The following is a 461,373-nucleotide window of genomic DNA, read 5'->3' as shown; positions in this document are numbered from 1 at the left end:
TCTTCTAATAGGAATATCTTTTCGATAACCGCTCCTTTTTCTAAACCATTAACGGCAAAATAGTTGTATTTAACTCCGCGTTCTTCATCAACTTCTTCTTTAATGTCTTTTTTATCTAAAGTGATGATTTTACCACTTTTTAAAATAACACGCGCTTCGTTTTTAACTACGTTTTCTTTTACACTAAAAGGCAAGTAGATTTTGTTGTTTTTCTCAATTGCATCGTCTGAATTGATGAAAATTTTATCGTGAAGCAAATAGTATTGCTTTGGTCCGTTTTTATCGGAAACAATTTCAACTTTAATATTACGGCTTACAATTACTTCGTTTTCATTTTTAAATTCTTCTGGAGCCACAAATGCTTTTGGCTTTTGTTCCCATTTGTAATCTTTAAAGCTATAATCTTGAGCAATAATTGTATTTACATTGCACAAGAATAAAACAAGAATGCTTTTCGCTATTAGTTTTCTCATTTGTATGGATTATTTTTCAGTTAAAATTAGAGTTTCGCTATAGTTGTTTTTCATTTTTTTGATGCTGTCATCCCATAATTGGAAATCGCTTGGTTCAATAACCAGTTTTTTTACTTCAAAAGTATATTTCACTGTTATTTTATTGTTTTCTTGTGTATAAACAGTTCCTACTTTTAATAAGTCGTTATCCAATGAGAAATTTTTAGGAATATACTTTACTGAATAGTTTTCAGGAATTTCATATTCGTATTGCGAATTGAAGAAAGAAACGATTTCAAAATCATAACCTGTTACACGGTCTTTTTGAATTGGATTCTTTTCAAATATTTTATGTAAGAAAGGATTCAAATAAACTTCTTTGTCTACTTTGATTAAATAGTTGTCCAATTCGAAATCATAATTAACATTATAAGGTAAATCGCGATTACCGATATTTTCTTCTGTATACGAATTAAGATTGAACTTGTTGTTTCCTTTTAAAACCAAACTTTTAATCATTTCGAAACGAGTTTTACCTGAAGCATCACCAATTTGCATTAATGTCATACTTCTGTTGAAACCATGAAATTCCATTCTACCGTTTCCGAATAATTTTCCGTCTTTAATTTTGATTTTTACAATATCATCAACTTGATTTTTTGTTGCAGCAACAACAGGAATTTTCACAATTTTGAATTCGGTTCCATTATTTACCAAGGCTTCTTTTCCTTGAATGAAAGATGTTGGTAAACCATATCGTGTTTCTCTATCTGTTGCATCTAAAAAAATATATTCGTCTCCTTTTTTATATGAGGCAATCATGTGATTGTCTACTGCTGGAGTTGCTAATTCTGTGTATGAATACGGAATTTCTCTTGTACCAATCCAACATAAGTTAACATCTTTAATATTAGCATAATTTGCCATTGAAACAATGATGTTGGCCATGTCTTTACAATCACCAAATTTTCTTTCAAAAACCAAATCGGCTTCTCTTGGAATAAAACCTTCGTAACCGTTTTCAAAAGCTACATATTTGATGTTGTCTTTAACCCAATAGAAAATACTTTTAACTTTTTCTTCGTCAGTAGCTTTATCTTTTGTAATATCTTGTGTAATCTTTTTTAAATCGACACATTCTTTTTTATTAAGATTATTTACAAATCCTTGATAATATTTGTGCAGCATTTCTACATCATCTAAAACCACGGTTTTTTTATCATTTATAGTGTAATCTTTTACATAAATATCGATATGCGGAGCCGAATGTAATATTCCAGGACCGTTTGCTTCATATTTAAAAGCTTTAACATCTTTTAATGTCCAAGTGTAAACGATTTTACCTTTAATTTCTTTTTTATTGAATTTAATAGCGTTATTTGGGTCATTAAAAATTTTGTAACCAATGTTGATGTTTTTGTCTGTTTTAACTTCAAATGTTGCATTTTTTATAGGAAACCCACCAATGAACATGTATTTATGAAGTAAGAAAGGATCTAGAAATTCTCTTTTGTAATTGTATACTTTTTTTGCTCCTTTTTCTAAATGAGGAAATATAAGTTGACGTTCTTTAATATCATCAAAGAATACCGAACTACTGCGCGAGTTTTTTTCGGCAGTTTGCGTAACTTTTATTTTCTTTTCTTTTCCGTTGTTGTTAATTACCGAAAAAGCATCGTATTCTAACAATTTTACCAATTCAGAATAGGTGAAGGTTTCTTCGTTGTTATGAATTCCATTTTCGGAAAGAATCATCGATTCAAAAGAAGTGTTTTGAACAATCTTTAACTTTTTATTTTCGATAGAAATATCGTAGCCTTGATAGTCTAAAATTACTACTTCATTAAAATCAGGATATTCTGTTTTATAATCCTGAAAAGTTTTTTGCGCATGCATACTTGTAACTGCTGCAAGTATACATGCGAAACTGATTTTATTTAATAACTTCAACCAATTCATCTGAATCGTATTTTTTGGTTACACTTAAAACTCCATTGTTATAGATTAACAAATCGCCATGAAGTTCGTCGTTTTTATAATTTGCTGTAATCCATGGTTTTCCATCTTCTTTGAAATACGAATGTACTCCTTCGAAGTCACCATTTTTTAAATTTTCTTTTTTGTAAACTTTTCCGTTTGCATAATATTCAACTCGTTCACCGTCGAATAATCCGTTTTTATAATTTGCTTCATATTCCACTTTTCCTTCTGCATTATTAATAACCATTTTTCCTTCTAAGTTACCTTTTACAAATTTTACTTTCATAGCAACTTTTCCGTTTGGATAAGTAGATGTAATATCAGCACTTTCATTAACAGCTTTCACTTTTTCAGAGAAACCTCCAGTTTTGTTTAAAGTAGCATAGCTAATTAACTCGTTTCCTTCAAAATCAACTTTTAAAATTGGTTCTCCTTTTTGATTGAAATAAATGTATTCGCCTTCTGTTAAACCATCCATTTCAGTGTATTCAAACATTTTTGCTTTGTTGTGGTAGTAACGAATTGTTTTTCCGTTTTCTACACCAAATTGATACTCGCTAGTAATTCTTAAATTTCCAGCCATATCGTATTGCGTGTCTGTTCCGTTGATTAATCCACAATAATAAGTTCTTTCAAACATTAATGTTCCTAGTGGACTATGATATTTGTAATTTTTATTAAGTCTACCATTTACATATTGATACTCTGCAATTTTGTTGCCAAACTTATCTTTAGAATTAAATTTTCCGTTATAATCTCCGTTTACTAATTCAAATTCTTGAGTTGTAGCACCATGGTTTAAGCTTAAATTTACAAGTCCGGTTTTGTTTTTGAAGTCAATTTCAAATTCTTTCTTTCCGTCTTTATCAAAACTTTCAGTAAAAAGAAGTTCGCCATCTTCAAACTTAGAAACTTGTGATACTTTTCCTGATTGTCTGAAAGTTGTTTTGATATTATTGATTTCGCCATCTACTAAGAAACCATCACCACGAACTGTTCCATCAGGATAATAAGAGATATATGGACCATTTTGAGAACCATTAGTATAATACGATGTTTCACTTAAAATGCCATTATTATAAATTTCATAAACACCATTTAAGGCATCGTTTTTATAATGCGAAATACTTCTTAATAAACCTTTATTGTTATAAGAATAAGCCATACCTGTTTGTTCACCATTCAAATAACTTTCTTTAATTTTTAAATTTCCATTAGTAAAATAATAATTCCATTCACCCGATTTTTTACCTTTTTCGAAGAAACCTGTAACTTGTTTGTCATTATTAAGTCCAGAAATTTGAAATGCTTTTTTAGTTAAGTTAACTTCAACAGGTTTTGGATTTGAAGCTGAAAATTGTAAACCTGATTTTAACTCGCCTCCTTTGTATTTTTCTTCAAAATATTTTTTTCCTCTTGGATTGAAATAAGAATACGTTTCTAAATCTTCATTAGCATTATAAATTAATTCAGTTGATTTTGCACCTGTAAAATAGTAATTTATAGTTTTAGTAATCTTACCATTAGTATAGAAACTTTCATATTCTAATTTATCATTAGTGTAGTATTTTTTATAAGTTCCTTGTGTTTTTCCATTGATGAATTCTCCTTCAGCTTTTACTTTTTTACCATCAAAATACTGCATGTATTTTCCATCAATTTCACCATTTTTATAAGTAGTGTTTACAGTTACATCACCAATTTCGTTGTATATAGTATACGGGCCATTTAATTTTCCATTTGCATAAGTAATAGCACTACTTTTAGTTCCATTTGAATAATAGCAAGTTAAAACACCATCACGTTCACCATTAGTAAAGTTTAATTCACAATTTTTACCTCCATTTATGTGATAAGAAGTACTCATGCCGTGAAGCACATCATCTTTGTAGTTTTCAATAACATTGATATTTCCATTGCTATAATATTCTTTCTTTTCACCGTGTAATTTTCCTGCAACGTAATTTTTTTCTAATTCTAAGTTACCTTTAGCATCAAAATACTTTTGCAAACCATCTAATTCATCGTTTTTAAGATTCAATTCTCCTTCGATGTTTCCGTGTTCACCTAAAAGTTTAAATTTACCTTCTTTTTTGTTGTTTACAATTGGCCCAACGATAAAAGGTTTTCCATCACTCAAATAAATAACAACTTCTTGTTTTTTACCAAAGTGCTCCATAGTTCTTTTTGCATATTGATTCCAAAAATCAACCATGTAGTATTTTTCATAGAAGGTTGTGATTGTTTTTTTATGCTTTGTAATCTCTTTACCTAGTTTTTCTTCTAAACCAAGTAACATATAATAACTAAATCCTTCAAATTGTTTTTTCTCTACAACATCTTTAATCCAAGGTAAGTAAGTAGTTTCAAAAAAACCATTACCCATTTTGTGCTCTAAGCTATATTCCATAACCGCTTGCATTTGACGCATGATAACATCGTCAATTTCAGTTTTTAGTTTGTAGGCTTTTCTTAATGGAAGTTGATTTCTTAAAATAGTTTCTAATTCTTCATAATTATCTCCACTTGTACTAAAAACTACTTTGCCTTTAGTTAGATAATTTTCACCAAACTTTTTGTTTAATTTCAAAACCGCTTCTTCAGCAAATTTTCCAGATGGAGCAATAGCTAAATAACTTAATAATGCTAAACTTCCTTCTACAATATTTCCGTTTTCTAATGCAATTGATCCTAAAAAGTAATGACCTGAAGCTAAGTTAGGATTGATTGTAATTGCTTTTTTAAGAATATCGGCACTTTTTTGAAGGTCTTCTTTTCTTAAATATAAAAGCGCTTGATTGTATAAAAAGTTTGAAGAATTACTTAAGTATTTTTCACCTTCGTTGAATATTTGTTCTGCTTTATCATAATCTTTTGTATCGCTGTAATAAGTTCCATACAACGTAAATAAAGAAGGTTGTTCTTTCATTTTACCTTCTTTATATAAAGTTTCATAATGCTTTAAAAGCTCTTCTTTTTTGTCATCAGCATATAATGACAAAGCAATTTCATGCTGCGCTACTAAATATTTAGGGTCTGATTTTGCAATTTTTTTGAATTCCTTAATTGCTTCACTGTATTGCCCATTTTCATAATGGCCAAATCCAGTTTTAATAATAGAATCAGTTGAGTAAGCTAATGTGTAATCTTTTTTTGTTTGTGAAAAAGCATTGGTACAACCAATAACTAGTAGTGTTAAGAGAAGTTTTTTCATGAAAAATTAAATTTACCAAATATAAATTTTATTTCTCATTTTGTCTATATTTTCTTAAGAAATCACTGCTTTTTTAACAGTTGAAAAATTAGAATTCTAAGATTTTATCATAATGTTTGTGGTGATTTTTAAATTCGGTTACTCCTTCATTAAAAGTCAGGTATTTAGCACCATTTTTTTTATTTTCTTTACTAATTAAGTACATGTAATGAAAATGACGAGTAAGTTCTTTCCAACCAAACAATAAGCTATGTTTTGGATCATACATATGCGTTGGTTCACTAATAGCACCGTTTATTTCAACAATTTGAAGGTTTTTTCCTTTGGCTAAATCTGAAAAGGAGTTGTACATAATATCCATTCTGCCGAAATAAAATCCATCAATTTTATCGCAAATGGTATTAAAACTAGCAATCATTTCAGGAGTAATTTCATGACTAGCATCAACAAATTTAGTTCCTCTGCAGTGGTTTCCATACGGAACAAGATTTATTGTTTCTCCAAGCTTTAAAACTTCATTTAGTTTCTCTTTGTATTCGAGTTCCAATGTTTCTAATTGAAATAAATATCTTTTGTCTTTGTGAAGTAATTCTCGAATGGTGTTTTTTCCATTTCCTTTAATTATCATGAATTCTTTCGATACAATACCTGTTATTTTTCCATCTTCATTAGGGAGTTTTACATAAAAAAGCCCGATTTCATTTTCGTACGGAATCAAATCTTGAATTAAAATATCAAATTTTGCTTTTTCAAGATATCTTTTTAATTCTTCGATATCGTGAATTTTTTTTACGGCTGTTCCTCGTAAACCAATGTCGGGTTTAGCAATAAAAGGAAATTCAATTCTGGTATCGTTAATTTTTTGAACTATTGCTTCAAAGTCTTCATTTGGAGTAACTAAAATGGTTTTTGGATAATATTCTTGAGGAATTAAATCGTAAATTTCTTTTTTAGATTCCATAAAGAAACCACCATTTTTAATCGTTGGGTTAGAAGCGTTAAAATAGAAAAAGGAACGCGTTCGAAAAGCATAGTATAAATACTGAAAATATACAGGTAAATAGACAACCTGATATGGCCAATATTCCCAATGAATTAGTTTATGAATGAAAAGTTTGAATTTTATCATTTATTTTAATCTAGTAAATCTAAATAATTCATTTTGATTGAATTATCGTAAAATTGACATTGTGTTATGCTTATTGTTTTTAAAAGATTATCTCTATTTATTTGCAAACCAAACTCCTTATTTTTAGCTTCTGTAAATTGATGAAAATGTAAAATTTCATCAGGAGATGGATTTGCTTTATTCACCATAAAACTATGAAACCAATTTTCTCTTTGTAATCGTATTTCTTTTGAATATAGAGTAGAAGAGGACCAAATGTGTGGTTTTTCAGCATCAAAAACTTGCTGTGTTTTTTCAACTTCATTCCATTGTAATTGAATCAAATTGTTGTTTTCAAAACATACTATTGTAAAAGGCTCAATATCGGTTAAATCGATAGTGTTCCAATGGTCTAAAGTAGTATCGGAAATCATCAATTCTAAAACAATTAAACCACGACTTTTTCTGTAATTGTTTTTTGAAATGTGTTTTTCTTGAGCGCCATTGAGAAGTACTATGATTTTATTCAAATCATGAGCAATCCAAGTTCCGCCAGCATTTGGATCTTTAGGGAAAGTGATTTTTTTTCCTTCAATTGTATATTCTTGCGGAGGAATAGCTCTTTTTCGGGTAGTTTTTTCATCTCTGTTAGAAGTTATAATACAACCTTCAGACGTGGGAATATAAGTTACTGTGCACATTGTTTTCGATATTCGATTGTTGAAGGTGCTATCCCAAATGAATTTGATGTTTTTATATGTTGCAAGCCATGTAAAGCAACTTTTATTAATGCTTGATGATGAATGCTATGTTCAATGTTATAAACCAATTCTCTGTAATAATTTGTTTGGATTTCTTCTTTTGGACCAAAACAGTTTTGTTCTAATAACAAGGTTTTGTTTGGTTTGTCAATTAGATTCAAATATTTTTCTAGAGCTGTTATTGCTTCATTTTTATTGGTTTGAAGAAGAATATCTCTATTTCTATTGTCGTAATTTATTAATCCATAATCGTAATTGTCTAACAAGCATCCAAACAATTCGATGATATGGCGAATGTGTTCTCCAATAGTAGCGTTGCTTAAAATAGAATTTTGAAAAGTATACTCTTCGTGAGAAAGTTGACGAAGCAATTCGATATTTTCTTTTAAATTATTTTGTACCGAAATTATAAGCATCTAAACAATTTTTTTACTAAATAATTAATTTTCTCACGCTCTTGATAAAGAACTATTAAACAAAATAGAGCTGTTGTGCACGCTAATATAAATAAAAATCCTTTATCATTGTTTGTTTCAATTCCCAATATAAATAAATGAGAAGCAATTGCACCAACCATAGTTCCAAAGCCAATAAAGGCACCATAAAAACTTTTTTTTGGAATTATTAATAATATGGCTGCCACAAGTTCGATAATTCCAGTGCCAATTCTGCCAATAGGTTCAATGCCTAATTTTGAAAATATAGCAACACTTTCAGGTGCAGCTGAAAATTTAAAAAATAAGGTTTGAAATAATATTATTGCTGGCACGATTCTGATAAACCAAAACAATAAGCGTTTCATGATTATTTTTCTTCAGGAATAAATTTTATTGAAACCGAATTCATACAATAGCGTTGTCCTGTTGTTTCTTTTGGGCCATCGTCAAAAATATGACCAAGATGACCATCACATTTAGAACATAAAACTTCAGTACGAACCATTCCATAACTTAAATCTTGTTTAAAAACAACAGAACCTTTTATTGCTTTGTCAAATGAAGGCCAACCACAATGCGAGTCGAATTTTGTATCCGAGCTAAAAAGTTCATTGCCACAAGCAGCACAAACGTATTTTCCTTTTTCAAAATGGTCCCAATATTCGCCTGTAAAAGCTCTTTCAGTTCCTTTGTTTCTTAAAACTTCGTATTGCTCAGGAGTAAGTTCTGCTTTCCATTCAGCATCTGTTTTTTTAGATTTTGAGTCCATAGGTTTGTTTTCTTTAGATTGCGATTGACAAGATTGAAAAGCAATTACGATTAATAATAAAAATAATTTCCTCATAGCTAACATTTTTTATCAAAATTAAATTTTAGGTTTCAAATAAAATGTTAACTAATTAACAAATATTTGAATTAGGTGTTTATCTCCAAATCTTTAATATAATCTTCATTTTCATAGAAAAAACGCTCAAAAGCATCCATTTTCTCATAGAAAAAGTCGAAAATTTCAGGCCAAGTATTTTTGTTGTTGATGCTAATTCCTGTTTTCTCAACCCAAATTCTACTGATAACTTTTCCTGTTTCTAAATAAAAATTTCTTTCAAAAATAGCATCGTCAATATAGTCTTCGTAAAGAATGGTTTTCAACGATTCTACTTTCTCATAATATATCTTACGTTTTTCTTCGTCTTTTGGTTCTATATCTAATAAAACTTGTGCTTTTTTATTGTCTACATGAAATTTAAAAGTTACGTCCTTAATTTTTGTATTGTATAACAGCCATTTACGTGGATACTCATTTGCAAATGCTATCCAAAAATCTTTTTTTATTTGTAACGCTTCTTCTTTACTAAACATATTATTAATTTAGAATTCTAGTTTGTTTGAAAAAAATAGCTACCTTTAAGGTTGCAAAATTCAAACTTTATGCTTTTTAATGATTTTATAAAATATATTCCAAAGATAGAAAAAGAAACCCTTCTTTCTACGGATGCGCATGCAAAAATGGCACCTTTAGAACGTATTTCTTATTTAAAAGAGGAAAATTATTTAGATAAAAATCCCAGAAAAGCAGCCGTTTTAATGCTTTTTTATCCTAAAAACGAAGTCACGCATTTGGCTTTGATAGTAAGAAACTCTTATCCAGGAGTTCACTCGTCTCAAATTGGATTCCCTGGCGGCAAAGTAGAAGAGTATGATGCCAATTTAGAAGAAACGGCTCTCAGGGAAACACACGAAGAAGTTGGGATTCATCCAGATAAAATACAAATTATTAAACCGTTTAGCGAGATTTATATTCCACCAAGTAATTTTTTAGTTGCGCCTTTTATGGGAATTTCCAATGAAGAATTGAATTTCATTCCAGATTTAGACGAAGTAAAAAGAGTTTTGGAATTTTCAATAGCAGATTTCTTAGATGATAAGACTATTACAAAAGTTAAAATGTCGACTTCGTATGCGACTGATATTGAAGTACCTGCATTTATGGTGGATAAATATGTGGTTTGGGGAGCTACTGCTATGATGATGAGCGAGTTAAAAGAAACCATAAAAAGTGTTTTAAATGGTTGCAAACTTTAACAAGTTTGAATTTATAGTTAATAAGTTGATTTTAAGTTTTTTTTCTTTCTAAAGTCACCTATTTTACTACTTTTGCGTTCTTGTTTTGTAAAAAAAATGAAAATTATGGGATTATTTAAAAGAAATCCTTTCGGACATATATTGTTTTTAAAAAAATGGTTAATTAGAATCGCTGGAACGTTAACACACAAGCGTTATAGAGGTTTTAATCGCTTGCATATTGATGGATCTGAAATCATAAGAAGTTTGCCAGATACCAATGTTTTATTTATTTCCAATCATCAAACGTATTTTGCAGATGTAGTTGCTATGTTTCATGTTTTCAATGCCGCACTTAAGGGTAGAGAAGATAATATCAAGAATGTTGGTTATTTGTGGAATCCGAAATTGAACTTGTATTACGTTGCAGCAAAAGAAACCATGCAAGAAGGTTTATTGCCTAGAATTTTAGCTTATGCGGGAGCTATCACTGTAGAAAGAACTTGGCGAGCAAAAGGAAAGGATGTAACAGAGAAAAAAGAAGTTAATCCAAACGATACAGAAAACATTAAAATTGCTTTAGAAGACGGTTGGGTTATTACTTTTCCTCAAGGAACCACTCGTTCTTTTAAACCTGTAAGAAAAGGAACAGCACATATTATTTTACAACATAGACCTATTGTAGTTCCAATTGTTATTGATGGTTTTAGACGTTCTTTTGATAGAAAAGGATTGTTTATTAAAAAGAAAGGAATTCTTCAAAGCATGGAAATTAAACCACCATTAGAAATTGATTATGATACGGAAACGGTGGAAAGTTTGGTGGAAAAAATCGAATTTGCTATAGAACAGCATCCTTCTTTATTAAAGGTAATTCCAGCAGAAGTGCTTGAGGAACAAGCCAAATTAGATATTGAAAGAAAATGGAGATATTAAATAAAAAAAAGAGGCAAGTGCCTCTTTTTTTATTTAACTGCTTCTACTTTGAAACCTTTTTTTCTAAGAAGTTTTATAACGCCTTCTTCGCCTGCTAAATGACCAGCGCCAACGCCAAAGAATGTTGGTTTTTGCATCATAACTTCAGTCATTTTAGAAATCCAATTTTTGTTACGATTATTTAGTAAAACATCTTGATTTTCAGAAGTAATTTTATTGTCTGAATTGTCCATCATTTTAAGCATGCCTTCGATGTCTTTGTTTTGATAGATTGCCATCATCTTTTGCATTTCTTCTTTATCTTTTGTTAAGTCACCTTTTGCTGTTTTAAGCAATTCTTCAGCTTGAGTTTGATACGGAATATTATCAAAAACTTTCATTTGGTCTTCAACGCTTTCTAAGCCAAAAACTTCCTCGTTTTGTTCTTTGGTAATTTTCATTAACTCTGTTTCAACAGATTGAAAAGAACAATCAATCATTTTTGGATAAAGCATAGTTGTAATGATGAAAGGTTTAAAACTATCAAACATTTTTGCCGACATGTTTATGTTTTTTTTCAAAAATTCGTCAACAATTTTAAAATCTTCAGCACTTAATAAAGTAGACAGTTTAACACCATCTTTCATCATCATGTGTTTCATCATTTGCATTTGCATCGATTTGTCATCCATATCAAGTTCTAAAAACAATTGTTCTGTTGCTTTTAGTGCTTTTAATGTGTTTTCATCTAATGTTGCATCACAAGTAATGTGAATGGTACCATATAAATAAGAATCTTGTTTTAATCCGTTACCTGAAATTTTCCACAATAAACTTTTTTCTAATTCTTGAGAAAATGATAAACCTGTTAATAAGGTTAAAAGTGAAATGAAAATTTTTTTCATTAGTAGTCAATTTTTTTAAGTTCGTCGTAATTTTTTTGAAGGCGTCTCATTAGAATTCCATATAAAACGCGGTAGAACAACCAAATAAGTCCAACAAAGACAGCAATAATAACAGCGTATATCATAAACATAATGCAATAGAAAATGTTTGTGTCTACATTTTGAGACATTTTTTCTACCATTTTAGTGATGTTTGGGTCGTACATGAACTGAAAAATAAAAACCAAAATGAAAGAAAAAACAGTCATGGCTAAATTGTACCAAACGTAATATTTAACTGTTTTTCTGGTTTTTAAAATACTATGCATCAATTGTTTTACTGTATCTGTAGCATTTATTGCTTTGTAGTTTTTGTAAAATAAATAGATGAAGAAGAATATTACGCCATAATTAATTACGGATATAATTGGCATTGCAGTATCTAAATGATACATTTTTAATGTTTTGAAATATTCTTCATCAGCAGTAAAAAGAGAAATGGATGTCCATAAAACAAGTTCAAGAACACTAATAACTGCAATCCACTTCACAATGGAAGAAGATCCTTTGTGTAGCATGCTGTAAATCTCTTTTTCACCTATTTGTTGGAACGAACTTTCTTGTTTTTTCCAATCTTTTTTTAATAAATCTAATTCATCCATAAGTTACGGATTTAATATTTTTTTTAATTTCCCTTTTACACGATTCATTTTTACTCGTGCATTAACCTCACTTATCCCTAACGTTTCTGAAATTTCCGTATAATCTTTATCTTCTAAATACAAGAAAACCAATGCTTTTTCAATGTCGTTTAATTCACTAATAGCACTATATAAAAGCTTTAGTTTTTCTTCTTCTTCAAAATTGTATTCGTCTTGAGTTACTTTATGAAAAGTACTGTCAAACTCAATCGTATCTAGCGATTTTTTCTTTTTTCGATATAATGTAATAGCGGTGTTTAACCCAACGCGGTAAGCCCAAGTAGTAAATTTAGAATCACCTCTAAAATTTGGGAATGCTTTCCATAATTGTATGGTAATTTCTTGGAACAAATCGTTATGCGAATCTGAATCAGTAGTATATAATCGACAAATTTTGTGGATTATATTCTGATTTTCTTTTAGTTGCTTAACAAAAAGTGCTTCCGATTCTGATTTCATATTGTATAAGTAGTTAAACAAATCAATTTGTTACAAGTTTAGTAAAAATCAATAACAGTTCTACAACAAATTCCAAAACCTCTTTTTACTCTTTTAAATGATTAAAATTTGTTGATTATTGGAATTGAACTTGAACTCGAAATTTCTTATCTTTGATACACTAGAAAAATAACAATGAACATACCTCGTAGTAGTTTCCCAAGAATCGTTATCATTGGTGGCGGTTTTGCCGGAATATCATTAGCAAAAAAACTTCGCAATAAAAAAGTACAAGTTGTATTATTAGATAAACACAATTATCACAATTTTCAACCTTTAATGTATCAAGTAGCAACTGGCGGTTTAGAACCCGATTCTATTGCTTATCCTATAAGGAAAATAGTCCAAGAATATAAAGATTTTTATTTTAGGTTGGCTGAAGTTCGTGAAATTGATGCCGAAAACAATACCATTTATGCTGATATTGGCCAATTGAAATACGATTATTTGGTAATTGCAACCGGTTCAAAAACCAATTATTTTGGCAATAAAGAAATTGAGCGAAATAGTATGGCTATGAAAACCATTCCTCAATCGTTAAACATTCGTAGTTTAATATTAGAGAATTTTGAACAAGCTTTATTGACGAATGATATTGACGAACGTCATAGTTTAATGAATTTTGTGATTGTAGGTGCCGGACCAACAGGAGTGGAGCTTGCAGGTGCTTTAGCAGAAATGAAAAAAGCCATTTTGCCAAAAGATTATCCAGATTTAGATGTTCGAAAAATGGAAATTAACGTTATTCAGAGCGGTGATAGAGTTTTAGATGCAATGAGTGAAAATGCTTCAGAAAAAGCAGAAAAATTCCTTTTAAATCTTGGTGTTAGTGTTTGGAAAAATGTTCGTGTTACCGGTTACGATGGAAAAACGGTTACTACAAATTCCGATTTAACTTTTGATGCCGCTACTGTTATTTGGACAGCTGGTGTACAAGGAGCAATGCCTCACGGATTAAAATCAGATAGTTTTATTGCTCGTGTTAATCGAATAAAAGTTAATTCATACAATCAAGTTGAAGGTTATAACAACATTTTTGCAATAGGCGATATTGCAGTAATGATGACAGAAGAATATCCTCAAGGACATCCTATGATGGCGCAGCCTGCTATGCAACAAGGACGATTATTGGCTGAAAATTTAATCAAAATCATCAATAAAAAAGAGCCAAAAGCTTTTGAGTACAAAGACAAAGGCTCAATGGCGACCATTGGAAGAAATAAAGCCGTTGTCGATTTACCAAAATTCAAATTTAGTGGTGTTTTTGCTTGGTTTGTTTGGATGTTTGTGCACTTGTTTTCTTTAATCGGATTTAAGAGTAAAGCAGTTGTGTTCTTAAACTGGGTGTATAATTATATTCGTTTCGATAGGGAAGCGCGTTTGATTATGCGTCCGTATAAAAAGAGAAATCAAGTAAGTTTTACGAGTGATGAAGTATAGTTTAGTGTTCAATCACAGTCACAGTGTTCAGTGGTTTATTAATATTTAATTTTTGATATGAAAAATATTATTTTATTATTTATTATTTCATTTTTTGTAGGTTGTACTGAAAAAGAGGAAACTCAAGAAGAAATACTTAATCGAGAAATAAAATCACTTTTTAAATTTGAAGATAATGATGGAGAAGTAATTTTGATTTCAAAACCAGCCGAAATTTATGAACATTGTTTAGAGGGTTTGAAAAATGATACTTTAAATTTTAATAGTTTTGAAATTCAACAAATTTTAGGACAAATTAAAAAGCCTGTTATATCTGATTGGTCTGTTTTTAATTTTGAAAATGTAAAAATTTTAGATCATAAGGTTTGGGTTGACATTTTTAAAGGAAATTTAGAAAATGGTTGGAAAGTTTTTCAAAAAAAATATGGAAGTCGTTACTTAGCGATTTCGTCTCCTATCTTTTTAAAAAATTATAGTTATTGTTTAGTTTTTTCACACTCACATTGCGGAAGTAATTGTGGAGGAGGAAGTTTTATTTTATATAAAAGGATCAATGGTAAATGGGAAATAAGTAAGCAGTATTGTAACTTTATGAGTTAAATTAAATTTTCTCATACCCAATCGCCAATCCCACAAACTTACTATAACCTTCCATGCCATCTTTTTGTTGGTTGGCTTTTAGGAAATTATCGTAGAAATATTCAAAAAAAGTATTGATAGGTGTTTGATATTGCTTCCAAAAGATTTTGTTTTCTTCAAAGTTTTTCAAAACTCCTTTGTTGATTTTTGCTACATAAGGTTCTGAACTTCCTTCTTTGATATTTTCTAGATTATTCAACGCATAGCGCAGTGCAAAACTGTATGCCGAATATTGAAAATATAAATCGTCGTTTTTAGCAGCAGTTACAAAACCAATAAAGTTGCATTCACTTTCGCTACCAATTCCCGTTTGATGCGCCATTTCGTGACAAGTCGTTAACGGTGAAGTATATTTTGGTTTTAAATGATTCACTTGCGCTTCATTGGTAAACGGATTCAAATAACCACCAAATCCCATATAACTCAATGGATAACTCCATAATGACGATTTAATGCTTTTTACTTCGTAACGGAATTCTTTTAAATCGTTTGGGAGTTTTTCATAACCTTTCAAGGCTAAATCATAGATTTTTTCTTCGGTATACGGAATTACAACGGCTAATGAATCGTTTTTCGCAATTTTTAGTTGCAATTCGTTGGTTTTAATAATCATTTTTTCAGTAAAAGCTTGTAATTGCTCTACCGAATATTCTTTTTCAATTTGTAATTTTTGGTGTAACGGAATTCGGTAATAGTTCATTCCCCAAAGAACATGAAAGAAAAAATAAAACACAGAAACCCAACTCAATATCGCCAATCCGTTATTTTTCCATTCTTTAAAAAAGCCAATATGGTGTTTCCAAATCCATCTTATCAAAAATAGGATAAGAATAAAATAAACAACATCACCAAATGAGAAAGGTAACCAACCTAAGGCTTTTCTAGATATGAAAGCCAATTTTGGATAAAAACCTCTGCTGTACCAGTTTTCTACAACATCAGGAAACAAACCAATAGTTTTTACAACTATGATTTGCACAATTAAAAAGATGGGTAAAAAATGCTTTCTCTTCACGGAATTTATTAAAACGTAAATATAATCACAAATCAATTTGTAAAGCAATTAAACTTTGTAACTTTGTTGTTCAAATAAAAAACCGCAAACAAATATAATGAGTCAAGAAATTAGAAATCTAGAGCCAAAACCGCTTTGGAATAAATTTGCCGATTTAAACGCAGTTCCGCGTCCGTCTAAAAAAGAAGATCGTGTAATTGAATTCATGAAAAACTTTGGAAAAAGTTTAGGATTGGAAACGTTTGAAGATGAAATTAGAAATGTAATCATTCGCAAACCAGCAACACCAGGAATGGAAAATCGTAAAACAGTTGTTTTACAGGGACATTTAGATATGGTGCATCAAAAAAATAACGATACAAATTTTGATTTCGACACACAAGGAATCGATATGTATGTAGATGGTGACTGGGTTCGTGCAAAAGGAACAACACTTGGAGCCGATAATGGGTTAGGAGTTGCTATGATTATGGCAATTTTAGAATCTACAACCATACAACATCCTACTATTGAAGCTTTGTTTACGATTGATGAAGAAACTGGAATGACAGGTGCTTTAAACTTAAAAGGAGGTGTTTTACAAGGTGAAATCTTGTTGAACATGGATACAGAAGAAGACGATGAAATTGATATCGGTTGTGCTGGTGGAGTAGATGTAACGGCAACAAGAAGCTATAATGAAGAAGAAACTCCAGAAGGTTCTGTAGGATATACCATTACCGTAAAAGGTTTACAAGGAGGTCACTCTGGAATGGATATTCACAAAGGATTAGGAAATGCAAACAAAATTATGAACCGTTTATTATTTGACGGATTTGAAAATTTTGGATTGCAAATTGCTGAAATTTCAGGTGGAAGTTTACGTAATGCTATTCCTCGTGAAAGTGTTGCTAAAATAATTATTGCAGCTATTTATGACGAAGCTTTTGTTTTTGATATGCAAGAAGTTATCAATGAAATTAAAGCAGAATTCAAAACAATGGAGCCAAATTTAACAATCGAAATTGTTAAGAATGATACAGTTCCTGCGAAAGTAATGGATTTAGGTGTTCAAGAAGGTTTGTTACGAGCAATTTATGCTGCACACAATGGTGTTTATAGAATGTCGGCAGATATGGCTGATTTGGTTGAAACATCAAATAACATTGCAAGAGTTATTGTAAAAGAAGGCGAAATTTCGATTCAGAATTTAACGCGTTCTTCTGTAGAAAGTTCAAAATTTGATTTAGCAAATGCTTTGCGTTCGGCTTACGAATTGTTTGGTTGCGAAGTTGAATTTTCGGGAAGTTACCCAGGTTGGACACCAAATGTAAATTCGGAAATCTTAGATGTATTAACTTCTATTTACGAAAAACAAAACGGCGAGAAACCAAAAGTAGTAGCGTGTCATGCTGGATTAGAATGTGGGATTTTAGGAACTAATTATCCAAATATGGACATGATTTCTTTCGGTCCAACAATTCACGGAGCACACAGCCCCGATGAAAGAGCATCGATTAAATCATCTCAGAAATTCTGGAATTTTGTAATTGAAATTTTAGATAATATTCCGGTTAAGAAATAAGAGAATAGAACATAGAATAAAGATAAAATCCCGAGTTAGATCGGGATTTTTTATTTCTATTGTTCTGAAATTTCTTTTAATTTATCCAATGCTATCGGATAAGTATTATTGAAGTAGTCCAAATATTCGTCAACGCTATCCATTTCTACAGTTACAGTAGTAATACCGTTGTTTTCTTGAAAGCTGTAATTTTCGTGTCCACCAGCCCATTTTTCAACTTGTTCGCCTGTAGTTATTTCAGTATCACCATCTAAAAAGCCATAATGGCGAATGGAAACAAATTCAGCAGGTTGGTGTGCCACAATTTCCGAAATCATGCCGCCTTTTTTACCGTTTTCATCTGTTCCTACAAAAAGGATTTTACTTCCATTGTCCCAACTGCCTTCGTAAGTAGAAGTAGGGTTGAAAGCTGCTGTCCAATATTCGTAAGAAGCTTTGTTTTTTAAGCCAAGCATCGTTTCGTACACTTTTTGTGCCGAAGCGTTTATTTCTTTTTTAAACTGTATTTTTTTCATTGGTTGAGAGTTAGTTATTGTTATTTATAATATATAACTATAGTGATTTTTAATATATTTCAAATATAAGAAAATAGATAGTGTTTTACTAAAATAAAAAAGGCTCACATTCGTGAACCTTTCTATAATTAACTCAGTATAAATAAAACTAAAATTGGGAAAACTATACCCGCGAGAGCAAGTTTCCATCCTCGGCGTTTAAAAGTGTGTTTGCCATGAGTAACCATTAATGTTCCTGTGATGGCTATAAGTATTAATGAAATTCCAAAAATGTCAGAGTAATAAATCCACCAGTTGGATGTGTTTTTGTGTAACTTCATAGTTTGGCTAATGAAAGGCGTTTTGTTGAAAGCTACAATTTCACCTTTTCCACTTTTCATATCGATTTCTACATCGTGTTTTTCAAATGAAATTTTGAATGTTCCTTTTTTAACATTATGTCTACGCATTTTATCTTCGATACCCAATTGTTTTCCAAGGTTTTCAGCGTATTCTTCAGTGATGTCTTTTTCTTCTGGAAGTTGTACCTGAATGTTTTTTGTTTCAACAGTGTATTTTTCAGGATGCCAATTTTCTCTGTGATTCATTAAAATACCAGAAAAAGCAAATGAAATGATTAATCCTACATAGAAATAGCCGAAATCGCGGTGAATATCTCTAACTAATTTTTGTTGTTTCATGAGTTTAAGAACTAAATAAAATTAAAATTTATATTTCAAAGAAGTCATAATTTGTCTTGGTGCAATTGGATTAATACTGTAATTCTCATGCATTGTATAATTTAACTCGTTTGTAATATTTGATAATTTGCAAAGTAATGAAAATTCTCTCCAACTATATCCTAAAGAAACGTCAATTGTTGTATAACCGTTTACTGGAATTTCTCTATCCCAAACGTTGTTAGGATAAGCTGGGTTTACTTGGTTGTTCCATCCTCCAAGACGATCTCCAATGTAGTTTCCAATAGCTCCCACAGATAGGTTCTTTAAAACACCTGATTGTACTGTATAAAAGAAACTTAAGTTAGCTGTGTTTTGTGGTGTTCTTACTAAACGATCTCCTTCGATAAAACTTCCTGTTGCTCCTGTTGTTTTTGTATAACGCATATCGTTATAGCTATACCCTGCAATAATGTTTAAACCGTCAATTGGTCTGTACGTTACATCTAACTCAACACCTTTACTTGTAGTTTCACCGCTTAAAGCTTTCACATTTGTGTTGGTATTGATATTACCATTTGCATCAAATTCGGCAGTTTGAGCCAAGTTGCTGTTTACAATTTGGTATACCGTTACGTTAGTAGTTAATTGTCCTTTGAAGAATTCGTTTTTAATACCTCCTTCAATTTGGTCAATAATAGATGGTTTAATTGCATTGTTGTAAATATCAACACCTGTATTTGGTGTAAATGAATTTGAATAACTAGAGAATAAAGTAATAGTTTTTGTAGGTTGGTATATTAAACCCACTTTTGGAGAAAAAGCTCTGTCATTACGAATAGTTCCTTCTGTTTCTGTACCACCAGCATGTGTTACAGGTTTTGCTTCTTGGTATGAGTAACGAACTCCTAATAGTGCTTTGAATTTTTCGCTAAAAGAAATTAAATCTTGAGCATAAACTCCCAAACGAGTAGTTTCTGTTTTTACAATTCTGGTAACTTCAGATGGCATAATTGGTCCGTCTAATGACGAATTGTATAAGTTTGGGTCAAAAATATTAACACTATCATAAGTGGTAACAGTATTACCAGTTGCAGGATCATAGAATCTAAATGTGTAAGCGTCAGCATACGAAACTTCAGTATCGATTCCAGTAAATAATTGGTGTTTAATTTTACCAGTATTAAAGTTACCTTGTAAACTTATTTGATTAGCTAAAATTTTCTCAACTGCTTTTTGTCTTCCGTAAGGACGATTCCAATCGCCATTGGCAGCTGGTTGAATACGTTCTGTTCCAATAGATTCTCTGTTGTAATCTTGGAAAGAAGAATTGAAATTCAATTTCCAATTTGAGTTAAATTCGTGATTCACTAAAACTGAAGCTGTTGCTTGTTTTGTATTTCCGTTTGACCATTTTGCTCCTAAGTAAGCGTTTCTTGGTACATCAGCAATTTCTTTTCCTATGGAACCAGTACCAAAATCAGGTGTCCAATCGTCACTTAAGTAATCTCCTTGTACTGTAATTTCTGTTTTATCAGTAACTTTAAATAAGAAAGAAGGATTTACATAGTAACGATTTTTAGTTACATAATCTCTAAAGCTTTCAGAATTTTCATAAGAACCATTAAAACGGTAAGCAATAGATTTATTAAAAGTACCATAAATATCAGCTGATGGTTTGTAGAAATTATAACTTCCTACTTGCATCGTAATTTCGCCACCAGTTCTAAAATCTGGAGTTTTTGTTACCATATTCATAATTCCACCTGGAGCAACATTTCCGTATAATAAAGCAGAACTCCCTTTTAAAATTTCTACTTTGTCTAAAGAAGATACTTCAGGAATAGAACCACCATTAAAACGGAATCCATTTTTAAACATATTGTTTGCAGACATATCGTAACCTCTTGACCAAAATGATTCTTGAGCGCCACCACGAGCTGAACCAACATATACGCCATTTGCATTTTTAACTACATCGCTTAATCGAATAGATTGTTGTTGTTGGATAACTTCGCTATTGATTACTTGAATAGCTTGTGGTAAATCTTTTTCTTTAATTCCAGCTCTGTTAACAGAAGATTTTCCTTTGTCATTTTTAACTTCGATTACTACTTCTTTTAATGTTTTTACAGAATCATTTAATGTGAAATAGTTTTCGCTAACGTCGTTTAAGTTTTCTTGAGATACTGCCTGTAGTGACGACAGTAATACTATGGCTTTAAAAATGTTTTTAGACATCTTATTTAGATTTAATTAAAATAATGACGCAAAAGTAATGTCTAAAATTGAATTCACAAAGTTTATTTAGATTTATTTTAAATAAATTTTATAACGAATTGAATTTCAAAATGAATCATAAAAAAAAGAATCACCGAAGTGATTCTAATAGTTGTTAATTCCAATTGATATTGTTTTTGAAATCGTAGTAGGTTAGCGATTCTTCACTTTCATTGGTATTCATGAGAAATAATAATTCATTTAATTCAAACCGATTGATGAGAATGATGAGGTTGTTTTGTAAAGTAGGAATGGGAATCTTCTTTTGATAAATAGAATGTTTGTATTCTTTTTCCCAATAATCAACATCAATTTGCTTTAGATATCTTTTAAAAGCATCTAGTTCTTCTTTTGTAAGACTAAAATTCAAATTGTTGAATGTCAATTGATAATTGCCGCATCCTTTCAACAGAACAAGCATCCCGTTTTGAGTTTGTTTTAAAATAGAATAATTACAACACATGATTTACTTTTTATTTCGTTTTCCCCACCAAATTAAAAAACCAGTAACAGGTAATGAAGCACAAACCAAACTCACTACAAAAGCAATAATTTTTGTCCAAATGCCAAAAATGGCTCCAATATGTGTGTCGTAGTTTGCGGCTACGGCTTTTTCACCTAAATTTTTATCTTTATGAGAATGTTGGTGTAATAATTCCCCTGAATTTTCATCAAAAATTAAACTGTGATTTACATGATACGAATAGGAGAGTTGTTTTACAAAAACATCATAGTTAGGATGTTCGTGATCATCTAAATGCTCGTAACCAAAATCCAAACTGTATTGAAAAGCATCTGGATATAGCTCTTCTACTTTTTTACCTATTTTGTCCAAAGTATGCTCGTTTCTCATTTCAATTGGAGCTTTTGTTTTGATATGTGAAAAATCGGGATAAGTTGTACTTCCTCCAGAAAATACGACATATAAAATTGCCTGAATAAAGTAGAAAGCATAAAAAAGTCCAGTAAAAGCAACTACAAAAGCTACAGAAGCAACATAGAAACCCAAAATATTGTGTAAATCATAATTTTTGCGTTTCCAACTTTTTACGTTTTTCCAATTGAATGAAAAGCGTTGTTTTCTTGCGTTTTTGTTTTTTGGCCACCATAAAATAATTCCAGAAACCAGCATGAAAAGAAAAATTAATGTTGGAATTCCGCATACATACGTTCCCCATTCCGTTTTTAGCATAAAACTGTAGTGAATAGATTTTATGATGTTAAAAAAATCAGCAGTTTCATCATAAACGCCTTTTATTTCTCCTGTAAACGGATTTATGTAAACCGATTTGTAAATGACGTATTCTTCGAAAAAGTTCCATCCTTCCGGATTTCTTTCGTAATAATAAAAAATATAACTTCTACTTTTATCTATAGGAATGGTTGCCCAATGAATCTGGTATTTTTCATTGGTGAAAGCATCTACTTTTTGTTCTAGAACTTTTAAAGGAAGTGGCTTTTTTGTTGCTATATCCGATTCGTTATGATATATGGCATCTTTTCTAAGATAATTTGTAATCTCTTCTTGAAAAACATAAATTGCTCCTGTAATCGAGATTATAAAAACAATCAAGCCCGTTGATAGTCCTAACCAGAGATGTAATTTTCGAATTCCTTTTTTGAAACCTAATTTTTTCATGTGATAATGATAAACTCCCCACCGAAATGAGGAGCTTGCTTAAATTAACTGAAACTAAACTAAAATTTATATGTTACTCCTGCAGTAATGCTTCTTAAGCGCTGAGGTGTTATAGTTGACCAACCTGAATAGTATTTTTCGTTTAAAAGGTTGTTTAATTTTAATGTCACATTAAATGTATTGTTGTCATACGATAAAGCTGAATTTAAAACCGTGTAATCAGGTAAGGCGAAAGTTCCTGTGTTGGCTCTGTTCCAAGTTTTGTATTCGCTAGCGTAGTTGCCACCAAAACCAATTCCGAAACCTTTTAATTGTCCTTCTGTTACCGTATAATTTGCCCAAAAATTCACTAACGTTTCTGGACCAGCTTCTTCTGGGCGTAAGCCTAAATATCCGTCGCCAGGAGATTCTTTTGTAACTTCTGCATCATTATGACTGATACCTGCAATAACGTTTAATCCTTTGATTGGATTGGCTACGATACTTACTTCAACACCTTTGCTTTCTACTTCACCACCTTGAATGGAGTTGTTGATGTTGTTTGGGTCAGTAATTACGCGGTCTTTCACTCGAATGTCATAATAACTCACCGAGGCTGAAATAATATCTTTATACAAACTTGTTTTTAGACCTACTTCTAGCTGATTTGCTTGTTCTGGATCAAATTCTTTAGTTCTTGGATTGCTTCCGTCGATATCAGCAACTGTTGTTGGAGCTACATTTTGGAAACCATTCATATAATTACCAAAAAGAGAAACTTTATTTTCAACAATTTGATATACCGCACCAAATTTTGGAGATAAAGCAACTTGTCCTTTTGTTTCTTCGCTATCATATTGCGAAGTTTTTCCGTCAAAATAATCCAAACGTAAACTTGCCATTACTGATAATTTATTGGTAACATTTAATACATCAGAAACGTAAGCACTCATGATTTCTTGATTGGCTTCTGTATTTCCGGCAAAACTTCCAGTTAATAGAGCGTCAGTTCCTGCTTGTGTTAGAACTCCGGTATCGGTTCCATTCACTAAAGAAACAGTTCCATTCGCAACCCGACCCGTTCCTCCATTCAATAATCTTGAATTGTAATAATCCAATCCAGCTACCATGCGATTTCTCATATTTCCGATTTTGAAATCTCCAATGAAATTTTGTTGGATGTCAGTAGTGTAGAACGTTCCATCTGCTTTTGAAATAAATCTTGTGAATTCGTCGCCATTGGCAGAATCCCATAAATAGTGATAATATCCGTTTGTTTTTGTTGTACTTTTAGATAAAACCGTTTGTGAAGTCCAATTGTTCGATAATTTATACAACGCTTGCATTTGCATGTTGAACGAATTGTTGTTCATAGTCAAATCATTCGATGTAAAAGATCTCTTGTAGTTTCTATCAAATAATTCCATTGAGTCAAATGAAAGAGGAGCATAACGACTCAAGAAAATCATGCTTTGTTTTGCCGATGTATTTTTGTAAAATTCAGTATTTACTAAGAAAGTTAATTTGTCGTTTACCTCATATTTTAATGAAGGCGCTAAAAAGAATGCATTTGAAAATCCAGCATCTTGAAACGATTCTTCTGTGGTGTAAGCCGAATTAATTCGAACCGCAGCTTTTTCATTCAGAGGAAGATTAACATCTGCAGTAACGCGATTGCTTCCATAGGTTCCGTTGTTGTAACTGATTTCACCACCAAATTGTTGATGCGGTTTTTTAGTTACGACGTTGATTAATCCACCATACGAAATCACACTACTTCCAAACAACGTTCCTGAAGGACCTTTAATCACTTCGATGTTGTCGATGTTGATTGGATCGATAGTTGTGTTGGTTAAGGATGGTAAACCGTTTGTCATGGTTGGTTGAACTGAAAAACCTCGCATTGAGTAATATTCGGCACCATCGCCATTACGACCTGTAGATTCCCAAAGACGCGTTACACCAGTTGCGTTTTTAAGCGCGTCGTTTAAGTTGGTAACCACCTGTTCTTTTAAAAGATTGGCCGGAATAGAATTGTACACTTGTGGATTTTCAATATCCTTTAAAGGCATTTTAGAAACGGTGGTACTGCTTTCTTTTTTGTACTTGTTTTCTCTTGTGCCTTCAACAGTAACTTCTTTTAAAACTTTAGTTGAATCCGCTTTTTCTTGACTAAAACTTAGTAGCGAAGACAATAAAAGCGTTGATAATACTATTTTATTCATTTTATTTAGATTTAATTAAAATAACAATGCAAAAATATTGAGTCAAAACCAAAATACAAAATTTATTTAGACTTAATTTAAATAAAATTTTTAAATGATTGATTTTCAATTGTAAAACTTTTAAAGACAGAAACTTTTATACTTTCAACTAAAATTGTAACTTTGCACTCCAAAATAAATAACAGCCATGTTAGATAGATTACAATATGTAAAACAACGTTTTGACGAAGTATCAGATTTGATTATTCAACCTGATGTAATTGCCGATCAAAAGCGTTATGTACAATTAAATAAAGAATACAAAGACTTAAAAGAGCTAGTTGAAAAACGCGATGAGTATATCAACTTAGTTGGAAATATCAATGAAGCGAAGGAAATCATTGCTGATGGTTCGGATGCCGAAATGGTTGAAATGGCTAAAATGCAATTAGACGAAGCTAAAGAACGTTTACCACAATTGGAAGAAGAAATCAAATTTATGTTGATTCCTAAAGACCCAGAAGACGCGAAAAACGTTATGGTAGAAATCCGTGCAGGTACTGGAGGTGATGAAGCTTCTATTTTTGCAGGTGATTTATACCGTATGTATACAAAATATTGCGATAGTAAAGGTTGGAGAACTTCTGTTGTAGATGTTAGTGAAGGAACTTCTGGTGGATTTAAAGAGGTTATTTTTGAAGTAACTGGTGAAGATGTTTACGGAACTTTGAAATTTGAAGCGGGTGTTCACCGTGTACAACGTGTTCCTCAAACTGAAACTCAAGGTCGTGTTCACACTTCGGCTGCAACAGTAATGGTTTTGCCAGAAGCAGAGGAATTTGATGTTCAAATTGATATGAATGATGTTCGTATCGACTTTTTCTGTTCGTCAGGACCTGGTGGACAATCGGTAAATACAACGAAATCGGCTGTTCGTATGACGCATATTCCTACTGGATTAGTAGCGCAATGTCAGGATGAGAAATCACAACATAAAAATAAAGACAAAGCGTTAACTGTTTTACGTTCTCGTTTATACGAAATGGAATTGGCTAAAAAGCAAGAAGAAGATGCTAAGAAGCGTAATTCTCAAGTAAGTTCTGGAGACCGTTCTGCTAAAATTCGTACTTATAACTATGCACAAGGAAGAATTACAGACCACAGAATTGGTTTAAGTATTTACGATTTAGATGGTTTTATGAATGGAAATCTTCATAAAATGATTGAGGAGTTACAATTAGTAGCAAACACTGAAAAATTAAAAGAAAGCGAAGTTTTTTAATATAAGAGCCTCTTTATTGAGGCTTTTTTTATATCCAAAATCAAAAATATTTCGCAAATTTGCGACAAACAACAACACCATGACTACTGAACAACTTATTTCCCAAATCCAAACTAAAAAATCATTTCTTTGTATTGGTTTGGATGTCGATTTAAATAAAATTCCCGAACATTTATTACAAACCGAAGATCCAATTTTTGAGTTTAATAAGGCAATTATCGATGCTACTCACGATTTGTGTGTGTCGTATAAACCCAATACTGCTTTTTATGAAGCTTATGGAATAAAAGGTTGGCAATCGTTAGAAAAAACAATCAATTACATTAACGAGAAATATCCAGAAATCTTCACTATTGCCGATGCAAAACGTGGGGATATTGGTAACACTTCTTCAATGTACGCTCGTGCCTTTTTCAATGATTTGGATTTCGATTCGGTAACTGTTGCGCCTTATATGGGAAAAGATTCAGTTGAACCTTTCTTAGCTTTTGAAGACAAACACACGATTATGTTGGCTTTAACTTCTAATGGAGGTGCTTTTGATTTTCAAACCAAAGATGTAGCAGGTAAGGAATTATACAAAGTGGTTTTAGAAACTTCTAAAACTTGGAAAAATGCACATAATTTAATGTATGTAGTTGGTGCAACTAAAGCAGAATACTTTACCGAAATTCGAAAAATAGTTCCTGATAGTTTCTTGTTAGTTCCTGGAGTAGGAGCTCAAGGCGGAAGTTTAGCTGAGGTTTGTAAATATGGAATGAGCAAAAATGTTGGTTTGTTAATCAATTCTTCGAGAGGAATTATTTACGCTTCAAATGGTGTTGATTTCGCTGAAAAGGCTAGGGAAGAAGCATTGAAGTTGCAACAAGAAATGGCAACAATTTTAGGATAATTTAGAGTCTTCAATAATGCAGCTTACAGATCAATTAGGAACCCAACATACATTTGAAACTTCGCCATTGCGTATCGTTTCATTAGTGCCTTCGCAAACCGAATTGCTTTACGATTTGGGTTTAGAAGATAACATTGTTGGTATTACTAAATTCTGTGTGCATCCGCTTCATTTTAAAGCTTCTAAAACAATAATTGGAGGTACTAAAAATGTAAAGTTTGACAAGATACAAGCATTACAACCTGATATTATTATTTGCAATAAGGAAGAAAATACAAAAGAAATTGTGGAAGATTTAGCTCAAATTTGTCCAGTTTGGGTAACCGATATTTTGACGATTGAAGATAATTTACAAATGATTCAAGACTTTGGTCAGTTGTTTAACAAACGTACCGAAGCACAAAAATGGATTGATAAAATTAATTTTGCACATCAAGATTTTAAGCAATTTATCAAAGATAAACCTATAAAGAAAGTAGCTTATTTTATTTGGTCAAATCCACACATGGTAGCAGGAAACGATACGTTTATCAGCGAATTGCTACAACTTAATCGCTTTGAAAATATTTATGAAAATAAAGAAGGTCGCTATCCAGAAGTTGAATTAAAAAAAATCCGACTAGAAGGCGACCCTGATTATGTATTTTTATCTTCTGAACCCTTTCCGTTTAAAGACGAACATGCTTTTGAAATAGGGCGTTTTACTCATCACGCGAAAACTGTTTTTGTTGATGGCGAAATGTTTTCTTGGTATGGCAGTCGATTATTAAAAGCGTTTGAGTATTTTAAAATATTGCATTCTAAGATATAGTTTAGAATAAATCAATGTGTTTTTTTAATTTATTTGTTTCATTATTTTACATCCTAATTCAATCCAACTTTTAGTTTCTTTTTGAGGAAAAACCACTTCTCCATTATAGCCTTCTCCTTTTATTCCAATTCGACATTTTTCAGGAATATTTTTTCCAAATTCTTTTTCCGCAACTTGGAATAAGTCAACTCGATAATCGTTTAACAAATGAAATACTGCAGATAAAACTATTCCACGTGGGTCTTCATTTTCATCTGCTAAATATTTAATCAGAGCATGTTCTTCAAAAAGAGACCTTTTGTAAGTTACTCCGTCAAATTCATCATCATCTAGTTCCTCATCTTCAATATCTGTTGGCATTTTAGGGATTTTATATAATTCTGAAAGTTTCTCAAATGCTATTTCCGCCTTTTCAGTCAAGGTTTTGTCTATTGATTCGATTTCAACGATTAGGTCATTGAGTTTTTTGTCTGTATTTATCCAATGCTCAAGTGGGTTCTGTTTCATAAGTTTGCCAACGTTTATATAAGCAATAAAGTAACCCATATAATCCTATATTTATATGTTTATGTGCTACAATTAGTAATATCAAATATAAAAATAATAGTACATCCTAACAACAAAAAAATCCTCAATTTCTTGAGGATTCTATTTACTTTTTATTCTTGCCAGAGTTAAACTTAAAACGTTCTACTGGACTTTCTGGTTTTTGTTTTTTTGTTGAGGGTGTTCCTTGTCCAAAAGGTTTTTTATCGGTTGTCCCTTTTGGTTTAAAAGGTTTCTTATCGCCTTCTTTAGAAGCTTGTTTTTTGTTGTCTTTGCTTAAAGGCATTTTGCTTTTGGCAATTTGGTTTAAAACTTCTTTCGGGTCTTTTGGATCTTCTTTAGTGCCTCGCAAATGAATAACCAATCCGTTTAAGAAATTACGCAACAACTGATCGCCACAATCCATATAATTAGGATGGTTTTCATTTCTAAAAACATTTGCCAATTCTCCTTTAGAAACTCTAAAGTCAACCAAGTTTAATATTTCAATAATTTGGTCGTCACGTAATTGTAAGGCTACACGTAACTTTTTAAATATATCGTTGTTATTCATTTTGTTTACAGTTTATGGTTTTGGTTCTTAGTTGATATGTAATAAATAATCAGCAATAAACACAAACCAGTTTAGAAGAGCCAAAGGTACGCTTTTCCAAATTCTTTCGCCCATAAATTTTCATTATGTTTTCCGCCAGTTACAACAACTTTTTTGGTCAAATGCATACAAGTACATCTTTTTTCGTTTACCAAATGTGTCATTTTATCCATATCGCTTACCATAGTTTCGCTTTCGCTATCACCACACATAAAGTAAAGTTTGGTTTTTAGTTTTTTAGCGTTTTCTGTTAAGGAATACATTTCTTCGTTGAACCAAAAAGAAGGAGAGAAAACCATTGCTTTTCCAAAGATTTCAGGATATTTTAAAATTGCATAATACGAAACCAATCCGCCTAAAGAACTTCCGCCAATAGCGGTATTCATTTTGTTGGTTTTGGTTCGGTAATTCGAATCGATATATGGTTTTAATTGGTTAACTATAAAATCCAAATAAGCGTTGGCATTTCCGCCACCATACTCTTTGTTAGGAAAAGGAGTGAGTTCGTCTAATCGTTTTTCATTACCATGTTCAATTCCTACAACAATAATTTCGGCTTTTAAACTATCTAAAGTTTCATCAATTCGCCATTCGCCTGCATAAGAAGTTTTGGCATCAAATAGGTTTTGAGCATCGTGCATGTAAAGCACTGGATATTTCTTTTCGGAGGTTTCGTAATTGTGTGGCAAATACATCCAAATTTTCTTAGAAGTCTTTAATTGTGGGGCTTCAATCGTAAAAGTACTTACTTTTCCTTGCGACGATCCACAGTAGTATGTTAATAAAAAAAAGACCAAAAAGCGTAAATACTGGTTTTTCATTTTTATATTTGAATAGATGTATGATATAAAATTACTATTTTGATGGACAGTTACCAAGAAAAAATAAGTTTATTACAGGAAATGATTGCTTTTGCCTTAATTGATGGCGAATTGCACGATAGGGAGTACGATTTTTTAGAAATGGTTGCTATGGAATTGGAAATCGAGAAAGATACTTTTCATCAATTGTTTAAATCGAGAGGTTCTGTTACTGTAATAAAAGATGAGTTTCACCGTATTTGCCAATTTTATCGTTTGGCTTTAATAATGCATTGCGATGGTGTTTTACACGAAGCAGAGCAAATTAAAATCAATGAAATTGGAATTAATATGGGATTGAATCCGTATGCAATGAAACGCGTATTGCATTTAATGAAAAATTCCCCAGATCGAATGGTCGATGGAGAAGTTTTATTGTCGGTATTTACAGAACAACATAATTAAAAAAGAGGGTGATTAAGTAATCACCCTCTTTTTTTTAGTTATAAGTAATGCTAAAATTACCTTGTGAAATTGTCATGGTTTGAGAATTACCATTTGCAGTAAAATTAAAAGTTCCTACAATAGTATTTCCGTTATGAGAGGTAATGTTTATAGTACCTCCAGTTGTTGTGTACGTTATATTGGAATTATTATTAAATCCAGCGTCATAATTATTTCCATCAATTGCGTGTGAACCTACAGTTGCATTTTTAGGAATCATAATAGAATAAATACCATAATCTGCTCCTGGGTTTGTATTGTTTCCGTAAACTACAATTTTGTTTGCTTCATCAACTTGTTGAATTATTAAAAATAAATTATCACTACTATCAGCATCCATATTGAAAACTGTTCCGCTATTTAATTTTAAAGACATATTTCCGTTAGAATATAATTGCTGACTAACTATTGAAATATTGTTAAAAGTACCATTTGTAACAGACATAGGTGTTGGTGAGTCAAAACCAATTAATGTTCCACTAAACGTTCCTGAAATAGTTCCATTGTCACTATTGTATGAACTAATTGTAAAGGTAAATGTTCCATCAGTTTCATCAGAAGAATATAAATCAGTCATGGAAGTGTAGCTCAAACTTCCAGTTGCGTCATATCCATTAAAAGTATATGTTCCAGGAGCTAAATTTTGTAAAGGGATATTAATGGCTAACGTAGAAGAATTTGAAGTAGTACCTAAAATTTGAAGTATACTACCATTAATTCCACTAAAATTTGCAGATTGTATAGCACCAATTGCAATATTTGATCTCCAATTTTGACCATCAATTGTAGCGGTAATAGAACCTGTTAGTGAATCATTAGATTCAGAATCATCAGAACATGATTGTAAAAGTACAAAACATGCGATAAGAGAAAGAATTTTTTTCATATTTGATTTGATTAATTTCTCAAAAATAAAATATTAAAACTTATCTGACAAGTTTTTAACTTTATGTCAATTTCTTATCTTTTTATGTTAAAAAAAATCCCTAGACAATTCATCTAGGGAAGTTTTTGTATTTGTATAACCCGTTGGCGTTGGGTGTAATTGTTTTTTAATTTAATTTTTCGTCTTTTCGAGTGATTTTCGATAGAAAATTGTATCGAGAAATAGAAAAATTGATTTCAAAAACGATTCTCGATACATTTTTTGTTACATTTTATTACACAAAAAACACTCGAATTGACGTTTTTGATAATTACACCACAATTAATTATTTAGGCATTTCGTCAAAATTTACCATCCAATTGATACCAAATTTATCAGTAAACATTCCGAAATAAGCGCCCCAGAATGTTTTTTCCATTGCCATAATTACGTTTCCACCCGCTGAAAGTCCGTTGAACAATTTATCTGCTTCTTCTTTGCTATCCGCATTAATAGAAACTGAAAAGTTATTCCCGAAAGTTACATCGCCACTAAAAGATGTACTATCACTTGCCATTAGAACAGTTTCTTTACTAATTGGTAAACTTACGTGCATAATACGATTGCCTTCTTCTTCACTTGGAGGAGGACAATTTTCATCTGCAGGCATATCTTTGAATTTACCGATGTAGCTAAACTCGCCACCAAAAACCGATTTGTAAAAATTAAAAGCCTCTTCGGTATTACCGTTAAACGTTAAATATACATTTACTGCTGCCATGTTTTTATAGTTTTAAGATTGATTACTAAATGTACGTAATTTTTATTAAAAATTAAGAGCCAAATTGATCTTCATTTGCTTTAATATAGTCTACTATTAAAGTTACAATATCTTCTTCCGTTTCGTTTTCAAAGAATAATTCGTCTAAGTCTTCCCAACCCGAAAGAATGTTTTCATCTGCTTTTGCAATAAAAGCACTTCTTATTTCAGCATCTGGAGAATATTTATTTGCTGGAAATAATTCTAAAGCTTTAGAAATTAATTTTGCTGTTTTCACAGCTTTGATTTCGTTATACGAAGTGATGATTTCTTCTACAAAATCACCTGCATCTGAATTGAAGAAAAATTGAAAACCACCTTCGCCCATAGCACCTTCAAAAAGATCTACAAAAACAAAAACTTTTTCTTCATCAGTTAGTGTAGAAAAGTCTTCGGTTTCTTCTTTTTTTTGCCAAATGATTTCACCAATTGCTTCAATAATTTGGATTTCGTCTTCAAGTTTTAAAATGTTTGCAATATTGCTCATGGTATTTTTATTAATGTTATTTCTGTCATTCTGAACTTGATTAACTTCGTTTAATCTAAAGATTTCAGAATCTAATTTTCATTTGATTGAGAAGTTGAAACAAGTTCAGCTTGACAAAGAGTTTATTATAGTTTGTCTTGTAATACTTTTATCTCGTCTCTTAGTTTAGCTGCTTGCATAAAATCGAGTTCTTTTGCTGCTTTTTCCATCATTTTGCGTAAGTCTCGAATTTTCTTTTCAATTTCAGGTTTTGATAAGTACAAACTTTCAGGTTCAGCTGCTTTTAAAGCTTCTTTTTCAAAATATCCTGTTGAAACCGAATTTCCGCTCAATGCACTTCCTAAACTTTTATTTAAAGCCTTTGGTTGTAAGTTGTTTTCTGTATTGTAGCGTATTTGTTTTTCTCTTCTGTAATTGGTTTCATCTATTGTTTTTTGCATCGATGCCGTAATTTTATCAGCATACATAATCGCTTTTCCATTTACGTTACGAGCAGCACGACCTACAGTTTGTGTTAACGAACGATGGCTTCTTAAAAAACCTTCTTTGTCTGCATCTAAAATAGCTACTAGCGATACTTCGGGTAAATCCAACCCTTCACGAAGTAAGTTAACACCAATTAAAACATCAAAAATTCCTTTACGTAAATCTTGCATGATTTCAACTCGCTCTAAAGTGTCTACATCAGAATGAATATAACGACAACGAATAGCCACTTTTGTTAAGTATTTTGCCAATTCTTCCGCCATACGTTTGGTTAAAGTAGTAACCAAAACACGTTCGTCAGCTTCACATCTAAGTTGAATCTCTTCGATTAAATCGTCAATTTGATTAGCGCTAGGACGAATTTCAATGATTGGATCTAATAATCCAGTTGGACGAATTACTTGTTCTACATAAATTCCTTCCGATTTTTGCAATTCGTAATCGGCAGGAGTTGCAGAAACATAAATAACTTGATTTTGTAAGGCTTCAAACTCCTCAAATTTTAACGGGCGATTGTCCATAGCAGCAGGCAATCGGAAACCATATTCTACTAAGTTCTCTTTTCGACTTCTATCTCCTCCATACATGGCGTGAACCTGTGATATAGTAACGTGACTTTCGTCAACAACCATTAAAAAATCATCTGGAAAATAATCCAATAAACAGAAAGGTCGTGTTCCAGGTTCTCTTCCGTCAAGGTAACGAGAATAATTTTCAATTCCAGAACAATAGCCTAATTCTCGAATCATTTCTAAGTCAAAATTAGTTCTTTCTTCTAGTCTTTTTGCTTCTAAATGTTTTCCGATTTCTTTGAAATAATCCACTTGTTTTACCAAATCTTGTTGGATTGCCCAAATGGCATTTTGCAATACATCTGGAGAAGTAACAAACATATTGGCTGGATAAATTGTCAGTTTTTCATAACGTTCAATAACCTGAGCTGTTCTTGAGTCAAATGCTTCTATTTCTTCGATTTCATCTCCAAAAAAGTGAATTCGGAAAGGTTCGTCTCCATAACTAGGATAAATTTCTACAATATCACCTTTAATTCTGAAATTTCCAGCGGCAAATTCTGCTTCGGTTCTCGAATATAAACTTTGCACCAATTGATGTAATAATTTAGTTCTCGAAATTTGTTGTCCAATTTCTAAATTGATTACGTTTTTTTGAAATTCCACTGGATTTCCGATACCGTACAGACATGAAACAGATGAAATTACAATAATATCTCTTCTTCCTGATAGTAAGGCCGAAGTAGTGCTTAATCGAAGTTTTTCAAGTTCATCATTAATCGATAAATCTTTTTCTATGTAAGTTCCTGTTACAGGAATAAACGCTTCGGGTTGGTAATAATCGTAGTATGATACAAAGTATTGCACCGAATTATTAGGGAAAAACTGTTTAAACTCAGAATACAACTGTGCGGCTAATGTTTTATTGTGCGCCAAAATCAAGGTTGGACGTTGCACTTCTTGCACAACATTAGCTACTGTAAATGTTTTTCCAGATCCTGTAACTCCTAAAAGTGTTTGATACTTTTCACCATTTAAAATACCTTTTGAAAGTTTTTCAATAGCTTGAGGTTGGTCGCCAGTAGGTTTGTAATCGGAAATAACTTGGAGTTTCATTTAATAGACATGTTGTAAAATATGATTACAAAGTTACAAAGTTAATCCCAACATTCCATTAATAATAAATCTCCTTGCTCGTGCGTGATTGTCACTATTCCATCTTTGGTAACATGATTGCTACTTCCTGTTTTGTATCCAATTGTTAAGGAATGGTTGGATAATGGATAAAAAAGATTAGAAGAATGAATTCCGGTAACTTCTCCTATTGGAATGAGTGAAATAGGAGTGTTTTTAGTATACCATTTTTCAAAAGTGTTGGGTAATAAAAATATTTTAGAATGATCGTCAAGTAATACGATTTTCAATTTATTTCTGAATTTAACGATACTTGTAATGTTAGTAATTGTATGATCAGCACGTTTGCCAGTCGCCCAAATTACATTTACCGCTTTATGACCTTTTTCGATGAGGTAATCAAATGCTTTTTCTAAATCAGTTTTATTTTGGTCAGGAGCGTAAACAATTTCTAAAGGATATTGTTTTTCTAAATAATATTCTGGGTCAAATCCACGATCAAAATCACCAAGTAACACATCTACTTTGATTCCTAATTTTAAAACTCTTTCAATAGCAGAGTCTAATACAATTACTAATGGTGACCATTCGAGTAATTGACCTAATAATTCTTCGCTACATTCAGCACCGTTAGCAATTATTAATGCAGGTTCTTGATCATCTCTAACTATATGATGTGAAGACATTTTCTAAATTTAAAGCAGTAAAGATATCGTTTAAAAACAGGAACTGCAATACCTTTTAAAAATCTAAATCGGTAATAAATTACTGAACCAAATATTCAACAGTAGACACTTCGCCAAGTGCAAAATAACCCAAAGGATAATTTGGATTATTTGTAGTATTGCTAATATTTCCTCTTACTGTAGCTGGTGGCGTTGCAAATGGATTTCCAGAACCACTACCAGCAATAGTAATTAATTTATTCATATAATTATAATAACCTTTAGAAACACCTTGAACGCTCAAATCTAAAGTAATTCCAGGTTCGGTTTCGGTACTTCCATAAAATCCAAACATAACATTTCCTTGAAAAAACTCATCGCTAATAACTCCAAATTCTGGGATTTGTTTGTTAGGGTTTTTAACTTGTAGTAAATAGTAGTTTTCCTCTGCACCATTATCTTGATAAAAATATTTAACCTGAATTTGATCGTCACCACCAAAACCTGTTACCGTTTCTTGTTCTACATTAATAATATCCGGAGTAGCATACAAAACGTCTGTTGCAGTATATAATTCTCCTTCATAAAGAACTTCTAAATGATAAGTTTCTCCAATAACAGGTTGAAAGTTATCACAAGCATAATCTTCTGTATTAGGCACTTGAACGAAATTAAAAACAACATTAGCACTATTTGTTATGGTAACTACGGCATCATTTGCTGGTAAAACATCATTGGTATAAAAATCATTTGTTAAACTAAGTTTAATAGTCTGATTTTCTCCGGTTGTTCCTTTTTGCCATTTAATTACAGCTTCGATAACCAATTTTGGTTCCGAATTGTTTAAATTTACATCAACAACTTCTTCACAACTTATTGTAAATAATGATGTCACAAATAGTAATATGTATATAGAAAGGTTTTTCATGATTTTAAAATTTAAAATTATACGACACTGAAGGGACAATACCAAAAATGGATAGTTTTACCGCTTCATTTGTTCCGGTTTCATCATTTTGTCTAAATGTAATTGAAGCCGCATTGTATCTACTGTAAAGGTTGTAAATACCAAAAACCCATTCGGCTTTGAATTTTTTATTTTCGTATTTTTTTGGTGTTAAAGTTGCCGAAATATCCAATCTGTGATAAGCAGGGAGTCTGTCTCTATTTCTCGAATTGTAACTTGGAACGGTTACGCCTTGAAAAACATATTTTCCTGATGGAAATGTAACAGGTTGTCCAGATTGTAAGATGAAATTAGCGCCAAAACTCCATTTTTTACTTAATTTGTAATTTCCTGTTATGGCCAAATTATGGGTTTTATCATAAGCAGAGCGATACCAATCACCATTATTGATGCCTACTTCAGTAGCTGTTCTACCAGGAGTTTGTTGTTCTGATCGTGATAAAGTATAGGCAATCCATCCGTTTAATCTTCCTTCATTTTTACGAATCATCATTTCTAAACCATAAGAACGCATTCTACCATTAAGAATTACTTGTTCAATAGCTTCGTTTGCAATTAAATCAGCGCCATCAATATAATCGATTCTGTTTTTTACTTTTTTGTAATACGTTTCTAGTTCTAAAGTATAATCTCCGTCTTTAAAGTTTTTGAAATAGCCTACTGCAATTTGATCAGCAATTTGAGGTTTAATGTAATTATCGCTTGGTGTCCAAACGTCTAATGGAGTAGGTGAGGCTGTATTTGAAACCAATTGCATGTATTGAACCATTCGATTGTAACCTGCTTTTATTGATTGATCTTTATTCAATTCGTATGAGATTGTAAATCGTGGTTCAAAATTCGAATAGTCTGCTATTTTATCATTTGAACCAAAATATTTGGTACTTGAAGGTGTCGCTTTTTCGTAAATTTTTAAATCTTCATCATATAAAACAGGTTGGTTATTGTCGTAATAATTTATTGTAGATGCACCAACTCTGTAAAACGAACTGAATCGTAATCCATACATGACTGACAACTTTTTAGATAGATTTTGTTCAACTTCAGCATAAAGAGCATTTTCAAAAGCGTATTTTTTATCTAATTGACGGTAATTGATTGAAGAGTTTTCGTCTAAAGGTTCAATAGTTCCTGGATTAATATCAAACTTGGTGATATTGGCTCCAAAATTAAACTTGATTTTATCCGATAAATAGTATTTAAAATCGTATTTCAGGTTATAATTTTGAATGGTTGATTTCCAGTTAAATCCTATGAAATCTAATTCAAGTCCGTAGAAGTAATTACTGTAAATTAAGGATAAGTTAGAAAATAATTTATCAGAAAATAAATGGTTCCATCTCATGTTTAAAGTAGTGTTGCCATAAGTGTTTCGGAACGATTCATTCAAATTGAATATATCTCTACCAAAATACCCTGACAAATACAAGTTATTGTTCTTATTGAGTTTGTAATTCAATTTTGTATTCAAATCATAAAAGTAAGCCGAATTTTCATTGTCGGTCAGTTTTAAAAATAAATGGGCATAAGAACCACGACCAGAAATTAAGAACGAACCTTTGTCTTTTACAATTGGTCCTTCAGCTAATAAACGACTTGAAATTAATCCTATTCCACCATTCATACTGAATTTATTGCTATTTCCGTCTTTCTGATAAACATCTAAAACAGAAGCTGCTCTACCACCAAATCGAGAAGGAATTCCACCTTTGTATAATTTTAAATCTTTAATTGCATCGGCATTAAAAACGGAGAACAAACCAAAAACATGTGAAGTATTGTACAAAGTTGCTTCGTCTAAAAGCACTAAGTTTTGATCGGCACCACCACCACGAACATTAAAACCAGATTGTCCTTCACCAGCATTTGTTACTCCAGGTAAAAGTAAAAGCGATTTGATAATGTCAACTTCACCTAATAAAACAGGCATTTGTTTAATAGTGTTAATTGAAAGTTTGTTAACACTCATTTCAGGTTTTTTAATATTTGTTTTATCGGTGTTCTCCGTTATGACAACTTCTTTAAGTTCTTGATTGCTTTCTTTAAGCCTAATATTCTTATTAGTGTTTTGAAGAATTTCGAGTTCTTCTGAAATGGTTTCAAATCCCAAATAACTTATTTGAATTGTATGATTTCCTTTAGGTAGTGTAATAGAATAAAATCCGTATTCGTTAGTATAAGCTCCAATGTTTAAATCACTTATATAAACTGAAACACCAATTAAAGTTTCATTGTTGTTTGCGTCAGAAATTACCCCGCTAAGCGTTACTTTTTCTTGTCCAAAACCAAGAATTGAGAATAAGAGTAAAAACAAGAAGAGTTTTAGACGATGCTTCATTTCGGTATGGATTTTGTACTACAAATTTCACAAAAAAAAAGTGCAATAATTTAAAACAAATGTTAATTTGTAATCAAAAATCAATTATTGTTTTAATTTTACCAACTAGAATTCAGTACAAATGAAAACAAGATTATTCATATTCGTATTTTTCTTTCAATTTGCGTCGGTTTTGGCTCAGAAAGATTCTCCTTTTAAAACGACTAAGTTAAAGTTGAATTGGGACGAGCCCGCAAAAGTGGATACTGAAGCTAATACTGTAACTTTGAAATACAAAAGTATTTTTGATAAAGATGATAGCTACTTAAAGCGATATTCTATTTTGAATCAGAAAAAAGGGGAAGAAAGTGTTTTGGTTCAAAAAAATGAATTTAAAAATCCAGGCGAAGAAATAAAAAGAAAATTAAATAATCAGGATAAAGAAGTTAAAGCGGAATATCGTTCAAATCAATTTTTAGGAGAATTTAAGGTTAAAACTAAATATTTAAAAGTTGTCTGTAGAGATCACGAATATCCAGACGGAGATAGAGTAACCTTGTATAATAATGATAGAGAAGTTGTCTATAATATTTTGTTGGAAGCAGCTCCAAAAGAATACTATATAGATTTAGGAGACGGATTTAATAGATTGGATTTCGTTGCGCTAAATCAAGGAACTTCAGGACCTAATACTGCAGCTTTTAGTGTGTTTGATGATTCAGGGAAGTTGATAACTTCTAATGAATGGAATCTAACAACAGGGGTAAAAGCTTCAATAGTTATAATAAACGAAAAACAGCCGGAAAAAAAGAGTGAATAAAAAAAGCGACCTAATTTTAGGTCGCTTTTTTTATAAAATATTTAGCTTAGTTTAATTTAGCTAAGATAGTATTTAATGTGTTACTTGGTCGCATTGCTTTGTCTGTTAATTCAAAACTTGGATGATAGTAACCTTTTATTTCTTGCGCTTTTCCTTGAGCAGCGATTAATTCAATATCAATTTTAGATACGTTAGCAATCATCTCTTCTGCAATAGGGCTAAATTTAGCTTTTAATTCAGCGTCTTTAGTTTGATTTGCTAATGCTTCAGCCCAATACAATGCTAAGTAAAAATGCGAACCTCTATTGTCGATTCCACCTACTTTTCTTGCTGGCGATTTGTCTTCTGCTAAGAATTTTGCATTTGCTTCATCTAATGTATCTGCTAAAACTTGTGCTTTAGTATTGTTTAGAGTTTGCGCTAAATGCTCTAAAGATGCTTGTAATGCTAAGAATTCACCTAATGAATCCCAACGTAAGTAGCCTTCTTCTACAAATTGTTCAACGTGTTTTGGAGCAGATCCACCTGCACCAGTTTCAAACAAGCCACCACCATTCATTAATGGAACTATTGATAACATTTTTGCAGACGTTCCTAATTCTAAAATAGGGAATAAGTCTGTTAAGTAATCACGTAATACATTTCCAGAAACAGAAATCACATCTTTACCTGTGCGGATAATTCGTAAAGTTTCTTTCATCGCATCTTTAACATCCATAATACGAATGTCTAAACCTGCAGTATCGTAATCTTTTAGGTATTTTTCAACTTTTTTGATTATTTCTCTATCATGCGCTCTATCTTTATCTAACCAGAAAATAGCTGGGGTATCAGATAATCTTGCTCTATTTACAGCTAATTTTACCCAATCTTGGATAGGAGCATCTTTTGTTTGACACATTCTGAAAATGTCTCCTGCTTCAACTTTTTGAGATAATAAAACATTTCCATTTTCATCTTCTACGTTTACAACTCCATTTTCTTTTAATTGGAATGTTTTATCGTGAGAGCCATATTCTTCTGCTTTTTGAGCCATTAATCCAACGTTTGGAACAGAACCAATAGTTTTTGGGTCTAATGCTCCATTTTGTTTCATTTCATCAATACAAGCTGAGTAAAAACCAGCGTAAGAACGATCTGGAATAATAGCAATTGTGTCTTCTTCTTTTCCTTCAGCATTCCACATTTTACCTCCGCTACGTGCTAAAGCTGCCATCGAAGCATCAACAATAATATCTGAAGAAACATGGAAGTTGGTAATTCCTTTGTCTGAATTTACCATGGCAACACGTGGGCCGTTAGCTAATGCATTAGAAATAGCTTGTTTAATTTCAGCTTCCTGTGCATTTCCAGTAATTTTATTGTATAAATCTTGTAATCCGTTATTTGGATTAATATCTAATGATTTGAATAAATCAGCATATTTATTGTAAACATCAGCGAAGAAAGTTTCAACAATAGCACCAAAGATAATTGGATCAGAAACTTTCATCATTGTTGCTTTCAAGTGGGCTGAAAGCATTACGTTTTTAGCTTTAGCATCAGCAATTGTAGCTGCTGCAAATTGCTTTAAAGCGTTTAAGTTCATAACAGAACTATCAATAACTTCTCCAGCTTTTAAATTAGCGAAATCTTTTAAAACTGAAGTTGTTCCGTTATCTGAATTGAAAACGATTCGGAATTTTCCGTCTTTTTCAACAGTTGTAGAGTTTTCAGTTCCGTAGAAATCACCTGAATTCATGTGAGCTACTTCTGTTTTGCTATCTGCAGCCCAAGTTCCCATTCTGTGAGGATTTGCTTTTGCGTAGTTTTTAACTGCCTTTGGCGCTCTACGATCAGAGTTTCCTTCACGTAATACTGGATTTACTGCTGAACCTAAAACTTTAGCATATTTTGCTTTGATTTCTTTTTCAGTATCGTTTTGAGGTTCTTCAGGATAACTAGGGATATTAAATCCTTGTGATTGTAATTCAGCAATTGCTTCTTTTAATTGAATTACTGAAGCCGAAATGTTTGGTAATTTAATAATGTTAGCTTCTGGAGTATTTGCTAATTGACCTAATTCTGTAAGTGCATCACCAACTTTTTGGTCTTCATTTAAAAATTCAGGAAAATTTGCTAATATTCTTCCAGCTAGTGAAATATCTCTAGTTTCAATTTCAATATTTGCTGGTTTTGTAAAAGCCTTTACAATAGGTAAAAACGAGTGAGTTGCCAACATTGGCGCCTCATCCGTAATCGTATACATTATTTTGGATTGATTGGACATGAAAGTTATTTGTTATATGTTGTATATGTTTTAATAAATCTGCCAAATATAGGAAATTACTAAGAAATAATTAGGTGATTTTACTTAAAAATCGAATAAAATTCAATAAAAAAAGCCACAACATAGTTGCGGCTTTTTTTATGAATAAAAGAAGAATTAGTTTTTGTATCTTCTTTCTTTGATTTTAGCTTTTTTACCAGTAAGATCTCTGAAGTAGTAGATACGAGCTCTACGAACTTTACCTCTTTGGTTAACTTCAACTTTTTGTAAAGCTGGCATGTTAACTGGGAAGATACGCTCTACACCAACAGAACCAGACATTTTACGAATTGTGAAAGTTTCAGTTGCTCCAGCACCTCTTCTTTGGATTACAACTCCTTTGAAGAACTGAGTTCTAGTTTTTTCACCCTCTTTAATTTCATAGTACACAGTGATTGTATCACCAGCACCAAACTCAGGGAAATCTTTTTTTGTAACAAATTCGTTATTAACGAAATCAACTAAATTTGACATAGTCTTAGTATTATAAAAGTTTGATTTAAAGCAACATACACGTCTATCGCCAGAGGTTGGTTCAAAGTGGGTGCAAAATTAAGTTATTTTATTTAAAATCCAAAACTTTTGTACTCATTTTTAATTGTAAAGTACTGTATTTCGGAATGAATTTAAAAATGTTTCTATAAAAGTGGTTATTATTGTATCTATTTTCGAAGTTTTTTGAACTTTAAAAGGATTAATTTCTGGATGTTTTTTCAGAAAATCAGGATTGATAACACTATATCCCATTTTCCATTCTGAAAAGTTTCTCTTCTTAATGGTCTCATTTGAAATCAGTATTATGTTTCTATGTCTTGAGTCGGTTAGGATTTTACTATAAGTGTTTTCAATTGCTTCTTTTTTCCCTTCTAAAATTTGCATGAAATTACCATCTGAATAAAGCAGTAATCCTGTTATACCACTTTTTTGATTATTAACTCTTGAAACATTTAATAGCTCATTGATTTCTTCGTCAGAAAAAATTTTTACTCCTGAGCTTAAATATATTATGCGTTGCATCTTGGTAGAAATTAGTACCTTAAATTTACAAAAAAAATAAAACTAAAAAAATTAGTCTTCTAATAAATCGGGTCTTCTATTTTTGGTATGCTCATAAGCCATGTCCTCACGCCATTTTTCAATTTTTCCAAAATTACCACTCAATAGTACTTCAGGAACTTTCAATCCTTTATATTCAGCAGGACGAGTATAAATAGGAGGAGATAATAAATTATCTTGGAAACTATCTGTTAATGCTGAAGTTTCATCACTCAAAACTCCTGGAATTAACCTAATAATAGCATCGCAGAAAACAATTGCTCCAATTTCTCCACCACTCAATACATAATCACCAATCGAAATTTCTCGTGTTATGTGCATGTCGCGTACACGTTGATCAACACCTTTGTAATGGCCACACAAAATCATTATATTTTCATACATCGAAATTGAGTTCGCCATTTTTTGATTAAGGGTTTCACCATCTGGCGTCATGTATATAATTTCGTCGTAAGTTCTTTCACTTTTTAGTTTCGAAATACAATCGTCTATGGGTTGCACCATCATTACCATACCAGCACCTCCACCAAATTGATAATCATCCACACTTCTTTGTTTATTGGTAGTGTAATCTCTTAAATTGTGAAAATGTACTTCTACCAATTCTTTTTGAATAGCACGTTTCATTATTGAAGCCTCAAATGGACTTCGCATTAATTCTGGTAAAACGGTAATAATATCAATTCGCATGTTGCAAAGATAGGAGTTTATTTTTTAGTTGCCGAAAGCGAATATACCATTGGAATTTTGTTTTCCAAATGCTTGATTCGGAATTTTTTTTCCGAACCTTCGGAATCAAATTCTTCGGTTTGATTGAAACAATTGTAAGGAGAATAATCAAATTCGTTAAAACAATTAATAGCCAATTCATTTGAAATCAAAGCGTTTAAGACTTCTGAAATCGGATGATTCCAAGTAATGGTTGTGGTTTGAAGTGAAGCTTCTTTATCGGCATAAGTTCCCGATTCGTCTTCTAAAATAGGTTCGACATTGAAATAATTATAGAAAACCTCTTTAAAATTATTGTCAAACATCCAAACTACAGGATGGAATTCGGCAAAGACAAATTTTCCATCAGGTTTTAAGAAATGCGAAATTATTTTTCCCCATTTGTCTAAATCGGGAAACCAACCAATTGTGCCATAACTTGTGAAAACAATATCGAATTTTTCGTCTAAATGATTCGGCAAATCATAAATATCGCAACAAATGAAAGTTGCATCTAAATTCAAATTATTGTTGATTTCTCTAGCTTTTTCAATGGCTTTGTCAGACAAATCAATTCCGGTAGCTTTGGCGCCCATTCTAGCTAAAGTCATGGTGTCTTGACCGAAATGACATTGTAAGTGCAACACTTTTTTGTCTGAAACATCTCCAAGTAAATCCAATTCAATCGAATTTAATGTTGATTTTCCTTTCAGAAAACCTTCCATGTCATAGAAATCAGAGTTTATATGAATCTCTACTTTGTTATTCCAAGTCTGTTTGTTGATATTAAGGTAATCATTAGCTTCCATTCGAATCGATATTTGTTTATCAAAACTACCAATTAATTTTGTAATTTTGCACTTTCAAATTTAAAAACAAAAGCATGGAAAACGGAATATACGCTAAATTCAATACTTCAAGAGGTACTATTTTAGTAAAATTAACGCACGATTTAACACCAGGAACGGTTGGGAATTTCGTAGGATTAGCAGAAGGTCAATTAGAAAATTCAGCACGTCCAATGGGAAAACCATATTACGACGGATTAAAATTTCACCGTGTAATTCCTGATTTTATGATACAAGGTGGTTGTCCTCAAGGGCAAGGAACAGGTGGTCCTGGTTACAACTTTGATGATGAGTTTCACCCAACTTTACGTCACGATGGACCTGGAGTTTTATCGATGGCAAACGCTGGACCTGGAACAAATGGTTCTCAATTCTTCATTACACATATTGAAACGGCTTGGTTAGACGGAAAACACACAGTTTTTGGTCACGTTGTCGAAGGACAAGATGTGGTAGATGCAATTGCTCAAGGGGATACGATTGATACGTTAGAAATTGTAAGAGTAGGAGAAGAAGCTCAAAAATGGAATGCTATCGAAGCTTTCAGAACATTTGAAGGTTCAAGAGAAAAAAGAATTGCAGAGCAAAAAAAAATGGCAGAGGAAGCTTTGGAAAAATTAGCTGCTGGTTTTCAAAAGACTGAAAGTGGTTTACGTTACCAAATCATCCAAAAAGGAACTGGTAAACAAGCTGAAAACGGTAAAAAAGTATCAGTTCATTATCAAGGAGCATTAGAAAATGGACAAGTTTTTGATTCTTCCTACAAAAGAAAACAACCAATTGACTTCACTTTAGGTGTTGGACAAGTTATCGAAGGTTGGGACGAAGGTATTGCTTTATTGAAAGTGGGAGACAAAGCTCGTTTTGTAATTCCATCTTATTTAGGATACGGTTCTAGAGGTGCTGGAGGGGTTATTCCACCAGATGCAACTTTAGTATTTGATGTAGAATTAATGGATGTTAAATAATTAAGTCCAAAGTAAAAAGCTAAAAGTAAAAAGTATATTTAAAAGAAATCCTGAGACTTAGTCTTGGGATTTTTTCTTTGGTATCATTTTTGTATTTTTACCCATAATTCCAAGCTATGAAAACCAAAATATTATTTTTCTTTCTTCTTCTTTCTCTGATCTCATTCGGGCAAGTGCCGCATTGTGGGTTTGATTTTACTTCGTATTTGGTTGTAAAAGCCCATGAAGAAGGAAAAACAGATAATATTCCCGATTTAAAAATCACGTTGGTTAACGAAAAAGGAGAAGAAGTCATCAATGAGAATAATAAATACAGTTGGAAATACGGTAATCAAGCTTTGGTTTTTACTCGAAATCATTTAATAAGCAAACCAAACGAACCCGAAAAATGGTTTTTTCCTTATGCTGGAGATACCTACTTACTTTCAGTAACCAATACCTTTCCTGCAGAAGAATTCTATATTAAAATTCAAGATACAAAAGGGAAATACAATGAGCAATTAGTCCAATTGCAAGTTTTTAATATGTATATTTTGTGTTCGAGTGAAAACGAACGCCAAGCCAGAACTTTCGGACCAAGAAGTAATAATCCAATTGAAGTGATTTTAGTTAGAAAGTAGTTTTTTCTGACCACTAAATACTTTTTTACTTCCACTTAATATTACAACCAATACTAGGTTTCTGCTCTGGATTAATTAATCTATTCATAACCACACCATCAATTGCACTTCGTAAATCGGAACCACTTAATGGAATGCCGTTGGCTGGTCGGCTGTCATCTAATTGTCCGCGGTAAACTAGTTTGTTTTGATTGTCAAAAAGATAAAAATCAGGCGTACAAGCCGCATCGTAAGCTTTGGCTACTTCTTGAGTTTCATCATATAAATATGGGAATTCAAATCCGTTTTCAAAGGCAAATTCGGTCATTAATTCGGGTGCATCTTGTGGATATTTTACAACATCATTACTTGAAATCGCCACAAATCCAATGCCTTGCACACGATAATCATTCACCACACGAATTACTTCTTCCATCACATGATGCACAAACGGACAATGATTGCAAATAAACATCACTACTGTTCCTTTTTCACCTTTACAATCAGAAAAAGTTTTAAAATCAGTAGCATTAGTATCTTTCAAATTGAAATCTGGAGCAATAGTGCCTAGTGGTAACATGTTAGAAGGAGTTTGAGCCATTTGAAATTAGAATTTAGAATTTTGAATATGCTTAATTGTATTTTGGAACACAGATGACACAGATTTGAGAAATTTAAACAGATTTTTTTAATTTTTTAATTTCTTCAATAAATGTTCCTAAATAAATTTTTTAAAATTGCACTCGGTAATTATACGTACCTAATCTTTTATTGTTACAAAATGCGTCAATACTTTTTTTTAGAAAGGCATTTTCTTACTTTTGCACTACAACACAACATACTATGTACAAAATCTTCATTCGTCCGTTACTTTTCTGTTTTGATCCAGAAAAAGTGCATTATTTTACTTTTTCATTGATTCGTTTTCTGAATAAAATTCCAGGTTTTTCAAGTTTGTTTCAAGCGCTTTATGAAGTTAAAGATGCTCGTTTAGAAAGAGAAGTTTTCGGAATTAAATTCAAAAATCCGGTTGGATTAGCGGCAGGATTTGATAAAGATGCAAAGTTATATCAAGAGTTATCAAATTTTGGTTTCGGATTTATTGAAATTGGAACATTAACTCCTGTAGGGCAAGAAGGAAATCCAAAAAAACGTTTGTTTCGTTTAAAAGAAGACAATGCCATTATAAACCGAATGGGTTTTAATAATGGTGGTGTAAAAGAAGCGGTAGAACGCTTGAAAAGGAATAAAGGCGTTTTAATTGGTGGAAACATTGGAAAAAATAAAGTCACGCCAAACGAAGAAGCAGTAAAGGATTACGAAATCTGTTTTGAAGCCTTATTTCCGTTCGTAGATTATTTTGTAGTGAATGTGAGTTCGCCAAATACACCCAATCTTCGCGAATTGCAAGATAAAAAACCTTTGACCGAGTTATTGCAAACGCTTCAAGATAAGAACAACTCAAAACCAAAACAAAAACCAATTTTAATAAAAATCGCTCCCGATTTAACCGATGAGCAACTTTTAGACATCATTGATATCGTAAACGAAACTAAAATTGCAGGTGTAATTGCTACCAATACAACAATTTCTCGCGAGGGTTTACAATCGGAAAACAAATCAGAAATGGGTGGTTTATCTGGTAAACCATTAACGAAACGCTCTACAGAAGTGATTCGTTTTCTTTCAGAAAAAAGTAATAAGTCGTTCCCAATCATTGGAGTAGGAGGAATTCACACAGCGGAAGATGCGATTGAAAAACTGAATGCTGGTGCAAGTTTAGTACAATTGTACACAGGATTTATTTACGAAGGTCCGGCTTTAGTGAAGGCAATTAATAAAAAGATTTTGGAAAACAGCTAAAATTTCTATCTTTGAAGCTATGAACGAAATCAAAATTATCGAGTGTCCGCGCGATGCCATGCAAGGTATCAAACCGTTTATTCCTACTGAAAAAAAGGTAAAATACATCCAATCGTTATTGCGTGTAGGCTTTGATACTATTGATTTTGGAAGTTTTGTTTCGCCAAAAGCGATTCCGCAAATGCAAGATACGGTTGAGGTTTTGGCTCAATTGGATTTGTCTGCTACCAACAGCAAATTATTAGCGATTATTGCCAATACACAAGGTGCACAAAATGCTTCTGTTCATAAAGAAATTCAATATTTAGGTTTTCCTTTTTCGATTTCGGAGAACTTTCAAATGCGAAATACGCACAAAACGATTGCTGAAAGTTTGGTGACACTTCAAGAGATTTTAGAAATCGCTGATAAATCGAATAAGGAAGTGGTTACCTATATTTCAATGGGGTTTGGAAATCCGTATGGAGATCCATGGAATGTTGAAATTGTTGGCGAATGGACAGAAAAATTGGCGAATATGGGTGTGAAAATCCTTTCGCTTTCGGATACCGTTGGAAGTTCCACTCCAGAAGTAATTGATTACTTATTTTCTAATTTGATTCCGAAATATCCAAACATCGAATTTGGTGCGCATCTTCATACTACGCCAGACAAATGGTTTGAAAAAATTGATGCGGCTTACAATGCAGGTTGTCGTCGTTATGATGGCGCCATTCAAGGTTTTGGCGGTTGTCCTATGGCAAAAGACGATTTAACAGGAAACATGCCTACGGAGAAATTATTATCGTATTTCACTACCAAAAGAGAAAATACGAATACGAGTCCAATGAGTTTTGAAAGTGCTTATAATGAAGCGACTAAGTTATTTGGTGAATTTCATTAATCAGTTTTTCTTCGTTTAAACGCTTTGTAAATTTCGACCCAAAGTACTGAAATTGTTCCTACTAATACACATAATCCTATTTGGGAACCACTTACCATTTCAAATAAGAAAAAGTTGGAAAATGCAGGAATAAACAGTATTAATCCAGTTAATAATATAGTGATTCCTATAATCAATCCTACCAAATTATTTTTGTACTGAATCGTTTTGAAAATCGAATAATAAAACGAACGATTGGCTAACGTTAATACAATGTTAGAAGTAATTAAAGTTAAAAATATCAACGTTCTAGTTCCATTTTCCGACATTTGCGCTCCAATCGCATATTGATAAATAAATAACAATCCTAATGTAATTACTAATCCTTGAATGATGCTAATGAGTACTTCTTTTAGCTTAAAGAAAGTTGTGCTTAGTGGTCTTGGTTTTTGTAGCATTAAATTGTCTTCCATAGGTTCATTTTCATAAATAATGGAGCAAGTTGGTCCCATAATAATTTCTAAGAAAATAATATGAACGGGTGTGAAAATATTGGGATACATCCAACCTAACGCTAATGGAATAAACACGATTAAAATAATGGGAATATGAATCGAAATTATGTATTGAATCGCTTTTTTTAGGTTGATATAGATTTTTCTACCCATAGCAATCGCATCGGTCATTCTTTCGAAATTATCGTCAACTAGAATTAAATTCGCAGCTTGTTTCGCAATTTCGGTACCTTTTTTACCCATGGCAATTCCGATGTGTGCCGATTTTAAAGCAGGTCCGTCATTTACACCATCGCCTGTCATCGCTACGATTTGATTATTGGCTTTTAAAGCTTTGATGATTCTTAGTTTTGCTTCTGGAAACATTCTGGTGAAAATAGCCGTTTCCATTACTTTCTCTTTCAAAGTGGCTTCATCCATAGCCATTAATTCATCGCCATTCAATACTTTATCGGCGTTTTTAAACCCAACTTGTCTTGCAATAGTTGAAGTGGTTTCAGCATTATCGCCTGTTACTATTTTTACTTGAATTCCTGCTTTGTAAAATGTTTCAAAAACCGCTTGAATGTTATGCTTTGGTGGATCGTAAAACGCTACTAATCCTTTGAAATGAAATTTTAATTCTTGTTGGGTTACTGGATAATCTGTTCCTTCAAAGTCGGATACGCCAACGCCTAAAACTCGGAATCCTTTTTGCATTATGGCTTTCATCGCCTCTAAAATCTGATTTTTTTCTATTTCAGTTAAATGACTGACTGTGATTAAAGCTTCAGGAGCACCTTTAGCGGCGATGATTTTTTTACCCGATTCGTTTTCGAAAACGTGCGTCATCATCGGTGGTTTTCCACTTAACGGATATTCGTGAACCATTTTAAAATGAGGTCGTTCGTCTTCGCTTTCAAAATTAGAATATGCTTCGTGAATCGCAATTTCCATCGCATCAAACGGAATAGGTTCGCTCGACCACATGGCATAATTTATGATTTCTTCGGCTTCAGGATTTGGTTTTTGTGTAGTTGCTACTATCGAATTGGATTTAAAAAGGTACAATTCGGCTAAACTCATTCTGTTTTCGGTAATTGTTCCGGTTTTATCAGTGCAAATTACGGTTGCACTTCCAAGAGTTTCAACGGTTTTGGTTTGTTTAGTAATGATTCCCATTTTCATCAAACGCCAAGCACCAAGAGCCATAAAAGTGGTGAAGGCTACCGGAATTTCCTCTGGAATAACGCTCATGGCTAAGGTTAGCGCTTTCAATAAACTGTCTAAAACCAATCTTGAATTATAGTAATTTATCGCCCAAACAATGGCAAATATGACCAAACCTATAATCGACATTTTGGTGACGAAATTCCCAATTTGAATTTGTAGAGGCGTTTTTTCTTCTTCAATCGCATTCAAACTCGAACCAATTTTTCCTAATTGCGTTTTATTTCCAATTGCGGTTACTTCGCAAATAGCAAGTCCAGAAGCTACAATAGTACCTTGGAAAACTTGTTTATTTTCGGATTCATTCGATTTGAACACGGCTAAAGATTCACCCGTTAAAATAGATTCGTTGACCGAAAAATCGTTGGATGAAAGAATAATTCCGTCTGCGGGAATGAAAGCGCCTTCTTCCAATTGAACACAATCGCCAATTACAATTTCTTCGGTTGGAATTTCAATTAGTTGACTCTTTCTAATGACTTTACATTGTGGTTGGGTTAGTTTTTTTAAGGCTTCAATCGCATTACGACTTCTAGATTCTTGAAAAACCGAAATAGCCATTACAAACACAATTGCAAAAGTCATAAAAATACCATCACCATAATCTCCTGTTATGAAATAAATACTCGTAGCGGTAAAAAGTAAAAGAAACATTGGTTCCTTAACGATATCTAAAATGGAGTTCAGAAAATGGTTTTTTTTCTGATGTTCGATAGAGTTGGTGCCGAATTTTTTTGCGGATTCTATTACTTCTGAATCGGTTAGGCCTGTACTTGTTTTTTTAGAATCGCTCATTGTAGATGAAAAATTATTATGCAAGTTACATAATTTATTCTTAAAAGAAATAGATTATTAGCCTAAGTTTTACTATATTTGCACGCAATTTAACAACAACTACAAATTGCACCATGAAAGCACACACAACTAAAATCGTTGGCGAAGGTCTTACTTACGACGATGTTTTGCTTATTCCAAATTATTCAGAAATTTTACCACGCGAAGTTAGTATTCAATCGAAGTTTTCGAGAAATATTACGTTGAATGTTCCTATCGTTTCCGCAGCAATGGATACGGTTACCGAAAGTTCTATGGCAATTGCTATGGCACAAGAAGGTGGAATTGGCGTTTTACACAAAAACATGACGATTGAGCAACAAGCAGCAAAAGTAAAGAAGGTAAAACGTGCAGAAAGCGGTATGATTATCGATCCAGTAACGTTACCTTTAACTGCAAATGTTGGTGATGCGAAAATGGCAATGAAAGAATTTAGCATTGGCGGAATTCCAGTTGTAGATGATAACGGAATTTTAAAAGGTATTGTTACCAATAGAGATTTACGTTTCGAAAAAGTAAATTCACGCTCGATTTTAGAAGTAATGACTTCTGAAAATTTAGTAACGGCTGCTCAAGGAACCACTTTACATGAAGCAGAAGATATTCTTCAAGAAAATAAAATTGAAAAATTACCTGTAGTTGATAACAATAATAAATTAGTTGGCTTAATTACATTTAGAGATATTACGAAATTAACCCAAAAACCAATTGCTAATAAAGATAAATTTGGTCGTTTACGTGTAGCTGCTGCTTTAGGAGTTACGGCAGACGCGGTTGAAAGAGCTACAGCATTAGTAAACGCTGGAGTTGACGCGGTAATTATTGATACTGCTCACGGACATACAAAAGGAGTAGTAGATGTATTAAAAGCAGTAAAAGCTAAATTCCCAGAATTAGATGTAGTAGTAGGTAACATTGCAACACCAGAAGCTGCGTTATATTTAGCTCAAAATGGAGCTGATGCAGTGAAAGTTGGAATTGGTCCAGGTTCTATTTGTACAACGAGAGTTGTTGCAGGTGTTGGATTTCCGCAATTTTCAGCAGTTTTAGAAGTGGCTACGGCTTTAAGAGGTTCAGGAGTTCCAGTTATTGCCGATGGTGGAATTCGTTACACAGGAGACATTCCAAAAGCGATTGCTGCGGGTGCTGATTGTGTGATGTTAGGTTCACTTTTAGCAGGAACAAAAGAATCACCAGGTGAAACAATTATTTTTGAAGGAAGAAAATTCAAATCATACCGTGGAATGGGTTCTGTTGAGGCCATGCAAGAAGGTTCAAAAGACCGTTATTTCCAAGATGTAGAAGATGATGTGAAGAAATTAGTTCCAGAAGGAATTGTAGGTCGTGTGCCATACAAAGGAGAATTAAACGAAAGCATGCAACAATTCATAGGTGGTTTAAGAGCTGGAATGGGTTATTGTGGTGCAAAAGACATTCCAACCTTACAAGAGACAGGACGTTTCATTAGAATCACGGCAAGTGGTATTGGTGAAAGTCACCCACACAATGTAACTATTACGAAAGAAGCTCCAAATTATTCGAGATAGTTTTAGTGTTCAGTGATCAGTCACAGTGTTCAGTTATAAGCAACGTTTGTTATTCCGTTGTAATTTTATAATGTATTAGTTAATGAGTTTTAAATTTAATATTCAAGAAACCATTGAAAAAGAACTTTCTTATGGTTTTTATAGTGTTTATATTCTAGGCGGTCATCATATTGATGCTAATCCAGATTTTTATATTCAAATTATTAATATTGAGACTAATAAAGAAGTGGATTTAAAAGAGAAAAGTTTAAAATTGCGAGATTTTAAATTTGGAAAAAAAGCAGTTAAATTCTACTCATTTGAAATTAAGAAACATGGTAAGTTTAAAATTTCTGTTCATAATTATTATGATATTATTGTTAAAGATTCAATGTTGGAAGTTTTTCCATTTCCTTTTTTATCAATGTCAAGATTTTTATTTTCAAAAGTCTTAGGAAGAAGTAGAGAAAAATTGACTTTAAATGATATTGAAATAGCAATAGTTTAAATTTTGACAAAATATTTTACAAACCTGACAGGTTTCAAAAAACCTGTCAGGTTTTTTTGTACTTAAAAATGAACACGAATTTCACTAATTTACACCAATTAATTCGTGCTAATTCGTGAATTTTGTGTTTAATTACTTAGCTCCAAACAATTGAACGGCATAAATTTTCTTGTTTTCCCAATCGATGCTAAAACCGATTTCAGTGTAAAAATATTGATGGTCTAAAATATTTTTCAAATGATTGGGTGATTTCTTCCAAAGATTGAACATTTTTAAGGCTAAAGTATCTAAGTCGGCTTCAGAGTAAATTTGGTCTTTAATTCCTGTGAATAACAGATTTTCACCAACTAAAACAAACGAATTTCCGCCATAGAAATAGACACGGTCTTTTGGACTTTGCTTTTTAGCATCCGTTTCTTCGTGAGATAAAGTTTGGGCTTTTGCGATGTATTTGGAATGGTCGTCAGCTGCTTTTTTTAAATGAGCATCCAAACCAAGTACTTTTCTGTCGTTATTGGAACGTTCTTCGTTTACCAATTGATATACTTTTGTTTTCAGTTTTTCTAAATCAATTTTGTTTTGATTTTGACTGAAACTGAATGTAGATACGAATATTAAAAATAGGGTGATTTGGGTTTTCATTTTGTATGTTTTTCAATACTTTATATAACTTAAAAAGAGATTAAAAAGTATTTTATCCTTTCAAAAACTCATTAATCTTTTTTCGATCACCAGCAATCCACAAAATATCATCAGATTCTAAAATCCAATGCGATTCTGGGTTTAAGATACGTTTTCCGTTGCGTTCGATGCCTACGATTATGCCGTGTGTTTTTTCCCTAATCTGCGATTCTCGAATACTTTTTCCTATACAAACTCGGTTTTTTAATTCTAATTGTTGTAAAATAATATCTTCTTTTTCTTCGTCTTCGGGATCATCAATTTCATGTTTGTCCAAATACAGTTTGAAGAGTTTTACTTGTTCATCTGTTCCAATTACGTTGATTTCATCTCCAGGAAATAATCGTTCAGAACGAATAGGAATATTAATTGTAACATCGCCTCTTTTAATCGAAGCAATATTAATTCCGAATTGTTCTCTGATTTTTAGCTCTTCTAATGTTTTTCCTGCCAAATTAGATGCTGTTGCAATTTCAAAATCTGCCATGTGACCATCCCAAGGAGATAATACATTTTGGCGTTTGTTAGCTTGTTTTGTTAATTCTCTATCATTGAAATTCCTTAAAAAATGACTTTCAATTTTATTATAACGAGCATGTAGTCTTTTTGGAAAAAGAATATAGGCAATAATTCCAATTATCAAGGCAATTAAGGCGATAACTGGAGAGAAAAATTCATTCAATACAAATCCCATATAGAAAAGAGAAAGCGCAATTCTAAAGAAAACTAGTACGATAATCGGACCTTGGTATTTTCTGACTTGCATTAATTCTTGCACTTGTTCTACGGCCACTCTTCTAAGCGATAAAGCCCATAAAAATGGAGATAAAATTACAACCGTAATTAATGCTGCAATGGCATTTCCAAAACGTGAATCTTCAACCAAAGGCAGAATATATTTGGATGAAAGTAGAATAATCGCCACAATAATAATCGAGTGAATGATTACCTGAGTTAAATACGCTTTTAATACAATTTGCCAAGTACTAACCGATTTAATAGCTTCGGTATTGGCACTGTAGCGTTCGATTTTTTTAACCCAACGTCTTGGTAATTTTTTTTCTAAATACAATGAAAATGGTGTTGAAAATTTCACCATGAAAGGCGTTGTAAAGGTGGTGATGGCTGAAACTGCTACTACAATTGGATATAAGAAATCGCTTGTTACATTTAACGTCATTCCTAATGTAGCGATGATGAATGAAAACTCTCCAATTTGCGATAAACTCATTCCCGTTTGTATGGATTGTTTCAACGGTTGTCCCGAAAATAATGCGCCAATGGTAGCACTTAATGATTGTCCTAAGATAACCACTAAAGTTAAAATGGCTACAGGAAATCCGTATTTCATTAACATTTCAGGATCAATCAACATTCCGACCGAAACGAAGAAAACCGCACCAAATAAATCTTTTACGGGTTTTACCAAATGTTCAATGTGTTCCGCTTGTGTGGTTTCGGCAATAATAGAACCCATGATAAAAGCACCAAGAGCAGGAGAGAAGCCTACGTTTGCAGCGAATAAAACCATGAGTAAACATAATGCCAATGAAACAATTAGCAACATTTCATCGGTTAATAAGTGCTTAGCTTTTTTAAGGAATGTTGGGATAAAGAAAATTCCTGCTACAAACCAAATCGTCAAAAAGAAAACTAGTTTTAATACTGATTGTAACAATTCAGTTCCCGAAAATTGCTGACTTACGGCTACAGTAGATAACAATACCATCATTAAAATGGCTAAAATATCTTGTACAATTAAGGCGCCAATTACATTTCCAGCAAATTTTTGTGCTTTAACACCTAGTTCGTCAAAGGTTTTTAAAATAATAGTAGTGGATGAAATCGATAAAATTACACCTAAAAATAAGCTGTTCATTTTTCCCCAATCCATAAGTTGACCGACAAAATATCCAATTGCCACCATACTTATAATTTGGGTTAAGGCTGTGATAGAAGCCGTTCCGCCTACTTTCATCAGTTTTTTAAAGCTGAATTCGAGACCTAAACTAAATAAGAGGAAAATAACGCCTATTTCTGCCCAAACTTTTACACTGTTCATATCTTGAACCGTTGGGAAGAAATCTGATTCGCTACCAGCTAGAAAACCGGCTACTAAATATCCAAGAACTAAAGGTTGTTTTAATAATCTGAAAATAAGAACTGCAATAGCAGCCGTAACTAAAATTAAACCAAGATCGCTTATTAAATCTGGTATGTGAAGAGTAGTAGCAGTTAAGTGTATTGGCATATAATTGATTTTTGACTAAAAATAGTTAAAATCAATTTCTTATCAAAACAGTTCTAATTTAGGAAGCGTTTTTTATCTTTTTTTTAACGAATTCAGGTCGTTCAATGTGTAGAATTGCATTTGATTATTTCGTACATATTGGCAAATGAATTCTAAAGTTTTCATCTCTACTTCGTAATTAGCAGTAGCTTTATTCACAGGTTTGTGAGCGTAAAAAATAACCACTTTGTTGTTTCTTTTCGCGTAATTTAAAACTTTGGTGATGTATTTGATACTAAAGTGTTTGTATCTAGTGTCAATTCCAATTCCGTTTAAAATAGGTTTACCATTGTAAAAATTAGAATTGTTTCGCACTTTTTTATAACCACCAGCAGTTGCTCTAATGATTTTGAAATGTTTTTTTAATTCGGAATCAAGTGTTTGTGTTTTTGCTCCAAAAGGATAAGCAAATGAATTCAAAGTGATTCCTTGGTGTTGAAAAGCCTGAATTAAAGGCGTGATTTCGGTTTCAATGTATTTCTTTTTGCCGTATTTTTTAGAAAAATCTTTAGCATTTATGTGGTTGTAACCATGCCCAGCAATTTCATGACCTTTTAATTGGAAGTTTTTTAAAGTCCCAAAATCGTTTTTAGTAATTTGAGGAACATTACTCACACAAAAGGTTGCTTTCCATTTGTATTTTGCTAATTGCATATCTGCATCATTCCATTCTTTTATAAAACAATCGTCAAACGTAATAACAACACCAGCGTTGGTTTTTTGTTGTTGTATTGATTTTACTGAGTTACAAGAAAAGAAAAAACCTATCAGTAAACTAATTAGAAAAAGTTTTAAAATGATAGGTTTTTGCATATTTGAAATTTATATACCTAAATAGTTACTTGGTGTAATTTGCATTAATTCAGTTCTTACTTCTTCAGAAACGTTTAAAGTACCAATAAAATTGTGAATCGCTTCTTTATTAATTACAGTATTTGTTCTTGTTAAGTCTTTTAAAGCTTCATATGGATTTGGATAAGCTTCTCTTCTTAGAATCGTTTGAATCGCTTCTGCAACAACTGCCCAGTTTTTCTCTAAATCTTCTGCGAATTTATCTTCGTTTAGTAATAATTTGTTTAATCCTTTTAAAGTTGCTTCAAAAGCAATTAAAGTGTGTCCCATTGGCACACCAATATTACGTAAAACAGTACTGTCTGTTAAATCACGTTGTAAACGAGAAATAGGTAGTTTAGCCGATATATGTTCGAAAATAGCATTAGCAATTCCTAAGTTTCCTTCCGAATTTTCAAAATCAATTGGATTTACTTTGTGAGGCATTGCTGAAGAACCAATTTCTCCTGCTTTGATTTTTTGTTTGAAATAATCCATTGAAACATATGTCCAAATGTCTCTATCTAAATCAATTAATATCGTATTGATACGTTTTAAAGCATCGAAAAATGCTGCAAAATGATCGTAATGTTCAATTTGAGTTGTAGGGAAAGAATGGTGTAAACCTAAACTGTTTTCAACAAAATCAGTTCCAAATTTTTTCCAATCCGTATTCGGATACGCTACTTTGTGAGCATTGTAATTTCCAGTAGCACCACCAAATTTAGCTGCAAAAGGAACATTGAATAACAAACGCATTTGTTCTTCTAAACGTTCTACGAACACTAAAATTTCTTTTCCTAAACGGGTAGGAGAGGCCGGTTGTCCGTGAGTTCTGGCTAACATTGGAACGTTTTGCCATTCCATTGCTAGTTCTTTTAATTTAGCAATAACACTTACTAAGCTTGGTAAATATACATTTTCAAAAGCTTCTTTTGTAGAAAGCGGAATTGCAGTATTGTTGATATCTTGAGAAGTCAAACCAAAATGGATGAACTCTTTATATTCTTGTAATCCTAAACCATCAAACTTTGATTTGATGAAATATTCCACAGCTTTAACATCGTGGTTGGTTGTTTTTTCAGTTTCTTTAATCCAAAGCGCATCTTCAGTAGAGAAGTTTTTATAGATTGCTCTTAATGAATCATAAATCGATTTGTCAATTTTAGCTAATTGTGGTACATCAGCTTCGCGCAAAGCAATAAAATATTCAACCTCAATTAATACACGGTATTTAATTAGGGCTTCTTCTGAAAAATAAGGAGATAATGAAATAGTTTTGCTTCTATAACGACCATCAATTGGCGAAATAGCATTTAATTCTGTTAATTGCATTTTGTTGTGTGTTGTTTAAAGAAGTGCAAATTTAGTAATTAGTGATTAGTAATCAGTAATTAGTTGGGAGTTTTTTTATTCCAAAGACAAAAGTTCTGCTTTAATAATTTTCATTCCTTCAACTGCGGTTAATGGCAACACTTTCAACTCATTTGGTAAATCGTAAATGGTTGCCGGATTTGGATCAATATAATAAACAGGAACACTTTCATCTACATAATTCATTAATCCAGCCGCGGGATATACTTGTAATGATGTTCCGATAATGATAAAAATATCGGCAGTTTCAACTATATCAATTGCGTTTTCAATCATAGGAACGTCTTCTCCAAACCAAACAATATGTGGTCTTAATTGGTTGCCTTCTAAGTCAAAATCGCCTAAGTTTAAATCGTGTTTCCAATCGATAACAAAGTTTTCATCGACAACACTTCGTACTTTTAGCAATTCACCATGAAGATGGATTACTTTATTACTTCCAGCTCTTTCGTGTAAATCGTCTACGTTTTGAGTTATGATATGCATATCAAAAGCATTCTCTAATTCGGCTAATATTTCATGCGCTTTATTTGGCCTTACCGTTTGTAATTGCGCACGTCTTTTGTTGTAGAAGTCCAAAACCAATTCAGCATTATTTTTCCAGCCAATAGGCGAGGCTACTTCCATAATATCATGACCTTCCCATAAACCATCAGCATCTCTGAAGGTTTTAATGCCACTTTCAGCACTAATTCCGGCTCCAGTTAATACTACAATTTTTTTCATTTTCTAATTCTTTCGCAATTTTAAAATCAAATGCGTCTAAAAAAGACGCATTTTGAGTATTATACTTTTCCTAAAGTGTAGAGTTGTTCTAATGTTGGACTAGCACTTCCACCAGCTGGTTCAAGAGTAATTCCAAACGCTTGAGGTGCTTCTGCATTTTCAACTTTTATTACTTTTGTTGTGCTTGTGGCATAAGTATCTAATAAACCAATGCTTGTAGGAGTTAATACAGGTTCTAGTTTTAATGCCCAAACCTGATAAACCATTCCTTTAGGGGGCGTTGGTAAACCAGAAGCATCAATATAAACAGCCTTAGTAGCTTTGTTATAATAAGCTTTTGCAAATGCTTTTGGAGCTACTTGTTGTCCTGTTAATGCTACTGCAACATTGCTTGTATCTCTTAAAATAGCTAAAACTTCGTCTGATTCTTTTTTCTTCAATTCTAAATCTACTACTGATTCTTGTAAAAGATTTTTCTCAGTTGAAACATTATTCAATATTTCATTCGTTTGATTTAATTTATAAAATTGAAGACCAAAACCTATAACTAAAATTGCAGCTGCTGCCCAACCAGTATATTGCGCCCAGTTTGATTTAGATTTCATAGTTACAACTTTGTGTTTTCCTAATAATTCGGTTCGAATTTTTTCGTAATTCGTTGCCGATAAATGAGGAGCTACACTATGTGATAAATTGATTACCGCTAATTCAATTGCTTTGATTTCTTCTCTTACATCAGAGTGCTGTTCAGCCATTTGATTTACTTCCGCAATTTCTTCATCGGAAAGTTTTCCAAATACATACAGTTCTAAAATCCCAGATTCTATATATTCTCTACTATTCATTGATCATTAATCTTAATTCATTCATACAATTTCTATTCTGCGTTTTAACCGTTCCTAATGGGATTTCAAGTTCATCTGACGCTTCTTGCTGAGTGTATCCTTTAAAAAATAAAAGATCTATTAATTGGATACATTTTGGCTTTAATTTTTTTATAAACTCTTTAATTCCTATAGCATCTATTTTGTTGATTGTTTTTGAGTTATCATCAAGTATATGTACGAAATTATCGGTTGATAAGTTTTTTTGATTGTTGTTAAAGTTTTTAGAACGCAATTTATCAATAGATGTGTTACGAGCAATGTTTAACATCCAAGTGTACAATCTTCCTTTAGAAGTGTTGTAAGTGTCTATGTTTTTCCAAATTTTAACAAAAACTTCTTGAAGCACATCTTCAGCTTCTTCTTTGTCTTTAATTAAATTGAAAATAATTCCATATAAACTTTTGGAATAGTTGTCATAGAGTAGTGTAAACGACCTATCATCTTTTTTTAAGAGTAGGGGTAGAAGTTCTTCTTGTGTCATGCAATTTTATTTTTGTCTAAAATAATAAAAAAAGTAGTATTATTTTTGCTGAATGGAAAATAAAGATCAAGACTTACTAAAATATTTAGAAGGATTTATTACAGAAAGCCGAAAAGAGGGTTTTTTACGTGTATTAAAAAATAGAACAAAACATTTTACTGTAGCTATCGAAGATGTTTATCAATTGCACAATACAAGCGCGGTTATGAGAAGTTGTGAAGTTTTTGGAATACAGGAATTAAACGTTATCGAACAAAAATTTGGTAAACGAATTGATAAAGAAATTGCACTTGGTGCTGAAAAATGGGTTGATATTAATCGTTTTTCAACAATACAGGATTGTATAACAAACTTAAAAAGTAAAGGTTATCAAATTATTGCCACAACACCACATAACGATTCATGTATGTTACATGAGTTTGATATTACAAAACCTTCTGCTTTGTTTTTTGGAACCGAAAAATTAGGATTGTCAGAAGAAGTAATGCAACAAGCGGATGGCTTTTTAAAAATTCCAATGGTAGGTTATACAGAAAGTTTGAATATTTCAGTTTCTGCGGCAATTATCATTCAAGATGTTACAAACCGTTTGCGTCAATCAAATATCAATTGGCAATTAACTCCAGAAGAAGTTTTAGAAAAACGTTTGGATTGGACTCGAAAGTCGATAAAAGATATTGAGTTTATTGAGAAAAAATTCGCAGAAATTAAGTCGAATACGGAAAGCTGATTACCTGTTTTTCCTTAATATTTTGTAATCTTCATAGCAAGCACTTATCGCATCCATAATTTGTAAATCGTTTGCGGTTTGGATGAAATATTCTGAATAATTACAGTTTTGAAGAATTAATGGAATATCGTCTTTGCTTATTTCAAGTAAAGCAGCTAGTGTTTCTCTATCAAATTTTGTTGCTAAAAGATTTCTAACGGTATCGTCTTTTTTCATTTCTTTTAGCTTTTTCATTTCTTTAGGTCGCTTTCCAAATACATTATATAAGAAATCAGCTGGATTTGAAATGGAACCTAAAACTTTAGCAATAGCTCCTGGTTTGTATTCGCCTCCTTCATAACCCGCTTTTAATCCCGAAATGCTGTAACGATAACCATCATCGGCAACAGGAATTAATTTGGTGTCAACTTCAACATAACCTGTAAGGTTGTATTTTGCAACTACTACTTCATCAAGAACATAAGCTTTTTCGCTTAAGTAAATTTTGGTAGGATTTTGTTTTATCCAGTCGTTTGTTACTTTAACTTTAATAGTTTCGTAACCTAAATAAGAAAATAATAAAGTGTCGTTTACCTTGGCATCAATTTCAAATGTTCCGCTAGGAGAAGTAACTGTTCCTTTTACGCGTGAAGCATTAATAACGTGAACATTGCTCATTGGAAGCTTTGTTTCGTTTTGAATAACAGTACCTTTAATGTTTGTCACAAGCGTATCGTTTTGTGAAAAACAAAAATTTGAAACTAGTACAAAAAGAAAAACTACAAAATATCTCATTCCTTAATTATTGATTCAAAAATACGAATCTCAAGGTGATATTTTGTAGTTTTTTATAAATTTATAAGAAAATTAACGAAAATTGTTAGCTTCTTCTTGGTCTTCTTGGTCTTGAAGCATCTCCAGAACTTTCTGTTCTTCTAGAAGATCTGTCAGAACTACCTTCTCTTCTTGGAGCTGAGCTACTTCTTTCGCCTCTAAAACCACCTTCTCTTCTTGGAGCAGAACTGTTTCTTTCACCTCTAAAGCCGCCTTCTCTTCTTGGTGCACCGCTTCTTTCACCTCTAAAACCGCCTTCTCTTCTTCCACCACCAGAATTTCTTCCATTATGATCGCGTCTAGAACTGCTTCCTCCGTCGTTTTTAGAGATTTCAACGTTGATTCTTCTTCCGTTTAAATCAAAACCATTTAAAGTTTCCATTACTTTTTCAGTATGTTCACCATCGGTATTGAAGAAAGAGAAACCTTCTTTAACATCTACTTTAAATACGTCATCACGACCTAATTCTAAAGTTTCTTTTAGGAAGTCTTTTAATTGCATCCAATCGAAATCGTCTCTTGCACCAATATTAATGAAATAACGAACTGGATCTCCAGCTCTAATTTCTCTTGGTTCAGAACTTCTTTCACTTCTTTCAGAAGCAATATCACGTTTCTTTTTGTAGTAGTTTAAGAATCTATTAAATTCTACAGAAACCATTCTTTTAATCAATTCTTCTTTAGATAAATCTTGGAAAACTTCATAAATAGCTGGTAAGTAGTTGTCAATTTCGTGATCAACTTCTGTATCGTGAATTTTATTAGCTAAATGTAATAACTGAATTTCGCAGATTTCAATTCCAGAAGGAATTGTTTTTTCTTCGAATTTTTGTTTGATGATACGTTCAATAGAGTGGATTTTTCTTAATTCACTTTTTGTAACGATTACAATAGAAGTTCCTAATTTTCCAGCTCTACCTGTTCTTCCTGAACGGTGGTTGTATGTTTCAATTTCGTCTGGTAATTGATAGTTTACTACGTGAGTAACATTATCAACATCAATTCCACGAGCAGCAACGTCTGTTGCAACCAACATTTGAATTTGACGCCCTCTGAATGATTTCATTACACCATCACGTTGTGCTTGCGATAAGTCACCGTGTAATGCTGCTGCGTTATACCCGTCTTCGATTAATTTTTCGGCAACCGCTTGTGTATCACGTTTTGTTCTACAAAAAACAACTGAAAAAATATCTGGATTAGCATCTGCTAAACGTTTTAATGCTTCATAACGGTCTCTAGCGTTTACTACGTAATATTCGTGAGAAACTGTAGCAGAACCTGAATTTTTATGTCCAACCGTAATTTCTTCTGGGTTCGACATGAATTGTTTTGCAATACGCGCAACTTCTTGTGGCATAGTTGCAGAGAATAACCAAGTGTTTTTTTCGTCTGGTGTGTCCGATAAGATGGAACAAATGTCTTCGTAGAATCCCATGTTTAACATTTCATCTGCCTCATCTAAGACACAGAAATCAATGTTTTTAATGTTTACAAGACCTCTGTTAATCATGTCTTGCATTCTACCAGGTGTAGCTACAATAATTTGAGCTCCACGTTTTACTTCTCTAGCTTGTTCTGTAATGCTTGCACCACCATAAACAGCCACAGTGTGTAACCCTTTTATGTACTTTGAATAAAGTTTAATTTCGTTGGTGATTTGTAAGCATAACTCACGTGTTGGCGATAAAATTAATGCTTGCGTGTTTCTGTTTTCAGCATCAATTTTTTGAATTAAAGGAAAACCAAAAGCTGCGGTTTTTCCTGTTCCTGTTTGCGCTAAGGCTACTAAGTCTGTGTTTTGTTCCAATAGTACTGGAATCGCTTTTTCTTGGACTTCTGACGGATTCTCAAATCCTAGATCTTTAATCGCCAGCAGTAGCGACTCATTCAATCCTAATTGTTCAAATTTATTCATAAAATATTTTAAATTGGGTGCAAAGGTACGCTTAAAAAACTAGATTAGCTAATTTGTTATTAACTGATTTTCAATTTGTTATATTTTAATGGTTTTAAATGTCTTTTATAAAAATGAAACGCGATAAAAAATTGGTTATAAAAAACTGAAAAATGAAGTACTTTTGTAAGAAATGATATAAGATGTTTGAATTGTTAGATATTATCGGAACTTTAGTATTTGCTATTTCGGGTGCATTGACTGCTATTTACAAGAAATTAGATTTATTTGGTGTGTATTGTATTGCTTTTGTAACGGCTTTAGGAGGCGGAACAGTTCGCGATGTCATGATAGGAAGAACGCCAGTAGGATGGATGTTAGATATCGATTATGTTTACATTATTACCCTTGGATTTTTTCTTTCAGTTGTTTTCAATCGCTATTTAGAGCGTTTGCGTATCTCGATGTTCTTATTTGATACGATTGGATTAGGGGTTTTTACCTTAATAGGTTTAGAAAAAGGTTTGGAATTTGGTTTGAGTCCAGTGATTTGTGTAATCTTAGGAACTATTACGGCTACTTTTGGTGGAGTAATTCGCGATATTTTGTGTAATGAAATTCCGGTTTTATTCCGAAAGGAAATTTATGCTACGCTTTGTATTGCAGGTGGAATTTTGTTTTTTCTTTTGCAAGATTTACAAATACAAAGCGATATTATTTCATTAATAGTCGCGGTTTTTATTATTACATTCCGATTAATTGCTTTTAAATACAACTGGAGTTTGCCTATAGGTTCTGTTTTTGCAAAAAAAGAATAAGTTCTTTAACTGCAATTCCTCTGTGACTAATAGTTGATTTTTCTTCCATTGTCAATTCAGCAAAGGTTTTTTCATATCCATCTGCTACAAAAATTGGGTCATAGCCAAAACCGTTAGTTCCAATTTTTTCTTCAATGATTTTTCCATTGATGATTCCGGTAAATAAGTTTTGCTTCCCGTTAAGGTTTAAAGCAATAACGGTTTTAAAATTAGCTTTTCGATTCGATTTATCTTTTAATTCATCTAAAAGTTTATCCATATTATCGTTGGCATCTTTTTGTTCGCCTGCATAACGAGCAGAATACACTCCAGGAGCACCATTTAAAGCATAAACTTCTAAACCAGTGTCATCTGCAAAACAATTGTAACCATATTTCTCGGTAACGTAATTTGCTTTTAAAATAGCATTTCCTTCAATGGTATCAGCGGTTTCTGGAATATCTTCTGTACATCCAATTTCTTCTAAACTAAGAATTTGAATAGAATTTGAAACTAAAGCCTGAATTTCCTGAATTTTATTTTTGTTGTTGGATGCGAATACGAGTTTCATGAAAAATGATTTAAAAAAACAAAGATACGAAATGTATAAAAAGCAAAAAGTCGAGGTGGAGCCCCCGACTTTTAAGGTAAACGTGTAACCACATTTCTGTGTCGTTCGGTGCAAAGGTAATTGCATTTATTGATTTACCAAGCTTTTTTGAATTTTTATTTTATCAGTGAATTTTTTTAGGCTTAAAATTTATAATAAAAACTTTTTTCTTTATACTTTTGCTTCGTTTTTAACACCTATTATATATCATGGTAAAAGATTTATTCGAAAGAATTCAAAACAATAAAGGTCCGTTAGGAAAATGGGCTTCACAAGCAGAAGGATATTATGTATTTCCTAAATTAGAAGGTGAATTAGGTCCAAGAATGATGTTCCATGGAAAGAAAATCTTAAACTGGAGTATCAACGATTATTTAGGTTTAGCAAATCATCCAGAAGTGAGAAAAGCTGACGAAGAAGCAGCAAAACAATATGGAGCAGCTTACCCAATGGGTGCTCGTATGATGAGTGGTCATACAAATTATCACGAACAATTAGAAAAAGAATTGGCTGCTTTTGTAATGAAAGAATCAGCTTATTTATTAAATTTTGGTTACCAAGGAATGGTGTCTATTATTGATGCTTTAGTAACTAAAAACGATATCATTGTATACGATGTAGATTCTCATGCTTGTATTATTGATGGTGTACGTTTACACATGGGAAAACGTTTCACTTACAAGCATAATGATTTAGAAAGTATGGAGAAAAACCTGCAACGTGCTACTAAAATGGCTACGGAAACAGGAGGTGGAATCTTATTCATTACTGAAGGTGTTTTCGGAATGCGAGGTCAACAAGGTAAATTGAAAGAAATTGTAGCAATGAAAGAAAAATACAATTTCCGTTTGTTAGTTGACGATGCTCATGGTTTTGGTACATTAGGTAAAACAGGTGCTGGAGCAGGAGAAGAGCAAGGCTGTCAAGACGGAATCGATGTGTATTTCTCAACTTTTGCTAAATCAATGGCAAATATTGGAGCATTCGTTGCTGCTGATAAAGACATTATCGATTATTTAAAATATAATTTACGTTCGCAAATGTTTGCTAAAGCGTTGCCAATGATTCAAACTATTGGTTCGTTAAAACGTTTAGAGCTTTTACGTAATTCTTCTGAAATTAAAGATAAATTATGGGAGAATGTAAATGCGTTACAAAATGGATTGAAAGATAGAGGTTTCAACATTGGTGATACCAATACTTGTATTACTCCTGTTTACTTAGAAGGTTCAATTCCAGAAGCAATGGTTATGGTAAACGATTTACGTGAAAATTATGGAATTTTCTTATCGATTGTTGTTTATCCAGTAATTCCTAAAGGTATTATTTTATTGAGAATGATTCCTACAGCTTCTCATACAATGGAAGATATTAGTGAAACTTTAGCTGCTTTTGAAGCTATCCGTGAAAAATTAGTAAACGGAACTTATGCAAAAATTGCAGAAGCAAATGTTCAAAATGTAGAATAAACTTTTTAGTTTAAGATATAAAAAAAGGGATTCAATTTGAATCCCTTTTTGTTTTATAATAATTCCTTTTTATAGGTTCTTCTTCGTTTGTTTATTTTCGAATTAAAGTGCTTCCATAAGTTGTGAATAGCATGATTTTCTTCTAACTCTGGTGTTCTGATACAAGTTTCAATGCCTTTTGCTTCACAAACTTTATAATATTCTTCAAAAACAATTGCCGTTACACCTTTGCTTTGATATTCAGGCGTTACGCCAATTAAGTAAAAAACAACTTCTTTTGAATGTTTACGCGCTTGTAACAAATGATAAAATCCAAAAGGAAAAAGTTTACCATTCGCTTTTTTTAAAGCCTGAGCAAAACCTGGCATTACAATAGCAAAAGCAATCATGTTGTCGTTTTTGTCAACGATGAATTTGATAAACTCAGGGTTGATAAATCCAATATATTTCTTTTTAAAATAAGCTTTTTGAATATCGTTTATTGGAACAAAAGATTGCAGTTTTGAATATGTTTCATTGAACAAATCAAACATTTTGTCCACATAAGGCATTATGTCTTTTGTTTTAGTGAAGTTCAAACAACGCAATTCGTAACGTTTCTTAATCAGCTCGCTAGCCTTCTGAAAAGGCTCAGGATTAATCCCATTGAAAGAAAAGTCGCTTTCTATGTATTCTTTCTCTTTTATATAGCCAAGCTGTTCTAAATGCGTAATGTAATAAGGTTGACTGTACCAAGTAATCATATTGCCTAATTGATCAAAACCTTCGCTTAATATCCCAACTTTATCAAGATTTGAGAAACCCATTGGACCTTCAATATGGTCCATGTTGTGTTTTCTACCTAATTCTTCAACTTTATTTAACAACGCTTTTGTTACTTCAATATCATCAATTGCATCAAACCATCCAAAACGAGTTTTTCTTTTATGTAAGATGTTAACTTCGTCCCAATTGATAATGGCTGCTACTTTACCAACAATTTTACCGTCTTTGTATGCTAAATAAAAATGTGCTTCTGCAGTTAAAAGTGCAGGATTTTTTGTTTTGTCAAAGGTTTCTAATTCTTCCGCTATAATTGGCGGAATCCAGTTCGGATTGTTTTTGTATAATTCGAAAGAAAACATAACGTAATCTTTCATTTCTTTTTTTGTGAGTGCTTCCTTAATTGTTATCATTTTATTCTACTGCATCTTTTCTTTTCTTAGCTTCTTTTTCAGCTTTTTTCTTCACTTTTTTATCGGTTTTGCTTTCAGTTCCCGGTTTTGCCATTTGAACTTCTTGGTATTGATCTGCAAAACGCCAAGAAAAACCAATTCCGGCATTAAAAAGGCCAGGTGTGTTTTTTAAGTTTTTTCCAATAGAAGCATCTACTTGCATGTTTTTGTCAAACAAAAATGCTGCTCCTAATCTTAAAACACCATCGCTATAATAGTCGCCCATATAACCTTGATTTTCAATAAATCCCGACCATTGTGCATTGAATCCTCTTGTTAAAGTTAAAATGTAATTGATTGATGCAAAATCAGTTCCTATTTTATCATAAGTTAAATTAGTAACTAAAACCCATCTTCCACCAAAGTGATTTTGAGCAATTGCAGTTACTTTAGGGCTAAAGCTTGGTTCTTCAATATTTGCAGGAGCATAATTAAATGGAGTTTCGCCTACGCTGAAGTTAGCACCTGCATACATAGCAAAAGCAGGAATAAATTGTCTCCATTTGAATTTTTTGTTTGCTTTCCAGCTGTATATATTTACTTTTTCCTCGTAGTTTTTAAAAGGATCGTAGATTAAATATTTTGCTCCAAGAGTCAATTGTTTAAATCCACTTCTACTTTCTTCAAAAGCTCCAGAAGTAAGTTTGTCATTCTGATACTGGATTTCTCCAATTACTTCTAATTCTTCTTTCCAAACACCATAGCGTAAAACCAATTCACCAATAAAACCTTTTGCTTCATAGTTTAATAAGTTGTGGTCTTCTGAAACATAGGTTACTCCAGTTTCAGCTTGTATGATTTTTTTTCCAACAGCATATGCCATCATCGATTTTCCAGGGCGATTTGAATTAATTTCATCTGTAAATTGTGCAAATGAAACTTGAGACATAATGCCAAAAATTAGAACAGAAAGTGTTTGAATTGATTTCATAAAAAATGATTTATGTCCAAAAATAGTTATTTTATCATAATTTTATGAAACAATTTTGAAGTTTTACCAACCAATATCTGTATTTTTGAATTTTAAAATGTTTATCAATGGAAATGGCTTCTTTTTCAGGTTTTTTAAGAACCTTAGGAATTATAGTTTTATTTTATTACTTGTTTAAGTTTGCAGTGCGATTATTTGCACCAATTTTGGTTCAAAAGGCTGTAAACAAGATGCAAGATAAAATGCAAGAACAATACAGACAACAACAAGATCAACAATACAATGCTTCTCAAGCTACGAAAGCAACTCCGAAACCAAAGAAAGAAGTAGGAGAATACATCGATTATGAAGAAGTAAAATAATTTTTTGTTTATCAACTTACTTAAAAGGATATTGTAACAATATCCTTTTTTTAATTACTTTAGCACCTTATATTCATCATTTACTACATATGAAAAATATCAAAGCATTATATCCTCATTTATTAGTTTTAGTAGGATTTGTTTTAGTTTCCCTAATTTACTTTTACCCAGTATTACAAGGTAATAAAATTTTCCAATCGGATATTGTTCAATATACCGGAATGGCAAAAGAACAAATAGAATTTAGAAAAGAAACAGGTGAGGAGCCATATTGGACAAATAGTGCTTTTGGAGGAATGCCTACTTATCAGTTAGGGGCAAAATATCCAAACGATGTAATTGGTATGTTAGATGATGCTTTACGTTTTTTACCTCGTCCGGCGGATTATTTATTCCTTTATTTTTTAGGGTTTTATGTGTTATTGATGGTGTTGAAAGTAGATCCATTAAAAGCTTTTTTTGGAGCTTTAGCCTTCGGATTTTCAACCTATTTAATTATAATTTTAGGTGTAGGTCATAATGCTAAAGCACACGCTATTGCCTATATGCCTATGGTAGTTGCGGGAGTTTTATTGGTTTTTCAAAGAAAATATATTATTGGAGGTTTGCTAACTATGGTAGCAGCTGCATTGGAAATCAATGCAAATCACTTCCAAATGACTTATTATTTATTATTGTTGTTAGCCATTATTGCAGTTTACTATATTGTTATTGCAGCTAAGAATAAAGAATTTAAAGAATTAGGTAAAATAGTAGGTGTTTTTGCAATTGCTGGAGTTTTAGCACTTGGAGCTAATGCTACTAATTTAATGGCAACTTCAGAATATGCAAGCCACAGTATTCGTGGTAAAAGTGAATTGACTTTTAATGCGGATGGTTCAAAAAATACTGAGGATTCTTCAATGAAGTATGAATATATTACTGAGTATAGTTATGGTGTTGCAGAAAGTTTTAATCTTATAGCACCGAGACTTTTTGGTGGTGGAAATGGAGAAGAATTAGATGAAAAATCAGCTTTATATGAATTTCTATTAAATTACGGTGCTACACCTTCTGAAGCATTGCAAACAGTTCAATATTATGGAAAAACATATTGGGGTGAACAACCTATTGTAGAAGCGCCAGCCTATATTGGAGCTATTGTGTTTTTCTTGGCCGTTTTAGGATTATATCACGACAAACGTAAAGTAAAATATTTATTCTTAGCAGGAGCTATTCTTTCTTTATTGCTTTCTTGGGGTAAAAATTTCGATGCTTTAACTCGATTTTTTGTTGATTTTGTCCCTTTATACGATAAGTTTCGTGCGGTTTCTTCTATTCAGGTTGTATTAGAATTGTGTTTCCCAGTTTTAGCAATTATGGGACTTCAATCGTTTTTTACCTCAGAAAAAGAAGCGCAATGGACAAGTTTATGGAAAGCAGCTGCTACAAGTTTAGGATTGGTAGTTGTATTATTTTTAGCAAAAGGATTCTTTAATTTTTCGGCTCCAATTGACCAACAATTAATGCAAATGTTTGGCGAAAGTCAAGATAAATCTTTTGGAATCAGTTTTATAAACGCTTTAAAAGAAGATAGAATGAATTTCTATACTAGCGATTTAATGCGTTCAGGCTTATTCATGTTAGCTGCAGCAGTTATTTTATGGTTATATATCCAAAACAAATTGGCTCAAACTACTGCAATTGTTTTAGTAGGATTCTTTATGGTTTCGGACTTGTTTATGGTTGACAAACGTTATTTGAATAACAATCCAAGCCAATTTAGAAGTGCTCGCGAAGTAGATATGCCTTTTGAAGCAACCGAAGCTGATATGCAAATTTTAAAAGACACATCGAATTATAGAGTTTACGAAATTCAAGGAAGATTACAAGGAAGAACATCTTATTTCCACAAAGCTGTTGGAGGTTATAGTGCGGTTCGTCCAAGAAGAGTAGATCAGTTATTTGAATATAATGTTGAAAAAAACATTTCTCAATTGGCCAATTCAATAGATTCAGAAACCTTTAGTTTTACAAAAAGTAATCCTGTTTTGGATATGTTAAACGTAAAATATGTTCTAGTTCCTGGAAGAGATGGTGATATTCCAGTTATCAATCCTTTCGCAAATGGAAGTGCATGGTTTGTAGAAAAAATTAAGTTTGTGAATTCAGCCGATGAAGAAATGAAAGCTTTGGATAATTTAGATTCGAAGAAGGTTGCTGTTGTAAACTCGGTTATAAATGATTTTAAAGGAGCAGAAAACATTGCAAAAGATTCTACATCAACTATTCAACTAATTTCTTACAAACCAAACCATTTGAAATATGTTTCAAACAATTCTAAAAATGGGTTCGCAGTTTTCTCAGAAATGTATTACAAGAATGGTTGGAAAGCTACAATAGACGGGAAAGAATCGGAAATTTTAAATGTTAATTACGTTTTAAGAGGATTACAAATTCCAGCAGGAAAACACACTATTGAATTCAAATTTGAACCTGAAGTTGTAAAAATAGGAAGTACGATTGCATTAATCAGTTCTATCGGAATGTTATTATTGATAGGAGCTGGCGTATATTTTGAAAACAAGAAAAAACAATCTGTAGCATAATTGTAAGCTGAAACCAACCAAAAAAATACTCATTATTTCGTATTACTGGCCACCAGCAGGAGGTCCGGGTGTGCAACGTTGGTTGAAATTTGTCAAATATTTACCCGATTTTAATATTGAGCCTCATGTTTATATACCTGAAAATCCAACTTATCCTTTAATTGATGAGAAATTATTAAGTGAAGTTTCAGATAAAGCGATAATTGTTAAAAAGAAGATTTTTGAACCTTATGGTTTGGCTTCGGTTTTTTCGAAAAATAAGACTAAAAAAATCAGTTCAGGAATTATTCCAAATAAAAAAAAGCAATCGTTTGTTGAAAAAGCAATGCTTTGGATTCGTGGTAACGTTTTTATTCCAGATGCAAGAGTATTTTGGGTAAAACCTTCGGTTAAGTTTCTGAAAAAATATCTTCAAGAACATCAAATCGATACTATCATTACAACAGGTCCGCCACATAGTTTGCATTTGATAGGTTTACAATTGAAAAAAGAATTGAATATTACTTGGTTGGCCGATTTTCGTGATCCTTGGACAACTATTGGCTATCACAAACAGTTAAAATTAAGTTCGTGGGCGGCAAATAAACATAAAATGTTAGAAAAAGAAGTTATGAACACTTGTGATCAGCTTCTTGTAACGTCTCCAACTACAAAAGTCGAATTTGAAGCCATTACTTCAAAACCAATTGAAGTGATTACGAATGGTTATGATGTAGAAAAAGTAATTAAAAAGCCTTTGGACGAAAAATTTACTTTGGCACACATTGGTTCGTTTTTATCAGCTCGAAATCCAAGAATTTTATGGAAAGCTTTAAAGGAATTAGCCAAAGAAAATCCAGAATTCAAGAAGCATTTTCAATTAAAATTGATAGGAGCGGTTAGTGCTGATGTGTTTCAAACGATAAAAGAATTCAAACTGGATAAATATGTTAATCATTTGGGTTATTTGCCACATGATGAAGCGATAATCGAGCAAAGAAGTTCACAGATTTTGTTGCTAATTGAAATTGACTCTGAAGAAACCAAGTGTATTATTCCTGGAAAATTATTCGAATATATGGTTTCGGAACGACCAATCATCGCTATCGGACCAGAACATGCCGATTTTGCTAAAATCATTAAGGAAACCAATACAGGAACTTTCTTTAAATATGACGAATTAGAAGCTTTAAAAACACAAATTCTAACTTGTTTCGAGCAATTTCAGCAAAATAATTTAAAAGTACATCCTGTTGGTTTACAACAATACAGCAGAAAATCATTGACAGAGAAATTAGCCAAATTGCTAATCACTAATCACTAATTACTATTCACTCAAAATATGGGAATTGTCATTAAACAATCGATTAAAAACACCATCATTACCTATATTGGGTTCGGAATTGGTGCGATTAACACATTGTTTATGTATGCTCAATTTCTTGGTGATACATTTTATGGTTTAGTTGGGTTTATTTTATCAGCCGCTAATATTATGATGCCATTAATGGCGTTTGGAGTTCATAATACGTTGGTAAAATTCTATAACGAATACGAAACCGAGGAAAAAAAATCGCAATTTCTAACGTTTGTATTGGTTTTGCCTTTGCTGATAATTCTTCCGATAAGTTTAATGGGCTTTTTTGGTTATCATCAAATAGCGAGTTTATTATCTCAAAAAAATCAAATTGTATATGATTATGTGTGGCAAATTCCTGTAATAGGGCTTTGTATGGGTTATTTTGAGATTTTCTATGCTTGGGTAAAAGTACATATGCAATCGGTTTATGGAAGTTTTGTAAAAGAAGTGCTGTTGCGTGTTTTAATTTCGATTTTCCTATTCGCTGTTTATTTCGATTATATTTCACCAAAGCAATTTGTTTTCGCATTGATGGGAATTTACTTTGCAACACTAGTTGTGATGTTTATTTATGCAATGCGAGTAAAAAAACCGAGCTTTAATTTAGTTTTTCCAGATAATATCAAAGCGATTTTTACTTATTGTTTTTTCATTATTTTATCAGGTAGTGTGGCTACTTTATTATTGGATGTAGATAAATTCATGCTTAACTTTTATATCGACATCAATAATATTGCTTTTTATTCTGTCGCTATCTTTATTGCGACAGTTATTGCAGTTCCAAGTCGCGCAATGCATCAAATAACATATCCAATTACTGCAAAATTGATGAGCGAAAAGAAACACGATGAGCTAAATGAATTGTATAAAAAATCGTCAATTACGCTTCAGGTTATTGGTGGTTTAATTTTGATTGGAATTTTAGTTAATATCAACCAATTATATACTGTAATGCCAGCTGGTTATAGCGATGGAGTAGCAGTTGTTTTCTTAATTGGGGTTTCAAAATATTTCGATTTGATTTTAGGAAATAATAATTCCATAATTTTTAATTCAAAGTACTACAGAGCAGTTTTATTTTTAGGGTTGTTCTTGGTTTTTTTAACTGTTTCGTTAAATATGATCTTCATTCCGCTTTACGGCTTAAATGGAGCAGCGATAGCAACTTTAATTTCAATTACGCTATATAGTTTAGCTAAATTGCTTTTTGTAGTGCTTAAAATGGATTTATTTCCGTTTACAAAGAATACAATTACGGCTTTGGGAGTTACATTGTTGAGCTTTGTTGTATTCTATTATTGGGATTTTTCATTTCATCCTTTCGTGAATATTATCTTGAAATCTATTTTAGTAACTATTTTCTACTTGGGATTAAGCTATTATTTGAAAATCTCTTCAGATATTAATTTTGTGATGAATTCGGTTTTGAAAAAAAATTTCAAGAAATAAACAGTTGTTTTTTTAGATTAATACAATAAAAAATCCTGCTTCATCTTCCCAGAATCCGCAGGATTTAAAAAACAAACTAACCAACCAATTTTTATTTATCTTTTTTTACTTCTAAAGTTTCTCTTTTGATTTCTTTTACGTCATCATCAGTCATTTTAGCTTTAGAACCATCTTTTCTATAGTAGTAATAGTCATCGTCGTTTCCATAATCATCATCATAGTCATCATCTCCGTAACCATAACCTCCATTTCCACCAGAATAATGAGCTCCTCTTGGGTTGTAAGTGTAACCGCTGTTAGAATAGTTGATAAAGCCATAAACGTCTACAATTCGTCCTCTTCTGTCGTAAACAATTCTCATGTTTCCAACTCTTGTTACAGCAAAGCTGTTATAGCTCATGTATATAGTTCCAATTCTTTTAACTCTACCAAAAGCATCGTAGTTGATGTAAACATTTTCAACTCGTCTTACTCTACCATAGTTATCGTGTTCTACTCTAACACCTCTTTCAGAAGTTCCATAATAACCACCTCTTGTTCCAGGAGCTCCACTTGTTCTATTTGGAGTATATCTTGGCCCTGAAGGTCTAGTATTGAAATCAAATTCTCCATTTGGAAACAACATAAACTCAATTCCTCTTTCTCTAAAGATGATAGGTTCTGCATCTCTATAATCGATGTAATAACCTCTTCTGTCTCTGTTGTCAGAAAAAACAGGGTTTTCTGACGCATAAGCCATACTTCCTACCAGTATGAAGCTGGCTACTACTAAAAGTGTAATTTTTTTCATGATACAACAATTTAAAAGTTTGGCAACTTCATTTTAAAACTCGTTTCTAAAACGGTTGCTTGATTAGGTATTTTCAATTGCTGTGCCAAACTCTAAAAAAAGGTTGTAAACGATTTGTTAATGAGTTGTTATTAAATAAAAAAAGAACGCTAACTTATTGATAGCGTTCTTTTTATAAATGTATTTATTTTGTTGATTTATCTACTTCCGTATCTTCTCATCATTTCTTGTTGCATTTGTTCAATACCTTCCATTCCTAATGTAGAGAATAAGAAAATTACATAGATTAAATAGATAACCCCTAATACAATTCCAATAATGTTTAAAATTTTACCAATCTTTAAATTATTGTAATTGGTATATAAGTTTGGGTTTTCGGCATATAATTTAGCGTCTTTATTGGCTAATACTAATCCTACGATTCCTAGAATAATACTGATTATTCCATAACAACAACAAGTTAAAATTGAAAAGATTCCTAAAATAAGGACTGCCGTAGTATTAGGTAATTTTTGATTTTCCATAGAGTATAAAGTTTTAATTGGTTACAGTGTTGAAATAAATTTTTATGAAATAGGCGATAAGAATTACAGCGCCATTTAAAATTGCACTTGCAATAACAAGCTTGCTGTAATTTCTTTTTTTATCGATTAGATGTAAGCCTAAAAGAACAAAAAATAGAGCCAAGGTATAAATAGCAGGAAACATTTTGAACGCTTCATAAAATTCTCCTTCGAGTAAAAAAGCAATTGCTCTTTGTGTTCCACAACCTGGACATTCAACTCCAAAAAGTTGTTTGTTCATACATGGCAACATGTGTTCTTCCATAGTGCTTTTTTAAGTTTAATTTTTGCATCACAAGTTTACAAAAAAAAGTTCAAAAACAAATACTAATTTTAAAAACACTACTTTTGAAAACTTTATTTAAAGAAAAAATTATGAAACAATTTTTATACATTTTGTTGTTTGCCGCAGTCGGAATTTTAGGCATGATTGAGCAATCAAAACCAGCTCCAAATCGATTTATTATGATAGGAGCAATGGCCGTTTTTATGTTCGGATTATTTCAATTAATGAAAAAAATTCCATCTAAAAATGATGGAGAAAATGAAGAAGAAGATGATGCAGAAATTTGAAATAGGAGATAAGGTTGCAGTTTTAGATGAGGATATTTCAGGAGTGGTAATTAAGGTCGAAAATGATAAAATTTCAGTGGAAACCACTGATAATTTTGTGATGACATTTTTTGTCAACGAATTAATTAAAATAAACAATTCCAATGAGTTAAGTTGTTTTTTTTCAACTCAAAGTTTAGGTTCTGTTTTAAAAGACAAAGAAGAGCCAAAAAAACGCAATTTTGTCAAAGAAAAGCGTTCTAGAAAAGACGAATTTGTTCTTGAGGTTGATTTACACATCGAAAAATTAGTACCTTCAAAACGAGGAATGAGCAACTATGATATTCTAACATTGCAAATGGAAACTGCAAAACGTCAACTCGATTTTGCTATCAAAAATCGAATGCCAAAAGTGGTGTTTATTCATGGTGTTGGTGAAGGTGTTTTGAAAGCAGAATTAGACTTTATGTTGGGTCGATATGATAACATTTCTTTCCAAGATGCGAGCTATCAAAAATATGGTTTAGGTGCAACTGAAGTTTATATAAAACAAAATCCAAAGTAGATTTTAAGTTGAAAATTTGGACTAAATTTTACATGCTTATTTGATCATAAAAACAAAAAAAAAGGACTGCTAAATGAGCAGTCCTTTTTAAATTTTTAATGTCGTATTTTATAAATCGGTTTCGTGATTTCCGAAAAGATATTCGGTAAAACTAAACGAATTTGATGGACCTGAAAAATTCACATTTACAAATTTGATATTATGTGTGTAACCTATCACAGTTGTTCCATCAGTATCGTAAAGTGCATCTGTAATAATTTCAATTGTTCCTCCAGTAGCATTCCATTCTTGTTCTACAACTGGAGTAGCTGGTGGAACTAAATCACAAATATTGTCATCTGTTATGTTTCCAGAATAAATTCTATAAATAATTTGATTTGATGCGCTAACATTTACAATTCTTGGACTTCCATCAGGTGTTTCCACATTTGCAAAACTTGAAGCAGGAATGTTTAAAAGCAATAGTTCTTTTCCATTAATTTTGAAAACCAAATCATTTGTAGGACATTCTTGAACATCAACAGTATCAAAATTAAACGATTCTAATGTAATATCTCCATCATCACAAGCTTGTAAAAAAAATACAGAAGCTGCTAAAACTAATAGTTTTTTCATTTATTGATCAAATTTAAGCAACAAAAATAAAGGTTTTAATTTATTAATTTGCTAAAGTTTGTTAATTTCAATACGAATTGATTTTAAGATTTCTAAAATAAAATGATTTGTATCTTTGCTAAATGAAATGAGCACTTCCATTTTTTTTGATTTCTCACTATTTTATATGTGTGAATTCCATTTGTCCTAAAAAAACAATTAAAAGCCTCAAATGAAAAAAGTATATTTAGATAACGCCGCAACAACTGCTGTTCATCCAGAAGTCATTACTGCTATGATGAATGTTTTACAAAATGATTTTGGAAATCCTTCTTCAACGCATAGTTTTGGTAGAAGTGCAAAAACGTTATTAGAATCTTCTCGTAAATCAATTGCTAAATTGATAAATGCACAAGCATCTGAAGTTATTTTTACGTCAAGCGCTACAGAAGCAACGAATTGGATTCTAACAAGCGCTGTTAAAGATTTAGGAATTAAACGCATTATAACAACTAAAATTGAACATCACGCCACTTTGTATACAGTTGAGCATTTGGCTAAAGAATATGGAATTCAAGTTGAATATATTGCTGTTTTGCCTAATGGAAATATCGATTATCATGATTTAGCGGCTAAATTGCATTCTGAAGTTTCAACAATGGTTTCATTAATTCATGTAAATAACGAAATAGGGACGATTTTAGACATTAAACGTGTTTCAGAGTTGTGTAAGTATGCAAAAGCAATTTTCCATTGTGATACGGTACAATCTGTAGGAAAAACAAATTTAGACGTTGTAGATTTAGGAATTGACTTTTTAGTAGCGAGTGCTCATAAATTTCATGGACCAAAAGGAGTAGGGTTTGCATACATTAAAAAGAATTCGATGCTGCAACCGATGATTTTTGGTGGCGAGCAAGAAAAAGGGATGCGCGCCGGAACCGAAGCCGTACATCAAGTCGTAGGAATGGCAAAAGCTTTAGAATTAGCTTACGCGAATTTAGAAAGAGATACACAATATATTTCTAATTTAAAGAATTATTGCTTTTCAGAATTAAAAAAGATATTTCCTGAAGTAAAAATAAACGGAGAAGACACGTTTTATAATCTTTTGAATGTACAATTACCATTATCAGAAGAAAAGACGTCGATGTTATTATTTACTTTGGATATGAAAGGAATTGCCGTTTCTCGCGGAAGTGCTTGCCAAAGCGGAAGTGTAAAACCTTCTCATGTTTTGGCTGAGTTTTTATCACCTGAGGAAGCTAAAAAACCAAGTTTACGAATTTCATTCAGCCATTTTAATACGAAAGAAGATATTGATTTGTTGGTGGAAGCTTTGAAAACAGCATAAATAAAACTTTTGTCATGCTGAACTTGTTTCAGCATCTCAAAAATATAAGAAAAGATCCTGAAACAAGTTCAGGATGACAAGAATTAATATAAAAAAACACGAATTACATAAACATGCAATTCGTGTTTTTTTTAACTTATTTAAGAAACTACAATTTTCCCATATTTTGAGCCAATGTTTCAATGAATTTAGTGATTGGTCCTTTAATCATCATGGCCATCATTGGATTAAAATCGCCTTCAAAAGCCAATTGAACTTCAGTGTTGTCAGTGTCAATTGCGTTTAAATTTCCAGTTAATGTGAAAGGTAATTTGCTAGATGCAGCTCCTAAAACTACTTGCGAGTTTGGAGTTCCACCTTTTTTAACCAATTTAATTTCTGGCATTCCTTTTAAACCAAATTCAAAGCAATTTTCATCAATTACTTCAAACTTTGCAATGTTTTCAGGCATTAATTTCTCGAAATTCTTCACGTCATTTAAAGCGTTGAATAAATATTCAGCCGATTTTGCTACTTTTACTTTTGGACTTTCTAAGTTCATATTTTTTTGTTTATTATTGATCGTTTCTTGTTTAAACTTCTACGTTCCATTCTGCTGGATTGGCATTCCAAGCGCTTAATGTTTCTAATTCGTTTTCTGAAACATATTGTTTATCTACTGCTTTTTGTAATAAATTTTCATAATTACTTAGCGTGAAAACATCCAAATTAGCTGCTTCAAAACGCTCTTTTGAAACTGGAAAGCCATACGTAAAAATTGCTGCCATTCCTTTTACATTAGCACCTTCGTTGCGTAAAGCTTCAACAGCTAATAAGCTACTTCCACCCGTTGAAATTAAATCTTCAACGACTACAACATTTTGTCCCTTTTGTAAAAAACCTTCAACTTGATTTTGTCTACCGTGTTTTTTTGGTTCTGGTCTAACATATACAAATGGAAGTCCCATTGCTTCTGCAACAAGTATACCAATTCCAATTGCTCCGGTAGCAACGCCTGCAATAACATCTGGTTTACCAAATTTTTCCTCTATATGTTTCGCAAATTCATCACGAACATAATTTCTAACCGCTGGAAATGAAAGGATTATGCGGTTATCACAATAAATCGGAGACTTCCAGCCTGAAGCCCATGTAAAAGGATTTTTAGAATTTAATTTAATTGCGTTTATTTGTAAAAGCAATTCGGCTGTTTGTTGAGCTGTGTTGTTATTAAAAATCATATTGCAAATGTATAAAGTTTTTGTGAACGATAAGCCACTTTTTTTAACAAATCAGGTTCAAAAAGAAACTGATTTTAAACTTTTTTTGTTGGAAAGTGTTGATATTAAAAAGCTGATTGTAAAAATATTTCAGAATAAAATTCAGAAAGCATTTTTATATCATCCAGATGAAAAGCTAATAATGAAGACGCTTAGAGCAAAACTTCCGGTTGAAAAAGCGGGAGGAGGATTGGTTTTTAATAAGAATGGTGATGTACTTTTTATTTTCAGAAATGGAAAATGGGATTTACCAAAAGGCGGAACCGAAAAAAATGAAACTATAGAAGAAACAGCTATTCGAGAAGTTGAAGAAGAAACAGGAGTAAACGGATTAGTTATTACCGAAAAATTGCAAAGAACGTATCATATTTTCAAAAGAAACGGTCGTTATAAGCTAAAAATTACCCAATGGTTTGAAATGCGAACTAAATTTGAAGGTATTCCACAAGGACAACTTGACGAAGGAATAGAGTGCGTAGAATGGGTGAAACCGAAGGATATTAAGTTTTTATTAGAGAACTCTTATGAGAATATTAAACTGTTGTTTGAGAACGAATTAATCCATAATAGTTTTTAAGTAAAATTTAAGATGTGTAATTCAAATGTTTTTATACATTTGTACCGAAATGAAGAAAGATCTGTTTAAATATTTTTACTTTATAATATTTAGTATTATTGGAAATATTGCTTTTGCAAATTCCAACGATTTTTCACACACTGATTTTTCTACATCTGAAAACAGTTCTATTTTATCTGAAAACAGTTCTATTTTTCAACAAGATTATGATTTCCCTCTGTTTTATAAAAAATCAGAGAATAATTTTGAAATCAATCAAGGGAAAATTGAAGTTATCGAGTATGAATTAGAAGAAGAAAAAGGTACGTATTCAAAGTACACTACTAATTTTGATTTTTTCACAAATTTCTTCGATACTAAAGTTTCAGTAAATAATTCACAATTTATTCAAAATAGACTTGCGCCTTGCAAGTACATCGAATATTTATCTACACTTACACCACTCAATATTTACTATTGCGTTTACAGGATTTGATTTAAAATTTATTTTCAGGTTGTTACAGAATTTCAATAAATGATATTCTGTGTTTTTTACAATTCATTACAAAATAAATATTAATTCAAATTATTAAAATAAAATGGCTAAAAGAATTTTTATGCTTTTAAGCTTAGGTAGTATCTTATTATTATCTAGTTGTGGACACAAAGAAGAAGTAAAGGAAGAGGAAGCAAAATTTTTAGTTTCAAATCCGCTTGAAAAAGATACAATTGTTGATCGAAAATATGTTGCCCAAATTCACTCAATTCGTCATATCGAATTAAGAGCTTTAGAAAGAGGTTATTTACAAAACATTTTTGTAGACGAAGGACAATTTGTTGCAAAGGGTCAAAAAATGTTTAGAATTATGCCAAATGTTTATGAGGCAGAATTAGCTAAATCAAAAGCAGAAGCAGAATCTGCACTTATAGAATATCAAAATACAAAAACTTTAGCAGAAAAAAATGTCGTTTCTAAAAACGAATTGGCTTTAGCTAAAGCTAGATTATCAAAAGCAAATGCCGAAGTTAGTTTGGCACAAACTCATTTAGGTTTTACAGATATTAGAGCTCCTTTCTCAGGAATTATGAATCATTTAGAGGCTAGAGAAGGTAGTTTGTTAGATGAAGGAGATTTATTAACTACACTTTCTGACAACAGTAAAATGTGGGTTTATTTTAATGTTCCAGAGGCTGAATACTTGAACTATGTTACTAAGAAGTCAAAAGGAGAAATGATTAAAGTAAACTTAGAAATGGCTAATGGTGCTGTTTTTAACCAAGAAGGAGTTGTTGAAACTATCGAAGGTGAATTTAATAATGAAACAGGAAATATTGCTTTTAGAGCAACATTTAACAATCCAAACAAAATTTTAAGACACGGTGAAACAGGTAATATTATTGTTAGAAATGACTATAAAAAAGCATTGTTAATACCACAAAAAGCAACTTTTGAAGTTTTAGATAAAAAGTTTGTTTTTGTTATCGATAAAAATAATACAGTTGTTCAAAGAGAAATAACAGTTTCTGAGGAAGAAATTCCATACTTGTTTATTGTTAAAAGCGGACTTACCGTAGGTGATAAGATTCTTTTAGATGGATTACGAAAAGTGAAGAATGGTCAAAAAATTCATGTCGACTATCAAACACCTAATAAAGTGTTTTCTTCATTACATCTTTATGCTGAATAATCTCTAAAAAAGAACTATCATGTTTAAGAATTTTATCAAACGACCTGTTATGGCGATCGTTGTATCGCTCATAATAATATTTTTAGGGTTATTGTCAATTAAAACATTGCCAATTTCTCAATTCCCTGAAATTGCACCTCCAAGGGTTTTAATTACATTAGCTTATCCAGGAGCAAGTGCCGAAGTATTAGAAAAATCGTCATTAATTCCATTAGAAAGAGCAATTAATGGTGTACCAGGAATGCGTTATATTGTTTCTGATGCAACTAGTGCCGGTGAAGCTACAATCCAAATTTTATTTGATTTAGGAACAGATCCTAATGAAGCGGTTGTTAACGTTAAAAACCGTGTAGACAAAGTAATCAATACTTTACCAGAACTTGTTCAGCTTGAAGGGGTTATTGTACAAGTTGTACAGCCTAGTATGTTGATGTACATCAACTTATATAGTGAAGATAAGCATGCTGACGAGAAGTTTTTGTATAACTATGCCAATGTTAATATTATTCCTGAAATCCAACGTATTAAAGGGATTTCTACTGCTCAAATCTTAGGTAACCGTAATTACGCAATGCGTATTTGGTTAAATCCTGATAGAATGCGTGCTTATAATGTTTCTACTGACGAAGTTATGAAAGCGATGGCTGAGCAAAGTCTTATTGGTAGACCAGGACGTTTAGGTCAGGCTACCGGTATAAAAGCGCAGTCATTAGAATATGTATTGGTATACAAAGGAAGGTTTAATAAACCAGAAGAATATGAGAATATAATTGTTAGAGCTAATGCTGAAGGGGAAATTATCAAGATTAAGGATATTGGAAAAGTTCAATTTGGAAGTGAATTTTTCGATATTTACTCTAACAAAGACGGACACCCTTCTGCGGCTATTCAATTAAAACAAGTATACGGTAGTAACGCATCTGAAGTAATTGAAGGTGTTAAACACAAATTAGAAGAATTAAAAGGAGCTTTCCCTCCTGGAATGAAATACGAGGTTAGTTATGACGTTTCGAGCTTCTTAGACGCTTCTATTGAAAAGGTAATCCATACTTTAGGTGAAGCCTTTGTATTAGTAGCAATCGTAGTATTTATTTTCTTGGGAGATTGGCGTTCAACGCTTATTCCAATTATTGCTGTACCAATTTCATTAATTGGAGCCTTTATCTTTATGAAGATGTTTGGGTTAACCATCAACTTAATTACATTATTTGCCTTAGTACTTGCAATTGGGGTCGTAGTAGATGATGCGATAGTCGTCGTCGAGGCCGTCCACCTCAAGATGGAGGAAGACCATATTGGACCATTTAAAGCTGTACAAAGAGTATTGGGAGAAATTGGTGGAGCCGTTGTAGCGATTACGTTATTAATGACTTCCGTATTTATTCCAGTAGCCTTTATGTCGGGACCTGTTGGGGTATTTTATCGACAGTTTGCTATTACAATGGCCTCGTCTATTGTACTTTCAGGAGTTGTTGCACTTACTTTAACTCCGGTTTTATGTGCAATGATTCTTAAAAATAACCATGGTAAACCTAGAAAGAAAACACCTATTAACATGTTTATTGATGCATTTAATAGAATGTTTGAAAAACTAACAGGAAAATATACTAACATTCTGACTAAGATTGTTGATAGAAGACTTGTAACATTTTTAGCATTAGGAGGATTTGCCGTTTCTACAATTTTTGTGAGTGAGACATTACCTTCAGGGTTTATTCCAGGTGAAGATCAAGGTATGATTTATGCCATTATTCAAACACCTCCAGGTTCAACTTTAGAAACTACCAATGCGGTTTCAAGAAAATTACAATCTATCGCTGAGCATGTAGAAGGTGTACAATCGGTTTCTTCGTTAGCGGGTTATGAAATTCTTACGGAAGGTAGGGGTTCTAATGCTGGTACATGTATCATCAACTTAAAACCATGGTCTGAAAGAAAGAATTCGGTTCATGAAGTTATTGAAGAATTAGAAAAAGAAACTAAAGACTTTGGTGCTGTAATTGAATATTTTGAACCACCAGCGGTTCCAGGATATGGTGCAGCAGGAGGATTATCTTTCCGTTTATTAGATAAAACGAATAGTGGCGATTATTATTCATTTGATAAAATCAATAAACAATTCATGGATGATTTAGGAAAACGTAAAGAGTTAACAGGATTGTTTACTTTTTATGCTGCAAATTATCCTCAATACGAAATTATTATTGATAACCAAAAAGCAATGCAAAAAGGGGTTTCTATTGGAACAGCAATGGAAAACTTAAATATCTTAATTGGTAGTACATTTGAGCAAGGTTTTATTCGTTTTAATAATTATTTCAGGGTATATACTCAGGCAGATCCTTCATTCAGAAGAAATCCAAATGATTTGTTACAATACTATGTAAAAAACGATAAAGGAGAAATGGTTCCGTATTCTGCATTTATGACTTTGAAAAAACGTCAAGGACCAAATGAGATTACACGTTATAATTTATACAATTCGGCAACAATTAGAGCCGTTCCTGCAAAAGGATATACAACAGGAGAATCAATCAAAGTAATTAATGAAGTAGCCAAACAAACACTTCCAAATGGATATGATGTAGCTTGGGAAGGATTAACTTTTGATGAGGCTCAAAGAGGAAATGAAGCAATTCTTATTTTCGGAATCGTATTAATCTTCGTTTACTTTGTATTATCGGCTCAGTATGAGAGTTTTATTTTACCATTTGCGGTTGTTCTTTCTTTACCTGCCGGAATTTTTGGAACATTCTTCTTGTTAAAACTATTTGGTTTAGCAAATGATATTTATGCACAAGTAGGATTAGTAATGCTTGTAGGATTACTCGGTAAGAATGCCGTTTTAATTGTTGAGTTTGCTGTCCAGAAAACCCAACAAGGAATGTCAATTTTTGATGCAGCAATTGAAGGAGCAAAAGTTCGTTTTAGACCAATCTTAATGACATCATTCGCATTTATTGCCGGATTAATTCCATTAGTAAAAGCAACAGGTGCTGGTGCAATTGGAAACAGAACTATTGGTACAGCTGCGCTTGGAGGAATGTTATTCGGAACCATTTTCGGGGTTTTATTAATTCCTGGGTTGTACTACATTTTTGCCAAATTAGCTGAAGGAAGAAAAATGATTAAAAACGAAGACTTTACTCCGTTAACAGAAGATTACCACTATATTGATTCTGATAAAGATAAACATGAAAAGAAATAATTTATTAAAAGCAGTAGTATTAGGATGTTCCATCCTAATACTACATTCTTGTGGAATTCCAAAAGTAGCTACACAAGAAAGTAATATTACTTTGCCAACTAATTATTCGGAAAAAGTAACACAAAGTGATAATTCTGGAAAAGTAAGCTGGAAAGATTTTTTTGAAGATAAATATTTACAAAGCTTAATCGATTCTACATTAGTTAATAATAAAGAGTTGAATATTTTGATGCAAAAAGTAAATATGGCTCAAAATGAAATTCAAGCTAGAAAAGGGGAGTATTTACCAAGCGTAGGTTTAGGAGCTGGTGCCGATTTAGATAAAGTTGGTAAGTTTACTAGAAATGGTTCAGTTGAAGAAAATTTAAACATCAGAGAAGATGAAAAATTTCCTGAGCCATTAACAAACTACAAATTTGGTTTATACAGTACTTGGGAATTAGACGTTTGGAAAAAACTTCGTAATTCTAAAAAAGCTGCTGTAATGGAATATATGGCTTCTCAAGAAGGGAAGAACTATTTAGTTACTAATTTAGTTGCAGAGGTTGCTAACTCATATTACGAATTGATTGCTTTAGATGCGCAATTGAAAAACTTAGAGCAAAATATTGAAATTCAAAAAAATGCTTTAGAAATCGTAAAATTATTAAAAGAGTCAGCAAGAACAACACTTTTAGCAGTTAAACGTTTTGAAGCTGAAGTTCAAAAAAACCAAAGTGAAATTTACAATCTAAAACAGGAAATTGTTGAAGTAGAAAATAAAATCAACTTTTTAGTGGGTAGAACTCCACAACCAGTTTTAAGAGATGCAAGCAATTTCATGGCTACAACTCCAAAATTTGTAAATGTAGGTTTACCTTCAGATTTATTGGAAAACAGACCTGATATCAAACAAGCACAATTAGAATTGGAAGCTGCTAAATTGAATATTAAAGTTGCTAAAGCTAATTTTTATCCGCAGTTTGGATTAAAAGCAGGAATAGGTTACGAAGCATTTAATCCTAAGTATTTATTAAATTCTCCAGAATCGTTGTTGTATTCTATTGTTGGAGATGCAATTATGCCATTAGTAAATAGAAATGCTATTAAAGCAACGTATAAAACAGCTTCAGCTAAACAAATTCAGGCTGTTTATGAATACGAACAAACAATTTTAAGAGCTTATACAGAAGTTATTAATCAAATGTCTAAGATTGAAAATTTAGAGAATTCATTTAACTTGAAAAACAACCAAGTTGAAGCTTTAAATCAGTCTATCGATATTGCAAATCAATTATTTCAATCAGCAAGAGCAGATTACATTGAAGTTTTACTTACTCAGCGCGATGCTTTGGAAGCAAAAACAGATTTAATCGAAACTCGTAAAAACCAAATGCTTACTGTAATTAATTTATACAAAGCGCTTGGTGGTGGATGGAATTAATGGGTTTATTTGTAATGTAATTGTGAAAGAAAAGTCATCCGAAAGGGTGACTTTTTTATTGCGTTTCAATTTGTAAAATTTATTTACTATTTTTAATACAAGTTTTTCCATAATCAGATTTCCAATTCAATGAAAAAAGATATTACTTTAGTTCTTTCAGGTGGTGGTGCAAGAGGAATTGCTCATATTGGAGTTATTGAAGAATTATTGAAATTAAACGTAAATATTGCTTCAATTTCCGGAACTTCTATGGGTGCTTTAATTGGCGGAATTTACGCTGTGGGAAAACTAGAAGAATTCAAGCAATGGATGTTAAAAGTAAATAGAACTAAAATTTTTAAATTAATAGATTTTAGTTTTTCAACTCAAGGATTGGTTAAAGGAGAACGCGTTTTTAATGAAATTAGGGAATTTATTACCGATGTTAATATTGAAGATTTACCAATAAAATATACGGCAACCGCTTTTGATATTGCCAATGGGAGAGAAGTAGTGTTTGATAAAGGAAGCTTGTTTAATGCTATAAGAGCTTCTATTTCTATTCCAACGATTTTTACACCACTAACTATAGGAGATTCTGTTTTTATTGATGGCGGAGTTGTAAATAATATTCCAATAAACACGGCAAAACGAGTTGAAAATGATATTGTAATAGCGGTTAATGTAAATGCTGGAGTTACCGATGATATTGTGTATTATTCCGAATTAGAACAACTAGCAAAACAAAATCTAAAAGCAAGTAAATCTATTTACAGAATTAATAAGAACATCAATTACTTCTTTTTGGTCAACAATAGTTTAGTAACGATGACCAATCATATTTCTAATCTAATTCTAGAAAAAAATCCGCCCGATGTTTTAGTTGAAATACCACGAAATGTAGCCGGAATTTTTGAATTCTATAATACCAAAGCTATTATAAACTCTGGTAAAGAATATTTTGCAAATTCGATTCCTGAAATTGAATTAAAGATTTAATTGACTCTTAATTTAAAATAAGATTCAATTTCATCCAGATTTTTTAAATCTACAATTTTTTCTGTAACAGGATAATTATCAACAAGAAGTAAATCGTATTTTATACCAATTCTATTAAGAGTATTTACAATTTCTGTGTTTAATTTTGAAGTTCTATTGTATGAAACAAACCAAATGTTTTCAACAATATTGTCTTTGTGCTCTATGAAAATAGTATCACCTAAACATCCATAAGCAATTGTGTTTTGGTCTTTAATTTCTTCAGGATTTTCACAAGCTCCAAAATAAATTATTTTTTTATATTTATTAATTCCAATTCCTTTTAAAAATTCTGTAATTTCACTAAACTTAATCTTTAAAGTTTCGGTTTTAATTTTTGCGTAACTCGATAATGCTTTGCTTTTATCAATATTATTATCTAATAAATATTTATAATTAGTTGCAGGAATAATTTCAATCATTAAATATTCTTCTTCCCATAACAAAGTTTCTTCTTCATCATAAGTTTCATCTTCAATAATATTGATACTTATTGGTTTAAAATTATTGCATTTGCTTTTGTTTACCGATTTAATTTCTTTTTTGGAATCATAAATAATGTAAACAAAAGCAAATGCAATAATTATAAATAAAAATAAATATGAATACATGACTTTTTTTGAAAGTTTAGATGATATCAAGTTGTTGTTTGAATAGAAGAAAGTGGCTTAGGAATCAACACGAATTTCTCGAATTTGCACGAATCTAATTAGTGATAATTAGTGAAATTCGTGTTTAAAATTACCTAATTCTATAAACCGGATACTGCAAATGCGCTTTCTCGTAATAAGGCGATTGTTTGTACACCCAATCCAATTGTGCTGCACCATTTTCAGCGAAAGCTTTGTCGTTTTGCTTCTTTTGTTCTAATTCGGATTTGATTTTTGGGTTTTTATCCAAGAATTCTTTCGCTAAATCTTCAAAAACATAACTCGAAAAATATTCTTTTTGTTGTAAAATAGGATCAAAGAAGTTCCAATTGAAATAACTGTCCACTGCTTCTGGTTCTAAAGTTTCTACTAAATATTTCACGCCTGGTTGATTCGTGTAAAACATATAATCACCCATGAAAAATTTCACTTTTTGAGTCGATTTCACAACTTTCGTATTGTAATGTCCATAATGTCCTTCGTATGGTGATTTTGATGTTTGATAACTTTCAATTTTATACGATTCTACTTCAATAATCGTGTCTTTTTGTAAACGATGCGCATTGATGTTGTTCAATTTCAAAATATCCAACACTTGCCATTGCGATTGTGGAATAATATATGCTTTTGGAATGCTTACAAATTTCGTAGGTTTATAATTCCCATAAAACGGAATTTTCTTGGTAAACGGTTTACTTTTATCATAATACAAACGATCTTTTCCAGAAATATAACTTGGTTTGTAACCGCCTTGATAGCCTTTAAAATCAATGTAAGATACTTTTGTAGAATCAATTGCCCAATCGATTGGATATTGCATTCCAGCTTTGTATTCATTTAAAGCATCTTTTCGTAATTGCTTGATTTTTTTCCAATTGGCATCAGCAAAACCAATTGTGCTTACCATAAATTCGTAAGTCACTTTTACGCGTTCTTTGTATGCTTTTAACATGTGCGTTTCAGGTACAAATCCTAAAGTGTGAAACAAAGTCGTATATCCTGTAGCATATCTCGGTGTATCGGTAAATTGTTCAAAACCTTTATCTGGCGTAGTGCTGTGCACATTCACGTACGGAACCACATCGATTTTCTTTTTATTCATATCTTTTACTACCGAAGGATACAATTCGTTGATAAAATAGTTGCCTAATGTATTTCCTAAACGTTCGTGTTGGGTGGCAATACAAGTAAATGTGTATTGATAATCGGCACCATTTGAAACGTGATTGTCTAAGAAAATATCTGGATTCAATTCGGTAAACAACTTTTGAAAACTTCTCGAATTTTTAGTATCCGATTTAATGAAGTCGCGATTCAAATCGTAATTTCTACTGTTTCCTCTAAAACCATATTCTTCTGGTCCGTTTTGATTGGCTCTTGAATGCGAATTTCGATTCAACATTCCACCAACACTATAAACCGGAATAGCAGCAATAAAGGTGTTTTTAGCCGTTTTGATTTTTCCCATTGCTAAATCTCGCATCAACATCATCGTAGCGTCAATACCATCAGGTTCACCCGCATGAATACCGTTATTGATTAAAATTACAGCTTTATTTTTGGTAAAATATTCGTCAAAATCAAATTTGCCTTCACTTGAAAAAAGCACTAAGAATAATGGTTTTCCGCTATCGGTTGTGCCTTTGTGAATCATTTGTATGTTGGTAAAACTTTCGTCTAATTTTTCATAAAAGGCAATACATTCTTCATAAGTGGTAGTTTGATTGCCATTGCCTCGTTCAAAAGGTGTGATTAAATTGTTCTGAGCAAATATTGAAATTGAGATAAAAAGTAAGCTTATTTGTAAAAAACGCATAGTTGTTGTGTATTTGATTTTCAAAAATAAAGAATCTTTTTGGAGTTCAATTCACTTAATCACTTTTTAACTTCGATTGGTTATCTTTGTTATATGAATTTAGAGAATTGTCCTTTGTGTAAAAGTGAAGTGAAAATCTTCTGCGAAAAACCGAAGCATTTATTTTATAAATGTAATGTTTGTGAAGGTATTTTTCGCCCAGCGTTTACTTATTTATCTCCAGAAGAAGAAAAAGCGCATTATGAATTGCATAATAATGATGTAAACGATGTGCGTTATCAAAACTTTGTTTCGCCAATTGTAAATGCAATTTTACAAGATTTTACTCCAAATAATACAGGGTTGGATTTTGGCTCAGGAACCGGACCAGTGGTTTCTAAAATGCTAAGAGATAAGGGGTTCCAAATAGAAAATTACGACTTGTATTTTGAAAATAATCCGGAACTGCTAACAAGAAAGTACGATTATATTTCGTGTTGCGAAGTAATGGAACATTTTAAGCAACCTTTACAAGAGTTTCAATTGTTGCATTCGATGTTGTTACCAAACGGGAAATTGTATTGTAAAACCGAAGTTTTCAAAAACCAAAAGCTTTTTGAAGATTGGTATTACAAAGACGATTTTACACATGTCTTTATTTACCAAGAAACTACATTGCAATGGATAAAATCAAAATTTAATTTTTCGAATTTAATTGTAAAAGAAAAATTGATTGTTTTTGAGAAGTAAATGTATTTCTGTCAAGCTGAACTGGTTTCAGCTTCTCAATGCATAAATCCTGAAACAAGTTCAGGATAACAATTAAATACTGATATTACACTTTTTCAACAGCAACTTTATACAATGGATCTTCCATAATATTAACATCAATTATAGCCTCAGCATTTTTTAAAAGTTCAACACAATCGGCACTTAAGTGTCTTAAATGTACTTTTTTGCCTAATGCAGCATAACGTTCGGTAATTTTATTAACCGCATCAATAGCGCTCATATCGGAGATTCTGCTTTCAGTAAAGTCAATTATAATTTCGTTTGGATCGTTATTTATATCAAATTTTTCAGCAAAAGCAGTTGTAGAGCCAAAAAATAAAGGTCCATATAATTCATAGTGTTTAACTCCATTTTCATCAATATATTTTCGAGCGCGAATACGTTTTGCACTTTCCCAAGCAAAAACTAAAGCCGAAATAATAACTCCAATTAAAACAGCTAAGGCTAAATTGTGCATAAAAATGGTAATTAAGGTTACCACAACCATTACAAAAATATCTGATTTTGGCATTTTGGTAAACGCTTTAAAACTTGCCCATTCAAAAGTTCCAATGGCAACCATAATCATAACGCCTGTTAATGCTGCTAGTGGAACCAATTCGATAATTGGCGCACCAACTAAAATGATGATTAAGATTGTTAATGCGGCTACAATTCCAGATAAACGAGCACGCGAACCAGCAGATAGATTCACTAATGTTTGTGCAATCATTGGACAACCTCCCATTCCAAAGAAAAAACCGTTAGCAATATTAGCTGTTCCTTGCGCTAAACATTCGCGATTACTATTTCCTTTACTAGCTGTAATTTCATCAACTAAATTCAGAGTTAGTAAACCTTCGGTTAATCCTACAGCGGCCATAATGGCTCCATATGGTAAAATAATTAGAAAGGTTTCCCAAGTAATTGGAATTTCAGGAATATGAAATGGAGGTAAAGAACCACTAATAGAAGCAATATCGGCCACTTGTTTTGTTTCGATATTAAAACCAATTACTAATGCAAAAACAACAATAATAGCAACTAATGAAGCCGGAATTGCCTTTGTGATTTTAGGAAAAATTAAAATAATTGCTATTGTTAAAGCTACTAAAGCTGCCATAGTGAACAAAGGTGTTCCTGAAAGCCATTCAGAAGTTCCGTTGGTAACTTGTTTGAATTGTTCAAATTGCGACATGAAAATAACAACCGCAAGTCCGTTTACGAAACCATACATTACAGGATTGGGAACCAAACGAATAAATTTACCCAATTTAAACAATCCTACTAAGATTTGAATGACTCCGGCTAAAGCTATGGCTCCAAAAACATATTCCAAACCATGCGATTGCATTAAAGCGATAAGAACAACGACTGTTGCACCAGCACCACCAGAAATCAAGCCTGGGCGACCTCCAAAAATAGCGGTAATCAATCCCATTATAAAAGCACCGTATAAACCAACAAGAGGAGGGAAGCCTGCTAAAATTGCAAAAGACAACGATTCAGGAATCATGGTCATAGCAACCGTTAATCCTGCTAATATTTCGATTTTATAATCTACTTTTTGTTTAAAATCGAAGAGATTAAGTACTTTTTGCATGTAAATTATGGCTTTTATAGAAATTATGATGCAAAAGTACGTATTTCAAAATAAAGTATTTTTTACTTCTTATTTAAAACAGAATCTGGGACTAATGGCGAAATATCTCCGCCATTTCGTAATACATCACGAACAATACTTGATGAAATAAACGAAGTTCGAGCAGCAGTTAATAAGAAAACCGTTTCAATTTTCGACATCACACGATTGGTATGTGCAATGGCTTTTTCAAACTCAAAGTCAGCCGGATTTCTAAGTCCACGTAAGATAAAATCAGCCTTTTCTTTTTTGCACAAATCGATAGTTAAACCACTATAAGTAATTACTTTAACCTTTGGTTCGTCTTTAAAAGCTTCTTCGATAAAACGTTTACGCTCTTCAAGAGTAAACATGTATTTTTTTTCGGCATTAACACCAATGGCTACTACTACTTCATCAAACAAAGAAACGCCTCTTTTTATTATATCGTAATGTCCATTTGTTATTGGGTCAAATGAACCTGGAAATATTGCTTTTCTCATAGTTATTTATTTAAAGCCAATTCAATAGCGTTTTCAAACAATTCTGGTAATGAAATTCCTGCTTCGCGAGCTTGTTGTGGTAAAATACTTTCGGTAGTTAAACCGGGAATCGTATTCATCTCTAACATATGAGGTTCGTTGTTTACGATAATGAATTCACTACGCGAAAACCCTTTCATTTTCAACACTTCGTAAGCTCTTTTAGCAACTGTTTCAATTTTTACTTTTAATTCTTCCGAAATTCTCGCTGGCGTAATTTCTTTCGATTTTCCTAAATATTTTGCCTCGTAATCAAAAAAATCATTTTCAGACACGATTTCAGTAATAGGTAAAACGGTAACATTTCCTTTATAATTGATGACACCTACAGAAACTTCTGTTCCGTTAAGGAAACTCTCAATGATAATTTCGTCATCTTCTTTATAAGCGTTTTCAATAGCTGGAAGGAATTCTTCTTTCGTTTTTACTTTCGAAATTCCGAAACTCGAACCTGATTTGTTTGGTTTTACAAAACAAGGCAATCCTACTTTTTCTAAAATTGCCTCAACATTGATTTCGTCGCCAAGATTAAGGTAAAAAGAAGTCGCCGTTTTAATTCCATAAGGTTTTAAAACCGATAACATATCACGTTTATTGAATGTTAACGATGCTTGATAATAATCGCAAGACGTTTGAGGAATATTCAATAATTCGAAATAAGCTTGCATTAATCCGTCTTCACCAGGAGTTCCGTGAATAGCATTGAAAACTACGTCAAAATTAATTTTATTACCATTTACGGTAACCGAAAAATCGTTTTTATCAATAGGAAATTCAGCGTCTTTTTCATCTACATATACCCATTTTTCTTTAAAAATATGAATACGATATGGATTGAATTTATCGCGATTAATATTATTAAATACGACATTTCCACTTGTTAATGAAATTTTGTATTCGCTGGAGTAACCTCCCATGATAATGGCAACGTTTTTCATTGTATATTTCAAATTGTGATACACAAAATTACATTAAATATTCAGATTTTAAGTTCTTTTATTGTTTTCTGTAAGAAATAATTTTCTAAATAACTCGTTTTAAAAGAAAGAAGAAATGAAAATGAATTGCATCATAATTTCTTTATGATTTTTATATCTTTGTCAAAATATCATTTTGTATGAGTTTATTTAAGTATTTAACAAGCCGAACTTTTTTTATTCAAGTTTTTATAGCCATTTCTATTGTGGTGGTTTTCACTTTTTTAGTAATTCAATTTCTAGATTTTAGAACCAATCATGGTCAAGAAATTAAAGTGCCAGATTTGGCTAAAATGAAATTAGAAACTGCTGAAGAAAAGTTAAATGAGCTTGATTTAGAAGTTTTTTTATTAGATACAGTTGAGTTTAATGCTGATTTTCCTCCTTTTACTATCTTGGAACAAGATCCAAAAGCGGGAAGTTTGGTAAAAGATGGACGTAAAGTATATGTGAAATTGAATGCAGGAGAGTTTACCGATATTACAATCCCTGAATTTAAGGATAAAACGTTCCGTCAAATTTCGGCAACTATTAAATCGCTAACATTAAAAGAAGGAAAAATTACTTATAAACCGCATATTGCAAAAGATATTGTATTGCAAATCTATCAAAATGGTAAACGTTTAAGAGCAGGAGATAAGGTAAAGAAAAGTTCTACTTTAGATTTTGTTTTAGGTGATGGTAAAGAGGTTTTCAACGAAGAAACATTTAGTTCTGAAGAACCAGCAGATACTTTACCGCCAACAGAAGAAGTAAAACCAGAAGAATTTAAAGAAGATAATGGCGGATTATAATGTAGGAAATGAACTCGAAGACGAGTTATACGAACATCATCGTTTTGAAGCAAGTAAAGGGCAATCAGCCTTACGAGTGGATAAATTTTTGATGAACATGATTGAAAATACCACACGAAATAAGATTCAACAAGCAGCAGAGCAAGGTTCGATTTTAGTTAATGATGTTCCAGTTAAATCGAATTACAAAGTAAAAGCAGGAGATGTAGTGCGATTGGTTTTAGCGCATCCTACTTATGAGCAGTTGCTTACACCTGAAAATATTCCTTTAGATATTGTTTATGAAGACGATCAATTGTTGGTTATAAATAAACCAGCAGGAATGGTTGTGCATCCCGGACATGGGAATTATTCAGGAACTTTGGTAAATGCCTTGGCTTATCATTTTGAGAATTTACCAATGAACAGTTCAGAACGACCTGGATTGGTTCACAGAATTGATAAAGATACAACTGGATTGTTAGTTGTTGCGAAAACAGAATTAGCAATGGCTTATTTGACTAAACAATTTGCAGAAAAAACTTCTGAACGTGAATATATTGCTTTGGTTTGGGGAAATATCGAAGAAGATGAAGGTACGATTGAAGGAAACATTGGAAGACACGATTCAAATCGTATGCAAATGGCAGTTCATGAAGATGAAGAAAAAGGAAAACCAGCTGTAACGCACTATAAAGTTTTAGAACGATTTGGTTATGTTACTTTAGTATCTTGTCAATTAGAAACTGGAAGAACACATCAGATTCGTGTACATATGAAACATATTGGTCACACTCTTTTTAACGATGAACGATATGGTGGAAATGCTATTTTAAAAGGAACTACTTTTACCAAATACAAGCAATTTGTAGACAATTGTTTTAAAGTGTTGCCAAGACAAGCGTTACATGCAAAAACATTAGGTTTTGAACATCCTATAACAAAGGAATTTTTGCGATTCGATTCTGAAATTCCTCAAGATTTACAGGAATGTATCGAGAAATGGAGAGTGTATTCAAAAGCACAAACATATACGGAAGAATAATAAAAAAGCCCTTTTTAAAAGGGCTTTTTTATTAATGCATAGCTTCGCTTAAATCAACTTTGTTTTTACCTTTTTTGATAAATAAGATAAAAGGTATACAAATTAGGAACAGTACTCCTAAATACATGAATACATCCATATAAGATAAAACCGTACTTTGTTTGGTTACTGATAAATTAATTAATTGATGTGCTTTATCTAAGGCTTCATTTGGACTAAAACCTTTAGTAATGAAACTTTGTTGTAAACCATGAATACGTTGTTGTACCATTGCATTTGCTCCATCAATATTTTTAATCAGATTTACACGGTGATCTTGCGATAATCTTGAAATAAAAGTTGTAATGATGGCAATACCAAATGAACCTCCTAATTGTCGCATCATTCCAGTAAATGCCGCTCCTTCACCAATCGATTTTCCTGATAAAGTAGAAAGTGAAAGCGTTGTAATGGGTACGAATAATAATCCTAAACCAAATCCACGAACAATCAGTGGCCAAAACATATGTTCAGTTCCTGTATCTGGTGTCATAATGTTATGCATCCAAAAAGTAAAGACAAAGAACATCAAGAAACCTCCTGCAACTAAATAGGGTTGAGGTACACCTTTCTGAATTAATTTACCAATTATTGGCATCATAAAAGCTGTCATCAATGAACTTGGTATCAATAATAAACCAGCATCTGTAGCAGTCCAACCTAAAACAGATTGTGTATATATTGGAATAATAAAAGTTGAACCGTATAACCCAAATCCGAGGACAAAACTCAAAATGGTTCCGACTCTCAAATTGTTATCTTTCAAAACCCTTAAATTCACTATGGGATATTCGTAGACGAGCTGTCTCCAGATGAAGAAAAACAAGCCGACAAAACTCATAATACTCACAATCACAATTGTACTATCATTAAACCAATCGTCTTGTTGTCCGTGTTCTAAAACAAATTGCAGCGATCCAATAAATGTTGCCAGTGTAATAATTCCCCACCAATCAACTTGATTGCTTTTTAATTTATCTCCATATTTTGGACTTCTTACATATGTTAAAGTCAATAATGTAGCAATAATTCCAATCGGTACGTTGATGTAAAAGATATAAGGCCAAGAGTAATTATCTACTAAATAACCTCCAAGTGGCGGACCTAATGTTGGTCCAACAATTACACCCATACCGTAAATAGCTTGCGCCATTCCTCTTTTTTCCACCGGATAACTTTCAGTAATAATCGTTTGAGAAGTTACCAAAAGCGCTCCACCACCTAAACCTTGAATGAATCGGAAAAGAACAAGCTCCCAAATTCCGGTTGCATTTCCACATAAAAAGGAAGAAAAGGTAAAGATGATAATAGAAGCTGCAAAGTAATTTCGTCTACCAAATTGTTGCGATAACCAACTAGTCATTGGAATTACAATTACGTTAGCAATTGCATAAGCCGTAATTACCCAAGCTACATCGGTTAAAGTAGCTCCTAAACTTCCACGCATGTCGTTTAAAGCTACGTTAACAATGGTAGTATCTACAATTTCCAATAAAGCACACAACACAGCAGTAATAGTAATAATTACCCTATCTATACCATATAGTACTAAATCGTCATTTTGTAATGTTCCTGATGCGCTCATAAATTATTTTAAGTGTACGTCTACATCTACGTTCATTCCGGCACGAAGTAAACTTACTTTTTCTTTATCGTTAGTGTTCTTTAAACTGATTTTAACAGGTAATCTTTGTATTGTTTTTACGAAGTTACCAGTTGCATTATCTGGAGGTAAAAGCGAAAAACGAGAACCTGTAGCAGGAGAGAATGATGTAATTTCGCCTACAAAAGTATAATCGGGATAAGCATCCACTTTAATTTCTACTTCTTGACCTAAGCGCATTTTGTTTAATTGTGTTTCTTTAAAATTAGCCACAACCCAAACGTCGCTTGAATTAATAATATAAAATAAAGATTGTCCTGCTTGCACCATTTGTCCTGGTTGTAAATCAATTGTCGAAACTTGTCCGTCAACAGCAGCTGTTACAACAGTATAACCTAAATTTAATTTAGCCGCATCTAACTGTGCTTGAGCTCTTTTAATGTTTGCTTCAGCTACAGTTGTTTGTTTATTAGCCACAGATGTTTTAGTTACCGAAACATTTTTTTGATAATCAGCAGCCGCTTTTTGTTGTTGTAAAGCTTTTAATTCGTTTTCTGCAACTTGTTTCGCAGCTAAAGCTTGTTCATATTGTTGCTTTGTAATTGATTTATTTGCATATAATTTCTCAAATCTTTCAAAATCGTTTTGTGCTCTCCATAATTTCACTTTAGCATTTTCAATTGAACTATAAGCAGTTTTAGCATTTGCATCGTAAACAGAAACGTTTGCATTTGCGCTACCAACATCGGCTTTTGAAACTTCAAAACTTCCTTGAGCCGCTACTAATGCTGCTTGCGCTTCTTCCACTTTTACTAAATAGTCGATATTGTCAATTGTAAATAAAGTGTCACCTTTTTTTACATTTTGATTATCTGTAACATAGATTTTTTTGATATATCCCGAAACTCTTGGGATAATTGGAGCCATATTTTGTTCTATTTGCGCATCATCTGTAGTTTCATGTGCTTGAGAATGAAAATATTTATATCCTCCATAAACAACTCCTAATACTACTAAAACAATTAGGATAATTGTAAATTTTTTATTTGTTTCTTTTTTCTTTTCCATTTTAGTTGATAGTTTTTATTAGCGTTCCTTTTGCGTATTGTAATTCGTAATATTTTTGAAGAATATCAGCTTGTGATACCGTTTCATTGATTGAAGCTTGAATTTGTTCTACATTAGCTTCTAATAAATCGTTTGTACTTGATAGCCCGTTATCATACTTATCTTTTACAATTCTGTAATTTTCATCAGATTGTTCGGCTGCTTTTTGGTACACATTAAATTGTTTTTGAGCTAATAAGTAATTTTCTTCAGCATTTTTTACTTCTTCATTGATTTGTTTCTCAAGAATTGAAGTAGAAAATTTTACTTCTTCAGATTTACTTTTAGCGATTTTAACTTCAGCGTTGTTTTTAAAAATTCCACTTAAATCGTATGAAACGCCAACACCAAAATTCATAGCATTTGTTACCGTAAGAAAGTTGTGAATATCTGCAGCAACATAACCGCCAATTAAATTAACTGAAGGAAAATAGTTTCCTTGTGCAATTTTTATTTGGTTTTTACTTGCCTCAAATTGATGATTCAAAGCGCTTAAATCAGATCTTTCAATAGATGAATTTGAAGTTTGTACTACATTTAATAGTTCTATATCTTCTTTTACAATATCGAACGAAGTGTTTTCGTCTAAATTTAAAATTGAAGCCAATTTATAGTTTAAAACATTAATGTCTTTTTTGCTTTTTTCGATAGAAAGTTCAATGTTTGATGCTTGTAATTGTGCTTTTAGTAAATCGTTATGCGCAAGTAAACCATTGTCTTCCAAATTTTTAAAATCGGTAACTCGTTGTTGCGCACTTTTTAAATTATCATTTAAAATAGTTAAGGTTTGTTGCGTTTTATAAATATTAAAATACAACGCAATGGCATAGTTAGCTAGATTTTCTTTTGTTTGGTTTTCTTGAGCAATCTCAGCTTGTAAAAGATTTTCGTGAGCTTTTATATTTTGATTAATCTTTAAACCATTAAAAAGTGGAATTGAAGCATTGGCATTTCCTAATAATATTTGGTTTATGTTTCCAAAAGACTCACCCGAACCGCCTCCTTGAAATAAAACTGGTGACGATATATTAGGTTGAGAAATTCTTTGATATTGACCTGATAATGTAAGATTTGGATACTGTTTGTTTTTTGCCTGAATTACTTCTGCTTCAGCTGTTTGTTTTTTCAAAATGGCTAAATTTGCCTGATTACTTTTGGTTGTAGCCAATTCTACTACTTCTTTCAAGCTCAATTTTTTTGGCTCTTGTGAAAAGACAAACAAAGAACTCATGAGTAATCCCAAAAGGATTGTTGTTTTCTTTTTCATATTAATTATTTTAAAATTAATGAGTTAATTGTTTTTTTTATAAAATCAGTAAAGGTTGTTTTTATGTAGTTTTCAAAGTCATCATCATTTTTTAAACCTAGAATTTCACTGTAAAAATGCTGATTTATATTCATTTGTGTAAGTGTACCAATGATAACTGGTGGAATTAATTCTACTTGAATATCATCTTTAAAAATGCCTAAATCTTGACCTTCTTTTATAATTTGGGCTAAAATTCGGATGTTATCAATCTTAATTTGTTTGAATGATTCTAAGTCAAATTCACGTTTGTTGTTACTTATTTCGTGATGAATAATTTGATAAATCGTTTTATTTTGATGAATTCTTGAAATGTAAAATTCGATAAGACGATTAATCTTTTCTAGTGGATGAATTTCTTCAGTTGTTAAACTGTTTAATAACAATTTTAATGCAGATATTCTATAGTATACAATTGCTTCTAAAAGTTTTTCTTTAGAACCAAAATAATAGGATATCATAGCTATATTAATATCTGCTGCTTTCGCAATATCTCTAATAGAAGTACCATCAAATCCTTTTTCAGCAAATAGCTTCTCCGATTTGTCTATAATATGTATTTGTTTTTCGCTTAATATCATAATATGAAATTTACTGCACAAAATTAAACATTTGTTTAAATTAAACATTTGTTTAAAAATGATATTAACGTAATTTTAACAAAAAAGACCTCTGATGAGGTCTTATAAGATTAGTATAATTGTATATTTTTTTTTAATTAAATGGATTCGACCATTTTGTATTGGTGTAAACATCAGTTCCAGATAATGTTTTTAGAAAGGCAATAACTGCATTAACTTCAGTAGCTGTTAAGTTCAATTGTTGTCCAATTCCTCCTGAAGTTAATCTAGGGTCTAAGTTGTTATTTCCAGGGGCGATATTTATGGTTCCATAATGTCCAATTGCCGCTTGTAAAGTAGTTATAACACCTGTGTGCATCATAGGTCCATTTGTAGTTCCATCAGTTTTAACTAAATCACGAAGTGATGGAGCTCTTGTATTACCAGTATCAATTCCAGTTCCAGCAATAGTTCCTATTATGCCATTGTTTAATGTGTTTGGGTCAATATCAAATTCTGGTGCTCTATGACAACCACCACAACCTAAACCGCCACTTGTTCTAACGCCGCTTGTATTAAATACTGGTGGAGTCAAGAACAAATTTTTTCCTTGGTTTTCTTCAGCAGTAAAATTTGAAAAAGGTTGTCCATCATTTGTAGCTAAAGCTCTTCCAGTATCGTACTTTGAATCAAAAGATTAAATACTTCTTATGAATTGCGCTAATGCATTTTGAATTTTTACTTCAGTAATTTCTTCAGTTCCATAAACAAATTTGAAAAGTTCTTTATAGTATCCAATTGCACTTAATCTTGTAATTTAATCATTAAATGATAAATCACCATTTTCACCACTAAAGCCCATTTCTCCATGATCTTTAATTGGCATGGTGGTTTGAGTTTCTAGGTTTAAAGCTCGTTCGTTCCAAAAGAATTTAGTTTCTGTTGCAAATCTTGAATTAATCAAACGCATAGAATGCCTGCATGTTGTGCCGTTAACTCCTGTGCTAGCAACATTTGAATCACTAAAAGCAAACTCTTGTTTGTGGCAACTTGCACAAGAAATAGTATTGTTTGAAGAATGATTTTTGTCATAAAACAAAACGCGTCCCTAAGTAGCTTCAGCATCTGTAATTGTGTTTCCTAACGAATTATCTTTAATAATATAGGCTTGAGTGGACTGATTTGCATAGTTTGCTAAATTTTCTAGATCTACAGACGAACCAAATTTGGCTTCTACAAAAGGGTATTGAGGAATCGCTTCATAATTATCATCAGAATTATTACTACAAGATGTTAATCCACAAATAGTCAAAAGACTAATAATGATTTGGTTTTTCATAGGAGTTAGTTTTAGGTTAGTAATTGTAAGACAACATTTAATAAAAAAGTTTAATTATGAGCCTGCTTTTTTTATACTTTAAAATATTCCTATATTTGAACTTTAATTATAAACAAACTAACACGAATATTAACCATGAAATTATTAGAAGGAAAAGTTGCCATTATTACAGGTGCAAGCCGTGGAATTGGTAGCGGAATTGCAAAAGTTTTTGCAGAGCAAGGTGCTAATGTTGCGTTTACATATAGTTCATCTGTTGAATCTGCAATGGCGTTAGAAAATGAATTAAATGCTTTAGGAATTAAAGCAAAAGGATATAAATCAAATGCTGCAGATTTTAATGAAGCGCAAAAATTAGTTGATGATGTTGTGGCTGAATTTGGTACAGTTGACGTGTTAATCAACAATGCCGGAATCACTAAAGATAATTTGTTGATGCGTATGTCAGAAGAAGATTTTGATAATGTATTGGCAATTAACTTAAAATCAGTTTTTAACATGACTAAAGCAGTGCAAAAAATCATGTTGAAAAATCGTAAAGGATCAATTGTAAATATGAGTAGTGTAGTAGGAGTAAAAGGAAATGCTGGTCAAGCAAATTACGCAGCTTCTAAAGCAGGTATGAACGGATTTACAAAATCTATTGCGTTAGAGTTAGGTTCAAGAAACATTCGTTGCAATGCTATTGCTCCTGGTTTTATTGAAACTGAAATGACTGCTAAATTAAACGAAGAAGTAGTTAAAGGATGGAGAGAATCTATTCCATTAAAAAGAGGTGGTACTCCAGAAGATGTAGCTAATGTTTGTGTTTTCTTAGCATCAGACATGAGTGCTTACGTTACGGGTCAGGTTCTTAATGTTGATGGAGGAATGCTTACTTAATAGTTATACTTAATAATGACAATAAACACAATTTTACTACTTATATTATCAGTAACTGTTGCTGTTGGATTGTCGTTTTACCAATATTTATATAAAGTCAAAAATCAATCAAAATTGTATTGGTTTTTGGCTTTTTTACGTTTTATATCGTTGTTTTCTATCTTTTTATTACTGATTAACCCAATTATCAGTAGAAAAACAACCGAAATTAAGAAAACACCATTACCAATTGTCGTTGATAATTCGAAGTCGATTTCTGAATTAAGAGCAACAGAAGATGCTTCATCATTATATAAAAAGATTGCAGAGAATAATGCAATTAATGAAAAATATGATGTGCAATTGTTTTCATTCGATAACGAATTCAATAGTTTACAATCTCTTGATTTTAAAGGAAAGCAATCTCATATTGATGGAGTTGCCAAAAACTTAAAACAATTATATAGAAATGTAAATTATCCGATAGTTTTATTTACAGATGGAAATCAAACTATGGGAAATGATTATGTGTTTAGTTTTCAAGAAAACACAAATGTATTACCAGTTGTTTTAGGTGATACGACTACTGTTTTTGATTTGAAGATTAACCAAATCAACGTAAATAAATATGCTTTTTTAAAGAATAAATTTCCGGTTGAAGTATTTTTACAATACAATGGGGATGAGTCGATTTCAACCACTTTTGCTATTCAAAATGGAAATCAAACCATTCATAAACAAGTAGTTAATTTCTCGAAAGATAAAAAAGCACAATCGGTTTCTGTATTGTTAAATGCCGATAAAGTTGGAATTGCAAAGTTTAAAGCCACGATTTCTTCTAATATCAAAGAGAAAAATCAGATTAATAATACTAAGAATTTTGCTGTTGAAGTTATTGATCAACGAAGTGAAGTTGCATTAATTTCAGCAATTAATCATCCCGATTTAGGTGCTTTAAAAAGAAGTATTGAGCAAAATCAACAACGCAAAGTAACCATTCTTAAACCAACTGAAGTTAAGTCTTTACAGAATTACAATGTTTTAATTTTTTATCAGCCAAATACTACTTTTAAACCAATTTTTGATCAAAATAAAGTCGCTCAAGTCAATACATTTTTGATTACAGGAACAGCAACAGATTTTGGTTTTCTAAATCAAATTCAAGACGATTTCTTGTTTAAATTATCTGCTCAAAAAGAAGATTATTTGGCTACTTATGAATCAGGTTTTAATTTGTTTGCCCAATCCAGTATTGGTTTTGAAAATTTTCCACCTTTAGAAAATAATTTTGGAACTATTGCAGTAAAAGGTAAAGTTAACACCTTACTTTCCGCTAGAATTAGGAATGTGCAACTTCAAAATCCTTTACTAACATTTACAGAAAATGGTAGTAAAAGAAGTGCTTATTTGTTTGGAGAAAACATTTGGAAATGGCGATTAGAAAATCATTTGTCAAAGAAATCTTTTGAAGACTTTGATTTGTTTACAGATAAGATTGTTCAGTTTTTGGTTTCAAATGCTTCAAAAAAGAATTTGAATGTTACTTACGAAAGTTTTTATAACGCTGGTGAAAGCATAGAAATAACAGCAGAATATTTCAATAAAAACTATGAGTTTGATGAAAAAGCCCAACTAACTATTCAAGTTGTAAATTCGAAAACCAACGCATCAAAAAAATACGATTTATTGAAATCGAATAATTCCTATAAAGTAAACTTAGATGGATTAGAAGCTGGTTTATATACTTTTAAAGTTTCTGAAATACAATCCAATACTAGTTTTTCAGGAACTTTTGAAGTTTTAGATTTTGAAATTGAAAAACAATTTGTAAATCCAGACAAAAGCCGATTAGAACAATTGGCTGCTAATACAAATGGAACGGTTTATTACCCAAATCAAATAGAGAAATTGATTCAAAATTTGATTGAAAATGAAAACTATATTCCAACACAAAAAGAAACCATCAAAAAATCACCACTTATCGATTGGATTTGGCTTCTAATCATTGCTGTTCTTTCATTAGCAACAGAATGGTTTGTTAGAAAGTATAACGGTTTGTTATAATTTAATTGTCATTGTTCTTTTAAAAACAGCATCTTTTTCTAATAAATTAATGCCTTCTTTTTTAGAAAGTTCTCCATTATGATTCACGTTATCTGCTAAACCACACCAAGGTTCAATGCACAAATAAGGAGCGTTTGGTTTTGTCCAAATTCCTAAATAAGGGAAACCTTCAAATTGAACTGATAGAACTTCTTGTCCGTTTTTCAGCAAGGTTAATTCGTCAGAGTTTAAATGTTTAAATACCAAAGCATCTTTTTCAAAAAGCAAATAATCTAATGAAATGGCATTGTTTTCTGAATTGATTTCTTTGAAAGTGTTGTTAAATTGTTCGTTTTCTAATTCGTACGAGATGAATTTATCGTCTTTATTAAAACGTAAAGAATAGTCTGAAAAGTTATTTTCTATTGTAAAAGCAGGATGTGCTCCAATTGAAAAAGGCATTGTTTCATTTGATTTATTTACAATCGAATAATTCATTTTTAAGGAATTTCCTTCTAATACATATTCTAATTGCAATTGAAAATCAAATGGGTAGTTTTTTAAAGTTTCCGAATTGCTTTCTAATTGAAAAAGCACCGAATTTTCGGTTTGGTTTACAATCTGAAAATCATAATTTCTAGCAAATCCATGTCGAGGTAATTCAAAAGTTGTATTGTTTACCGAATAGGAATCATTTTTTAATCGACCTACAATTGGAAATAAAATAGGTGATGTTTTGTTCCAATAGGTTTCATCAACTGTCCAAATGTAATTTTTATTGTCTTTTTCTAAACGAATTAATTCGGCACCAATTGAATTAATTGAAGCTGATATTTTTGAATTTGAAATTGTGATTATCATTTTTTAAAATTACGTTTTAATAAACTGTAAATTACAGTATCCGTAAACTCGTTGTTGTAATAAAAATTCTCTTTAAAATGCGCTTCTTTTTCAAATCCATTTTTTTGTAAAACGCGTTCCGAAGCAACATGTCTTGAATCGATAACGGCTTCAATAGAGTGGAAATTAAGAGTGTTAAAAGCAAAATTTAATAGTGTTTTTACCGCTTCGGTAACATATCCTTTTCCATTGTGTTCAGCAACTATCATGTAACCCAACTCAGTTCTATAATGCTCAGGTTGTGTTTGATAAAATCCCATTATTCCGATGCATTTATCAGAACCTTTTTCTGTTACAGCCCAATTGATATCCGTATTTTCATCAATTTTGTCATTTATCATTTTGATATAGGCTAATGCTTCTTCAGTATTGGTGATTAAAGGTCTTGGAATAAACTGCATATTTTCTTTGCTTCCTCTAAGAGCAATAACTTCATTAGCATCTGAATCTGTTAGTTTTCTGAATCGTAATCGTTCTGATTCCAGTATAGGGAAAGGCGAGTAGTTTAGTTCTAGCATTATTTTTTTATTTGAATTTTGTTATTGAGCTTGAATATGCTCTTGAATAGCTTTGTCATGTAATTTACTTAGAAACACAATCATACAAATTGCTCCAATGGTTGCATAGAGCATGTCAGATTGTGTATCCCAAATATAGCCTTGAGTTCCTAAAAAAGCATCGCCACCTTCACCTGTACATAATGAAACTCCCCATTCTAACCATTCATAAGCGGCACTAATAGCCAAACAAATAGATACAATTATGAAATTAAAGAAACTCTTATTTGCAATTACATTTTTACGAATGAACAATTCTCTCACAATTATTGCTGGTACAAAGCCTTGAGCGAAATGACCAACTTTATCGTAATTATTTCTGCTTTGCTCAAATGCTTCTTTTATCCATTCAAAAAGTGGAACTTCGGCATACGTGTAATGCCCACCCCAAAAGAGTATAAAACAATGAATTAATATGAAAAAGTAAGTGAAATTAGTAAATCTAAAACGTTTATGAGTGAAAGCCAAGATTGTAAAACCAATTATTGCAGGTAAAACTTCTAAAAACCAAGTGAAATATTCTTTTGGATTAATTCCGGAAATTACTAAACCTAAAAAGAATAGAATAGTGTAAAGTTGTAGTTTTTTCATTTAGTTAAGTTGCTTTTTTTAAGCCTAAAAGTTTAATATGTTTTTGAAGTAATTAGAATAGTTAACCAAATTTAATCAAATTATTCGTTGAAATCTAAATCTTTGTTATGAGTTTCTGCAATTGTTAGAGTAGAGTAGATGCCTAAGCCAAATGCAAATAAACCAACTATGGCTGCCGCAACGATAACTCCGTTATTAATTTTTAAGCTATCGAAAGCTAAAAGCATAACTGGTAGTAAACCTCTTACCATGTTAGGGATTGTTGTTGTAGCTGTACTTCTTATGTTGGTTCCAAATTGTTCTGCTCCAACAGTCACAAACATAGCCCAGTAGCCAGTTCCTAAGCCAAGCCAAGCACAATAGAAATAATACATGTTTTCAGATTTTGCTCCTTTAAATAATAACAAACAAACTCCAACAATAGTAAAAAGCATCATGTAAAAAATTGCTTTTTTTCGAGAAGCTAACCAATGTGAAATAAAACCACTAGCAAAATCACCAATTGAGATTCCAATATAAGCCCACATTATTGCTTTTCCAGGTTGAATACTTGAAATTCCCATAACTGGCGCAAACTGATTGGCCATTACAGCTAAAATTCCAATACAATACCACGTAGGCAAACCAATTGCAATGCATTTTGTGTATTTTACAAAACGATTCCAATTGGTAAAAAATGAAAAGAAGTTTCCTTTTTTAATTGATGTATCATCTTTAATATCATTGTAAATCCCAGACTCAGCAACGCTAATTCTTAAAACTAATAGCATTAATCCTAAAGCTCCACCAATATAATAGGCAATTGTCCAATCTCCGGCTAATTCTACGGTTAGTTGCGCTACAACTGCTCCAAGCAGTCCAAATCCTGCAACAATAGAGGTTCCAATAGCACGCAATTGTTTTGGTAAAGATTCAGAAACTAAAGTTATTCCAGCGCCTAATTCGCCTGCCAAACCAACTCCAGCAATAAAGCGTAACCAAGCATAAAGCATCGTTTTGTCTTCAAATGGAAAATTTGGTAAAAATCCACAAGCAATATTGGCTAATGAATAAACTAAAATAGAACCAAAAAGCACAGAAAGTCTTCCTTTTTTGTCACCCAGAATTCCCCATAAAATACCTCCTAGAAGTAATCCTACCATTTGAAAGTTTAAAATTAAAGTTCCTGCAGTATCGACATCTAAATTTAAATCTTTTAAACTAGGAACGCGCACAATTCCGAAAAGTAATAAATCATAAATATCAACAAAATAGCCTAGTGCGGCTACAATAACTGGAAATGATAATAAGTGTTTTAGTTTTTCTTGAAAAGTAAAATCTGACATGGTAGTTTTTTGGTTAGTTTTTGGTAAAAATAATTATTATCAGGTAATATTTGATTTTGTTTAAAAATTTAATCCGAAAATAGATGAAATGTAATTAACGAATCTTTTGAGTTTTGTTTTAAAAATATGATGTATTTCAAAATTTGAATTACTAAATTTGAAAAAAAAGCACATGAAAAAGTTTAATTTAATTCTAGTTATATTATTTATTCAGATTGGTTTTTCTCAAACTGATTCAAGAATTTATGATATAATTAATTCAGTTTCAACAAAAAGAATTGAAAGTGATATAAAAACGCTAGCCAATTTTGGAACGAGAAATACTTTTAGCGATACCATCTCAAATAAAAGAGGTATTGGAGCTGCTAGAAGATGGATTAAATCGGAATTTGAAAAGGTTTCAAAAGAATGTTCCAATTGCTTAGAAGTTTTTTATCAAAAAGACTTTGTTACTACAAATGACGGAGAAAGAGTTCCAAAAGACACTTGGATTGTTAATGTTGTAGCAGTTCAAAGAGGTTTAAAAAACAGCAATCGTTACGTTATTATGACGGGTGATATTGATAGTAGAAACTCTGATCCAATAGATTTCACAAAAGATGCTCCTGGTGCAAACGATAATGCTTCTGGAATGGCAGGAACAATTGAAGCAGCAAGGGTTTTATCAAAGTATAAATTTGATTACAATATTGTTTACTTGGGATTATCAGGTGAGGAGCAAGGTCTGTTTGGAGGTAAAGGTTTTGCGGAATATGCAAAAAAAAATAATTGGGACATAATCGGGGTTTTAAATAACGATATGATTGGAAATATCGAAGGAGTTGATGGTGTAATTGATAATAGAACTTTTCGAATATTTTCTGAGCCAACTCCAATTACAGAAACCGATAAAGAGAAAAGTAATAGACGATTTTATGGTGGAGAAGTCGATGGAATTTCAAGACAGTTAGCACGATATATTCATAAATTGACAACTACTTATATGCCTGAATTGAATCCGATGATGGTGTATAGATTGGATCGTTTTGGTAGAGGAGGGCATCACAGACCTTTCAATGATTTAGGTTTTTCCGGAGTGCGAATCATGGAAGCACATGAAAATTATAATCGTCAGCATCAAGATTTGAGAACTGAAAACGGAATTAAATATGGCGATGTAATTGAAGGCGTTAATTTTGAATATGCTAATAAATTAACAGCTGTTAACGCAATTACTTTGGCTAGTTTGGCTTGGGCAACTCCTGAGCCTAAAAATGTTAGAATAGGAGGGATTGTGCAACCAAATACGAAATTAAAATGGGATAAAGTTTCCGACGAAAATTGTATTGGATATAAGATATATTGGCGATTAACAACTTCTCCTCAATGGGAATTTAGTCGTTTTGTAGGTGATGTTGATACTTTTGAACTACAAGGAATTGTTATTGATAATTATTATTTTGGAGTAGCCTCGGTTTCAAAATCAGGTGCAGAAAGTGTTGTGGTATTTCCTAATGATATTATTCGAACTACTTTTAAAAGAAACTAGTTAAATAAAGAAACACCGATTCATGATTAAATCGGTGTTTCCCAAACTAAAACAAACTTAACCCATTATTTACCCATGGATCAGGGGTATTGCGTTTTTGAATTTATTTTGCTAGCTCAGTTTGATTTCTAAAAACCAATTGTCCGTCAAAACTATCCAAAAGTATAATACTATCTGTAGTGACTTTTCCAGCTAAAATTTCTTTAGAAAGCTGATTCAAAACTTCGCGTTGAATAACTCTTTTTACTGGTCTTGCCCCATATTGAGGATCAAATCCTTTTTTAGCCAAATAATCAATTGCTTCAGGCGTAGCATCCATGACAATTTGTTGATTTTCTAGCATTTTTATAATTCCTTTTAATTGTAAGCCTACTATTTCTTTGATGTTGGTATCTGTAAGCGGAGTGAACATTACAATTTCGTCAATACGATTTATAAATTCAGGACGAACAGTTTGTTTCAATAAGCCTAAAACTTCTGTTTTTGCTGCTTCTGTTGCAGCCTCGATTCCTCCTTTTAAATTCTCAAATTTTTCCTGAATAATGTGACTTCCAATATTCGAGGTCATAATGATAATTGTATTTTTAAAATCAGCAACACGACCTTTATTATCAGTTAATCTACCTTCATCTAAAACTTGTAATAAAATATTAAAAGTATCTGGATGTGCTTTTTCAATTTCGTCTAACAGTACTACCGAATAAGGTTTTCTTCTCACCGCTTCTGTTAATTGACCACCTTCATCATAACCGACATACCCAGGAGGCGCTCCAACCAATCGGCTTACCGAATGACGCTCTTGGTATTCACTCATATCAATACGAGTCATGGCATTATCATCGTCAAATAAATATTCGGCTAATGCTTTTGCTAGTTCTGTTTTACCAACACCTGTTGTTCCTAAAAATAAGAACGATCCAATTGGTTTTTTCATGTCTTGTAAACCAGCACGACTTCTTCTTACGGCATCACTAACAGCTTCAATAGCTTCTTCTTGACCTACAACTCTTCTGTGTAATTCTTCTTCTAAGCGAAGTAATTTTTCTCTCTCGCCTTGAAGCATTTTCATTACCGGAATTCTAGTCCATTTGGCAACAACTTCAGCAATATCTTCACGGGTTACTTCTTCTTTTATTAATGAAGTTCCCGCTTGATTTTCTGCCAATTGTTTTTGCAAACTATCCAAGCGTTCTTGAGCTTCTTTGATTTTTCCATAACGAATTTCCGCTACTTTTCCATAATCACCATTTCGTTCTGCTTGTTCTGCTTCTATTTTGAAATCTTCAATTTCTTGTTTTACATTTTGAATGTTATCAACCACATCTTTCTCCGATTTCCATTTAGTGAAAATTTCGTTTCTATCTTCCTTTAGATTTGCCAAATCCAATCCTAAAGATTTTAACTTTGTTTCATCATTCTCTCTCTTGATAGCTTCAATTTCGATTTCCAATTGCATTATTTTTCTATCCAAAACGTCTAATTCTTCTGGTTTTGAATTGATTTCCATTCGTAATTTAGAAGCAGCTTCGTCCATTAAATCAATTGCTTTATCTGGAAGAAAACGATTGGTAATATAGCGTTGCGATAGTTCAACAGCAGCTATAATTGCATCGTCTTTGATACGAACTTTATGATGTGTTTCGTATTTTTCTTTAATACCACGTAAAATTGAAACTGCACTTTCTGTATCTGGTTCGTCTACCATTACTTTTTGGAAACGTCTTTCTAAAGCTTTGTCCTTTTCGAAATATTTTTGATACTCATCTAAAGTTGTTGCACCAATTGCTCTTAGTTCTCCACGTGCTAAAGCAGGTTTTAAAATGTTAGCAGCATCCATAGCGCCTTCGCCACCACCAGCTCCTACAAGCGTGTGAATTTCGTCAATGAAAAGTACGATATCACCTTCAGCAGAAGTAACTTCTTTTACTACAGCTTTTAATCGTTCTTCAAATTCCCCTTTATATTTTGCACCTGCAATCAAAGCTCCCATATCAAGCGAGTAAACCACTTTATCTTTTAGATTTTCAGGCACGTCACCATCTACGATTCTATGCGCTAAACCCTCTGCAATAGCGGTTTTACCAACTCCAGGTTCACCAACAAGCATTGGATTATTTTTAGTTCTACGCGTTAAAATTTGTAAAACTCTACGAATTTCTTCATCACGACCAATTACGGGATCTAATTTTCCGTTTTTAGCTAAATCATTAAGGTTTTTAGCGTATTTGTTTAACGAATTATATGTTTCTTCAGCTGAAGCAGATGTTACTCTTTCTCCTTTTCTGATTTCAGCAATAGCTGCTTCCAAACCTTTTTCTGTAACGCCTTGATCTTTTAAAATTTGAGAAACTTTACTTTTCGATTTGAAAATGGCTAATATTAAATGTTCGATAGAAACATATTCATCGTTCATTTTTTTAGCAATAATTTCTGCTTCGTTAACGGTTGTACCTGCTTCTCTAGAAAACATGATATCACCACCAGAAACTTTTGGAAAACTTTGAATTGTGCTTTCTAGGACTTTTTTGAAAAGATCTACATTAACGTTTAGTTTTTTTAGGATAAAAGGAGTTACGTTTTCATCGACTTCCAATATTCCTTTAAAGATATGTTCGTTTTCGAGCTGTTGTTGCCCGAAACTTTGTGCAATTTGCTGTGCTTGTTGCAAAGCTTCTTGCGATTTGATTGTAAATTTATTGATATTCATTTTTTAAATAATTCTATAGTTTGTTGTTCTCAAGCAGAATCATTCAATATATGTTCCAATGTTTAAAATGTGTCAAAATGGCTTGTTTTAAGTGTTTGTTTGATAAAAAACAAGTCATAATGTCTTAAATCAGTGTTTTTGAATTAAAAATCTCATATAAAGTTACAAAAAAAGGCAGTATATATCATACTGCCTTAAGTTAATAATGTTATAAAATTACCTTCTAAACTTATTATTGGTAATAATACCTTTTAGTTTCGCTTTTAAATCTTCTCCAGTATCATACACCATTTGCTCATTACTTGGAAAAGGAACAGCTCTACGATCAAAATATTGGTAATATGTTTCTTCACAAGCACGTTTATCACCATTGTAATTTGCGTAGATATAGTCAAAAATAAATTCGCTAGTTACAGGAAAAGCATCAATTAACTGGTTAGTTCTAAAATCAATGTAATCTACTTTTGCAGTAACTTGGCACGATTTTAACTGTGTAAATTCATAAATACTAACAGTAATCGTTTTCATATTATCTACTTTAATAGGATTTCCTAAACTGTCTTTGACCACATTTCCGTTAGCATCAAGTAATGTTTTAGTTCCGTCTTTAATTTGTTTTTCTTTGATAAATTGTTTCTCTTTTACTTGCTCCGGAGAAATATTAATTTGTCTAAAGTTTACAATCATTCCAAAATCATAATTGATGTTTTTTTGTTTATTGTTATGATAAACAGTCCATTTATCGTTAATTCCATAAGTGCTAAAATCTAACAAATCGTCTTGTAAACGTTTTGGAATAACCATATTGGTTTCGTTTTTAGTATAAACATGAACAAAATCAGTTCCTTTAAACTGAGCTTCATCCATTAACGCACGAACATCTCTATAATTAGGATTCAATTTGTCTAGATAAGCTAAATCATCATAAGCTTGTCTAAAATCTATTTTATTTTTTGAACTCAATAATTTTTTAGCATTTGAATATAAAAATCCAGAAAGATTATTTTTACTACTAATCAATTCGTCAGAATAGTCATCCATAGGAAAAATAGCATTTCTACCTTCCTTAATTAATTGTAAAGGTAAAATAGGTTTAATTCTTTCCTGACGATTGTGTAATTGTGTGTAAAGATTGAATATTCTTTCGTAGTTTGAAGGATTATTTTCTTTTATTAATAAGTTTAAAGATTCTAAATCGCGTTGCTTTGCCTTAGCAAAAGCTTCTTCTAGCAAGTAAACGTAATCTTGGTTTCCTTTTGAGTTTTTATTGGTTCTTAAACCTTCTAAAGCTCTATTTATAGCACCATCATAATCGCCATTACTAAGCATTGATTGAGTTTGCTTCACACCGCAAGAAACAATTAATAACGATAAAAATAATAAAGTAATTTTTCTCATAAAATTTGAAATTTAGGCAAATATAGAATTTTTTTGGAGCTATTTAATTGGATAGTTCTCTTTTTTGGAGCTCTATCTTGCTGTCCATTCTATCTTTTTTTTTAGAGCAAAAACAAAAAGGATGCCATTTCCATCAAGGCTATAAAAACAAATCTCCGAAAGGTGAATTTTGGAGTTTTTTATTTTTAAAAATAAGTTGATTATAATTTTAAATCGACTACTGGTAAAAGTTTACTCGAAACCTCTCCAAAACCAATTCTTAGATTGTCTTTTTGACAAAATCCTCTAATAATTACAGTATCGTTGTCGTTGATGAATTTACGTTCTGAACCATCTTTCATTTTCAATGGTTTTTGTCCGCCCCAAGTTAACTCTAACATCGAACCGAAAGAATCTTCTGTTGGTCCAGAAATTGTTCCACTTCCCATCATATCGCCAGAATTTACTCTACAGCCATTAATAGTATGGTGAGCCAATTGTTGTGCCATTGACCAATACATATACTTAAAGTTCGAACGTGAAACTACAGTTTCTTCTGAATTTTCAGGTTTAATTAAAACTTCTAGATTGATATCAAATGCCTTTTCACCTTTTTGTTGTAAATAAGGCAATGGCTCTGGTGATTGCTCAGGACCTTTTACTCTAAATGGCTCTAAAGCATCCATAGTTACAATCCATGGAGAAATTGATGAAGCAAAGTTTTTCGCTAAGAAAGGTCCAAGTGGTACATATTCCCATTTTTGGATATCACGCGCGCTCCAATCGTTAAATAAAACCATTCCAAAGATGTGTTCTTCTGCTTCTTCTACTGGAATTGGTTCTCCCATTAAATTTGCATCGGTAGTAATGAAGGCGGTTTCTAATTCAAAATCCACTAATCTTGATGGTCCAAAAACTGGAGTTGTTTCTCCGTTTGGTAAGGTTTGTCCATAAGGTCTGTGTACCGGAATTCCTGAAGGAACAATTGTAGAACTTCTTCCGTGATAACCTACAGGAATGTGTAACCAGTTTGGTAATAATGCATTTTCTGGGTCACGGAACATTTTTCCTACGTTGGTAGCATGTTCTTTTGAACTGTAAAAATCGGTGTAATCTCCAATCTGAACAGGTAAAAGCATCTCAATGTCTTCTACTTTAAAAATAATAACTTCTCTATGAGATTTGTTATCTCTTAATTTGGGATTAGTTTCATCAAAAAGTTCAGCTAAGCGATTTCGTACTAAACGCCATGTTTTTTTTCCGTCAGAAATAAAATCATTCAATGTGTCTTGCATGAACATGTCGTCTGTTAAATCGATACCCTCAAAATAACCTAATTGTTGTAAAGCACCCATATCGATGGCGCAATTTCCAATTCTTGTTCCAATAGTGATGACATCTTCTTTAGTGATGAAAACACCAAAAGGGATATTTTGGATAGGAAAGTCGCTGTTTTCAGGAACATTTATCCATGATTTTCTTTTTGGGTCATTGGCAATATTTGGCATATTTATATTGTTAGTTTGTTGTTGAAAAATTATGAATCAAATATAAAATTATCTAGCAATGTAACAAACCTTTTTCGTAATTTTGACCTAATTTTAACGAATATTTATTGCAATGCAACGCGACGAACAAATTTTTGACCTAATTCTTGACGAACAAGATAGACAAATTCACGGAATTGAATTAATTGCTTCTGAAAACTTTGTTAGCGACCAAGTAATGGAAGCGGCAGGTTCATGTTTAACCAACAAATACGCTGAAGGATATCCTGGTAAAAGATATTACGGAGGATGTGAAGTAGTAGATATTGTAGAACAAATTGCAATTGACAGAGCAAAAGCTTTATTTGGAGCTGAATATGTAAACGTTCAACCTCACTCGGGTTCTCAGGCGAATACAGCCGTTTTTGCAGCTTGTTTAAAACCTGGCGATACTATTTTAGGATTTGATTTATCACATGGTGGTCATTTAACACATGGTTCTCCAGTTAACTTTTCAGGGAAATTATACAATCCAGTATTTTATGGGGTAGAAGAGGAGACAGGTGTTTTAAACTATGATAAAATCCAAGAAATAGCAACAGCAAACAAACCAAAAATGATTATCGCAGGAGCTTCAGCTTATTCTCGTGATATGGATTTTAAACGTTTCAGAGAAATTGCTGATAGCGTTGGTGCTTTATTATTAGCGGATATTTCGCACCCAGCAGGATTAATTGCTAAAGGTTTATTGAATGACCCAATTCCACATTGTCATATTGTAACTACAACTACTCACAAGACATTAAGAGGTCCAAGAGGAGGTATGATTATGATGGGGAAAGATTTCGAAAATCCTTGGGGATTAACTACTCCAAAAGGAGAAATCAGAATGATGTCGCATGTTTTAGATATGTCGGTTTTTCCAGGAAATCAAGGTGGACCTTTGATGCATATTATTGCTGCTAAAGCGGTGGCGTTTGGAGAATGTTTGACGGATGAGTTTTTCCGTTATGCGATGCAGGTGAAGAAAAATGCACAGGCAATGGCAGAAGCATTTAACAGAAGAGGATACAAATTAATTTCTGGTGGTACTGATAATCACATGATGTTAATCGATTTAAGAAATAAAGGAATTTCAGGTAAAGATGCAGAAAATGCATTGGTAAAAGCTGAAATTACTGTAAATAAAAACATGGTGCCGTTTGATGATAAATCACCATTTGTTACTTCGGGTATTCGTGTGGGAACTCCAGCTATCACAACACGTGGTTTAGTGGAAGAAGATATGGAGACTGTTGTAGCTTTAATTGATAAAGTTTTAATGAATCATACTGATGAAGCTGTTTTAGAACAAGTTGCGGAAGAAGTTAATGATTTAATGAGCGAAAGAGCAATGTTTGTTTTTTAATTGAAAGAAGATTAAATAACTTAAATATTAAATAAAAAATCCGAGCATTGCTCGGATTTTTTATTTTAACATCATAATTCGTAATTTTCTTATTCGTAATTATTTACCGTCTCTATCAACTTTTATTCTTTCAGGACGATTTGCTAATTCCCAAGCCAAGGCAAAAGCCAATTGTGCTCTTTTTGCTAAAGCGTCATATTCAATTTTGTCTGGAGTATCTGTTGCTTTGTGATAATCTTCATGTACACCATTAAAGAAGAATATAGATGGAATTCCTTTTTTAGCAAAATTATAATGGTCTGAACGGAAATAAATTCTTTCAGGATCATTTCTATCGTTGTATTTGTAGTCAAAATCTAACTTAGTGTATTTTGCATTAACTTCTTCATTAATTGTATGAAGTTCGCTACTTAATCTATCAGAACCGATTACGTATACATAATTATTAGTATTTGGATGTAATGTATCGCGTCTACCAATCATATCAATGTTAATATCTGCAATTGTATTTGCTATTGGAAACAATGGATTTTCTGAGTAATATCTAGATCCGTGTAATCCGTGTTCTTCACCAGTAACGTGTAAAAATAAGATAGAGCGTTTTGGTCCATTTCCATTTTTCTGAGCTTCTTTAAATGCTTGTGCAATTTCTAATAAAGCAACAGTTCCTGAACCGTCATCATCGGCACCATTGAATATTTCTCCATTTTTCATTCCCACGTGGTCATAATGCGCAGAAATTACTAAAATTTCATCTGGTTTTTCAGAACCTTTGATGAAAGCCCAAATGTTTTCTGAATCATTCAATTTAGGAGCAAAACCTCTTTTCATGAATTCAGAAGGGACTTTTTGATAGAAATCTGTAGCTCCAGGAGGGAAGCTGATTCCCATTTTTTTGTATTCATTAATCAAATATTCACCCGCTTTTTTTTGTCCAGGTTCTCCTGTGTTTCTACCTTGCATTTCATCCCCAGCAACAATATGTAAGTGTTTGCTTAGTTCGTCTGCACTAATAGTATTAATGTATGTGCCTGCATCTGCATTTTTATTTTGAGTAGTTTGAGCAGAAGAACAACTCGCTAATAAAAGTGTCAAAATAGCACCTGAAAACAATATTCTCTTCATAGTTTTAGGTTAGGTTATATTAATAGTTTAAACAAATATAATAGTTAGTAGCTAAAAATGTTTTTTTATTACGGATTTTTAACATTAAAAAAAATCCCAAATCCATTAAGCTGGAATTTGGGATTTCTAAATTAAAACTTTAAACGATTATTTCACTTCTTCAGTTGGAGTAATATCGTTAGAATTAGTAACATCTTTAGGTACATCTTCTCCTTTTAAATACGTTGGTAAATTTAAACCAGCCATATTAAATAAATCATTTAAAGGAGGAACTGTTTTCATCATACCTGATACAAAATTTGCTGTTGAACCATTACCATCTGTATTGTTTCCTGAATCCCAAACAGTAATTTTATCAATTTTGATATTCTTAACAGCTTCAACTTGAGTTTTAACCAATTCAGGTAATTTTTCAATTAACAATAATTGGAAAGCTTTTGTTGGATCACCACCAGCTGCACCTACAACTTCACGGTAACCTTCCGCTTGTTTGGTTAAGATTTCATACAAACCTTTTGCTTCAGCTTCCATTTTTGCAAAAATAGCATCAGCTTCCCCTTTTGCCTGAACACGAATTCTTTCCGCTTCTGCTTGTGCATCGATAACTGCTTTTTGTTTCGCAATTTCTGCTGGAATTACAATGTTTGCATTTTGTGTAGAACGCTCTCTTTCAGCACGAGCGGCTTCTGCTTTTTGTTCAGCTTGATACGCTTCTTCTAATGCTTTTGCTTGTTGTACTTTTTCAGAAGCTAACGCAATACGTAATGCTTCTGCTTCTTTTTCACGTCTTGCAGCTTCCGATTGAGCAATGGCAATTTTTGCCTCATTTTCTCCTTGAATTGCAATCGCGTTTGCTTCAGAAGTTGCTACACGAGTATCTCTTTGTGCTTCAGCTTTACCAATGCTTTCATCTCTAAAAGCTGCCGCAATACTTACTTCTCTGTCTTTGTTTGTTACTGCGATTTTAACATCACGATCTCTGTGCGTTTCTGCAATTTGAACGTCTTTTTCACGATCAGCAACTGCTTTTCCAGTTTCCCCGATTTTCTCTTGCTCAGCAACCGAAATTTTAGCTTCGTTAATTGCTTTTGCAGCGGCTTCTTTTCCTAAAGCTTCAATATAACCCGATTCATCTTTGATATCGGTAACGTTAACGTTGATTAATTTTAATCCTATTTTCTTTAATTCTGAATCAACGTTTTTAGAAATGTTATCCAAAAATTTATCTCTATCCGAGTTAATTTCTTCAATTGTCATGGTTGCGATAACCAAACGCAATTGTCCAAATAAGATATCTTTTGCCAACTCTTGAATTTGTTCTGGATGCAAACCTAACAAACGCTCAGCTGCTGTATTCATGCTGTCTGTTTCAGTTGAAATCGCAATTGTAAAACGACAAGGAACATCAACACGAATATTTTGACGAGAAAGTGCATTGGTTAAATTAGCTTCAATAGAAATTGGTTTTAAATCTAAAAATGAATAATCCTGGATTACAGGCCAAATAAAGGCACCACCTCCGTGAACACATTTTGCCGATGTGCCACCAGTTTTACCATAAATTACTAAAATTTTGTCGGAAGGACATCTTTTGTAACGCGAAATTAAGGTCACAAAAGTTACGAATAGCACAAAAGCGGCTACAACAATAATAATGATTTGTGTCATATAAATAAAGGATTAGATTTTTTCTACGATAACTAAGTTGTGGTCAACCGCAACTACTTTTACAGCAATTCCAGAAGCTAATTTTTCAGGAGAATTAGTAATAGCATCTAATTCATGAAATGAACCATTTACACTTATTTGGATTTTTCCTTTTCCAGATTTAGCTTCAGGAATGGTCAAATATACTTCACCCGTTTTGTTGATAGTGTTTTCAATTTTGAAACTATTATCTTCTGAAAGTTTTAATATTTGCTTGATTAAGAAAAAGAAAACCCCAACAAATAAAACCCCAACAATTACAGATATACCAATAAGAACAGTTTTATTTTCGATAGATTCATAAAATGAAATTCCTGTCCAGCTAAAACCCAGCAAAAAATTAATTAAGTTACGTAATGTAAATAATTCAAATGGGGTATCACCATCACCATCATGAGAATCAGCATCTGTTTCAGAACCACTTAAACCTATAAAAGTAGAAATAGTTTGCAATAGAAAAAAGATACTTACAGGCAATGCAATGTACCAGAAAGCCTTTAGTAATGGCTCATAATTTTCGAGAAAGTTCATAGTTATCAGTTTGTTTTCTAATTATACGATTAGTTTTACAAAAAGTTACAATTTACAAAAAAATACTGCTAACTAACTTTAAAATCACTTTATTTTATTGATAAATTCTTTGATGTTGGAAACTGGATTATTCTTTAAAAACGAGATAAAAGCACTGCCAATAATTGCACCTTTTTGAAATTCAATTGCTTGATTGAAGGTGGTTTTGTCTTTAATTCCAAATCCAACTATTTGCTGATTTTTTAGTTTTAAATCGGAAATTCTTTTGAAATAATTGATTTGTTCTTCACCAAAACCTGATTTACTTCCCGTTACAGCTGCCGAACTCACCATATAAATAAAACTATCCGAAATAGCGTCAATTTGTTTTATACGTACGTTTGAAGTTTGAGGTGTAATCAAGAAAATATTTTTCAAGTTGTATTTTTCAAAAAGGGCTTTGTATTCGGTTTCATAAACATGTAAAGGTAAATCAGGTATTATTAATCCATCAATTCCAACTTCAGCACATTTTTGACAGAATTTCTCCATTCCAAATTGCATCAACGGATTGAAGTAACCCATTATGATTAAAGGAATTTCTACGGTTTTACGAATGTCTTTCAATTGTTCTAATAGTAATGAAGTTGTCATTCCGTTTTCAATTGCAATTGTCGAACTTTCTTGAATGGTTGGTCCATCTGCTAAAGGATCTGAAAAAGGCAAACCAATTTCAATCATATCAACACCGTTTTTCTCTAATTCTTGAATAATGGAAACGGTGTCGTTTATTTTTGGAAATCCTGCTGTGAAATAAATGGAAAGCAGTTTTTTATCTTCTTGTATTTTTTGATTAATTCTGTTCATATTATTTGTTTTTGACTAATCACTTTTCACTAATTACTATTCAATAAATTTAAAATAATCAATATAGGTATTCAAATCTTTATCGCCTCTTCCTGATAAGTTAATAACAACAATATCTGAAGGTTGAAATTGTTTTTTGTCTAAAACCGCAAAAGCGTGAGCCGTTTCAATAGCAGGAATAATACCTTCTGTTTTAGAAAGATTCAATCCAGCTTGCATGGCATCCGAATCAGTTATGGCAATAAATTCAGCACGTTTTACATCATGTAAATGCGCGTGCAGTGGACCAACTCCGGGATAATCTAAACCTGCTGAAATTGAATAAGGTTCAGTGATTTGGCCATCTTCGGTTTGCATCAATAAAGTTTTACTTCCGTGAATAATTCCAATTTTCCCTAATACAGATGTTGCAGCACTTTCTCCTGAATCTACGCCATGTCCAGCCGCTTCTACAGCGATTAATTTTACCGATTCTTCGTCTAAAAATTCGTAGAAAGCTCCAGCAGCATTACTTCCTCCACCAACACAAGCAATTACATAGTCAGGAGTTTCTTTGCCTTCTTGTGTCAGAAGTTGGGTTTTAATTTCTTTTGAAATCACACTTTGAAAACGTGCCACCATATCAGGATATGGATGTGGTCCAACAACTGAGCCAATGATGTAAAAAGTATCAATTGGGTTATTAATCCAATCTCTAATTGCTTCATTGGTAGCATCTTTCAAGGTTTTCGAACCCGAAGTCGCAGCACGAACTTCAGCGCCAAGCATTTTCATTCGTGCTACATTTGGTGCTTGACGTTTAATATCAATTTCTCCCATATAAACAATGCATTCAAGCCCCATTAAGGCACAAACCGTTGCAGTGGCCACGCCGTGTTGACCTGCGCCAGTTTCGGCAATAATTCTTTTTTTACCAAGACGTTTTGCAACTAAAATTTGCCCAATAGTGTTATTGACTTTGTGAGCTCCAGTATGGCACAAATCTTCTCGTTTTAAGTAGATTTTTGTATTGTATTTTTCAGACAAACGTTTTGCAAAATACAAAGATGTTGGGCGTCCAATATATTGTTTCAATAAATCGTTAAACTCTTCTTGAAAAGAAGGTTCGACCATTATTTTAAGATAATTCTCTTTTAATTCTTCTACATTCGGATATAACATTTCTGGAATAAAAGCACCTCCAAATTTTCCGTAAAATCCGTTTTCATCAACATTATATTTCGTTTTCATAAAGTAATTTTTTAAATTTTTTCAGTTTAATTTCACTTTTTAAACCTGGTTTTGTTTCAAATCGACTATTGACATCTATAGCAATACAATTTTTTGCAACATCGGTTTTGAAAAATTTTTTAATAGCATCTATTTCCGTTTTTCCAATTCCACCACTTAAGAAAAAAGGCTTGTAGAATGGATATTGTTCTAAAATTTTCCAATCGAACATAATGCCATTTCCTCCAGGTAATTTTCCTTTAGTATCAAAAAGAAAATAATCTATAAATGGAACATATTCTTTTAGATTATTGAAGTTAAAATCGTTGTTTACAGAGAAAACTTTAATAACTTTTACATCCAATCTTTTTACCATTTTACAAAAATTAACCGTTTCATTTCCATGAAGTTGTACGGTTTGAAGTTGGTATTGTTTTATTTTAGTACTAATTTCATTAATGGAAGCATCTACAAACACACCCACTTTATTTATTGTTTCAGGAATTTCAGGAATTGCATCTAATTCCATTTTTCGCTTTGACTTTTCCCAAAAGATAAATCCCATATAATCTGGATTTAAATCTGAAATTTTCTCAATATTATCGGAATATTTCATGCCACAAATCTTTAGTTGTATTCTTTTCATAATAGTAGTTCTTTGATAAAATTTTGTGCTGCTAATCCTGGATTATTAGTCTTCATAAAATGTTCTCCCATTAAAAATCCTTGATAACCAAATTGTTGCAATTCTTTAACGGCATCAACTGAACTAATACCACTTTCGGACACTTTTACAAATTCATCTGGTATTTTTGATGCCAATTGTTTGCTGTAATCTAAACTGACTTCAAATGTTTTTAAGTTTCTATTGTTAACGCCAATCATATCTAAACTTGGCATTATAGCGCTCTCAAGTTCTTCTAAATTGTGTACTTCTAGCAAAACTTCTAAACCTAAACTTTGAGCAAATTCCGATAGTTGTTTGATTTCGGATTGTGTTAAAACTGCTGCAATTAATAAGATAACATCAGCGCCATTAGCTTTTGCTTCTAAAATTTGATATTCGTCGATGATGAATTCTTTTCTAAGAAGTGGAATATTAACAGAAGCTTTTGTTAATAATAAATCATCCAAACTACCGCCAAAGTATTTAGTATCGGTTAAAACTGAAATTCCTGAAACACCAGCATTTTGATAACCCAAAACAACATCTTCTACATTATGTTTATTATTGATTTCCGCTTTAGAAGGCGAACGTCTTTTATGTTCGGCAATAATTCCTACAGCACTATTTTTTAATAGTTTGTTAAGAGAATACGTTCTGGAATTAAATAAAGCTGAAGCTTCAAGTTGTGCTACAGAAATAATACTTTTCTTCACTAGCACTTCTCTTTTTTTGTCGACGATAATTTTATCTAAAATGTTCATGATTAATTACTTATTTCGATTAATTTTTTTAATTTTTCAAATGCTTTTCCGCTAGCTAAACTTTCTTGTGCTTTAAAAAGAGCGTCTTCATAACTTGATTTTTCTACAGTTTGAATGGCTATGGCTGCATTTGCACAAACTACATTGTTTTGAGGTTTTGTTCCTTTCCCAGAAATGACATCGTAGAAAATTTTAGCCGATTCATCAACAGTTGTTCCTCCTTTGATAGTTTCTAATTTACATTCTGGAAGTTTGAAATCGATTGGTTTTAAGATTTGTTCGGATGTATTAGAAATAATTTTTACTTCATCCGTTAATGAAACTTCATCAAAACCGCTTAATCCATGTAAAATAGAGTAGTTGGTTGTTGTGTTTTGGTATAAATAAGCATACATTCGAGCCAATTCTAAACTGAAAACACCCACCATCTGATTTTTTGGAAAAGATGGATTTACCATTGGTCCCAACATATTAAAAAACGTTTTCACACCTAATTCTTTTCGAATCGGACCTACATTTTTCATAGCAGGGTGGAAGAGTGGTGCGTGCAAAATAGCAATATTTGTTTCTTCGATGGATTTAATTAGGAAATCGGAATTGTTAGTAAATTTCACACCCATTTTTTCCATCACATTACTTGAACCAGAAATGGAGGAAACACCATAATTTCCGTGTTTTGCGACTTTAATTCCTGCTCCAGCTACGATAAATGAGGCAAGAGTAGAAATATTGAAAGTATCTTTTCCATCGCCGCCTGTTCCACACAAATCGATGGTATTGTAAGCGGAAAAATCAACCGGAATACACAATTCTAACAAAGCTTCACGGAAACCCGCTAATTCTTCAATGGTAATGCTTCGCATCATGTAAACCGTCATAAATGCTGCAATTTGACTTGGATTGTAACTTCCAGAAGAAATATTGACCAAAACATCTTTGGCTTCCTCTTTGGTTAGGATTTCGTGTTGAATTAATCTGTTTAATATATTTTTCATTTCAGTAATTTTAATATTGGATATAAGTTGGGCTGTACTTCATTGATTTTGTATTAGTGAAGTAGGAAATTAAGCGTGTATGTTGTTGCTAATTAATGGCTAAGCCAATTTTCTAAGATTTTTTTTCCGTAAGGCGTTAAGACACTTTCTGGATGATATTGAACGCCTCGAATATCAAAATGTGCATGTTTCATCGACATGATTTGACCGTTTTCATCAGTAGAAGTAACGATTAAATCGGTAGGAAGGTTTTCGTTGGCAACTACCCAAGAATGGTAACGTCCGACTTCGAATTCATTTGGTAAATCATTGAAAATAAAGTCGTCATTAGTTTTTTTGACTTTAGTAGCAACACCGTGATAGACTTTATCTAAATTGGTTAGAGTACCACCAAAAACTTCTCCGATAGCTTGTAAACCTAGGCAAACTCCGAAAATACTTTTGCTTGAAGCATATTTTTTGATAACCTCTTTCAATAAACCCGCTTCATCAGGAATTCCAGGACCTGGCGAAAGTAGAATTTTATCGAATTTTTCTAATTCATTTAACTCAAATTCATCGTTTCTAAAAACGGTTATATTCGCATTCAAATCCTCTAAATAGTGGACTAAATTGTATGTAAAACTATCGTAATTGTCTATAACTGCTATTTTCATTTCTTTAATTTTTTTTCAATTTCAAGGGCAAATTCAAGTTCAAAATTCAAGTTCTTTTTTTTGGAACACAGATTTAAGAAATTATATAAATCTAAAAAAGACTTTACTACGCTCGACTTGACAATTTGCACTTGATTTTTGTTCTTGAACTTGTTCTTGAATTTTTATATGTTTTCTGCTAAATCTAAAGCTTTTTGTAAAGCGCCTAACTTGTTGTACACTTCTTGCATTTCGTTTTCTTCGGAGGAACTTTCTACAATTCCAGCTCCAGCTTGAAAATGTAAGGTATGATTTTTACTCAAAAAAGAACGAATCATAATAGCATGATTGAAATTACCTTCAAAATCTAATACTCCTATGGCGCCACCGTAGAAACTTCGATTGGTTTTTTCGATGTTTTCAATCAATTGTATGGCTTTTACTTTTGGCGCTCCTGTTAATGTTCCTGCTGGGAAAGTCTTCGCAACTAATTCCATAAAAGTATGATTTTCTTTTAATTTTCCCGATACTTTTGAAACCAAATGAATCACGTGAGAGAAAAACTGGACTTCTTTGTATTTTTCTACTTTTACTTCGTGGCAACTTCGACTTAAATCGTTTCTTGCTAAATCGACCAACATGACATGTTCGCTGTTTTCTTTGGTATCTTCGCCTAATTTTTTGGCTAATTCGGCATCTTGTTCGTCGTTTCCGGTGCGTTTGAACGTGCCTGCGATAGGATGAATTTCGGCATAATTGTTTTTGATTACTAATTGTGCTTCAGGTGATGAACCGAATATTTTGAAATTTCCGTAGTCGAAATAAAACAGATACTGTGAAGGATTGATGCTTCTTAAAGCTCTATAAACATTGAACTCATCACCTTTAAAACCTTGTGAAAATCTTCTAGATAACACCAATTGGAAAACATCACCACGTAAACAATGTTTCTTGGCTAACGAAACGTAGTTTTTGAATTCATCATCGGTTAAGTTTGAAGTTCCGTTTCCTGATTTTTGAAATGAAAAGGAAGCAAAATTTTTCGATTGTAATAATTGTTCAATTTCAGCGATATTATTGCTTCTATCAAAACTATGACAAAATAAATACGCTTCGTTTTTGAAATGATTAATCGCGATGATATTTTGATAAACAGCATAGAATAGTTCTGGAATTTCGTTTTCTGTTGATTTTTTAGCAATCGAAACTTTCTCAAAATACTGAATGGCATCGTAAGCTAAATAACCGAATAATCCTTGTGTTATGAATTTAAAATCTGACTTTTCTGTTTCAAATTGATTTGAAAAGTTTTCGATTTCTTTAACAACATTAACATCAGCATCAATTGGAATTATTTCTGAAAATCCATCTGGATAATTCATTTCAATTTTTTGATTTTCAACTTTTATGGAAGCAATCGGATTGAAACAGATGTACGAAAAACTGTTGTCATTTGCATGATAATCAGAACTCTCCAAAAGAATACTATTTGGAAATTTATCGCGAATTTTCAGGTAAACACTCACTGGCGTAATGGTGTCGGCAAGAATTTGTTTGTAATTGGTATGTAATTTATATTTTTTCATAATTATGTGATTTTTGACAATAAAAAAAGGCTTGTCGTGATTGACAAGCCTTTTCTATGTATTTGGTATTAAATTATACTATAGCAGGTTTCGCTCACGACGTTTGACGTAAGTTAGACCACCACCAAGTATTGTTTAAAATTGAAATCATGTTCTTAATTGTATGTTGCAAATATTTCTAATTAATTTTCGAATAAACAAATTTTTTAATATAAACTTGGATATTTTGTTGGATTTGCCTCATTCATAATCGCATATACTTTCTCAAAAATGTCTTCTGTTGAAGGCTTTGAGAAGTAATCTCCATCGGTTCCATAAGCAGGTCTGTGTGCTTTTGATGTTAGGGTTTGAGGTGCGCTATCTAAATGTTGGTAGGCTTTTTGATTTTCTACAATTTCTTGTAAAATATAAGCACTTGCTCCACCAGGAACGTCTTCATCAATTACTAATAAACGATTTGTTTTTGCTACCGATTTCACAATATCGTGATTGATATCGAAAGGTAAAAGCGATTGAATATCGATGATTTCAGCACTAATTCCAACTGATTCTAACTCATTTGCTGCTTGTTCTACCAAACGTAATGTAGAACCGTAAGAAACTAATGTAATATCAGTTCCAGTTTTAATCGTTTCAACTACTCCGATAGGTGTTTTGAATTCGCCTAAATTAGTTGGCATTTTCTCTTTTAAACGGTAACCGTTCAAACATTCTACAACCAATGCAGGTTCGTCTGTTTCTAATAAAGTGTTATAAAAACCAGCGGCTTTGGTCATGTTTCTTGGAACTAAAACGTGAATTCCTCTGATTGCATTGATAATCATTCCCATTGGTGAACCTGAATGCCAAACACCTTCTAAACGGTGACCACGAGTTCTGATAATTAATGGTGCTTTTTGACGACCGGCAGTTCTATATTGTAATGTCGCTAAATCGTCACTCATGATTTGGATAGCGTACAACAAATAATCTAAATATTGAATTTCTGCAATTGGACGTAATCCTCTCATTGCCATTCCAATTCCTTGACCTAAAATTGTAGCTTCACGAATTCCGACATCGGCAACACGTAATTCTCCATATTTTTCTTGCATTCCTTCCAAACCTTGGTTAACATCACCAATATTTCCTGAATCTTCACCAAAAATTAAGGTTTCAGGATATTTTGAAAAGATAGCATCAAAGTTATCTCTTAACACCAAACGAGCATCTACGTCTTCAGCAGTTGCGTCATAGGTTGGAGCTACTTCTTTTGATTTTAAAACGGTTTTATCCGATTGCGAAAATAAGTGCGAACTGAATTTTGGTTGGATTTTCTCCGTATAATTTTCAATCCAAGTAGCTAAAGTAGCACGAGAATTTTCTTTGATAATCATACGCAAAACTTTACGAGCTGCAACTAAAATATCTTTACGAATTGGTTCTTTTATTGACGCAACATCGTTAGCAATTTTCTCGATGAATACTTTGTTTTCACTTTGTGAAGCGATGGTATTTAACAAACCAACCAACTCTTGTTGCTCAGCTTTAATTGGAGCTGTAAAGTTTATCCAAGCTGTTTTTTTACCTTCTAAAACGTCTTTTTTAGCTTGGCTATCAATCTCATCTAATTCTTCAGAAGTAGCGATATTGTTTTCAATTAACCAAGTTTTCATTTTAGCTACACAGTCGAATTCTGCTTCCCAAGCCAAACGTTCTGCATTTTTGTAACGTTCGTGACTTCCAGAAGTTGAGTGACCTTGCGGTTGCGTTAATTCGCTTACGTGCACTAAAACAGGAACGTGTTCTTCACGCGCAATTTGCGATGCTTTTTGATAGGTTTCTACTAAAGCTGGGTAATCCCAACCTTTAACACGTAAGATTTCGTAACCGTTATTTTCTTCATCACGTTGGAAACCTTTTAAAATTTCTGAGATGTTTTCTTTAGTTGTTTGATGACGTGCGTGAACTGAAATTCCGTATTCGTCGTCCCAAACGCTCATTACCATTGGTACTTGTAAAACACCAGCAGCATTGATGGTTTCGAAGAATAAACCTTCAGAAGTAGAAGCATTTCCGATAGTTCCCCAAGCCACTTCGTTTCCGTTTTCAGAGAAGTTGGTTTGGTTGATTCCTGAAACATTTCTGTATATTTTTGAAGCCTGAGCTAATCCTAACAAACGCGGCATTTGCCCAGCAGTAGGAGAGATATCAGAACTCGAATTTTTTTGTTGTGTTAAGTTTTTCCAGTTACCATTTTCGTCTAACGAATGCGTAGCAAAGTGACCACCCATTTGACGACCAGCACTCATTGGATCAAAATTGATATCGGTATGACCATACAATCCAGCAAAGAATTGCTCAATATTCATAGCGCCAATTGCCATCATGAAAGTTTGATCACGATAGTAACCAGAACGAAAATCTCCGTTTTGGAAAGCTTTAGCAAGTGCTAATTGAGGCACTTCTTTTCCATCACCAAAAATTCCAAATTTAGCTTTACCAGTTAAAACTTCTTTTCTTCCTAGAAGACTACATTCTCTACTGATTCTGGCGATTTTATAATCGTTAATCACTTCTTTTTTGAAATCTTCAAAAGAAACTACTTCCGATGTTGTTGCTGTTTTCATAAGCCGAGTATACGAAATTGATAATTCAACAAATTTAATTAAAACGACTTATAAAACAATAGGAGGCATGATATTTTTTTAATTATTATTAAATTATCAATAGTTTTAATTTGAAAAACGCAATGAATTCATTTAAAAATAACTTTTTGTTGATGAATTGTTAATTAAATAGATAAAAATCTATTAAAACCATTTTCTAGTAAAAAGTGAAATTAATGTTTTAGGAGTTAGTGTAACTACAAAACGTACTTTTTCACCATAATTATTTGAGTTTAATTCAAATCCGTTTGAAGAGTAAACTGGTAAGAAAAGCTCAAAATAATCCGGTACAAGGTTCAAGTGAAGTCCTGAATCATAAACAAATTTAGCGCTATGGTATTTGTTTTTAAACATACCTACATCTCCATAAATTTGAATCCAATTCCAAATGTTTAATGTCCCATTTAATGTTGTCATCCATTGATTTGCATATCGAGTGTCAAATTTTGATTTTAAACCACCTTCTGCATAAACATATTGTTGACTGTAAATTCCTGTTGTTTCACTTCTTCCTAATAAATCATAATCAAACATATAATCGTTTGGTCTGTCTAAGCCAAAACTAAAGAAATCAGAATTTGTAGAATTATACATAAAAGCTCCAGCAAAAAATCTAAAACCTATTTGACGATTGTTTTTAAATAATTTTCTGTAATGAATTTCAGTTGCTACTTTTCCAAATGAATTAGCAATTTGTAAATCGTTTAATAAAGAATAATGCTTGGTTCCTTCTGATTGATAATTACCATATTTAAGATTAAAAACATTGTAATTTTCAGTATTAGAATCAATAGTAAATTCTGATTTATCACGATTAACATAAACTTGTCTTAGTTGTATGAATTCGTTTTTGTTTTTTCTTAAATTTTCATCTCTAAATCTAAATTGAATACTTGGTACTAGATTTGTATAGAAAGCATCAGTTGTGTAATGGAAACGATGACCTGTTAACATATATCTAATGTTATATAAATTTCCCTTTTCTCTAACATTATCATCGACAATTGCGGAAAATTTACCAACTATTTTACCAGTATTACTTGAAAACATTGGAGTAGCACTTAAAGAAAAAGGTTTATTAAGTATCGATCTATTATTAATTCGCATTCCTAATGCAATTCCGTCATAAATATTAAATTCTACTTCAGGAACATAAAATATTTGATTGTAATATGGTTCTTCTAAATCTTTGAAAAAGATAAATTTAAATGGACGATTGTTGAAGAAAAAACCTTTCAATGATTTCCAATTGTTTCTCAAATTATATTCTGGAACTTCATTATAATAATTAAGGGTTAATTTATCGGCGGCTAATCTTGGAATTACAAAAGTAGAATCGGTTTTAATATTAGTAATCCATATTTTATTAATCACCTGATTGTCTTTTAGTTGGTATAATGATATAGGAACGTTTGTATGTGTTTTATTTTTAATGTTTACCGTAATTGAATCTTCGGTTTTGGTTACTTTTCCAAATTTATAATCAATTAAATCACGTGTTTCTATTACAGTTCTAAAAAACCAATTGATGTCTTTTGGACTATTCTTCAGCATAACGGTTTCAAATTGACGCGAATTTGTTCCTAAATATTGATTTTCTTGAATGTATTCTTTAATTGTATTGTGAACAATTTCGTTTCCAAGATAACTATCAAGATATTTAAAACTCAATCCCGCTCTGTATTTACTTGCAATTTGCTCGTTAAATTTTATCAGTTTGTTTTTTGGCTCATTTAATGGTTGATCAAGATTTTTTCTTGCCATCAACATGTATAAATAATTATATTGTTGATTAAAATCAAGATTGATAAAATGATAGGATTTTAAAATTTTTAAGTTAGCAACATTTCCAGTCATTTTTAAATCTGGAAAATATTCGTCGGCATATTGCATCATTAAGAACACTTGAATTCCATCATAAATCCAATAATCTTTTCTTTGATTTAAGTTTAAATTCTCCTTTAAATAATTGTTTAAATAGGTTTTTAGAAATTTTAGTTCAAACATTAATTCGTTTGAAAAAGGACTTAAAAAACTAGGAAGTTGGTTTAAACCATAAAAAGGCTGACGAGCATAATCTTCTTGAGTAATTAAAATTTTAGTAGCTAAAGGCAACCCAAGTTTTGAAGCAGTAAAACGACTAACTCTATCAAAAATAATGGCTTTATCAATGTCTTTTACTCTATTATCTTCTAAACCACAACTTACTTCAATAATTTCATTTTTGTAAGTTTGATAAGTGTTTGTTGGTTGAACAACAATTGCAACGTCGCTCTTATTTTTAGAGTTTAATACTATTTTTTTAGAATCAGTTAGTTCCGTTGTGCTTATTTCCGAAAGATTACTTGATAGACTGTAATTTGTAGGAAGTTCAAATTCGATTTCGAAATCCGAAAAAGCATTTGGGATATCGTCTAAATTTTCATTGCTCTGCAAAACAAACTGTTTGTGTTCGTATCGAGATGGATTTAAAAACCAGTTTTTAAGCAAAATTCTACCATTACTTTCGTAGCCATATCTTGTAAATTTCGCATCAGGTATTTTGACTAAGTAAATTAAAGTATATGTGTCTTTTGAAAATGGTAATATAGGTTTGTTTAGTTGAAGTTTTACTAAATCAACTTTACCATTAGGTCTATTCCATTCAATAATTTGAGAATTTTCATCAACGATTGTTTTAATATCTGTAAATCCTCTTTCTTTTTCACTTGCCAAATGAAATGTTCTAACAAATTCATCAGAATATTTTTTTGCTAAAGCTGAAGATTTTGATGAAAAAGCATTGTTCCAATCGTTAAGAATAATGTGTTTAATTGTATCTTTAGTTGAGTTGTTAAATGTAAGAACTTGTTTAACCAAAAGCGTTTTTTCCTCTGTATTAATTCGTACAGTCATTTTTGATGCGTGCTGCGAATAAATCAGAAAAGGGAAAATAAAAACTATTATTTTTAAAACTAGCTTCAAATTAAAAAGGGCTTTTATAAGTTAGATGACAAATAAACTAAAAAGTTGCTTAATCAGATGCAAAATATAAAAATACTCGTACAATTGCATTAATATTAGCTTAAAATTAATTTAGAATATACTATAATGTTGTTAATCTTACATTTATATTCGTACTTTTGATAAAATTAGTTTTTATGCCCCCAAAATTACTCACCCTATTATTCCTTTTTTTTGGAATTACAATACAATCTCAAATTGTTATAAATGAGATCGACACAGATACACCAGGAACAGATCAGCTTGAGTTTGTAGAACTGAAATCTGCAACACCTAATTTTCCATTAGATGGATATGTTTTGGTTTTTTTCAATGAAACTAATAGTCTAAGTTATTATACAATTGATTTAGATGGATTTGAAACCGATTTTAATGGTATTTTTCATTTAGGTAACAATCAAGTTGTTCCAGCACCTTTGAAAATTTTTCCAAACGCAACAGTTCAAAATGGTCCTGATGTTATAGCTCTTTATTTAGGAAGTGATACTGATTTTCCTTTAAATACCTTAGCTACCAATAATAATGTTGTTGACGCAATTGCCTATAGAACTCAAAATGCTCAACTAAATCCCACTAATTTAATGGGTATTTTTAATCTGACTGTTTGTATAAATGAAAATGTAAATAGCTTGGTTACTTCTCAATCGATTCAAAGAAAGAATGATGGAACATATGAAGTAAAAGCTCCAACTCCTGGAATGAATAATGATGGAAGTGGTATTGTTCCAAATTATATAACAGTCACTACATCACAACCAGTTTTATCTGAAGGGAATAGTTTTAATTTTATTTTTACAACAAGTCAGCCCGTTCAAAATGAAACACTAATAATGAATTTTACTCTGAATAATGGTAATTTTAATATGGCAGATTTTTCTGGTGGATTAACAGTGACAATTCCAGTAGGGCAAACAACAACTCAAGCAGGAATAATTATAACGGATGATGGTTTAGATGAAGGTGATGAAGAAATGAAATTTGTTCTACAGTCATTACCAGTAGGGTATGTGGCTTATAATAACAATACAATTTATAGAGTTTACGATGCCAATTTTACAACAGATCCATGGGGGACACCTTTAAATCCTACATATAATGTCGTTACACCAACAACACCTGTAGGTTATTATGATTCATTAGAAGGTTTGTCAGGAAATGCATTAAAACAAGAATTGCAAAACATAATTGCAAATCCTGCTGTTGTAAGATTGCATAGTTATGCCGATATATGGGAAATTTTAAGAACTTCAGATAGAAATCCGTTGAATAATAACCAAGTTTGGTGTATGTATGTTGAAACTCCAATGGATAAACTTGATCAGCAAAATTCAAGTAGTATTGTTGGAAAATGGAATAGAGAACACATTTTTTGTCAATCTAGAGGAGGTTTTGAGGTAGCTCAGGGTGATACTGCTGATGGAATAAATGTTTGGAATTCTACAGGACCTCTTACAACTACTGATGGTGTTTCAGATGCACATCATATTAGAGCCGAAAATGGCCAGGAAAATTCGTCAAGAAATAATAAAAATTACGGAACTGTTACTACTTCAACTGTTTATTCTGGACCAGCAGGAACGCAAGGTTCATGGAGAGGTGATGTAGCTAGAGCTTTATTTTATATGGCTGTTCGATTTGAAAGTTTGAGTATTCAGAATGGTGATCCAAGTGAATGTAATGGTGCTTGTAACGGTGATGGAACAAACCCATCATACCAAATAGGTGATTTAGCTACTTTGTTAAATTGGCATACAGCTGATCCTCGTGACGATTTTGAGATGAATAGAAATAATTATATCTTCACTTGGCAAATGAATCGTAATCCTTTTATTGATCATCCTAGTTTAGCAAGTTATATTTACGGAGCAAATTTTGGACAACCATGGTCGTCTACTTTATCCTCTCAAACTCCAATAGCTAATAAAGTAGCTGTTTATCCAAATCCTGCATCAGATTATTTAATGGTTTCTGGATTAAATGGAACTTCTAAAGCTGAAATTTATACGGTTACGGGTCAATTGGTTCAAAATCAAGAATTTGAAAACGATGTTCGAATTTTCTTAGATCTTCCTAGCGGCATTTATTTAGTAAAGGTTACTAATGGTTTAGAAACAACTACTAAAAAAATCATTGTTAAATAGGGCGCTTTTTTCCTAAAAAATGTTAAAACAAGTTAAATTACTAACTTAAAAATTTTGTTTGGCAACATTATTGTTTAATTTAGGATTATAATTGTTAAAATTAAAAATTATGAAAACGATTCAGAATAAGACTGCGACGATTTTTGGAGTATTAATTTTAGTGTTTATGTTGGTAGTTCCAACAGATGTTTTTTCTCAAGGTCCACCACCATGGGCTCCAGCACACGGATATAGAGCTAAAACAAGACATATTTACTTTCCTGACCAAAATATGTACTATGACATTCAAAAAGGTGTTTATATTTATTTTAATAATGGTAAATGGGCTGTAAGTGTAAAAGTACCTTCAGTATTTGTAGGTATTAATCTTGGAAGAAGTACACAAATAGAATTGGATTTTTATGGCGATAGTCCGCAACGTTACAACTATTCGCATAAAACAAAATATAAAGCTAAAAAGCACAAATCTAAATATTACCAAAAAGCAAAAAATCATGGTAATAATGGAAAAGCCAAAGGTCACGGAAAAGGCCATGGTAAATAAATTTAATAAAAAAAGCCAGGATAAACATCCTGGCTTTTTTTATTAAATTCCTGCTATTACTTTCAGTTCACTAACAAAACGTTCAGCTAATACATCGGCTTCAGATTGTGTTGGAGCTTCAGTATATATTCTGATAATTGGCTCTGTATTTGATTTTCTTAAATGTACCCATTCTGTAGGAAAATCAATTTTAACACCATCAATAGTTGATATGTTTTCCGATTTGTATTTATTAGTTAGCGTAGCTAAAACATTGTCTACATCAATTTGAGGCGTTAATTCAATTTTATTTTTACTCATAAAATATTGAGGATAACCAGCTCTAATTTCAGCAACTGTTTTGTCTTGATTTGCCAAATACGTTAAAAATAAAGCAACACCCACCATACTATCTCTTCCGTAGTGCGATTCAGGATAAATAATTCCTCCGTTTCCTTCACCACCAATAATAGCATTGGTTTTCTTCATCAATTCCACAACATTTACTTCACCTACGGCACTTGCTTGATATGATCCACCATGTTTTTCAGTTATATCGCGTAATGCTCTTGAAGATGACATATTAGAAACAGTATTTCCTGGTGTTTTGCTCAAAACATAATCTGCAATTGCAACCAAAGTATATTCTTCACCAAACATTTCTCCGTCATTTGATATAAAAGCCAAACGATCAACATCTGGGTCAACTACAATTCCAAAATCAGCTTTTTCTTCAACAACTAGTTTGCAAATATCACCTAAGTGTTCTTTTAAAGGTTCTGGGTTATGAGGAAAGTGTCCGTTTGGTTCACAATACAATTTTACAACTTCAACACCCATTTGTTCTAGTAAATTTGGAATAATTACACCACCAGATGAATTTACACCATCTACTACAACTTTAAATTTTTTAGTTTTTACTAAATCAGCATCCACTAAAGGTAATTCTAAAACTTCATCAATATGAATATCCATATAAGCGTTGTTCTCGGTAACTTCTCCTAATGAATCAACATCAGCAAAGTCAAAGGCTTCTGATTCGGCGATTTCTAAAATTTTAGCACCATCAGCACCATTTAAAAATTCACCTTTTTCATTTAATAACTTAAGCGCGTTCCATTGTTTTGGATTGTGCGATGCTGTTAAAATAATACCACCATCTGCTTTTTCTAAAGGAACAGCAATTTCAACTGTTGGAGTAGTTGATAAATCCAAATCAATTACGTCAATTCCTAATCCAATTAAAGTGTTCACTACTAGATTGTGAATCATCGGTCCCGAAATACGAGCATCACGACCAATAACCACTTTTAATTTTTCTTTAGAACTATTTTGTTTTAAAAAGGTTCCATATGCGGAGGCAAATTTTACAGCGTCAACTGGAGTTAAGTTATCTCCAACTTTTCCGCCAATGGTTCCTCTAATTCCAGATATCGATTTTATTAATGTCATTTCTATTTAAAAATTTAGATGTTGAATGGTTAAAAATTTGTTTTAACCTAATACAAATATAAAAAGTTCAACTTTGCTATTCTATAAAACTTGTAAAGATTTTTATATATTTACGGAAACATCTAGTACAACTTAATGAATTTTCTCGCGCATATTTATTTATCTGGTGATGATGATTTTGTCAAAATTGGCAATTTCATGGCAGATAGTATACGAGGTACTCAGTACTTAGAATATCCAAACGACATTCAAAAAGGCGTTTTACTGCATCGTCATATAGATAGTTTTACCGATTCGCATCCTATTTATCGTAAAAGTAAACACCGTTTGCATGAAAAATACGGTCATTATTCTGGAGTAATTATGGACATTGCTTATGATCATTTTTTAGCTAAAAACTGGAAACGATATTCAGATATTCCGCTAGAATTGTATGCAGATGATTTTTATAAATTGGCTCAAAAACACTATGATATTTTAACCGATAGAGTAAAAGGGATGTTGCCTTATATGATTGGTCGAAATTGGTTGGTAAGCTATGCTACTATTGCAGGATTAGAAATGATTTTATTCCAAATGGATTACAGAACCAAACATCGTGTACACATGCAAGAGGCAATAACTGAAATCCAAGAGTTTTATGAAGACTTTGAGTCGGAATTCTTTCTTTTTTTCGATGAATTAATGCTTTCGTGCGAACTTAAATTAAATGATTTAAATGAAATTTTGTAACGATTTAGAAATAGAATTACGAAAAAACGCTAATGCTGAACAGGCAATTCCGATGGAAAATTACATGAAAAATAATTTTACTTATTTAGGAATTAAAACAGACGCTAGAAGAGCAATTTTTAAATCAAATTATGAGCAAAATAAAGCCGAAATAAAAGTTGATTTTAGAAACATTGCTTGGGAATTGTTCCAGATGAAAGAACGCGAATTTCATCAATGTGCTATAGATTTATTGGTAAAAGAATGGAAAAAGAATTACGTTTTACAAGATATTACTTTCATTGAGCAATTGATTGTTACCAATTCTTGGTGGGATTCCGTTGATGTTATTGCAAAATATTTGCTTGGAGGTTATTTAGCGCAGTTTCCATCTGAAATTTTAAAAGTGGTAGAGCGTTTTTCAAATTCGGATAATATGTGGTTGAATCGAAGTGCTATTTTGTTTCAATTGAGTTATAAAGAAAAAACTGATTTTGAATTGTTAAAATCGGAATGTGAAAAGCACAAAGAATCTAAGGAATTTTTTATTCAAAAAGCAATTGGTTGGGCTTTACGCGATTATAGCAGATTCAATCCAAATGGTGTAAAAGAATACGTAAATTCGACCAATTTAAAACCATTAAGTAGAAGGGAAGCCTTACGTTTACTATAAAATTGTTTTATTTTTTGCTCTAAAAGATTTACCTTCGTAAAATACTTTAAAACAATGCCTAGAAATAAATCTTTTTCAATAAAAACGTTTTTACATAGAACCTTCAGACGTTTAGAACGGTTTATTTTTCTTTTAAAATCGCTTTTAACACCAAGGCAATTTATCTATGCTTCTTGTGTATTAGTTGGGATTTCTTCTGCATTAGCCGTAATTATATTAAAAACGTTTGCACACTGGGTTTTTAAATCGTCTCAAAAATTAGATGATTTTTTGCATTTGCCTTTTAGTAACAGTACACTTCCTATAATCGGAATTATTATTACGGTTATAATTGTAAAAAAAGTATTGGATGGTTCTATCGAAAAAGGAACAGCCCAAATCATGTATGCTGTTGCTAAAAAAAGAGGAATTATGCCTCGCAAGCAAATGTTTGCCCAAATCATCACAAGTTCCTTTACTGTAGGTATGGGAGGTAGTGCCGGACTTGAATCACCAATTACCATTACCGGAGCAGCATTTGGTTCTAATTATGCTCAAAATTACCGTTTAAGTTATAAAGACAGAACCTTACTTTTAGCTTGTGGTGTAGCCGCTGGTATTGCTGCAGCCTTTAACGCGCCAATTGCTGGAGTATTATTTGCCATCGAAGTAATATTAGCCGAAATCAGTATTACAGCTTTTATTCCTATCATGATTAGTGCTGCTACTGGAGCATTAATTTCAACAATTGTATTAAATGAAGACATTTTGTTTTCGTTTAAGAAGGTGCAATTTTTCGATTATCATAATTTAGTCTATTATATTTTATTGGGAATTTTAAGCGGTTTTGTATCCATAAATTATGCACGAACATTTCGTAAAATAGAACATTATTTTGCAGGTTTAAAATTCAATGTTATCAATAAAGCTTTGTTCGGAGCAAGTATTTTAGGAGTTCTAATTTTCTTGTTTCCATCGTTATTTGGTGAGGGATATGAAAGTATTAAAATCCTTGCCGATAACAACGCAGTTCAATTAGTTCAAAATACTGTTTTTGAACGTTTTGAAAACAATTCTTGGGTTTTGTTGTTTTTTGTCGGAGCAACGATGTTGATTAAGGTTTATGCAACAAGTTTAACGCTTGGAGCAGGAGGAAACGGTGGTAACTTTGCTCCGTCATTATTTGTGGGTTCTTACTTAGGTTTTTGCGTTTCGTATTTTATTAATTTAACCGGATTAGCAAAATTATCAGTTGGGAATTTTACCTTAGTTGGAATGGCTGGAATTCTTAGTGGATTGTTTCATGCGCCATTAACGGCAATTTTCCTTATTGCTGAGATTACCGGAGGTTATAATCTGATGGTACCTTTAATGATTGTGTCATCGGTTAGTTTTGCTATTTCAAAACGATTTGAACCGTATTCGTTCGATATTAAAAATTTAGCGGATAAAGGAGAAGTTTTTACAGACAATCGCGATACCAATATTTTGAATTCTATTGATGTTGCAAAACTGATTCAAACCGATTTTAAAGCCGTTTCGATAAGTAAGAATTTAGAAGAACTTGTTGAGAAAATCCAACAGTCTGATGCCGATATTTTCCCTGTTTTGGATGAAAACAATAAATTATTAGGAATTATTTTGTTAGATGAAATCCGACCTATTGTATTTTCGTCTTTTAAAATAAAATATACGTCTACCGATGAGGTGATGCAATATCCAAAGGAAATTATCTTTTACGACGAAACCTTAGAAACCATCATGGAAAAATTCGATACTTCGGGTTGTAAAGTATTACCAGTTTTAAAAGATGGAATTTTCCTTGGATTTATCCACAAACAGTTGGTTTTAGAAAAATACAGAATGCGATTAAAATCGATGATTATCGAATAAATTAATAGAAATTATGTCTACTATACATCTTCAAGATTTCAAATTTTCAATGCCTTTAAACATTCGTTGGAATGATTTAGACCCATTAAATCACGTAAATAATGTGTACTATTTTGAATATTTTCAAGTTGGACGCGGTTATTATATGCCAACTGCTTGTCCAAAATGGGATTGGACAAAACACATGTTTGTAATTGCGCACATTGAATGCGATTATTTTAAAGAATTAAAATTGTTGGCAAATAAACCAAGTATCAAAATTAGAACGGCTTCGTTAGGTGCCAAGAGTTTTGAAATAGAATATCTAATTACCAGTTTCGATAAAGAAAATAACGAAGTTATACATGCTAAAGGAAAAAGTGTTCAGGTTTTAATTGACACAACAGTAGGGAAATCTATTGAAATTCCAGATTGGATGCGCGAAGCGATTACGAAATACGAACCTGCTTTGTAAATCAATTTTAAATTTAAACTCATTAGTTATTCTTCGTTCAAAATAGTATCTTTGCGTTTTGCCAAAAATTATGCAACACACAACAGAAGAAACTATCGAAATTATTGGTGCTAGAGCCCATAATCTTAAAAATATAGATGTATCTATTCCTCGCGAAAAACTGGTGGTTATTACTGGTTTATCGGGTTCGGGAAAGTCGTCTTTAGCTTTCGATACTATTTATGCAGAAGGTCAAAGAAGGTACATTGAAACTTTTTCGGCTTATGCACGTCAGTTTTTGGGCGGTTTAGAGCGTCCAGATGTTGATAAAATAGACGGTTTGTCTCCTGTAATTGCAATTGAACAAAAAACGACAAGTAAATCACCACGTTCCACTGTTGGTACAATTACTGAAATCTACGATTTTTTACGTTTGTTATACGCTAGAGGTGCCGATGCTTTTAGTTACAATACTGGCGAGAAAATGGTTTCGTATTCCGATGAGCAAATTAAAGCGTTAATTCTAGAAGATTTCAACGGAAAACGCATCAATATTTTGGCTCCAGTTGTTCGTTCTCGTAAAGGACATTATCGCGAATTATTTGAACAAATTGCCAAACAAGGATTTTTAAAAGTTCGTGTCAATGGTCAAATCCGCGATTTAGAATACGGAATGAAAGTGGATCGATACAAAACACACGACATCGAAATTGTTATTGATAGAATGGCAATTGATACAGATGAAGATACCGATAAACGATTAACAGAAAGCATCAAAACCGCTATGTATCATGGTGAAGATGTTATGATGGTAATCGAGCAAGAAAGTCAAGAAGTTCGTTTTTACAGTCGTAATTTAATGTGTCCTTCATCTGGAATTTCATACCCAAATCCAGAACCAAATAATTTCTCATTCAATTCACCTAAAGGTGCTTGTCCGTGTTGTAACGGATTGGGAACGGTGAATGAAATTAACTTGCGAAAAATAATTCCTAATCCTAAGTTATCAATAAAAAATGGTGGTTTTGCGCCATTAGGAGAATTCAAAAGTTCTTGGATTTTTAAGCAATTGGAAATTATTGCTCAAAAATTTGAGTTTAAGATTACCGATGCAATAGAAGATATTCCACAAGAAGCCTTAGACATGATTTTGCATGGCGGAAACGAGAAGTTTTCTGTTGTTTCTAAAGTAATGGGAATTACTAAAGATTATAAAATTGATTTTGAAGGAATTTCGAATTTCATCAAAAATCAGTACGATAATTCCGATTCGGCAAGTATCAAACGTTGGGCAAAAGAATTCATGGACGAAAACGAATGTCCAGAATGTAATGGAACGCGTTTAAGAAAAGAATCGTTGTACTTTAAACTAAATGGTAAAAACATTGGCGAATTAGTGCAAATGGATGTAGCCGAACTTTCAGAATGGTTTTCTGATTTGCCAAATCATTTATCGGAAAAACAACAAGTTATTGCTGTTGAGGTTATGAAAGAAATCACGGCAAGATTGCAATTTCTTTTAGATGTTGGATTGAATTATTTGTCATTAAATCGTAGTTCAAAATCGCTTTCAGGTGGTGAAGCACAACGTATTCGTTTGGCAACACAAATAGGTTCGCAATTAGTTGGAGTTTTGTACATTTTAGATGAGCCAAGTATTGGATTGCATCAACGTGACAACGAGCGATTAATTAAATCGTTAGAAAGTTTACGTGATATCGGAAATTCGGTAATCGTTGTAGAGCACGATAAAGATATGATTGAACGTGCTGATTATGTGATTGATATTGGACCAAAAGCGGGTCGTTTTGGCGGACAAATTATCAGCAAAGGAACACCAAAAGAATTATTGAAAGAAAATACCATTACCGCACAATACATGAATGGTAAAATGAGTATAGAAGTTCCAAAATCACGTCGTGAAGGGAATGGGAAATCATTAAAGCTTTCTGGTGCAACTGGAAATAATTTAAAAAATGTTTCGATTGAAATACCTTTAGGTAAATTAGTTTGCGTAACCGGTGTTTCGGGTAGTGGAAAATCAACGTTGATTAACGAAACATTATATCCAATTTTAAATACGCATTTTTTCAATGCTGTTAAAAAACCACAACCTTACAAAAAAATTGAAGGATTAGAACATATCGATAAAGTAATAGACATCGATCAAAGTCCGATTGGAAGAACTCCACGTTCCAATCCGGCAACATATACCGATGTTTTTTCGGAAATTAGAAGTTTGTATACGCAAACTCCTGAAGCGATGATTCGTGGTTACAAACCAGGAAGATTTAGTTTCAATGTAAAAGGAGGTCGTTGTGAAACTTGTGAAGGTTCTGGAGTACGCACAATTGAAATGAGTTTTTTACCTGATGTTTATGTGGAATGTGAAACCTGTATGGGAAAACGTTTTAACAGAGAAACATTGGAAATTCGTTACAAAGGAAAATCAATTTCTGATGTATTGAATATGACGGTTGATGAAGCAGTTGATTTCTTCGAAAATATTCCAAAAATCTACAGAAAAATCAAAACGATTCAAGATGTTGGATTGGGCTATATCACATTAGGTCAGCAAAGTACAACACTTTCCGGAGGAGAAGCACAACGTATTAAATTGTCAACTGAATTATCTAAAAAAGATACAGGAAATACGTTTTACATTTTAGACGAACCTACAACTGGATTGCATTTTGAAGACATTCGCGTTTTAATGGATGTAATAAATGTGTTGGTTGACAAAGGAAATACGGTTTTAATTATCGAGCATAATTTAGATGTTGTAAAACTTGCCGATTATGTAATCGACATTGGTTACGAAGGTGGAAAAGGTGGAGGAGAAGTGGTTGCAAAAGGAACTCCAGAAGAAATTGTAAAAAATAAGAAGAGTTATACTGCTCAGTTTTTGAAAAAAGAATTATCTTAGCAATCTAATTACTTCACACAACAACACTGCTAAACTTTATTATTAACTTTAATGATTTGTTTATTAACAAATTGACTAAAATTATTATGGCAGCAGATCAATACGAAAACGAAGATCACAGAATTCAGGAAAAATTCAAGCAAAAGACTTGGAATGAAATAAGAACTAATGATTCATGGGCAATTTTTAAAATCATGTCAGAATTCGTAAATGGTTACGAATCAATGGGAAGAATTGGTCCTTGTGTATCTATTTTTGGTTCAGCAAGAACAAAACCAGAAGACAAATACTATTTATTAGCTGAAAAAATTGCTTTCAAAATCAGTAAAGCAGGATACGGCGTTATAACAGGTGGTGGTCCTGGTATCATGGAAGCAGGAAATAAAGGAGCACATTATGGTGGCGGTACATCAGTAGGTTTAAACATCGAATTGCCTTTTGAGCAACACTTTAATCCGTACATCGATAAGGATAAAAACTTAAATTTTGATTACTTTTTCGTGAGAAAAGTAATGTTTGTAAAATATTCACAAGGTTTCGTGGTAATGCCAGGAGGTTTTGGAACTTTAGACGAATTATTTGAAGCGATAACATTAATTCAGACTAAGAAAATTGGAAAATTCCCAATTATTTTAGTAGGAACAGAATTCTGGTCCGGTTTATTAGATTGGATTAAAAATGTCATGATTGACAAAATGAAAAATGCCAGTCCAGATGATATGAACTTAATCAAAGTGGTTGATACAGAAGATGAGGTGTTAGAAGCATTAGATAACTTCTATAAAAAATACAATTTATCTCCCAATTTCTAAAAAAGCAAAAGTCCTTCAAATCGAAGGACTTTTTTTATTTTGAAAGGAATTCTTTGATTTTGTTTATCACAGCTTCATCGCCTAAAATTTTACGATGCCCTAAACCTTCTGTAATAATCAATTCTGAACCTTGAAGGTGTTCGTGAATATGATAAGCCGCTTTAACTGATACATCATCATCTTCTTTATCATGCATAATTAAAACAGGAATATTGATTGTTTTTGCAGCTTTGTAAGCCGAATAATCATCCATTTTTCCTGCAAATCTTTTCTCAAAATGATCTCTCAATTTGATTCCGTATTCTGGTTTTAATTGTAGTTTCTTTATAAAATCATCAATAATATCTTGTATAATATCACCAGCTCCAATAGTAACTGCTCTTTTAACATTCAGATTTTGCTTTATAGCATTCAAAACCGACATACCACCAAGAGAATGTCCAATCGCATATTCAAACGAACCATATTGTTTTTCCAACTCTAAAATCGAAGCGATAAACTCGGTCATTATCGAATAATTTCCTTTTGATTTTCCATGAGCAGGCGCATCAAAACTTATGGTCATGTAGTCCATTTTCAATAACTCATCTGCAATTTTAACCAATTGTGTTCCTCTTCCAGACCAACCATGAACTAAAAGTACTTTTTTATCGCTTTTGCCATATTCATATACAACAATTTCTTTGTTTATTGCAGGAACCATAATACTTTTTTGAACACTTTCGCGTTCCATATGTAATTCACGCTTTGGTAATTTATGCTTTATGGGAGTAGTAAAAAGTTTAGCAGCAAACTTAGTAGTTAATGCTGGAGAAACTGCTTGTAAAAACTTAGCAGTTAACAAAATAGCTTTAGGGATTTCAATTACCTGAGCTTGTTTTTGTTTCTTTTTAGACATTTTATAAAATTTTGCGCAAGTTACAACTTATGTAGATTTTGTTTTCAAATTCATTTATAAAATAAAGTTAAAACTAATGATTTAGAATGGTATAAAATTTGGTGTCTTTTTCTATAATTAAAACTATAAATTGTATTTTTGTTAAAATTTAAACTTATGAATTATAAATCTAAAATTATCGCCGTAGCAGTTCTAGCAATTGTGGCATCTTGTGCAAAAAATCCTTTTACAGGAAAAAGTACTTTGGCTTTAGTGCCTAATAGCGAAATTTTACCTTCTGCTTTTCAACAATATAATCAGTTTTTATCTGAAAATAAAGTAATTACGGGTACAAGCGATGCAAAAAGAGTAGAGACAGTTGGATCTAAAATCAAAGTTGCCGCTGAACGCTGGTTAAATGCTAACGGATATGCTAATTATTTAGAAGGATATGCTTGGGAATATAAATTAGTAGATAGCAAAGAAGTAAATGCTTGGTGTATGCCTGGAGGAAAAATCGTTTTTTATACGGGTATTATGCCAATTTGTAAAGACGATGCTGGAATGGCTACGGTAATGGGACACGAAGTGGCTCACGCTTTAGCGAATCATGGTCAGCAACGTATGAGCGCTGGAGTTTTACAACAAGCGGGTGCTGCTGGTGTTGCAGTTGCAACTGGAAGTAAATCGCAAGAAACGCAACAATTGGCTATGACGGCTTATGGAGCAACAACACAATTTGGTGGAATGTTACCATTTAGTAGAGCGCATGAAAGTGAAGCGGATATGATTGGATTAACATTAATGGCTATTGCAGGTTACAATCCTGATACTGCTGTTGCATTTTGGGAAAGAATGGCAGCACAATCGGGAGGGCAATCACCACCAGAATTTATGAGTACACACCCTAGTAATGCAACTCGTATTGCTAAGATTAAGGAATTAATTCCACAAGCTAAAGCTGAAGCGGCTAAGTTTGGAGTAACTTTTAAATAATTAAAAAATTACTATTATATTTGAATCCCGACATTGTCGGGATTTTTTATTTTAAAACATAAGCTATGCAAAAACTACAAAAAGGAGATTCAAAGTTATTAAACGCTTGGGCTTTTTACGATTGGGCAAATTCAGTTTACGCTTTAGTAATTTCTTCTACTATATTTCCTTTGTATTATGGTGCTTTATTTCGTCATAAAAACATCGATGAAATAGTTCTTTTTGGATTGTCTATTCGTAGCGAAGCTTTAATAAGTTATGTTACAGCATTAGGATTTTTAATCATTGCTTTTATCTCACCTTTATTATCTGGAATTGCAGATTATATGGGAAATAAAAAGTTTTTCTTAAAACTTTTCTGCTATGTAGGAGCTATTTCATGTATGTCTTTGTACTTTTTTTCTATTGATGATGAAAAGGTTGTTTTAAGTTTGATTTCCTATTTGTTGGCTTTAATAGGTTTTTGGGGAAGTTTGGTTTTTTATAATTCATATTTGCCAGATATTGCTCATAAAGAACAACAAGATGGAATTAGTGCCAAAGGTTTTAGTTTGGGCTACATTGGTAGCGTTTTGTTGCTGCTTGTCTGTTTAGGAATGGTAATGTCTGTTGCAGATGATTACAAACTGCAAATGATGCGTTATTCTTTTCTTTTAGTAGGAATTTGGTGGATAGGTTTTAGTCAATATACTTATTATTATTTGCCTAACAACAAAAACGACAATAAGCTACACCGAAATGTAATTTTCAATGGTTTTAAAGAGTTATTAAAAGTGTGGCATCAACTAAAAGAGTTAAAACCTCTACGTCGTTATTTAGCTGCTTTTTTTGTTTACAGTATGGCAGTTCAAACCATTATGATTATTGCTGCTTATTTTGGTGAAAAAGAAGTAAAATGGGGAAGTGATAGCAAGCGAACTATTGGTTTAATAGTTAGTGTTTTATTGATTCAGTTAATTGCAGTTTTAGGAGCTTGGTTAACCTCAAAAGCATCGGCTAAATTTGGAAACATAAAAGTGCTTATTTTTATTAATTTCTCATGGATTTTAATTTGTACGTATGCTTATTTTGTAGTTACTCCAAATGATTTTTACATTGCTGCCGCCTTTGTAGGTTTGGTAATGGGAGGAATTCAATCGCTTTCACGTTCTACTTATTCTAAATTTATTCCAGATGGAACAAACGATACAACATCTTTCTTTAGTTTTTATGATGTTGCCGAGAAAATTGGTATTGTAATCGGTATGTTTACATATGGTTATATTGCCGATGTAACAGGAAAAATTCAAAATGCGATCTTATTTTTAATTTTATTTTTTGTTGTAGGACTACTTTTATTATTTCGAGTGCCTAAAAAATAAAATATCTTTTTATATTTGGAAACATTTAAAATTAAATTATGAAAACTATAAAATCAATTGTAACACTTTTCGTTTTATCAATAGCTTTCTCAACGGTTTCGTGTGATAATGAACCTGTAGATCCAGCTTTAGATCTTTCTGCAGGAGGTTCTGTAAGTAGTGTTTTTACAGCAAAAATTGATGGGAATGATTTTACTGCTTCTACGACAGTTGGTGATTTTACTTCTACAACATTAGGAAATCAGTTAATAATAAGCGGGTTAACCAGTAATGGGAAATCTATTTCTATTCAAATAATCAATCCAGCTGTAGGAACTTTTGCAGCAAGTACATCATCTAGTGATTTGTGTTTATTACAGTACTTTGATACAGCTTTAGGAGCAACAAATGGTGCTTTTTCTTCATATAATCCTATTTCAAATACATCGGTTGGAACTGTTACAATCACTGAATTTGACAGAACAAATGATTTAGTATCAGGAACTTTTAGTTTTTCTGCTTATAATGTTTCAAATTCTACCACTAAATCAATTACAAACGGTGTCTTTACAGATATTGAGTTTGATAATCAAGTAGATTAAGTTTCTAAAAAATATAATATTAAATCCCGAAGTAATCCTTCGGGATTTTTTTATGGCATACATCTTGAACTATTACTATTGAAATTGCTATTTAAAATTATTTTATGATTTGATTATCAATTAAATAACACTTTTCTGTGTAACTTTGAATAGCAGTACTTTTTTTAAATACTGACAAAAAGACCATAAATATTATTATGCCAAATCAAAAAATACTAGCGCTTGACAATTTGTCACTTCAAGAAATGGATCCGGATGCGGAATTAATTCCGTTGATGACGCCTGAGGATGAAGAAGAAATGAATAATGAGGCTTTGCCTGAAGATATCGCGATTTTACCTCTACGTAATACAGTTTTATTCCCTGGTGTTGTAATTCCTATTACAGCCGGAAGAGATAAATCTATTAAATTAATTAACGATGCTAACGCCAAAGGTAAAATTATTGGTGTTGTAGCTCAAATTGATGAAAATGTTGAAGAACCAGCACCAAATGATGTTCATCATATTGGAACCGTAGCACGTATTATGCGTGTTTTGAAAATGCCTGATGGAAATACAACGGTTATTCTTCAAGGGAAAAAACGTTTTGAAATCGATTCATTTACTCAAGAAGAGCCCTATTTGAAAGCAACAATTAAGGAAGTTCCTGAAAAACGACCTGATGTTAAAAATGTCGAGTTCAAAACAATTGTAGAATCGATAAAAGAATTGGCAATCCAAATTATTAAGGAAAGCCCGAATATTCCAACGGAAGCTACTTTTGCTATCAAAAACATCGAAAGTAATCCGTTTTTAATCAATTTTGTTTCTTCTAATATGAACCTTTCGGTTGAAGAAAAACAAAAATTATTATCGATTCCAAATCTAAAAGATAGAGCACTTGAAACATTGCGTTTCATGAACTTAGAGCTTCAAAAATTAGAAGTTCGAAACGATATTCAATCTAAAGTTCGTTTTGATTTAGACCAACAACAACGCGAATATTTCTTGCAACAACAAATGAAAACTATCCAAGAAGAATTGGGAGGTGTTTCGTATGAAGCTGAAATTGAAGAAATGCGTGCCAAAGGTCAAAAGAAAAAATGGGACGAAAAAACAGCGAAGCATTTTGAAAAAGAACTTTCTAAATTACAACGTACGAATCCTAATTCTCCTGATTTTGGAATCCAACGCAATTATATTGAGTTGTTTTTAGAATTGCCTTGGAATGAATTCACGAAAGATAATTTCGATTTAAAACGTGCTCAAAAAATATTAGATAGAGATCATTATGGTTTAGATGATGTTAAAAAACGTATTATTGAGCATTTAGCAGTTTTAAAATTGCGAAACGATATGAAATCGCCAATCTTATGTTTGTACGGACCTCCTGGTGTTGGAAAAACATCTATCGGAAAGTCTATTGCAGAAGCTTTAGGTAGAGAATACATTCGTATGTCTTTAGGTGGTTTGCGGGATGAAGCAGAAATTCGTGGTCACAGAAAAACGTACATTGGTGCAATGCCAGGACGTATTCTTCAAAACATTAAAAAAGCGAAAACATCAAATCCGGTTTTTGTATTAGACGAAATAGATAAATTATCATCAAGTCATAATGGTGATCCATCTTCTGCATTATTAGAAGTTTTAGATCCAGAGCAAAATAAGGAGTTTCATGATAATTTCTTGGAATTAGGATATGACTTATCGAAAGTAATGTTTATCGCGACTTCCAATAGTTTATCGACAATTCAACCAGCACTTCGTGATCGTATGGAAATCATTGAGATGACGGGTTATACAATTGAAGAAAAAATCGAAATTGCCAAAGCACACTTATTGCCAAAACAATTAAAAGAACACGGATTAACAACTAAAGATTTACAAATTGGTAAAAAACAATTGGAAAAAATCGTAGTAGGTTATACACGTGAATCGGGTGTTCGTGGTTTAGAGAAAAAGATTGCTCAAATGGTTCGTCATGCAGCAAAATCAATTGCAATGGAAGAACCTTACAATGTGAAAGTTTCCGATGCTGACATTATTGAAGTATTAAAATCTCCTAGAATGGAGCGCGATAAATACGAAAATAACGATGTGGCTGGTGTTGTTACAGGTTTGGCTTGGACATCAGTTGGTGGCGATATTTTATTTATCGAATCTTTGATTTCTAAAGGAAAAGGAGCAATGACGATGACCGGAAACCTAGGAACAGTTATGAAAGAATCGGTTACGATTGCTTTGGAATATATTCGAGCTAATGCTGAAAGTTTAGGAATCAATCCAGATGTTTTAAATAATTACAACATTCATATTCACGTTCCAGAAGGTGCAACTCCAAAAGATGGACCAAGTGCCGGAATCGCCATGTTAACGTCTATGGTTTCTTCATTTACACAAAAAAGAGTGAAGAAAAGTATCGCAATGACGGGAGAAATTACGCTTCGAGGAAAAGTATTGCCTGTTGGTGGTATTAAAGAAAAGATTTTAGCTGCCAAAAGAGCGAATATCAAAGAGATTATTTTGTGTAAAGAGAACAAACGTGATATCGAAGAAATCAAACCAGATTATATCGAAGGTTTAACTTTCCATTATGTAGACAAAATGAGTGAAGTTTTAGATATTGCGATTACAAATCAAAAGGTAAAAAATCCAAAACCTGTTGAAGCTAAGAGCTAATATTTAATTATTTATAAAATATACAAAATGAACTCTCAATAAATTGTTTATTGGGAGTTCTTTTTTTGTTTACTAACCGATATAATTTTATCTTCGCAGTTGCGTTATAAGTAAGATTAACTATAAAAAATGCTAAGAAAACTCTTATTCCTATTTTTATTTCTACTATCGGCTAATGGTTTTAGCCAAATAGGAGGTCAGAGTGTATATCAATTTTTAAACTTAGCACAATCACCAAGACAAGCAGCATTAGGAGGAAAAACAGTTACCGTTGTTGATTACGACGTAAATCAAGCGTTTTATAATCCGGCAACTATAAATGCTGAAATGCACAAACGTTTATCGGTAAATTATGGTAGTTATTTTGGTGAAGTTTCTTATGGAACAGCTGCTTATGCGTATACGTATGACCGTCATTTGCAAACGTTTCATGCTGGTATTAGTTACGTAAATTATGGAACATTTGAAGGAAGAGACGAATTGGGTAATCTAACTTCTGATTTTACCGGTAGTGAAGCCGCACTTTCTTTGGGTTATGCCTACAACTTGCCTTGGACAGATATGTTTGTTGGTGTTAATGCTAAATTGATTTCTTCTACTTTAGAGACTTATAATTCTTGGGGAGCTGCCGTTGATTTAGGTTTTTTATATGTTGATTATGATAATGACATCAATTATGGTTTAACAGTTCGAAATTTAGGTTTCCAAATAAAACCATACGAAGATACCAATGAAAAATTACCACTAGCTATTGACGCTGGTATTTCGCAGTTAATGGAGAACGTTCCAATTCGTTGGCACATGACGTTTGAAAACTTACAACAATGGAATATTGCTTTTTCAAATCCAAATAGGGCAGAAGGCAATTTGGATGGTGGAACTAAAGAAGAAAAAGTATCCTTTTTTAATAATGCTTTACGTCACGTGATTCTTGGAGCGGAATTATTTCCTGAAAAAGGATTCAACATTCGATTGGGTTATAATTTTAGAAGAAGTGAAGAATTGCGTATTTTAGAGCAACGTAATTTTTCTGGAATTTCTGTTGGTTTTGGAATTCGTTTTGGGAAAGTTAAATTTGATTATTCGTATTCGAGATATACGGTGGCAGCCAATACGAGTTTATTTGGATTGATGATTGATTTGGAGTAGAAATGAGTGATTAGTGAAAAGTAATTAGTGATTACTTAGATGAACTTCATTATTCACAAAGTATCACTTACATGACTTATATGTTAAAATAAAAGTCAATATTTAAAAAACATGAAAAAAATTACCATAGCAATAGACGGTTTTTCGTCAACAGGAAAAAGTACATTAGCAAAGCAGTTGGCTGCAACATTGGGTTATGTCTACGTTGATACAGGTGCTATGTATCGTGCTGTAGCGTATTTTGCTATGCAACATAACTTAGTTTCTGAAACGCATTTAGACAAAGCGGGTTTGATTGCGCAATTGCCTAATATCAACTTACGTTTTCAATTTAATTCTGCTTTAGGATTTGCCGAAATGTATTTAAACAACGAAAACATCGAAACGCAAATCAGAACGATTGAAGTTTCTCGTATGGTGAGTAAAGTTGCCGAAGTTTCGGAAGTGCGTGCTAAATTAGTCGAGCAGCAACAAGAAATGGGCAAAGACAAAGGAATTGTTATGGATGGTAGAGACATCGGAACCGTAGTTTTCCCAGATGCCGAGTTAAAATTATTCATGACAGCAAGCTCAAGAACAAGAGCGCAACGTCGTTTTGATGAATTGGTTGAAAAGGGACAACATGTTACATTTGAAGATGTTTTACAAAATGTAGAAGAGCGCGATTATATCGACACACACAGAGAAGATTCGCCTTTAGTTAAAGCAGACGACGCTATTGAAGTAGATAATTCAAGTTTATCTAAAAAAGAACAATTTGAATTGGTTTTGAACCTTGTAAAAGAGAAAATTTAAATAACTAAACAAATAACAACATGAAATTTTTGAGTAATTCTTTAAAAGTAACTTTTTTATTATTATCTGTTCTATTTTTAAACGGATGTAGTAGTGATGATGGTGATGCTACAACAGGAAACATTGAAGGTGTTTGGCAATTGGGAAGAATATACGGAAATGCAACATATTCTGGTATGAACTCCACTATGGATGGTGATTCTGAAGGAACAATGGAATTTAAATCGGATGGGACTTATGATAGTAATATCATTAGCGGTTATTTAGAAGTAACTATTCCATCATTAAATTATAGTGAAACAACAGTAATAGAACCAGTTACTGAAAGTGGAACTTATTCATATAATTCTTCTACAGATGATTTAATAATTGATGGAGAAACATCTAAAGTAGTTACTTTAAATGCTAATTTCATGAAAATTAAAACATTAATCAATGATAGTGGAGTAGTAGGAGTTTTGTATTCTGAATATTCTAGATAATTTACAGATTAAATTTAAAAATATTTTTTATGGCTTTAATCAATTTTGATTAAAGCCTTTTTATTTTTTTATCTTTTCCTTTTCCTTCGTTTGTTTTTTGAAATAACCTCTAAACAAGAAATTGTGTTTCAACGCTTCTAAATCTTCATTTAATTTGATGCTCGCTTTGTTTAAATTCGTCATTGTAGAATCGATTTGTTTTACCAATTTAGGATCGTTTGATAAGTAATTTAAAGCGCCTTTTCCATCTTTTACGTTGGTAATTGTGGCATTTAAATTAGTTACCACTTTGTTTATTTCAACACTCGATTTTTCAAGATTTACAATAATTTTTTTCATTCTATTGGCAACAACCGTATCATTTAGTGTACCAATTACGTTGTCTTTTCTGTTCAAATCGTTAATCAGCTGATTCAAACTAGCCACCGATTCGGATGTCCCTTTAGAAGTCAATCGGAGATAATTCATTGTGGCTTTTAAATCTTGTGCCATAACGGTATCACGAATTAACATTCCAACAGTTCCTTTGCCTAATGTAATTTCTTGTGTAATTTTTAATAAATCAGCAGTTAGCATTGCAGCATTTTCATTGGTGACATTTAAAGTTTCTAGCATAGCATCGGTGCCAATTCTACTATACGATTTAATGGTATCGCCATTTGTTACTTTTGGAGCATTGCCTTTTCCTGGAATAATATTGATAATAATGTTGCCCACCAAACCGTCTGAACCAATGGTTGCAATTGCATTTGTCTTAATGTGTTCCATGATTTTATTGTCAATTAGCATTACAACAGTAATTGTGGTGTCGTTAACCATTTCAATTTCGTTTACAGTGCCAATATCAATTCCGGCATATCGAACATTATTTCCTGGCTGCAATCCGTTTACATTAACAAAAACAGCATTTAAACGAGAAGTATTGCCAAACATGTTTTGCTTGTTTCCAATGAAATAGATGGCAGCTAAAAAAATTAAGGTGCCTATGATGACAAATATTCCTAATTGTATTTTTTGTGAAGATGTTTTTTCCATTGCTTAATTATTTAAAAAAGGCTTGCACTTTTGGATCTTGTGAGTTGGCTAACGCTTCAAATGTTCCTTCAATATAATTGATACCATCTATTAGTAAAATCATTCTATTGGCAATTACTTTAGCACAATCTACATCATGTGTTATGATTATCGATGACGTATTGAATTTTTCCTGAACCGAATTCATTAAAAGTACGATTTCTTTTGATGTAATAGGATCTAAACCTGTTGTAGGTTCGTCGTACAAAATAATTTTAGGTTTAAGGATTAAAGTTCGTGCTAATGCAATTCTACGTTTCATTCCGCCCGAAAGTTCGTTTGGCATTAAATCGATAGCATGTGCTAAACCAACGCTTTCTAAAACTTCCATAACTAATGGCGTTGTATCTTTAATTACACCAAATTTTTTAGTGTGTCTTCGTAGCGGAAATTCTAAATTTTCTCTTACCGACATCGAATCATACAAAGCACTTCCTTGGAAAAGAAATCCAATTTCGGTTCGTAATTCATCTAAATCTTCTCGTTCTAAACTATTGATTTCCTGATTCATTACTAAAATCGAACCGCTATCGGGTTGTTCTAATCCAATGATGCATTTAATCATAACCGATTTTCCAGAACCCGATTTTCCCATTACAACCAAATTTTCTCCTTCATTTAAAACCAAATCAAATCCATTCAATACTACATTGTTTCCAAAACTTTTATGCAAGTCATGGATTTCGATAATAGTATTTTTTGATGTAGTATCCATAATGATTATCCGTAAAAAATATTAGTTACAAAAACCGCCACAAAATCAATAACAAACAACAACATTGAGGTATAAACAACCGCTGCATTGGCTGCTTTTCCTACGCCAGCCGTTCCTTTTTTACAATTATAACCTTTGTAACAACCAATAAGTCCAATGGCAAAGCCAAAAAAGAACGTTTTTATGGTAGCAGGAATGACGTCGCTGTATTCTAAAATATTAAAAACCTGATTAAAGTATAAGGTAAATGAAACATTTCCTTTTATGTTTTCTACCAAAAAAGAACCATAAATAGCAATAAAATCACCAATGATAACAAGAATTGGCAACATAAGCGTACAAGCTACAATTCGTGTGATGACTAAATATTTAAAAGGATTGGTTCCCGAAACTTCCATAGCGTCAATTTGTTCGGTAACTTTCATCGAACCGAGTTCGGCACCAATACCTGAGCCAATTCTTCCAGCGCAAATTAATGCGGTAATGATGGGGCCAATTTCACGAATGATAGAAACGCTTACCATAGAAGCCATCCATGAAACGGCACCAAATTCTTGTAGAGTAGGGCGCGACTGTAATGTAAAAACCAAACCAATGATAAAACCGGTAACGCTTACGAGCAATAAAGAACGATTTCCAATATAAAAACACTGACGTAGGAGTTCTTTAAATTCATAAGGCGGTTTCCAAACTTCTTTAAAAAAGCGGTAGGCAAAGTAGGAAATATCTCCAACTTCTGCCAAGAAGTTTTGTAATGCTTCAATAAGATTGTCAAAATATTTTTTCATGAAGCGCTAATTATCTCTATCAAATGTACTGATTTTTAGCGAGATAATTACTGATTTTTGTAAGATATGTTGTAAAAAAATGTGGTAAAGTTGCGTTTTAGATAATAATAATTGAATTTAATTACACGTTTTGTGTATTCTTAATTCCTTTTGTCATTCCGACGTAGGAGGAATCACATCATCTTTATCAAATCTGTTATTTAAAAACTCGAAGTTTTCATTAAATGATTTGATTAAATCTATTTTTTTATCTCTTCTCCAACCTTTCAATTCCTTTTCTCTTGCAATAGCAAGTTGAATCCATGAGAATTTTTCATAATAAACTAAAAACTGAAGATTGTATTTTGAAGCAAAAGTTTTAATATCATTTTCGATATTTTCTTTATGCTGTTGTAATCTTAAGCCTAAGTTATTTGTTACTCCAATATAAAAAGTTGATTTGTATTTATTAGTAATGATATAAACATAATAAGTGTGAAATCCTTCGTTATATTCAATCATTGTATTGTTCATTTTTTTACTTTTTCTATTGTCATGTTGACGTAAGGAAACATCTCATAACGTTTTTCTTGTTAGTCTTTTCTTTATGTGATTCCTCCTGCGTCGGAATGACAAAAAAGTGAATTTTTTCAATCAAATTCCTTTTTTATCTTATCGTTTTCTTTTTTCTGATTAAATTTTTCAATCTCACATTTTGCTTTATTTCCATATTTTCGAGCATAATATCCACCAATTAAAATCATGATAAGAAATAAAATTTGTTGCGTCATTGTTGTAATTCTTAAATTATCTGGTTGATAATTAATGTTTGTTTTGTAGGTAGGGATTGTAACTCTGCGCTATCGGAGAGTCATCCTATTAGGTTTCTAAAGTTTGGTTTTAATGATTCTATAATTTGTTTAGAAAGAGTTTCACTTACCAAGCCACTTACAGTCATATCCACGATTTTACCAGCTAACATTTGATGCCATTTTTTCTTCCCTAAAAAGTAAAGCTCTTTAAGTTCCGAAATCTCATTTGTTAAATCATCGTAAATAATTTGATGACCTAATTTTAATTCTTCGATTTCCTTTAAGATTTTATCAAGTTTATCTTCTGCTTCTAATTTTTCTTCTATTGTAAATGTGTCTTCGTTAACATTTACGCCGTACTTACCAATTTCTTGTCTTAAATAATATAATAAAGATTCGCATTGGAAATTTGTATCGCATTCTTCCGGATTATTACATTTAGGAAGATGCTCATCATAAATTTTATTTACGGCGTCAATATGTAAACTAATAAATTTTATTTTGTCTAATGTGTTATCAAAATCGTAAGTTTTAGCTTTTATTTTGTTAATGGAATTTTTGTAATCGTCTATTCCATATTCTATATTATTCTGAATAGATTCTCTTGCGAATTTTTCTATTATGGTCATTTTGTAAAGTTTGGTTTTGGGTTATCACTATCTTATTTATTTTGAATACTTTTATTACTTACCATATCAATTTTTTTATATATGTATACTATTGTATAGTTTCTCAAATATAATTAATTTTTCCTACAAACCTTTTCCAAGTTTTCAACTACTAAAACAAAAAAATCCGACCTGCATTTGCAAATCGGATTTAATCTATTTTCTTTATTCTTTTATCTTAGTTCTAAAGACTACAAGTGAATCACTTCACCATAAGCATCAGCTACAGCTTCCATAACCGCTTCACTCATTGTTGGGTGAGGGTGAACTGCTTTTAAGATTTCGTGTCCAGTAGTTTCTAATTTGCGCGCTACAACTGCCTCTGCAATCATATCCGTAACACCAGCACCAATCATGTGGCAACCTAACCATTCGCCATATTTTGCATCAAAAATTACTTTTACAAAACCGTCTGGAGTTCCAGCTGCTTTTGCTTTTCCTGAAGCTGAGAATGGGAATTTACCAACTTTAATTTCGTATCCTTTTTCTTTTGCTGCTTTTTCTGTTAAACCTACAGAAGCAATTTCTGGAGTAGCATACGTACAACCTGGAATGTTTCCATAATCTAAAGCTTCAACATGCATTCCTGCGATTTTCTCCACACATAAAATACCTTCTGCTGAAGCTACGTGAGCTAAAGCTTGTCCTGGCGTTACATCACCAATAGCGTAGTAACCTGGAACATTTGTTTGGTAATAGGCATTAACTAAGATTTTATCTCTATCGGTAGCAATACCTGTTTCTTCTAATCCGATGTTTTCGATGTTGGTTTTGATTCCAACTGCTGATAATAGGATATCTGCTTCTAAAACCTCTTCTCCTTTAGCTGTTTTAACGAATGCTTTAACGCCATCTCCAGAAGTATCAATTCTTTCTACAGAAGAGTTTGTCATAACATTGATTCCTGCTTTTTTCAAAGAACGCTCAAATTGTTTTGAGATATCTTCGTCTTCTACTGGAACCACGTTTGGCATAAATTCTACAATAGTAACTTCTGTTCCCATTGAATTATAGAAATGTGCAAACTCAACTCCAATAGCACCAGAACCTACAACAATCATTTTCTTTGGTTGTTCTGGTAACGTCATTGCTTGGCGGTATCCAATTACTTTTTTACCATCTTGTGGTAAGTTTGGTAATTCGCGAGAACGCGCTCCTGTAGCAATAATGATATGATCAGCTGAATACTCAGTTACTTTTCCATCAGCAGCAGTAACGTCAACTTTTTTACCTGGTTTTACTTTTCCAAAACCATCAATTACGTCAATTTTGTTCTTTTTCATTAAGAATTGAACACCTTTGCTCATTCCTTCTGCAACTGAACGAGAACGTTTTACAACAGCCGAAAAATCTTTGTCAAATTCTTTAACGGTTAATCCGTAATCTGAAGCATGTTTTAGGTAATCAAAAACTTGAGCTGATTTTAATAATGCTTTCGTTGGAATACAACCCCAATTTAAACAAATTCCACCCAAATTTTCTTTTTCGATAACGGCTACTTTGAAGCCTAATTGTGATGCTCTAATAGCAGTTACATAACCACCAGGACCACTTCCTAAAACTATGATATCGTATTTCATTTTAAAGTATTTATTTATTTTTTAAAGGTAAAATGGAATTCGCAAAGCTCATTTCATTTTATAAAGTATTTCAGTTTTATTTAATAAGTTGCGAATTTAAGTATTTATTTTAAATTATTCTACTACTGCAGCAAATTGCGAATCGTATAATTTTTTATAGTAACCATTTTCTTTAGCCAAAAGCTCTTGATGTGTTCCTAATTCTACAATTTGACCTTTATCCATAACCACAATTTTACTAGCATTTACAACTGTTGCCAATCGGTGAGCAATAACAATTGAAGTTCTTCCTTTTGTAATGGTTTCGGTAGCTTTTTGAATCAATTCTTCCGAATGCATATCAATTGAGGAAGTCGCTTCATCTAAAATTAAAATACTAGGATTGCTTACAAATGCCCTTAAAAAAGCAATTAATTGACGTTGACCAGAAGATAACATTACACCTCGTTCTTTTACATTGTAATCGTAGCCTTCGGGTAAACTCATAATGAAATCGTGCACGCCAATTTTCTTAGCTGCAGTAATAACATCTTCTCTTGTAATGGCTTCGTTATGTAATGTAATATTGTTATAAATACTATCGGCAAACAAGAAGACATCTTGTAAAACAATAGCGATTTGCTTGCGAAGACTTTCTAAAGTGTAATTTTTTATATTCTGATTATCAATATTAATTTCACCAGAATCAATTTCGTAAAAACGATTCAATAAGTTGATAATAGTAGATTTTCCAGCGCCTGTACTTCCCACAATAGCGATAGTTTCTCCAGGTTGGACTTCTAAATTAATCCCTTTTAAAACTTCTACATTTTTAATATAGCTAAAACGAACATCTTTTAACTGAATTAAGCCTTTAAAGTGTGTTGCTTCAACAGTGCCTTTATCCTGAACATTTTCTTCTTTTTCTAAAATTTCAAAGACTCTGTCAGCTGCAACAATTCCCATTTGCATAACATTGAATTTATCCGCTATTTGTCTCAAAGGATTGTAAAGCATAGAAATATACATATTGAATGCAACTAGTTGACCAATAGAAGTATTAACGTCTCCATTAATAATCCATAAAGCTCCAAAATATACTACCAATCCAATACTTATATTTGAAATAATGTCGGCAATAGGGAAGAAGATAGAGTTGTATAGTATATTTTTTAACCAAGCAACATTGTGTTTTTGATTGATTTCCTTAAACTTTTCTAATTCAATAGCTTCTCTATTGAACAATTGAACAATTTTCATTCCTGTTAATCGTTCTTGAACAAATGTATTTAGGTTGGCTACTTCGTTTCGAACTTCATTAAAAGCTACTTTCATTTTTCGATTAAAAATATTAGTAGCTATTAAAATTATTGGCATTATTGAAAGAACAATTCCAGTAATTTTCCAGTTAACAATAAGCATGAAAATAATTACGATTATCATTTTTAACACATCACTGATAATCATAAATAAACCTTGACTGAAAATACTGGCAATAGATTCAATATCAGAAACCGAACGTGTTACTAATTTCCCAACTGGTTCCACATCGAAATACTTCATTTTAAATGAATTAATATGATCATAAAGTTTATTTCTTAAATCCTTTATGATATCTTGACCTAACCAATTTGCAATGTATGTAAAGCAAAACTGCGATATAGCCTCAAGTAAGAGTGCCACAAACATTATGGCTACTAATATTTTTAAGTTAGAAAAATTATCGTTTTCGGGGAAAAATGAAAGCATTAAGCCTTCAAAATATTGTTGAATTACATTAGTTTCTTTTTTTACTTCTATAAGATAGTTATCAATTGTGAAATTTAATAGGAATGGTCTAAAAGCACTAATTACAGCCAGAAACATAGCCCAAAAACACACAAAATATAATTTACCTTTGTGTGGTTTTGCGTATGCAAGTAATTTTCTAAATGACGATTTTTTGCTTTTACTCATTAATTTTCTCTCTTTCTTTTAAATACGGATATTTAACTTCAACTAAATACAAACCGTGTGCAGGAACTGAAAATCCGGCTTTTCCTCTGTTTTTGCTTTCAATTATTGTACGTAAATCAGCAACTTCAATTTTACCTAAACCAATATTGACCATAGTTCCAACAATTGCTCTCACCATATTGCGTAAAAATCGATCAGCAGTAATCGTAAATATAAGTTGATTTCCCGATTGTTTCCAATGCGCTTCTGTAATTTTACAATTGAATGTGTTTACATCAGTATGTACTTTTGAAAAACATTCAAAATCAATATATTCAAATAAAATTTTACAAGCTTTATTCATTTTATCCACATCTAAAGGATGAAAATGATACCAACTTCCTTCAGTAATAAAAGCATCTTTAAACGTATGCATATAGTATTCATAGGTTCTCGAAGTAGCATCAAAACGTGCATGCGCTTCTTCGTTTACTTTCATAATGCGATAAACAACAATGGAAGGCGGTAAAAACGAATTCAATTTGTGCGACCAATAATCAGAATCCAATACCAATTCGGTATCAAAATGAGCATACATTTGCTTGGCATGAACGCCTGTATCTGTTCTTCCGGCACCAACAATAGCGATAGTTTCTCTAAAAAGTGTTGAAAGTGCTTTCTCTAAAGTTTCTTGTACAGAAGAGGCATCAGGTTGACTTTGAAACCCATGAAAGTTTTTTCCGTTATATGCAAATTCGATAAAATATCTCAAAATATAATAGTCCGTAATCGGTAATTAGCGTTCAGAATTGAATTGTGCACAAATTTACAAAATTCAGTAGCAATGGCAATTTCTAATTGTGATAATAAAAACTTAATTTTGTCTTATGAAGAAAATCCTTTTGTTATCCGATACCCACAGCCATATAGATGATGCTATTTTGAAATATGTTAACCAAGCTGACGAAGTTTGGCATGCTGGCGATATTGGCGATTTGGCGGTTACAGATGCTATTAAAAAGATAAAACCACTTCGTGGAGTTTATGGCAATATTGATGATGACAAAGCCCGAATGGAATTTCCCTTGCATAATCGTTTCTTTTGTGAAGGAGTAGATGTGTGGATTACACATATTGGTGGTTATCCAGATAAATACAATCAATCAATTAGAGCAGAAATTACTAAAAATCCACCAAAACTATTTATTAGTGGGCATTCGCATATTTTAAAAGTCCAATTTGATAAAAAGTTGAATTTACTTCACATGAATCCGGGTGCTTGTGGAAAATATGGTTTTCATCAGGTGAGAACTATGTTGCGATTTGAAATAGAAGGCGACAAAATCCAAAGTTTAGAAATAATTGAACTAGGGAAGAAGTAGTGTTCATTATTCAGTCACAGTTTTCAGTATAAATAAAAAAAAATCCGAAACTTTCGAATCGGATTTTTAACGCACTAATAAACTAAGATGATAGGTTTATCGTAATCGATCAACAGATTTTACGAGATCTTCGTCCTTTTTTATTGCCTTGTTTGCCAAGACTAATAAAACGATAGAAATTGCAGGAAGAAACATCCCAATACCCTTCTCAGAAACTACAATTTCTCCGGATAAGTTTAGCGAGCGATACACAAAAAATCCTAGTAAAATAAAGTTAAATATCATGTTCAATCTGTTTAACACAAATTGATGTTGTCTCTTTTTAAAATTAATAATACTAAAAATTGCTAATAAAGCCGAAACTACAAAAAAAGCAATATATAATAATGATGAAGTAAAAAATACTTCTTTTTTATCATTTGTCGTCCATAAAGAAAAAACAAATGGTAAAGCTCCCATCACAACTGCGCTGATTGCCATATAAACCGTTTGAATTCTTTGTAACATTGTTCTTAAATTTTGTAAAGCAAAAATAGTATTTCTTTTCAATTAAAACTATTGTTATATTCAAATTTATTCGTATTATTGCATAGTATTAGTCGTAAGTACTTCATTCTACGACACCTTACGCCTCAAAAAAAAATCTATCTTTTTTTTGTTTTAACTCAATCAACAATTTTATTCAACTTATATCCATGTTTGATATTGAAGTATTAAAAGAGATGAAACTCTCTGATTTGCAAGAGATTGCGAAAGTAGCTAAGATCAATAAATACCGATCTCTTAAAAAAGATGATTTGGTCTATCAGATTTTAGATTTACAAGCTGCTAAACCCGAAGTTATAAAATCGGAATTACCTACTGATAAAAAAGCAGACCAACCTAAAGAAAAACGAGCAAGAATTCTTCCCAAAAAAGAAGCAAGTCAAGCGCCAAAAATTCAAAAAGATTTATTTTCTAAACCTTTAAAAGATTTACCAGAAGAAGTAGTTCCGGTAAAAGAAGAAAAAGTAGTTGAGGAAATAAAAACTACAGAAGCAAAAGCAGCAGCTCCAAAATCTAATGATAAGTTACCTCGTAAAGATTTTAAAAACAAAAAGCCTTTACCAAAAGAAGTTACAAAAGAAGAAGTAACAACTGCAACTACAGAAACAGCTACTCCAACTGAAGTTTCTCAAACAGATAAAAATCTGCCTAAAAGTCCAAATCATAAGGCAAATCAAAATAATCCCAATCATCCTGATTACAAAAAGAATTTAGCTCCAGAAGGAACTAATGGTAACAATGGGAATACTAATAAAAATCAAAACCCACATCAAAATAAAAAACCAAATTTCAGAGAACCTGATTATGAGTTCGACGGAATTATCGAAAGTGAAGGTGTTTTAGAAATGATGCCAGACGGATACGGATTTTTACGTTCGTCTGATTATAACTATTTAGCGTCTCCTGATGATATTTATTTGTCAACATCACAAATTCGTTTGTTCGGATTAAAAACTGGTGATACAGTAAAAGGAGTAGTGCGCCCACCAAAAGAAGGAGAAAAATATTTCCCTTTGGTAAAAGTATTAAAAATCAATGGTCATGATCCACAAGTTGTTCGCGATAGAATTGCTTTTGATCATTTAACGCCAATCTTTCCAAAAGAGAAATTCAATTTAGCAGAACGTAATAGTACCATTTCAACTCGTATTATCGATTTGTTTTCTCCAATAGGAAAAGGACAACGTGGTATGATTGTAGCCCAACCAAAAACGGGTAAAACCATGTTGTTGAAAGATGTTGCCAATGCAATTGCTGCTAATCATCCAGAAGTTTATCTTATTGTTTTATTAATTGATGAACGTCCTGAAGAGGTAACAGACATGCAACGTAGCGTGCGTGGAGAAGTTATTGCTTCTACTTTCGATAGAGAGCCACAAGAACACGTTAAGATTGCTAATATTGTTTTAGAAAAAGCAAAACGTTTAGTAGAATGTGGTCATGATGTAGTGATTTTATTAGACTCGATTACACGTTTAGCAAGAGCTTACAATACGGTACAACCAGCATCTGGAAAGGTATTGAGTGGAGGTGTTGATGCGAATGCATTACAAAAACCAAAACGTTTCTTTGGAGCGGCTCGTAATGTAGAAAACGGTGGTTCGTTGAGTATTATTGCAACCGCATTAACAGAAACAGGTTCTAAAATGGACGAAGTTATCTTTGAAGAATTCAAAGGAACAGGAAACATGGAATTACAGTTGGACAGAAGAATTGCCAACAAACGTATTTTCCCTGCAATTGACTTGGTTTCTTCAAGTACGCGTCGTGATGACTTATTATTAGACGAAAACACCATTCAAAGAATGTGGATTATGCGTAAATACTTAGCTGATATGAACCCAGTAGAAGCTATGGATTTCATCCACGACCGTTTCAAGAAAACAAGAAACAACGAAGAATTCTTAATTTCAATGAATGAATAAAAACAGAAACTCCGATGAAAATCGGAGTTTTTTTATTTTAGTCTTTCTAAAACGCCTTTACGTTTTACAATATTCTTGTAATCCCACTGAATTTCTTTTGCTTTTTGCAGCCAATTTTCTAAATCGGTAGTATCGATTTCATTAACCGAATTGTAAAATATAGAAGCGTCTTGAAATTTTGCTCCCAAAACATTTAGTTTGCCTTCTTCAAAAGATTTTCCGCTCCAAAATAACAATCGTATTCCTTCTTTTTGTTTACTATAGCCTACAATGGGATTTCCGTCTAAAAACCAAACCGGATGCGCATGCCAAATTTTATTTTCAGCCTCGGGTAAATGTTTGCTAATTTCATTTGCTAACAGATTGCAAATGAGTTGTTCTTCTGTTGTTCTGGCGTTGTTATAGTCTTGAATATCTGGATTCATAGCGATTGAGTTTAATCAAATGTAATAAAAAACTCCGATGAAAATCGGAGTTTATATTTTGTATAATATATTTCTAAAAATTAAAAACCATTCACGATAGCTAAAAAGTCGTCTGCTTTTAATGCAGCACCACCAATTAAACCACCATCTACATCAGGTTTAGAGAAAATTTCTTTAGCATTATCAGGTTTTACACTTCCTCCGTATAAAATAGTTAGATTGTCTGCAATATCAAATCCGTATACTTTTTCAACTAAGTTTCTGATGAATAAGTGCATTTCTTGTGCTTGTTCTGGAGAAGCTGTTTCGCCTGTTCCAATAGCCCAAACAGGTTCGTAAGCTAGAACAATATTTGCCCAATCTTTTTTCCCTAAATGGAATAAACCATCGCGCAATTGATTTTCAACAATATTAAAATGATTGTTTATTTGACGATCTTTTAATTCTTCACCAAAACAGAAAATAACACGCATTTCATGTTTTAAAGCAGTATCAACTTTATTAGCTAATAAACCATCAGTTTCATGAAAATAAGCACGTCTTTCGCTATGACCTAAAATAACAGTCGTTACTCCAATATCAGTTAACATACTTGCTGCAATTTCTCCTGTAAAAGCACCACCTTCTGCTTGGTGCATATTTTGAGCTGCAACTGTAATTCCTTTTCCATTTGTAATTTCAACTGCTTTTGACAAGTTTACAAATGTAGGAGCAACAATTATTTCAGTAGTTGTATTTGGTTTTTTTGCGATAATTTCTTCTAATAATGCAACAGTTTCTTTTTGTGTTTTGTGCATTTTCCAGTTTCCTGCAACGATATTTTTTCTCATTAGATTATGATTGTTAATAAATTCAAAAGTACTAATTTGAATACTTTTTTGCTAGCTGATTGTAATAAAATTACGCAAAGGTTTGCGAGATTATACTATTTATTTAACCTTGTTTAATACTTCTTTTATTGTATCAAAATCTTTTTCAATAGCTCGATACAAAACAATTTTACCTGTTTTGTCTACAATTAAATATCTTGGAATCCAATCAACATTTAATGATTTTCCAAAAGTTCCTTTCATATTATCACCAATGAAATAATTTTCGCCTTCTACTTCATATTTATCGATTCCTTGAATCCATTTTTCAACTGTTTTATCAAAAGATAAGTTTACAAAAACAACATCTTTATTATAAGTTTGGTTTAATTTTTTTACTTCTGGCATTGCTTTTATACAATCAGAACACCATGAAGCCCATATTTCTATGAATATCGTTTTTCCTTCATGTTTTTTTAAGATTTCTTGAAATGTAATTGGGTTATCTTCAGTTGTTTTTAAAACATATTCCAGACTTTCATTTTTAAAGCTTGTTTCTTCTTTTTGAGCACATCCTAAAATGCTGATTAGCATAGTAGTTAAAACGAATATTTTTTTCATATTTTCTATTTTATTTTTAAAACACATAGACACATAGTTTTTATTTCAATTTTAGTGTAAAAGATTATTTTTTAGAAAAAAATCTTTCGATTTTATAACAATAGACAAGCTTTTATTTTCTATGTTTCTATGTGTTTATATTTTTATTTTTTTAATTCTGATAATGGTTTTTTAATTGTTTTCTTGAATTCGGCTCCATTGAATTTATTATCCGAAATTCCATCGTAGAATGTGAATTCATTTCCATTCCACAAATATTTTACACCTGGAGTATCTCTTCCGTTTCCTAATTCTGTCCAAAAAGGAATAACATCAATTAATTTATATGGGAATTTTGTTCCGGCGAATTCAAAGAATGTTGGGATTTTCTCAGGTTCTTCATTCATGAAAATAACATAAACAGGAGGGAAGTTTTTATCCTTTTTACGCATTTCGTTGATTTCCTTAGCTGTTTCCATACAATGGTCGCAACCAGGAACAAAATAGCAAAGAATTTTTTTGTCGTTATCAATTCCAGGAAAGTACTTTTCGTATCCCGATTTTACTTTTTTAGGAGCTTCTTCTACTTTTTTTACTTCAACTTCAGGATTTTCAACTGTTGGAACATTTGTTGTTGGTACTTCAGTTTCTGGAATTTCAACTGTTAATAACGAAGTAGAATCTGCAACAACTCCTAAATTTTCTTGAACTTCTGAAATTGGGCTTTCAATTACTTCTTCAACAGGGCGAATTGGAGCCAACATGAAAAGTCCTAGAATACAACCAAGTGCGACTGATTTTAATAACCAAAAATTTGATTTTCCATCTTTTGGAAGTAATTTATTTAGCCAAACTAACAATCCGATTGCGATGATATTTTTTATGATTGCTTCAACAGGAGTCATTGGAATTAATTCTCCAAAACAACCACAGTTCCCTGAATTTCCACTAACAAAAGTGGTATAACTTAAGTGAACTACAAATACAGATAATAATAATATTGTAGCAGGAATGGTAATTTTTTTCAAATAATGATTTAACAAAATTGCAATTCCAAGCGCAAATTCAATTCCGATTAAAATTCTAGAAAAATACGGTGCAAAACCTTCTGAAAATCCAAGAGGATATAATTGTTTTACTTCAAAAGTAGAGATTGAGAAATAAGGAGAAGGATATAATTTTGCAATTGCTGAAACAATAAATAAGGCTGAAATAACAAGGCGTAAAATCCAAGAGATGTTTTTCGAGTTCATAGTATGTTTAAATTACAAATAGCAAATAATAAATTACAAATAATATTCAATTTTAAAATTTCAAATCCAAAAACTAAACTTTATATTTTTCAATTATTGATGAAAAAATCAACTTTAATTCATTTCCTTCTTTTATCAGTTGATCAGTTTCGGATTTAAATTCAGGGTTTATTCTGTTTAAAATATTTAACCAATATACAGCTTCTTTACTTTCCTTTCTCGAAATTTTCAATCTAAAAACAAAATCTTTTTTACTCAATGATTCATTGGCTTCGATGTAATTTGCTCCAATTGAACCTGATGCTCTAACTAATTGTTTTGAATCTTCGATATTTGAAATTGTCTTGGGTAATTTACCGATGTAAATTCTGCAAGCTATCGCAAATTCAAGGGTTCTATCTTCTAGATCGAATCTTTTTTCACTCATTTAGTTTTTTTGAATTTAAATAATTGAAATTTTAGATTTATTTGTAATTTATTATTTGCTTTTTGGGATTTGTGAAACGCTAAAATACAACATTCAAAAAAATGATTCTGTTAATGACTTGTTATTTGTTTCCCATCAATATTAAAGCGAAAACAGAATAGTTTATCATATCTTGATAATTGGCATCAATCCCTTCAGAAACCAATGTTTTTCCTTTGTTATCTTCAATTTGTTTAACGCGTAATAGTTTTTGTAAAATTAAATCGGTTAAACTACTTACTCTCATATCGCGCCAAGCTTCACCATAATCATGGTTTTTATTTTCCATTAACGCTTTAGTTTCCGCAATTTTTTGGTTGTACAATTCAATGGCTTCATCTGCTGTCATGTCAGGTTGTGTAGCTACACCTTTTTCCATTTGAATTAAAGCCATTGCGCAATAATTGATAATTCCAATGAATTCCGAAGTTTCATCTTCATCTACTTTTCGAATTTCGTTTTCTTGTAAACTTCTTATTCTTTGCGCTTTTATAAAGATTTGATCAGTTAAAGAAGGCAAGCGTAAAATGCGCCAAGCAGTACCGTAATCATGTGCTTTTTTAGAAAATAAATCGCGACAAATCGCTATAACTTTATCATATTGTTGAGAAGTATTCGACATTATTTACTTTATATTTGTGTGATAATTTTCAAAAGTAATGAATTAAGTCAAAAAGGAAAAGTCAAAAGGAAAAAGAAATTAAATTAATATGAACATCAATTGCAACGGAATATTAGTTGATTTATCGACTCCTAAAGTAATGGGAATTTTGAATGTGACGCCTAATTCGTTTTACGATGGTGGAAAACATAAAGAGATTAATTCTATTATTCATCAGGTGGATAAAATGTTGACTGAAGAAGCTGATTTTATTGATATTGGTGCTTATTCGAGTAAACCAAGTGCTGAGTTTGTTTCCGATTCCGAAGAAATTAATCGTCTGTTGCCAATTATTAACGAATTGGTTGCTACTTTTCCTAATATCATTTTATCGGTTGATACTTTTAGAGCTAATGTTGCCAAAGCTGCTGTTGAACATGGAGTTGCAATTGTGAATGATATTGCGGCAGGTTTATTAGATGATAAAATGTTGGAAACCGTTGCCGAACTAAAAGTTCCGTATATCATGATGCATATGAGAGGAAATCCTCAAACCATGCAAAGTCTTGTGGAATATGATGATATTGTAAAAGAAATGATATTCTATTTTTCGGAACGAATTAGCAAGGCAAGAAGTTTTGGGATTTCTGATATTGTAATCGATCCAGGATTTGGATTATTTGCTAAAACATTGGAACAAAATTATGACGTTTTAAATAAATTAGAATTGTTTTCAACTTTAGAATTGCCTTTGTTAGCAGGAGTTTCAAGAAAATCGATGATTTATAAAGTTTTAGAAAACACACCTCAAGATGCACTAAACGGAACAACTGTTATCAATACAATTGCTTTGCAAAAAGGAGCTAAAATCCTACGTGTTCATGATGTAAAAGAAGCGGTTGAATGTGTAAAATTAATTAACAAATTGAATAAATGATAAAGAAAATAGTGGCTGTTGCGGCCTTAATTAGTTTGTTTTCATGTAATAATGAAGAAGTGTTGTTACCTCAGGAAAATGTAAGTGTTTTAAAAAATATAGAAGATCATTCGCCTATTTATATGTTTTTTAAAACAGAAGAAAATAAAGACAACAGTGAAAAACTAGACACAATTGTAGAAGTTAACCGAAAAAATTCAATTGCCTCAACAAATTGGGTTTTCAATATCGATAAGCGTTTGCCTTTAAAATTGGTTATTCCAGAGGTAATGAACTTACAAGAAAAAAAGAAATCGAGTTCGCATTCAAAAGCAGGCACAATGAATGTTTTTACGTATTCGGATAGTGTGGCTAAGAATTTGGCTTTTTTCCCATTTACAGATGTTCAATTTAAGTATAGAAAGCATTTTTCAAAGTTTTTTATCAAAAAACATGCAGAACATTTTAGAAACTACCACAATTTTACTGTAAACTTCAATAAAGACAATAAAATTACAGTAGATGGAAATGACGTTGCGCGTGAAGATTTCATTAGTTTTATTAGAGATTTTGCTGATTTCACAAGTGATGGGAAAATTACAATGTTGCATTTGAATTTTGATAATCGATTGACTTACGAACAATACATTAAGAACAAAATTTTGGTTTGGAAAGCAACAAACAATGAAATTCAAATTTCAACTTTTGAATTTGTTTATGATGAAAAGAAATTGCCTGAATGTAATTGTAAGTTGTAAGTTGGGAGTAGGGAATCTAACTTATAAATAAGGTAATTATAATGAAGATAAATATTGTAATAACGATGGTTCTATTTCTTTTTAGTTTTTTTATCAATGGACAAACTCGAAGTGTTAATGGTAAAGTAATTTCTGAGGATTTAGAGCCACTAGCAGGTGTACAAATTAGAAATTCTGATAATGAACTTCTTGGGGAAACAGATTTTGATGGTCAATTCAAAATTATTATTTCTGGTAAAAATGATACTCTTTGTCTAGATTTTATTGGAATGGAATTTACTGAAATAAAATTGAAAGAAGATTGCAATAATGTTGAAATCATAATGATGTATTATGTAATTTATGATTTTATTTCGTCAAAAAAGATCGACAGACTACGAAAAAAAAGATATAAAAAATTGAATGAAAAACACTTATTTGCAACGGATAAGGGAATTTTTCAGTATAAACATAGCTGTTATATTAGAAATTTTAAACAACTTCAACTAGATTAAGACAGAAAAGGTAAGTAGTTTAAAAATAAAATAGTAAATAATAAATCAATTTATCGCTCAGTTTTTACTATACATTCCAATTCAGAAGAGCATTTTTATTGGCAAAATTAACTTTTACCCTTTTCCTTTATCCTTTTACCTTAATTATTACTGATGATGATACGGTTCGTTTCTCAAAATCGTAAATCCTCTATAAATTTGTTCGATTATAAATAAGCGTACCATTTGATGTGAAAAAGTCATTTCAGATAGCGAAACTTTTCCTTGTGCTTTTTGGTAGACAGTTTCACTAAAGCCATAAGGACCACCTATTACAAAAACTAATGTTTTGATTCCGGCGTTCATTTTCTTTTGCAAAAAGTCGGAAAAACCAACACTACTAAATGTTTTACCATTTTCATCCAATAGAATTAACTGATCTGTTGGACCAATTTTAGATAAAATCAATTCGCCTTCTTTTTTTTTTTGTTGCGCTTCGGATAAATTCTTAACGTTTTTGATATCTGGAATAATTTCCAAATCAAATTTCACATAAAATGACAAGCGTTTTGTATAATCGTCAATTAATGTTTGTAAGGATTTATTATCAGTTTTACCGATAGCTATTAAGCGAATATTCATATGAGATATTTTTACAAAAGTAATAAGAAAGGATTTTATAAAAAAAATCACTCTAAAATGGAGTGATTTTGGTTTGTTCTTTATTTAATTTCTTCCTTTTCTTTCAAATCAACTTCGCAAGCATAAGAAAATAATTTTTCTTTCTTAATAATATCTGCAGTTCCTTCAGGTAACATATTTTCCCATCCGCTTTCGCCTTTGCAAATCATTTTAAGAACTTGTCTTGAGAAAATCTCTAAATTCTTTTCATCAAAATCTTTTATATCAATAACTTTTCCATTGAATTTAAAGAATTTATACAACTCTTTCATTCTTGGATGAACTTTTAAGTTTTCAGATGTAATGATAGTACCATTTTCATCTTTCATTGGATATAAATACACTTTTAAGTCTCTGTAGAATAATTTTCCGAATGCTTCTAAGATTCCACCAGATAAATGGCGATAGTATTTTTCGTCAAATATTTCAACTAAATTGTTTACTCCCATAGCTAATCCCATACGAGCTTTAGAATAATTAGAGAAATATTCTACTACTTTAAAGTATTCTTGAAAATTAGAGATCATTACGGTTTGTCCTAACTTACAAAGTAATTCTGCTCTGTCTAAGAAATCTCTTTCATCTATTTCTCCTTCAGCTTTAAGGTTAGAAAGGGTAATTTCGAAAACAACAAAAGTATTTTCTTTGTCTACTTTGTTTTCTTGTATGAACATATCATAAGATTTCTTATACATGTTCATATTTACCTTTGTTACTGGTCTAAAACTTCCTCTTAATGCTAAAATATTCTTTTTGTATAAAACTGCTGCAGGTAAAATGTTTTTTCCATCTGGACCAAACATTACGGCATCTGTCATTCCGTTTTTAACCAATTGTAAACTCATTAAACGATTGTCTACATTAGCAAAACGAGGACCTGAGAAGTTAATAGTGTCAATCTCTAATTGGTCTTTATCTAAATGATCGTATAAATAACGAAGTAATTTTTTTGGATCGTTGTATTTGTAGAAAGCGCCATAAATTAAGTTTACTCCTAAAATACCTAAAGTTTCTTGTTGTAATTTGGCATCGTTTTCTTTGAAACGGATGTGAAGAATAATTTCGTTGTAATCTTCATCTGGTTCAACTTGGTAAACGATTCCAACCCAACCATGACCTTTAAATTGTTTTGCAAAATCAATAGTTGCTACTGTATTTGCGTAACTAAAGAATAATTTATTTGGGTGTTTGTCTCTACTTAAACGTTGCTCTACAAGATTGATTTCATGGGTAAGCATTTTACGTAAACGACTTTCCGTAACATATCTTCCATCATCTTCAATACCATAAATGGCATCACTAAAGTCTTTATCGTAGGCAGACATTGCTTTCGCAATAGTTCCTGAAGACGCTCCGGCTCTAAAGAAATTACGAACAGTTTCTTGTCCAGCACCAATTTCTGCAAAGGTTCCGTAAATATTTTCATTTAGGTTTATACGAAGCGCTTTATCTTTTATTGATGGGATCTGTTCAATAACTTTATCTCCACGAACTTTAATATCTGTAACCATGCTTTTCATTAAAATATATTTTGGGGTACATTAGGAATAATAATCTCCATTGGCAAAGTTAATCATTTTATAAAAACAACCATAATTATTGTTATTTTTGTGCAAAAGTTACGATTGTGAAAATTTATTTTTTAGGAACCGGTACCTCGCAAGGAATTCCAGTAATTGGAAGTCATCATTCTGTATGCTTAAGTACTGATAAACGCGATACTCGCTTGCGTGTTTCTGTTTGGATAGAAACAGAGCAGAATTCTATTGTAATAGATTGTGGTCCCGATTTTAGACAACAAATGTTGAACTCTAAATGTCCTAAAATAGATGCGTTATTATTTACACACGAACATGCAGATCATACTGCTGGTTTAGACGATATTCGACCATTTTTTTTTAAACAAGGCGCTATTCCTATTTATGCGCATGAGCGAGTGTTGAAAAATTTAGAAAGAAGATTTGATTATATTTTTGAAACTGAGAATAAATATCCTGGTGCACCATCGATAATTGAAAACGAAGTTGTAAACAATCAATCTTTTAAAATAAACAATGAAGAGATAATTCCTGTTAATGCTTTCCACGGAAATTTGCAGGTTTTTGGATACCGTATTCAAGATTTTGTGTATTTGACTGATGTAAAGACAATGGAAGCTTCTGAAATTGAAAAAATAAAGAATTGTAACATTTTAGTGGTAAATTGTTTGCGAGAAGAGCCACATGCAACACATTTTAATTTAGAAGAAGTTTTACATTTCATATCTTTGGTGCGACCAAAGACGACATATTTAACGCACATCAGTCATTTATTTGGATTTCATGAAGAAATTGAAAGAAAATTACCAAGTAATGTGCATGTAGCTTTTGATAACCTTGAAATAAATATTTAAGACAATGAAGAACGTAATTTTGTATGCTTTAATCTTTTCGTTATTATTTAACATTTTCCAATATGTGAATTCTACTAAAATATTGGATGCAAAAGATAAAGAAGTTTTAAAAGTAAAAGACCATCTTAAAATTTCTAGAGATTCTGTCGCAAGCTTAGCTAATGCAAATTATTTTTCTTTAGAAAGTGACGAAGATGCGCAAGAATATTTTTATTCTAACAATTTAGATTATAAAAAAGTAGCGGTAAAAGTAAAAGAAGATCTTTTAACGTTAAACGAAAATAAAAAGGGAAACCCATTAGTTCCTTACGAACCTATTGATGGAATTCCTTTCCTAATTAATACTTCAAAAATTTTAAATCATCGTTGGATTATTGCAGAATTTTCATGTGGCGATTTATGGGGACAAGTATTAATAAAATATTTTGTTTCAGAAGGGAAACCAACTGATTTTGAAACTGTAGAAACGGTTTTATACGAAAGACAAAAGCAAGAGTAATTAAAAAACAACACAATGTCGACTACAACAACAAAAACCCAATTAGAATGTTATTTTGAAGAGTTTAGAAAGGAAATAATTGGAATTAATCAAACTTTTCAATCGCCTTTTGGTGAAAAAAATATTATCTACACCGATTGGACTGCAAGCGGAAGATTGTACCGTCCGATTGAAGAAAAAATAATGAATGAGTTCGGACCATTTGTAGCAAATACGCATACTGAGACTTCAGTTACAGGAACAGCTATGACAATGGCTTATCATGAAGCGCGTCATATCATTAAACATCATGTTAATGCATCTGAATCGGATATTTTGATCACTGATGGAACTGGAATGACAGGTGTTGTAAACAAATTTCAACGTATTTTAGGATTACGTATTCCTGAAAATTTAAAAGAGTTTACAGCTATTCCAAATGAAGTAAAACCAATTGTTTTTATTTCGCATATGGAGCATCATTCTAATCAAACTTCTTGGTTAGAAACTATTGCTGATGTTGTGGTAATTCCTGCTGATGAAGACGGCTTGTTTTGTATGAAGGAATTTAAAGAATTATTAGAACAATATAAAGATAGAAGTTTTAAGATTGCTTCGATTACATCATGTTCAAATGTAACAGGAATCAAGACGCCATATCATGAAGTTGCTAAATTAATGCACCAACATAATGGGGTTTGTTTTGTTGATTTTGCTTGCTCAGGACCTTATGTAAATATAAACATGCATCCAGAAGATGCAGAAAGTTATTTAGATGCTATTTTCTTTTCGCCGCATAAATTTTTGGGCGGACCTGGAACTTCTGGAGTTTTGATTTTTAATAAAAACTTATACAAAAATAATGTACCAGATTGTCCGGGTGGAGGAACGGTGAGTTGGACAAATCCTTGGGGCGGACATAAATATATTGATAATATTGAAGATAGAGAAGATGGTGGAACTCCAGGATTCTTGCAAGTAATGAAAACCGCTTTAGCGATTCAGTTGAAAGAAAAAATGGGAGTTCAGAACATTTTGGATCGCGAACATGAGATTGTAGATTATATTTTCGAAACACTTGATAATATTGATAATTTACACATACTAGCCAATCAGCATAAAGATCGTTTGGGAGTAATTTCGTTTTATATAGATGATTTGCATTACAACTTAGGTGTAAAATTATTGAACGATAAATTTGGAATTCAAACTCGTGGCGGATGCAGTTGTGCTGGTACTTACGGACATTATTTATTACACGTAGATCAGGAAACATCAAACGATTTGGTTTGTAAAATTTCTTCAGGCGATTTAATTCAAAAACCAGGATGGATTAGAATGTCGATACATCCTACAACGACTACTGAAGAAATTGAATTTGTTTGCGAAAAGATTAAAGAATTAGCGGCAAATCATAAAGAATGGGGAGTTGATTATGAATACAATCCTAAGACTAATGAGTTTGTTCATAAAGATGCTAAAACAGGAATAAAGGAAATGGTTCACAATTGGTTCCATATTTAATAAAAAAAGCTCAGTGTTTACTGAGCTTTTTCTTTTATATGTTTCCATCTTTTATGCGTCCAAAAGTAAAATTCTGGAGCTTCATATATTTGTTTTTCAACTTCTTTAATGAACTTACTCGAAACTGCAAATTCGGGTTCTGTTTTTATATTATCTGTAATCGGAATGAACGTAGCTTCATAATAACCTCGTTTCACCTTACTCACTTTCATATAAAGAACATTCATGTCTAAGTTTCTTGCTAAACTTTCTCCTCCCGTATGTATTGGAACTTCATATCCCATAAAACTATCCCAATGTTTAGCTCTTTGTTTAGCAGGTGTTTGATCACTAATAAATCCATAAACGCCAAGTATTCCATTTTGTTGATTTTCAGTTACCGTTTTAGTGGTAGATTTTGTATCGATTAAAACAGCATCAAAATGAGAACGAATGTCTTTTACTAACTTGTTAAAATAAGGGTTTCTGATTTTTTTATAAATACCAAATCCTTTAAAACTAATGTGAGTTCCTAATGCTATAGACCATTCCCAACTTGCATAATGTGCATAGAATAGTACAATACTTTTGTTTTTCTTTTCATATTCATGAAACAGTTCGATATTTTTGAAAACAAAGCGTTTTTGCATCTCTTTTTTAGAAATGGTTATTGTTTTAATCATTTCTAAAAACATGTCACACATATGACTATAAAATTTTCTTTCAATTGCTAAACGTTCTTTATCAGATAAATGCGGTAATGCAAGTTTGATATTGTTTCTTACTACTTTTTTTCGGTATCCAATAACACGATAAGTCAGAAAACAAACAAAATCTGAAAACAGATAAAAAACAGGGAAGGGAAGTATAGATATTATCCAAAGAATTGGATAGATAAGTATGAATAATAATAATTGCATTCTTTAAATTTTTTACAAATATACTTTTTTACTTGTAAGTAAATTTGACAAAGTATTCCTAAATTTACAAAAAATAAAGACATGAACATTATTTTGTTATCACTAATCGTTATAAATGTGTTAGTTAGCTATAAAGCCATAAATGATACTTATTTTTTTAGAAAATATGAATTTCACATTGGTAGTATCAAATCAGGCGAACAGTTACGTATAATTACTTCAGGTTTTTTACATGTTGATTTTCAGCATTTGCTTTTTAACATGCTAACGCTTTATTTTTTTGCGCCTTATGTAATTTACAATTTGAATGTACTTTATTTCCTTTACATTTATTTTGGAAGTTTAATTGCTGGAAATTTGCTTACTTTTTATTTTCATAAAAATGAATATTCATATCGTGCCGTAGGAGCATCTGGAGCTGTAACTGGTGTTATTTTTAGTGCAATTTTATTAGAACCTAATTTGTACATGTATGGTTTTATTCCAGGTTATGTTTTCGGATTTGCTTATATGCTATTTTCCATCTATGGAATGAAAGCTAAACGGGATAATATTGGTCATGTGGCGCATTTTGGTGGAGCAATAGGTGGTTATATAATTACGTTGTCAAAAATTCCTCAATTGATAACTACAGAACCTGTAACTGTTGGAGCTTTATTAATTCCTATAGTAGTGTTATTTTTTCTTCAAAAAATGAATAAATTATAAGATGTTCGATTTTGGCATAGTCCTTGAATACATACAATCTAAAATTTAAGATTATGAAAAAAATATTTTTAGTATTAACGTTAGTTACAGCAACAATGTATGCACAAGAAGTAAAACAAGTACCACAAATTAGTGTTTCGGGAGAAGGAAAAATAAAAGTTGTTCCAGATGAAGCTATAATTACAGTTGCGGTAGAAAATACAGGTAAAGAATCCGCTGAAGTTAAAAAGAGCAACGATGAAGTTGTGGATAAAGTTTTAAAATTGATAAAACAAAAAGGAATTCCTACTTCAGACTATCAAACCCAACGAGTTAATTTGTATAAAAATTACGATTACAATACAAAAAAATACAACTATGTTGCCAATCAGACAATCTCAATTCATTTAAAAGATTTGTCAAAATATGATAAGTTGATGATGGATTTAGTAGATAGCGGTATTAATGCAATTCAGGGTGTAGAATTTAAATCGTCTAAGATTAAAGATTACGAAAGCCAAGCTCGTAAGAAAGCGATGTTAGATGCCAAACAAAAAGCGGAAGATTATGTCTCTGTTTTAGCAGGTCAAAAAGTAGGGAAGGCGTTAGTTATTTCAGATAATTCGTTTACCAATTATCCAAGACCGGTTTATGCAGAAATGAAAACTAGAGCAATGGATGGAGCTTCAATGCCAAAAGAAACATTAGCGATTGGAGAAATTGAAATAGTTTCAAATGTTACCGTTTCGTTTGTTTTAGAATAAACTAAAAGAATATAAAAAAAGCCAGAATATTTGTTCTGGCTTTTTTTATTATACTTAAAAATGGCGAGTAGCCATAAACAGCTTATTAAGGTTTAGTTTTAACGGTCTCGGCTATGAGTAGTTGCGTGGTTTAGCACTTAACTGTGCAAGTACACACCAAACTGAAAATCCGCGAGGATTTTCAGAAGTAGGCGAGAACAAGCAATTACTTATAGCCATTGTTGTGGTTAGTGTTTTTTATTTATTTACTTAATTTTAAAATTCTAAAAGCTCCTTGAATTACCAAAACAAAAACGATTGTTCCGATAATCAAATCAGGTTTGCTTGAACTCAACCAATTTACCAAAAGTCCTGCTGTAATTACTCCTAAATTGATAATCACATCGTTTGAAGTGAAAATCATACTTGCTTTCATATGAGCATCTTCCTTACTTTTTGACTTTTGTAAAATGTAAAGGCAAATTCCGTTTGCAATAAGTGCAAAAATCGAAACAATAATCATTGTCGAAAAGTTGGGTAGTTTCTCGTCTCTGAAAAATCTCCTTAAAACTTCTACAAATCCAATAATTGCAAGTGTTATTTGAAAATATCCAGCAAGTTTGGCAATCCGTTTTTTCTTTATTACTGTTCCGCCAACCGCAAACAAACTAATTCCATAAACAAAACTATCTGCAAGCATATCTAAACTGTCTGCGACCAAACCCATTGACTTTGAGATTATTCCTGTTGTCATTTCGATTAGGAAAAATGCGAAATTTATTCCGAGGACAGTCCAAAGTAATTTTTTTTGATTTGCATTTTCATTAAATTCCGTTTGGTCAGTTTGTGCAGTCGAGATTTTCTTTCCGCCTAAATTCAGTTCGATAACTGATTTTTCGATTTGGTCAGTTTCTCCGCTGTGAAAAACGGTCAGTTTTCGGTTGGGAATGTCAAAGTCCAAATTCGCAATACTTGGAATTCCGTCCAATTTCATTCGGATTAGATTTTCCTCTGAAGGACAGTCCATTTTAGTAATCTCAAATATTGTTTTATTCATTTAGTTTCTCGGTTTTTTTACATTAACGTGTTGCAGCTTGGCAAAGTTGCGACAATTAATTAGTTACGTTAACAAATATACCGAAAAGTTTGAAAGAAAAAACCTCACTTCGAAGAAGAATTGCAAACACCGGTGCTCACTGATAAAAACTGACCTAGCAATTTTGCCAAACTGCTGTTATACATTGGTTGCCGCCCAAAATATTTAAAAACACAAAGTTTTCACATTCCAATTTTCCGGTTCTGTTTTTTGCGTTCCAATTGGCGCGAAAGGAGCGAAGGGAAATTAGCTTTTTAGTTTTTTTAAACAACACTTAAAATTCAAAAAAAACTAAAATGCTAATGCGCGCTGGCATTCAAGAAAGCGCGTGATTTGTTATGTGTGTGGATTTTTCTTCCACACTTATAACAAATTTAAGATAGACTTGATTTCAACGATTTGCGTACTGAATTTCCAGTTAGTTATTCCGGTTAGTTTTTCCGGTTAGTTTTTCCGGTTTGCTTTTCCAGTTTCTTTTTCAAATTGAATTTTTCCACAAAGAATTTCCAATTATTTTTTACTGCAATTTTTTAAGATTTCGATTCCAGTTCGTTGCATTAAGTTCCTGAATTTCCGCGCAGTTGGCAACTAATGTATAACGTTCTGTGGCTTGCTCTCAGTGGCGTTGCACCAACACCAAGCCATTACAAATATAACAAAACATTCCATTCAGCAGAGGATTTTCCGTAGGAAAATCCGGAAGTAGCCATTGAAGCAAACCGCTGTTATCTCTATAATAATTCTGCAAGTACCCTTTTGCACTTAAAGTACTGTATTTATTGACTTTATAAAAAATACTAAAGCAAATTTAAGCATAAAAAAGCATCAAAATACTTGATTTGTTGTACCAATTGTTGTACCTTAGTACTCCGTTGCACTAGAATGAAACACTAGTAAAATCAATACTTTCACTCGTTTTCACCGCTTTACAAATATAGTACAACATTTCTAATATTCTATAATTATGGCATCCATTAAATTAATACTACGCACCAATCAGAAAGATCAAACAGGTAAAAGCCCTTTGTACATTAGAATTATAAAAGATAGAAAAACGAAATTTATCACTGCCGGACTCAAACTCAAAGAAAGTGATTGGGATGAAGCAAAGCAGAGAGTAAAGAAAAGCTATCCTAATAGCGCGCGAATGAATGCTGCACTTGCTCAAAAAATTGCCGATGCTGAAGGACAAATTGCCGACATGGAGCGTAAAGTAAAAACCGTTTCCATTAAAAAACTAAAGGAAGCCATAAAAGGAAAAGAAGTACCAAATTTCTTCGAGTATTCAAGAAAGCATTGTGAACGAATCAGAAACAACGTTTCCATTTCAACCTATAAAAATTACCATGCCTATTTAGATAAGTTCGAAAAATGGGTAGGAACCAAGGAGGTTTATTTTGATGACATTACAGTTTCATTATTAATGGACTATATGAGTTATCTAAGCAACGAACTAAAAAACGGAAATACAACACAACGTTATTCGATTATGATTTTGGCGATTATGTTTAAAGAAGCTATCAAAGAAGACTTAATTCCTGAATACATGTATCCGTTTAGTAAGTTGAAATTAAAGAAAGACCCAAGCAGAAGACAGTTTTTAAAGAAAGAGCAATTCGAAGCGATTATCAATTATAAACTAGATGAAAAATCAAAAGCGAGTGTATATCGCGATATGTTTATCTTTTCAATTTTCGCTGGAGGATTACGATTCAGTGATGTATTAGAATTTCAAGTAAAACACTTCAATGAAGAAGAAAGAAGAATACAAAAAGTAATTCGCAAAACAGGAAGAATGCATCAGTTTAAAATAGGGCAGTTAGCATTGGACATCATCAACAAATACAAAAAGGAAAATGCAGAACAAGATGACTTTATATTCCCTGTAATCACAAATAAAGAGCTGTATTTAAAGAATGATGAATACCGTTATACTTTTATTGAAAGTGCCAATAAAGCAGCTAATTTTCAATTACAGCGCATAGCAAAGAAATTAGAAATTCCAGTAAAAGTAACATTTCACATAAGCCGCCATACCTTTGCAACCAATGCTTTAAATAACGGAATGAGAATTGAGCACGTTTCAAAACTAATGGACCACCGCGATATTAGCACAACCCAGGTATATGCTAAAATCATTTCAGAAGAATTAGACAAAGCGGTTGACAACTACATCTACTAAAACAGAACGAGAGTAATTACTTCAAAAAATTACTCTCGTTTTCTTTTTCGAAGGTAAATTTTATCCTTTTTTACTCCTGAATTCCAAAAACCTAGCAAATACAAGCCCTCGCAATTTTGTTGAAAACTTGTACGAAAAACAACGCAAAGCGGTACTGAATTTGTTCTAATTTTAGGCATCCCAAATATTAAAAAAAATCCAAAATCATATTGAAATCAACTTGAAGTATACCTGAACTTCAAGCAACTATACCATTTCAAGTAGTGACATTGGAAAAAGTGTAACCAAATAACAAATAATGAACAAATTTAACACCGGCAAAAAACGTGAACTTGAAAGGGCAAAACATCAAAAAATCATTATTCTCAGAATGGAGAACTATCGACACAGCACAAAGTGCAGCTTCTATTTTTGACATTACGCACGACCAGGAACCCACACTGGAAAACTATTGTATTGCTTTACTTGAAAAAGTATTTACAATCCCACAATCCCAACTACCCGAATTCATTAACTACCAACTCCAAATTGCCCAAGACGGAAACACTTGGTTAAACAAGTTCGAAAAATTATTAGCCAACAATGAAGAACTATTCTTTAGTCAAAAGGCATTGAGTAGATTCAATAAATTGTACAACATAATCGAGAAAAAACGAACAGAGCTGCAATCTTCGAGCATAAAAGAAACCAAACAAAGTACTCCAAAAAGGTTAATCAATGCCGAATCGGAAGATCGTTATTTTTCATTTTTTGAAATCAAACAACAGGTTGAAAAAATGGAATCCTTCAATGATCAAATTTTATTTTTAAACGAAGAAATTTTCGAATACCGACAAGCCGACATCATTTCAATAAACAGTAAACTACATTCTTATGACCAACAATGCGTTCAGTTGATTGAAAAATTACAAACGCTTCGCAAAATGCGTTCGGAAATTGAGAAAGAAAAAGAACTAGAACTGGAGAAAAAACTAATAACTAAAAAACTAAAATTTAACGGAAACCTAAACCAATTAGTAGATATATTCTACCAACTAAGTCGCGAACTATTTGTTGATGGAAAATCATTTATTGATGCTTCCAATGGCGACATAGTAAATATGATCGTCAATAACTTTATCGACAAAGACAACAACGAAATAAGTCCCCAAACAGTCGAAACCATCCTCAAACCATCACGAGGCGATAAACGACCAAAGACCCACAAACGAATAGACCTCGATAACTTCCTCTAAAAAATAATAGTCCCTTGGGACCCGTTTGGGACTAAGGGACTTTTTTTTACTTCACAATTTTGCTCCATAATCTTTTAAAAACCACGAAAATGGAAGCAATTATTTTAACAAAAGACCAGTACAATGACTTAATGGCAAAATTAGATGCAATTCAAAGCCAACTAAACACCAAGCCAGACCCAAAGAAAGAAACCTTCTTAGACAATCAAGAGTTCATCATGCTGATGAAAATCTCCAAACGCACAGCACAAACCTGGAGAGATGAAGGTAAAATCTCATTCAGTCAAGTAGGAAGCAAAATCTACTACAAACTTTCTGACGTTGAAAAACTACTACAAGAACACTACAACAAATCATTCAAAGGAAAATAGTATGAAATCGCAACTTAACAACTGCTTTTTTATAAAAAAAAATCCAATAAAAATAAAGCGATTCTTTATGACAATTAAAAAATCAAATAAAAACTACCATAAAAAAAAATGTAATGGAACATGTGAGGTATGTGACTGTAAAACAGGAACAACCACTAAGACTTTTCACTAATCACTTTTCACTCAAACATGATAACAATCTTCAAAAACTTCAACGAAGTAATAGAACACAAAACAATTCCCGAAATCCTGCACGAAATCAAAACAGGAAAGTACAGACCAGGGATAACCTATTTGCGTAAATCATTAGCCGAAAACAAACTAGAAGCCTATGAAAAAGCCAAAAAATCATTACCTGCATTCACACCTTCAGGAAAATTTGTAGGTGGAAGAAAAATGGAATTTTTGGAAGCATACTCCAATTTCATAATCCTAGACATCGATAAATTAAGTCAAACCGATTTACAAAACGCAAAACATAAAGCCAATCAATCTGAATACACCTATGCAAGTTTCATAAGTCCATCAGGCAATGGATTAAAGATTTTAGTAAAAGTAAACACCACAAAAGAAGACCATAAAGAAACCTTTTTAGCCATCCAAAAACACTATGAAACCCTATTAAACCATGAAATAGACAAATCCGGAAAAGACATAACCCGACTATGTTTCTACTCATTCGACGATAACCTCTATCATAACGAAGCTGCAAAGACATTTGTCACAGGAGAGCAAAATGAAATGCTGTCATCCCGAGCGGAGTCGAGGGGCGAGATGCGTTTGAGTGCAACAAACTCAAATCAATCTAGTCACACTGAGCCTGTCGAAGTGCGACAAACCGACAACCAACAACCGACAACGGAAAACAGCGAAGCTGTTTATAACCACTGCGTTCGTTTCACCGAAAAAAAAGTGCAATACGTGACAGGTAGCCGAAATGTATTCGTACACCAACTCGCGTGCAACCTAAACCGAAAAGGCATTTCATTAAACGAAGCACTAAGCTTCATACTAACAGACTTTGGCTATGACGAAAAAGAAGTAACACAAACAGTACACAGCGCCTACGGAAACATTCACGAATTTGGAAAAGATGAATACTTTGAAAAGAACAGAAACACTAAAAGTAAATCAAAAAACGCTGTCATTCCGAGCTATGCCGAGGAAACTCCTTCCAAGAAGGCTAACATCGATGAAATCGATGATGACAAACCAAAACCAACCCAAATCGACCGATTAGAATTATTCCTATCCACAAGATATGTATTTCGGCACAACATGGTTTCAGGCAAGTTAGAGTTTCAATATTTCGGTAAAAAGAAATGGCATGTAATGAACGACTTTATAGAAAACTCAATGCTTCGCGAATGTTTAAAAGGAAGAATCAAAACAAACCTTTCTTCTTTGCGAAACCTATTGTATTCCGATTTCTGTGAATTATACAATCCATTCGAAGATTACTTTTACAATCTACCATCGTATGATGAAAAAACAGACTATATTTTAGAATTAGCAAACACGATAACCACTACAAAACAAGAACTTTGGCAAGAGTGTTTTAAAAAATGGATGGTAGCAATGGTCGGTTGTGTATTGGATGACAAAGTAATCAATCACACGGTAATTGTATTCAGTGGAAAACAAGGATTAGGAAAAACCACTTGGGTAGAAAAGCTAGTCCCTAGAAAATTAAAAGAGTATTTGTTCTCAGGAACCATAAACCCAAACAACAAAGACACTTTAGTACAGCTATCAGAATGTATGTTGATTAACCTGGACGAATTAGAAAATCTAAACCGTTCCGAAATTGGTAGCTTAAAAGAAATCATCACAAAGACACAAATCAGAATGAGAAAAGCCTACGGACACAACAACGAAACTATGCCAAGACGCGCATCATTTGCCGGAAGTGTCAACACAGCGCAATTCTTAAACGACAGTACAGGAAGCAGACGATTCCTTTGTTTTGAAGTGGAAAACATCCAATACCAACACGAAATCAATATTGACAATGTATTATCCCAAGCCTTGTATTTATTTAAAACAGGATTCAGACATTGGTTCGACCAAGAAGAAATCAAAAACATCACAGAAAACAACGAACAATACCAACTACGAAGCCCAGAAGAAGAATTGCTTTTAACATGGTTTGAACCTTGCGATAGAGAAAAGGCAAATGCATTTTTAAATGCTTCACAAATAGCAGCTAAACTAGCAGAAAGAGCAAAAATCACTATTAACGACGGAACAATAAACAAAATCGGAAAAGCTTTAAAAAAGCACAATTTCACAAGACTAATGCGAAAAGGAAGTCCAGTCTACGCAGTAAAAGAATTTACCTACGAAGAAGTAGATCAAACCAACCGACAATCCGAAATCTAAACTCAAAAAAATCAAAAGTGGTAAACGAAAGTTGCCACTTTTTTTTCTGCAAACTGACCACCGAAAACTGAACACTAAAAAGAGGGTGTAAGGGGTGTAACCAAATTTCCACACAAACATTTTGAGTTTTTTTACTGTTCAAATTTTCTAGCAACATCAGTACAATCAAAAGCAAATCAATAAACTACTAAGTGTAGTTTGCACCCAATTCCTCGAATAAATCCGTTTTTTTTATTTTCAAAAAAATAAAAATCTTTTACACGTTTTTTCCCTACACCCTACACCCTGCTTTTTTTTTCTTTAATTTTCATTATTTTTTATTCAAATACGGTTTTCCTCATTTTTCTTTCAATTGCTTTTAACTATATTTACGAATTAATAAACTTACGAAAATACAATGGCCAATTTCGAGCAAACATTCAAAAACATTGACGACTTACTATATAAAGATTCAGGAGCAGATTCAGAAATCGATTACATCGAGCAAACCTCTTGGGTATTGTTTTTAAGATACTTAGACAGTTTTGACAAAAACCGCGAAGACGAAGCCATACTAGAAGGAAAAAACTATACAGCTATTCTAGAACCAAAATTCCAATGGGAAACTTGGGCAGCGCCTAAAAATGAAAAAGGAGAAATCGACATCCACAAAGCACTAATCGGACCCGATTTAGTAAAGTTTGTAGAATTCGAATTATTCCCATACCTAGCAAGTTTCAAAGAAAAACACATCGATAACCCAAAAACCATCGAATATAAAATTGGCGAAATCTTCTCCGAGCTGAGTAACAAAATCAAATCGGGGTATAACATGCGTGAAATCATCAACATGGTCGACGGTTTACCATTTGGAACCAGTGTAGACAAACACGAACTATCGCATTTGTACGAAACCAAGATTAAAAACATGGGCAATGCCGGTCGTAATGGTGGACAATATTATACACCACGACCATTGATTCGTGCGATGATAAAAGTAATGAACCCGAAAATTGGAGAAAAAATATACGATCCTGCCTGTGGTTCTGCAGGTTTCTTGTGTGAAGCGTACGAGTATTTGTATGAGAAAATGGAAAAAACAGCTGCCAATTTAGAGCAGTTACAAGACAATACGTTCTTCGGAAAAGAAAAGAAAAACTTAGCCTACATCATCGGTACGATGAACATGATTTTGCATGGCATCGAAGCACCAAACATTGTGCACACCAATACCCTTGGCGAAAACATACGCGACATTCAAGAAAAAGACCGTTACGATATCATCCTAGCTAATCCACCATTTGGAGGAAAAGAACGTATCGAAGTGCAACAAAACTTCGACATCAAAACAGGAGAAACGGCATTCTTGTTCATGCAACATTTTATTAAGTCATTAAAAGCTGGCGGTCGTGCAGCGGTAGTCATTAAAAATACGTTTTTAAGTAATACCGATAACGCTTCGGTAGCTTTACGCCAACACTTATTAGAAACCTGTAATTTGCACACCATACTCGACATGCCTCAAGGAACGTTCTTAGGGGCAGGAGTTAAAACAGTAGTGTTGTTTTTTACCAAAGGCGAACCTACAAAAAACATTTGGTACTATCAGTTTGATGCCGGTAGAAACTTAGGCAAAAACAACCCATTAAACGATGCTGATTTAGAAGATTTTCTAAAACTGAGCGTGTCGAAGCCCGAAACCGAAAAGTCTTGGAACCTCTCAATTGCAGCGTTGTCATCTCGAGCGGAGTCGAGAGGCGAAGTGTCTAATTACGACTTATCCGTTAAAAACCCAAACAAACCAGAAGAAGCTCCACTACGTGAACCAGCACTAATTTTAGAAGAAATGCAAACACTAGACGAAGAAACCAATGAGATTTTAGGAACTTTAAATGAGTTGGTGTAATATGAAATGGGAAAAAGAAAAGTTAGGTGAAATTTGTGAAATATTAGATAACAAAAGAAAACCTATATCTAAAAATAAACGAATAGCTGGGGAATTTCCATACTATGGTGCGACAGGTATAGTAGATTATGTAAATGACTTTATCTTTGATGAAAGGTTAGTTTTAGTTGGGGAAGATGGTGCAAAATGGTGTTCTGGTGATAACACTGCTTTTATTGTAGAAGGTAAAGTTTGGGTGAATAATCATGCACATGTTTTAAAACCAAAAAATAATTTAATCGACAGCTATTTGGTTTATTACCTTAATCATCGTGATTTATCTGATTATATAACTGGCTTGACTGTACCTAAACTTAATCAGGAAAAATTAAGAAGTATTCCAATACCATTACCTTCTCTCGAAGAACAACGCACTATAGTAGCCAAACTCGACCAAGCTTTTGCAGCCATAGATCAAGCCAAAGCCAACATCGAAAAAAACATCGCCAACGCTAAAGAATTGTTTCAATCTAAATTGAATCAAATTTTTTCTAAAAATACTCTAAGCACTGAAACTGAAAATAACGAGGGTTGGCAGATAAAAACATTAGGAGAATTGGGTAAAGTTTCAATGTGTAAAAGAATTTTAAAAAATCAAACATTACCAAAAGGTGATATCCCATTTTATAAAATAGGAACATTTGGAAAAGAACCTGATGCATATATTTCTAAAGAAATTTTTGAAGAATATAGTACAAAGTATTCCTATCCAAAAAAAGGTCAAATATTGTTATCTGCATCTGGAACTATTGGAAGAACAGTAATTTTTGATGGTAAACCTTCATTTTTTCAAGATTCAAATATCGTTTGGATTGATAATAATGAGGATAAAGTTTTAAATGATTTTTTATACCATTTCTATAAAGTTTGTGATTGGAATCCATCAAAAGGAGCAACAATTTCAAGGTTATATAATGATGATTTGAGAAGAATTAAAATTTCATTTCCCAATATTGAGGAACAAAAACGATTAATTCCTCAAATCGAAAAATTACAAGAACAAACCAATCTATTAGTAACCAAATACCAACAAAAACTAGCCAATCTAGAAGAACTCAAAAAAAGTATTTTAGAGAAAGCGTTTAAAGGGGAGTTAAGCACTAAAGAAATAGAAAAAGTGTAATGGAAGAAAATAAAAACATAGATAAAAAATCACTCAAATTCCTTAAAGGGAAAAATACGGATTGGGATGAATTAGCTAAAGATTGTGTTAGTTTTGCGAATGCACAAGGCGGTTTTATCTATATTGGAATTGAAGATGCAGCTACTTTGCCACCAGAAAAACAAAAAATAGTAGATAGAAACCAACCGGATATTATTCAAAAAAACATAGCACAAAGAACCATTAATGTTAGTGTTGCGGTAACTATTGAAACAGCAGAAAACAAAGCCGAATTTTTAAAAATTCAAATTTTTAGAAATGCACAAACCATTGCTTCAACTACTGATGGTAAATATTATGTAAGAGTTCATGACGAATGTAAGCCCATACCACCAGATGAAATGGCACGCTTAGCTGCAGATAGAAATGCCTTTGTTTGGGAAGAACAAATCACTAAGAAAGTGCCAGCTTCTCAATTTGATGAATCAAAACGTATAAATTTCATAAGAGAGGTTAGAAATTCGCAGCGGGTTAGTTCATTCATAAAGGAAATGAGCGATGATGAAATTCTAGATTTTTATTTTATTCAAAAAAATGGGTATTTAACCAATTTAGGTATTCTTTGGATTGGTAAAAGAAACGACAGAGCTTCATTATTATATCCTCCTGCTATTCAGGTTATTCGTTTTGATGATAAAGATGAAAAAGTTTGGAAACTATTATTAGATGATTATTTCGCCAATCCAAAAGAACTTCTAGAAAAAGTACTAAACGATGTGCCAGACTGGCAAGAAAGTGTCGAAGTATCTGAAGGAATGTTCAGAAAAAACATTCCTTTTTTCCCTATTGAAGTAGTGCGAGAATTAGTGGTTAATGCTTTGGTTCATAGAACATACACCACTAGAGGTGATGTTTTTATAAATATATACCCTGACAGAATGGAAATTCATAGTCCAGGTAGATTACCTTTTGGGGTTACACCAAAAAACATTTTAAGCCAATCAATAAGAAGAAATGAACATTTATCAAAAGTTTTCTACGATTTAGGTTTGATGGAAAAAGAAGGCAGTGGTTATGATTTAGTATATGCAAAATTACTAGGTTCAGGAAAACCATTACCAACCGTTATTGAAACAAATGAAAGAGTAACTGTAATTGTAAAAAAACAATTCGTGAGTAAAGAAGTGGTTCGATTAATGGATAAAGCAAGTAACGAATTTACTTTAAAACAAAAAGAATTAATTTCTTTAGGTCTTTTAGCACAGCAACAATCCTATACAGCTCTTGAAATATCCAGCATCTTAAATCAAAATGAAGAAGTTGGTTTAAGAAACTGGTTAGGTCGATTAATTGATTTAGAATTAGTTATTAAAACAGGAAAAGGAAAAGGGACACAATATGCCGTCAATCCTGAATTTATCCGTAAAATTAATTTTAAAGGCAAAACCAATTTAAAAAATATCGAAGATTATCGATTAGAAGAATTAATCTTTAAAGACCTAACAGCCTATCCAAATAGTGCATTTAGTGAAATACATCAACGAATAGGACTAGAAATTAATAAGCACAAAGTTCGTAGAATGTTGAAGCAAATGGTTGATAATCGTCAACTAAAGTCTGATGGCATTAAAAAGTGGTTGAGATATTCTATTGAGCAAAACATGTAAGTAAATCGAAAAATGCTCAATAAAATGCTCAATAAAAAACATAAGGTAAAAGAAATAAAATAATAAGTACTTATAAATCAAGGGATAAAAAAGATGTTTTTATAAAACATTATAAAGGTGATTGTATTGAGTACTTTATAAATATTATAACAAAAATGAGAAACGAATCCGAAACCCGTGCCGAATTAATTGACCCACACTTGCAACAACAAGGTTGGGCGGTTATTCCTGAAAGTAGAATTCGCAGGGAATATCCCATTACAAAAGGTCGCCTTATTGGAAGTGGCAAACGTGCCATGCCAGATAAAGCCGATTACATTCTGCAATTCAACAATCGTAATGTAGCTGTTTTAGAAGCAAAAGCAGAAGGCTGCTACTATACTGAAGGTTTGGCACAAGCTAAAGATTACGCTACTCGTTTAAATTTGAGATATGCCATTTGTACTAATGGTGTAAAATATTACATGGCAGACCTTCAAGGAAAGGAAGGAGACATTACAGAAGTACCTACACCAGAACAATTATGGGAAAAGTTGTATGCAGTAGAACAAAAGAAAAACCAAGATGCCTTTAATTGGGAACAACGCTTTTTCAATGTACCCTTCGAAACCAAAGGAGGAAGTTGGGAACTACGATATTACCAACAAAATGCCATCAATAAAGTATTAAAAGCGGTCGCAAACGACCAAAAGAAAATACTAATCACATTAGCAACAGGTACAGGAAAAACCGCCGTAGCCTTTCAAATTGCATGGAAATTATTCCAAGCCAAATGGAACATCAACAAAGATGGAATCCGTAGCCCAAGAATTTTATTCCTTGCCGATAGAAACATTTTAGCCGACCAAGCCTTTAATGCTTTTGGTGCTTTTGAAGATGATGCATTAAAGAGAATTAAACCATCAGAGATAAAAAAAGAAGGAAAAGTTCCCACAAACGGAAGTATCTTTTTTACCATTTTCCAAACCTTCATGTCAGGAGAAGAACCAAATTTCGGTCAATATCCTAAAGACTTCTTCGACTTTATTATTGTAGACGAATGTCACCGTGGTGGTGCCAATGACGAAAGTACCTGGAGAGCTATTTTAGAATATTTTGAACCCGCAACCCAATTAGGGTTAACAGCTACACCAAAACGTGATGTAAACGGCGATACCTATAAATACTTTGGCGAACCAGTTTCTGTGTATTCATTAAAAGAAGGAATCAACGATGGGTACTTAACACCATTCCGAGTAAAACAAATTCAAACCAATATCGATGAATACCAATTCACTTCAGATGATGATGTAATATCGGGAATGGTCGAAGAAGGAAGAGAATATACAGAAAGCGATTTCAACAGAATCATAACCATAAAAGCCAGAGAAGAATACCGAGTAAAGGAATTTTTGAAAATGATCAATCAAAATCATAAAACCTTAGTTTTCTGTGCTACCCAAGACCATGCTTTAGCGGTAAGAGATTTAATCAACCAACACTGCGAAAGTAAAAACCCTAATTATTGTCAAAGAGTAACAGCAAACGATGGTGAAATAGGAGAAAAACATTTAAGAGATTTCCAAGACAACGAAAAATCGATACCTACAATCCTTACGACCTCGCAAAAGTTAAGCACAGGTGTAGATGCTCCCGAAATTCGCAATATCGTATTAATGCGACCGGTTAACTCTATGATTGAGTTCAAGCAAATTGTAGGACGAGGAACTCGTTATTTTGAAGGGAAAGATTACTTTACTATTTACGATTTTGTAAAAGCCTACAAACATTTCAATGACCCAGCTTGGGATGGTGAACCACTTGAACCAGAACCAAAAGAACCTCGAGGACCATTAAAAGAATGTTCCGTTTGCGGTCAAAAACCATGCATTTGTCCAAAACCAGATAAAGAACCATGTGAAATGTGCGGCTACATCGATTGCCGTTGCGACAATCAAAAAGAAATAATCGAAGTAGTATTATCAGATGGAAAAGTACGTCAGTTACAATCTATGACAACTACTACTTTTTGGAGTCCAGAGGGTAAACCCATTACAGCAACAGAATTCTTAAAAACACTATACGGTTCAATTCCTGATTTATTCAATTCAGAAGAAGATTTAAAAACACAATGGAGTGTACCAGCAACAAGAAAAAGTTTATTAGAACGACTTTCTGAAAAAGGATTTACAAAAGAGCAACTATCAGAATTTCAAAAAATACTGCATGCAGAAAACAGTGACATATACGATGTATTATCTTATGTAGCTTACCAATCAGAAATTCTGGAAAGAGAACAACGAGCGGCTAAAATGAGAGAACATTTCAAAGAGTTAAATGCCAACCATCAAGAATTTTTAGAATTTGTATTAAACCAATACATACTAAACGGAGTTTACGAACTAGACGATGAAAAATTAGGAACATTCCTCCAATTAAAATACAAAACCATCGCTGATGCCAAACCAATCCTTGGAGATTTAAAAACCATCAGAAATAATTTTATAGAGTATCAAAAGTATTTATATGTTTAAATGAAATAAATCAATGAAGAAGGAAATTACTGTCCAAGTTGTAGAAATAAAACCTTGGCTTTTAGAATTACAATGATTTAGATAAAGTGATTTAATTACCTCATTCAGCTGCACAAAAATCGCTCCTAGCCTGTGCCGATAGCTATCGGTATCCAAGTATTCCTAGCACAATGCTGCCGTTTGCTTCATAGCCTGTCCTGAGTTAAATCGTAGGATTAATTAACAATAATAAAAAGTTTAGTTACTGGAAAATTTTTGCAAAAAACAGGTCTATAATGGAAAATACAATACTATTTTCCACTAAAAAGTACATGTAGTGGAAATGAAAAAACACAACCAATGTATTTATAATGGAAAATTTTTGCTAAAAACCACTCTTTAATGGAAAATAAGAGCTAATTTTGAGTTTCAAAAGCAATTATAATGGAAAATAATATCCCAATCCACTTACAAGAAATCATTTTTGCAACAAGCGATACTGCTTTAAATAGGCAATTAAGTAAATTGGAAAAAGAAGGGCAAATTAAAAAAATTGCGCCACGTATCTATACCTCAAACTTCAACGAATCAAAAGAAGTAATAATTAGAAGAAACATCTTTACCATTTTGGGTAAGTTGTATCCAGGAGCGGTGTTAAGTCATCGTTCTGCTTTAGAATTTAAACCAACAGCGGCGAATCAAATTTTTGTTACCTATACCTATACCAAAAAAATTGAACTTCCTGGAATCACAATTCGTTTTATGGAAGGAAGCCCTGCAATTGAAGGAGATAACCCATTCGCTGGCGAATTATTTGTAGCGCAACAAGAAAGAGCTTTTCTAGAAAACATGCAAACGTCTCGACAAGTAGGACCAACTTCCAAAACGCTTACACTACCCGAAATCGAAAACAAACTTGAGCAAATCGTTCAAGTAAAAGGAGAAGAAGGGCTAAATCAATTCAGAGACAAAGCCAGAGAAATAGCAGAAAAACTGGAAATGCAATCGGAGTTTGAAAAACTAAACAAACTAATAAGTGCTTTACTTACAACAAAACCTTCAAAAATACTTACTTCACCAATTGCTGTAGCAAGAGCATTAGGAAATCCATATGACAAACACAGAATAGAGTTGTTTGAAAAATTATTCATAGAATTACAGCAACAACCCTATAAAGACCGAAAAGATATAAATACAGAAACAAATGCGTTTAGAAACTTTGCTTTCTTTGAAGCGTATTTTTCAAACTACATCGAAGGTACTATTTTTGAAATAGAAGAAGCCAAAAGTATCATTCAAACAGAAACACCAATTCCAAATCGTGATGAAGATTCACACGACATTTTAGGAACCTACAAATTAGTAAGCAATCAAAAGGAAATGGCTACAACGCCATCAAATCCAGAGGAATTGTTGAATATTTTACAGTACAGACATCAAATACTTTTAGCAGCCAGAACCTCAAAAAAGCCCGGTCAATTCAAAGATAAAAACAACCGTGCGGGAGAAACACATTTTGTTGACCATACCTTAGTAAGAGGAACTTTAATAAAGGGTTTTGATTATTATCAAGCATTACAAGAACCATTTGCCAAAGCAGCTTACATCATGTTTATGATAAGCGAAATTCACCCATTCTTAGATGGAAACGGTAGAATAGCAAGAGTAATGATGAATGCCGAATTAGTGAAAGCAAACCAAACAAGAATCATAATTCCAACAGTCTACCGCGATGATTATTTGGGAGCATTAAGAAGACTAACAAGAAACGATGATCCAGCAGTGTATATCAGAATGTTACAAAGAGCACAAGAATTCAGCGCAACACTAGTAGCTAGTGAAATGGAAGTATTAGAAAATCACCTAACCCAAAGCAACGCCTTCAAAGAACACGACGAAGCTAAACTAAAAATTATAACATTGTAACACAGAATGGATTCCATGAATAAAAAATCTATTTTAAGATGCAAATAGTAGTGTCGGTTGCTCCATAGCTTGTCCTGAACTATGTCGAAAGGTTAATTAACATAAAAATATGATTTTAAAAAGCCAAGATAAAAGAGAAAATATTGATTTGGAAACTATTCAAAATCAAATTGAAACTATTGAAAATGAGGTAAGAGATTTTGCTTTACTTCTTAAAAAAGCAATTGGAGAAAACAAGGAAATAACAAGTTTACTTTTAGGCTGGAAAATATTCTACAGTCCAATTGTTATCAATTCTAAAATAGTATTTATTGGTATCAATCCAGGTGGAGGTGATACAGGAAATCCTTTTGTATATTACAATGAAGAGCATAAAATTATAGAATATCTTGATGATGAACGAAATGATTATATGTTAGCAAAGAATACAAAGAAAATTTTCAATAAAATAGATAAATTTAATCTATTAGAAAATACAGTTAAAATGAATACTAAATTTTATGCAACTGTAGGAGTAGGTGAGATGAAAATATTTGAAGATTTTTTATATAGAAATCATAGAGAATTATACAATCATTTAATAGAAAACAATAAAAAGTGGACGAAAGAATTGATAGAAATAATAAATCCCGAAAACATTATTTGTGAAGGTAAAAGTGCTTTTGATTTTATGGATGATTTATACGATGATGGCGATAATTGGACTAAAACATTAGATTATGATGCCAATAAATATTGCGGTAACTTCAAAAGAAAATCAGACGGTATGAATCTATTTGGTTATACCAGAAGAAAAGGGTTGAGTGATGAAGAATTATTAAACAAGATTGCACCAGAATTATTGAAAATAGTAGAATAAATAAAAATATAATAAAGAATTAATATCAATAAAAAGCGGACTATTCATAGAATGGTCCGCTTTTTTATATTAAAAATGGTTGGTCAATAAAAACCGAATCTCCTCAGCTCGTGTTTCAGGCACAAGTTCAGTAATCATATGAAATAAAGCATGAGGACTTACATACTTAATCTCAAGATTCTCAAACTCTACCATTTCCCAAACAATTGGATTTAATGAAACAATATGGACACTATCAAGTTCCATATACTGTTTATAGTCAAACCCCACATATAGCAAAACGATAATTAATGTATCATCATTTTTTAATTCAATGTGGTAAGGATAAGGAGTAACAACAAATTCGTCATAGAAGGTAAAAGTGGTCATATAACCAAATACACCTGCAAAACGGTTGTCTTTTAAAAAATCCAATACAAAGTTTGGTTCTAATTTTTCGTAATAAAATTGCATAATACTATTTTAAAGTTAATTATGCCATAGGTTTTGAGACATTAAAAACGGCTTCAACTTTAATTTTCAAAAAATTATAATATCAAATAAATACTTTGAATTATATTAGTTTCGTTTATATGTAATTAAATTTGAATCAATTATGGAAAATCCTTTTGAGTTAATAATGGAAAGATTAGATAGAATTGAAAAAGCAATATCCAATCTAAAAACAGAAAATAGTATTGTTGCAGAATCCAAACCAATGAATTTAAAAGAAGTAGTTGCCTATATGGGTACTTCTACATCTGCAATTTATAAGTTAACATCAACTGCAGAAATCCCACATTACAAATTAGGTAAAAAGCTATTTTTTAAAAAAGAAGAAATAGATGAATGGATATACGCAAATAAAGTCAAAACAAGACAAGACATAGAAAATGAAGCCAATGAATACATTGCTCGAAAAAGAAATCCGTTCAGATAACATAAATCAATTTTGAATACTAATTTAAAAATTGAATACAATTGCTTATGTAGTCTAATCCACCTAGACAATCACTTTATTCCATTTTAAAAACAAACACTTGTTTTTAAAACTATAATAATTGTTGATTAATCGGTTAAATTATCTCATTCAGCTGCACAAAAATCGCTCCTAGTCCAAGTATTCCTAGCATCAATTCTTTGTTTGCTTCATTTCGCTAATTTCATTTTTCAATTAACATATATTATCTTTAATTGTAATTTTTAAACAATTATTTTATATGGAAACAATTGAATTATCAAGAAAGCTATTGTATGATTTAGTTTGGTCTACACCAATTTCACAATTGACACAGCAGTATGCTATTTCAAATGAAGGGTTTAAAAAAATCTGTAAAAAATTTGAAATTCCTATGCCACCAAATGGTTTTTGGCTAAAACTCAAATACAATAAAAAAGTTAAAATAGAGAAACTAAATCCTATTTTTGGAGGTATTGATAAAATTGTTATGACATTACGAGAAGAAGGAAACACTATCAATGTTGACCAAACTCCATTAACAATAAGAACCAAAGAAATTGAGAATGATCCCAATGCTCCTTTAACAGTTCCAGAAACTATAACAAAGCCAGATATACTTACAATTCAAACAAAGGATTATTGGAAAGGTAAAATAAAATTCAATTCTTATCGTGAGGATAATAGAATTGTCTATCCTATAAGAGTTGGGGAGAATTGTGAAAAAAGAGCATTACTTTTCATGGATACTTTTACAAAATTATTGCGGTACAGAGGACATACTTGGAGTAAAGAATATAGCTATACTGGTGTTTTAATCGATACTGTTTTCATTGAAATCGATTTAAGAGAAGCTTCAAAGAGAATTCCACCAACAACAAAATATGGGTCTTCTCAATATATTCCAACAGGAGAGTTAATTTTTAAAATGGGAAAATACTCTGGTGAAAGAGAATGGCGTGATGGTAAATCTAAAGTTGAAGAAATGTTAGCAAAAATAATGGCTAAACTCGAAATTTATGCAGCTGAAGAAAAAATCCAAAAAGAAAGAAATCGTATTTGGCACTTAAACTATGAAGCAGAATTAAAAAGGAAGGAAGAAATAAAACAAAGAAGAAACGAAGAGCTCGAAAAATTCAATAAACTCCTAAAATTATCCGAACAATACAATAAATCACTTATAATTAGGAAATACATTGAAGCAAAAAAAGAGAAAGCACAAAACGAAAATACGCTAGACCAAGAAACACAAGAATGGCTCAATTGGGCAAATAAAAAAGCGGATTGGATTGACCCTTTAGTAAATTATGAAGATGAACTTCTTAATGATGATAATAAATAAGAATTATTAAAATAGGAACGCTTCGCTGAAGTAGTTTCACCCACCCAGTCCAACGCTCCCCACCGCACTAGTGGTATTTTGTGTGTTTTTAGCACTTGTTTTACCCAAAGTAAGTCAATAAAAAAAGGCTCCCTGTTTTCCCAACCCCTCGCGCACAGTCCGCCTTTTTTTATACACTTACACCCAATCCAAAAAACAAACGCTAAAAACACACAAAAACCACTCCCAAGCTATTATTACATAATAAACCTTATAATTCATTCCCAACACCCCACGCAGTCCCCCTGAAAGTTATAAGGGTTATTATGTAAAATATCCGCGCCCAGCCGCACCCACCCGAAGAATAATAGGAACGCTACCGCTAACGTAATTTGCATTGTTTTTTGAAGATGCTTCCCATTTCCATCAGACGTTAACTGCTAACTGAAAACCGCGACTGCTAACTGAACTATCAAGCATCCTCAAAAATCAAACTATCACAAGAGTGTATTTTTATTTGCATCAACAACCGATACACCACGTAAGCAAATAAAAAAACACCCTTGTTTACAAGTCCCGATTGAACACCCCTAAAACCCCATTTCATAAGAACATTTGGGGTAAACATTTTTACAAAAAAAAGGATAAAAAAGAAGCCAAAGGTTTGTTCCGGGTATTCAAAAAAGCAAGTTCAAGCCTTCGGTTCCGGATAAAATCTCCACCCATACATTTTCAATACCACAACATCCACTTAGCGTTTCCACAGACGCATATGGGTAGTATTTTACCCGTAAAACTTGCTTTTTTGAAACCCTCCACAAGGCAAGACGGCTTTCTTTTTTTTCCTTTTTTCTTTTGCAAAAAAGTGTGTGAAATGGAGTGAAACGGAATTCACGAAATCCAATAAAAAACAATAATACATTGAGTAATCATCTCGGTTTCCAATCACATTTCGGGCAATCACGAAGGAAAGACGAAGGAAGTTAACCTGTTAAATCCTTGTATTATGGACACTATTTTTATTAAAACCCACCAACCTGGGGCGCACTATGCCAAACCGCACTTTTTCGTATTATCAAAAGGACTGAATAGCGGAAAACCTCAAAACGAACCCTTTACAAACAGCTTTGTACTTGTATTTCAAACCGAAGCTCAAAAAGAGGACATCTTTTGGATAGCCATGAGCCTATGGAAATCCAAATTCTGGATGCCTTTTCTTCGCGGTTCGGTTATTCTGTTCTTATCTCTCTATGAATTCAAAAAAGAGTTCAATCCAAAAGCAACCCGATTAATGCGTGAACACGAGCTGCACCATAAAAACATACAAGCACTCAAGCTGCTGCAAGAACAAGAAGCACACCACGCAAAAAACATCCACTTAATCAACGAAATCCGTAACGCCATCTTACTCCGTTACAGAAACAAATAACACAAACCTGGCCCCGATGGGCTAGGTTTTTTCATTTCATCAAATTTCCAAAAACAATCCCTATCCCGAAGCAAAACAATACATAACCGCAATATAAACGCACCAATTAAATAAAATTGGAAAAAGCGAAGCAATTGGGTATAAAACAAAAAAAAGCCCCTGAAATAGGAGCTTTTGATTGCAATTTTTAAGCAAATTTAGTTTTATTGAACCCTGTCTTCCTGTGGAACTCTCGGTTCGTCGTCATCTTGTACAGCGGTTTGCGATACTGCCGACAATACACCACCGCCCAAAACCAAATAACCTGCAGCTGCAACTAATCCAGCCGGCAATGCAATTGGTGAAGCGATGATAGTTCCTCCAACGGTTGCCAAGGCTAAACCAATTGTTCTCAATACTTTGAAAAACTTTGGTGTTGGAGCTTTTACTCTTTGAACGATATTCATTTCATTACTTTTCATGTTCGTGATTTTTAAAGATGGATAATTCTAATTTTTGTACTCGGTGTTCTAAATAATCTACTTTTTGGTTCAGTAAATCACTACTACTTTTAAACTCGGTTTTGATTAATAATGCCATGGTTTTTACTTCAACAAGGTCTTTTTCCATTCTTTTGAAATCTGTGTGCAATTGTTTGATAAAATAGGCTACAACCGATAATAATAAGCTTATTAAACTTCCAAAAAGTACCATTAATTGTGGAGCTTGTTCCATGGCATTACAAGTTTAAAATTGGAAATTGTTTTCGATACTAATCTTGTTTGCTTTGTTCTTTGCTAATGCAACTAGCTTAGGATAAATCATTTGGTAAGCCATAACACTTTGCGTAACTCGGTAATCGCCCTGGATAAGTTGGAACCCAAATCCACAAAGCGGACATCCTGCGGTATCTTCAATCGTATTTCCTGTATGGATATACACATAACTGAAATTTGGTAAACCTGTAATTTCAATCATACCTTGGTGAACTTTTCCAAATGCTTTTTTGTAGTTGACATTTTTTGCACCCCAAGTATTAAGCTGCAATGAATAGGATCCAGTAGGTATGGCAGTATGTTCCTTGATTTTTTCTGTTCGTATTTTATCCTCAAGTAAATAGCATTGAAATACTCCGTTGATATATAATTGGCTTAATGTACTTTGTTTGCCCTGTGCTACGCGAATGATTTTTGTTTCCATGGGAATTGAATTAGTAAGTTAAAACAAAAAATCCCCCAGAAGTTCTGAGGGATTTGTAAGTAGGATTCTTAAAATGCGTCCTCAATTTTCAAGCAGTTTCCACTTGCAAATAAGTAATAGTTTGAACCTACTTGTTGGTAGAACTCAATTCCAATACCTTGAAGAACGGTAACATCTGTTGATGGAGTGATACCATTTGGCAAAGTTGCTGTAATGGTAGTTGCAGTTGCAGGAGCATACAAGTCTAAGAAACCACTAAATTGAACATCACTCACTTCATTTTGAGCTGTGTCAATAGGATCATAACTATTCGTTACAGCATTGTAAGCAAAGTCACTCACAACAGAAAGCGTGTGAATCAATCTAAAGTGAGTAGCACCTGCAGGAGCATTAATCAAATTCGCTGGATTAAACGCAGGAATTACAAAATCAGCAGTGTTTCTTGCTGGGTCATGCGTAACACTGTAAGGAGCATTGAAAATACCATTTAAGGAAGTGTTTTTGTCAAACTCAAAACCTACCAAGTAATTTCTTTGAGTGGTAATCTCAATTTTACGATACCCTCTGGCTTCGGTTTGGTCTTCCAAATTGATTTTCTTCATGATAGCTGTTAAACGCCCTGCTACTTGCGTATCAGACATTTGCTTCACGATTTGTGATAAACCAGTTCTAACGGATTTTCCTGCTTTAGCACAAGCACCAAACTCGTTCATGTTCTCACGAGTTCTTTCAAATTCTGGAGCTGATAAAACTTGCTCCCCTGAAGGTCCACCTACCATTCCGGCAAAGTACCCTTCTTGTCCTTTAATTTTAAAGTGGCGAACATCTCCAAGAGTTCCCACATACTTTAAAACGCCTTTCTGTCTAGCCATTTTGTAAAGATTTTAGAAGTTAATATTTAAGTGAAATTTTATACTCAAATATCATTCATTATCTTTGATTTGCAATAACTTAAAATACTGAAAATCAATGCAATACAACGCAAAAGCACCCTATTTGGTGGAAACCCATTGGCAAATAGATGAAGTCTTAGATGGAGACAGCATAATCATTAGCAACCTTTTCACTCGTTTGCGAAAAGAGATACGACTTTATGGTTTAGATGCACCAGAAGTAAAGTACAATAGAAAGATGAAAGAGGACGAACAGAAAACACGTTTAGCAGCCCAATTTTTAATCCAATTAGGATTGGAAGCCTTGCATTATGTTTTGAAGGTAGCACCGCCTAAAACGATTGTAACGATAATTACAGAACAGGATAACTTTTACGATTATTGGAACCGACAATTAGGATATGTAATCTTGCCAGGAGGGGAGTGCTTGAATGATTTGCTTTTGATCAATGGATTTGCAAAAGCAACAGACGAGTATTATTGTGGACGATTAGCAGAATTTCAAAAAATGAATCGCAAAGCACAACTTAAAAAACGAGGTATTTACAAGCATGTAAAAAAGTTCTGATTTGTTGTACTTATGTTGTACTAATGGATGTTTGAAAACTAAAAATATCAATAAATATAGTGCTTTACAGGCGTAATGGAGCTAAACCGCTGTTAGCCGTTCGGTTTTTCTACATATGCTTTTTAAAATAATTTGATATTTCTGGTTTTTGAATGTTTCTTCTAAATTTATAAATATAGTTGACCTTAATAATCGAATCAGTTCTGTAATTTTTTATTTCATTTATGACAAATGTGGTATCATTTTTTATAATTCCGTTCATTTCATATAAATAATATGAATTAAAAGAATCTTTGTCAGGAATTTGCATTTCAGCTTGATAATGTTGAATTCTAATTTTATCACCTATAATTTCTGTTAATCCTTTATTATTTATGTAATCTGGTTCAAAATCACATCTTCTTCTGAGTTTTTTATCTTTTGATTTCTGTGCTTCAATCATTAACTGAATATTTCTATGAGCATTTTCATAACTGTTTTCAAATATTATTCCTTCAGCACAGTAATAATTTGATAATCCATCAATTCCTGATAGAACGAAAGTAAAACCATCGCTGTAAATGAATAAAGAATTCAATGTTTTAAATTTAGTTATTCCAGTTTCGGTTATATATTTTTTATAGTGATAAGGAGGATTTTCCCAATCCATATCGGATTCAAATTCTCTATAATAGTAACCATCGAGTTTTAATTTATTTTCAGGAATTTTGTTGATTTTAAAATCTATTAAATCTTTTTTATGGTGAGTTACTGCACAAGAAATAAGTATATAGTAAGAAATAAAAATTAAAAATATTTTTTTCATTTTATGTTTCATTTTTACGATTTCGCCAAACTGACGGCTAACGGGTTGCGGCTAAAAGAAGTGGCGGCTTTGGAACACTAAACTGTCTAAACGCACAATGTTTATTAGTTGCACAACTGTTTATATTCGCACTTCGCCCGCCATTTTTTTTAGGTGCTGTTAGCGGTTCGTTGTTTTCTGTCTATATGGTCATTACTTGTCCACCGATTTTATCAGTCTATTTGATTTTTTAAAACTTTTAAGAAACAAAATTAAACTAATTAATGTCAATATTGAAGCAATTAAAAAAGGAATTCCTGGAAAATAAATCTCGGATTGTTTTCCCGTAAAGTAAGAAAAACTGCTTGTCATTAACGGTGGTGCAATCAGAGTTGTCAAGCCCATTAAACTGCCTAAAGCACCTTGAAGTTCACCTTGTTCGTTGTCGGGCATTGCAGAAGACATAATACTTTGAACGGCTGTGCCTTGAATTCCACCAACTATGAAAAGTAATAAAGCGGTAAAGAGCAACCATTGCCACGGTGTAAAAGCAAACAGAAAAAAGCCCGTCATCATAAGTACAAATCCTAATACTGCCATTCGTTTGTCGCCCAATTTTTTTGCCAAAATACTGACTAACCATAACTGAACGATAATTGATAGAATGCCTATAAATGCTAATGAGTAGCCAACAAGAGAGGTGCTCCACTTAAATTTTTCAATGGTGAAAAATGCCCAAACACTTTCCATACTGTGATTAGCGATGGAAACAAAAATCATTGATAGCACTAAAGTTTTTATCAATGGGAATTTCTGTAAGTGTTTGAGGGAACCAAATGGATTAGCTCTTTTCCAGTCAAATTTCCTGCGGTTATTTGCTTTTAACGATTCCGGGAAAAAGTAATAGCCGAAAATAAAATTGATAAAACTTAAAATAGCAGCAACAATAAAGGGTGTATGAGTTCCGAATTGTCCCAATGTTCCGCCAATTATGGGTCCAATTATAAACCCCAAACCAAAGCCTGCGTTTATAAGTCCGAAATTTTTAGTTCTATTATCGTCTGTGCTAATGTCGGCAACACAAGCAGATGCAACGGAATAGCTTGCTCCTGTTATACCTGCAATTGTCCGCCCAACAAAAAGCCACAAAATACTTGGTGCAAAAGCAAGAAAAATGCAGTCGATGCTAAACCCAAACAATGAGCTTAAAAGTACTGGTCGCCTGCCATATTGGTCGCTTAAATTCCCTAAAACTGGTGCAAAAACAAATTGCATAATTGCATAAGCAAATGAGAGCCAGCCTCCGTATTTGGCGACTGTGCTGATGTCTGAATGAAGTAGATTAATTAGTAGTTGTGGTAGAACTGGAAAAATTAGTCCAAAACCTGCGGTGTCAATTACGACAACTATTAATACAAATATGAGTGTTGATTTATGATTTGATTTCATTTTTATGAAGCGATAAATTATAGCATTACTCTGAAAAGTATAATGCAGTTTGTTAATAATAAATTCAATTAAGAAGAGTCTCAACCATGTACGTCTTCAAACTAAAGTGGACTTTTCCTAAGAGAGTATTTAGTTAATAATTCAAAGATAAATGTTTTTTTTGATTTGTTGTTAATTTTAATTTTTGGTACTCATTTCTTCGGCCAATAATAGCCATTTTCTTTAATCGTTCACGTTCTTTTAAAATCATTTCACCTCTTCCAAAATAGACATCTGCTGGGGTTAAGTTGTTTAATGATTCATGATAGCGTTCATTGTTATAGCGATAAACAAACTTTTCTAAAGCAGCTTCTAATTCTTCGGGAGCAAAGTAATTATCAAGTTTTACCACGTTTTTCATAGTTCTGTGATAGCGTTCAATTTTTCCTTGTGTTTGTGGATGATTGGGTCTGCCATGTACTTGTTGCATTTGATAATTGTCTTTTAAATACGTTTTTAATTCGCTTGCAATATAGCACGAACCATTGTCTGACAAGAGTTTTGGTTTTTGTTTAGTTACCAATTTTGCTTTTTTAATGGCAGTATCCACAGTTCTTTTTACATCATCGGCTTTCATGCTTGAGCAAAGTTCCCAATGCACAATGTATCGGCTGTAATCATCTAAAACCGTACTCAAGTAATACCAACCCCAACCCAATATTTTAAAATAGGTAAAATCCGTTTGCCACATTTGATGAACAAAGCCTGTTTTGTCTGTAAATTCATTACCTGCACTCAGAAAAATATGAGCTGGAGCTGTAATTAAACCTCTTGACTTTAAAATCCGATAAACACTTGATTCTGATAGGAATATCTGTTGTTCATCAGTGATTTTATAGGCTAATTCTCGAGAAGACAAATCAGGATAATCTAAAGCTAATTTTACAACCAAATTCTTCTGCTCTTGTGGAATGCTATTCCATTGCCTGTTTGCTGCTCTTTTGGTTGGAAGCAATCCTTCAACACCATTTTCGCTGTAAGCATGATACCAATTGTAAAACGTACTTTTATTGATTCCAATCTCCCGAAGTGTTCGATTTACGCCAATTTCTGAACGAGTAACCATGTGAATGATTTCTTGTTTTTCGGATACTGTAAGTCGCATATATTTCTTAAACTTTTCAGTTAATCCAGCATGTCCAAGCTTTTTTTTACAATATCGTAGCGTAAAACTAAATCGGCAATCATTACTTTTAAAGACTGATTTTCTTTCTTGAGCTCTGATACTTCATCACTCGTAGCTTCTCTTGTTACATCGCCTGCTAAACGCTTTTTACCTGCTTCCAAAAATTCTTTGTTCCACTTATAAAACTGAGATTCATTAATGGAATACTTACGACACAATTCTGCAACTGACATTTCTGCTCGTAAAGCTTCCATAACAATCTGAATTTTTTGTTCAGAACTAAAGATTCTTCGTGTGTTTCTACGAATGTCTTTGATGAAATTCTCTGCTGTTTTTTTCTTGGGTGTTTTCATAATAATTCAAATTTAAGGATTTTGAAAACACTCTCTTAGTTTTGAACTAAATCAGTCCACTTTTTGCTGACGATTTACATCAACCAGATTTGGTTAAGAAAAAAAGCGTAGAACGCTATGAAAATATTATTGCCTCATAATGGCACAAATATAAACAAAGTTTAAGACGTCAATGTCGAGTTGCGAAAAATAATTAACAAGACCAACGAAGTGTTAGTTTTTTTGTCGGGCGTTTAATGCTTGTACATTTACAATGACCGCTAACGTTCTGGCGCTTGGCGAGGTTGCGAACTTCGGAACCGATTATTTTCTGTTAAAGATAAAATTTCTTGCGTGAAATAAACGTGAATTTACTACAAAATTCGCAATCTTGCCAAACGCCTGTTAGCAAATGTTATTATTTTGTCTTTTTAATTACTAAATTGTAAATTGCCTCTGATATTTCGTAAACATTATTCGTATTCTGATTAGTCAAGATTATTATAGTAATATTTTCCAAATTAAACCTTCTTGCAATACATTTAAAATTTCCAAAACTTCCATCGTGAGTATGTTCTGTAACTGAAATTTCTCTAGATGTTATTTGTTTTGTAGTATATAGTTTTCCAAAAGGACTTTGCATGGATTTATCGGATAAAATATTTGCAGTTTTACCGAGAAATAATTTTGATTTTTCACTTATTAAAGAATTTTCATCAATTCTCTTAAACCAATCGTACAAACCATAAGAATTACTAACAAACAAAAATGGAATTTCTAATTTAAAATTGTCAGGAACAAATTCATTATTAAATGATACTGCTAAATTGTCCTTTTCTATATATGGATATTGTGTTTTTATGTTAATATTTTCGGAGTTAAAAAGGAAAATTTTCGAGTATTCATTAAATGTTTTGCCACTTACATTTTCAACAATTTTCATTAGTAAAAGGGGACTATAATTGGTGTACAAATAATCAGTTCCAGGTTTATAAATTAAGTTTGGAATATTTAAAAGATCATTAAAAATATCTTTAGTGGTGATAATTTTATCTTGTGGATATTTTTTGGTTTGAATATCTGGTAGCCCAGCTGAATATTGCAGTAAATATTTTATTGATATATCTTTAGACCACGAAGGCAATCCAGGAATATATTTGTCGATATTGTCTTCTACGTTGATTAACCCTTTTTCGCTTAATTGCATTATTGCTACAGCTGGAAACTCTTTGTAAATTGAACCGATTAAAAATTTAGATTCTTTATTCAATTTTATTTTTCGATTTGGTTCCGCAAAACCAAATGATTTTTCATATAAAACTTCACTATTTTGAATAACTAATACATTACCATTTATGGTGTTATTTTGGTTATTATTCGTTAATAACGAATCAATTTGCCTAAGTAATTCTTGATTCGTTTGGCTTATTCCTTTTGCGCCCAAAAGTAAAGTAATTATGATTGCGATTTTAGATATTATTTTCATTTGTAAAGTTTCTTGGTAATATAATATTTGCTAACGTTCCGCGGCTTAAAAATGTGGCGAAAATGCAACACCAAGCCTTCACAAATATAACCAAAACTTTAAATTAAACAACTGCGCCATTTCGGATTTTCCCGAAACCAGCCATATTTTTAAACCGCTGTTAGCAAATCGGTTTTATTTGGTTAAGTTTTTTCGTCTTTTTCAATTATTAAACATTAAAAAATAAAATTATGTCAGATTCAAGATTATACATAGCAAAACAATTATTAAAACAGTTAGATAAAGAAGCTCCTGAAGCAAGTATTTGGTTATTTAGTGCCATAAATAGAATTTTAAAATCAAATAAAGAATATACACTATTGGAGTTTTACGAAATTTTAAAAAATGAAAATCATGAAACTTTTAAAGCATTTAAAGAATGTACAATTGAAAAAGGTCTTAAAATAATTGAGTAGGGTCTTTGTATTTATAGAAATAAAAACCTTGAGATTCTAAAGTTTCAGAATGTCTGTCGTCTGGTGAAACAATTATATAAGAAGTTCTTCTGTCGTTATAGTTTTGGTAAGCTCTCATTTGTCTAATGAGTTCTCCTAAACTTGGTATTTGAGTTTTTATTTCTATGAAAGCATACATTTCAGCATCTTCATATTCTTTAGTATCACTAAAATAAATTTTACATTTTATATGCGCAACTATATCAACATAACCAACAAGCATTTTATAACTTCCGCTTATATGATTTACAGGATATTCCCAATAAACATTTTTAATAGTAAACGGATGAGGATTATTAGCCATAAAAGTTTCGGAAACTATAGTTTCTATGTTTTTCTGAACCCATTTTTGAATAATGTCGTGTTTAGAATCTTTTTTGTCACTATCGGAAAATCCAAGTTTTTCCAAATGCGTTTTAGCTTTAATTTGTCCCATAATTATGATTTTTCTAAACTGTTTGCTAACGGTTTTGCAGCTTGGCGAAGTGGCGGATTTTGGAGCACTTACTTTCATTTTAGCACTAAACTTCATTTGAAAACTAAATTTTCATTTTAGCACTGAACCCGCCATTTTGCCAAACTGCTGTTAGCCGTTCGGTGTTATTTTCCACTCTTTATTCGGTTGTCGTGTTTGCATAACATTTGACAATTTTCGGCTGTTGTTTTTCCGCCTTCGTGCCAAGGTGTAATGTGGTCGGCTTCCATTTCGTTAATTTCAAATTCAACACCACATTTTACACAAATTCCCTTTTGTCGTTCAAACGCTTCACGCTTTTGTTTGTCTGTAAATGCTCTAATGCTTAAATACTTTTCGTTTCGTGTCAAAACGTATTCGTAAATGCCTGACTTCTTAGTTACATCTTCGTCTTGCATTAAGGTCGTAATTTCTTCTTCTAATTTTTTAGCGTCAAAATTTTGATCTTTATAATTATTATACAAAAAACCATAATTGATACCTTTCATTTCTTTGCGATATTTTGGAAAAACGACTTTTATCCAATTCATCAAACTTGTAAAGTATAACCACAATTCACTTGCATTTGGCTTGTGTTGGTTTTCAGCCATATATTGCTCAATATTATCTTTGCTAATCCAACTAATTACAGTTTCTAAATAATCTTGTCGAATAGGCGAACCTGTCATATAATCGCTACCAATGTTGTAAGCTGGACAACCTGTTTTACTGAAATATTTTTTAGCTTCTGTTAGCCAAGTTCCTGTATAAATTGCGTTTCGCAATTCTTGTGAAGTTAGTTTTTCGCCTGCAATATTTATGGTTTTGAACCAATCTAATTTTTCTTTGTCGTTACCTTCGCAGAAATAAACCATAAGTTTATAATCCAAAATTTGGTTTTGTTCTACATCAGTTAGATTGTTGAAATACATTGAATTTAAAGAAAAACTTCCCGAAACATATTCACAAATACTAATGGTTCGTTGTTGTCCGTCCAAAACTTCGTAAGTGTCATCTTCGTTTTTTACCCAATACATTACATTTAATGGGAAATTCTTTTGCACCGTTTCTATTACAGAATCTCGCTGTTTGTCTTTGTAAACAAATTCACGCTGATATTTTGGACGAATATTTAGTAAGCCACCAAAACCAACAACGCCTTCTTCGTTGTCGTTAAAATAGCCATTTGCAACTTCGCTTATTTTTATTTCCTTAAGTTCTATTTTCATATTCTTCTATTCTTTATAAATACACGTGCAAAGGTGTTAACTCCTTTAATTATTGGTCTTGCATCTTTGTCGCCTAAAAATGGTATTCCTACAACCTCCTCGTTATAACCTGCTGAAGAAGCCATACCTAAAATTTCAAATTGTTCAGGATTATATTTATCTAAAAATGATATTGGCACGCCCATAACACCCTTGAAATCCATAGGAATATCTTTAGTTTTATCTACATTTATTGCGTCATAATTGTCATAAAAAGGATATTCACTTTCATTGCCTAAATAAGTTTTGTATAGTATAATATCCTCGTGTCTTTTTCTATTGTCAATATTAGTAAACCATATTGCTTGAGCTCTCGCTTTAACTTTACCATTGATAATTTTGTAGCCACTACCTTCTTTTTTTGTTTCAGTTAGAACTTTTGAGTAATCAGTTGGTACGTCAAACAACATATCAGTACTCATTGGTGTAACTCCAACCCACATTTTATTTTCTTTAATTAATTGAAAACTTTCCTTATAGGTTATTGCGTTTTTATTTCCAATTATTAAGAACTTTTTATTAAACTCAATAAGTTGCGTAACATATTCACGAAATAAAGAAAATGGCGGATTTGTAACAACAATATCGGCTTGCTTCAGCAAGTCAATACTTTCTTGGCTTCTAAAATCACCATCGCCTTTTAATTTATGTATTCCAATTTCTTCTGGATTTGGAACTCTGTCACCATTTTTGTCGCCATTGTATTCAAGCCAAATTGCACTTTCAGAGGAATGTTCACTAAATAAATCACGTTCTTGGTTTTTGTAACAAGTTGTAATTAAGCGTTTTAGTCCTAAGTCTTCAAATTTGTGAGAGAAATAATGAAAGAAATTACTAATTCTTGGGTCGTCACAATTACAGAATATTGTTTTTCCTTCAAAATGGGTTTTGTAGTGTCTTAATTCTTTTTCAATGTCCGAAAGTTCAGTGTAAAACTCGTCATTCTTTAGTGCTTTTGCGTTTTTTAAACTTTTATTTTGTGATTTCGCCATTGATATTTTGTCATTTCGTTAAAGTCGCAAATTTACGCTTTTAATTTCTGTTTTTGTCGGTTTGTCTGTCGGTTTTTGCGGTTCGCTACACTGACGGCTAACGTTCCCAGGCTTTGCGAGGTTGCGGACTAAAGAAGCCGTAACTCTTGATTAAGCACTGAACTCAAAGATACAAAACCAACTTTAAATTAAGCCCAAAACCCGCAATCTTGCAAAACCTGTGTTGTGTGCTGTTTTTATTCTTTTATTGTTTCGGTTCTTTGTTCTACTATTTTATCATTTATTATTTTTTTGTAATGTACAATAGCCGTATCGTTTGGATAGGTATAATTTTCTATAAAATTTATTTTTCCATTTTTATTGAAATGGTATTTTTTATAATATGCGTTTTCCATGTCCCATTCGTGTGTTGTCAAAATTTTATTGACACTATCTATTTCTTCAATAACTGGTGCAGATAATTCAGAATGTTCAAATGTTTTGGCTTCATTGTTGAAAAGCATTATGACAGTTGCACTTGTCATTGGCATACTGCCATATTCATAAATTGTAAAATCCTTATATCCGTCAAAATTAAAATCATCAAAATGGCGTTTGTTTATACTGTCAAAATATGCTACAGATTTGTAATCATAGTCTTCTTCATATTTTGGCTGATACTCATATTTTAATAATAGCTTTTTTGATTTATAATCGTACAATTTCATAGTAATTTCAAGACCACCATAATGGTAAATAACAAAAAAATGTTCCCAATAACACAAAAGTTTATTTAACAAAAATGGGTTGCTTATTTTAGAAAGTGTATCAGCTTTATATTCGGGAAGTTCTTCGGTAGCAACAGTGTCTGTGAGAACAATTTTTTCCGCATGAAAATTATTGTGTAAAGCATTCTTACAACTTGCTGTAAGTAGAATAATAAATATGTAAGTGAGTTTTTTCAAAGGTTAAATTCCATTATTTTCGTTATCACATTTTTTTACTTTCCGTTTTGCTATTTTCTCAAATTTACCAATTTTTCTATTCGCACGCCAAGCTTTTTTAATTTTAGTGTAAAATTCGGCATTGTTATCTGTTTTTTTTACAAGAGCAATAATTTCTGTATCAGCACCATTATTTGTGTAGCAATATTCTGTTAATTTATTTTCTTCCAATTCTTTCTTATCAATTTCTAAAATATCAATTATGATTTTTTTTGTATTTTCAATTTTGAAAAATAATATGAATATTTTAGTTTCAGAATTAGAAAATGCAATTCCATAATCAGTATCGAGCTTACCTTTATCTAATAGAAATCCACCTTCGCTTTTTATTTCTTGACCAATCGAATATTTTCTATTGTTTTGCTGTGAATAGCAAGAAGAAATAAGAAGTAGAAATATGTATATAAAATTTTTCATATAATCATTGGAAAGTTTCAATTTAAACGATTTGTCACAAAATAGCACACAACGTTCCCAGGCTTTACGTCTGTTGCGGATTAAATAAACCTTAACTTTCGGTTTTGCACTGACTTCAAAGATACAAAAGAAACTCTAAATTAAGCCCAAAACCCGCAATAGCGTAAAACCTGTGTTGGTAGCTGTTTTTTATATTAAATTTCTAAATATTATAATAACTAATATAGTTAAAATTAATAATGTAATCGAGATTTTATTTATAGTTATTTCTGCATCAATTATTTCCATCTTTTTATATACTCTTAATGTACTTAAATAAGTCATAGGTACAAAAACAGTAGGCAATAAACTAAACCAAACAGTAATTGGTAAATTAAGTAATGAGACTCCAATAATTAAAAAAATGATTGGAAAAATTAACAGTTGTTTTTGACACTCTTTTTTATCAAATAGTTCTGCATTTTTATAGAATATAAACTCTTTAGATAAATATTGGAATAATTTTTTTGTAATTAGAAATGTGATAACTGCAATAATTATTGAAATGAAAAATGGAATTTTAAAGTAATTAAAAACTCGACCAGTATCACCATCTTTTATAAATGGAGCAATTAACATATAACCCAAAAAATTTAGAATATTACTCATACCAAACCATAATAAAAAAAGTTTCATTAAAGATGGTTTAAAAAGTTTTATAGATATAAAAAGAATCAATATTCCAATTATTAATGAGAAAGTTGGTCCTGCTAAAGCAATTAACATTAATTGTTTTTCTGATGGTTCAATTAAAGGTCTAACATAATTATGATGCAGTTCAGGATTCAAATTAAAATATTCTGCAATTAAATAATGCGCAGATTCGTGCAAAATTATTGAAATTAATGATGTAGAAATTGCAATTAAAATACTATTCATTCCTAATGAATTGTTTTTTAGGGTCATTTTTTTTATTTTTTAGAGTTTACAAAGTTCAAACTTCTGAATTTTGAATATTCTATTTAAATAAATTATACTGAAATGTTGATTTTCAAGGATGAATCGTCATTTTAGGATAAAATAGCTACCAACGTTTTGCGGCTTGCTCTCAGTGGCGTTGCACCAACACCAAGCCATTACAAATATAACAAAACATTCCATTCAGCAGCGGATTTTCCGTAGGAAAATCCGGAAGTAGCCATTGAAGCAAACCGCTGTTGTAGGTAGTTTTTTATTTCTTTTCTGTAAGTTGAAAACGGCCTAATTTAAATTTATGTTCCTTGATATGTTCTGAATCAAGAAAAAAATTAACGGTTTCAATTTGATTGTCAACCATTATATATGATTGATTTAGATTAATCATTTCTTCGTTATTAACCATAGTGTCCCTTTCAACAATTTGATAAAGTTGTCCTTGTAATCTATTACTGAAATGGTTCTCAAATTGAAAGTTAATTATGTTTGATTTTTTTGATTCTACATACCTAAGAAAAACACTATCTTTATTTTGGTTGCAATAAGCAAATTCTATCTTTCTACGATTTTGTTTATTCAACTTCAAGTTTTTATATTTTGTATGTAAAGTTATTTGACCATTATATACATGGGGATTATTTGTTTTTGTTATTTTTAAATCATAAAAATGACTATTTAAAGTATCGATATTATCATTAACAAATGATTTATATTGATTTGATATTGTATCATTATTTTCCGAAATGTAAATTTCAATTTCTTCAGTTCGATTATCTTCATAATCTATTATTATCCATTCTCTTTTGAATAAAGTATCTTTTTCAGAAGCAATTAACCTATCTTTTTGGATTCTTTTTGGATTCTTTTCTTTAATTTTTTCGCAAGAAAGATTTAAAAATGAAACTATTATTACAAAGAAAATATTTATTTTGGATAAATTTAAATTCATTTCAAGTATTTATTTTTGTACGACATTTTAAAATTACCTACAACGTTTTGGGGCTTGGCGTAGTGGCGGATTTTTAGCACTGAAGCCGATTAGAATTACTAGTGTTCGACCTTGCACGTCAGCTCAGTAGAAGTCCGTCAGCCGCCATTACGCCAAACCCTTGTTAGCCACAGTGCATTTTATTCGTCATTCGTTTCTGTTTGTTCTGTTTCTTCGTCCGGGAACATAAAGTCAAGGAATAGCAATTCAGCCATTGCATAGTCGTCCTCAAATTTTAAGTCCCAACGTTTTTCCATAAACTGTAACAATTTATTTCCTCTGTCAAGAATGTTGTCGGGATTCCAAATGTCATAACCTGCAACTTCAATTTCAGAATGTGAGCCGTCAGAATAACCTTGTCTTATTTTCTCTTTTTTGTCGTTGAATTTTGGATTTTTCTTGTCGTCAAAACAATCATTCTGTAAACTTGAATTGATACTTTGAGAAAGAGGCAAGAGGTTTCCTAATGTTCCTTGAAAAAATATTTGCTGTGATTTTTTGTAATCCTTGAAATTTTCTTTCCAAGTTTTATGAGTTGGTGTTTGCGGATAAATGTGTTCAATTGAAACTTTGTCCTTCTCACTCTTTACAAAAAGTTTCCAGTCAATTTTTTGGCTTCCTCTTTGTCTAACCTTGTCCATTTCGTATTCATAGAGGAAATAACGAAGACCATTCCAATAGTAGAAACCACCACCACTTTTAAATTTCTTGTCTATGAATTTTTGAAAGTATGTGTAGTCAAAGTAACTTTCTTTTGAATCCTCTGGGGTGTAGAAACAATAACTCATCCTGTCGTTTAGCCTTTGAACAATATCGTCAACGGACAATTCATTATTCCTTAACTGTCTTGCTGCACGATAAAACTCACTATTCCGATAAGTTGAAAAGGCTCGGCTAAGCCTAAATGTGATGAAGATAAAGCGTTCAATAGCTTTGAATAGTTGAATACGTTTTTTAGAATCTATATCTTTATTTAAAAACGAAACCGTAACAAGCGGTCGGAAATAAATGATACCAATTCTGTTTAGTCGGTCAATCCAAAGGCTTTCTGCTGATGTTAAGTCTGAATTGTTTACAGGATTATGTGTGTTATACCAATGAACTGCGGCTGCTTTTAAACTGTTTACATAATCTTCAATTTCTTTTGGCGAAAGTTTGGAACGTAAAACAATAACTTCTTCATCTCCGTTTACTTCAACTTCTTCTTGGTCGGTTTCTTCGTCCTCTCGGATTTCTTCAAACTCCTGTAAAGAACTAAGTTTTACTTCTGTCTTTGCGTAAATGTTTTGTGGCGTAAATTTTTGCTCTAATAAAAATCTAATGTAATCGTCTCCTTTTTCTCTTGTGTATTGGAAATACATTATCCAATGAGCCACTAAAAAATCATCGTCATTTAATGGATTTTGTTTGTTTCTGCCAAGTTGATAATAAACCTCTTTCCAGGCGTCATTGATTTTTTCTCTTAATGAATTTCTTTCGTCATTTTTTAATTCTTTGTCGTCATACAAAGTCGTTAAATATATCAGACGATTTTTGAGCAATTCTAAATTTGATAATTTTTTCCCTCTGTTGTTCATTGTTTCAAATGCAACGAATACATCAAAATCATCGCCTATTTCGTAAACGTTGAACATTAGATTTTGCGTTACTTTTTTAAATAACGCTTCTATTTCTGTTAAACCGTATTTGTCGTAGTAGTTTTGTAGGTTTTCTTTGAAAAAACGCTTTGCGTTTTCAAGATTAAGTGTATAAAAAGTTTCTTGAATAGTTCCGCTGTTCGGTTCTAAGAAAATTTTGTGTCGCAAAAACTTGAAACTTGGATTGTCTACTTCGTAGCCAAATTTGTATGTTTTGATAATAAATTGAGGTGGTCTTTCAATCACCAAATATTCTTCTTTAATCGTTTTCAAACTGAAAGAGCCAAGATAAATTTCTTCGTCCTTTTTGTCTTTGTTTTCTGGAATTGATTTGAGTTGTTCGGAAATTGCTTGAATGAAAATTACAAATGTTGTCAAACGCTGTTGTCCGTCAACGATGTGAAAAGGTTTAAATCCTCTGTCTTCAATAAGCCAACGTTCGTCATTCCAATTTGCCCAAACATTTCTGTCGACTTTTTTCAAAGAAAGTAGTCCCGTGTAGTGAAATCTTTCAGAAGGCAGATTAACCAAATCTTCCCAAAAGTCTTTCAGTTGTCTTGTTGTCCAAGCGTAACCACGTTGATAGTCTGGAATTTTAAAAATTCTGTCTTTGAATATATTTTTGAGAGATTCTAATTCGTTCATTTTTGTCTGTTTGTTTTATGTTGGCTCGGTCGTCCTTGCATTGTGGCTAACGTTTTGCAGCTTGGCGAAGTGGCGGATGTTGAAGCACTTACTTTCAATTTAGTACTAATGTTCATTTGAAAACATATGTTCAATTTAGCACTGAACCCGCCATTTTGCCAAACTGCTGTTACCTGCTGGCTTTTTATTCAAAGTCAATTTCTGTACTTGATATTTTTTCTAATTCGTCAGAAATGCTTTTCTTTATATCTTCTATTCGTTTAAATTTTTCTGCTAATTGTTTTTGTAAAGTTAAGTCAAATTTACCTTTTTTGTCAGTTGGAATTGATATTTCAATTTCTTGAATTTTACCTTTACCTGCTTTGTTGTCAAAACCAAAGTAATGTTTGCTAAATTCCATTTCAATTGCATATTTCAAAAACAGCAAATCTAAATTATCCTTATACTTTTTTTGAAGAATTAAAGGAATTACTTTTTCAGACAATGAAAATCTACCCTGACGTAAATATACTTTCCCTATCGAACCATCAATATTCCAAGTCAAACAGTCTTCAAAATATTTTACACCTTCTAATTTGTCTTTTACATAACCATAATCAACGTTTTCAGGAAATTTAGAAGCTGAATAAACTGGAATTGTTCCTTTATTTTTATCAATATATGTTTTAGTGAATTTACTATTGTTGGTTTTGATTTTTAAATCAAAAATATCTTTTATAGCAAGTTTTATAAATTTAGGTTTATTTGCATCATTTGCCAATTCTTCAACTTCAGCTTTAATAGAAATAATGCTATTTGAAACTTCGTCTAATAAAGTTGGAAATTCATCAATTTTTAGTTTAAGATTTTCATCTTTAATACCTAAAACCTCTTTTTCTTCTGTTGACCACCATCTTTCTACGCACCAATGATTTTCAGGTTTAAAAAGTTCAATTGGCTGAATCTTACAACGAATATCTGTATTTATTTTACTAAAACTTTGTTTATTTCCTTTAAAAAATGAATATAATGTTATTGCTTCATTCAAATCATCTTGGTCAATATCAAATCTATATACATCTCTGCTTTCTCCCATTTCACTTACAAAATAAGTAAAAACTGGGTCAGTTTGGATTTGTTTTTTATCTGCTTTTTTTGTTAAACAAAGTATGTATGTTCTTTTTGGTGTTGTAAAAAATGTTTTAATTGGTAAAGAAATAATACCATCAATTAAGCATTCGTCAAGTAAAAATTGTCTTAAATTTTTATCATTTTGACGATTAAAAATACCGTCAGGAACAATAATAAATGCTTTCCCATTTGGCTTTAAAGCTTTAACAATCCATTCCATAAATAAACCTTCCACACCAATAGCATTGATTTTGTAATAATTTACAAGGTCGCCATCTTTTTTTATTTCATCTTTTAAATTACTACTTCCACTTGTTACATATGGCGGATTAGTTACAATTAAATCATATTCATTTTCAACTGGTTCAGAAAGTGTTCCTAAAATAGAATTAGTTTTTAAAATAAAACTTTCATTAAATAGTTTGGCAAATTCAGTAGTAATAGTTGGATTGTCTTTTAATAAATCTGAAAAATAAATAAGCATATTGGCTTTAGCCAATATGATTGTTTTTTGTTCGTCTTTATCAAATCCTTTGTCGTAACCGTGTATTGTTATTTTTGGAATTAGCTTACCTTTTTTAACTTCATAAAATTGGTCAAGTTTGGTAATAATTGGTTCTAAAAGGAATTTTCCAACACCACAAGCTGGGTCGCAAATTTTAGTTCCAACTTTAATATCATCTTTAGCCATTTCAACAACAGCTCTTACAACTTTTATAGGTGTGAAAAATTGACCCCAATTTTTTTTGCTTATACTTTCTTTTAAAAAACTTTCAAAAAGTTGACTTTTAAAGTCATAATCAATATGTTCAAGTTTTCCATAATCTTTAAACTTTTTTAGAACTTTTTTAAAAACTGTGCTATATCCTTGAACAGCTTTTTGGTCTTTACTTACAAATATAGTTCCATTAATAATTGTTGTTTTGTCTATCGGATTTTCAGGAAATAGCGTTTTAATTTTTGGACGAATAGTTGTTGCATAAGTTTCTAAAACTTCATCTTCTGTATTTCCATCGTAGCTTGAATATAAAGTATTGAAGTTGAAGATACCTTGCAAAACTCCCAAATCACTCAAGTATTTAAAAATAAATAATTCTACAAAAGTATATAAGCAATTTTCAGGTGTTGCTCCACTAACAGACCAAATGTCTTGCCAAATTTGCTTAGCTAAATCAGTTGGATTAACTAATTCTTTTGGTTTAATTTGGTCGCTTAATTCATTTATAGAATATTTAATTTTTTCAATTAATTCTGGTAATTTTTCGTCTTTTGGGTCAAAATGTTCTTTAATAAAATTTCCTTTTTCATCTTTTATTTTATTTCCTGTTAGAACATTTACCCAAATAGTATCTTTAGTATCAGTAGCGATAATTATATGAGCATCAAGCTTTCTTGCAACTTCTAATTCTTGCTCAATTGCTTTCTGTTTTTGTATTTCTGTTTTAAATTCAGAAGGTTTTTTATACTCAATTACTGCAATTACGTTTTTCTTTTGTACAATTAACGCATCAACTTTTTTCTTTTCTTCGCTTCCATAATCAACGTTTCTTATGATTCCGTATTCTTTTAGATTCTTGATTGAAGTAGCACCAATATTATAAAAATCCCATTTTCCGATTTTTTCAGGATTTTTTTGTAAATCTCTTTGTAATAACTCTTCGCTCATAAGAAATAATTTATATTTTTGCAAATCTACAAAATTAATTCTGAATATTGAAGAACGTTCTTCTTTTTTAGCGGTTCGTTTTAAGCTTGCAGGTAACGTCCCGGGGCTTTATGAAGTTGGGGATTTTTATTCCCAAACCATTCCATTAGGACTGAAGTCAAATATATAAAATTACCTTTAATTTTTGCCTAAAACCCCAATTTCATAAAACCCTTGTTAGCGGTGGTTTTTATTTGTCGTTTAGAATATTTTCGATTTTTTGGTATGCTGTCATCACATACTCAATATTTGGATTTTCATTGTGGTATAATAACGATGTGTAAATTGTGTAAACATTACCTTCAGCTTCACAGTTTATAATATTATCCACTTTGGTCACGGATTCTAAAGTACTGTTTTTGTACCATCTATCGAAAACATTGAATCGAGTTTCTGCTTTATCATCATTTTCTGAACAAATATAAATTAGAGAATTTTGTACATTTGCAAAGAAAGCAGTTATTATGTTTTCAATAGTTTTTGACACCAAAGCATCAAAAGGTTCAATTTTATCAGTTATTTTTTCAATAATAATTTGATAAATATTTTCAATATGAACTTCAGAGGCAATGTCAAGTGACTCATCAACGATAAAAACAATTTTATATTCAATATCGTTTTTAGTTGTAAAGTTATAAGTGCTTGTCGCCTCGTTGTAAGTATAGTTATATTGGTTTGGCAAACTTGATTCCTTTTTGAGTTAATTTTTCAATAGGAGTATTGCCTTTCAAGAATGAACGAACCAAAGCTTTGTCTGAAACCATTTTGGCTACAGATTTCATTATTGCTTCTTTATTTACGGCTTTATTATTCATATAGCAAAACTAGTTTACTATTTTTAAAATATAACAAAAATTCAATCGTTTGTTTCTATTTTATTATTAAAAATAATAGATTTATCTTATTATGGGAAGGCTAGATTTTATTCATTCTTCGTTACATGTAAAATCACCGCTAACTTGTATATATGCGATATAAAGTTTCGTATATACAGCCATTTATGGGTAGATAAACGAAGTTTTGTTTCGCTTTTTTAGTTAAATCAAATGTATTAAATTTTTCTTACAAATCATCAAATGGACTTTTAATTTGTTGTATACTTTTTGTACTTACATGGGTGTAAATTTCAGTGGTTTTGCTACTGTTGTGGCCTAAAAGTTCCTGAATATAACGTAAATCAGTTCCACTTTCAAGTAAATGAGTAGCATAGCTATGCCTCAACCAATGTAATGTAGCAGGTTTTGTGATACCGGTTTTTTTTAAGGCTTGTTTTAATATAAGCTGTAAACTTCTTGCATCATAAGGAGTTCCTTCTTTTTGCCCCTCAAATAAAAAAGTCTTTGGTTTGTAAACTTTATAATAGTCTCTTAATAGTTCTAATATTTTAGGGCTTAACGGAACAATTCTGTCCTTTTTCCCTTTTGAATTTTTCAGTAAAACTATATTTCTTTTAGAATCAATATGATGAGGTTGAAGTGCTAATAACTCACCACATCTTAGCCCACAAGAATAAATTAAACTTAACATTGTTTTGTGTTTTTGGTTTGTAGGAGCAGAAATAATTGCTTTCACCTCTTCTTTACTCAAAACATTAGGTAATACTTTTTCTCGTTTTGGTCGATGTATTTTGTCAATTTCAATTGCAGTGTCTTTTACAATCTTAAAATACAGTTTAATAGCATTTACAATCTGATTTTGATACGAAGAAGATAAATTATGCTTTAAAATATAATCATTGTTGTATAAAATCACATCTTCGTTAGTAATGTCCTTTACGGCTTTTGTGTTGCAAAAAGTTAAAAACGATTTCAAAGCTTCGCTATACGTGTTAATCGTATTTGGGCTGTAGCGCTTTGATAAAAGATAGCGTTTGAATGTTTCAATGCTTGCAATTCCTTCAGCATTTGGAACTAAAGTATGGGCTAATGGAAGTTTAAAATGCAATCTATTAGCTTCTGTATCGGGTAAATGCCAGTATTTGTTATTTGGACTCCACCTTGCATCTTCAAAAGTTTTAATGCGCGCAATTAATTCCGTGTTTTTTTCAAAATAAACAGCAATTCTAGGTGTTCCTTTGTGTAGTAAAGTTTTGGCTTTCCAATTCATAATTAATGGCTTGTATGGAACAAATATAAAAAAATCACGTAATTAATTCTCAATTAAATAGGAAATACTATATAGATGCTATATGGATACTGTATAGATACAGTATGGATAGTGTATGGATAGTGTATGCTATCTGTATAATTTGAAAATATGAGAAACAAAAAAAGCACCTCGATTGAAGTGCTTTTGTGGGGAGAGCAGGATTCGAACCTGCGAAGATGTAATCAGCGGATTTACAGTCCGCCCTCGTTGGCCGCTTGAGTATCTCCCCAAGCCATCTTGCTTATTTGTCTAAGCGGTTGCAAATATAGAATTGTTTTTTATACTTACAAAGATATTTTGGACTATTTTCACTACTATTTTATAACCTTCTGTAAATGAAAAACATAAAAAAATCTCCATATGGAGATTTTTTTATGTTAAGGATTTTAAATGTTATTTTACACCTAATAATTCTTTTACTTTAGCTTTTAATTCGTCGCCTCTTAGGTCTTTTGCTACGATAACTCCTTTTGCATCTAGGATGAAAGTTGCAGGAATAGACTGTACATTATATTGTTTTGCAATTGGATCTTCCCAAAATTTAAGATTTGATACGTGAGCCCAAGTTAAACCATCTTTTGCAATTGCCTCTTTCCATTTTGCTGCATCTTTATCTAAAGATACCCCAATAATGTTTAATCCTTGTGCGTGAAATTCATTATATAATGCTACTACATTAGGATTTTCAGCTCTACAAGGTCCGCACCATGAAGCCCAGAAATCGATAATAGTAACTTTTCCTAAAGATTCTTTTAAAGAAATTCTTTTTCCTTCTGGAGAAGGAGCAGAAAAATCAGGGGCAGGTTTTCCTATTACAATAGCAAACATTGCATCTAATGCAGTTTTAATTTTTTTACCGCTTTTAGTTTCAGTTACTTTTTTATCCAAACCAGCGAAATAAGTTTTTACTTCTTCTGGAGTTAAATATTGTCTCATTAAAAAGTTTTCTAATAATAAAACAGATAAGAAAGCATCTGGATTATCTTTAATGAAGTTTTTAGAATACACGTTCATTTCTTCTTGAAATTTCTTGTGTTCTTTCATTAAACGGTTGATGGTAACCGTGTCTTTGCTCATTTGAGCTTTTTGCATAGCTGGGCCATTATCTTTTTCAAATTTTGCAACTTTTTTAGAGATAGCTTTTGTCTCCAAATTAAAAGTATTAAATTTTTCATTATTAGGAGTTCCGCCTAAAGTAGATTTATGGATAGAATCTTTAACAATATTAATCTCAATTTTGCCTTCTTCTAAGATGATAGGTAGATTTATTTCTTCATTTTCAATACGTACAAATCCTATATCAATACCGTCGGTAATTCCTTTTAATTCAAATTTTCCATCTTTTACAACAGCGGTATCTTTAGCTAAAGAACCAGTTTCAGTTTGTACTTCGATAAATACTTTTTTTCCGTTTTCAACACCCTCTGCTTTACCAGAAATTAAAAATTCATTATCTTTTAAATTATTACAAGCGATCGCAAATAGTGCAGTTGTAATGATAAATACTATTTTTTTCATTTTAATTGTTTAAATTTTGGCAAATGTATTTAAAATAACTCATTTACAAAACATAAATAAATGTTACAATTAAGGTAAAAAACCTCATTACAAAGTTTTGTAAATCAAAAATATAGTTGTAATTTTGCGCACCTTTTGGCGGATAGCGTTTCCATTAGGTATCAATCATTTATGTAAAACACTGCTGTTGTTTTCTATTCGCTTTATGAAACGCAAGAAGCACGGCATACAAATTTTTAATCAGCATGTCTGAAATTAACAAAACACAAGAAGAGTTTTTAGCGAATTTTAACTGGCATAACTATGCAGAAGGTATTGACCAAGTAGACGAGAAAAACTTACAAGAATTTGAAGATCTAGTAACTAAAACTTTCATCTCAACTGGAGAAGAAGAAGTAGTAGAAGGAGTTGTTGTAAGAATTACTGATAGAGATGCTATCGTTGATATCAACGCTAAATCTGAAGGTGTTATTTCTTTAAACGAATTCCGCTACAATCCTAACTTAAAAGTTGGTGATAAAGTTGAAGTTTTAATCGACGTTCGCGAAGATAAAACAGGTCAATTGGTATTATCTCACAGAAAAGCTAGAACTATCAAAGCTTGGGATAGAGTTATCGCTGCTAACGAAACAGGAGAAATCGTTAATGGTTTCGTAAAATGTAGAACTAAAGGTGGTATGATCGTTGACGTATTCGGAATCGAAGCATTCTTACCAGGTTCTCAAATTGATGTAAAACCAATCCGTGATTACGATCAATATGTGAACAAAACTATGGAATTCAAAGTAGTTAAAATTAACCACGAATTCAAAAATGTAGTTGTATCTCACAAAGCGCTTATCGAAGCTGATATCGAAGTACAGAAAAAAGAAATTATTGGTCAATTAGAAAAAGGACAAGTATTAGAAGGTGTTGTTAAAAACATTACTTCTTACGGTGTATTTATTGACTTAGGAGGTGTAGATGGATTAATCCACATCACTGACTTATCTTGGTCAAGAATCAACCACCCATCTGAAGTTCTTGAGTTAGACCAAAAATTAAACGTTGTAATCCTTGATTTCGATGATGAGAAAACAAGAATTCAATTAGGTTTAAAACAATTACACGCTCATCCATGGGATGCTTTAGGAGCTGAATTAAAAGTTGGTGATAAAGTAAAAGGTAAAGTTGTTGTTTTAGCTGATTACGGTGCTTTCATCGAAGTTGCTGAAGGTGTTGAAGGTTTAATCCACGTTTCTGAAATGTCTTGGTCTACTCACTTAAGATCAGCTCAAGATTTCATGAAAATTGGTGATGAGGTAGAGGCAGTTATCTTAACTCTTGATAGAGATGAAAGAAAAATGTCTTTAGGTATCAAACAAATGACACAAGATCCATGGACGGATATCACTGCTAAATACCCAGTAGGTTCTAAACACACTGGAATCGTTAGAAACTTTACTAACTTCGGAATTTTCGTAGAGTTAGAAGAAGGTATCGACGGTTTAGTATATATCTCTGATTTGTCTTGGACTAAGAAAATCAAACACCCATCTGAATTTGTAAATGTAGGTGATAAATTAGACGTAGTTGTTTTAGAATTAGACGTTGAAGGTCGTAAATTATCTTTAGGTCACAAACAAACTACTGCTAATCCTTGGGATAAATACGAAGATGCATTCGCTGTTGGAACTGTTCACAACGGAACTATCGCTGAAATCGTTGACAAAGGAGCTACTGTAGAATTTGGTGACGATATCGTTGCTTTCATTCCTACACGTCACTTAGAAAAAGAAGACGGTAAAAAATTGAAAAAAGGAGATACTGCTGACTTTAAAGTTATTGAGTTCAATAAAGAATTCAAAAGAGTAGTAGCTTCTCATACAGCTATCTTCAGAGAAGAAGAAGAGAAAAACGTTAAAACTGTAGCAGAAAACACTTCAGCTCCAGCTCAAACATCGACTTTAGGTGATAACAACGATATTCTTGCTGAATTAAAAGCTAAAATGGAAAAAGGAGGTAAATAATCTCTAATTTTCTAAATATTTAAAATCCCGGAAGAAATTTCGGGATTTTTTTATTGTCGTTTAATTTGTTTATCGTAATATTGCAATATAATAATTCAATAAAATTATGGGAGCATCAAAATCAGATTCTTTTTCAATAGAGCACAATGAGATGGCAAACTTATTTAAGGCGTTATCACATCCAGCACGCGTTGCTATTGTAGAGTATTTACTTTCGGTTGATAGTTGTATTTGTGGTGATATTGTGGAAGTGTTGCCTTTGGCTCAACCTACTGTTTCTCAACATTTAAAAGAGCTTAAAAATGCTAATATCATAAAAGGAAGTATTGATGGAACAGCTATTTGCTATTGTATCAATCCAACTACTATTGAAATTATCGAAAAGTATTTCGGTTCTATAAATAAACAGCTTAAAAATAAGTGTTGCTAATTAATTTTTACTAATCACTAATTATTTAAAAAAATGAAACTTTCAGAGATAAAATCAGAATTAAAAAAGTTATCAGCTATAGCTTTTCAATTGCCAAATGGCGAATTAGTTCCTAATCACTTTCATGTAACTGAAGTAGGAAAAGTGAGTAAACATTTTATCGATTGTGGTGGAACTGTAAGAACAGAAGAAGTGGTTAATTTTCAACTTTGGGAGGCTAATGATTATGGTCATCGTTTGCATCCTGAAAAATTACTTCATATTATCGAACTTTCAGAGAAAACATTAGGGTTGCCAGAGGCTGAAATCGAAGTAGAATATCAAATGGCAACTACTATTGGTAAATTTAATTTGGATTTTGACGGAACTAATTTTTTATTAACTACAAAAGTAACGGATTGTTTGGCAAAAGATAAATGTGGAATTCCAACTGAGAAACCAAAAGTAAAAATAGGCGAGTGGAAGCCAAAAGAAACTTCTTGTTGCTCACCAGATTCAGGTTGTTGTTAATATGGGAAATACTAAAAAACAACATTGGGAAACAGTTTTTACTACAAAGGCTGAAAATGAAGTGAGTTGGTACCAAAAACAACCACAAACCTCTATTCAATTAATTCAAGCTTGTAAAGTGGCTAAAAATGCTGCAATTATTGATATTGGCGGCGGCGATAGTTATTTGATAGATTCTCTACTAGATTTGGGTTATACCAATTTATATCTTTTAGATATTTCAGAAGCTGCATTAGCGCGTGCCAAAAACCGATTAGGTGATAAAGCAAAACAAGTAAATTTTATCAATTCAGATAGTTTGAATTTTCGATCAGATGTAAAATTTGATGTTTGGCACGATAGAGCTTCTTTTCATTTTATTACGTATGTAAATGATGTTCAAAAGTATAAAACTAATGTTGTAAACGCTTTAAATTCTGGCGGACATTTTATTTTGGGAACTTTTTCTGAAGATGGACCAAAAAAATGTAGTGGTTTGGATATTACACAATATTCTGTTGAGAAGCTTGAAACTATTCTTGAAGAAGATTTCGAATTAGAAAATTGTTTTACCGAAGACCACGAAACACCTTTTGACACCATTCAAAATTTTATTTTCGCTCACTATATAAAAAAATAATATGTATTCTAATTTGAAACAAGCAATAGCGAGTTTGGCTAATTTATCAGTTTCGGAAGAACGTAAAGAAGTCCTGAATCCTTTGGTGGATTATATTCAAAGTAAAGTTGCTAATCAAGAAGAAATTCGTTTGAACTTTATTTGTACTCACAATTCACGTCGTAGTCATTTATCCCAAATTTGGGCGCAAACCATGGCATTTCAGTTCGGAATTAAAAACGTTTTTTGTTTTTCTGGTGGAACAGAAGCTACTGCCATGTTTCCAAAAGTTGGTGAAACCTTAGTTAATCAAGGTTTTCTAATTCAAAAACTTAGTAACGAACAAAATCCCGTTTACGCAGTAAAATTTGATGAAAATCAGCAACCAATTGTATGTTTTTCAAAAGCTTATTTCGATGATTTTAATCCGAAAACTAATTTTGGCGCTATTATGACATGCAATAATGCTGACGAAGGTTGTCCGATGGTTTTCGGTGCAGAAGCAAGATTTCCTATCAAATATGATGATCCAAAAGCATTTGATGGAACTGATTTAATGGATGCTAAATACGCAGAACGCAGTTTACAAATTGCGAGTGAAATGTATTATGTATTTTCTCAAATCAAATAATTAGAAATGAAAAAAAGATTAGGATTTTTAGACCGTTATTTAACGATTTGGATTTTTTTAGCAATGTTACTTGGTGTTGGAATTGGTTATTTCATTCCCAATTCAGCTAATTTTATCAATTCTTTTTCATCAGGAACTACTATTGTTCCGTTGGCTTTAGGATTGATTTTGATGATGTATCCACCATTAACAAAAATTGATTTTTCTAAAGTCCCTCAAATGTTTAAAAAGCCAAAGTTACAATCGGCTTCACTTTTTATTACGTGGATTGTTGGTCCTTTTTTAATGTTTTTATTGGCAACTTTCTTTTTAAAAGACTATCCAGAATACATGACAGGTTTAATTATCATTGGAATTGCACCATGTATTGCCATGGTAATTGTTTGGAACGAACTTGCAGAAGGGAATCGTGAATTAACAGCAGGTTTAATTGGGATTAACAGCTTACTTCAAGTATTTTTCTTCAGTTTATACGCTTATTTTTATTTGCATGTGATGCTTCCTTTATTTGGAATCAAAGGTTTGGAATTAGATATTACTATTAGTGAAATAGCTAAAACAGTTGGAATCTATTTAGGAATTCCGTTTGCATTGGCTGTAGTAAGCCGATTTACAATAAAAAAGTATTTAGGAGATAAGTTTTTCAATCAAAAATTTATTCCTTTTGTTTCACCAATTACGCTAATTGCATTGCTTTTTACCATAGTAATTATGTTCAGTTTAAAAGGAGAAATGATTGTTGATTTGCCAATGGATGTTATACGAATTGCGATTCCATTAGTAATTTTCTTCGGAATAATGTTTTTCTTGATGTTTTTTGTGGCAAAAAAAATCGGTGCAGATTACCGAGATGCAACGGCATTATCATTTACTGCATCTGGAAATAATTTTGAACTAGCAATTGCTGTTTCAATTGGTGTTTTTGGAATCAATAGCGGACAAGCATTTGCGGGTGTAATTGGACCTTTAGTGGAAGTTCCAGCTTTAATAATTTTAGTAAATGTAGCTTTCTGGTTAAGAAAGAAATATTTTAATTAAGAGAATCTTTGCGGAATTTTCTGAATTTGGAACCAAATTCTTTCTGATATTCATATTCTAATGTAGAATCAGTAGGAGAAATAACTATTTTGATATTGGGATTTTTCTCTTTTAACCATTTTATATATTCTATAGTATTATTATTTTCAACAGAAGTAAATGATTTCTTTCCAGAAGCATATTTTATGTGATCAGTTTTACTTTTGTTAGTTCTAATGAAATGATATTCAGATATGTCTGAATATTTTAATGTTTCTATTTTATTGATGTAGAGATATTTGATTTCGATTTTATCATCAAAAAAATAAATGTCAAAAATACTTGCTCTTGTTTTAATAATTGTATAAATAAGAACAGCTAAAGAAAAAAGAAGGCTTGAAACAAATACGAATAAGTTATATTTTACGTAGATAATTTTTAATACTACTATCAATATTAATAACAATAAAAAAGGTAGAAATATTTCTAGCGAATTTTGAGAATGGTATTTTTTCATTTTATAATTAAAAACGCTCTATTAAGAGCGTTTTTTAGTTTTATTCTTTAATAATTTTTATTGTTTTTTGTTGGGAATCGTTTTCTAATTCAATTAAATAAATACCACTTTCTAAATTACTAACATCTAAAATGTTTGAAGTTGTATTTTCAAAAGTCTTCGTTTCAATTAATTGACCAAGAATACTATAAATTGAAGCTTTCGTAATGCTTAAATTATCCAAGTGTAAAATATCTTTAACAGGGTTTGGATAAAAAACAAAAGATTCTAAATCAGTATCATCAACACTTAATGTAGTTGTGATGTTAAATTGATAAGGCGTTTGGTAATTAGTATTTGTAGGGTTAGTACTCGTTAATTTTAAGAAATAATCGCCAGGAGCAAGAACTCTTGTAAAACTTAAAGTATTACCACTGTTGTTTTGTGATGCACCAACAGCAACTCCAGCAGCATTTAAAATAGTTCCATTCATTGAAGAAGTTACAATGCTACTTACATTTACTACAGCATTTACATTGTCAGCAACTGTAAATCTGAAATAATCATTATCAGCACCTGTTGGGTTTTGAATCGTTGTATATCCAATGTAGTTTTTGTTTGTATTAATAACATAAGCCAATTCTTTAAAATTTGGCTCGTCTAAACCTTGCATCATTTGGTAAGGATATCCAGGCAATTCAGTATGGTTTTCAATAATATCATAACCTGAATTAAAATAAAATAATTTGGCTGGATAAGTTAATCCGGTTAAATACGTATTCATATTAGAAGATGGTTCTGGAACAACACCGTCAGTAGTAATATTACTTCCAAAAGCATTTGTAATTCTTCCAATTACACAAGAAAAATCGATTAAATTATCAATTGATTTTTGGTTTAAACCTTGAATCGTTTCGCCTGTAATTCCGTTGCAATTGATGTCCGAATTATAAAAATCTGGTGAATACGAATTGTCATTCATACTAGTGCTGTTTTGAGCTTCTAAACCACCAAATAAGAAATGTCCAGGTTCACCACTATAATAATAGGTTGTTTTTAAATCGCGAATAGCTTCTGAACTAACATCGGTTCCTGTCATAAAAGCCAATACATTATCACTTGCATTACTTCCTCCGTGAGGTGTACCTAAAGTTAATAATTTGGCAACATGGTGTTGGTTATCCGCTTGCCAATTGTATGAATTTTGAATGTATTCTCTTGAAGCCAATCCTCCCATACTATGACCAACTAAAATTACCTTATTCTTTCCGGTAACTTCCATAACACGTTGAACGGCAACTCGTACAGCTGCTCCTTGTTTTGCAATAGCCGATTGGTTACTTAAAACCGTTGTACCAACGGCCCCATTAGGATTAACATTAAAATTGACATAAAAGTAATCCCCATTTTGTACAAGCGATTCAAAAGCTGCTATATCAGCGCCAGCTGTAGGGTAAAAGTTTTTGTTGGTTGTTGTGTTATTGTTATCTGCATTTAGGCAAAAATCAAAACGACCACCAAAAGTGAAACCGTATTGTGTATCATAATAATCGGTTGAAGTGTTCCAAGTTTCTGAACTTGAATTTAATCCGTGAATGAATATAATAGGGTAGGGTAACTTACTTTCAAAAACTCTATTGGTGGTATTCGCAACAGGAGTTTTTAATGGAATGATACTATCATTTCTGTATTCGTAAAATTCAAATTCTGCAGATCGAGGTTTGAACTCTATTCTTTGGTTTTGAGAAAAACCTATCGATGAAATAAATAAAAATGCAATAGATGCAATTAAGGTAGTTTTATTCATACACATTATTTTTTTGTGATAATAATATGCAATATATAAATTTTTTGTGAAATTACTATGTATGCATATATTTTTTTATGATATATGTAATTTCATGAAAAAAGCTCTATGAGAACATCATAGAGCTTTTAAATATTTTTCACTTTAATTGTTTATTTGTCGATAGAACCCACAACACGTTTCATGAAATCATTTAGTGCTGTTTTCTTATCTACTCCAGATTTAATTGATTGGTTTACTTCTAGTGCACCATACATATTAGAGATTAATTCTGCAATAACATCTAATTCTTCATCTTTTAAAGAAGGAACTTCGCAAAGATTTTCTAAAACTTCAATAGTTTCAACAATATAATCTTGGTCGTTATCTTCGATAAATTGCGTTAACTGTTTAATTACTGGTAACTTCATAATTAAATTACTTCGTTTACTAATTCAGCTAAAACATCTGCTTTATTAGTTTGCGTTTGATTTACTAAAACACCATTTTTAAAAGTAGCAAATGTAGGTAAGTTATCTACTTTTGCTAATTTTCTTGATTCTGGAAATTTCTCTGCATCTACGATTACAAAAGGAATCGATTCGTTTTGAGATGCCATTACTTTGAACTTTGGTTTCATAATACGGCAATTTCCACACCATGAAGCCGAAAATTGCACTACTACAGTTTCGTTTGAAGCAACAATTTCTTGTAAATTATCTTGTTCTATTTCTGAAAACATAATTTTTTTAATTTTCAATTAGACAATATGTCAATGTGCCAATTATTTTCAGATTGACACATTGATTATTGACATATTATTTTAGTTAGATGCTAAATAAGCAGCTGTAGATTTTCTATCTGCAGTCATAGCTTCTTTACCTTCTTCCCAGTTAGCTGGACAAACTTCTCCTTTAGTTTGAACGTGAGTATAAGCGTCGATTAATCTTAAATACTCATTTACGTTTCTTCCTAATGGCATATCGTTAACACTTTCGTGGAAAACTTTTCCTTCTTCGTCAATTAAATAAGTAGCTCTAAAAGTTACATTAGATCCTTCTAAAATTTCATCGTTTAAGTTTTCGTCATAAACCCACTCAGCATCTAAAATATCTAAAGCTGCAGCTAAATTACGAGTAGTATCTGCTAATAAAGGATAAGTTACACCTTCAATTCCACCGTTGTCTTTTGCAGTGTTTAACCAAGCAAAGTGAACTTCGTTAGTATCACAAGAAGCACCAATTACCATAGTGTTTCTTTTTTCAAATTCTTGTAAAGCAGCTTGAAAAGCGTGTAATTCTGTTGGACAAACGAAAGTAAAATCTTTTGGATACCAAAATAAAACTACTTTTTTCTTGTTGTTTACAGCTTCTTCTAAAACGTTAATTCTTAAATTATCTCCCATAAAAGAGATTGCATCTACTGTAATGTTTGGAAATTTTTTCCCTACTACTGCCATGATTTTATGTTTAAATGTTACTAATATTTTCTGATTGCGAAATTACAAATAGAATTAGTACAAAAACATGATATTTATTATATTTTTAAATATTAAAATAGACAAAAGCTATTGCAATTTTAAGCAAAGTGTAATGATTTGATTTTGAGTAAATAATAAATAAAAAACCATCTTAAAAAAGATGGTTTTTGTTATAAAAGTTGTTTAAAATTTATTTTAAATCAAAACGATCTGCATTCATAACTTTTGTCCAAGTATTAACGAAGTCTTGAACAAATTTTTCTTTATTATCGTCTTGTGCATACACCTCAGCATACGATCTTAATACAGAATTAGAACCAAAAATCAAATCTACACGAGTTGTAGTCCATTTTGTAGCTCCGGTTTTTCTATTTACAATGTTGTATAAGTTATCTCCGGCTGGTTTCCAACTGTAGTTCATATCCGTTAGATTAACAAAGAAATCATTGGTTAAAACGCCTTCTTTATCAGTGAAAACACCATGTTTAGTTCCGTTGAAATTAGTTCCTAAAACGCGCATTCCTCCAACTAGAACTGTCATTTCAGCCGCAGTTAATCCTAAAAGTTGTGCTTTATCAAGCATTAATTCTTCAGGTTCAACTATATATTTAGCTTTCATGAAATTTCTAAAAGCGTCGTTAGTTGGTTCTAATACTTCAAATGATTCATCATCTGTCATTTCTTGTGAAGCATCGCCTCTTCCTGAACTAAAAGGAACTTTAACATTAAATCCGCCATCTTTTGCAGCTTGTTCAATAGCGGCACTTCCTCCTAAAACAATTAAATCAGCAATACTAACTTTTTTAGATAAATCAGCTTGAATTTCAACCAATTTATTTAAAACTCTTTGTAATCTTTCAGGTTCGTTAGCAACCCAATCTTTTTGTGGAGCTAATCTTATGCGTGCTCCATTTGCACCACCTCTAAAGTCAGAACCTCTAAATGTTCTTGCACTATCCCAAGCGGTATTAATTAAATCGGTTCTTGTAAGTCCTGAGTTTAATAATTTTGCTTTTAAATCTTCAATTTCAGCATCTGATAAAGTATAATCTACTGCAGGTATTGGATCTTGCCAAATTAAATCTTCTTTTGGTGCATCGGCTCCTAAATAGCGATCTCTTGGACCTAAATCACGATGGGTTAATTTGAACCAAGCTCTAGCAAATACTTCAGAGAAATAAGCAGGATCTTTATGAAAACGTTCTGAAATTTCTCTGTAAGCAGGATCCATTTTCATTGCCATATCGGCATCTGTCATAATTGGATTTCTTTTTACAGATGGATTATGAGCATCTATTGGTTTATCTTCATCTTTAATATTGATTGGTTCCCATTGCCAAGCACCAGCAGGACTTTTCTTTAATTCCCAATCATAGCTTAATAATAGATTGAAATATTCGTTATCCCAACGTGTTGGATGTGTTGTCCATGAACCTTCTAAACCACTTGTAACAGCGTTTGCACCACCACCATTTGGATTTATCCAACCAAAACCTTGATTTTCGATAGCTCCAGCTTCTGGTTCAGGACCTAATTTTGAAGCATCACCATTTCCATGTGCTTTACCAACAGTATGTCCTCCAGCAGTTAATGCAACTGTTTCTTCATCGTTCATTGCCATTCGTTTGAATGTAACACGAACATCATGTGCCGTTTTTAGTGGGTCAGGTTGACCATCAACACCTTCAGGATTTACATAAATTAATCCCATCATAACAGCAGCTAGCGGATTTTCTAAATCTCTTTCTCCAGAATAACGAGTTCCTTCGCTTCCTGATTTAGCTAACCATTCTTTTTCAGCTCCCCAATAAATGTCTTTTTCTGGATGCCAAATATCTTCACGACCACCAGCAAAACCAAAGGTTTTTAATCCCATAGATTCATACGCCATATTTCCTGCTAATATCATTAAATCGGCCCAAGAAATTTTATTTCCGTATTTTTTCTTGATAGGCCAAAGTAATCTACGTGCTTTATCTAAGTTTCCGTTATCTGGCCAACTATTTAATGGAGCGAATCTTAAATTTCCTGTTCCAGAACCTCCACGACCATCTGATATTCTATAAGTTCCTGCTGAATGCCACGCCATTCTGATGAATAAACCACCATAGTGTCCCCAATCGGCTGGCCACCAATCTTGACTTTCAGTCATTAATTTTTTTAAATCTGATTTAAGAGCTTCTAAATCAAGTTTTTTAAATTCTTCAGCATAATTAAAATGATTACCTAAAGGATTTGTTTTTGTATCGTGTTGATGTAAAATATCAAGATTTAATGCTTTTGGCCACCAATCATAATTTTTTACCCCATCACTTAATCCTTTTTGATTTTGATGAAATGGGCATTTGCTAATGTCGTTTGTGTTTTCCATATTAATTGATTTTTGCTTATATTCTAAATGTTTGTTTTCTAGATTTTTACATTAGCTAATTTACAAAAAAAATAACCATAACTATAGTTAAGTCATGGTTAAATTTTATTTTTGTATAGATTTTACTTATACCTATCTATTCTTTTATATCAGAAACTAATTGTCGTATTTTGATATTAAACGCTGCAAAAACCAAAGTCATTAGTGGACTTATGATATTAAAGAAGGCATAAGGTAAATAATCAAAAGTGCTTACGCCTAATGTTCCAGCTTGATATGCGCCACAAGTATTCCAAGGAATTAATACTGAAGTAACAGTTCCGGAATCTTCTAATGTTCTACTTAAATTTTCGGGAGCTAAACCTCTATCTTTATAAGCTTTTGCAAACATTTTCCCTGGAACTACAATTGCTAAGTATTGATCAGAAGCTGTAATGTTTAACGCTAAACAACTTCCTACAGTTGAAGCAAATAATCCTAATGTAGATTTAGCAATAGATAATAAGGCTTGACTGATTCTTGATAAGGCACCAATAGCATCCATAATTCCACCAAAAACCATAGCGCATAAAATCAACCAAATAGTGCCAAGCATTTTTTCCATTCCTCCAGAAGTAAACAAATCAACTAATGTTGGGTTTTGAGTTGGAATAATAGATTTAGTTGTGATGGCGTTCATAATTCCTTTATATCCGCTTATGAAGTTTAATTCTTGAGCACCAGAAAGCATTAAAATGATATTAGGTTGAAAGATTAAAGCAAAAATAGCTCCTAATATGGTTCCGGCTAAAAGAGCAATTAATGGTTCTGTTTTCTTTACAATTAAGAAGATTACAATAACAGGAACTAAAAATAACCAACCGCTTACATTAAAAGCAAGTTTGATATCAGTTAATAATTGCCCTGTGTTGGCAACTCCGTTTGTTTCTACAGATAATCCTAATATAATAAATAATACTAACGTTAATAAGTAGGAAGGAATTGTTGTAATTGTCATGTATCGAATATGCGTAAACAAATCGGTACCTGCCATTGCAGGAGCAAGATTGGTAGTATCTGACATTGGGGATAATTTATCACCAAAATAAGCACCTGAAATTACAGCTCCAGCAACCATGCCTAATTCGAAACCTAAAGCACCTCCAATTCCAATTAAAGCAATACCAACAGTTGCAGATGTAGTCCAAGAACTACCTGTTGCAATCGAAATAACAGAACAAATTATTAAAGTAGCTGGTAAAAATATAGCTGGACTCAAAATTTGCAATCCGTAATAAATCATAGAAGGAATGATACCACTTACAAGCCAAGTTCCGGCTAAAGCACCAACCATTAATAAAATTAAAATAGCTCCAGCAGTAGATTTAATATTTTCTGCTACTTCATCAATCATTTTTTTATAAGAAACTTTATTTAAGAATCCCATAAGAGCCGCAACTGCACCTCCTAATAATAATACAAATTGATTACTTCCGCCAAGGGCACTATCTCCAAATACATATACATTAAAAGCTAACATTCCAATTAATGCAAATACAGGAATTAAGGCTTCCCAAATATTTAATTCTTTATTTTTATTGATTTTTGTATCCATTTAGTTTTGTTTGAGCTTGCAATATAGAAAAAGGAAATTTTATCGCAAAGTTTCGTTTAAAATAAAAATCCAGCCATTAATATTAGCTGGATTAATATATAAGTGTTGTTGAATTATAAAATTCCTAATTCAACCATACATTGTTTCATCATTTGATAGGTTCTTTCGATATCATTATCTAGACCAATTGAAAAACGAATTAAACCATCTGTTAATCCCATTTCAGCTTGTTCTTCTAATGGAATTTCAGATGAAGTTGAAGTTCCTGGTGCACTAAATAATGTTTTATAGAAACCTAAACTTACCGCTAAGTATCCTAAATTTCTTTCTTGCATTAATTCCATTAAGGCATTGGCTTTATCTAAACTTCCAACATCAATTGTCATCATTCCACCAAATCCGTATTCAGGATTAATCATTGTTTTATAGATTTCATGACTTGGGTGGCTTTTTAATCCTGGGTAAACCGTTTTGATTCCGTCAGCTTCAAATTTGTTTGCCAAATACATAGCATTAGAACTGTGTTGTTTCATTCTGATGTGTAATGTTCTTAAGTTTTTCATCACTGAAGCCGAACGTAAACTATCCATTGTAGGGCCTAAAAGCATGCTAGCACCATCATTTACATTTTTTAAGCTATTGATGAATTCTTGCGAAGCACAAGTTACGCCACCTACAGTATCGCTACTTCCGTTGATGTATTTCGTTAACGAATGGATAACGATATCAGCACCTAATTTTGCAGGAGCAACTGATAAAGGAGAAAAAGTATTGTCAACTACTAATTTGATATTGTGTTTTTTAGCAATTTTAGCCAATGAAGCAATATCAGCAACTTCTAATAAAGGATTACTAACAGTTTCGCAATATAAAACTTTAGTATTTGGAGTTATAGCTGCTTCAACAACATCTAATTTTGTAATGTCTACAAATGTAGTTTTGATGCCCATTCTTGGAACGAAGTTCTTTAAAAAAGCATACGTTCCACCATAAATAGTTCTACTAGAAACAATGTGGTCTCCATTTCCACATAATTGTAATAGAGTAGGAGTAATAGCGCCCATTCCTGAAGCAGAAACATTTGCAGATTCTGTTCCTTCCATTGCAGCTAATGCTTTATCTAAATATAAGTTACTTGGTGAAGAATGGCGAGAATATAAGTAACATCCTTCAGCATTCCCTTCAAAAGTATCAAACATTGTTTTTGCTGAAAGAAATGTATAAGTTGAACTATCAGATATTGAAGGATTAACACCTCCAAATTCACCAAAATATTGTAAATCTTGAATTCTATCAGCTGGATTAAATTTTTCCATTATTTTTAAGTTTAGTTGTTTATTTTAATCCAAAAATATAAATATGTAAATTATTATTCAATAGTATTTGAATAAAATAGTTTTTTATTCTATTTTTGTTTTATGTTGTAGTTTTAATTTCACTTTTTTTATCAATTTAATTACATTTGCTGACAACAAAACAACAACAACAACACAACAACCAATGGACGCAATCGACAAAAAACTATTAGGTTTTCTGCAGGAAGACACTAAAAAAACTACTAAAGAACTATCGTTACTGCTGAATTTATCTGTAACAGCAGTTTATGAAAGAATTAAAAAATTAGAACGAGAAAAAGTAATCAGACAATACGTAGCCATCTTAGACCGTACTAAAATTGAAAAATCATTTGTCGTATTTTGTCACATCAAATTAAATCAACACACGAAAGACTTTATTACAATTTTTGAAAGTGAAGTTGTAAAACTAGAAGAGGTGTCGGAATGTTTTCACGTAAGTGGTGATTATGACTACATTCTTAAAGTTAATGTGAAAGATATGGACGAATATCGTGAATTTATGGTGACTAAACTTACAGGTTTACAACATATTGGTAGTACGCACAGTTCTTTTATGATAGGTGAAGTTAAAAATACTACAGCTTATACGCTATAAATAGAACTATAACAAATAACCAAGATTACTTTAAATTTATAATTCAAAAAGCCTTACTTTTGTATTCGAATTTAAGTCAAATAAAAAACTTTATATAAAATCATGAGTCAATTTGATGTAACCATTATCGGTTCAGGACCTGGAGGATATGTTTCGGCTATCCGTTGTGCCCAATTAGGTTTCAAAACAGCTATCATAGAAAAATATTCTACTTTAGGTGGAACATGTTTAAACGTAGGTTGTATTCCATCAAAAGCATTATTAGCTTCATCACACCATTATGAAGAATTACAACACTTTGCAGATCACGGAATTGAAGTTTCTGGAGATGTAAAAGTAAATCTAGAAAAAATGATTGCTCGCAAACAAGCAGTAGTAGATCAAACTTCTGGAGGTGTAAAGTTCTTAATGGATAAAAATAACATTACTGTTTTTAACGGTGTAGGTTCTTTTGAAAGTGCTACTTCTGTTAAAATCACTAAAGAAGATGGTTCATCTGAAGTTATTGAATCTAAAAATATCATTATTGCTACAGGTTCAAAACCATCAAGCTTGCCATTTATCAAATTAGATAAAGAAAGAATTATTACTTCTACTGAAGCTTTAAAATTAAAAGAAGTTCCAAAACATTTAGTAATTATTGGAGGAGGCGTTATCGGAATCGAATTAGGACAAGTTTATTTACGTTTAGGAGCGCAAGTTTCTGTAGTAGAATTCATGGACAGAATTATTCCAGGAATGGATGCTGCTTTATCTAAAGAATTAACTAAAGTATTGAAAAAACAAGGTATGAAGTTCTACACTTCTCACAAAGTTCAATCGGTAGAAAGAGCTGGAGATATAGTAACGGTTAAGGCTGAAAACGCTAAAGGAGAAGTTATTACTTTAGAAGGTGATTATTCTTTAGTTTCTGTAGGTCGTCGTCCGTATACTGATGGATTAAACGCTGAAAAAGCAGGAGTAAAAGTTACGGAAAGAGGTCAAATCGAAGTAAATGATCATTTACAAACTAATATTCCAAATATTTATGCCATTGGTGATGTAGTTCGTGGAGCCATGTTAGCACACAAAGCGGAAGAAGAAGGTGTAATGGTTGCTGAAATTTTAGCAGGTCAAAAACCACATATCGATTATAACTTAATTCCTGGTGTAGTGTACACTTGGCCAGAAGTTGCTGCTGTAGGAAAAACAGAAGAGCAATTAAAAGCGGAAGGTGTAGCTTATAAAGCAGGAAGTTTCCCATTCAAAGCTTTAGGAAGAGCTAGAGCAGGAGGAGACACTGACGGATTTGTAAAAATCTTAGCAGATGCAAAAACAGATGAAGTTTTAGGCGTTCACATGATTGGAGCAAGATGTGCTGATTTAATCGCAGAAGCTGTTACAGCGATGGAATTTAGAGCAAGTGCAGAAGATATTTCAAGAATGTCTCACGCACATCCAACGTTTGCAGAAGCTATCAAAGAAGCCGCTTTAGCAGCTACTGATAATAGAGCATTACACGTGTAAAACATAAATTGTCATCCTGAGCTTGTCGAAGGATAAAAATCCCAAATTCAATTGAGTTTGGGATTTTTTTTATACTTTAAAATTTGTAGTAGCCGTGAATAGCTTTTTGTAATTCTTTTAACGTTTTGCAGCTTGGCGAAGTGGCGGAAATCGAAGTCCAAATGTTGAGTTTTGCACTAAACCCGCCATTTTGCCAAACTGCTGTTAGCCGTTGTTTTTATTTTTCTGTTCTGTTTTCAATTCTGTTTCTTGTTTCTATTTCTTTTCCCTTTTTCAACGTAATAATAGGCTTAAACAAAACTTTTTCACAAGCGTAACAATTTTCAATTCTGTATTGTTCAAACTCGCCAAACTTTGTTTTATAAAATTCATATCCACTTTTTTTAATTTCGAATTCCGCATAACAATAGGCAATTGGCAAATCTAATGGTGTATGAAACCAATCTATTCTTGATTTTTCATAAAACTTGAAGTTTCCATTTCTGTCCGTTTTAACACTTTCAGTTCTCAAATCTCTAGATTCATTGGAGCCAATCTTTTCGTCTATGTAATATTCTTTTTCTATTCTGTAAACTGTTGCATTTGGAACTGGTCTATTTTGTTCATCAACTACTTTTCCATTAACATTCGCTTCATAAATTACCTTTTGAGGGCGAATGAAAAGTAACGTGATAAAAATCAGAATTATAACAAGAATTGTTTTAAATATTTTTTTCATTTTTAGGTTTTCCTGCAAAATAACGGCTAACTTGTATATATGTATGACAAAATCATACATAGCTACCTAAATTCAGGTGTATATGTATGATAAAAATCAGTTTTATTATTTTATAAATTATGGTTTTACAATTTCTTTATAACTGTCCCAGTTAGCATAAATTAAAAACACATTAGCAAGTAAAATTGCAGCAGCCATTGGAATATCCGCTCCAGTAACCATAACATGAATTAAAAAGATATTGATGCTTATTGGTAATAAAATAATGGTTCCTAGTCGAACAAATTTACCACTTACTAGCATTAACCCAGCTAATAGTTCTACTGCTTTTGCTACAGGAAAAATGTACTTAGAAGCCATAAAGCCTGCCATTAACGTAGCTAAATCTCCAGTAGGTACTGGTTGTTCTCCCATTAAATTGAAAAAATAAGAAATAGAAGCAAAAAGCATCATCGCTCCTAAAAGTACTCGAACAATAATAGTTGCAATTTTCATAGTTTGAATAGTTTTTGGTTAGTTATCTCAAATATAGCAAATTATTCATACAAAAAAACCATCAGTTTCCTGATGGCTTATATCTTACTTTTTTAAAAACTTTTTGTAACCTAGAAATCCTAAAAACCCAATCAAAGCAAATGGCCAAAGCACTACAACAAATGCTATAATGTGTTCTAACATAAACCAACCCGTTTTTACACTGTCCCAAATTTGTAAACCAATATTTGGTCGGTAAGCGTTGATGCTTTTTTCATTAGCTACCATTTCTTGTTTTATGCTTTCGTCTTGGTAAATGTTTAAAGTCAATGTACTAAAATTCACTTGATCTTGAAGTGCTAAATTCTGCATTTTTGAAGCGTCATTTTGTTCTTTTTTAGCATCTAACGTTTCTTCTGCTTTTACCACTTGATTGAGTTTCTTTCCTTTTAAATCAATAGCATTTTCCAATCGTTTTTCTGAAGAATTACTTCTTTTTTGCGCTAATTCATTGGATAACATTTGTAAGGAAACATCATCCGCTTTAATGATGCGATAATCCAAAAAGTGAATTTGTTTTGCAATGGTTTTAATCACCGTATCCATTTTGGTATTCGGAACACGAATCGTAATGTTGTTATCTACTTTGTATTTTGTAGTCACTAAAGTACTATCCTGACTCACTTTGGTTTTATCTACACTGTAAATGTTACTTTCTAATTTTGTAAAAGTTACAAATCCACCAAATTTCGTAGTTGCATCTTCAATCACATAAGTCGATTTGGCGACGTTTTTTACCTTGAATTTAATATCAGCCGTTCGAACAAATTTACGATTACTGTTTTTATTTTCAACAGCTGCTGATGAAGAAATTACGCTAGTGCTATCTGCCGATTCAGCTAAAGAATAATCTGAAGCTGCTTCTCTGCTTTCTGCAGATTCTTTACAAGATAAGATAAGTCCAAATGCTAGTAAAGCCAATACGATTTTGGTGTTTTTGTTCATAAAAATTCATTTTTAAAATTATTGATTAATTGATTTTTGATAAGAGTAATTTTAGAATCAATAGAAATGAATTTTTAATTGGATTAGCTTATCGAAGCAAGAATAAAAATCGTGCCAAATTTTAACAAGTATCTTCATTTTCAACAACTATTTTTTTGTTGTACTTTTGGAATATAAATTTTCTAGTTTGAGAACCGTAATTACTAAAGATATTTCCCAATTTTCAGATTTGAAAAAGCAACTTTTAATTTGGGCTAACCAACACAGAGAAGTCGTTTTTTTAGATTCTAATAATTACCATCAAAAGTATTCAAGTTATGATGCTGTATTGGCTGTTGATGCTTTTACATCTATAAAAACTGATTACGAAAATGCTTTTCAAGATTTGTATCAGTACCAAAGTCAGGCTAAAGATTGGTTATTTGGATATTTGTCTTATGATTTAAAAAACGATACAGAAGATTTAACTTCTAGAAATTTTGACAAATTAGATTTTCCAGATTTGTTTTTCTTTCAGCCAAAAAAGTTGTTCTTGATAAAAGGCAATCAATTGGAAATGCAATATTTGAGAATGTGTGATGATGAAATGGAATCGGATTTTGAAGAAATAATTCAATGTTTGGTATTTAGTGTTCAATCATCAGAAGTTGAGGTAAAACAACGCATTTCAAAAGAAAGATATCTTTCTAAAGTTTCCAAAATGTTGGAATATATTCATAGAGGCGACATTTATGAAGCTAATTTTTGTATGGAGTTTTTTGCTGAAGATGCTCAAATTGAACCGCTAGACATTTACCAAAAATTAAACGCAATTTCAGAACCACCATTTGCGGTTTACTTTAAAAATAATTTTCAGTATTTACTTTCAGCTTCACCAGAGCGCTATTTGCGTAAAGAAGATACAAAAGTGATTTCGCAACCCATAAAAGGAACCACTCGGCGTGGGGCCAATTATGACGAAGATGATGTGTTAAAATTCAATTTGGCTCAAAATGAAAAAGAGCGCTCCGAAAACATTATGATTGTTGATTTGGTTCGAAACGATTTATCACATACAGCCACAAAAGGAAGCGTAGTAGTTGAAGAATTGTGTGAAGTTTATACTTTTAAACAAGTACATCAAATGATTTCAACTGTTGTTTCTCAGGTTGAAAATACAACTTCTCCTGTCGAAATTATCAGAACGACATTTCCAATGGGAAGCATGACCGGTGCGCCTAAAATTTCGGCTATGAAAATAATCGAAGAATTAGAAGAAACGAAAAGAGGTTTGTATAGCGGAGCAGTTGGGTATTTTACACCAACTGGAGATTTTGATTTTAATGTGGTTATCCGCAGTATTTTATACAATGAAAAAAAACAATATCTTTCCTTTTCGGTAGGAAGTGCCATTACTTCTCAAGCTATTCCAGAAAATGAATATGCGGAATGTTTGCTAAAAGCCAATGCTATGTTTGAAGTTTTAAAATAAAATTGATGTTAGAAAAATTCACAAAACATATTCAATCCAACTTTCCTTTTTTAACTAAGGAGAAGTTTTATATTGCCGTAAGTGGAGGGATTGACAGTATGGTTTTGGTGGATTTATGTTTAAAACTTAAATTAGATTTTGAAATTTTACATTGTAATTTTAAGCTTCGTGATGATGAAAGCGATGGAGATATGGAATTTGTTGAATCCTATAGCAATAAAAATTTCGTAAAGTATAAAACAATTTGTTTTGACACGAAAGATGTTGCTCAAACAGAAAAGGAGTCAATTCAAATTACGGCTAGAAATTTGCGATACAGATGGTTTTATGAGCAATTGCAAGAAAATAATGTTTCATTTTTAGCAACAGCGCATCATTTAGACGATAGTTTAGAAACGTTTCTAATTAATTTGAGTCGCGGGACCGGAATTGAAGGTTTAACCGGAATTCCAGAACGAAATGATAAAATCATCAGGCCTTTATTACCATTTTCTAGGATTGAAATTGAAGAATATGCTAAAGAAAATTCAATTCAATGGAGAGAAGATTCCAGTAATGCTTCAAATAAATACGTAAGGAACAAATTACGTCATGATGTAATTCCTATCTTAAAAGAATTAAATCCGAGTTTTTTAAACAGTTTTAAAAACACTTTAAATCATTTGCAAGAGGTAGAAACGTTAATTCAAGATGCTTCACAAATGGTATATAAAGATGTTGCTCAGGAAAAAGGAACTACCATTTCTTTTGATATTCCATTACTGTTGCAATACAAAAATTACACAGCTTATTTGTTTCAATGGCTAAATCAATACGGTTTTACAGCATGGAATGATATTTACGAATTGGTTTATGCTCAATCGGGGAAACAAGTTTTTTCAGAAACCCATATTTTACTAAAAGATAGAGATCAATTATTGCTTTCTTCAAAAAAACATACCCTAAATGACAATTTTTATCTAATTGAATCTTTTGAGCGTAAAGTTAATATTCCCTTAAAACTCGCTTTTAGTCGTGTAGTTAACATTTTTGAAACAAATTCAAATTGTATATTTGTGGACGAAGATAAAATCAAATTTCCTTTGGTAGTAAGAAAATGGCATGAAGGAGATTATTTTTATCCTTCGGGAATGAGTGGAAAAAAGAAATTGAGTAAATATTTTAAAGACGAAAAGTATTCACTCTTAGATAAAGAAAACCAATGGTTATTGTGTTCAGAAAACCAAATTGTTTGGGTAATAGGAAAAAGAGCAGATAATCGACATATAGCAACAAACACAACACAACAAATTATAAAAATAGACTTAACCTAATGAAAAAAATAGTTTTAATACTGACTTTATTATTTTCCTTTTTAGGATATTCTCAAATTTTTAATCCTGTAAAATGGACTTCAAAAGTTGAACAAAAATCGGAGAATGAATTTGTTCTTATTATGGAAGCAGCTATTGAAGATGAATGGCATTTGTATTCTCAGTTTACACCTGAAGGAGGTTCACAACCAACAGTTTTTACTTTTAAAGAATCAAAAGGAAATTATCAATTGGTTGGGAAAACTAGCGAAAGCCCTTATAAAAAAGTATACAACGATATTTTTGAAGTAGACGAATACTATTTTGCTAAGAAAGTTACTTTTAAACAAACGATTAAGGTTACCAATCAAAAACTAAAAAACGTTAAGGTTTATGTAGAATATCAGGTTTGTAAAGAACAATGTATTCAAGGCGACAACACATTTACCTTTACTTTACCTGAAATCAAAACAGCAGCTGTTGAAACGGTTGCAAGTGAAGTAGTTGATTCAACTGCAACAACTAAATTAGATTCAACAGCAGTTGCTAGTGAAACTTCAAAAACACAGGAAAAAGAAGTTGTAGCAACTTCAGCTCCAAAAGAAGAAAAAAAAGGATTATGGTCTATTTTCTTTTTAGCTTTTATTGGTGGATTTGCTGCATTGTTAACACCTTGTGTTTTCCCAATGATTCCAATGACAGTAAGTTTCTTTACAAAACAAAGTAAAACAAAAGCTGAGGGTAAAAGAAATGCTATTTTATACGGAGTTTCTATTATTCTAATTTATGTTATTTTAGGTTCATTAGTAACAGGAATTTTTGGTGCCGATTCATTAAATGCATTATCTACGAACGTTTGGTTTAATTTAATATTCTTCTTTTTATTAGTGTTTTTTGCAGCCTCTTTCTTAGGAGCTTTCGAAATTGTTTTACCAAATTCTTGGGCAAACAAAGTTGATCAACAAGCAGATAGAGGAGGATTTGTAGGTATATTGTTTATGGCTTTAGCTTTGGCTATTGTGTCATTTTCTTGTACAGGTCCAATTGTAGGAACTTTATTAGTAGAAGCTGCTTCAAAAGGCGGATTTGCTCCAATTGTTGGAATGTTAGGTTTTTCTTCAGCATTAGCATTACCTTTTATGTTGTTTGCCATGTTCCCAGGTTGGATGAATTCATTGCCTAAATCAGGTGGATGGTTAAATACTGTTAAAGTTTCATTAGGATTTTTAGAATTGGCTTTAGCTTTTAAATTTTTATCAAATGCAGATTTAGTAGTTCAAGCTCACTTATTAGAAAGAGAAGTGTTTTTAGGGATTTGGATTGCAATTTTCGGTTGTTGGGCAGCTTATTTATTTGGAAAATTAACATTACCTCACGATAGTCCAATGTCGCATTTGTCTGTTGGACGTTTATTCATGGCAATTTTTGTAACGATTTTTACAATATATCTAATTCCGGGATTATGGGGAGCACCTCTAAAAATCATATCAGGTTTCCCACCACCAATGACGTATAGCGAAAGTCCAAATGGAATAGGAAAATCAGGAGGTACTACTTCTGGAATAGAGTTACCAGAACACGCGCATTTAGGACCTCACGGAATTATTGCCTTTCATGATTACGAACATGGTTTAGCTTATGCAAAAAAGGTAGGTAAACCTATTTTATTAGATTTCACAGGTCACGCTTGTGTAAATTGTAGAAAAATGGAAGACTTTGTTTGGTCAAAACCAGAAGTACTAGCTATTTTGAAAGAAAAAGTTGTTTTGGTTTCTTTATATGTTGATGATAAAAGAGAATTACCAAAAGAAGAACAATATGTTTCTAAAGAAACAGGTAAAGAAATCGTAACTATTGGAAATAAATGGAGCGATTATCAAATTACACGTTATAAAAACAATGCACAGCCATATTACATTATTTTGGATGCAGATGGTAAAGATATTTCTTCTCCAGTAGGTTACACACCTGATGTTGATGAATACAAAAAATGGTTAGAAGAAGGTGTAGCCGCTTTTAAAAAATAATTATGAAATAAAAATCCCAATCAAACGATTGGGATTTTTATTTAGAGTAACTGAAAGTTATTGATTTTTAATACAAATTATTTTATCAATCGCATTTCTAAGTACTTATTGGTAAAACCAAGTTTTTCATACAAGGCTTTAGCTGGATTATTAGGTTCAACATGAAGCGCAATATTACCTTCAACAGAAGAAATAGCTTTTTCCATAAGTTTTTTTCCATAACCTTTTCCTCTTTTTGAGTTGTCAATAGCAATATAAACCAATATGTTTTCAGGAATATAATCTTTCATTCCTGTATTATTTAAAATAACTATTCCTACGATTTTTTCTTCATCTGTTCCAATGATAATTTGTCCACCTTTATTCGGATTTAAAACATAATCAATGCATTTTTGAATGTCTTCTTCGGTATCTCCAAATTCTTCAAGATGTGTATATAAAAAGTGGGTAATTGTTTTGTTTGGAAACTGTTTTGAAGCTCCTGTAGCAGCATTGATATAGGTGAAATTCATAAATAAAAGTAATAGTAGTAAATACGAAGTACAAAAGTATTGAATTGCCAACAGATTGACTAATTCATAAAAAAGTTATTTTTTTCAATACTTTTTCTATATTTGTATCATTATAAGCCATTTAATTTAGTATAAGCCATGTTAGTAAAAGTATTTGGAAGCGCCGTATTTGGCGTTGAAGCCACGAATATTACTGTAGAAGTTAATATCGATAAAGGAATCGGCTACCACTTGGTAGGATTACCAGATTCCGCAATCAAAGAAAGCAGTTATCGTATTGCTGCCGCTCTAAAAAATAATGGGTACAATCTGCCCGGAAAGAAAATCACCATTAATATGGCTCCGGCCGATTTAAGAAAAGAAGGTTCTGCTTACGACCTCACATTAGCTGTTGGTATTTTAGCGGCTTCTTCTCAAATTAAATCCGAAGAAATTCACAACTATGTTATCATGGGTGAATTATCTTTAGATGGAGGTTTACAACCCATAAAAGGAGCGTTATCAATAGCAATTAAAGCTAAAGAAGAAGGTTTTAAAGGTTTGATTTTACCTTTTCAGAATGTGAAAGAAGCAGCAATCGTTGATGGACTTGATGTTTATGGAGTTGAGAATGTATTGCAGGTAATTCGCTTTTTTGAAGGGAAAGAAGAGTTGCAACCCACGAAAATTGATACCTCTGAAGAATTTTGTAAAATTCTCGATTTCCCAGAACATGATTTTGCTGATGTCAAAGGACAAGAATCAATAAAACGTTGCATGGAAATTGCAGCAGCTGGTGGTCATAATATTATTTTGATTGGTCCACCAGGTTCAGGGAAAACGATGTTAGCAAAACGATTGCCAAGTATTTTGCCGCCGATGACGATGAGAGAAGCTTTAGAAACTACTAAAATTCATTCGGTAGCAGGTAAGACGGCTGCAATAGGTTTAATGGCACAGCGTCCTTTTAGAAGTCCACATCATACGGCAAGTTCGGTTTCATTAGTCGGAGGCGGAAGTTATCCACAGCCTGGTGAAATTTCATTAGCACATAACGGTGTTTTATTTTTAGATGAATTACCAGAATTTAAACGAGAAGTTTTAGAAGTTATGCGTCAACCTTTAGAAGATAGGGAAGTAACGATTTCAAGAGCTAAATTTACCATAACGTATCCATCTTCGTTTATGTTGGTTGCAAGTATGAACCCAAGTCCTGGCGGTTATTTTAATGATCCAAATGCACCTGTTACATCATCTCCAATGGAAATGCAACGTTATTTGAGTAAAATATCGGGACCGCTTTTAGATAGAATTGATATTCATATTGAAGTTACTCCAGTTCCATTTGAAAAACTAACTGAAACAAGAAAAGCAGAGAGTAGTGCCGAAATTAGAAAACGTGTTACAAAAGCAAGAGTTATTCAATCGGTACGTTTTGAAAATTTAGATCACATTCATTATAATGCACAAATGAGTAGCAAACTTATCCGTGAATTTTGTGTTTTAGATGAGGTTTCGTTGCAATTACTTAAAACGGCTATGGAACGATTGAATTTATCGGCAAGAGCTTATGATAGAATTTTGAAAGTTGCCAGAACAATTGCCGATTTGGAAACTTCTGAAAGCATTCAGTCGCACCATATTGCAGAAGCAATTCAGTATAGAAGTTTAGATAGAGAAGGTTGGTTGGGATAAAACCAACCTTATTCTACAAATTTATAATATCGAGCGCCTTTTAAAACAGGATTATTATTTTCAATATAATCCAATACGAATTCGTTTTTAGCCTCTAAAACAGGAGTTTTTTGTTCTTTTTTGTGTAGTTTTTCATAGGTTTCAAAATCAATTGGAACTCTATGTTCAAGTTGTTCAGTTAAGTTGGTTTTTAATATTGTTTCTTTCCAATGCGCTTGAATTTCGCCTTCAAAAACTTTTGATTTTGAACCGCTTCCATAGGCAATAAATCCTATTTTTTTAGAAACTAAATCAGCACTTTCTGTTGCCGAATAATACAAAGCCGAAAGTAAACCTAGAAAAATAGAACCAGTATAAATATTGCCTACAGAACCTGAAGCAATTTCAGAAGGATATATTTTTGAATTTACCAGTGCCAAATATTCTGGTGATTTTGACAATGCTCTTATTTTATCTTTTACTGTTTCGCCTTCTTGTTGGTTTAACAAATCGGGATTTTCATTAGCAAAAATTTCGATGAAAGTTCTTCTACCTTGAAAACAGTAGGGAAGGTGCATTAAAATTAAATTCCAATTATTGAAAATTACATCAGTTTGATTGCTTTCTTTTTTATAGTTTTCATAAGCAGCAGTAATTCGATTGATATAACATTGATTGGAATATTGTCCATCAAAAACTGGTTGTTCTTTGATTACGGTAACTTCTGATTCTAAAATATCAAACCAATTTTCATTTGCTTCATTTCCTGTAATTGCATTTTTATTGATGGTTTGTTTTGGTTTAAAAAAATCAAAAACACCTTCGGTAGAAACACCCGTTTCATTTGAGAAAGCTACAATTTTAGGATTTGCCGTTATAAGCATCGCAATTGCACCAGCTCCTTGAGTATATTCACCAGTCGAATTTAAATCATATTTAGCGTTGTCAGTTGCAATTACAATGGCTTTTTTATTTGGATGTAATCTAATGTAGTCGGTACAAGTTTGTAAAGCATCAACAGCACCAATACAAGCGAAAGTTAAATCAACAACATCGCAGTTTTGAAGTGCATTTGCACCTAGCTTTTGTTCAATTAAATTTAGAATATAAGAAGCAATAGGTTTTGAGTTATCCACACCGCTTTCTGTTCCAACATAAATTTTAGAAATCTCAGAAAGGTTGATATTTTCTTGTTCAATAAGTTTTAATAAAGCATTTGCACCTAGAGTTACAATATCTTGATTCACATCTAAAAAACTCATTTTATGTAAACCAAGACCTTTTATTAATTTATCAGCTTCAATATTTCTGTGATGTGCTAAGGTTGAAATGGGTAAGTAAATTTTTGGGATTTCAAATTGTATCGCGTCGATTCCTACTTTCATTTTATAATTTTATTTTTCCAAAAATAAAAAAGGTATGTTCAAAAACTGCTTGAACATACCTTAAAAATTCGATTGTATTTTTCGTTTTACGAATTATCTAAAATCAATATCTATTTTTTATCTAATTTAAAAAAATAGGTAATTAAAATTATAATTCTTCAGAAAAGGTATCACCTTGATTAATGTCACCCGATTTAAAACCTCTCATGAACCATTTCATACGTTGTTCAGATGAACCATGAGTAAATGAATCAGGTACAACATGACCTTGCATTTTACTTTGAATTGCATCGTCACCTACAGCATGAGCAGCACTTAAAGCCTCATCAATATCACCTTCTTCTAAATATTTCTGATTGTAGTGTGCCCATAAACCGCCATAAAAATCGGCCTGTAATTCCAAACAAACTGAAAGTTTATTAGCCTTAGCTTCACTTCTTCCTTGTTGTAGTTTGCGTACTTTTCCTGAAGTTCCTAAAACAGTTTGCACATGATGTCCTACTTCGTGAGCAATTACATAAGCAATGGCAAAATCGCCACCTTTTGCACCAAAACGGGTTCTTAATTCTTCAAAGAAAGCCAAATCCATATATACTTTATGATCTCCAGGGCAATAGAATGGACCTGAAGCTGAACTAGCACCACCACAAGCAGTTTCTACAGAACCTGTAAATAAAACCATTTTTGGTTGTTTGTAAGTGCCAAGATTGTTTTCTTCGAATATTTTAGTCCAAATATCTTCAGTATCAGCAAAAACAGTTTTTACAAATTCACCCATTTCTTTTTCTTCAGGTGTTAATTCTCTTTGTTCAACTTGTTCTGTTTGTTGCCCACCTTGACTTTGTTGGATTGTATCAACGAAAGGAGCTGCCTCTGGGAAAAACATTTTTACTAAAAAGAATACTATTGCGATGGCACCACCACCAGCAACTACTTTTCCACCGCCCGACATTCCTCTTCTGTCTTCTACGTTGTCACTTTGACGTCTACCTTTCCATTTCATATTATTTATTTTTAATTAATTAAAATCCGAATCGAACTCCTAAATATAAATCTGCTTGTTTTCCGCTATCTGCTAATGCTGTGAAAACACTATTTGAACCAATAAAAAATCCAGATAATCTAAAACCAATTCCACTTGTAAATCCAGAAATTTCATTAGCTGCTAAAGGAGCATAAGCTTCAAACCATTTAGTTGTAAATCTAGGAATTAAAGTATAAGAATTTTGAGTTGTTATAAAATCACTTTCTGAATCATCATTTACTTTTTGATAAATACTTCCTGTTACAAACCATTTTTTTGTTAATCGTACATCTGCGTAAGCATTAATAACTGTTGGTAATTTTACCGTATAATCATCAGTACTAGAAGTTGATTGAAAATAAGCTGCATTTACTGGATCATTCAAAATGGCTTCAATTTCAGTTAAACTTTCCACGTTTTCAAATTGATTTAAATCCAAACTTTCTAAACCACTAACATCTAAAATGTAGTTTTTACTCAAATTGTTATCTGATTTAAAAGTCATGGAACCGATATTTTTTATAGACAAACCTGCGTTTAAACGATAACTAGCAGGATCATTTTCGTCTTTCCAACGATAATTCACAGCTAAATCAGCTGCAAATCCATTTATTCCTTGAGAGAAAAATTCGTTGTAATTGCCTTGATCATTATAATCATTTGCTAAAACGCCTGCATAAGCAATATTAATGTTCGCAGAAGCATCAACTAATGAAATATCTCCAAAATTGTTTACGATTGTTCCGTTTAAGTTGGTAGCAGAAAAGTTAGCGTAAGCTCCGGGAAATAATAATCTTAAATTAGTACCAACATTTAATTTATGTTTTGGTAAATCGATTAGGTTTCTTGCAATAGTTAAATCAATTTCACCCCAAGTTGTTGCATTTAATCTTTGATTATCATTTGATGAAATTTCAGTTTGTGAAAAAATATTACTCAATTCCCCATTCTGAATTGCATCACCTAATTTAGGGTCTACATTAATCACATTGGCTTTAACATTGGCTACAGAAGTTAATCCAAATCCCCATTTTTTGTATTTCATGGCAAATGATGGTCCGAAAATTTGTGCATCTAATCTTAAATTTACCGCTTCATTTCCTTCAAAGATTTTATCTTCTAAATTGTCACCACTAACCAAATCGCTAAAACTTAATTTGTTGTTAGCCATTCCTAATGAGAAATTAAAAGCATTTACTTCAAATTTTGTGCTCATGTTCACTAATTCGGCAGGATTGTTATTGGCATTTAAAAGCCCACCTCGCTTAGAAGTAGAAATACCTGAGAAATGTTCTTGTGAATAGGAAAAACATCCTAAAAGTAGCGATAGAGATAGAATTGTTTTTTTCATAGTTATTAAAAGTTATAGTGAATTCCAAATTGGATCTTTTGGTGTAGGTGCATTAAAAATAATAATTTCTTTTGAAACAGGATGTTTTAACACTAACTTTTTGGCATGTAAATGAATACCACCATCTGGGTTACTTCTGTCAAAACCATATTTTAAGTCACCTTTTATAGGACATCCTATTGCTTGTAGTTGTGCTCTAATTTGGTGGTGTCTTCCGGTATGTAAATCGATTTCAAGCACAAAATAATTGTCTAATTTTTTTATTATTTGATAACTTAAACTTGCTTTTTTACTATCTGGAACTTCTTTTAAATGTGCTTTTGAAGTATTGTTTTTTGGATTTCTTTTTAAAAAATGAACTAAAGTATCTTTTTCTTTAGGTGGACAGTTTTTTACAACTGCCCAATATGTTTTTTGAGTTTCTCTATTTTTAAAAGTTTCATTTAAGCGAGAAAGCGCTTTTGAAGTTTTGGCAAATACTACAATACCAGTAGTTGGTCTATCTAAACGATGAACAACACCTAGAAATACATCTCCAGGTTTATTATATTTAACTTTTATGTATTCTTTTACAACATCAGATAAAGGTTTGTCGCCCGTTTTGTCACCTTGAACAATATCGCCAACACGTTTATTGATGACAATTATATGATTGTCCTCATGAAGGATTTGAAGGTTGTCTTTAGTTGAAATTTCTTTTACAGACACAATTAATATTGTTCGTTAGCATTAGGAAAATCCTGAGATTTTACATCGGTAACATACTGTCCAATTGCATTTGTCATTTGTTCGTATAAATTCAAATAACGACGCAAGAATCTTGGACTAAACTCGTTATTCATACCTAACATATCATGAATTACAAGCACCTGACCATCAACACCTCCACCAGCACCAATTCCAATAACAGGAATCGAAATACTTTTTGCTACTTGTTCAGCTAATTTTGCAGGAATTTTTTCCAATACTAAAGAAAAACAACCTAATCTTTCTAGCATTTTAGCATCTTCAATTAGTTTTTCTGCTTCAGCATCTTCTTTAGCTCTTACTGTGTAAGTTCCAAATTTATAAATAGATTGTGGTGTTAATCCTAAATGTCCCATAACAGGAATACCAGCATTTAAGATTTTTTTGATGGAATCTTTAATTTCGCTACCACCTTCAAGTTTTACAGCATGTCCGCCACTTTCTTTCATGATTCTGATTGCCGAACGCAATGCTTCTTTTGAATCTGATTGATAACTTCCAAAAGGTAAATCTACAACGACTAAAGCTCTGTCACAAGCTCTTACAACACTAGATGCATGGTAAATCATTTGGTCAAGTGTTATTGGAAGCGTAGTTTCATGTCCTGCCATAACATTACTTGCAGAATCACCAACTAAAATTACATCAACTCCAGCTGAATCTACAATTTTTGCCATTGTAAAATCATAGGATGTAAGCATGGAGATTTTTTCTCCATTTTCTTTCATTTCAATAAGAGTTTTAGTTGTAATTCTTTTGTAATCTTTTTTAGCTACAGACATAATTTTTTTCTTTATAGTACAAATGTAATAAATGTTATTTTCTTTTTTAAAACTCTAAAAAAATATTTGCCTAATATTAAATTTATATTGATTTAATCTATTAAATTAGTACCACTTTTAACACTATATCATAAAATGATAACAATATTACTTGCAGTCACAATTTTCGGATACTTATCTGTTATCCTTGAATCTCCAATTAGAATAAATAAAACAATATCAGCGCTATTAACAGGAACATTTTGTTGGGTTGTTATTGCATTATTTAGTCATGATGATCAACATTTAGTTACTGAAAAATTAATGCACTTTTTTGGTGAAATTTCTGGATTGCTAATATTTTTAATGGGAGCAATGACGATTGTTGAGTTAATTGATATTCACAAAGGGTTTACAGTTATAACAAGCAGAATTAGAACAACTTCTGTATTTCAATTGTTATGGATAGTGGCTTTTATCACGTTTGTTTTATCGGCATTATTGGACAACTTGGCAACAGCAATTATTATGGTGACTTTATTGCGAAAGTTAATGCCAAAGAGCGAGATAAGAATGATATTAACCGGAATAGTTGTTATTGCGGCTAATGCTGGTGGTGCTTTTAGTCCGATAGGTGACGTTACAACTACGTTGTTATGGATTGGAGGACAAGTAAGTTCTTTTGGAATTGTTAAGGCGTTAATTTTGCCATCAATCATGGTATTGTTAGTTCCGGTTGTAATTGCAAGTTTTAGAATGAGAGGATTTGCAGTTTTAAGAGCTCAGGTTTCTATGGCACAAGTTAAGCAGGAAGAAAAAATGCGAGGTAGTATGAGTGTTTTTGTTGCTGGAGTTATAGGACTAGTTTTGGTACCAATTATTAAAGCGTTAACTGGTTTGCCACCATTTATCGGAGTTTTAATTTCGCTTTCTATGGTTTCTTTAGTTTCGATAGTGTATCATAGAAATAAACCTCAAGAAGAAAAAGATAAATTTTCGGTAGCTTATGCGTTATCAAAAGTTGACATTAGTTCAATTTTATACTTTATGGGAATTTTATTAATGGTATTTGCTTTGCAAGAAGTTGGACTATTAAGGGAATTAGCCAATATATTATTAGCTCATTTACCAAATGTAAATTCTATGGTAATTGCAATAGGCTTTTTATCATCTATTGTAGATAATGGAAGTTTGGTTGCAGCAACTCAAGGAATGTTTCCGCTTACTACTTATCCTATGGATAATTCATTATGGGAATTTATTGCTTTATGTGCAGGAACAGGTGGTAGTATGTTAGTAATTGGATCTGCAGCTGGAATAGCAGTTATGGAAAAAGAAAAAATTACTTTTATGTGGTATTTGAAAAAAATAACTCCTTTAGCTGTAGCAGGTTATATCGCTGGAATTGTAACATATTTGATACAAACGTTACTAATTCATTAAAATGACGTTTATGAGATCAATTGTATTTTTTATTGTTTTTAGTTTTTCAGGAGTTTTAATGGCTCAAGACGCAACTCCAAAAAAAGTTGTGGAAGATTTTTTTACCGCATTTCATGCTAAAGATACAACAGCTTTAAGACAATTGTGTCATTCTGAAATTGTAATGCGAACAATTGCAAATACAAAAGAAGGGAATAAGTTGAAAGATGAAAAGCTAGATGAGTTTCTAAATTCAATTGCTACAATTCCTTCAAATCTGAAGTTTTTAGAAAAGTTAACCGATTATAAAGTTGAAATTGATGGCAATTTAGCTCATGTTTGGACTCCTTACGAATTTTACGTAAACGATAAGTTGAGTCACATAGGTGCAAATGCATTCACATTATACAACGATAACGGAAAATGGTTAATTATTCATTTGATTGATACGAGAAGAAAGAAATAAATGATCAATCAAAAAAGCTATTGAAGTTCCAATAATATAGCAAAGTAAATCTGACCAAAGAAAACCTTCGCCCAAGACGTAATGACCTAAAGTTGTTTTTCTAATAGTAATTAGCCAATCAATTTGAACCAATTGTAAAATTTCAATTCCAAAACAGAAAAGCAAACTTAGTAGGAGTGAAGTTGACTTTTTTAAAGTAATCAATAAAAAACGGAATCCAAAATAAATTAGAACAGCATATAAAATATCTCCTATAAATAAAGGTATTCCAGTTATTTTTCTTGATGTTATTCCTAATAATACAACAAGAATTACTATTATAAAATAAAAGATTCTGGATTTCTTCATTAACAATCTGCCATGTTTACAGCAACTGCTAAACCTCCTTCAGATGTTTCTTTGTATTTAGAATTCATATCTTTTGCAGTTTGCCACATCGTATTAATTACTTTATCCAAAGGTACTTTTGCATTTAAAGCATCTGTTTCTAAAGCTAATTCAGCAGCATTAATTGCTTTAATAGCGCCCATTGTATTTCTTTCAATACATGGAATTTGAACCAAACCACCAATTGGGTCACAAGTTAATCCTAAATGATGTTCCATAGCAATTTCAGCAGCCATTGTTACTTGAGCAGGAGTTCCGCCCATAACTTCACATAAAGCAGCAGCTGCCATAGCACTTGAAACTCCAATTTCAGCTTGACAACCACCCATTGCAGCAGAAATAGTAGCTCCTTTTTTGAAGATAGAACCAATTTCGCCAGCAACCATTAAAAATTGTTTAATCTCTTTCTCTCCAGCTTCATGATTTTCGATTACCAAATAGTACATTAAAACTGCAGGAATAACGCCAGCACTTCCGTTTGTAGGTGCAGTAACTACACGTCCTAGAGAAGCATTTACTTCGTTAACGGCTAAAGCAAAACAGCTTACCCATTTTAAAATTTGTCTAAATTTTACTTCCGTTTGACGAATAATTTGCAACCAAGAATAAGGATTATCGTAGGGTAAAACTCCGATTAAGTTTTTATGCATATCGTAAGCTCTTCTTCTAACATTTAATCCGCCAGGAAGAATACCTTCGGTATGACAACCAATGTACATGCATTCTAACATGGTATCCCAAATACGTAGCAATTCGTCATGAATTTCTTCTTCGCTACGCATGGTCTTCTCGTTTTCATAAACGATTTCAGATATCTTTTTGTTTTCCGATTTACAAAAGGCTAATAATTCTTCAGACTTTTCAATAGGAAATGGCAAAGTATGTAAAATTTCTTCTTTATTGGTTTCTTCTTTTTCTTTAACAACAAATCCACCACCAATAGAATAGTAGGTTTCCGAGAAAACTTCTTTATCTGTTTTTGCGGTAAACGTTAATCCATTGGCATGAAAAGGAAGGAAATTTCTATTGAAAACAATATCAGTTTCAAAGCAAAATGGAATCAAAATTTCATTACCTAAGAATATTTCTTTTTTATTCTTAATTGCCGAAATAATTACATCGATACTTTCAACTGGAATATATTCTGGATCAGCACCACTTAATCCTAGCATTACTGCTAAATCAGTAGCATGTCCTTTTCCTGTTAATGATAGTGAACCATATAAATCTACTTTGACTCCAATTACAGAATCTATCAGATTACGCTCGCGTAATTCTTTCAAAAATTGTTCGGCAGCACGCCAAGGGCCAAGTGTATGAGAACTCGAAGGACCAACACCAATTTTTAGCATGTCAAAAACAGAAATACATTCCATTACTAAATCGTTTTAGGTGGCAAATATAATCTTTAAAATTGAAAATTAAATTAATTTGACCAACACATAAAGGTACTCAAATGTTATATTTTAATTTGAATTAATAACATAAAATTAAGAATTGGTTCGTTTATTTTTTAGTTCTTTTGCACAAAAAAAGAATGCCAATTAATAAGTATTTTGTTTCTGCTTTAAGTGCCTTTGTAATTTGGGGATTTTTTAGCTTGGCTTTGAAGCCTTTAACTGATTATCCTTCATTGGATATTTTGTTTTATCGTGTTTTTATAGCTACAGCTTTTTTATTGGTAATTAATTTAATTTTTAGAAAAGCAGTCGTTTTAGATGCTAAGAAAACTTTTAAAGAACTTTCAAAGAAAAAACAGAAATCGGCAATAGTTATGACTATTGTAGGAGGACTTTTGTTAGTGTTGAATTGGTTTCTGTTCATTTACGCTATAAATCATGTTAGTTTACAATCCGCTTCATTTGCTTATATCATTTGTCCAATTTTGACAACCGTTTTGGCTTTTATCTTATTAAAAGAAAAAATTGATGTTTGGCAATGGATAGCTGTTGGACTTTGCGTAATTAGTTGTGCAATATTGTCTTATGGGAATTTACAAGACTTGATTTATAGTGTAATTATTGCATTGAGCTTTGGGTTTTATTTAGTTTCACAGCGAAAGAATAGTTCTTTTGATAAATTTTTGATTTTAACCATTCAAATGGTGATTGCTTCTGCAATTTTATTACCATTTTATCCAAGTTTTGGTGGAGTAGTGCCAACAGAGTTTCTGTTCTATTTTTTACTTTTCATTATTGTAATTTTATTTACGATTATACCTTTGTTTCTAAATCTTTATGCATTAAAAGGTTTGAATTCTTCTACGGTAGGAATTTTAATGTATGCCAATCCATTAATTCATTTCTTTTTGGCTATTTTCTATTTTCATGAATCAGTTTCTGTTGCTCAAATTGTTTCTTACTCTTTGATTTTGATATCAATTTTGGTTTTTAACATCAGTACTTTTTCAAATTTAAGACAAAATAGAGTCAAAAAATAGTACTAAAACGCCATTTTGTCAGTTTATTTAGCATGACAAATATTGTTTTCTGTCAATTTTCCTTATTTTTTGTAATGGCACAATCATTGAATTAGTATCCACGAGTTTAAAATTGAAATTTAAAATCTAACAAGTATAAAAATGAGCAAAATTATTGGAATCGACTTAGGAACAACCAACTCATGTGTGGCTGTAATGGAAGGTGGAGAACCTGTTGTAATTGCAAACGCAGAGGGAAAAAGAACAACACCATCTGTTATTGCATTTGTAGAAGGTGGAGAAATTAAAGTTGGAGATCCGGCAAAAAGACAAGCAGTAACTAACCCAACAAAAACGATTGCTTCTGTAAAACGTTTCATGGGGAATAAGTATTCTGAAAGTGCAAAAGAAGCTTCAACTGTAGCTTACAAAGTGGTAAAAGGGGACAACGATACACCTCGTGTTGATATCGATGGTCGTTTATATACACCACAAGAATTGTCTGCAATGACACTTCAAAAAATGAAAAAAACAGCTGAAGATTATTTAGGTCATTCAGTTTCTGAAGCAGTTATTACTGTTCCAGCTTACTTTAACGATGCACAACGTCAAGCTACAAAAGAAGCTGGTGAAATTGCAGGTTTAAAAGTAATGCGTATTATCAATGAGCCTACAGCAGCGGCTTTAGCTTATGGATTAGACAAACAAGGAAAAGACCAAAAAATCGCAGTTTACGATTTAGGTGGAGGTACTTTTGATATTTCTATCTTAGAATTAGGAGACGGAGTTTTCGAAGTATTATCTACAAATGGTGATACACACTTAGGAGGAGATGATTTCGACCAAGTAATTATCGATTGGTTAGCTAACGAATTCAATACTGCAGAAGGTGTTGATTTACGTAAAGATCCAATGGCATTACAACGTTTAAAAGAAGCAGCTGAGAAAGCTAAAATTGAATTATCAGCTTCTACTCAAACAGAAATCAACTTGCCTTACGTAACAGCTACGGCTTCTGGACCAAAACACTTAGTTCAAACATTAACAAGAGCTAAATTCGAGCAATTAGCTGAATCTTTAGTAAAACGTTCTATGGAGCCAGTTGCTAAAGCGTTAAAAGATGCAGGTTTATCAGTTTCTGATATTGACGAAGTAATCTTAGTTGGTGGTTCAACTCGTATTCCTGTTATCCAAGAGCAAGTGGAGAAATTCTTCAACAAAAAACCATCAAAAGGAGTAAATCCTGATGAAGTAGTAGCAATTGGAGCTGCAATTCAAGGTGGAGTTTTAACAGGTGAAGTAAAAGACGTATTATTATTAGACGTTACGCCACTTTCATTAGGTATTGAAACTATGGGAAGTGTAATGACAAAATTAATCGAAGCTAATACGACTATCCCAACAAGAAAATCACAAGTTTTCTCAACAGCAGCAGATAACCAACCATCGGTAGAAATCCACGTTTTACAAGGAGAAAGACCAATGGCAAATGATAACAAAACAATTGGTCGTTTCCATTTAGATGGTATTCCACCAGCACCAAGAGGAGTTCCTCAAATTGAAGTAACTTTCGATATTGATGCGAATGGTATCATCAAAGTTTCTGCTACAGATAAAGGAACAGGAAAATCTCATGATATTCGTATCGAAGCTTCTTCAGGATTAACTCCAGAAGAAATCGAGAAAATGAAAAAAGATGCTGAAATGAATGCAGAAGCAGACAAATTAGCTAAAGAAAGAGCAGATAAGTTAAACGAAGCTGATTCTATGATTTTCCAAACAGAAAAACAATTAGGTGAGTTTGGAGATAAATTATCAGAGGCAAATAAAGGAGCTATCGAAAGTGCTTTAAATGAATTAAAAGCTGCTTACGAAACTAAAGATCTTGCAACTATCACTCCAGCTTTGGATAAAATCAACGAAGCTTGGAAAAATGCATCAGAAGAAATGTACAAAGCACAAGCTGAAGGTGGCGCTGCACAAGCAGAACCTCAAGCAAATGCTTCAGGAGATCAAACTCAAGATGTAGATTTCGAAGAAGTGAAATAATTTACTTAAACGTAAATAAATTAAAAACCGAATCAGCAATGATTCGGTTTTTTTATTTCATAAAATTCAATCGTATCTATTTTTTTGTATATTAGGAACTTAATTTAACAACCTACTATTATGAAAAAACTATTTTTACTTCTTGTTTTATTGATGTCAACTGTTGGTTTTGCTCAAAAAGGCAAAGGAAAACCCGCTGCAAAAAATGTTGTGTTAACTACAGTAGATAATATTTCTGCAGAAATTTTAAATGAAAAAACAGGAAAAAGAGTAGTGTTGTTCGTTAAAAATGATGGTAAAGTTGTGGACACTTTAGAAGTTAAGAAATTAGATAAAGTAGATTTTAAGCCTACAAATTTTACAGTTAAAAGTTATACAACACAAGGGAAGAAGTTCTATCATGTTAACTGGAAGGAAGAAATCAAAGTAGATACAAAACTTAAAAAAGAAAATGGTGTTGTTACAGAAGATCAACTTTGGGATACAGAAACAAAAACACTTTTATTAGGTAATACACACAAATCGTCTCATATAAAAGAAACAGTTTTTTTAGATAAAAATAAAACAGCTTCACATGATGTTGAAAAGAATAGAAGTGAAGGTTTTGAATTTTTATTAAATGCAGATGGTAGTTTTGCTTTAAAAACTAAGACTCAAAACAGTACGTATGTTTACAATACTGCTTCAAGTAAATATGAAATTAAAGGAGCTCCTAAAACTTCTGGAACTAAAAAGAAAAAATAATTTAATACAAATAAAAAAAGGGTTAACTCGCGTTAACCCTTTTTTGTTCGTATTTGCTTTTACTTATTTTGGTTTCATTGCATTTTCGATTCGAGCTACTAAATCATTTAAATGGAATTTAGTTAACCTGTCAGCTGAAGATGCTGCTGCCAATTTTAATTGACTTTTTAATTCATTTAATTGGCCTCTTGCAATAGAAGGAATATCAGTGTCTGCTAAAACTATTCTACGACCACTAAATATAGCAATATTCGTTTTATCGCTAGACATGGTTTCAATTAATTTAGAAACGAATAATTTCTGTAAATTTCTTCTATAAATGTCAATAGGAGCATTAGTTCTAATTTCAGAGAAAATACCTCTTCTTAAATCGCTCATTAATTCATCTACTGAATAATTAGCTTTGTTTTGAGATGATGTTTCTAATAAACGTATTAAACGATCCCCAGCTAATAAGCTTGATAATGTTCCGTCTTGAATAGATTTTATTGCTTCTACACCGTTTTCTGGTTTAATTTTAGATAAAATGTTTTGATCTAATAACCATTTTGGCGTTTTAAATAATTGTTCGTTTAAGAAAGCAACTGCTTCGTTTTGGATAGAAGAAGGAACAACTTCGTATTTATTACCTTCCATATCATAGGTTTTTGGAGTTTCATAAATTCCACCTACGTTTTTAGTAACGTGTCCCATATAACGTCTGAATTGACCTGTTAATGAATTATACAGACCATTCAATTCATCATAATCTTCTCCGCTTTCTTTACTCCATTCGATTAAGTTTGGTAAAATTCGTTTTAAATTTTTAATTCCATACTCAGAAGCTTTCATTGCATTGTCTCCTAAATCTTCTGTTTGATATCTAGGATCGTATGGATTAGTTTCTGTACCAAACCATAAACGACGGTTTTTGTAAGCTTCTTTAGTCATTTCATTTAAAAGCGCTTTTTCTTCTTTTTCGTCTTTTGCACCATCAAAATAAGAATAACCCCATTTAATAGCCCATTTGTCGTAATCTCCAATTCTTGGGAATAAATCCGTTACATTATCTTCTGGTTGCGCTACGTAATTAAATCGAGCGTAATCCATAATAGAAGAAGTGTGCCCGTTTTGTTTTTGAAACTCTTTATCACGAAGTTTTTCTACTGGAGTTGCAAAACTAGCTCCCATATTGTGACGTAATCCTAGTGTGTGACCCACTTCATGAGCAGCAACAAATCGAATTAATTCACCCATTAACTTATCATCAAATTTTTTGTTTCTTGCTTTTGGATCAACCGCAGCAGTTTGAATCATATACCAATCACGTAATAAACTCATGATATTGTGATACCAACCGATGTGACTTTCCATAATTTCACCCGTTCTTGGATCATGAACATTTGGTCCGTACGCATTTTGAATTTCAGCAGCGAAATATCTCAATACTGAAAAACGCGCATCCTCTAAACTCATAGTCGGATCGTTTTCTGGCCAATATTCACCACGAATAGCATTTTTCCAACCAGCACCTTCAAATGCTTCTTGCCAATCGTCGATACCTTGTTTGATAAATGGTTTCCATTTATCTGGAGTTGCTGGATCTAAATAGTAAACGATAGGTTTTTTAGGCTCAATCAATTCACCTCTTTTTTGTTTTGCTGCATCTTCAGCATTTTTTGGTTCTAAACGCCATCTTACAGCAAAAATATCTTTATCTGCTTTTTGTGAATCTTCTTCAAATACATCGTATCCATTTGCAAAATAACCAACTCTTTTATCAAAAGCTCTTTTTCTCATTGGATTTTCTGGAAGTAAAATAAAAGAAGTATTTAATTCCATCGTTACAACACCAGCATCTAAACCAGCAGGTAAATCAACTCCAATTTTTGGTGTTGGGTTTCTTGAAATTTGTGGTGAAGCTGTTGAATACGTTTTAGTAGTTCTAATTTCAGTATTTATAGGGAAACTTTTTACAAATTGAATAAACGATTTATCTTTTTGAAATGCCTGAATGCTTAAAAGTTGCTTGTTTATTGAGTTTAATGAAAAAGTTTGAATGTCAGAATCAAAAGAAGGTGACATATCAATAACACTTGCCACATTTTCTTTTCCTGATTTGTCTTTCTTGTAAGCTAAAATATCATAGATACCTATGATAGGATCAGCACTTGAATTTTTTACCGATTGTGTAATAGGTTTATTTTCATCTGGTGTCATTATTACATAAGTAATAGAACGAAGTAAGATAGTATTGTTTTGACCTTTTTCAAATCGTACTACTTGTCGATTTACTTCTTCACCACCAAAAATTCCACCTCCAGCAGGAGTTTTAGAATATCTTGTAATGGTCATAATTTCTTTTCCAATTAATGAATCCGAAATTTCAAACAGGTATTTTTCACCCATTTTATGAACATCAATTAATCCTTTTTGAGTAACTGCAGTTGTGTCAATTACTTTGTTGTAAGGTTTAGGCTCTTTTTTTCCATCAGCCTTTTTAGCGTCTGAAGGTGCAGGAGCCTCGGTTTTTGCTTTCTTTTTGTCTTTTTTCTTTTTCTGAGCAACAGCCTCTGATGAAATAAAGAATGCAAAAAGACAGCTTAAAATAGTTAGCTTTTTTATCATTTTGAATTAGTTTGAGTAATATTCAAAAGTATTTGATTATTATTGTTTTGTATAAATAATTAAGTTTTTATTAAGAATTTTAACATATGATATCACATTATTACCTTTTTGATTTAAAAATTTCACCTTGTAGTATGCATGCATAATATTTTATTTTTTCATATATTTGAAGATAAATTTTTTTACAATGGAAAAACAATCGTTAACAACACTTTTGAATATTAAATACCCAGTAATAATGGCTCCTATGTTTTTAGTATCGAATACTAAAATGGTTATAGAAGGAATGAAAAGTGGCATTGCAGGTTGTATTCCGGCATTAAATTACAGAACTCTAGAAGAATTAAAAGCTGCTATTCATGAGTTAAAAGCTTCTAAAGTTGATGGTGGAAGTTTTGGTTTTAATTTAATTGTAAATAAATCGAATGTTAAATACAAAGAGCAGCTACGCATTTTGTGCGAAGAAAAAGTTGATTTCATTTTAACTTCATTAGGCTCTCCAGAAGAAACAATAAAAGAAGCACACAAAGTTGGAATTAAAGTTTTTTGTGATGTTACCGATTTGTCTTTTGCAAAAAAAGTAGAAAGTTTAGGAGCGGATGCGCTTGTTGCTGTAAACAATCAGGCTGGGGGACATAGGGGAAATATTGATCCCGAGACTTTGATAAAACAATTAAACGAAAATACAAGTTTACCGGTAATTTCTGCTGGTGGAGTAGGGAATAAGGCAGATTTAGATAAAATGTTAAGTTATGGTGCAATTGGAGTTTCCGTAGGAAGTCCGTTTATTGCATCAGAAGAAGCTGGTGTTTCTCAAGAATATAAACAGGCTTGTGTTGACTATGGAGCAAAAGATATTGTTATGACGGAACGTATTTCAGGAACTCCTTGTACAGTTATCAATACACCTTATGTTCAAAAAGTAGGAACTAAGCAAACTTGGTTGGAAACTTTGTTGAACAAAAACAAAAGTCTTAAAAAATGGGTTAAAATGATTCGTTTTTATATTGGTATGAAAGCTACCGAAAAAGCGGCTACACAAGTTACATATAAAACAGTTTGGGTTGCTGGACCGAGTATTGAAGATACAAAAGCGATTTTACCTGTTAAAGAAATTGTAACAAAGTTGATTAAGTAGTTTTTTAATTTACTTTTGTAAAAAATATTTCAATTGAAAAAAGGGATTCATTATTTCATAACGATTTTAACCGTTTTTATATTCGGTTTTTTGTTGTTGCATAGTAATGAAACTAAAGCAATTCAATTAAAAACAACAGATTCTCTAGATAAAGTTGCTAGTAATTTTAGTCAAGGAAAAGTTCATTTCACAAATGAAGGCACGCAGAAAGAATCGGTTTCATTAAAAACATCTCAAAGTCAATCAAGTTCGAATGAAGTTGTTAGAAAACAACAAATTCCTTCGTTTTTACTTGGGGTTTCTTTTGATAAATTAGAATTGTTTTATAAAAATAGCGTAGATGCTTTCTTTGTAAAGAGAAATCTTTTACCTGTTTTTTTCAATACCACTAGGATTATTTTTCCATTTCATTATTTCTGGTAAAGTTTATTTTAAATTTTGTTTCTCCCAAGTAATTTCTATTTGGGATATTTAAACTTATACATAATTTAAAATAAATTCAAAATGGATACTACAAATACCATAATTGGACTCGTATTCTTATCAGCAATCGTGATTCCAATTTTCATTATCAATAATAATATTAGAAAAAGAAAAAATCAATTATTAACGACTTTAAACGAATTGTCTTCTGACAAGAATTCAAAATTTTTAGATTTCGATTTTTGGACAAATAATTCAGGAATTGGTTTAAAAGGTGATGTATTAGCTTACTTTAGAAAAACAGAAGATGCTCAAATTAATGAAGTTGTTGATCTTAATGAAATTAAAAAATGTAGTTTGCAACAATTTGACAAACATGGAAATGTACCGAGAAATAACCATGAAATTAACAAATTGGCGTTACATTTAACTTTAAATAATCAAAAAGAAATTAACTTGGTTTTCTTTCATGCCGATGCTACAAATTTTATCATTGGTGAGGAATTAAGAATTGCAAAAAAATGGTTGGATATTATTACTGCTAAGTTTTAAAAATAAAAAGTCCCGATTATTCGGGACTTTTTTATAATAATTATCGAAACCAGTTTCTTACTTTTTGAATTTGTCTGCCGAAGAAAGTTCTTCTTTTAATATCTCCTATTAGAACAATTCCGGTTGAGACTAAATTTCCATCTTCTGTCATTGTTACATTTACTGTTGTGGTTTTAGAATCTATTATTGTTTCATAATTTTTAAAACCTATATAACCAAAAACTAAAGTATCTCCTTCATGTGCTTCAATTGAATATTTTCCGTCATAATCTGTTGAAGTTCCTCTTGTTGTTCCTTTAATTACAACATTAGCCCCAGCCATTGGACCTAAATCATCAATAACAACCCCAGTAATAGTAAAAGGATTTTTTACAGTTTTAATAGCAGCATCTTGATTTAGATTTTTCTTATCTGTTTGAATGGTATCTTGTTTAACCTGCGAATATGCAGCTTGACTTCCAATTCCTAAAAAACTAAATAAAGTAGCGGTGGCAATTATCCAATAAGATGATTTTTCTTTTGTAATTATTAAATCACGGTTCAATTGAGAACTTACAAATCGTCCACAAGCGTTTTTATCTTTATTCAAATGTTCAATAATCTCTTTATCTGAAGCTTTTGTAAAATCAAAAACCGTTTTAGAACAAACACCACAAAACCTTCCTTTTTCTTCAGGAGTCATGGCTTCCCAGTTTTCATGGCAAGGTTTTGGAATTGATATGTTTATTTTTCTAGTCAACTTTTATCTCAAAAGTTTTATCCCAGTTTTTACCCGTTACAAAATACGTTTTTGTTGCAGGATTGTATGCAATTCCATTGAAAGCATCTAGCTCTTCATGTTTTGTGACTTTACTGCGTAATTCTCCACAATTAATTACATTTTCAATAGCACCTGTTTTTGGGTTGATTACAGCAATTGCATCTTTTTGATAAATATTAGCCCATATTTTTCCGTTAACCCATTCCAATTCATTAACAGCTTCAATTTTAGCACTATTTGTATAAACGCCAATAAAATCTTCAACTTTTAATGTTTCAGGATTTAAAATATAAATTTTTTCAGAACCATCACTCATGTATAATTTTTCACCATCATTAGTAATTCCCCAACCTTCAGTGTCAAATGAAAAAGTCTTTTCTAATTTGAATGTTTTGGCATCGTAAACAAATCCTGTTTTTTCTCTCCAAGTTAATTGATAAATTTTGTCATTTAAAACAGTAATTCCTTCTCCAAAATATTTGTCTTCTAATTTAATTTGTTCGGTTACTTTGCCTGTTTTATAATCTGTTTTTCTTAAAGTAGATTCTCTATATTGCCCAGTTCCTTCTAGCAAAACACCATTGTAAAATTCAAAACCTTGTGTATACGCATTGATGTCGTGGGGATATGTATTTACGATTTTATAGCTTAAAATTTTCGGTTCTGCACTTGCGTAAATTGAAAACCCTGTTGCGATATCAATATTCTGACCTTCAAAATATACTAAAGCTTTAATAGTTTGATTTCCTAATTTTTGATTGTTCAATGCAAAAGGTAACTTCTCGTTTCCTTTTACCGATCCAATTTTTTTATCGTTGATATAATACACAACCGAATCGATTGTTTTGTTTTCTTTGTTTTGAAGTACTAAATCGATGCTTTCTTCTAACTTTAAAATAGGTTTTATTGTAGGATTTTCTATTGAAAATAAATTTTTTATAGTATTCTCATCATCTTTACAAGAAACTGAAATGATGCCTAATGCTATGAATGCGAATATCTTAACTTTTAACATGATTAAATTATTTAATATCGTAAATATACAATCATTTTTTATACTCACAATTGCCTTGCAAAAATATAAAAAGGTTGTATATTTGCACCGGCAAGTCCTACACGACCAGCTCCTGCAGACTCCTCCAGGGTGGGAACACAGCAAAGGTATGTGGTTGTAGCGGTGCGATGTAGGTCGCTTGCCATTTTTTATTTCTTTTGAATTTGTGGTCCCGATTATTTGGGATTTTTTATTTTTACACCAATTCTAATTCCTATGCAAATTACTTGGCAAATTGTTCGCTTGCAACTAAAAGAAACTTTTTCAATTAGTTACGGAAATTATTCCTTTAGAGAAGCCTTAATTATTTCGCTTTCCAAAAATGGAAAAGTTGGATATGGCGAATGTACTGCTATTGATTATTACGGAATTAATTTGAATGATTTTACTCAGAAATTAGTCGAAATTCAAACCCAAATCGAAAAACAATCCATAAATCATCCATTTGAATTTTATACCTTTTTAGAAAGTTTACAATTGCATTCGTTTTTACGTTCGGCTTTAGATTGTGCGTTTTGGGATTTATTTGGTAAGCTAGAAAATAAGAGTTTTTTAGAATTGAATTCGATTGAAGTAAAACAATTACCAGAATCTTCCATCACAATAAGTGTAGCACCAATTGAGGAACAATTGCAAAAAAACGCAAAATCCGATTGGAATAAATTCAAAGTAAAATGGAATCATTACAATGAAAAAGCTTTGGATTTATTATTGAATTGTGGAAAAGAAATCGCTTTAGATGCTAACGGAAGTTTCTCCGTTTCTGAATGTCAACAATTGGAAGAAAATCCTTTATCGGCTCAATTTACTTATATTGAGCAACCAATGAAAACTGGAATTTCAAATTACAGCCATTTAAGTGCTAATAAATATGCGAATTGGATGGCTGACGAAGATTGCCAAGAAAAGACCAAACTTTCCGATTTAAAATCGCATTATAAAACCATCAATATCAAATTAGTTAAAACAGGCGGATTAACTCCAGCTTTACAACTAATCAATGAAGCAAGAGCAAACGATTTTAAAATTATGATAGGTTGTATGACCGAATCTACAGTAGGAATTTCAGCCGGAGCGGTTTTGGTTCCTTTAGTAGATTATGTCGATTTAGATGGCGCGAATTTAATTGCTAATGATATTGCTTTTGGAAGTGTTATAGAAAAGGGGAAAGTGGTACTATCAGATAAAGTTGGTTTAGGAATTTCCTTGAAATAATATAAAACTGTATTTTCGCAGTATAATTCACACTAAAATGAGTAGAGTAGTATTAATTACAGGTGGTTCATCAGGAATAGGAAAATCAATTGGCGAGTTTTTGCATCAAAAAGGTTTTGTGGTGTATGGCACTAGCCGTAATCCTGAAAGAATCACAAATTCGATATTTCCATTAGTAGCTTTGGACGTTCGCGATAAGCAAAGTATTGTAAATTGTGTTGCCGAAGTGATTCAAAAATCAGGGAGATTGGATATTGTAATTAATAATGCGGGTGTTGGAATTACAGGTCCAATTGAAGAAATTCCTACAGAAGAAATCCGAAATAATTTTGAGACCAATTTGTTTGGACCAATTGAAGTAATGAAAGCGGTTTTACCCCAAATGCGTGAGCAAAAATCGGGTTTAATTATCAATATTACGTCGATTGCAGGTTATATGGGATTGCCATATCGTGGGATTTATTCGGCTTCTAAAGGTGCTTTGGAATTAATCACAGAAGCATTACGAATGGAAGTAAAATCCTTTGGAATTCAAATTACGAATGTAGCACCAGGTGATTTTGCTACAAATATCGCAGCAGGACGTTATCATGCACCTGTTGTAAAAGGTTCGGCTTACGAAGTTCCTTACGGAAATACTTTGAAAGAAATGGATACACATGTGGATAGTGGTAGTAATCCAAAAGATATGGCAGAAGCAATTTATGCTATTATTCAAACAGAAAAACCAAAAGTACATTATAAAGTTGGGGCTTTCTTACAGAAATTTTCCATTGTTTTAAAACGCATTTTACCAGATACGATGTATGAGAAAATGTTGATGAATCATTACAAACTTTAATCTATATTTTAAAAATGGAAAATATTCGAATTATGAAAGCTGATTTACAAGACGTAGAAAAGCTTCAGAAAATTGGTAAAGAAACTTTTTTTGAAACTTTTTCTGAAAGTAATTCAGATGAAAACATGCAAAAATATTTGATTGAAGGTTTTTCTATTGAAAAATTAACGACTGAACTTACCGATACAAATGCTGAATTCTATTTTGCAGTATTTGATGAGGAAGTAATTGGTTATTTGAAGCTAAATTTTGGTGATTCTCAAACTGAATTGAAAGATAACAAAGCACTTGAAATTGAACGTATTTATGTTTCAAAAGAATTTCACGGAAAAAATATAGGTCAATTATTATATGATAAAGCTATAGAAGTAGCTAATCAAAAAAACGCAGATTATGTTTGGTTAGGTGTTTGGGAAGAAAATCCAAGAGCTATAAGTTTTTACAAGAAAAATGGTTTTGTAGAGTTTGATAAACACATCTTTAGATTAGGAGATGAAGAACAAACGGATATAATGATGAAATTAAATTTAAAAGGATAATAATTTATCTATCCTTTTTCAATTTGATCTTCCACTTGAATTTGGAATTTTTATTTGTACTTTTGCACTTCAAAACAACACACAATATTTTAAAAATTTAAAAAGATGAAATTTTTTATTGACACAGCTAATTTAGAGCAAATTAAAGAAGCACAAGAATTAGGAATTTTAGATGGTGTTACAACAAACCCATCGTTAATGGCTAAAGAAGGCATTACAGGAACAAACAATATTTTAAAACACTATGTAGATATCTGTAATATTGTTGATGGTGATGTAAGTGCTGAAGTAAATGCTTTGGATTTAGAAGGCATGATCAGAGAAGGTGAAGAATTAGCTGAATTACACGAACAAATTGTTGTTAAATTACCAATGACAAAAGAAGGTGTAAAAGCTTGTAAATATTTCTCTGATAAAGGAATTAAAACAAATGTTACTTTAGTATTCTCTGCTGGTCAAGCTTTATTAGCGGCTAAAGCAGGTGCTACTTATGTTTCTCCTTTCTTAGGAAGATTAGATGATATTTCTACTGATGGTTTAAATTTAATTGATGAAATTCGTCAAATTTATGATAACTACGGTTTTGAAACACAAATTTTAGCTGCTTCTGTACGTCACACAATGCACGTTGTAAACTGTGCTAAAATTGGTGCAGATGTTATGACAGGACCTTTATCTTCAATTACTGGATTGTTAAAACACCCATTAACAGATATCGGAATTGCTCAGTTTATTGCTGATTACGAAAAAGGGAATAAATAATTCCTAAGTTTATAAATAAAAAAGCGTTCTAAATTTAGAACGCTTTTTTTATGATTTAATATTGTATTTATTATTTCAAATTCAATTCAAAATTCACATCAAACAAATTAGCAAATCCATTTCTAATGGTTCCATCCGCATTTAAAACAATAATTCTGTGAATTTTAGTTATAACCCATTGTTTTCTGATGTTGTCAAAATCTTCGCAACGTAACTCAGTAATACCTTCAAAGTTGTATTTTTTCAATGTGTTTTCACATTTCGATTTAATGTCGTTAACATTTATGGCAATAAAATCGTAGTTTGGATATTTTGCCTGTAATTCACTTATTTTTCTATGAGAAGCAACAAAATGTGATTCTGCACCACTAGTCCAGAAGAATAAAACAGTTGGTTTTCTAACCAAATTGTTAATGTCAATTGTTTGATTTGTTTTATCAAGTAAATTAATTTTTGGCAATCTATTACCAACTTTTAAATTTTGAACAGAGCTGTAAATTTCGCTGATTTCCTTTTTGTTCTTTTCGTCGGTTGTTAATTTTAAATAACGGTCAATAAATTTTTGATTGTTATACATGTTCTGATCTTCAAGTAAATACATCATGGCTACATTGTTTAAAACAACATTTTTAACCTTCTGATTTTTAATTAAAGTATCAGTAATGTTTAGTTTTTCTATATTATTTTCAAGAGAATTTTCATTCAAATCCACATTATCTTTTTGTAAAGCAACGTTATTTAACATTACACTTACATATTTAATAAATGGAGCGTAATTAATTAGATGTGCATTTTCAAAATCTACATCTTTTCTGTGATTGTAGTAATTTGAAGGTAGTTTTGTTCTAATATTTTCTCCAGTTCTAAATTGATGCGCGTATGGATAAATTTCTTTTTTAGTTATGTGATGAAACTCTAAACTCGCTTTTGCAATTTCATCGAAGTTTTCATCCCAACCAATTTCGGCTTTTCTTTTAAGATAAAATGATTTTCTGATAGCATAACTAGAATCGATGTTTTTGATAAAACTTTTTACATCTTTATCAAAGTTCTGGTACATTAAAGAACGATCGGCTTCGTTTTTTAAATACAATTCTATTAAGAAATTGTTCTTTTCGTCACCACGACCACAAAAAACAATAGAATTGTCAAAATCAAAAGTGTTTACACGAACCATCAAACTATCGTTTTTATCAAAATAAACATATTGATATTCCGGATTGTGTTTAAAAGTGTATAAACCTGGAGTTAATGAATCGAATTTATGCATGAAACGATTGTTTTTGTCTAGATAAATAGTGTCAATCACTTCATCATCTTTTAAAAACAATACATACTTTTCTTGAGGATTTAAAACTTCACCACCAAAATACGCCACAAAATCATCTTCCTTAAAAACTTTTTTACAAGAAGTTAAAGTAGAAAAAAGTGCGATAGATAGGGGCAAAAAGTATTTTATGTAATTCTTAATCATTTAATTGATTATTAATTCTAAACAAATGTATTAGTTATAAACTAATGGTCTTGTTAACGTTCAGTTAAAATAAACCTATAATAATTCTAAATAATAACCTGAAATATAATTATTTTAACCGTTCAAAAATCTACTATTTTTACTACTTTTGCAAAAGTTTTTTAAAAAAATATAAAAATGCTAACAGTTTCAAATTTATCGGTACAATTTGGGAAACGAATTTTATTCGATGAAGTAAATACAACATTCACTCAAGGTAACTGCTACGGAATCATTGGTGCTAATGGTGCTGGGAAATCTACATTCATGAAAATTATTGCTGGCGATATGGAGCCAACTTCAGGAAGAGTAATTCTTGAGCCAGGAAAAAGAATGTCGGTTTTAAACCAAAATCACAACTTATTTGACGAATATACTGTTTTAGATACAGTATTAATGGGAAATAAAGTTCTACATGCTATTAAAGCTGAAATGGATGCTTTATATGCTGACTACACTGATGAAAATGCTAATAGAATTGGAGAATTGCAGTTGCAATTTGATGAAATGAATGGTTGGAATGCAGAAAGTGATGCTGCAACTATGTTGTCTAACTTAGAAATTGGTCCAGAACATCATTACACTTTAATGGGTGAAATGGATGGAAAATTAAAAGTTCGTGTTTTATTAGCACAAGCTTTATTTGGAAATCCTGATGTATTGATTATGGATGAGCCTACCAACGACTTGGATTTTGAAACAATTGGTTGGTTAGAAAACTTCCTTGCTAATTATGAAAATACCGTTTTAGTAGTATCGCATGACCGTCACTTTTTAGACGCAGTTTGTACGCATATTTCAGATATCGATTTTGGAAAAATCACACATTATTCAGGAAACTATACGTTTTGGTATGAGTCTTCTCAATTAGCGGCTCGTCAAAAAGCGCAACAAAACAAGAAAGCAGAAGAGAAAAAAGCAGAATTGGAAGAATTTATTCGTCGTTTTAGTGCGAATGTGGCTAAGTCTAAACAAGCTACTTCTCGTAAAAAAATGATTGAAAAATTAAATTTAGACGAGATTAAGCCTTCAAGCAGAAGATATCCAGCGATTATTTTTGAAACAGAAAGAGAAGCAGGAGATCAAATTTTAAACGTACAAAATTTAGCGGCTTCAGTTGATGGAGATGTATTGTTTAAAAATGTTGATTTAAACATGGCTAAAGGTGATAAAATTGTAGTTTTCTCAAAAGATTCGAGAGCAACAACAGCTTTTTATGAAATCTTAAACGGTAAAATGAATGCTGATGCTGGAACATTTGATTGGGGAATTACAACAACACAATCGTATTTGCCAGTTGAAAATCATGAGTTTTTTGAAGGAGTTGATTTAAATTTAGTAGATTGGTTACGTCAGTGGGCTAAAACTGAAGAAGAGCGTGACGAAGTTTACGTTCGTGGATTTTTAGGAAAAATGATTTTCTCTGGAGAAGAAGCATTAAAGAAATGTAATGTTTTATCTGGAGGAGAAAAAGTTCGTTGTATGTTATCTCGTATGATGATGATTAGAGCTAACGTTTTAATGTTAGACGAACCAACAAATCACTTAGACTTAGAATCAATTACAGCTTTCAATAATTCATTAAAGAACTTTAAAGGTTCGGTTTTATTTACAACTCACGATCACGAATTTGCTCAAACAGTTGCTAATAGAGTTTTAGAATTAACTCCAAATGGTGCAATTGATAGATACATGACATTTGATGAGTATTTAGATGATGATAAAATCAAAGAATTAAGAAAGAAAATGTATTCTTAATCGTAAAATAAAAAAAAACGCCAACTATTTAGATTGGCGTTTTTTTGTTTATAATAGTAGAGTAGTTAATCACATTCAAGTCCCAAAACAGGAGGTGTTAATTCTGAACCATTTCCGTCTTTTACAGACCAACTTCCTGTTACAACGCCACCCGAATTAGTTGAATTCCATTTAATATTGATTGTTATAGTTTCACAAGCAGCAACACTTCCTTCAACTTTAATAATTCTGTTTGAACTTCCTCCAGGTGTTGATTGACTTTGTGTTAAGTTTCCTCCAGAAACAGTAACAATTGCATCAGCTCCTGTAAAGTTTGTTAATCCACCTTGAATTTTGATATAGCTTTGATCACTATCAGAAGTAAAAGTGTAATTTGCTTCTCGGTCATAACCACATGATAACACATCACCAAAGAAACCAGTTTCACATCCCATACAAACACCAAATAAATTGTAATTTACTAAGAATTGTGCCGGAGGTCCGTTTCCACTTACGCTTAATGTAAAGCTTTCAAGGTCACAAGCTTGCCAATCTTGTCCTAATGGATAAGAATAGGTTCCCCAAACATTTGGACTTACGGCTCCACCATTCCAAGAAGAGAATCCGTTAATAATCAAATCACTCCAACCTCTTGTGCTTTTTACACGTAAAACAAAATGCGTTTCTGTGTTGTAATATTCAATATCAACAGTTTTCGAATTGTTATTTTGGTTTGGTCCGCCCCATTGAACAACAGCTTGTTGAGAGTCAATAAAGTAATTATCATCTTGAATACAATCTTCAGCACAATTTCCTCCCGAACTTATTCTTAGTGAAGGAGTAAATGATTCTGAGCTTTCAGGTCTTGATGTTTCATCTTCTTGACAACCTATATTAGTTATAAATAATAATGAAACAAATGCAATGCAAGTTAATCTAGAGAGAGTAGAATTTTTCATAATCGCACACTTTTGTTGTTAATAATTATGTTAAAATTATGAATACTTATTAAAGGTTGGTTAACATTATTAATATTTTAGTTGAAACGTAAAGTTTTAAGGATGAAAAACTTAAAATTAATTTACTAGCGCTTATATTTTATTTATTCCATAAAATAAATTAATTTTACAAACCAAACACAACACTTTATCATGGGTCAAAAAAATTTGCTCACTTCTAAAGAAGTACAGATTATTTTACATCGATTAGCTTGTCAACTAATTGAAAATCATTTAGATTTTTCCAATACTGTTTTAATAGGATTACAACCAAGAGGAAAATACTTGGCACAAAGAATCAAACAAATTTTAGAGTCTGAATATCAAATTCAAGAGATAAAATTGGGGTTTTTAGATATTACTTTTTTTCGAGATGACTTTAGAAGAGGAGAAAAACCACTTGAAGCTAATAAAACACAAATCGATTTCTTAGTTGAAGATAAAAAAGTAGTCTTTATCGATGACGTTTTATATACAGGAAGAAGTATTAATGCCGCTTTAACTGCGATACAATCTTTCGGAAGACCATCAGAAGTAGAACTTTTAACACTTATCGACAGAAGATTCAGTCGTCATTTACCGATTCAACCGGATTATAGAGGAAGACAAGTGGATGCCATAAACAATGAAAAAGTAATTGTAAAATGGCAAGAAAATGATGGAGAAGACGCTGTTTATTTGGTAACGAAATAAACTAAAAAAGAATATACAACAACACAACTACATATAAATGAAAGAATTATCAGTAAATCATTTAATCGGAATAAAACATATTACAAAAAACGATATTGATTTAATTTTTGAAACGGCAGATCATTTTAAAGAAGTTATCAATCGACCAATTAAAAAAGTACCATCATTACGAGATGTTACGATTGCCAACATTTTCTTCGAAAATAGTACAAGAACTAAATTGTCTTTTGAACTAGCTCAAAAACGTTTATCGGCCGATGTTATTAGTTTTTCTGCTGCACAATCTTCAGTAAAAAAAGGAGAAACTCTAATTGATACCGTAAACAACATTTTATCTATGAAAGTAGATATGGTAGTTATGCGTCACAGTAGTCCTGGAGCAGCTCATTTTTTATCTCAAAATGTTAGTGCTAGTATTGTAAATGCAGGAGATGGTGCTCATGAACATCCAACACAAGCATTACTGGATAGTTTTACAATAAGAGAAAAATTAGGTGATGTAGGTGGAAAGAAAATCGTAATTGTTGGTGATATTTTACACTCAAGAGTAGCATTATCCAATATCTTCGCACTACAAATGCAAGGTGCCGAAGTAAAAGTTTGCGGTCCTAAAACCTTAATTCCGAAATACATTGAATCGTTAGGAGTTACAGTTGAGCCTAATTTGAGAAAAGCTTTGGAATGGGCTGATGTAGCGAATATGTTACGTGTTCAAAATGAAAGATTAGATGTAAGTTATTTTCCAACTACAAGAGAATACACACAACAATATGGTGTAACCAAAGAATTATTAGAATCTTTAAATAAAGAAATCGTAATCATGCACCCAGGTCCAATCAATAGAGGAGTAGAGATTACATCAGATGTTGCAGATTCTGGTCAATCAGTAATATTAAACCAAGTTGAGAATGGTGTTGCCATTCGTATGGCAGTTATTTATTTATTAGCTAGTAAGATTAAGAATTAATTCTTATATTTATTACTCAAATTAAAAATTAGAATGAAAGTAGATCAAAAAGGACATACCACTATAATTAAAGATACTCACAATGATGTTGCAGCTTTTGTTAGTAAAATAACAAATGAATATCATGTTTTTCAAGGGCAAAATTTAATTTTAGATGTTTCTCAAGACAAAAGTATTTCCAATGCTGATTTAGCTCATTTTAAAGATTTGGCTAAGAGTCATAAAAAGGAAAAAAAATCAATGATAATTGTTACTGACGCCGTTAACTTTGATAAAGTTCCTAATTATTTAAATGTAGTTCCTTCTGTATTAGAAGCGCATGATATGATTGAAATGGATGAAATTGAACGCGATTTAGGATTTTAATAAAAGTTTACAGTCTCAGTTTACAGTATTCAGTAACTGCGACTGAAAACTGCGACTGAACACTAAAAAATGAAACTACAAATACTCGGCTGTTACGCAGCAACTCCTAGAACCATTACCAATCCAACTTCTCAAGTATTAGAAATGAAAAATCATTTGTTTCTAATTGATTGTGGCGAAGGTACGCAAGTTCAATTACGTAAGCATAAAATTAAGTTTTCTAGAATCAATCATATATTCATTTCCCATTTACATGGCGACCATTTTTATGGTTTAATTGGTTTGATTTCTACTTTTATGTTGTTGAATCGCGAAAACGATTTGCACGTTTATGGTCCAAAAGGAATTAAAGAAATCATTTTATTACAATTGCGAGCTTCTGGTTCCTATACCGGTTACAATTTATATTTTCATGAATTAGAATCTAAAGAAAGCGAAGTAGTTTTTGAAGATGAAACTGTAATTGTAAAAACAATTCCGCTTAATCACCGAATTTATACAAATGGTTATTTGTTCCAAGAAAAAGTAGGAAAACGTCATTTGAATATTGAAGCAGTTGCAAAATATAAAATTGAGAAAGTCTATTTCGATAAAATAAAATCGGGTGGGAGTGTAACATTAGATTCTGGAGAAGTAATTGCAAACGAATTACTTTCTTTTCCACCAGATCCAACAATGAGTTACGCATTTTGTAGTGATACGTTGTATGATGAGTCAATTGTTCCAATAATTAAAAATGTGGATGTATTATATCATGAAGCTACATTTTTAGAATCGGAAGCACAATATACCGAGAAAACAAAGCACGCAACAGCTAAAGAAGCAGCTAAAATTGCCAAATTGGCAAACGTTAAGCAATTGATTTTAGGACATTATTCTACACGATATGGTTCTATTGAACCTTTTAAAACTGAAGCTGAAACTATTTTTGAAAACGTATTTTTAGCCGATGATGGCAAAGAATTTGAATTTTAATATGATACAAACAGTAATTTTTGATATGGATGGCGTAATTGTTGATACCGAACCGGTTCATCATTTTGCTTATTACCAACATTTTAATGAGTTAAACATCGAAGTAACAGACGAAATGTACCGTTCGTTTACCGGAAATTCCACTCGAAATATTTTTCAAAAATTAAAAGCACAATTCGATTTACAAGAAGATGTTGAAGATTTAATCTTGAGAAAACGTCATTTGTTTAACGAAGCTTTCGATTTAAAAGAAGATTTGTATTTAATTGAAGGAGTTGAAGATTTAATTAAAGATTTACATGCCAACGGAATTCAATTAATAGTAGCTTCTTCTGCTTCAAAAGTTACAATCGATAGAGTGTTTAAACGTTTTCATTTACATCAATATTTCACCCATATTGTTTCTGGAGAAGATTTTCCAAAGTCGAAACCGCATCCTGCAATTTTTGAACATGCGGCTAGTTTATCAATTGCTCCAAAAGAAAATTGTATTGTGATTGAAGACAGTACTAACGGAATTCATGCGGCAGTTGCAGCAGGTATTTTTTGTGTTGGGTATGAAAGTTTTCATTCAAAAGATCAAGACTTATCAAAAGCAAATATTGTAATTCAACATTTTAATGAATTGAATTTTGAAAAAGTAAGCAATTTGAATTAATCATTTTTATCCTCTTGAAAAGTATGTTTGTCTAAAATTCGCTTGCTGTCTTTTTTGACTGTTTCTTCTTTTCGCATAGCCCAAAAAAAATCACTAGAAAATTTTCTAGCTTCTTCAAGATTAACAATAGGATAAGGATAATCTCTTCCCAATTCAAATCTATACAGCATTGATTCTATTGGGGTTAATTTCCAAGGTTCATGTATGAAAGCCACAGGAATATTAACTAATTCAGGCACCCATTTTTTAATAAATACGCCTTCTTCATCATGTTCATATGAATTTTTCACCGGATTATAAACTCGCAACGTATTTATTCCTGTTACTCCAGCTTGCATCTGAATTTGTGGATAGTGAATTCCAGGTTCAAAATCTAAAAACTGTTGTGCCAAGTGCGGACTACAGTTTTGCCAAGGTTGGAATAAATGATGTGTATAAAAGGAAACGACTAAAGCACGCATTCTAAAATTCAAATAACCTGTTGTATTCAAGCAGCGTATACAAGCATCAACAAGCGGAACACCCGTTTTTCCTGTTACCCAAGCTTTGTGATACTTTTCATTTACTTTCTGGTTTAAATTGCGATATCCTTTGTTTACTGCAATAAATTCCATTGAACTTTCCATTTCAAATTTTTGAATAAAATGAGCCTGCCAACGTAATCTTGAGGCAAAATTGGAAATTTGTCGCTTATATTTTCCTTGTTGGTGCAATTCCCAAGCTTTGGTATACACTTGTCTAATAGATAAGTTTCCCCATGCTATATAAGGTGACAATCGGCTACATCCTTTTCTGGCAAGTTCGGGCTTTGAAATGTGGTTACTATAATTTTGAACGCGATCTTCAAAAAATGAATTCATGTAACGCAATGCTGTAGGAACACCACCTTTTTGAAAATTTGGATTATGGATAGTTTTTATAGATGGAATTTCGAAATTATTTTCTAATTCTTCAATCTCAATATATTTGATAAAACTTCTTGATGTAGGTTGAAAGGGTAAACAGTCTTTATCCATATAATCATACCAATCTTCCTTCCATGTTTTTCTGTTTTTAATTCCTCTTATTACACCATTAGTAATGTATTCGTTCCAGATAATACCTTTCTTTTTAAATAATTCAGCTACTGCTAAATCTCTATCATAAGTTAATTTAATTCCCGTTTCTTGATGAGAATAAATTGCTTTAATAGTCAACAAATTGGTAAGCTTTTCAAAAACAGTGGTAGCTTCACCTTGAACAATTAATATTTGTGTATGGTATTTTTGTAGTTCTTTTTGAAGTGCTTCTAACGACTGTTTTATAAAATCGAAATGGCGTTTACTGTAATGATAATCTTTTAGTATTGATGGTTCAAAAATATAGAGCAGTAAGATTTTACCAGAAGTCGATAGGGCTTCATGTAAGGCTTCATGATCATGCAAACGCAAATCTCTTTTAAACCAAACAATCTTCATTTTTGAGTTTTATAGTTTTTTGGGCAAAAATTAATTTTATCCAACTGCTTCTTTGTAGACTTTTAAACAACGTTCTCTCGCTTCTTTATGATCTACAATTGGTTTTGGATAATATTCGGTTTCCAATTCTGGAATCCATTTTTTTATGTATTTAAAATCTTTATCAAATTTTTTAATTTGTTCTGTTGGATTAAAAATTCGAAAGTAAGGAGCGGCATCAACACCTGAACCTGCAGCCCATTGCCAATTTCCAACATTACTCGCCATTTCGTAGTCTAATAAATTTTGAGCAAAATACGCTTCACCCCAACGCCAATCGATAAGTAAATGCTTGCATAAAAAGCTTGCAACAATCATGCGTACGCGATTGTGCATGTGGCCTGTTGCGTTTAATTCCCGCATTCCGGCATCTACAAAAGGATAACCTGTTTTTCCATTGCACCATTTTTTGAAGTTTTCTTCATTATTTTTCCATTTAATAGCATCATATTTTACCTTGAAGCTATTTTTAGATGTATTTGGGAAGTGCCATAAAATTTGCATGAAAAATTCGCGCCAAATCAATTCATTCCAAAACGTTTCATTTTTCTCCGCAATGGCTTTTTGTATCATTTTTCGAATGGAAACTGCACCAAAACGAAGATAAATTCCTAAAAATGAAGTTTTATTTAATGCTGGAAAATTTCTTGTTGCTTCATAATTTTGAATAAGCGTTGCTGAAACATCAAATGGTGTTATTTTTATATCTGATTTTTCAAAACCAATATCCGATAATGATAAAAAAGGGTAGGAGTGTTTCGTAATTTTATCTAATTTTTCTTCAGAAGGATAATGAACAAGCTTAATTTTTCTGAAATTTTCTTTCCATTTTTTGGAATATGGTGTATAAACTACATAAGGACTACCGTCTTCTTTAACTACTTCGCTTTTTTCAAAAATAACTTGATCTTTAGAAGTTAAAAAGTTGATTCCTTTTGAAAGAAATAATTGATTCATTTCTTTGTCACGCTTGCGAGCATAAGGTTCGTAATCATGATTCGTATAAACAGACGTAATTTTATTTTCTGAAATTAGTTTTTCAAATATATCGACTGGTTTCCCATGAAAAACAGCTAATGATTTTCCGAGTTTATTCAACTCTGACTGCATTTTATCTAACTGTTCATGAATAAAAGTAACACGAGCATCATTTTTTGACAATTGAGATAAAATGTTTTCATCAAAAATAAATATAGGCAATACTTCTTCATTACTATTTAAAGCATGAAAAAGTCCAATATTATCATCCAATCGTAAATCGCGTCTAAACCAAAAAATAGTCATGTTTTGTATTTGTTATCCGTTTATTAATAAAGTCGACATTCCACCATCAACATGGAAAATTTGTCCTGAAATCCAACTGCTTTTATCACTTAATAAAAACGCCGCCATTTGCGCACTATCTTCTGGTTTCCCAAAACGTTTTAAAGGATGACGTTCGGCTGACTTTTCTTGCTTTGTTTCGTTGTTCAAGAATTTATCGGCTAACGGTGTATCAGTTAAAGATGGTGCAATTACATTTACTCTTATTTTTGGAGCATATTCTGCAGCTAAAGCTTTTGCAAATCCTTCGATTGCACCTTTTGAAGCGGCAACACTGGTATGAAATGGCATACCCATAGATGCAGCTACACTACTAAATACAACAATACTCGATTGTTCTGAAGCTAGTAAATTTGGTAAAACAGATTGGACTACTTTTATCAAACTTATAAAATTAATTTGTAAATCGGCTTCAAAAGCTTCAGGTTTTAATCCTTTGAAAGGTCGAAGGTTAATACTTCCTGGACAATAAACTAATCCGTCAATAACTGAAGGTAGAAGAGAAGTATCGATTGTATCAGTTGTTGCATCAAAAGGAATGTGAGTTGCTTTAATATCAGATAAATGCTCATTACTTCTTGAAGCTATAAAAATAGTATTTTCATGTTGAAGTTCTTTTGCTATTGCTAGCCCAATTCCATACGAACCGCCAATTAATAATATATTTTTCATGCTATTGCTCTTTAAATTCACCAAATAATTCAATTAATTTTTTTCTTCGATATTCAAATATTTCCTCCAATTTTGGTTTGACTAATATTGGATGTACCAATTGTCCAATAAACCCCATTGGAACTTTATAATCAACAATATCTTCCATTTCAACTCCTCCTGGAATTTCTTTTATAAAATGTTTGTGATGCCAAAGTGCATATGGTCCAAATCGTTGTTCATCTACAAAATATTGTTTATCAACAACATGGGTAATTTCTGTTACCCATTTTGTTGGTATCCCTAAAACAGGAGTAACAATATATTGAATTATTTGGCCTGGAAACATCGGTCTATCTGCACCAGAAACAATTTTGAATCCCATGTAATCTGGAGTAATTAATTGTAAGTTTTTTGGATCAGATAAAAGTTCCCAAGCTTTCTCAATTGTAATAGGTAAATTTTGTTTAGTATGTAAACGATATATTTTCATATAATTTTTCTGTAAAGATATAAATTTGTTTAATTTTTTTAAAAATAAATTAAACAAAAAATAATTCATTTAAGTTTATATTAACATTTCATTCTAATACAATTTGTAAATTTGAAAATCAAAAACGAAACCTATGAGAAAAATTATTGTTATGTTGGCTGTTGTTTTAGCCAATTTAGTAGTTGAAGCGCAAGTTAAGACGCCTCAATCGAGTCCTTTAGCAAAAGTGGAACAAGTTGTAGGATTGACCACAGTTCAAGTAGAATATTCAAGACCTAGTGCAAAAGGAAGAACTGTTTATGGAGATTTAGTACCTTTTGGAAAAATGTGGAGAACTGGTGCTAATGCAAATACTACTATTTCTTTTAGTGAAGATGTAAAAATTGGAGGTAAAGACTTGAAAAAAGGAAAATATGCCTTGTTTACAACACCAAAAGCTGATAGTTGGGATGTTATTTTTTATACGGATACAAACAACTGGGGATTACCAGAAAAATGGGATGATGCCAATGTTGCTTTAAAATTTACTGTAAAACCTGAAACTTTAAACAAGCCTATTGAATCATTATCAATATTTTTAAACAATTTAACTAATGATTCTGGTGTAATTGAATTGGCTTGGGAAAGAACAATGGTAGCTATTCCTTTTTCTGTTCCTACACAAGACATTGCAATGAAGAGTATTGAAAAAACATTAGCGGGTCCTTCTGCAAATGATTATTTTTCTTCTGCTCAATATTTTTATCAATCTAATGGTGATATGAATAAGGCTTTATCTTGGGTAAACAATGCTATTTCAAATTCTCCAAAAGATAGAGATGTACCATTTTGGTATTTGAGATTAAAATCATTAATTCAAGCAAAAATTGGAGATAAAAAAGGTGCAATTGCTACTGCAAAAGAATCTTTAGCTTTATCTGTAAAAGCTGGAAACGCTGATTATGAAAAAATGAACAAAGACAGCATTGCTGAATGGTCAAAATAAAAGTTAAAAGTTAATTCAAACAAAAAGTCCCGAAATTGCTTCGGGACTTTTTTATTTATCCATAATCCTAATATTTATAAACAAAAAAGCCTTGAATTTCTTCAAGGCTTTTTTGTTTTTCATAGCAAATGTTTCCCAATTATTAGAACGATAACTTGACAGTTAACTCGAAATCGTCATAGATAGTTTTGTCTCCTAAGTCAGAGAAGAAACTTCCTGAACCGTATTTGATATCATATTTAGTTCTGTCAACTTTTAAAGTTGTAGAAGCAGTGTTACCAGCTACAGTTAAGTCAAATTTGATTGATTCCGTTTTTCCTTTGATAGTTAAATCAGCAGTTACAGCGTAAACTCCATTTCCTTTTTCACCAATTGATTTGAAAACTAATGTAGCAGTTGGGAATTTTTCAACTCCAAAGAAATCATCAGATTTTAAGTGACCATCTAAATTTGCTTTTCCTTTTCCGTCTAAATCTGTAGTGTTGATAGTAGTCATGTCAACTGTAAAGTTTCCACCTACAACTTTTTTTCCTTTGAAGATTAAAGCACCTTCTTTTAAAGTAATTGTTCCTTCATGAGAACCTGTTACTTTTTTTCCAACCCAGTTGATAGTACTTTTAGAAGCATCTACTTTTTTTGATGTTTGAGCAGTAGTTGCGAATGATACAAAAGCTACAAGAGCTAAAGCGATTGATTTTAAATTTTTCATGTTTTTAAAAAATTGTTTAAATGTTAATTAATTGTATTAAATAGTAGTAAATAATTCTTGTTTTGGTTTTCTTACTTTTACGTAATGTTGTGTTGCATCTTCTTCATGTCTGTAACCAATTGGCGCTACTAACGAAGCGTTTAACCCTAATGCATTTAAACCTAAAATTTCGTTGTATTTTTCAGGTTCAAAACCTTCCATTGGTGTAACATCGATTTTTAATTCGGCAGCAGCATTAATTAAGTTGGCCATTGCTAAATACGTTTGTTTTGATGTCCAAACGGCTTTTTGCTCAACAGGTAACGGTACAATTTTAGATTTCATAAAGTCTGAATAACCTTTTAAATCCTCAACAGACAATCCTCTTGTAGCAGCAATATTGTTAACATATTCGTCAATATGACTTTCTTGAACATCCACAATGTTAGCAAATACGAATAGGTGAGAGGCTCTACAATTTGAGTTTGTCCCCAAGAAGCAGGTTGTAATTGTGCTCTTATTTCAGGGTTTTCAATAATGAATACTTTGTATAATTGTAATCCGTAAGAAGAAGTACTTAATTGGATAGCTTCTTTTAAGGTTTCTAAATCTGATGCAGATACTTTTTTAGTTGCATCGAATTTTTTTGTGGCATAACGCCATTTTTGATTTTCTATAAAATGACTCATAGTAAATGTTGTGATTTTAATTTCTAAATTTTTCAAGCAATTCGTTTAATACTTCTAATTCTTCAACAGTCAAATTTTTAGAGAAAGCACGTTCGTGAGCTTCTACTAAAGGATCTAGTTGCAATAATAATTCCAAACCTTTTTCAGTAATGGTAATTTCCATTTTTCTGCGATTGTTTGGACAAACTTCTCTCAGTACTAAATCTTTTAATAACAATTTGTCTACTAATCGTGTGGTGTTACTTGTTTTAGCAATCATGCGTTCTTGTATCATACACATATTAGCAGGTTTTCCTTTTTGTCCTCTTAAGATGCGTAACACATTAAATTGTTCAGTGGAAAGGTCAAATGGCTTTAATATCTCATTAAACTTTTCCGAAATGACATTTTGAGTATACATTACATTAAGTAATGTTTTTTTCTCAATTGCCATTGGTGAGTTAGGTTTTATGATTTCTTCTATTCTCATTTGATGTTGTAAAATTTGTATGTACAAATGTAGTAAATATTTTATTTGTATGTACAAATGTTTAATAAATTTTTGTTAAAGTTTTAAAATTGTATTTTTTGATAGTATTTTTGAAAAAAAAATAAAATGACAAACTTAGATCAAAACACGTGGTGGAGCCAGTTTTTGCAAGATGCAAACGGTGTAATTGTAGATGTTCGTACCGAAGATGAGTTTAATGCAGGTTATATACCAGGAGCAATAAATATTGACATATATAAAGGACAAGGATTTATATATAGGGTAGAGGAGTTGGACAAATCGAAAAATTACTATGTGTATTGTGCAGCTGGCGTGCGTAGTGCCAATGCTTGTAATGCTATGGAACAATTAGGTTTTGAAAACACTTTTAATTTAGTAGGAGGTTTTTCTAATTGGGATGGACCAGTTGAATAAATAACTAAATCCGCTGTAAGGCGGATTTTTTATTTTTATAATTCGTAAATCTCAATTGGCAAATTATCAGGATCTGAAAAAAAGGTAAATTTTTTGTTGGTGTATTCGTCAACACGAATTGGTTCTGTTGTAATGTTTCTTGAAGTTAAAAACTGTATTTCTTTTTCAATATTTTTTACACCAAAGGCAATATGTCTTAATCCTGCAGCTTCTGGCCTTGAGGTTCTTTGTGGTGGATTTGGAAAAGAAAAAAGTTCAATTACATATTGTCCTTTTAATGATAGGTCAAGTTTATAAGATTGTCTTTCTTGTCGATAAACTTCTTTTTCAATAGTAAATCCTAAAATTTCTGTATAAAATTGTTTTGACTTTTGATAGTCAGAACATATTATAGCAATGTGATGTAACTTTTCTATTTGCATTTTCTCGTTGATGAATAGTTCTTTGTTGTATACAGTTTTTATTTAAAACGTAATTTGATTTTATTTAGTAATTCAATTAGTTCTTTCTGAAAAGCTGCAACAATAAATAAGGAATAAAATATCAATACAAACCATAAACCTATATCAGAGTAAAATAAGTAAAAAAGTAAATTTTGTTTCAAAAAGTTTATTTTCTTTCCATTTTTTTCAAAATCAATTTGAACTGGAAGTTTTTTTTCAATGATATACTTTTCCCCTTTATTGATTGAAAATATTGTTTTGTCTTTATTTGGTTTTTCTGCTAAACTATATTGATTAATTACAAGATTATTTTCTGAGAAGTAAAAGTCAAAATCTAATCCTCTTCCGCCAGTTGCCTGATATGTTAAATATTTTCCGTTTTTGTCATATAAAAAAATTCGATTCCAATGACTTGAGCCTAAATAAATAGTATCGTTTTTTTCAATTAAACCTTGAAAACCAATTAGAGGTAATTCAAAATTTGAATTTTTATATTTAGTATGCAGCAGGGTGTTATTTATCAAAAATAAAATTCCGATAAAATACACTACAATTGAAATATAAAATACATTTTTACGTGTCATTTTATCAAAATTTTTGATAATGGTCCTCGGCTATAAAATTGTGGCGAAAAACCACAGACCGAGCGATACCAAATATAGAATAGTACTGAACTAGCCATTGAAGCAAACCGCTGTTATCTCTATAATAATTCCGCAAGTACCCTTTTGCACTTAAAGTACTGTATTTATTGACTTTATAAAAAATACTAAAGCAAATTTAAGCATAAAAAAGCATCAAAATACTTGATTTGTTGTACCAATTGTTGTACCTTAGTACTCCGTTGCACTAGAATGAAACACTAGTAAAATCGATACTTTCACTCGTTTGCACCGCTTTACAAATATAGTACAACATTTCTAATATTCTATAATTATGGCATCTATTAAATTAATACTACGCACCAACCAGAAAGATCAAACAGGTAAAAGCCCTTTGTACATTAGAATTATAAAAGATAGAAAAACGAAATTTATCACTGCCGGACTCAAACTTAAAGAAAGTGATTGGGATGAAGCAAAGCAGAGAGTAAAGAAAAGCTATCCTAATAGCGCGCGAATGAATGCTGCACTTGCTCAAAAAATTGCCGATGCTGAAGGACAAGTTGCCGACATGGAACGAAAAGTAAAAACCGTTTCCATTAAAAAACTAAAAGAAGCCATAAAAGGTAAAGAAGTACCAAATTTCTTCGAGTACTCACGTAAACATTGTGAACGAATCAAAAACAACGTTTCCATTTCAACCTATAAAAATTACCATGCCTATTTAGATAAGTTCGAAAAATGGGTAGGAACCAAGGAGGTTTATTTTGATGACATTACAGTTTCATTATTAATGGACTATATGAGTTATCTAAGCAACGAACTAAAAAACGGAAATACAACACAACGTTATTCGATTATGATTTTGGCGATTATGTTTAAAGAAGCTATCAAAGAAGACTTAATTCCTGAATACATGTATCCGTTTAGTAAGTTGAAATTAAAGAAAGACCCAAGCAGAAGACAGTTTTTAAAGAAAGAGCAATTCGAAGCGATTATCAATTATAAACTAGATGAAAAATCAAAAGCGAGTGTATATCGCGATATGTTTATCTTTTCAATTTTCGCTGGAGGATTACGATTCAGTGATGTATTAGAATTTCAAGTAAAACACTTCAATGAAGAAGAAAGAAGAATACAAAAAGTAATTCGCAAAACAGGAAGAATGCATCAGTTTAAAATTGGTCAGTTAGCATTGGACATCATCAACAAGTACAAAAAGGAAGATGCAGAACAAGACGACTTTATATTCCCTGTAATCACAAATAAAGAGCTGTATTTAAAGAATGATGAATACCGTTATACTTTTATTGAAAGTGCCAATAAAGCAGCTAATTTTCAATTACAGCGCATAGCAAAGAAATTAGAAATTCCAGTAAAAGTAACATTTCACATAAGCCGCCATACCTTTGCAACCAATGCTTTAAATAACGGAATGAGAATTGAGCACGTTTCAAAACTAATGGACCACCGCGATATTAGCACAACCCAGGTATATGCTAAAATCATTTCAGAAGAATTAGACAAAGCGGTTGACAACTACATCTACTAAAACAGAACGAGAGTAATTACTTCAAAAAATTACTCTCGTTTTCTTTTTCGAAGGTAAATTTTATCCTTTTTTACTCCTGAATTCCAAAAACCTAGCAAATACAAGCCCTCGCAATTTTGTTGAAAACTTGTACGAAAAACAACGCAAAGCGGTACTGAATTTGTTCTAATTTTAGGCATCCCAAATATTAAAAAAAATCCAAAATCATATTGAAATCAACTTGAAGTATACCTGAACTTCAAGCAACTATACCATTTCAAGTAGTGACATTGGAAAAAGTGTAACCAAATAACAAATAATGAACAAATTTAACACCGGCAAAAAACGTGAACTTGAAAGGGCAAAACATCAAAAAATCATTATTCTCAGAATGGAGAACTATCGACACAGCACAAAGTGCAGCTTCTATTTTTGACATTACGCACGACCAGGAACCCACACTGGAAAACTATTGTATTGCTTTACTTGAAAAAGTATTTACAATCCCACAATCCCAACTACCCGAATTCATTAACTACCAACTCCAAATTGCCCAAGACGGAAACACTTGGTTAAACAAGTTCGAAAAATTATTAGCCAACAATGAAGAACTATTCTTTAGTCAAAAGGCATTGAGTAGATTCAATAAATTGTACAACATAATCGAGAAAAAACGAACAGAGCTGCAATCTTCGAGCATAAAAGAAACCAAACAAAGTACTCCAAAAAGGTTAATCAATGCCGAATCGGAAGATCGTTATTTTTCATTTTTTGAAATCAAACAACAGGTTGAAAAAATGGAATCCTTCAATGATCAAATTTTATTTTTAAACGAAGAAATTTTCGAATACCGACAAGCCGACATCATTTCAATAAACAGTAAACTACATTCTTATGACCAACAATGCGTTCAGTTGATTGAAAAATTACAAACGCTTCGCAAAATGCGTTCGGAAATTGAGAAAGAAAAAGAACTAGAACTGGAGAAAAAACTAATAACTAAAAAACTAAAATTTAACGGAAACCTAAACCAATTAGTAGATATATTCTACCAACTAAGTCGCGAACTATTTGTTGATGGAAAATCATTTATTGATGCTTCCAATGGCGACATAGTAAATATGATCGTCAATAACTTTATCGACAAAGACAACAACGAAATAAGTCCCCAAACAGTCGAAACCATCCTCAAACCATCACGAGGCGATAAACGACCAAAGACCCACAAACGAATAGACCTCGATAACTTCCTCTAAAAAATAATAGTCCCTTGGGACCCGTTTGGGACTAAGGGACTTTTTTTTACTTCACAATTTTGCTCCATAATCTTTTAAAAACCACGAAAATGGAAGCAATTATTTTAACAAAAGACCAGTACAATGACTTAATGGCAAAATTAGATGCAATTCAAAGCCAACTAAACACCAAGCCAGACCCAAAGAAAGAAACCTTCTTAGACAATCAAGAGTTCATCATGCTGATGAAAATCTCCAAACGCACAGCACAAACCTGGAGAGATGAAGGTAAAATCTCATTCAGTCAAGTAGGAAGCAAAATCTACTACAAACTTTCTGACGTTGAAAAACTACTACAAGAACACTACAACAAATCATTCAAAGGAAAATAGTATGAAATCGCAACTTAACAACTGCTTTTTTATAAAAAAAAATCCAATAAAAATAAAGCGATTCTTTATGACAATTAAAAAATCAAATAAAAACTACCATAAAAAAAAATGTAATGGAACATGTGAGGTATGTGACTGTAAAACAGGAACAACCACTAAGACTTTTCACTAATCACTTTTCACTCAAACATGATAACAATCTTCAAAAACTTCAACGAAGTAATAGAACACAAAACAATTCCCGAAATCCTGCACGAAATCAAAACAGGAAAGTACAGACCAGGGATAACCTATTTGCGTAAATCATTAGCCGAAAACAAACTAGAAGCCTATGAAAAAGCCAAAAAATCATTACCTGCATTCACACCTTCAGGAAAATTTGTAGGTGGAAGAAAAATGGAATTTTTGGAAGCATACTCCAATTTCATAATCCTAGACATCGATAAATTAAGTCAAACCGATTTACAAAACGCAAAACATAAAGCCAATCAATCTGAATACACCTATGCAAGTTTCATAAGTCCATCAGGCAATGGATTAAAGATTTTAGTAAAAGTAAACACCACAAAAGAAGACCATAAAGAAACCTTTTTAGCCATCCAAAAACACTATGAAACCCTATTAAACCATGAAATAGACAAATCCGGAAAAGACATAACCCGACTATGTTTCTACTCATTCGACGATAACCTTTATCATAACGAAAACGCTAAAACCTTTGTCACATCGAGCGAAGTCGAGATGCATTTGAATAATAATTACTCAAATCAATCTAGTCACACTGAGCCTGTCGAAGTGCGACAAACCGACAACCAACAACCGACAACGGAAAACAGCGAAGCTGTTTATAACCACTGCGTTCGTTTCACCGAAAAAAAAGTGCAATACGTGACAGGTAGCCGAAATGTATTCGTACACCAACTCGCGTGCAACCTAAACCGAAAAGGCATTTCATTAAACGAAGCACTAAGCTTCATACTAACAGACTTTGGCTATGACGAAAAAGAAGTAACACAAACAGTACACAGCGCCTACGGAAACATTCACGAATTTGGAAAAGATGAATACTTTGAAAAGAACAGAAACACTAAAAGTAAATCAAAAAACGCTGTCATTCCGAGCTATGCCGAGGAAACTCCTTCCAAGAAGGCTAACATCGATGAAATCGATGATGACAAACCAAAACCAACCCAAATCGACCGATTAGAATTATTCCTATCCACAAGATATGTATTTCGGCACAACATGGTTTCAGGCAAGTTAGAGTTTCAATATTTCGGTAAAAAGAAATGGCATGTAATGAACGACTTTATAGAAAACTCAATGCTTCGCGAATGTTTAAAAGGAAGAATCAAAACAAACCTTTCTTCTTTGCGAAACCTATTGTATTCCGATTTCTGTGAATTATACAATCCATTCGAAGATTACTTTTACAATCTACCATCGTATGATGAAAAAACAGACTATATTTTAGAATTAGCAAACACGATAACCACTACAAAACAAGAACTTTGGCAAGAGTGTTTTAAAAAATGGATGGTAGCAATGGTCGGTTGTGTATTGGATGACAAAGTAATCAATCACACGGTAATTGTATTCAGTGGAAAACAAGGATTAGGAAAAACCACTTGGGTAGAAAAGCTAGTCCCTAGAAAATTAAAAGAGTATTTGTTCTCAGGAACCATAAACCCAAACAACAAAGACACTTTAGTACAGCTATCAGAATGTATGTTGATTAACCTGGACGAATTAGAAAATCTAAACCGTTCCGAAATTGGTAGCTTAAAAGAAATCATCACAAAGACACAAATCAGAATGAGAAAAGCCTACGGACACAACAACGAAACTATGCCAAGACGCGCATCATTTGCCGGAAGTGTCAACACAGCGCAATTCTTAAACGACAGTACAGGAAGCAGACGATTCCTTTGTTTTGAAGTGGAAAACATCCAATACCAACACGAAATCAATATTGACAATGTATTATCCCAAGCCTTGTATTTATTTAAAACAGGATTCAGACATTGGTTCGACCAAGAAGAAATCAAAAACATCACAGAAAACAACGAACAATACCAACTACGAAGCCCAGAAGAAGAGTTGCTTTTAACTTGGTTTGAACAATGTGAAAAAGAAAAGGCAAATACATTTTTAAATGCCTCACAAATAGCTGCAAAACTAGCCGAAAGAGCAAAATTCAATATTTCAGATGGAACAATTAATAAATTAGGTAAGGCATTAAAGAAACATAACTTTTTAAGACTAAAGAAAAACGGAATATTTGTATATGCCTTAATAGAAAACACATACGAGGAAGTAGATAACAGAAACAAAATTATTGGAGAATAAGAAGAAAAATCAAAATCAGTGCTAATCTTATTAATCTGTGGCTAAAATAACTTTTTAGCCACTTTTTTTATTTTAAATCAGTGCCAATTTCTCTTATTTCTCCAATCTGTGTTCCAAAAAACCTTGCACCCAAAACCCATCACCCAAAACCTTCATTTTACACCCTTTTCACAGGGTAAGCAGGGTAACCAAAAAACAACACAAACATTTTTTATTTTTTTAGGTTTCAAAATTTCGAGCAACATCTTAATATTTAAACGCAAATCAATAAAGTTATCAGTTTTGTTTGCACTCAAAAAGCCGTAAAAATCTGTTTTTTTCAAACCGAAAAAATAAAATATCTTTTTTCCAAAATTAGGGTACCAGCCTTACCCTGTTAATAATTAAACTACTTATGTTCTTTTATGTTTTATGCTTTAATGTCTTTTTTTGTAACGAAATAAACACCAATAATTAGATTTTTTGTCATATTCCATTAGTTATAAATCTTTTTCATACTATATTTTTTTTATTTAATTTGTGTTTACCTAATTAATATTTTAGTTTTGCCTAAAAATAATTATTAGAATAATGAAAACAATTTTTAAGCAAATAACAACTCTCTCGTTTTTATCGATTATGCTTATCTCGTGTGAAACAAGCTATGTAGATATTCCAGCTGACGATGAAGTTTTAGATGGAACAATTGATGGTTTATCAAATGAAGAATTAGCAAGGTTTTTAAAAGGTGATGTAGCTTTTACGGAAGTCTTTACACGACAAACGGGTTTAGGGTCAACATTTGTTGCAACAAGTTGTATTAGTTGTCATGCAGGTGATGGAAAAGGACACCCTTTTACTACACTAATTCGTTTTGGTCAAGCTGATGAATTTGGAAATACCTTTTTACATTTAGGAGGTCCACAACTACAAAATAGAGCTTTACCAGGATATACTCCTGAACAAATTCCTTTTGGAGCTACATTTTCAAAATTTACACCACCTGCAAACACAGGTTTAGGCTTTTTACAATACCTTACAGATGCTGATATTTTAGCAATGGCAGACCCAAACGATTCAGATGGTGATGGTATTTCGGGTGTACCCAATTGGATAACTATCCCAAGCTATATTAACCCTGAAAATGCAGTAAATCAAAACGGAAAATATATTGGACGATTTGGTAAAAAAGCGGCAGCTTTTAATTTATTGCATCAAACAGTAAATGCTTATAATCAAGATATGGGAATAACATCAACTTTTAATCCTATCGATGTTTACACTAATGAAGAAATTGACCCAGAAGTAGCAAATGTAACGGTTAATGATTTAGTGTTTTATCTTAAAACATTAAAAGCCCCTATTCAAAGAAATCAAAATGACACAGAAGTAATTCAGGGTAGAAATTTATTTGAACAAATTAATTGTACAGGCTGTCATAAATCAAATTTAACAACTGGATATTCACCAATAACTGGATTATCATTCAAATCATTTTCACCTTATACAGATATGCTTTTGCATGATATGGGAAGTGGTTTAGATGATGGTTACACAGAAGGTATTGCAAAAACTTATGAATGGAGAACGCCACCTTTGTGGGGATTAGGACTTTCTGCGAATTCACAGGGAGGTCAATATTTTTTAATGCACGATGGAAGAGCTCGTAGTATTGAACAAGCCATTTCTATGCATGGTGGTGAAGCAACTGGTAGTAGAACCGCATTTAATAGTCTTTCTCAAGCAGATAAAAATGCAGTACTAAAATTTTTAAAATCCTTATAAAATGAATAGAAAAGATTTTCTTAAAACATGCGGTTTTGGTTGTTTAGCAACTATTGCAGGTATTTCTTTATTAGAAAGCTGTTCCTCAGCACAAGTCTTGTCAAAAGAAATAAAAGGTTCAGATCTTTTAGTTCCAATTACTGATTTTGAAATTAATTCAAATGGAAAAATAGAATATAAAAAATACATTATCGCTCAGAATGAAATATTACAATTTCCTATTTGTATTTATCGATTCAATGAAACAGAGTATATGGCATTGTTAATGGAATGTACACATCAAGGAGCAGAACTTCAAGTTTTTGGAGATAAACTTCAATGTGCAGCTCATGGTAGTGAATTTAGCAATAAAGGAATAGTTGAAAGCGGTCCTGCAAGCACAGATTTAAGAAAATTTCCAGTACGAATAGAAAATAATATTTTAAAAGTTTCATTAAAATGAGAATCTCAATTTCCTATATAATTTTATGTTTTTTTTTAATAAGTAATACAATCAATGCACAAATAGATCCTAGCCTATTAAAAAGAGTATCAAAAGATACAACCAAAGTATTAAATATGGATGCTATATATAATCGTCCAACTTTAAATATTAATAAAACACCAATTGCTATTGGAGGTTATGTAGAAACCAATTGGCAACATCTTACTACCGATGGTGTTTCAGAAGGACATCAGTTTCAAGCTAGAAGATTATCTATATTTATGTCTTCATCAATAGGTAAACGAGTAAAGTTTTTAAGTGAGTTAGAATTTGAAGAAGGTGGCAATGAAATTGCAATCGAATTCGCTTCTGTTGATGTTGAGTTTCATCCTTTGGCAAATTTTAGAGCAGGAATTATTGTTAATCCAATCGGGGCATTTAATCAAAATCACGATGGCCCAAAATGGGAATTTACAGACAGACCAATTCCAGCAACTCAGATGTTACCAGGCACTTTTAGTAATGTTGGGGCAGGTTTATACGGTAAAAAATACCATAAAAATTGGATGTATGGATATGAGGCTTATTTTTCAGGAAGTTTTGATAATTCAATAATAGAAAACACTCAAAATAAAACCTATTTACCAGCAGCTATAGATAATCCAGATAGATTCGAAGAAATTAATAGCGGAATACCATTATTTACAGGAAAAATAGCCGTAAGAAATAGTAAAATTGGCGAAATTGGTTTGTCTTATATGGGAGGTGTTTACAATAAGTTTCAAGAAGATGGCATTATTATAGATGAAAAGCGAAGTGTAAATATTTTTGCAATCGATTTCAATACGACACTTCCAAATACAAAAACTTTTATTACTACTGAATTTGCTTGGATAAATGTTGATGTGCCTAGTACATATTCACAACAGTTTGGAAGTAAACAACAAGGTGGTTTTATAGATATCGTTCAGCCAATTTTAAATCGTACAATGTTAGGTTGGGAAAAGGCAACATTAAATGTGGCTTGTAGATTAGAATATGTAGATTGGAATGTGGGTAAATTTAACGAAACAGGTGGTAATATAGGTGAAGATTTATGGAGTGTGGTTTCTGCTATAAGTTTTAGACCAAATAGTCAAACAGTTATTCGTTTAAATTATAGATTACTAAAACAACGAGATATACTTTCGAATCCACCATCTATAACAGATGGATTCAATTTTGGGATATCAACTTATTTTTAAAATAATAGCTCAATTTGTAATTATTTTTATTTTTTGTAAAAATATACTACTTTTACAACGATGAAAATCTTAAACATCATATTATCAATATATATAATTATGCTTACTGCCTATCCTTGTGCAGATGAGCATAATGATGTTACTACTATTTCATCGCATTCACAAGCTCACTCACAACACAATCATTCGCACGATGAAGAAACAGATTTATGTTCTCCCTTTTGTGTTTGCAATTGTTGTGGTCAACAAACATTAAGCTTTTTTGAAATACAATCCTTTCAATTTTTAGTACAATTTCAAGAAATAAAAACTTCTATTTCATTTTATAAGTCAACTTCTTTTTCAAATTTTTACGGAAGTATTTGGCAACCACCTCAGTTATTATAATGAAGCCCGAGTAATTTCGGGTTAATAAGTTGTGTCTTTTAGCAACTTTAAAAAGAAAAACAGTTCTCTGTTTATTAATTCATTATACAATAAAAATGTTAGATAAAATCATTCATTTTAGTATCAATAATAAATTTATTATTGGACTTTTTACACTAGTATTAGTTATCGTTGGTAGTTATTCATTATATACTTTACCAATTGATGCGTTACCAGATATTACAAACAATCAAGTACAAATAATTACGAGTTCACCTACTTTAGCAACCCAAGAAGTAGAGCAATTTATTACCTATCCAATAGAGCAATCTGTTAAATCAATTCCTGATATTGTTGAACTTCGTTCAATAAGTCGTTTTGGATTAAGTGTTGTAACTGTAGTATTTAAAGAAGAAGTAGATATTTATTGGGCAAGAGCACAAATTACAGAACGAATAAAAGAAGCCGAAAATACCATACCAAAAGGAGTTGGTACACCTGAAATGGCTCCAGTTAGTACAGGATTGGGTGAAATATACCAATATGTTGTATTTCCAAAAAAAGGGTATGAAGAAAAATACAATGCATCGGATTTAAGAACTATTCAAGATTGGATTATAAAACCCCAATTGATTGGTACAAAAGGAGTTGCTGAAGTGAATACCCTTGGTGGAAATCTTAAACAATATGAAATTGCTGTTCAGCCAGATAAGCTGAAAAGTATGAATACTACAATTACCGAAATTTTCGATGCGTTAGAAAATAACAATGAAAATACTGGTGGTGCATATATAGACAAAAAACCTTATGCTTATTTCATTCGTGGTGTGGGTATGGTTAATGGTATTGAAGATATTAATAAAATTGTTGTAAAAAATCAAAATGGTATACCTATTCTTATTAGTGATGTTGCAAAGGTACAAATAGGTAGTAGTATCAGATATGGAGCTGTCACAAAAGATGGAAAAGGCGAAGAAGTATCAGGAATGGTAATGATGCTTAAAGGCGAAAATAGTGGCGAAGTTGTTAAAACTGTCAAAGAGAAAATGGAACAAATCAAAAAATCACTTCCTGAAGGAGTAGAAATTGAGGCGTTTATGGACAGAACAGTTTTAGTAGATAAAGCTATTAGTACAGTTCAAACCAATCTTATTGAAGGAGCATTAATTGTAATTTTCATTTTAGTATTACTTCTTGGTAATTGGAGAGCAGGTTTAGTTGTGGCTTCAGTTATTCCATTAGCTTTATTATTTGCCATTTCAATGATGAAACTTTTCGGAGTAAGTGGAAATTTAATGAGTTTAGGCGCAATTGACTTTGGGTTAATTGTAGATGGTGCTGTTATCATTGTTGAAGCTATTATACATCGACTCCAAGTCAGTAAAAAAGGTAAACTCACCACTCAAGAAATGAATGATGAAGTGTATAAAGCATCTGCGAAGATTAGAAGTAGTGCCGCTTTCGGTGAAATAATAATTTTGATCGTATATCTGCCAATTTTAGCCTTAGTAGGAATCGAAGGAAAAATGTTTGGACCAATGGCACAAACAGTATCATTTGCCATATTAGGTGCATTTATATTGTCATTAACTTATGTGCCAATGATGTCTGCTTTGGCATTAAAAAAAGAAACAGGGCATAAAAAGAATTTTAGTGATAAAATAATTGATGCTATTTACAACTTCTATACACCTATTTTAGAAAAAGCATTACGAGTTAAAGCTGCTGTTATCGGTGTAGCTATTACATTATTTATAAGTTCATTAATCTTATTTAATACGCTAGGTGGCGAGTTCATTCCTACACTTGATGAAGGTGATATTGCAACGCATTTGATTATAGCTTCGGGTAGTTCTTTATCACAAGAAGTTGATGCAACCACAAAAGCAGAACAAATTTTAAGAGCCAAATTTCCTGAAATTAAAATGATAGTTACTAAAATTGGTTCGGCTGAAATTCCTACTGACCCAATGCCTATTGAAGCTGGAGATATGATTATTCTTTTGAAAGATAAAAGTGAATGGACTTCAGCTGAAACCAAAGAAGAATTAATGGAAAAAATGGAACATGCTTTGTCTGATATTCCAGGTGCATTTACTGAGTTTTCTCAACCTATTCAAATGCGTTTTAATGAGTTAATGACAGGTGTAAGAAGTGATGTAGCAGTTAAGATTTTTGGTGAAGATATTGATATGTTAGTGAGCAAGGGTGAAGAAGTAGTTCAGCTAATCAATGGCATTGAAGGTGTGTCTGATGTGAAAGCTGAACGAGTTGCTGGATTGCCACAAATAACTATTCGATATAACAAAGACAAATTAGCACTTTACGGATTAAAAATTGGCGACTTAAACAAAGTTGTCAGAATGGGATTTGCAGGAGAAACAGCAGGTGTTGTTTATGAAGGTGAAAAACGCTTCGATTTAGTGGTTAGATTAGATAATGATAGTAGAAAAGATATTGAAAACTTAAAAGCTTTATTTGTAACCTTACCATCGGGTAATCAAATTCCATTAGAACAAATTGCCGATGTAAAATATGAAGATGGTCCAATGCAAATTTCTCGTGAAAATGGAAAACGTAGAATCGTAGTAGGTTTTAATGTACGTGGTGCAGATGTGAAAACAGTTGTAGAAACGATTCAAGCTAAATTAGACGAAAAACTTAAATTGCCTGAAGGATATTACACTACTTATGGAGGTCAATTTGAAAATCTTATCGAGGCTAACAAACGACTTTCTGTTGCCGTTCCAGTAGCATTAGGTTTAATTTTAGTATTGCTTTATTTTACTTTTAAATCAATCAAACAATCTCTATTAATATTTACTGCTATTCCATTATCTGCAATTGGCGGTATTATTGCCCTTTGGTTACGAGATATGCCATTTAGTATTTCGGCAGGTGTTGGATTTATTGCTCTTTTCGGTGTAGCTGTACTGAATGGTATTGTTTTAATTGGATATTTTAATGAACTTAAAAAACAAGGTATGGACAATGTGTATGACAGAATAAAAGAAGGTACTAAAGTAAGATTAAGACCTGTTATATTAACTGCTGCCGTTGCTTCACTTGGATTTTTACCAATGGCAATTAGTAGTAGTGCTGGTGCTGAAGTTCAAAAACCATTAGCAACTGTTGTTATAGGTGGATTAATAACAGCTACTTTACTTACTTTAATTGTCCTTCCAATTCTGTATTTATATTTTGAGAAAGGCATAAAAATTAAAAGAAAAACTATGAATAATTCGGCTTTAGTAATTACCTTTTTGTTTGGGATATTTGGAGCAAATGCACAAGAAACTCAAAAGCTTGATTTAAAACAAGCACTTGAAATGGGTTTGAAAAACAATCAAAGTATTCAAGCTTCAGAATTAGAAGTAAAAATGCAAACACAGTTGCAAAAAACAGCATTTGAGCTTCCTAAAACGGAATTGTCAGGAACATTTGGACAAATAAACTCACAAGCTCAAGATAAAAATTTTGGTATTAGTCAAAGTTTTAATCCATTTCAAATAAGTGCTAAAAGAAGTTTACTTAAAGAGTATAGTAATGCAAGTGCAACTAAATTAGGAGTTGCAAAACAAGAAATAACTTATTCTATTAGACAATCTTGGAATACATTGTTGTTTTATGAAAAACAAAATGCAGTTTTAGAAAAGCAAAATGCTGTGATGCAAAAATTTGTAAAGTCAGCCAATCTGAAATTTCAAACAGGTGAAACAAATGCTTTAGAAAAAACAATTGCATTGGCGAAACAACAAGAATTAGAGCAAAAAATAAAGCAAAATAAAACACAAATCGCCATTGAAAAATCAAAACTAAAAGCAATTTTAGATTTAAAAACAGAATTTATCGCAACGGACACTTCATTTGTGCCGTATCCCGCTATGGCGAAAGTTGATAGTTCAATGGTAAAACAAAACCCAATTGTTCAATTAGCAGATCAACAAGTTAAAATTGCAAAAGCCAATCATAAAGTAGAAAAATCAGCATTGTCTCCAGATTTTTCAATAGGTTATTTTTTGCAATCTATAACAGGTATTCAAGATGTAAGCGGAACACCAACATATTATAATAGCACACCTCAATTTCAAGGTGTTGTAGTTGGTTTGTCTGTTCCAATATTTGCAGGAAGTAGTATCGCTAGAGCAAAATCTGCAAAAACAAATATTGAACGAGAACAGAAAAATGCCGATTATATAAATCAGCAATTTAAAAGCCATTTAGAACAACAATCTGAGCAATTAGTCACGTATGCTTCTTTAATAGATTATTATAAAAATACAGCGATGCCAAACGCTAATTTAATAATTAAAAACGCTACAAAAGGGTATCAAAATGGTGATATTTCTTATGTAGAATATGTTCAAAGTTTAGAAACAGCAAGTCAAATTCAATTAAATTATAGCGAAGCGATTTATAATTACAATCAAACTATAATTACAATTCAATACAGTATCAATCAATAATAAAAAGTAAAATGAAAAAATCGAATATAATATATGCATCAATAGTAGGAGCAATAATCCTTGCTATTATTTTATATTTTTCTTTGCGTCATACTGAAGGCGATGGACACGTACATACAGATGGTGAAGCTCATACAGAAGAAAGCCATTCTGAAGAAAAAGAACCAACAACAATTAAAGAAGTTGAATTAAATGAAGCTCAGTTTAAAGCATCAAGTATAACATTAGGTACTTTTTCAGATAAAAATTTAAGCGAAGTAATTAAGGCTAACGGCTATACGAAGTTACCACCACAAAATCAAGCGGATGTATCTGTTTTTACTACAGGAATTGTAAAAACAATAAATGTAATCGAGGGACAAAGAGTAAGTAAAGGGCAAACTATTGCTACAATTGAAAGTCCTGAATTTACTAAAATTCAAGAAGCTTATCTAACTTCAAAAAGTAATTTAGAGTTTCTAAAATTAGAATTTGAAAGACAAAAAACATTAAGTGATGAAGAAGTAAATTCTAAAAAAGTTTTTCAAAAAACTAAATCAGATTATGAAATTGAAAGAGCAAGGTTTAATTCATTACAAAAGCAATTGAATACTTTACACATTAGTGGTAATGGAAACACTACGGCAACTGTTCCAGTTGTTGCTCCAATTTCAGGAAATATTACAGAAATTTATATTAAAATTGGTAGTAATGTAGAAGCAGGTAAACCCTTAATGAATATAGTCGATAATTCTAAATTACACGTAGATTTATTAGTGTACGAAAAAGATTTATTCAAAGTAAAACAAGGTCAAAATGTTCGTTTTATCCTAACTAATCAAGGTAATACAGAAATTAATGGAAAAATATTTAGTGTTGGTAAATCATTCGAAAACGAAACAAAATCGGTAGCCGTACACGCTGATATTTCAAACTTTCAACAAAAATTAATACCAGGAATGTATGTAAATGCACTTATCGATGCAGGAGCAAATACAGTTAAAGCTTTACCATCGGAAGCAATTATAAAAGCAGATGGTAGAGAATTTGTTTTTGTTTTAGAAGAAGGTCATAAAGAAGAAGTAGCTCACGATGAAAAAGACGGACATAATCACGAAGATGGAGACAAGCACGAAGAAGTAGAAGGAAAAACATTCCATTTTCAACGTATTGAGGTAAAATCAGGCACCACACAATTAGGTTATACTCAAGTTTCGTTGCTTCAAAAAATTGAACCAAACGCAAAAATTGTTTTAAAAGGAGCGTATTACATTCAAAGCCATTTAATCAAAAACGAAGGTGGTGGTGGTCACGAACATTAAAAATTATTAATTTAAGTTATAATCTAAATTCAATTAACAAATGAAAAAATCAATTTTAATTATGGCACTTGCCATAGCTTTAGGTACAACGGTTTCTTGCAATAAAAAAGATGAAACTACAAAAACAGCAACAGAACACGAAGGACACAATCATAAAGAGAGTGAAGTGCATAAAGTTGCTTATGAATGCCCAATGGATTGTGAAAAAGGTAAAACTTATGATGAAAAAGGAACTTGTCCTGTTTGTAAAATGGAATTAATAGAAGCAAAAGCTGAAAGCCACGAAGGTCATGATCATGAAACTGAAAACCATGAAGGACACGACCATTCTGAAGAAAACCATGACGGACATAATCATTAGAAAAAATAGTAGTCTAAGTTTATAAAATTAAGGTTAACTCAATTATGAAATTTAATACAATAATGCCAAAAGAATTAGTATCATTCTATCAAAATGAATTGCAATTGGCTGCTGAAAATTTAAAGTTAAACGACTTACAAATAGCTTGGCATCATTTGGAACGTGCTCACATCATCGGACAAAAATATCCTTATGAGCATTCCTTTGTTCATTGGAAAATGTTACAATTTGGTATTAAAATAAAAAGCACTAAAGAAATAGTTGGTCAAATCCCAAGATTATTGGTAGGTGGTGTAAAATCATTTGTTGGTCATATTCCTGTAGGTAATACAGGTGGAGCAAATGTACCACCTTTAAAAACAATGGAAATACCAGAGGATATTCAAGAAATTTTAAAGTTGAACGCTTAATTTATATAATATGGAACATCAACACATTTATGACAAAGAAGGAAAACAAATTTGTTGTTCATTAGAAGATAAGATTAATAATGATAGTGAACATCATTCTGATGATGACGGACATAAACATGACAATTCCAACGCAGTAAAATCCACATTTCAAATGTTTTTGCCAGCAATTATTAGCCTGGTGTTATTGATGTTTGCCATTGGATTGGATAACTATTTTACCCCATCTTGGTTTACAGGTTATATTAGAATAGGTTGGTATGTTTTAGCGTACATTCCAGTCGGTTTTCCTGTTATAAAAGATGCATTTGAAAGCATCAAAAAGGGCGATATTTTTTCAGAATTTCTATTAATGAGTATTGCTACAATCGGTGCTTTTGCAATTGCCGAATTTCCCGAAGGTGTAGCAGTAATGTTATTTTATGCCATTGGCGAAATCTTTCAAGCATTAGCCGTAAAAAGAGCTAAAGCCAATATTAAAACCTTATTAGACCAACGACCAGACGAAGTAACTATTCTCGAAAATAATGTAGCTAAAACAATCAAAGCATCAAATGCTAAAATTGGAGATATTATACAGCTAAAAGCAGGTGAAAAATTAGGTTTAGATGGCGAATTACTTTCTGATACTGCTTCTTTCAATACAGCTGCATTAACAGGCGAAAGTAAACCAGACACCAAAGCAAAAGGAGAAACTGTTTTAGCAGGAATGATAAACTTAAATTCGGTTTGTCAAGTAAAAGTTACTGTTGCTTATACGGATAGTAAATTGTCAAAAATTCTCGAATTGGTGCAAGATGCCACTGCTAAAAAAGCACCAACCGAATTGTTTATTAGAAAATTTGCAAAAATTTATACCCCAATTGTTGTGTTTTTAGCCGTTGCAATATGTGTTGTTCCAATGTTGTTTGTAGAAAATTATCAGTTTAATGACTGGTTGTATCGAGCATTAATTTTCTTAGTAATTTCCTGTCCTTGTGCTTTAGTAATTAGTATTCCATTAGGCTATTTTGGTGGAATTGGTGCAGCTTCTAAAAACGGAATACTATTCAAAGGGAGTAACTACCTTGATGTTATGGCTTCGGTTCAAAATGTTGTAATGGATAAAACAGGTACAATGACGGAAGGAGTTTTTAAAGTGCAAGAAGTTATTTTTAATTCCGATTTCAACAAAGATGAAATCTTGCAATTGGTTAATGTTTTAGAAAGTCAAAGTACACACCCTGTAGCAACTGCCATTCATCAATTTGTTGGAAATGTTGATAGTACTATAACGCTAAAAGATGTAGAAGAAATATCAGGACACGGATTAAAAGCCTATGTAAATGGTAAAGAATTATTAGTGGGTAATTTCAAACTAATGGACAAATTCTCTATTTCGTATGATATTGATCCATCAAGTATCGTTTATACATTAATTGCTGTAGCTTACGATAAAAAATTTGTTGGATATTTAACCATTGCAGATAGTATCAAAGAAGATGCACAAATCACAATTGATAAATTAAAAGCATTAGGAGTAAAAACCACAATGTTAAGTGGTGATAAAACCACAGTTGTCCAGTTTGTAGCTCAAAAACTCGGAATCACTAATGCTTTTGGAGATTTATTACCCGAAGATAAAGTAAATAAAGTAAAAGAAATCATTGCAAAAAAAGAAACAGTTGCTTTTGTTGGCGATGGTGTAAACGATGCACCAGTGGTCGCATTAAGTAATGTCGGAATAGCAATGGGTGGTTTAGGAAGCGATGCCACCATAGAAACCGCTGATGTTGTCATTCAAGATGATAAACCAAGTAAAATTGCAATGGCAATAAACATAGGTAAGAAAACAAAGAAAATTGTGTGGCAAAATATAGGCTTAGCATTTACAGTAAAAGCTGTTGTTCTGATTCTTGGGGCAGGAGGTTTAGCCACTATGTGGGAAGCCGTTTTTGCAGATGTTGGGGTGGCATTATTGGCTATTTTAAATGCTGTTAGAATACAAAGGATGAAGTTTTAAAGTTAATTATATAGTACAAAAAAGATGTTTACTATTTTAAGTAAGCATCTTTTTTTTGTATATATTCATTATCTCATTCAGCTTCACAAAAATCGTTTCTAATCCAAGTATTATTAAATCCATTGATGCCGTTTGCTTTATTTTTCTAATTAATTTATTTTAAAATAAAATAGGAACGCTACCGCTAAAGTCTTTTCGCCCACCCAGTCCAACGCTCCCCGCCGCACAAGTGGTTTTCCCCACCGCCATCAGCACTTGTTTTCCCCATAGTAAGTCAATAAAAAAAGGCTCCCTGTTTTCCCAACCCCTCGCGCACAGTCCGCCTTTTTTTATCCACTTACTGCCCAACTCAAAAAACAAGAACTGAAACCCAACGCGCAAACCACTCCCAAGCTATTATTACATAATAAACCTTATAATTCATTCCCAACACCCCACGCAGTCCCCCTGAAAGTTATAAGGGTTATTATGTAAAATATCCGCTCCCAGCCGCACCCACCCGAAGAATAATAGGAACGCTACCGCTAACGTAATTTTCATTGTTTTTTGAAGATGCTTCCCATTTCCAGTTCACGCTCTCAACTGAACACTAAAAACTGAATACTGAACACTTTCAAAGCATCCTCAAAAATCAAACTACTACAAGAGTGTGTTTTTCTTTTTTCTCATCTTCACAAAGAAACATTGTCAAACCGAGCGTAGTCGAGGTCGTATAGCAAAAAAAAGAAAACCACACCCTTGTTCAACAGTCCCGATTGAACACCCCTAAAACCCCATTTCATAAGAACATTTGGGGTAAACATTTTTACAAAAAAAAGGATAAAAAAGAAGCCAAAGGTTTGTTCCGGGTATTCAAAAAAGCAAGTTCAAGCCTTCGGTTCCGGATAAAATCTCCACCCTCATTTTCCAGTTCACTTCTTTCCTGAATACTAAAAACTGTCCACTGAACACTACTCAGTAGGGTAGTATTTTATCCGAAAAACTTGCTTTTTTGAAACCCTCCACAAGGCAAGACGGCTTTCTTTTTTTTCCTTTTTTCTTTTGCAAAAAAGTGTGTGAAATGGAGTGAAACGGAATTCACGAAATCCAATAAAAAACAATAATACATTGAGTAATCATCTCGGTTTCCATTCACATTTCGGGCAATCACGGAGGAAAGACGAAGGAAGTTAACCTGTTAAATCCTTTTACTATGGACACAATTTTTATTAAAACCCACCAACCTGGGGCGCACTATGCCAAACCGCACTTTTTCGTATTATCAAAAGGGCTGAATAGCGGAAAACCTAGCAATGAGCCTTTTACAAACAGCTTTGTACTTGTATTTCAAACCGAAGCTCAAAAAGAGGACATTTTTTGGATAGCCATGAGCCTATGGAAATCCAAATTCTGGATGCCTTTTCTTCGCGGTTCGGTTATTCCGTTCTTATCTCTCTATGAATTCAAAAAAGAATTCAATCCAAAAGCCACCCGATTGATGCGTGAACACGAGCTGCACCACAAAAACATCCAAGCACTCAAGCTGCTGCAAGAACAAGAAGCACACCACGCAAAAAACATCCACTTAATCAACGAAATCCGTAACGCCATCTTACTCCGTTACAGAAACAAATAACACAAACCTGGCCCCGATGGGCTAGGTTTTTCCATTTCATCAAATTTCCAAAAACAATCCCAATCCCGAAGCAAAACAATACATAACCGCAATATAAACGCACCAATTAAATAAAATTGGAAAAAGCGAAGCAATTGGGTATAAAACAAAAAAAAGCCCCTGAATTAGGAGCTTTTGATTGCAATTTTTAAGCAAATTTAGGTTTATTGTACCCTGTCTTCTTGTGGAACTCTCGGTTCGTCGTCATCTTGTACAGCGGTTTGCGATACTGCCGACAAAACACCACCGCCCAAAACCAAATAACCTGCAGCTGCAACTAATCCAGCCGGTAATGCAATTGGTGAAGCGATGATAGTTCCTCCAACAGTTGCCAAGGCTAAACCAATTGTTCTCAATACTTTGAAAAACTTTGGTGTTGGAGCTTTTACTCTTTGAACGATATTCATTTCATTACTTTTCATGTTCGTGATTTTTAAAGATGGATAATTCTAATTTTTGTACTCGGTGTTCTAAATAATCTACTTTTTGGTTCAGTAAATCACTGCTACTTTTAAACTCGGTTTTAATTAATAATGCCATGGTTTTTACTTCAACAAGGTCTTTTTCCATTCTTTTGAAATCTGTGTGCAATTGTTTGATAAAATAGGCTACAACCGATAATAATAAGCTTATTAAACTTCCAAAAAGTACCATTAATTGTGGAGCTTGTTCCATGGCATTACAAGTTTAAAATTGGAAATTGTTTTCGATACTAATCTTGTTTGCTTTGTTCTTTGCTAATGCAACTAGCTTAGGATAAATCATTTGGTAAGCCATAACACTTTGCGTAACTCGGTAATCGCCCTGGATAAGTTGGAACCCAAATCCACAAAGAGGACATCCAGCGGTATCTTCAATCGTATTTCCTGTATGGATATACACATAACTGAAATTTGGTAATCCTGTAATTTCAATCATACCTTGGTGAACTTTTCCAAATGCTTTTTTGTAATTGACATTTTTTGCACCCCAAGTATTAAGCTGCAGTGAATAGGTTCCAGTAGGTATGGCAGTATGTTCCTTTATTTTTTCTGTTCGTATTTTATCCTCAAGTAAATAGCATTGAAATACTCCGTTGATATATAATTGGCTTAATGTACTTTGTTTGCCCTGTGCTACGCGAATGATTTTTGTTTCCATGGGAATTGAATTAGTAAGTTAAAACAAAAAATCCCTCAGAGTTCCTGAGGGATTTGTAAGTAGGATTCTTAAAATGCGTCCTCAATTTTCAAGCAGTTACCTGTTGCAAATAAGTAATAGTTTGAACCTACTTTTTGGTAGAACTCAATTCCAATACCTTGAAGAACGGTAACATCTGTTGATGGGGTGATACCATTTGGCAAAGTTGCTGTAATGGTTGTTGCAGTTGCAGGAGCATACAAATCCAAGAAAGTGCTGAATTGAACATCACTCACTTCATTTTGTGCTGTGTCAATAGGATCATAACTATTCGTTACAGCATTGTAAGCAAAGTCACTCACAACAGAAAGCGTGTGAATCAATCTAAAGTGAGTAGCCCCTGCAGGAGCATTAATCAAATTCGCTGGATTAAACGCAGGAATTACAAAATCAGCAGTGTTTCTTGCTGGGTCATGCGTAACACTGTAAGGAGCATTGAAAATACCATTTAAGGAAGTGTTTTTGTCAAACTCAAAACCTACCAAGTAATTTCTTTGAGTGGTAATCTCAATTTTACGATACCCTCTGGCTTCGGTTTGGTCTTCCAAATTGATTTTCTTCATGATAGCTGTTAAACGTCCTGCTACTTGCGTATCAGACATTTGCTTCACGATTTGTGATAAACCAGTTCTAACGGATTTTCCTGCTTTAGCACAAGCACCAAACTCGTTCATGTTCTCACGAGTTCTTTCAAATTCTGGAGCTGATAAAACTTGCTCCCCTGAAGGTCCACCTACCATTCCGGCAAAGTACCCTTCTTGTCCTTTAATTTTAAAGTGGCGAACATCTCCAAGAGTTCCCACATACTTTAAAACGCCTTTCTGTCTAGCCATTTTGTAAAGATTTTAGAAGTTAATATTTAAGTGAAATTTTATACTCAAATATCATTCATTATCTTTGATTTACAATAACTTAAAATACTGAAAATCAATGCAATACAACGCAAAAGCACCCTATTTAGTGGAAACCCATTGGCAAATAGATGAAGTCTTAGATGGAGATAGCATAATCATTAGCAATCTTTTCACTCGTTTGCGAAAAGAGATACGACTATATGGTTTAGATGCACCAGAAGTAAAGTACAATAGAAAGATGAAAGAGGACGAACAGAAAACACGTTTAGCAGCCCAATTTTTAATCCAATTAGGATTGGAAGCCTTGCATTATGTTTTGGAAGTAGCACCGCCTAAAACGGCTGTAACGATAATTACAGAACAGGATAACTTTTACGATTATTGGAATAGACAATTAGGATATGTAATCTTGCCAGGAGGGGAGTGTTTGAATGATTTGCTTTTGATCAATGGATTTGCAAAAGCAACAGACGAATATTATTGTGGACGATTAGCAGAATTTCAAAAAATAAATCGCAAAGCACAACTTAAAAAAAGAGGTATTTACAAGCATGTAAAAAAGTTCTGATTTGTTGTACTTATGTTGTACTAATGGATGTTTGAAAACTAAAAATATCAATAAATATAGTGCTTTACAGGCGTAATGGAGCCAAACCGCTGTTAGCAGTAGGCTTTTTATTGAGTTAATATTTTTTGTTTTTCCTCACGATAAAGAAGTAAAACCAGTCCCAGAGCAAAAAGTAAACAGCTTAGTACCATAAACATTCCATTTTTCAATATAAAAAACGAAAAGCCGACAGCTGGAGCACCAATAATAACCATTAATGAACTTATAGGATTAGTTTTGATAAAATTTGATGCGTGCACTGCTAATCCTACAAAGAGTAATGATGGACCAATAATAATAAACGGCAACAAAATTGATGGAGTATTACTTATATGTTCACTTAATTGTGCTTTAGCAATATCATCATTTCCAAAACTCCACATTATAAAATCAATAGTACAAAGGCCTATGTGGGCAATAACACCCAGAGTTGTCAAAAAAGAAGCTACAGTATTAAGATTGTTTTTTGGAAATACTTTATTAAATGAAATAAGAAATACTGCGCCTATTAAGTTGAACCAATGTGCAAAATCTATTGGTTTTTGAAAATATGCTAATTTTGAACCTTGAGAAAACATAATATAACTCACAACAAAAAAGAACAATCCGATTAGACAAATGGTTTTTTGGTTCATATTTTTATAGAAAATAATTGGTTTTAATTTATTGTAATTCTAAGTTTTCGTTTTTTTTTTTTAGCTTACTGCTAACTTCACGAGTAGCGACTGCGTGAACGATTTATTTCTTGCTAAGATAAGATTTTCCAGCGGAAAATCGAACGTTGTTATTTATTGATTTATAGCTATTGTGCCAAACCGCTGTTGTGTGCTGTTTTTCTTTTTTAGTGTTTATATTTTCGGTTTAGCATAATTATTTTCAGTTTTATGTTGTCGTAAATCAAACCCAACAACAAAGTAATTCCTGCAATAAGCAAGACTTTTAGTTCAATCTTTGTGTAAAATATTCCGCCAATTATTCCACCGATAAAAAAGAAACTTATTATTGTCAATCTCAATTTAATCGACGAATATAATTTAGTTTTCTTTTCGGTTTCTCTGTAGAAAAACAATTGTGATAATTCTATTCCCAAATCGGTAAACAATCCTGTTAAATGTGTTGTTCTGACAGTTGCGTTTGATATTTTGGTTACTAATGAATTCTGTAAACCCATAGCAAACAATAAACTGCATGCAATTATATTTTGATTTTCGATTATTAAATTTCCACCAAATATTCCGATTGAGAATAATATTGAGATTTCTATTGATGTTGGAAAGACATAAATATTACGTTCGGTTTTCTGCGAAATGAGTTCTACTAAATAGCTTGAAACGAATGAACCAAGAAAAAAGAAAAATATATATATAAAGTAAACAAATCCGCCCCAAAAGTTCAATTTAAATATTTCGTCCACAAAAAATGCAAAATGTCCAGTTACGTTTGTTGTTAATTTTTGAACTGCTAAAAATCCAGCAACATTCACAATTCCCGCGACAAAAGATAATAAGGATGCGATTCGCAAATTATGGCTTAAAGTTCTTGTTTTGCCTTGATGTCTAAACATTTTTAATTGTTTTCACTTCCTTTTTCCAAAATAGCACACAACTCGTTTATATGTCTGACAAAATCATACTTAGCAACCCAATTTTGGGTGTATAGGTATGATAAACGTCAATTTTATATCTTTCAAAAATAATAAAAAATCGTACAAAATTTTCAAGTTTTTTTGTTTAACCCGCAATATTTGAATCGGAATAGTTTCCTTTTTTGTCTACGTTTATTTCAATACTATGTCCCCAAAAAATGTCATCATCATTGCAGTAAATGGTAGCCGAGCCATCGTTGTTAAAAGTTATACCTTCTACATAAATACGATTTTTAAATTCTTCCGAACTTATTTCCTTTTCTTCTTTTCCTGTTGCTTCATCAATTTCTAACCAATTATCATTTTTTAGTTCGGTCATTTTTTCAGCGGTTTCCAACAATATGTTTTCGATAAAGTTTCCGGTTAAAAAATCATTGGCATAAGCAGTTATTTTTTCCAGTTTCTTTGGCGAACAAAAAGGAATTGAAATCTCGATATTTCGGTTATTCCATGTTATTTCGCCTTCATACCATTCAAAGTCGTCGTTATATGTTAATTCATTGAAAGAAGGAAGTTGAATGGTTTTATTTTTTACTTTGTTTTTTTGCTTTTCAATAACTTCATTACATAAATTGTTATAACCTTCTTCAATTTCATTTTCTTTGAATTTTAGCCAAAGCTTTTGAGAAAGTTCGGATACATTTGTTGTAACAACAGAATAATCATTTGTAACTATTTCAACTTTGTCGTTGTTAATTCGTAACTCTTTGTAGCTGTTTTTATTAGGTAAATAGACATTGCTCATTGAAGCAGCGCCATCTTCTAATAATTTTACAATGGTTATTCCACACTGAAAATTATCATTGTCTGGATGGCAGTTTAAAACATTTCTTTCGTTCTCCCATTCTTGAACTTGGAAAAATCGAAACAACAACAAAACAGTTTTATCATCATTTACAGCCATTAATGGCGCATACGTTTTACGAAGTTTTTCTAATAGTTCGGTTTCACCATTCTTAAGTAAATCGAGAAAATTGTAATTCCATGATTCTTCGTATTTTGAATCGATGTTCTTGATTGAATTGGAGTTTTCTTTCTCTGAATTGTTTTTTTTGAAAAAATCTAAAAATCCCATTTTTTACTATTTCAATTTGATATTTATTCCTTGTCGTAAGGTATTGTGAATTTCGGCAATTTTATCTACCGATTCAACTAAATCACGAATTTGTGCTTTGGAACTTTCTTTTGCTTGTACATCTACTTCGTAAGTAATGCTTTTAGCGGGTTCACCTTCGCCACCAAATTCACCAGAAACAATAATGTCTATTGAGTCAATGTTCATGTTTCGTTTAGCAGCTTCTCTGTATAAATCGTTACAAAAGCAAGTGGCTAATGATAAAAATAACAATTCGCCTCCGTTAACCGAAGAACCAAAGCCATTTTCTTTTGAGTTAATGGTTACACTTTTTGCATTGCCATTAGTTTCAACATTTATGTTGTGCTGTTGAAAAGAACTTTTTATTGATGCAGAAATTTTCATAGTTTTCCTTTATGAAGTTTGTAATCAATTGTTCTTAGAAGGTTTAGAAACAGTTAAATATACAAATAGTTTTTTTGTTTCTGACGAAAAGTATTAATACAAATTGGAACTTGTATCGTATTATCTTTGAACAAAATACTAGTTTGTTTTTAGACTTATATTTTTAAAATTTAGAAAATTGTTTATTTAGATTTAGTATTTAGATTTGAACATATAATTATTCATGATTTTTTTTAGTTGGTGAAATAACTTGATTATCAATTAGTTTTCCGTTTTTATCAAATGTGTATAAATAAATTTCTTGATTAGAATCAATAGATAGTTCGTATTTTTTTCCTGATTTTATGATAGTTGTAAAATATGGAACCTTTTTTATGTAATCATATTTGTTTTCGATTTCAGTTCCATAAAATAAAGCTATTTGAACATCACTTTCTGAATTGTTTTTATATGAAAAAGATGATGAAAATAAATCTATTTTACCATTTGAATTATTGTTAAGTACTAAATAGTCTACAGATGTTAATCTTTTATTATTGAAAAAATGACTATTAATGATTCCATAATTTGACTCGATTTGATTTCGATAGGAACCTAAATGTGTTTGGCTTATTGTTAGTGGATCAATATTGTATTTAGTTTTAAAAATAGAAGCCATCCATTCTTTTCCATTATTTGTTGGTTTTTCCAGTATGTGATCAATTCCTGCTAGAACAATAACTTTACAATTTGGGTTGATTTTAAAGGTTTTGTCATATAAATTTTCAGCTTGACCAATTTCTCTATTTTTATCGTTATCTACATTTTCATAAGCCACGAATTTAAATCCTAATTTTTTTGCTTTTCTGATAAGATTGGCATAATTCTGTTCACTGGTATAAAAACCTGTTTCAAGAGTAGGATACGAATTGTTTGAATTCAAAATGCTATCATGTTTGTCATTTAGTGCTTCCAGAGCTAAATAATTATAACCGATTTCTTTTAGATTTTCCAATAAATCAGAAACTAATGTTCTATGATTAGGATAAAAATGATTTTCGTTTATCATTACAATTTTATGCTTTTTAGCTTCATTAATAATTGTATCAATAACATCATTATTTGTTGCAATTTTTTCTCTTATTATTGCCGAAATTGAGTCATTTTGTTTACTTCTTGATTCAAGTTTTTTTAGATTGGTTTCATAAATTTCATTCTTACCAAGAAATGATGAAAATGTAAGTGCCATTTGTAGTTTAGACCATTCTTCTTGTTTGTTATACGTTGGAAATTCATTTATTTCATTCAATGCAGTATAGAATTTGTTTGAAGATTCGTATTTTTTCACAACTTCCATAATGCTACTAATATCTTTTTTATAACCTTTACCAACTTCAAGGCTTTTGAAAATAGTATTTAAGTCAATTTCTAAAGTTTTGTTAGAGCTTTTGGTTAAAGAATTTCCGACAAATTGTATGGTTTGATTATTTATTAAAGTATCTAAAACTATTAAGTTTTTTGGATAATTTTGTTTTGAATTTTTGGAAACTGTTACAAAATACTCATAAGGTGGATCGTCTGTTTTTCCGTAAACAAGAACACTGTCTTTTAATCTGAAATTTGTATTACGGATTATTTTCTGTAACTCTTTTTTGTTAGTTGTGTATGTTATATCGGCTGGAGATTTAAAATATATTTGCAAAGAGTCATTTATAACATGAATACTATAATTTCTAATGTATTGATTGTTCTCAAATTGTTTGCTTATTTTTGGAGAGCATCCAATAAAGATTAAAAATAGTGTTATAACTAATAGCTTTTGCATAATTACTTTTAATGTTTATTTGCTTTTAAATGGAATACTTTGTATTGCCTATACTTACAAATATACCGAAAATATTGTAAGAAAAAGATTTAAAAAAATAGGTAAGAAGCAAAAACTAAAATCCTGTCTTGTTAAATCGTTTTAATTTAATGCAAGCTTATAACTTTTGTGATTTTCCATTCGCCATTTTCTTTTTTCCAAATAATTGTAAACCTACCAATTTTTGGATTTGCATTTGGCTCTTCCTTGTTGTGAAACTTGTGTAGCCCAAATTCTACAGCGCCATAATTGTTTATTGGATATACTTCAATACTACCTTTTACCAATTCTCTGGTTACTTTTCCGCAAACATGCTTTTGAGTTCCGTTTACGATTTCTTGTTTTGAATTCATAAAACCGCCATTATCGTGATAAAACTCGATATTTTCGGAATAAAACGAACTGTATTTATCGAGTTCTTTTTCGCAATTATTATACGAATCAAAAAATAAACTATCCATTTGCACAATTTCCTTGTACAATTTTGGATCATCTGGCTTGTAATTTTTTGTAAGTTGGTAGTTGTTTTTTTTAGACGAACAACTTAACAAAGTTAATACGGTAACAAAAAAGGTGAGTAGTTTGATGGTTTTCATTTTTTGGTGTTTTAAATTAGAACATATCTTAATTATATTGCTAAAACAGCGTAACAATAAGAATCGTGTTCTCCTACTAAAATATAAAAGTCTTCTTTTTTGTTTAAGCAATCAAATGCATTTTCTTTATGTAATTCATAGAAAACTTCGTGAATGGCTATCATCCCTTTTAGTCGATAACAATTTGATAGTTCTCCAGTTTCATCAATTTCGAAACTAGCAACATAAGGGTCAAAAAAACTAAGAGTAATTCCTTCTATTTGTTCAAATTCTTCAGCAAAATCATATCCAAATCCCATATCAACTTCAACATATTCAACATTTTTTTCTTCCCAATCAATTATGCCATAGGCGTTTGCTTCTAAATCAATTGTATCTGGAATATAATGTTCAAATAAAATTGCATCTAATTTTTCATCTTGGTTTATTCCGTTGTCAACATTAGTCCAATAACTTTTTAGATTGGTTTTAATTTCTTTTTTTAAATTTTCTTTATAAGAATCAAAGTTGAAATTTAAAAAGTTTTCAAATCCAGAGATTAAGTTACCGGTTTTATTTAATTCTTTAAATTCCGAAATAGCTCTGTCGAGTTCTATATTCAATTGTTCTTTAATTTCTTTGTTTGTTAACATGGTGTTTTAAATTTTGATTAAAATCTCACTAGCTTAACGAAGTTGAGACTTTTTTTATTTTGTGTGCACGGAATATAATTCCTCGCTATCGTGGTGTAATAGAGCTAAAAAGCATTTTGTAATAGTATTTATTGTAATATTTCTGTTTTTATTGTTATTACAAGTTCCCAAGCGATTTGCATTACAGCAGGATAAGCTGGAATGGTGTCAAACCAAGCCATTACTTGTAACTGCTGTTAACTGTTGTTTTTCTTTATTTCATTAAATTTTCTTTCGTATTTATGTTGTTCCAAAAATGAAAGATTCTTTTTCCATCTATGTATTCTCCTTTAAATTTTTGATACAGTGAGTTTGAATGGTCAGTTTTTGAACTCCTTTTTGTATTTTCTAAATCAAATAAATTCGTAACTGAATTGATAAATTTTTTTCTATCTCCTTCTTCAATATTTGGAATCCAATTTTTATTATTAAGTTCAATTATTAATTCTAATAATTCTTGTTGAGTTCCTAACCATTTTAAAGGTTTTATATTATTATCTATATAGGTTGTTTTGTATTCGTTTCCAATATCTTCGATTTCAACAGTCAATAATTTTAAGCGTTGCTCAATAAAGTCTATTAAAATCTCGAGTGCGATATTGGAAATATCTTTAGTCAATCTAATTCCCCAAAAAATATTTATTTGCTTTGTTTCGTCCTTCAAAACACTTTTATATCTTTTTAATAAGTTCATTAGAATTATTTTTTCGTCATCAATTCCGTCAAAGAAAAAATGGTTTTTTGTATTTTCAAGAACTGTTTTATACCTATAAACCAAATAGTGAACATATTCAACGAAGTAATGATAAATAATATCATGATTTCCATTTAAATTTTTGAATTCTTGCTTTTTTAATTCAATTTCATCAATTCTTTCTCTATCAATTTTTTCTTCATAATCAGAAAGCGAATAATAATATTCGTATAATTGGATTAAATCAAGAGAAATTCCAATCTTATTAGTTGCGGTTTCAATTGTATAAGGAAAGTTCATGAAGATTTCTTGAAAATGTTGAGTAATATCAGACTTTGTGTTTTTAAACACAATCATTTTTTCTAATAATTTCAACACCAGAATTATAGTTTTCTAATTCTTGATTAATCTTATCAAGTTTTGGCTCAAAATAATTTGAATCTGTAATCATTTTCTTTTTTTATTGCAAAGAAATATTTATTTCATGTATTTGGCAATTACTATCGAGTTACGTAATTCAAAATAACAGTTAACTCGTTTATATGTCTGATAAAATCATACTTAACATCCCAATTTTGGGTAGATATGTATGATAAACATCAGTTTTAGCTATTTCAAAAATAATAAAAAAATCTTACAATTTTGTTCAACAAAAAATCCGCCAAAAAGCGGATTCTCTTATGTTAATCGTTTTAATTTATTTTTATCTAAAAGTTTGATTTTCTTTCCAATCAACTCAATATATTCTGATTTATTTAATTCGGAAAGTAATCTAATACAACTTTCAGTTGCGGTGCCAATCATTCCAGCTAGTTCCTCTCTCGATAATTGAATGTGCAAGGTGCCATCTTCGTTTTTACCAAAAGTATCTTCTAAGTAAATTAAAGTTTCAGCTAATCGTTGGCGTACGGTTTTCTGTGCCATATTGACCATGTGATCGTCGGCTCCTTTTAAATCATCGCAAATAGTGCGCATCACATTCATTGAAAACTGATTGTTCTGAGTAAAGAATTGCATAACTTCGCTACGGGGAATAAAACATACTTCCATATCTTCTAAAGCAACAGCACTTAAATTTGCAGGTTCGTCGCTAATCATCGAACGTTGGCCTAATAATTCGCCTGGTTTTACCAATTTTACAATTTGGTCTTTTCCGTTATCACTTAGTTTTGACAATTTACAAACGCCATCTTTGATGCAGTAAATACCATTAGTTACTTCTCCTTCTTCAAAGATAGGTTCCCCTTTTTTAATAGTGTACGAAGTTTTGCATTCGGCCATGCGAAGTAATTCATCTTTATTTAAGGCTTTTAATGAACTAAATTGCCTCACAATACACTGTTCGCATTTACTCATAATAAGATTTTGTTTAATTTGTTTACAAAATTACAAAATTGTATGACAAATATCATATTTTGATTTATATTTATAAAAGAACTTTGTCACAGGTAAAATGAGCAAATTATATGGACACAGAAAATTGTTTCCATTGTGGTAATGAAATTATAAAAAAAGACGAGATTGTATTTGACGAAAAGAAGTTTTGTTGCAATGGTTGTAAAACCGTATACGAAATTTTTAGTCAAAACGACCTAACGTGTTATTATGATTTTCAGGCAGCACCCGGCGCCACTCCACAAGACATTCAGGGCAAATATGACTTTTTAGACAATGAAGAAATTGTTACTAAATTATTGGAATTCCAAGAGCGTACAACACACATTGTTTCACTCTACATTCCTCATATACACTGTAGTTCGTGTATTTGGATTCTGGAAAATCTACAAAAGCTACAACCAGGAATAAACGCTTCGCAAGTTAATTTTGGCGAAAAGAAAGTCCGAATTACGTTTAATCCCGAACAAACTTCTTTAAAAGATATCGTCTATTTATTGAGTTCGATAGGTTACGAACCTTATATTTCATTAGAAAATTTTGATGAAGGCAAGAAAAAAATCGACCGAACTTTAATCTATAAAATAGGAGTAGCGTTTTTCTGTTTTGGAAATATCATGCTGCTTTCGTTTCCCGAATATTTTGAAGTAGAAGAATATTGGATTGACCAATACCGCGGATTTTTCCGTTGGTTGATTTTCGGATTATCGCTTCCTACGTTTATTTATTCGGCTTCTGGATATTACGTTTCCGCTTGGAAAAGTATGAAATCAGGCTTGTTGAATATTGATATTCCAATTGCTTTAGGAATTGTGGTGATGTTCGTAAGAAGTACGGTCGATATTGTTTTTGATTACGGACAAGGATTCTTCGATAGTATGGCTGGGTTGATTTTCTTTATGTTATTAGGAAAGTTATTTCAGAAGAAAACTTACGATTTCCTTTCATTTGAACGCGATTACAAATCGTATTTTCCAATTGCAATTACGAAGGTTTTACCAAATGGAGAAGAAGAATCGGTTCAAGTATATGATATTCAAAAAGGAGACAGATTATTAATTCGAAATCAAGAGTTAATTCCAGTAGATGGGATTTTAATTTCCGAAAAAGCATCTATCGATTATAGTTTCGTAACAGGTGAAGCTGTTCCAATTGAGAAAAAATCAGGCGATAAAGTCTTCGCTGGCGGAAAACAAATGGGAAAAGTCATCGAAATGGAAGTGCTATTTTCGGTTTCCCAAAGTTACTTAACGCAATTATGGAGTAACGATGTCTTCCAAAAACGCGTAGAACAACAACACAAAAACATAACGGATAGAATTAGTCGCTATTTTACGCCAGCTTTATTAGCATTGGCAATAGTTTCCTTTATTTATTGGATTTTCATCGATGTTCAAACCGCTTTTAATGTTTTCACTGCGATTCTGATTGTGGCTTGTCCTTGTGCTTTGGCATTAACGGCTCCGTTTACTTTAGGAAATGTGTTGCGAATTCTAGGCAAACGAAAATTATATTTGAAGAATGCTTTAGTTGTAGAACAATTAGCCAAAGTAGATACGATTGTTTTCGACAAAACAGGAACGATTACAACCAATAAAAAAACAGCTATTACTTACGAAGGAACCGAATTAAATGCTACTGAATTAAAATTATTGAAGAACGTTTTACGTGGTTCGAATCATCCACTAAGTAGAAGATTATATGATTTCATTCCAAATCAAGAAAAAGTAGAAACTTCAAGCTTTGAAGAAACTATTGGAAAAGGAATTTTCGCAGAAATCGATGGAAATACGGTAAAATTAGGCTCGTCACAATTCCTTAAAACCATGACCGAAAACACGCATAAGAAAACCAAAGTGCATGTGGAAATCAATGGCGTTTATAAAGGAAGTTACGTATTCAATAATCAATACAGAAAAGGATTAGAAGAATTGTTTGCTGATTTGGCTAAACATTACAATTTAGTCGTCTTATCTGGTGATAATGATGGTGAAAAGAGAATTTTAGAGAAAATGTTACCAGCAAAAACTACTTTAGTTTTCAACCAAAAACCCGAGCAAAAACTACAATACATTGAACAATTGCAAAAAGAAGGTAAAAATGTGATGATGGTCGGTGATGGATTAAACGATGCTGGTGCTTTGGCACAGAGTAATTTGGGACTATCCATTTCAGAAAACGTAAATGTGTTCTCTCCCGCGTGTGATGGGATTTTAGATGCATCTCAGTTTGATAAAATTGCATTTTTCATGCGTTACTCTAAGAATGCAATGAAAACAATTTATATGAGTTTTGGACTTTCTTTATTATATAATGTTGTAGGACTAAGTTATGCTGTTACAGGTGAACTTGATCCAATTGTAGCAGCTATCATCATGCCGCTCAGCACAATAACAATTGTAAGCTTTGTTACAATTCTTACAAATTTGTATGCAGGTAAGAAATAAATTGATTAAATTTAAGAAAATTTTAATACATGATAAAAGTCATGTTTTATAAAAACGAGTGGAAGTAACTTTGTTAACACAATTTAAGGTATGAGTGTCATTTATTTATTAATCTCAATTAGTATAGTAGTTGCTATAGTCTTTTTAGGTGCTTTTATTAAAGCAGTTAAAAGTGGCCAATATGATGATGACTATACGCCATCAGTCAGAATGTTATTTGATGATGAAATAGTGAAAAAAGAAAATCCTAACAAATTAATACAAACAGAAAAACAAAAATCAATCTAAATTTATGGAGAAGCAACAATTTTATTACGACAACAAAATTGTAAGGAATTTCATCTACGCTAGTATCGTTTTCGGGGTAGTGGGGATGTTAGTAGGGCTTATTTTAGCTTTCCTATTTTTGTTTCCAAACTTAACAAGCGGCATATCGTTTTTAAGTTTTGGACGCTTAAGACCGTTACACACCAATGCGGTAATTTTTGCCTTTGTTGGTAACGCAATGTTTGCGGGTATTTATTACTCAATGCAACGTTTATTAAAAGCAAGAATGTTTAGCGACCTTTTGAGTAAAATTCACTTTTGGGGATGGCAGTTAATTATTGTAGCTGCAGCAATTTCTTTACCATTAGGTTATTCTACTTCAAAAGAATATGCAGAATTAGAATGGCCAATTGATATTGCAATTGCTCTTATTTGGGTGGTTTTTGGTATCAATATGATTGGAACCATTATTAAAAGAAGAGAACGTCATATTTATGTAGCTATTTGGTTTTACATCGCTACGTTTGTAACGGTTGCAGTACTACATATTTTTAATAGTTTAGAATTACCAGTTTCAGCAATGAAATCGTATTCGGTTTATGCTGGTGTTCAAGATGCTTTGGTACAATGGTGGTATGGTCATAATGCAGTAGCATTTTTCTTAACTACACCATTCTTAGGTATGATGTATTATTTTGTACCAAAAGTAGCAAACCGTCCTGTTTACTCATACAGATTATCTATTATTCACTTTTGGTCGTTAATCTTCATTTATATTTGGGCTGGACCTCACCACTTATTATATACTGCTTTACCTGATTGGGCTCAAAACTTAGGAGTTGTTTTCTCTGTAATGTTGATTGCGCCATCTTGGGGAGGTATGATTAATGGATTGTTAACATTAAGAGGGGTTTGGGATAAAGTACGTACTGATGCAGTATTGAAATTCTTCGTAGTAGCTATTACAGGTTATGGTATGGCAACTTTTGAAGGTCCAATGTTATCATTAAAAAACGTTAACGCTATTGCTCACTTTACGGATTGGATTATTGCTCACGTACACGTTGGAGCTTTAGCTTGGAATGGTTTCTTATCATTTGGTATGATCTATTGGTTAATCCCAAGAATGACAAAAACGAAATTATTCTCTGAAAAATTAGCAAATTTCCATTTCTGGATAGGTACTTTAGGTATTGTTTTATATTCTTTACCTTTATATGTAGCTGGTTTTACACAAGCTTCTATGTGGAAACAATTTAAACCTGATGGTGGCGCATTACAATATGGAAACTTCTTAGAAACAGTTACTGAGATTATGCCAATGTATTGGATGCGTGCAGTAGGAGGTACTTTATATTTAACTGGAGTTATCGTATTAGTTTACAATATTATCAGAACAGTTAAGCAAGGTTCACCAGTAGAAAACGAATTAGTAGAAGCTCCAGCTTTAGCTGTAATTTCTCCAAACCGTTTAAAAGGTGAAAAATTACACTCTTGGTTAGAAAGAAAACCAGTTCAATTCATGTTATTGACTACAGTTGCTATTTTAATTGGAGGTTTAATCCAAATTTTACCAACGATTTTAGTAAAATCAAATATTCCAACAATAGCAGCAGTTAAACCTTACACACCACTTGAATTAGAAGGTAGAGATTTATACATCCGTGAAGGTTGTGTGGGATGTCACTCTCAAATGGTTCGTCCGTTCCGTTCAGAAGTTGAGCGTTATGGAGACTATTCTAAAGCAGGAGAATTTGTATACGATCATCCATTCTTATGGGGTTCTAAACGTACAGGTCCAGATTTAGCTCGCGAAGGTGTTAAAGGAAAACCATTTAATGGAGGTAGAGATGATGTATGGCATTTTAACCACATGTACGATCCACAAGGATTAAATGAGAAATCAATTATGCCAAGATACCAATGGTTAATCAAAAATGAATTAGACAAATCGACTATTCAAGATAAGATGAGAACTATGGTAACATTAGGTGTACCTTATACAGAAGCTGAAATTAACAATGCTCTTAAAAATATGGACGAGCAAGCAACTAAAATTCAAACTAATTTATTAGCTAATCCAGAAATTAATAAATCATTTGGAAAAGAAACTGCATCGCCATTAAAAGACAGAGAAATTGTAGCACTTATTGCTTATTTACAACGATTAGGTACTGACACTCAAGTTAAAAAATAATAATTATGCTGAAGTTTATAAAACATAATTTAGAAACCATAACGGGAGTAGAAATTTATCCGATTATTTCGTTAACGATTTTCTTTACTGCGTTCGTATTGTTCACTCTTTGGGCATTTACTTATAGCAAAGAAAAGATTAAAGAAATTAGTGAAATGCCTTTAAACGACGAATAAACAAAAATCTATAATTATACTGAAGCTGAAACAACCATGAGGCTTTTATTAATGGTTGTTCAGATTCAAATAACACAAAAATTTCAACATATGAAAAAATTAATTCCATCATACGTAAGAGTTCCATTACTGTTTGCAATTGTTTTTGCAGCTTTGGAATATTTTATCGATTCGGGAGATAGGCCAGCCTTCATCAAGTTTCCAATGGTTGCTTTGTTTTTAGGAGTGTTCTTATTTTTACTAATTGCAATTGAAATCGTTGTTGATGCTGTTGATAAAGTAACGTATCACATTTTAACAGATGAACAAAAGAAACAATTAGAAGAAGCACAGTCGGTTTCTTTCACAGAAAGCAAATGGTACCAAAACTTGGTTAGCAAACTTACACGTTCAAAAGAAATTGAAAGTGAAAATGATATTATGCTAGAGCATGATTACGATGGTATCAAAGAGTTAGACAATGTTTTGCCACCATGGTGGGTGTATTTGTTCTACGGTACAATTGTTTTTGCATTGGTTTATATGGTTCGTTTCCATGTGATGAATGAATACGACCAAGAACAAGAATTTAAAAATGAAGTTGAATTAGCTGAATTAGAAAAGTCTAAAATGCCTAAAAGCGCAGAAGATGAGGTAAGCTATGAAACAGTTGTTGCTGTTACTGATGCTACTAAATTGGCAAAAGGGAAAGAAATCTTTACAAATGCATGTGCTGCATGTCACAAAGCAGATGGTGGAGGTTTAGTTGGACCAAACTTAACTGACGAGTATTGGATTAATGGTGGAGGTATTAAAAATATTTTCAAATTAATATCTGAAGGAAGTAAAAATAACCCTTCAATGGTAGCTTGGAATAAAAACTTGTCTTCATCTGATATTCAAAATATTGCGAGTTATATTTTAACATTACAAGGTAGTAAACCTGCTGGAGCAAAAGCTGCTGAAGGAGAAATTTGGAAAGAGACACCTGAAACTAAACCTTCTACGGAGTCTATGTCTGTAATAGAGACGAAAATAGATTCTGTTGTTACCGAATTACCAGTAAAAAAATAATGCAAGTATATAAAAGGGTTTTGGAAACAACCGAAACCCTTTTTAAACTAAAAACTTAATTATCATGTCAAATTTACCAGACGAAAGTTTTAGAGATACAATTGCGACCATTAATGCAGAAGGGAAAAGGAATTTTATACATCCTAAAAAACCTTCAGGACCTTTCTATGAAAAGAGAAAATTATTAAGCTATTTTCTATTACTGTTTTTAATTGCATCTCCATTTGTGAAAGTGAATGGAAACCAGTTCTTAATGTTCAATGTTTTAGAAAGACGCTTTAGTATTTTCGGATTTGCATTTTGGCCACAAGACTTTCATTTGTTCGTTATTTCAATGATAATTGGAGTAGTAGGGTTGACTTTATTTACGGTTGCTTTTGGTCGTATTTTTTGTGGTTGGTTTTGTCCGCAAACTATTTTTATGGAAATGGTTTTTAGACGAATTGAATATTGGATTGATGGAGATAGAGGAGCACAATTACGTTTGTCAAAACAGGAGTGGAATGCTGAAAAAATAAGAAAAAGAGTTACCAAGTGGACTATCTTTTTTATTTTTTCATTCTTCATTGCGAATGTTTTCTTGGCTTATTTAATTAGTAGCGACGAATTAATCAAAATGATTACCGAAGGTCCATTCTCAAACCTAAGTACATTAATTGCTCTATTAATATTTACTGGAGTTTTTTACTTTGTATTTGCCTGGTTTAGAGAGCAAGTTTGTATTATAGCTTGTCCATACGGTAGAATGCAAGGTGTATTATTAGACAATAAATCAATCAATGTTGCTTACGATCACGTAAGAGGAGAAGGTGCAAACGGAAGAAAGAAATGGCGTAATGGTGAAGACAGAACTGCATTAGGTCACGGTGATTGTATCGATTGTAATCAATGTGTGGTAGTTTGTCCTACAGGAATCGATATTAGAAACGGAACGCAATTAGAGTGTATCAATTGTACTGCTTGTATTGATGAATGTGACGTTATTATGGAAAAAGTAGGATTACCGAAAGGTTTAATTCGATATGCAAGTGAAGATGAGATAGTTAAAAAAGAGAAATTCAAGTTAACTACTCGTATGAAAGGTTACATTGGTGTACTAACACTTTTAGTAGCTATTTTAATTGGAATGCTGTTTTTACGAAACGATGTTGAAGCTAACTTTTTACCAATGTCGGGTCAATTGTTCCAACACAACGGCGATAATATTAGAAATTTTTACACCTACAAAGTAGTCAATAAAACTGATGAAGCTTTTGATAATGTTACGATTAAGATTGTAAATTATAAAGGTGAAATAAAATTAATTGGAAGTCCAGTTATAAAAGTACCAAAACAAGGTTTAGCGAGTGGAACAATTTATATTGATATTCCTGAAAGTTCTCTAAAAGAAGAAAAAGTACATTTAAAATTGGAATTATATAACGGAGATAAGTTGATTGAAGAAACAGCAACAAATTTCCAAGGACCAAGAAACTTTAATTAAAAAAGTATAATTATGAAATCGCCACTAAAATAAGTTTGCTTAAGCAAACACCAATAATTAAAAAGGCGATAACATATGTTACCAACAATGAATAAAATTTAAACATATGAAATTTAATTGGGGAACAGGAATAGTCATAGCTTTTGCATTATTTATGGCATTTATATTGTCGTATGTTTTTAAAGTGCAATCTAATGACAAATACGATCATGAATTAGTTGTTGAAGATTATTATAAACAAGAGGCAACTGTTCAAGGTGATATTGAAAAACAAGAAAATGCAAATGCATTAACAAATAAAGTTGTAATTGAAAGCACTGCTGAAGGACTTAAAATTCAGTTTCCTTCAGATTTTGATTTTGCAAAAATAAATGGAAAAGTGTCCTTATATAGACCGTCAAGTCAGAAATTAGATTTTGAAATTCCGATTTCACTTTCTAGTCCACATTTGCTCATACCTAAAAGTAATTTGCCTGGCGGTCTTTGGGACATTTCTATAGATTGGAATTATGATGGAGTTAATTATTTAAACAAAGATTCATTTAGAATTGAATAGTCCAATTTTGAAATTTGAATTTGATATTTATTATTGATGTTATATTCTGCTTTTATATTTGGGTTAATCAGTAGTTTTCACTGCATCGGAATGTGCGGTCCTATTGCTATGATGTTACCTTTAGATAGAAATAATGAAGCCAAAAAAGCATCACAGATTTTAACTTATCACATTGGTAAATTAACTGCTTACGGATCATTAGGTTTAATTTTTGGTTTACTAGGTAGAAGTTTTTACTTAGCAGGAATGCAACAGCAATTGTCTATTATTGTTGGTGTATTGATGATACTGATTGCAATTATTCCAGAGAAAATATTCGCAAAATATAACTTTTCAAAACCAGTCTATAGGCTAATTACTAAAGTAAAATCGAGTTTAGGCCAACAGTTTAAAAACAGAAGTTATAAATCGCTTTATACGATAGGTTTATTAAATGGTTTTTTACCATGCGGAATGGTTTATGTAGCCCTTTTTGGAGCTATAGCCATGCAAAATATTAGTTTAGGAGTTACTTATATGTTGCTTTTTGGGATTGGAACAATTCCAATGATGGTAGCAGTAAGTTATGCTTCAAATTTAATTACTTTTTCATTCAGAGGAGCGCTTCAAAAAGTAATTCCGTATGTTGCAGTAATTATAGGAATGTTGTTCATAATAAGAGGTTTAGGATTGGATATCCCATATTTATCACCAAGTAATATGAGTTTATTTGTACAATCCGAAGCCAATTGTCACTAATGTTTTTTTAGTTAATAGGTAAGAAGGGTGCTGAGGTTAGCTTTTCAGCACTCTTTTTTATTTATCAGCGTTGTTAAACGATTTTTGTAGTAACAAAGACAATCCAATAGTTAATAAAGCTCCAATAAAGTTCAACCATAAATACCCAACAACATCCAAATAAAAGATGTAGAAGATGGTTAACTGACTTAAACAAGCTCCAATGAAAACGGCTTTTCCTTTTACGTAGTTGATATAAAATCCAATTAAGAAAATTCCTAAAACAGTTCCATAAAATATAGAACCTATAATGTTTACCAATTGAATTAAGTTTTCAAAAAGCGAACTAATACACGCAAATCCTATAGCTACAATTCCCCAAAAAACAGTAAAATATTGAGTAGCATGAACATAATGTTTATCTGATTTTGAATTTACATTACGTTTATAAATGTCAATAGCAGAAGTTGCTGCTAATGAATTTAAACCAGAAGCACTTGATGACATAGCAGCACTAAAAATAACGGCTAAAAGCAAGCCTAAAAGTCCTTTTGGAAGGTAATTTAGAATGAAATACAAAAACACATAATCTTTGTCATTGGTTTCTGTTTTTCCATCTACTTTTTTAATCACATCTTTAGCGTCTTCTCTTAAATCTTTTTCTTTAAGCGAAAGGGCAACCATTTGTTTCTTTAGAATTGGATTGTCGTATTCGTTATGCTTAAGTTGTTCAATGTAAATTTGATTGACAATTTTTTTATCTGTGTTTAAAACAGCTAATTTTTGTTCTAAATTTTCATATTCTGTTTTATGTTCTGATGCTTTTACTTTCTGAACATTGGTAGGATTAAAATGCAATGGAGCATCGTTAAATTGAAAGAAAACAAAAACCAAAACTCCAGTCAATAAGATGAAAAATTGCATAGGAACTTTTAAAATACCGTTCATTATCAATCCCATTTGACTTTCTTTAATTGACTTTCCAGATAAATAACGTCCTACTTGTGATTGATCGGTTCCAAAGTAAGAAAGCATCAAAAAGAAACCTCCGGTAATTCCACTCCAAAAAGTATATCTCGTTTCAGGATTATATGAAAAATCCAAGATATCCATTTTTCCATTGGCACCAGCAATATGCAATACATTAGAAAAATCAACATCTTCTGGTAAATTGGTAAGGATATAAAAGAAAATCACAAACATTCCCAGCATGATTACAAACATCTGTTGCTTCTGAGTAATATTTACTGCTTTTGTTCCTCCAGTAACCGTATAAATGATTACTAATATTCCAATGATAACATTTAAGAAGGTTAGGTTCCAACCCAAAAGCGCTGATAAAATAATAGAAGGCGCATAAATCGTTATTCCGGTTCCAAGTCCTCTTTGTACCAAGAATAATATTGCAGCTAATGTTCTGGTTTGGATATTGAATCGTTGTTCTAGATATTCATAAGCTGTAAATACTTTTAATCGGTGGTAAATAGGAATAAAAGTATAGGCAATAACAATCATGGCTAATGGTAATCCAAAATAGAATTGAACAAATCCCATTCCGTCATGATAAGCCTGACCTGGTGTTGATAGAAATGTAATAGCACTTGCTTGAGTAGCCATAACGGAAATTCCAACGGTGAACCAAGGTGTTTGATTATTATCTAAAAGATAATCTTCTACGTTAGCGCTTCCTTTTGTTTTAATTACACCATAAATTACAATAAAAAACAGTGTTGTAGATAATACAATCCAATCTAAAATTTCCATATTAGGTGTAAATTTCCATTATTAAATAGAAAAGAAGAATATAAATAGCATTTAGTATAAGTACAATGCTATAGCTTTTTTCCCATTGATGTTTTTCGTTATCCATAATTTCTATTTATCTAATGCTATTATGTTTGCTAATAATCTAAATGCACCACTAACGCCTTCTGGCAATTCTCTAAAAAAGCTTAAACCAGTGTAAATATAATTTCCTTTTCCATGTTTAGCAATTACTAAACCTCCAGTTTTAGATGTTTCTCCTTCATCATTTGAGGCTAAAATAGGAATAAATTCATTACTCCACTTATTTGGATAGTACAAACCTTGCTCTTGAACCCAACCTTGGAAGTCTTTTTCCGTTATTTTATTTGGTTGATTCAGTACTTTATGTGTTGGATTTAAAAAAGTAATCTTTGCATTTTCATTTGTAACACGATCTCTTGAAAGCACTAATTCGTAAGGCGCAATTTCTTTAGTAACCAAATTATTTGTTGTATTGTATTGTACAATCAAATTTCCGCCATTTGCTACATAATTGAATAAGGTTTTGTTTTTGTATTTTAATTCGTCTACCACATTAAATGCTCTAATTCCTAGAAGAATAGCATCAAACTTTTTTAAGTTATCATCTGTAATTTCATTTGGATTAATAGTAGTAACTGTAAATCCTAAATTTTCTAAACTCTTATTTACTTCGTCTCCAGCGCCAATTATGTAACCAATATTTTTCCCTTTGGTTTCGATATCTAATTTTACAATTTTAGCTTCAGAAGTAACTAAAATAGTTTGTTTAGGAATATGAGGATATTGAATAGTAATTAGTTCTTTGTCTAATACTTCATTGTTTGAAGTTACTTTGGCAGTTACTTTAGTTGTTATTTCTTTTTTAGTAGGATATAAGGTAAAAGTGAACTTCTTATCTTCATTTTTAGTGGCAATTTCAAATGGAATTTCTGTTGGACTCACTTTCCAATCTGTCGGAATATCCAAAGATAATTTTCCAGAAGCATTTGCTTTGTGTGCTTTTACAACAACCGTTATTTCTTTTGCTTGTGTTGAGTTAAGAATCAATACTTTTGGTTCAATTGTAGTTGTAAATGTTGGTAGAACAGTAAAAGGAACATATGTTTCGCCATCATCAGGATTGTTGAATTTGTAACAAATGTTTTTTACAATTTCTAGTGTTTTGCCTTCAATTTCAACAGTGAAAATTACTGGGAAATTCGTTGTGATTTCAGGTAATATTCTGATTGATTTATCCGAAACTGTATACATACCTTCGGTTTGCTTTTCTTTTAACCAAAACAGGTTCGAATAATCAACATTCTTGCCAACTGATACTTCTTTAAATTGAAAATTTAGTCGCTCGTTATTTTTCAAAACGACATTTTTAGCTTCATTTTGAATGTTAACAGCATTTACTCCAATCAATTTTACATTAGATTGACTTCTGTTGATTACTTCAATATTAAGATTGAATTTACTTTCTTTAGTAGTCGTTTCTGTATCTGCAACAGCTTCTAAATATAAACCACTACAAGCTTCAATAATTTTGATGATTTGTTTTGATTTGATTTCTTTCCAATGTGAGTCTTCTAATTTTTGAATTAATTCGTAAGCTTTAATTAAATCAGGAATATGAGTTGATGGATTGCTAAAATTGAAGTTTTTTTCAATTGCAATAAGAATTTTTCCAATTTCAGCACCACCTTTTACACGATTCCATGATGTATCAATGCCTTCAAAAAGATTCGTGTTGCTTGGTAAATCTCCTCTTAAAAGTTCCAAATATTCGGTTTCATCACCACGTGTTCCTAGAGTTCCAAAACCTTGACATTTGTGTTGACTTCTACTTAAAGCGGCAATTTCGTTATTACTTTTTCCTTTTAACGGATAATAAACATTCGAATTTATAGCTAATAATTTCGATTTATCAGCAGCATCAAATGCTTCTTGACTTCCGTAAAACCACCAAGAAGTATTAAAAAACACACGTTTTGGTTTGTATTTAACTAAATCATAAGCTTCCAAACTCAACATTGCCGAAGCAGTATGATGTCCGTGAGTTGTTCCAGGTGTATTGTGTGCAAAACGATTTACAACGATATCTGGTCGAAATGTTTCAATAGCCTGAATAACATCTTCTAAAACTTGATTTTTATTCCAAATGGAAAAAGTTTCATTAGGTTCTTTTGAGAAACCAAAATCATTAGCTCTTGTAAAGAACTGTTCACCACCATCAATTCTACGTGCAGCTAAAAGTTCTTGTGTTCTTATTGCGCCTAATTTTTCTCTTAATTCAGTTCCTATTAAGTTTTGACCACCATCACCACGAGTTAACGATAAATAAGCAGTTTGTGCATGATAATGATTTGAAAAATAAGTTATAAGTTTTGTATTTTCATCATCAGGATGTGCCGCAACATACAATACTTTTCCTAGAAAATTTAACTTTTGAACTTGCTCGTAAATTTCAACAGCATTTGGTTTTTGAGGCGCTTGTCCGAATATGGTTAGTGAAATAAATAGTATAAAGATTGAAGTAATTCTTCTGCTCATTGTATTTGGTTTTGTTTCAAAAATAAGGAAATAAAAAAAAGGAAGATTTAAACCCTTCCTTTTTAACAGTTTTTTATAAATTGATTTAATCAAAAAATTCTTTTTCTTCTGTTGGTTTATAAATTACTGAAATTCCCTTTTGCATTAGTAGGTTATTTGGGTAAGTAATGAGTTCGCCATCAATAGTTTTTAAAACTACATAAAAAGCTTTGATATCATCAATTTCTCCTTCAATTGGAAAATCTTTATCATGAATTTTGATTCGATCACCAATTTTAAATGGATAAGAAAAGAAAATAATAATTCCGGCTGTAATATTACTAAGTATTGACCATTGGGCAAAAGAGGCAACACCTACAACTGCAAATACAGACGAAATAAATAATAAAATTTGGTCTTTTTTAACTCCCCAAATGATAGTAATAGAAATTAAAGCAAGTATGCTAAGTAGTAAATTGATGTACTTGATAATTAAATTTGTTCTATGCTCTAAAACTTCATTTAATCGGGCAAAACGTCTTACAATTTTAGCTATACTTATTCTAAGAATCACATATACAAGTATTACCACTAATGTGGCAATTTCTTCATGTAAATATGGATTTTCTATATGTTTAAACATAGTTTAGCAATTTTTGAAATAACATTTCGGTAGGTAAGCCTACAACATTGGTATAAGAACCTTCAATATTTGAAATTCCAATTAAACCAATCCAATCTTGAATACCGTAACTTCCGGCTTTGTCAAATGGTTTGTAATTATCTAGATAATAGGCAATGGCTTCATCTGATAAATTCGCAAAAGTCACATTCGTAACACAATGAAAAACTTCTGTTTTTTCGATTGTTTTCAAACAAACCGAAGTAATTACTTCATGGGTTTTATTTGAAAGTTCTTGTAGCATTTTAAAAGCATCTGCATAATCTTTTGGTTTACCTAATGCTTTACCATTTAACCAAACAATAGTATCACTAGTTACCAATACATCATTTGCATTCAATTCGTTTTCAAAAGCACTTGCTTTCAATTCAGCAAGAAAGTTGGTAATTTCTTCCGCTTTTAAATGCTCGGGATAGATTTCTTCAATTTCTTTTAAACGAATGGTATAATGCAAATCCATTTCTTTAAAGAATTGTTGTCTTCTTGGCGAACCCGAAGCTAAAATAATGTTGATTGTATTTAGTTTTTCTTTAAGCATTGATCAATTTTAAATTGTAAACGATTACTGCAACTGATAATATACCAAAAAACAAGATAATTTTTAAAACCAAACTCAAATGATGAAATTCTTTCTTAGTTGCCGCATTTAATAATTTTACTCCAAAATAAATCAGAGGACCAACAATTAAAACCATTGCATAATACACCACATAATCCAATTCAAAAAAGTTAGCATTTACGTAATAGGCTAATAAAGCAATTGAAATTACCGTTAAAACGCCAACAATTATTTTGGTTTTTTTAATTCCAATGGCAATAGGTAAGGTGTTAATTCCTGATTGATAATCGCCATCTATATCTTCTAAATCTTTTACAATTTCGCGAATTAAATTAATGATAAAGGCAAAAATGGCATAGTGAGTTAAAATACCAAAAGCCTCTTTCATTCGGAATCGATTATCAATATCTATTGCAGGTAAAATATCAAACAAACCAATAATTACAATACTTGTAGATAGCATTAAAGCTACCACAACATTTCCTAAAACCGGAATTTGTTTAAAACTTGTTGCATACATGTAAAGTAAAGTCGCTACTAAAATAAACATCGAAGCAAAAGTAGGTTTGTAAATGACATTAGAAAGATAAAACCCAATTCCAACACCAACAATGGTTAACCCAATGTACCAATTATACGCCACCGTTTCTGAGATTGAAACACCAACCACACGATTTTGCGGTTTTGCAATTTCATCGGTGTCCTGATCCATAATATTATTAATTACATAACCACCAGCGGCAATACAAATCGTTGCAATAACTAGTAAAATGTAATTAAAATCGGTTAAGGCTAAATCAACATAAGATTGTTTTAAAAGTAAATAACGAAAAACCAATTGCATAAAAGCAAGCATCAATAAATTTTGGTATCGAATTAATTTTAAGTATTTCATGTTTTGTGTTTATCTTTTTTAATTTATGGTTTATAATTAATCAAATTTTGCATCAAAATGTTCCATCCATTTGCCTTGCACTTTCATAACTTGTTCAATTACATCACGAACAGCACCTTTTCCACCTTCAACATGTGAAACATATTTCGAAATTCCTTTAATTTCGGGAACTGCGTTTTGTGGACAAGTTGGTAATCCCACCAATTGCATTACATGATAATCTGGAATATCATCTCCCATGTATAACACATTTTCAGGTTGAATATTGTAAATATCAGTGAATTCTTTAAACGTTTCTACTTTGTTTGGTACGCCTAAGTGAATATCAGTGATTCCTAAATTTCGTAAACGAACACGAACGCCTTCATTACTTCCTCCAGAAATAATGCAAACCGTATAACCATTTTCAACAGCTGCTTTCATAGCATAGCCGTCTCTAATGTTCATATTACGAAGCATTTCTCCTGTTGGTGTTACGTGAATAGTTCCGTCGGTTAACACTCCATCTACGTCGAAGACAAAAGTGTTGATTTGGTTCATGAGTTCTTTATAACTTTTTGACATGTTGTATCGATTGTGTAAGTAATTGATATAGGTTTTTATATTCTTGATTTTCTAAGAAATCCAAATGTTTTTCAATGGTTTTGGTGTCATTTCGCAAAGCTGGTCCCGTTTGTGCTTCTCTAGGCGAAAGTTCTGTGATTTTGTGTGCTGTTTCCTGAATTAAAGGATGTAATACTTCAAAAGGAACATTGTTTTCTTCGCAAATTTCATTGCCAATTTGGTACAAATGATTTACAAAATTACAAACAAAAACAGCGGCTACATGCAAACTTTTTCGTTGTTCCGATGAAATGTGAACTACCTTTTGTGATATGCAATTGCCTAATTTTTCTAATAGTTCATAATCGGCCTCATTTTCAGCTTCCAAGCAAATAGGAATAGGAGTAAAGTCGATATCTTTTCCTTTAGTGAAGGTTTGTAACGGATAAAAAACACCTTTTCTATTCTTCTCATTTAAAACGGAAATATTTGACGAACCCGAAGTATGCACGACCAAACGATTTTCAAATGGTAATTGTGACGAAACTTCCGCAATAGCATTATCTGTAACCGAAATTATATACAAATCCGCTTCCGTTATTTTTTGATAATCTGATGTGATTTTAGTTGAAGGAAGTAAATGCGATAAATGACTTGGATTACGAGCAAATGCTTGTACCAAATCCACTTCTTTACTTTGTAACAGCACCTGAATTAAGTGTTGTGCAACATTACCTGAACCAATAAGTACGACTTTTATCATGTGGCTAAATTAGTGAATTTTGAGGAAATTTTGTAATGAAAATTGGATAAGATTATAGCTTTTTATTTAAGCATTTATCTTATTTTTGCTTCATTAATTTCTTACAAATGAAAAAACTTTACTTTTTGTCCTTTTTGATAATTGGTTTTTTAGGTAATGCTCAAATTGTGAATATACCTGATGCTAATTTTAAAGCGAAGTTGTTGAGTGCGAGCCCGAGTAATCAGATTGCGTCAACAAGTTCATTAGTTTACAATTCGATGAATGGTACTTGGGGTGTTTATAGTTACAATGTTATTGATTCAAATAATGATGGTGAGATACAAGTGAGTGAGGCTCAGGCTATAAAATGGCTAGATGTTTCAAATTCAAATATTTCAAATATTTCAGGAATAGAAGCATTTATTAATTTGGAACATTTATCTTGTTTAAGTAATCAATTAACTTCAATAAACATTCAAAATTTGACTAATTTAGTACAGTTTAATTGTTCTAACAATCAATTAACTTCATTAAATTTACAATCTTTAACTAATCTAAAATCTGTATGGTGTTCTGATAATCAAATTTCAAACTTAAATCTTCAAGGATTACTAAATCTACGATTATTAAACGCAAATAATAACCAATTAGCACAGATTAATATAGAAGATTTAGAAAGTTTGGAAATCCTTTTTATTCAAAATAATTTACTAACGAATTTTAGTGCTCATGATTTAACCAATTTGAACTCTATAATATGTAGTTATAATCAAATTAATTCTATTTCTGTTCAAGGATTGTTAAATTTAGAATATTTTAGATGCAATTCAAATCAATTAACATCATTAAATGTTGATGAATTAACAAAACTTAAAGAATTGGATTGTGATTCAAATTTTATTACAACTTTAAATATTGAAAACTTGTCAAAGTTAGAATATTTAAAATGTAGTTCAAATCAATTACTAAGTTTATTTTTAAAAAATGGAAATGAAAGTTCGTGTACTTTAGATTTTTTTAGTAACCCAAACTTAAATTTTATTTGTGCAGATGCTGAAGAAATTGATTATGTGCAACAACAATGTTTATATTCATTTATTCCTGATTGCAACGTAAACGATTACTGCTCTTTCACACCAGGAGGAACATTCTATGAAATTTCAGGCAATACAAAACTCGATTCAAACAACAATGGTTGTGATGCTTCGGATATCAATTATTCCAATTTAAATTTTTCAATTACTGATGGAACTAATGCTGGTTCTTTAATTGTAAACCAAACAGGAAATTATAATATACCAGTTTCCGCAGGAAATCATACTATAACTCCAAACCTTGAAAACCCTAGCTATTTTAATATTTTCCCAACTAGTTTTACTGTTGATTTTCCAACACAAACAAGTCCGTTTACGCAAGATTTTTGTGTAACAGCTAATGGAGTTCATCATGACGTTGAAGTAGTGTTGATTCCAACAGTTCCAGCTCGTCCAGGTTTTGATGCTAATTATAAACTGATTTATCGTAACAAAGGAAATCAAATTGAAAATGGAAGTATTTCATTTACTTTTGATGATACAAGATTGGATTATGTTTTGTCTAATCCAGTTTTTAATAGTTCAGCAGTAAATAATTTCACATGGAATTATACTAATTTACAACCTTTCGAAACTAGAGAGATTGGAATTGTTTTTAATGTAAATTCTCCAATGGAAACACCCGCAGTTAATATCGGTGATCAATTGGATTTTCTTGCTCAAATTACGCCTTTTACAAATGATGAAGTGCAAAACGATAATATTTCTGCTTTAAAACAAATTGTAGTTGGTTCATACGATCCAAACGACAAAACGTGTTTACAAGGAGAAACAATTACGCCAAGTGAAGTTGGGAAATATGTGCATTATTTAATTCGTTTTGAAAACACGGGTACTTATCCTGCTGAAAATATTGTAGTAAAAGACATGATTGATTTGAATAAGTTTGATATTGCTACTTTAATTCCATTAAAAAGTAGTCATGATTTTTTTACCAGAATTAATGGAAATAAAGTAGAGTTCATTTTTGAAAACATCAATTTAGATTTTAATGATGCAACTAATGATGGTTATGTGTTATTTAAAATTAAAACGAAACCAACTTTAGTTTTAGGTGATACTTTCACTAACAATGCTAACATTTACTTTGATTATAATTTCCCAATTACAACAAATACATATACAACAACAGTTGCTGCTTTAAGCTCTCAAGATTTTGATTTTGGAACTTATTTTACTTTATATCCTAATCCAGCAAAAGACGTTTTAAATATTCAAGCAAAACAAGGTATTCAATTGAATTCAATCGAAATCTATAATCAATTAGGACAAATTGTAATGGCGGTTACTAATAATGTAAATGCAATTGATGTTGCAAATTTAGCTTCAGGAACGTATTTTGTCAAGGTGAACTCTGAAAAGGGTAGTGCTAATGCGAAGTTTGTTAAAGAATAGTTTCGACAAACTCAGCGTGACATTCATAAAAATAAAAAAACGCCCGATTCATTTGAATCAGGCGTTTTTTATACTGTAAACTGCGACTGTAAACAGAGTACTATCTCAAGCTCGCTCCTAACTGACTTTCAAAATTACTTTGAAGTTTACTCATAATTTTATCAATTTGAGTATCCGTTAATGTTTTAGAGTTATCTTGAAGAATGAAACTTACAGCATACGATTTTTTTCCTTCTGGTAAGTTTTTCCCTTGATAAACGTCAAACAAATTCACGTCTTTTATTAAGCCTTTTTCTGTTAGTTTTGCAATCGTATAGATTTGCTCAAAAGCTACACTTTCGTCTAATAATAATGCTAAATCTCTACGAACTTCAGGATATTTAGGGATATCAGTAAATTTAATTTTGTTTGAAACGTATTTCTGAATTTTATCCCAAGCAAAATCTGCATATAACACTTCTTGTTTGATGTCGAAATGTTTTAAAACCGATTTTTTAACGGTACCAAATTCTACAATGATTTCTTTTCCAACCGCTAAAGCTAATCCTTCTGCAAATACATCATTTTCAAACGGTAAAGAAGTTACTTTTTTGTCTAATCCTAAACGACTTAAAACAGTGTTGATATAACCTTTGAATAAGAAAAAGTCTGATTTTGATTGTGGATTTGTCCAACTTTCGTTTTGACGATTTCCAGTTACTAAAAGGGTTAAGTGTTTGTTTTCATCGTAACCGCCAGGTAATTTGTGGTAGCTTTTTCCGAATTCAAAGAATTTTAAATCGCTTCTTTTTCTGTTGATGTTAAAAGAAACAGCTTCTAATCCAGAAAATAATAATGACTGACGCATTGCAGACAAATCACTACTTAATGGATTTAACATCATTACATTGAATTCTTCTTTTAAATTCTCAGAAAGTTTAACGTAATCTGGGGTTGTTAAAGAATTCGCCATCATTTCGTTAAATCCTAACGAACACAATTGGTTAGCAATAATATTTTGAACTTTAAACTCTTCTGTTCTAGAAGAATAAGCTGTTGTAGCATTTACTTTTGATGGAATTTTAATGTTGTTATAACCGTAAACACGTAAAATTTCTTCAATAACATCAATTTCACGAGTAACATCAACACGGTAAGAAGGAATAGTTAAACCTAAACCAGCTTCGGTAATGCTATTAACTTTGATATCTAAAGAAGCCAAAATCTTTTTAATCGTTTCTGGTTTAATATCTTCTCCAATGATTTTATTCACCTTATTAAAATGAATGAAAACACTAAAATCTTCAATCTTTTTAGGATAAATATCTATAATATCCGAGGTAATTTCACCACCTGCCACTTCTTGAATCAATAAAGCCGCACGTTTTAAAGCATATTCGGTAATACTTGGATCGATACCTCTTTCAAAACGGAAAGAAGCATCAGTACTTAACGTATGTCTTTTTGCTGTTTTTCTAACAGAAACCGGATTAAAATAAGCACTTTCCAAGAAAATAGCTTGTGTACTTTCAGAAACTCCTGAAGATTTCCCTCCGAAAACACCCGCAATACACATTGGACCATTTTCATCGCAAATCATTAAATCTTCTTCATGAAGCGTACGTTCAATATCATCTAATGTTACAAATTTAGTACCTGCAGGAACTGTTTTTACAATTACTTTGCTTCCTTTAATTTGAGCCGCATCAAAAGCGTGTAAAGGTTGTCCTAATTCGTGTAAAACATAATTTGTAACGTCAACTACGTTATTTTTTGGAGTTAATCCAATGGCTTTTAAACGGTTTTGTAACCAAGAAGGTGAAGGTTTTACTTCAATTCCTGAAATAGTTACACCGCAATATCTTGGCGCTAATTTTTCGTTTTCAACTTTTACATCGATTTTTAAAGTACGTTTTTCTACTTTAAATTTACTTACCGATGGCGTAATTAATTCCGAAGAAGTTCCTTTTTGTAATAATCCTGCACGTAAATCGCGAGCTACACCCATATGAGACATAGCATCAGCACGATTTGGTGTTAAACCAATTTCGAATACTTCGTCGTTTTCAATTTGGAATACTTTTGAAGCTAAAGTTCCTGGTTTTAAATCTTCAGCCAAAATCATAATTCCGTCATGACTTTCCCCAAGACCTAATTCGTCTTCAGCACAAATCATTCCGTGACTTTCTTGACCGCGAATTTTTCCTTTTTTAATTTCGAATGCGTTTCCTTCTTTGTCAAAAAGTTTTGTACCAATCGTTGCTACAGGAACTTTTTGTCCAGCTGCTACATTTGGAGCACCACAAACAATTTGAACAGGAGCGTTTCCATCTCCTAAATCAACTGTAGTGATTTTTAATTTATCGGCATCAGGATGTTTTTCGCATGTAAGTACATGTCCAACAACAACTCCTTGTAAACCACCTTTTAAGCTTTCATATTTATCTACACCTTCAACTTCTAAACCTAAATCGGTAAGGATGTCAGCAATTTCTTCAGATTTTAAATCGGTTTTAATGAACTGTTTTAACCAATTGTAAGATATACGCATTTTGTATCGAATTTTAAACCGCAAAGATACTTTTAAAAATTAGAAATTAGAAATAAGCAATTAGAATTTTTAAACATCTCATTGTGGAAATTTATTTCAGTTTTAATTATCAAATTGATAAAATTAGAATCTAAAATATGTTAAATGTTAATTTTTTTAGCGTTAAAATTTTATTAATATCAATTTTGTGCTATCATATGAAATAATTGTGCTACTTTATGAAGTGAAATGAAATTAATTTTGAGAAACAAACCTAAAAATCAAAATTATGAGTAATTTAGTTCAAAGACCTCAATTAAAAGAAAAGTACGATAATTACATTAATGGAAAATGGACTGCTCCTTCAACAGGACAGTATTTTGAAGTATTATCTCCAGTTGACGGGAAATTAATGTCGAAAGCAGCACATTCTGCAAAATTAGACGTAGAAATGGCTGTAAATGCTGCAGATGAAGCATTCAAATCATTTAGCCAAACTTCAGCTACGGAGCGTAGTATCATGCTTAATAAAATTGCCGATAGAATTGAGGCAAACTTAGAATATATTGCAGCAGTTGAAACTTTAGACAATGGAAAAGCAATTCGTGAAACTATGGCTGCGGATATTCCACTTGCTATTGATCATTTCCGATATTTTGCGAGTGTAATTCGTGCTGAAGAAGGTTCAATTACAGAACTAGATAAAGACACTGTTTCTATCATTGTTCATGAGCCAATAGGAGTTATAGCTCAAATTATTCCTTGGAACTTCCCAATCTTAATGGCCGTTTGGAAATTGGCTCCAGCTTTAGCTGCAGGTAATTGTGTTGTGTTAAAACCTGCTGAAAGCACACCAATTTCGATTATGGTATTAATGGAAATTATTGGAGATTTAATTCCTGCTGGTGTAGTGAATGTTGTTAACGGATTTGGTGCCGAGTTAGGAAGAACTTTGGTTACAAATCCAAAAGTTTCAAAAGCTGCCTTTACAGGTTCTACTGCAACTGGAAGAATGGTAATGCAATATGCTACAGAAAACATTATTCCAGTAACGTTAGAGTTAGGAGGAAAATCACCTAATATATTCTTCCCATCAGTTATGGATGCTGATGATGAGTTTTTAGACAAAGCCTTAGAAGGTGCTGTTCTTTTTGCCTTAAATCAAGGAGAGATTTGTACTTGTCCTTCCAGATTGATTATTCATGAATCTATTTATGATAAATTCATTGAAAGAGTATTAGAACGCGTTAAAGCAATTAAAACAGGAAACCCGTTAGATCCAACAGTAATGATGGGTGCTCAGGCTTCTCAAATTCAAAAAGATAAAATCCTTTCTTATATTCAACTAGGTAAAGAAGAAGGAGCCCAGTTATTATGTGGTGGTGATGTGAATCATTTAGGTGACGATTTAGATGGAGGTTACTACATTCAACCAACATTGTTTAAAGGACACAACAAAATGCGTATTTTCCAAGAAGAAATTTTTGGACCAGTATTAGCAGTTACTACTTTTAAAACTACTGAAGAAGCTTTAGAAATTGCAAATGATACTATGTATGGTTTAGGAGCTGGTGTTTGGACACGTGATGCTCACGAATTATATCAAGTACCAAGAGCTATTCAAGCGGGTCGTGTTTGGGTAAATCAATATCATGCTTATCCTGCTGGAGCGCCTTTCGGAGGTTACAAACAATCGGGTATTGGTAGAGAAAACCACAAAATGATGTTAGACCATTATCGTCAAACAAAAAACATGTTGATTTCTTACAATAAAAACAAATTAGGTTTCTTTTAATGGATAATAAACGAACCCAGTGTAATGCTGGGTTTGTTTTTATATACGATTTGAACTTTTGTGGACTTAATTATTTTATAACATATAAGTCATAAAAGCTTACATTACGTTTTGCGCAATTATTTTAAGAGCATTTAAGAAGTATGCTACGAGGATAAAACTTATATGACTTATATGTTTAAATTTTAGATATGGAAAAAATAAAACGATTAGATGCTACCGAAAAAGCACTTGAACTAATTACCATGCTTTCTGAAAAGTTTGGGGATTTGATGTTTTATCAAGCTGGTGGTTGTTGTGAAGGAACCCAACCGCAATGTTTTGAAAAAGGCGGATTTTATTTGCGTTATGGCGATGTTTGTATTGGAACAATTCAGGGTTTTGAATTTTGGGTAGACAAAGATTTGTTCGAATATTGGAAACACGCACATTTTACGTTGGATGTTACCGATGGAATAGGAGCAGGAGGTTTTTCTTTAGAAACCCCTTACGGAAAAACATTCAAAGTAAATTACAGATTATTTACGGAAGAAGAAGCAGATAACTTAGAAGAAATTCGATTAAATGAATAATACTGTTCACTAATTACTATTCACTAATTACTATTCACTAATCACTTTTTACCCATTATAATTCATCAATTGATACTGTTTCGGTGTAACGCCTTCGTATTTTTTGAATAATCGAATAAAGTAATTGCAATCTTCAAAACCAGTAGCATAAGAAACTTCGTTTACCTGAATGTTTGGATTGCTCAATAGTTTTTTAGCGTATTTTATCTTTTCATTCAAAATATACTCAATTGGGCTCATGCCTAATTCTCTTTTGAAATAGCGATAAAAAGAAGTGGTACTCATACAAGCTTTATCGCTTAAATCTTTCAAATTGATAGTTTCTCTAATATTATTTTTAATGTATTCTATTGATGGCGTAATCGGACTATTGTTATCAATGAATGTTTCACTTTCAAAACGTTTGGTAGTTTGTGTTTGAATAATTCGAATAATCAATTCCTGTAACGTTAAATCGGCAAGTGCATCTTTTGTTATCGAATTGCCCATACATTCTTTAATCAATTTATTAATGGTTCCGGCTAATTCTACATTGTTATAAAAGAAATAGTTTTCGTGGTCTAGTTTCCATAAATTGTTTTTTCCTTCTTTTGGATATTTTTCGTTTAAGAAATCCAATGTATTGGTGATAATTTGATTGTCAATTGCTAAAGCAATACATTGTGTAGGATTTTCTTTAGAAGCTTCCGGAAAATCGATTTTCATTTCAGCATTGGAAGGAACAATCACGGTTTCGCCTGGTAAATATTCAAAACTTGGATCTTCAAATAAATGCATTACTTTTTTACCGCGAAGCATGCTTGTTACTACTAAATCATTAAACTTTAAGGGAACTAAATCAGATTTTTGATAAGTTTCAAAAATGTTTAATTCACAATGGTCTAAGGAGAAAATAGTTCTGTTTTCCACTAAAGTTTTTAACGACTTTTCATGGGTTAATACAGGTGTAAAAAGTAAAGATTTGTTTGGCATTTTATGATAATCCTAAATTCTAAAACAAGATACAAAAAAAGCAACTACTAAGAGTTGCTTTTAACTTAATTTTTCAAAAACGAAATTAAGCCTTTGAAATAGGTTTTCTGATCGTCATAAAAAGCCATGTGACTTCCTTTTGAACAAAGCAAGAAAGAACCTTTTGGAAACAATGTGCTCATTTTTTCCATGAATTTTGGATCCATCGTATCATGAGTAGCACCAATTACTAATGTTGGGATTTTAATGTCTTTTAAATCATTAGTTCTGTCCCAATTTTCCAATTTTCCTGAAATACCAAATTCACTCGGACCTTGCATGGTTACATAAAGCGATTGGTTCATTTTTCCAAAAGAACGATTTACAGGTTCTGGCCAATCTTTTGCAGGAAAGCGAAGAATATGTTTTTCATAGAAATTAGGAAGTAATAATTCCATGTATTTTGGATTTGAAAAATCTTTTTCTGCTTCAATTTTTTCAATTTGTGCTAGTACGTCAGGATTCATTTGTTTGCCTAAAACTTCATCAGCATATTTACCATATTCAGGACAACTCGACATCATATTTGAAATAATCATTCCTTTCATGTTGTTTTGATATTTAATAGCATATTCCATCGCTAAAATGCCACCCCAAGAATGTCCTAACAAGTAGAAATTAGTGTTATCAAGTTTTAGTGCTTTACGAACTTGCTCAACTTCTTCAACATAGCGAGCTAAATCCCACATGGAAGTATCGTTTGGATTATCCGAATTTCCACATCCTAATTGGTCGTAGTAAATAAATTCGATGCCTTCTGCTGGCAAGAAGTTTTCAAAACATTCAAAATATTCGTGTGTTGCGCCAGGACCACCATTTAAAAGCAAAACTTTCACTTTTGGATTGTTACCAATACGCTTTGTCCATACATTAAAAGTGCCTTTTGGAGTTGTAATAGGAATAACTTTTACACCACCATTTTGAATACTATCTGCCGATTGTGCAAAATAGTCGTTTTGTGTTGCTACCGTTTCTTGTTTACAGCTTATGAATAAAGAAAGAGTAAAGAGAAGTAGCGAGATTTTGATTAGATTTTTCATAGTATGATATTTATTTACAATCAGAAAAAAGTTTCAGAACATTTTCAGCAATTTCATTTTCAGCAATTTCATTTTCAGTAATTAAATTATTATCTAATGTAATCATTTTATCACTAATTGATCTAAAACCTCTATAGTCTCCAGAAGTTCCTCCGTTAATGTTAGGTGTTAATTCAATTAAATTTTTCTTTCGATAAATAGAAACTTGTTTAGCATTTTCCATTTGCTTTTTTATAGAACTTCTTTTGGTAACTTTTTTGTAATTTTCATTTGCTGATTTTAAATCATATTTTTCATAATTTACTTTTTTGGATGAATCAAAATGTATATTAATTAATTTTTCAATTTCATCAATTTCAACATCAAGTGGTTTTACCGATACAAAATTTGATCGTACCCAAATTCCAGCGTCGGAAGAATTAAAAGTTTCTATTATATATTCATTTGGATATTGAGTAATATGAACTAAACTTTCATTTTTTTTAAACAACTTATTTAATAAATTTTGAATCAAAATATTCTTAAAAATTAGAAAATATATTCTCAAATATACCAAATTTCGTCCGAATTACCTACAAAATCTCTTCTACATGCTTCTTGATATTGGAAGCAATTTTTTGTGTTGGTAAATCATTATCATCATTACCAAAAGGATCTTCAATTTCTTCTGCAATAAGTTCTAAACTGGCCAATACATAAAAAATAAAAATTACTACAGGAATTACATAGTAACCTAAACTGAATACAAAACCAAAAGGCAATGTCATGACGAAGAAGAAAATGAATTTTTTAATAAACGAACTATACGAATACGGAATAGGTGTGTTTTTTATGCGTTCGCAAGCACCACAAATATCGGTGAATGATTGCAGTTCGCTATTTATAATATAAAACTGTTCGCCAGTAATTGTACCCGATTTGTAAAGTTCGTTTACTTTCTGAAACAATACTTTTGCAATTTGATTTGGGCGATGTTTATGATGATCCATTTCCAATTCTATTCCGTCAAAAAGCATTTGATTAATTTCTTCATTCATCAAATGTTTTGAAAGCACAGAAGAGTAAGTTGGAATGATTTTTTTAAAAAAGTATTTGTCATTTTCGTTAGATAAAAATGCTGAAAGTTTAATAGCTAAGTTACGACTGTTGTTTACTAGTGCACCCCATTGTTTTCTTCCTTCCCACCAGCGGTCATAAGCTGTGTTGGTTCGGTATGCCAATAATAACGACAATACAAAACCTACGGTAGTGTGCATTAGGGTTAGGTTTTTTACATAGCTTTTTTCTGAAAGTTTCCAATATTCAAGTTCTAAGTATGCTATTCCTCCAGAATAAAGCCCTATTAAAGCCATCATTGGAATTAATTGACGAAAGGTGTCCGATTTATGAAAACGAAATATGAATGTAATCCAGTCTTTTGGGTTGTATTGAACCATTATTTTAGGGTTTAGGGTTAAAGGAAATAGGTGATGGGTTAATCAATTACCAAATTTAACTTATATAATTCCAAATAGTTTTCTTTTTGCTGAGCTCAATAAAAGCTTCGCGAAGTTTTGCATGTTCTGGTTTTTCCATTGGTGCATCATTTTTTAAAAGTTTAATAGCATGATGTCGTGCTAGTTGTAAAATTTCTTTGTCTTTAACTAAATCTGCAATTTGAAGATTTAAAACGCCACTTTGTTGTTTTCCCATAATATCACCAGGACCTCTTAGTTTTAAATCGACTTCCGAAATTTCAAAACCATCATTTGTTCGTACCATCGTTTCCATACGGATTTTACTATCATTACTCAGTTTATGACCTGTCATTAAGATGCAATAACTTTGCTCGGCACCACGACCTACACGACCACGTAATTGGTGTAATTGCGATAATCCAAAACGCTCTGCACTTTCAATAACCATTACAGAAGCATTAGGAACATTAACCCCAACTTCAATAACGGTTGTAGCAATCATAATATTGGTTTTTCCTTCAGCAAAACGACGCATTTCTTCATCTTTATCGGCAGGTTTCATTTTGCCATGAACAATAGAAATAGCATATTGTGGTAATGGAAAATCTCTTGAAATACTTTCATAACCATCCATCAAATCTTTATAATCCATTTTTTCAGATTCTTGAATTAATGGATATACAATATACACTTGGCGACCTTTTGCAATTTCATCTTTTAAAAATTTCCAAACTTTCAATCGATTAGAATCATATCGATGAACGGTTTGAATAGGTTTTCTTCCAGGTGGTAATTCATCAATTACTGAAATATCTAAATCGCCATATAAACTCATGGCTAATGTTCGTGGAATAGGAGTAGCCGTCATTACAAGAACGTGAGGAGGAACATCATTTTTCTTCCAAAGTTTAGAACGTTGTTCCACACCAAATCGATGTTGTTCATCAATGATAGCCAAACCTAAATTATGAAATTGTACTTTATCTTCTAATAAAGCATGCGTTCCAATTAATATGTCTAAAGAACCATTTTCTAACTCTTCATGAATGATTTTTCTATCTGCAGTTTTAGTAGATCCTGTCAGTATTTTTATATTGATGTTTAATTCTTTTGCAAGCTCTGTAATACCATTAAAATGTTGATTGGCTAAGATTTCGGTTGGTGCCATTAAGCAGCTTTGAAAACCGTTATCTTTTGCTAAAAGCATGCACATTAAAGCAACTATTGTTTTTCCAGAACCAACATCGCCTTGCAATAATCGATTCATTTGCGCATTACTACCAAGGTCGTTTCGAATTTCTTTTAAAACGCGTTTTTGTGCATTGGTTAAATCAAAAGGCAAATGATTTTTATAGAAATTGTTGAAATTTTCGCCAACATTTTCAAAAGGCATTCCTTTAATTTTATGCTTGCGAATGAGGTTTTTTGTTATCAATTGTAATTGAATAAAAAACAATTCTTCAAACTTTAAACGAAATTGTGCTCTAGCTAATAAATCTTGACTTTTAGGAAAATGAATATTGAATAAAGCCGCATTTTTTGGAATAAGCTTTAATTCTTCCAAGAGATAATTAGGTAAGTTTTCAGAAAATAATGCTTGGGTTTCGACAAACAATTGTTGCATCATTTTATTGATGACTTTGTTTGAAATTCCTTTATTGGTTAATTTTTCTGTACTGGGATAAACAGGTTGCATAGCAGAACGAAGACTAGCTTTGTGCTCTTCTAACATTTCCATTTCAGGATGCGCCATATTGAAAGTAGCACCAAATTGCGATACTTTTCCAAAAATCACATACGGAATATTGATTTTCAAACTTTCTCGAATCCATTTTTGTCCTTGAAACCATACTAGTTCCATTTGACCCGTATCATCTACAAATGTTGCAACTAATCTCGATTTTCCTTTACCTTGTTCAACCGTTTTAATGTGAATAACTTTCCCTATAATTTGAACTTCTGAATTGCTGTTTTGCAGTTCGTTAATTTTGTAGTAACGGGTTCTGTCGATATATCTATTTGGGAATAAATTGAGTAAATCTACATATTTATGAATGCCCAACTCTTTGCGCAACAAATCGCCACGTTGAGGACCAACGCCTTTTAAATATTCTATGGGAGTTTCGAGTAGATTCATTATTTAGTTAACAGTGTTCAGTCACAGTATTCAGTTATCTATCGCAGTTATTTGTTATTTCTAATATAGAAGGATTTGAATAAAATTCATTTAGAAAAGCAATGTATTCTTCATTTTCTTTTATGAACTTTTTATAGGTTTTATTGTTATTTACTTTTTTGTTGATATTAATTTTAACTTTATTATTCTTAGGTTGTATTTTAACTATGACAGGTCTTGACATTGCACTTACCTCAATATAAATATTTTTTTCAACGGGAACAACTAAACAAAAAATTCCATCATAATCAGTAGTCACATAATATGGGGTTCCTTTGACTAATATATTTGCACCTGCAACTGGACCAAAATTATCTTCTATAATTCCTTTTATAAATCTAAAATTAATATCATTAGAATTTTGGGAATAACATAAGTTTATTCCTAAAAGTAGAATGATAATTATAGCTTTTTTCATTCTTAAGAATTCAAATTAAAATTTAAAACTTATATGACTTATGTGTTTTAACTTTCAAAATTAGATGATAATAAATCAAACTTTGAACTCTACTTGCGAAGATAAGATATTTTTTAAATTTTATTTAGGAATTAAATCGATATACCAAAATCCGTAATTAGGTTTATCACTATCTACATCGCAAGCTGTATTTGTTGTGGTCTTTGGTTTTTCGTATTTTCTATGCACTTTTTCACCTATCGAAAATTCGATTGGAAATTGAAAAATGGGACCATCAAAAGTAAAAGTATGAAATTCACCATTTTCACCACAAACATCTACATTATCTGGTAAATCTTCGATAAATTGTTTGTTAATTACTCGACCTACAAAACTTTCATCTAAAAATTCTGCATTTACACAAGTAACAATAGTTTTAAAACCTAAATCGATAAACTCATTTATTAATACATTTGTATCCTTTTTCCAAAGCGGAAAAACACCTTCAAAACCAATTTCTTTTAATTTATTTTCTCGGTATAAACGTAAATCTTCTAGAAAAATATCACCAAAAATAGAATGAGTGACGCCATTTTCTTTGAAAGAATTTAATGTTTTCTTCATTACGTCTTCATAAATTTCCATTGATGGCATTTCTGGAATCATCATTTTTGTTAATGGAAGTTGAAGGCTTTTTGCTTGTTGTTCTAATAATTCTACACGAACACCATGCATTGAAATTCTTTGATATTGCTCACTAACACTAGTTAAAAGTGACACAATTTCAAATTCATTATTTTTAAGAGTTTTGTAAAGTGCTAGAGCCGAATCTTTACCGCTGCTCCAATTAAAAAGGGCTTTGTTTTTCAACGAAATTTTATTTAACAACAAACTTAAGAAAAACTTATAAATTGATTTGTATTTTTGTTTAAAACAATAATATATATGCGCTATTTATTTTTATTTTTTTCCTTTGTTTTATTCGGTCAACAAACAAATAAAGTTGACTTTTTAGTTTGTAATGCCAAAGTAACTCCAAATACGCAATCGCGTTCTATATCCGGATATGTTTCTTATGAGTTTAAAGTTTGTAAAAGTATCGATACTATAAAAATTGATGCTATTAATATGGAATTTTCAGATGTTTTAATAAACGGGAAATCGGTTAAATTCAAGAACTCTGGAAAAACATTAGATTTATTTGAAGGATTTAAAAAAGGAAAAAATACAATAACTTTTAGTTATTCAGCAACTCCAAAACAAACACTTTATTTTACAGGGCAAGATGAAAATTTACAAATTTGGACACAAGGACAAGGACGCTATACAAGTCATTGGTTACCATGTTTTGATGATGTAAATGAAAAAGTGATTTTTAATATGTCGGTTGAGTTTAGAAATGATTTTGTAGTTATGTCGAATGGTACTTTTGTATCAAATCAATACAATTCTAAAGGGAATTTAATTACTTGGAATTATAAAATGCAAAAACCAATGTCTTCTTATCTCGTAATGTTGGCTATTGGTAATTTCGAAAAACAAACGACAACAACTAAATCTGGTACACCGTTAGAATTTTACTTAGATAAAAACGATGTTTCTAAATTTGAACCCACCTATCGCTATTCTAAAGAACTATTCGATTATTTGGAGCAAGAAATAGGAGTGAAGTATCCTTGGGGTATTTACCGACAAGTTCCGGTGCGTGATTTTTTATATGCAGGAATGGAGAATACGACTTCTACGATTTTTGCACAAGATTTTGTGGTTGATGAAATAGGGTTTAATGATAGAAATTATGTGAATGTTAACGCACATGAATTAGCCCATCAATGGTTTGGCGATTTGATTACGGCGCAATCGGGGAAACATCATTGGTTGCAGGAAGGTTTTGCTACGTATTATGCGTTATTGGCGGAACGTCATTTATTTGGAGATGATTATTTCTATGAGGAATTAAACGATTATGCTGAACAATTAAAACGTGCTTCTAAAACCGATACGATTCCTGTGATGAATGAAAAAGCGAGTTCGTTATCGTTTTACAAAAAAGGCGCTTGGGCATTACATGTGATGCGTGAAGACATTGGTGCAAAGAATTTCCAAAAAGCGGTTAAAAAATACTTAAAGAAATACCAATACAAAAACGTTAATACTAATGATTTCTTGAAAATTGTAAAAGAAGTTTCGGGTTATGATGTGGAAAATTTCAAAAAAGTTTGGTTAGAAAAGTCTGGATTTGAAATAGAAATTGCTCAAAAATATCTTTCTAAAAACAAATTCATTCAAGATTATTTTGCTTTAAAGAAAAGTAAAAAATCATTAGCTGAATTAACAGAAATTTTAAAATCAGATGCGTATTATCCAATCAAAAAATACATCGTATATCAAACGCGAAATATACCTTTTGAAGAGCGAAAAGTCATTTTAGAAACTGCTTTAGCAACAAATGATATTTTGGTAAGAAGAGCCGTTGCGGAATCTACACCTGTAGTTCCTGAGGTATTTAAATCGCAATATGAATCATTATTAATGGATGATTCCTATCAAACGAAAGAAATAGCATTAACCAATCTTTGGAAAAACTTTCCAGATGAGCGTTTGCGTTATTTAGAACAAACCAAAGAAATTGTTGGAAATAATGATAAAAGTTTCCGATTAACTTGGTTAGCTTTGGCAATGAATACGGAAAATTTGCTGGAGCAAGTGAAAGCTAATTCGTATAATCAATTGTTGAATTTTGCTTCTGAAAACTACGAAAGTTCCCTTAGACAAAACGCTTTAGAATTGTTATTGCAACTAAATCCAAATGATGAAAAAGTAATTGAGTTATTGTTTAAAGCAACAGTGCATCACAAATGGCAGTTCACTAAGTTTGGAAGAGATAATGTTCGCTTATTACTCAAAAAACCACAATACAGAACACTAGTTGAAAAATTAGCATCGACTTCAGATGAAACCATGAAAGAGTTGTATTGGAAGTTCTTAAACGAAAAATAAAAAAAATCCTGAGCTTCAACTCGGGATTTGTATTTAAAAAACTCTTTTCAATTCTTCTTTCAGATAGCTAATTCCAATTGTACTTGGAGCTTCATTTTCAGTCATTTCTATCATTATGGCTTCTCTTAATTTATCAGCATTTGTAATGTCTTCTCGAGCTGCATTTTTACGAATAATTTGTACCGTACTATTTTTAGCTTTCAACACAATGTCCCAAGTTTCTGAAGTTAAATATATTTGTTGTGTTAAATTGTGCTCATATTCTGTTTGAATGTGATGAACTAACAAGGTAGCGTAATCATCTTTTGATTGACTAATTGGTGCTACACGTAACAAGAGTTGCGCAGGGTTAATTCGCTCTAAAAATAAAACCATACGCTCATACGCTTGTAAACGTATTGGTAATGCTTGCTTTTGATTTTCTCTTAACAATTCAAATTTACGCTTATTCTCTTCGTTTCTGTAAAATTTTTGCATCATTACAAATGCTACTCCACCAGTAACAATTGCAGGTAACGTATAAGCAGCAATTTCAAGTAATTTATCTTCGATTGGCATAGTTCAATTGGTTTAATTTTTACGCAAATTAAGATTAAAATTATTAAAATTCAAATAGATTTTCTTTTGTTGGTATTATCTTAAAAAGAGTTGATAACTTCTTTTGTATTAACCCATTTCAAAATGTATTTTTGTAAATTAGATAAAAAGAAATGCACCTTATGGATAAAATGCAGCGATATATAAGCCAATTGAATGAAGCACAACAAGCTCCGGTTTTGCAAAAAGACGGACCTATGATTGTAATTGCAGGAGCAGGATCTGGTAAAACCCGTGTATTAACAGTTCGTATAGCTAATTTAATGAGTCAGGGTGTAGACGCATTTAATATTTTAGCTTTAACCTTTACTAATAAAGCAGCACGTGAAATGAAAAAACGTATTGCAGACATTGTAGGGAACAACGAAGCTAAAAACCTTTGGATGGGAACTTTCCACTCAGTTTTTGCTAAAATCTTAAGAAATGAAGCGGATAAATTGGGTTACCCTTCAAATTTTACCATTTATGATACTCAGGATTCTGTTCGATTGATTGGCGCTATTATAAAAGAAATGCAATTGGATAAAGATATCTACAAGCCAAAACAGATTTTGGGTAGAATATCATCTTATAAAAACTCATTAATCACTGTAAAAGCTTATTTTAATAATCCTGAATTGCAAGAAGCCGATGCCATGAGCAAAAAGCCTCGAATGGGTGAGATTTATCAGCAATATGTAGAGCGTTGCTTTAAATCGGGAGCTATGGATTTTGATGATTTGTTGTTAAAAACTAACGAGCTTTTGAATCTTTTTCCAGATGTTTTAGCCAAATATCAAGACAGATTCCGATACATTTTAGTAGATGAGTATCAAGATACGAATCATTCGCAATACCTAATTGTAAGGGCTTTATCAGATAGATTCCAAAATATTTGTGTAGTAGGAGATGATGCACAAAGTATTTATGCTTTCCGTGGTGCCAACATCAATAATATTTTAAATTTCCAAAAAGATTACGAAAACGTACAATTGTATCGTTTGGAACAAAATTATCGTTCTTCTAAAAATATTGTAGAAGCGGCAAATAATGTAATAGATAAGAATAAAACAAAACTTGATAAAATTGTTTGGACTTCGAATGATGATGGTCCGAAAATAAAAGTCCATCGAAGTTTAACAGATAGTGAAGAAGGTCGTTTTGTAGCAGCAACCATTTTTGAGCAAAAAATGCAAAACCAAATGCTCAACGGACAATTTGCTATTTTGTATCGTACGAATGCGCAATCGCGTGCTATGGAAGATGCCTTGCGTAAACGCGATATTCCATATCGTATTTATGGTGGATTGTCATTTTATCAGCGTAAAGAGATTAAAGATGTTTTAGCGTATTTGCGATTGGTTATTAATCCTAAAGATGAAGAAGCTTTAGTACGTGTAATTAATTATCCTGCTAGAGGAATTGGAGATACAACAGTTGAGAAATTAACGGTTGCTGCAAATCATTACAAGCGTTCTATTTTTGAAGTAATGGAGCACATCGATAAAATTGATTTGAAACTGAATTCAGGAACAAAGACTAAAATTCATGACTTTGTTACTATGATTAAAAGCTTTCAGGTTGTTAATGAAAATCAAGATGCATTTTTCTTAACGGATCATGTTACTAAGAAAACAGGTTTGGTTCAAGAACTTAAGAAAGATGGAACTCCAGAAGGAATAGCTAAAATTGAAAATATCGAAGAATTATTAAACGGTATTAAAGATTTTACAGAAGGGCAAAAGGAAATTGATGGTGCAAGAGGTGCTTTAGCAGAGTTTTTAGAAGACGTTGCTTTAGCTACCGATTTAGATAAAGATACTGGTGATGATGATAGAGTAGCGCTAATGACAATTCACTTGGCGAAAGGATTAGAGTTTCCACATGTGTTTATTGTTGGTTTAGAAGAAGATTTGTTTCCGAGTGCTATGAGTTTGAACACGCGTAGCGAATTAGAAGAAGAGCGTCGTTTGTTTTATGTTGCACTAACACGTGCCGAACATCAAGCGTATTTGACTTATGCGCAATCGCGTTATCGTTGGGGTAAACTAGTAGATAGTGAACCTTCTCGTTTTATAGAAGAAATTAACGATCAGTATTTGGAATATTTGAATCCTGTTGATTCAGTTTATCGATACAAACCAGTTATGGATATTGATGTTTTTGGTGATATTGATAAATCAAAATTGCGTTTATCAAAGCCAACTGCTGGAACACCGCCAAAATATTTAACACAAGACCAACCAAGTCCTACAGCTAATATTAGACGTTTAAAACCTGTTTCTAGTAATTCAGGAGGATCTAATTCGGTTGATGCCAATTTAACGGTTGGAAATATCGTAATGCACGAACGTTTTGGAAAAGGTCAAATCGTAAACATAGAAGGAGTAGGAGCTGATAAAAAAGCTGAAATTCGCTTTGATGTGGGTGGATTGAAAAAATTGTTGTTGCGATTTGCAAAGTTGGAAGTAATTGGGTAAATCCGTCACTTCGAGTGTTTTTATGAAGAGAAACGGAATAAAAATGTATCGAGAGGTATGAAGCAATCATATGTTTACATATTAAAATGTTCCGACGATTCTTATTATACTGGAGTAACAAGTAATTTGACTCAAAGGATTTTTCAGCATGAAATAGGTTTTTATCCTGAATGTTATACAGCAAATAGGCGACCAATTGAATTGGTTTACTATTGTGAATTTACAGATATTAATATCGCAATTGAAACAGAAAAAAAGATTAAGAAATGGTCACGTCTAAAAAAGGAAGCTCTAATTAATCAAGAGTTTGAAAAGTTACCTAATTTAGCAAAAAAGAAGTTTTAAGATTAATTTGCTCTCGATACAATTTTTCTCCATTTTATTTCGAAAAATCACTCGAGCTGACGAAAAAAACATATAAATCATGTCAGAATTCATAAGAATATACGAAGATAAGCCAAGTGAAGCAGCTATTAAAAAAGTAGTAGATGTATTAAAAGATGGTGGATTAGTCATTTATCCAACTGATACGGTTTATGGATTGGGTTGTGATATAACGAATTCTCGTGCGCTTGAAAAATTAGCTAAAATCAAAGGCATTAAATTGGAAAAAGCGAATTTTTCTTTTGTTTGTTCGAGTTTGAGTAATTTATCTGATTATGTAAAGCAAATTGATACTTCTACTTTCAAAATACTAAAACGTGCTTTACCTGGTCCTTACACTTTTATTTTGCCAGGAAATAATGATTTGCCAAAAGAATTCAGAAAAAAGAAAACTGTTGGAATACGTGTTCCTCATAACAATATTGCGCTTCAGATTGTGGAAATGTTAGGAAATCCTATTGTTTCAACGTCAATTCGTGATGAAGATGAGGTTATTGAATATTCTACCGATCCAGAATTAATCTTCGAAAAATGGCAAAATAAAGTCGATTTGGTTATCGATGGCGGTTACGGAGACAATGTAGCTTCCACCATTATAGATTTAACAGGTTATGAGCCAGAAGTTGTTCGTGAGGGTAAGGGAAGTTTAGATATATTGTAAAAAAAAGGACAATTTAATATTAAATTGTCCTTTCAAAAAATAGTTTATTTAGATATTATTGTCCATCAACATTAGAATTAGTATCTGGATAGCTAATTAATTTATTTTTAGCATAATTTTCAGATTTTTCTTTACTTTGACCATATAATTCTGGATGTAAGTAAGTTCCTTTGTATTCTTTTTCTTTCTCTGGGATAATTCTGTTTTCATTAGCATATTTATCTGCTCTTACAGCAGTTATTTGCCAACTCACTTCTACATTAGGTGAATTTGTTTGGATAATAAATTTATTGTCTGAAATTTTTTCTCTAATTATAGCTTGAGCAAATGTACCAATGGTAGTTAATTGATATCTAAAATCTTTATTAGCGGCTTCAAAATAGTTTGGTAATAAAACTGTTGCATAACCATTTTCATCTGTTGTAACATTACCAGAATATATATTCAACATTTCAGGTGATTCAACAAAACTGTGAATTAAATATTTGTTTTTTGGATCTAATGGATGATCAATCTTAAAAGTTCCTCCTCCTTTAGCAATATTCCCCGTTATATTTAAATCTCCAGTAATTGTTACATTTCCTGTAAAATCAGAATTTCCATCAACACTTAAAGTATTTAAGGCATTAGTATTGTAATTAAGCCCAAGTCTTAATTGTCTTAAATTTGAAAAGCCACTTCTATTGAATCTAGCAAGAGTATCAGGAGTTGAACAAGCACCAATTAAATATAAATTATTTAAAGCCCCATTATGTTGAAATTTAATTCCACATTCACCTGCTGCATAATTAATATCTTCAACAAAAAGTAATTCTCCCGAATTTACATTGTTAAAACCACCAAGATTACCTATACCAGCTTTAGGACTAGTATTGTTAGTTACTACAAAATTTAAATTTGAATTAGTAACATTTGGACCTACTATTACACTTCCAGTATTGGAATTATTAATATTTGTGCCGTTTGTAGACCATTGTGGACCATTAACCCCAGCAGAAGTTTTTGCAAATAATGCATAAGGAACACTCAATAGTTGACTTGAACCACTAATTGTATAATTTGTCCCACCAGCAGGATCAACATCAGTCGAAATAAAATACGAACCAGTTGACCAATCGATTGTAGAAAAACTTCCAGATACAACACTTCCATTTCCAACTTCTATACTTATTAAACCATTTGCATTTGTACTTGTTGAATGAGTTTCAACATAAACTGCTGTTCCTGTTGAAGAGCCTTGTAATATGCTCACTTGTATTCCCACAGGTGATGATATGATTAACGCGTCTGAACCATCTCTAATTATTGCTTGATAACTCATCATTTCTGGAGTTTGAGCTTGTGCTGTATAGGTAATGCATATGAATGCAAAAAGAGTATATAATTTTTTCATAATTTTATTTTTTTATTAATTTAAAAGATTTGATTAATTTGTCTTTATTCATTATATTGAGAAAATAGATATTTGAAGAATAGCTTGAAACATCAATAGTAGTTTCGTTTTGTAAGTAATCTTCTTTTTTTATAACTTTCCCATTAATATCAATAATTTTAAGACTAAGATTTAAATTATTTAAGTTGATAAAGTTTATTGTAATATGATCAGTGGAAGGATTTGGATAAATTTTCAAATCACTAATTAACTCTGAATAATCTATCGAAGATAATACTTCGGAGATTTCATAAGGTTGTTGAACACCTTGTGCATTAGATCCATTAGTTCCTGAGTTTGTCGTGTAAACCATTTGACCAACTGAATAAGAAACTGATCCATTAGCTCCCGAAAGATTTCCTCCCGAAGCATTAACCGAATTTTGTGCTACAATAAAGGTTATACCAATAAAATAAACACTCAAAAAATAAAACATTAATTTTTTACATTTCATAATTTTATATTTTTTTAAGTTCTCTCAAATCTAATGAAAATAATTAGTTTACGAATGGTTTTATCGTTATAAAACAATTAAAAAGGTTAAAAGGTTGGTTTTTTTATTTATTAATATAAAAAAAAATGATTATTTTTTAATTTTATGTGTTCGAAATTTACATTTGTGATGAATTTGTATAAAATTAAACACGTAGCAAATGAATAAAAAAAACACTTACTAAACTTTAGTAAGTGTTTTGATATTTATATTATTATATTTTTTGAAAATTTATTTTCCTTCTAAATTTTTCATTTCCTTTTCTAACATATCGTAGAATTGGTCAATTTTAGGCATAATAATAATACGAGTTCTTCTGTTTTTTGCTCTGTTTGCTGGAGAATCGTTATCCACTAAAGGAACATAAGAACTTCTACCAGCAGGAATTAATTGTTTTGGACTAACTCCTAAGTCTTTTTGTAAAACTCTAACAATTGAAGTCGCTCTTTTAACCGATAAATCCCAGTTGTCTAATAAAACAGCATTTTTAATTGGCACATTATCTGTGTGACCTTCTACCATACATTCAAAATCTGGTTTACTGTTGATTACTTTAGCTACTTTAGCTAAAACTCCTTTTGCTTTGTCACTAACTTCGTAACTTCCTGATTTGAATAATAAATTATCAGCAATTGAAATCATTACAACTCCTTTTTCAATATTAATATTGATATCTGGATCGTCGATTCCAACTTCACGTTTTAAACTTGTAACTAATGCTAAAGTAACACTGTCTTTTTTAGTTAAAGCGTCTTGTAAACGAGATATTTTTAAATCTTTTTCTTTTAAACTTTCTAAAGATTTTTCAAGATTCTCAGCACCTTTAGTTGTTAATGTTGTTAAATTACCAACATTGTTAATTAAATCGGTATTGTTTTTCTTAAGGAAGTCAACTTGTTGAGCCAAAGCTTCTCTTTCAGTCAAACAGGTATTTAATTTTACTGTTGCAGTGTTTAATAAATCTTGAATTTCTTTGTTTTTAGCTTCTAATTCGGTGTATTTCTTTTTTGAAACACATGAACTTAATGAAATAGCAGCTACTGTGGCGAATAACATTACTCTTCTCATACGTTACTTTTTTTTTACAAAATTAAATGGAAATTGTTAAAAAATAGCTTTTTTAAACCTAAACTATTGTTAAAAAATATCTGCAAAGACCTTGCCATTCTTGGCAAAGTAACTGTAAACGATACTTTTTGATTTAAAATAATTTGGCTTCTGAATAGTTTCTCGTTTTTTATAATATTGATTAGCAAGCTTGTAAAAAGCAAAATGAGCTTTAATAATAGCAAAACAATGTTTGAATTTTCCTTTCAAAACAAACTGAATTCCCGCTAATCCGTCCAAACACAATCGAATAAAAATAATAGAAAACAATTGATTCTTTGGAAGATTTTTAGTCAACATTAATAATGAATTTCTAAAATTCAAAAAGGTTTTTCTTGGATTTCCTTCGTTTAAAGTAGCACCACCAACATGATAAACCACAGACTTTGGTGTGTATTTTATTTTAAATCCTTTATTGAAAGCTCTCCAGCACAAATCAATTTCTTCTTGATGCGCAAAGAAATCATCATCAAAACCTTTTAATTGATGGTAAACATCTTTTCTAATAAAAAAACATGCTCCAGTAGCCCAAAAGATTTCGATTTCATCATCATACTGATGTTTGTCTTCTTCAATGGTATCAAAAATACGACCTCTACAAAATGGATAACCAAACTTATCAATAAATCCACCGGCTCCTCCAGCATATTCAAAATGGTTTTTCTTTTTAAAATCCAGTAATTTTGGTTGAATAATTGCAGTTTCAGGTTCGTTTTCAAATATATTTAAAATAGGAGTAAGCCAATTTTCAGTAACTTCAATATCTGAATTTACTAAAGCATAATGTTCTTCTTCGACATATTTTAAAGCTTCATTATATCCTTTTGCAAATCCAAAATTATCGGTATTTTGAATTATCTTAACTGAAGGAAATTGAGTTTTAATGACTTCAATTGAACTATCAGTTGAAGCATTATCGGCTACATAAATATTGGCTTCATCTGAAAATGCAACTACCGAAGGTAAAAATTGTTCTAACAATTTTGCACCATTCCAATTTAATATGACTACTGCTATTTTTTTCAAGTGATTATTGATTAAGTAATTGTTGAATTTTTATTTTTTTGCTATTTCTTTCAAATGAAAAGGAGTTTGAAAGTTCATCTGCCAAATTCAGTAATTCAAAAGATCTTATTAAATAGGCTTTAGAAGAATTCATTTCAGCTAACAAATCAGCTAATTTTTCCAAGTTTTGTTCGTTAAATTTAAAATTTGAAAGATATTTTTTCATTTCAACATTTGAGAGAGAAACAAATAAAGGTAAATCAAAATCCAATTCATTCTTAAATTCATTCGTAACTAAATCATATGTTTCAACTGAATTACCTGCCGAATTTCCTTTTAAAAAAATGGCTAATAATCGTTGTAAAAAGAATCCTAATTTTTCAATTTCGGCTTGTATTAAATCGCGTTTTTCCATTATTAAATTGAATATTCAGGAAGTTCTTTCAAGAAAACATATTTTTCGTTTTCAAAATCCATTTGGCAAAAATAATGATTTAGTCCGTTAGTAACCATTAAATATTTAGCTTTCAAAACTAAATTATAACGCGCAATTTGGTCAAATGTTTGTTGGGATATTGGAACTTCTGGAGCTTTACATTCGATTAATAAAAATATCTCTCCATTAGGTTGAAAAACAACAACATCATATCGTTTGCTTAAATCGTTAATCTTAATTAATTTCTCAACGTTTATATACGATTTTGGATATTTTTTATCTTGTAACAAAAACTGAACTACATGCTGACGCACCCATTCTTCTGGAGTAAGAAGAATAAATTTTTTTCTGATTTCATCAAAAATAGACACTTTATTTTCACTATTTTTGAACCGAAAGAAATAGTTTGGAAAATTCAAATTTTGCATGAGGCAAAAATAGTTATTTTAAGCTAACTGTCAACTACCACTGAACTCTGAATACTTAAAAGAATGGACGAAGTAATTCAAATTACAAAAGATATAAAAGCCGGAAATATTAAACCCATTTACTTTTTTATGGGTGATGAGCCTTATTATATTGATAAGTTAACAGAATTTATTGAGGAAAATGTTTTACAAGAACATGAGCGCGATTTTAATCAGACTATTTTGTATGGTAGAGATGTTACTATCGAAGATGTTGTAGGAAATGCTAAACGTTTTCCAATGATGGCAGACCGTCAAGTAGTGGTTGTTAGAGAAGCACAGGAGTTATCTCGTCATATTGAAAAGTTAGAAGCTTATGCAGATAATCCACAACCTACAACCGTTTTGGTTTTTGCATACAAATACAAGACTTTAGATAAGCGTAAAAAAGTAACCAAAATTCTTGAAAAAACAGGTGTAGTTTTTGAGAGTAAAAAATTATATGAAAATCAGGTTGGCGATTGGATTAAACGTGTTTTATCTGGTCAAGGTTATAATATTGAACCAAAAGCTGCTGCTATTTTAGTTGAATTTTTAGGAACCGATTTGTCTAAAATAAGTAATGAGTTGGATAAACTTAAAATTATTTTACCAAAAGGCCACACTTATACTCCAAAAGACATAGAAGAGAATATTGGTTTTAGCAAAGATTATAATAATTTCGAATTACGAAAAGCTATTGGTGAAAAAGACCAATTGAAAGCGTATAAAATTATTGACCATTTTTCGCAAAATCCAAAAGACAATCCGTTAGTAATTACTACAGGATTAGTATTTGGATTCTTTTCTCAATTGCTTCAATATCATGGTTTAAAAGATAAATCACAGTTTAACGCTGCTAAAGTTTTAAAAGTAAGTCCTTATTTTATTAAGGATTATGAAGTTGCTTTTAGAAATTACCCAATGAAAAAAGTAAGTGCAATAGTAGCAAGTTTAAGAGAAATTGATTTGAAAAGTAAAGGAGTTGGTGCAGCTTCAATTTCACAGCATGATTTATTAAAGGAAATGTTGATAAAGATTTTTAATTAATACGAAGCATAAAAAGTTTTAAAATTTGTACCTTCGCAGTCCTAAATTTTACAAAACTTTAGTTAAAAATACTTAGATTATGGGAATGAATAAAAATACAATATTGGCTTGGGCTACTTTCATTATGATTTTAATGGGGTTACTTTTAATAGGTTTAGGAATTTACCGTTATGCAGATGTTGCCGGATGGGGATTTGCAGCAGTTGGTGTTGGTTTCTTTGCCATTGCTTGGGTTTTTAATGCTTTAAAAGGTAGAGTATAAAAAAACAACATATTTAAAATTTTAAACAAAAATCAAACAAAACATATATCATGTCAGACGATAAGAAAGTCATATTTTCGATGTCTAGAGTAACTAAAACTTACTCTAGTTCAAATAAAACTGTATTAAAAGATATTTATTTAAGTTTCTTTTATGGAGCTAAAATTGGTATTTTGGGTTTAAATGGTGCTGGTAAATCATCATTATTAAAAATTATTGCAGGTGTAGATAAAAACTATCAAGGAGATGTAGTTTTTGCTCCAGGATACACTGTTGGTTACTTAGAACAAGAGCCACAATTAGACGAATCTAAAACAGTAATAGAAGTAGTTCGCGAAGGTGCTGCGGAGATTTTCTCTTTATTAGAAGAATTCAATAAAATTAATGACGATTTTGGTTTGCCAGAAGTTTATGAAGATGCAGATAAAATGCAAAAGCTTATGGATCGTCAGGCAGAATTACAAGATAGAATTGATGCTTGTGGTGCTTGGGAAATTGATACCAAATTAGAAATTGCTATGGATGCTTTACGTACGCCAGAAGCAGATACACCAATTTCAGTTTTATCAGGGGGAGAAAAACGTCGTGTTGCGTTATGTCGTTTATTATTACAACAACCTGATGTCTTATTATTAGATGAGCCTACTAACCACTTAGATGCTGAGTCTGTACTTTGGTTAGAACAACACTTACAACAATATTCTGGAACTGTTATCGCAGTAACGCACGACCGTTATTTCTTAGATAATGTTGCTGGTTGGATTTTAGAATTGGATAGAGGAGAAGGTATTCCATGGAAAGGAAACTATTCTTCTTGGTTAGATCAAAAATCAAAACGTATGGAGCAAGAAGAAAAAGTAGCTTCAAAACGTAGAAAAACATTAGAACGTGAGTTGGATTGGGTTCGTCAAGGTGCAAAAGGGCGTCAAACAAAACAAAAGGCTCGTTTACAGAACTACGATAAATTATTAAACGAAGACCAAAAAGAGTTAGATGAAAAATTAGAAATCTACATTCCAAATGGGCCTCGTTTAGGAACTAATGTTATTGAAGCTAAAGGAGTTGCAAAAGCTTTTGGTGATAAATTATTATATGATGATTTGAATTTTGTATTGCCTCAAGCGGGAATTGTTGGAATTATTGGTCCAAACGGTGCTGGTAAATCAACCATTTTCCGAATGATTATGGGAGAAGAAACTCCAGATTCAGGTTCATTCACAATTGGTGATACTGTTAAAATCGCTTATGTTGACCAATCTCATGCAAATATTGATGTAAACAAATCAATTTGGGAAAACTTCTGCGATGGTCAAGAATTAATCATGATGGGCGGAAGACAAGTAAATTCAAGAGCGTATTTATCTCGTTTTAACTTTGGCGGAAGCGATCAAAACAAAAAAGTAGCTACTTTATCAGGTGGAGAACGTAATAGACTTCACTTAGCCATGACTTTAAAAGAAGAAGGAAACGTATTGTTATTAGATGAGCCTACGAATGACTTAGATGTTAATACTTTACGTGCTTTAGAAGAAGGTTTGGAAAACTTTGCAGGTTGTGCGGTTATTATTTCGCACGATAGATGGTTTTTAGATAGAGTTTGTACTCATATCTTGGCTTTTGAAGGTGATTCTCAAGTATATTTCTTTGAAGGAAGTTTCTCTGAATACGAAGAAAATAAGAAAAAACGTTTAGGAAAAGATGTGGTTCCAACACGAATCAAGTACAAAAAACTTACTAGATAAACATTTGTTAAAAAATCCTGATTTAGTCAGGATTTTTTTTTACTTTAGTGTTTTATAAATAAAATTATTTTAAAACGGTTACATGATAACTTCAAAACGTTTTTTATTTGTTATTTTACTCTGTATTAGTTCTGTAATAATTAAAGCACAGACTACTAATTCAACGAATAAAGAAGCGAAAGAGTTATTAAAAAAAGCGGGGCAAAGTTTTCTTAAACTCGAAACAAAAAAATCTCTCGATTTTGCTCAAAAAGCCTTAATTATTGCTACAAAAAATAACGATGACTTAATCGCATCGAAGGCTTATAATCTCATTGGATTAAACTTTGAAGAATTCTCAGATTATCAAAAAGCAATTGAATATTATACTAAAGGTTTGGTTTTAGCCAATAAAGTAAATAATGACACTGTTAAAGGTTGGCTAAACAATAATTTAGGAAACGTTTATTGTTATCGAAAAATTGATTTTCATAAAGGAATTAAACATTACAAAGAAGGCTTAAAATATTCGATTCAACACAATGATGAATACGAAATTATGTTTTCAAAATTGAATATTGGTAGCGCTTATTTTGCCGTTGAGGATTTTAGTAATGGAATTCAATATTTCAATGAGGTTAAAGATTATGTGGATAAAAATGGCGATATCGAATCGAAAATCTCCTTGAATTCAAACTTTGGATTGTACTACAATAGTATTAATAATAATAAAAAAGCGGAAGAATATTATTTAAAAGCAGTTCAATTTTGTGAGCAAAACGATATTGAGCTAATCAAATCTAATGCAAGTGATGTTTATCATGATATTTCAAATTTCTATTTCAAAATAAAGAACTTTGAAAAAGCTCATTTTTATCTCTTAAAACATGATCAATTACAAGATGAGATTTATAATGAAGAGCGATTGAATGAAGTTAAAGTTGGTGGAATGCAAATTGAGCATGACGAAATCAATCGTAAAATTGACCAAATTGAGAAAGAAAAAGAAATTCAAGCAGAAAAATTACAAGCAAATCGCGTTTTCGTAATTCTTTTAGCAATTATCTTCTTCATTTTGTTATTGTTGCTCTTATCATTAATTCGCAACAATAAATTCAAAGCAAAAATTAACGAAGAGTTAAAAAGAACAAATAACGAATTGTTAATAGCTAAAGAAAAAGCAGAAGAAGCTTCTCAATTGAAAACCCAATTCATTTCTACTATCAGTCACGAATTGAGAACACCACTTTATGGAGTGGTTGGAATTACAGATATAATCTTAGACGAACACAAAGAATTAAAAAACAGTCCACATTTAAAATCCTTAAAATTTTCTGCTAAGTATTTATTGTCACTAGTAAATGATATTTTAAAGGTTTATAAAATTGAAGAAAACCAAGTGGTTCTTGAAGATGCGGTTTTCAATATTCAAGATGAATTAATGGTTATCAAAGATTCACTATACTTTTTAGCCGTTAAGAATAATAATCAAATTTTTATTGATGTTGATAATTCAATTCCAGAAGTTTTAGTCGGAGATAAAATACGATTGTCTCAAATTTTTATTAATTTGATGAGTAATTCACTCAAATTTACTGAAAATGGAAGAGTAGTTGTCAAAGCTGATTTGATAGAAAAAATCGGAACAAAATGTTATTTGAAGTTTCAGGTAATTGATAACGGAATAGGAATTGCTAAAGAAGATCAAAATAAAGTTTTTGAGAAATTTGTTCAAGTTTATCGTAAAGAAGATGATTATCAAGGAACAGGTTTAGGTTTAACCATTGTTAAAAAATTAGTTGAATTGTTCAACGGAACCATTCAATTAGAGAGCGAAGAAGGTAAAGGAACAACTATAACTTTTACATTACCATTAGATTCGGATGTTTCTAGAGCAAAATCTATAATTGATAATTTAGATGTAGATCTTTCCGCAAGAAAAGAATATAAAATCTTAGTGGTTGAGGATAATAAAATAAATCAAGTAGTTACTAAAAAACTTCTAGAAAACAATCATTTTAAATGCAATATTGTAGATGATGGATATGCTGCTTTAGAATTAATCAGTAAAACCCATTTTGATGCCATTCTAATGGATATAAATATGCCGATTATAAATGGATTTGAAACTTCTAAATTAATCAGACAAAAAGGAATTCAAACTCCAATTATTGCCGTAACTGCTTTTGATAAGCAAGATATAGAAGAAAAAATCATCGATGCTCAAATAGATGAAGTAATTGTGAAACCGTTTGAAAGTCATAAACTTTTTGAAACGATTAAGCGATTGGTAGATAAATAAAAAAACGTTGGCTTAGTACCAACGTTTTTTGTTTTTCTTAGAAGCATCCGATTTTCTTGATTTTGAATTTGGATTCATCTTATTTTTATTTCTTAAATCAGGTTTTGCATCTGGATTTTTTACCTCGTCTTTCCATTCATATGGATGATCGGTTACTACTTTCACTTTCATTCGGATCAACTTTTCAATATCCTGCCAATATGCTTTTTCATCTTTTCCACAAAATGAAATCGCTAAACCAGAATTTCCAGCACGACCAGTACGACCAATTCGGTGTACATAGGTTTCTGAAATATTTGGAATATCAAAGTTAATCACAAACGGAAGTTGTTCAATATCAATTCCTCTTGCCGCAATATCAGTAGCAACTAAAATATCAATTTCTTTATTTTTGAACTGTTCTAAAACACGCTGACGTGCATTTTGCGATTTGTCTCCGTGAATAGCTTCTGCTTTTATATGTGCTTTTTTCAACACTTTTACAATGTTGTCAGCGCCGTGTTTGGTTCTAGTAAACACTAAAGCATTACTCAAACTTTCTTGAATAATTAACTGTTTTAAAAGCAAACGTTTCTCGTCTTTGTTTACGAAATATACTTTTTGCGATACATTTTCAGCCGTACTAGAAATAGGTGTCACTGAAATGTATTTTGGTCTTGTTAAAAAAGTATCGGCTAATTCTCTAATTGCTAAAGGCATCGTTGCTGAAAATAACAATGTTTGGCGGTTTTCTGGAGTTAATTTGATGATTTTCTTAACATCATTAATAAATCCCATGTCTAACATTTGATCGGCTTCGTCTAAAACCAAATGATGCATATGATTCAAATCGATAAAACCTTGTTTGTGTAAATCTAAAAAACGTCCTGGAGTTGCGATTAAAACATCAACACCCATTTTTAGTTCATTTACTTGTGGTACTTGGTTTACACCTCCAAAAATCACTAACGATTTCACATTAGTATATTTTCCGTAAGTTTTGAAACTTTCGTCAATTTGAATGGCTAATTCTCTCGTTGGCGTAACCACTAAAGTTCGGATATGTTTTGTTTTCTTTGCCGAACCTACAATTCGATGAATTAAATTTAGAATTGGAATGGCGAAAGCACCCGTTTTTCCAGTTCCAGTTTGGGCACAAGCAACTAAATCTTGGCCTGCTAATATTTCAGGAATGGCTTGCTCTTGAATTGGAGTAGGGTTTGTGTAGCCTTCTTCCTCCAAAGCTTGTTGTATATTGTTAAATAATTTTAATTCGTTGAATGTCATATATAAATAATTTTCTCATCAAAAAAGTTTGATGAGCGTACAAAGATAGTGTTATTTTAATGAAGTTAAGATTATCCTACTTTAGCCTTCATAAAATCGGTAACTAATGAAGCAATCAATTTACCCGTTAAATGATTGTTATTAGAAGTATCCAATTCAGGAGCTCCTTCACAGATGTGTAAATAAGAAGCATTTTGTTGTTTTCCAAAATAGTAAACAAATTGTCTAGCTCTATCAACACTAAAACCGCTTAAAGTCATTGCACTTGAAGGAATATTTGGAATTGCATCTAAATCTAATTCTATTCCAAAAGGTTCATTTTTAATAAAGTTCGACGAATTTTCTAACTCAGTTTCGAAGTTTTTCTCACGTTTAACATCAATTTCTTCATAAGTTACATATTTTACTCTTGATGTTAATTCTTTTAAAGTATTGAATACACTTTTAGAAACAAAATTTTCATGAAGCCCGAATACGAAGTATTTTTTTAGAAAACCATCTTCAAAAGCATAGCTAAAACCATTACCAGAATGTCTTCCTTCTAAAATTCTAAAATCGGTATGTGCATCAAAATTAATGGCATTCACTGGTTTTCCTTTGGCTAAAGCCAATCCTTTTATATTACCATAAGCATTATTGTGTCCGCCACCAATAATTATAGGAATTTTACCGGCATTGCAAATTTGATGAATAACATGTGAAACTTCAACATCCAATTGTTCTACTAGTTCGTAAAGTTCTTTTCGATGCTCTTTATTGTTAGCATCTAAAGATTGTGCTTTTTCTAATTGTGCTGAAACATCTAATTTTCCTAAGACAATTAAATTGCTTCCTTTACAAAATTTATTATGTTGAATGTTGGCGATACTTTTAAGGGCACTTTCATAAGCTGATGCAGCACCAACTCTTCCTAAGTTTGCTTTAACACCAATATCTTCAGGAATTCCTAATAATACAAATTGTGCTTCGCTGCTTGAAATAAAATCAATAGCATCAGCATCTTTAGGGATAGTAACTATTTTTTCTCCAAATTTTATTTCACCACTTCTGTGGTTGGTAATCTTGGCTAATTCATTTTGGCTTAAAAGTATGATATTCTCCATAGGGGTAAATAAATGCAACCCAAAAGTACTATTTTAAAATAAATTACGTTTAAAATTTAGAAAATACTTTAAAAATTGTATTTTTGAGAAAACTTAACATATACCAAAAAATGGAAAACAAATCGAACAATTCTGGATTAAAAGCCGCAGTAGTAGTATTAGCCTTACTTTTTTTAGGGAGCTTAGGTTACATTTTTAAACTGAATTCTGATAACAAAGAAACAGTTACAACCTTAACTACTGAAAAGAATACATTAGCAGAGGAGTTAAAAACTAAAATTGCTGAGTATGATGCTATGATTTCAGATAACACTGCATTAAAAGATGAATTACAAGCTGAACAAGCTAAAATGGTTGCCTTATTAGAGCAAGTAGAAAAATCTAAAGGTGATGCAGCAGCAATGGCTAAGTACAAAAACGAATATTTCCGTTTAAAAAGAGAAATGGATAATTTAGTTGCAGAGAACAAAATTTTAAAAGAGCAAAATGTTGCTTTAACTTCTAGTTTAGATAGTACAAATGTTGTTTTATCTGATGCTAAAAAATTCAATGATACTTTATTAGTTCAAAATGAAAGTTTAACTAAAACAGTTGAAAAAGGATCTAAATTAGCTGTTTTAAATTTAAAAGTATTAGCTGTAAAACAAAGAAGTTCAGGAAAACAAATTGAAACAGACAAAGCTAGTAGAGCTGATGTTTTAAAAGTTAGTTTCTTAATTGCTGAAAATCAAATTGCTAAAACTGGTGCAAGAGAATACTACGTTCAAATTATTGATAGTAAAAACAATATTTTAGGCGAAAAGAAAACAATTCCTGCTGGAGATAAAACATTAACATATAGCTTTATTTCTACTGTTAAATATGAAAACAAAACAGTTCAAGTTAATGAAGATGTTCCTGGAAAAGATTTTGCAAAAGGAACTTACTTTGTAAATGTATTTGATAAAAATGCTGAATTAGTTTCTAAAACTAGTTTTGATTTAAGATAATACAAACTGTAATTTATAAAAAAAGTCCAATGTTTACATTGGACTTTTTTATTATATATATTTAGCTAAATAATTCCCAAATCCTACAGCGCTTATGGTTAAAATTATGGAACCAGCCATATAAAAGTAAGCTGTAATTTGTTGGTTGTTTTGAAGTAAATTATAGTTTTCTAAAGCAAAACTAGAAAATGTTGTAAAACCACCGCAAAAGCCTATAATGAGTAAAAACTTTAAAGGATGATTCTCAGGAAAATATTTCCCAATATAACCAATGAACAATCCAATTAGTAAACTTCCAATTACATTTACAAGAAACGTACTTAATGGAAATGAACTTTGAAAATATTTAGTAGTTAACCAATGAGTTAAATATCTAAAAACACTTCCAAAAGCGCCACCTAATCCAACAAGTAATATCGTTTTTATCATGGTAATGAATTTTAAATAAATTGACCTTCAATCATTACTTTATCAATTAAGTTTGTTCCAAAAGCATAAGGTAATTGGTAAAAACTAGTTAAAGGTTTTGTAATGATAATATTGGCTTTTTTACCTTTTGTAATACTTCCGTGAGTTTCTGAAATTCCCATTGCATAAGCACCGTTTATAGTTCCTGCATTGATAGCTTCTTCAGGAGTCATTTTCATTTTTATACAAGCCGTTGCTACTACGAAATTCATATTTCCTGAGGGAGTGGTACCCGGATTGTAATCGGTAGCCAAAGCTAATGGCAAACCAGCATTCATCATTTTACGAGCTGGCGTATAAGGAATACTAATAAAATAAGAACAACTTGGTAATGCTACTGGCATGGTTTTACTGTCTTTTAAAACAGCAATATCTTCATCCGTTACAATTTCTAAATGATCTACCGATAAAGCACCATTTTCAACACAAGCTTTAATTCCATCAATAGCAGTAAATTGGTTTACATGAATTTTTGGTTCTAAACCATATTTTTTACCCGCTTCCATAATTTTAATGGTTTCTTCTACAGAAAAATAACCAGTTTCTAAGAAAGCATCAATATAATCAGCCAAATTTTCATTAGCAATCTTTGGAAGCATTTCGTTAATGATTACATCAATATAAGCAGCATGATTTTCTTTATATTCTGTAGGAAATGCGTGTGCTCCTAAAAAAGTTGCTTTTATTGCTATAGGATAATTTTCTTTTAAGCGTTTGATAACGCGTAACATTTTCAATTCGCCTTCAACCGTTAATCCGTAACCTGATTTTATTTCAACTGCTCCCGTTCCTTGTAGCATAACTTCTTCCAAACGTAATTTTGATTGCTCATAAATTTCATCTTCAGAAGTTTCGTTTAATTTTTTAGCCGAATTTAAAATTCCACCACCACGATTTGCAATTTCTTCATAGGACAAACCGTTAATTCTATCAACAAATTCTTGAATTCTATTGCCTGCATATACTATGTGTGTGTGACTATCAACCCATGTTGGTAAAATAACTTGACCTGAAGCATTAATAACATTCATATCCGATTTGTCTGGACAATTTTCCATTGAACCAAAATCGGTAATGATAGAATTTTCTATTAAAAGGTAAGCGTTTTCAATTTTTGGTAAAATTGCCATGTCGGAACCAGAAATTTTTTCAACTCCAGTTTCTCTAATTTGTAACAGTTCTTTTATGTTGATAAATAGTGTTTTCATCAAAAAAATAAATTTTCAGTAAAAATACTTCTCATTTTTAAAAACTCCTATCTTTATATAAAATTTGTTTGTTTTGAGAAAAATAAAATATAAAAAAGGAAGAAAAGTTCAGGCTAGTACTTTAGAATATACTGGGATTCATAAACAATCTCCAACAGAAATGCAGCTTTTTGTATATGATTCAGAAGATGTTACCGAATGTCAACAATTGCAACCTGAAGATATAGATTCTAATATTGAAGTTTCAAAAGTAAATTGGATAAATATTCATGGGTTAAACAATCATGCATTTATTGAAAAAGTAGGTGCAAAGTTTGATGCTGATCATTTCATTATAGGAGATATCTTAAATACGACTAAACGAACAAGAGTAGAAGAATATCATGACATATTATTCTTTAACGTAAAGTCGTTATTACCACAAAAATCTTCAAATAATATTAGTGTTGAGCAAATTAGCTTTTTATTAAAGAATAATGTGTTGATTTCATTTCAGGAAAAGCGAAGTGATTTCTTTACGCATATTCGAGAACGTTTGAGAACAAACTCGGGTGTTGTTAGATCTAAAAAAGCCGATTATTTATTGTATTTATTGTTAGACGCTATTATCGAAAATTTTTATATAACAATTGAAAGTGAAGAAGATAAAATAGATGAATTGATTAATTTGACCAAAACAAATACCAATCCTGAAGTTTTAGAATTAATTGAAAAACATCGAGATAATTTTAACTTTTTAAAGCGTTCTATAATTCCGCTTCGCGATTCGTTGTATTCGATTAAGAGTATTAAAGATGATAATGTTTTCAATGACATTCAACCAGAAAATTTTACTTTCTTTTCTAGATTACATCAAAAATGTTTAGAACTTTTAGAACAAATTGATTCTGATTTAATTACACTCGATAGTGCTTCAAATTATTTTTTCTCAGCTCAGAATCATAAAATGAACCAAGTAATGAAAACACTAACGGTTGTTTCTATGTTTTTTTTACCATTAACTTTTATAGTTGGTGTTTATGGTCAAAACTTTAAGCATTTTCCCGAGTTAGAGTGGGAGTATGGCTATTTTTTAATTTGGGGAATAATGCTCACAATTGTAGCTATAATGTTTGTTTATTTTAAAATTAAAAAGTGGTTTTAGCTAAAATTAATCAATATTATATTGGCAAAAATAAATATTACTATTATCTTTGACGTGAATTCATAAATTCCGGAAAATATTATGTTTGAATTTCAACAGTACCTAGGTTTTTTACTTTTCTTAACCATATTAACTATTGGTTTTTGGTTGATGATATTCTTAGTAGGATTTGTTCACTATTGGTTGGGCGGAGCTATTATGGAATTGATTAAAGAGAAAAGAGCTAAAAGACAAGCTGAATTAGAAGGATAATTTCTTTTAATTTTTAAAAATAAAAAGTCCCGATTATATCGGGACTTTTTTTGTGGTCTATTTTGATTTTAATATTATGGTCTACCCATAAAATCGCCATCACCATTATCATCTCTTCTAGGCTGTCTATCTTTTTCGTTTTTCTGTTTGTTAAAACGATATGTGAAAGTTAACATAACTTGTCTTTGTCTCCATTGCATTTCGCTGTAAGAGCTAACTACGTTTGTGATATTGGTTTCAGAAATTCTTTTTCTTGAGTTAAATAAGTCACTAACATTTAATGAAATTGACCCTTTGTCTTTTAAAATATCTCTACTGAAAGCTAAATTAACTGATGCTACTCCTAATGAACGTCCTTGTGCATTTGTTTGAGGAGCGTTGTATGTAGCATTTGTTTGCCAATCAATTTTGTATGGTAAAGTTATTTTAGACGAAATTCTTGTAAACCATGTAAATGCAACATTATCAAAATTTTGTTCAATAGTATTTCCTTGAAAATTCACATAACTGTAGTCACCTTGAGTTTCTACTCTATAAGCATTAAAGTTTCCATTAAGTCTCCACCATTTGTAAGGTGTATAGTTTAAATTGAACTCTAAACCTGCTCTATATTCTTTGGCTAAGTTAATAGGAGTACTTAAAATTACAGGGACTCTAATATCTTCTCCACCAACAGGTGTAACATCACCTGTAACTGGGTCTACAATATCTTCTCCATCAACTACTGTTGTAACAAATGAACCAGATTCTTTTCTGATGAATTGGAATGAATCATTAGTAATATTGATATAAGCAGAAGTATTGAACGTTAATTTATTCCATCTTTTTAAATAACCTAAATCAATTGCATCTGTTTTTGAAGGATTCAAATCTGGATTACCTTGAAAGATATTAATGTTACTTGATAATGATGATACAGGATTTAAGAAACGGCCTCTAGGACGGTTAATTCTTTTACTATAACTTAAACTTAATGAACTGCTTTCAGAAAACTCATAATTAATTGTTGCAGAAGGGAATAAGTTGTTGTATTTTTTTGTGTTATAATCGTTTAATGATAATGAATTTACTTCGATATGACTATCTTCAAATCGTAATCCTACAAAGTAAGAAAACTTATTAAATTTTGAACCATATTGTGTGTATAATGCATTTACATTTTCTATATATTCTAATTTATTAGAAAAATCAGAATCTGGTGTAACAACAAAATCCGTTAAATTGTTTGTAAAACTTCCTCTATAACCAGCTTCAAATCGTCCATTTTTTCCAATTGGTAAAACGTAGTCAGTTTGTAATAAATTTCTTTGTTGACTATTTTTATTTGATGTTCCTTGAGGATCTAAAGAAGAAGGGTCTCCTAAAACTTGATCTGTAATTGTTGCAAATTCATTTTCTCTATTTTGAGATACTGCCACATCAACAGTTAATTTATGATCGTCTTTTTTAAACTTCTTAGTAAAGTTTGTAGAATATTCAATGCTAAAATCATCACTTCTTTGATCATTAAAACGATTTCTTATTGAAGTAGGATTGTTTGAAGCATCATAATTGTAAAAGAAAACATTATCAGGATTTTCTCCGTTATTTTCTCTAAATGTTAATGCATTTGTCCAAGTTAATGAATTAGATAAATTTAAATCGATTCCAAAATTTGCATTAAAACCTTTACTTAATCTATCATTTGTTCTTCTTTCTTTGATAAATCTACTTGTAGTACCATCGGCATTAAAGTATTCAGAATCAGTCATCGAATTACCAGGATTGTTTCTGTAGTTATAGCCAATATTTGAAAATAAGTTATATCTGTCGCTTTTTTTGTTCAAATTAATGCTACCGCCGTAAGTTTCAGGATCACCAGCATTAACCATTACAGAACCATTAACTCCATTTGCCTTTCCTTTTCTTAAAATAATATTGATAATACCACCACCACCTTCAGCATCATAACGAGCAGATGGATTAGTAATAACTTCAACTTTATCAACTGCATCAGCTGGTAATAATTTTAAAGCATCAGCAATATTGATTCCGGCTAAACCAGATGGTTTTCCGTCAATTAAAATTTTTACACTTTCATTTCCTCTAAGGGCAACTGTTCCTTCAGCATCAACAGTTACAGATGGTACATTGTCAAGAACATCACTGACTGTTCCACCTTTAACCATCATATCTTTACCTACATTGTAAACTCTTTTATCAAGTTTAATTTCTACTGTTGATTTTTCTGCAATTACTTCAATTTCATTTAATTGCGCAACATCAGCCTCCATTTGAATTGTACCTAAATTTACATCGGCGTTAAATTCTTTTTGAGGAATTACAACATTCTTAAAAGAAATAAATTCAGCACGAGCATTATAATTACCAGCTGTTATTTCAAATTTGAAGTTACCGTTTTCATCAGTAATTCCTCCAGAAAGTTGTTTTGTAATAGCGTTTTCGAATACAATAGTGGCATATTCTAAAGGAAGATCGGTTCCTTTTTCAATTACTTTCCCAGAAATAGTAATTTTTTTTCCTTCTGGTCTTTGTGCAAATGCTGTTAAACTTAGAAATAAAGTTAGTGCAACAATAAAAATTTTCTTGGTCATAAATGTTTTTTTGCAAATAAGACTGCAAAAGTAACTTTTGGTTTAGCCGTTAAATGCTAAATCTTTGTTAAAGTATTAAATGACTTCGTTAATCTTTTCTTTTGGTCTTGCAATAACAGCTTTATCACCATTTACAATTATAGGACGCTCTATTAATTTAGGATTTTCGAGCATTGCTTCAATAATTTGAGCATCACTAAGTTCTTTCCCTTTATATTTTTCAACCCAAATACTTTCTTTTGTACGAACAAGCTCAATTGGTTTAATGTTTAATTTTTTGATAACATCTATTAACTCCTCTTTTGTAAAAGGTTCATCAAGATATTTTCTAATTTCAAATGGACGATTTAATAGTTCAATTTCGCACAAACCTTCTCTAGATTTTGTACATCTCGGATTATGGTAAATAGTTATCATATTTTTATTTTTTACAAAGGAATAAAAAATAGTACTTTAGTAGCAAACTTAAGAACTTTAAAAAACATGTACATAGAGCAATTAAAATCGAAAAGAATTAATTTATTCTCTTACTTGCCGATTCCATTGGGGTTTATTTTATTGATGGCTTCCAATTTTGTTTTATCTGATGGAGTAGATACAAATGAAGTTATTCAGCAGACTATTAAAATGTTAGGTGTAAATTTAACTTTTGTAATGTTAGTTGGTCCATTGGCTTTTGGTTTATTAATCGTTCTTTTTTGGTCAAAGTTTATTCAAGGAGTTTCAATAACTAGTTTAACTACTTCTAGATTAAAGATTGATTGGAAACGCATTTTTTTCTCTTTTTTTCTATGGGGAAGTATAACTTCCTTAATGATTTTAGCACTTTATTATACCCAACCAGAAAATTTTGTTTGGAATTTTAAACCTGAAAGATTTTTTATTTTCTTAATTCTGGCGATAATTTTAATTCCGATGCAAACCAGTTTTGAAGAATATCTTTTTAGAGCTCACATGATGCAAGGATTAGGACTAGCTACTAATAATAGATTTGTTCCTTTACTTGTAACTTCGGTTTTGTTTGGATTAATGCATATTGCAAATCCTGAAGTTGGGAAAATAGGTTACATTATTATGATATATTACATTGGAACTGGTTTTTTCTTAGGAATTATGACATTAATGGATGAAGGATTAGAATTGGCTCTTGGGTTTCATGCTGCAAATAACTTAGTTGGTGCATTACTTGTAACTGCTGATTGGACTGCTTTTCAAACAAACTCAGTTTTAAAAGACATGTCAGAACCTTCTGCTGGTTTTGATGTTTTAACACCAGTATTTGTTATTTTTCCTCTAATTCTTTTAATTTTTTCTAAAGTTTACAAATGGACAAATTGGAAAGAAAAACTATTTGGGAAATTAACAGTAATTAATGAATTAGAAAAAAACAACAATGATTCCTCATTATAAAAACGTTCACAATCGATTTAAAATTAACGGTTTTCACTTTGATAAAGAAGCTCTTTTTCAATTGGCTTACACTTCAATCAAAGAAGGAAAAGAGCATGAAAAAGATTTAGGTGTTTTTTTGTTGGATTGGTTAGATGATAAAGAAATAATTACTGTAACCACTTCTGGAACAACAGGAGTTCCAAAACGAATTGCCATAAAAAAGCAAGCCATGGTGCATTCGGCAATAGCAACAGGTAATTTTTTCAATTTACATCCTCAGGATAAAGCTTTACTGTGTTTACCTCCACGTTATATTGCTGGAAAAATGATGATTGTACGAGCAATGATAATTGGTTTAGAATTGGATATCATTGAACCGACTTCTCATTTAGATAGTTTGTTTGCGCATCAAACATATGATTTTGGTGCAATTGTGCCTTTACAAGCTGAAAACAGCTTAGAAAAATTAAATCAATTTAAAAAAATAATCATTGGTGGTGCTAAAGTTTCAGATGATTTGGCTTCGAAACTTAAAGAAGTTAATTCTGAAATTTATGAAACGTATGGAATGACCGAAACCATAACGCATATTGCTGCAAAAAAAATAGGTGAGGAGTATTTTAATATATTAGAGCACGTTAGTATTTCAAATGATGATAGAAATTGTTTGGTTATAGAGGCACCAAGTATTTCAGATGAAAAAGTGATAACAAATGATATTGTAGCGATTTTAAATGAAAAGCAATTCAAATGGCTCGGACGTTATGACAATGTGATAAATAGTGGTGGCATAAAATTATTTCCGGAACAAATTGAAACCAAGTTAGCTTCAAGAATTTCAAATCGATTTTTTATTACTGGTTTTCCAGATGCAGTTTTAGGAACTAAAGTAGTATTAGTAATAGAAGGTGAATCAAAAGAGATTGATTTGGAAATATTTAATTCTTTAGAAAAGTTTGAAAAGCCTAAAGAAGTTGTATTTGTTTCAGAGTTTGTTGAAACGGATACTAAAAAGATTAATCGAAATAAAACATTAGAAAAAATAAAGGTTGTATAATTAACAAATTAATATAGTACCTTATTGAATGGATTATGAAGATTAAAGCGGGTATTATATTAGCTTATTGTGTAATTGTACAACCTTAGAGTAGTTTATTCTTCCATTTTTAAATAGTAATCTGCTGAATGTTTTCCGCTTCCAAAAAAGATAAAGAAAACACTAGCAGCAAACGCTAGTAACGATTGAATAAAATCTGTAGGATTGAAAACCCCAACAAAGTTTATCAAAAAAGCTCCTAATAATATGGGTAGCTGTACCCAAATAGACCATCTGGTTAAGAAGCCAATGATTATCATTACTCCTCCCGCCATATGTGCCATTGCAACGTAGTGAATGACGACCATTTCACTACCAAAACTTCCAACAGAATTAAGAATTTCATGAAGATATTTTTTATCTACTATAAAAGAAACTCCTTTAAAGAACAAAAAAGCACCTAAAACAATTCTTAAAACATCAATGGTAAGGCATGTATTTGCATTAGCCCATTTATTCAGTTCTCTAATTGTAGCCATAAATAAACGGATTTAAATTATACGATGCTAATTTACTAAAAATTAACATGTTATGGTTAAAATCCAAGTTAATTAAAACCTAAAATTAATAAAAAAAAGAAGGTTAATTACCTTCTTTAATTTTAACAAAAAACTGGTTGCTAAAAACTTTAAAATTCTTTTTATCCAGCTTTTTTAGTTTGATTTTTTGCTCTTTTACTGTTGGTTGTAATCTTATCTTTTCGCCATCAAACTCAATGTCTATAGGCATATTGAAATCTTCATTAACGTTATCCCAAGAATAATATAAATTATCACCTTTAATTTTGTACATAAAATAAGGTACTTGATTGGTGTATAAATACTGTCTGAAAATAGGTGTTAAATTTAAGCCACTTTCTTTGTTAAAATAATCTATGACAGTATCTGATGTAATAATTTTCTTCTTGAAAGTTTCAGAGTAGTCGTAGATGATTTGCCACCATTTTTCATCATCAGCAATAATGTGTCGTAATGTGTTTAAAAGTAATGAACCTTTGTAATACATATCTCCAGAACCTTCATTATTTACACCATATTGTCCAATAATAGGACGATCGTTTCTAACATTTCTAGATTGACCGTTGATGTATTTCATGGCATCATCATAACCTTTTATACATTCAATAAAAACTGTTTCTGAATACGTTGTAAAGCCTTCATGAATCCACATGTCAGCAATATCCATACTTGTTATGCTATTTCCAAACCATTCATGACCTGTTTCATGAATTGTGATATAATCGAAAAACATTCCTACACCAGTTCCAGAAAGGTCAAATCCCCTGTATCCTTTTTTGTACTTATTACCATAAGCTACAGCACTTTGATGTTCCATTCCTAAATAAGGAGTTTCAACTAATTTGTAACCATCTTCCCAAAAAGGATATCTTCCAAACTTCGATTGAAAACATTCCATCATCGGCTTTACTTCTGCAAAATGTTCACGCGCTTTAGCTTCGTTTTCTCTCAAAACATAATAATCCAAATCTAAATCAGGCATTTTATCTTGAATATGAACATAGTCAGCAATATTTACCGTAATCGTATAATTGTTAATAGGATTTTTAACTTCCCAATCCCAACGTGTATAACCATTTTTTAAATCTTGAGAACCTAAAAATCGTCCGTTAGAAACATTCATTAATCCGTTCGGAACAGCTACTTTAATTGAAGCACCATTATCTGGTTCGTCACTTTGTGAATCTTTTACAGGATACCATAAACTTGCTCCAGTACCTTGAACAGCCACTGCAATAAAATCTTTTCCAGCACTATCTTTTGAAAAAACAAATCCACCATCCCAAGGTGCATTTTTTGCAATTGTAGGATTACCAGAATAATAAAATTTTAATTTATGATTTGATTTTAAAGTCAATTTTTCAGGAAAATCAATGAATACAGCATCGTTATCACGAGTATAATTCAATTTTTTCTTGTTCCAAACAATTGAATCTACTTTCATATTTTCAAACAAATCCAATTGAATTTTTTGAATTGGAGCAAGAATTTCAAATGAAATTTCATTAAATCCTTTAATACTTTTTTGTTCTGGGTTTATTGTTATGTTTAAATTATAACGTTTTACATCGTATGATGTTCTTTCAACTCGTAAACCACCTTGAAGCGAATCACGACGAGTAAATTGAGCATTAATTTGTTGGATTCCAATCAGAGTAAGGACAACTAAAAAACTGTTTTTCATGAGGCTTATTTTCAAAATCTAAATATAAGAGTTTAGATTCTAAAAAAAGTTACATTAAATAAGAATTTTTAAAAATTAGCTTCCACTTTTATTGTGAGTTCTTCTTTAGTTTCTGGATGTGTAAACATGAGTTGTTCTGCGTGTAAATGCAAACGATTTGCTTTTGTTCCGTACAAATCATCACCAACAATAGGTGTTTTTAAACCCAATTCGTGAGAAGCATGAACGCGTAATTGATGTGTTCTTCCTGTAATCGGGTAGAAGTAAACCAATGTTTGATTGTTTTTTACTTCAATAACTTCCCATTTGGTTTGAGCAGGTTTTCCATTTTCGTAGCAAACCAACTGTCGTGGTCTATCATCTAAATCCACACGAAGTGGTAAGTCAATTATTCCCTCTTTTTCTTTTAGAACTCCATCAAGTAACGCAACATAACGTTTTTTTATAGTACGTTTTATAAATTGACTTTGCAGTTTTACATACGTTTCTTCGTTTTTTGCAATTAAGATTAATCCTGAAGTTGACATGTCTAAACGATGTACAATTAAAGGACCAGTTGCATTTGGATACAATTCTTTTATTCTTTGGTAAACCGAATCTGAAATCATTTTTCCAGGAACCGAAAGAAATTCTTCAGGTTTGTTAACTACCAGTAAAATGTCATCTTCGTAAACAATTTCAATTTCTTTTCCTTCTGCTGGATTTTCTTGAAATGGATTGGCTTCCATGTCCAAACCTTTCAACATATGCGATAACAAGATAGGTTCGCATTTACTTTTACAAGCAGGATAAAATTGTTTGTGTTTGCGAATTTCCGATTTTGGCGATTGTCCCCACCAAAATTCAGCCATTGCAATAGGTTTTAGTTGATGTTCAAATGCATAATGCAATAACTTTGGAGCTGCACATTCTCCAGCACCTGCAGGCGGATTATCATTAAAAATTTCGCCAATACTTTTGCGTTCACCAAATTGATTTAAAAAGGAATATTCTGCAAAGAGTTTTTGTTGTAAAGCTCCCGATTTTAATCGGCGTTCCTCTTTTAATTGGTTGATTTCTTCTAAAAGTATATTGACTTCTTTTTGAGCATTTTCAATGTGAAAATTCCAATATTTCGTCATTTTTTTTAGTAAAATGCTTTCTTTTTTGCTCTCTTCCGAAAGTTCCAATTTTAATTGTTCTATTTCAGATGAAGGTAAATTATCGAATGAATTACGTTTTTCATCACGCTCAATTTTTAAGCGTTTGATTTTATCTTTTTGATTTTGTAAATCTGTAGTGGCTTCTTTTTTTGTGGATTCGAATTGATTTTTTTTGATTTGAAGTTCGGTTGAATTTTCTAAAATCTCGATTTGACGATTAATTGCATTTAAAACTTCTTCTTCTTTTCTGAAAAAACCATCTTCGTGTAACATATCAAAGATTGTTGGCACAAAATAGGGAAGATGATTCACACCAGCTAATTTTCCAGAAAACGCCCATAAATAGCCTAGGTTTCCTTCTTGGTCTTGACAAACTAAAACACCAAACATTTTTCCAATTATTAAACCTTGCTGACCTTCTTGCAAACCAAAGTTATGCTCAAAATCGGTTTGAGATGTTAAGTGATTTTGCAATTCTTTTGCAGCAATTTTACTTAATTCATGCGGTTCGTAATAAAAAGGAAAGGTAAATTTTTCTGGTAGCGAAATACCTGAAATATTGGTTTTGAAAGATTGAAAAAGCGTTTTTAACATGTCACAAAGATACATTACAATAATGCGAAAAAAAATGTCATTTCTATTTGAATTTTAGAAATGACATTTAAAATATGTTTCTTAAATAGTTAAACTTGAATAACGCCTAAATTGAATTGTTTTTCAATAGGAGCGTGGTTGGCTGCTTCAATTCCCATAGAAATCCAATTTCTAGTTTCTAAAGGATCTACGATAGCGTCTGTCCATAAACGAGAAGCTGCGTAGTAAGGCGAAACTTGTTCGTCGTAACGCGCTTTAATTTTATCGAACAATTCTTTTTCTTTCACTTCATCAATAACTTCACCTTTTGCTTTTAATGATGAAGCTTCAATTTGTGCTAAAACTTTAGCTGCTTGCGTTCCACCCATAACGGCTAATTCGGCACTTGGCCAAGCAAATATTAATCTAGGATCATAAGCTTTTCCGCACATTGCATAATTTCCAGCTCCATATGAATTTCCAACAATTACCGTGAATTTAGGAACAACAGAATTAGCCATGGCATTAACCATTTTGGCACCATCTTTTATAATTCCGCCATGTTCAGATTTTGAACCAACCATAAATCCGGTTACATCCTGAACAAAAACTAAAGGAATTTTCTTTTGGTTACAATTGGCAATAAAACGAGTTGCTTTATCAGCTGAATCCGAATAAATTGCTCCACCAAATTGCATTTCTCCTTTAGCATTTTTTACAATTTTTCTTTGGTTAGCTACAATTCCTACAGCCCAACCATCGATTCTTGCATAAGCAGTAATTAACGTTTTACCGTAATCACCTTTATATTCATCAAATTCTGAGTTATCTACTAGACGTTTGATAATTTCATACATATCATATTGATCTGCACGCGATTTTGGTAAAATTCCATAAATATCTTTTGGATCCAATGCTGGTTTTTCTGCCTTAACGCGATTGTAACCTGCTTTGTCAAAATCACCAATTTTGCCGACAATACTTTTAATTCTATCTAAAGCATCTTTATCGTCTTTTGCTTTATAATCGGTAACACCCGAAATTTCGCAATGTGTTGTTGCTCCACCAAGTGTTTCGTTATCAATTGTTTCTCCAATAGCTGCTTTTACTAAGTAACTTCCGGCTAAGAAAATACTTCCTGTTTTATCAACAATCATAGCTTCATCGCTCATGATAGGTAAGTAAGCACCACCAGCTACACAACTTCCCATAACCGCAGCAATTTGGGTAATACCCATGCTACTCATGATAGCATTATTTCTAAAGATGCGACCAAAATGTTCTTTATCAGGGAAGATTTCATCTTGCATCGGCAAATAAACACCTGCCGAATCAACTAAGTAGATTATAGGTAATCGGTTTTCCATTGCGATTTCTTGAGCACGTAAGTTTTTCTTACCTGTGATAGGAAACCATGCGCCAGCCTTTACAGTGGCATCATTAGCAACAACTATACATTGTTTACCAGAAATAAATCCAATTTTAACCACAACACCACCAGATGGACAGCCACCATGTTCTTTATACATGCCATCACCAACAAAAGCTCCTATCTCAATGCTTTTTGCTTTTTCATCTAAAAGATAATCGATACGTTCACGTGCTGTCATTTTTCCTTCAGCATGTAATTTTTCGATTCTTTTTGGTCCACCACCTAATTTAACTTGGGCAAATCGATTTTTTAAATCAGAAAGTAAAAGTTTGTTATGATCTTCGTTTTTATTAAAATTTAAGTCCATAGTATTTGTTGGTTATTTGGCTGGCTAAAATACAAAATCCATTCGAAAAATATAATTTTTGAATGGATTTAGTCGGTTTTTTTAACGAATATATATTTTTTCTAATCGTTTACTAATCTTTTAAAATTTCATTAAGATTGTAAACTATTCTTCTTTTTGACCCATCATCATCAAATAGGCTTTCAAGAAATTATCTATTTCACCATTCATAATACCTTCCACATCACTAGATTCGTATCCGGAACGAACATCTTTTACTAATTTATATGGATGCATTACATAATTACGAATTTGCGAACCCCATTCAATCTTCATTTTTCCAGCCTCAATGTCTGCTCGTTGTTCCAAACGTTTGTTAAGCTCAATTTCATATAATTGCGATTTTAACATTTGCATTGCTCGCTGACGGTTATCTTGTTGCGAACGTGTTTCCGAACATTGAATTTGTATTCCTGTAGGTTTGTGAAACAATTGCACTTTGGTTTCAACTTTGTTTACGTTTTGACCACCAGCACCACTTGAACGAGAAGTAATGATTTCGATATCAGCTGGATTGATTTCTACCTCAATAGAATCATCAACCAAAGGATAAACATAAACAGAAGCAAATGAAGTGTGTCTTTTTGCATTACTATCAAAAGGAGAGATTCTAACTAAACGATGAACACCGTTTTCTCCTTTTAAATAACCAAAAGCAAATTCACCTTCAATTTCTAATGTTACGGTTTTAATTCCGGCAACATCACCTTCTTGAAAGTTTAATTCTTTGATTTTGTAGCCTTGCTTTTCGCCCCACATTAAATACATTCGCATTAGCATGGAAGCCCAATCACAACTTTCGGTTCCACCAGCACCGGCAGTAATTTGTAATACGGCACTCATGCTGTCTCCTTCATCGGAAAGCATGTTTCTAAACTCTAAATCTTCAATGTGATGTAAAGTTTTTTGATATTGTTCTTCAACTTCTTCTTCGGTAACATCACCTTCTTTAAAGAAATCCATCATAATTTGAAGTTCTTCAGAAAGTTCAATTCCTTTATTATAATCTTCTACCCATTTCTTTTTAGATCTAAGGTTTCGGATAATAATTTCGGCTTCTTTGGCGTTGTTCCAAAAGTCAGGAGCGAAGGTTTTTTCTTCTTCGTTAGTTATTTCGATTGTTTTGGCATCGATGTCAAAGATACCTCCTTAACGCACCAAGGCGATCAATAATATCTCTGACTTGTTCTGTATTTATCATAAATATTGTAGTTTTACACAACAAAAATAGCTATTCTTTTTTATTCTATGGAAATAAATTTAGTAAGTGATACCGTTACCAAGCCTTCAGTAGAAATGCTAAACGTTATGTTTAATGCTAAAGTGGGGGATGATGTTTATAAACAAGACCCAACAGTTAATGAGTTAGAGGAAACCTTAGCAGATTTGTTTGGTATGGAAGCTGCCTTGTTTTTTCCGAGTGGAACTATGGCAAACCAAACGGCTATAAAGTTGCATACACAACCTGGTGAGCAAGTTATTTGCGATAAATATTCACACATTTATCATTATGAAGGAGGAGGAGCTTCTTTTAATAGCGGTGTTTCATGTTGTTTAGTGGATGGAAACAGAGGTATGATTACTGCTGATTTAGTTAAAAACGCTATTAATGACCCTGATTTTTATCATGCACCTTTAACTTCATTGGTAAGTATTGAAAATACGACTAATAAAGGAGGAGGAGCTTGTTACGACTTACAACCTTTGCAAGAAATTAAGCAAGTTTGTATCGAGAATAATTTAAAATATCACCTGGATGGAGCACGTTTGTGGAATGCTTTGGTGGCAAAAAAACAACATCCAAAACAGTTTGGAGAGTTGTTTGACACTATTTCGGTTTGTTTATCAAAAGGATTGGGAGCACCAGTAGGTTCTGTTTTGTTGGGAAGCAAAGCAGATATGCACCGAGCTTTACGCATTAGAAAGATTTTTGGTGGTAATATGCGTCAATCTGGATATTTAGCAGCATCAGGTTTATTTGCTTTACAAAATAATATCAGTCGATTAGAAATTGATCACAGAAGAGCGAAAGAATTAGGTAGTTTATTAGAAAAAATGCCTTGGGTTGCCAACGTAGAACCAGTTGAAACTAATATTTTAATTTTTGGATTGCAATCTTTTGTAGATGAAAAAGTATTTGTTGAGAAGCTAAAACAAAAAGGAATTGCAATTAGTTCAATGGGACATGGAAAGCTAAGAATTGTAACACATTTAGATTACAAAGAAGTTATGCACGAATATGTAATGGAAGTTTTTTCTAAATTGACTTTTTAGTAATGGAAATCATAATCATATCAATTGTTGCTTTTTTAACAGCGATTCTAACCTTTTTCTCTGGATTTGGTTTAGGAACCTTGTTAACGCCGATTTTTATGATTTTCTTTCCAGTTGATATTGCGATAGGTTTGTGTGGATTGGTACATTTTGCAAACAATATCTTTAAGTTTTTCTTAGTTGGAAAACATGCTAATAAAGACGTTTTATTACGCTTTGGAATTCCCGCAATATTTGCAGCAATGCTAGGTTCTTGGATGTTATTACAAATTTCAGATTTACAACCATTATTCAGTTATTCACTTTTTGGAAAACAATTAGAAGTTTTTCCAGTTAAATTCATCATTGCAATTTTACTAGTAATTTTTGCATTATTAGATTTGATTCCTTTTTTGAGTAAAATAGAATTCGGAAAAGATAAATTGCCTTTAGGCGGAATTTTAAGCGGATTTTTTGGTGGACTTTCCGGACATCAAGGGGCTTTGCGAAGTGCTTTTTTGATTAAAGCCGGTTTATCCAAAGAAAGTTTTATTGCTACAGGAATTGTAGTTTCAATGTTTATCGATTTTACACGATTGAGTGTTTATGCCTCTAAAATTTCAAGTTATACGTTGTACGAAAATAAAGGTTTACTGATCTCGGCCACAATTTGTGCTATTTCAGGAGCGTATTTGGGTAACCAACTTTTAAAGAAAGTTACCCTAAAATTTCTCCAAGTTTTTGTTGCTATATTATTGCTTTTAGTAGCAATAGCTTTAGGAATGGGAATTATTTAAACATATCCATTCCAGGGATGTTTGGCATGCCTTCTTTGGCAACTGCAGCTAATTCCGTTTCATGAACATTTGTTGCTTTTTCAATCGCTTTGTTTAAAACATTAACTAAGTAATCTTCAAGCATTTCTTTGTCTTGAAGTAAATCATCATTTAAGGTAATGTTTTTGATTTTTCTGTTAGCCGTAAGTGTTACTTCTAGCAAGCCATCAGCGCTTTTTTCATCGATTAAAACATGGTCCAAACGCTTTTTTGTTTCTTCAACTTTTTGTTGGGTTTCTTTTAATTTACCCATCATACCCATAATATCTCCAAACATAATTTTAATTTTTTTATTTCAGCAAAAATAGTAAATTAGCGGTTAATAATTATTGTAAAACTTCATGAAAAAAATCACGTATTTCCTTTTGGGTTGTGTTATTTTTGCTCCAGTTCACAGTCAAAATAAAACAAAAAAAATGTCTGATAAAATACAGCCACCAGTTGCTAAAATTGTTCCAAAAACATTAGAAAAGCACGGTGATAAAAGAATTGATAACTACTACTGGTTAAATGAAAGGGAAAACCCAGAAGTTATTGATTACCTAAACAAAGAAAACGAATATTACCAAAAATCAACTGCTCATACCAAACAATTACAAGAGGAATTGTTTTTGGAAATGAAAGGAAGAATCAAAGAAGATGATAGTTCGGTTCCCTATTTGTATAACGGATATTACTACATCACTCGTTTTGAAAAAGGGAAAGATTACCCAATTTATTCTCGTAAAAAAGGAAGTTTAGATGCCAAAGAAGAAATCTTGTTTGATTGTAATGAAATGGCAAAAGGACATGCGTATTTTAATTTATCTGGATTAAATGTAAGTGAAGATAACAAATGGGTAGCTTTTGGTGTGGATTTGGTTTCGCGCAGACAATATACCATTCAAATTAAAAACTTAGAAACAGGTGAAATTCTTCCGGTAAAGTTAGAAAACACAACGGGAGGTTCTACTTGGGCTGGCGATAACAAAACCTTATTTTATACTCGTAAAGATGCTCAAACTTTACGCTCTGATAAAATTTATAAGCATACTTTAGGAGCAGAGGCTTCAACAGATGTTATGGTTTTTCATGAAAAAGACGATACTTTTAATACGTTTGTTTACAAAGAAAAATCAAAAAAATACTTAGTTATTGGTTCATCGAGTACGTTGACTTCTGAATACCAAATTTTAGATGCTAAAAATCCAAATGGCGAATTTAAAGTTTTCCAAAAAAGAACGCGTGGATTAGAATATTCGATTTCACATTATGGTGATAGTTTCTATATCGTAACTAATAAAGACAAAGCAACCAACTTTAAATTAATGAAAACACCAGAAACAGCAACTTCTGCTGAAAACTGGAAAGATTTAATTGCACACAGAAGTGATGTTTTATTAGAAGGAATCGAAATTTTCAAAGATTATTTGGTAGTGGAAGAGCGTTCAAATGGTTTGAATAAAATCAGAATTATGCCATGGAGTGGAAAAGGGGAGTATTACTTGCCTTTTAATATTGAAACGTATACGGCTTACACTACTACTAACGTAGATTTTGATACTGAAATACTACGTTATGCCTACCAATCTATGGCAACACCTTCTTCTGTAATTGATTTCAATATGAGAACTCAGGAGAAAAAAGTATTGAAAGAACAAGAAATCTTGGGTGGAAAATTCGACAAGAACAACTACATCGAAGAACGAGTTTGGGCAACCGCAACTGACGGAACAAAAGTTCCTATTTCAATGGTATATAGAAAAGGAATTGAAAAAGATGGTAAAAATCCGTTATTGTTATATGCTTACGGTTCTTATGGAGCTACGATGGACCCTTATTTTTCATCTACTCGTTTGAGTTTATTAGATAGAGGATTTATCTATGCAATTGCGCACATTAGAGGAGGTGAGGACTTAGGAAGAGAATGGTATGAAAACGGAAAACTTTTAAAGAAAATCAACACGTTTTCTGATTTTATCGATTGTTCCAAGTTTGTGATTGCAGAGAAATATACTTCGGCTGCCCATTTATATGCGGAAGGTGGTTCGGCAGGAGGTTTATTGATGGGAGCAATTGTAAACATGAATCCAGAATTATACAACGGAGTAATAGCTCAAGTTCCTTTTGTGGATGTGGTTACAACAATGTTAGACGATACGATTCCTTTAACAACTGGAGAATATGACGAATGGGGAAATCCTAATGAGAAAAAATATTATGATTATATGTTGTCATATTCGCCTTATGATCAAGTGAAAGCGCAAGCTTATCCTAATATGTATGTCTCTACAGGGCTTCACGATTCACAAGTGCAGTATTGGGAACCAGCAAAATGGGTAGCAAAATTGCGCGTTATGAAAACAAATGACAATCAGTTGTATTTAGATACCAACATGGATGCAGGACATGGTGGTGCGTCTGGACGATTCGAAGCATTGAAAGAATTAGCAAAAGAATTTGCCTTTTTGTTAGATTTAGAAAAAATTAAGAAGTAGTTAAACTTTTTTTGTTAAATTTGCAAGGTTTTAGAAGTGTCAAATATGGCAATTTAGAGACATTAAATAAGTATAAAATACTACAAATGCTAGTAATGCATAGTATTTTGGAAACATTAAAACAAACTGTATCTTCATATGAAAGAAGAAATAAAAGCCTATAATAGTGTGTTGGAATTAATTGGAAATACACCATTAATCAAACTGAGTAAAGTTTCAGCTGATTTAACAGGTAATTTCTATGCTAAAGTTGAAGCCTTCAATCCAGGACATTCTACAAAAGACCGCATCGCATTATACATTATTGAAGAAGCTGAAAAACGAGGTATCCTTAAACCTGGTGACACGATTATTGAGACGACTTCAGGAAATACAGGTTTTAGTTTAGCAATGGTAAGTATCATCAAAGGGTACGATTGTATTTTAGCGGTGAGTTCTAAATCATCAAAAGATAAAATCGATATGTTGAGATCAATGGGAGCAAAGGTTTATGTTTGCCCTGCGCACGTTTCTGCTGATGATGAGCGTTCTTACTACAATGTTGCAAAACGTTTACACGAAGAAACGAAAGGTTCGGTTTATATTAATCAATATTTCAATGATTTAAATATCGATGCCCATTATAGAAGTACAGGTCCAGAAATTTGGGAACAAACTGGAGGTAAAATTACACACCTTGTTGCTTGTAGTGGAACTGGAGGAACTATTTCGGGAACGGCTCGTTTCTTAAAAGAGAAAAACCCAAATATTAAAGTTTTAGGAGTTGACGCTTTTGGTTCGGTTTTGAAAAAATATCACGAAACAAAAGAATTTGATAACGCTGAAATTTATCCATACCGTATAGAAGGTTTAGGTAAAAACTTAATTCCAACAGCTACTGATTTTGATGTGATTGATAAGTTTATCAAAGTTTCTGACGAAGACAGCGCGCACACAGCAAGAGAATTAGCAAAAAGAGAAGGGTTATTCGTAGGATATACTTCTGGAGCTGCTTTCCAAGCGGTGAAACTATACGCTGAAGAAGGCGAATTTGATGCTAATAGTAATGTAGTAATCATCTTCCCAGACCACGGTTCAAGATACATGAGTAAAGTATTTAGCAATGATTGGATGAACGAGCAAGGTTTCTTTGATTCGGTTAACCAAGAAGAAGCTTTAAAAATTGAAATTATCAAGTAATTTGATTTTAGATATAAAAAAATCCCAATCGAAAGATTGGGATTTTTTTGTTTTGTGGGCACGGAATGCAATTCCGCGCTATCGGGTTTTAGCAATAATAAAAGCCCAATTTACATAAGAAGGAATATCAAATTTTTTAAAATGTTCTTTAGCTAATCCAATAATTTGATTATTTGAATCTTCAATCTCTAAATTGTCTTTTTCATCAATTTTAAAAATAATTTCGTTATTAAAAATGAGTGATTCATTTTTTTTATTTTAAAAATATGCCATTGATTGTCTTCAAGTTCTGAAATATGATTAATTATTACAGTTTTTTTCGATTTATTTAAGATAAAAATTTCAGATTCATTCTCATTTCTGATTTTTTTTATTTTTCCAATATGCTTTAGTTTTCGTTTATAAAGTATGACATAAAATAAATATGGAAGAATTAAAGAAACTCCAGCTAATAAAGGATATATAGAGCTTATATCATTTGATTTTGATTTGTAAACACTTCTCCCACCATATTTCAACCACAAAATCAGGAATCCAATTATTGCTAATCCTAATAGAAAATTGGAAATTAATTTAATTATTCTATTATTTTTTGAATTCATATAATAATTAATTTGATGATTTGTTTTGCGGAAATGGAATGCAATTCCACACTATCGGATTGAGCTTTATTTGGTAAATTTAATTTTCTTCTTTTTAATTTTTTTTCCATTGAAGTAATACCAAACTTTTTTTGAGTCCAAATCAACAACAATATAATCTGTTGGTCTTAAGATTTTAAATCTGACAATAGGTCCCATAAAACTCAATCTTATAAGATCTTTGTCTTTAGGAATCTTTATGATAGCTTCGCCTTCAAAATCTGTAGTAAATGAATCATTTTTTTCTAAGTTTTCTATATAAATATTCGCTCCAGGCAAAGGTCCTTTGTCTATAATAATTTTTATTTTAATCTCTTCATATTCTTCCTGTTGTGAATGCGATATAAAAGGAATCAATAAAAATAATATTAAAAGTATATTTTTTTTCATACGGTTTACAATTTTTTAGAATTTAAAAAAAAACATTAAGCTAATATATAAAAAAATCCTCACAATTTCTTGCGAGGATTTCGTATATAATATAGAAAAAGAATTACTCAGCGCTTTCTTGCATCGTATGATATACGTTCATAACGTCATCGTCTTCTTCAATTTTTTCTAATAGCTTTTCAACATCTGCTACTTGTTCAGGTGTTAATTCTTTGGTTACTTGTGGTATTCTTTCAAATCCAGAAGATAAGATTTCTAATCCACGAGCTTCCAATTCTTTTTGGATAGCACCAAAGCTTTCAAAAGGAGCATACATTAAAATGCCGTCTTCATCTGCAAAGATTTCTTCTACACCAAAATCAATCATTTCTAATTCTAATTCTTCCACATCTTGTCCTTCTGCTGGAATTCTAAAATTACACGTATGATCAAACATAAATTCAACCGAACCTTGTGTTCCCATTGTTCCATTGCATTTGTTGAAGTAACTTCTAATGTTAGCAACCGTTCTGTTGTTGTTATCCGTAGCCGTTTCAATCAAAATAGCAATTCCGTGAGGTGCATAGCCTTCAAACAACACTTCTTTATAGTTAGCCGTATCTTTATCTGATGCTTTTTTAATGGCACGCTCAACGTTTTCCTTCGGCATATTCGCTGCTTTCGCATTTTGGATAACCGCTCTTAAACGTGCATTAGTTTCAGGATTTGGACCGCCTTCTTTAACGGCAATTACGATATCTTTTCCAATTCTTGTAAACGTTTTAGCCATTGCTGACCAACGTTTCATTTTACGGGCTTTTCTAAATTCAAACGCTCTTCCCATTTCTATATAATTTCAATATTCTTAATTCGTTGTTCAATATTCAAAATTTCAGTGCAAATGTAAAAAATCAAGTTTAATTTTTAAATTTTTGGAACACAGATTAAAAAAATTCCAGAAATCAAAAAAATCTTTTATGAACTTGTATTCGCAATCTAATTCAACTTGAAAACTTATATGACTTATATGTTTAAAAATTCAAGGTCAATTTCAATTTTCAAATTTGTACTTGAATTTTGAACTTGCCCTTGTTCTTGATTACTTTTTGTAAAACGGCATTTTAACCACTTTCGCTTTAATATCTTTATTTCTAATTCTAATGTAAATTTCAGAATCTGGTGTTGATAATGCTGTTGGAACATATCCCATTCCAATTGCAATTCCCATTGAAGGAGATTGCGTTCCAGAAGTTACGATTCCAACTACATTTCCGTTTGCATCAGCAATTTCGTAATCGTGACGAGGAATTCCTCTTTCTACCATTTCGAAACCAACTAATTTACGAGAAACACCTGCTTCTTTTTGTTTTTTCAAGTTTTCTGAATTTGTGAATTCTTTATCAAATTTGGTAATCCATCCTAAACCTGCTTCTAATGGCGAAGTCGTATCGTTGATGTCGTTTCCGTATAAACAGAATCCCATTTCTAAACGTAACGTATCACGCGCAGCTAATCCAATTGGCTTGATTCCGAAAGCAGCACCCGCTTCAAAAACTTTGTTCCAAATGTATTCTGCATCTTCATTTTTAAAATATACTTCAAATCCTCCCGAACCTGTATAACCTGTAGCCGAAACAATCACATCGCTTTTTCCTGCGAAATCACCAATTTGGAATGTGTAATATCCCATATTTGTTAAATCGATAGAAGTTAAAGATTGCATCGCTTCTGCTGCTTTTGGTCCTTGAATCGCTAATAACGAATAGTCATCAGAAAGGTTTTGCATGTCTACCCCTAAATCATTGTGCTCAGCAATCCAATTCCAATCTTTTTCAATGTTAGAAGCATTTACCACCAACATATAGTGATTATCGGCAACTTTATAAACGATTAAATCGTCAACAATTCCGCCTTCGTTATTTGGTAAACAAGAATATTGCGCTTTTCCATCAACTAATTTAGAAGCGTCATTTGAAGTTACTTTCTGAATTAAAGCCAACGCATTTTCTCCTTTTAAGAAAAATTCTCCCATGTGAGAAACATCAAAAACACCCACGCCATTTCTAACGGTTTCGTGTTCTACATTTACTCCTTCATATTGAACTGGCATATTGTATCCAGCAAACGGAACCATTTTAGCTCCTAAACTTTCGTGAATGTGCGTTAACGCTGTATTTTTCATGATTTGATGTTGTATTTTTTGAATGCGCTAATTTATTCTTTTTAAACAAGGTGTACAAGTTTAAAAAATATAAAATTTTTAAGCACTTCCATTGCATTATCTGTAAATTAAAGCCAGACTTTCCTTTAGTTCTTCGTAATTCTCAATTACAATCGATTTTTTCTCTTTTTCAATAATAGCTGAAATGTCATCAGGTAATGGTAATTCTTTGTCAATAACTTGTTCTACAGCGTCTTTAAATTTGATAGGATGTGCCGTTTCTAAAAATACTTTTACACTATTTGGAATCGTTGCTTTTTGTGTTCCTAAATAACCAACAGCTCCATGCGGATCGGCAACGTAATCGTATTTAGAATATAGTTCTTGGATTGCTTTTTTAGTTTGTAAATCATTATACGAATACGACGAAAACACCGATTTCAATTCCGGAACATTTTGATGGAATAATTCTAAAATTCGCACAAAATTACTCGGATTACTCACATCCATAGCGTTTGATAATGTGGCAACCGTTTGCGACGGTAAATATTCTTCGGTTTCTAAAAAGCGTGGAACCGTATTATTAGCATTGGTAGCTGCGATAAATTGTTCGATTGGTAATCCCATTTTGTAAGCCAATAAACCGGCACAAATGTTTCCGAAATTTCCACTTGGACATGAAATAACTACTTTTTGCTGAAGCTTTTTCAGTTTTTTATAAGCTACAAAATAGTAAATCATTTGAGGTAACCAACGCGCCACATTGATAGAATTAGCTGAAGTTAGATTGTATTTTTGCAATGAACTATCCAAAAAAGCTTTTTTAACCATAGCTTGGCAAGTGTCGAAAGTATCGGTTACTTCCAAAGCAAAAATGTTTCCTCCCAAAGTAGTTAATTGTTTTTCCTGAATATCACTTACACGTTTAGAAGGGTAGAGGATCACTACTTTTACGCCTTTCACGCCTAAAAAGCCATTAGCAACCGCACCACCGGTATCGCCGGAAGTTGCAACTAAAACAGTCACATTTTCATTAGAATTTCTGTTAAAGTAACCCAAACAACGCGACATGAATCTTGCGCCAACGTCTTTAAAAGCTAATGTTGGTCCGTGGAAAAGTTCTAATGAATACAAATCTTCCGTTATTTTGACTACCGGAAAATCGAAAGTCAAGGTTTCGTTGATGATTTCTTTTAAAGCATATTCCGGAATTTCGTCGCCAATGAAAGGTTGTAAAACGGTATAAGCGATTTCGGTATCCGAAAGATTTTCGATATTATTAAAAAAACTTTGTGGTAACTGCGGAATTTCTTCTGGAAAATACAAACCTTTATCGGGCGCTAATCCATGAATTACAGCGTCTTTAAAACGAACTTTTATATTGTGATTATTGGTACTGAAATATTTCATTTTTAATTTTACTAATTATATAATTACTACACCAGTGTTGTTTACTTTAGAACAATGAACATCAAAAGAAGTGTAAAATTCTTTTCCTAATTCATTGAATTTATCTTTCACTTTTTCAGCTATTTGAATTCCTTTGCATAAAGCAAAAATTGAAGGTCCTGAACCCGAAATTCCAGAGTTCAAAGCGCCGTTTTCTAAAGCACTTTGCTTCAATTCTTCAAAATGAGGAATCAAATTTTTACGAGCCGGTTCTACGATAACATCAACCACAGAACGACCAATTAAGTCATAATCTTCGGTGTACAAACCTGCTACTAATCCGGCCACATTTCCCCATTGCATAATGGCACTTTTCAACGGAACCTCTTTCGGTAAAACGGCTCTGGCTTCTGAAGTTTTGACTTCAATATGTGGATGAATAACCACAACATGCAATTCACTCGGGCTTTCAATATTGATTAAATCTAAAGGTTCGTAACCTCTAATTAAGGAAAATCCACCTAAAAGAGCAGGAGCAACGTTATCGGCATGTAAAGAGCCACTGGCAATGGCTTCACCAATCATGCTAAAAAGAACCAATTCTTTTTTAGTCAACGGATTACCGGCTAAAACGTTAATGCCATAAACGGCTCCAGCAGCACTTGCTGCGCTACTTCCAATACCACTTCCGACTTTAATTTTTTTGTGAATTTCAATTTCAAAACCATAATCGAGTTGTAAATGATCGACTAAAGCTTGAGCGGCAACTCCAGACACATTTTTTGAAGTTTCATAAGGTAAATCAGCGCCGGTAATTTGAGTAATGGTAATTCCTGGTGCTTCTTTTTTACGGAAAATCATTTCGTCGCCAATGCCTTCTAAACACAGTCCGATGATATCGAAACCACAAGAAAGATTAGCAACTGTTGCTGGGCAAAATATTTTTATTTCGTTCATAATCAATTTTTTAAAAGTTTCCTACACGTATTACATCTGCAAAAATTCCCGAAGCTGTTACGTCAGCACCAGCACCAGCACCTTTAATGAGTAAAGGTTGTTCTTTGTAACGATCGGTGTAGAATAATACAATATTGTCTTTTCCGTCTAAATGATAAAACGGATGGTCTTTAGCGATGAATTGTAAACCAACAGATGCTTTTCCATTGTCAAATTGGGCTACATATTTTAAGCGACATTCTTTAGTTTGTGCTTCTTTCAATAACTCGTTAAAATGTGCTTTATGAGTTTCTAAACTCGTTAAAAAGTCGGGCACTGAAGTCGTATCCAAACATTCTTTGGGTAAAAAACTTTCGTTAGCAATATCACTCATTTCGTAAGCATAACCACTTTCTCTAATAAGAATTAAAAGCTTACGCATAACATCAACACCACTTAAATCAATCTTAGGATCAGGTTCTGTATAACCTTCAATTTGAGCTTGTTTTACTATGTCAATATAAGTGTCATATCTGTTGAAATTATTGAAGATAAAGTTCAAACTTCCTGATAAAACCGCTTGAATTTTATGAATTCTGTCGCCACTGGCAATGCAATTTTTTAGGGTATCAATAATTGGTAAACCGGCTCCAACATTCGTTTCAAATAAAAACGGAACTTTGTATTGTCGTACCAAATCTTTCAGTTCTCTATAATTTTCTAGCGGAGACGAACAAGCAATTTTATTACAAGTGACTACTGCAATACTATTTTTTAGACAAGTATTGTACCAAGTCGAAACATCGGCGTCAGCAGTATTGTCAACGAAAATACTATTACGCACGTTGATTTCTTTGACCTTGGAAGTGAATTCGGCTAACGATGCTTTTTTACCGTTTTCTAAAGTTTCTTTCCAGTTTTTTAAGTCGATTCCTTCTTTATCAAAATGCATTTTTCGGCTGTTGGATAATCCCAAAATACGAACCGAAATATTTAGGTTTTGTTTCAAAAATTCTTGTTGGTTTGAAATTTGTTCAATGAATTTACTTCCAACATTTCCCGTTCCAACCACAAATAAATTTAATTGTTTGGTTACGGTTTCAAAGAAAACTTCATGCAATGCATTTAATGCTTTTATCACATCTTTTGAATTGATTACAGCCGAAATATTACGTTCGGAAGCTCCTTGTGCAATGGCGCGAACATTAACATTATTTCGACCTAAAGTACTGAACATTTTTCCGCTCAATCCTTGATGATTTTTCATTTGGTCACCCACAAGTGCAATGATACTCAAATCTTTTTCTAATTGACACGCATTCAATTGACCGTGAGTAATTTCCTTGTGAAACACTTCGTCGATATATTTTTTGGCTTTTTCAGCCTGATTTTCTAATATTCCGATACAAATAGAATGTTCGGATGACGCCTGAGTGATGAAAATAACATTGATGTTGTGCAACGATAAGGTTTCGAAAAGCTTTTTAGCAATACCGGAAACACCAACCATTCCGCCGCTTTAAGCGTTAGTAAAGCGATTTTATCAATATTACTAATTCCTTTTACCGATTGTTGTGGTGTTGTATTTTGATTGGAAATCAAAGTACCATGTTCGTTAGGAGCAAAGGTATTTTTGATCCAAATTGGGATTTGTTTTTTAAGCGCCGGTTGGATTGTTGGCGGATACAAAACTTTGGCACCAAAATGAGATAATTCCATCGCTTCTTGGTATGAAATAGAAGCGATAGGTTGCGCTTGTTTCACAATTTTAGGATTGGCCACATACATTCCGCTGACATCTGTCCAAATTTCTAGAGAATCAGCAGAAACACCATTAGCTAAGATGGCAGCTTTATAATCAGAACCTCCGCGACCTAAAGTAGTGGTGCTGCCATTTCGAGAACTAGCGATAAATCCGGGTAAAACAAATAGTGATTTCTCTGTTTTTTTGAAATAATCTTCAATATGTTGATAGGTTTCGGGATAAAAAACATAGGCATTACCAAAATTTTCATCGGTTACAATTAAAGAACGACTATCAACAAATGGATTCTCACTATCAAATTTTTGAGCAAAAAAACTAGAAATTATAGTAGAAGACAATAATTCGCCATAACCAATTATAGCGTCGTGAATTTTAGGTTGTACATCGCCCAAAAGATAGCAGCCTTCTAACAATGTTTCTAAATGTTTGAAATGCTTATGAATAGTTTTTTGAAGTTTTTCATCCTGTATCAAGTCAAGTTCTTGAATAACTGTTTCGTGTTGTTCTTTTAAGTTTGAGAACTTGGTTTTGTATTCTTTATTTTTTTCAGAAACCAAGTGTGTCAACTGAACTAGTTGGTCGGTTACACCGCTACAGGCAGATACTACAACAATTATTTTTTGATTGTCTTTTTTTTGCTGAACAATATCAGCGACTTTTTTTATATTTTGAGCATTGGCTACTGATGTACCGCCAAATTTGAGTACTAACATAATGGAATATATAGATTAAAAGAATTTTTCTTGCTAAATAATAGCAATACAGTTATAGTATTATATGTAAGAATTAAACCCCAAATGGGGTAGTAGTTGTAACTGTAGTCGTTACAATAGTCGAAATGCCACAAGAAGAAATGATCTGTGGATTAGAATTTAATAAATATTTCGACTGACTTTTAATCATTGATACAAATTTAAGTAAACGATAAAACATTTAAAAATTTTGTACTCTTTTTATGATTTTATTAAATTTTTAATCTTGCTAATACGATAATTCAATAAATTATAATATTTATCTGTTAAATTTTATTTTATTGATAATTTTTGTTTGAGTTTAATTTGCTTTTTCACGAATGTTTGTAGAATTTTGGCTTTTAAAATAAAAGTATGGAAACTACACATTATATAAGTTCAGATTTATTGTCAATTGATATGATTAATGACATTGTTTTTCAAGGAAAACAATTGGCATTATCAGAAGAAGCTATTGTAAACATTGAAAAATGTAGAAAGTATTTAGACGATAAAATGCAATCCAATTCTACACCTATTTATGGAATTAACACTGGTTTTGGATCGTTATGTAATGTAAAAATTTCAAATGAGAATTTGTCTAAGTTACAAGAAAACTTAGTAAAATCGCATGCATGTGGAACAGGAGAGGAAGTACCTTCTGAAATTGTAAAAATCATGTTGTTGCTTAAAATTCAATCGTTAAGCTACGGACATTCGGGTGTTCAGTTAGTAACAGTGCAACGTTTGATTGACTTTTATAACAATGATGTTTTTCCAGTAATTTACACACAAGGTTCTCTTGGTGCATCTGGAGATTTAGCTCCTTTAGCGCATTTATCATTACCATTATTAGGAGAAGGTGAAGTTTATGTAGATGGTTTCAGACAACCAGCTTCTAAAGTATTAGAGAAATTTGGTTGGCAACCTATCGTTTTACAATCAAAAGAAGGTTTGGCTTTATTGAATGGAACGCAATTCATGAGTGCTTACGGTGTTTACTGTTTGATTAAAGCAGAGAAAATTTCGTATTTAGCAGATGTAATTAGTGCTGTTTCATTAGAAGGATTTGATGGTAGATTAGAACCATTTACTGATTTAATTCACTTAGTTCGCCCACATAAAGGTCAAGTACAAACTGCGGAAAGAATGCGCGATTTGTTAGAAGATAGCGAAATCATTGCACAACCTAAAGTTCATGTGCAAGATCCGTATTCATTTAGATGTATCCCTCAAGTGCATGGTGCTTCAAAAGATACGATTGATTATGTGAAGAAAGTATTCCGTACTGAAATTAATTCGGTTACTGATAACCCCAATATTTTTGTTGGAGAAGATATGATTATTTCTGGTGGAAATTTCCACGGACAACCATTAGCTTTAGCTTTGGATTTCTTAGGAATGGCTTTATCAGAATTAGGAAGTATTTCTGAAAGAAGAACGTATCAGTTAATTTCTGGATTACGTAATTTACCTGCTTTCTTAGTTAATGATCCAGGATTGAATTCAGGTTTCATGATTCCACAATATACAGCGGCAAGTATTGCAAGCCAAAATAAACAATTGGCTACGCCAGCAAGTATCGACAGTATTGTTTCATCAAATGGTCAAGAAGATCACGTGAGTATGGGAGCAAATGCAGCTACAAAAACATTACGTATTGTTGAAAATGTAGAACGTATTTTAGCAATCGAATTATTAAACGGTTCACAAGCATTAGAATTCAGAAGACCATTGAAATCAAGCGAGTTTATTGAAAGTTTTGTGAAATCGTATCGCGAGGAAGTTCCGTTTGTATCAGAAGATAGAATTTTACATTATGATATAGAAAAATCAGTTTCGTTTTTGAATAGTTTTCAAATAGAAATGGAAGATTAAGACAAAGTATTATAAAATTAAAAAGCTCAAGATTTACTTGAGCTTTTTTTATATGAATAAAACTTTTTTAATTATTTAATTCTCCTAATGTTTTATGAACTTTTCTCTTATGGTGAGTTTGTTTTAAGTTTTCATTTCCTGAAATAATACTGATATTACCATCGATTTCAAACATGGCTAATTTTACATCTTTATAATATTCAATTCCGTGTTCACGCATGGCTTCTTCAAGTTCTTCTGATGTAATTCTTAATCGAGCAAGGGTTTTAAATTCAATCTTTCCGTTGTGTATTAAAATTTCGGGTTTGTCTTGAACTAATTCTTTAATTAATTTAGATTTCAGCATCACTTTCTTAAAAATAAAATTGATTAAGAAAAGCGAAAAAGCTGCAATTATCCCTCCATACAATGTAGTGTTCGAACCTACCATTGCATTTTGGACTGAATTACTAATCAATAAAATTAAGATGACATCAGCAGTATTTAGTTGAGAAAGTTCTTTTTTACCAAAAATGCGTAAAGCAATTAGCATAAAAAAGTAAACTGCAACACTTCTTACGATGATGTCAACATATTGATTCATTTATTGTTTCTTTAAAATAGTCACGATTAAAGCAAGTATAGCAGCGGCTTCTGTTAGCATTCCAACAATTAACAATAAACTAGCACCTGGCCAATGCATTATTTTGAAGAGTGCGCCAATAGTTGTGATTGCCATTCCAAAAAGAAATAAAACCAATGGTATTTTAAATTGCTTTTTCATAAACTATTTCCATTTAAAGTTTTTCTCAATTGCTTTGATCATTTCTCCTGCAATGTCTTTTTGTGTTGCGCCTTCAATTCCTTCAAGTCCTGGAGATGAATTTACCTCTAACAATAAAGGCCCTTTTGACGAACGAATAATATCAACACCCGCAACTTTTAAGTTCATAGCTTTGGCTGCTTTAATGGCAATTTTCTTTTCTTCTGAAGTAATTTTTACTACAGATGCAGTTCCTCCCATATGAATGTTTGCTCTAAATTCTCCGGGTGCTGCTTCTCTTTGCATTGCCGCAACAACTTTACCATCTACCACAAACAACCTCAAGTCTTTACCGTTTGCTTCTTTAATAAATTCTTGAACTAAAATATTTGCATTTAAGCTCTTAAAGGCATTGATAACGGATTCAGCAGCTTTCTTAGTTTCGGCTAAAACAACTCCTTTTCCTTGTGTTCCTTCTAATAATTTTACAATTAATGGGGAACCACCAACCATCTTAATTAAGTCGTCTGTATCTAATGGTGAATTAGCAAATCCTGTTGTAGGAATATCAACTCCGTTATTTAATAGTAATTGTAAAGAAAATAATTTATCTCTTGATTGACTTATAGCAGCAGAATTGTTTAAAGCAAATACTTTTAATGCTTCAAACTGTCTCGTTAACGCACAACCGTAATAGGTCATGCTTGGGCGAATTCTAGGTATTACCGCATCAAAATCATTTAATACTTTTCCTCCACGATAATGAATTTCAGGTTTTGTTGCATCTAATTTCATGTAGCAATACTTCAAATTTAAGAAGTGCATTTCATGGCCTCTTAATTCTCCGGCTTCTAAAATTCGTTTGTTGCTATATAATTCAGGATTACTTGCTAATAAGCCTATTTTTAATCCTTTTTTAGATTCATTTGAAGCGTAGTAATACTCTTTAAGTTTTTCAGTAGTTGGTTGTCCTAAAAGATAGCGTTGTTCTGGGTCAACTAAAACTCGTCCTGACATTGCTTCACGACCAAGTAACATACGGAATCCCATTGAGTCACGGTTGGTAAGTGTAACTTCGATTTCCCAAGTTTTTCCACCAATTTCGAGTTTTGTTTTAATAACATAACGTTGTTCTCTATAGCCACTCGAGCTCTTAACAACGCGTTTGTCTACTAAAGGAGCTTCACAATGAATTACTGCTTTAGCATTATTTTGAATTGGGTTGATGTCAAATTTAACCCAATTTTCACTGTCTTTTTCAAATGTAACGATATTGATTGCATGAAGTGCAGAAGTTTTAGCACCCGAATCAACACGAGCTTTAATTGTTGGAATTCCTAAAGTAGGGAAGGAACACCATTCTTCACTACCTACAATAACTTTGTCTAACATCTTTTTTGAAATAAATTAAGAATCTAATGTAGTATTTTTTTTAATATAATTTTAAAATTACATAAAAATAAAAAACCAAGCTATGAGCTTGGTTCTTCTAATTTTTTGATTTCTATTTTGAGTTCTTGACTATTTTCATCTAAATCCATGAAAATTTGGTCGCCTTCATGAATTTTATGTGTGATGATTTCCTCAGCAAGAGCATCTTCCACATATTTTTGAATAGCTCTTTTTAAAGGACGGGCTCCAAATTGCTTATCGAAACCTTTATCAGCAATGAAATCTTTTGCTTTTTCAGAAAGAACAAGCGTATAGCCTAAATCTTTAACTCTTAAATACAATTTATCCATTTCGATATCAATAATTTTATCAATATCATGTTTTTCTAACGCATTGAAAACAATTACATCATCAATACGATTCAAGAATTCTGGAGCGAATGCTTTTTTCAAGGCATTTTCGATAATTCCTTTTGAATGTTCTTCGGTTTGTGCTTGTTTTGAAGCAGTTCCAAATCCAACACCAGTACCAAAGTCTTTTAATTGACGAGCACCAACGTTTGATGTCATGATGATAATTGTATTTCTAAAATCGATTTTACGACCTAAACTATCTGTTAAATGACCATCGTCTAAAACTTGAAGCATCATGTTGAATACATCTGGGTGTGCTTTTTCAATTTCATCTAAAAGTACTACACAATATGGTTTTCTACGAACTTTTTCAGTTAATTGACCGCCTTCTTCATAGCCAACGTATCCTGGAGGCGCTCCAACTAATCTAGAAATCGCAAATTTCTCCATGTATTCACTCATATCGATACGTACTAAGGCATCTTCAGAATCGAACAATTCTTTAGCTATAACTTTTGCTAATTGTGTTTTTCCAACACCAGTTTGTCCTAAGAAAATAAACGAACCAATTGGCTTGTTTGGATCTTTTAATCCAGCACGATTTCTTTGAATTGATTTTGCGATTTTTTGAACTGCTTCGTCTTGTCCAATTACCTTACCTTTAATTAGTTCAGGTAAGTGAGCTAATTTATTACTTTCAGTCTGAGCAATACGATTTACTGGGATTCCTGTCATCATAGAAACGACATCTGCAACGTTGTCTTCAGTTACCGTTACTTTGTTGTTTTTAGAATCTTCTTCCCATTGTTCTTGAGCAATTGCTAAATCTTTTTCGATTCGTTTTTCATCGTCACGAAGTTTAGCTGCTTCCTCATATTTTTGTTTTTTAACAACGGTGTTTTTTAATTCACGAACTTCTTCTAATTTTTTCTCTAATTCCAAGATTTGTTTTGGAACATCGATATTGATGATATGAACACGTGAGCCAGCTTCGTCTAAAGCATCAATAGCTTTGTCTGGAAGAAAACGGTCTGTCATATATCTATTTGTTAATTTAACACACGCTTCAATAGCTTCTGGTGTGTAAATAACATTGTGATGATCTTCGTATTTAGGTTTAATGTTATTTAAAATGGTAATTGTTTCTTCAACAGATGTTGGTTCTACAATTACTTTTTGAAAACGTCTTTCTAATGCGCCATCTTTTTCAATATATTGACGGTATTCATCTAAAGTAGTTGCACCAACACATTGAATTTCACCTCTAGCTAAAGCAGGTTTAAACATGTTTGAAGCATCAAGCGAACCAGTAGCGCCACCAGCACCAACAATAGTGTGGATTTCATCAATGAATAAGATAATATCATCGTTTTTCTCTAATTCATTCATTACAGCTTTCATTCGCTCTTCGAATTGACCGCGATATTTTGTACCAGCAACTAAACTTGCTAAATCAAGTGTAACTACACGTTTATTGAATAAGTTTCGAGATACTTTTTTCTTAATGATTCGCAATGCTAATCCTTCAGCAATTGCTGATTTTCCAACTCCTGGTTCTCCAATTAAAAGCGGATTGTTTTTCTTTCTTCTACTTAAAATTTGAGAAACTCTTTCTATTTCTTTTTCTCGACCCACAACTGGATCAAGTTTCCCTTCTTCAGCCATTTCAGTTAAGTCACGACCAAAGTTATCTAAAACAGGAGTTTTAGACTTTTTGTTTGTTTTGCTTCCAGAAGGAGGAGTGTTACTAAAGCCACTGTCTTTCATACCTTCATCATTTCCGTTATCATCGTTGAACGATTCTGCTTTCGGTAAATTTTCTAAATAATCGTCTTCGTTTGTCATCATGGCTGTATATTGCTCTTTAACGGTTTCGTAATCTATTTTGATTTTATTCAATAATTTTGTTGTAGGGTCATTTTCATTTCTTAAAATACACAACAAAAGATGTGCTGTGCTAATCTCAGAATTATTGAATAATTTAGCTTCTAAAAATGTGGTTTTCAAAGCTCTTTCGGCTTGTCTAGTAAGATGTAAATTTTGTTTTTCTAAATTTTGAATTCCATTAGGGTTGGCAGGGCTCAGAATTTCAACTTTTTTTCTTAGATGAGATAAATCTATTCCTAAGTTGTTTAAAATATTTATTGCTTTACCATTACCGTCTCTTAGTATCCCGAGCATTAAATGTTCAGTACCAATAAAGTCATGACCTAAACGTAAAGCTTCTTCTTTACTGTAGGTAATTACATCTTTAACTCTTGGTGAAAAATTATCGTCCATAATAATATAGTAATGATTGTAAAATTACAAATTTATTAGTGTTTTTTCAAAAACCGTGCCTCTAAAAGTACTGTCATGCTAAATGACAAAAAAAAAATTAAAAATGAAAGAAATTGTATTTCATTTTATAACCAATTTTGTAAACAAAATTGTTAATAAAAATTCGAAATAAGTGGTTTAAAATTTGTGCTAAAAGTTCAAAAAGCCGTATATTGGCACGTTTTAGTACTAATATATAATTTTAATATAAATACTTATGTCAGAAGGAGAAAAGTTAATTCCTATTAACATTGAGGATGAAATGAAATCAGCTTACATCGATTATTCGATGTCTGTTATTGTGTCACGTGCACTTCCTGATGTTAGAGATGGTTTAAAGCCTGTACACCGTAGAGTTTTATACGGAATGTATGAATTAGGAGTTCTTTCGAACAGAGCCCACAAAAAGTCGGCAAGGATTGTTGGAGAAGTTTTAGGTAAATATCACCCTCATGGTGATGTCTCTGTATATGATGCAATGGTACGTATGGCTCAAGAATGGAGTTTGCGTTACTTAATGGTTGACGGTCAAGGTAACTTTGGTTCTGTCGATGGTGATAGTCCAGCAGCAATGCGTTACACCGAAGCCAGAATGAAAAAGATTTCTGAAGAAATGTTGGCTGATATCGATAAAGAAACAGTGGATTTTCAGTTAAACTTTGACGATACGTTACAAGAGCCAACGGTTATGCCAACTAAAATCCCGACATTATTAATTAACGGAGCTTCGGGTATTGCGGTAGGTATGGCAACCAACATGGCGCCTCACAACTTAACAGAAGTTATTAATGGAACTTTAGCTTACATTGACAATAATGATATTGAAATTGATGAATTAATTAATCACATCAAAGCACCTGATTTCCCTACTGGTGGAACTATTTATGGTTACGAAGGAGTGAGAGAAGCATTCAAAACTGGTAGAGGTCGTATTGTAATGCGTGCTAAAGTTGGTTTTGAAGAAGTAAATGGTAGAGAAGCTATCATCGTAACTGAAATTCCTTATCAGGTGAATAAGGCAAATATGATTAAACATACTGCCGACTTAGTTAATGAAAAGAAAATTGAAGGCATTTCGAACATTCGAGATGAATCGGATAGAAATGGTATGCGTATTGTTTACGAATTAAAACGTGATGCCGTTCCAAACGTAGTTTTAAATACACTTTATAAGTTTACTCAATTACAATCTTCTTTCAGTGTAAATAACATTGCATTGGTTAATGGTCGTCCTCAATTATTGAATCTTAAAGATTTGATTCATTATTTCGTAGAACACCGTCATGATGTTGTAGTTCGTAGAGCACAATATGATTTAAGAAAAGCAGAAGAGAGAGCACATATTTTAGAAGGTTTAATCATTGCATCTGATAATATTGATGAAGTAATCAAAATTATTAGAGCTTCTAAAGATGGTGATGAAGCTAGAGCAAAATTAATTGAGCGTTTCAAATTATCAGAAATTCAAGCGCGTGCTATTGTTGAAATGCGTTTAAGACAATTAACAGGTCTTGAGCAAGATAAATTGCGTGCTGAGTATGAAGAAATCATGAAATTGATTGCTTATTTGAAAGAATTATTGGCAAGCAAAGAAATGAGAATGCAGGTAATTAAAGATGAATTAGCTGAAGTAAGAGATAAATATGGAGATGAGCGTCGTTCGCAAATTGAATATTCAGGTGGTGACGTAAGTATAGAAGATTTAATTGCAGATGAAAGTGTAGTTATTACAATTTCTCATGCGGGTTATATCAAACGTACTTCATTATCAGAATACAAAACACAAAATAGAGGAGGAGTTGGGCAAAAATCAGCTGGAACAAGAGATCAAGATTTCTTAGAGCATTTATTTGTAGCAACGAATCACCAATATTTAATGTTCTTTACCCAAAAAGGTAAATGTTATTGGATGCGCGTTTATGAAATTCCAGAAGGAACAAAAGCAAGTAAAGGCCGTGCAATTCAGAACTTAATTAACATTGAACAAGACGATAAAGTAAAAGCGTTTATTTGTACTCAAGACTTGAAAGACCAAGATTACATCAACAGTCATTATGTGATTATGGCTACGAAACAAGGTCAAGTGAAGAAAACGCCGCTTGAACAATATTCACGTCCACGTCAAAATGGAATTAATGCCATCACCATCAAAGAAGATGATGAATTAATCGGGGCAAAATTAACTACTGGAATCAGTCAAGTTTTAATTGCTGTGAAATCAGGTAAGTTAGTTCGTTTTGAAGAAGAGAAAACACGTCCGATGGGAAGAACGGCTTCTGGAGTAAGAGGAATTACATTAGCCGACGAAAAAGATGAAGTAATTGGATTGGTTTCTATCGATAAAGATCATGTAAACGATTCTCAAATCTTAGTTGTTACTGAAAACGGTTATGGTAAACGTACAAAACTTGTTGATGATGATGGAGAAGATGTTTATAGAATTACAAACCGTGGTGGTAAAGGAGTTAAAACATTAAACATTACTGAAAAAACAGGTTCTTTAATCGCAATTAACAATGTTACTGATGCAGATGATTTAATGATTATTAATAAATCTGGATTAACTATCAGAATGATGGTTTCTGATTTAAGAGTAATGGGAAGAGCTACGCAAGGAGTTCGTTTAATTAATATTAAAGGAAACGATTCTATTGCTGCTGTTACAAAAGTACTTCGTGAAGATGAAGAAATTGAATTAGATGAGAATGGTGAAGTTATTAATAACGAATCAGAATCAGATATTGATACAACTTCTGAAGAAGAAACACAAGAATAATTATAAAAAGGCCCAAATTTATTTTGGGCTTTTGTTTAACCAAGTTTACTAAAATGAAAAAACTAATTTTAAGTGCAACGATGTTAGTATCTGTTGCTTCTTTTGCTCAAAAAGATGAGTTAAAGACATTAAAGAAAATTTATGCAAAAGAAACTATTTCTGAAAAAGATTTAGAAACGTATAAAACGGCAAGTGATGCATTGCAAAATTTAGCAACTGAAGAATCAGATAAGGTATATGCTAAATTTTATAAAGTAATGTATCCAACAGTTGTTTTGGCATCAAAAGGAAGCAAAGCAACAGTTCAAGATCAAATGAATTTATATAGCCCAGATTTTATTAAACAATATGGTGCTGTAATTGATGAAACTTTAGAATTTGAAAAAAAATCAGGTAAAAAGATTTATACTGATGAGTTAATTCAAGAAAAAGCTGAATTCAAAAAGACTTTATCTGCACTTGCAATGAGTATGAATAATACTAAAAAATACAAGGAAGCTTCAGCAATTTTTTATTCATTGTACACTTTTGACCCAAAAGAAGAGGGTAAGTCGCTTAAAAACGCATGTATTCTAATAATACAAGCTGAAGATTATAAGTTAGCAGAGAAATTATATGAAGAGTATGCTAAAAGTGATTATTTGAATAATGGTGTTACTTTTTATGCAGTTAATAAAGCAAGTGGTTCCGAAGAGGAATTCAATTCTAAAGCTGATAGAACACAAATGATTGGCTTAGGTTCTCATGAAAAACCGAAGGATGTAAAAAATATAACAAAAAAAGCTGATGTTTTAAAAATTTTAGCACTTGTTTATTCTCAAAATGGAGAACTAGAAAAAGCTAAATCAACTTACTCTGAAGCTAGAAAATTAGCTCCTAATGACCAAGAATTAAAACAAGGTGAATTTCAAATTTATTTTAATTCAGGTTATTCATTTTTAAAGGAAGATGATAAATTGGTCAATGAAATAAATAATTCTAGATCTGATAAAAAGAAATATGATGAATTAACATTAAAAAGGAAAGAAATATTTTTAAAAGCTTTACCTGATTTGGAAAAGGCTTATTCAATAAACCCATCTGATGCCAATATTAAAAGTATTTTAAAATTAACATACGAAATTGTTGGTCAACCAGAAAAAGCAAAAACAATAAATTAATAAATAAAAAAATCCCGATTAAAAATCGGGATTTTTTTATATGATTTTTTTAATTACTCTCAGTTTGTGTGTATGACGATTGGTTTCAGCATTATAAATTCCAAGATGGTCTAATCTGTCAATTCTAACTTTGCCTGAAGCATGAATAATGTAGTTGTTTTCCATCATAATGCCTACGTGGATGATATTGCCTTCTTCGTTATCAAAAAAAGCTAAATCACCAGGCTCACTTTCTTCAATAAAACTTAAAGCTTCACCTTGAGTCGCTTGTTGCGATGCATCTCGTAAAAGTTTGTAACCATTTAATTTATAAACCATTTGGGTAAAACCCGAACAATCTATTCCAAAAGGAGTTTTTCCGCCCCATAAATAAGGTGCATTTAAATACATAAATGCTGTTTTAACTAATTCAGATTTATTCTTTTTACCGCAAACTTTAACACCTTCAAAATGGTATTTTTGGTTGTTTATTTCTTCATTGTCTAAAAATGATAATGATGCGCCTAAGGTAATTGAAGTAAGTTGATTGTTAGGAGTAGTGATATATTCCACTAAATCAGCATTTAGAACTATAGGAATATCGTTTAAGATATTATAATGTTCTTCGCTAATTACTTGAAATTGTTTGCTGTCAATCCAACCTACATAACTATCGTATGCAATTTCTACCTGAGCCCATTTTGAGGTCATTTCGATAATTTTAAAGTGTTCACCAAAAAGCAATTGCGAAACTTGTTCACTTTTGTCGCTGGCTTCGGCTCTTACAGGTACTATGGCTAAATTACAAATTCCAAACATGCAGGTCTGTGAATAAAAATATGATGAATTAAGAATTTAATTACAAATGTAGTTAAAATTCAAAATTCATCATTAGTAAAAATTATAAATTATGCTCTTTCAATTACAATTGCAGAAGCACCACCACCACCATTACAAATTGCAGCAGCACCTAATTTTGCATTGTTTTGATTTAAAACACTAATTAATGTAACAATAATTCTAGCTCCAGAACATCCTAGAGGATGACCTAAAGATACAGCACCGCCATTTACATTTACTTTATCGTTATCTAATCCTAAGATTTTAGCATTAGCTAATCCAACAACAGAAAATGCTTCGTTAAATTCGAAATATTCAATATCAGAAATTGATAAACCAGCTTTGTCTAAAGCTTTTGGTAATGCTTTTGCAGGAGCTGTTGTAAACCATTTTGGTTCTTGAGCAGCATCTGCATAAGATTTAATATAGGCTAATGGTGTTAATCCTAAAGATTGAGCTTTCTCTTCGCTCATTAAGACTAAAGCAGCAGCACCATCATTAATTGTAGAAGCATTAGCTGCCGTAACTGTTCCTTCTTTTGTAAATACAGGAGCTAAAGATGGAATTTTAACTAATTTAACGTTAGTATATTCTTCGTCTTTAGAAACAATAATAGCATCACCTCTTCTTTGAGGAACTTCTACAGGAACAATTTCTGCGTCAAACTTACCAGCATTCCATGCAGCTGCTGAACGCTCATATGATTGAATTGCGAAATTATCTTGATCTTCTCTTGTAATATTATATTCTGTGGCACATAAGTCGGCACAAACACCCATAGCATTGTTATCGTATGCGTCAGTTAAACCGTCTTTTTGCATACCATCAACCATTGAAGTAGGTCCAAATTTCACACCATTTCTTAAGTGTACATAATGAGGAATTAAACTCATGTTTTCCATACCACCTGCAACAACAATTTCTGCATCGCCAGCCATGATAGCTTGAGCACCTTGCATAACGGCTTTCATACCACTAGCACAAACTTTATTTACAGTAGTACAAGCTACACTTTCTGATAAACCAGCATACAATGCTGCTTGTCTTGCAGGAGCTTGGCCATTTCCAGCCTGAACTACATTACCCATTAAAACTTCGTCAACTAATTTAGGATCTAAATTTATTTTATTTAAAGCGCCTTTTATGGCAGCAGCACCTAACTTAGTAGCAGGTACACTAGATAAAGCTCCCATGAAACTTCCAATTGGAGTTCTTACGGCAGAAACAATAACTACTTTTTTGTTCATGATAGATAGGTTTTTTATTTGAATTGCGAAATTACTATTTTTATTCGAATTAAGATAACGTTCTCGTTGATATTGTAATTGAAATTTACTTTTAAATTTGATTTTAATAATTTGGAATCATTTTTATTGAAAAGCTATAGTATTGACACTAAGTGTTTTTTGGAATTAATTAAAAAAATATTGAAAAAAACTCAAGAAAATGTTGTGTAATTAAGAATGAAAATATACATTTGCAACCGCAAAAAAGATAAGTTCTTATCAACAATAATAGGAGAGGTGCCGGAGTGGTAACGGAGCAGATTGCTAATCTGTCGACGGGTAACCGTCGCCAGGGTTCGAGTCCCTGTCTCTCCGCTTTTTTGTTTTTTTCGGGGTGTAGCGTAGCCCGGTTATCGCGCCTGCTTTGGGAGCAGGAGGCCGCAGGTTCGAATCCTGCCACCCCGACGAAAAAAAATAATAGGTTGCGTAGCTCAGCTGGATAGAGCAACTCACTTCTAATGAGTAGGTCCCAGGTTCGAATCCTGGCGCGATCACAAAAAGCCTTGCAAACGCAAGGCTTTTTTGTTTTTACTACTTTCCTAAGTTTTTTTGGTATTAATAAAATAGATATATTTGAGGATATAAAGAAGTTTAAAGTAATAAAATTCAAAAACTATATGAAAAATTCAAACATTTTGAAAGTAATTATTTTGATAATAATATTTTCATATAACTATTTATCAGCACAACAAAAAAACAACTTCAATCATTTAATTTTAACGAGAGCAGGTCATTTAAATAAAGATAAAGTACTCTACTCAATTGTAGTCAAACAAGACACTTTGAATATCTATAAGCCTTATAGGCTTGAAATTTACCTTAGTAATTCAAATGCAGGCATGTTTTTAACAATTTCAACTGATAAAGCAATAACTCCAGATTGTTATCAAGGAATTAATGGACTGCAGAATGAGAAAATTTTTTCTGATATAAAAATTATTGACAATGTATTTATAATTAAGCATAATAATCTAAATGAACAAAAGGAACATTCATTTCAACTTAGAGGAAAAAAATTCAAGCTGATCAAATACAAATCGATTAAAAAGGATAATTTGGGAAAGATTTATTATGAGACAATAGATTTTAATAATAATTTGAGAAAAATGAAAGCCATAAATAGTTTAGACAATACAATACTTTATGATAATGAATATAAATTAATGATGAATCCAAGTTATTTAAAAGAATTTAATATGGATCCAAAACATTAATATGTTATCTCACCAAAGTAAAATGCCCTTTAGAAATGGTTTTTTTATCTGCTACACGAATTAATTTAAACCAATAGTCGGTTGCAGGTAAAGCTTTTCCGTTTAGTGTTCCATCCCAACCTGAACTATCTTTTTCAAAAAAAGTAATCAGTTGTCCATATCGGTCATAAATTTCAACATTTAATAATTCTTGATAGTTTGAAAATTTAATTTTCCATTTATCATTATATCCGTCGCCATTTGGACTAAAGAATTTTGGATAAGCCAATAAAAAAGTAGTTTCAGTAACTGGTTGGCAAGTATCGTTTTTATCTTTTACATAAACAAAATATTCCCCTTCTGATAAATTATCAAAATAATTGCTTGCTTGATAGGTAATACCATTTAAAGAATAAACATAGTCTTCATTATAAGGAATAACTGTGATAGAGTTATTAGCTACTAAATCATTAATTTGAATTTCTAATATTTCAGGAGGAAATACAAGATTTATTGTAAGTTCTACCACTTCAAAACAAGCCAAATTGTTAGAATAAAAACGCACATAAACTGTTTGTCCGTTTCCAGCACTAAAGTTGGTGTAATTTAAAATAGGATTTACGTTGTTAAAAGCATCATTATATGAATTGTAGTACGAAATTGAATAAAGGCTAGGAGTAGCTGTAAACTGCTGAATATAATTAGAAAGATTTACAACTTCCACATTATCTATTTCATTATCACAAACGTAAACTACTTGACTATGAGTAATAAGATTAAGGTTGCCTAAATTAATACGAATACTTGCGCTTTCACAATTGTTTACATTTTGCGTAACATAATATTCTGTATTTAAATCAATTATTGAATTACTATTTAAAATAGTTCCAAAACCATCATAGAATGTTAAATTATCGCCTTGAATATCTAAATCAGACAACTTCATTCCTTGAAAATAGCAAGGTTGAACCGAAGCAATTAAAGGAGGGCTAGGAGGAGGTAAAATATTCATTAAAACAGGCTGTCTTAAAAGAACAGGAGAATTTTCAGACATTTTTTCCATGTAGTAGGTTGCTCCATCTATGATAGAAAAATCATTATCTAGAGGAGTTGTTGCATTAGCAGAACTATACCAGTTAACATTAAAATCATTAGGTTCAATGTCTCCAATAGTTGGATTAACATTGTTAACGGAACAAAAGTTATAGGTGTTTAAAAATAAAGGTTCATTATCGCAATTAGAAAGCTTTACAGCATAACCTACACTTTCATTTGTTAAATTATCAAGCGCATTTAAATACGTAGCAGGATAATGCATATATTCGTTAAAAGGATGTGGGTCAAAATCGGTTATTTTTTGTGTTAATCCTCCAAAAAGAATATTATTGTTTGTATCTGTTTCAATACAAATTATATAGCTTGGATTTAATCTTTTAAAATCAATTAGATTACCTTGTTCATTTGTTTTAAGTAAAAAATATTTTTCACCGTTAGCTTCTAAAATGGAATCATCTGAATAATGTAGATTCTGTAAATTAGAATTAATTATTGTTATTAATTCACCATCATTATTAATTTTAAAATCAATAATACTTTGATCTTCATCACCATATAAAGGAGTATTCCAAATGTGATTTCCATTTGAATCCATTTTAAAAATAACAGATTCAATTGTGTAAGGTGAAAGAGGTAGATTTCCTATAGCAGTATTAGTAAAATTATAAGTATACGTTTGATCGTAATTTGTAAAAAAATAGATATTGTCACTAGTATCTATTTGGATTTCTCTATTAACATAAGCTGTAGAATTACCATAGTATTGTGGATTACCATGCAGTTCAATTATCCAATCTTCATTGCCATTTGGAAGCATTTTACATATAAACTCAGAACTTTCATTAGTAAGGGTAGTACCACCATAAGAAAAAGTATTTCGATATGTTCCAGAACAATACAAATTATTTTGACTGTCAATTCCTACAGCATAAAAAGCATTATGATTATCATTTGGATTGCTATATGTTTTATCCCAAATAGTATTTAAATTAGGATCTAATTTCGTTATAAAAGCACGTAGATATTCATAGCTTGGACCTAAAACTTCATATTTGTCAACAACACTTCCAACTGCAATCATGTTATCATTGTTATCTATAGTCATATCATTTATTACAATATCTTCATAAATCTTACTATTTAGATAATTTCCTTGTTCATCTAGTTTTACTACAAAACCATAGTAAGTAAAAATTTCTAAATTTTCGTAAATATTAATAGGGTTATGAATAGGATGATAATCAGGGTCTAAACTTATATTTCTAAGCGGGTCTATATTTGTTGAAAAAAAATCACCTCCAATCACTACATTTTCGTTACTATCTAATAATAAAAATGGATGATGTAAAACTACTTTAAAAAATTTAACCCAAATTAAATTTTTATTTTCATCTAATTTAACTATAAAAGTATTTGACGTAAATAAACTTGGAGGTTGTGTTTGGTTTCCGTAATCATGAGGGCCATCCTGAACTCCAATAATGTAAATTTCATTATTACTATTAGTGATAATGTCTTCTATTCTGGAATAATTAGATTCATTATTTTGTACTGTTAGCCCAGGAATTGTATATGCCCATTCAAATTCTTGTGCAATACTTTTTTGAGAGAAACAAAAAAATGCCACCAAAAACAAAATTGTTTTCATTTTTTGATAGTTTGTATTTTTTTGTTTAAAAGTCATAATGTTTGATTTTTATGTAGATTTCTTATTCATTAAAAAAAAATATAGAGAAAACATATAAATTCAAAGGGGAAATTATGTCAACAAATGACATCCAGTAACTTTGAATAATAAACTATTATTCAAGAATATATAAATAACGTGAAACTATTAAATAAAAGTAAGGTTTTTTTTATATAAGTGTGTAGTTTTTTAACAAATATTTAAAAGAATTCTTGGGTCATTATAATTAAAAAAACAATAAAAAAAATAATTATTACTCAACGCACTTCAAAAACTGCATAAAATAGCTATCAGGATTAGATTTTACTTTTAAAGTTTCCGAAATTAATTCACTTTTTAAAACATAGTCTTTTGTTTCACCAGCAAATTGAATTCGCATTAAACTCACAGCGCTCTTTTTTAGTTCTTCATAATTGGTTTTTGTGAAGTAAAAATAACCAGTTAAAATTCGAATGTTGTTTTGTTCTGCAGAATCGTACATTAATTCGCTACAAGTTTCATCATTAGCACTAATAAGAGATAAAATTTTACCATTCGCCAATTGTAAAACAATCTTAGAGTTTTTTGCAATACAATTGGTTTTAATAAAATCTTTACTTTTTTGCAATTGTTGTATGCTCAACATTGGTACACCATTATTGTTTACTAATCCAAAGAATAAAAATTCATTTGTGTTTCCAAAAATCTTTTCGTGCATTAATACATTTGGTAGCACTTTTAAAGAAGTTGAATCGGTTTTTTCTTCAATATCGTAAATACAATCTTTTTTTTGTGCGTTAACCGTTAATGTAAGTAGTAATAAAAGCGATAAAAGATTTTTCATTTGGGTTATAATTTGGTGCAAAGTAAAACTATTTTTTCATTATTTAAATTCGTGGTGAAAAAAGCAAAAACTGTTCCACCATCTTGAATTTTATATTTCTTTTTGATTTCTTCTGGTTTTATGGGAAAATTACGAGTAGAAACATTCATTTTTTTTCCTTGAAGATTTTGTGCTATTTCTTTCTTTTGAAATGGAACTACACTATCAATTTGAAATTTTCTCCCTGGAAAATCAATTAATTCTTCAGAAGTGAATAAATGTGAATGTTGATGTAATTTTTCGATAGAAAACAATTCGGAAACTGCCTCAAAACCGCCTGATTTCATTATAGAAGCATTCGGTTCGTAAAGATATTTTTTTGGCAAACTATAAAGAGCTGAATAGCTTTTTGAACTTTCAATTTTGGTAATGGTTTGTTTCTCTTTTTCTAAGTTAACTGCTATTATAGTTGGAGCTTCAGAATGATTTTTGACAATTTTCCAAAGCAATTCTTTAACTTCATTATTTACCGCAACAATATGAATTTCAGCAACATTATTTAGTTCTAATAAACCTGCATGAAGATCTAAAATAGGAGCCGTTTTAATTAGAATCATATCAGTAAATTGAAAGTAAAAATCTTGTAAATCCACCACATTTGGTAAACAATCGGCTAACATGAATACTTTGCCTTTTGCATCGTTTCTTCGGGAAGGATCAATATAAATACAATCGAATTTCTGATTTAATTGTTCTATTATTTGTGAGCTATTACCTGAAAAGCATTCAATATTTGAAGCTTCTAGAACTTCAAAATTATGTTTTACAATTGTAGATAAATCTGAATTTAATTCGCAATGAATTACTTTTTTGAATTGTTTTGAAAAATAGTAATCGTCTATTCCAAATCCGCCAGTACAATCAATTAATTTATCTCCAGAAACTAATGAAGCTTTATATTTTGCGGTTATTTCAGAAGATGTTTGCTCGATTGATATTTTCTCAGGATAAATAATATTTTCAGTAGAAAACCAAGTTGGTAATTTATCTTTTGCTTTCTTTTTAGCACTGATTTGATTAATTATCTCGGCATAATTAACTTCTGGAAATGGATTTTTCTTTAAAGCTAATGTTGAACTATCAGAATTAAGATTTTTATTTATAAAATCTTGAATATCAGTTTTTAAAATTTGATTTATATCCAAAACTATAAATTTTTCGTCAATGCTTTTATGATTCTATTATCTGGTAGGAATTCTTTTCCAATTACTTTCAATGAAGTGTAAAAAGGAACCGCAATAATCATTCCTGTAATACCAAATAAAATTCCTGCAATTAGGATAACTAAGAATATTTCTAAAGGATGTGAATTGGTACTTTTTGAAAAAATCATTGGCGAACTCACATTGTTATCAATCAGTTGAACAATAAACATTCCTATTAAAACATAAATAGTTGTTGGTAATGTTTCTGTGCTAAAATCGGCTCCAGTGCCAATGCTGCTTGTCATGATTAAAATTCCAGCTACAAAAGTTGCTATTATAGGTCCTACGTAAGGAACAATGTTAAATATAGCACATAAAAGCGCTATTATTAAAGCATTTTCAACTCCAAATATGAGGAAAACAATAAAATACAATATTAAGATTATAAAGAGTTGTAATAATAAACCAAGAAAATATTTTGATAACATTTCATTGATTTTTTCAACTGAATTTAAAACTTTTTCTTTCTGATTTTCAGGTAATAACTTTTTAAAAGCCAATGAAAAAGAAGTTCTTTCTTTAAGAATGAAAAACGATATAAAAAGTACTGAAGCTAATCCCATTCCGATATTGCCAATTGTACTTACTAAGTTGTTTAAGAAGTTTGGAATGAATTCGAAATTTGAAAATGAAGTTAAATTGGAATTTGCTGTAAATTGTTGTAGATCGATGTTATGAGAATTCAAATATTCTGTTGCATTAGTCAGCAAATTATTATAATTGTTTTCTAAGGAATTAATATCTAAAAGCGATAAGTTTTCACCTTGTGAAACAATTAAAGGAACAAATAGTAAAACAATACCGCTAATTAGTAACACAAATAACAATAAAGCAGTAACTACAGCAAGTGTGTTACCAAATTTTAGTTTTCTTCTTAAAAATAAAACCAAAGGGTAGAGTAGTAATGAAAATACAATTGCCACGATGCAATAAACTATTACTGTAGCTATTTTATATAGAAAGAATAAAGAGAGTAATATTGCTGCAAGTGTTAAAACTGCTCTAACAATACCAAAAGATAATTCTTTAGATGTCATTTTTTGTTTTTTGCTAAAATAAAAAAAACTCACCAATTAATGATGAGTTTTTAAGCTTAACTTGCAATATGCATTCGATTATGGCTGAGCGAATGAATTTCGTGATCCTCCTGACGCAAAAATGGCAAGCATTCTGCTTTTTTGTCCGTTTGAGAACATGTACATTCCTGCATCATCAGTATAATCCATGTAATTCATAGTCATTTCGATTGGTGTGCCTGAACAAGTAGAGTAGTGAGGGAAAACAGGCATCCCGTAGTTAGCTGTATTGTGAGTAGGTGTGTCGCTTACTAAATCGCTTCCGCAAGTAGCATCGCCCCAAATGTGTCTTAAATTCATCCAGTGACCAACTTCGTGAGTTGCAGTTCTACCTTTGTTAAATGGAGCTGTAGCAGTTCCGGTAGTTCCTAAATATCTTGAATCAATTACAACACCATCTGTAGCAGATGAACCACCTGGGAATTGTGCATAACCTAAAATTCCACCACCAATAGTACAAACCCATAAGTTTAATTTAGTCGTTGGAGAAGTTGGGTTAATTCCACCTTGTTTTGATTTTTTCATTGCATCTCGAGTTCCCCAAGATGATTTAGTTGTTGATTTTCTGTAAACTGCGTCTAAAACAAAAGTAATACCAACATTGGCTTTAACACCTGAGAAAACAGATGGGACTTGATTAAAATCACTGTTTTGAGCATTAAAATCTTTGTTTAGAACATCAATTTGCGATTGTATTTGTGTTAATGAAATGTTTTCAGCAGCAGTTCTGTATAAAACGTTTACTACAACAGGAATTTCAATTCTTCCATTTACTAGTCTACCGTTTGTAATTGCGTTTTCAGTAAATCTTTCAATTTCTTGCATTTTTGCAGCTAATTCAGGATTTTCTCTTAGCTGTTGTTCATGAACTTCATGTGAAGCACATCCTCTGTGAGAATGAGTAGTTGTTGCTAATTCTGAAGAATTGCTAGAATCTTCACTACTACAAGAAACCAATAACAGTAATGAAACTGCTGATAAAAGGATTTTTTTCATAAATAATACATTTTAGTTAGTTAAATAGTTTGGTTAATTTTTAAAAACGATTTGGGAACTAGTTTTAGTATAATGATTTTATTTTCTTACAGTAAATCAAAGTTTCTGTAAAAATTATATCACAATATTATCGTTTTAAAAATGATATTAGACCAAAATTAAAAGGTATTAAAATATAAATTGCTGTAGTTTTTCTGCAGTTTATGTTAAAATTTTAAAAAAATGCAATAAAAATGTTTAATTTTTAAAAGCATAGTTTAAAATATTAGCACCCATTTTTAGTGCTTTTTCTCTTACACTTTGTGGGTCATTGTGAACTTCGGCATCTTCCCAACCGTCTCCTAAGTCAGTTTCTACGGTGTAAAGCAGTACAATTCTTCCTTCAATAAAAATTCCAAAGGCTTGTGGTTTTTTATTGTCGTGTTCGTGAATTTTTGGTAATCCACCAGCAAAAGCATAAGGTTCTTGAAAAATTATATGATTTGAAGGAATTTCAGTTAGCGGATTATCTGGAAAAATCTTTTTGATTTCTTTTCTTATAAATTCGTCCATACCGTAATTGTCATCTATGTGTAAAAATCCTCCAGATGTTAGATAATTTCTTAAATTGATGATGTCGTTAGCACTAAAAACTACATTTCCATGCCCTGTCATGTGAACAAATGGATAAGTAAATATTTCAGCACTTCCTACTTCAACAGTAGCAATTTTAGTGTTGATTTTAGTATTGATGTTTTGATTACAAAACCTAGCTAAATTGGGTAAAGAAGTAGGATTTGCATACCAATCACCACCTCCAGAATACTTGGCAACAGCAATTTCTTGGGTAAAACCCAAATTCCATAATAATAAAATTACTGATGCTAAGAATTTATTCATTTAATAATGCAATTGTATGACAAGAAACTAATGCTGCGGTTTCTGTTCGTAATCTGGTATTTCCCAAAGTTACAGGAATAAAATTATTTTCAATAGCCAAATTGATTTCTTTTGTAGAAAAATCGCCTTCTGGGCCAATTAAAATAGTAACTTTTTCATTTTTAGTAATTTCTTTCTGAAACGATTTTTTATCAGTTTCTTCACAATGTGCAATGAATTTTTGCCCTTCGACATTTGATTTTACAAACTGTAAAAACGAAATAGGTTCGTTAATTTTTGGAATATAATAATGAAGTGATTGTTTCATTGCAGCCTGAATAATCTTTTCTGCTCTATCAATTTTATACACTTTTCTTTCTGAATGATCGCAAATTATTGGTGTAATTTCATGAATACCAATCTCAGTAGCTTTTTCTAAAAACCATTCTAAACGATCATTCATTTTGGTAGGAGCAACTGCAATATGTGTGTAAAACGAATTAGGTTCTTGAAATGTTTCTAACGTTATTTGTACTTCACATTTTTTTTCTGATGCTAATATGATTTCAGATTCAAATAAAAATCCTAAACCATTTGTAATAAATACTTTATCACCTTCTTTTTTACGCAAAACTTTAACAATATGTTTGCTCTCTTCTTTATCGAAAAAGAATGTTTTGTTGCCTTGTTTTATGTCGGGATTATAGAATAATTGCATAAGATTTAAAATTCAATTCTTGCTTTAGAAGTTACTTCAGCATTGCTAAAATTTTGTTCTAGAAAATTATAATAACCAACAATTCCAATCATAGCAGCATTATCAGTTGTGTATTCAAATTTTGGAATATAAGTTTTCCAACCATACTTTTTTTCAGCTTCTTTCAATGTCGAACGAATTCCAGAATTTGCAGAAACACCTCCACCAATTGCAATTTGATTGATTCCAATTTCAGCAACAGCTAACTTTAACTTGTCCATTAAAATATTGATAATGGTGTATTGAATTGATGCACAGATATCGGCTTTATTTTCTTCAACAAAATTTGGATTTAAAGCTACATTTTTCTGTATAAAGTAAAGTATTTGCGTTTTTAAACCACTGAAACTAAAGTTTAATCCATCTACTTTAGGTTTTGTAAAAAGAAACGCTTTTGGATTTCCTTCTTGAGCAAATTTATCAATTAATGGTCCGCCAGGATAAGGTAGTCCAAGAATTTTAGCTGATTTATCAAAAGCTTCACCAACGGCATCATCTGTTGTTTCTCCAATGATTTCCATATCAAAAAAGCTATTTACTTTAACAATTTGTGTGTGTCCACCAGAAATTGTCAACGCTAAAAAAGGAAATGTGGGTTTGTCATAACCTTCTTCGTCAATAAAATGAGCTAAAATATGCGCTTTCATGTGATTGATAGCAATTAGCGGGATATCTAAAGCCATACTCATAGATTTTGCAAATGAGCCACCAACTAATAACGAACCCATTAATCCCGGACCTTGTGTAAAGGCAATACAATTCAAGTCATTTTTAGTAATTCCTGCTTTTTTTATAGCCACATCTACAACAGGAACAATATTCTGCTGATGCGCTCTTGAAGCAAGCTCTGGAACAACGCCACCATATTCTTCATGTATCGCTTGACGAGCCACAATATTTGATAAAACAACATCGTTACAAAGTACGGCTGCGGAAGTATCATCACAAGAACTTTCGATTGCTAAAGTATATATTTTTTTTTCTGTCATTTTAGGCACGAAATTTGAATTAAAGATATTGTAATTATCTTACAAAATTCCTTATTTTTGTTTGGTTACACTAATTATAGTATATTTTGTAGCAAATTTAAAACAAAAGAACGTATCAAAAAATTTAAAAAAATACTATTTCGTTCCTTAATAGGAATTTTATTACTGTTGCTCTTATTGGGTATACTGCTTACGTTGCCTTTTGTACAAACCGCTCTTGGTAAATATGCTACAGAGGAATTAAACAAATCGTTTGGTACCAATATAAAAATTGATAAAATTGCGATAACTCCTTTTGGAAGTGTAAAATTAGGTGATGTTTTGGTTTTGGATCATCATCAAGATACTTTGTTTTACATTAAAAAATTAAATACTTCTATTTTAAGTTTTAAGAAAATTTACGATCCAGGTCATCCATATTTAAAAGACGTAGTACTTCATGGATTAGATGTTAGGATTGTAAATTATAAAAATGAAAAATTTACAAATCTTGATAAGTTTATAGAAGCTTTTGATGATGGAACGCCTTCTTCGGGTAAGTTTAGAATGAAAGCAAATAAAATGACTGTTTTTAATGGTCGTTTTCAATATATTGATCATAATCTTCAAACTCCTAAAATGCTCGATTTTACTAAACTTAATGGTGAAATTGATGATTTTTATATAAAAGGAGCAAACGTAACAACTTTTATCGACCGTTTATCATTTAAAGACCATAGAGGTTTAGAAGTTGAGAATATTACGGCTGATTTTACTTATACCAAAAAGAATATTTTACTTGAGCGTTTAGCAATGAAAACTTCAGCATCTGAAATGATGGGTAAAGTTGAGCTTAGGTATAACCGACAAGATTTTTCAGATTTTAATAATAAAGTTGTTTTTGATGTACAATTTGATAAAGCTTCAATTGCTTCAAACGATTTGAATTATTTTTATAATGAATTTGGAAAAAACAACGTGTTTTATGTTGATACGCATTTGGTAGGAACATTGAACAATTTTACTACGCATAATTTAAGATTAGTAGATAAAAATCAATCTGAAATAATTGGAACAGTAAATTTTAGAAATTTATTTGGTAAAGGAAATCAAAGTTTTTACATGAATGGAAATTTTGATAGACTAACTTCAAGCTATGAGCGATTAAATAAAATATTACCAAGAATTTTAGGAAACAATCTTCCGTCTGCTTTAGATAAATTAGGAACTGTAAATGTTGTTGGAGGAGTAGAACTAACTCAGAAATACATAAATGCCGATATTTATCTAATGTCGAAATTAGGTGAATTAGAAAGTAATCTTTCTATGCAAAATATCGATTATATTGATAATGCATTATACAAAGGAACTTTAATTCTAAATGATTTTGATTTAGGAACCTTATTAGGAAAGAAAGATATTGGTAGAGCAACTGTTGATTTAGATGTTGATGGTCGTGGTTTTACGCAAAAATTACTAAATACAGCAATTAAAGGAGATATTCATAAGTTTTATTACAACGGTTATAACTATCAAAAAATTACGGTTGATGGGAGTATGAAAATGCCTTATTATAAAGGATATTTCAATAGTAACGATCCGAATCTTAAAATGGATTTTGATGGCGTAATTGATTTAAGTTTAAAGGCTAAAAACTACGATTTTAAAGCACAAATCGATTATGCGGATTTGTATTTACTTAAGTTTGTTAAAAACGATTCCATTTCTATTTTTAAAGGAAATATCGATTTTAAAGCTCATGGAAATTCGGTTGATGATTTAGCTGGAAATTTAAAATTGGATAATATTTACTATCAAAACAGTAAAGATTCGTACTTTTTTGAGGATTTTGAAGTTGTTTCATCGTTTGATGTTAATCAAGTTAGAACAATTGATATTAATTCTCCTGATATTGTTACTGGTCAAATTGTAGGTAAATACAAAGTAAATCAATTGCAAAAAATGATTGAAAATGCTTTGGGAAGTTTGTATGCCAATTATTCTCCAAATAAATTAGACAAAGGGCAATTCTTAAATTTTGATTTAACATTACACGATAAAATTGTTGATGTTTTCATTCCAGATGTTAAAATTTCAGAAAACACTAAGTTAAAAGGTAAAATAAGTGGAGATGAAGGTAAATTTATATTCGACTTTTCTTCGCCAAACATTGTGGCTTACGAGAATACTATCGAAAATTTAAAAATAGATATCGATAATAAAAATCCATTATATAACGCTTATATAACGGTTGATTCAATAAAAACCAAATCATATAAAATAGCGGATTTTAATTTAATCAATGTTACTTTAAATGATACGTTGTTTGTGCGTTCCGAATTTAAAGGAGGAGCAAAAGCTCAAGATACATATGATTTGAACTTATATCACACAATTAATGAGAACAAACTGTCAATCTTAGGATTTAAAAAGTCAGAAATTAGATTTAAAGATTACTTGTGGTTTATTAATGAAGGTGAAACTAATGATAATAAAATTGTTTTCGACAAATATTTGAAAAATTTCGATTTCGAAAAATTAAGTTTATCTCATAATAATCAAAAGATTGATTTCTTTGGAACAATGCGAGATTCTACTTATAAAGATTTCAAATTATCGTTTAACGATGTCGATTTGAATAAATTGACTCCTTCATTAGATAGTTTATCTTTTGGTGGAAAGATTAACGGATTTGTCAATTATAAACAAGACAGAAATAAATACGAACCAATTTCTAACCTAACAATTGATAGTTTAAAAATCAATCAGTTTTTGTTAGGTGATTTGGATTTTGAAATAGAAGGAAATGAGAACTTCAATCAGTTTGTGGTTAATTCAACATTGAAACAAGATGGAAAAGAGCATTTTTTCCTTGATGGTGACATTAACTTCGTTGGACAACAATCAAGTTTGGATTTAGAAGCAGGTTTCGATAAATTTAATTTGGCACCTTTTGGTTCATTATTAGGAAGTGTGCTTTCGGATGTAAGAGGTAATGCAACTGGTCGAACTACAATTCATGGGTCATTAACTGAACCCGAAATGGATGGTCGACTTTACCTTAATGATGCTGGTATGCGAGTTCCATATTTGAATGTCGATTACGCATTTGAAAAAAACGCCATTGTAGACTTAACCGAGCATCAATTTAGTTTACGAAAGATAGAAGTTACCGATACAAAGTATCATACTAAAGGTGTTATTGATGGAACAATAAGACATCAAAATCTTGGAGATTGGGAATTAGATTTACATTTAGTTTCGGATAATATTTTAGCCTTAGATACTAAAGATTCTGAAGATGCTTATTACTACGGAACTGCTTTCATGAAAGGGAAAGCGAGTATTACAGGTTCAGTAGATGCATTAAATATTAAGGTAGCTGGTGAGTCTGAAAAAGGAACTACAATTAAAATCCCTATAAATGATGATGAAGATTTAGGAAACAATTCTTTTATCAATTTTATGACGAAAGAAGAATATCAAAAATCATTATTAGGTAAAATTGCTAAAGAAAATAAATACCAAGGTATTGAATTGGATTTCAATTTTGATATTGATCCTGATGCAGATATCGAAATTATTTTAAATAGAGAAACGGGTCATGCAATGAAAGGAACTGGTGTAGGTTCTATGCAAATGAATATTAATACACTAGGGAAGTTTGAAATGTTTGGTGACTTCATCGTTCAAGAAGGACAATATAACTTTAAATATGGAGGTATTATTGATAAAAAATTCAATGTAGAAAAAGGAGGGACTATTCGTTGGGATGGCGAACCAATGAATGCGGTTTTAGATTTAAAAGCAACTTATAAAACAATGGCTAATCCAGCTGTTTTAGTAGAAAGTGCTTCATTTAATAGAAAAGTAGATACAAATGTGACAATTTTATTAAATGGTAATTTAAGCAATCCACAGCCTGATTTTAATATCGATTTTCCAAATGTAAGTTCGGTTTTAAAAAGCGAAATAGATTATAAGTTACAAGATAAAGACACGCGTCAAACACAAGCTTTTGCCTTATTGGCTACTGGTTCTTTTGTAACGGCAGAATCTACAGGAAATGCGGCTTATGGTTCGTTGATTGAAGGAGCTAGTTCAATTATCAATGGATTATTTGCCGATGCAGATAGTAATTTACAATTAGGTTTAGATTATTCTCAAGGTAACAGACTTACCGATATTTCAGATAGAGTAGGTGTTACTATGAACACCCGTATTAATGATAGAATTACGATTAATGGAAAAGTCGGAGTTCCTGTAGGAGGTGTTACAGAATCGGTTATTGTGGGTAATTTGGAGGTATTAATGCAAATAAATGAAGACGGAACATTAAATGCTCACGTATTTAATAGAGAAAATGATATCAACTATGTAGGGGAAGGTATAGGTTATACACAAGGTTTAGGTATAACTTATAATGTAGAGTTTGATACTTTTAAAGAAATGATTCAAAAGATCTTCAGTAAGAATAAAAAGAAAACTGCTACTTCAAATTCAAATGATGAATTACCTGATTCTGAATTCCCACCAGAATTTATAGATTTCATCAATCAAAGAAAAACTAAGTCTTCAGAAGTTAAAAAAGAGGAACAATTGAAAGTTCCAGAAATCGATTAATTCGTATTTTTTTAGTAGAAAAAACAGAAAGTTATTAACGAAAACGTTTGAATTTGCAAGTATTATTAAATACTTTGCAAGAAACGCTGTTTTTTTATAATTCGTTTTATAAATTTACATAAACAAACAAAAAATATGTCAGAAAAGGTTAAAAGAGTAGGTGTTTTAACGTCAGGTGGAGATTCACCTGGTATGAATGCTGCAATCCGTGCAGTAGTTAGAGCTTGTGCTTATTATAATGTAGAATGTGTAGGCATTTATAGAGGTTACCAAGGAATGATTGAAGGTGACTTTAAAGAAATGGGACCTAGAGATGTTAAAAACATCATTAATAAAGGTGGAACTATTTTAAAATCGGCTCGTTCAACAGAATTTAGAACTAAAGAAGGAAGAAAAAAAGCATACGACAATTTAGTTGCTGCTGGTATAGATTCTTTCGTTGTAATAGGTGGAGATGGAAGCTTTACTGGAGCAGAAATCTTCAATGAAGAATACGGATTTCCAGTTATAGGAATTCCAGGAACTATCGATAATGATATTTTTGGTACGAGTCATACTTTAGGATATGATACAGCATTAAATACAGTTATTGATGCAATTGATAAAATCAGAGATACAGCCAATTCACATAATCGTTTATTCTTTGTTGAAGTTATGGGACGTGATGCAGGTCATATTGCATTAAATGCTGGAATTGGAGCTGGTGCTGAAGAGATTTTAATTCCAGAAGAAGATTTTGGATTAGATAGGTTAGTAGAATCATTAAAAAGAAGTAAAGGTTCTGGAAAAACATCAAGTATTGTTGTAGTTTCTGAAGGAGATAAAATTGGTAAAAACGTTTTCGAACTTAAAGATTATATCGAAGAAAACATGCCAGAATACGATGTTCGTGTTTCTGTATTAGGTCACATGCAACGTGGTGGTTCTCCATCGTGTTTTGATAGAGTTCTTGCTTCAAGATTAGGTGTTAAAGCGGTAGAAAGTTTACTTGAAGGTAAATCTAATTTTATGGTTGGTTTAAATCAAGATAAAGTTACGTTAACGCCTTTAGAACAAGCAATTAAAGGACAAAGCGAAATTGATATGGAACTTGTAAAAGTATCAGATATAGTATCATCTTAATATTAAAAATAAAAAATTAAATAAAAAATGTCAAAAGTAAAATTAGGTATTAACGGATTCGGAAGAATCGGTAGAATTGTATTTAGAGAATCATTCAATAGAGATAATGTAGAAGTAGTAGCTATCAACGATTTATTAGATGTAGATCATTTAGCTTATTTGTTAAAGTATGATTCTGTTCATGGTCGTTTTAATGGAAAAGTAGAAGTTAAAGATGGTCAATTATATGTAAACGATAAATTTATTCGCGTTACTGCAGAAAGAGATCCAAAATTAATTAAATGGGATGATGAAAAAGTAGATGTAGATGTTGTAGCAGAATGTACAGGTATCTTTACTACTTTAGAAACAGCTCAAGCTCATATTGATGGTGGTGCTAAAAAAGTTGTTATTTCAGCTCCATCAGCAGATGCACCTATGTTTGTTATGGGTGTAAATCATACAGAAGCTAAAGCTTCAGATAATATCGTTTCTAATGCTTCATGTACAACAAACTGTTTAGCTCCATTAGCTAAAGTTATCAATGATAATTTCGGAATTGTAGAAGGATTAATGACAACTGTTCATGCTTCAACAGCAACTCAAATGGTTGCCGATGGACCATCTAGAAAAGATTGGAGAGGTGGTCGTGCTGCTTCTGTAAATATTATTCCTTCGTCTACTGGTGCTGCTAAAGCTGTTGGAAAAGTTATTCCTTCATTGAATGGAAAACTTACTGGAATGTCTTTCCGTGTTCCTACAGTTGACGTTTCTGTTGTTGATTTAACTGTAAAATTAGCTAAAGAAGCTTCTTATGAAGAAATCATGGCAGTTCTTAAAAATGCTTCTGAAACTTCTATGAAAGGAATTTTAGGATTTACTGAAGATGATGTAGTTTCTCAAGATTTTGTTGGAGATACAAGAACTTCTATCGTTGATGCTAAAGCTGGTATTGGTTTAAATTCAACTTTCTTTAAATTGGTTTCTTGGTATGATAACGAATATGGTTATTCAAGCAAATTAATCGACTTATCAGTGCATATTGCTGGTTTAAAATAATATTTTTGTAAAAAAAATCCCGTTGCATTATTTGCGGGATTTTTTTATACCCAAAAAACACAACCATATGAAATTATTAGTTGACAGTGGTTCTACTAAAGCCGATTGGATTGCGATTGATGATAACGGTAAGGTATTATTCACTACACAAACTTTAGGTTTAAATCCTGAGGTTTTGGATAAAGAAGAAATTATTGATCGTTTAGAGGATAAATTTGATATTTCTCACAATAAAGAAAAAGCAACACATCTGTTCTTTTATGGAGCAGGTTGTGGAACAGAAAGAATGAAGGATTTTTTAACATTGGTGTTTCAAAATTACTTCAAAAATGCTGTGGTTGTTGTTCATGAAGATACTTATGCTGCGGTTTATGCTACAACTCCTAAAGATCAAGAAGCAATTGTATGTATATTAGGAACTGGTTCTAATTGTAGTTATTTTGATGGAAAAGTACTACATCAAAAAGTACAATCTTTAGGTTATATTGCTATGGATGATTGTTCTGGAAATCGTTTCGGACGCCATTTAATTAGAGGTTATTATTTTAATAAAATGCCTAAAGAATTGGCTCAAGAATTTGAAGAAGAGTACAATGTTGATCCAGATTATATTAAACATAATTTATACAAAGAACCAAATCCAAATGCTTATTTAGCCACGTTTGCTAAATTTTTGATTAAACATAAGGATACTGAGTTTTGCCAAAAATTCATTCATAGAGAAATGGAAAGCTTTGTAGAAAATTATATTGAACAATTTGATAATTGCAAAGAAGTTCCAGTGCATTTTGTAGGTTCAATAGCGTTTTATTTAAAAGACGAACTTACAGAAGTACTAGCAAAGCACGGAATTACAATAGGTAATGTTTTAAGAAGACCTATTGATGGTCTAATTGCATATCATATCTTAAATAAGTAATTTATATTGTTAGTTTTTTATTAATCCCAAAGCCTTAAAATGTTTTGGGATTTTTTATTTATATATATTTGTAAATATAATTTTAGATATATGGAAATAGCAATAATCGCACACGACGGAAAAAAAGCAGACATGGTTCAGTTTTTAAATAAAAACAAAGAAATTTTGTTAAAAGATAATATTAAGATTATTGCAACTGGAACAACTGGCGGTAGAGCAGAAGCAGCTGGATTTAAAGTAAAAAAAATGTTATCAGGACCACTTGGTGGCGATGCTCAAATTGCTGCTCGAGTTGCGGTAGGTAAAACCAATATGGTATTGTTTTTTAAAGATCCAAATTCTAGTCACGCACACGAAGTAGATATCAATATGTTAATTCGTATTTGTGACGTTCATAATGTCCCTTTAGCTACAAATGAAGCAACTGCTCAATTATTATTATTAGGATTACATTAAAAAAATATTCAATTAAGAATGATATTTGACTTATTTTAAAGAAGTTATATTTTGATCAAACCAAACATCTTCATATCCTTTATCATTAGCCAGAAAACGAAATCCAATATCTAGACCAAAATATTTAATAATTTCTGGTTTAAGTTCAATAAGATGTTCTAAACATATGGGTTTAAAAAAGTCATCTGAATCTGACCATTCACCACTCCAGATATACCAACCGTTCAATTTTCCATGTATTGGATGACGGAGTCCATTTATTGGTTCGAGTTTAAGATTATAATTAGCCCCAATAAATAATTTTTCATCTATTTTATTGAAGTTGGAATTATATTTTTTGCATATGTTTTTTTGAGAATCAATGTACTTTTCTAATATTTCGACTGATTTATTTTTCATATAGTTTTCTGAATATCTATTGACTAGTCATTTTCATCACTAAGATAACTATTAAAACTAAATATAAAAAAATCCTCACAAGAAAACTTGGAGGATTGTTCTATAATTGATTGTTTAGGTGTTTATTTTACAGCAATCATTGAAATTTCAATGTTTACATTCTTTGGTAAACAAGCTACTTGTACTGTTTCTCTTGCTGGTGCAGTTGTTTCATCAAAATAACTGCCATAAACTGTATTAATTCTTGCAAAATCGCCCATATTCATAATGAAAATGGTTGTTTTTATTACGTTTTCAAATGTCATATCAGCGGCAGCTAAAACCGCTTTCATGTTTTCCATTACTTGTTTTGTTTCGGTTTCAATATTGTCTAAAACCAATTCCATAGTTTCAGGATTTAAGGCAATTTGTCCTGAAGTATACAAAGTATTTCCTGATAAAACGGCTTGGTTGTATGGTCCAATAGGAGCAGGGGCTTTTTCTGTAAATATGATTTTTTTCATTTAAAATGTTTTATTATTGTCTGAATGTACGATCAGGTAACTGACGCTTATCGTATTTAATATCACTTAATATAGAAGACGATATTCCTATAAAGAAGCCCCAATATGTATTAGTACCAAATGGAACCCAGTTAAAACTCATCCTCCAACTTTCTAAATCACGTTCAAAACGCAATTGTGTGAAGGTAACTCCTTTTTGAACAAAATCGTAACCCGAAGAAAATCCAACTTTCCATCTTGGTGCTAATTCAATATTTCCAGAAGCCATTAACGATTGTGATGAAATCTCATTTTGTCTATTTGAATTGTTGTAATTCATTGAATACGCAATTCTTAAATCCCATGGAAGTTTGGTGTTGTACCATTCTGAATTTGAACTTTCTTTTTCATCTTCTTTATCTTTTCCAAATAAACTTTGACGGTTATCACTTAAGTCAGCACCAACACCAAATAAATCATCTCCACGACCACCATTCTGTACATTTTGGTCAGATGTTTTACTGTTTTTATTTGCGTCAGTACTTGAAAAACTATAATTTAAAGTAATGTTAGCACGAGGTAAACGTAATAAACTTCCACCATTGTCAATATTTAATTGATCAATTCTTCTACCAGTATTATCAATTGCGTATGGGTCTACAACAGCTGCAAAGTTGATGTTCATCTTTTGCTTAAATAGTTGTGTTCCTCCACTAATTGAAATTTCTTTGAGCTTTAATGAATCAGCATTAAAATCATAACGAGTTCCGATATTAAAGTTATTTAAAAGCATTACTTTTTTAGTTTCACCTTTTTTACTTTCTTTATCTTTTACTTTAGCCTCAAAAGTATTACTAATAGAAAGGTTCATAGCGTTAGAAACACTATTTGATGGTGAACCAAAAAGACCATTATCAAATTTCGTATAATCGGCAAAATTCACTCCAGTAGCATCTAATGCATATCTTTCAAAATATTGATCAAAACTTGGAGTATAACCGTAAGAAATATTTGGTCTTACAACGTGTCTAATAGCTTCTATTTTTTTGTCTTCTCCAAAGTTGAAAGTACCATAAATAGTTGTTCCTACACCAACATTAAAGTTATACGTTCTAAACGATTCAAAACCTTTTTGATCTACAGTTACAACTTTGTTTTCAGTAGTACTAAAATATTTTTCAATGGTATTTAATGCCCAAACTTCGTTATAGTTAGCCGATGCAGTAACACTAAAATATTTGAATACTTTAAAGTTTGTACTTATAGGAATAGAATGTTGGAATCCTGTTTTAGCATCTCTAAACATTTGAGGTTTAAAAAACAAAGAGTCAGTAGTTTTAATTCTATTTTCTCCTCTAATATTGTATTGTAAACTGATATTTTGTATGATTCCTTTTTTAACTCCGTCTTTTGACGCAAATGGAAAAATACGATCTACACTTGCCTGAAAAGTAGGAAGTGTCATGTCGATTGCTTGTGTATTTGTGTTTTGTGAATGTGTTGCAGATAACGACATGTTCACTTGCGGAACAGTCTTAAATGTTTTTGAAAATGATACAGAAGAACTTAAGTTGTTATTAACTGAAGAACCAATATTATTCAAATTAACCGATTGTCTAAAATATTGGCTACTACCCAAGTTTACAGAAGCTGAAAATCTTGAGTTTGGAGAAGCTTTAGCATCTTGACTATGTGACCACTGTATGTTGTATTGTTTTGATTTTGAATAATCAGGTAAACCTTTTTCACTCTGAATATTGTTTTCAAACCTCAAATTTACACGTCCGTTGAATTTATAGCGTTGCGCATAACTACTTTCGGCTCGTAATCCATAACTTCCATTGGTGTAATAATCTCCAAGAACCGCTAAATCGTAATATTCACTTAAAGCAAAATAATAACCTCCATTTTGCAAAAAATAACCTTGTTGATTATTTTGTCCTGGAGTTGGCATAATAAAACCTGAAGTACTTGTTTCCGACATTGGGAAATATCCAAAAGGCAACCAAATAGGAGTAGGAACATCTGCTATGTACATTTGAGTTGAACTAACAACTACTTTCTTTTTAGGAACAAATTTTACTCTTTTTACAAGGAAATAATATTCTGGATCATCAATATTTTGAGAAGTTGTCATTCGGGCATTTTTCATAAAATAAACCGAATCGTTTTCTTTTTTAGAAATTTCAGCTTTTATGAATAATTCACCTTGTTGTGTTCTCGAATTCCAAACTTTAGCACGTTTTGATTTTGTATGAAAAATAATAGAATCGGGCTCAACCACATTACTTCCTTGTTTAAAAACGGGCCTTTGAATATAATTTCCTGCAGAGTCTTTTAATCGACCAGCATACACTAAATTTTTTTCATAATCTAAAACTATTCTACCAGCTTTTAATTCAAAGTCAGTATAGTAAATTTCAGCTTCATCATGAAGTGTAACTGTTTTTTTCTTCTGATCCAATTTTTCATACTCCTTAGCTTTCATGTTAACTACACCATCTAAAAAAGGTTTGTTCTTTTTTGAAGAATCAACTGCTGTAGAATCCTTAACTTTGTTAAGATCAGTCTTAGTTAAAGTAACGGTATTTGGAATCGGAGTTTCTTGAGAAAAAATAGAGTTAGTTCCTAATGTTAGAAAAATTACTGAAAAAACGATATGAAATAACTTTGTATGCAATGCTTTTAATAGTATTTTTGTAAAAATTTGGCTCACTTTTTGAAGTGTCAAACTTACATATATTTTTTTGCAAAAATAATGTTTTAATAAAATTATAACTTATAATCTCTAGCAATTGTTTTATGCCATATAAAAAAAACACCAAATACCTGTCTATATTACTGTTCCTTTTTGTTTTAACTTTTGGATTTAGTCAAAATAACGCTAAATTTAAAGTTGTATTAGATGCCGGTCATGGTGGAAAAGATCCAGGTGCAGTAAAAAATGGAGTTAAAGAGAAAGATGTTGCCCTTGCAGTAGTGCTTAAAATTGGAAAAATTCTTGAAAAGAATAAGGATATAGAAGTAATTTATACTCGTAAAACTGATGTTTTTGTAGAATTGAGAGAGCGAGCTAATATTGCAAACAAAGCTAAAGCCAATTTATTTGTTTCGGTTCATTGTAATTCTGTAAAATCAGGAAATCCAATAGGAGCAATGACTTTAGTAATGGGAATGTCAAGAACAGATACTAATTTAGAAATTGCGAAAACAGAAAATGCTGTAATTTTTCAAGAAACAGATTATAAAAAGAAATATAAAGGTTTTGATCCTAATAATCCAGAAACATTAATAGGATTAAAAATCATGCAAGAAGAGGCTTTGTTACAAAGTATTGAATTGGCAACATTGGTTCAAAATCAATTTAAAAGTGAATTAAAAAGAAAAGATAAAGGTGTTCGTCAACAACCATTATGGGTTTTAGATGCTACTGTTATGCCAGGAGTATTAATTGAATTAGGTTTTGTATCACATGCTGAAGAGGCAAAGTATTTGAATTCTGATAAAGGTAAAACAGAGATGTCTGAATCTGTTTCAAATGCAATTTTATCATACAAAACTACTTTTTTTAATACAGATTCAAATCAAGTTAATAATGAAGTAGTATCAAGTAAAATTGAGAATGATAGTGATATAAAAGATTCTAAATCCAATTCAACCTATTATAAAGTTCAAATTTGTGCAGGTTCTAAAAAATTAGAAACAAAACCTTCTAACTTTAAAGGTTTAAAAGGGATAACTTTTGAAAAAGATAAAAAATTATACAAGTATTTTTATGGTGAAGAATCCGATTATAATGCTTGTAAGAAAAAATTAGAGGAAGCTAAAAAGAAAGGATATACTTCCGCTTATATAGTAACATTTACAAATTAAAAGAAGATAATTTATGTTTAAGAAAATTGTATTTGTAATTATCGCAATGCACTTTTTTTCAAGCTATGGTCAAAATCAAAAATTCAAAGTAGTTTTAGATGCGGGTCATGGCGGTAAAGATTATGGTGCTGTTTATCATGGTAATATTGAAAAGAATATCGCATTAAAAACCGTATTAAGAGTAGGTGCAATTTTAGAAAAAGATCCACAAATAGAGGTTGTTTATACTCGTAAATCGGATGTTTTTATCGAATTACAACAACGTGCTAATATTGCTAACAAATCTAAAGGAAGTATTTTCGTTTCGATGCATTGTAATGCCAATAAAAATCAAGGAGCATCAGGAAATGAAACCTATGTAATGGGTATTACGCGTAATGCGTCTAACTTAGAAGTGGCTAAAAACGAAAATGAGGTTGTTACATTAGAAACCGACTATAAAATCAAATATGATGGTTTTGATCCAAATTCGCCTGAATCTGTAATTGGTATTTCGATTCTTCAAGAAGAACATTTAGATCAAAGTATTGAATTGGCTGGAAGAGTACAAGAGTTTTTTACTAAACGTACAGATAATAAAAATAGAGGAGTTAAGCAAGCTGGGTTCTTAGTATTGCGACAAATTACTATGCCTAGAGTTTTAATAGAAATGGGATTCGTTTCTAATAAAGAAGAAGGTGATTTTTTAAATTCTGAAGATGGTCAAGATAAATTGGCTGAAGCCATTGCAGGAGCTATTTTAGATTATAAAAACGAATTTTTTAATCCTTCAAACAATGATAATGTTAAAGAGGATATTAAAGTAGTTGAGCAAAAATCGGAAACTATTGTAAAAGAAACTCCTAAAACGGTAAAAACTCCAGAAAAAGGTGTGATTTTTAAAGTTCAAATTTCGGCTAGTAAAAAAGAATTATCAACTTCTCCTTCTAATTTTAAAGGATTAAGCCCTATTTCATATGAACAAGTTGGAAGCTTATACAAATATTATTATGCTTCAGAAAAAAGTTATGATGTGGCAAAGCAAAAATTAGAAGAAGCAAAACAAAAAGGATACAAAACAGCTTTCTTAGTTGCTTATAAAGACGGAATAAAAATAAGCATTACCGATGCAATAAAATAAAATAAAAGTTTATTTTTGTTAAAAATTATTACGCTTTGAAACTAACAAAAGAAATCAAAACCGCTATCCTTGTAATTGTATCTATATTATTATTCATTTGGGGATATAATTTTTTAAAAGGAAAAAACCTTTTTGATAGCAATAATAAATTGTATGTCGTATTTGAATCTGTTGAAGGATTAGCTCCATCCTCAATTATTACAATCAAAGGTGTTCCAGTTGGAAGAGTTAATTCATATTCTTTTTTGGAAAATAAAAAGGTTGTGGTTGAATTATCAATTACCTCAAATTATCCAATTTCTAAAACAAGTGTTGCAGAACTTAGAGGATCATCTCCATTAGGAGGGAAAGAGATTGTAATAATTCCAAATGATGCAGATAGTAATTTAGCAGTATCGGGTGATTACTTAAAAGCGAGTAGTAAATTAGGATTAACAGATGCATTAGCACAGCAATTAGAACCTTTACAGGTTAAAGTTCAAAAATTATTAGATAATGCTGATGTATTGTTTTCGAATGTCAATGATATTTTAGACGAGAAAACAAAACAAAATTTAAAAAGCAGTATTGCTGAATTGAATAAAACTCTTTCTGAATTTAGTGTAGCTTCTAAAAACATTAATGGAATGATTGCAGAGAACAAATCTAAAATCAATTCAACGATGACAAGTTTTGATAAAACCGCTGCTAATTTTTCAAAAATTTCAGATTCATTGGCTGCAGCTAACTTAGGACAAACGGTTAAGAATTTAGAAAAAACATTAGCTAATGTTGATAAAATCATGGCAGATATCGATAGTGGAAAAGGAACTATGGGTAAATTAATGAAAGATGATGCTATGTACAATAACTTTACTAATACTTCAAAAGAATTAGAATTGTTGTTACAAGATTTACGATTAAACCCAACACGCTATGTAAACGTTTCTCTTTTTGGAAAGAAAAACAAACCTTATGTAGCACCTGTTAACGACTCAATAAAAAAGTAATTTTTATACGATGAATTTTTTAGATAATATTTTCTTCGCATTGCTTTTAGCAATAGGTATTGGTTATTTTACAATTAATGTAAAAAAACTTATTCGTAACATAAAATTAGGTCAAGATGTTGATCGTAGTGATAACTCTTCTGAAAGATGGAAGAACATGGCTATGATTGCCTTAGGACAATCAAAAATGGTAAAACGTCCAATTGCAGGATTTTTACACATTATAGTTTATGTTGGTTTTGTAATCATCAATATTGAAGTTATTGAAATTATTATCGATGGATTATTTGGAACACACCGTGTTTTATCATTTATGGGTGTTTTTTATGATATTTTAATCGGTTCATTTGAAGTTTTAGCATTCTTAGTTTTAGTAGCGGTTGTAGTATTTTGGATTAGAAGAAATGTTACTAAACTGGCTCGTTTTACAAGTTCAGATTTAAATGGACAACCTAAAAATGACGCTAACTACATTTTATATTTTGAAATGGTTTTAATGACGTTGTTTTTAGTAATGAATGCTGCTGATTTTCATTTACAAAATTTAGGTATTAGTCATTATAACAGTGTTGGTAGTTTTCCAATATCACAGTTTATTGCGCCAATTTTCAATGGAATGAGCGAAGGTTCAGTTGTTATTATTGAAAGAGCAGCTTGGTGGTTACATATTGCGGGTATTTTAGTTTTCTTAAACTATTTATATTTCTCAAAACATTTACATATTTTATTAGCATTTCCTAATACGTATTTTGCAGATTTAAATGCAAAAGGAAAATTAAACAATTTAGAAAGTGTTACTAATGAAGTAAAACTAATGATGGATCCAAATGCAGATCCGTTTGCAGCGCCTGCAAATCCAGATGCTGTTCCTGCTAAATTTGGAGCTTCAGATGTTCAAGATTTAAATTGGGTTCAATTATTAAATGCTTATAGCTGTACAGAATGTGGTCGTTGTACTTCATCTTGTCCTGCAAATCAAACAGGTAAAAAATTATCTCCTAGAAAGATTATGATGGATACTCGTGATCGTTTAGAAGAAGTAGGAAGAAATATCGATTTAAATAAAGGTGTTTTTGTTGAAGACGGAAAATCTTTATTAAACGACTATATTACTCCAGAGGAGTTATGGGCTTGTACAACTTGTAATGCATGTGTTGAAGAATGTCCTATTAATATTAGTCCTCTATCAATCATCATCGAAATGCGTCGTTATTTAGTAATGGAACAAAGTGCAGCACCTATGGAATTGAACAACATGATGAGTAATATTGAAAACAACGGTGCTCCTTGGCCTTACAATCAAATGGATCGTTTAAATTGGGTAAACGAATAATAATTTAACTATCTTAAAATAGTATACAATATGTCTGAAAATTTAATTGTACCAACAATGGCCGAAATGATGGCTCAAGGAAAACAACCAGAAATTCTTTTTTGGGTAGGTTCTGCTGGTAGTTTCGATGACAGAGCAAAAAAAATCACTAGAGCTTTCGTTAAAATTTTAAATAAAGCAAATGTAAATTTTGCTGTTTTAGGTACTGAAGAAAGTTGTACTGGAGATGTTGCAAAAAGAGCGGGGAATGAATTTTTATTTCAAATGCAAGCTTTTATGAATATCGAATTGCTTAATGCTTACGAAGTAAAAAAGATTGTAACATGTGATCCTCATTCTTTTAATTGTTTAAAAAATGAATATCCTAGTTTAGGTGGAAATTATGAAGTTTTGCACCACACTCAGTTTATTCAACAACTTTTAAAAGAAGGAAGAATCGATTTTAATAAAGATACTTATAAAGGAAGTAGAGTTACTTTTCACGATCCTTGTTATTTAGGTAGAGCGAATAGCGAATACCAAGCACCAAGAGAAATATTATCGCAAACAAATGCTGATGTTGTAGAAATGAAAAGAAGCAAAAGTTCTGCATTATGTTGTGGAGCTGGTGGAGCGCAAATGTTTAAAGAACCTGAAAAAGGGAATATGGATATTAATGTTTTAAGAACTCAAGATGCTCTTGAAACAAATCCAAATATTATTGCCACAGGTTGTCCTTATTGTAATACAATGATGACCGATGGTGTGAAATTTGCTCACAAAGAAAATGAAATCAAAGTGTTAGATATTGCAGAAATAATTGCTAACGCACAAAATTTATAATTAAATTCAAATCATGAAAAAAATAGTAGTATTATTTATTCTTGTTGGAAACTTAGTTTCAGCTCAAAAACTTACAAAAGATCAATTATCTGATAAATTAGCTGAAAAAGCTTGTGCTTGTGCTGGAAAACAAGAAATTACTAAAGAAAACTTCGAATTAACAATTGGTATTTGTTTGTTAGAAGGAATTAACGCTTATGAAAAAGACGTTGAAAAACACTTTGGAAAAGATGTTATTTCTAACGATAAAAAAATGGAAGAATTAGGTTATGAAGTTGGAAAAAGAATGGGAATGAAATGTCCAACAGTTTTCAAATTCATGATGGAAGATGAAGAAGAAGTAGTAGAAGATGTTATTGATGATTTAACATTAACAGGAAAAGTTTCTGAAATTAAATCAGATCAATTCATGACTTTCGTTGTTAAAGAAGATTCAGGAAAAAACAACCAATTTATACTTTTAAGCAGTTTTGATAATGCTTTTTTATTAACTGATAAAGTGTTAAAAGTGACTGATAATGTAGAAGTTACTTATTACGAAATGGAGTTGTTTGATGCAAAACTTGGTAAGTTTGTTGCTTATAAAATAGTTACTGATATTATAAAAAAATAATCATGTTTGTACCGTTTGATACGTTGCCAGAAGAAGCTAAAATTTGGATTTATCAGTCAAATAGAAAGTTTTCTGATGAAGAAATTCAAGAAATTGAAGCAGAATTAAAATTCTTCTTAGACAATTGGTCTTCTCATGGACAAAGTCTTGAAGCTTCATTTGTAACGCGTTACAATCGATTTATTATAATTGCGGTAAATCAAAATGTGCAAGCTGCTACAGGTTGTTCTATTGATGCTTCTGTACAATTCATTCAGAATTTAGAACAAAAATACAATGTTGATTTGTTAGACAAAATGAATGTAACATTCAAAGTAGGAGAACATGTTGCTTTTAAACCACTTATCGAATTCAAGAAAATGGCAAAGGAAAAAGCCGTTTCTGAAAACACAATTGTATTCAATAATTTATTAAATACTGTTGGAGAATTACAAGATTTTTGGGAAGTTCCTGCAAGTGAAAGCTGGCATAATCGATTTTTTTAGTAAATGATTCTGAATTAAACTTACTTTTAAACGATTATGGATAGCGAGATTTTTTTATTGAATATTTCAGGACAAGATAAACCTGGATTAACGTCTTCATTAACTGCTGTTTTGGCAGAATACGATGCCAAAGTTTTAGATATTGGTCAGGCTAATATTCATGATACTTTATCATTAGGAATTCTTTTTCAAATCAAATCAGGAAAAAAATCTGCTGCTGTATTAAAAGATTTACTTTTCAAATCTTACGAATTAGGAATTAAAGCAAAATTTACTCCTATTTCTCTTGACGATTACGAAGGTTGGGTTGGATTACAAGGAAAAGATCGTTATATCGTAACACTTTTAGGAGAAAAATTAACTGCTGAACAAATCTCTGAAGTAACAAAAGTTATTTCTGAGAAGAATTTGAATATTGATGCAATAAAGCGATTGACAGGAAGAGCCTCTTTAGTGAAAGAAGATGATTATCCTAGAGCTTGTATTCAATTGTCGATTCGTGGAGAAATACATGATAAATCTGATTTTACATCTAAATTTATGCAAATTTCAAGCGAATTGGATTTGGACATTGCATTTCAAGAAGATAATATTTTTAGAAGAAACAGACGTTTGGTTTGTTTTGATATGGATTCTACATTAATTCAAACTGAAGTTATTGATGAATTAGCCGAACTTGCTGGTGTAGGCGAACAAGTGAAAGCCATAACGGAATCTGCAATGAACGGTGAAATCGACTTTAATGAAAGTTTTAAACAAAGAATGAAACTTTTAAAAGGTTTAAAAGAGGAAGTTCTTGAAGAAGTAGCGGTTAATTTGCCTATTACCAAAGGAGCTAGAAGATTAATCGATACGTTGAAAGCTTACGGATTTAAAACAGCTATTCTTTCTGGTGGATTTACTTACTTTGGTAAATATTTACAAAAAGAATTAGGAATTGATTATGTGTTTGCAAATCAATTGGAAATTAAAGATGGTGTTTTAACTGGTGGTTATCTTGGCGAAATTGTAGATGGTAATAAAAAAGCCGAATATTTACAAGAATTAGCAAATAGAGAAGGAATTAATATCAGTCAAACAATCGCTGTAGGTGATGGAGCTAACGATTTGCCAATGTTGAATTTAGCTGGTTTAGGAATTGCTTTTCATGCTAAGCCAAAAGTAAAAGACAATGCACAAAGTTCAATTTCTAGTATTGGTTTAGATGGCGTTTTATATCTTCTAGGTTATCACGACAGACATATTGATTTAATGCAATAATTTCTTATCATATTTTGTCTAAAGATTAACAATTTGATTTCGTTAACAACTTTCTTGATAAAATAAACTTAAAACCCTTGTAAATTAGGGAAGAGATATAGTACTTTGGCATAGATTTAGTTCTTGGTTAAAAAAATCAAACTTTTGTTATGCGAAATTTTTTCATACTATTATTTTCAATAGTTTCCATATATTCATCACACGCTCAAAAATCTACAAAACCAGCGTTACCCACTAAAGTTGTTTCACAACAAGTTTGGGTAGATAGTATTTACAACCAATTTTCCTTTGAAGAAAAAGTTGGGCAATTGTTTATGGTTGCTGCTTATTCTAATAAAGATGAAGCACATAATAAATCAATTGATAAACTTGTTGAAGATTACAAAATAGGTGGATTAATCTTTTTTCAAGGAGGTCCAGTTCGTCAAGCCAAACTTACAAATCGTTATCAGTCAAAAGCAAAAGTTCCTTTGTTTATTGGAATTGACGCAGAGTGGGGTTTAAGTATGCGATTGGATTCTACTTATCGTTATCCTTGGAACATGACTCTTGGTGCAGTTCAGGATATGAAATTGATTGAAAAAACAGGAAATCAAATGGCAAAACAATCAAAAAGAATGGGAATCCATTTCAATTTTGCTCCTGTAGTTGATATCAATACCAATCCAAAAAATCCAATTATTGGAAATCGTTCTTTTGGAGAAACAAAAGAAGTGGTTACATCACGTGCTGTTGCTTTAATGAAAGGTTTGCAAGATGAGGGTGTTTATGCGACAGCCAAACATTTTCCTGGACATGGAGATACTTCAACTGATTCACATCATACACTACCAGTTGTAAATTTTGATCGTAATCGCTTAAATGAGATTGAGTTATTCCCATATAGAGAATTGATTAAAAATGGATTAGCAAGTGTTATGGTGGCGCATTTGAATGTGCCAAGTTTAGAGCCTAGAGAAAATTATCCAACTTCAATTTCGTATCCTGTTGTAACCGATTTATTAAAGAAAGAATTACAATTTGAAGGTTTAATTTTTACGGATGCATTAAACATGAAAGGTGCTAGTAATTTTAAAAAACCTGGAGATATTGATTTAGAAGCATTTTTAGCTGGAAATGATGTGTTGTTATTTGCTGAAAATGTTCCTCTTGCCATTAAAAAATTCAAAGAAGCTTACGAAAAAGGTATTATTACTGAAGAACGATTAATGTATTCGGTAAAAAAAATATTGGCATACAAATTCAAAGCTAATTTAAATAATTACAAACCAATTGTAATTGATAATTTATATAAAGATTTAAATGCGGTTGAATTTGAAGCCTTAAATTATAAATTATACGAAAATGCTATAACAGTAATTAAGAATAATGAAAAGTTAGTTCCGGTTAGAGATATCGATAAAGAAAAAATCGCTTACATCAAATTAGGTAACGACAATTCAGATATTTTTCTATCTCAATTGAGAAATTATGCTTCTATAAGTGAGATTACAAACAAAAACTTAGATTCGGTTTTAGTTCAATTGCAAGATTATACAAAGGTTATTATTGGTTATCACAAACAAGATGGCGCTTGGAGAAATCACAATTTGAATTTCAAAGAAATGTTATGGATTAACCAAATTGCAAAACAAAATGATGTAATCTTAACATGTTTTACAAAACCTTATTCTTTAACAAACTTAAAGAATTTTGAAGATATTGAAACCATAATTATTGCTTATCAAAATAACGATATTGCTCAAACAATTGCTCCACAAATCATTTTTGGTGCTATGGGTGCTAAAGGAAAATTACCTGTTTCAATAGATGATGAATTTAAGGTTAAGGAAGGAATTGAAACATTAGAAATAAAACGTTTGGGATTTTCGATACCAGAAAATGTTGGAATGAATTCTAAAGTTCTAACAAAAATTGATTCCATTGCTAATTATGCAATTTCAAAAAAAATGACACCTGGACTTCAGGTTGTAGTGGCAAGAAAAGGAAAAGTAATTTATCAAAAATCATTTGGTAATCATACTTATGAATCTTCTCAAAAGGTTTTAAATACAGATGTTTACGATATTGCTTCTTTAACTAAAATTGTTGCAACGTTACCAAATGTTATGCAAGAATTCGATAAAGGTCATTTAACATTAGAAACCAAGTTAAAAACGATGTTACCAGTTGCTAAGAATTCAAATAAAGCCAACGCAACGGTTTTAGATATGCTTACGCATCAAGCTAGATTTCAACCTTGGATTCCGTTTTACAAAGCTACTTTAGATAGTTTAAACCGACCGAGTACACATTATTACAGAAGTCAATATTCAGTAGATTTTCCAATTCATGTTGCTGAAAATTTATATTTAAGAAAAGATTACAACGATACCATTATCAAAACAATTTTGGATAGTGAGTTGTTACCCAAAAAACAATACAAATACAGCGATTTTACATTTATTCTTTTTAAAGAATATTTAGAGCAACACAATAAAAAAACGCTAGAAGATTTAGCTCATGATAATTTTTACGTTTCGTTAGGAGCAAACTCTATTATGTACAATCCTTTGGGTAAAATAAATGCAAATAGAGTTATTCCAACTGAAAATGATACTTATTTTCGTCATCAATTAGTTCAAGGATATGTTCACGATATGGCTGCTGCTATGCAAGGTGGTATTTCAGGTCATGCCGGTTTGTTTGCCAATGCTTTAGATATTGCTAAGCTTATGCAAATGTATCTTCAAAAAGGTTCTTATGGTGGTAAAACTTATATTTCGCAAAATACATTTAATATGTTCAATACGTGTTATTTTTGTAAAGATGGAAATAGAAGAGGAGTTGGGTTTGATAAACCGCAATTAGGAAATGAAGGACCAACTTGTGGATGTGTTTCATTAACTAGTTTTGGACATACTGGTTTTACTGGAACTATGACATGGGCTGATCCTGATAAAGAAATTGTTTATGTTTTCTTATCAAATAGAACCTATCCAGATTCAAATGCAAGTAATAAATTATCGAAAGAAAATATCAGAGAGAATATTCAAAAAGTTATTTACGAATCTATAATTGAATAATCATGACATCAGAAGCAACTACAGTAGATCAATACATCAACGAAGCTCCAGAAGATAGAAGAGAAGCATTACAGAAATTACGAAACGTAATTTTAGAAAATCTGCCAAAAGGTTTTCAAGAAGGAATGGGTTATGGAATGGCTGGTTATGTTGTGCCTCATTCAATTTATCCAAGCGGGTATCATTGTAATCCAAAGCAACCATTGCCATTTATGGGATTTGCTAGTCAAAAAAATAGCATTAATTTTTATCATATGGGTATTTATGCAAAACCTGAATTATACGATTGGTTTGTATCCGAATATCCGAAATATTCTAAGCAAAAATTAGATTTAGGCAAAAGTTGTTTGCGAATCAAGAAACCTGAAAATATCCCATTTGAATTGATTGGTGAACTAGTAAAGAAAATTACGGTTGAAGATTGGATTGCTACTTATGAGTCAGCATTTAAAAAATAATTTAACAAATGTTTTATAATTGCCAGAACAAGAAATGGTAATTTTATTTTAAAATTAAAATTCATGAAAATTGCTATTGTTTGTTATCCTACATTTGGTGGAAGTGGTGTTGTAGCTACCGAACTTGGTTTGGAATTAGCTAAAAGAGGTCACGAAATACACTTTATAACTTATAGTCAACCAGTGCGTTTGGCGTTGTTAAATCCAAATGTACACTATCATGAAGTTCACGTTCCAGAATATCCGTTGTTTCATTACCAACCTTATGAGTTAGCACTTTCAAGTAAATTGGTAGATATGGTAAAACTATATAAAATAGATGTATTGCATGTGCATTATGCAATTCCTCATGCTTATGCGGGCTTTATGGCAAAACAAATGTTAGCCGATGAAGGAATTCATATTCCTATGGTTACAACGCTTCATGGAACCGATATTACTTTAGTTGGAAATCATCCTTTTTATAAACCAGCAGTTTGTTTTAGTATCAATAAATCAGATGTGGTTACAAGTGTTTCTCAAAGTTTGAAAGACGATACTTATCGATTATTTGAGATTCAGAAAGAAATTAAAGTAATACCAAATTTCATTGAAGTCAATAAATCGAAATTGAAAGAAAACATTCCTTGCCACCGTTCTTTAATGGCTTCTGAAAATGAAAAGATAGTTACTCATATTTCAAACTTTAGAAAAGTAAAACGAATTGATGATATTATACGAATATTTTATGAAATTCAAAAAGAAATTCCTTCAAAATTAATGATGGTTGGAGAAGGTCCTGAAAAAGAAAGTGCAGAACAATTATGCGAACAATTAGGAATTCAAAACAAAGTGATTTTCTTTGGAAACAGTAATGAGATTGACAAAATTTTATGTTTCTCCGATTTATTTTTATTACCATCTGAAACTGAGAGTTTTGGTTTAGCTGCTTTAGAAGCTATGGCTTGTGGAGTACCTGTTATTTCGAGTAATTCTGGAGGTTTACCAGAAGTTAATAAAGATGGTTTTTCTGGATATTTAAGTAATGTAGGAGATGTCGCAAAAATGAGTCAAGATGCTATTTCATTATTAAGTGATGATGAGAAATTAAAACAATTCAAAGTGAATGCTCTAGAAACGGCAAAACTTTTTGATATTCAAAATATCATGCCTTTATATGAACAACTTTATTTTAAAGCAATAAATTCAAAATAATGATTAAATTTTTACCAATAATATTTTTGGTTTTTTCATGCAGTACTCCTAAGGAGGTTGTTGAAGATAATTCTTTTTCTGTTTTTTATAAGAACGATTATGGAGGAAATGAAAAACCTAGTCATGTTTTGATTCAAGATAATGAATCGTATATTAAGTTGATAGAATCTCTTAAAATTGACGAAACGGAGTTCTCAAAATTTTTAACTGTCGATTTTAAGAAAAAGAATGTTTTGGTTTTGTATCAAGGTCAAAAAAATACTGGAGGTTATGCAATTGATATTGAATCGATCTCAAAAGTTAACAATACAATTCATGTAAAGAAAAAAGAAATAACACCAAAAAAAGGAGATTTAGTAACAACTGCATTAACATCACCTTTTTGTATAGCGCTTATTCCAAAAGGAAATACGATAATTATTGAATAAAAAAAAGCCCCGAATTTCGGGGCTTTTTAATTATTACCATCTATATCTGATTCCTAATGCGATATCAGGTCCAAAACCATCTCTAAAATCGGCATAATCTCCACCGAAATAAATTTCTGGTCTAAAATCTAAAGATAATTGGATTGGTGCTTCTTGGAAATTGTACTCAATACCTAGATCTCCAGCAGCTAAAACAAAACTTCCGCTACCATCCCCATAATCTTTGTCAACACTCCAACTACCAATACCAGCTCCTACACCAGCGTACCAGTTGAATCCACCTTCAATGTTCCAAACCCATTGGTATAAACCAACTAATTTAAAAGCATCTACGTGTTTGCTGTTTCTCCAACCTAAATCAAATTCTAAACGATTGTTTGATCCCATTCCTCTTTGATAAGAAATTTCACCACCAAAACCATCGTTGTCACCTAAACGTAAACCTAATGCATTCTTAGAAATGTCTTGTGCCTGTGCGCTAAATGCTAAACCTAGTAGCATGAAAGCAGATAAAATTAATTTCTTCATAATAAGTGTTTTTACAAATATAGCCAAATTTTTACAAATTTCGTACCAAAATTAATTTACTACATAAATATCTAAATATTCTTTTTGATTTTGCGAGTTTGTTGCAGGAATTCCAAAATCATCAGCAATGTCAGAATTTATTGAATATGAGGTGTCTGTATTTACATAAACTACCCCAATATCTTCAGCCGTATATAATGTTGAAATAATTAAATCTTGTGGGGCTAAAATAGTTATAGGAATGGTAAATCCGCCAAAAGTTTGTTCAGAAGTTACCGAAACATTCAATTTAATTTTTGTTGATTTTACATTTGCATAAGTATCTCCATTCGGAGAAGTAAAACTAGATAATGATTCTCCTCCATAACTTTGTAATGAATAAGCAATTGTTAATGGGTATCCATTATAAGTTTCTTGAATTGTACCTGTTACAGGACTACTATTTAGTGTTTGATTATTAGATGCATTACTATTGAAAATAACAAAATCATCTAATGTTAAATCAAAATTAAAAGGTAAATCTTGTCCAGATGCAAGAGATAAATTTCCTGATAATAATAATTTTGAACCACTTTTTCTTACACCATTATTTCTTAAAGAAGATGAGTAAAATCCTGTTGCAACATTATCTAATGTTTCAAATTTTTTATATGTTTTGGTGTTCATTACAACATCTCCTGAAATATATAAGGAATCACGAGTTTCAACGCCTTCACTATTTACATCGTAAGTCCAATAATTCCCATCATTTAAAGGGAGATTGTAATTAGTACCGCCATCACCATCTTCACTTGAACAAGAAATAAATGAAGAAGCAGCAAATAAAGAGGTTAGAAATATTAGTTTTTTCATGATTGATTTGGTTAAATTGTTAAGCTAATATACTATTTTTCCTTAATTAATTACGAATTTATTATTCGAATTTTAGTAAATGGATTTTGTAATAGTCGTTTTTTAAAATATCCTTACATTTGTTTGTAAATAAAAATGTTAACCTTTTTTTATCATTATGGCTGGAAATACTTTTGGAAAATTATTAAAATTAACCACTTTTGGAGAATCTCATGGAGAGGCTTTGGGTGGAATATTGGATGGATGTCCTGCAGGTATAGAATTGGATTTCGATTTTATTCAAAGTGAAATGCAACGTAGAAAACCTGGACAATCTTCAATTGTAACTCAGCGTAAGGAAGAAGATGAAGTGCAGTTTTTATCTGGAATTTTTGAAGGTAAAACTACAGGAACTCCAATTGGATTTATTATTCCAAATACCAATCAAAAATCTGACGACTATTCTCATATAAAAGATACTTACAGACCAAGTCATGCAGATTATGTTTATGAACAGAAATATGGAATCCGTGATTACAGAGGAGGAGGAAGAAGTTCTGCTCGTGAAACAGCGAGTAGAGTAGTTGGTGGCGCCATTGCCAAACAGATTATCTCTGAAATTAAAATAAATGCATTTGTTTCTTCAGTTGGAGAAATTTTCATCGATAAGCCATATCAAGATTTAGATTTTTCAAAAATAGAAAGTAATGCTGTGCGCTGTCCAGATTTAGAGTCAGCCGCTAAAATGGAAGCACATATTAAGGAAATCAAGAAGCAAGGGGATACTGTTGGAGGCACTATTACATGTGTAATTCAAAATGTTCCAATTGGTTTAGGAGAACCAGTTTTTGATAAACTTCATGCCGAACTAGGAAAAGCAATGTTATCAATAAATGCTGTAAAAGGTTTTGAGTTTGGTAGTGGTTTTTGTGGTGCAAAAATGAAAGGAAGCGAGCATAACGATTCTTTTAATTCTGATGGTACTACAAAAAGCAATCTTTCTGGAGGTATTCAAGGAGGAATTTCAAACGGAATGGATATTTATTTTAGAGTAGCATTTAAACCCGTTGCAACATTAATTCAAAAGCAAGAAGTTTTAACCAATCAAGGGAAAATTGTTGAGCAACAAGGAAAAGGTCGACATGACCCATGTGTAGTTCCAAGAGCTGTTCCTATTGTGGAAGCAATGGCAGCTTTAGTAATTGCAGATTATTTTTTATTAAATAAATAAGAAAAGATGCATTTTATTTATGCATAGTTTGTTGTAAGTATATTTTAAAATAAAACCCTGTAAAATTAATACTTTACAGGGGTTTTAGTGGAGCAGAATGGAGGTAAATCGAACTTTTTTGATGATGATTTAAAACTTTTATATTTGATATTTCTAAGATTCCGATGACAAAACCATTTGAAAAAATGAAGAATTCACCTTGTGTTAATTCGTTTTCTTATAACTCCAAACTGCTAATCCATTTATAGTAATTGCAAATACTGTAATTACAGATAAATTTAACAAAACCTCTTGTAAACCTGCTCCTTTAAGTAGAACCATTCGAATAAATTCAACAAAATAGCGAATTGGATTTAAGAGTGTTATGTTTTGAGCCCATTTAGGCATACTCTCAATTGGTGTAAATAAACCGCTCATTAGAATAAAAATCACCATAAAAAACCAAGCAATAAACATAGCTTGTTGTTGTGTTTCGGTGTGGTTAGAAATGAATAATCCAATTCCTAAAATGAGTAATAAATAAATTGAAGTAAAAAGGTAAACTAAAAATATATTTCCTAACATTGGAACATTAAAAACCAATTTTGCGATTAATAACCCAATTGTTAAAATAACCAATCCTAATACCCAAAAAGGAAATAATTTACCAATTATGAACTGATGTTTTTTTATTGGTGTTACATTTATTTGTTCTAAAGTTCCCAATTCCTTCTCTCTAACAATATTCATTGAAGAAAGGAATAAAGTAAGCATGGTAACTAATAATACTAAAATACCTTGAACCATAAACGTCTTATAATTTAACGTCTTATTATACCAAAATGAAGGAATCATTTCTATTCTACTCAAGTTTTGTTGACTAGATAGGTTTTTATTTTCAAGCGTTATATTTAGATTGAATTGTTTTACAATTTGAGCGATATAAACATTTTGAACTCCTGCTGTTGCTCCATCAATCGCATTTATGAGAACTTGTATTGACGTTTTATTTCCGTTAACTAATTGTTTTTCAAATTGCTGAGGAATTTCAATAACTGCATCTGTCTTTCCTTTTTTTATATATTCAATTCCTTCATTTGAACTGTTTAAAAGTTTCGTTTCAGCAAAATAAGAGTTCATTTGAAACTTTTCAATTAAAGCTCTCGATTGCATGGAATGACTATTATCTACAATCGCAACTTTAATGTTTTTAACATCAAATGTAGCTGCATTTGATAATATTAAAAGCTGTAGTATAGGTAAAATAAAAATTAAACGCAGCATACCTTTATCTCTAAAAATCTGCTTGAATTCTTTTTGTATGATATAACGAATGATTCTCATTTTATTCTAATCTTGTTTTGTAATTTTTAATGCTCAAGCCAATATACACCACTGTCATAAGTACTAAAATCAAAGTCTCTTTAGCGATATATTGTAAACCAACTCCTTTAAGCATAATCGATTTCACTATAATGATAAACCATTTTGCAGGAATAATATTACTCATAACTTGCATGGGTAAAGGCATTGAGGCAATAGGAAATATAAAGCCAGAAAGAATGATAACAGGAAGCATTAAACCCATTAAAGAAATCATCATGGCAGTTTGTTGCGTTTTAGAGATAGTGGAAATAAAAATACCTAATGAAAGAGCGGTAACAATAAATAATATACTTTCAAAAGCTAATAAAAAGAGACTACCATTTATAGGCATTCCAAAAATAAAATAGCCCATGCTCACAATTACAATAGCATTTATTATTGATAAAAACACATAAGGAAAAACCTTTCCTACAATTACTTGGAATGGTTTTAAAGGCGAAACCAATAATACTTCCATTGTACCTAATTCTTTCTCTCTTGTAATAGAAATTGAAGTCATCATTGCTGAAACCAACATTAAAATTACGGTCATAACTCCAGGAACAAAATTGAAAACACTTTTTAATTCAGGGTTGTACAACATTCGGGTTTGAATATTTATCCCAATATTTTTTGCACTAGAATTTTGATTTTGATAATTTAATAAAATGGATTGTGTGTAATTAGCGATTGTATTGGCAATATTAGGTTCAGTTGCATCTGTAATTACTTGTATTGTTGCCTTATTTTCGGTATGAAGTTTTTTTGAAAAATCTTTCTCAAAAAGTAACACGGCTTTTATTTTTCCTTTTTTAAATTCAGATGCGATTGCTTTCTCGTTTGTTATTTCAGTTTCAATATTGAAATATTCTGAAGCTTTTAACTTTTGAATAATTTTTTCAGATTCTGAATCTTTCGCATAATCTAAAATGGCAACTTCCACATTATTAATTTCATTAGTAATGGCAAATCCAAATAATAAAATTTGAGCAATAGGCATTCCAAAGAGAATAAAAAGTGAACGTTTATCTCTAAAAATGTGAAAGAATTCTTTTTTTACAAAACCTCTAAATCGTTTCATTTGTTTTTTGTTTCAAGTTTCAGGTTTTAAGTAGTTGTTATTCAATGTTACGAGCCAACTTTAAAAACACTTCGTTCATAGATTCAACATCAAATTGCTTTTTTAAATTCTTTGGCGAATCTAAAGCTTCAATAACGCCTTCAACCATAATAGAAACGCGATTACAATATTCCGCTTCATCCATGTAATGTGTGGTAACAAAAATGGTTGTTCCTTTATGAGCTTCGGCATAAATTAATTCCCAAAACTGTCTCCTCGTAATGGGATCAACTCCACCTGTTGGTTCGTCTAAAAACACAATTTTAGGTTCGTGCAATAACGCAACTGAAAACGCTAATTTCTGTTTCCAACCCAAAGGCAAATCGCCAACTTTAGTTTTTGTGATATTTCCCAATTGGAGATTTTCAATTAAAATTTCTGTTTTGGATTTAATTTGATTTTTTGATAAACCATAAATACCGCCAAAAAATGTAATGTTTTCTTGTACCGTTAAATCGTCATAAAGTGAAAATTTCTGACTCATATAACCAATACTTTTTTTAACCAATTCGCTTTGTGTTTGCACATTATAACCTGCAACAATTGCGTTACCACTTGTAGGATTTGAAATACCAATAAGCATTTTCATAGCAGTCGTTTTTCCAGCACCATTTGCACCTAAAAACCCAAAGATTTCACCTTTGTTTACGTGAAAAGAAATACTTTTTACAGCTGTAAAATCGCCAAACTTTTTGGTTAGGTTTTCTACTTCTATGATTTTTTTTTGGTTCATTGTCTGTTCCTTTTATAAATCCATAAAAACATCTTCAATAGTGGTTTTTGCTTTTTGGATTGAAATATTTTGATGTCCTTTTTCGGTTAAATAACTCATTAAGTTTTCAATTTGAAATAAATTACCTTTATCAGTATAATGAACAAATTCACCAAAAGCATACACACTATAACTTGAAGGAAACGCCTTTAAATCTTCAATTAATTGATACATCGTATCTGATTTTACTTCGTAAATTACTTTTTGATACGAATTCACAATGTTTTCAGGCGAATCTATTTTTAATATTTTTCCTTCTTGAATTAAAGCAATTCTATCACATAGAGCAGCTTCGTCCATATAAGGAGTTGATACTAAAATTGTGATTCCTTTTTGTTTTAATCGCTTGAGCATTTCCCAAAATTCTTTTCTTGAAACAGGATCAACTCCAGTTGTAGGTTCGTCTAAAAACAAAACTTTAGGCTTATGAATCAAGGCACAACATAATGCCAATTTTTGTTTCATTCCGCCTGATAATGCACCAGCTCTTCTATTTTTAAAAGGTTCAATTTGAACGTAAATATCTTCGATTAAATCGTAATTTTCTTCGATTGTCGTACCAAAAATAGTTGCAAAAAATTCTAAATTTTCGGCTATTGTCAAATCTTGATATAAAGAAAACTTACCCGGCATATAACCTACCGAGTTTCGAATTTCTTTTAAGTTTTTAATAATGTCATATTCGGCAACTGATGCATTTCCTTCATTGGGAACAAGTAAAGTAGTGAGTAATCTAAAAAGGGTTGTTTTACCTGCTCCATCGGGACCAATTAATCCAAAGAGTTCCCCTTCATTTACTTCAAAACTAATGTTTTGTAACGCCTGGACCTCTTTGTAACTTTTGGAAATATTTTGAACCGAAATACTCATAAATTATTTTATCAATAAAAAATTACTTTTTTCATGTGCATCTACCCAATGTTTTACATTTACAGGAATATTGAAATAATCACCTGATTGTAATGTGACAGAAGTTCCCTTTTCATCGTTATATGTTGCTTTGCCAGAAACACATACTAACAAAGCAGGAACTTTTGTGATGTGTTCCTTTAATTGTTCGTTTTTAGCAATTTGCAATGAAATTACTTTAGCATCAGTTGGTTGAAATAAAAGATGCGTTTGCACAGCTTTTTGTTCTGTATGTAAGCTTTTTAAGTTCATGGTTGTTGATTTTGAATTTGTTTTTGTGGATTTACATCCAATTGCAATAGACAACATTGCGATAAATACTATTTTTTTCATTTTAATCTATTTAGTTATTAAGCCAAACCTCGGCTGGCATTCCTATTTTTAAACTTCCGTCGTTTTTTACTTTTACTTTTACAGCGTAAACTAAATTGGTTCTTTCTTCTTTGGTTTGAATTACTTTTGGTGTAAACTCGGCTTGCGAACTTATCCAAGAAATTATTCCGTTGTAGGATTTTGTACTATCATTAGAATCGATAACAACTTTTACATGCTGTCCAATTTTTATTTGTGGCAACTGTGTTTCTGAAAAATATACTTGAAGTTCCATTTCATTAAGATTGGCAATTTTATAAAGTGGTTTTCCAAAAGCGGTAATTTCTGAAGCTTCTGCATATTTGGTTAAAACCGTTCCGTCAATAGGATTAATAACTTGTGATTTTTTTATTTGGTCTTCCAATTTTGCAATTTGTACTTCAATTGATTTGACTTCATTTAAAATAGGAGCATTTTGCGTTTGAACACTATTTATTTGCTTGTTTATTACATTAACTTTGCCTTCAATTTCATCAACTTGTCTTTTTGTTGCTGCATTTTCGTTGAACATGTTTAAAATTCTATTTTGTTCAATTTTAGCGGTTTTTAATTGTTCGTTTAAAACAGAAATTTGCGATAAAACAGAAGCCGATTTAGATTGAACTGTTGCTATAGAAGCTTTAAGTTGTTCTTTATTAAAATGTAATTGAAGCGTGTCGATTAAGGCAACAATTTCTCCTTTTTTGATTTCATTTCCTTCTTCAATATTCAAAAATTCAATTTTACCATTTGCTTCAGATGAGACGGTAACTTCGGTAGTTTCAAAATTTCCATAAGCATCGGCATTTTCGTTGTTTTTATTACAACTAGACAATACTATTGAAACAAGAATTATTTTTATGAATGTCTTCATTTTATGTTGATTTAATTTCCTTTTATGATTTGATAATTCGCTTTTGCCAATTCTAATTGAACTTTATGTGTTTGTTCGTTGATTTTAGCTTCAAAAAGTTGAGTAACTTCATTCAAATAATCTGATGAAGTAATAACACCATTTTTCATTTGTGCTTCAGCAGAACGAACAATTTTTTCTCGCAATTGGATAATCTCATTGTCGCTAACTAATTGTTTTTCAATTCGCTCCATTTCAAAATTCATTTCTTGTAATTGTCTATTTAGGTTAATTTCAAAAGTTTCTTTTTCGGTTTCGATAAGTTGTTTCGAAATTTCTAAAGCTTCTTTTTCTTTTTTGGTTTTATTCCAATCGAATAATGTCCAGTTTAATCGAACTCCAGCCATGTAGAACGTTTCAAATGAATTGTTTAACATATTTAAAGCTGGATTTCCATAACCACCTTGTGCAAAAGCATTTATTTTTGGAGCATTACTTTTAGAAATAAGGCTTTTATTCGCATCTATTTGTTGATTTTGCAATTCAAATAATTCGTATTCAGGACGATTTCCTTCAATATTTAATGTAGTTATGCTTTCTACTAATTCTATATCTTCATTAAAGTTTGCATCAGTTAATTTATTTAGATGATTGAAGAGTTTTAATTTTTCGTAACGAATATCGCTCGATTGCTGATCGATTTTAATAATTTCAGCTTGAATCACTTGTTCCGATGAAGGCAAAACAGCACCAAATTTAACTGCTGCTTGAATTTCTTTAATTTTCTCGAGAAGTAATACTTTTTTTGTCGTTACTAATTCTTGCTTTTTTTGCAACAATAAAATTCCAAAATAATACTGATTTACAAGATTTTTTAATTGGTACAAAGAAACTTTTACTTGTTGCTGTTGCGTTTTGGTTTGAGCTGTTTTTAAATTGGTTTGCGCTTTTATAACATTTCCATTATAGATTAATTGATTTATATCTAAAGTAGCGCGATATTGGTCTTTATTTAGTGGTTCAATTGTAGCGTTAGGTAATGAAAAAGGAACTCGGGTAACTTCCGATTGATATGTTGCTTGAGCATTTAATGAGACTTTTGGTAATTTATCTTTATTAAAAGCTTCTGTTTGAACTTCAAGCTGATTTGCTAAAATTAAATTTTGCATGGCTAATGGATAGTTAGTTTCAACTAATTGATAGCATTCTTCCAATGTTAACTGCTCTTGCGCAGTAACTAGTTGGAAAAGAAAAAAACTTATTATTACTATTTTATACTTCATCATTTTTAATTGCCATAATTATTTGATTACTTATATGTTTTTTACGTTCAATCATTAATGATTTAAATTCTTCTTCTGTTAACTGTAACATGCCTTTTACTAAACCTTGCGCTGCAAATGAGAAAATTGTCATGGAGAAAATATCTAATAATAATTGTTTAGGATGAATTGGTTTTATTATTCCTAATTCAATTTCTTTCTCAATTTGCGCGATCAGTTTTATGGGATTAGGTCGATTCTCAACCTTTAAAAAATTAGACACAAATTCACTATTATTATTCATTTCTTGAACAATGAATTGCGGTAAAAATGGATATTCAAGTACAAAATTGATGTAGCTTTGAGTAAATTTCTCAATTTTAATAAAAACTGAATCTTCGGAATTAAATATTTGATTGATTTGAGGAGCCAATTTTCCAAAAGCATTTAAAAATACAGCTTCAAATAATTTTTCTTTACTTCGAAAGAAATAATGAAGCATCGCCTTATTTATTTCTGCTTCATCTGCAATTTCTTGCATTCTTGCACCATTAAATCCCTTTCTTTGAAAAACTTTAAAAGCGGCTTCGAATATTTTTTCTTCAGTTGACATAAATTAACTTTTTAGATTAACCAAACGGTTAACAAAGTTACTTTTTTATTTTCAGTTAAACTATTTATAAATCATTTTAATATTTTTTTAACTTTTTTTTGAAATATGATTTTTATCATATTAAAGGATGTTTTTGTCCTTTAATTTTGACCTATAAAATGATAGGAATAAAACTATTATTTAAACCAATATTAAAAAACTAATTTTTCTACCATGAGTAATTTTATTAAAAAAGTTTTAGTATTATGTGTAGCTTGTGCAGCAAGTATTTCATGTAAACAAAACAGCAACTCTAAAACCGACTATGCTAATATTTCAGTTGGTGAAGAAATGACTGCAGAATTAACATCTCCTCCTTTTGTGCCAAAGCCTGTTGGAGATCGTCCAGCAAAAAAATTAATCGTAAACATGGAAATTAAAGAAATCGAAGGTGAAATGGCCGACGGTGTTAAATATGTTTACTGGACTTTTGGTGGTAGTGTACCAGGAAGTTTTATTAGAACTAGAGTAGGTGATGAAGTACAATTTACTTTGAAAAATCACCCAGACAACAAATTGCCTCACAACATCGATTTACACGCCGTTACAGGTCCAGGTGGTGGAGCTGCTTCTTCTTTAGTAGCACCAGGACATGAAAAAACTTTTAATTTCAAATGTATCAATCCAGGATTATATGTGTACCACTGTGCTACAGCTCCTGTAGGGATGCACATTGCAAACGGAATGTACGGATTAATTTTGGTAGAACCAGAAGGTGGTTTACCTCCAGTAGATAAAGAATACTATGTAATGCAAGGTGATTTTTATACCAAAGGAAAAAATGGAGAACCTGGAATACAACCTTTCGATATGACAAAAGCCGTAGATGAACATCCTGATTATGTAGTTTTTAATGGGAAAGTTGGTGCTTTAACTGGTGACAAAGCGTTAACCGCTAAAGTGGGTGAAACCGTTAGAATTTACATGGGTAACGGTGGACCGAATTTAGTTTCTTCCTTCCACGTTATTGGAGAGATTTTCGACAAAGTACACATTGAAGGTGGAGACATGATTAATAAAAATGTTCAAACAACATTAATTCCTGCTGGAGGTTCTGCAATTGTAGAGTTCAAAGTAGACGTTCCAGGAACTTTCATTCTAGTGGATCACTCCATTTTCAGAGCGTTCAATAAAGGTGCTTTAGGGATGTTAAAAGTTGAAGGTGCTGAGAATGCTAAAATTTATTCAGGTACAACCCAAGAAGGAATTTATCACCCAGAAGGTGGAACCATCCAAAACATGCCAAAAACGGGTAATGGTAAAGAAGTAGTGGTAAATAAAACGTTAGACCAACAAATAGCCGATGGTAAAAATATTTATGGAAGAACTTGTTTTGCTTGTCACCAATCAGAAGGTCAAGGTATTCCGGGGGCTTTCCCTCCATTAGCAAAATCTGATTTCTTAAACGCAGATTCAAATAGAGCAGTTAATGCAGTTCTTCACGGATTAAGTGGTGAAATCACTGTAAATGGTAAAAAATACAATTCTGTAATGACAAGTCAAAACCTTACGGATCAAGAAATTTCAGATGTTTTAACTTATGTGTATAACAGTTGGGGTAACAACAAAACCAAAGTAACCCCTGAAATGGTTAAAACACAAAGAGCAAAACCAGCGCCTAAAGTAAAAGATATGCACGAATAATAATCAAATAAATATAGTTAACAAAAATGAAAAAAATAGTATTGAGTGTCATTGCACTTATCGTAACCGGAACTTTAATCAGTTTTAAATTGCCAACCACCAAGACATCTGAAGTAGTTGCATTTCAGGATGTAAATAAAGGAAAAGCAATTTATAGCAAAACATGTATCGCATGCCATCAGGCAAACGGACAGGGAATTCCAAATGCATTTCCTCCTTTAGCTAAATCCGATTACTTAAATAAAGATGTAAACAGAGCCATTAAAGTGGTACTAAACGGATTAAGCGGACCTGTAACTGTAAATGGTAAAAAATACAATAGTGCGATGACTAGTCAAGGATTAAACGACCAACAAGTGGCTGACGTACTGACTTATGTTTACAGCAGTTGGGGAAATAACAATACAAAAGTTACTCCAGCTATGGTAAAAGCACAAAGAGGTAAAAAATAAGTATAAACAATAAACAAACTGAAGAATGGGAGCTCAATTTATGAAACGATTTCACTACTGCCTAATTTTATTATTTTGGGTTTCCATTTCTTTTTCTCAGGTACCCAAAGATATGGTAACCATTGGAGCAGGGAGTTATGTTCCGTTATATGGAACAACAGATAAAAAACCAGTGTACATAAAATCCTTTTTGTTGGATGTGTATCCGGTAACGAATCAGGAATATTTAGAATTTTTGAAAAAAAATCCGAATTACAGAAAATCAAAAATCAAACGCCTTTTTGCTAATACAACATATTTATCAGAATGGACTGGCGATTTAAGTTTTGGACCATTAAATGCTAATGCGCCAGTTACCAATATTTCATGGTTTGCTGCAAAAGAATACTGCGAATGTCAAGGTAAAAGATTAGCCACTTTAGATGAATGGGAATATGTAGCTATGGCAGATGAAAAACGAAAAGACGCCAGAACTAGAGAAGAATTCAATAAATATATCTTGAGTTGGTACGAAAAAAACAAAACCTACAACAATTCTGTAGGGAAAACATTCAAGAATTACTGGGGCGTTTACGATATGCACGGATTAGTTTGGGAATGGACTTTCGATTTCAACAGTATCTTTTTATCAGGAGAATCCAGAAAAGATAAAGATACCGATAAAGATTTGTTCTGCGGAAGTGGTTCTGTCAACGCCACCGATTTAATGAATTATGCCGCTTTTATGCGCTACGCTTTCAGAGGCAGTATAAAAGCAAACTATACGACAAAAAATTTAGGTTTCCGATGTGCCAAAAACATCGCTAATTGAGTTTTCAATTAAAAAATTGAGTTATGAAAAAGATAATTTTATTCGTAATTGCTTCCCTTTTATTAATCGGATGTAATACAAAAGAAGAAAAACAAGATATAAAAGATAAACCCATCACCGATTTATCAATTTATAACTTACCTGAAAAATGGACCAATCAAGACGGAAAAGATATTGAATTGAAAGAATTAAGAGGAAAAGTTCTTGTTATGGTGATGATTTACACTTCATGTAAAGCCGCTTGTCCAAGATTAGTCGCAGATATGCGTCACATTGAAGAGCGAATTCCTGAAGAATACAAGGATAAAGTCCAATTGGTTTTAGTAAGTATTGATCCAACGGTGGATACTCCAAAACGATTAAAAGATTTCTCTATCGAAAATAAAATGACTGGAGATCAATGGGTTTTCTTGCGTTCAAATGAAGAAAATACCAGAGAATTCGCTGCAGTTCTAGCCGTAAATTATAAAAAAATATCTCCGATAGATTTCTCACATTCCAATATCATCAGTGTATTTAATGCGGAAGGCGAATTGGCATTCCAACAAGAAGGCTTAGGAGTTAGTTACGACAAAACGGTTTCAAAAATCAAAGAAGAAGCGGCTAAAATAGAGTAGTGGCTTCCCCAAAAAATCAATAAAACATGAAACTTCAAAATAAAATGCTAGTTGCAGTTGCTTTTGCAATTTCAACTGTAGGTTCTTTTGCCCAAGAGTTAGAAGTCAACCTACAAATACGACCTCGATTTGAATACCGAAATGGTTTCAAAGAATTAATGAAAGATGATTTTTATCCCACTTCGTTTGTTTCCCAACGTTCAAGAATGAATTTCTTCTACAAACAAGAAAAATTGAAAGCCAATTTATCATTTCAAAACGTTAGAGTTTGGGGCGATGTGGCTACAACTTCTCCATCGGATAAAAACGGAGTAGCGTTATTCGAATCTTGGATTTCGTATGATTTCAATACGAATTGGACAGCAAAATTTGGACGACAAGTGCTTTCTTATGATAATCAAAGAATTATGGGTGGAATCGATTGGTTGCAACAAGGTCAAAGCCACGATGCTGTTTTGGTTACAAACAAGAAAAATGGCTACCAATTGGATTTCGGAGCAGCGTTAAATAATAACAATGAAGTTTTGTACGAATCGGGTTATGTGACAAACTATAAAAACATGCAGTTCATTTGGTTCAACCAAAAATTTTCTAAACTTAGTTTGAGCTTTTTAGCATTGAATAATGGTTATCAATATGAAAATTTAGTAGAAAATAAATTTCAAGTTGCCTATTTGCAAACCATCGGAACTTATGGAAAATGGGACACTTCAAAATTTTATGGTGATTTCGGTTTGTATGCTCAAGTGGGTGAAGCTGCTGTAACTAATGATAAAGTTGATGTTGGTGCGTATTATGCGGGATTTAATTTGGGATATAAATTCACCAATCATTTCAAAGCCGAATTAGGTTTCGAATATTTATCTGGAAAAGATCAAAATGATACCGATACTAAAGTAAAATCATTCACACCTTTATTTGGAACCAATCACGGATTTAATGGTTTAATGGATTATTTCTATGTTGGAAATCATAAAAATTCGGTTGGATTACAAGATTTGTACACCAAATTCATTTACGATAAAAATAAATGGCAAGTTACGTTATCGCCACACCTTTTTTACAGCGCTGCATCGGTTTACAACATGACGACTTTAGAAGAACAAGATAGTTATTTAGGTACAGAAATCGATTTAACAGCAACTTATAAATTAGATAAAAACTTTGTGATTACAGGTGGTGTTTCCAAAATGTTTGCCAGCGATACAATGGAAATATTAAAAGGTGGAAATAATAACAATTGCAACAATTGGGCATGGGTAATGGTGTCATTTCATCCACAATTGTTTACTTACAAAAAATAGATTAATTATAAATGGGGTTATTTTTAATTAAAAAAGGACTGCTAATTATTTTAGCAGTCCTTTTACTTTAAAAAGAGTCGCTCTGTTTAGCAAAACGACTCCGTTTAAAGAACCTAATTAACTAATAAAACTTATCTTGTAAAACAATGGCACTTGGAAACAAAATATTATTTTCTAAATGAATGTGCGCATGTAAATCCGCTTCAAATTCTTGTAACATTTGATAGGTTACTTTATAAGTATTACAAGCATTTGATGGAGCTGTGTAATTGTTTGAAAGCTCAACAATTTTTTCAAAGCGTTCACCTTCATTTTCATGTTCTTCCATCATCATGGCTATAGGATTAGTTACAGAACCAAACCCAGGATTATTTAGAGATTCATTATTTCTATTGGCTTCAACCATTTTTTTTATAAATGGAAACAGAATTAACTCTTCTTTTTTCATGTGTTGAGTTAGTTCATCTGCACTTCTTTTGAATAATTTTTTAATTTCGAATAGTTCTGGGTGTTGTACGCCATGCACTTGTTCTATTTTGTTTAAGAAAGATAACAATTGAGGAATTTTTTCTTCTACATATCGATGATGTTTTTTTTCTATATAATCAATAAGTAAATCTAATTCCCAAGATTTAAAATCGATTCCTTGATTGTTGTTGTTTGCCGTAACACGTTCTAGTTCGTCTAAAAGCACATATTTATCAATGCCTTTTTTTGCACATACTTCATCGATTGTTCGGTTTCCTTTACAACAAAAATCGATACCTAATTGACTGAAAACACCTGCAGTTCTATAATCATCTGCTACTATGTTTCCCACTGTTTTGTTTGAATCTATTACCATAATAATGTATTATTTACAATAAAAGACAAATTTATCCTTAATTTAATTTCTATAGTATGATTTGAATCATAACGCATGTTTTTTTTTGGTAGTTATTTTGTGTTTAATTAAAGGATAAAATGGTCCTTTATAATTCTAACTAATATCTAAAATATGTTATCAAAATCACAAGCACGAGCATTTTTTTTAGGTGGAACCGTAGTAACCTTTTTAGTCTTTATTGGCTTAACTATTTACTCGTTCATGCCTAAAAATGATCAAACTTATCATGATAAGATTGATGCAAAAGTTATTCGAGGAAAGGAAATCTGGGAATCGAATAATTGTATGGGTTGTCATACCATACTAGGAGAAGGAGGCTATTATGCTCCAGAACTTACTAAGGTTATAGAAAGAAGAGGAGAAGGTTATGTAAAAGCTGTATTACAATCTCCTGTGCCTTGGGGACCAAAAGGAAGAAAAATGGTTAAATATGAAATGAATGATGCCGATGCAGAAGCAATGATTGCTTATTTAAAATGGATAGGTAATATTGATTTAAATGGTTTTGATAGAGTAGTTTCCCCATTAGCAAAAGATAAAAAATAATCTAAAAAAATTAGAGTTATGAAATATAAATCACAGAAAGTAGCATATTGGTTCTTTGGATTATGCATGTTATTATTTGCATTACAAATTATCTATGGTTTTATAATGGGATTTGCCCGCATTGGAATGGATGGTCTTCACGATTTTATTCCGTTTAATACAGCAAGAGCTGTTCATACAAATTTATTAGTAGTTTGGTTGTTAACAGGTTTTATGGGAGCCGCTTATTATATTATCCCTGAAGAAGCTCAAAGGGAGTTGATAAGTGTAAAATGGGCTTACGTTCAGTTAATATCATTAGCCGTTGTAGGTGTAATGGCTATTGTAGGTTATCATTTTAATATTTGGGAAGGACGTAAATTCCTTGAAATTCCGAGAGAATTAGACTTTTTAGTTGTCGTAAATGTGTTGTTATTTCTAGGATTAATTTTAGGAACACTCTTTAAAGCAGAAAGGAGAACAACAACTTCGC

At 31.7% G+C, this 461,373-nt stretch carries 424 protein-coding genes, 4 tRNA genes, 1 other RNA gene and 3 pseudogenes (2 of these 432 only partly in view); 187 read left to right on the top strand and 245 right to left on the bottom strand.

The genetic code is table 11. The features are described 5' to 3' along the window. The 9 genes from LOS89_RS08805 to LOS89_RS08765 form a co-directional block, all read right to left on the bottom strand. Positions 1–473, bottom strand: partial view of a DUF3857 domain-containing protein gene (locus tag LOS89_RS08805; RefSeq protein WP_231834913.1) — the beginning only. The gene continues 1,495 nt to the left of window position 1, outside the view; the window shows 473 of its 1,968 coding nt (coding positions 1–473); it begins with the start codon at positions 471–473; its stop codon lies beyond the left edge, outside the window. A gap of 9 nt (positions 474–482) precedes the next feature. Next, positions 483–2,411 carry a DUF3858 domain-containing protein gene (locus LOS89_RS08800; protein ID WP_231834912.1) on the bottom strand — a complete coding sequence of 643 codons (1,929 nt, stop codon included), beginning with the start codon at positions 2,409–2,411 and terminating at the stop codon, positions 483–485. After that, positions 2,386–5,646, bottom strand: coding sequence for a toxin-antitoxin system YwqK family antitoxin (locus LOS89_RS08795; protein ID WP_231834911.1), 3,261 nt, complete (start codon positions 5,644–5,646; stop codon positions 2,386–2,388). The genes LOS89_RS08800 and LOS89_RS08795 overlap by 26 nt, the downstream gene beginning before the upstream one ends. Positions 5,647–5,734: 88 nt before the next feature. Beyond that, positions 5,735–6,775 carry an ATP-grasp domain-containing protein gene (locus LOS89_RS08790; protein ID WP_231834910.1) on the bottom strand — a complete coding sequence of 347 codons (1,041 nt, stop codon included), beginning with the start codon at positions 6,773–6,775 and terminating at the stop codon, positions 5,735–5,737. Between the two features lie 5 nt (positions 6,776–6,780). Then, positions 6,781–7,455 (bottom strand): NRDE family protein, encoded by a 675-nt coding sequence (locus LOS89_RS08785; protein WP_231834909.1) that lies wholly within the window; start codon positions 7,453–7,455, stop codon positions 6,781–6,783. Next, complete coding sequence (locus LOS89_RS08780; protein ID WP_231834908.1) at positions 7,443–7,931, bottom strand: DinB family protein; 489 nt, start codon at positions 7,929–7,931, stop codon at positions 7,443–7,445. Before LOS89_RS08780 ends, LOS89_RS08785 begins: the two co-directional genes overlap by 13 nt. After that, a complete protein-coding gene (locus LOS89_RS08775) occupies positions 7,922–8,284 on the bottom strand; it encodes a DoxX family protein (protein ID WP_231834907.1) in 363 nt (120 codons plus the stop codon). The genes LOS89_RS08780 and LOS89_RS08775 overlap by 10 nt, the downstream gene beginning before the upstream one ends. A 35-nt stretch (positions 8,285–8,319) precedes the next feature. After that, a complete protein-coding gene (msrB, locus tag LOS89_RS08770) occupies positions 8,320–8,796 on the bottom strand; it encodes a peptide-methionine (R)-S-oxide reductase MsrB (protein WP_231834906.1) in 477 nt (158 codons plus the stop codon). A gap of 71 nt (positions 8,797–8,867) precedes the next feature. Next, positions 8,868–9,311 (bottom strand): DUF4268 domain-containing protein, encoded by a 444-nt coding sequence (locus LOS89_RS08765; RefSeq protein WP_231834905.1) that lies wholly within the window; start codon positions 9,309–9,311, stop codon positions 8,868–8,870. A 69-nt stretch (positions 9,312–9,380) separates the two neighbouring features. Here LOS89_RS08765 and LOS89_RS08760 point away from each other — a divergent pair, with 69 nt between their 5' ends. Both LOS89_RS08760 and LOS89_RS08755 read left to right on the top strand, forming a co-directional pair. Beyond that, positions 9,381–10,034 carry an NUDIX hydrolase gene (locus tag LOS89_RS08760; RefSeq protein WP_231834904.1) on the top strand — a complete coding sequence of 218 codons (654 nt, stop codon included), beginning with the start codon at positions 9,381–9,383 and terminating at the stop codon, positions 10,032–10,034. Between the two features lie 105 nt (positions 10,035–10,139). After that, the gene (locus LOS89_RS08755; protein WP_231834903.1) at positions 10,140–10,949 is read left to right on the top strand and encodes a lysophospholipid acyltransferase family protein; all 810 of its coding nucleotides are present in this window, start codon (positions 10,140–10,142) and stop codon (positions 10,947–10,949) included. 29 nt (positions 10,950–10,978) lie between these two features. On the opposite strand, the gene LOS89_RS08750 is transcribed toward LOS89_RS08755, so the two are convergent. Genes LOS89_RS08750 through LOS89_RS08740 form a run of 3 tightly spaced genes read right to left on the bottom strand, consistent with a single transcriptional unit; the run spans position 10,979 to position 12,972 of the window. Then, positions 10,979–11,833 carry a TraB/GumN family protein gene (locus tag LOS89_RS08750; protein ID WP_231834902.1) on the bottom strand — a complete coding sequence of 285 codons (855 nt, stop codon included), beginning with the start codon at positions 11,831–11,833 and terminating at the stop codon, positions 10,979–10,981. Further along, positions 11,833–12,474 carry a DUF8845 family protein gene (locus LOS89_RS08745; RefSeq protein WP_231834901.1) on the bottom strand — a complete coding sequence of 214 codons (642 nt, stop codon included), beginning with the start codon at positions 12,472–12,474 and terminating at the stop codon, positions 11,833–11,835. Before LOS89_RS08745 ends, LOS89_RS08750 begins: the two co-directional genes overlap by 1 nt. 3 nt (positions 12,475–12,477) lie before the next feature. Continuing rightward, the gene (locus tag LOS89_RS08740) at positions 12,478–12,972 is read right to left on the bottom strand and encodes an RNA polymerase sigma factor (protein ID WP_231834900.1); all 495 of its coding nucleotides are present in this window, start codon (positions 12,970–12,972) and stop codon (positions 12,478–12,480) included. Positions 12,973–13,146: 174 nt separating this feature from the next. On the opposite strand from LOS89_RS08740, the gene LOS89_RS08735 reads away from it, so the two are divergent. Both LOS89_RS08735 and LOS89_RS08730 read left to right on the top strand, forming a co-directional pair. Beyond that, positions 13,147–14,451 carry an NAD(P)/FAD-dependent oxidoreductase gene (locus tag LOS89_RS08735; protein WP_231834899.1) on the top strand — a complete coding sequence of 435 codons (1,305 nt, stop codon included), beginning with the start codon at positions 13,147–13,149 and terminating at the stop codon, positions 14,449–14,451. Between the two features lie 57 nt (positions 14,452–14,508). Beyond that, positions 14,509–15,051, top strand: coding sequence for a hypothetical protein (locus LOS89_RS08730; RefSeq protein WP_231834898.1), 543 nt, complete (start codon positions 14,509–14,511; stop codon positions 15,049–15,051). Position 15,052: 1 nt separating this feature from the next. Here the strand turns inward: LOS89_RS08730 and LOS89_RS08725 are convergent, their stop codons facing one another. After that, positions 15,053–16,069 carry a DUF3810 domain-containing protein gene (locus LOS89_RS08725; RefSeq protein ID WP_231834897.1) on the bottom strand — a complete coding sequence of 339 codons (1,017 nt, stop codon included), beginning with the start codon at positions 16,067–16,069 and terminating at the stop codon, positions 15,053–15,055. Between the two features lie 133 nt (positions 16,070–16,202). Here LOS89_RS08725 and LOS89_RS08720 point away from each other — a divergent pair, with 133 nt between their 5' ends. Then, positions 16,203–17,669 carry an aminoacyl-histidine dipeptidase gene (locus LOS89_RS08720; RefSeq protein WP_231834896.1) on the top strand — a complete coding sequence of 489 codons (1,467 nt, stop codon included), beginning with the start codon at positions 16,203–16,205 and terminating at the stop codon, positions 17,667–17,669. 56 nt (positions 17,670–17,725) lie between these two features. On the opposite strand, the gene LOS89_RS08715 is transcribed toward LOS89_RS08720, so the two are convergent. The 6 genes from LOS89_RS08715 to LOS89_RS08690 all read right to left on the bottom strand — a co-directional run bounded on the left by LOS89_RS08715 (position 17,726) and on the right by LOS89_RS08690 (position 24,966). Beyond that, entirely contained in the window at positions 17,726–18,184 is a 459-nt protein-coding gene (locus tag LOS89_RS08715) for an SRPBCC family protein (RefSeq protein ID WP_231834895.1), read from the bottom strand. A gap of 128 nt (positions 18,185–18,312) precedes the next feature. Next, positions 18,313–18,864: a PepSY-associated TM helix domain-containing protein gene (locus LOS89_RS08710; protein WP_231834894.1), complete on the bottom strand. Its 552-nt coding sequence runs from the start codon at positions 18,862–18,864 to the stop codon at positions 18,313–18,315. Positions 18,865–18,885: 21 nt separating this feature from the next. After that, complete coding sequence (locus LOS89_RS08705) at positions 18,886–21,084, bottom strand: TonB-dependent siderophore receptor (RefSeq protein WP_231834893.1); 2,199 nt, start codon at positions 21,082–21,084, stop codon at positions 18,886–18,888. A 154-nt stretch (positions 21,085–21,238) separates the two neighbouring features. Next, positions 21,239–21,586 carry a DUF6686 family protein gene (locus LOS89_RS08700; protein WP_309508542.1) on the bottom strand — a complete coding sequence of 116 codons (348 nt, stop codon included), beginning with the start codon at positions 21,584–21,586 and terminating at the stop codon, positions 21,239–21,241. Positions 21,587–21,589: 3 nt separating this feature from the next. Beyond that, complete coding sequence (locus tag LOS89_RS08695; RefSeq protein WP_231834891.1) at positions 21,590–22,762, bottom strand: PepSY-associated TM helix domain-containing protein; 1,173 nt, start codon at positions 22,760–22,762, stop codon at positions 21,590–21,592. A gap of 59 nt (positions 22,763–22,821) precedes the next feature. Then, positions 22,822–24,966: a TonB-dependent siderophore receptor gene (locus tag LOS89_RS08690; RefSeq protein ID WP_231834890.1), complete on the bottom strand. Its 2,145-nt coding sequence runs from the start codon at positions 24,964–24,966 to the stop codon at positions 22,822–22,824. Between the two features lie 187 nt (positions 24,967–25,153). On the opposite strand from LOS89_RS08690, the gene prfA reads away from it, so the two are divergent. From prfA to LOS89_RS08675, 3 genes are all read left to right on the top strand, one after another. Then, a complete protein-coding gene (gene prfA, locus LOS89_RS08685; protein ID WP_231834889.1) occupies positions 25,154–26,227 on the top strand; it encodes a peptide chain release factor 1 in 1,074 nt (357 codons plus the stop codon). 79 nt (positions 26,228–26,306) lie between these two features. Continuing rightward, positions 26,307–27,119, top strand: a complete 813-nt coding sequence (gene pyrF, locus LOS89_RS08680; RefSeq protein WP_231834888.1) for an orotidine-5'-phosphate decarboxylase — start codon at positions 26,307–26,309, stop codon at positions 27,117–27,119. Positions 27,120–27,132: 13 nt separating this feature from the next. Then, positions 27,133–27,930, top strand: a complete 798-nt coding sequence (locus tag LOS89_RS08675) for an ABC transporter substrate-binding protein (RefSeq protein ID WP_231837053.1) — start codon at positions 27,133–27,135, stop codon at positions 27,928–27,930. Between the two features lie 24 nt (positions 27,931–27,954). Here LOS89_RS08675 and LOS89_RS08670 read toward each other — a convergent pair whose 3' ends face one another. The 3 genes from LOS89_RS08670 to LOS89_RS08660 all read right to left on the bottom strand — a co-directional run bounded on the left by LOS89_RS08670 (position 27,955) and on the right by LOS89_RS08660 (position 29,889). Continuing rightward, positions 27,955–28,476, bottom strand: coding sequence for a hypothetical protein (locus LOS89_RS08670; protein ID WP_231834887.1), 522 nt, complete (start codon positions 28,474–28,476; stop codon positions 27,955–27,957). Between the two features lie 106 nt (positions 28,477–28,582). Continuing rightward, on the bottom strand, positions 28,583–29,029 hold the full coding sequence (locus tag LOS89_RS08665; protein ID WP_231834886.1) for a DUF1456 family protein: 447 nt from the start codon (positions 29,027–29,029) through the stop codon (positions 28,583–28,585). Between the two features lie 71 nt (positions 29,030–29,100). After that, positions 29,101–29,889, bottom strand: coding sequence for an alpha/beta hydrolase (locus LOS89_RS08660; protein ID WP_231834885.1), 789 nt, complete (start codon positions 29,887–29,889; stop codon positions 29,101–29,103). A gap of 42 nt (positions 29,890–29,931) precedes the next feature. Between LOS89_RS08660 and LOS89_RS08655 the strand changes: the two genes are divergently transcribed. Further along, the gene (locus LOS89_RS08655) at positions 29,932–30,333 is read left to right on the top strand and encodes a TerB family tellurite resistance protein (protein WP_231834884.1); all 402 of its coding nucleotides are present in this window, start codon (positions 29,932–29,934) and stop codon (positions 30,331–30,333) included. A 34-nt stretch (positions 30,334–30,367) separates the two neighbouring features. Here the strand turns inward: LOS89_RS08655 and LOS89_RS08650 are convergent, their stop codons facing one another. From LOS89_RS08650 to LOS89_RS08620, 7 genes are all read right to left on the bottom strand, one after another. After that, positions 30,368–31,258 (bottom strand): DUF6252 domain-containing protein, encoded by an 891-nt coding sequence (locus LOS89_RS08650; RefSeq protein ID WP_231834883.1) that lies wholly within the window; start codon positions 31,256–31,258, stop codon positions 30,368–30,370. Positions 31,259–31,583: 325 nt separating this feature from the next. Then, positions 31,584–32,018: a VOC family protein gene (locus tag LOS89_RS08645; protein ID WP_231834882.1), complete on the bottom strand. Its 435-nt coding sequence runs from the start codon at positions 32,016–32,018 to the stop codon at positions 31,584–31,586. 52 nt (positions 32,019–32,070) lie between these two features. Beyond that, the gene (locus LOS89_RS08640; protein WP_231834881.1) at positions 32,071–32,544 is read right to left on the bottom strand and encodes a DMP19 family protein; all 474 of its coding nucleotides are present in this window, start codon (positions 32,542–32,544) and stop codon (positions 32,071–32,073) included. A 125-nt stretch (positions 32,545–32,669) separates the two neighbouring features. Continuing rightward, on the bottom strand, positions 32,670–34,658 hold the full coding sequence (uvrB, locus tag LOS89_RS08635; protein WP_231834880.1) for an excinuclease ABC subunit UvrB: 1,989 nt from the start codon (positions 34,656–34,658) through the stop codon (positions 32,670–32,672). 41 nt (positions 34,659–34,699) lie between these two features. Beyond that, complete coding sequence (locus LOS89_RS08630) at positions 34,700–35,362, bottom strand: thiamine diphosphokinase (RefSeq protein WP_231834879.1); 663 nt, start codon at positions 35,360–35,362, stop codon at positions 34,700–34,702. A 79-nt stretch (positions 35,363–35,441) separates the two neighbouring features. Further along, positions 35,442–36,269: a DUF4249 domain-containing protein gene (locus LOS89_RS08625; protein ID WP_231834878.1), complete on the bottom strand. Its 828-nt coding sequence runs from the start codon at positions 36,267–36,269 to the stop codon at positions 35,442–35,444. 4 nt (positions 36,270–36,273) lie between these two features. Next, positions 36,274–38,646 (bottom strand): TonB-dependent receptor, encoded by a 2,373-nt coding sequence (locus LOS89_RS08620; RefSeq protein WP_231834877.1) that lies wholly within the window; start codon positions 38,644–38,646, stop codon positions 36,274–36,276. Between the two features lie 121 nt (positions 38,647–38,767). On the opposite strand from LOS89_RS08620, the gene LOS89_RS08615 reads away from it, so the two are divergent. Further along, on the top strand, positions 38,768–39,445 hold the full coding sequence (locus LOS89_RS08615) for a hypothetical protein (RefSeq protein ID WP_231834876.1): 678 nt from the start codon (positions 38,768–38,770) through the stop codon (positions 39,443–39,445). A 46-nt stretch (positions 39,446–39,491) separates the two neighbouring features. On the opposite strand, the gene LOS89_RS08610 is transcribed toward LOS89_RS08615, so the two are convergent. The 5 genes from LOS89_RS08610 to LOS89_RS08590 all read right to left on the bottom strand — a co-directional run bounded on the left by LOS89_RS08610 (position 39,492) and on the right by LOS89_RS08590 (position 44,326). Beyond that, positions 39,492–41,714, bottom strand: coding sequence for an NADP-dependent isocitrate dehydrogenase (locus LOS89_RS08610; protein ID WP_231834875.1), 2,223 nt, complete (start codon positions 41,712–41,714; stop codon positions 39,492–39,494). Between the two features lie 156 nt (positions 41,715–41,870). Next, complete coding sequence (gene rplS / locus LOS89_RS08605; RefSeq protein WP_231834874.1) at positions 41,871–42,227, bottom strand: 50S ribosomal protein L19; 357 nt, start codon at positions 42,225–42,227, stop codon at positions 41,871–41,873. A 120-nt stretch (positions 42,228–42,347) separates the two neighbouring features. After that, a complete protein-coding gene (locus LOS89_RS08600) occupies positions 42,348–42,770 on the bottom strand; it encodes a BLUF domain-containing protein (RefSeq protein ID WP_231834873.1) in 423 nt (140 codons plus the stop codon). Between the two features lie 51 nt (positions 42,771–42,821). Then, on the bottom strand, positions 42,822–43,499 hold the full coding sequence (gene trmD / locus LOS89_RS08595; RefSeq protein WP_231834872.1) for a tRNA (guanosine(37)-N1)-methyltransferase TrmD: 678 nt from the start codon (positions 43,497–43,499) through the stop codon (positions 42,822–42,824). A 17-nt stretch (positions 43,500–43,516) separates the two neighbouring features. Further along, complete coding sequence (locus LOS89_RS08590) at positions 43,517–44,326, bottom strand: class I SAM-dependent methyltransferase (protein ID WP_231834871.1); 810 nt, start codon at positions 44,324–44,326, stop codon at positions 43,517–43,519. A 74-nt stretch (positions 44,327–44,400) separates the two neighbouring features. Here LOS89_RS08590 and LOS89_RS08585 point away from each other — a divergent pair, with 74 nt between their 5' ends. Continuing rightward, positions 44,401–45,333, top strand: coding sequence for a peptidylprolyl isomerase (locus LOS89_RS08585; protein ID WP_231834870.1), 933 nt, complete (start codon positions 44,401–44,403; stop codon positions 45,331–45,333). A 116-nt stretch (positions 45,334–45,449) separates the two neighbouring features. Beyond that, on the top strand, positions 45,450–45,953 hold the full coding sequence (locus LOS89_RS08580) for a hypothetical protein (protein WP_231834869.1): 504 nt from the start codon (positions 45,450–45,452) through the stop codon (positions 45,951–45,953). Positions 45,954–45,978: 25 nt separating this feature from the next. Here the strand turns inward: LOS89_RS08580 and LOS89_RS08575 are convergent, their stop codons facing one another. Beyond that, complete coding sequence (locus tag LOS89_RS08575) at positions 45,979–46,533, bottom strand: thioredoxin family protein (protein WP_231834868.1); 555 nt, start codon at positions 46,531–46,533, stop codon at positions 45,979–45,981. A gap of 242 nt (positions 46,534–46,775) precedes the next feature. On the opposite strand from LOS89_RS08575, the gene LOS89_RS08570 reads away from it, so the two are divergent. Beyond that, the gene (locus LOS89_RS08570) at positions 46,776–47,795 is read left to right on the top strand and encodes a quinone-dependent dihydroorotate dehydrogenase (RefSeq protein ID WP_231834867.1); all 1,020 of its coding nucleotides are present in this window, start codon (positions 46,776–46,778) and stop codon (positions 47,793–47,795) included. Between the two features lie 19 nt (positions 47,796–47,814). Next, a complete protein-coding gene (locus tag LOS89_RS08565) occupies positions 47,815–48,678 on the top strand; it encodes a hydroxymethylglutaryl-CoA lyase (protein ID WP_231834866.1) in 864 nt (287 codons plus the stop codon). On the opposite strand, the gene LOS89_RS08560 is transcribed toward LOS89_RS08565, so the two are convergent. Next, positions 48,675–51,176, bottom strand: a complete 2,502-nt coding sequence (locus LOS89_RS08560; protein WP_231834865.1) for a cation-translocating P-type ATPase — start codon at positions 51,174–51,176, stop codon at positions 48,675–48,677. The two genes, LOS89_RS08565 and LOS89_RS08560, sit on opposite strands and share 4 nt — an antisense overlap. 113 nt (positions 51,177–51,289) lie before the next feature. Between LOS89_RS08560 and guaB the strand changes: the two genes are divergently transcribed. Then, positions 51,290–52,762 carry an IMP dehydrogenase gene (gene guaB, locus LOS89_RS08555; protein ID WP_231834864.1) on the top strand — a complete coding sequence of 491 codons (1,473 nt, stop codon included), beginning with the start codon at positions 51,290–51,292 and terminating at the stop codon, positions 52,760–52,762. 82 nt (positions 52,763–52,844) lie between these two features. Next, positions 52,845–53,249, top strand: coding sequence for a hypothetical protein (locus LOS89_RS08550; protein ID WP_231834863.1), 405 nt, complete (start codon positions 52,845–52,847; stop codon positions 53,247–53,249). Between the two features lie 132 nt (positions 53,250–53,381). Here LOS89_RS08550 and LOS89_RS08545 read toward each other — a convergent pair whose 3' ends face one another. The 7 genes from LOS89_RS08545 to LOS89_RS08515 all read right to left on the bottom strand — a co-directional run bounded on the left by LOS89_RS08545 (position 53,382) and on the right by LOS89_RS08515 (position 60,519). Continuing rightward, entirely contained in the window at positions 53,382–53,891 is a 510-nt protein-coding gene (locus tag LOS89_RS08545; RefSeq protein WP_231834862.1) for a CAP domain-containing protein, read from the bottom strand. A 52-nt stretch (positions 53,892–53,943) separates the two neighbouring features. Then, a complete protein-coding gene (locus LOS89_RS08540) occupies positions 53,944–56,181 on the bottom strand; it encodes a cation:proton antiporter domain-containing protein (protein ID WP_231834861.1) in 2,238 nt (745 codons plus the stop codon). 72 nt (positions 56,182–56,253) lie between these two features. After that, positions 56,254–57,033, bottom strand: a complete 780-nt coding sequence (locus LOS89_RS08535; RefSeq protein WP_231834860.1) for a polysaccharide deacetylase family protein — start codon at positions 57,031–57,033, stop codon at positions 56,254–56,256. Positions 57,034–57,042: 9 nt separating this feature from the next. Next, complete coding sequence (gene purB / locus LOS89_RS08530; protein ID WP_231834859.1) at positions 57,043–58,386, bottom strand: adenylosuccinate lyase; 1,344 nt, start codon at positions 58,384–58,386, stop codon at positions 57,043–57,045. 75 nt (positions 58,387–58,461) lie between these two features. Beyond that, positions 58,462–59,151, bottom strand: a complete 690-nt coding sequence (locus LOS89_RS08525; protein WP_231834858.1) for an SIR2 family NAD-dependent protein deacylase — start codon at positions 59,149–59,151, stop codon at positions 58,462–58,464. 59 nt (positions 59,152–59,210) lie between these two features. Then, the gene (locus tag LOS89_RS08520; protein WP_231834857.1) at positions 59,211–59,996 is read right to left on the bottom strand and encodes an anti-sigma factor; all 786 of its coding nucleotides are present in this window, start codon (positions 59,994–59,996) and stop codon (positions 59,211–59,213) included. Continuing rightward, complete coding sequence (locus LOS89_RS08515) at positions 59,989–60,519, bottom strand: RNA polymerase sigma factor (protein ID WP_231834856.1); 531 nt, start codon at positions 60,517–60,519, stop codon at positions 59,989–59,991. The genes LOS89_RS08520 and LOS89_RS08515 overlap by 8 nt, the downstream gene beginning before the upstream one ends. Before the next feature lie 52 nt (positions 60,520–60,571). Here LOS89_RS08515 and LOS89_RS08510 point away from each other — a divergent pair, with 52 nt between their 5' ends. After that, the gene (locus tag LOS89_RS08510) at positions 60,572–61,249 is read left to right on the top strand and encodes a TrmH family RNA methyltransferase (protein ID WP_231834855.1); all 678 of its coding nucleotides are present in this window, start codon (positions 60,572–60,574) and stop codon (positions 61,247–61,249) included. On the opposite strand, the gene LOS89_RS08505 is transcribed toward LOS89_RS08510, so the two are convergent. Further along, positions 61,250–62,023 carry a carboxypeptidase-like regulatory domain-containing protein gene (locus LOS89_RS08505; RefSeq protein WP_231834854.1) on the bottom strand — a complete coding sequence of 258 codons (774 nt, stop codon included), beginning with the start codon at positions 62,021–62,023 and terminating at the stop codon, positions 61,250–61,252. An 85-nt stretch (positions 62,024–62,108) separates the two neighbouring features. Continuing rightward, a complete protein-coding gene (locus LOS89_RS08500; RefSeq protein WP_231834853.1) occupies positions 62,109–63,980 on the bottom strand; it encodes a DEAD/DEAH box helicase in 1,872 nt (623 codons plus the stop codon). Between the two features lie 182 nt (positions 63,981–64,162). On the opposite strand from LOS89_RS08500, the gene LOS89_RS08495 reads away from it, so the two are divergent. Further along, a complete protein-coding gene (locus LOS89_RS08495; RefSeq protein WP_231834852.1) occupies positions 64,163–64,777 on the top strand; it encodes a trimeric intracellular cation channel family protein in 615 nt (204 codons plus the stop codon). On the opposite strand, the gene LOS89_RS08490 is transcribed toward LOS89_RS08495, so the two are convergent. Next, on the bottom strand, positions 64,746–65,327 hold the full coding sequence (locus LOS89_RS08490) for a non-canonical purine NTP diphosphatase (protein WP_231834851.1): 582 nt from the start codon (positions 65,325–65,327) through the stop codon (positions 64,746–64,748). The genes LOS89_RS08495 and LOS89_RS08490 overlap by 32 nt on opposite strands. A gap of 248 nt (positions 65,328–65,575) precedes the next feature. Between LOS89_RS08490 and capB the strand changes: the two genes are divergently transcribed. Then, entirely contained in the window at positions 65,576–66,835 is a 1,260-nt protein-coding gene (gene capB, locus LOS89_RS08485; protein ID WP_231834850.1) for a cysteate-C-fatty acyltransferase, read from the top strand. 53 nt (positions 66,836–66,888) lie between these two features. Here the strand turns inward: capB and LOS89_RS08480 are convergent, their stop codons facing one another. Together LOS89_RS08480 and LOS89_RS08475 are read right to left on the bottom strand one after the other, a co-directional pair. Further along, on the bottom strand, positions 66,889–68,010 hold the full coding sequence (locus LOS89_RS08480) for a GNAT family protein (protein ID WP_231834849.1): 1,122 nt from the start codon (positions 68,008–68,010) through the stop codon (positions 66,889–66,891). 1 nt (position 68,011) lies between these two features. Then, complete coding sequence (locus LOS89_RS08475) at positions 68,012–68,980, bottom strand: transporter (protein ID WP_231834848.1); 969 nt, start codon at positions 68,978–68,980, stop codon at positions 68,012–68,014. A 107-nt stretch (positions 68,981–69,087) separates the two neighbouring features. Between LOS89_RS08475 and LOS89_RS08470 the strand changes: the two genes are divergently transcribed. The 4 genes from LOS89_RS08470 to LOS89_RS08455 all read left to right on the top strand — a co-directional run bounded on the left by LOS89_RS08470 (position 69,088) and on the right by LOS89_RS08455 (position 74,718). Then, positions 69,088–69,342 (top strand): DUF4834 domain-containing protein, encoded by a 255-nt coding sequence (locus tag LOS89_RS08470; protein ID WP_231834847.1) that lies wholly within the window; start codon positions 69,088–69,090, stop codon positions 69,340–69,342. An 89-nt stretch (positions 69,343–69,431) separates the two neighbouring features. Continuing rightward, positions 69,432–71,930 carry a YfhO family protein gene (locus LOS89_RS08465; protein WP_231834846.1) on the top strand — a complete coding sequence of 833 codons (2,499 nt, stop codon included), beginning with the start codon at positions 69,432–69,434 and terminating at the stop codon, positions 71,928–71,930. A gap of 7 nt (positions 71,931–71,937) precedes the next feature. Beyond that, positions 71,938–73,233: a glycosyltransferase family 4 protein gene (locus LOS89_RS08460; protein ID WP_231837052.1), complete on the top strand. Its 1,296-nt coding sequence runs from the start codon at positions 71,938–71,940 to the stop codon at positions 73,231–73,233. A gap of 18 nt (positions 73,234–73,251) precedes the next feature. Next, positions 73,252–74,718, top strand: coding sequence for an oligosaccharide flippase family protein (locus LOS89_RS08455; RefSeq protein ID WP_231834845.1), 1,467 nt, complete (start codon positions 73,252–73,254; stop codon positions 74,716–74,718). Between the two features lie 91 nt (positions 74,719–74,809). Here the strand turns inward: LOS89_RS08455 and LOS89_RS08450 are convergent, their stop codons facing one another. The 3 genes from LOS89_RS08450 to LOS89_RS08440 all read right to left on the bottom strand — a co-directional run bounded on the left by LOS89_RS08450 (position 74,810) and on the right by LOS89_RS08440 (position 76,336). Continuing rightward, positions 74,810–75,508 carry a hypothetical protein gene (locus tag LOS89_RS08450; RefSeq protein ID WP_231834844.1) on the bottom strand — a complete coding sequence of 233 codons (699 nt, stop codon included), beginning with the start codon at positions 75,506–75,508 and terminating at the stop codon, positions 74,810–74,812. 197 nt (positions 75,509–75,705) lie between these two features. Next, entirely contained in the window at positions 75,706–76,032 is a 327-nt protein-coding gene (locus LOS89_RS08445) for a CCC motif membrane protein (protein ID WP_231834843.1), read from the bottom strand. 13 nt (positions 76,033–76,045) lie between these two features. Then, complete coding sequence (locus LOS89_RS08440; protein WP_231834842.1) at positions 76,046–76,336, bottom strand: DUF2752 domain-containing protein; 291 nt, start codon at positions 76,334–76,336, stop codon at positions 76,046–76,048. A gap of 110 nt (positions 76,337–76,446) precedes the next feature. Here LOS89_RS08440 and LOS89_RS08435 point away from each other — a divergent pair, with 110 nt between their 5' ends. Both LOS89_RS08435 and LOS89_RS08430 read left to right on the top strand, forming a co-directional pair. Then, complete coding sequence (locus LOS89_RS08435; protein ID WP_231834841.1) at positions 76,447–76,644, top strand: hypothetical protein; 198 nt, start codon at positions 76,447–76,449, stop codon at positions 76,642–76,644. After that, on the top strand, positions 76,616–77,188 hold the full coding sequence (locus LOS89_RS08430; protein WP_374107719.1) for a DUF8465 domain-containing protein: 573 nt from the start codon (positions 76,616–76,618) through the stop codon (positions 77,186–77,188). Before LOS89_RS08435 ends, LOS89_RS08430 begins: the two co-directional genes overlap by 29 nt. Before the next feature lie 108 nt (positions 77,189–77,296). On the opposite strand, the gene LOS89_RS08425 is transcribed toward LOS89_RS08430, so the two are convergent. Beyond that, the gene (locus LOS89_RS08425) at positions 77,297–77,803 is read right to left on the bottom strand and encodes a hypothetical protein (protein WP_231834840.1); all 507 of its coding nucleotides are present in this window, start codon (positions 77,801–77,803) and stop codon (positions 77,297–77,299) included. Between the two features lie 211 nt (positions 77,804–78,014). On the opposite strand from LOS89_RS08425, the gene LOS89_RS08420 reads away from it, so the two are divergent. Further along, on the top strand, positions 78,015–79,136 hold the full coding sequence (locus LOS89_RS08420) for a cysteine desulfurase family protein (protein WP_231834839.1): 1,122 nt from the start codon (positions 78,015–78,017) through the stop codon (positions 79,134–79,136). A gap of 148 nt (positions 79,137–79,284) precedes the next feature. Here the strand turns inward: LOS89_RS08420 and LOS89_RS08415 are convergent, their stop codons facing one another. Together LOS89_RS08415 and pyrE are read right to left on the bottom strand one after the other, a co-directional pair. Next, positions 79,285–79,677: an SRPBCC family protein gene (locus LOS89_RS08415; protein ID WP_231834838.1), complete on the bottom strand. Its 393-nt coding sequence runs from the start codon at positions 79,675–79,677 to the stop codon at positions 79,285–79,287. 31 nt (positions 79,678–79,708) lie between these two features. Continuing rightward, entirely contained in the window at positions 79,709–80,356 is a 648-nt protein-coding gene (gene pyrE, locus LOS89_RS08410; RefSeq protein WP_231834837.1) for an orotate phosphoribosyltransferase, read from the bottom strand. A 7-nt stretch (positions 80,357–80,363) separates the two neighbouring features. Between pyrE and LOS89_RS08405 the strand changes: the two genes are divergently transcribed. From LOS89_RS08405 to LOS89_RS08380, 6 genes are all read left to right on the top strand, one after another. Beyond that, positions 80,364–80,972, top strand: a complete 609-nt coding sequence (locus tag LOS89_RS08405) for an NUDIX hydrolase (protein WP_231834836.1) — start codon at positions 80,364–80,366, stop codon at positions 80,970–80,972. Positions 80,973–81,021: 49 nt separating this feature from the next. Then, positions 81,022–81,447 carry a hypothetical protein gene (locus LOS89_RS08400; protein WP_231834835.1) on the top strand — a complete coding sequence of 142 codons (426 nt, stop codon included), beginning with the start codon at positions 81,022–81,024 and terminating at the stop codon, positions 81,445–81,447. A gap of 103 nt (positions 81,448–81,550) precedes the next feature. Beyond that, on the top strand, positions 81,551–82,639 hold the full coding sequence (locus tag LOS89_RS08395; protein ID WP_231834834.1) for an efflux RND transporter periplasmic adaptor subunit: 1,089 nt from the start codon (positions 81,551–81,553) through the stop codon (positions 82,637–82,639). A gap of 19 nt (positions 82,640–82,658) precedes the next feature. Beyond that, positions 82,659–85,847, top strand: a complete 3,189-nt coding sequence (locus tag LOS89_RS08390) for an efflux RND transporter permease subunit (RefSeq protein WP_231834833.1) — start codon at positions 82,659–82,661, stop codon at positions 85,845–85,847. After that, the gene (locus LOS89_RS08385) at positions 85,834–87,270 is read left to right on the top strand and encodes a TolC family protein (RefSeq protein WP_231834832.1); all 1,437 of its coding nucleotides are present in this window, start codon (positions 85,834–85,836) and stop codon (positions 87,268–87,270) included. Before LOS89_RS08390 ends, LOS89_RS08385 begins: the two co-directional genes overlap by 14 nt. 129 nt (positions 87,271–87,399) lie before the next feature. Beyond that, entirely contained in the window at positions 87,400–88,248 is an 849-nt protein-coding gene (locus LOS89_RS08380; protein ID WP_231834831.1) for a patatin-like phospholipase family protein, read from the top strand. Here the strand turns inward: LOS89_RS08380 and LOS89_RS08375 are convergent. Together LOS89_RS08375 and LOS89_RS08370 are read right to left on the bottom strand one after the other, a co-directional pair. After that, positions 88,245–88,898 carry a hypothetical protein gene (locus LOS89_RS08375; RefSeq protein ID WP_231834830.1) on the bottom strand — a complete coding sequence of 218 codons (654 nt, stop codon included), beginning with the start codon at positions 88,896–88,898 and terminating at the stop codon, positions 88,245–88,247. The genes LOS89_RS08380 and LOS89_RS08375 overlap by 4 nt on opposite strands. A 130-nt stretch (positions 88,899–89,028) precedes the next feature. Beyond that, positions 89,029–90,753 carry a M14 family zinc carboxypeptidase gene (locus LOS89_RS08370; RefSeq protein WP_231834829.1) on the bottom strand — a complete coding sequence of 575 codons (1,725 nt, stop codon included), beginning with the start codon at positions 90,751–90,753 and terminating at the stop codon, positions 89,029–89,031. A gap of 39 nt (positions 90,754–90,792) precedes the next feature. Here LOS89_RS08370 and LOS89_RS08365 point away from each other — a divergent pair, with 39 nt between their 5' ends. Further along, positions 90,793–91,482: a class I SAM-dependent methyltransferase gene (locus LOS89_RS08365; RefSeq protein ID WP_231834828.1), complete on the top strand. Its 690-nt coding sequence runs from the start codon at positions 90,793–90,795 to the stop codon at positions 91,480–91,482. 85 nt (positions 91,483–91,567) lie between these two features. On the opposite strand, the gene LOS89_RS08360 is transcribed toward LOS89_RS08365, so the two are convergent. From LOS89_RS08360 to LOS89_RS08350, 3 genes are all read right to left on the bottom strand, one after another. Continuing rightward, positions 91,568–93,106: a SulP family inorganic anion transporter gene (locus LOS89_RS08360; protein ID WP_231834827.1), complete on the bottom strand. Its 1,539-nt coding sequence runs from the start codon at positions 93,104–93,106 to the stop codon at positions 91,568–91,570. Between the two features lie 62 nt (positions 93,107–93,168). Next, on the bottom strand, positions 93,169–93,627 hold the full coding sequence (coaD, locus tag LOS89_RS08355; protein WP_231834826.1) for a pantetheine-phosphate adenylyltransferase: 459 nt from the start codon (positions 93,625–93,627) through the stop codon (positions 93,169–93,171). A gap of 2 nt (positions 93,628–93,629) precedes the next feature. Beyond that, the gene (locus LOS89_RS08350; protein ID WP_231834825.1) at positions 93,630–94,604 is read right to left on the bottom strand and encodes a D-alanine--D-alanine ligase; all 975 of its coding nucleotides are present in this window, start codon (positions 94,602–94,604) and stop codon (positions 93,630–93,632) included. 179 nt (positions 94,605–94,783) lie between these two features. Here LOS89_RS08350 and LOS89_RS08345 point away from each other — a divergent pair, with 179 nt between their 5' ends. Continuing rightward, the gene (locus LOS89_RS08345; RefSeq protein ID WP_231834824.1) at positions 94,784–95,437 is read left to right on the top strand and encodes a PASTA domain-containing protein; all 654 of its coding nucleotides are present in this window, start codon (positions 94,784–94,786) and stop codon (positions 95,435–95,437) included. Then, on the top strand, positions 95,424–96,461 hold the full coding sequence (locus tag LOS89_RS08340) for an RluA family pseudouridine synthase (protein WP_231834823.1): 1,038 nt from the start codon (positions 95,424–95,426) through the stop codon (positions 96,459–96,461). The genes LOS89_RS08345 and LOS89_RS08340 overlap by 14 nt, the downstream gene beginning before the upstream one ends. A gap of 31 nt (positions 96,462–96,492) precedes the next feature. Here LOS89_RS08340 and LOS89_RS08335 read toward each other — a convergent pair whose 3' ends face one another. The 7 genes from LOS89_RS08335 to LOS89_RS08305 all read right to left on the bottom strand — a co-directional run bounded on the left by LOS89_RS08335 (position 96,493) and on the right by LOS89_RS08305 (position 102,415). Then, positions 96,493–98,085, bottom strand: a complete 1,593-nt coding sequence (locus LOS89_RS08335) for an MDR family MFS transporter (RefSeq protein WP_231834822.1) — start codon at positions 98,083–98,085, stop codon at positions 96,493–96,495. A 3-nt stretch (positions 98,086–98,088) separates the two neighbouring features. Next, a complete protein-coding gene (locus tag LOS89_RS08330) occupies positions 98,089–99,171 on the bottom strand; it encodes an HlyD family secretion protein (RefSeq protein WP_231834821.1) in 1,083 nt (360 codons plus the stop codon). A 1-nt stretch (position 99,172) separates the two neighbouring features. Then, a complete protein-coding gene (locus LOS89_RS08325) occupies positions 99,173–100,477 on the bottom strand; it encodes a TolC family protein (RefSeq protein WP_231834820.1) in 1,305 nt (434 codons plus the stop codon). 5 nt (positions 100,478–100,482) lie between these two features. Continuing rightward, entirely contained in the window at positions 100,483–101,097 is a 615-nt protein-coding gene (locus tag LOS89_RS08320; RefSeq protein ID WP_231834819.1) for a TetR/AcrR family transcriptional regulator, read from the bottom strand. A gap of 133 nt (positions 101,098–101,230) precedes the next feature. Beyond that, a complete protein-coding gene (locus LOS89_RS08315; RefSeq protein ID WP_231834818.1) occupies positions 101,231–101,671 on the bottom strand; it encodes a hypothetical protein in 441 nt (146 codons plus the stop codon). A 222-nt stretch (positions 101,672–101,893) separates the two neighbouring features. Beyond that, positions 101,894–102,175 (bottom strand): cytochrome-c peroxidase, encoded by a 282-nt coding sequence (locus LOS89_RS08310; RefSeq protein ID WP_231834817.1) that lies wholly within the window; start codon positions 102,173–102,175, stop codon positions 101,894–101,896. Between the two features lie 9 nt (positions 102,176–102,184). Beyond that, positions 102,185–102,415, bottom strand: a complete 231-nt coding sequence (locus LOS89_RS08305) for a hypothetical protein (RefSeq protein ID WP_231834816.1) — start codon at positions 102,413–102,415, stop codon at positions 102,185–102,187. Between the two features lie 135 nt (positions 102,416–102,550). Between LOS89_RS08305 and fabG the strand changes: the two genes are divergently transcribed. Then, complete coding sequence (fabG, locus tag LOS89_RS08300; protein ID WP_231834815.1) at positions 102,551–103,297, top strand: 3-oxoacyl-[acyl-carrier-protein] reductase; 747 nt, start codon at positions 102,551–102,553, stop codon at positions 103,295–103,297. Between the two features lie 15 nt (positions 103,298–103,312). Beyond that, positions 103,313–105,340, top strand: coding sequence for a hypothetical protein (locus tag LOS89_RS08295; RefSeq protein WP_231834814.1), 2,028 nt, complete (start codon positions 103,313–103,315; stop codon positions 105,338–105,340). On the opposite strand, the gene LOS89_RS08290 is transcribed toward LOS89_RS08295, so the two are convergent. The 4 genes from LOS89_RS08290 to LOS89_RS08275 form a co-directional block, all read right to left on the bottom strand. Then, entirely contained in the window at positions 105,335–106,180 is an 846-nt protein-coding gene (locus LOS89_RS08290) for an aldose 1-epimerase family protein (protein ID WP_231834813.1), read from the bottom strand. The two genes, LOS89_RS08295 and LOS89_RS08290, sit on opposite strands and share 6 nt — an antisense overlap. After that, the gene (locus LOS89_RS08285) at positions 106,177–106,737 is read right to left on the bottom strand and encodes a GNAT family N-acetyltransferase (protein WP_231834812.1); all 561 of its coding nucleotides are present in this window, start codon (positions 106,735–106,737) and stop codon (positions 106,177–106,179) included. The genes LOS89_RS08290 and LOS89_RS08285 overlap by 4 nt, the downstream gene beginning before the upstream one ends. A 21-nt stretch (positions 106,738–106,758) precedes the next feature. Next, on the bottom strand, positions 106,759–107,367 hold the full coding sequence (locus tag LOS89_RS08280; protein ID WP_231834811.1) for a DUF2238 domain-containing protein: 609 nt from the start codon (positions 107,365–107,367) through the stop codon (positions 106,759–106,761). A gap of 80 nt (positions 107,368–107,447) precedes the next feature. After that, the gene (locus LOS89_RS08275; RefSeq protein ID WP_231834810.1) at positions 107,448–108,692 is read right to left on the bottom strand and encodes an MFS transporter; all 1,245 of its coding nucleotides are present in this window, start codon (positions 108,690–108,692) and stop codon (positions 107,448–107,450) included. Positions 108,693–108,864: 172 nt separating this feature from the next. Between LOS89_RS08275 and LOS89_RS08270 the strand changes: the two genes are divergently transcribed. Beyond that, complete coding sequence (locus LOS89_RS08270; protein WP_231834809.1) at positions 108,865–110,220, top strand: M28 family peptidase; 1,356 nt, start codon at positions 108,865–108,867, stop codon at positions 110,218–110,220. A gap of 103 nt (positions 110,221–110,323) precedes the next feature. Here the strand turns inward: LOS89_RS08270 and clpB are convergent, their stop codons facing one another. The 3 genes from clpB to fahA form a co-directional block, all read right to left on the bottom strand. Then, positions 110,324–112,927: an ATP-dependent chaperone ClpB gene (clpB, locus tag LOS89_RS08265; RefSeq protein ID WP_231834808.1), complete on the bottom strand. Its 2,604-nt coding sequence runs from the start codon at positions 112,925–112,927 to the stop codon at positions 110,324–110,326. Positions 112,928–113,143: 216 nt separating this feature from the next. Further along, positions 113,144–114,325, bottom strand: a complete 1,182-nt coding sequence (locus LOS89_RS08260) for a hypothetical protein (protein ID WP_231834807.1) — start codon at positions 114,323–114,325, stop codon at positions 113,144–113,146. A gap of 200 nt (positions 114,326–114,525) precedes the next feature. Beyond that, complete coding sequence (fahA, locus tag LOS89_RS08255) at positions 114,526–115,812, bottom strand: fumarylacetoacetase (protein ID WP_231834806.1); 1,287 nt, start codon at positions 115,810–115,812, stop codon at positions 114,526–114,528. Positions 115,813–115,924: 112 nt separating this feature from the next. Between fahA and glyA the strand changes: the two genes are divergently transcribed. Continuing rightward, entirely contained in the window at positions 115,925–117,199 is a 1,275-nt protein-coding gene (gene glyA, locus LOS89_RS08250; RefSeq protein ID WP_231834805.1) for a serine hydroxymethyltransferase, read from the top strand. Positions 117,200–117,298: 99 nt separating this feature from the next. Here the strand turns inward: glyA and LOS89_RS08245 are convergent, their stop codons facing one another. The 12 genes from LOS89_RS08245 to LOS89_RS08190 all read right to left on the bottom strand — a co-directional run bounded on the left by LOS89_RS08245 (position 117,299) and on the right by LOS89_RS08190 (position 132,804). Beyond that, entirely contained in the window at positions 117,299–118,324 is a 1,026-nt protein-coding gene (locus tag LOS89_RS08245; protein ID WP_231834804.1) for a M28 family metallopeptidase, read from the bottom strand. 147 nt (positions 118,325–118,471) lie between these two features. Then, entirely contained in the window at positions 118,472–119,992 is a 1,521-nt protein-coding gene (locus LOS89_RS08240; protein ID WP_231834803.1) for a flotillin family protein, read from the bottom strand. Positions 119,993–120,004: 12 nt separating this feature from the next. Then, the gene (locus tag LOS89_RS08235; protein ID WP_231834802.1) at positions 120,005–120,562 is read right to left on the bottom strand and encodes an NfeD family protein; all 558 of its coding nucleotides are present in this window, start codon (positions 120,560–120,562) and stop codon (positions 120,005–120,007) included. Between the two features lie 84 nt (positions 120,563–120,646). Next, on the bottom strand, positions 120,647–121,408 hold the full coding sequence (gene trpA / locus LOS89_RS08230) for a tryptophan synthase subunit alpha (RefSeq protein ID WP_231834801.1): 762 nt from the start codon (positions 121,406–121,408) through the stop codon (positions 120,647–120,649). Between the two features lie 36 nt (positions 121,409–121,444). Further along, complete coding sequence (gene trpB, locus LOS89_RS08225) at positions 121,445–122,638, bottom strand: tryptophan synthase subunit beta (RefSeq protein WP_231834800.1); 1,194 nt, start codon at positions 122,636–122,638, stop codon at positions 121,445–121,447. Then, complete coding sequence (locus tag LOS89_RS08220; RefSeq protein WP_231834799.1) at positions 122,622–123,263, bottom strand: phosphoribosylanthranilate isomerase; 642 nt, start codon at positions 123,261–123,263, stop codon at positions 122,622–122,624. The genes trpB and LOS89_RS08220 overlap by 17 nt, the downstream gene beginning before the upstream one ends. Continuing rightward, a complete protein-coding gene (gene trpC, locus LOS89_RS08215; protein ID WP_231834798.1) occupies positions 123,260–124,045 on the bottom strand; it encodes an indole-3-glycerol phosphate synthase TrpC in 786 nt (261 codons plus the stop codon). Before trpC ends, LOS89_RS08220 begins: the two co-directional genes overlap by 4 nt. Before the next feature lie 2 nt (positions 124,046–124,047). Next, positions 124,048–125,040, bottom strand: a complete 993-nt coding sequence (trpD, locus tag LOS89_RS08210) for an anthranilate phosphoribosyltransferase (RefSeq protein ID WP_231834797.1) — start codon at positions 125,038–125,040, stop codon at positions 124,048–124,050. Between the two features lie 92 nt (positions 125,041–125,132). Further along, a complete protein-coding gene (locus LOS89_RS08205) occupies positions 125,133–125,696 on the bottom strand; it encodes an anthranilate synthase component II (protein ID WP_231834796.1) in 564 nt (187 codons plus the stop codon). Between the two features lie 164 nt (positions 125,697–125,860). Next, positions 125,861–127,261 (bottom strand): anthranilate synthase component I family protein, encoded by a 1,401-nt coding sequence (locus LOS89_RS08200; RefSeq protein WP_231834795.1) that lies wholly within the window; start codon positions 127,259–127,261, stop codon positions 125,861–125,863. A 206-nt stretch (positions 127,262–127,467) separates the two neighbouring features. Next, positions 127,468–129,870, bottom strand: a complete 2,403-nt coding sequence (locus LOS89_RS08195) for an alpha-ketoacid dehydrogenase subunit alpha/beta (protein WP_231834794.1) — start codon at positions 129,868–129,870, stop codon at positions 127,468–127,470. 183 nt (positions 129,871–130,053) lie between these two features. Next, the gene (locus tag LOS89_RS08190; RefSeq protein WP_231834793.1) at positions 130,054–132,804 is read right to left on the bottom strand and encodes a gluzincin family metallopeptidase; all 2,751 of its coding nucleotides are present in this window, start codon (positions 132,802–132,804) and stop codon (positions 130,054–130,056) included. Positions 132,805–133,049: 245 nt separating this feature from the next. On the opposite strand from LOS89_RS08190, the gene LOS89_RS08185 reads away from it, so the two are divergent. Then, positions 133,050–135,053 (top strand): endonuclease, encoded by a 2,004-nt coding sequence (locus tag LOS89_RS08185; RefSeq protein WP_231834792.1) that lies wholly within the window; start codon positions 133,050–133,052, stop codon positions 135,051–135,053. Positions 135,054–135,162: 109 nt separating this feature from the next. Then, positions 135,163–135,597, top strand: coding sequence for a hypothetical protein (locus LOS89_RS08180; RefSeq protein ID WP_231834791.1), 435 nt, complete (start codon positions 135,163–135,165; stop codon positions 135,595–135,597). Between the two features lie 42 nt (positions 135,598–135,639). Here LOS89_RS08180 and glmM read toward each other — a convergent pair whose 3' ends face one another. Continuing rightward, positions 135,640–137,028: a phosphoglucosamine mutase gene (glmM, locus tag LOS89_RS08175; RefSeq protein WP_231834790.1), complete on the bottom strand. Its 1,389-nt coding sequence runs from the start codon at positions 137,026–137,028 to the stop codon at positions 135,640–135,642. 135 nt (positions 137,029–137,163) lie between these two features. On the opposite strand from glmM, the gene LOS89_RS08170 reads away from it, so the two are divergent. The 6 genes from LOS89_RS08170 (at position 137,164) to LOS89_RS08145 (ending at position 144,455) form a co-directional block, all read left to right on the top strand. Further along, the gene (locus tag LOS89_RS08170) at positions 137,164–137,760 is read left to right on the top strand and encodes an acyl carrier protein phosphodiesterase (protein ID WP_231834789.1); all 597 of its coding nucleotides are present in this window, start codon (positions 137,164–137,166) and stop codon (positions 137,758–137,760) included. Beyond that, entirely contained in the window at positions 137,747–138,412 is a 666-nt protein-coding gene (locus tag LOS89_RS08165) for a DNA alkylation repair protein (RefSeq protein ID WP_231834788.1), read from the top strand. The genes LOS89_RS08170 and LOS89_RS08165 overlap by 14 nt, the downstream gene beginning before the upstream one ends. 54 nt (positions 138,413–138,466) lie before the next feature. Further along, complete coding sequence (locus tag LOS89_RS08160) at positions 138,467–140,284, top strand: chloride channel protein (RefSeq protein ID WP_231834787.1); 1,818 nt, start codon at positions 138,467–138,469, stop codon at positions 140,282–140,284. 13 nt (positions 140,285–140,297) lie between these two features. Next, a complete protein-coding gene (locus LOS89_RS08155; protein WP_231834786.1) occupies positions 140,298–140,738 on the top strand; it encodes an acyl-CoA thioesterase in 441 nt (146 codons plus the stop codon). Between the two features lie 70 nt (positions 140,739–140,808). Beyond that, complete coding sequence (uvrA, locus tag LOS89_RS08150) at positions 140,809–143,643, top strand: excinuclease ABC subunit UvrA (protein WP_231834785.1); 2,835 nt, start codon at positions 140,809–140,811, stop codon at positions 143,641–143,643. Positions 143,644–143,729: 86 nt separating this feature from the next. Continuing rightward, positions 143,730–144,455 (top strand): LOG family protein, encoded by a 726-nt coding sequence (locus tag LOS89_RS08145; RefSeq protein WP_231834784.1) that lies wholly within the window; start codon positions 143,730–143,732, stop codon positions 144,453–144,455. Positions 144,456–144,489: 34 nt separating this feature from the next. On the opposite strand, the gene LOS89_RS08140 is transcribed toward LOS89_RS08145, so the two are convergent. Then, a complete protein-coding gene (locus LOS89_RS08140) occupies positions 144,490–145,353 on the bottom strand; it encodes an alpha/beta fold hydrolase (RefSeq protein ID WP_231834783.1) in 864 nt (287 codons plus the stop codon). A gap of 156 nt (positions 145,354–145,509) precedes the next feature. On the opposite strand from LOS89_RS08140, the gene LOS89_RS08135 reads away from it, so the two are divergent. The 7 genes from LOS89_RS08135 to LOS89_RS08105 all read left to right on the top strand — a co-directional run bounded on the left by LOS89_RS08135 (position 145,510) and on the right by LOS89_RS08105 (position 153,356). Further along, positions 145,510–146,328 carry a M48 family metallopeptidase gene (locus LOS89_RS08135; protein WP_231834782.1) on the top strand — a complete coding sequence of 273 codons (819 nt, stop codon included), beginning with the start codon at positions 145,510–145,512 and terminating at the stop codon, positions 146,326–146,328. Between the two features lie 65 nt (positions 146,329–146,393). Further along, positions 146,394–147,689, top strand: coding sequence for an MFS transporter (locus tag LOS89_RS08130; protein ID WP_231834781.1), 1,296 nt, complete (start codon positions 146,394–146,396; stop codon positions 147,687–147,689). Positions 147,690–147,727: 38 nt separating this feature from the next. After that, a complete protein-coding gene (locus LOS89_RS08125; protein WP_231834780.1) occupies positions 147,728–148,270 on the top strand; it encodes a Riean_0653 family protein in 543 nt (180 codons plus the stop codon). Positions 148,271–148,467: 197 nt separating this feature from the next. Next, on the top strand, positions 148,468–150,930 hold the full coding sequence (gene lon / locus LOS89_RS08120; protein WP_231834779.1) for an endopeptidase La: 2,463 nt from the start codon (positions 148,468–148,470) through the stop codon (positions 150,928–150,930). Between the two features lie 129 nt (positions 150,931–151,059). After that, on the top strand, positions 151,060–152,079 hold the full coding sequence (porQ, locus tag LOS89_RS08115) for a type IX secretion system protein PorQ (RefSeq protein WP_231834778.1): 1,020 nt from the start codon (positions 151,060–151,062) through the stop codon (positions 152,077–152,079). Between the two features lie 111 nt (positions 152,080–152,190). Beyond that, positions 152,191–152,874, top strand: coding sequence for a (d)CMP kinase (cmk, locus tag LOS89_RS08110; RefSeq protein ID WP_231834777.1), 684 nt, complete (start codon positions 152,191–152,193; stop codon positions 152,872–152,874). A 20-nt stretch (positions 152,875–152,894) separates the two neighbouring features. Then, positions 152,895–153,356 carry a hypothetical protein gene (locus tag LOS89_RS08105; RefSeq protein ID WP_231834776.1) on the top strand — a complete coding sequence of 154 codons (462 nt, stop codon included), beginning with the start codon at positions 152,895–152,897 and terminating at the stop codon, positions 153,354–153,356. Between the two features lie 60 nt (positions 153,357–153,416). Here the strand turns inward: LOS89_RS08105 and LOS89_RS08100 are convergent, their stop codons facing one another. From LOS89_RS08100 to truA, 9 genes are all read right to left on the bottom strand, one after another. Then, complete coding sequence (locus tag LOS89_RS08100; protein WP_231834775.1) at positions 153,417–154,391, bottom strand: MlaD family protein; 975 nt, start codon at positions 154,389–154,391, stop codon at positions 153,417–153,419. Between the two features lie 7 nt (positions 154,392–154,398). Continuing rightward, complete coding sequence (locus LOS89_RS08095) at positions 154,399–155,145, bottom strand: ABC transporter ATP-binding protein (protein WP_231834774.1); 747 nt, start codon at positions 155,143–155,145, stop codon at positions 154,399–154,401. Positions 155,146–155,150: 5 nt separating this feature from the next. Further along, the gene (locus LOS89_RS08090) at positions 155,151–155,933 is read right to left on the bottom strand and encodes an MlaE family ABC transporter permease (protein WP_231834773.1); all 783 of its coding nucleotides are present in this window, start codon (positions 155,931–155,933) and stop codon (positions 155,151–155,153) included. A 153-nt stretch (positions 155,934–156,086) separates the two neighbouring features. Further along, positions 156,087–156,446 carry a GIY-YIG nuclease family protein gene (locus tag LOS89_RS08085; protein ID WP_231834772.1) on the bottom strand — a complete coding sequence of 120 codons (360 nt, stop codon included), beginning with the start codon at positions 156,444–156,446 and terminating at the stop codon, positions 156,087–156,089. Positions 156,447–156,562: 116 nt separating this feature from the next. Continuing rightward, positions 156,563–156,703 (bottom strand): hypothetical protein, encoded by a 141-nt coding sequence (locus tag LOS89_RS08080; RefSeq protein ID WP_231834771.1) that lies wholly within the window; start codon positions 156,701–156,703, stop codon positions 156,563–156,565. 80 nt (positions 156,704–156,783) lie between these two features. Further along, a complete protein-coding gene (locus LOS89_RS08075) occupies positions 156,784–157,353 on the bottom strand; it encodes a hypothetical protein (protein ID WP_231834770.1) in 570 nt (189 codons plus the stop codon). Between the two features lie 230 nt (positions 157,354–157,583). Then, the gene (gene lpdA, locus LOS89_RS08070) at positions 157,584–158,972 is read right to left on the bottom strand and encodes a dihydrolipoyl dehydrogenase (RefSeq protein ID WP_231834769.1); all 1,389 of its coding nucleotides are present in this window, start codon (positions 158,970–158,972) and stop codon (positions 157,584–157,586) included. Between the two features lie 114 nt (positions 158,973–159,086). Next, positions 159,087–160,907: an ABC transporter ATP-binding protein gene (locus LOS89_RS08065; RefSeq protein WP_231834768.1), complete on the bottom strand. Its 1,821-nt coding sequence runs from the start codon at positions 160,905–160,907 to the stop codon at positions 159,087–159,089. Continuing rightward, positions 160,900–161,658, bottom strand: coding sequence for a tRNA pseudouridine(38-40) synthase TruA (gene truA / locus LOS89_RS08060; protein WP_231834767.1), 759 nt, complete (start codon positions 161,656–161,658; stop codon positions 160,900–160,902). The genes LOS89_RS08065 and truA overlap by 8 nt, the downstream gene beginning before the upstream one ends. Before the next feature lie 115 nt (positions 161,659–161,773). Here truA and LOS89_RS08055 point away from each other — a divergent pair, with 115 nt between their 5' ends. After that, positions 161,774–162,268, top strand: a complete 495-nt coding sequence (locus tag LOS89_RS08055) for a metallophosphoesterase family protein (protein ID WP_231834766.1) — start codon at positions 161,774–161,776, stop codon at positions 162,266–162,268. Between the two features lie 96 nt (positions 162,269–162,364). Here the strand turns inward: LOS89_RS08055 and LOS89_RS08050 are convergent, their stop codons facing one another. Next, positions 162,365–162,775 carry a DUF4293 domain-containing protein gene (locus LOS89_RS08050; RefSeq protein WP_231834765.1) on the bottom strand — a complete coding sequence of 137 codons (411 nt, stop codon included), beginning with the start codon at positions 162,773–162,775 and terminating at the stop codon, positions 162,365–162,367. A gap of 188 nt (positions 162,776–162,963) precedes the next feature. On the opposite strand from LOS89_RS08050, the gene rho reads away from it, so the two are divergent. Further along, a complete protein-coding gene (gene rho / locus LOS89_RS08045) occupies positions 162,964–164,739 on the top strand; it encodes a transcription termination factor Rho (RefSeq protein ID WP_231834764.1) in 1,776 nt (591 codons plus the stop codon). Between the two features lie 32 nt (positions 164,740–164,771). Here rho and LOS89_RS08040 read toward each other — a convergent pair whose 3' ends face one another. The 6 genes from LOS89_RS08040 to LOS89_RS08015 all read right to left on the bottom strand — a co-directional run bounded on the left by LOS89_RS08040 (position 164,772) and on the right by LOS89_RS08015 (position 168,914). After that, on the bottom strand, positions 164,772–165,164 hold the full coding sequence (locus LOS89_RS08040) for a DUF1801 domain-containing protein (RefSeq protein WP_231834763.1): 393 nt from the start codon (positions 165,162–165,164) through the stop codon (positions 164,772–164,774). 80 nt (positions 165,165–165,244) lie between these two features. Continuing rightward, complete coding sequence (gene tpiA, locus LOS89_RS08035) at positions 165,245–165,994, bottom strand: triose-phosphate isomerase (protein WP_231834762.1); 750 nt, start codon at positions 165,992–165,994, stop codon at positions 165,245–165,247. A gap of 99 nt (positions 165,995–166,093) precedes the next feature. Further along, positions 166,094–166,594: a TlpA family protein disulfide reductase gene (locus LOS89_RS08030; RefSeq protein ID WP_231834761.1), complete on the bottom strand. Its 501-nt coding sequence runs from the start codon at positions 166,592–166,594 to the stop codon at positions 166,094–166,096. Positions 166,595–166,737: 143 nt separating this feature from the next. Then, a complete protein-coding gene (locus LOS89_RS08025) occupies positions 166,738–167,826 on the bottom strand; it encodes a DoxX family protein (protein WP_231834760.1) in 1,089 nt (362 codons plus the stop codon). A 73-nt stretch (positions 167,827–167,899) separates the two neighbouring features. After that, complete coding sequence (locus LOS89_RS08020) at positions 167,900–168,253, bottom strand: four helix bundle protein (protein WP_231834759.1); 354 nt, start codon at positions 168,251–168,253, stop codon at positions 167,900–167,902. A 121-nt stretch (positions 168,254–168,374) separates the two neighbouring features. Continuing rightward, complete coding sequence (locus LOS89_RS08015) at positions 168,375–168,914, bottom strand: DUF1599 domain-containing protein (RefSeq protein ID WP_231834758.1); 540 nt, start codon at positions 168,912–168,914, stop codon at positions 168,375–168,377. An 88-nt stretch (positions 168,915–169,002) separates the two neighbouring features. Here LOS89_RS08015 and folP point away from each other — a divergent pair, with 88 nt between their 5' ends. The 3 genes from folP to LOS89_RS08000 are packed head-to-tail and all read left to right on the top strand — an operon-like array spanning position 169,003 to position 171,061. Continuing rightward, positions 169,003–169,830 carry a dihydropteroate synthase gene (gene folP, locus LOS89_RS08010; RefSeq protein WP_231834757.1) on the top strand — a complete coding sequence of 276 codons (828 nt, stop codon included), beginning with the start codon at positions 169,003–169,005 and terminating at the stop codon, positions 169,828–169,830. Then, positions 169,827–170,567: a hypothetical protein gene (locus LOS89_RS08005; RefSeq protein ID WP_231834756.1), complete on the top strand. Its 741-nt coding sequence runs from the start codon at positions 169,827–169,829 to the stop codon at positions 170,565–170,567. Before folP ends, LOS89_RS08005 begins: the two co-directional genes overlap by 4 nt. A 41-nt stretch (positions 170,568–170,608) precedes the next feature. Then, a complete protein-coding gene (locus LOS89_RS08000) occupies positions 170,609–171,061 on the top strand; it encodes a hypothetical protein (RefSeq protein ID WP_231834755.1) in 453 nt (150 codons plus the stop codon). A 147-nt stretch (positions 171,062–171,208) separates the two neighbouring features. Here the strand turns inward: LOS89_RS08000 and rlmH are convergent, their stop codons facing one another. Together rlmH and LOS89_RS07990 are read right to left on the bottom strand one after the other, a co-directional pair. Continuing rightward, the gene (gene rlmH / locus LOS89_RS07995; RefSeq protein WP_231834754.1) at positions 171,209–171,682 is read right to left on the bottom strand and encodes a 23S rRNA (pseudouridine(1915)-N(3))-methyltransferase RlmH; all 474 of its coding nucleotides are present in this window, start codon (positions 171,680–171,682) and stop codon (positions 171,209–171,211) included. Between the two features lie 80 nt (positions 171,683–171,762). Next, entirely contained in the window at positions 171,763–173,232 is a 1,470-nt protein-coding gene (locus tag LOS89_RS07990; RefSeq protein ID WP_231837050.1) for a TonB-dependent receptor, read from the bottom strand. Between the two features lie 116 nt (positions 173,233–173,348). Between LOS89_RS07990 and LOS89_RS07985 the strand changes: the two genes are divergently transcribed. From LOS89_RS07985 to LOS89_RS07975, 3 genes are read left to right on the top strand one after another with little or no spacing between them, the layout of a single operon-like run. After that, positions 173,349–174,113, top strand: coding sequence for an MBL fold metallo-hydrolase (locus tag LOS89_RS07985; protein ID WP_231834753.1), 765 nt, complete (start codon positions 173,349–173,351; stop codon positions 174,111–174,113). A gap of 4 nt (positions 174,114–174,117) precedes the next feature. Continuing rightward, complete coding sequence (locus LOS89_RS07980; protein WP_231834752.1) at positions 174,118–174,612, top strand: hydrolase; 495 nt, start codon at positions 174,118–174,120, stop codon at positions 174,610–174,612. A gap of 15 nt (positions 174,613–174,627) precedes the next feature. After that, on the top strand, positions 174,628–176,115 hold the full coding sequence (locus tag LOS89_RS07975) for an aminotransferase class V-fold PLP-dependent enzyme (RefSeq protein WP_231834751.1): 1,488 nt from the start codon (positions 174,628–174,630) through the stop codon (positions 176,113–176,115). Between the two features lie 17 nt (positions 176,116–176,132). Here LOS89_RS07975 and LOS89_RS07970 read toward each other — a convergent pair whose 3' ends face one another. Next, entirely contained in the window at positions 176,133–177,014 is an 882-nt protein-coding gene (locus LOS89_RS07970) for a lysophospholipid acyltransferase family protein (protein ID WP_231834750.1), read from the bottom strand. A gap of 81 nt (positions 177,015–177,095) precedes the next feature. On the opposite strand from LOS89_RS07970, the gene LOS89_RS07965 reads away from it, so the two are divergent. Both LOS89_RS07965 and LOS89_RS07960 read left to right on the top strand, forming a co-directional pair. Further along, entirely contained in the window at positions 177,096–177,722 is a 627-nt protein-coding gene (locus tag LOS89_RS07965) for a rhomboid family intramembrane serine protease (protein WP_231834749.1), read from the top strand. A 53-nt stretch (positions 177,723–177,775) separates the two neighbouring features. Continuing rightward, entirely contained in the window at positions 177,776–178,465 is a 690-nt protein-coding gene (locus LOS89_RS07960) for an SIMPL domain-containing protein (protein WP_231834748.1), read from the top strand. A 241-nt stretch (positions 178,466–178,706) separates the two neighbouring features. Here LOS89_RS07960 and LOS89_RS07955 read toward each other — a convergent pair whose 3' ends face one another. Continuing rightward, the gene (locus LOS89_RS07955) at positions 178,707–179,501 is read right to left on the bottom strand and encodes a cation efflux transmembrane domain-containing protein (protein ID WP_231834747.1); all 795 of its coding nucleotides are present in this window, start codon (positions 179,499–179,501) and stop codon (positions 178,707–178,709) included. Positions 179,502–180,504: 1,003 nt separating this feature from the next. Between LOS89_RS07955 and LOS89_RS07950 the strand changes: the two genes are divergently transcribed. The 10 genes from LOS89_RS07950 (at position 180,505) to LOS89_RS07905 (ending at position 195,680) form a co-directional block, all read left to right on the top strand. Beyond that, the gene (locus LOS89_RS07950) at positions 180,505–181,722 is read left to right on the top strand and encodes a site-specific integrase (RefSeq protein ID WP_026724923.1); all 1,218 of its coding nucleotides are present in this window, start codon (positions 180,505–180,507) and stop codon (positions 181,720–181,722) included. Between the two features lie 326 nt (positions 181,723–182,048). Beyond that, complete coding sequence (locus LOS89_RS07945; protein WP_231834651.1) at positions 182,049–182,957, top strand: hypothetical protein; 909 nt, start codon at positions 182,049–182,051, stop codon at positions 182,955–182,957. Positions 182,958–183,046: 89 nt separating this feature from the next. Then, positions 183,047–183,328 (top strand): helix-turn-helix domain-containing protein, encoded by a 282-nt coding sequence (locus LOS89_RS07940; protein WP_153200096.1) that lies wholly within the window; start codon positions 183,047–183,049, stop codon positions 183,326–183,328. A gap of 189 nt (positions 183,329–183,517) precedes the next feature. Next, positions 183,518–185,710: a VapE domain-containing protein gene (locus LOS89_RS07935; protein ID WP_231834746.1), complete on the top strand. Its 2,193-nt coding sequence runs from the start codon at positions 183,518–183,520 to the stop codon at positions 185,708–185,710. Between the two features lie 397 nt (positions 185,711–186,107). Continuing rightward, the gene (locus tag LOS89_RS07930) at positions 186,108–187,595 is read left to right on the top strand and encodes a class I SAM-dependent DNA methyltransferase (RefSeq protein WP_231834745.1); all 1,488 of its coding nucleotides are present in this window, start codon (positions 186,108–186,110) and stop codon (positions 187,593–187,595) included. A gap of 1 nt (position 187,596) precedes the next feature. Then, positions 187,597–188,757 carry a restriction endonuclease subunit S gene (locus tag LOS89_RS07925; protein WP_231834744.1) on the top strand — a complete coding sequence of 387 codons (1,161 nt, stop codon included), beginning with the start codon at positions 187,597–187,599 and terminating at the stop codon, positions 188,755–188,757. After that, positions 188,757–190,403 (top strand): ATP-binding protein, encoded by a 1,647-nt coding sequence (locus tag LOS89_RS07920; protein ID WP_231834743.1) that lies wholly within the window; start codon positions 188,757–188,759, stop codon positions 190,401–190,403. Before LOS89_RS07925 ends, LOS89_RS07920 begins: the two co-directional genes overlap by 1 nt. A gap of 155 nt (positions 190,404–190,558) precedes the next feature. Next, positions 190,559–192,916, top strand: coding sequence for an EcoAI/FtnUII family type I restriction enzme subunit R (hsdR, locus tag LOS89_RS07915; RefSeq protein ID WP_231834742.1), 2,358 nt, complete (start codon positions 190,559–190,561; stop codon positions 192,914–192,916). A gap of 423 nt (positions 192,917–193,339) precedes the next feature. Then, positions 193,340–194,821: a Fic family protein gene (locus tag LOS89_RS07910; protein ID WP_231834741.1), complete on the top strand. Its 1,482-nt coding sequence runs from the start codon at positions 193,340–193,342 to the stop codon at positions 194,819–194,821. Between the two features lie 109 nt (positions 194,822–194,930). Then, positions 194,931–195,680 carry a hypothetical protein gene (locus LOS89_RS07905; protein WP_231834740.1) on the top strand — a complete coding sequence of 250 codons (750 nt, stop codon included), beginning with the start codon at positions 194,931–194,933 and terminating at the stop codon, positions 195,678–195,680. Positions 195,681–195,749: 69 nt separating this feature from the next. Here LOS89_RS07905 and LOS89_RS07900 read toward each other — a convergent pair whose 3' ends face one another. Then, positions 195,750–196,133, bottom strand: a complete 384-nt coding sequence (locus tag LOS89_RS07900) for a hypothetical protein (RefSeq protein ID WP_231834739.1) — start codon at positions 196,131–196,133, stop codon at positions 195,750–195,752. A 142-nt stretch (positions 196,134–196,275) separates the two neighbouring features. On the opposite strand from LOS89_RS07900, the gene LOS89_RS07895 reads away from it, so the two are divergent. The 3 genes from LOS89_RS07895 (at position 196,276) to LOS89_RS07885 (ending at position 199,367) form a co-directional block, all read left to right on the top strand. Beyond that, complete coding sequence (locus tag LOS89_RS07895) at positions 196,276–196,599, top strand: helix-turn-helix domain-containing protein (protein WP_231834738.1); 324 nt, start codon at positions 196,276–196,278, stop codon at positions 196,597–196,599. Between the two features lie 280 nt (positions 196,600–196,879). Then, positions 196,880–197,959 (top strand): hypothetical protein, encoded by a 1,080-nt coding sequence (locus tag LOS89_RS07890; RefSeq protein WP_231834737.1) that lies wholly within the window; start codon positions 196,880–196,882, stop codon positions 197,957–197,959. 985 nt (positions 197,960–198,944) lie between these two features. Further along, positions 198,945–199,367 carry a DUF6943 family protein gene (locus LOS89_RS07885; protein WP_231834736.1) on the top strand — a complete coding sequence of 141 codons (423 nt, stop codon included), beginning with the start codon at positions 198,945–198,947 and terminating at the stop codon, positions 199,365–199,367. Positions 199,368–199,570: 203 nt separating this feature from the next. On the opposite strand, the gene LOS89_RS07880 is transcribed toward LOS89_RS07885, so the two are convergent. The 4 genes from LOS89_RS07880 to LOS89_RS07865 form a co-directional block, all read right to left on the bottom strand. Continuing rightward, a complete protein-coding gene (locus tag LOS89_RS07880; RefSeq protein ID WP_309508540.1) occupies positions 199,571–199,828 on the bottom strand; it encodes a hypothetical protein in 258 nt (85 codons plus the stop codon). Beyond that, positions 199,818–200,081 carry a hypothetical protein gene (locus LOS89_RS07875; RefSeq protein WP_153200084.1) on the bottom strand — a complete coding sequence of 88 codons (264 nt, stop codon included), beginning with the start codon at positions 200,079–200,081 and terminating at the stop codon, positions 199,818–199,820. Before LOS89_RS07875 ends, LOS89_RS07880 begins: the two co-directional genes overlap by 11 nt. Positions 200,082–200,093: 12 nt before the next feature. Further along, a complete protein-coding gene (locus LOS89_RS07870; protein WP_231834735.1) occupies positions 200,094–200,546 on the bottom strand; it encodes a DUF5675 family protein in 453 nt (150 codons plus the stop codon). A gap of 68 nt (positions 200,547–200,614) precedes the next feature. After that, complete coding sequence (locus LOS89_RS07865; RefSeq protein WP_231834734.1) at positions 200,615–201,418, bottom strand: hypothetical protein; 804 nt, start codon at positions 201,416–201,418, stop codon at positions 200,615–200,617. A 97-nt stretch (positions 201,419–201,515) separates the two neighbouring features. Between LOS89_RS07865 and LOS89_RS07860 the strand changes: the two genes are divergently transcribed. Continuing rightward, positions 201,516–202,007, top strand: a complete 492-nt coding sequence (locus LOS89_RS07860; RefSeq protein WP_231834733.1) for a thermonuclease family protein — start codon at positions 201,516–201,518, stop codon at positions 202,005–202,007. Positions 202,008–202,116: 109 nt separating this feature from the next. Here LOS89_RS07860 and LOS89_RS07855 read toward each other — a convergent pair whose 3' ends face one another. The 4 genes from LOS89_RS07855 to LOS89_RS07840 all read right to left on the bottom strand — a co-directional run bounded on the left by LOS89_RS07855 (position 202,117) and on the right by LOS89_RS07840 (position 207,223). Then, on the bottom strand, positions 202,117–202,812 hold the full coding sequence (locus LOS89_RS07855; protein WP_231834732.1) for a hypothetical protein: 696 nt from the start codon (positions 202,810–202,812) through the stop codon (positions 202,117–202,119). Positions 202,813–203,004: 192 nt separating this feature from the next. Beyond that, on the bottom strand, positions 203,005–204,240 hold the full coding sequence (locus LOS89_RS07850; protein WP_231834731.1) for a TCR/Tet family MFS transporter: 1,236 nt from the start codon (positions 204,238–204,240) through the stop codon (positions 203,005–203,007). A 133-nt stretch (positions 204,241–204,373) separates the two neighbouring features. Continuing rightward, positions 204,374–205,758, bottom strand: a protein-coding gene (locus LOS89_RS07845; protein WP_370515718.1) for an IS3 family transposase whose coding sequence is annotated in 2 segments (ribosomal slippage) — positions 204,374–205,443 and positions 205,443–205,758 — 1,386 coding nt in all. Because the reading frame shifts where the segments join, the coding sequence is not laid out codon by codon here. A gap of 397 nt (positions 205,759–206,155) precedes the next feature. Further along, a complete protein-coding gene (locus tag LOS89_RS07840) occupies positions 206,156–207,223 on the bottom strand; it encodes a serine hydrolase domain-containing protein (RefSeq protein WP_210788451.1) in 1,068 nt (355 codons plus the stop codon). Between the two features lie 230 nt (positions 207,224–207,453). On the opposite strand from LOS89_RS07840, the gene LOS89_RS07835 reads away from it, so the two are divergent. Next, a complete protein-coding gene (locus tag LOS89_RS07835) occupies positions 207,454–207,678 on the top strand; it encodes a hypothetical protein (protein ID WP_231834730.1) in 225 nt (74 codons plus the stop codon). On the opposite strand, the gene LOS89_RS07830 is transcribed toward LOS89_RS07835, so the two are convergent. From LOS89_RS07830 to LOS89_RS07765, 14 genes are all read right to left on the bottom strand, one after another. Then, positions 207,662–208,249, bottom strand: coding sequence for a hypothetical protein (locus tag LOS89_RS07830; RefSeq protein ID WP_231834729.1), 588 nt, complete (start codon positions 208,247–208,249; stop codon positions 207,662–207,664). The genes LOS89_RS07835 and LOS89_RS07830 overlap by 17 nt on opposite strands. Before the next feature lie 68 nt (positions 208,250–208,317). Then, a complete protein-coding gene (locus LOS89_RS07825) occupies positions 208,318–209,400 on the bottom strand; it encodes a GmrSD restriction endonuclease domain-containing protein (RefSeq protein ID WP_231834728.1) in 1,083 nt (360 codons plus the stop codon). Further along, the gene (locus LOS89_RS07820; RefSeq protein ID WP_231834727.1) at positions 209,397–210,431 is read right to left on the bottom strand and encodes an adenine-specific methyltransferase EcoRI family protein; all 1,035 of its coding nucleotides are present in this window, start codon (positions 210,429–210,431) and stop codon (positions 209,397–209,399) included. The genes LOS89_RS07825 and LOS89_RS07820 overlap by 4 nt, the downstream gene beginning before the upstream one ends. Before the next feature lie 236 nt (positions 210,432–210,667). Then, a complete protein-coding gene (locus tag LOS89_RS07815) occupies positions 210,668–211,375 on the bottom strand; it encodes an XAC2610-related protein (RefSeq protein WP_231834726.1) in 708 nt (235 codons plus the stop codon). A gap of 3 nt (positions 211,376–211,378) precedes the next feature. Next, positions 211,379–211,831, bottom strand: a complete 453-nt coding sequence (locus LOS89_RS07810; protein WP_231834725.1) for a hypothetical protein — start codon at positions 211,829–211,831, stop codon at positions 211,379–211,381. Positions 211,832–212,020: 189 nt separating this feature from the next. Beyond that, on the bottom strand, positions 212,021–212,776 hold the full coding sequence (locus LOS89_RS07805; protein ID WP_231834724.1) for a hypothetical protein: 756 nt from the start codon (positions 212,774–212,776) through the stop codon (positions 212,021–212,023). Positions 212,777–213,041: 265 nt separating this feature from the next. After that, positions 213,042–213,734, bottom strand: a complete 693-nt coding sequence (locus LOS89_RS07800) for a hypothetical protein (protein WP_231834723.1) — start codon at positions 213,732–213,734, stop codon at positions 213,042–213,044. A 179-nt stretch (positions 213,735–213,913) separates the two neighbouring features. Beyond that, entirely contained in the window at positions 213,914–216,055 is a 2,142-nt protein-coding gene (locus tag LOS89_RS07795; RefSeq protein WP_231834722.1) for a DUF262 domain-containing protein, read from the bottom strand. A gap of 184 nt (positions 216,056–216,239) precedes the next feature. Further along, positions 216,240–218,831 (bottom strand): N-6 DNA methylase, encoded by a 2,592-nt coding sequence (locus LOS89_RS07790; RefSeq protein WP_231834721.1) that lies wholly within the window; start codon positions 218,829–218,831, stop codon positions 216,240–216,242. 229 nt (positions 218,832–219,060) lie between these two features. Then, complete coding sequence (locus tag LOS89_RS07785) at positions 219,061–219,552, bottom strand: DUF6169 family protein (protein WP_231834720.1); 492 nt, start codon at positions 219,550–219,552, stop codon at positions 219,061–219,063. Further along, positions 219,536–219,685, bottom strand: a complete 150-nt coding sequence (locus LOS89_RS07780; protein WP_231834719.1) for a hypothetical protein — start codon at positions 219,683–219,685, stop codon at positions 219,536–219,538. Before LOS89_RS07780 ends, LOS89_RS07785 begins: the two co-directional genes overlap by 17 nt. Before the next feature lie 247 nt (positions 219,686–219,932). Next, positions 219,933–220,976, bottom strand: coding sequence for a site-specific tyrosine recombinase/integron integrase (xerA, locus tag LOS89_RS07775; protein ID WP_231834718.1), 1,044 nt, complete (start codon positions 220,974–220,976; stop codon positions 219,933–219,935). Between the two features lie 189 nt (positions 220,977–221,165). Then, positions 221,166–221,247: transfer RNA gene (locus tag LOS89_RS07770), tRNA-Tyr, on the bottom strand. 164 nt (positions 221,248–221,411) lie between these two features. Next, positions 221,412–222,536: a TlpA disulfide reductase family protein gene (locus LOS89_RS07765; RefSeq protein WP_231834717.1), complete on the bottom strand. Its 1,125-nt coding sequence runs from the start codon at positions 222,534–222,536 to the stop codon at positions 221,412–221,414. A gap of 245 nt (positions 222,537–222,781) precedes the next feature. Between LOS89_RS07765 and rpsA the strand changes: the two genes are divergently transcribed. The 6 genes from rpsA (at position 222,782) to arsB (ending at position 227,752) form a co-directional block, all read left to right on the top strand. Next, complete coding sequence (gene rpsA, locus LOS89_RS07760) at positions 222,782–224,545, top strand: 30S ribosomal protein S1 (RefSeq protein WP_231834716.1); 1,764 nt, start codon at positions 222,782–222,784, stop codon at positions 224,543–224,545. A 106-nt stretch (positions 224,546–224,651) separates the two neighbouring features. Next, positions 224,652–224,975: an ArsR/SmtB family transcription factor gene (locus LOS89_RS07755; protein ID WP_231834715.1), complete on the top strand. Its 324-nt coding sequence runs from the start codon at positions 224,652–224,654 to the stop codon at positions 224,973–224,975. A 33-nt stretch (positions 224,976–225,008) separates the two neighbouring features. Continuing rightward, the gene (locus LOS89_RS07750) at positions 225,009–225,485 is read left to right on the top strand and encodes a DUF6428 family protein (protein WP_231834714.1); all 477 of its coding nucleotides are present in this window, start codon (positions 225,009–225,011) and stop codon (positions 225,483–225,485) included. A gap of 1 nt (position 225,486) precedes the next feature. Beyond that, positions 225,487–226,104: a class I SAM-dependent methyltransferase gene (locus tag LOS89_RS07745; RefSeq protein WP_231834713.1), complete on the top strand. Its 618-nt coding sequence runs from the start codon at positions 225,487–225,489 to the stop codon at positions 226,102–226,104. Between the two features lies 1 nt (position 226,105). Continuing rightward, positions 226,106–226,714, top strand: coding sequence for an arsenate-mycothiol transferase ArsC (locus LOS89_RS07740; RefSeq protein ID WP_231834712.1), 609 nt, complete (start codon positions 226,106–226,108; stop codon positions 226,712–226,714). A 6-nt stretch (positions 226,715–226,720) separates the two neighbouring features. Then, positions 226,721–227,752 carry an ACR3 family arsenite efflux transporter gene (gene arsB / locus LOS89_RS07735; RefSeq protein ID WP_231834711.1) on the top strand — a complete coding sequence of 344 codons (1,032 nt, stop codon included), beginning with the start codon at positions 226,721–226,723 and terminating at the stop codon, positions 227,750–227,752. On the opposite strand, the gene LOS89_RS07730 is transcribed toward arsB, so the two are convergent. The 8 genes from LOS89_RS07730 to LOS89_RS07695 all read right to left on the bottom strand — a co-directional run bounded on the left by LOS89_RS07730 (position 227,745) and on the right by LOS89_RS07695 (position 236,774). Next, the gene (locus LOS89_RS07730) at positions 227,745–228,248 is read right to left on the bottom strand and encodes a hypothetical protein (protein ID WP_231834710.1); all 504 of its coding nucleotides are present in this window, start codon (positions 228,246–228,248) and stop codon (positions 227,745–227,747) included. The two genes, arsB and LOS89_RS07730, sit on opposite strands and share 8 nt — an antisense overlap. Before the next feature lie 40 nt (positions 228,249–228,288). Continuing rightward, a complete protein-coding gene (locus LOS89_RS07725) occupies positions 228,289–230,034 on the bottom strand; it encodes a T9SS type A sorting domain-containing protein (RefSeq protein ID WP_231834709.1) in 1,746 nt (581 codons plus the stop codon). Between the two features lie 152 nt (positions 230,035–230,186). After that, positions 230,187–230,444 carry a DUF6952 family protein gene (locus LOS89_RS07720; RefSeq protein ID WP_231834708.1) on the bottom strand — a complete coding sequence of 86 codons (258 nt, stop codon included), beginning with the start codon at positions 230,442–230,444 and terminating at the stop codon, positions 230,187–230,189. Between the two features lie 2 nt (positions 230,445–230,446). Further along, positions 230,447–230,755 (bottom strand): thioredoxin family protein, encoded by a 309-nt coding sequence (locus tag LOS89_RS07715; RefSeq protein WP_231834707.1) that lies wholly within the window; start codon positions 230,753–230,755, stop codon positions 230,447–230,449. An 81-nt stretch (positions 230,756–230,836) separates the two neighbouring features. Then, positions 230,837–231,472 (bottom strand): peroxiredoxin, encoded by a 636-nt coding sequence (locus tag LOS89_RS07710; RefSeq protein WP_231834706.1) that lies wholly within the window; start codon positions 231,470–231,472, stop codon positions 230,837–230,839. 211 nt (positions 231,473–231,683) lie between these two features. After that, positions 231,684–233,864 carry a catalase/peroxidase HPI gene (katG, locus tag LOS89_RS07705; protein WP_231834705.1) on the bottom strand — a complete coding sequence of 727 codons (2,181 nt, stop codon included), beginning with the start codon at positions 233,862–233,864 and terminating at the stop codon, positions 231,684–231,686. A 136-nt stretch (positions 233,865–234,000) separates the two neighbouring features. Further along, a complete protein-coding gene (nhaC, locus tag LOS89_RS07700) occupies positions 234,001–235,458 on the bottom strand; it encodes a Na+/H+ antiporter NhaC (protein WP_231834704.1) in 1,458 nt (485 codons plus the stop codon). A 113-nt stretch (positions 235,459–235,571) separates the two neighbouring features. Continuing rightward, the gene (locus tag LOS89_RS07695; protein ID WP_231834703.1) at positions 235,572–236,774 is read right to left on the bottom strand and encodes an aminotransferase class I/II-fold pyridoxal phosphate-dependent enzyme; all 1,203 of its coding nucleotides are present in this window, start codon (positions 236,772–236,774) and stop codon (positions 235,572–235,574) included. Positions 236,775–236,958: 184 nt separating this feature from the next. Between LOS89_RS07695 and LOS89_RS07690 the strand changes: the two genes are divergently transcribed. Both LOS89_RS07690 and lpdA (LOS89_RS07685) read left to right on the top strand, forming a co-directional pair. Then, the gene (locus tag LOS89_RS07690) at positions 236,959–237,411 is read left to right on the top strand and encodes an Lrp/AsnC family transcriptional regulator (RefSeq protein WP_231834702.1); all 453 of its coding nucleotides are present in this window, start codon (positions 236,959–236,961) and stop codon (positions 237,409–237,411) included. 102 nt (positions 237,412–237,513) lie between these two features. Then, positions 237,514–238,917: a dihydrolipoyl dehydrogenase gene (gene lpdA, locus LOS89_RS07685; RefSeq protein WP_231834701.1), complete on the top strand. Its 1,404-nt coding sequence runs from the start codon at positions 237,514–237,516 to the stop codon at positions 238,915–238,917. Between the two features lie 217 nt (positions 238,918–239,134). Here lpdA (LOS89_RS07685) and LOS89_RS07680 read toward each other — a convergent pair whose 3' ends face one another. The 3 genes from LOS89_RS07680 to LOS89_RS07670 form a co-directional block, all read right to left on the bottom strand. Further along, the gene (locus LOS89_RS07680; protein WP_231834700.1) at positions 239,135–239,635 is read right to left on the bottom strand and encodes a carboxypeptidase-like regulatory domain-containing protein; all 501 of its coding nucleotides are present in this window, start codon (positions 239,633–239,635) and stop codon (positions 239,135–239,137) included. Positions 239,636–239,752: 117 nt separating this feature from the next. After that, on the bottom strand, positions 239,753–240,130 hold the full coding sequence (locus LOS89_RS07675; RefSeq protein ID WP_231834699.1) for a DoxX family membrane protein: 378 nt from the start codon (positions 240,128–240,130) through the stop codon (positions 239,753–239,755). A gap of 84 nt (positions 240,131–240,214) precedes the next feature. Then, complete coding sequence (locus tag LOS89_RS07670) at positions 240,215–241,114, bottom strand: DUF4349 domain-containing protein (RefSeq protein ID WP_231834698.1); 900 nt, start codon at positions 241,112–241,114, stop codon at positions 240,215–240,217. 187 nt (positions 241,115–241,301) lie between these two features. On the opposite strand from LOS89_RS07670, the gene LOS89_RS07665 reads away from it, so the two are divergent. From LOS89_RS07665 to LOS89_RS07655, 3 genes are read left to right on the top strand one after another with little or no spacing between them, the layout of a single operon-like run. Further along, a complete protein-coding gene (locus tag LOS89_RS07665; protein WP_231834697.1) occupies positions 241,302–242,585 on the top strand; it encodes an anthranilate synthase component I family protein in 1,284 nt (427 codons plus the stop codon). Between the two features lie 5 nt (positions 242,586–242,590). Further along, positions 242,591–243,898 carry a tRNA lysidine(34) synthetase TilS gene (gene tilS, locus LOS89_RS07660; RefSeq protein WP_231834696.1) on the top strand — a complete coding sequence of 436 codons (1,308 nt, stop codon included), beginning with the start codon at positions 242,591–242,593 and terminating at the stop codon, positions 243,896–243,898. Then, positions 243,898–245,904: a protein-disulfide reductase DsbD family protein gene (locus LOS89_RS07655; protein ID WP_231834695.1), complete on the top strand. Its 2,007-nt coding sequence runs from the start codon at positions 243,898–243,900 to the stop codon at positions 245,902–245,904. The genes tilS and LOS89_RS07655 overlap by 1 nt, the downstream gene beginning before the upstream one ends. A gap of 77 nt (positions 245,905–245,981) precedes the next feature. Here LOS89_RS07655 and LOS89_RS07650 read toward each other — a convergent pair whose 3' ends face one another. Next, positions 245,982–246,416 (bottom strand): GNAT family N-acetyltransferase, encoded by a 435-nt coding sequence (locus tag LOS89_RS07650; RefSeq protein WP_231834694.1) that lies wholly within the window; start codon positions 246,414–246,416, stop codon positions 245,982–245,984. 138 nt (positions 246,417–246,554) lie between these two features. Between LOS89_RS07650 and LOS89_RS07645 the strand changes: the two genes are divergently transcribed. Continuing rightward, positions 246,555–248,090, top strand: coding sequence for a YifB family Mg chelatase-like AAA ATPase (locus tag LOS89_RS07645; RefSeq protein ID WP_231834693.1), 1,536 nt, complete (start codon positions 246,555–246,557; stop codon positions 248,088–248,090). 8 nt (positions 248,091–248,098) lie between these two features. Here the strand turns inward: LOS89_RS07645 and LOS89_RS07640 are convergent, their stop codons facing one another. The 5 genes from LOS89_RS07640 to panB form a co-directional block, all read right to left on the bottom strand. Beyond that, entirely contained in the window at positions 248,099–249,454 is a 1,356-nt protein-coding gene (locus tag LOS89_RS07640) for a hydroxymethylglutaryl-CoA synthase family protein (RefSeq protein WP_231834692.1), read from the bottom strand. 148 nt (positions 249,455–249,602) lie between these two features. Continuing rightward, complete coding sequence (gene ypfJ, locus LOS89_RS07635) at positions 249,603–250,457, bottom strand: KPN_02809 family neutral zinc metallopeptidase (RefSeq protein ID WP_231834691.1); 855 nt, start codon at positions 250,455–250,457, stop codon at positions 249,603–249,605. A gap of 19 nt (positions 250,458–250,476) precedes the next feature. Continuing rightward, entirely contained in the window at positions 250,477–251,829 is a 1,353-nt protein-coding gene (locus LOS89_RS07630; protein ID WP_231834690.1) for a hypothetical protein, read from the bottom strand. Between the two features lie 12 nt (positions 251,830–251,841). After that, positions 251,842–252,537 carry an RluA family pseudouridine synthase gene (locus LOS89_RS07625; protein ID WP_231834689.1) on the bottom strand — a complete coding sequence of 232 codons (696 nt, stop codon included), beginning with the start codon at positions 252,535–252,537 and terminating at the stop codon, positions 251,842–251,844. Positions 252,538–252,539: 2 nt separating this feature from the next. Further along, complete coding sequence (panB, locus tag LOS89_RS07620; protein WP_231834688.1) at positions 252,540–253,358, bottom strand: 3-methyl-2-oxobutanoate hydroxymethyltransferase; 819 nt, start codon at positions 253,356–253,358, stop codon at positions 252,540–252,542. A gap of 135 nt (positions 253,359–253,493) precedes the next feature. On the opposite strand from panB, the gene nhaD reads away from it, so the two are divergent. After that, positions 253,494–254,780, top strand: a complete 1,287-nt coding sequence (nhaD, locus tag LOS89_RS07615) for a sodium:proton antiporter NhaD (protein ID WP_231834687.1) — start codon at positions 253,494–253,496, stop codon at positions 254,778–254,780. 10 nt (positions 254,781–254,790) lie between these two features. Then, entirely contained in the window at positions 254,791–255,225 is a 435-nt protein-coding gene (locus LOS89_RS07610) for a Cif family virulence factor (RefSeq protein WP_231834686.1), read from the top strand. Here the strand turns inward: LOS89_RS07610 and LOS89_RS07605 are convergent. Together LOS89_RS07605 and LOS89_RS07600 are read right to left on the bottom strand one after the other, a co-directional pair. Next, positions 255,187–255,573: a ribosomal maturation YjgA family protein gene (locus tag LOS89_RS07605; protein WP_231834685.1), complete on the bottom strand. Its 387-nt coding sequence runs from the start codon at positions 255,571–255,573 to the stop codon at positions 255,187–255,189. The genes LOS89_RS07610 and LOS89_RS07605 overlap by 39 nt on opposite strands. Next, positions 255,573–256,988: an L-serine ammonia-lyase gene (locus LOS89_RS07600; RefSeq protein ID WP_231834684.1), complete on the bottom strand. Its 1,416-nt coding sequence runs from the start codon at positions 256,986–256,988 to the stop codon at positions 255,573–255,575. Before LOS89_RS07600 ends, LOS89_RS07605 begins: the two co-directional genes overlap by 1 nt. Before the next feature lie 161 nt (positions 256,989–257,149). On the opposite strand from LOS89_RS07600, the gene LOS89_RS07595 reads away from it, so the two are divergent. The 3 genes from LOS89_RS07595 (at position 257,150) to LOS89_RS07585 (ending at position 260,824) form a co-directional block, all read left to right on the top strand. Next, a complete protein-coding gene (locus LOS89_RS07595) occupies positions 257,150–258,052 on the top strand; it encodes an EamA family transporter (protein ID WP_231834683.1) in 903 nt (300 codons plus the stop codon). 141 nt (positions 258,053–258,193) lie between these two features. After that, the gene (gene dnaK / locus LOS89_RS07590; RefSeq protein ID WP_231834682.1) at positions 258,194–260,080 is read left to right on the top strand and encodes a molecular chaperone DnaK; all 1,887 of its coding nucleotides are present in this window, start codon (positions 258,194–258,196) and stop codon (positions 260,078–260,080) included. Positions 260,081–260,200: 120 nt separating this feature from the next. After that, positions 260,201–260,824 (top strand): hypothetical protein, encoded by a 624-nt coding sequence (locus LOS89_RS07585; protein WP_231834681.1) that lies wholly within the window; start codon positions 260,201–260,203, stop codon positions 260,822–260,824. A 63-nt stretch (positions 260,825–260,887) separates the two neighbouring features. Here LOS89_RS07585 and LOS89_RS07580 read toward each other — a convergent pair whose 3' ends face one another. After that, on the bottom strand, positions 260,888–263,431 hold the full coding sequence (locus LOS89_RS07580; protein ID WP_231834680.1) for a zinc-dependent metalloprotease: 2,544 nt from the start codon (positions 263,429–263,431) through the stop codon (positions 260,888–260,890). A 187-nt stretch (positions 263,432–263,618) separates the two neighbouring features. On the opposite strand from LOS89_RS07580, the gene LOS89_RS07575 reads away from it, so the two are divergent. The 3 genes from LOS89_RS07575 (at position 263,619) to LOS89_RS07565 (ending at position 265,544) form a co-directional block, all read left to right on the top strand. Continuing rightward, complete coding sequence (locus tag LOS89_RS07575; RefSeq protein WP_231834679.1) at positions 263,619–264,569, top strand: NAD(P)H-dependent flavin oxidoreductase; 951 nt, start codon at positions 263,619–263,621, stop codon at positions 264,567–264,569. A gap of 33 nt (positions 264,570–264,602) precedes the next feature. Next, complete coding sequence (locus LOS89_RS07570) at positions 264,603–264,992, top strand: hypothetical protein (protein WP_231834678.1); 390 nt, start codon at positions 264,603–264,605, stop codon at positions 264,990–264,992. Positions 264,993–265,073: 81 nt separating this feature from the next. After that, on the top strand, positions 265,074–265,544 hold the full coding sequence (locus LOS89_RS07565; protein ID WP_231834677.1) for a hypothetical protein: 471 nt from the start codon (positions 265,074–265,076) through the stop codon (positions 265,542–265,544). 40 nt (positions 265,545–265,584) lie between these two features. Here the strand turns inward: LOS89_RS07565 and LOS89_RS07560 are convergent, their stop codons facing one another. Both LOS89_RS07560 and LOS89_RS07555 read right to left on the bottom strand, forming a co-directional pair. After that, complete coding sequence (locus LOS89_RS07560; protein WP_231834676.1) at positions 265,585–266,283, bottom strand: carboxypeptidase-like regulatory domain-containing protein; 699 nt, start codon at positions 266,281–266,283, stop codon at positions 265,585–265,587. Next, on the bottom strand, positions 266,276–267,319 hold the full coding sequence (locus LOS89_RS07555; RefSeq protein ID WP_231834675.1) for a glutaminyl-peptide cyclotransferase: 1,044 nt from the start codon (positions 267,317–267,319) through the stop codon (positions 266,276–266,278). The genes LOS89_RS07560 and LOS89_RS07555 overlap by 8 nt, the downstream gene beginning before the upstream one ends. A gap of 88 nt (positions 267,320–267,407) precedes the next feature. Here LOS89_RS07555 and ffs point away from each other — a divergent pair. From ffs to fsa, 5 genes are all read left to right on the top strand, one after another. Then, positions 267,408–267,505: signal recognition particle sRNA small type (gene ffs, locus LOS89_RS07550), an RNA gene on the top strand. A 69-nt stretch (positions 267,506–267,574) separates the two neighbouring features. Continuing rightward, the gene (locus LOS89_RS07545; protein WP_231834674.1) at positions 267,575–268,573 is read left to right on the top strand and encodes an enolase C-terminal domain-like protein; all 999 of its coding nucleotides are present in this window, start codon (positions 267,575–267,577) and stop codon (positions 268,571–268,573) included. A gap of 37 nt (positions 268,574–268,610) precedes the next feature. Then, the gene (locus tag LOS89_RS07540) at positions 268,611–269,414 is read left to right on the top strand and encodes an SDR family oxidoreductase (protein ID WP_231834673.1); all 804 of its coding nucleotides are present in this window, start codon (positions 268,611–268,613) and stop codon (positions 269,412–269,414) included. A 14-nt stretch (positions 269,415–269,428) separates the two neighbouring features. Then, a complete protein-coding gene (locus tag LOS89_RS07535; protein WP_231834672.1) occupies positions 269,429–269,953 on the top strand; it encodes a GNAT family N-acetyltransferase in 525 nt (174 codons plus the stop codon). 105 nt (positions 269,954–270,058) lie between these two features. Continuing rightward, the gene (gene fsa / locus LOS89_RS07530; RefSeq protein WP_231834671.1) at positions 270,059–270,715 is read left to right on the top strand and encodes a fructose-6-phosphate aldolase; all 657 of its coding nucleotides are present in this window, start codon (positions 270,059–270,061) and stop codon (positions 270,713–270,715) included. 70 nt (positions 270,716–270,785) lie between these two features. Here the strand turns inward: fsa and LOS89_RS07525 are convergent, their stop codons facing one another. Beyond that, on the bottom strand, positions 270,786–272,189 hold the full coding sequence (locus LOS89_RS07525) for a TlpA family protein disulfide reductase (protein ID WP_231834670.1): 1,404 nt from the start codon (positions 272,187–272,189) through the stop codon (positions 270,786–270,788). A 177-nt stretch (positions 272,190–272,366) separates the two neighbouring features. On the opposite strand from LOS89_RS07525, the gene LOS89_RS07520 reads away from it, so the two are divergent. Beyond that, positions 272,367–273,986, top strand: a complete 1,620-nt coding sequence (locus LOS89_RS07520) for an ABC-F family ATP-binding cassette domain-containing protein (protein WP_231834669.1) — start codon at positions 272,367–272,369, stop codon at positions 273,984–273,986. Positions 273,987–274,051: 65 nt separating this feature from the next. On the opposite strand, the gene LOS89_RS07515 is transcribed toward LOS89_RS07520, so the two are convergent. After that, a complete protein-coding gene (locus LOS89_RS07515; protein WP_231834668.1) occupies positions 274,052–274,924 on the bottom strand; it encodes a hypothetical protein in 873 nt (290 codons plus the stop codon). Between the two features lie 192 nt (positions 274,925–275,116). On the opposite strand from LOS89_RS07515, the gene pyrR reads away from it, so the two are divergent. The 5 genes from pyrR to LOS89_RS07490 all read left to right on the top strand — a co-directional run bounded on the left by pyrR (position 275,117) and on the right by LOS89_RS07490 (position 278,622). Continuing rightward, complete coding sequence (pyrR, locus tag LOS89_RS07510) at positions 275,117–275,656, top strand: bifunctional pyr operon transcriptional regulator/uracil phosphoribosyltransferase PyrR (protein ID WP_231834667.1); 540 nt, start codon at positions 275,117–275,119, stop codon at positions 275,654–275,656. 37 nt (positions 275,657–275,693) lie between these two features. Further along, on the top strand, positions 275,694–276,623 hold the full coding sequence (locus LOS89_RS07505) for an aspartate carbamoyltransferase catalytic subunit (protein WP_231834666.1): 930 nt from the start codon (positions 275,694–275,696) through the stop codon (positions 276,621–276,623). 33 nt (positions 276,624–276,656) lie between these two features. Beyond that, positions 276,657–276,989, top strand: coding sequence for a ribonuclease Z (locus LOS89_RS07500; RefSeq protein ID WP_231834665.1), 333 nt, complete (start codon positions 276,657–276,659; stop codon positions 276,987–276,989). A gap of 69 nt (positions 276,990–277,058) precedes the next feature. Then, positions 277,059–277,964, top strand: coding sequence for a ribonuclease Z (locus LOS89_RS07495; protein WP_231834664.1), 906 nt, complete (start codon positions 277,059–277,061; stop codon positions 277,962–277,964). A 1-nt stretch (position 277,965) separates the two neighbouring features. Continuing rightward, positions 277,966–278,622, top strand: a complete 657-nt coding sequence (locus LOS89_RS07490) for an HAD family hydrolase (RefSeq protein ID WP_231834663.1) — start codon at positions 277,966–277,968, stop codon at positions 278,620–278,622. On the opposite strand, the gene LOS89_RS07485 is transcribed toward LOS89_RS07490, so the two are convergent. The 4 genes from LOS89_RS07485 to LOS89_RS07470 are packed head-to-tail and all read right to left on the bottom strand — an operon-like array spanning position 278,619 to position 282,585. Continuing rightward, positions 278,619–280,079 carry an FAD-binding domain-containing protein gene (locus LOS89_RS07485; RefSeq protein ID WP_231834662.1) on the bottom strand — a complete coding sequence of 487 codons (1,461 nt, stop codon included), beginning with the start codon at positions 280,077–280,079 and terminating at the stop codon, positions 278,619–278,621. The genes LOS89_RS07490 and LOS89_RS07485 overlap by 4 nt on opposite strands. A 36-nt stretch (positions 280,080–280,115) precedes the next feature. Then, positions 280,116–281,402 carry a cryptochrome/photolyase family protein gene (locus tag LOS89_RS07480; RefSeq protein ID WP_231834661.1) on the bottom strand — a complete coding sequence of 429 codons (1,287 nt, stop codon included), beginning with the start codon at positions 281,400–281,402 and terminating at the stop codon, positions 280,116–280,118. Between the two features lie 12 nt (positions 281,403–281,414). After that, complete coding sequence (locus LOS89_RS07475) at positions 281,415–282,113, bottom strand: SDR family NAD(P)-dependent oxidoreductase (RefSeq protein WP_231834660.1); 699 nt, start codon at positions 282,111–282,113, stop codon at positions 281,415–281,417. Between the two features lies 1 nt (position 282,114). Beyond that, positions 282,115–282,585, bottom strand: coding sequence for an SRPBCC family protein (locus LOS89_RS07470; RefSeq protein ID WP_231834659.1), 471 nt, complete (start codon positions 282,583–282,585; stop codon positions 282,115–282,117). A gap of 133 nt (positions 282,586–282,718) precedes the next feature. Here LOS89_RS07470 and LOS89_RS07465 point away from each other — a divergent pair, with 133 nt between their 5' ends. Continuing rightward, a complete protein-coding gene (locus LOS89_RS07465; protein WP_231834658.1) occupies positions 282,719–283,570 on the top strand; it encodes a DUF2911 domain-containing protein in 852 nt (283 codons plus the stop codon). Between the two features lie 142 nt (positions 283,571–283,712). On the opposite strand, the gene LOS89_RS07460 is transcribed toward LOS89_RS07465, so the two are convergent. The 3 genes and pseudogenes from LOS89_RS07460 to LOS89_RS07450 form a co-directional block, all read right to left on the bottom strand. Further along, positions 283,713–284,279 carry a YceI family protein gene (locus tag LOS89_RS07460; protein ID WP_231834657.1) on the bottom strand — a complete coding sequence of 189 codons (567 nt, stop codon included), beginning with the start codon at positions 284,277–284,279 and terminating at the stop codon, positions 283,713–283,715. Between the two features lie 36 nt (positions 284,280–284,315). Then, a pseudogene (locus tag LOS89_RS07455) lies at positions 284,316–284,947 on the bottom strand (NAD(P)H-dependent oxidoreductase). 16 nt (positions 284,948–284,963) lie between these two features. Beyond that, positions 284,964–285,416, bottom strand: a complete 453-nt coding sequence (locus LOS89_RS07450) for a MarR family transcriptional regulator (RefSeq protein ID WP_231834656.1) — start codon at positions 285,414–285,416, stop codon at positions 284,964–284,966. A 126-nt stretch (positions 285,417–285,542) separates the two neighbouring features. On the opposite strand from LOS89_RS07450, the gene LOS89_RS07445 reads away from it, so the two are divergent. After that, positions 285,543–285,851 (top strand): rhodanese-like domain-containing protein, encoded by a 309-nt coding sequence (locus tag LOS89_RS07445; RefSeq protein WP_231834655.1) that lies wholly within the window; start codon positions 285,543–285,545, stop codon positions 285,849–285,851. Positions 285,852–285,886: 35 nt separating this feature from the next. Here LOS89_RS07445 and gloA2 read toward each other — a convergent pair whose 3' ends face one another. Both gloA2 and LOS89_RS07435 read right to left on the bottom strand, forming a co-directional pair. Then, the gene (gloA2, locus tag LOS89_RS07440) at positions 285,887–286,273 is read right to left on the bottom strand and encodes an SMU1112c/YaeR family gloxylase I-like metalloprotein (protein WP_231834654.1); all 387 of its coding nucleotides are present in this window, start codon (positions 286,271–286,273) and stop codon (positions 285,887–285,889) included. 38 nt (positions 286,274–286,311) lie between these two features. Further along, positions 286,312–286,878 (bottom strand): hypothetical protein, encoded by a 567-nt coding sequence (locus LOS89_RS07435; protein WP_231834653.1) that lies wholly within the window; start codon positions 286,876–286,878, stop codon positions 286,312–286,314. A gap of 352 nt (positions 286,879–287,230) precedes the next feature. Between LOS89_RS07435 and LOS89_RS07430 the strand changes: the two genes are divergently transcribed. The 14 genes from LOS89_RS07430 (at position 287,231) to LOS89_RS07365 (ending at position 306,356) form a co-directional block, all read left to right on the top strand. Then, positions 287,231–288,448 (top strand): site-specific integrase, encoded by a 1,218-nt coding sequence (locus tag LOS89_RS07430; RefSeq protein ID WP_231834652.1) that lies wholly within the window; start codon positions 287,231–287,233, stop codon positions 288,446–288,448. A 326-nt stretch (positions 288,449–288,774) separates the two neighbouring features. Then, positions 288,775–289,683, top strand: coding sequence for a hypothetical protein (locus LOS89_RS07425; protein WP_231834651.1), 909 nt, complete (start codon positions 288,775–288,777; stop codon positions 289,681–289,683). 89 nt (positions 289,684–289,772) lie between these two features. Beyond that, complete coding sequence (locus LOS89_RS07420; protein ID WP_153200096.1) at positions 289,773–290,054, top strand: helix-turn-helix domain-containing protein; 282 nt, start codon at positions 289,773–289,775, stop codon at positions 290,052–290,054. A 189-nt stretch (positions 290,055–290,243) separates the two neighbouring features. Further along, complete coding sequence (locus LOS89_RS07415) at positions 290,244–292,403, top strand: VapE domain-containing protein (RefSeq protein WP_231834650.1); 2,160 nt, start codon at positions 290,244–290,246, stop codon at positions 292,401–292,403. A 570-nt stretch (positions 292,404–292,973) separates the two neighbouring features. After that, entirely contained in the window at positions 292,974–294,167 is a 1,194-nt protein-coding gene (locus LOS89_RS07410) for a di-heme oxidoredictase family protein (RefSeq protein WP_231834649.1), read from the top strand. A gap of 1 nt (position 294,168) precedes the next feature. After that, complete coding sequence (locus LOS89_RS07405; protein ID WP_231834648.1) at positions 294,169–294,609, top strand: QcrA and Rieske domain-containing protein; 441 nt, start codon at positions 294,169–294,171, stop codon at positions 294,607–294,609. Positions 294,610–294,725: 116 nt separating this feature from the next. Continuing rightward, on the top strand, positions 294,726–295,835 hold the full coding sequence (locus tag LOS89_RS07400; RefSeq protein WP_231834647.1) for a hypothetical protein: 1,110 nt from the start codon (positions 294,726–294,728) through the stop codon (positions 295,833–295,835). 99 nt (positions 295,836–295,934) lie between these two features. After that, on the top strand, positions 295,935–296,222 hold the full coding sequence (locus tag LOS89_RS07395; protein ID WP_231834646.1) for a hypothetical protein: 288 nt from the start codon (positions 295,935–295,937) through the stop codon (positions 296,220–296,222). A gap of 95 nt (positions 296,223–296,317) precedes the next feature. Next, the gene (locus LOS89_RS07390) at positions 296,318–300,667 is read left to right on the top strand and encodes a CusA/CzcA family heavy metal efflux RND transporter (protein ID WP_231834645.1); all 4,350 of its coding nucleotides are present in this window, start codon (positions 296,318–296,320) and stop codon (positions 300,665–300,667) included. Between the two features lie 11 nt (positions 300,668–300,678). Next, positions 300,679–301,968, top strand: coding sequence for an efflux RND transporter periplasmic adaptor subunit (locus LOS89_RS07385; RefSeq protein WP_231834644.1), 1,290 nt, complete (start codon positions 300,679–300,681; stop codon positions 301,966–301,968). A 40-nt stretch (positions 301,969–302,008) separates the two neighbouring features. Further along, on the top strand, positions 302,009–302,329 hold the full coding sequence (locus LOS89_RS07380; protein WP_231834643.1) for a heavy metal-binding domain-containing protein: 321 nt from the start codon (positions 302,009–302,011) through the stop codon (positions 302,327–302,329). A 44-nt stretch (positions 302,330–302,373) separates the two neighbouring features. Continuing rightward, a complete protein-coding gene (locus LOS89_RS07375) occupies positions 302,374–302,739 on the top strand; it encodes a DUF3703 domain-containing protein (RefSeq protein ID WP_231834642.1) in 366 nt (121 codons plus the stop codon). 10 nt (positions 302,740–302,749) lie between these two features. Continuing rightward, positions 302,750–304,741 carry a heavy metal translocating P-type ATPase gene (locus tag LOS89_RS07370; RefSeq protein WP_231834641.1) on the top strand — a complete coding sequence of 664 codons (1,992 nt, stop codon included), beginning with the start codon at positions 302,750–302,752 and terminating at the stop codon, positions 304,739–304,741. A 1,192-nt stretch (positions 304,742–305,933) separates the two neighbouring features. Further along, on the top strand, positions 305,934–306,356 hold the full coding sequence (locus LOS89_RS07365) for a DUF6943 family protein (protein ID WP_035118826.1): 423 nt from the start codon (positions 305,934–305,936) through the stop codon (positions 306,354–306,356). 203 nt (positions 306,357–306,559) lie between these two features. Here LOS89_RS07365 and LOS89_RS07360 read toward each other — a convergent pair whose 3' ends face one another. The 4 genes from LOS89_RS07360 to LOS89_RS07345 all read right to left on the bottom strand — a co-directional run bounded on the left by LOS89_RS07360 (position 306,560) and on the right by LOS89_RS07345 (position 308,407). Then, positions 306,560–306,817, bottom strand: a complete 258-nt coding sequence (locus LOS89_RS07360) for a hypothetical protein (protein ID WP_309508540.1) — start codon at positions 306,815–306,817, stop codon at positions 306,560–306,562. Beyond that, on the bottom strand, positions 306,807–307,070 hold the full coding sequence (locus LOS89_RS07355) for a hypothetical protein (RefSeq protein WP_153200084.1): 264 nt from the start codon (positions 307,068–307,070) through the stop codon (positions 306,807–306,809). The genes LOS89_RS07360 and LOS89_RS07355 overlap by 11 nt, the downstream gene beginning before the upstream one ends. Positions 307,071–307,082: 12 nt before the next feature. Then, complete coding sequence (locus LOS89_RS07350) at positions 307,083–307,535, bottom strand: DUF5675 family protein (protein ID WP_153200083.1); 453 nt, start codon at positions 307,533–307,535, stop codon at positions 307,083–307,085. Between the two features lie 68 nt (positions 307,536–307,603). Then, entirely contained in the window at positions 307,604–308,407 is an 804-nt protein-coding gene (locus LOS89_RS07345; RefSeq protein WP_023572017.1) for a hypothetical protein, read from the bottom strand. A 97-nt stretch (positions 308,408–308,504) separates the two neighbouring features. Between LOS89_RS07345 and LOS89_RS07340 the strand changes: the two genes are divergently transcribed. Further along, on the top strand, positions 308,505–308,996 hold the full coding sequence (locus tag LOS89_RS07340) for a thermonuclease family protein (protein WP_231834640.1): 492 nt from the start codon (positions 308,505–308,507) through the stop codon (positions 308,994–308,996). A gap of 107 nt (positions 308,997–309,103) precedes the next feature. Here LOS89_RS07340 and LOS89_RS07335 read toward each other — a convergent pair whose 3' ends face one another. The 9 genes from LOS89_RS07335 to LOS89_RS07295 form a co-directional block, all read right to left on the bottom strand. Next, positions 309,104–309,670: a hypothetical protein gene (locus LOS89_RS07335; protein WP_231834639.1), complete on the bottom strand. Its 567-nt coding sequence runs from the start codon at positions 309,668–309,670 to the stop codon at positions 309,104–309,106. A gap of 206 nt (positions 309,671–309,876) precedes the next feature. Next, complete coding sequence (locus tag LOS89_RS07330) at positions 309,877–310,599, bottom strand: YoaK family protein (protein ID WP_231834638.1); 723 nt, start codon at positions 310,597–310,599, stop codon at positions 309,877–309,879. Positions 310,600–310,765: 166 nt separating this feature from the next. Beyond that, the gene (locus LOS89_RS07325) at positions 310,766–311,755 is read right to left on the bottom strand and encodes a DUF2262 domain-containing protein (protein ID WP_231834637.1); all 990 of its coding nucleotides are present in this window, start codon (positions 311,753–311,755) and stop codon (positions 310,766–310,768) included. A 6-nt stretch (positions 311,756–311,761) separates the two neighbouring features. Further along, a complete protein-coding gene (locus tag LOS89_RS07320; protein WP_231834636.1) occupies positions 311,762–312,160 on the bottom strand; it encodes an OsmC family protein in 399 nt (132 codons plus the stop codon). Between the two features lie 217 nt (positions 312,161–312,377). Continuing rightward, positions 312,378–313,964: a hypothetical protein gene (locus tag LOS89_RS07315; RefSeq protein ID WP_231834635.1), complete on the bottom strand. Its 1,587-nt coding sequence runs from the start codon at positions 313,962–313,964 to the stop codon at positions 312,378–312,380. Between the two features lie 146 nt (positions 313,965–314,110). Beyond that, entirely contained in the window at positions 314,111–314,599 is a 489-nt protein-coding gene (locus LOS89_RS07310) for a nuclear transport factor 2 family protein (RefSeq protein ID WP_231834634.1), read from the bottom strand. Between the two features lie 32 nt (positions 314,600–314,631). After that, positions 314,632–315,231 carry a hypothetical protein gene (locus tag LOS89_RS07305; RefSeq protein ID WP_231834633.1) on the bottom strand — a complete coding sequence of 200 codons (600 nt, stop codon included), beginning with the start codon at positions 315,229–315,231 and terminating at the stop codon, positions 314,632–314,634. A gap of 253 nt (positions 315,232–315,484) precedes the next feature. Next, positions 315,485–316,264: a hypothetical protein gene (locus tag LOS89_RS07300; protein WP_231834632.1), complete on the bottom strand. Its 780-nt coding sequence runs from the start codon at positions 316,262–316,264 to the stop codon at positions 315,485–315,487. Positions 316,265–316,642: 378 nt separating this feature from the next. Next, positions 316,643–317,320, bottom strand: coding sequence for a Crp/Fnr family transcriptional regulator (locus tag LOS89_RS07295; protein ID WP_231834631.1), 678 nt, complete (start codon positions 317,318–317,320; stop codon positions 316,643–316,645). A gap of 110 nt (positions 317,321–317,430) precedes the next feature. On the opposite strand from LOS89_RS07295, the gene LOS89_RS07290 reads away from it, so the two are divergent. The 8 genes from LOS89_RS07290 (at position 317,431) to LOS89_RS07255 (ending at position 326,276) form a co-directional block, all read left to right on the top strand. Next, entirely contained in the window at positions 317,431–319,806 is a 2,376-nt protein-coding gene (locus LOS89_RS07290) for a heavy metal translocating P-type ATPase (RefSeq protein WP_231834630.1), read from the top strand. A gap of 90 nt (positions 319,807–319,896) precedes the next feature. Continuing rightward, positions 319,897–320,094 carry a cbb3-type cytochrome oxidase assembly protein CcoS gene (ccoS, locus tag LOS89_RS07285; RefSeq protein ID WP_231834629.1) on the top strand — a complete coding sequence of 66 codons (198 nt, stop codon included), beginning with the start codon at positions 319,897–319,899 and terminating at the stop codon, positions 320,092–320,094. 4 nt (positions 320,095–320,098) lie between these two features. Next, on the top strand, positions 320,099–322,270 hold the full coding sequence (gene ccoN, locus LOS89_RS07280; RefSeq protein ID WP_231834628.1) for a cytochrome-c oxidase, cbb3-type subunit I: 2,172 nt from the start codon (positions 320,099–320,101) through the stop codon (positions 322,268–322,270). A gap of 5 nt (positions 322,271–322,275) precedes the next feature. After that, positions 322,276–322,446 carry a CcoQ/FixQ family Cbb3-type cytochrome c oxidase assembly chaperone gene (locus LOS89_RS07275; protein WP_231834627.1) on the top strand — a complete coding sequence of 57 codons (171 nt, stop codon included), beginning with the start codon at positions 322,276–322,278 and terminating at the stop codon, positions 322,444–322,446. 90 nt (positions 322,447–322,536) lie between these two features. Further along, complete coding sequence (locus tag LOS89_RS07270; protein ID WP_231834626.1) at positions 322,537–323,499, top strand: cbb3-type cytochrome c oxidase N-terminal domain-containing protein; 963 nt, start codon at positions 322,537–322,539, stop codon at positions 323,497–323,499. Positions 323,500–323,563: 64 nt separating this feature from the next. Beyond that, positions 323,564–324,982, top strand: coding sequence for a cytochrome c oxidase accessory protein CcoG (ccoG, locus tag LOS89_RS07265; RefSeq protein WP_231834625.1), 1,419 nt, complete (start codon positions 323,564–323,566; stop codon positions 324,980–324,982). Positions 324,983–325,088: 106 nt separating this feature from the next. Beyond that, positions 325,089–325,538 carry a FixH family protein gene (locus LOS89_RS07260; RefSeq protein WP_231834624.1) on the top strand — a complete coding sequence of 150 codons (450 nt, stop codon included), beginning with the start codon at positions 325,089–325,091 and terminating at the stop codon, positions 325,536–325,538. A 36-nt stretch (positions 325,539–325,574) separates the two neighbouring features. Beyond that, positions 325,575–326,276 (top strand): sulfite exporter TauE/SafE family protein, encoded by a 702-nt coding sequence (locus LOS89_RS07255; protein ID WP_231834623.1) that lies wholly within the window; start codon positions 325,575–325,577, stop codon positions 326,274–326,276. A 57-nt stretch (positions 326,277–326,333) separates the two neighbouring features. Here the strand turns inward: LOS89_RS07255 and LOS89_RS07250 are convergent, their stop codons facing one another. The 7 genes from LOS89_RS07250 to LOS89_RS07220 all read right to left on the bottom strand — a co-directional run bounded on the left by LOS89_RS07250 (position 326,334) and on the right by LOS89_RS07220 (position 333,999). Continuing rightward, entirely contained in the window at positions 326,334–328,019 is a 1,686-nt protein-coding gene (locus LOS89_RS07250; RefSeq protein ID WP_231834622.1) for a sodium:solute symporter family protein, read from the bottom strand. Positions 328,020–328,130: 111 nt separating this feature from the next. Continuing rightward, positions 328,131–330,578 carry a PIG-L family deacetylase gene (locus LOS89_RS07245; protein ID WP_231834621.1) on the bottom strand — a complete coding sequence of 816 codons (2,448 nt, stop codon included), beginning with the start codon at positions 330,576–330,578 and terminating at the stop codon, positions 328,131–328,133. Between the two features lie 85 nt (positions 330,579–330,663). Next, positions 330,664–331,200: a mechanosensitive ion channel domain-containing protein gene (locus LOS89_RS07240; RefSeq protein ID WP_231834620.1), complete on the bottom strand. Its 537-nt coding sequence runs from the start codon at positions 331,198–331,200 to the stop codon at positions 330,664–330,666. Further along, positions 331,193–331,777, bottom strand: coding sequence for a Maf-like protein (locus tag LOS89_RS07235; protein WP_231834619.1), 585 nt, complete (start codon positions 331,775–331,777; stop codon positions 331,193–331,195). Before LOS89_RS07235 ends, LOS89_RS07240 begins: the two co-directional genes overlap by 8 nt. After that, a complete protein-coding gene (locus tag LOS89_RS07230) occupies positions 331,770–332,693 on the bottom strand; it encodes a geranylgeranylglycerol-phosphate geranylgeranyltransferase (RefSeq protein ID WP_231834618.1) in 924 nt (307 codons plus the stop codon). Before LOS89_RS07230 ends, LOS89_RS07235 begins: the two co-directional genes overlap by 8 nt. A gap of 36 nt (positions 332,694–332,729) precedes the next feature. Further along, on the bottom strand, positions 332,730–333,257 hold the full coding sequence (locus LOS89_RS07225; RefSeq protein WP_231834617.1) for a KdsC family phosphatase: 528 nt from the start codon (positions 333,255–333,257) through the stop codon (positions 332,730–332,732). After that, the gene (locus LOS89_RS07220; protein WP_231834616.1) at positions 333,241–333,999 is read right to left on the bottom strand and encodes a Rossmann-like and DUF2520 domain-containing protein; all 759 of its coding nucleotides are present in this window, start codon (positions 333,997–333,999) and stop codon (positions 333,241–333,243) included. Before LOS89_RS07220 ends, LOS89_RS07225 begins: the two co-directional genes overlap by 17 nt. Positions 334,000–334,106: 107 nt before the next feature. On the opposite strand from LOS89_RS07220, the gene LOS89_RS07215 reads away from it, so the two are divergent. Next, complete coding sequence (locus LOS89_RS07215; protein WP_231834615.1) at positions 334,107–336,470, top strand: T9SS type A sorting domain-containing protein; 2,364 nt, start codon at positions 334,107–334,109, stop codon at positions 336,468–336,470. 100 nt (positions 336,471–336,570) lie between these two features. Here LOS89_RS07215 and pheT read toward each other — a convergent pair whose 3' ends face one another. Next, the gene (pheT, locus tag LOS89_RS07210) at positions 336,571–339,000 is read right to left on the bottom strand and encodes a phenylalanine--tRNA ligase subunit beta (protein WP_231834614.1); all 2,430 of its coding nucleotides are present in this window, start codon (positions 338,998–339,000) and stop codon (positions 336,571–336,573) included. A 268-nt stretch (positions 339,001–339,268) separates the two neighbouring features. On the opposite strand from pheT, the gene LOS89_RS07205 reads away from it, so the two are divergent. Both LOS89_RS07205 and LOS89_RS07200 read left to right on the top strand, forming a co-directional pair. After that, positions 339,269–340,774, top strand: coding sequence for an aldehyde dehydrogenase family protein (locus LOS89_RS07205; RefSeq protein WP_231834613.1), 1,506 nt, complete (start codon positions 339,269–339,271; stop codon positions 340,772–340,774). 191 nt (positions 340,775–340,965) lie between these two features. Further along, positions 340,966–341,346: a DUF779 domain-containing protein gene (locus LOS89_RS07200; RefSeq protein ID WP_231834612.1), complete on the top strand. Its 381-nt coding sequence runs from the start codon at positions 340,966–340,968 to the stop codon at positions 341,344–341,346. 48 nt (positions 341,347–341,394) lie between these two features. Here the strand turns inward: LOS89_RS07200 and LOS89_RS07195 are convergent, their stop codons facing one another. From LOS89_RS07195 to LOS89_RS07165, 7 genes are all read right to left on the bottom strand, one after another. Further along, positions 341,395–342,318 (bottom strand): AraC family transcriptional regulator, encoded by a 924-nt coding sequence (locus tag LOS89_RS07195; RefSeq protein ID WP_231834611.1) that lies wholly within the window; start codon positions 342,316–342,318, stop codon positions 341,395–341,397. Between the two features lie 65 nt (positions 342,319–342,383). Beyond that, the gene (locus tag LOS89_RS07190; RefSeq protein WP_231834610.1) at positions 342,384–343,397 is read right to left on the bottom strand and encodes a proline iminopeptidase-family hydrolase; all 1,014 of its coding nucleotides are present in this window, start codon (positions 343,395–343,397) and stop codon (positions 342,384–342,386) included. 10 nt (positions 343,398–343,407) lie between these two features. Then, positions 343,408–343,887, bottom strand: coding sequence for a hypothetical protein (locus LOS89_RS07185; RefSeq protein ID WP_231834609.1), 480 nt, complete (start codon positions 343,885–343,887; stop codon positions 343,408–343,410). 82 nt (positions 343,888–343,969) lie between these two features. After that, on the bottom strand, positions 343,970–344,833 hold the full coding sequence (locus LOS89_RS07180) for a bestrophin family protein (protein WP_231834608.1): 864 nt from the start codon (positions 344,831–344,833) through the stop codon (positions 343,970–343,972). A 55-nt stretch (positions 344,834–344,888) separates the two neighbouring features. Further along, a complete protein-coding gene (gene recG / locus LOS89_RS07175; protein WP_231834607.1) occupies positions 344,889–346,991 on the bottom strand; it encodes an ATP-dependent DNA helicase RecG in 2,103 nt (700 codons plus the stop codon). 34 nt (positions 346,992–347,025) lie between these two features. Then, positions 347,026–347,448 (bottom strand): hypothetical protein, encoded by a 423-nt coding sequence (locus LOS89_RS07170; protein WP_231834606.1) that lies wholly within the window; start codon positions 347,446–347,448, stop codon positions 347,026–347,028. 120 nt (positions 347,449–347,568) lie between these two features. Then, on the bottom strand, positions 347,569–348,297 hold the full coding sequence (locus LOS89_RS07165) for a Dph6-related ATP pyrophosphatase (RefSeq protein ID WP_231834605.1): 729 nt from the start codon (positions 348,295–348,297) through the stop codon (positions 347,569–347,571). 75 nt (positions 348,298–348,372) lie between these two features. On the opposite strand from LOS89_RS07165, the gene LOS89_RS07160 reads away from it, so the two are divergent. Further along, positions 348,373–350,427: a M1 family metallopeptidase gene (locus LOS89_RS07160; protein ID WP_231834604.1), complete on the top strand. Its 2,055-nt coding sequence runs from the start codon at positions 348,373–348,375 to the stop codon at positions 350,425–350,427. Between the two features lie 33 nt (positions 350,428–350,460). On the opposite strand, the gene LOS89_RS07155 is transcribed toward LOS89_RS07160, so the two are convergent. Continuing rightward, complete coding sequence (locus LOS89_RS07155) at positions 350,461–350,985, bottom strand: DUF7935 family protein (protein ID WP_231834603.1); 525 nt, start codon at positions 350,983–350,985, stop codon at positions 350,461–350,463. A gap of 170 nt (positions 350,986–351,155) precedes the next feature. On the opposite strand from LOS89_RS07155, the gene LOS89_RS07150 reads away from it, so the two are divergent. From LOS89_RS07150 to LOS89_RS07140, 3 genes are all read left to right on the top strand, one after another. Next, the gene (locus tag LOS89_RS07150; protein WP_231837049.1) at positions 351,156–353,483 is read left to right on the top strand and encodes an ATP-dependent helicase; all 2,328 of its coding nucleotides are present in this window, start codon (positions 351,156–351,158) and stop codon (positions 353,481–353,483) included. A 57-nt stretch (positions 353,484–353,540) separates the two neighbouring features. Next, a complete protein-coding gene (locus tag LOS89_RS07145; protein ID WP_231834602.1) occupies positions 353,541–353,828 on the top strand; it encodes a GIY-YIG nuclease family protein in 288 nt (95 codons plus the stop codon). Between the two features lie 79 nt (positions 353,829–353,907). Continuing rightward, the gene (locus tag LOS89_RS07140) at positions 353,908–354,528 is read left to right on the top strand and encodes an L-threonylcarbamoyladenylate synthase (protein WP_231834601.1); all 621 of its coding nucleotides are present in this window, start codon (positions 353,908–353,910) and stop codon (positions 354,526–354,528) included. A 55-nt stretch (positions 354,529–354,583) separates the two neighbouring features. On the opposite strand, the gene LOS89_RS07135 is transcribed toward LOS89_RS07140, so the two are convergent. The 6 genes from LOS89_RS07135 to LOS89_RS07110 all read right to left on the bottom strand — a co-directional run bounded on the left by LOS89_RS07135 (position 354,584) and on the right by LOS89_RS07110 (position 359,429). Further along, positions 354,584–355,921 carry a DUF8740 domain-containing protein gene (locus LOS89_RS07135; RefSeq protein ID WP_231834600.1) on the bottom strand — a complete coding sequence of 446 codons (1,338 nt, stop codon included), beginning with the start codon at positions 355,919–355,921 and terminating at the stop codon, positions 354,584–354,586. A gap of 4 nt (positions 355,922–355,925) precedes the next feature. Then, positions 355,926–356,414 (bottom strand): T9SS type A sorting domain-containing protein, encoded by a 489-nt coding sequence (locus LOS89_RS07130; protein ID WP_231834599.1) that lies wholly within the window; start codon positions 356,412–356,414, stop codon positions 355,926–355,928. 270 nt (positions 356,415–356,684) lie between these two features. Next, a complete protein-coding gene (locus LOS89_RS07125) occupies positions 356,685–357,521 on the bottom strand; it encodes an OmpA/MotB family protein (protein WP_231834598.1) in 837 nt (278 codons plus the stop codon). Positions 357,522–357,590: 69 nt separating this feature from the next. Then, complete coding sequence (locus tag LOS89_RS07120) at positions 357,591–358,586, bottom strand: glycosyltransferase family 2 protein (protein ID WP_231834597.1); 996 nt, start codon at positions 358,584–358,586, stop codon at positions 357,591–357,593. 4 nt (positions 358,587–358,590) lie between these two features. Then, complete coding sequence (locus LOS89_RS07115; RefSeq protein ID WP_231834596.1) at positions 358,591–358,980, bottom strand: hypothetical protein; 390 nt, start codon at positions 358,978–358,980, stop codon at positions 358,591–358,593. 2 nt (positions 358,981–358,982) lie between these two features. Further along, on the bottom strand, positions 358,983–359,429 hold the full coding sequence (locus tag LOS89_RS07110) for a type I restriction enzyme HsdR N-terminal domain-containing protein (protein WP_231834595.1): 447 nt from the start codon (positions 359,427–359,429) through the stop codon (positions 358,983–358,985). Positions 359,430–359,492: 63 nt separating this feature from the next. Between LOS89_RS07110 and holA the strand changes: the two genes are divergently transcribed. The 4 genes from holA (at position 359,493) to LOS89_RS07090 (ending at position 364,782) form a co-directional block, all read left to right on the top strand. Beyond that, positions 359,493–360,497, top strand: a complete 1,005-nt coding sequence (holA, locus tag LOS89_RS07105; protein WP_231834594.1) for a DNA polymerase III subunit delta — start codon at positions 359,493–359,495, stop codon at positions 360,495–360,497. 79 nt (positions 360,498–360,576) lie between these two features. Beyond that, complete coding sequence (locus LOS89_RS07100; RefSeq protein WP_133606598.1) at positions 360,577–360,759, top strand: CAL67264 family membrane protein; 183 nt, start codon at positions 360,577–360,579, stop codon at positions 360,757–360,759. A 50-nt stretch (positions 360,760–360,809) separates the two neighbouring features. Beyond that, the gene (gene ettA, locus LOS89_RS07095) at positions 360,810–362,501 is read left to right on the top strand and encodes an energy-dependent translational throttle protein EttA (RefSeq protein WP_231834593.1); all 1,692 of its coding nucleotides are present in this window, start codon (positions 360,810–360,812) and stop codon (positions 362,499–362,501) included. Between the two features lie 82 nt (positions 362,502–362,583). Then, a complete protein-coding gene (locus tag LOS89_RS07090) occupies positions 362,584–364,782 on the top strand; it encodes an ATP-binding response regulator (RefSeq protein WP_231834592.1) in 2,199 nt (732 codons plus the stop codon). A gap of 12 nt (positions 364,783–364,794) precedes the next feature. Here the strand turns inward: LOS89_RS07090 and LOS89_RS07085 are convergent, their stop codons facing one another. Together LOS89_RS07085 and LOS89_RS07080 are read right to left on the bottom strand one after the other, a co-directional pair. Then, entirely contained in the window at positions 364,795–366,048 is a 1,254-nt protein-coding gene (locus LOS89_RS07085; protein WP_231834591.1) for a DEAD/DEAH box helicase, read from the bottom strand. A 71-nt stretch (positions 366,049–366,119) separates the two neighbouring features. Next, the gene (locus LOS89_RS07080) at positions 366,120–367,151 is read right to left on the bottom strand and encodes a formimidoylglutamase (protein ID WP_231834590.1); all 1,032 of its coding nucleotides are present in this window, start codon (positions 367,149–367,151) and stop codon (positions 366,120–366,122) included. 110 nt (positions 367,152–367,261) lie between these two features. Between LOS89_RS07080 and LOS89_RS07075 the strand changes: the two genes are divergently transcribed. Then, on the top strand, positions 367,262–368,140 hold the full coding sequence (locus LOS89_RS07075; RefSeq protein WP_231834589.1) for a DUF8428 domain-containing protein: 879 nt from the start codon (positions 367,262–367,264) through the stop codon (positions 368,138–368,140). 51 nt (positions 368,141–368,191) lie between these two features. On the opposite strand, the gene crcB is transcribed toward LOS89_RS07075, so the two are convergent. Further along, positions 368,192–368,569 carry a fluoride efflux transporter CrcB gene (gene crcB / locus LOS89_RS07070; protein ID WP_231834588.1) on the bottom strand — a complete coding sequence of 126 codons (378 nt, stop codon included), beginning with the start codon at positions 368,567–368,569 and terminating at the stop codon, positions 368,192–368,194. A gap of 11 nt (positions 368,570–368,580) precedes the next feature. After that, entirely contained in the window at positions 368,581–369,816 is a 1,236-nt protein-coding gene (gene hutI, locus LOS89_RS07065) for an imidazolonepropionase (RefSeq protein ID WP_231834587.1), read from the bottom strand. Between the two features lie 73 nt (positions 369,817–369,889). On the opposite strand from hutI, the gene corA reads away from it, so the two are divergent. After that, positions 369,890–370,960, top strand: coding sequence for a magnesium/cobalt transporter CorA (gene corA, locus LOS89_RS07060; protein WP_231834586.1), 1,071 nt, complete (start codon positions 369,890–369,892; stop codon positions 370,958–370,960). An 81-nt stretch (positions 370,961–371,041) separates the two neighbouring features. After that, entirely contained in the window at positions 371,042–371,212 is a 171-nt protein-coding gene (locus LOS89_RS07055) for a hypothetical protein (RefSeq protein WP_008258162.1), read from the top strand. 74 nt (positions 371,213–371,286) lie between these two features. Here LOS89_RS07055 and LOS89_RS07050 read toward each other — a convergent pair whose 3' ends face one another. Together LOS89_RS07050 and arsC are read right to left on the bottom strand one after the other, a co-directional pair. Next, a complete protein-coding gene (locus LOS89_RS07050) occupies positions 371,287–373,806 on the bottom strand; it encodes a TonB-dependent receptor (RefSeq protein WP_231834585.1) in 2,520 nt (839 codons plus the stop codon). Between the two features lie 75 nt (positions 373,807–373,881). Further along, on the bottom strand, positions 373,882–374,223 hold the full coding sequence (gene arsC, locus LOS89_RS07045) for an arsenate reductase (glutaredoxin) (protein WP_231834584.1): 342 nt from the start codon (positions 374,221–374,223) through the stop codon (positions 373,882–373,884). A gap of 66 nt (positions 374,224–374,289) precedes the next feature. On the opposite strand from arsC, the gene LOS89_RS07040 reads away from it, so the two are divergent. Both LOS89_RS07040 and LOS89_RS07035 read left to right on the top strand, forming a co-directional pair. Next, positions 374,290–375,216: a CPBP family intramembrane glutamic endopeptidase gene (locus tag LOS89_RS07040; protein WP_231834583.1), complete on the top strand. Its 927-nt coding sequence runs from the start codon at positions 374,290–374,292 to the stop codon at positions 375,214–375,216. Then, the gene (locus tag LOS89_RS07035; RefSeq protein ID WP_231834582.1) at positions 375,200–376,255 is read left to right on the top strand and encodes an AMP-binding protein; all 1,056 of its coding nucleotides are present in this window, start codon (positions 375,200–375,202) and stop codon (positions 376,253–376,255) included. Before LOS89_RS07040 ends, LOS89_RS07035 begins: the two co-directional genes overlap by 17 nt. Positions 376,256–376,350: 95 nt before the next feature. Here the strand turns inward: LOS89_RS07035 and LOS89_RS07030 are convergent, their stop codons facing one another. From LOS89_RS07030 to prfB, 5 genes are all read right to left on the bottom strand, one after another. Then, on the bottom strand, positions 376,351–376,773 hold the full coding sequence (locus LOS89_RS07030) for a DoxX family protein (protein ID WP_231834581.1): 423 nt from the start codon (positions 376,771–376,773) through the stop codon (positions 376,351–376,353). 103 nt (positions 376,774–376,876) lie between these two features. Next, a complete protein-coding gene (locus tag LOS89_RS07025) occupies positions 376,877–378,496 on the bottom strand; it encodes a M1 family metallopeptidase (RefSeq protein ID WP_231834580.1) in 1,620 nt (539 codons plus the stop codon). Positions 378,497–378,564: 68 nt separating this feature from the next. Further along, a complete protein-coding gene (locus LOS89_RS07020; RefSeq protein ID WP_231834579.1) occupies positions 378,565–380,232 on the bottom strand; it encodes an RluA family pseudouridine synthase in 1,668 nt (555 codons plus the stop codon). A gap of 89 nt (positions 380,233–380,321) precedes the next feature. Beyond that, a complete protein-coding gene (locus tag LOS89_RS07015) occupies positions 380,322–381,950 on the bottom strand; it encodes an acyl-CoA carboxylase subunit beta (protein ID WP_231834578.1) in 1,629 nt (542 codons plus the stop codon). Between the two features lie 144 nt (positions 381,951–382,094). Beyond that, positions 382,095–383,190 (bottom strand): peptide chain release factor 2 gene (gene prfB, locus LOS89_RS07010; RefSeq protein ID WP_231834577.1). Its coding sequence is split into 2 segments (ribosomal slippage): positions 382,095–383,126 and positions 383,128–383,190, totalling 1,095 coding nucleotides; the frame shifts between segments, so codons are not numbered across the junction. A gap of 47 nt (positions 383,191–383,237) precedes the next feature. Between prfB and LOS89_RS07005 the strand changes: the two genes are divergently transcribed. Both LOS89_RS07005 and LOS89_RS07000 read left to right on the top strand, forming a co-directional pair. Further along, a complete protein-coding gene (locus LOS89_RS07005; protein WP_231834576.1) occupies positions 383,238–384,263 on the top strand; it encodes a threonine aldolase family protein in 1,026 nt (341 codons plus the stop codon). Between the two features lie 2 nt (positions 384,264–384,265). Beyond that, a complete protein-coding gene (locus LOS89_RS07000) occupies positions 384,266–385,039 on the top strand; it encodes a sulfite exporter TauE/SafE family protein (protein ID WP_231834575.1) in 774 nt (257 codons plus the stop codon). Here the strand turns inward: LOS89_RS07000 and LOS89_RS06995 are convergent. Next, entirely contained in the window at positions 385,032–385,355 is a 324-nt protein-coding gene (locus LOS89_RS06995) for a YbaB/EbfC family nucleoid-associated protein (protein WP_231834574.1), read from the bottom strand. The two genes, LOS89_RS07000 and LOS89_RS06995, sit on opposite strands and share 8 nt — an antisense overlap. A 139-nt stretch (positions 385,356–385,494) precedes the next feature. Between LOS89_RS06995 and LOS89_RS06990 the strand changes: the two genes are divergently transcribed. Together LOS89_RS06990 and capA are read left to right on the top strand one after the other, a co-directional pair. Next, entirely contained in the window at positions 385,495–387,555 is a 2,061-nt protein-coding gene (locus LOS89_RS06990; RefSeq protein ID WP_231834573.1) for a S9 family peptidase, read from the top strand. A gap of 138 nt (positions 387,556–387,693) precedes the next feature. Further along, positions 387,694–388,734, top strand: a complete 1,041-nt coding sequence (gene capA, locus LOS89_RS06985) for a cysteate synthase (protein ID WP_231834572.1) — start codon at positions 387,694–387,696, stop codon at positions 388,732–388,734. A gap of 188 nt (positions 388,735–388,922) precedes the next feature. Here the strand turns inward: capA and LOS89_RS06980 are convergent, their stop codons facing one another. The 7 genes and pseudogenes from LOS89_RS06980 to thrA all read right to left on the bottom strand — a co-directional run bounded on the left by LOS89_RS06980 (position 388,923) and on the right by thrA (position 396,708). Beyond that, positions 388,923–389,336, bottom strand: coding sequence for a hypothetical protein (locus LOS89_RS06980; protein WP_231834571.1), 414 nt, complete (start codon positions 389,334–389,336; stop codon positions 388,923–388,925). Between the two features lie 66 nt (positions 389,337–389,402). Further along, positions 389,403–389,765, bottom strand: coding sequence for a peptidase associated/transthyretin-like domain-containing protein (locus LOS89_RS06975; protein WP_231834570.1), 363 nt, complete (start codon positions 389,763–389,765; stop codon positions 389,403–389,405). A 103-nt stretch (positions 389,766–389,868) separates the two neighbouring features. Continuing rightward, positions 389,869–390,588, bottom strand: coding sequence for a YebC/PmpR family DNA-binding transcriptional regulator (locus LOS89_RS06970; protein ID WP_231834569.1), 720 nt, complete (start codon positions 390,586–390,588; stop codon positions 389,869–389,871). Positions 390,589–390,843: 255 nt separating this feature from the next. Further along, on the bottom strand, positions 390,844–391,926 hold the full coding sequence (gene gcvT / locus LOS89_RS06965; protein WP_231834568.1) for a glycine cleavage system aminomethyltransferase GcvT: 1,083 nt from the start codon (positions 391,924–391,926) through the stop codon (positions 390,844–390,846). 96 nt (positions 391,927–392,022) lie between these two features. Continuing rightward, on the bottom strand, positions 392,023–393,315 hold the full coding sequence (thrC, locus tag LOS89_RS06960; protein ID WP_231834567.1) for a threonine synthase: 1,293 nt from the start codon (positions 393,313–393,315) through the stop codon (positions 392,023–392,025). A 15-nt stretch (positions 393,316–393,330) separates the two neighbouring features. Then, complete coding sequence (locus LOS89_RS06955) at positions 393,331–394,251, bottom strand: homoserine kinase (RefSeq protein ID WP_231834566.1); 921 nt, start codon at positions 394,249–394,251, stop codon at positions 393,331–393,333. 10 nt (positions 394,252–394,261) lie between these two features. Next, a pseudogene (gene thrA / locus LOS89_RS06950) lies at positions 394,262–396,708 on the bottom strand (bifunctional aspartate kinase/homoserine dehydrogenase I). 393 nt (positions 396,709–397,101) lie between these two features. On the opposite strand from thrA, the gene hutH reads away from it, so the two are divergent. Continuing rightward, entirely contained in the window at positions 397,102–398,604 is a 1,503-nt protein-coding gene (gene hutH / locus LOS89_RS06945; RefSeq protein WP_231834565.1) for a histidine ammonia-lyase, read from the top strand. 67 nt (positions 398,605–398,671) lie between these two features. Here the strand turns inward: hutH and LOS89_RS06940 are convergent, their stop codons facing one another. From LOS89_RS06940 to LOS89_RS06925, 4 genes are all read right to left on the bottom strand, one after another. Continuing rightward, positions 398,672–399,187 (bottom strand): DUF421 domain-containing protein, encoded by a 516-nt coding sequence (locus tag LOS89_RS06940; RefSeq protein WP_231834564.1) that lies wholly within the window; start codon positions 399,185–399,187, stop codon positions 398,672–398,674. Continuing rightward, positions 399,188–399,367, bottom strand: a complete 180-nt coding sequence (locus LOS89_RS06935) for a GldL-related protein (RefSeq protein WP_231834563.1) — start codon at positions 399,365–399,367, stop codon at positions 399,188–399,190. Positions 399,368–399,370: 3 nt separating this feature from the next. Continuing rightward, positions 399,371–400,738 carry a 30S ribosomal protein S6--L-glutamate ligase gene (rimK, locus tag LOS89_RS06930; protein WP_231834562.1) on the bottom strand — a complete coding sequence of 456 codons (1,368 nt, stop codon included), beginning with the start codon at positions 400,736–400,738 and terminating at the stop codon, positions 399,371–399,373. Positions 400,739–400,818: 80 nt separating this feature from the next. Then, a complete protein-coding gene (locus LOS89_RS06925; RefSeq protein WP_231834561.1) occupies positions 400,819–403,371 on the bottom strand; it encodes an ATP-dependent Clp protease ATP-binding subunit in 2,553 nt (850 codons plus the stop codon). A 256-nt stretch (positions 403,372–403,627) separates the two neighbouring features. On the opposite strand from LOS89_RS06925, the gene gyrA reads away from it, so the two are divergent. After that, a complete protein-coding gene (gene gyrA / locus LOS89_RS06920) occupies positions 403,628–406,186 on the top strand; it encodes a DNA gyrase subunit A (RefSeq protein WP_231834560.1) in 2,559 nt (852 codons plus the stop codon). Between the two features lie 53 nt (positions 406,187–406,239). Continuing rightward, positions 406,240–407,346, top strand: a complete 1,107-nt coding sequence (locus LOS89_RS06915) for a tetratricopeptide repeat protein (RefSeq protein ID WP_231834559.1) — start codon at positions 406,240–406,242, stop codon at positions 407,344–407,346. A 36-nt stretch (positions 407,347–407,382) separates the two neighbouring features. Here LOS89_RS06915 and LOS89_RS06910 read toward each other — a convergent pair whose 3' ends face one another. After that, a complete protein-coding gene (locus tag LOS89_RS06910) occupies positions 407,383–408,144 on the bottom strand; it encodes a C40 family peptidase (RefSeq protein ID WP_231834558.1) in 762 nt (253 codons plus the stop codon). An 89-nt stretch (positions 408,145–408,233) separates the two neighbouring features. Next, positions 408,234–409,412: an acetyl-CoA C-acyltransferase gene (locus LOS89_RS06905; protein ID WP_231834557.1), complete on the bottom strand. Its 1,179-nt coding sequence runs from the start codon at positions 409,410–409,412 to the stop codon at positions 408,234–408,236. A gap of 270 nt (positions 409,413–409,682) precedes the next feature. Between LOS89_RS06905 and LOS89_RS06900 the strand changes: the two genes are divergently transcribed. The 4 genes from LOS89_RS06900 (at position 409,683) to LOS89_RS06885 (ending at position 410,665) form a co-directional block, all read left to right on the top strand. Next, positions 409,683–409,766, top strand: a tRNA-Ser gene (locus LOS89_RS06900). A 15-nt stretch (positions 409,767–409,781) separates the two neighbouring features. Beyond that, positions 409,782–409,856 (top strand) — tRNA-Pro (locus tag LOS89_RS06895). 15 nt (positions 409,857–409,871) lie between these two features. Beyond that, positions 409,872–409,945, top strand: a tRNA-Arg gene (locus tag LOS89_RS06890). Continuing rightward, positions 409,910–410,665: a hypothetical protein gene (locus LOS89_RS06885; RefSeq protein ID WP_231834556.1), complete on the top strand. Its 756-nt coding sequence runs from the start codon at positions 409,910–409,912 to the stop codon at positions 410,663–410,665. Before LOS89_RS06890 ends, LOS89_RS06885 begins: the two co-directional genes overlap by 36 nt. A 4-nt stretch (positions 410,666–410,669) precedes the next feature. Here the strand turns inward: LOS89_RS06885 and LOS89_RS06880 are convergent, their stop codons facing one another. The 8 genes from LOS89_RS06880 to tsaD form a co-directional block, all read right to left on the bottom strand. Further along, a complete protein-coding gene (locus LOS89_RS06880; RefSeq protein ID WP_231834555.1) occupies positions 410,670–413,348 on the bottom strand; it encodes a T9SS type B sorting domain-containing protein in 2,679 nt (892 codons plus the stop codon). A gap of 292 nt (positions 413,349–413,640) precedes the next feature. Then, positions 413,641–414,210: a hypothetical protein gene (locus LOS89_RS06875; protein ID WP_231834554.1), complete on the bottom strand. Its 570-nt coding sequence runs from the start codon at positions 414,208–414,210 to the stop codon at positions 413,641–413,643. Between the two features lie 5 nt (positions 414,211–414,215). Further along, complete coding sequence (locus tag LOS89_RS06870) at positions 414,216–415,394, bottom strand: THUMP-like domain-containing protein (protein ID WP_231834553.1); 1,179 nt, start codon at positions 415,392–415,394, stop codon at positions 414,216–414,218. A 2-nt stretch (positions 415,395–415,396) separates the two neighbouring features. Then, positions 415,397–416,491 carry an AI-2E family transporter gene (locus LOS89_RS06865; RefSeq protein ID WP_231834552.1) on the bottom strand — a complete coding sequence of 365 codons (1,095 nt, stop codon included), beginning with the start codon at positions 416,489–416,491 and terminating at the stop codon, positions 415,397–415,399. Between the two features lie 78 nt (positions 416,492–416,569). After that, the gene (locus tag LOS89_RS06860; RefSeq protein WP_231834551.1) at positions 416,570–417,526 is read right to left on the bottom strand and encodes a zinc metalloprotease; all 957 of its coding nucleotides are present in this window, start codon (positions 417,524–417,526) and stop codon (positions 416,570–416,572) included. Positions 417,527–417,763: 237 nt separating this feature from the next. Next, on the bottom strand, positions 417,764–418,405 hold the full coding sequence (locus tag LOS89_RS06855; RefSeq protein ID WP_231834550.1) for a DUF4159 domain-containing protein: 642 nt from the start codon (positions 418,403–418,405) through the stop codon (positions 417,764–417,766). Then, positions 418,398–419,102, bottom strand: a complete 705-nt coding sequence (locus LOS89_RS06850) for a 16S rRNA (uracil(1498)-N(3))-methyltransferase (RefSeq protein ID WP_231834549.1) — start codon at positions 419,100–419,102, stop codon at positions 418,398–418,400. Before LOS89_RS06850 ends, LOS89_RS06855 begins: the two co-directional genes overlap by 8 nt. A 5-nt stretch (positions 419,103–419,107) precedes the next feature. Continuing rightward, positions 419,108–420,130: a tRNA (adenosine(37)-N6)-threonylcarbamoyltransferase complex transferase subunit TsaD gene (gene tsaD, locus LOS89_RS06845; protein ID WP_231834548.1), complete on the bottom strand. Its 1,023-nt coding sequence runs from the start codon at positions 420,128–420,130 to the stop codon at positions 419,108–419,110. Between the two features lie 177 nt (positions 420,131–420,307). Here tsaD and LOS89_RS06840 point away from each other — a divergent pair, with 177 nt between their 5' ends. From LOS89_RS06840 to LOS89_RS06820, 5 genes are all read left to right on the top strand, one after another. After that, the gene (locus LOS89_RS06840) at positions 420,308–424,732 is read left to right on the top strand and encodes a translocation/assembly module TamB domain-containing protein (RefSeq protein ID WP_231834547.1); all 4,425 of its coding nucleotides are present in this window, start codon (positions 420,308–420,310) and stop codon (positions 424,730–424,732) included. A 135-nt stretch (positions 424,733–424,867) separates the two neighbouring features. Further along, positions 424,868–425,854 carry a 6-phosphofructokinase gene (pfkA, locus tag LOS89_RS06835; RefSeq protein WP_231834546.1) on the top strand — a complete coding sequence of 329 codons (987 nt, stop codon included), beginning with the start codon at positions 424,868–424,870 and terminating at the stop codon, positions 425,852–425,854. A 27-nt stretch (positions 425,855–425,881) separates the two neighbouring features. Further along, the gene (gene gap, locus LOS89_RS06830; RefSeq protein WP_231834545.1) at positions 425,882–426,892 is read left to right on the top strand and encodes a type I glyceraldehyde-3-phosphate dehydrogenase; all 1,011 of its coding nucleotides are present in this window, start codon (positions 425,882–425,884) and stop codon (positions 426,890–426,892) included. A gap of 67 nt (positions 426,893–426,959) precedes the next feature. After that, positions 426,960–427,811 (top strand): BadF/BadG/BcrA/BcrD ATPase family protein, encoded by an 852-nt coding sequence (locus LOS89_RS06825; RefSeq protein WP_231834544.1) that lies wholly within the window; start codon positions 426,960–426,962, stop codon positions 427,809–427,811. Positions 427,812–427,901: 90 nt separating this feature from the next. Continuing rightward, positions 427,902–428,267, top strand: a complete 366-nt coding sequence (locus LOS89_RS06820) for a methylglyoxal synthase (RefSeq protein ID WP_231834543.1) — start codon at positions 427,902–427,904, stop codon at positions 428,265–428,267. Positions 428,268–428,297: 30 nt separating this feature from the next. On the opposite strand, the gene LOS89_RS06815 is transcribed toward LOS89_RS06820, so the two are convergent. From LOS89_RS06815 to LOS89_RS06805, 3 genes are all read right to left on the bottom strand, one after another. Further along, positions 428,298–428,666: an immunity protein Imm33 domain-containing protein gene (locus tag LOS89_RS06815; RefSeq protein ID WP_231834542.1), complete on the bottom strand. Its 369-nt coding sequence runs from the start codon at positions 428,664–428,666 to the stop codon at positions 428,298–428,300. 122 nt (positions 428,667–428,788) lie between these two features. After that, positions 428,789–429,169 (bottom strand): RidA family protein, encoded by a 381-nt coding sequence (locus LOS89_RS06810; RefSeq protein WP_231834541.1) that lies wholly within the window; start codon positions 429,167–429,169, stop codon positions 428,789–428,791. 13 nt (positions 429,170–429,182) lie between these two features. Next, entirely contained in the window at positions 429,183–431,855 is a 2,673-nt protein-coding gene (locus LOS89_RS06805) for a putative LPS assembly protein LptD (RefSeq protein WP_374107735.1), read from the bottom strand. 95 nt (positions 431,856–431,950) lie between these two features. On the opposite strand from LOS89_RS06805, the gene LOS89_RS06800 reads away from it, so the two are divergent. From LOS89_RS06800 to LOS89_RS06745, 12 genes are all read left to right on the top strand, one after another. Then, on the top strand, positions 431,951–433,021 hold the full coding sequence (locus LOS89_RS06800; RefSeq protein ID WP_231834539.1) for an N-acetylmuramoyl-L-alanine amidase family protein: 1,071 nt from the start codon (positions 431,951–431,953) through the stop codon (positions 433,019–433,021). A 13-nt stretch (positions 433,022–433,034) separates the two neighbouring features. Continuing rightward, a complete protein-coding gene (locus LOS89_RS06795) occupies positions 433,035–434,141 on the top strand; it encodes an N-acetylmuramoyl-L-alanine amidase family protein (protein ID WP_231834538.1) in 1,107 nt (368 codons plus the stop codon). A 35-nt stretch (positions 434,142–434,176) separates the two neighbouring features. Further along, positions 434,177–435,130 (top strand): MlaD family protein, encoded by a 954-nt coding sequence (locus LOS89_RS06790; RefSeq protein ID WP_231834537.1) that lies wholly within the window; start codon positions 434,177–434,179, stop codon positions 435,128–435,130. Positions 435,131–435,140: 10 nt separating this feature from the next. Continuing rightward, positions 435,141–436,463, top strand: a complete 1,323-nt coding sequence (locus tag LOS89_RS06785; RefSeq protein ID WP_231834536.1) for a 4Fe-4S dicluster domain-containing protein — start codon at positions 435,141–435,143, stop codon at positions 436,461–436,463. A gap of 30 nt (positions 436,464–436,493) precedes the next feature. Next, positions 436,494–437,285 (top strand): (Fe-S)-binding protein, encoded by a 792-nt coding sequence (locus tag LOS89_RS06780; protein ID WP_231834535.1) that lies wholly within the window; start codon positions 436,494–436,496, stop codon positions 437,283–437,285. A 13-nt stretch (positions 437,286–437,298) separates the two neighbouring features. Further along, positions 437,299–437,898: a hypothetical protein gene (locus tag LOS89_RS06775; RefSeq protein WP_231834534.1), complete on the top strand. Its 600-nt coding sequence runs from the start codon at positions 437,299–437,301 to the stop codon at positions 437,896–437,898. A gap of 2 nt (positions 437,899–437,900) precedes the next feature. Beyond that, positions 437,901–438,383 carry an ABC transporter ATPase gene (locus tag LOS89_RS06770; RefSeq protein ID WP_231834533.1) on the top strand — a complete coding sequence of 161 codons (483 nt, stop codon included), beginning with the start codon at positions 437,901–437,903 and terminating at the stop codon, positions 438,381–438,383. Between the two features lie 36 nt (positions 438,384–438,419). Continuing rightward, positions 438,420–439,643: a phosphoserine phosphatase SerB gene (gene serB, locus LOS89_RS06765; protein ID WP_231834532.1), complete on the top strand. Its 1,224-nt coding sequence runs from the start codon at positions 438,420–438,422 to the stop codon at positions 439,641–439,643. A gap of 149 nt (positions 439,644–439,792) precedes the next feature. Then, positions 439,793–442,708, top strand: coding sequence for a serine hydrolase domain-containing protein (locus LOS89_RS06760; RefSeq protein WP_231834531.1), 2,916 nt, complete (start codon positions 439,793–439,795; stop codon positions 442,706–442,708). A 2-nt stretch (positions 442,709–442,710) separates the two neighbouring features. Next, a complete protein-coding gene (locus LOS89_RS06755; protein ID WP_231834530.1) occupies positions 442,711–443,166 on the top strand; it encodes an iron chaperone in 456 nt (151 codons plus the stop codon). A gap of 63 nt (positions 443,167–443,229) precedes the next feature. Then, on the top strand, positions 443,230–444,360 hold the full coding sequence (bshA, locus tag LOS89_RS06750; RefSeq protein WP_231834529.1) for an N-acetyl-alpha-D-glucosaminyl L-malate synthase BshA: 1,131 nt from the start codon (positions 443,230–443,232) through the stop codon (positions 444,358–444,360). Beyond that, a complete protein-coding gene (locus tag LOS89_RS06745) occupies positions 444,360–444,788 on the top strand; it encodes a protease complex subunit PrcB family protein (protein WP_231834528.1) in 429 nt (142 codons plus the stop codon). The genes bshA and LOS89_RS06745 overlap by 1 nt, the downstream gene beginning before the upstream one ends. A gap of 33 nt (positions 444,789–444,821) precedes the next feature. Here LOS89_RS06745 and LOS89_RS06740 read toward each other — a convergent pair whose 3' ends face one another. Continuing rightward, entirely contained in the window at positions 444,822–445,316 is a 495-nt protein-coding gene (locus LOS89_RS06740) for a hypothetical protein (RefSeq protein WP_231834527.1), read from the bottom strand. Between the two features lie 51 nt (positions 445,317–445,367). Continuing rightward, complete coding sequence (locus LOS89_RS06735) at positions 445,368–446,168, bottom strand: hypothetical protein (RefSeq protein ID WP_231834526.1); 801 nt, start codon at positions 446,166–446,168, stop codon at positions 445,368–445,370. A 157-nt stretch (positions 446,169–446,325) separates the two neighbouring features. Between LOS89_RS06735 and aroC the strand changes: the two genes are divergently transcribed. Beyond that, complete coding sequence (gene aroC, locus LOS89_RS06730; RefSeq protein ID WP_231834525.1) at positions 446,326–447,378, top strand: chorismate synthase; 1,053 nt, start codon at positions 446,326–446,328, stop codon at positions 447,376–447,378. A gap of 204 nt (positions 447,379–447,582) precedes the next feature. Here aroC and LOS89_RS06725 read toward each other — a convergent pair whose 3' ends face one another. Genes LOS89_RS06725 through LOS89_RS06690 form a run of 8 tightly spaced genes read right to left on the bottom strand, consistent with a single transcriptional unit; the run spans position 447,583 to position 454,602 of the window. After that, positions 447,583–448,701, bottom strand: a complete 1,119-nt coding sequence (locus LOS89_RS06725; RefSeq protein WP_231834524.1) for an ABC transporter permease — start codon at positions 448,699–448,701, stop codon at positions 447,583–447,585. A 1-nt stretch (position 448,702) separates the two neighbouring features. Beyond that, a complete protein-coding gene (locus tag LOS89_RS06720) occupies positions 448,703–449,803 on the bottom strand; it encodes an ABC transporter permease (RefSeq protein ID WP_231834523.1) in 1,101 nt (366 codons plus the stop codon). Positions 449,804–449,840: 37 nt separating this feature from the next. Then, complete coding sequence (locus LOS89_RS06715; RefSeq protein ID WP_231834522.1) at positions 449,841–450,575, bottom strand: ABC transporter ATP-binding protein; 735 nt, start codon at positions 450,573–450,575, stop codon at positions 449,841–449,843. A 12-nt stretch (positions 450,576–450,587) separates the two neighbouring features. Continuing rightward, positions 450,588–451,484, bottom strand: coding sequence for an ABC transporter ATP-binding protein (locus LOS89_RS06710; RefSeq protein ID WP_231834521.1), 897 nt, complete (start codon positions 451,482–451,484; stop codon positions 450,588–450,590). Positions 451,485–451,487: 3 nt separating this feature from the next. Then, a complete protein-coding gene (locus LOS89_RS06705; RefSeq protein WP_231834520.1) occupies positions 451,488–451,856 on the bottom strand; it encodes a cupin domain-containing protein in 369 nt (122 codons plus the stop codon). A 10-nt stretch (positions 451,857–451,866) separates the two neighbouring features. Next, positions 451,867–452,748 (bottom strand): HlyD family secretion protein, encoded by an 882-nt coding sequence (locus LOS89_RS06700; protein WP_231834519.1) that lies wholly within the window; start codon positions 452,746–452,748, stop codon positions 451,867–451,869. Between the two features lie 11 nt (positions 452,749–452,759). Next, the gene (locus LOS89_RS06695) at positions 452,760–454,013 is read right to left on the bottom strand and encodes a TolC family protein (RefSeq protein WP_231834518.1); all 1,254 of its coding nucleotides are present in this window, start codon (positions 454,011–454,013) and stop codon (positions 452,760–452,762) included. Then, positions 454,000–454,602, bottom strand: coding sequence for a TetR/AcrR family transcriptional regulator (locus LOS89_RS06690; protein ID WP_231834517.1), 603 nt, complete (start codon positions 454,600–454,602; stop codon positions 454,000–454,002). Before LOS89_RS06690 ends, LOS89_RS06695 begins: the two co-directional genes overlap by 14 nt. Positions 454,603–454,815: 213 nt before the next feature. Between LOS89_RS06690 and nirK the strand changes: the two genes are divergently transcribed. The 5 genes and pseudogenes from nirK to LOS89_RS06665 all read left to right on the top strand — a co-directional run bounded on the left by nirK (position 454,816) and on the right by LOS89_RS06665 (position 459,469). Then, complete coding sequence (gene nirK / locus LOS89_RS06685) at positions 454,816–456,285, top strand: copper-containing nitrite reductase (protein ID WP_231834516.1); 1,470 nt, start codon at positions 454,816–454,818, stop codon at positions 456,283–456,285. Between the two features lie 140 nt (positions 456,286–456,425). After that, positions 456,426–456,737, top strand: a pseudogene (locus LOS89_RS06680) (c-type cytochrome); the annotation flags it as partial. Positions 456,738–456,777: 40 nt separating this feature from the next. Further along, entirely contained in the window at positions 456,778–457,548 is a 771-nt protein-coding gene (locus LOS89_RS06675; RefSeq protein ID WP_231834515.1) for a formylglycine-generating enzyme family protein, read from the top strand. A 23-nt stretch (positions 457,549–457,571) separates the two neighbouring features. After that, complete coding sequence (locus tag LOS89_RS06670; RefSeq protein ID WP_231834514.1) at positions 457,572–458,165, top strand: SCO family protein; 594 nt, start codon at positions 457,572–457,574, stop codon at positions 458,163–458,165. A 26-nt stretch (positions 458,166–458,191) separates the two neighbouring features. After that, positions 458,192–459,469 carry an alginate export family protein gene (locus tag LOS89_RS06665; RefSeq protein ID WP_231834513.1) on the top strand — a complete coding sequence of 426 codons (1,278 nt, stop codon included), beginning with the start codon at positions 458,192–458,194 and terminating at the stop codon, positions 459,467–459,469. Between the two features lie 121 nt (positions 459,470–459,590). On the opposite strand, the gene ric is transcribed toward LOS89_RS06665, so the two are convergent. Beyond that, positions 459,591–460,313, bottom strand: coding sequence for an iron-sulfur cluster repair di-iron protein (ric, locus tag LOS89_RS06660; RefSeq protein WP_231834512.1), 723 nt, complete (start codon positions 460,311–460,313; stop codon positions 459,591–459,593). A gap of 153 nt (positions 460,314–460,466) precedes the next feature. Here ric and LOS89_RS06655 point away from each other — a divergent pair, with 153 nt between their 5' ends. Continuing rightward, positions 460,467–460,901 carry a c-type cytochrome gene (locus tag LOS89_RS06655; RefSeq protein ID WP_231834511.1) on the top strand — a complete coding sequence of 145 codons (435 nt, stop codon included), beginning with the start codon at positions 460,467–460,469 and terminating at the stop codon, positions 460,899–460,901. Positions 460,902–460,919: 18 nt separating this feature from the next. Then, a protein-coding gene (locus tag LOS89_RS06650; RefSeq protein ID WP_231834510.1) for a cbb3-type cytochrome c oxidase subunit I crosses the window boundary here: on the top strand, positions 460,920–461,373 show its 5' portion. Its footprint extends 881 nt past the window's final position; the window shows 454 of its 1,335 coding nt (coding positions 1–454); the start codon lies at positions 460,920–460,922; the stop codon falls past the right edge of the window.

Origin of the sequence: Flavobacterium channae, from assembly GCF_021172165.1 — a bacterium.
GTDB classification, from domain to species: domain Bacteria; phylum Bacteroidota; class Bacteroidia; order Flavobacteriales; family Flavobacteriaceae; genus Flavobacterium; species Flavobacterium channae.
This window is presented reverse-complemented; position numbering and strand designations above follow the sequence as displayed.

Bases quoted from the DNA above. Each gene is read 5' to 3' on its own strand.
- trpC (WP_231834798.1), bottom strand. From the start codon at position 124,045: ATGAACATTTTAGATAAAATTATCGTCGACAAAAAAAGAGAAGTGCTA.
- LOS89_RS07110 (WP_231834595.1), bottom strand. From the start codon at position 359,429: ATGCAAAATTTGAATTTTCCAAACTATTTCTTTCGGTTCAAAAATAGT.
- LOS89_RS07240 (WP_231834620.1), bottom strand. From the start codon at position 331,200: ATGTTTAAACATATAGAAAATCCATATTTACATGAAGAAATTGCCACA.
- LOS89_RS08480 (WP_231834849.1), bottom strand. From the start codon at position 68,010: ATGATAACAATTAAGGAAGCACTCACAAAAAAAGAAATGAAAGATTAC.
- LOS89_RS07600 (WP_231834684.1), bottom strand. From the start codon at position 256,988: ATGGAATGTATTTCTGTTTTTGACATGCTAAAAATTGGTGTTGGTCCT.
- LOS89_RS07875 (WP_153200084.1), bottom strand. From the start codon at position 200,081: ATGGAACAAGCTCCACAATTAATGGTACTTTTTGGAAGTTTAATAAGC.
- hutH (WP_231834565.1), top strand. From the start codon at position 397,102: ATGGAAACTACACATTATATAAGTTCAGATTTATTGTCAATTGATATG.
- LOS89_RS06980 (WP_231834571.1), bottom strand. From the start codon at position 389,336: ATGAATTCAAAAAATAATAGAATAATTAAATTAATTTCCAATTTTCTA.
- LOS89_RS07900 (WP_231834739.1), bottom strand. From the start codon at position 196,133: ATGCAATTTTATTACGAAAAATTAGAACCAAACTTTGTATTGGATTTT.
- LOS89_RS07740 (WP_231834712.1), top strand. From the start codon at position 226,106: ATGTATTCTAATTTGAAACAAGCAATAGCGAGTTTGGCTAATTTATCA.
- LOS89_RS06970 (WP_231834569.1), bottom strand. From the start codon at position 390,588: ATGGGAAGAGCGTTTGAATTTAGAAAAGCCCGTAAAATGAAACGTTGG.
- ccoS (WP_231834629.1), top strand. From the start codon at position 319,897: ATGAGTGTCATTTATTTATTAATCTCAATTAGTATAGTAGTTGCTATA.
- LOS89_RS07595 (WP_231834683.1), top strand. From the start codon at position 257,150: ATGCCAATTAATAAGTATTTTGTTTCTGCTTTAAGTGCCTTTGTAATT.
- LOS89_RS07905 (WP_231834740.1), top strand. From the start codon at position 194,931: ATGATTTTAAAAAGCCAAGATAAAAGAGAAAATATTGATTTGGAAACT.
- pyrE (WP_231834837.1), bottom strand. From the start codon at position 80,356: ATGATTTTTAATAACAACACAGCTCAACAAACAGCCGAATTGCTTTTA.
- LOS89_RS07415 (WP_231834650.1), top strand. From the start codon at position 290,244: ATGATAACAATCTTCAAAAACTTCAACGAAGTAATAGAACACAAAACA.
- tsaD (WP_231834548.1), bottom strand. From the start codon at position 420,130: ATGACAGAAAAAAAAATATATACTTTAGCAATCGAAAGTTCTTGTGAT.
- LOS89_RS07215 (WP_231834615.1), top strand. From the start codon at position 334,107: ATGAAAAAACTTTACTTTTTGTCCTTTTTGATAATTGGTTTTTTAGGT.
- LOS89_RS07910 (WP_231834741.1), top strand. From the start codon at position 193,340: ATGGAAAATAATATCCCAATCCACTTACAAGAAATCATTTTTGCAACA.
- LOS89_RS08430 (WP_374107719.1), top strand. From the start codon at position 76,616: ATGAAGAAGAAGATGATGCAGAAATTTGAAATAGGAGATAAGGTTGCA.
- LOS89_RS08050 (WP_231834765.1), bottom strand. From the start codon at position 162,775: ATGTTACAAAGAATTCAAACGGTTTATATGGCAATCAGCGCAGTTGTG.
- LOS89_RS07765 (WP_231834717.1), bottom strand. From the start codon at position 222,536: ATGAAAAAAATAGTATTTATCATTACAACTGCACTATTTGCGATCGCT.
- LOS89_RS07545 (WP_231834674.1), top strand. From the start codon at position 267,575: ATGCAAATTACTTGGCAAATTGTTCGCTTGCAACTAAAAGAAACTTTT.
- LOS89_RS07275 (WP_231834627.1), top strand. From the start codon at position 322,276: ATGCTGAAGTTTATAAAACATAATTTAGAAACCATAACGGGAGTAGAA.
- LOS89_RS08700 (WP_309508542.1), bottom strand. From the start codon at position 21,586: ATGTGTTGTAATTATTCTATTTTAAAACAAACTCAAAACGGGATGCTT.
- LOS89_RS06915 (WP_231834559.1), top strand. From the start codon at position 406,240: ATGAAAAAACTAATTTTAAGTGCAACGATGTTAGTATCTGTTGCTTCT.
- LOS89_RS08100 (WP_231834775.1), bottom strand. From the start codon at position 154,391: ATGGAAAAAACATCTTCACAAAAAATACAATTAGGAATATTTGTCATC.
- coaD (WP_231834826.1), bottom strand. From the start codon at position 93,627: ATGAGAAAAGCAATATTTCCAGGTTCATTTGACCCAATAACAAATGGA.
- LOS89_RS08415 (WP_231834838.1), bottom strand. From the start codon at position 79,677: ATGAACTTAGAAAGTCCAAAAGTAAAAGTAGCAAAATCGGCTGAATAT.
- LOS89_RS07480 (WP_231834661.1), bottom strand. From the start codon at position 281,402: ATGACTATTTTTTGGTTTAGACGCGATTTACGATTGGATGATAATATT.
- LOS89_RS08275 (WP_231834810.1), bottom strand. From the start codon at position 108,692: ATGTCAGATTTTACTTTTCAAGAAAAACTAAAACACTTATTATCATTT.
- LOS89_RS06905 (WP_231834557.1), bottom strand. From the start codon at position 409,412: ATGAACAAAAAAGTAGTTATTGTTTCTGCCGTAAGAACTCCAATTGGA.
- LOS89_RS06880 (WP_231834555.1), bottom strand. From the start codon at position 413,348: ATGAAAACAATTTTGTTTTTGGTGGCATTTTTTTGTTTCTCTCAAAAA.
- LOS89_RS07035 (WP_231834582.1), top strand. From the start codon at position 375,200: ATGATTCCTCATTATAAAAACGTTCACAATCGATTTAAAATTAACGGT.
- LOS89_RS08665 (WP_231834886.1), bottom strand. From the start codon at position 29,029: ATGAATAACAACGATATATTTAAAAAGTTACGTGTAGCCTTACAATTA.
- LOS89_RS07645 (WP_231834693.1), top strand. From the start codon at position 246,555: ATGTTAGTAAAAGTATTTGGAAGCGCCGTATTTGGCGTTGAAGCCACG.
- uvrA (WP_231834785.1), top strand. From the start codon at position 140,809: ATGCAACACACAACAGAAGAAACTATCGAAATTATTGGTGCTAGAGCC.
- lpdA (WP_231834769.1), bottom strand. From the start codon at position 158,972: ATGAAATACGATATCATAGTTTTAGGAAGTGGTCCTGGTGGTTATGTA.
- LOS89_RS07475 (WP_231834660.1), bottom strand. From the start codon at position 282,113: ATGAAAAATATATTATTAATTGGCGGTTCGTATGGAATTGGGCTAGCA.
- LOS89_RS08335 (WP_231834822.1), bottom strand. From the start codon at position 98,085: ATGAGCGCATCAGGAACATTACAAAATGACGATTTAGTACTATATGGT.
- LOS89_RS08760 (WP_231834904.1), top strand. From the start codon at position 9,381: ATGCTTTTTAATGATTTTATAAAATATATTCCAAAGATAGAAAAAGAA.
- prfA (WP_231834889.1), top strand. From the start codon at position 25,154: ATGTTAGATAGATTACAATATGTAAAACAACGTTTTGACGAAGTATCA.
- LOS89_RS07270 (WP_231834626.1), top strand. From the start codon at position 322,537: ATGAAAAAATTAATTCCATCATACGTAAGAGTTCCATTACTGTTTGCA.
- LOS89_RS08325 (WP_231834820.1), bottom strand. From the start codon at position 100,477: ATGAAAAAGAAAACAACAATCCTTTTGGGATTACTCATGAGTTCTTTG.
- LOS89_RS08370 (WP_231834829.1), bottom strand. From the start codon at position 90,753: ATGCGTTTTTTACAAATAAGCTTACTTTTTATCTCAATTTCAATATTT.
- LOS89_RS07300 (WP_231834632.1), bottom strand. From the start codon at position 316,264: ATGAACTTTCCTTATACAATTGAAACCGCAACTAATAAGATTGGAATT.
- LOS89_RS08405 (WP_231834836.1), top strand. From the start codon at position 80,364: ATGTATAAAGTTTTTGTGAACGATAAGCCACTTTTTTTAACAAATCAG.
- LOS89_RS07435 (WP_231834653.1), bottom strand. From the start codon at position 286,878: ATGACACGTAAAAATGTATTTTATATTTCAATTGTAGTGTATTTTATC.
- LOS89_RS08475 (WP_231834848.1), bottom strand. From the start codon at position 68,980: ATGAAATCAATTCAAACACTTTCTGTTCTAATTTTTGGCATTATGTCT.
- thrC (WP_231834567.1), bottom strand. From the start codon at position 393,315: ATGAAATATTTCAGTACCAATAATCACAATATAAAAGTTCGTTTTAAA.
- LOS89_RS07360 (WP_309508540.1), bottom strand. From the start codon at position 306,817: ATGAAAAGTAATGAAATGAATATCGTTCAAAGAGTAAAAGCTCCAACA.
- glyA (WP_231834805.1), top strand. From the start codon at position 115,925: ATGCAACGCGACGAACAAATTTTTGACCTAATTCTTGACGAACAAGAT.
- LOS89_RS06705 (WP_231834520.1), bottom strand. From the start codon at position 451,856: ATGAAAAAAATAGTATTTATCGCAATGTTGTCTATTGCAATTGGATGT.
- LOS89_RS08340 (WP_231834823.1), top strand. From the start codon at position 95,424: ATGGCGGATTATAATGTAGGAAATGAACTCGAAGACGAGTTATACGAA.
- LOS89_RS07250 (WP_231834622.1), bottom strand. From the start codon at position 328,019: ATGGAAATTTTAGATTGGATTGTATTATCTACAACACTGTTTTTTATT.
- LOS89_RS08535 (WP_231834860.1), bottom strand. From the start codon at position 57,033: ATGCAAAAACCTATCATTTTAAAACTTTTTCTAATTAGTTTACTGATA.
- LOS89_RS08560 (WP_231834865.1), bottom strand. From the start codon at position 51,176: ATGAGCGATTCTAAAAAAACAAGTACAGGCCTAACCGATTCAGAAGTA.
- LOS89_RS08515 (WP_231834856.1), bottom strand. From the start codon at position 60,519: ATGACACAAGAAGAACTTCTACCCCTACTCTTAAAAAAAGATGATAGG.
- LOS89_RS08750 (WP_231834902.1), bottom strand. From the start codon at position 11,833: ATGAAAAAAATTTTCATTTCACTTTTAACCTTATTAACAGGTTTATCA.
- LOS89_RS08690 (WP_231834890.1), bottom strand. From the start codon at position 24,966: ATGAATAAAATAGTATTATCAACGCTTTTATTGTCTTCGCTACTAAGT.
- LOS89_RS07040 (WP_231834583.1), top strand. From the start codon at position 374,290: ATGTACATAGAGCAATTAAAATCGAAAAGAATTAATTTATTCTCTTAC.
- LOS89_RS07430 (WP_231834652.1), top strand. From the start codon at position 287,231: ATGGCATCTATTAAATTAATACTACGCACCAACCAGAAAGATCAAACA.
- capA (WP_231834572.1), top strand. From the start codon at position 387,694: ATGAAAGAAGAAATAAAAGCCTATAATAGTGTGTTGGAATTAATTGGA.
- LOS89_RS07640 (WP_231834692.1), bottom strand. From the start codon at position 249,454: ATGAAAGTAGGAATCGACGCGATACAATTTGAAATCCCAAAAATTTAC.
- LOS89_RS08755 (WP_231834903.1), top strand. From the start codon at position 10,140: ATGGGATTATTTAAAAGAAATCCTTTCGGACATATATTGTTTTTAAAA.
- nirK (WP_231834516.1), top strand. From the start codon at position 454,816: ATGAGTAATTTTATTAAAAAAGTTTTAGTATTATGTGTAGCTTGTGCA.
- LOS89_RS08290 (WP_231834813.1), bottom strand. From the start codon at position 106,180: ATGATAATCACAATTTCAAATTCAAAAATATCAGCTTCAATTAATTCA.
- LOS89_RS07135 (WP_231834600.1), bottom strand. From the start codon at position 355,921: ATGAAAAAATTATATACTCTTTTTGCATTCATATGCATTACCTATACA.
- xerA (WP_231834718.1), bottom strand. From the start codon at position 220,976: ATGAATTGGAAAGCCAAAACTTTACTACACAAAGGAACACCTAGAATT.
- LOS89_RS07890 (WP_231834737.1), top strand. From the start codon at position 196,880: ATGGAAACAATTGAATTATCAAGAAAGCTATTGTATGATTTAGTTTGG.
- LOS89_RS07850 (WP_231834731.1), bottom strand. From the start codon at position 204,240: ATGAAATCAAATCATAAATCAACACTCATATTTGTATTAATAGTTGTC.
- LOS89_RS07405 (WP_231834648.1), top strand. From the start codon at position 294,169: ATGAATAGAAAAGATTTTCTTAAAACATGCGGTTTTGGTTGTTTAGCA.
- LOS89_RS08800 (WP_231834912.1), bottom strand. From the start codon at position 2,411: ATGAATTGGTTGAAGTTATTAAATAAAATCAGTTTCGCATGTATACTT.
- LOS89_RS08390 (WP_231834833.1), top strand. From the start codon at position 82,659: ATGTTTAAGAATTTTATCAAACGACCTGTTATGGCGATCGTTGTATCG.
- LOS89_RS08490 (WP_231834851.1), bottom strand. From the start codon at position 65,327: ATGAAACTCGTATTCGCATCCAACAACAAAAATAAAATTCAGGAAATT.
- LOS89_RS07130 (WP_231834599.1), bottom strand. From the start codon at position 356,414: ATGAAATGTAAAAAATTAATGTTTTATTTTTTGAGTGTTTATTTTATT.
- gap (WP_231834545.1), top strand. From the start codon at position 425,882: ATGTCAAAAGTAAAATTAGGTATTAACGGATTCGGAAGAATCGGTAGA.
- LOS89_RS06975 (WP_231834570.1), bottom strand. From the start codon at position 389,765: ATGAAAAAAAATATACTTTTAATATTATTTTTATTGATTCCTTTTATA.
- LOS89_RS08450 (WP_231834844.1), bottom strand. From the start codon at position 75,508: ATGAAAAAAATTACACTTTTAGTAGTAGCCAGCTTCATACTGGTAGGA.
- LOS89_RS08705 (WP_231834893.1), bottom strand. From the start codon at position 21,084: ATGTCTAAAAACATTTTTAAAGCCATAGTATTACTGTCGTCACTACAG.
- LOS89_RS07465 (WP_231834658.1), top strand. From the start codon at position 282,719: ATGAGAAAAATTATTGTTATGTTGGCTGTTGTTTTAGCCAATTTAGTA.
- lon (WP_231834779.1), top strand. From the start codon at position 148,468: ATGCCAAATCAAAAAATACTAGCGCTTGACAATTTGTCACTTCAAGAA.
- LOS89_RS08000 (WP_231834755.1), top strand. From the start codon at position 170,609: ATGAAGATAAATATTGTAATAACGATGGTTCTATTTCTTTTTAGTTTT.
- LOS89_RS08170 (WP_231834789.1), top strand. From the start codon at position 137,164: ATGAATTTTCTCGCGCATATTTATTTATCTGGTGATGATGATTTTGTC.
- LOS89_RS08095 (WP_231834774.1), bottom strand. From the start codon at position 155,145: ATGGATACTACATCAAAAAATACTATTATCGAAATCCATGACTTGCAT.
- LOS89_RS06955 (WP_231834566.1), bottom strand. From the start codon at position 394,251: ATGAACGAAATAAAAATATTTTGCCCAGCAACAGTTGCTAATCTTTCT.
- LOS89_RS08600 (WP_231834873.1), bottom strand. From the start codon at position 42,770: ATGCAACGCATAATATATTTAAGCTCAGGAGTAAAAATTTTTTCTGAC.
- LOS89_RS07710 (WP_231834706.1), bottom strand. From the start codon at position 231,472: ATGGCAGTAGTAGGGAAAAAATTTCCAAACATTACAGTAGATGCAATC.
- LOS89_RS08025 (WP_231834760.1), bottom strand. From the start codon at position 167,826: ATGAACTCGAAAAACATCTCTTGGATTTTACGCCTTGTTATTTCAGCC.
- LOS89_RS08550 (WP_231834863.1), top strand. From the start codon at position 52,845: ATGAGTTTTAAATTTAATATTCAAGAAACCATTGAAAAAGAACTTTCT.
- LOS89_RS08385 (WP_231834832.1), top strand. From the start codon at position 85,834: ATGAAAAGAAATAATTTATTAAAAGCAGTAGTATTAGGATGTTCCATC.
- LOS89_RS07190 (WP_231834610.1), bottom strand. From the start codon at position 343,397: ATGAAAAATCTAATCAAAATCTCGCTACTTCTCTTTACTCTTTCTTTA.
- LOS89_RS08220 (WP_231834799.1), bottom strand. From the start codon at position 123,263: ATGAAAAGAATACAACTAAAGATTTGTGGCATGAAATATTCCGATAAT.
- LOS89_RS07050 (WP_231834585.1), bottom strand. From the start codon at position 373,806: ATGACCAAGAAAATTTTTATTGTTGCACTAACTTTATTTCTAAGTTTA.
- holA (WP_231834594.1), top strand. From the start codon at position 359,493: ATGGACGAAGTAATTCAAATTACAAAAGATATAAAAGCCGGAAATATT.
- LOS89_RS08195 (WP_231834794.1), bottom strand. From the start codon at position 129,870: ATGAAAACAGCAACAACATCGGAAGTAGTTTCTTTTGAAGATTTCAAA.
- trmD (WP_231834872.1), bottom strand. From the start codon at position 43,499: ATGCGAATTGATATTATTACCGTTTTACCAGAATTAATGCGAAGTCCA.
- LOS89_RS07385 (WP_231834644.1), top strand. From the start codon at position 300,679: ATGAAAAAATCGAATATAATATATGCATCAATAGTAGGAGCAATAATC.
- LOS89_RS07370 (WP_231834641.1), top strand. From the start codon at position 302,750: ATGGAACATCAACACATTTATGACAAAGAAGGAAAACAAATTTGTTGT.
- LOS89_RS08305 (WP_231834816.1), bottom strand. From the start codon at position 102,415: ATGAAAAACCAAATCATTATTAGTCTTTTGACTATTTGTGGATTAACA.
- LOS89_RS06715 (WP_231834522.1), bottom strand. From the start codon at position 450,575: ATGAACCAAAAAAAAATCATAGAAGTAGAAAACCTAACCAAAAAGTTT.
- LOS89_RS08245 (WP_231834804.1), bottom strand. From the start codon at position 118,324: ATGAAGAGAATATTGTTTTCAGGTGCTATTTTGACACTTTTATTAGCG.
- glmM (WP_231834790.1), bottom strand. From the start codon at position 137,028: ATGACATTAATAAAATCGATATCTGGAATTAGAGGAACCATTGGCGGA.
- LOS89_RS08375 (WP_231834830.1), bottom strand. From the start codon at position 88,898: ATGTATTCATATTTATTTTTATTTATAATTATTGCATTTGCTTTTGTT.
- LOS89_RS07535 (WP_231834672.1), top strand. From the start codon at position 269,429: ATGGAAAATATTCGAATTATGAAAGCTGATTTACAAGACGTAGAAAAG.
- LOS89_RS08190 (WP_231834793.1), bottom strand. From the start codon at position 132,804: ATGACTGTACGAATTAATACAGAGGAAAAAACGCTTTTGGTTAAACAA.
- LOS89_RS07020 (WP_231834579.1), bottom strand. From the start codon at position 380,232: ATGTTAAAAACGCTTTTTCAATCTTTCAAAACCAATATTTCAGGTATT.
- LOS89_RS08160 (WP_231834787.1), top strand. From the start codon at position 138,467: ATGCCTAGAAATAAATCTTTTTCAATAAAAACGTTTTTACATAGAACC.
- LOS89_RS06850 (WP_231834549.1), bottom strand. From the start codon at position 419,102: ATGCAATTATTCTATAATCCCGACATAAAACAAGGCAACAAAACATTC.
- LOS89_RS08030 (WP_231834761.1), bottom strand. From the start codon at position 166,594: ATGAAAAAAATATTCGTTTTAACTACTATGCTAATCAGCATTTTAGGA.
- LOS89_RS08585 (WP_231834870.1), top strand. From the start codon at position 44,401: ATGGAAAACGGAATATACGCTAAATTCAATACTTCAAGAGGTACTATT.
- ettA (WP_231834593.1), top strand. From the start codon at position 360,810: ATGTCAGACGATAAGAAAGTCATATTTTCGATGTCTAGAGTAACTAAA.
- LOS89_RS08730 (WP_231834898.1), top strand. From the start codon at position 14,509: ATGAAAAATATTATTTTATTATTTATTATTTCATTTTTTGTAGGTTGT.
- LOS89_RS07445 (WP_231834655.1), top strand. From the start codon at position 285,543: ATGACAAACTTAGATCAAAACACGTGGTGGAGCCAGTTTTTGCAAGAT.
- LOS89_RS07960 (WP_231834748.1), top strand. From the start codon at position 177,776: ATGAAAAAAATATTTTTAGTATTAACGTTAGTTACAGCAACAATGTAT.
- LOS89_RS08720 (WP_231834896.1), top strand. From the start codon at position 16,203: ATGAGTCAAGAAATTAGAAATCTAGAGCCAAAACCGCTTTGGAATAAA.
- LOS89_RS06665 (WP_231834513.1), top strand. From the start codon at position 458,192: ATGAAACTTCAAAATAAAATGCTAGTTGCAGTTGCTTTTGCAATTTCA.
- LOS89_RS08590 (WP_231834871.1), bottom strand. From the start codon at position 44,326: ATGGAAGCTAATGATTACCTTAATATCAACAAACAGACTTGGAATAAC.
- LOS89_RS06695 (WP_231834518.1), bottom strand. From the start codon at position 454,013: ATGATGAAGTATAAAATAGTAATAATAAGTTTTTTTCTTTTCCAACTA.
- LOS89_RS08260 (WP_231834807.1), bottom strand. From the start codon at position 114,325: ATGAGAAAAATTACTTTATTATTTTTATCGTTATTAATTGTTTCTTGC.
- LOS89_RS08465 (WP_231834846.1), top strand. From the start codon at position 69,432: ATGAAAAATATCAAAGCATTATATCCTCATTTATTAGTTTTAGTAGGA.
- LOS89_RS08795 (WP_231834911.1), bottom strand. From the start codon at position 5,646: ATGAAAAAACTTCTCTTAACACTACTAGTTATTGGTTGTACCAATGCT.
- LOS89_RS08185 (WP_231834792.1), top strand. From the start codon at position 133,050: ATGCCCCCAAAATTACTCACCCTATTATTCCTTTTTTTTGGAATTACA.
- LOS89_RS07085 (WP_231834591.1), bottom strand. From the start codon at position 366,048: ATGACATTCAACGAATTAAAATTATTTAACAATATACAACAAGCTTTG.
- LOS89_RS07880 (WP_309508540.1), bottom strand. From the start codon at position 199,828: ATGAAAAGTAATGAAATGAATATCGTTCAAAGAGTAAAAGCTCCAACA.
- LOS89_RS07200 (WP_231834612.1), top strand. From the start codon at position 340,966: ATGGAAAAAATAAAACGATTAGATGCTACCGAAAAAGCACTTGAACTA.
- LOS89_RS06855 (WP_231834550.1), bottom strand. From the start codon at position 418,405: ATGAATAAATTCTTAGCATCAGTAATTTTATTATTATGGAATTTGGGT.
- LOS89_RS08055 (WP_231834766.1), top strand. From the start codon at position 161,774: ATGAAGAAAATCCTTTTGTTATCCGATACCCACAGCCATATAGATGAT.
- LOS89_RS08625 (WP_231834878.1), bottom strand. From the start codon at position 36,269: ATGAAAAACCTTTCTATATACATATTACTATTTGTGACATCATTATTT.
- LOS89_RS08640 (WP_231834881.1), bottom strand. From the start codon at position 32,544: ATGAGCAATATTGCAAACATTTTAAAACTTGAAGACGAAATCCAAATT.
- LOS89_RS06720 (WP_231834523.1), bottom strand. From the start codon at position 449,803: ATGAAACGATTTAGAGGTTTTGTAAAAAAAGAATTCTTTCACATTTTT.
- LOS89_RS07100 (WP_133606598.1), top strand. From the start codon at position 360,577: ATGGGAATGAATAAAAATACAATATTGGCTTGGGCTACTTTCATTATG.
- LOS89_RS07790 (WP_231834721.1), bottom strand. From the start codon at position 218,831: ATGAGCGAAGAGTTATTACAAAGAGATTTACAAAAAAATCCTGAAAAA.
- LOS89_RS06710 (WP_231834521.1), bottom strand. From the start codon at position 451,484: ATGAGTATTTCGGTTCAAAATATTTCCAAAAGTTACAAAGAGGTCCAG.
- LOS89_RS07675 (WP_231834699.1), bottom strand. From the start codon at position 240,130: ATGAAAATTGCAACTATTATTGTTCGAGTACTTTTAGGAGCGATGATG.
- LOS89_RS08085 (WP_231834772.1), bottom strand. From the start codon at position 156,446: ATGAACAATACAATGATTGAATATAACGAAGGATTTCACACTTATTAT.
- LOS89_RS07650 (WP_231834694.1), bottom strand. From the start codon at position 246,416: ATGAATTTCACCTATATCAATGCTGCTACAGGAGCTTCAAAACAGTTT.
- aroC (WP_231834525.1), top strand. From the start codon at position 446,326: ATGGCTGGAAATACTTTTGGAAAATTATTAAAATTAACCACTTTTGGA.
- LOS89_RS07930 (WP_231834745.1), top strand. From the start codon at position 186,108: ATGGCCAATTTCGAGCAAACATTCAAAAACATTGACGACTTACTATAT.
- LOS89_RS08510 (WP_231834855.1), top strand. From the start codon at position 60,572: ATGGAAAATAAAGATCAAGACTTACTAAAATATTTAGAAGGATTTATT.
- LOS89_RS07290 (WP_231834630.1), top strand. From the start codon at position 317,431: ATGGACACAGAAAATTGTTTCCATTGTGGTAATGAAATTATAAAAAAA.
- LOS89_RS07670 (WP_231834698.1), bottom strand. From the start codon at position 241,114: ATGAACAAAAACACCAAAATCGTATTGGCTTTACTAGCATTTGGACTT.
- LOS89_RS08280 (WP_231834811.1), bottom strand. From the start codon at position 107,367: ATGAAAAAACTACAACTTTACACTATTCTATTCTTTTTAGGTTTAGTA.
- LOS89_RS06995 (WP_231834574.1), bottom strand. From the start codon at position 385,355: ATGTTTGGAGATATTATGGGTATGATGGGTAAATTAAAAGAAACCCAA.
- LOS89_RS07605 (WP_231834685.1), bottom strand. From the start codon at position 255,573: ATGAAGAAATCCAGAATCTTTTATTTTATAATAGTAATTCTTGTTGTA.
- pyrF (WP_231834888.1), top strand. From the start codon at position 26,307: ATGACTACTGAACAACTTATTTCCCAAATCCAAACTAAAAAATCATTT.
- LOS89_RS08645 (WP_231834882.1), bottom strand. From the start codon at position 32,018: ATGGCAGCAGTAAATGTATATTTAACGTTTAACGGTAATACCGAAGAG.
- LOS89_RS08015 (WP_231834758.1), bottom strand. From the start codon at position 168,914: ATGTCGAATACTTCTCAACAATATGATAAAGTTATAGCGATTTGTCGC.
- LOS89_RS08735 (WP_231834899.1), top strand. From the start codon at position 13,147: ATGAACATACCTCGTAGTAGTTTCCCAAGAATCGTTATCATTGGTGGC.
- LOS89_RS07565 (WP_231834677.1), top strand. From the start codon at position 265,074: ATGGATACTACAAATACCATAATTGGACTCGTATTCTTATCAGCAATC.
- LOS89_RS06775 (WP_231834534.1), top strand. From the start codon at position 437,299: ATGAAAAAAATAGTAGTATTATTTATTCTTGTTGGAAACTTAGTTTCA.
- LOS89_RS08540 (WP_231834861.1), bottom strand. From the start codon at position 56,181: ATGCCAATACACTTAACTGCTACTACTCTTCACATACCAGATTTAATA.
- LOS89_RS08445 (WP_231834843.1), bottom strand. From the start codon at position 76,032: ATGGAAAATCAAAAATTACCTAATACTACGGCAGTCCTTATTTTAGGA.
- LOS89_RS08395 (WP_231834834.1), top strand. From the start codon at position 81,551: ATGGCTAAAAGAATTTTTATGCTTTTAAGCTTAGGTAGTATCTTATTA.
- LOS89_RS08130 (WP_231834781.1), top strand. From the start codon at position 146,394: ATGCAAAAACTACAAAAAGGAGATTCAAAGTTATTAAACGCTTGGGCT.
- LOS89_RS06745 (WP_231834528.1), top strand. From the start codon at position 444,360: ATGATTAAATTTTTACCAATAATATTTTTGGTTTTTTCATGCAGTACT.
- LOS89_RS07235 (WP_231834619.1), bottom strand. From the start codon at position 331,777: ATGCTTAAAGAAAAACTAAATACAATCAACATTATTTTAGCTTCGGGT.
- tilS (WP_231834696.1), top strand. From the start codon at position 242,591: ATGTTAGAAAAATTCACAAAACATATTCAATCCAACTTTCCTTTTTTA.
- LOS89_RS06810 (WP_231834541.1), bottom strand. From the start codon at position 429,169: ATGAAAAAAATCATATTTACAGAAAAAGCCCCTGCTCCTATTGGACCA.
- LOS89_RS07470 (WP_231834659.1), bottom strand. From the start codon at position 282,585: ATGAAAATATATCGTTTACATACTAAACAAAATTTACCTATTACAATT.
- LOS89_RS07935 (WP_231834746.1), top strand. From the start codon at position 183,518: ATGATAACAATCTTCAAAAACTTCAACGAAGTAATAGAACACAAAACA.
- LOS89_RS07730 (WP_231834710.1), bottom strand. From the start codon at position 228,248: ATGAAAAAATACCATTCTCAAAATTCGCTAGAAATATTTCTACCTTTT.
- LOS89_RS07335 (WP_231834639.1), bottom strand. From the start codon at position 309,670: ATGAACCAAAAAACCATTTGTCTAATCGGATTGTTCTTTTTTGTTGTG.
- LOS89_RS08565 (WP_231834866.1), top strand. From the start codon at position 47,815: ATGAACGAAATCAAAATTATCGAGTGTCCGCGCGATGCCATGCAAGGT.
- trpA (WP_231834801.1), bottom strand. From the start codon at position 121,408: ATGAACAGAATTAATCAAAAAATACAAGAAGATAAAAAACTGCTTTCC.
- LOS89_RS06670 (WP_231834514.1), top strand. From the start codon at position 457,572: ATGAAAAAGATAATTTTATTCGTAATTGCTTCCCTTTTATTAATCGGA.
- LOS89_RS08420 (WP_231834839.1), top strand. From the start codon at position 78,015: ATGAAAAAAGTATATTTAGATAACGCCGCAACAACTGCTGTTCATCCA.
- cmk (WP_231834777.1), top strand. From the start codon at position 152,191: ATGAAAAAAATTACCATAGCAATAGACGGTTTTTCGTCAACAGGAAAA.
- LOS89_RS08090 (WP_231834773.1), bottom strand. From the start codon at position 155,933: ATGAAAAAATATTTTGACAATCTTATTGAAGCATTACAAAACTTCTTG.
- LOS89_RS07170 (WP_231834606.1), bottom strand. From the start codon at position 347,448: ATGAAAAAAGCTATAATTATCATTCTACTTTTAGGAATAAACTTATGT.
- LOS89_RS07260 (WP_231834624.1), top strand. From the start codon at position 325,089: ATGAAATTTAATTGGGGAACAGGAATAGTCATAGCTTTTGCATTATTT.
- LOS89_RS08545 (WP_231834862.1), bottom strand. From the start codon at position 53,891: ATGAAAACCCAAATCACCCTATTTTTAATATTCGTATCTACATTCAGT.
- LOS89_RS08500 (WP_231834853.1), bottom strand. From the start codon at position 63,980: ATGAATAAATTTGAACAATTAGGATTGAATGAGTCGCTACTGCTGGCG.
- LOS89_RS08020 (WP_231834759.1), bottom strand. From the start codon at position 168,253: ATGAGTGAAAAAAGATTCGATCTAGAAGATAGAACCCTTGAATTTGCG.
- LOS89_RS06770 (WP_231834533.1), top strand. From the start codon at position 437,901: ATGTTTGTACCGTTTGATACGTTGCCAGAAGAAGCTAAAATTTGGATT.
- folP (WP_231834757.1), top strand. From the start codon at position 169,003: ATGAACATCAATTGCAACGGAATATTAGTTGATTTATCGACTCCTAAA.
- LOS89_RS06910 (WP_231834558.1), bottom strand. From the start codon at position 408,144: ATGTTTGGAATTTGTAATTTAGCCATAGTACCTGTAAGAGCCGAAGCC.
- LOS89_RS08470 (WP_231834847.1), top strand. From the start codon at position 69,088: ATGGAAATGGCTTCTTTTTCAGGTTTTTTAAGAACCTTAGGAATTATA.
- trpD (WP_231834797.1), bottom strand. From the start codon at position 125,040: ATGAAAAATATATTAAACAGATTAATTCAACACGAAATCCTAACCAAA.
- LOS89_RS07580 (WP_231834680.1), bottom strand. From the start codon at position 263,431: ATGATAAAAAAGCTAACTATTTTAAGCTGTCTTTTTGCATTCTTTATT.
- LOS89_RS08765 (WP_231834905.1), bottom strand. From the start codon at position 9,311: ATGTTTAGTAAAGAAGAAGCGTTACAAATAAAAAAAGATTTTTGGATA.
- LOS89_RS08270 (WP_231834809.1), top strand. From the start codon at position 108,865: ATGAAAAAGTTTAATTTAATTCTAGTTATATTATTTATTCAGATTGGT.
- LOS89_RS07380 (WP_231834643.1), top strand. From the start codon at position 302,009: ATGAAAAAATCAATTTTAATTATGGCACTTGCCATAGCTTTAGGTACA.
- LOS89_RS07195 (WP_231834611.1), bottom strand. From the start codon at position 342,318: ATGCCAAACAAATCTTTACTTTTTACACCTGTATTAACCCATGAAAAG.
- gcvT (WP_231834568.1), bottom strand. From the start codon at position 391,926: ATGAAAAATACAGCGTTAACGCACATTCACGAAAGTTTAGGAGCTAAA.
- LOS89_RS07990 (WP_231837050.1), bottom strand. From the start codon at position 173,232: ATGGTTACAGATATTAAAGTTCGTGGAGATAAAGTTATTGAACAGATC.
- LOS89_RS08575 (WP_231834868.1), bottom strand. From the start codon at position 46,533: ATGGCTCAAACTCCTTCTAACATGTTACCACTAGGCACTATTGCTCCA.
- LOS89_RS07225 (WP_231834617.1), bottom strand. From the start codon at position 333,257: ATGTCAAAAAGTTATAAAGAACTCATGAACCAAATCAACACTTTTGTC.
- LOS89_RS07145 (WP_231834602.1), top strand. From the start codon at position 353,541: ATGAAGCAATCATATGTTTACATATTAAAATGTTCCGACGATTCTTAT.
- LOS89_RS08165 (WP_231834788.1), top strand. From the start codon at position 137,747: ATGAAATTTTGTAACGATTTAGAAATAGAATTACGAAAAAACGCTAAT.
- arsC (WP_231834584.1), bottom strand. From the start codon at position 374,223: ATGATAACTATTTACCATAATCCGAGATGTACAAAATCTAGAGAAGGT.
- hutI (WP_231834587.1), bottom strand. From the start codon at position 369,816: ATGAAAACACTATTTATCAACATAAAAGAACTGTTACAAATTAGAGAA.
- recG (WP_231834607.1), bottom strand. From the start codon at position 346,991: ATGAATCTACTCGAAACTCCCATAGAATATTTAAAAGGCGTTGGTCCT.
- LOS89_RS07725 (WP_231834709.1), bottom strand. From the start codon at position 230,034: ATGAATAAAACTACCTTAATTGCATCTATTGCATTTTTATTTATTTCA.
- LOS89_RS06690 (WP_231834517.1), bottom strand. From the start codon at position 454,602: ATGTCAACTGAAGAAAAAATATTCGAAGCCGCTTTTAAAGTTTTTCAA.
- fahA (WP_231834806.1), bottom strand. From the start codon at position 115,812: ATGCCAAATATTGCCAATGACCCAAAAAGAAAATCATGGATAAATGTT.
- LOS89_RS06860 (WP_231834551.1), bottom strand. From the start codon at position 417,526: ATGAAAAAAATCCTTTTATCAGCAGTTTCATTACTGTTATTGGTTTCT.
- rplS (WP_231834874.1), bottom strand. From the start codon at position 42,227: ATGTCAAATTTAGTTGATTTCGTTAATAACGAATTTGTTACAAAAAAA.
- LOS89_RS06820 (WP_231834543.1), top strand. From the start codon at position 427,902: ATGGAAATAGCAATAATCGCACACGACGGAAAAAAAGCAGACATGGTT.
- LOS89_RS07015 (WP_231834578.1), bottom strand. From the start codon at position 381,950: ATGGACTTAAATTTTAATAAAAACGAAGATCATAACAAACTTTTACTT.
- LOS89_RS08655 (WP_231834884.1), top strand. From the start codon at position 29,932: ATGGACAGTTACCAAGAAAAAATAAGTTTATTACAGGAAATGATTGCT.
- capB (WP_231834850.1), top strand. From the start codon at position 65,576: ATGGTAAAAGATTTATTCGAAAGAATTCAAAACAATAAAGGTCCGTTA.
- LOS89_RS06755 (WP_231834530.1), top strand. From the start codon at position 442,711: ATGACATCAGAAGCAACTACAGTAGATCAATACATCAACGAAGCTCCA.
- LOS89_RS08525 (WP_231834858.1), bottom strand. From the start codon at position 59,151: ATGAAAAAAATTGTAGTATTAACTGGAGCCGGAATTAGTGCTGAAAGT.
- trpB (WP_231834800.1), bottom strand. From the start codon at position 122,638: ATGAAAACGAAATATAATGTTGATGAAAACGGATTTTACGGAAAATTT.
- ric (WP_231834512.1), bottom strand. From the start codon at position 460,313: ATGGTAATAGATTCAAACAAAACAGTGGGAAACATAGTAGCAGATGAT.
- LOS89_RS08380 (WP_231834831.1), top strand. From the start codon at position 87,400: ATGAAAAAAGATATTACTTTAGTTCTTTCAGGTGGTGGTGCAAGAGGA.
- LOS89_RS07330 (WP_231834638.1), bottom strand. From the start codon at position 310,599: ATGTTTAGACATCAAGGCAAAACAAGAACTTTAAGCCATAATTTGCGA.
- LOS89_RS07345 (WP_023572017.1), bottom strand. From the start codon at position 308,407: ATGGCTAGACAGAAAGGCGTTTTAAAGTATGTGGGAACTCTTGGAGAT.
- LOS89_RS08345 (WP_231834824.1), top strand. From the start codon at position 94,784: ATGAGTTTATTTAAGTATTTAACAAGCCGAACTTTTTTTATTCAAGTT.
- LOS89_RS08785 (WP_231834909.1), bottom strand. From the start codon at position 7,455: ATGTGCACAGTAACTTATATTCCCACGTCTGAAGGTTGTATTATAACT.
- LOS89_RS08620 (WP_231834877.1), bottom strand. From the start codon at position 38,646: ATGAAGCATCGTCTAAAACTCTTCTTGTTTTTACTCTTATTCTCAATT.
- LOS89_RS07420 (WP_153200096.1), top strand. From the start codon at position 289,773: ATGGAAGCAATTATTTTAACAAAAGACCAGTACAATGACTTAATGGCA.
- LOS89_RS06815 (WP_231834542.1), bottom strand. From the start codon at position 428,666: ATGAAAAATAAATCAGTCGAAATATTAGAAAAGTACATTGATTCTCAA.
- rimK (WP_231834562.1), bottom strand. From the start codon at position 400,738: ATGTTAGACAAAGTTATTGTAGGTAGTGAAGAATGGTGTTCCTTCCCT.
- LOS89_RS06780 (WP_231834535.1), top strand. From the start codon at position 436,494: ATGTCTGAAAATTTAATTGTACCAACAATGGCCGAAATGATGGCTCAA.
- fsa (WP_231834671.1), top strand. From the start codon at position 270,059: ATGAAATTTTTTATTGACACAGCTAATTTAGAGCAAATTAAAGAAGCA.
- LOS89_RS08240 (WP_231834803.1), bottom strand. From the start codon at position 119,992: ATGACACAAATCATTATTATTGTTGTAGCCGCTTTTGTGCTATTCGTA.
- msrB (WP_231834906.1), bottom strand. From the start codon at position 8,796: ATGAGGAAATTATTTTTATTATTAATCGTAATTGCTTTTCAATCTTGT.
- LOS89_RS08455 (WP_231834845.1), top strand. From the start codon at position 73,252: ATGGGAATTGTCATTAAACAATCGATTAAAAACACCATCATTACCTAT.
- ccoN (WP_231834628.1), top strand. From the start codon at position 320,099: ATGGAGAAGCAACAATTTTATTACGACAACAAAATTGTAAGGAATTTC.
- LOS89_RS08740 (WP_231834900.1), bottom strand. From the start codon at position 12,972: ATGAAATCAGAATCGGAAGCACTTTTTGTTAAGCAACTAAAAGAAAAT.
- LOS89_RS08140 (WP_231834783.1), bottom strand. From the start codon at position 145,353: ATGTCTAAAAAGAAACAAAAACAAGCTCAGGTAATTGAAATCCCTAAA.
- LOS89_RS08715 (WP_231834895.1), bottom strand. From the start codon at position 18,184: ATGAAAAAAATACAGTTTAAAAAAGAAATAAACGCTTCGGCACAAAAA.
- LOS89_RS08205 (WP_231834796.1), bottom strand. From the start codon at position 125,696: ATGAAAATAGCAGTTATAGACAATTACGATAGTTTTACATACAATTTA.
- LOS89_RS07140 (WP_231834601.1), top strand. From the start codon at position 353,908: ATGTCAGAATTCATAAGAATATACGAAGATAAGCCAAGTGAAGCAGCT.
- LOS89_RS08570 (WP_231834867.1), top strand. From the start codon at position 46,776: ATGTACAAAATCTTCATTCGTCCGTTACTTTTCTGTTTTGATCCAGAA.
- LOS89_RS07460 (WP_231834657.1), bottom strand. From the start codon at position 284,279: ATGAAAAATTTAAAATCAATCGCTTTAGCTCTTGTAGCTTTTGTATCA.
- LOS89_RS06940 (WP_231834564.1), bottom strand. From the start codon at position 399,187: ATGAATCAATATGTTGACATCATCGTAAGAAGTGTTGCAGTTTACTTT.
- gloA2 (WP_231834654.1), bottom strand. From the start codon at position 286,273: ATGCAAATAGAAAAGTTACATCACATTGCTATAATATGTTCTGACTAT.
- LOS89_RS07860 (WP_231834733.1), top strand. From the start codon at position 201,516: ATGCAATACAACGCAAAAGCACCCTATTTGGTGGAAACCCATTGGCAA.
- LOS89_RS07525 (WP_231834670.1), bottom strand. From the start codon at position 272,189: ATGATTAAGAATTACATAAAATACTTTTTGCCCCTATCTATCGCACTT.
- LOS89_RS07030 (WP_231834581.1), bottom strand. From the start codon at position 376,773: ATGGCTACAATTAGAGAACTGAATAAATGGGCTAATGCAAATACATGC.
- LOS89_RS07325 (WP_231834637.1), bottom strand. From the start codon at position 311,755: ATGGGATTTTTAGATTTTTTCAAAAAAAACAATTCAGAGAAAGAAAAC.
- LOS89_RS07885 (WP_231834736.1), top strand. From the start codon at position 198,945: ATGGACACTATTTTTATTAAAACCCACCAACCTGGGGCGCACTATGCC.
- LOS89_RS07075 (WP_231834589.1), top strand. From the start codon at position 367,262: ATGGAAAACAAATCGAACAATTCTGGATTAAAAGCCGCAGTAGTAGTA.
- LOS89_RS07220 (WP_231834616.1), bottom strand. From the start codon at position 333,999: ATGATAAAAGTCGTACTTATTGGTTCAGGTAATGTTGCACAACACTTA.
- LOS89_RS07695 (WP_231834703.1), bottom strand. From the start codon at position 236,774: ATGGAAAAATTTAATCCAGCTGATAGAATTCAAGATTTACAATATTTT.
- LOS89_RS07340 (WP_231834640.1), top strand. From the start codon at position 308,505: ATGCAATACAACGCAAAAGCACCCTATTTAGTGGAAACCCATTGGCAA.
- hsdR (WP_231834742.1), top strand. From the start codon at position 190,559: ATGAGAAACGAATCCGAAACCCGTGCCGAATTAATTGACCCACACTTG.
- LOS89_RS07365 (WP_035118826.1), top strand. From the start codon at position 305,934: ATGGACACAATTTTTATTAAAACCCACCAACCTGGGGCGCACTATGCC.
- LOS89_RS07895 (WP_231834738.1), top strand. From the start codon at position 196,276: ATGGAAAATCCTTTTGAGTTAATAATGGAAAGATTAGATAGAATTGAA.
- LOS89_RS07450 (WP_231834656.1), bottom strand. From the start codon at position 285,416: ATGAGAATAGAAGAAATCATAAAACCTAACTCACCAATGGCAATTGAG.
- arsB (WP_231834711.1), top strand. From the start codon at position 226,721: ATGAAAAAAAGATTAGGATTTTTAGACCGTTATTTAACGATTTGGATT.
- LOS89_RS07835 (WP_231834730.1), top strand. From the start codon at position 207,454: ATGTCAGATTCAAGATTATACATAGCAAAACAATTATTAAAACAGTTA.
- dnaK (WP_231834682.1), top strand. From the start codon at position 258,194: ATGAGCAAAATTATTGGAATCGACTTAGGAACAACCAACTCATGTGTG.
- LOS89_RS06925 (WP_231834561.1), bottom strand. From the start codon at position 403,371: ATGGACGATAATTTTTCACCAAGAGTTAAAGATGTAATTACCTACAGT.
- LOS89_RS07610 (WP_231834686.1), top strand. From the start codon at position 254,791: ATGAGATCAATTGTATTTTTTATTGTTTTTAGTTTTTCAGGAGTTTTA.
- LOS89_RS07350 (WP_153200083.1), bottom strand. From the start codon at position 307,535: ATGGAAACAAAAATCATTCGCGTAGCACAGGGCAAACAAAGTACATTA.
- rlmH (WP_231834754.1), bottom strand. From the start codon at position 171,682: ATGAATATTCGCTTAATAGCTATCGGTAAAACTGATAATAAATCCTTA.
- LOS89_RS07540 (WP_231834673.1), top strand. From the start codon at position 268,611: ATGAGTAGAGTAGTATTAATTACAGGTGGTTCATCAGGAATAGGAAAA.
- LOS89_RS08360 (WP_231834827.1), bottom strand. From the start codon at position 93,106: ATGCAAAAAGTACTTAATCTCTTCGATTTTAAACAAAAAGTAGATTAT.
- LOS89_RS07830 (WP_231834729.1), bottom strand. From the start codon at position 208,249: ATGAAGTTTAGTGCTAAAATGAAAGTAAGTGCTCCAAAATCCGCCACT.
- LOS89_RS06760 (WP_231834531.1), top strand. From the start codon at position 439,793: ATGCGAAATTTTTTCATACTATTATTTTCAATAGTTTCCATATATTCA.
- tpiA (WP_231834762.1), bottom strand. From the start codon at position 165,994: ATGAGAAAAAATATCGTTGCAGGAAACTGGAAAATGCACAAAACACAA.
- LOS89_RS08495 (WP_231834852.1), top strand. From the start codon at position 64,163: ATGTTTGAATTGTTAGATATTATCGGAACTTTAGTATTTGCTATTTCG.
- LOS89_RS08285 (WP_231834812.1), bottom strand. From the start codon at position 106,737: ATGCTAGAACTAAACTACTCGCCTTTCCCTATACTGGAATCAGAACGA.
- LOS89_RS07115 (WP_231834596.1), bottom strand. From the start codon at position 358,980: ATGGAAAAACGCGATTTAATACAAGCCGAAATTGAAAAATTAGGATTC.
- LOS89_RS06675 (WP_231834515.1), top strand. From the start codon at position 456,778: ATGAAACGATTTCACTACTGCCTAATTTTATTATTTTGGGTTTCCATT.
- LOS89_RS07320 (WP_231834636.1), bottom strand. From the start codon at position 312,160: ATGAAAATTTCTGCATCAATAAAAAGTTCTTTTCAACAGCACAACATA.
- LOS89_RS07940 (WP_153200096.1), top strand. From the start codon at position 183,047: ATGGAAGCAATTATTTTAACAAAAGACCAGTACAATGACTTAATGGCA.
- LOS89_RS08790 (WP_231834910.1), bottom strand. From the start codon at position 6,775: ATGATAAAATTCAAACTTTTCATTCATAAACTAATTCATTGGGAATAT.
- ccoG (WP_231834625.1), top strand. From the start codon at position 323,564: ATGTCAAATTTACCAGACGAAAGTTTTAGAGATACAATTGCGACCATT.
- LOS89_RS07255 (WP_231834623.1), top strand. From the start codon at position 325,575: ATGTTATATTCTGCTTTTATATTTGGGTTAATCAGTAGTTTTCACTGC.
- LOS89_RS07495 (WP_231834664.1), top strand. From the start codon at position 277,059: ATGAAACTACAAATACTCGGCTGTTACGCAGCAACTCCTAGAACCATT.
- LOS89_RS07975 (WP_231834751.1), top strand. From the start codon at position 174,628: ATGTCGACTACAACAACAAAAACCCAATTAGAATGTTATTTTGAAGAG.
- LOS89_RS08780 (WP_231834908.1), bottom strand. From the start codon at position 7,931: ATGCTTATAATTTCGGTACAAAATAATTTAAAAGAAAATATCGAATTG.
- LOS89_RS07400 (WP_231834647.1), top strand. From the start codon at position 294,726: ATGGATGCTATATATAATCGTCCAACTTTAAATATTAATAAAACACCA.
- LOS89_RS06725 (WP_231834524.1), bottom strand. From the start codon at position 448,701: ATGAGAATCATTCGTTATATCATACAAAAAGAATTCAAGCAGATTTTT.
- LOS89_RS08200 (WP_231834795.1), bottom strand. From the start codon at position 127,261: ATGAAAAAATATAAATTACATACCAATTACAAACAAATTCTTGCCGAC.
- LOS89_RS08105 (WP_231834776.1), top strand. From the start codon at position 152,895: ATGAAATTTTTGAGTAATTCTTTAAAAGTAACTTTTTTATTATTATCT.
- LOS89_RS08135 (WP_231834782.1), top strand. From the start codon at position 145,510: ATGAATTATAAATCTAAAATTATCGCCGTAGCAGTTCTAGCAATTGTG.
- LOS89_RS08610 (WP_231834875.1), bottom strand. From the start codon at position 41,714: ATGTCCAATCAATCCAAAATAATGTATACGATTACGGATGAGGCGCCA.
- LOS89_RS07000 (WP_231834575.1), top strand. From the start codon at position 384,266: ATGGAAATCATAATCATATCAATTGTTGCTTTTTTAACAGCGATTCTA.
- LOS89_RS07840 (WP_210788451.1), bottom strand. From the start codon at position 207,223: ATGAAAATAATATCTAAAATCGCAATCATAATTACTTTACTTTTGGGC.
- LOS89_RS08580 (WP_231834869.1), top strand. From the start codon at position 45,450: ATGAAAACCAAAATATTATTTTTCTTTCTTCTTCTTTCTCTGATCTCA.
- LOS89_RS08075 (WP_231834770.1), bottom strand. From the start codon at position 157,353: ATGACCATAATAGAAAAATTCGCAAGAGAATCTATTCAGAATAATATA.
- LOS89_RS08330 (WP_231834821.1), bottom strand. From the start codon at position 99,171: ATGGAAAAGAAAAAAGAAACAAATAAAAAATTTACAATTATCCTAATT.
- LOS89_RS06875 (WP_231834554.1), bottom strand. From the start codon at position 414,210: ATGAAAAATCTTTTATCGCTTTTATTACTACTTACATTAACGGTTAAC.
- LOS89_RS07180 (WP_231834608.1), bottom strand. From the start codon at position 344,833: ATGGTTCAATACAACCCAAAAGACTGGATTACATTCATATTTCGTTTT.
- LOS89_RS06740 (WP_231834527.1), bottom strand. From the start codon at position 445,316: ATGAAGAAATTAATTTTATCTGCTTTCATGCTACTAGGTTTAGCATTT.
- rho (WP_231834764.1), top strand. From the start codon at position 162,964: ATGTTTGATATTGAAGTATTAAAAGAGATGAAACTCTCTGATTTGCAA.
- LOS89_RS07690 (WP_231834702.1), top strand. From the start codon at position 236,959: ATGGACGCAATCGACAAAAAACTATTAGGTTTTCTGCAGGAAGACACT.
- LOS89_RS08695 (WP_231834891.1), bottom strand. From the start codon at position 22,762: ATGAAAAAATTAGGTTTCAAAAAAGGAATTCGAAAATTACATCTCTGG.
- LOS89_RS07090 (WP_231834592.1), top strand. From the start codon at position 362,584: ATGATAACTTCAAAACGTTTTTTATTTGTTATTTTACTCTGTATTAGT.
- LOS89_RS08235 (WP_231834802.1), bottom strand. From the start codon at position 120,562: ATGAACTTTCTCGAAAATTATGAGCCATTACTAAAGGCTTTCTGGTAC.
- LOS89_RS07805 (WP_231834724.1), bottom strand. From the start codon at position 212,776: ATGACCCTAAAAAACAATTCATTAGGAATGAATAGTATTTTAATTGCA.
- LOS89_RS07970 (WP_231834750.1), bottom strand. From the start codon at position 177,014: ATGCAATTATTATTATTCATACTTATCTATCCAATTCTTTGGATAATA.
- LOS89_RS08630 (WP_231834879.1), bottom strand. From the start codon at position 35,362: ATGTCTTCACATCATATAGTTAGAGATGATCAAGAACCTGCATTAATA.
- LOS89_RS07865 (WP_231834734.1), bottom strand. From the start codon at position 201,418: ATGGCTAGACAGAAAGGCGTTTTAAAGTATGTGGGAACTCTTGGAGAT.
- LOS89_RS07680 (WP_231834700.1), bottom strand. From the start codon at position 239,635: ATGAAAAAAATATTTAAAACAATTCTTGTTATAATTCTGATTTTTATC.
- LOS89_RS07485 (WP_231834662.1), bottom strand. From the start codon at position 280,079: ATGAAGATTGTTTGGTTTAAAAGAGATTTGCGTTTGCATGATCATGAA.
- uvrB (WP_231834880.1), bottom strand. From the start codon at position 34,658: ATGAAACTCCAAGTTATTTCCGATTACAAACCTACTGGCGACCAACCT.
- LOS89_RS08660 (WP_231834885.1), bottom strand. From the start codon at position 29,889: ATGAAAAACCAGTATTTACGCTTTTTGGTCTTTTTTTTATTAACATAC.
- LOS89_RS07305 (WP_231834633.1), bottom strand. From the start codon at position 315,231: ATGTTAACAAACAAAGAAATTAAAGAACAATTGAATATAGAACTCGAC.
- LOS89_RS07720 (WP_231834708.1), bottom strand. From the start codon at position 230,444: ATGAAGTTACCAGTAATTAAACAGTTAACGCAATTTATCGAAGATAAC.
- LOS89_RS08435 (WP_231834841.1), top strand. From the start codon at position 76,447: ATGAAACAATTTTTATACATTTTGTTGTTTGCCGCAGTCGGAATTTTA.
- LOS89_RS06735 (WP_231834526.1), bottom strand. From the start codon at position 446,168: ATGAAAAAACTAATATTTCTAACCTCTTTATTTGCTGCTTCTTCATTT.
- LOS89_RS07315 (WP_231834635.1), bottom strand. From the start codon at position 313,964: ATGCAAAAGCTATTAGTTATAACACTATTTTTAATCTTTATTGGATGC.
- LOS89_RS07490 (WP_231834663.1), top strand. From the start codon at position 277,966: ATGATACAAACAGTAATTTTTGATATGGATGGCGTAATTGTTGATACC.
- LOS89_RS08710 (WP_231834894.1), bottom strand. From the start codon at position 18,864: ATGAAACAACAAAAATTAGTTAGAGATATTCACCGCGATTTCGGCTAT.
- LOS89_RS07520 (WP_231834669.1), top strand. From the start codon at position 272,367: ATGCTAACAGTTTCAAATTTATCGGTACAATTTGGGAAACGAATTTTA.
- LOS89_RS06885 (WP_231834556.1), top strand. From the start codon at position 409,910: ATGAGTAGGTCCCAGGTTCGAATCCTGGCGCGATCACAAAAAGCCTTG.
- LOS89_RS06700 (WP_231834519.1), bottom strand. From the start codon at position 452,748: ATGAAGACATTCATAAAAATAATTCTTGTTTCAATAGTATTGTCTAGT.
- LOS89_RS08145 (WP_231834784.1), top strand. From the start codon at position 143,730: ATGGCAGCAGATCAATACGAAAACGAAGATCACAGAATTCAGGAAAAA.
- rpsA (WP_231834716.1), top strand. From the start codon at position 222,782: ATGTCTGAAATTAACAAAACACAAGAAGAGTTTTTAGCGAATTTTAAC.
- LOS89_RS07080 (WP_231834590.1), bottom strand. From the start codon at position 367,151: ATGGAGAATATCATACTTTTAAGCCAAAATGAATTAGCCAAGATTACC.
- LOS89_RS07150 (WP_231837049.1), top strand. From the start codon at position 351,156: ATGCAGCGATATATAAGCCAATTGAATGAAGCACAACAAGCTCCGGTT.
- fabG (WP_231834815.1), top strand. From the start codon at position 102,551: ATGAAATTATTAGAAGGAAAAGTTGCCATTATTACAGGTGCAAGCCGT.
- LOS89_RS07715 (WP_231834707.1), bottom strand. From the start codon at position 230,755: ATGTTTTCAGAAATAGAACAAGATAATTTACAAGAAATTGTTGCTTCA.
- LOS89_RS07005 (WP_231834576.1), top strand. From the start codon at position 383,238: ATGGAAATAAATTTAGTAAGTGATACCGTTACCAAGCCTTCAGTAGAA.
- LOS89_RS07055 (WP_008258162.1), top strand. From the start codon at position 371,042: ATGTTTGAATTTCAACAGTACCTAGGTTTTTTACTTTTCTTAACCATA.
- LOS89_RS07780 (WP_231834719.1), bottom strand. From the start codon at position 219,685: ATGAATAATAAAGCCGTAAATAAAGAAGCAATAATGAAATCTGTAGCC.
- LOS89_RS08425 (WP_231834840.1), bottom strand. From the start codon at position 77,803: ATGAAAAAACTATTAGTTTTAGCAGCTTCTGTATTTTTTTTACAAGCT.
- LOS89_RS07855 (WP_231834732.1), bottom strand. From the start codon at position 202,812: ATGAAAAAAATATTTTTAATTTTTATTTCTTACTATATACTTATTTCT.
- LOS89_RS07870 (WP_231834735.1), bottom strand. From the start codon at position 200,546: ATGGAAACAAAAATCATTCGCGTAGCACAGGGCAAACAAAGTACATTA.
- pheT (WP_231834614.1), bottom strand. From the start codon at position 339,000: ATGCGTATATCTTACAATTGGTTAAAACAGTTCATTAAAACCGATTTA.
- LOS89_RS07555 (WP_231834675.1), bottom strand. From the start codon at position 267,319: ATGTTAAAAGTTAAGATATTCGCATTCATAGCATTAGGCATCATTTCA.
- gyrA (WP_231834560.1), top strand. From the start codon at position 403,628: ATGTCAGAAGGAGAAAAGTTAATTCCTATTAACATTGAGGATGAAATG.
- LOS89_RS08520 (WP_231834857.1), bottom strand. From the start codon at position 59,996: ATGAATAGTAGAGAATATATAGAATCTGGGATTTTAGAACTGTATGTA.
- serB (WP_231834532.1), top strand. From the start codon at position 438,420: ATGGATAGCGAGATTTTTTTATTGAATATTTCAGGACAAGATAAACCT.
- LOS89_RS06800 (WP_231834539.1), top strand. From the start codon at position 431,951: ATGCCATATAAAAAAAACACCAAATACCTGTCTATATTACTGTTCCTT.
- LOS89_RS07575 (WP_231834679.1), top strand. From the start codon at position 263,619: ATGGAAAAACAATCGTTAACAACACTTTTGAATATTAAATACCCAGTA.
- LOS89_RS07795 (WP_231834722.1), bottom strand. From the start codon at position 216,055: ATGAACGAATTAGAATCTCTCAAAAATATATTCAAAGACAGAATTTTT.
- ypfJ (WP_231834691.1), bottom strand. From the start codon at position 250,457: ATGAAATGGAAAGGTAGACGTCAAAGTGACAACGTAGAAGACAGAAGA.
- LOS89_RS07950 (WP_026724923.1), top strand. From the start codon at position 180,505: ATGGCATCCATTAAATTAATACTACGCACCAATCAGAAAGATCAAACA.
- LOS89_RS07825 (WP_231834728.1), bottom strand. From the start codon at position 209,400: ATGAAAATAGAACTTAAGGAAATAAAAATAAGCGAAGTTGCAAATGGC.
- LOS89_RS06935 (WP_231834563.1), bottom strand. From the start codon at position 399,367: ATGAAAAAGCAATTTAAAATACCATTGGTTTTATTTCTTTTTGGAATG.
- LOS89_RS08080 (WP_231834771.1), bottom strand. From the start codon at position 156,703: ATGACGCAACAAATTTTATTTCTTATCATGATTTTAATTGGTGGATAT.
- clpB (WP_231834808.1), bottom strand. From the start codon at position 112,927: ATGAATATCAATAAATTTACAATCAAATCGCAAGAAGCTTTGCAACAA.
- LOS89_RS07505 (WP_231834666.1), top strand. From the start codon at position 275,694: ATGAAAGAATTATCAGTAAATCATTTAATCGGAATAAAACATATTACA.
- LOS89_RS08320 (WP_231834819.1), bottom strand. From the start codon at position 101,097: ATGATATTAAGCGAAAAACAAATACATATTATAGACAAATCGGAGAAG.
- LOS89_RS07025 (WP_231834580.1), bottom strand. From the start codon at position 378,496: ATGAAAAACAGTTTTTTAGTTGTCCTTACTCTGATTGGAATCCAACAA.
- LOS89_RS07655 (WP_231834695.1), top strand. From the start codon at position 243,898: ATGAAAAAAATAGTTTTAATACTGACTTTATTATTTTCCTTTTTAGGA.
- LOS89_RS08670 (WP_231834887.1), bottom strand. From the start codon at position 28,476: ATGGGTTACTTTATTGCTTATATAAACGTTGGCAAACTTATGAAACAG.
- katG (WP_231834705.1), bottom strand. From the start codon at position 233,864: ATGGAAAACACAAACGACATTAGCAAATGCCCATTTCATCAAAATCAA.
- LOS89_RS08400 (WP_231834835.1), top strand. From the start codon at position 81,022: ATGAAGAAAGATCTGTTTAAATATTTTTACTTTATAATATTTAGTATT.
- LOS89_RS08065 (WP_231834768.1), bottom strand. From the start codon at position 160,907: ATGAGTAAAAGCAAAAAATCGTCATTTAGAAAATTACTTGCATACGCA.
- LOS89_RS08350 (WP_231834825.1), bottom strand. From the start codon at position 94,604: ATGAAAAACGTTGCCATTATCATGGGAGGTTACTCCAGCGAATACAAA.
- LOS89_RS08440 (WP_231834842.1), bottom strand. From the start codon at position 76,336: ATGGAAGAACACATGTTGCCATGTATGAACAAACAACTTTTTGGAGTT.
- LOS89_RS07980 (WP_231834752.1), top strand. From the start codon at position 174,118: ATGAAGAACGTAATTTTGTATGCTTTAATCTTTTCGTTATTATTTAAC.
- LOS89_RS08180 (WP_231834791.1), top strand. From the start codon at position 135,163: ATGAAAACGATTCAGAATAAGACTGCGACGATTTTTGGAGTATTAATT.
- LOS89_RS07630 (WP_231834690.1), bottom strand. From the start codon at position 251,829: ATGAAAAAAACAATTCTATCTCTATCGCTACTTTTAGGATGTTTTTCC.
- LOS89_RS06825 (WP_231834544.1), top strand. From the start codon at position 426,960: ATGAAATTATTAGTTGACAGTGGTTCTACTAAAGCCGATTGGATTGCG.
- lpdA (WP_231834701.1), top strand. From the start codon at position 237,514: ATGAGTCAATTTGATGTAACCATTATCGGTTCAGGACCTGGAGGATAT.
- LOS89_RS07955 (WP_231834747.1), bottom strand. From the start codon at position 179,501: ATGAATAAAACAATATTTGAGATTACTAAAATGGACTGTCCTTCAGAG.
- LOS89_RS06990 (WP_231834573.1), top strand. From the start codon at position 385,495: ATGTCTGATAAAATACAGCCACCAGTTGCTAAAATTGTTCCAAAAACA.
- LOS89_RS07245 (WP_231834621.1), bottom strand. From the start codon at position 330,578: ATGAGCAGAAGAATTACTTCAATCTTTATACTATTTATTTCACTAACC.
- LOS89_RS07410 (WP_231834649.1), top strand. From the start codon at position 292,974: ATGAAAACAATTTTTAAGCAAATAACAACTCTCTCGTTTTTATCGATT.
- guaB (WP_231834864.1), top strand. From the start codon at position 51,290: ATGAAAGCACACACAACTAAAATCGTTGGCGAAGGTCTTACTTACGAC.
- nhaC (WP_231834704.1), bottom strand. From the start codon at position 235,458: ATGGATACAAAAATCAATAAAAATAAAGAATTAAATATTTGGGAAGCC.
- LOS89_RS07395 (WP_231834646.1), top strand. From the start codon at position 295,935: ATGCTTACTGCCTATCCTTGTGCAGATGAGCATAATGATGTTACTACT.
- LOS89_RS08295 (WP_231834814.1), top strand. From the start codon at position 103,313: ATGACAATAAACACAATTTTACTACTTATATTATCAGTAACTGTTGCT.
- LOS89_RS08005 (WP_231834756.1), top strand. From the start codon at position 169,827: ATGATAAAGAAAATAGTGGCTGTTGCGGCCTTAATTAGTTTGTTTTCA.
- LOS89_RS07125 (WP_231834598.1), bottom strand. From the start codon at position 357,521: ATGAGAAGAGTAATGTTATTCGCCACAGTAGCTGCTATTTCATTAAGT.
- LOS89_RS07810 (WP_231834725.1), bottom strand. From the start codon at position 211,831: ATGAAAAATTTTATATACATATTTCTACTTCTTATTTCTTCTTGCTAT.
- LOS89_RS07160 (WP_231834604.1), top strand. From the start codon at position 348,373: ATGCGCTATTTATTTTTATTTTTTTCCTTTGTTTTATTCGGTCAACAA.
- LOS89_RS07230 (WP_231834618.1), bottom strand. From the start codon at position 332,693: ATGAAATACTTAAAATTAATTCGATACCAAAATTTATTGATGCTTGCT.
- LOS89_RS08505 (WP_231834854.1), bottom strand. From the start codon at position 62,023: ATGAGATATTTTGTAGTTTTTCTTTTTGTACTAGTTTCAAATTTTTGT.
- LOS89_RS07965 (WP_231834749.1), top strand. From the start codon at position 177,096: ATGAACATTATTTTGTTATCACTAATCGTTATAAATGTGTTAGTTAGC.
- LOS89_RS07820 (WP_231834727.1), bottom strand. From the start codon at position 210,431: ATGGCGAAATCACAAAATAAAAGTTTAAAAAACGCAAAAGCACTAAAG.
- LOS89_RS07800 (WP_231834723.1), bottom strand. From the start codon at position 213,734: ATGAATTTAAATTTATCCAAAATAAATATTTTCTTTGTAATAATAGTT.
- LOS89_RS07755 (WP_231834715.1), top strand. From the start codon at position 224,652: ATGGGAGCATCAAAATCAGATTCTTTTTCAATAGAGCACAATGAGATG.
- LOS89_RS07295 (WP_231834631.1), bottom strand. From the start codon at position 317,320: ATGAGTAAATGCGAACAGTGTATTGTGAGGCAATTTAGTTCATTAAAA.
- LOS89_RS08615 (WP_231834876.1), top strand. From the start codon at position 38,768: ATGAAAACAAGATTATTCATATTCGTATTTTTCTTTCAATTTGCGTCG.
- LOS89_RS07500 (WP_231834665.1), top strand. From the start codon at position 276,657: ATGAAAGTAGATCAAAAAGGACATACCACTATAATTAAAGATACTCAC.
- LOS89_RS07375 (WP_231834642.1), top strand. From the start codon at position 302,374: ATGAAATTTAATACAATAATGCCAAAAGAATTAGTATCATTCTATCAA.
- purB (WP_231834859.1), bottom strand. From the start codon at position 58,386: ATGCAATTAACAGAATTAAATGCTATTTCGCCAATTGATGGTCGTTAT.
- LOS89_RS07355 (WP_153200084.1), bottom strand. From the start codon at position 307,070: ATGGAACAAGCTCCACAATTAATGGTACTTTTTGGAAGTTTAATAAGC.
- LOS89_RS08650 (WP_231834883.1), bottom strand. From the start codon at position 31,258: ATGAAAAAAATTCTTTCTCTTATCGCATGTTTTGTACTTTTACAATCA.
- LOS89_RS07390 (WP_231834645.1), top strand. From the start codon at position 296,318: ATGTTAGATAAAATCATTCATTTTAGTATCAATAATAAATTTATTATT.
- LOS89_RS07515 (WP_231834668.1), bottom strand. From the start codon at position 274,924: ATGAAAAATTCTACTCTCTCTAGATTAACTTGCATTGCATTTGTTTCA.
- LOS89_RS08745 (WP_231834901.1), bottom strand. From the start codon at position 12,474: ATGGATGAATTAGATTTATTAAAAAAAGATTGGAAAAAACAAGAAAGT.
- LOS89_RS07920 (WP_231834743.1), top strand. From the start codon at position 188,757: ATGGAAGAAAATAAAAACATAGATAAAAAATCACTCAAATTCCTTAAA.
- pfkA (WP_231834546.1), top strand. From the start codon at position 424,868: ATGTCAGAAAAGGTTAAAAGAGTAGGTGTTTTAACGTCAGGTGGAGAT.
- nhaD (WP_231834687.1), top strand. From the start codon at position 253,494: ATGATAACAATATTACTTGCAGTCACAATTTTCGGATACTTATCTGTT.
- LOS89_RS06795 (WP_231834538.1), top strand. From the start codon at position 433,035: ATGTTTAAGAAAATTGTATTTGTAATTATCGCAATGCACTTTTTTTCA.
- LOS89_RS07750 (WP_231834714.1), top strand. From the start codon at position 225,009: ATGAAACTTTCAGAGATAAAATCAGAATTAAAAAAGTTATCAGCTATA.
- bshA (WP_231834529.1), top strand. From the start codon at position 443,230: ATGAAAATTGCTATTGTTTGTTATCCTACATTTGGTGGAAGTGGTGTT.
- porQ (WP_231834778.1), top strand. From the start codon at position 151,060: ATGCTAAGAAAACTCTTATTCCTATTTTTATTTCTACTATCGGCTAAT.
- crcB (WP_231834588.1), bottom strand. From the start codon at position 368,569: ATGATAAAAACGATATTACTTGTTGGATTAGGTGGCGCTTTTGGAAGT.
- LOS89_RS06655 (WP_231834511.1), top strand. From the start codon at position 460,467: ATGTTATCAAAATCACAAGCACGAGCATTTTTTTTAGGTGGAACCGTA.
- pyrR (WP_231834667.1), top strand. From the start codon at position 275,117: ATGGGTCAAAAAAATTTGCTCACTTCTAAAGAAGTACAGATTATTTTA.
- LOS89_RS07745 (WP_231834713.1), top strand. From the start codon at position 225,487: ATGGGAAATACTAAAAAACAACATTGGGAAACAGTTTTTACTACAAAG.
- LOS89_RS07310 (WP_231834634.1), bottom strand. From the start codon at position 314,599: ATGAAAACCATCAAACTACTCACCTTTTTTGTTACCGTATTAACTTTG.
- LOS89_RS06785 (WP_231834536.1), top strand. From the start codon at position 435,141: ATGAATTTTTTAGATAATATTTTCTTCGCATTGCTTTTAGCAATAGGT.
- LOS89_RS06865 (WP_231834552.1), bottom strand. From the start codon at position 416,491: ATGACATCTAAAGAATTATCTTTTGGTATTGTTAGAGCAGTTTTAACA.
- LOS89_RS07585 (WP_231834681.1), top strand. From the start codon at position 260,201: ATGAAAAAACTATTTTTACTTCTTGTTTTATTGATGTCAACTGTTGGT.
- LOS89_RS08125 (WP_231834780.1), top strand. From the start codon at position 147,728: ATGAAAACTATAAAATCAATTGTAACACTTTTCGTTTTATCAATAGCT.
- LOS89_RS07925 (WP_231834744.1), top strand. From the start codon at position 187,597: ATGAAATGGGAAAAAGAAAAGTTAGGTGAAATTTGTGAAATATTAGAT.
- LOS89_RS07155 (WP_231834603.1), bottom strand. From the start codon at position 350,985: ATGCCAATCGAAGATAAATTACTTGAAATTGCTGCTTATACGTTACCT.
- LOS89_RS08040 (WP_231834763.1), bottom strand. From the start codon at position 165,164: ATGAATCCAGATATTCAAGACTATAACAACGCCAGAACAACAGAAGAA.
- LOS89_RS08155 (WP_231834786.1), top strand. From the start codon at position 140,298: ATGTCTACTATACATCTTCAAGATTTCAAATTTTCAATGCCTTTAAAC.
- panB (WP_231834688.1), bottom strand. From the start codon at position 253,358: ATGTCTGTAGCTAAAAAAGATTACAAAAGAATTACAACTAAAACTCTT.
- LOS89_RS07205 (WP_231834613.1), top strand. From the start codon at position 339,269: ATGAGTAATTTAGTTCAAAGACCTCAATTAAAAGAAAAGTACGATAAT.